At 69.9% G+C, this 345,489-nt stretch carries 309 protein-coding genes and 19 pseudogenes; 171 read left to right on the top strand and 157 right to left on the bottom strand.

Annotated elements, in window-relative coordinates; genetic code table 11:
* Positions 1–177: 177 nt before the first annotated feature.
* On the bottom strand, positions 178–921 hold the full coding sequence (locus tag ABFX55_RS10985; protein WP_346116555.1) for an alpha/beta fold hydrolase: 744 nt from the start codon (positions 919–921) through the stop codon (positions 178–180).
* 280 nt (positions 922–1,201) lie between these two features.
* On the opposite strand from ABFX55_RS10985, the gene ABFX55_RS10980 reads away from it, so the two are divergent.
* Together ABFX55_RS10980 and ABFX55_RS10975 are read left to right on the top strand one after the other, a co-directional pair.
* Complete coding sequence (locus tag ABFX55_RS10980; RefSeq protein WP_379479247.1) at positions 1,202–1,759, top strand: fasciclin domain-containing protein; 558 nt, start codon at positions 1,202–1,204, stop codon at positions 1,757–1,759.
* A 39-nt stretch (positions 1,760–1,798) separates the two neighbouring features.
* Positions 1,799–2,194 (top strand): ACT domain-containing protein, encoded by a 396-nt coding sequence (locus ABFX55_RS10975; RefSeq protein WP_346116546.1) that lies wholly within the window; start codon positions 1,799–1,801, stop codon positions 2,192–2,194.
* A gap of 51 nt (positions 2,195–2,245) precedes the next feature.
* Here ABFX55_RS10975 and ABFX55_RS10970 read toward each other — a convergent pair whose 3' ends face one another.
* Positions 2,246–3,883 (bottom strand): bifunctional metallophosphatase/5'-nucleotidase, encoded by a 1,638-nt coding sequence (locus tag ABFX55_RS10970; RefSeq protein WP_346120115.1) that lies wholly within the window; start codon positions 3,881–3,883, stop codon positions 2,246–2,248.
* Between the two features lie 176 nt (positions 3,884–4,059).
* On the opposite strand from ABFX55_RS10970, the gene ABFX55_RS10965 reads away from it, so the two are divergent.
* From ABFX55_RS10965 to ABFX55_RS10935, 7 genes are read left to right on the top strand one after another with little or no spacing between them, the layout of a single operon-like run.
* Entirely contained in the window at positions 4,060–4,944 is an 885-nt protein-coding gene (locus tag ABFX55_RS10965; protein WP_183642262.1) for a MurR/RpiR family transcriptional regulator, read from the top strand.
* Positions 4,945–4,959: 15 nt separating this feature from the next.
* Complete coding sequence (locus tag ABFX55_RS10960; RefSeq protein WP_346120113.1) at positions 4,960–6,204, top strand: ABC transporter substrate-binding protein; 1,245 nt, start codon at positions 4,960–4,962, stop codon at positions 6,202–6,204.
* Entirely contained in the window at positions 6,195–7,091 is an 897-nt protein-coding gene (locus ABFX55_RS10955; protein WP_346120111.1) for a carbohydrate ABC transporter permease, read from the top strand. The genes ABFX55_RS10960 and ABFX55_RS10955 overlap by 10 nt, the downstream gene beginning before the upstream one ends.
* Positions 7,088–7,897, top strand: coding sequence for a carbohydrate ABC transporter permease (locus ABFX55_RS10950; protein WP_346120109.1), 810 nt, complete (start codon positions 7,088–7,090; stop codon positions 7,895–7,897). The genes ABFX55_RS10955 and ABFX55_RS10950 overlap by 4 nt, the downstream gene beginning before the upstream one ends.
* Positions 7,898–7,907: 10 nt before the next feature.
* A complete protein-coding gene (locus tag ABFX55_RS10945) occupies positions 7,908–8,654 on the top strand; it encodes a sugar isomerase domain-containing protein (protein WP_346120107.1) in 747 nt (248 codons plus the stop codon).
* A complete protein-coding gene (locus tag ABFX55_RS10940) occupies positions 8,651–9,748 on the top strand; it encodes a hypothetical protein (RefSeq protein ID WP_346120106.1) in 1,098 nt (365 codons plus the stop codon). Before ABFX55_RS10945 ends, ABFX55_RS10940 begins: the two co-directional genes overlap by 4 nt.
* Entirely contained in the window at positions 9,745–10,698 is a 954-nt protein-coding gene (locus ABFX55_RS10935; RefSeq protein WP_346120104.1) for an N-acetylglucosamine kinase, read from the top strand. The genes ABFX55_RS10940 and ABFX55_RS10935 overlap by 4 nt, the downstream gene beginning before the upstream one ends.
* A gap of 428 nt (positions 10,699–11,126) precedes the next feature.
* Here ABFX55_RS10935 and ABFX55_RS10930 read toward each other — a convergent pair whose 3' ends face one another.
* A complete protein-coding gene (locus ABFX55_RS10930) occupies positions 11,127–12,194 on the bottom strand; it encodes a GlxA family transcriptional regulator (RefSeq protein ID WP_346120102.1) in 1,068 nt (355 codons plus the stop codon).
* Between the two features lie 337 nt (positions 12,195–12,531).
* Between ABFX55_RS10930 and ABFX55_RS10925 the strand changes: the two genes are divergently transcribed.
* Both ABFX55_RS10925 and ABFX55_RS10920 read left to right on the top strand, forming a co-directional pair.
* Positions 12,532–12,672: a hypothetical protein gene (locus ABFX55_RS10925; RefSeq protein WP_346120100.1), complete on the top strand. Its 141-nt coding sequence runs from the start codon at positions 12,532–12,534 to the stop codon at positions 12,670–12,672.
* 32 nt (positions 12,673–12,704) lie between these two features.
* Positions 12,705–13,046 carry a hypothetical protein gene (locus ABFX55_RS10920; protein ID WP_346120099.1) on the top strand — a complete coding sequence of 114 codons (342 nt, stop codon included), beginning with the start codon at positions 12,705–12,707 and terminating at the stop codon, positions 13,044–13,046.
* Between the two features lie 57 nt (positions 13,047–13,103).
* Here ABFX55_RS10920 and ABFX55_RS10915 read toward each other — a convergent pair whose 3' ends face one another.
* Together ABFX55_RS10915 and ABFX55_RS10910 are read right to left on the bottom strand one after the other, a co-directional pair.
* The gene (locus tag ABFX55_RS10915; protein WP_346120097.1) at positions 13,104–14,072 is read right to left on the bottom strand and encodes a LuxR C-terminal-related transcriptional regulator; all 969 of its coding nucleotides are present in this window, start codon (positions 14,070–14,072) and stop codon (positions 13,104–13,106) included.
* Positions 14,073–14,530: 458 nt separating this feature from the next.
* The gene (locus tag ABFX55_RS10910) at positions 14,531–15,463 is read right to left on the bottom strand and encodes a helix-turn-helix transcriptional regulator (protein ID WP_346120095.1); all 933 of its coding nucleotides are present in this window, start codon (positions 15,461–15,463) and stop codon (positions 14,531–14,533) included.
* 79 nt (positions 15,464–15,542) lie between these two features.
* On the opposite strand from ABFX55_RS10910, the gene ABFX55_RS10905 reads away from it, so the two are divergent.
* The 7 genes from ABFX55_RS10905 to ABFX55_RS10875 all read left to right on the top strand — a co-directional run bounded on the left by ABFX55_RS10905 (position 15,543) and on the right by ABFX55_RS10875 (position 21,606).
* Positions 15,543–15,950 carry a VOC family protein gene (locus ABFX55_RS10905; protein ID WP_346120093.1) on the top strand — a complete coding sequence of 136 codons (408 nt, stop codon included), beginning with the start codon at positions 15,543–15,545 and terminating at the stop codon, positions 15,948–15,950.
* Positions 15,947–16,489, top strand: coding sequence for a YdeI/OmpD-associated family protein (locus ABFX55_RS10900; RefSeq protein ID WP_346120092.1), 543 nt, complete (start codon positions 15,947–15,949; stop codon positions 16,487–16,489). The genes ABFX55_RS10905 and ABFX55_RS10900 overlap by 4 nt, the downstream gene beginning before the upstream one ends.
* 255 nt (positions 16,490–16,744) lie before the next feature.
* Positions 16,745–18,256, top strand: a complete 1,512-nt coding sequence (locus ABFX55_RS10895; protein ID WP_346120090.1) for an ABC transporter substrate-binding protein — start codon at positions 16,745–16,747, stop codon at positions 18,254–18,256.
* The gene (locus ABFX55_RS10890) at positions 18,256–19,221 is read left to right on the top strand and encodes an ABC transporter permease (protein WP_346120088.1); all 966 of its coding nucleotides are present in this window, start codon (positions 18,256–18,258) and stop codon (positions 19,219–19,221) included. The genes ABFX55_RS10895 and ABFX55_RS10890 overlap by 1 nt, the downstream gene beginning before the upstream one ends.
* A complete protein-coding gene (locus ABFX55_RS10885; RefSeq protein ID WP_346120086.1) occupies positions 19,218–20,036 on the top strand; it encodes an ABC transporter permease in 819 nt (272 codons plus the stop codon). Before ABFX55_RS10890 ends, ABFX55_RS10885 begins: the two co-directional genes overlap by 4 nt.
* Entirely contained in the window at positions 20,033–20,830 is a 798-nt protein-coding gene (locus ABFX55_RS10880) for an ATP-binding cassette domain-containing protein (RefSeq protein WP_346120084.1), read from the top strand. The genes ABFX55_RS10885 and ABFX55_RS10880 overlap by 4 nt, the downstream gene beginning before the upstream one ends.
* Positions 20,827–21,606, top strand: a complete 780-nt coding sequence (locus ABFX55_RS10875) for an ABC transporter ATP-binding protein (RefSeq protein ID WP_346120082.1) — start codon at positions 20,827–20,829, stop codon at positions 21,604–21,606. Before ABFX55_RS10880 ends, ABFX55_RS10875 begins: the two co-directional genes overlap by 4 nt.
* Here ABFX55_RS10875 and ABFX55_RS10870 read toward each other — a convergent pair.
* On the bottom strand, positions 21,587–22,753 hold the full coding sequence (locus ABFX55_RS10870; protein ID WP_346120080.1) for an ROK family transcriptional regulator: 1,167 nt from the start codon (positions 22,751–22,753) through the stop codon (positions 21,587–21,589). The two genes, ABFX55_RS10875 and ABFX55_RS10870, sit on opposite strands and share 20 nt — an antisense overlap.
* A gap of 76 nt (positions 22,754–22,829) precedes the next feature.
* Between ABFX55_RS10870 and ABFX55_RS10865 the strand changes: the two genes are divergently transcribed.
* From ABFX55_RS10865 to ABFX55_RS10825, 9 genes are all read left to right on the top strand, one after another.
* Positions 22,830–24,071, top strand: coding sequence for a Gfo/Idh/MocA family protein (locus ABFX55_RS10865; RefSeq protein ID WP_346120078.1), 1,242 nt, complete (start codon positions 22,830–22,832; stop codon positions 24,069–24,071).
* A gap of 20 nt (positions 24,072–24,091) precedes the next feature.
* Positions 24,092–25,366 (top strand): ABC transporter substrate-binding protein, encoded by a 1,275-nt coding sequence (locus ABFX55_RS10860; RefSeq protein WP_346120077.1) that lies wholly within the window; start codon positions 24,092–24,094, stop codon positions 25,364–25,366.
* A 4-nt stretch (positions 25,367–25,370) separates the two neighbouring features.
* Positions 25,371–26,312, top strand: a complete 942-nt coding sequence (locus ABFX55_RS10855) for a carbohydrate ABC transporter permease (RefSeq protein ID WP_346120075.1) — start codon at positions 25,371–25,373, stop codon at positions 26,310–26,312.
* Positions 26,309–27,175, top strand: coding sequence for a carbohydrate ABC transporter permease (locus tag ABFX55_RS10850; protein WP_346120073.1), 867 nt, complete (start codon positions 26,309–26,311; stop codon positions 27,173–27,175). The genes ABFX55_RS10855 and ABFX55_RS10850 overlap by 4 nt, the downstream gene beginning before the upstream one ends.
* Before the next feature lie 15 nt (positions 27,176–27,190).
* The gene (locus ABFX55_RS10845) at positions 27,191–29,599 is read left to right on the top strand and encodes a discoidin domain-containing protein (RefSeq protein WP_346120071.1); all 2,409 of its coding nucleotides are present in this window, start codon (positions 27,191–27,193) and stop codon (positions 29,597–29,599) included.
* A gap of 73 nt (positions 29,600–29,672) precedes the next feature.
* Positions 29,673–31,652 (top strand): discoidin domain-containing protein, encoded by a 1,980-nt coding sequence (locus ABFX55_RS10840; RefSeq protein ID WP_346120069.1) that lies wholly within the window; start codon positions 29,673–29,675, stop codon positions 31,650–31,652.
* A gap of 267 nt (positions 31,653–31,919) precedes the next feature.
* Positions 31,920–32,429, top strand: coding sequence for a hypothetical protein (locus tag ABFX55_RS10835; protein WP_346120067.1), 510 nt, complete (start codon positions 31,920–31,922; stop codon positions 32,427–32,429).
* A gap of 160 nt (positions 32,430–32,589) precedes the next feature.
* Positions 32,590–34,359: a bifunctional metallophosphatase/5'-nucleotidase gene (locus tag ABFX55_RS10830; RefSeq protein ID WP_346120065.1), complete on the top strand. Its 1,770-nt coding sequence runs from the start codon at positions 32,590–32,592 to the stop codon at positions 34,357–34,359.
* A gap of 247 nt (positions 34,360–34,606) precedes the next feature.
* Complete coding sequence (locus ABFX55_RS10825) at positions 34,607–36,172, top strand: hypothetical protein (protein ID WP_346120063.1); 1,566 nt, start codon at positions 34,607–34,609, stop codon at positions 36,170–36,172.
* On the opposite strand, the gene ABFX55_RS10820 is transcribed toward ABFX55_RS10825, so the two are convergent.
* Genes ABFX55_RS10820 through ABFX55_RS10795 form a run of 6 tightly spaced genes read right to left on the bottom strand, consistent with a single transcriptional unit; the run spans position 36,060 to position 42,791 of the window.
* On the bottom strand, positions 36,060–36,803 hold the full coding sequence (locus ABFX55_RS10820; protein WP_346120061.1) for an ABC transporter ATP-binding protein: 744 nt from the start codon (positions 36,801–36,803) through the stop codon (positions 36,060–36,062). The genes ABFX55_RS10825 and ABFX55_RS10820 overlap by 113 nt on opposite strands.
* Positions 36,800–37,726: an ABC transporter ATP-binding protein gene (locus ABFX55_RS10815; protein WP_346120059.1), complete on the bottom strand. Its 927-nt coding sequence runs from the start codon at positions 37,724–37,726 to the stop codon at positions 36,800–36,802. The genes ABFX55_RS10820 and ABFX55_RS10815 overlap by 4 nt, the downstream gene beginning before the upstream one ends.
* A gap of 2 nt (positions 37,727–37,728) precedes the next feature.
* The gene (locus ABFX55_RS10810) at positions 37,729–38,580 is read right to left on the bottom strand and encodes an ABC transporter permease (protein WP_346120057.1); all 852 of its coding nucleotides are present in this window, start codon (positions 38,578–38,580) and stop codon (positions 37,729–37,731) included.
* Positions 38,580–39,524: an ABC transporter permease gene (locus tag ABFX55_RS10805; RefSeq protein WP_346120055.1), complete on the bottom strand. Its 945-nt coding sequence runs from the start codon at positions 39,522–39,524 to the stop codon at positions 38,580–38,582. Before ABFX55_RS10805 ends, ABFX55_RS10810 begins: the two co-directional genes overlap by 1 nt.
* Positions 39,524–41,134, bottom strand: a complete 1,611-nt coding sequence (locus tag ABFX55_RS10800) for an ABC transporter substrate-binding protein (RefSeq protein WP_346120053.1) — start codon at positions 41,132–41,134, stop codon at positions 39,524–39,526. The genes ABFX55_RS10805 and ABFX55_RS10800 overlap by 1 nt, the downstream gene beginning before the upstream one ends.
* 22 nt (positions 41,135–41,156) lie before the next feature.
* A complete protein-coding gene (locus ABFX55_RS10795) occupies positions 41,157–42,791 on the bottom strand; it encodes an amidohydrolase (RefSeq protein WP_346120052.1) in 1,635 nt (544 codons plus the stop codon).
* A gap of 108 nt (positions 42,792–42,899) precedes the next feature.
* Between ABFX55_RS10795 and ABFX55_RS10790 the strand changes: the two genes are divergently transcribed.
* On the top strand, positions 42,900–43,598 hold the full coding sequence (locus ABFX55_RS10790) for a TetR/AcrR family transcriptional regulator (protein ID WP_346120050.1): 699 nt from the start codon (positions 42,900–42,902) through the stop codon (positions 43,596–43,598).
* 130 nt (positions 43,599–43,728) lie between these two features.
* Here the strand turns inward: ABFX55_RS10790 and ABFX55_RS10785 are convergent, their stop codons facing one another.
* Positions 43,729–44,943: a cytochrome P450 gene (locus ABFX55_RS10785; RefSeq protein ID WP_346120048.1), complete on the bottom strand. Its 1,215-nt coding sequence runs from the start codon at positions 44,941–44,943 to the stop codon at positions 43,729–43,731.
* Between the two features lie 190 nt (positions 44,944–45,133).
* Here ABFX55_RS10785 and ABFX55_RS10780 point away from each other — a divergent pair, with 190 nt between their 5' ends.
* The gene (locus ABFX55_RS10780) at positions 45,134–45,775 is read left to right on the top strand and encodes a TetR/AcrR family transcriptional regulator (protein WP_346120046.1); all 642 of its coding nucleotides are present in this window, start codon (positions 45,134–45,136) and stop codon (positions 45,773–45,775) included.
* Between the two features lie 19 nt (positions 45,776–45,794).
* On the opposite strand, the gene ABFX55_RS10775 is transcribed toward ABFX55_RS10780, so the two are convergent.
* From ABFX55_RS10775 to ABFX55_RS10765, 3 genes are all read right to left on the bottom strand, one after another.
* Entirely contained in the window at positions 45,795–46,829 is a 1,035-nt protein-coding gene (locus tag ABFX55_RS10775) for an ABC transporter permease (protein ID WP_346120045.1), read from the bottom strand.
* A complete protein-coding gene (locus tag ABFX55_RS10770; RefSeq protein ID WP_346120043.1) occupies positions 46,826–48,433 on the bottom strand; it encodes a sugar ABC transporter ATP-binding protein in 1,608 nt (535 codons plus the stop codon). Before ABFX55_RS10770 ends, ABFX55_RS10775 begins: the two co-directional genes overlap by 4 nt.
* 125 nt (positions 48,434–48,558) lie before the next feature.
* Complete coding sequence (locus tag ABFX55_RS10765) at positions 48,559–49,602, bottom strand: substrate-binding domain-containing protein (protein ID WP_346120042.1); 1,044 nt, start codon at positions 49,600–49,602, stop codon at positions 48,559–48,561.
* Between the two features lie 827 nt (positions 49,603–50,429).
* On the opposite strand from ABFX55_RS10765, the gene ABFX55_RS10760 reads away from it, so the two are divergent.
* Both ABFX55_RS10760 and ABFX55_RS10755 read left to right on the top strand, forming a co-directional pair.
* Positions 50,430–50,624: a DUF5999 family protein gene (locus ABFX55_RS10760; protein WP_346120040.1), complete on the top strand. Its 195-nt coding sequence runs from the start codon at positions 50,430–50,432 to the stop codon at positions 50,622–50,624.
* Positions 50,621–51,181, top strand: coding sequence for an ATP-binding protein (locus ABFX55_RS10755; protein WP_346120038.1), 561 nt, complete (start codon positions 50,621–50,623; stop codon positions 51,179–51,181). Before ABFX55_RS10760 ends, ABFX55_RS10755 begins: the two co-directional genes overlap by 4 nt.
* A gap of 85 nt (positions 51,182–51,266) precedes the next feature.
* Here ABFX55_RS10755 and ABFX55_RS10750 read toward each other — a convergent pair whose 3' ends face one another.
* Positions 51,267–52,358, bottom strand: a complete 1,092-nt coding sequence (locus ABFX55_RS10750) for a LacI family DNA-binding transcriptional regulator (RefSeq protein ID WP_346120037.1) — start codon at positions 52,356–52,358, stop codon at positions 51,267–51,269.
* Between the two features lie 228 nt (positions 52,359–52,586).
* Between ABFX55_RS10750 and ABFX55_RS10745 the strand changes: the two genes are divergently transcribed.
* The 4 genes and pseudogenes from ABFX55_RS10745 to ABFX55_RS49775 form a co-directional block, all read left to right on the top strand.
* Positions 52,587–53,504, top strand: coding sequence for a carbohydrate ABC transporter permease (locus tag ABFX55_RS10745; protein ID WP_346120035.1), 918 nt, complete (start codon positions 52,587–52,589; stop codon positions 53,502–53,504).
* A 140-nt stretch (positions 53,505–53,644) separates the two neighbouring features.
* Positions 53,645–54,457 (top strand): carbohydrate ABC transporter permease, encoded by an 813-nt coding sequence (locus ABFX55_RS10740; RefSeq protein WP_346120033.1) that lies wholly within the window; start codon positions 53,645–53,647, stop codon positions 54,455–54,457.
* A 56-nt stretch (positions 54,458–54,513) separates the two neighbouring features.
* A complete protein-coding gene (locus tag ABFX55_RS10735; protein ID WP_346120031.1) occupies positions 54,514–55,863 on the top strand; it encodes an ABC transporter substrate-binding protein in 1,350 nt (449 codons plus the stop codon).
* 277 nt (positions 55,864–56,140) lie between these two features.
* A pseudogene (locus tag ABFX55_RS49775) lies at positions 56,141–56,416 on the top strand (DUF1349 domain-containing protein); the annotation flags it as partial.
* 360 nt (positions 56,417–56,776) lie between these two features.
* Here the strand turns inward: ABFX55_RS49775 and ABFX55_RS10730 are convergent.
* Entirely contained in the window at positions 56,777–57,019 is a 243-nt protein-coding gene (locus tag ABFX55_RS10730; protein WP_346120029.1) for a hypothetical protein, read from the bottom strand.
* An 890-nt stretch (positions 57,020–57,909) separates the two neighbouring features.
* On the opposite strand from ABFX55_RS10730, the gene ABFX55_RS10725 reads away from it, so the two are divergent.
* The 4 genes from ABFX55_RS10725 to ABFX55_RS10710 all read left to right on the top strand — a co-directional run bounded on the left by ABFX55_RS10725 (position 57,910) and on the right by ABFX55_RS10710 (position 60,418).
* A complete protein-coding gene (locus ABFX55_RS10725) occupies positions 57,910–58,584 on the top strand; it encodes a TetR/AcrR family transcriptional regulator (protein ID WP_346120027.1) in 675 nt (224 codons plus the stop codon).
* 58 nt (positions 58,585–58,642) lie between these two features.
* On the top strand, positions 58,643–59,461 hold the full coding sequence (locus tag ABFX55_RS10720; RefSeq protein WP_346120025.1) for an oxidoreductase: 819 nt from the start codon (positions 58,643–58,645) through the stop codon (positions 59,459–59,461).
* A 79-nt stretch (positions 59,462–59,540) separates the two neighbouring features.
* Entirely contained in the window at positions 59,541–59,723 is a 183-nt protein-coding gene (locus ABFX55_RS10715; RefSeq protein WP_346120023.1) for a hypothetical protein, read from the top strand.
* Positions 59,724–59,989: 266 nt separating this feature from the next.
* Complete coding sequence (locus ABFX55_RS10710) at positions 59,990–60,418, top strand: YybH family protein (protein WP_346120021.1); 429 nt, start codon at positions 59,990–59,992, stop codon at positions 60,416–60,418.
* A 138-nt stretch (positions 60,419–60,556) separates the two neighbouring features.
* Here ABFX55_RS10710 and folE read toward each other — a convergent pair whose 3' ends face one another.
* From folE to ABFX55_RS49770, 3 genes and pseudogenes are all read right to left on the bottom strand, one after another.
* Positions 60,557–61,210: a GTP cyclohydrolase I gene (gene folE, locus ABFX55_RS10705; RefSeq protein ID WP_346120019.1), complete on the bottom strand. Its 654-nt coding sequence runs from the start codon at positions 61,208–61,210 to the stop codon at positions 60,557–60,559.
* A 45-nt stretch (positions 61,211–61,255) separates the two neighbouring features.
* Positions 61,256–61,597 (bottom strand): annotated as a pseudogene (locus ABFX55_RS10700) (DUF2231 domain-containing protein); the annotation flags it as partial.
* Positions 61,598–61,625: 28 nt separating this feature from the next.
* Positions 61,626–61,715: pseudogene (locus tag ABFX55_RS49770) on the bottom strand (hypothetical protein); the annotation flags it as partial.
* 169 nt (positions 61,716–61,884) lie between these two features.
* On the opposite strand from ABFX55_RS49770, the gene ABFX55_RS10695 reads away from it, so the two are divergent.
* The 6 genes from ABFX55_RS10695 to ABFX55_RS10670 all read left to right on the top strand — a co-directional run bounded on the left by ABFX55_RS10695 (position 61,885) and on the right by ABFX55_RS10670 (position 68,353).
* On the top strand, positions 61,885–62,724 hold the full coding sequence (locus ABFX55_RS10695) for a helix-turn-helix transcriptional regulator (RefSeq protein WP_346120017.1): 840 nt from the start codon (positions 61,885–61,887) through the stop codon (positions 62,722–62,724).
* A 770-nt stretch (positions 62,725–63,494) separates the two neighbouring features.
* Positions 63,495–64,226, top strand: a complete 732-nt coding sequence (locus ABFX55_RS10690) for an urease subunit gamma (protein ID WP_379479245.1) — start codon at positions 63,495–63,497, stop codon at positions 64,224–64,226.
* A complete protein-coding gene (locus ABFX55_RS10685; protein WP_346120013.1) occupies positions 64,219–66,075 on the top strand; it encodes an urease subunit alpha in 1,857 nt (618 codons plus the stop codon). Before ABFX55_RS10690 ends, ABFX55_RS10685 begins: the two co-directional genes overlap by 8 nt.
* A 46-nt stretch (positions 66,076–66,121) precedes the next feature.
* Positions 66,122–66,796 carry an urease accessory protein UreF gene (locus ABFX55_RS10680; RefSeq protein ID WP_346120012.1) on the top strand — a complete coding sequence of 225 codons (675 nt, stop codon included), beginning with the start codon at positions 66,122–66,124 and terminating at the stop codon, positions 66,794–66,796.
* A gap of 58 nt (positions 66,797–66,854) precedes the next feature.
* Complete coding sequence (ureG, locus tag ABFX55_RS10675) at positions 66,855–67,556, top strand: urease accessory protein UreG (RefSeq protein ID WP_346120010.1); 702 nt, start codon at positions 66,855–66,857, stop codon at positions 67,554–67,556.
* Entirely contained in the window at positions 67,553–68,353 is an 801-nt protein-coding gene (locus ABFX55_RS10670) for an urease accessory protein UreD (protein WP_346120008.1), read from the top strand. Before ureG ends, ABFX55_RS10670 begins: the two co-directional genes overlap by 4 nt.
* 127 nt (positions 68,354–68,480) lie before the next feature.
* Here ABFX55_RS10670 and ABFX55_RS10665 read toward each other — a convergent pair whose 3' ends face one another.
* The 12 genes and pseudogenes from ABFX55_RS10665 to ABFX55_RS10610 form a co-directional block, all read right to left on the bottom strand.
* Positions 68,481–69,215: a hypothetical protein gene (locus ABFX55_RS10665; protein ID WP_346120006.1), complete on the bottom strand. Its 735-nt coding sequence runs from the start codon at positions 69,213–69,215 to the stop codon at positions 68,481–68,483.
* A gap of 441 nt (positions 69,216–69,656) precedes the next feature.
* The gene (locus ABFX55_RS10660) at positions 69,657–71,033 is read right to left on the bottom strand and encodes an L-serine ammonia-lyase (RefSeq protein WP_346120004.1); all 1,377 of its coding nucleotides are present in this window, start codon (positions 71,031–71,033) and stop codon (positions 69,657–69,659) included.
* Positions 71,030–71,593 carry a sarcosine oxidase subunit gamma gene (locus ABFX55_RS10655; RefSeq protein WP_346120002.1) on the bottom strand — a complete coding sequence of 188 codons (564 nt, stop codon included), beginning with the start codon at positions 71,591–71,593 and terminating at the stop codon, positions 71,030–71,032. Before ABFX55_RS10655 ends, ABFX55_RS10660 begins: the two co-directional genes overlap by 4 nt.
* Complete coding sequence (locus ABFX55_RS10650; protein WP_346120000.1) at positions 71,586–74,462, bottom strand: 2Fe-2S iron-sulfur cluster-binding protein; 2,877 nt, start codon at positions 74,460–74,462, stop codon at positions 71,586–71,588. The genes ABFX55_RS10655 and ABFX55_RS10650 overlap by 8 nt, the downstream gene beginning before the upstream one ends.
* Positions 74,459–74,737, bottom strand: a complete 279-nt coding sequence (locus tag ABFX55_RS10645; RefSeq protein ID WP_183642107.1) for a sarcosine oxidase subunit delta — start codon at positions 74,735–74,737, stop codon at positions 74,459–74,461. Before ABFX55_RS10645 ends, ABFX55_RS10650 begins: the two co-directional genes overlap by 4 nt.
* 10 nt (positions 74,738–74,747) lie before the next feature.
* Positions 74,748–75,980 (bottom strand): sarcosine oxidase subunit beta family protein, encoded by a 1,233-nt coding sequence (locus ABFX55_RS10640; protein WP_346119998.1) that lies wholly within the window; start codon positions 75,978–75,980, stop codon positions 74,748–74,750.
* Positions 75,977–77,234 (bottom strand): annotated as a pseudogene (gene glyA, locus ABFX55_RS10635) (serine hydroxymethyltransferase). Before glyA ends, ABFX55_RS10640 begins: the two are co-directional and overlap by 4 nt.
* 12 nt (positions 77,235–77,246) lie before the next feature.
* A complete protein-coding gene (locus ABFX55_RS10630; RefSeq protein ID WP_346119996.1) occupies positions 77,247–79,655 on the bottom strand; it encodes a GcvT family protein in 2,409 nt (802 codons plus the stop codon).
* Between the two features lie 186 nt (positions 79,656–79,841).
* A complete protein-coding gene (locus tag ABFX55_RS10625; protein WP_346119995.1) occupies positions 79,842–80,825 on the bottom strand; it encodes an ABC transporter substrate-binding protein in 984 nt (327 codons plus the stop codon).
* A 75-nt stretch (positions 80,826–80,900) separates the two neighbouring features.
* Positions 80,901–82,889: an ABC transporter permease subunit gene (locus ABFX55_RS10620; protein WP_346119993.1), complete on the bottom strand. Its 1,989-nt coding sequence runs from the start codon at positions 82,887–82,889 to the stop codon at positions 80,901–80,903.
* Positions 82,886–83,947: a quaternary amine ABC transporter ATP-binding protein gene (locus ABFX55_RS10615; RefSeq protein ID WP_346119991.1), complete on the bottom strand. Its 1,062-nt coding sequence runs from the start codon at positions 83,945–83,947 to the stop codon at positions 82,886–82,888. Before ABFX55_RS10615 ends, ABFX55_RS10620 begins: the two co-directional genes overlap by 4 nt.
* Positions 83,948–83,971: 24 nt before the next feature.
* On the bottom strand, positions 83,972–85,432 hold the full coding sequence (locus tag ABFX55_RS10610) for an aldehyde dehydrogenase family protein (protein ID WP_346119989.1): 1,461 nt from the start codon (positions 85,430–85,432) through the stop codon (positions 83,972–83,974).
* 225 nt (positions 85,433–85,657) lie between these two features.
* Between ABFX55_RS10610 and purU the strand changes: the two are divergent.
* A pseudogene (gene purU, locus ABFX55_RS10605) lies at positions 85,658–86,522 on the top strand (formyltetrahydrofolate deformylase).
* Between the two features lie 49 nt (positions 86,523–86,571).
* Here the strand turns inward: purU and betA are convergent.
* Positions 86,572–88,209, bottom strand: coding sequence for a choline dehydrogenase (betA, locus tag ABFX55_RS10600; protein WP_346119988.1), 1,638 nt, complete (start codon positions 88,207–88,209; stop codon positions 86,572–86,574).
* A gap of 127 nt (positions 88,210–88,336) precedes the next feature.
* On the opposite strand from betA, the gene ABFX55_RS10595 reads away from it, so the two are divergent.
* Positions 88,337–89,110 carry an IclR family transcriptional regulator gene (locus ABFX55_RS10595; RefSeq protein WP_346119986.1) on the top strand — a complete coding sequence of 258 codons (774 nt, stop codon included), beginning with the start codon at positions 88,337–88,339 and terminating at the stop codon, positions 89,108–89,110.
* On the opposite strand, the gene ABFX55_RS10590 is transcribed toward ABFX55_RS10595, so the two are convergent.
* Genes ABFX55_RS10590 through ABFX55_RS10565 form a run of 6 tightly spaced genes read right to left on the bottom strand, consistent with a single transcriptional unit; the run spans position 89,107 to position 95,747 of the window.
* Positions 89,107–91,377: an FdhF/YdeP family oxidoreductase gene (locus ABFX55_RS10590; RefSeq protein WP_379479266.1), complete on the bottom strand. Its 2,271-nt coding sequence runs from the start codon at positions 91,375–91,377 to the stop codon at positions 89,107–89,109. The genes ABFX55_RS10595 and ABFX55_RS10590 overlap by 4 nt on opposite strands.
* Positions 91,353–92,477, bottom strand: a complete 1,125-nt coding sequence (locus tag ABFX55_RS10585; RefSeq protein WP_346119984.1) for an aromatic ring-hydroxylating oxygenase subunit alpha — start codon at positions 92,475–92,477, stop codon at positions 91,353–91,355. The genes ABFX55_RS10590 and ABFX55_RS10585 overlap by 25 nt, the downstream gene beginning before the upstream one ends.
* 27 nt (positions 92,478–92,504) lie before the next feature.
* Positions 92,505–93,128 carry an MBL fold metallo-hydrolase gene (locus ABFX55_RS10580; protein ID WP_346119982.1) on the bottom strand — a complete coding sequence of 208 codons (624 nt, stop codon included), beginning with the start codon at positions 93,126–93,128 and terminating at the stop codon, positions 92,505–92,507.
* Entirely contained in the window at positions 93,128–94,213 is a 1,086-nt protein-coding gene (locus tag ABFX55_RS10575; protein ID WP_346119980.1) for an S-(hydroxymethyl)mycothiol dehydrogenase, read from the bottom strand. The genes ABFX55_RS10580 and ABFX55_RS10575 overlap by 1 nt, the downstream gene beginning before the upstream one ends.
* A 14-nt stretch (positions 94,214–94,227) precedes the next feature.
* A complete protein-coding gene (locus ABFX55_RS10570) occupies positions 94,228–95,400 on the bottom strand; it encodes an NAD(P)/FAD-dependent oxidoreductase (RefSeq protein WP_346119978.1) in 1,173 nt (390 codons plus the stop codon).
* A complete protein-coding gene (locus tag ABFX55_RS10565) occupies positions 95,397–95,747 on the bottom strand; it encodes a bifunctional 3-phenylpropionate/cinnamic acid dioxygenase ferredoxin subunit (protein WP_346119977.1) in 351 nt (116 codons plus the stop codon). Before ABFX55_RS10565 ends, ABFX55_RS10570 begins: the two co-directional genes overlap by 4 nt.
* A gap of 404 nt (positions 95,748–96,151) precedes the next feature.
* Here ABFX55_RS10565 and ABFX55_RS10560 point away from each other — a divergent pair, with 404 nt between their 5' ends.
* Positions 96,152–97,141, top strand: a complete 990-nt coding sequence (locus ABFX55_RS10560; protein ID WP_346119976.1) for a serine hydrolase domain-containing protein — start codon at positions 96,152–96,154, stop codon at positions 97,139–97,141.
* Positions 97,142–97,244: 103 nt separating this feature from the next.
* Here ABFX55_RS10560 and ABFX55_RS10555 read toward each other — a convergent pair whose 3' ends face one another.
* On the bottom strand, positions 97,245–98,189 hold the full coding sequence (locus tag ABFX55_RS10555; protein WP_346119975.1) for a helix-turn-helix transcriptional regulator: 945 nt from the start codon (positions 98,187–98,189) through the stop codon (positions 97,245–97,247).
* A gap of 60 nt (positions 98,190–98,249) precedes the next feature.
* Between ABFX55_RS10555 and ABFX55_RS10550 the strand changes: the two genes are divergently transcribed.
* Positions 98,250–99,071, top strand: a complete 822-nt coding sequence (locus ABFX55_RS10550; RefSeq protein WP_346119974.1) for an SDR family oxidoreductase — start codon at positions 98,250–98,252, stop codon at positions 99,069–99,071.
* Between the two features lie 103 nt (positions 99,072–99,174).
* Here ABFX55_RS10550 and ABFX55_RS10545 read toward each other — a convergent pair whose 3' ends face one another.
* From ABFX55_RS10545 to ABFX55_RS10530, 4 genes are all read right to left on the bottom strand, one after another.
* Positions 99,175–100,392, bottom strand: coding sequence for a cytochrome P450 (locus ABFX55_RS10545; RefSeq protein WP_346119972.1), 1,218 nt, complete (start codon positions 100,390–100,392; stop codon positions 99,175–99,177).
* Between the two features lie 35 nt (positions 100,393–100,427).
* Positions 100,428–102,044: an FAD-dependent oxidoreductase gene (locus ABFX55_RS10540; protein ID WP_346119971.1), complete on the bottom strand. Its 1,617-nt coding sequence runs from the start codon at positions 102,042–102,044 to the stop codon at positions 100,428–100,430.
* Positions 102,045–102,160: 116 nt separating this feature from the next.
* The gene (locus tag ABFX55_RS10535; protein WP_346119969.1) at positions 102,161–102,826 is read right to left on the bottom strand and encodes a hypothetical protein; all 666 of its coding nucleotides are present in this window, start codon (positions 102,824–102,826) and stop codon (positions 102,161–102,163) included.
* Positions 102,827–102,964: 138 nt separating this feature from the next.
* The gene (locus tag ABFX55_RS10530) at positions 102,965–103,267 is read right to left on the bottom strand and encodes a hypothetical protein (RefSeq protein WP_346119967.1); all 303 of its coding nucleotides are present in this window, start codon (positions 103,265–103,267) and stop codon (positions 102,965–102,967) included.
* A 248-nt stretch (positions 103,268–103,515) separates the two neighbouring features.
* Between ABFX55_RS10530 and ABFX55_RS10525 the strand changes: the two genes are divergently transcribed.
* Positions 103,516–107,016: a S8 family peptidase gene (locus tag ABFX55_RS10525; protein WP_346119965.1), complete on the top strand. Its 3,501-nt coding sequence runs from the start codon at positions 103,516–103,518 to the stop codon at positions 107,014–107,016.
* A 3-nt stretch (positions 107,017–107,019) separates the two neighbouring features.
* On the opposite strand, the gene ABFX55_RS10520 is transcribed toward ABFX55_RS10525, so the two are convergent.
* The 3 genes from ABFX55_RS10520 to ABFX55_RS10510 are packed head-to-tail and all read right to left on the bottom strand — an operon-like array spanning position 107,020 to position 108,515.
* Positions 107,020–107,982, bottom strand: a complete 963-nt coding sequence (locus tag ABFX55_RS10520) for a helix-turn-helix domain-containing protein (protein ID WP_346119964.1) — start codon at positions 107,980–107,982, stop codon at positions 107,020–107,022.
* Positions 107,976–108,149: a hypothetical protein gene (locus ABFX55_RS10515; protein WP_346119962.1), complete on the bottom strand. Its 174-nt coding sequence runs from the start codon at positions 108,147–108,149 to the stop codon at positions 107,976–107,978. The genes ABFX55_RS10520 and ABFX55_RS10515 overlap by 7 nt, the downstream gene beginning before the upstream one ends.
* A 42-nt stretch (positions 108,150–108,191) precedes the next feature.
* A complete protein-coding gene (locus ABFX55_RS10510; protein WP_346119960.1) occupies positions 108,192–108,515 on the bottom strand; it encodes a hypothetical protein in 324 nt (107 codons plus the stop codon).
* 180 nt (positions 108,516–108,695) lie between these two features.
* On the opposite strand from ABFX55_RS10510, the gene ABFX55_RS10505 reads away from it, so the two are divergent.
* The 4 genes from ABFX55_RS10505 (at position 108,696) to ABFX55_RS10490 (ending at position 116,264) form a co-directional block, all read left to right on the top strand.
* A complete protein-coding gene (locus tag ABFX55_RS10505) occupies positions 108,696–114,188 on the top strand; it encodes an ATP-binding protein (RefSeq protein WP_346119959.1) in 5,493 nt (1,830 codons plus the stop codon).
* Positions 114,189–114,473: 285 nt separating this feature from the next.
* Positions 114,474–115,073 carry a TetR/AcrR family transcriptional regulator gene (locus ABFX55_RS10500; RefSeq protein WP_346119957.1) on the top strand — a complete coding sequence of 200 codons (600 nt, stop codon included), beginning with the start codon at positions 114,474–114,476 and terminating at the stop codon, positions 115,071–115,073.
* Positions 115,070–115,450, top strand: coding sequence for a hypothetical protein (locus ABFX55_RS10495; protein WP_346119955.1), 381 nt, complete (start codon positions 115,070–115,072; stop codon positions 115,448–115,450). The genes ABFX55_RS10500 and ABFX55_RS10495 overlap by 4 nt, the downstream gene beginning before the upstream one ends.
* A gap of 163 nt (positions 115,451–115,613) precedes the next feature.
* A complete protein-coding gene (locus tag ABFX55_RS10490; RefSeq protein ID WP_346119953.1) occupies positions 115,614–116,264 on the top strand; it encodes a transposase in 651 nt (216 codons plus the stop codon).
* On the opposite strand, the gene ABFX55_RS10485 is transcribed toward ABFX55_RS10490, so the two are convergent.
* Positions 116,261–117,004: a class I SAM-dependent methyltransferase gene (locus ABFX55_RS10485; RefSeq protein WP_346119951.1), complete on the bottom strand. Its 744-nt coding sequence runs from the start codon at positions 117,002–117,004 to the stop codon at positions 116,261–116,263. The two genes, ABFX55_RS10490 and ABFX55_RS10485, sit on opposite strands and share 4 nt — an antisense overlap.
* 280 nt (positions 117,005–117,284) lie before the next feature.
* On the opposite strand from ABFX55_RS10485, the gene ABFX55_RS10480 reads away from it, so the two are divergent.
* The 5 genes from ABFX55_RS10480 (at position 117,285) to ABFX55_RS10460 (ending at position 123,502) form a co-directional block, all read left to right on the top strand.
* Positions 117,285–117,587, top strand: coding sequence for a hypothetical protein (locus ABFX55_RS10480; RefSeq protein ID WP_346119949.1), 303 nt, complete (start codon positions 117,285–117,287; stop codon positions 117,585–117,587).
* A 210-nt stretch (positions 117,588–117,797) separates the two neighbouring features.
* Positions 117,798–119,549 carry a glycoside hydrolase family 35 protein gene (locus ABFX55_RS10475; protein WP_346119947.1) on the top strand — a complete coding sequence of 584 codons (1,752 nt, stop codon included), beginning with the start codon at positions 117,798–117,800 and terminating at the stop codon, positions 119,547–119,549.
* A 468-nt stretch (positions 119,550–120,017) separates the two neighbouring features.
* The gene (locus ABFX55_RS10470) at positions 120,018–121,442 is read left to right on the top strand and encodes a serine hydrolase domain-containing protein (RefSeq protein ID WP_346119945.1); all 1,425 of its coding nucleotides are present in this window, start codon (positions 120,018–120,020) and stop codon (positions 121,440–121,442) included.
* 28 nt (positions 121,443–121,470) lie between these two features.
* Positions 121,471–122,190 (top strand): MerR family transcriptional regulator, encoded by a 720-nt coding sequence (locus tag ABFX55_RS10465; protein ID WP_346119943.1) that lies wholly within the window; start codon positions 121,471–121,473, stop codon positions 122,188–122,190.
* 667 nt (positions 122,191–122,857) lie between these two features.
* Positions 122,858–123,502: a hypothetical protein gene (locus ABFX55_RS10460; protein ID WP_346119942.1), complete on the top strand. Its 645-nt coding sequence runs from the start codon at positions 122,858–122,860 to the stop codon at positions 123,500–123,502.
* 520 nt (positions 123,503–124,022) lie between these two features.
* On the opposite strand, the gene ABFX55_RS10455 is transcribed toward ABFX55_RS10460, so the two are convergent.
* Positions 124,023–124,769: a phosphotransferase family protein gene (locus tag ABFX55_RS10455; protein WP_346119941.1), complete on the bottom strand. Its 747-nt coding sequence runs from the start codon at positions 124,767–124,769 to the stop codon at positions 124,023–124,025.
* 254 nt (positions 124,770–125,023) lie between these two features.
* Between ABFX55_RS10455 and ABFX55_RS10450 the strand changes: the two are divergent.
* The 9 genes and pseudogenes from ABFX55_RS10450 to ABFX55_RS10415 form a co-directional block, all read left to right on the top strand.
* Positions 125,024–125,682, top strand: a pseudogene (locus tag ABFX55_RS10450) (transposase); the annotation flags it as partial.
* A gap of 21 nt (positions 125,683–125,703) precedes the next feature.
* A complete protein-coding gene (locus ABFX55_RS10445; protein WP_346120124.1) occupies positions 125,704–126,405 on the top strand; it encodes a cytidylate kinase family protein in 702 nt (233 codons plus the stop codon).
* 449 nt (positions 126,406–126,854) lie between these two features.
* Positions 126,855–128,546, top strand: a complete 1,692-nt coding sequence (locus tag ABFX55_RS10440; RefSeq protein WP_346119939.1) for a beta-N-acetylhexosaminidase — start codon at positions 126,855–126,857, stop codon at positions 128,544–128,546.
* A gap of 871 nt (positions 128,547–129,417) precedes the next feature.
* Positions 129,418–130,746, top strand: a complete 1,329-nt coding sequence (phnA, locus tag ABFX55_RS10435; protein WP_346119937.1) for a phosphonoacetate hydrolase — start codon at positions 129,418–129,420, stop codon at positions 130,744–130,746.
* Complete coding sequence (locus ABFX55_RS10430; protein ID WP_346119935.1) at positions 130,743–132,065, top strand: MFS transporter; 1,323 nt, start codon at positions 130,743–130,745, stop codon at positions 132,063–132,065. The genes phnA and ABFX55_RS10430 overlap by 4 nt, the downstream gene beginning before the upstream one ends.
* 42 nt (positions 132,066–132,107) lie before the next feature.
* The gene (locus ABFX55_RS10425; RefSeq protein ID WP_346119933.1) at positions 132,108–133,241 is read left to right on the top strand and encodes a TIGR03364 family FAD-dependent oxidoreductase; all 1,134 of its coding nucleotides are present in this window, start codon (positions 132,108–132,110) and stop codon (positions 133,239–133,241) included.
* Entirely contained in the window at positions 133,238–133,558 is a 321-nt protein-coding gene (locus tag ABFX55_RS10420; protein WP_346119932.1) for an aldehyde dehydrogenase family protein, read from the top strand. The genes ABFX55_RS10425 and ABFX55_RS10420 overlap by 4 nt, the downstream gene beginning before the upstream one ends.
* Before the next feature lie 36 nt (positions 133,559–133,594).
* A pseudogene (locus ABFX55_RS49765) lies at positions 133,595–133,939 on the top strand (hypothetical protein); the annotation flags it as partial.
* A complete protein-coding gene (locus ABFX55_RS10415; protein ID WP_346119930.1) occupies positions 133,929–134,825 on the top strand; it encodes a LysR substrate-binding domain-containing protein in 897 nt (298 codons plus the stop codon). The pseudogene ABFX55_RS49765 and the gene ABFX55_RS10415, both read left to right, overlap by 11 nt.
* 166 nt (positions 134,826–134,991) lie before the next feature.
* Here the strand turns inward: ABFX55_RS10415 and ABFX55_RS10410 are convergent, their stop codons facing one another.
* Positions 134,992–135,567 carry an NUDIX domain-containing protein gene (locus ABFX55_RS10410; protein ID WP_346120122.1) on the bottom strand — a complete coding sequence of 192 codons (576 nt, stop codon included), beginning with the start codon at positions 135,565–135,567 and terminating at the stop codon, positions 134,992–134,994.
* A 220-nt stretch (positions 135,568–135,787) separates the two neighbouring features.
* Entirely contained in the window at positions 135,788–137,014 is a 1,227-nt protein-coding gene (locus ABFX55_RS10405) for an MFS transporter (protein ID WP_346119929.1), read from the bottom strand.
* Between the two features lie 231 nt (positions 137,015–137,245).
* Here ABFX55_RS10405 and ABFX55_RS10400 point away from each other — a divergent pair, with 231 nt between their 5' ends.
* The 4 genes from ABFX55_RS10400 to ABFX55_RS10385 all read left to right on the top strand — a co-directional run bounded on the left by ABFX55_RS10400 (position 137,246) and on the right by ABFX55_RS10385 (position 140,022).
* Entirely contained in the window at positions 137,246–137,416 is a 171-nt protein-coding gene (locus ABFX55_RS10400) for a hypothetical protein (RefSeq protein WP_346119927.1), read from the top strand.
* 133 nt (positions 137,417–137,549) lie between these two features.
* Entirely contained in the window at positions 137,550–137,855 is a 306-nt protein-coding gene (locus tag ABFX55_RS10395; RefSeq protein WP_346119925.1) for a hypothetical protein, read from the top strand.
* A 107-nt stretch (positions 137,856–137,962) separates the two neighbouring features.
* Entirely contained in the window at positions 137,963–138,970 is a 1,008-nt protein-coding gene (locus tag ABFX55_RS10390) for a sigma-70 family RNA polymerase sigma factor (protein WP_346119923.1), read from the top strand.
* A 290-nt stretch (positions 138,971–139,260) separates the two neighbouring features.
* A complete protein-coding gene (locus ABFX55_RS10385) occupies positions 139,261–140,022 on the top strand; it encodes an MFS transporter (RefSeq protein ID WP_346119921.1) in 762 nt (253 codons plus the stop codon).
* Between the two features lie 177 nt (positions 140,023–140,199).
* On the opposite strand, the gene lnt is transcribed toward ABFX55_RS10385, so the two are convergent.
* Positions 140,200–141,723, bottom strand: coding sequence for an apolipoprotein N-acyltransferase (lnt, locus tag ABFX55_RS10380; protein WP_346119919.1), 1,524 nt, complete (start codon positions 141,721–141,723; stop codon positions 140,200–140,202).
* 199 nt (positions 141,724–141,922) lie between these two features.
* On the opposite strand from lnt, the gene ABFX55_RS10375 reads away from it, so the two are divergent.
* From ABFX55_RS10375 to ABFX55_RS10365, 3 genes are all read left to right on the top strand, one after another.
* Complete coding sequence (locus ABFX55_RS10375) at positions 141,923–142,159, top strand: hypothetical protein (protein WP_346119917.1); 237 nt, start codon at positions 141,923–141,925, stop codon at positions 142,157–142,159.
* Positions 142,156–142,638, top strand: coding sequence for a Clp protease N-terminal domain-containing protein (locus tag ABFX55_RS10370; protein ID WP_346119915.1), 483 nt, complete (start codon positions 142,156–142,158; stop codon positions 142,636–142,638). Before ABFX55_RS10375 ends, ABFX55_RS10370 begins: the two co-directional genes overlap by 4 nt.
* Positions 142,639–142,730: 92 nt before the next feature.
* Positions 142,731–143,822, top strand: a complete 1,092-nt coding sequence (locus ABFX55_RS10365) for a serine hydrolase domain-containing protein (protein ID WP_346119913.1) — start codon at positions 142,731–142,733, stop codon at positions 143,820–143,822.
* Positions 143,823–143,914: 92 nt separating this feature from the next.
* On the opposite strand, the gene ABFX55_RS10360 is transcribed toward ABFX55_RS10365, so the two are convergent.
* Together ABFX55_RS10360 and ABFX55_RS10355 are read right to left on the bottom strand one after the other, a co-directional pair.
* Positions 143,915–144,133 (bottom strand): hypothetical protein, encoded by a 219-nt coding sequence (locus ABFX55_RS10360; RefSeq protein WP_346119911.1) that lies wholly within the window; start codon positions 144,131–144,133, stop codon positions 143,915–143,917.
* Between the two features lie 65 nt (positions 144,134–144,198).
* On the bottom strand, positions 144,199–145,617 hold the full coding sequence (locus ABFX55_RS10355; protein ID WP_346119909.1) for an FAD-dependent monooxygenase: 1,419 nt from the start codon (positions 145,615–145,617) through the stop codon (positions 144,199–144,201).
* 51 nt (positions 145,618–145,668) lie between these two features.
* Between ABFX55_RS10355 and ABFX55_RS10350 the strand changes: the two genes are divergently transcribed.
* Both ABFX55_RS10350 and ABFX55_RS10345 read left to right on the top strand, forming a co-directional pair.
* Positions 145,669–145,872 (top strand): helix-turn-helix domain-containing protein, encoded by a 204-nt coding sequence (locus ABFX55_RS10350; RefSeq protein ID WP_346119908.1) that lies wholly within the window; start codon positions 145,669–145,671, stop codon positions 145,870–145,872.
* A gap of 6 nt (positions 145,873–145,878) precedes the next feature.
* Complete coding sequence (locus ABFX55_RS10345) at positions 145,879–146,346, top strand: Clp protease N-terminal domain-containing protein (RefSeq protein ID WP_346119906.1); 468 nt, start codon at positions 145,879–145,881, stop codon at positions 146,344–146,346.
* Positions 146,347–147,017: 671 nt separating this feature from the next.
* Here the strand turns inward: ABFX55_RS10345 and ABFX55_RS10340 are convergent.
* Both ABFX55_RS10340 and ABFX55_RS10335 read right to left on the bottom strand, forming a co-directional pair.
* On the bottom strand, positions 147,018–147,389 hold the full coding sequence (locus ABFX55_RS10340; protein WP_346119905.1) for a hypothetical protein: 372 nt from the start codon (positions 147,387–147,389) through the stop codon (positions 147,018–147,020).
* Positions 147,390–147,578: 189 nt separating this feature from the next.
* On the bottom strand, positions 147,579–148,082 hold the full coding sequence (locus ABFX55_RS10335; protein ID WP_346119903.1) for a hypothetical protein: 504 nt from the start codon (positions 148,080–148,082) through the stop codon (positions 147,579–147,581).
* A 156-nt stretch (positions 148,083–148,238) separates the two neighbouring features.
* On the opposite strand from ABFX55_RS10335, the gene ABFX55_RS10330 reads away from it, so the two are divergent.
* On the top strand, positions 148,239–148,724 hold the full coding sequence (locus ABFX55_RS10330; RefSeq protein ID WP_346119901.1) for an RICIN domain-containing protein: 486 nt from the start codon (positions 148,239–148,241) through the stop codon (positions 148,722–148,724).
* 246 nt (positions 148,725–148,970) lie between these two features.
* Here ABFX55_RS10330 and ABFX55_RS10325 read toward each other — a convergent pair whose 3' ends face one another.
* Positions 148,971–149,420, bottom strand: coding sequence for a MarR family winged helix-turn-helix transcriptional regulator (locus ABFX55_RS10325; RefSeq protein ID WP_346119900.1), 450 nt, complete (start codon positions 149,418–149,420; stop codon positions 148,971–148,973).
* A gap of 88 nt (positions 149,421–149,508) precedes the next feature.
* Between ABFX55_RS10325 and ABFX55_RS10320 the strand changes: the two genes are divergently transcribed.
* A complete protein-coding gene (locus tag ABFX55_RS10320) occupies positions 149,509–150,285 on the top strand; it encodes an alpha/beta fold hydrolase (protein WP_346119898.1) in 777 nt (258 codons plus the stop codon).
* A gap of 79 nt (positions 150,286–150,364) precedes the next feature.
* On the opposite strand, the gene ABFX55_RS10315 is transcribed toward ABFX55_RS10320, so the two are convergent.
* The 3 genes from ABFX55_RS10315 to ABFX55_RS10305 form a co-directional block, all read right to left on the bottom strand.
* On the bottom strand, positions 150,365–150,973 hold the full coding sequence (locus tag ABFX55_RS10315) for a cysteine hydrolase family protein (RefSeq protein ID WP_346119896.1): 609 nt from the start codon (positions 150,971–150,973) through the stop codon (positions 150,365–150,367).
* 71 nt (positions 150,974–151,044) lie between these two features.
* Positions 151,045–152,028 carry a GlxA family transcriptional regulator gene (locus tag ABFX55_RS10310; RefSeq protein WP_346119894.1) on the bottom strand — a complete coding sequence of 328 codons (984 nt, stop codon included), beginning with the start codon at positions 152,026–152,028 and terminating at the stop codon, positions 151,045–151,047.
* A gap of 430 nt (positions 152,029–152,458) precedes the next feature.
* The gene (locus tag ABFX55_RS10305) at positions 152,459–152,581 is read right to left on the bottom strand and encodes a hypothetical protein (RefSeq protein WP_346119893.1); all 123 of its coding nucleotides are present in this window, start codon (positions 152,579–152,581) and stop codon (positions 152,459–152,461) included.
* Positions 152,582–152,667: 86 nt separating this feature from the next.
* Here ABFX55_RS10305 and ABFX55_RS10300 point away from each other — a divergent pair, with 86 nt between their 5' ends.
* The 7 genes from ABFX55_RS10300 (at position 152,668) to ABFX55_RS10270 (ending at position 157,606) form a co-directional block, all read left to right on the top strand.
* Positions 152,668–152,826, top strand: coding sequence for a hypothetical protein (locus ABFX55_RS10300; RefSeq protein WP_346119891.1), 159 nt, complete (start codon positions 152,668–152,670; stop codon positions 152,824–152,826).
* Positions 152,823–153,521 carry an alpha/beta fold hydrolase gene (locus tag ABFX55_RS10295; RefSeq protein ID WP_346119889.1) on the top strand — a complete coding sequence of 233 codons (699 nt, stop codon included), beginning with the start codon at positions 152,823–152,825 and terminating at the stop codon, positions 153,519–153,521. The genes ABFX55_RS10300 and ABFX55_RS10295 overlap by 4 nt, the downstream gene beginning before the upstream one ends.
* A 9-nt stretch (positions 153,522–153,530) precedes the next feature.
* Entirely contained in the window at positions 153,531–154,202 is a 672-nt protein-coding gene (locus ABFX55_RS10290; protein WP_346119887.1) for a winged helix-turn-helix transcriptional regulator, read from the top strand.
* A 334-nt stretch (positions 154,203–154,536) separates the two neighbouring features.
* Positions 154,537–154,875: a YciI family protein gene (locus tag ABFX55_RS10285; protein ID WP_183641949.1), complete on the top strand. Its 339-nt coding sequence runs from the start codon at positions 154,537–154,539 to the stop codon at positions 154,873–154,875.
* A gap of 5 nt (positions 154,876–154,880) precedes the next feature.
* The gene (locus ABFX55_RS10280; protein WP_346119885.1) at positions 154,881–156,137 is read left to right on the top strand and encodes an RNA polymerase sigma factor; all 1,257 of its coding nucleotides are present in this window, start codon (positions 154,881–154,883) and stop codon (positions 156,135–156,137) included.
* A gap of 33 nt (positions 156,138–156,170) precedes the next feature.
* On the top strand, positions 156,171–156,812 hold the full coding sequence (locus ABFX55_RS10275; RefSeq protein ID WP_346119883.1) for a maleylpyruvate isomerase family mycothiol-dependent enzyme: 642 nt from the start codon (positions 156,171–156,173) through the stop codon (positions 156,810–156,812).
* Positions 156,809–157,606 (top strand): class I SAM-dependent methyltransferase, encoded by a 798-nt coding sequence (locus ABFX55_RS10270; protein ID WP_346119881.1) that lies wholly within the window; start codon positions 156,809–156,811, stop codon positions 157,604–157,606. Before ABFX55_RS10275 ends, ABFX55_RS10270 begins: the two co-directional genes overlap by 4 nt.
* 69 nt (positions 157,607–157,675) lie before the next feature.
* On the opposite strand, the gene ABFX55_RS10265 is transcribed toward ABFX55_RS10270, so the two are convergent.
* The 5 genes from ABFX55_RS10265 to ABFX55_RS10245 all read right to left on the bottom strand — a co-directional run bounded on the left by ABFX55_RS10265 (position 157,676) and on the right by ABFX55_RS10245 (position 161,988).
* Positions 157,676–158,365 carry a nucleoside/nucleotide kinase family protein gene (locus ABFX55_RS10265; protein WP_346119879.1) on the bottom strand — a complete coding sequence of 230 codons (690 nt, stop codon included), beginning with the start codon at positions 158,363–158,365 and terminating at the stop codon, positions 157,676–157,678.
* The gene (locus ABFX55_RS10260; protein ID WP_346119878.1) at positions 158,362–159,243 is read right to left on the bottom strand and encodes a sugar phosphate isomerase/epimerase family protein; all 882 of its coding nucleotides are present in this window, start codon (positions 159,241–159,243) and stop codon (positions 158,362–158,364) included. The genes ABFX55_RS10265 and ABFX55_RS10260 overlap by 4 nt, the downstream gene beginning before the upstream one ends.
* A gap of 35 nt (positions 159,244–159,278) precedes the next feature.
* A complete protein-coding gene (locus ABFX55_RS10255; protein ID WP_346119876.1) occupies positions 159,279–160,055 on the bottom strand; it encodes an ATP-binding cassette domain-containing protein in 777 nt (258 codons plus the stop codon).
* Positions 160,052–161,026, bottom strand: coding sequence for an ABC transporter permease (locus tag ABFX55_RS10250; RefSeq protein ID WP_346119874.1), 975 nt, complete (start codon positions 161,024–161,026; stop codon positions 160,052–160,054). The genes ABFX55_RS10255 and ABFX55_RS10250 overlap by 4 nt, the downstream gene beginning before the upstream one ends.
* Before the next feature lie 62 nt (positions 161,027–161,088).
* Entirely contained in the window at positions 161,089–161,988 is a 900-nt protein-coding gene (locus tag ABFX55_RS10245) for a sugar ABC transporter substrate-binding protein (protein WP_346119872.1), read from the bottom strand.
* Positions 161,989–162,447: 459 nt separating this feature from the next.
* Between ABFX55_RS10245 and ABFX55_RS10240 the strand changes: the two genes are divergently transcribed.
* The gene (locus ABFX55_RS10240) at positions 162,448–166,020 is read left to right on the top strand and encodes a discoidin domain-containing protein (protein WP_346119870.1); all 3,573 of its coding nucleotides are present in this window, start codon (positions 162,448–162,450) and stop codon (positions 166,018–166,020) included.
* Between the two features lie 6 nt (positions 166,021–166,026).
* On the opposite strand, the gene ABFX55_RS10235 is transcribed toward ABFX55_RS10240, so the two are convergent.
* Positions 166,027–166,473 carry a tautomerase family protein gene (locus ABFX55_RS10235; protein WP_346119868.1) on the bottom strand — a complete coding sequence of 149 codons (447 nt, stop codon included), beginning with the start codon at positions 166,471–166,473 and terminating at the stop codon, positions 166,027–166,029.
* Positions 166,474–166,637: 164 nt separating this feature from the next.
* Here ABFX55_RS10235 and ABFX55_RS49760 point away from each other — a divergent pair, with 164 nt between their 5' ends.
* The gene (locus ABFX55_RS49760) at positions 166,638–166,982 is read left to right on the top strand and encodes a hypothetical protein (RefSeq protein WP_487047396.1); all 345 of its coding nucleotides are present in this window, start codon (positions 166,638–166,640) and stop codon (positions 166,980–166,982) included.
* Here the strand turns inward: ABFX55_RS49760 and ABFX55_RS10230 are convergent.
* The 4 genes from ABFX55_RS10230 to ABFX55_RS10215 form a co-directional block, all read right to left on the bottom strand.
* Complete coding sequence (locus tag ABFX55_RS10230; protein WP_346119867.1) at positions 166,942–167,571, bottom strand: GNAT family N-acetyltransferase; 630 nt, start codon at positions 167,569–167,571, stop codon at positions 166,942–166,944. The genes ABFX55_RS49760 and ABFX55_RS10230 overlap by 41 nt on opposite strands.
* A 92-nt stretch (positions 167,572–167,663) precedes the next feature.
* Positions 167,664–168,020, bottom strand: a complete 357-nt coding sequence (locus ABFX55_RS10225) for a MerR family transcriptional regulator (RefSeq protein WP_346119865.1) — start codon at positions 168,018–168,020, stop codon at positions 167,664–167,666.
* 103 nt (positions 168,021–168,123) lie between these two features.
* Positions 168,124–169,251 carry a winged helix DNA-binding domain-containing protein gene (locus ABFX55_RS10220; protein ID WP_346119863.1) on the bottom strand — a complete coding sequence of 376 codons (1,128 nt, stop codon included), beginning with the start codon at positions 169,249–169,251 and terminating at the stop codon, positions 168,124–168,126.
* 1 nt (position 169,252) lies between these two features.
* Entirely contained in the window at positions 169,253–170,521 is a 1,269-nt protein-coding gene (locus tag ABFX55_RS10215) for an epoxide hydrolase family protein (RefSeq protein ID WP_346119861.1), read from the bottom strand.
* Between the two features lie 63 nt (positions 170,522–170,584).
* Between ABFX55_RS10215 and ABFX55_RS10210 the strand changes: the two genes are divergently transcribed.
* From ABFX55_RS10210 to ABFX55_RS10170, 9 genes are all read left to right on the top strand, one after another.
* Positions 170,585–171,544 (top strand): helix-turn-helix transcriptional regulator, encoded by a 960-nt coding sequence (locus ABFX55_RS10210; protein WP_346119860.1) that lies wholly within the window; start codon positions 170,585–170,587, stop codon positions 171,542–171,544.
* Between the two features lie 394 nt (positions 171,545–171,938).
* On the top strand, positions 171,939–173,120 hold the full coding sequence (locus ABFX55_RS10205; RefSeq protein ID WP_346119858.1) for a DUF8094 domain-containing protein: 1,182 nt from the start codon (positions 171,939–171,941) through the stop codon (positions 173,118–173,120).
* Between the two features lie 24 nt (positions 173,121–173,144).
* Positions 173,145–174,899, top strand: a complete 1,755-nt coding sequence (locus tag ABFX55_RS10200; protein ID WP_346119856.1) for a hypothetical protein — start codon at positions 173,145–173,147, stop codon at positions 174,897–174,899.
* Positions 174,896–176,329: a hypothetical protein gene (locus ABFX55_RS10195; protein WP_346119854.1), complete on the top strand. Its 1,434-nt coding sequence runs from the start codon at positions 174,896–174,898 to the stop codon at positions 176,327–176,329. Before ABFX55_RS10200 ends, ABFX55_RS10195 begins: the two co-directional genes overlap by 4 nt.
* Before the next feature lie 24 nt (positions 176,330–176,353).
* Positions 176,354–177,343 carry a MinD/ParA family ATP-binding protein gene (locus ABFX55_RS10190; protein WP_183641902.1) on the top strand — a complete coding sequence of 330 codons (990 nt, stop codon included), beginning with the start codon at positions 176,354–176,356 and terminating at the stop codon, positions 177,341–177,343.
* Positions 177,344–177,354: 11 nt separating this feature from the next.
* A complete protein-coding gene (locus ABFX55_RS10185) occupies positions 177,355–178,050 on the top strand; it encodes a hypothetical protein (protein ID WP_346119853.1) in 696 nt (231 codons plus the stop codon).
* 20 nt (positions 178,051–178,070) lie between these two features.
* Positions 178,071–179,507 carry a hypothetical protein gene (locus tag ABFX55_RS10180; RefSeq protein WP_346119851.1) on the top strand — a complete coding sequence of 479 codons (1,437 nt, stop codon included), beginning with the start codon at positions 178,071–178,073 and terminating at the stop codon, positions 179,505–179,507.
* Positions 179,504–180,244, top strand: a complete 741-nt coding sequence (locus ABFX55_RS10175) for a glycoside hydrolase family 16 protein (RefSeq protein WP_346119850.1) — start codon at positions 179,504–179,506, stop codon at positions 180,242–180,244. The genes ABFX55_RS10180 and ABFX55_RS10175 overlap by 4 nt, the downstream gene beginning before the upstream one ends.
* Positions 180,245–180,306: 62 nt before the next feature.
* On the top strand, positions 180,307–181,941 hold the full coding sequence (locus ABFX55_RS10170; protein ID WP_346119848.1) for a family 20 glycosylhydrolase: 1,635 nt from the start codon (positions 180,307–180,309) through the stop codon (positions 181,939–181,941).
* On the opposite strand, the gene ABFX55_RS10165 is transcribed toward ABFX55_RS10170, so the two are convergent.
* Genes ABFX55_RS10165 through ABFX55_RS10150 form a run of 4 tightly spaced genes read right to left on the bottom strand, consistent with a single transcriptional unit; the run spans position 181,890 to position 186,917 of the window.
* The gene (locus ABFX55_RS10165) at positions 181,890–182,735 is read right to left on the bottom strand and encodes an ATP-binding cassette domain-containing protein (protein ID WP_346119846.1); all 846 of its coding nucleotides are present in this window, start codon (positions 182,733–182,735) and stop codon (positions 181,890–181,892) included. The genes ABFX55_RS10170 and ABFX55_RS10165 overlap by 52 nt on opposite strands.
* A complete protein-coding gene (locus ABFX55_RS10160; protein WP_346119844.1) occupies positions 182,732–184,450 on the bottom strand; it encodes a dipeptide/oligopeptide/nickel ABC transporter permease/ATP-binding protein in 1,719 nt (572 codons plus the stop codon). The genes ABFX55_RS10165 and ABFX55_RS10160 overlap by 4 nt, the downstream gene beginning before the upstream one ends.
* Complete coding sequence (locus tag ABFX55_RS10155; RefSeq protein ID WP_346119842.1) at positions 184,447–185,388, bottom strand: ABC transporter permease; 942 nt, start codon at positions 185,386–185,388, stop codon at positions 184,447–184,449. The genes ABFX55_RS10160 and ABFX55_RS10155 overlap by 4 nt, the downstream gene beginning before the upstream one ends.
* Positions 185,389–185,390: 2 nt before the next feature.
* The gene (locus ABFX55_RS10150; protein ID WP_346119840.1) at positions 185,391–186,917 is read right to left on the bottom strand and encodes an ABC transporter substrate-binding protein; all 1,527 of its coding nucleotides are present in this window, start codon (positions 186,915–186,917) and stop codon (positions 185,391–185,393) included.
* Positions 186,918–187,039: 122 nt separating this feature from the next.
* On the opposite strand from ABFX55_RS10150, the gene ABFX55_RS10145 reads away from it, so the two are divergent.
* Both ABFX55_RS10145 and ABFX55_RS10140 read left to right on the top strand, forming a co-directional pair.
* Positions 187,040–187,666, top strand: a complete 627-nt coding sequence (locus ABFX55_RS10145) for a TetR/AcrR family transcriptional regulator (protein ID WP_312895291.1) — start codon at positions 187,040–187,042, stop codon at positions 187,664–187,666.
* A complete protein-coding gene (locus ABFX55_RS10140; RefSeq protein WP_346119838.1) occupies positions 187,647–189,827 on the top strand; it encodes a glycoside hydrolase family 3 C-terminal domain-containing protein in 2,181 nt (726 codons plus the stop codon). Before ABFX55_RS10145 ends, ABFX55_RS10140 begins: the two co-directional genes overlap by 20 nt.
* Here the strand turns inward: ABFX55_RS10140 and ABFX55_RS10135 are convergent.
* Complete coding sequence (locus ABFX55_RS10135) at positions 189,824–190,990, bottom strand: glycoside hydrolase family 1 protein (RefSeq protein WP_346119837.1); 1,167 nt, start codon at positions 190,988–190,990, stop codon at positions 189,824–189,826. The genes ABFX55_RS10140 and ABFX55_RS10135 overlap by 4 nt on opposite strands.
* 196 nt (positions 190,991–191,186) lie before the next feature.
* Here ABFX55_RS10135 and ABFX55_RS10130 point away from each other — a divergent pair, with 196 nt between their 5' ends.
* Positions 191,187–191,879 (top strand): VOC family protein, encoded by a 693-nt coding sequence (locus ABFX55_RS10130; RefSeq protein ID WP_346119835.1) that lies wholly within the window; start codon positions 191,187–191,189, stop codon positions 191,877–191,879.
* 177 nt (positions 191,880–192,056) lie between these two features.
* On the opposite strand, the gene ABFX55_RS10125 is transcribed toward ABFX55_RS10130, so the two are convergent.
* From ABFX55_RS10125 to ABFX55_RS10115, 3 genes are all read right to left on the bottom strand, one after another.
* Positions 192,057–192,650 carry an MBL fold metallo-hydrolase gene (locus ABFX55_RS10125; RefSeq protein WP_346119833.1) on the bottom strand — a complete coding sequence of 198 codons (594 nt, stop codon included), beginning with the start codon at positions 192,648–192,650 and terminating at the stop codon, positions 192,057–192,059.
* Positions 192,651–192,780: 130 nt separating this feature from the next.
* Complete coding sequence (locus ABFX55_RS10120) at positions 192,781–194,061, bottom strand: aspartyl protease family protein (protein ID WP_346119831.1); 1,281 nt, start codon at positions 194,059–194,061, stop codon at positions 192,781–192,783.
* A 107-nt stretch (positions 194,062–194,168) separates the two neighbouring features.
* Positions 194,169–194,615, bottom strand: coding sequence for a MarR family winged helix-turn-helix transcriptional regulator (locus tag ABFX55_RS10115; RefSeq protein WP_346119829.1), 447 nt, complete (start codon positions 194,613–194,615; stop codon positions 194,169–194,171).
* A gap of 74 nt (positions 194,616–194,689) precedes the next feature.
* On the opposite strand from ABFX55_RS10115, the gene ABFX55_RS10110 reads away from it, so the two are divergent.
* From ABFX55_RS10110 to ABFX55_RS10100, 3 genes and pseudogenes are all read left to right on the top strand, one after another.
* The gene (locus ABFX55_RS10110; protein ID WP_346119827.1) at positions 194,690–195,001 is read left to right on the top strand and encodes a DUF1330 domain-containing protein; all 312 of its coding nucleotides are present in this window, start codon (positions 194,690–194,692) and stop codon (positions 194,999–195,001) included.
* Positions 195,002–195,206: 205 nt separating this feature from the next.
* The gene (locus ABFX55_RS10105) at positions 195,207–198,284 is read left to right on the top strand and encodes a CARDB domain-containing protein (protein WP_346119825.1); all 3,078 of its coding nucleotides are present in this window, start codon (positions 195,207–195,209) and stop codon (positions 198,282–198,284) included.
* 107 nt (positions 198,285–198,391) lie between these two features.
* A pseudogene (locus ABFX55_RS10100) lies at positions 198,392–198,553 on the top strand (SDR family oxidoreductase); the annotation flags it as partial.
* 23 nt (positions 198,554–198,576) lie between these two features.
* On the opposite strand, the gene ABFX55_RS10095 reads toward ABFX55_RS10100, so the two are convergent.
* Positions 198,577–198,888 carry a hypothetical protein gene (locus ABFX55_RS10095; protein WP_346119823.1) on the bottom strand — a complete coding sequence of 104 codons (312 nt, stop codon included), beginning with the start codon at positions 198,886–198,888 and terminating at the stop codon, positions 198,577–198,579.
* A 100-nt stretch (positions 198,889–198,988) separates the two neighbouring features.
* Positions 198,989–199,723: a helix-turn-helix domain-containing protein gene (locus ABFX55_RS10090; RefSeq protein WP_346119822.1), complete on the bottom strand. Its 735-nt coding sequence runs from the start codon at positions 199,721–199,723 to the stop codon at positions 198,989–198,991.
* Positions 199,724–199,740: 17 nt separating this feature from the next.
* On the opposite strand from ABFX55_RS10090, the gene ABFX55_RS10085 reads away from it, so the two are divergent.
* Positions 199,741–200,151, top strand: coding sequence for a Rossmann-fold NAD(P)-binding domain-containing protein (locus ABFX55_RS10085; RefSeq protein ID WP_346119820.1), 411 nt, complete (start codon positions 199,741–199,743; stop codon positions 200,149–200,151).
* Between the two features lie 70 nt (positions 200,152–200,221).
* Here the strand turns inward: ABFX55_RS10085 and ABFX55_RS10080 are convergent, their stop codons facing one another.
* The gene (locus tag ABFX55_RS10080; RefSeq protein ID WP_346119818.1) at positions 200,222–200,659 is read right to left on the bottom strand and encodes a MarR family winged helix-turn-helix transcriptional regulator; all 438 of its coding nucleotides are present in this window, start codon (positions 200,657–200,659) and stop codon (positions 200,222–200,224) included.
* Between the two features lie 48 nt (positions 200,660–200,707).
* Here ABFX55_RS10080 and ABFX55_RS10075 point away from each other — a divergent pair, with 48 nt between their 5' ends.
* Entirely contained in the window at positions 200,708–201,340 is a 633-nt protein-coding gene (locus ABFX55_RS10075) for a maleylpyruvate isomerase family mycothiol-dependent enzyme (RefSeq protein ID WP_346119817.1), read from the top strand.
* 79 nt (positions 201,341–201,419) lie between these two features.
* Here ABFX55_RS10075 and ABFX55_RS10070 read toward each other — a convergent pair whose 3' ends face one another.
* A complete protein-coding gene (locus tag ABFX55_RS10070; RefSeq protein ID WP_346119815.1) occupies positions 201,420–201,740 on the bottom strand; it encodes a cupin domain-containing protein in 321 nt (106 codons plus the stop codon).
* A 70-nt stretch (positions 201,741–201,810) separates the two neighbouring features.
* Here ABFX55_RS10070 and ABFX55_RS10065 point away from each other — a divergent pair, with 70 nt between their 5' ends.
* Together ABFX55_RS10065 and pip are read left to right on the top strand one after the other, a co-directional pair.
* The gene (locus tag ABFX55_RS10065; protein ID WP_346119813.1) at positions 201,811–202,758 is read left to right on the top strand and encodes a helix-turn-helix domain-containing protein; all 948 of its coding nucleotides are present in this window, start codon (positions 201,811–201,813) and stop codon (positions 202,756–202,758) included.
* Positions 202,759–202,803: 45 nt separating this feature from the next.
* The gene (pip, locus tag ABFX55_RS10060; RefSeq protein ID WP_346119811.1) at positions 202,804–203,751 is read left to right on the top strand and encodes a prolyl aminopeptidase; all 948 of its coding nucleotides are present in this window, start codon (positions 202,804–202,806) and stop codon (positions 203,749–203,751) included.
* Here the strand turns inward: pip and ABFX55_RS10055 are convergent.
* Together ABFX55_RS10055 and ABFX55_RS10050 are read right to left on the bottom strand one after the other, a co-directional pair.
* Positions 203,748–204,983, bottom strand: a complete 1,236-nt coding sequence (locus ABFX55_RS10055) for an RNA polymerase sigma factor (RefSeq protein WP_346119809.1) — start codon at positions 204,981–204,983, stop codon at positions 203,748–203,750. The two genes, pip and ABFX55_RS10055, sit on opposite strands and share 4 nt — an antisense overlap.
* A gap of 5 nt (positions 204,984–204,988) precedes the next feature.
* Positions 204,989–205,411, bottom strand: coding sequence for a YciI family protein (locus tag ABFX55_RS10050; protein ID WP_346119807.1), 423 nt, complete (start codon positions 205,409–205,411; stop codon positions 204,989–204,991).
* A 148-nt stretch (positions 205,412–205,559) separates the two neighbouring features.
* On the opposite strand from ABFX55_RS10050, the gene ABFX55_RS10045 reads away from it, so the two are divergent.
* The gene (locus ABFX55_RS10045) at positions 205,560–206,480 is read left to right on the top strand and encodes a GNAT family N-acetyltransferase (protein WP_346119805.1); all 921 of its coding nucleotides are present in this window, start codon (positions 205,560–205,562) and stop codon (positions 206,478–206,480) included.
* Between the two features lie 12 nt (positions 206,481–206,492).
* Here the strand turns inward: ABFX55_RS10045 and ABFX55_RS10040 are convergent, their stop codons facing one another.
* The 5 genes from ABFX55_RS10040 to ABFX55_RS10020 form a co-directional block, all read right to left on the bottom strand.
* Complete coding sequence (locus ABFX55_RS10040) at positions 206,493–207,332, bottom strand: universal stress protein (protein WP_346119803.1); 840 nt, start codon at positions 207,330–207,332, stop codon at positions 206,493–206,495.
* A 44-nt stretch (positions 207,333–207,376) separates the two neighbouring features.
* Positions 207,377–208,720: a TrkH family potassium uptake protein gene (locus ABFX55_RS10035; protein WP_346119802.1), complete on the bottom strand. Its 1,344-nt coding sequence runs from the start codon at positions 208,718–208,720 to the stop codon at positions 207,377–207,379.
* A gap of 111 nt (positions 208,721–208,831) precedes the next feature.
* Entirely contained in the window at positions 208,832–209,197 is a 366-nt protein-coding gene (locus ABFX55_RS10030; RefSeq protein ID WP_346119800.1) for an STAS domain-containing protein, read from the bottom strand.
* 125 nt (positions 209,198–209,322) lie between these two features.
* The gene (locus ABFX55_RS10025) at positions 209,323–210,111 is read right to left on the bottom strand and encodes a putative protein N(5)-glutamine methyltransferase (RefSeq protein WP_346119798.1); all 789 of its coding nucleotides are present in this window, start codon (positions 210,109–210,111) and stop codon (positions 209,323–209,325) included.
* A 186-nt stretch (positions 210,112–210,297) separates the two neighbouring features.
* On the bottom strand, positions 210,298–211,104 hold the full coding sequence (locus ABFX55_RS10020; RefSeq protein ID WP_346119796.1) for an alpha/beta fold hydrolase: 807 nt from the start codon (positions 211,102–211,104) through the stop codon (positions 210,298–210,300).
* A gap of 104 nt (positions 211,105–211,208) precedes the next feature.
* Here ABFX55_RS10020 and ABFX55_RS10015 point away from each other — a divergent pair, with 104 nt between their 5' ends.
* The 5 genes from ABFX55_RS10015 to ABFX55_RS09995 all read left to right on the top strand — a co-directional run bounded on the left by ABFX55_RS10015 (position 211,209) and on the right by ABFX55_RS09995 (position 216,472).
* On the top strand, positions 211,209–212,957 hold the full coding sequence (locus tag ABFX55_RS10015; RefSeq protein ID WP_346119794.1) for a CocE/NonD family hydrolase: 1,749 nt from the start codon (positions 211,209–211,211) through the stop codon (positions 212,955–212,957).
* A gap of 130 nt (positions 212,958–213,087) precedes the next feature.
* Positions 213,088–214,815 carry a pyruvate dehydrogenase gene (locus ABFX55_RS10010; protein WP_346119792.1) on the top strand — a complete coding sequence of 576 codons (1,728 nt, stop codon included), beginning with the start codon at positions 213,088–213,090 and terminating at the stop codon, positions 214,813–214,815.
* A 314-nt stretch (positions 214,816–215,129) separates the two neighbouring features.
* A complete protein-coding gene (locus tag ABFX55_RS10005) occupies positions 215,130–215,588 on the top strand; it encodes a hypothetical protein (RefSeq protein WP_346119790.1) in 459 nt (152 codons plus the stop codon).
* 109 nt (positions 215,589–215,697) lie between these two features.
* On the top strand, positions 215,698–216,183 hold the full coding sequence (locus ABFX55_RS10000; RefSeq protein WP_346119789.1) for a hypothetical protein: 486 nt from the start codon (positions 215,698–215,700) through the stop codon (positions 216,181–216,183).
* Between the two features lie 73 nt (positions 216,184–216,256).
* Entirely contained in the window at positions 216,257–216,472 is a 216-nt protein-coding gene (locus tag ABFX55_RS09995) for a hypothetical protein (RefSeq protein ID WP_346119787.1), read from the top strand.
* A 492-nt stretch (positions 216,473–216,964) separates the two neighbouring features.
* Here ABFX55_RS09995 and ABFX55_RS09990 read toward each other — a convergent pair whose 3' ends face one another.
* The 3 genes from ABFX55_RS09990 to ABFX55_RS09980 form a co-directional block, all read right to left on the bottom strand.
* Entirely contained in the window at positions 216,965–217,387 is a 423-nt protein-coding gene (locus ABFX55_RS09990; protein ID WP_346119785.1) for a spore-associated protein A, read from the bottom strand.
* 629 nt (positions 217,388–218,016) lie between these two features.
* Positions 218,017–218,853, bottom strand: coding sequence for an NAD(P)H-binding protein (locus tag ABFX55_RS09985; RefSeq protein WP_346119783.1), 837 nt, complete (start codon positions 218,851–218,853; stop codon positions 218,017–218,019).
* Positions 218,850–219,419, bottom strand: a complete 570-nt coding sequence (locus ABFX55_RS09980; protein WP_346119781.1) for a TetR/AcrR family transcriptional regulator — start codon at positions 219,417–219,419, stop codon at positions 218,850–218,852. Before ABFX55_RS09980 ends, ABFX55_RS09985 begins: the two co-directional genes overlap by 4 nt.
* A 57-nt stretch (positions 219,420–219,476) precedes the next feature.
* On the opposite strand from ABFX55_RS09980, the gene ABFX55_RS09975 reads away from it, so the two are divergent.
* Both ABFX55_RS09975 and ABFX55_RS09970 read left to right on the top strand, forming a co-directional pair.
* On the top strand, positions 219,477–220,403 hold the full coding sequence (locus tag ABFX55_RS09975) for an ATP-binding cassette domain-containing protein (protein WP_346119779.1): 927 nt from the start codon (positions 219,477–219,479) through the stop codon (positions 220,401–220,403).
* A complete protein-coding gene (locus ABFX55_RS09970; protein ID WP_346119778.1) occupies positions 220,400–221,179 on the top strand; it encodes an ABC transporter permease in 780 nt (259 codons plus the stop codon). The genes ABFX55_RS09975 and ABFX55_RS09970 overlap by 4 nt, the downstream gene beginning before the upstream one ends.
* 72 nt (positions 221,180–221,251) lie before the next feature.
* Here ABFX55_RS09970 and ABFX55_RS09965 read toward each other — a convergent pair whose 3' ends face one another.
* The 3 genes and pseudogenes from ABFX55_RS09965 to ABFX55_RS09955 all read right to left on the bottom strand — a co-directional run.
* Positions 221,252–222,592, bottom strand: a complete 1,341-nt coding sequence (locus tag ABFX55_RS09965) for an APC family permease (protein ID WP_346119776.1) — start codon at positions 222,590–222,592, stop codon at positions 221,252–221,254.
* A gap of 42 nt (positions 222,593–222,634) precedes the next feature.
* Positions 222,635–223,573: an adenosine deaminase gene (gene add / locus ABFX55_RS09960; protein WP_346119774.1), complete on the bottom strand. Its 939-nt coding sequence runs from the start codon at positions 223,571–223,573 to the stop codon at positions 222,635–222,637.
* A gap of 23 nt (positions 223,574–223,596) precedes the next feature.
* Positions 223,597–224,505 (bottom strand): annotated as a pseudogene (locus tag ABFX55_RS09955) (RNA polymerase sigma factor); the annotation flags it as partial.
* A gap of 140 nt (positions 224,506–224,645) precedes the next feature.
* Here ABFX55_RS09955 and ABFX55_RS09950 point away from each other — a divergent pair.
* Positions 224,646–225,266, top strand: coding sequence for a TetR/AcrR family transcriptional regulator (locus ABFX55_RS09950; RefSeq protein WP_346119772.1), 621 nt, complete (start codon positions 224,646–224,648; stop codon positions 225,264–225,266).
* 13 nt (positions 225,267–225,279) lie between these two features.
* Here ABFX55_RS09950 and ABFX55_RS09945 read toward each other — a convergent pair whose 3' ends face one another.
* Positions 225,280–225,882, bottom strand: a complete 603-nt coding sequence (locus ABFX55_RS09945) for a TetR/AcrR family transcriptional regulator (RefSeq protein WP_346119770.1) — start codon at positions 225,880–225,882, stop codon at positions 225,280–225,282.
* Positions 225,883–225,938: 56 nt separating this feature from the next.
* On the opposite strand from ABFX55_RS09945, the gene ABFX55_RS09940 reads away from it, so the two are divergent.
* From ABFX55_RS09940 to ABFX55_RS09920, 5 genes are all read left to right on the top strand, one after another.
* Positions 225,939–227,864: a fumarylacetoacetate hydrolase family protein gene (locus tag ABFX55_RS09940; protein WP_346119768.1), complete on the top strand. Its 1,926-nt coding sequence runs from the start codon at positions 225,939–225,941 to the stop codon at positions 227,862–227,864.
* Positions 227,861–228,436, top strand: coding sequence for a DUF2867 domain-containing protein (locus ABFX55_RS09935; RefSeq protein ID WP_346119766.1), 576 nt, complete (start codon positions 227,861–227,863; stop codon positions 228,434–228,436). The genes ABFX55_RS09940 and ABFX55_RS09935 overlap by 4 nt, the downstream gene beginning before the upstream one ends.
* Positions 228,433–228,711, top strand: coding sequence for an antibiotic biosynthesis monooxygenase family protein (locus tag ABFX55_RS09930; protein WP_346119764.1), 279 nt, complete (start codon positions 228,433–228,435; stop codon positions 228,709–228,711). Before ABFX55_RS09935 ends, ABFX55_RS09930 begins: the two co-directional genes overlap by 4 nt.
* Positions 228,712–228,859: 148 nt before the next feature.
* Positions 228,860–230,689: a glycoside hydrolase family 15 protein gene (locus tag ABFX55_RS09925; RefSeq protein ID WP_346119763.1), complete on the top strand. Its 1,830-nt coding sequence runs from the start codon at positions 228,860–228,862 to the stop codon at positions 230,687–230,689.
* Between the two features lie 520 nt (positions 230,690–231,209).
* Positions 231,210–231,482, top strand: coding sequence for a hypothetical protein (locus ABFX55_RS09920; protein WP_346119761.1), 273 nt, complete (start codon positions 231,210–231,212; stop codon positions 231,480–231,482).
* Positions 231,483–232,074: 592 nt separating this feature from the next.
* On the opposite strand, the gene ABFX55_RS09915 is transcribed toward ABFX55_RS09920, so the two are convergent.
* The 7 genes from ABFX55_RS09915 to ABFX55_RS09885 all read right to left on the bottom strand — a co-directional run bounded on the left by ABFX55_RS09915 (position 232,075) and on the right by ABFX55_RS09885 (position 237,207).
* A complete protein-coding gene (locus ABFX55_RS09915; protein ID WP_346119759.1) occupies positions 232,075–232,482 on the bottom strand; it encodes a hypothetical protein in 408 nt (135 codons plus the stop codon).
* A 296-nt stretch (positions 232,483–232,778) separates the two neighbouring features.
* Entirely contained in the window at positions 232,779–232,889 is a 111-nt protein-coding gene (locus ABFX55_RS09910; protein ID WP_346120120.1) for an NUDIX domain-containing protein, read from the bottom strand.
* Positions 232,890–233,547: 658 nt separating this feature from the next.
* Entirely contained in the window at positions 233,548–233,793 is a 246-nt protein-coding gene (locus tag ABFX55_RS09905; RefSeq protein ID WP_346119758.1) for a hypothetical protein, read from the bottom strand.
* Between the two features lie 28 nt (positions 233,794–233,821).
* Entirely contained in the window at positions 233,822–234,253 is a 432-nt protein-coding gene (locus ABFX55_RS09900) for a PIN domain-containing protein (protein ID WP_346119756.1), read from the bottom strand.
* Positions 234,246–234,515 (bottom strand): hypothetical protein, encoded by a 270-nt coding sequence (locus ABFX55_RS09895; RefSeq protein WP_346119754.1) that lies wholly within the window; start codon positions 234,513–234,515, stop codon positions 234,246–234,248. Before ABFX55_RS09895 ends, ABFX55_RS09900 begins: the two co-directional genes overlap by 8 nt.
* A gap of 142 nt (positions 234,516–234,657) precedes the next feature.
* Complete coding sequence (locus tag ABFX55_RS09890) at positions 234,658–234,987, bottom strand: hypothetical protein (RefSeq protein WP_346119752.1); 330 nt, start codon at positions 234,985–234,987, stop codon at positions 234,658–234,660.
* A gap of 69 nt (positions 234,988–235,056) precedes the next feature.
* Positions 235,057–237,207, bottom strand: coding sequence for a hypothetical protein (locus ABFX55_RS09885; RefSeq protein WP_346119750.1), 2,151 nt, complete (start codon positions 237,205–237,207; stop codon positions 235,057–235,059).
* Between the two features lie 165 nt (positions 237,208–237,372).
* Between ABFX55_RS09885 and ABFX55_RS09880 the strand changes: the two genes are divergently transcribed.
* From ABFX55_RS09880 to ABFX55_RS09870, 3 genes are read left to right on the top strand one after another with little or no spacing between them, the layout of a single operon-like run.
* Entirely contained in the window at positions 237,373–238,710 is a 1,338-nt protein-coding gene (locus ABFX55_RS09880) for a purine-cytosine permease family protein (protein ID WP_346119749.1), read from the top strand.
* Between the two features lie 48 nt (positions 238,711–238,758).
* Positions 238,759–240,336 (top strand): hydantoinase/oxoprolinase N-terminal domain-containing protein, encoded by a 1,578-nt coding sequence (locus tag ABFX55_RS09875; RefSeq protein WP_346119748.1) that lies wholly within the window; start codon positions 238,759–238,761, stop codon positions 240,334–240,336.
* A 5-nt stretch (positions 240,337–240,341) separates the two neighbouring features.
* Positions 240,342–241,451, top strand: coding sequence for an S-methyl thiohydantoin desulfurase family protein (locus ABFX55_RS09870; protein ID WP_346120119.1), 1,110 nt, complete (start codon positions 240,342–240,344; stop codon positions 241,449–241,451).
* A gap of 140 nt (positions 241,452–241,591) precedes the next feature.
* Here ABFX55_RS09870 and ABFX55_RS09865 read toward each other — a convergent pair whose 3' ends face one another.
* Positions 241,592–241,738 carry a hypothetical protein gene (locus ABFX55_RS09865; RefSeq protein ID WP_346119746.1) on the bottom strand — a complete coding sequence of 49 codons (147 nt, stop codon included), beginning with the start codon at positions 241,736–241,738 and terminating at the stop codon, positions 241,592–241,594.
* A 244-nt stretch (positions 241,739–241,982) separates the two neighbouring features.
* Here ABFX55_RS09865 and ABFX55_RS09860 point away from each other — a divergent pair, with 244 nt between their 5' ends.
* Positions 241,983–243,317, top strand: a complete 1,335-nt coding sequence (locus ABFX55_RS09860) for a hypothetical protein (protein ID WP_346119744.1) — start codon at positions 241,983–241,985, stop codon at positions 243,315–243,317.
* 181 nt (positions 243,318–243,498) lie between these two features.
* Here ABFX55_RS09860 and ABFX55_RS09855 read toward each other — a convergent pair whose 3' ends face one another.
* The gene (locus ABFX55_RS09855) at positions 243,499–244,080 is read right to left on the bottom strand and encodes a hypothetical protein (RefSeq protein WP_346119742.1); all 582 of its coding nucleotides are present in this window, start codon (positions 244,078–244,080) and stop codon (positions 243,499–243,501) included.
* A 260-nt stretch (positions 244,081–244,340) separates the two neighbouring features.
* On the opposite strand from ABFX55_RS09855, the gene ABFX55_RS09850 reads away from it, so the two are divergent.
* The 5 genes from ABFX55_RS09850 to ABFX55_RS09830 all read left to right on the top strand — a co-directional run bounded on the left by ABFX55_RS09850 (position 244,341) and on the right by ABFX55_RS09830 (position 249,702).
* Positions 244,341–244,991, top strand: a complete 651-nt coding sequence (locus ABFX55_RS09850) for a TetR/AcrR family transcriptional regulator (protein WP_346119741.1) — start codon at positions 244,341–244,343, stop codon at positions 244,989–244,991.
* Between the two features lie 746 nt (positions 244,992–245,737).
* Positions 245,738–245,956: a ferredoxin gene (locus ABFX55_RS09845; RefSeq protein ID WP_346119739.1), complete on the top strand. Its 219-nt coding sequence runs from the start codon at positions 245,738–245,740 to the stop codon at positions 245,954–245,956.
* Complete coding sequence (locus ABFX55_RS09840; protein ID WP_346119737.1) at positions 245,953–247,356, top strand: NAD(P)/FAD-dependent oxidoreductase; 1,404 nt, start codon at positions 245,953–245,955, stop codon at positions 247,354–247,356. The genes ABFX55_RS09845 and ABFX55_RS09840 overlap by 4 nt, the downstream gene beginning before the upstream one ends.
* A gap of 55 nt (positions 247,357–247,411) precedes the next feature.
* Positions 247,412–248,635, top strand: coding sequence for a cytochrome P450 (locus tag ABFX55_RS09835; RefSeq protein WP_346119735.1), 1,224 nt, complete (start codon positions 247,412–247,414; stop codon positions 248,633–248,635).
* A 32-nt stretch (positions 248,636–248,667) separates the two neighbouring features.
* On the top strand, positions 248,668–249,702 hold the full coding sequence (locus tag ABFX55_RS09830; protein WP_346119733.1) for an NAD(P)-dependent alcohol dehydrogenase: 1,035 nt from the start codon (positions 248,668–248,670) through the stop codon (positions 249,700–249,702).
* 179 nt (positions 249,703–249,881) lie between these two features.
* Here ABFX55_RS09830 and ABFX55_RS09825 read toward each other — a convergent pair whose 3' ends face one another.
* Positions 249,882–250,532, bottom strand: a complete 651-nt coding sequence (locus tag ABFX55_RS09825; protein WP_346119731.1) for a TetR/AcrR family transcriptional regulator — start codon at positions 250,530–250,532, stop codon at positions 249,882–249,884.
* A 481-nt stretch (positions 250,533–251,013) separates the two neighbouring features.
* Here ABFX55_RS09825 and ABFX55_RS09820 point away from each other — a divergent pair, with 481 nt between their 5' ends.
* From ABFX55_RS09820 to ABFX55_RS09800, 5 genes are all read left to right on the top strand, one after another.
* A complete protein-coding gene (locus ABFX55_RS09820; protein WP_346119730.1) occupies positions 251,014–254,220 on the top strand; it encodes a bifunctional cytochrome P450/NADPH--P450 reductase in 3,207 nt (1,068 codons plus the stop codon).
* 96 nt (positions 254,221–254,316) lie between these two features.
* Complete coding sequence (locus tag ABFX55_RS09815; protein WP_346119728.1) at positions 254,317–255,363, top strand: zinc-binding dehydrogenase; 1,047 nt, start codon at positions 254,317–254,319, stop codon at positions 255,361–255,363.
* Between the two features lie 205 nt (positions 255,364–255,568).
* Positions 255,569–256,396, top strand: coding sequence for a sensor histidine kinase (locus ABFX55_RS09810; RefSeq protein ID WP_346119726.1), 828 nt, complete (start codon positions 255,569–255,571; stop codon positions 256,394–256,396).
* A 110-nt stretch (positions 256,397–256,506) separates the two neighbouring features.
* The gene (locus ABFX55_RS09805; protein WP_346119724.1) at positions 256,507–257,241 is read left to right on the top strand and encodes an alpha/beta fold hydrolase; all 735 of its coding nucleotides are present in this window, start codon (positions 256,507–256,509) and stop codon (positions 257,239–257,241) included.
* Positions 257,242–257,361: 120 nt separating this feature from the next.
* Positions 257,362–258,342 carry a serine hydrolase domain-containing protein gene (locus tag ABFX55_RS09800; RefSeq protein ID WP_346119722.1) on the top strand — a complete coding sequence of 327 codons (981 nt, stop codon included), beginning with the start codon at positions 257,362–257,364 and terminating at the stop codon, positions 258,340–258,342.
* 386 nt (positions 258,343–258,728) lie between these two features.
* Here ABFX55_RS09800 and mhpA read toward each other — a convergent pair whose 3' ends face one another.
* From mhpA to ABFX55_RS09775, 5 genes are read right to left on the bottom strand one after another with little or no spacing between them, the layout of a single operon-like run.
* Complete coding sequence (gene mhpA / locus ABFX55_RS09795; protein ID WP_346119720.1) at positions 258,729–260,258, bottom strand: bifunctional 3-(3-hydroxy-phenyl)propionate/3-hydroxycinnamic acid hydroxylase MhpA; 1,530 nt, start codon at positions 260,256–260,258, stop codon at positions 258,729–258,731.
* Complete coding sequence (locus tag ABFX55_RS09790; RefSeq protein ID WP_346119718.1) at positions 260,255–260,668, bottom strand: pyridoxamine 5'-phosphate oxidase family protein; 414 nt, start codon at positions 260,666–260,668, stop codon at positions 260,255–260,257. Before ABFX55_RS09790 ends, mhpA begins: the two co-directional genes overlap by 4 nt.
* The gene (locus tag ABFX55_RS09785) at positions 260,665–262,491 is read right to left on the bottom strand and encodes an acyl-CoA synthetase (RefSeq protein WP_346119717.1); all 1,827 of its coding nucleotides are present in this window, start codon (positions 262,489–262,491) and stop codon (positions 260,665–260,667) included. Before ABFX55_RS09785 ends, ABFX55_RS09790 begins: the two co-directional genes overlap by 4 nt.
* On the bottom strand, positions 262,488–263,426 hold the full coding sequence (locus ABFX55_RS09780) for a fumarylacetoacetate hydrolase family protein (protein WP_346119715.1): 939 nt from the start codon (positions 263,424–263,426) through the stop codon (positions 262,488–262,490). The genes ABFX55_RS09785 and ABFX55_RS09780 overlap by 4 nt, the downstream gene beginning before the upstream one ends.
* Entirely contained in the window at positions 263,423–264,556 is a 1,134-nt protein-coding gene (locus ABFX55_RS09775) for a VOC family protein (RefSeq protein WP_346119713.1), read from the bottom strand. The genes ABFX55_RS09780 and ABFX55_RS09775 overlap by 4 nt, the downstream gene beginning before the upstream one ends.
* Before the next feature lie 212 nt (positions 264,557–264,768).
* Between ABFX55_RS09775 and ABFX55_RS09770 the strand changes: the two genes are divergently transcribed.
* Positions 264,769–265,017: a hypothetical protein gene (locus ABFX55_RS09770; protein ID WP_346119711.1), complete on the top strand. Its 249-nt coding sequence runs from the start codon at positions 264,769–264,771 to the stop codon at positions 265,015–265,017.
* Between the two features lie 221 nt (positions 265,018–265,238).
* On the opposite strand, the gene ABFX55_RS09765 is transcribed toward ABFX55_RS09770, so the two are convergent.
* A complete protein-coding gene (locus tag ABFX55_RS09765; protein ID WP_346119710.1) occupies positions 265,239–265,454 on the bottom strand; it encodes a hypothetical protein in 216 nt (71 codons plus the stop codon).
* Between the two features lie 441 nt (positions 265,455–265,895).
* Between ABFX55_RS09765 and ABFX55_RS09760 the strand changes: the two are divergent.
* The 3 genes and pseudogenes from ABFX55_RS09760 to ABFX55_RS09750 form a co-directional block, all read left to right on the top strand.
* Positions 265,896–266,126, top strand: a pseudogene (locus tag ABFX55_RS09760) (ATP-binding cassette domain-containing protein); the annotation flags it as partial.
* Positions 266,127–266,839: 713 nt separating this feature from the next.
* A complete protein-coding gene (locus ABFX55_RS09755; RefSeq protein ID WP_346119708.1) occupies positions 266,840–267,193 on the top strand; it encodes a MerR family transcriptional regulator in 354 nt (117 codons plus the stop codon).
* 369 nt (positions 267,194–267,562) lie between these two features.
* Complete coding sequence (locus ABFX55_RS09750; protein ID WP_346119706.1) at positions 267,563–267,802, top strand: hypothetical protein; 240 nt, start codon at positions 267,563–267,565, stop codon at positions 267,800–267,802.
* 499 nt (positions 267,803–268,301) lie between these two features.
* On the opposite strand, the gene ABFX55_RS09745 is transcribed toward ABFX55_RS09750, so the two are convergent.
* The 5 genes from ABFX55_RS09745 to ABFX55_RS09725 form a co-directional block, all read right to left on the bottom strand.
* Positions 268,302–269,732, bottom strand: coding sequence for a DEAD/DEAH box helicase (locus tag ABFX55_RS09745; RefSeq protein WP_346119705.1), 1,431 nt, complete (start codon positions 269,730–269,732; stop codon positions 268,302–268,304).
* A gap of 359 nt (positions 269,733–270,091) precedes the next feature.
* Complete coding sequence (locus tag ABFX55_RS09740) at positions 270,092–270,295, bottom strand: cold-shock protein (protein WP_183660712.1); 204 nt, start codon at positions 270,293–270,295, stop codon at positions 270,092–270,094.
* 1,403 nt (positions 270,296–271,698) lie between these two features.
* The gene (locus tag ABFX55_RS09735; protein ID WP_346119703.1) at positions 271,699–272,934 is read right to left on the bottom strand and encodes an RNA polymerase sigma factor; all 1,236 of its coding nucleotides are present in this window, start codon (positions 272,932–272,934) and stop codon (positions 271,699–271,701) included.
* 68 nt (positions 272,935–273,002) lie between these two features.
* Positions 273,003–273,374, bottom strand: coding sequence for a YciI family protein (locus ABFX55_RS09730; protein ID WP_346119701.1), 372 nt, complete (start codon positions 273,372–273,374; stop codon positions 273,003–273,005).
* A gap of 42 nt (positions 273,375–273,416) precedes the next feature.
* Positions 273,417–274,085: a DUF998 domain-containing protein gene (locus ABFX55_RS09725; RefSeq protein ID WP_346119699.1), complete on the bottom strand. Its 669-nt coding sequence runs from the start codon at positions 274,083–274,085 to the stop codon at positions 273,417–273,419.
* A gap of 158 nt (positions 274,086–274,243) precedes the next feature.
* Between ABFX55_RS09725 and ABFX55_RS09720 the strand changes: the two genes are divergently transcribed.
* From ABFX55_RS09720 to ABFX55_RS09710, 3 genes are all read left to right on the top strand, one after another.
* Positions 274,244–274,678 carry a hypothetical protein gene (locus ABFX55_RS09720; RefSeq protein ID WP_346119698.1) on the top strand — a complete coding sequence of 145 codons (435 nt, stop codon included), beginning with the start codon at positions 274,244–274,246 and terminating at the stop codon, positions 274,676–274,678.
* Between the two features lie 331 nt (positions 274,679–275,009).
* Complete coding sequence (locus ABFX55_RS09715; RefSeq protein ID WP_346119696.1) at positions 275,010–276,398, top strand: cytochrome b; 1,389 nt, start codon at positions 275,010–275,012, stop codon at positions 276,396–276,398.
* A gap of 179 nt (positions 276,399–276,577) precedes the next feature.
* Positions 276,578–277,405, top strand: coding sequence for an alpha/beta hydrolase family protein (locus ABFX55_RS09710; RefSeq protein ID WP_346119694.1), 828 nt, complete (start codon positions 276,578–276,580; stop codon positions 277,403–277,405).
* Positions 277,406–277,669: 264 nt separating this feature from the next.
* Here ABFX55_RS09710 and ABFX55_RS09705 read toward each other — a convergent pair whose 3' ends face one another.
* Positions 277,670–278,776: a sensor histidine kinase gene (locus ABFX55_RS09705; RefSeq protein WP_346119693.1), complete on the bottom strand. Its 1,107-nt coding sequence runs from the start codon at positions 278,774–278,776 to the stop codon at positions 277,670–277,672.
* A 10-nt stretch (positions 278,777–278,786) separates the two neighbouring features.
* The gene (locus ABFX55_RS09700; protein WP_346119692.1) at positions 278,787–279,482 is read right to left on the bottom strand and encodes a response regulator transcription factor; all 696 of its coding nucleotides are present in this window, start codon (positions 279,480–279,482) and stop codon (positions 278,787–278,789) included.
* Positions 279,483–279,619: 137 nt separating this feature from the next.
* Here ABFX55_RS09700 and ABFX55_RS09695 point away from each other — a divergent pair, with 137 nt between their 5' ends.
* On the top strand, positions 279,620–280,165 hold the full coding sequence (locus ABFX55_RS09695) for a M15 family metallopeptidase (protein WP_346119691.1): 546 nt from the start codon (positions 279,620–279,622) through the stop codon (positions 280,163–280,165).
* A gap of 138 nt (positions 280,166–280,303) precedes the next feature.
* On the opposite strand, the gene ABFX55_RS09690 is transcribed toward ABFX55_RS09695, so the two are convergent.
* The 4 genes from ABFX55_RS09690 to ABFX55_RS09675 are packed head-to-tail and all read right to left on the bottom strand — an operon-like array spanning position 280,304 to position 284,599.
* On the bottom strand, positions 280,304–280,993 hold the full coding sequence (locus ABFX55_RS09690) for an SDR family NAD(P)-dependent oxidoreductase (RefSeq protein ID WP_346119689.1): 690 nt from the start codon (positions 280,991–280,993) through the stop codon (positions 280,304–280,306).
* The gene (locus tag ABFX55_RS09685) at positions 280,990–281,754 is read right to left on the bottom strand and encodes a sugar isomerase domain-containing protein (RefSeq protein WP_346119687.1); all 765 of its coding nucleotides are present in this window, start codon (positions 281,752–281,754) and stop codon (positions 280,990–280,992) included. The genes ABFX55_RS09690 and ABFX55_RS09685 overlap by 4 nt, the downstream gene beginning before the upstream one ends.
* Complete coding sequence (locus tag ABFX55_RS09680) at positions 281,751–283,820, bottom strand: GH36-type glycosyl hydrolase domain-containing protein (RefSeq protein ID WP_346119685.1); 2,070 nt, start codon at positions 283,818–283,820, stop codon at positions 281,751–281,753. The genes ABFX55_RS09685 and ABFX55_RS09680 overlap by 4 nt, the downstream gene beginning before the upstream one ends.
* Positions 283,817–284,599 (bottom strand): GntR family transcriptional regulator, encoded by a 783-nt coding sequence (locus ABFX55_RS09675; RefSeq protein ID WP_346119683.1) that lies wholly within the window; start codon positions 284,597–284,599, stop codon positions 283,817–283,819. The genes ABFX55_RS09680 and ABFX55_RS09675 overlap by 4 nt, the downstream gene beginning before the upstream one ends.
* Positions 284,600–284,675: 76 nt before the next feature.
* On the opposite strand from ABFX55_RS09675, the gene ABFX55_RS09670 reads away from it, so the two are divergent.
* Positions 284,676–286,022, top strand: a complete 1,347-nt coding sequence (locus ABFX55_RS09670) for an MFS transporter (RefSeq protein WP_346119681.1) — start codon at positions 284,676–284,678, stop codon at positions 286,020–286,022.
* Complete coding sequence (locus ABFX55_RS09665) at positions 286,019–287,341, top strand: M28 family peptidase (RefSeq protein ID WP_346119679.1); 1,323 nt, start codon at positions 286,019–286,021, stop codon at positions 287,339–287,341. The genes ABFX55_RS09670 and ABFX55_RS09665 overlap by 4 nt, the downstream gene beginning before the upstream one ends.
* A gap of 261 nt (positions 287,342–287,602) precedes the next feature.
* On the opposite strand, the gene ABFX55_RS09660 is transcribed toward ABFX55_RS09665, so the two are convergent.
* The 4 genes from ABFX55_RS09660 to ABFX55_RS09645 all read right to left on the bottom strand — a co-directional run bounded on the left by ABFX55_RS09660 (position 287,603) and on the right by ABFX55_RS09645 (position 292,717).
* On the bottom strand, positions 287,603–289,471 hold the full coding sequence (locus tag ABFX55_RS09660; protein WP_346119677.1) for an AfsR/SARP family transcriptional regulator: 1,869 nt from the start codon (positions 289,469–289,471) through the stop codon (positions 287,603–287,605).
* A 393-nt stretch (positions 289,472–289,864) separates the two neighbouring features.
* Positions 289,865–290,542: a response regulator gene (locus tag ABFX55_RS09655; RefSeq protein WP_346119675.1), complete on the bottom strand. Its 678-nt coding sequence runs from the start codon at positions 290,540–290,542 to the stop codon at positions 289,865–289,867.
* The gene (locus ABFX55_RS09650; protein ID WP_346119673.1) at positions 290,524–291,624 is read right to left on the bottom strand and encodes a hypothetical protein; all 1,101 of its coding nucleotides are present in this window, start codon (positions 291,622–291,624) and stop codon (positions 290,524–290,526) included. Before ABFX55_RS09650 ends, ABFX55_RS09655 begins: the two co-directional genes overlap by 19 nt.
* Complete coding sequence (locus tag ABFX55_RS09645; protein ID WP_346119671.1) at positions 291,614–292,717, bottom strand: sensor histidine kinase; 1,104 nt, start codon at positions 292,715–292,717, stop codon at positions 291,614–291,616. Before ABFX55_RS09645 ends, ABFX55_RS09650 begins: the two co-directional genes overlap by 11 nt.
* Positions 292,718–293,207: 490 nt before the next feature.
* On the opposite strand from ABFX55_RS09645, the gene ABFX55_RS09640 reads away from it, so the two are divergent.
* A complete protein-coding gene (locus tag ABFX55_RS09640) occupies positions 293,208–294,527 on the top strand; it encodes a hypothetical protein (protein ID WP_346119669.1) in 1,320 nt (439 codons plus the stop codon).
* A gap of 129 nt (positions 294,528–294,656) precedes the next feature.
* Here the strand turns inward: ABFX55_RS09640 and ABFX55_RS09635 are convergent, their stop codons facing one another.
* From ABFX55_RS09635 to ABFX55_RS09625, 3 genes are all read right to left on the bottom strand, one after another.
* Complete coding sequence (locus ABFX55_RS09635; protein WP_346119667.1) at positions 294,657–294,869, bottom strand: hypothetical protein; 213 nt, start codon at positions 294,867–294,869, stop codon at positions 294,657–294,659.
* 169 nt (positions 294,870–295,038) lie between these two features.
* A complete protein-coding gene (locus ABFX55_RS09630; protein WP_346119665.1) occupies positions 295,039–295,338 on the bottom strand; it encodes a hypothetical protein in 300 nt (99 codons plus the stop codon).
* Between the two features lie 222 nt (positions 295,339–295,560).
* Positions 295,561–296,289 carry a GbsR/MarR family transcriptional regulator gene (locus tag ABFX55_RS09625; protein ID WP_225303134.1) on the bottom strand — a complete coding sequence of 243 codons (729 nt, stop codon included), beginning with the start codon at positions 296,287–296,289 and terminating at the stop codon, positions 295,561–295,563.
* A gap of 310 nt (positions 296,290–296,599) precedes the next feature.
* On the opposite strand from ABFX55_RS09625, the gene ABFX55_RS09620 reads away from it, so the two are divergent.
* The 10 genes and pseudogenes from ABFX55_RS09620 (at position 296,600) to ABFX55_RS09570 (ending at position 309,767) form a co-directional block, all read left to right on the top strand.
* Entirely contained in the window at positions 296,600–296,959 is a 360-nt protein-coding gene (locus tag ABFX55_RS09620) for a DUF1048 domain-containing protein (RefSeq protein ID WP_225303135.1), read from the top strand.
* A 129-nt stretch (positions 296,960–297,088) separates the two neighbouring features.
* Positions 297,089–298,327 (top strand): serine hydrolase domain-containing protein, encoded by a 1,239-nt coding sequence (locus ABFX55_RS09615; protein ID WP_346119663.1) that lies wholly within the window; start codon positions 297,089–297,091, stop codon positions 298,325–298,327.
* Between the two features lie 338 nt (positions 298,328–298,665).
* A pseudogene (locus ABFX55_RS09605) lies at positions 298,666–299,927 on the top strand (transposase).
* A gap of 310 nt (positions 299,928–300,237) precedes the next feature.
* The gene (locus ABFX55_RS09600; protein ID WP_346119659.1) at positions 300,238–300,918 is read left to right on the top strand and encodes an alpha/beta fold hydrolase; all 681 of its coding nucleotides are present in this window, start codon (positions 300,238–300,240) and stop codon (positions 300,916–300,918) included.
* Positions 300,919–301,043: 125 nt separating this feature from the next.
* Positions 301,044–301,841, top strand: a complete 798-nt coding sequence (locus ABFX55_RS09595) for an alpha/beta fold hydrolase (protein ID WP_346119657.1) — start codon at positions 301,044–301,046, stop codon at positions 301,839–301,841.
* 129 nt (positions 301,842–301,970) lie between these two features.
* Positions 301,971–302,834, top strand: coding sequence for an alpha/beta fold hydrolase (locus ABFX55_RS09590; protein ID WP_346119655.1), 864 nt, complete (start codon positions 301,971–301,973; stop codon positions 302,832–302,834).
* Between the two features lie 169 nt (positions 302,835–303,003).
* Positions 303,004–305,766 (top strand): helix-turn-helix transcriptional regulator, encoded by a 2,763-nt coding sequence (locus ABFX55_RS09585; protein WP_346119653.1) that lies wholly within the window; start codon positions 303,004–303,006, stop codon positions 305,764–305,766.
* 16 nt (positions 305,767–305,782) lie between these two features.
* On the top strand, positions 305,783–306,469 hold the full coding sequence (locus ABFX55_RS09580; protein ID WP_346119616.1) for an alpha/beta fold hydrolase: 687 nt from the start codon (positions 305,783–305,785) through the stop codon (positions 306,467–306,469).
* Complete coding sequence (locus ABFX55_RS09575; protein WP_346119651.1) at positions 306,469–308,679, top strand: ATP-binding protein; 2,211 nt, start codon at positions 306,469–306,471, stop codon at positions 308,677–308,679. The genes ABFX55_RS09580 and ABFX55_RS09575 overlap by 1 nt, the downstream gene beginning before the upstream one ends.
* A gap of 146 nt (positions 308,680–308,825) precedes the next feature.
* Positions 308,826–309,767 carry a tyrosine-type recombinase/integrase gene (locus ABFX55_RS09570; protein WP_346119621.1) on the top strand — a complete coding sequence of 314 codons (942 nt, stop codon included), beginning with the start codon at positions 308,826–308,828 and terminating at the stop codon, positions 309,765–309,767.
* Between the two features lie 50 nt (positions 309,768–309,817).
* Here the strand turns inward: ABFX55_RS09570 and ABFX55_RS09565 are convergent, their stop codons facing one another.
* On the bottom strand, positions 309,818–310,003 hold the full coding sequence (locus ABFX55_RS09565) for a hypothetical protein (protein WP_346119622.1): 186 nt from the start codon (positions 310,001–310,003) through the stop codon (positions 309,818–309,820).
* A 483-nt stretch (positions 310,004–310,486) separates the two neighbouring features.
* On the opposite strand from ABFX55_RS09565, the gene ABFX55_RS09560 reads away from it, so the two are divergent.
* Complete coding sequence (locus tag ABFX55_RS09560; protein WP_346119649.1) at positions 310,487–311,005, top strand: hypothetical protein; 519 nt, start codon at positions 310,487–310,489, stop codon at positions 311,003–311,005.
* Positions 310,957–311,343, top strand: coding sequence for a fasciclin domain-containing protein (locus tag ABFX55_RS09555; RefSeq protein ID WP_346119624.1), 387 nt, complete (start codon positions 310,957–310,959; stop codon positions 311,341–311,343). The genes ABFX55_RS09560 and ABFX55_RS09555 overlap by 49 nt, the downstream gene beginning before the upstream one ends.
* Before the next feature lie 303 nt (positions 311,344–311,646).
* Here the strand turns inward: ABFX55_RS09555 and ABFX55_RS09550 are convergent.
* The 4 genes and pseudogenes from ABFX55_RS09550 to ABFX55_RS09535 form a co-directional block, all read right to left on the bottom strand.
* A pseudogene (locus tag ABFX55_RS09550) lies at positions 311,647–312,084 on the bottom strand (50S ribosomal protein L11 methyltransferase); the annotation flags it as partial.
* Positions 312,085–312,186: 102 nt separating this feature from the next.
* The gene (locus ABFX55_RS09545) at positions 312,187–313,077 is read right to left on the bottom strand and encodes a hypothetical protein (RefSeq protein WP_346119647.1); all 891 of its coding nucleotides are present in this window, start codon (positions 313,075–313,077) and stop codon (positions 312,187–312,189) included.
* Between the two features lies 1 nt (position 313,078).
* A complete protein-coding gene (locus ABFX55_RS09540; protein ID WP_346119645.1) occupies positions 313,079–313,555 on the bottom strand; it encodes a glycine-rich domain-containing protein in 477 nt (158 codons plus the stop codon).
* 513 nt (positions 313,556–314,068) lie between these two features.
* Entirely contained in the window at positions 314,069–314,482 is a 414-nt protein-coding gene (locus tag ABFX55_RS09535; RefSeq protein ID WP_346119630.1) for a hypothetical protein, read from the bottom strand.
* A gap of 162 nt (positions 314,483–314,644) precedes the next feature.
* On the opposite strand from ABFX55_RS09535, the gene ABFX55_RS09530 reads away from it, so the two are divergent.
* The 8 genes and pseudogenes from ABFX55_RS09530 to ABFX55_RS09500 all read left to right on the top strand — a co-directional run.
* Complete coding sequence (locus ABFX55_RS09530; RefSeq protein WP_346119643.1) at positions 314,645–315,763, top strand: helix-turn-helix domain-containing protein; 1,119 nt, start codon at positions 314,645–314,647, stop codon at positions 315,761–315,763.
* Positions 315,760–316,434: a YdcF family protein gene (locus ABFX55_RS09525; RefSeq protein ID WP_346119633.1), complete on the top strand. Its 675-nt coding sequence runs from the start codon at positions 315,760–315,762 to the stop codon at positions 316,432–316,434. Before ABFX55_RS09530 ends, ABFX55_RS09525 begins: the two co-directional genes overlap by 4 nt.
* Positions 316,370–317,032: pseudogene (locus ABFX55_RS49755) on the top strand (WbqC family protein); the annotation flags it as partial. The gene ABFX55_RS09525 and the pseudogene ABFX55_RS49755, both read left to right, overlap by 65 nt.
* 358 nt (positions 317,033–317,390) lie before the next feature.
* Entirely contained in the window at positions 317,391–318,074 is a 684-nt protein-coding gene (locus ABFX55_RS09520) for an SDR family oxidoreductase (protein ID WP_346119635.1), read from the top strand.
* Positions 318,075–318,169: 95 nt separating this feature from the next.
* A complete protein-coding gene (locus ABFX55_RS09515; RefSeq protein ID WP_346119637.1) occupies positions 318,170–319,174 on the top strand; it encodes an NADP-dependent oxidoreductase in 1,005 nt (334 codons plus the stop codon).
* 634 nt (positions 319,175–319,808) lie between these two features.
* A complete protein-coding gene (kdpF, locus tag ABFX55_RS09510) occupies positions 319,809–319,898 on the top strand; it encodes a K(+)-transporting ATPase subunit F (protein WP_346119639.1) in 90 nt (29 codons plus the stop codon).
* On the top strand, positions 319,898–321,547 hold the full coding sequence (gene kdpA / locus ABFX55_RS09505; protein WP_346119641.1) for a potassium-transporting ATPase subunit KdpA: 1,650 nt from the start codon (positions 319,898–319,900) through the stop codon (positions 321,545–321,547). Before kdpF (ABFX55_RS09510) ends, kdpA (ABFX55_RS09505) begins: the two co-directional genes overlap by 1 nt.
* Positions 321,544–322,227: pseudogene (locus tag ABFX55_RS09500) on the top strand (P-type ATPase actuator domain-containing protein); the annotation flags it as partial. The gene kdpA (ABFX55_RS09505) and the pseudogene ABFX55_RS09500, both read left to right, overlap by 4 nt.
* A 204-nt stretch (positions 322,228–322,431) precedes the next feature.
* On the opposite strand, the pseudogene ABFX55_RS09495 reads toward ABFX55_RS09500, so the two are convergent.
* From ABFX55_RS09495 to ABFX55_RS09465, 8 genes and pseudogenes are all read right to left on the bottom strand, one after another.
* Positions 322,432–323,241, bottom strand: a pseudogene (locus tag ABFX55_RS09495) (HAD-IC family P-type ATPase); the annotation flags it as partial.
* Between the two features lie 86 nt (positions 323,242–323,327).
* Positions 323,328–324,977 (bottom strand): potassium-transporting ATPase subunit KdpA, encoded by a 1,650-nt coding sequence (kdpA, locus tag ABFX55_RS09490; RefSeq protein WP_346119641.1) that lies wholly within the window; start codon positions 324,975–324,977, stop codon positions 323,328–323,330.
* Positions 324,977–325,066, bottom strand: a complete 90-nt coding sequence (kdpF, locus tag ABFX55_RS09485; protein WP_346119639.1) for a K(+)-transporting ATPase subunit F — start codon at positions 325,064–325,066, stop codon at positions 324,977–324,979. Before kdpF (ABFX55_RS09485) ends, kdpA (ABFX55_RS09490) begins: the two co-directional genes overlap by 1 nt.
* A gap of 634 nt (positions 325,067–325,700) precedes the next feature.
* Positions 325,701–326,705: an NADP-dependent oxidoreductase gene (locus ABFX55_RS09480; protein ID WP_346119637.1), complete on the bottom strand. Its 1,005-nt coding sequence runs from the start codon at positions 326,703–326,705 to the stop codon at positions 325,701–325,703.
* Positions 326,706–326,800: 95 nt separating this feature from the next.
* Positions 326,801–327,484 carry an SDR family oxidoreductase gene (locus tag ABFX55_RS09475; protein WP_346119635.1) on the bottom strand — a complete coding sequence of 228 codons (684 nt, stop codon included), beginning with the start codon at positions 327,482–327,484 and terminating at the stop codon, positions 326,801–326,803.
* A 358-nt stretch (positions 327,485–327,842) separates the two neighbouring features.
* Positions 327,843–328,499, bottom strand: a pseudogene (locus ABFX55_RS49750) (WbqC family protein); the annotation flags it as partial.
* Positions 328,441–329,115, bottom strand: a complete 675-nt coding sequence (locus ABFX55_RS09470) for a YdcF family protein (RefSeq protein ID WP_346119633.1) — start codon at positions 329,113–329,115, stop codon at positions 328,441–328,443. The pseudogene ABFX55_RS49750 and the gene ABFX55_RS09470, both read right to left, overlap by 59 nt.
* On the bottom strand, positions 329,112–329,699 hold the full coding sequence (locus ABFX55_RS09465; RefSeq protein ID WP_346119631.1) for a hypothetical protein: 588 nt from the start codon (positions 329,697–329,699) through the stop codon (positions 329,112–329,114). Before ABFX55_RS09465 ends, ABFX55_RS09470 begins: the two co-directional genes overlap by 4 nt.
* Positions 329,700–330,394: 695 nt before the next feature.
* Here ABFX55_RS09465 and ABFX55_RS09460 point away from each other — a divergent pair.
* The 4 genes and pseudogenes from ABFX55_RS09460 to ABFX55_RS09445 all read left to right on the top strand — a co-directional run.
* Positions 330,395–330,808: a hypothetical protein gene (locus ABFX55_RS09460; protein WP_346119630.1), complete on the top strand. Its 414-nt coding sequence runs from the start codon at positions 330,395–330,397 to the stop codon at positions 330,806–330,808.
* A gap of 514 nt (positions 330,809–331,322) precedes the next feature.
* Positions 331,323–332,081, top strand: a complete 759-nt coding sequence (locus tag ABFX55_RS09455) for a glycine-rich domain-containing protein (protein ID WP_346119628.1) — start codon at positions 331,323–331,325, stop codon at positions 332,079–332,081.
* A 474-nt stretch (positions 332,082–332,555) separates the two neighbouring features.
* The gene (locus ABFX55_RS09450) at positions 332,556–332,693 is read left to right on the top strand and encodes a hypothetical protein (RefSeq protein WP_346119626.1); all 138 of its coding nucleotides are present in this window, start codon (positions 332,556–332,558) and stop codon (positions 332,691–332,693) included.
* A 102-nt stretch (positions 332,694–332,795) separates the two neighbouring features.
* Positions 332,796–333,233: pseudogene (locus ABFX55_RS09445) on the top strand (50S ribosomal protein L11 methyltransferase); the annotation flags it as partial.
* Between the two features lie 303 nt (positions 333,234–333,536).
* Here ABFX55_RS09445 and ABFX55_RS09440 read toward each other — a convergent pair.
* Positions 333,537–333,923 (bottom strand): fasciclin domain-containing protein, encoded by a 387-nt coding sequence (locus ABFX55_RS09440; RefSeq protein WP_346119624.1) that lies wholly within the window; start codon positions 333,921–333,923, stop codon positions 333,537–333,539.
* Between the two features lie 952 nt (positions 333,924–334,875).
* Here ABFX55_RS09440 and ABFX55_RS09435 point away from each other — a divergent pair.
* Positions 334,876–335,061 (top strand): hypothetical protein, encoded by a 186-nt coding sequence (locus tag ABFX55_RS09435; protein ID WP_346119622.1) that lies wholly within the window; start codon positions 334,876–334,878, stop codon positions 335,059–335,061.
* A gap of 50 nt (positions 335,062–335,111) precedes the next feature.
* Here ABFX55_RS09435 and ABFX55_RS09430 read toward each other — a convergent pair whose 3' ends face one another.
* The 12 genes and pseudogenes from ABFX55_RS09430 to ABFX55_RS09375 form a co-directional block, all read right to left on the bottom strand.
* The gene (locus ABFX55_RS09430; RefSeq protein ID WP_346119621.1) at positions 335,112–336,053 is read right to left on the bottom strand and encodes a tyrosine-type recombinase/integrase; all 942 of its coding nucleotides are present in this window, start codon (positions 336,051–336,053) and stop codon (positions 335,112–335,114) included.
* Positions 336,054–336,199: 146 nt separating this feature from the next.
* Entirely contained in the window at positions 336,200–337,915 is a 1,716-nt protein-coding gene (locus ABFX55_RS09425) for a tetratricopeptide repeat protein (protein WP_346119620.1), read from the bottom strand.
* A gap of 355 nt (positions 337,916–338,270) precedes the next feature.
* Positions 338,271–338,411: pseudogene (locus ABFX55_RS49745) on the bottom strand (helix-turn-helix domain-containing protein); the annotation flags it as partial.
* A complete protein-coding gene (locus tag ABFX55_RS09415) occupies positions 338,411–339,097 on the bottom strand; it encodes an alpha/beta fold hydrolase (RefSeq protein ID WP_346119616.1) in 687 nt (228 codons plus the stop codon). The gene ABFX55_RS09415 and the pseudogene ABFX55_RS49745, both read right to left, overlap by 1 nt.
* Before the next feature lie 16 nt (positions 339,098–339,113).
* A complete protein-coding gene (locus tag ABFX55_RS09410) occupies positions 339,114–339,350 on the bottom strand; it encodes a response regulator transcription factor (protein WP_346120117.1) in 237 nt (78 codons plus the stop codon).
* A 98-nt stretch (positions 339,351–339,448) separates the two neighbouring features.
* Positions 339,449–342,244 carry an ATP-binding protein gene (locus ABFX55_RS09405; protein ID WP_346119615.1) on the bottom strand — a complete coding sequence of 932 codons (2,796 nt, stop codon included), beginning with the start codon at positions 342,242–342,244 and terminating at the stop codon, positions 339,449–339,451.
* 293 nt (positions 342,245–342,537) lie between these two features.
* The gene (locus ABFX55_RS09400) at positions 342,538–342,816 is read right to left on the bottom strand and encodes an alpha/beta fold hydrolase (protein WP_346119613.1); all 279 of its coding nucleotides are present in this window, start codon (positions 342,814–342,816) and stop codon (positions 342,538–342,540) included.
* Between the two features lie 222 nt (positions 342,817–343,038).
* A pseudogene (locus ABFX55_RS50135) lies at positions 343,039–343,371 on the bottom strand (alpha/beta fold hydrolase); the annotation flags it as partial.
* A 57-nt stretch (positions 343,372–343,428) separates the two neighbouring features.
* The gene (locus ABFX55_RS50130) at positions 343,429–343,554 is read right to left on the bottom strand and encodes a hypothetical protein (protein ID WP_346119611.1); all 126 of its coding nucleotides are present in this window, start codon (positions 343,552–343,554) and stop codon (positions 343,429–343,431) included.
* Positions 343,555–343,574: 20 nt separating this feature from the next.
* Positions 343,575–343,835, bottom strand: coding sequence for an alpha/beta fold hydrolase family protein (locus ABFX55_RS09385; RefSeq protein ID WP_346119609.1), 261 nt, complete (start codon positions 343,833–343,835; stop codon positions 343,575–343,577).
* A gap of 125 nt (positions 343,836–343,960) precedes the next feature.
* Positions 343,961–344,182 carry an alpha/beta fold hydrolase gene (locus tag ABFX55_RS09380; RefSeq protein WP_487047395.1) on the bottom strand — a complete coding sequence of 74 codons (222 nt, stop codon included), beginning with the start codon at positions 344,180–344,182 and terminating at the stop codon, positions 343,961–343,963.
* Between the two features lie 903 nt (positions 344,183–345,085).
* Positions 345,086–345,235: a hypothetical protein gene (locus ABFX55_RS09375; protein ID WP_346119605.1), complete on the bottom strand. Its 150-nt coding sequence runs from the start codon at positions 345,233–345,235 to the stop codon at positions 345,086–345,088.
* Positions 345,236–345,489 lie beyond the last annotated feature (254 nt).

Raw genomic sequence — 345,489 nt, 5'->3', positions numbered from 1 at the left:
GGCGACCAGCCAACCGGGCTGTCTGTGGGATCCATCCGGACATCCTCTCCTGATTTCCCCACATCCGCCCCTTTTTCGTCGCGCATCCGCCTCGAACTGGATAAACGTAGAGTTCTCTCCCTCAGCGGACGCCGTGGTGCATCGACCCCATCGTGAACTCCGGACGATCTCGGCGGTTCATGCGAGGTTGGCGCACATCCAGCCTTCGATGCGCGCATTGAACCACTCGGGGTATTGCAGCGGCAATCCGTGGCCCGCGTGCTCGTGAATGATCAGCTCGCTCGTCGAGTGGTCACGGTCGAGCTGCCGCATTCCCTCTCGAAGTGCTCGTGGTTCCTTCGCTCCGGCCAGGAGCAGGACGGCTCCGGGGAACCGGCGCCAGGCCGATGGCGTGCGGAACTCCGCATTGGCCCGGGTCAGCGCGATCAGGCTCTTTCTGGGCAGGGTCTTCGAGGTGCGGATGTAGTCGTCGAGGAGATCGTCCGGGATGTACAGCGACTTCGCTTGGAGCTTGGCGAACCAGGTCTGCCGGGCGAGCGGTGCGGTGAGCCTGACGAACCAGTGGCTCAGGCTCGGCAACGGTATGCCCTGAGTCAGCGCGCTGGTGATGACCACGCGTGTGACCACCTCGGGATGGGATGCGGCCAGTTCGAGCGCAAGCTGCGCGCCGAGCGAAAAACCTGCCACTGTGATGTCCGTGCCGGCAGGGAACTGCCCGAGGTGGGCGGCGAGCTCGGCGACAACCGCCGCGCTTGTCGTGAAGGCCACGTCATGGCTGCGGCCGTGACCGGGAAGATCAGGCACGAGAACGCGATAGCCCGGTCCGAAGTGGTCGATCTGCCTCTCCCACATCCACCCGGCCACGCCGCCGCCGTGGATGAGCAGCAGGACAGGACCAGCGGCATTACCGGTTTCCCGCATGTACAAGGCGGGTGCCCTCCTTGGGATCGAGGTTGTCGGAGACAACAACGTTTGCACGGTGGAGCGGCGCCCCTGCGATGCGATGCGCTCGACCGTACCGCCGGACCGGTTCCTACGGAAGATCGGCACGAGCCCGCCCGGAGCGACGAGAACGAGGCCCGCGACGCGATGAGGATGCGCGCTTTGCGAAAGCTTGGGGCAGATCAGGCGGCCTGCGGCCCGATATGGAGCGAATAGCCGGGTTGAGGAGACATTTCATCACGATCAATGGGAGAACACCATGAAGGGCATCCTCATCGCCGCAGCAATGACGCTCGCCACCTCGCTGGCCGGCGCCACCTCCGCGTCCGCGTCTCCGCACGCGGCCGCCGAGCCGTTCGGGCCGGCGTGCTCGTCGGTCCCCGCCTCGGGTGAGGGCAGCCTCACCGCGATCGCCGACCAGCCTGTGGCCACCGCGGCCTCCACCAACCCGGAGCTGTCGACCCTGGTCACCGCGGTGAAGAAGGCCGGGCTCGTCGACACACTCAACTCCGCCAAGGCCATCACGGTCTTCGCGCCGACCAACGACGCCTTCGCCGCGATCCCGAAGGAGGACCTGGCCGGGGTGCTGGCCGACAAGGCGGCGCTCACCAAGATCCTGACCTACCACGTGGTGGACGGCAAGAAGGCCCCCTCCGACCTGACCGACGCGCAGCTGACCACGCTGGAGGGCGGCAGGCTGACCGCCAAGGGCTCGGGCCAGGACTACACGGTCAACGAGGCCAAGGTCGTCTGCGGCGACGTGCCCACCGCCAACGCCACCGTCTACGTCATCGACAAGGTCCTCATGCCGGAGTGACGCCGCCGTCGCCTCCCGCGCATCTGGTACACACGTTCCATGAGTTCGCCTATCGCCCAGCGCCTGCAGGTCGTGCCGTCGGTGTTCGCCGTGGACCACCTGCCGCACGCGACCTTCCCCGAGGATGACGAGTGGATCGCGCTGGTGCGCGCCCCCGAGGGTCTCACCGTCGTGCGCGAGACCTGGCCGAACGGTTCGGGCGAGCGCTGGATCGGCCTGTACGGCGGCGCCACGGCGCACGACCTCGACGTCCCCGGCATGCTCGCCGCGATCGTGGGCCCGCTGGCCGAGGCGGCGATCCCGGTCTTCGTCGCCTCGACCTACCACGCCGACCTGGTTCTCGTGCCCGAGCAGAGGGCCAGGATGGCGGTCGCCGTCCTGGAAGAGGCGGGCCATCGGGTGGACACCAGGCATCTGCAGTCGGCCGACGGCTAGCCGGAGGCGGCCGCCCGCCTGGCACGCGCGTGGCAGACGGGCGGCGGCGCGCTAGTTCAGGCGGGTGATGCGGCCCAGCGCCGGGGGCTGGAGAGGGCTGGAGGAGCGGATGTGCGCCTCGAGGGCCTCGATGTCGCGGACCTTCTCCACCCGCTCGGTTCCCTCGGTCAGCACACTGAAGCCGTCACCGCCGTTCGCGATGAAGGAGTTGGCCGTGACGCGATACTTGCCCGCCGGGTCGACGACGGCGCCGTCGAGCTTGATGGTCGCCGGGTCGATCCTGTCGCAGGTCGGCCTGGCGTTGTCGTAGGTGAAGGTGAGGCCCTTCGAGACACCGAGGACCCGCGCGGTGCCCTGTCCGCACCACTGCTGCTCAAGGAACCGCTCCACCTGGGCTCCAGTCAGAGTCATCGTCACCAGCATGTTGCCGAACTGCTGGACACGCATCGCCTCGCCGTGGGTGACCAGGTTGGGCAGGTCGTTGCCGGTGGGCGAGACCCACAGATCGCCGCCGATGCCTCCGCCGTACGGGGGCTGGACGGCGATCTGGGCGCCGCCGTTCTCGGGGGAGGAGGTCGCACCGAGACGGGCGTCGGCGAGGGCGTGGCCGATCGTCGACTCCCCCGCGGCGTTCCTGGTCGCCGTGAGATCGCGGGCGATCATGCCGACGGGCCGGTTCATCAGCTGGTGGGCCTGCTCGTCGGTCTGGCGGCGCAGGGCGGCGATCCGCATGTCAGGCCTGATGTCATGGGTGACGGTGATGTTGTCCGCCTTCGCCGCGACCGGGTTGCCCGTGGCGCGGTCGACGGTGAGGTTGACGCGGGTGACCTCGCGGCTGTGTCCCGACGTCTGGGTGACGGGGATACCGTTGATCACGCAGTTGTAGGCGTTGTGGGTGTGGGCGGAGAACACGGCGTCGACCTCGGTGTCGAACCTCGCCACGATGTCCTTCACCGGTCCTGCCAGGTTGTTGCACTGGTTGGGCAGGCCCCCGCCGGTCTGCCCGCCGCCCTGATGGAGCAGGACGACGATGGTGTGCACGCCCTTGGCCTTGAGCTCGCCGACGTAGGCGTTGACCGTCTCGGCTTCGTCGCGGCCCTGCAGGGGCGCGGTGGGAGAGGGCGCCTCGAACAGAGAGTTCTTGTGGGTCACCCCGATGACGCCGACCTTGACGCCCTTCACCTCCTTGACGATGTAGGGGTCGAAGGCGGGCCGACCCGTTGTGGTGTCGATGATGTTGGCGCCCAGGTAGGGGAAGGAGGCGCCCTTGAACCCCTTCACGCCGCACCCGTCGATGGGGTGGCAGCCGCCGTTCTCCAGCCGGCGCAACTCGGCCAGGCCGCGGTCGAACTCGTGGTTGCCGACGCTGGAGGCGTCCAGACGCATCAGGGACAGCGCCGTGATCCCCGGCTCGTCGTGCATCACGGCCGACGCGGGGCTGTTGACGATGTTGTCGCCGGCCGCGAGCCTCAGCGTGCCCGTGGGGTTGTCGCGCTGAAGCCGGTCCATGTGCGCCGCGAGGTATTCGGCTCCGCCCGCCTCGACGGGGCCCTCGGGGGTCATGGCGACGCTCGAGGGCAGCGAGGAGTGGAAGTCGTTGATTCCGAGTAACTGGATGTCGACCGTGTCGGCCTTGACGGGCAGCAGGGCTGTTCCGCCCAGCAGCAGCGCGGCGAGCAGGTTGCGCATGTGCGTCCCTTCGGGGGGTTTCTGTCGGGGGCGAGCGTAGACACGCGCGCTCCTGGAAGTAAAGACTCTCGCGAGTGTGATCGTTCAGGGGAATTATTCACATCGCCAAGGAGTGAAGGCCAGGTCAGTCAGGTGAACTATTGACATGTTGGAGTGAAATGGAGGAAATTCCTCCCATGGCCGAGCCCGCAGAGAACTATTCACCCATCCTGACCCGCATCCGCGGGGTCGAGCCCACGCTGACCGCCGCGCACAGGCGCATCGCCGAGACGATCCTCGCCGAGCCCGCCGCCGTCGCCGCCTCCACCATCACGGAGCTGGCCGAACGCTGCTCCACCTCGCTGACCACGATCACCCGCTTCTGCCGCGAGCTGGGCCTGACCGGCTACCCCGAGCTCAGGCTGGCCCTCGCGGCGGAACAGGGCCGTACCACCGCCAACCCGCGCGACAGCGCGCTCATCGCCTTCTCCCCCGACGACCCGGCGAGCATGGTGCTGCGCAGCCTGCTTGCCAGCGACATGCGCGCAATGGAGGAGACCGCGGCGCAACTCGACGTCGCGGCGGTGGACCGGGCCGTCTCCGCCCTGGTGCGGGCCAGGTTCATCGACTTCTTCGCCGTCTCGGGCAGCGCGGGGGTGGCCATGGACCTGCACCTCAGACTGCACGCCGTCGGCCGGCCGTGCGCGCTGTGGCCCGACGTCCACAGCGCCGTCTGCAGCGCGAACGCCCGCGACCACCGTGATGTGGCGCTCGGCATCTCCCACTCGGGCACCACCGCCGAGGTCGTCGAGCCACTGGCCATCGCCAAGGAGCGCGGCGCCACCACCATCGCGGTGACGAACTTCCCCCGCAGCCCCCTTGCGGAGGTCGCCGACATCGTGCTGACCACCGCGGCGCAGGACACCCCCTTCCGCGCCGGCGGCGTGGCCGCCCGCCACACCCAGATGCTCGTCCTGGACTGCCTGTACATCGGCGTCGTCCAGCGCACCCACGAGACCAGTAACCAGTTGCTGACCACCGCCACGGAGGCGGTGGCCAAACACCGCCTGCCCCAACGCTGATCCAGGAGTCCCCCCATGCGTCTGGCCCCCGTAGCGGCCGCCATCGTGCTGTCGGTCGCCGCCTGCGCGCCCAGCTCGCCCTCGACCCCCGCCCAGTCCCAGGACAAGGTCACGCTGTCCGTCTGGGGATGGGGACCCGAGGAGAACTACGACAAGATGTTCGCCGCCTACGAGAAGCTCAACCCCGGTGTCGACGTCGACGCCCGCTCCTTCACCACCGCCACCGAGTACGACACGATCCTGTCCACCGGCCTGGCCGGCGACAGCGGCCCTGACCTGGCCTGGCTGCGCGCGGGCGCGAAGCTGCAACCGCTCGTCGAGGCGGGCAGGCTGCTGCCGCTGGAGACCTCCGACGTGCCCGGGCTCAAGGACTACGACGAGGGCGTGCTGCGCTCGGCCAAGGGCGACAAGGACGGCAAGGTCTACGGCGTCCCGTTCGCCGTGCAGACCCTTCAGGTGATCTACAACAAGAAGATCTTCGCCGACAACGGCATCGCTCCGCCCCAGACCTGGGACGACATGATCGCGGCGGCCGAGAAGCTGAAGGCCGGCAAGATCGTCCCGTTCGCCTTCGGCGGCAAGGACGACTGGATGCTGCCCATCGTGGCCAGCATCTTCGGCACCGCCAACTGGGGCGGCGACACCTTCCTCGACGACGTCAAGGCCAAGAGGAAGACGTTCACCGACCCGGCGTTCGTCGAGGGCATCGACCAGCTCAACAAGCTCAAGCCCTACTTCCCCGACGACGTGGCGGGCGTCTCCTACACCGACGCCCAGATCCTGTTCTCCTCGGGCAAGGCGGCCATGTTCCCCGGCGGCCTGTGGGAGCTGAACTTCTTCGCCGAGAACGCCAAGGGCGTCGAGCTGGGCGTCTTCACCCCGCCCGCGCCGAAGGGCGGGCAGGGCATGATGCCGGGCTTCACCGACGGCTCGTACGGCATCAGCGCCAAGACCAGGCACAAGGCCGAGGCGCTGAAGTTCGCCGCCTGGCTCGCCTCCAAGGACTACGGCCAGCTCTTCACCGACACGCTGAGCGTCTTCTCCGCCGTGCCGGGCGTGAAGCCGACCGACCCGCTGCTCGACGAGGTCTCCACCACCTTCGACAAGCAGGGCGCCACATACTTCATGAACGAGTTCGCGTACGGCAACCCGTCCTCGCAGACCGTCTTCTCCAAGTCGCTGCAGGAGATGCTGCTCGGCCGCATCACCGCCGAGCAGGCAGCCGAGCAGCTCGACAAGAGCGTGGCCTCATGGCTCTGAGCACCACCAGGCGGGGATCGTCGTACCTGTTCCTGATCCCCGCCTTCGTCCTCTACTCCCTCTTCGTCGTCTACCCGCTGTTCACCGGCCTGACCTACAGCGTGTTCTCGTGGAAGGGCACGCTGCGCGACACCTTCGTCGGTTTCGCCAACTACGCGGGCCTGCTCACCGAGTCCTTCCTCGACCAGCTCCTGCCCGCGCTCGGCCACAACTTCCTGCTGTTCGCGGGGACCATGCTGGTGCAGAACACGCTGGGGCTGGCCTTCGCGCTCGCGCTGTCGCGGGTACGGCGGGGCAAGCGCGCGCTGCAGACGATGTTCGCCCTGCCGTACCTGGTCAACCCGCTCGTCATCGGCTATCTCTGGACGCTGCTGCTGAGCCCGACGTTCGGGCCCGTCAACTCGCTGCTGCGCGGGGCGGGTCTGGACGGTCTGGCGATGCCGTGGCTGGGCGATCCGGCCACGGCGCTGCCGACCGTGATCTTGATCACCACCTGGCAGTGGGTCGGCTTCCCGATGCTGCTGTTCAGCGCCGCCCTCGGCGGCATCCCCCAGGAGTACGCCGAGGCGGCCAGGACCGACGGGGCGACCTCCTGGCAGGTGTTCCTGCGCATCACGCTGCCGCTGCTGCGCCCCGCGATGGCCACCATCACGATCCTGAGCTTCATCGGCAGCATGAACACCTTCGCGCTGGTCTACGCCCTCGGCGGCTCGAACGGCGCCCCCGCGGGCGCCACCGACGTGCTCGGCCTGCTGTTCTATCGAGCGGCGTTCGCCTCGGGCGACGTCAACGCCCTGGGCACCTCCTCGGCCCTGGCGGTCTTCATGTTCACCTTCATCTTCGGCTCGACCCTCCTGCTCGAGCGCGTGCTGAGGAGGAAGACGTGAGAACCCTCTGGATCAAGCTGCTGCTGTGGGGCTACGCCGTCTTCTCCATGGCGCCCCTGGTCGTGATGGTGCTGAGCTCCTTCCGGCCGACCAGCGAGATCTTCGACGATCCGATCGGACTGCCCACAGGGTCGGCGTTCGACAACTACGCCAAGGCGTGGACCGAGGCCTCCTTCTCCACCTACGTCGTCAACTCGGTGATCGTCGTGGTGTCGGCGGTGCTGCTCGGCGCCGTCGTGTCGCTGCTGGCCGCCTACCCGCTCGGGCGCAGGCGCTTCGGCGGGCGCAGCCTGTTCACCGCCTACTTCATCTCCGGCATGACGCTGCCGGCGCACCTCGGCGTGCTGCCGCTGTTCTACCTGCTGGAGAGCATGGGGCTGGTCGACTCGCTGCTGGGCCTGATCCTCGTCTACGCGGCGGGCTCGATCCCGTTCAACGTCTTCGTGCTCACCGCGTTCTTCCGGCAGCTGCCGTACGAGCTCGACGAGGCCGCCTCGCTGGACGGCGCGGGCCCGCTGGCGACGTTCTGGCACGTGATGCTGCCCCTGGTGCGGCCGGCGATCGCGACCGTGATCGTCTTCCAGTTCGTCCCCCTGTGGAATGACTTCTTCTACCCGCTGGTCCTGATGCGCGACGAGAGCAAGCTCACACTGCCCGTCGGGCTCACCCACTTCTTCGGCGAGTTCCAGAACGACTGGGGGACGCTCTTCGCCGGGCTGGTGATGACGACGATCCCCCTGGTCGTGCTCTTCGTCCTCGCCACTCGCCAGATCGTCGCCGGCCTCACCGCCGGCATGAACCGTTGAGGAGCACCCTGTGGACCTGGTGACAGCCTTCGCCGACGAGGCGCGCAGACGCACCGACGAGCTGGTGACGGGTCAGTTGCCCGCCATCAGGAGGGCGGGGGCGCTGATCGCCGAGGCGGTGCTGGCCGGAGGGGTGGTGCACGCCTACGGCACCGGCCACTCCGAGGCGGCGGCGCTGGAACTCGCGGGACGGGCTGGCGGGCTGATCCCCGCCAACCGGCTCGCCCTGCGCGACCCCGTGGTGCTCGGCTCGGCGAAACCCGGCGACTTCGACCCCTTGGCCGAGCGGGACCCGGGCACCGCCCACCGGGTGCTGGCCCTGCACACGATCGAGCCCGCCGACGTCTTCATGATCGCCTCCAACTCCGGTGGCAACGGCTCGACCGTGGAGATGGCGAAGCTGGTCAAGCAGCGCTCCCTGCCGCTCATCGCGATCACGTCCATGGCGCACACGAGCGCGATCACCTCGCGCCACCCCTCGGGCGAACGGCTGTTCGAGCTGGCCGACGTCGTGATCGACAACCTCGCCCCGTACGGCGACGCGGTGCTGGAGACCGAGCACGGTCCGGTGTGCGGCATCTCCTCGATCACCTCGGCGCTGGCCGTCCAGCTGATGGTGGCGGAGGCGATCGGCCTGCTGAGCGCGGCGGGAATGGTCCCGCCCACCTACCTGTCCGCCAACATCCCCGGCGCCGACGCGCACAACGAGGCGCTGCAGGCGCGGTACGCGGGGCGGATCAGGATCGGTGCGCTGTGACGCTGACGATCGCGGCCTTCTGGCCGCCGCCTCCGCACGAGACCACGGTGGCGCGCTACCGCGAGATCGCCGACGCGGGCATCGACCTGGTCATCACCGGCAACTACCTCAACGACACGGTCATCATCGGGCACGCGCTGTCCTGCGCCGACGAGGCGGGTCTGGAGGTGCTGGTCGCCTCCGACCCACGCGTCGAGGTGCTCATGCGCGACCTGGACCCCGGCGAGGAGCAGACCAGGGCGCTCATCGGCAGGGTGATCGACGACTACCGCGGCCACCGCTCCTTCCGCGGCATCAGCCTCATGGACGAGCCGCTGCCCGACCGCTTCGAGCGCCTGGCGGCGGGGGTGTCCGTGGTGCGCTCGCTGGGCCACCTCGCCTACGTCAACCTCTTCCCGAGCCACGCCACCGGCCCCTACGACGCCTACGTGGGCGACTTCGTCTCGACCGTCCGCCCTGCCCTGCTCTCCTTCGACCGCTACCCTTTCCTGTCCTCAGGCGAGGACGCCGGCTACTTCGCCGACCTGGCCACGATCCGCGACCACGCCGCCAGGGCGGGCGTGCCGGCCTGGATGTACGTCCAGACGCTCGCCTACGACGGGCACCGCGCACCCACCGCCGCCGAGATCGCCTGGCAGGTCAACACGGCGCTGGCCTACGGCTACACCGGCGTCCAGTACTTCACCTACTGGACCCCCGACCCGTCACGCGGAGAGGGCTTCCATCCCGCCCTGATGGACGGCGGGCTGCCCACCGAGCGCTACGGCGTCGTGCGCGACCTCAACACCCGCTGGCTGCGGCCGGTGGGCGACGAACTGTCGCGGCTGCCGTGGATGTCGACGGGACACACGGGCCCGCCGCCCGCCGGAGCGCGCCCCCTGGAGGACGGCGTCGTCGTCAGGGGCGAGGTCGTGGTGGGCAGATACGGCGCGCGGCACCTGTTCGTGTGCAACGCCCGCCACGACGCCGGCACCGAGGTCACGCTCGCCGCCAGGGCCGCCGCCTTCGACCCGGCCACCGGCTCCTACCAGCCGGGTCCCTCCGCCTTCCCGCTCGCTCCCGGCGCCGCACGCCTGGTGCGCCTGGACTCATGATGCTCTTCGCCGGCGTCGACGCGGGCGGCACCTCCACCCGGGTCGCGGTGCACACCGCCTCAGGCGCCAGGGCCGGGTACGGCACGGCGGGCGGCGGCAACCCCGCCGCGCACGGGCCCGCGGCGGCGGGCGAGGCGATCGCGGCGGCCCTGCGCCAGGCGATCCACGGCCTCCCTCCTGACTCGGTGACCGCGTCGGTGGCCGGGGTGGCCGGCTCGGACGACGGGTTCGCCGCCGTGCTGTGCCGCGTCTGGGCCGAGCAGGGCCTGACCCACTCCCCCAGGCTGGTCAGCGACGTGGACGTCGCCTACGCCGCGGGCACGCACGCGCCGTCGGGCACGCTGCTGCTGGCCGGGACGGGGGCGGCCGCCGCCAGGTTCACCGCCCGCGAGATCGACGGCGTCGCCGACGGGCTCGGGTGGCTGCTGGGCGACGAGGGAGGCGGCTTCTGGATCGGGCGGGCCGGGGTGCGGGCCGCCGTCCGCGACCTGGACAGAGGTTCGCCCGGCGGCCCGCTCGTGGAGCTGGTCACGCGACGCTTCGCCGTGACAGGGCCGCCCCGGCGGCGGGCCGACCAGATCGTCAGGATGGCGCAGGCCGACAGGATGGCGCTGGCCGCCAGCGCCCCTCTGGTCGGGCAGGCGGCCGAGTTGGGCGACCCGCTCGCCCGCGAGATCGTTCGCGAGGCCGCGGAACGCCTGGTGTCCTCGGCCGTCCGGGTGCATCGCGCGGGGCCGGTCGTGCTGGCGGGAAGCGTCCTGACCAGCGAGGGGCCGGTCCGCCGTGCCGTACTCGGCCTGCTGGGGGGACAGGACCCCGCGCGGGCGGTGCGAGGGGTGACCTGCGTCGTCACCGCGCGGGACGCGGCGGGCGCGGCGAGCTGGCTCGCCGCGCTCCAGCGGCTGGGCGAGGACGCGGCGGTGCGCGCGCACCCGCGGTTCACCTGCTGACCGTCCGCCGAAACGCTCCCCGAACCTCACCATCGCCTGGCCGGGGCCGACGCGCTCGTACGGAAGGAGGATGCGCCCGCCTGTTCGGCTACTCCTTCACCCTCCAGATCCGCTCGGCGGAGAGCGCGGGAGCCGGCGTCACGGCCCGCACCCTGCGCCGCTGCCTCGGGCTGCTGGTGCTCCGGGCTCCTTCACGGGCTGCCGTTGTGGCCCGGAGAGATCCTCACCCTGTACGCCGCGCTCGGCCTGGTGCTCCTGGCCCTTCGCCGCATCAGGCCGAGGACCGCCGTGATCACCGCGATCGTGCTCCTGGGTCGTCGTCTGCGCCTGCTACGCCCTGCCCGCCCTGCTGGTCACGTCGAGCCCCACACCCGTCACGGTGATGGCAGCGCCTTCGGCCGAGGAGGGAGCGCGGGTGCTCGCGGCCTTCACCGGTGGTGAGCGTGGCGGTAGGCGCGAGGAGAGACACCGTGCCGCTTCATGAACTGGTCGCGCAGGACGCCGTCCGAACGGAACCCCACCTTCTGCGCGACCGTCTGGATCGGCAGATCGGTGGTCTCCAGCAGCTCCTCGGCCCGGTCGAGCCGCTGGTCGCGCAGCCAGGCGTGCGGGGTCGTGCCCATCGCGGCCCGGAAGTGGCGGGCGAAGGTGCGGGGGCTCATCAACGCACGCCTGGCCAGATCGGTCACCGTCAGCCGCTGTTCGAGCCGGGCGGCGGTCCAGGCGAGCACATCGGCGAGGCGGGCGACGCCGCGGTCGTCGGTGTCGCACTGCGTGACCGGACTCGCCGGTGCGGGCACGTAATACACCTGGCCGCTCTCCCTGCGCGAGGTCACCATGGCCTCGCTCGCCACGGTGGTGGAGACGAAGGTGCCGTGCTCGCGGCGCAGCAGGTGGAGGAGCATGTCCATGCCCGCGGCAGCGCCCGCGCCCGTCACGAGCCGGCCCTCGTCGACGTACAGCGACTCAGACTGCACGTCGATCTCGGGATGACGCTCGGCCAGCTGCCCGGCCAGCGACCAGTCCGTGGTGGCCCTGCGGCCGGCGAGCAGACCGGTGTCGGCCAGGAGGAACGTGCCGGTGTCGTACGCGGCGACGATCGCGCCGCGGCGGTGGGCGGCCGTGATCGCCTCCCTGGTCGGCGGGCGCAGCCTGAGCGGCCTGCCGTCGCTGGGCAGCAGGATCACCAGGTCGGCGCCCTTCATCACCTCAGGGCGGTGCTCCACCTGCAGGACCAGGCCGATGTCGGTCTGCAGAGGGCCGAGGTCGTCGCCGCAGACGGTGAGGTCGAAGGCGGGCAGGCCCATGGCCGTACGGTCGACGAACATGTTGGCCACCACGCTGAGCCCGAACGAGCTCGCGCCTGGCATGACGTAGGCGACCACGCTGCGGAAGGGCGCCGGTGGTGCGGCGCTCGTCAGGTCCGGCCCGCGACGGTCGTCCGGTCGCACGCAGGTGCGGGAGTGGGATCGGGATGCGGAGACAGATCTGATCACGCCATCATCTCCTCGAGGTGTTCGCGCTGCAGGGTCGCGGGGAAGGGCCGATGTGGCCCATCTCATCAGGAGACGGCCTCCTGGGAAGGGCTCGCGGGCCTCAGGCGGCTGGCAACATGCGGCCACGGCGGGATCCGGCCAGCGAGAGGGCCGGACGAGCACGGCGGCGGAGCGCGGAGCCTCCGGCGAGAACGGCGGCGGACCGCGCGGGAGCCCCGGCTGCAGGGCTGGCCGCATGAGGACCAGGCCGCATGAGGACGCCGGTCCGGCTTCCGGCGCGCGGGCGGTTGTGGCGAGACTTGCTCCATCACATGGAGGAACGGACGAGGGAGTGCGCATGAAGCCGTTGGCTCACGCCGGAGTGGTCCTGGCAGCGGTGTTCGCGCTCGTCGCGGGAGGCGGGTCGGCCCTGGCCGACGCGGCCGACCCCGCCCCCGGCACCGGCGAGGTGATAACCGACGGCAACATCTGGGGCTGATCGGCGCGGGCGCCCGCGAAGGAGCCGGTGCGATGTATGTGATCACGACCCGCCTGCTGGCCACCGAGTGTGGCGTCTCCCCTGTGGCTCAGGACCTGCTGCGCGAGTCACTCCGCCAGGCGACCAGGACCGGGGGCTCCGGCCTCGAGCACGCGTGGCTCCGCAGCGACCAGGAGGGGGTCTCGCTCGTGCTCTTCCTGGTCTCGGGCTGCCTCGCGGACGCCGAGGACACGGCGTTCGTCACGATCAGCAGGATCCTGGACACCCAGGGCGAGTTCGCCGGCTGGACGCTCGCCCATCAGAGCGCGGACCTGATCGTCCTCGCGCTGGACGCGATGATGTTCAGGCCGCCACCCCACACAGACCTCCTCTGAGCGGGCGTGCGGCCGGCCGGATCGCCGATCACGCAGCTCCCGCGGCCGGGCGCGGGCTCAGACCCATTTCCTCTCCGCGGCGCGGGCACCGGCCTCGAAGCGGCTGCGTGCGTCGAGGCGCTTCATGATGTCGGCCATCATCCGCCTGATGGTCCTCGGCGAGAGACCGAGCTGACGGCCGGCGCCCTCGTCGGTGAGCCCGGCCATGAGTAACCTGAGCAACTCGTGCTCCTGGCGGCTGAGGCCGGGGTCGTCCCCCGCGGGCCCCGCGGGCTCGGCGTCCAGCGGGGCGGCGCTCCCCCAGAACTGCTCGAACAGCGCGAGCACTGCCGTCAGCGTCCCGCGATCGGTGACCTGCACCGCTCCTGCCGCGCTGTGGAGCGGGTCGATGGGCAGCAGGGCGACACGCCGGTCGTAGATGAGCATGCGCAACGGGAGCGCCGGCGCGGTGCGCACCTGCGCGCCCGCCTCGGTCAGCCACCGGAGGTAGGCCATGGTGCCGGGATGACGGTGCGCGCTGTCGAGCGCGATGGTCCTGATGGCCACGCCGCGCTCGAGCACCTGCTGGTCGACGACCATCGCGGCCTTGATCAGCTCCGCGTCCTGCGGGCCGCCCGGCATGAAGGTCGCGACCTCGGCCGTGGCACGTGACGCCAGCTGCTCGATCCTGGCCTGGATGGCGTCCATGCCCCGCAGCGGCTCGCAGCTCGGACCACTCATGCCAGGCCCCGAGTACTCGCTGACCAGCTGGCTGATCGCGGTCCTGCTCTCCGCCAGCTGGTGCTGCTGGCGCAGCAGCTCCGCCTGCTGACGCTCGAGGAGCAACTGCAGGCCGACGTCGGGCTTGACGGGACGCAGCGTGCCCGGCGACTCCCATGAGGGGCGCAGCAGGGCCAGCTCGGCCAGCCGGTCCAGAGCCAGGCGGATCTCGTCAGGAGAGACGGCGAGCTCTCGGGCGATCCCCTCGATGTCGAGATCGTTGTTCGTCAGGAGAAGTCTGTAGGTGTTCTCGGCCAGTGTGTCCAAGCCAAGAGCCTCGAGCATCCTCGGCCCCCGCAACGTAATGATCGAGTCGTGTGCCTCACGTGTCAGAGGCGTCACCCCGTCCGCGCCACCTGCGCAGGCTCCCCCTGGGCTCGTGCAGGTGCGTCGCGTGCGGCGTCGCCGCGGACCAGAGCGTCCTTCCTCCTCAACCCGTGTCAGTCCAGAAAATAAACCATGGCGGGGCCGATCCGACAGTGCCCGAACTGCCAGTAATCGCGGTTTTTCCGCCATCTGCCCGCCCTGGACTGCTGCCCGTCGGCGTGCGCCTCCGCCGCCACGCTCCCTTCGGCGCCCTTGACCTGCGCGAACCCTCCCCTCACCCGGGTCACCCTGCGAGCTCGGGGCAGACGAACCCTTTTCGCCAAGATCCCGGATCCCGGGCCCCATGGGGCGCGCTTGAGGATCTTGCCGAGTCCCGGCGACCGGCGAGCGGCCGGGCGTCAGGCGTTGGCGTAACGGGTGGCCAGGCTGTGCAGGAGGTCGCGCAGCTCCGGCGGGTCCAGGACGGTGAACGGCACACCGAGGGTGCCGAGGAAGGCGGCCAGGTTGTGCAGGGACTCGCCGCCCGTTTCCAGCACCCCGTCGTCGTGCAGGAGGCCGGCGGTGGGCGGCAGGAGCTCCGACAGCTGCGAGAGAGGGGCGTGCAGGCGGACGCGGGCCGGGTACCTCCACGCCGTCGAGGCGACGCCGCGCACGACATGGGTGGCGGCGTCGCTCGGTGGGCGGCGGGGCGTGAAGCGGGGCCCGTTGGGCGTGCGGGGGCGGATGCGGTCGGCGCGGAAGGTCCGCCAGTCGGCGCGGCCGGTGTCCCATGCCAGCAGGTACCAGCGGCGGCCGGTGTAGACGAGGCGGTGGGGCTCCGCCGTGCGCGCGCTCGCCGTACCGTCGTGCCCCTCGTAGTCGAAGCGCAGCTGCTCGTGATCGCGGATGGCGGCGGCGATGACGGTGAGGGTCTCGGCGTCGACGGTGGGACCGCGGCCCGCGACCGACACGGTGGCCGCCCCCAGGGCGTCGATGCGGCGCCGCAGCCGTGAGGGAAGCATCTGCTGGAGCTTGGTGAGGGCGCGCAGCGAGGTCTCCTCGATGCCGGTCACCGTGCCGCTGGCCGCCGCGTGCAGGCTGACGGCCACGGCCACCGCCTCCTCGTCGTCCAGGATCAGCGGGGGCAGGGCCGCGCCCGCGCCCAGCCGGTAGCCGCCCGCCGTACCGGTGGTGGACTCGACGGTGTAGCCGAGGATGCGCAGCCGCTCGATGTCGTTGCGCACGGTCCTGGTGGTCACGTCGAGTCGTTCGGCCAGTTCGCGGCCCGGCCAGTCGGGACGCGACTGCAGCAGGGAAAGCAGGCGCAGGAGCCGGACGGAGGTTTCCAACATTTCCTCAGTCTGCCAGGCATTGAGGAAACGCACGTTCCTCAACGCCCCCTATGGTTTGAACAGAGGAAAGGAGCAACACATGTTGCGAGGACCGGCGACCGTCAACATCTGGGCCGACGACATGGAGGCCGCCAGGAAGTGGTACGCGGAGCTGCTGGGCGTCGAGCCGTACTTCGAGCGCCCCGGCAACGGGCTGCCGGCCGCCTACTACGAGTTCAGGATCGGCGACTACCAGTCCGAACTCGGCATCATCGACAGGCGATACGCCCCGCCGACCGCCGCGGACTCCCCCGGAGGCGCGGTCATCCACTGGCACGTCGACGACGTGCAGGGCACGCTCGACCGGCTGCTGTCCCTGGGCGCCACGCCGTACATGCCGCTCACCGAGCAGGGCCCCGGCTTCGTCACCGCCTCCGTCGTCGACCCGTTCGGCAACGTGCTCGGCGTCATGTACAACCAGCACTACCTGGAGATCCTGGCCCGATGATGCACTTCGCGGACGCGGCCGACTGGGAGTCGTGGCTGACCGAGCACCACGGGGACGAGGGCGGCGCCTGGCTCAAGATCGCCAAGAAGGGGTCGGCCTTCACCTCGGTCACGATCGCCCAGGCGCTGGAGGTCGCGCTGTGCTACGGCTGGATCGACAGCCAGCGCAAGGCCCTGGACGAGCACTTCTACCTGCAGCGCTACTCCCGCCGCCGCAAGGGCAGCCCGTGGTCGCGGGTGAACGTGCAGACGGTGGAGGCGCTGACCGCCGCCGGGCGGATGCGGCCGCCCGGCCTGGCGGAGGTCGAGGCCGCCCAGACCGACGGCCGGTGGGCGGCGGCCTACACCGCCCAGCGCAACGCCACCGTGCCGCCCGACCTGTCCGAGGCGCTGGTGGCCCACCCTGGGGCCGCCGCCCGCTTCGAGGCGCTCGACAAGACCGGCCGATACCTGCTGATCCTGCCGGTGCTGAAGGCCAGGACCCCGGCCGGGCGCGCGGCCCGCGTGCGAAAGGCGATCTCGGAGCTGGCCGGCGGGTGAGAGCGACGAGGGGACGCCCGCGCGGGCAGGCGTCCCCGCGCGCCGCCACCGTGCCCGAGCACCATCCCGGCCGGCGGTTCGCGCAGGCCGGCTCCCTCTCCTGGACCGGCGGACCTACCAGGCGTGTGCTCCGAGGCGGCCCCTGCCACCCGACGTAGATTCGAATCGGGGGTGGGGGCGGAAGCCGCCTGGCCTGCGGAGCCTTGTATCCTGCTAAACCTACAGATTTAACATGAAACGTCTGGACCAGGAGAAATGTTGACCAGCAAGCTCGCCGGAGCCGCGCTCGCGCTCGCGCTCGTCTTGGCACTCACCGCGTGCGGCTCCGGTTCGAGAGGCCAGTCCCCGACGGCCGCGAAGCCCGACCCCGCCGCCATCATTGAGATCGGCTCGCTGTACGAGCCGCAGAACCTCGACAACACCGGCGGCGGCGGCCAGGGCGTGACCGAGGCGTTCAACGGCAACGTCTACGAGGGCCTGTTCAAGCTGACCGACGACGGCAAGGTAGAGCCCCTGCTCGCCCAGAGCCACGAAGTCAGCGACGACGGCCTCACCTATACCTTCAAGCTGCGCCAGGGCGTCACCTTCCACTCCGGCAAGGCGCTGACGTCCGCGGATGTGAAACACAGCCTGGAGAAGGTGACCGCGGAGGAATCCCAGTCGGCCAGGAAGAGCAGCTTCAAGCCGATCAAGAGCATCGAGACGCCCGACGCGGGCACGGTCGTGATCAAGCTGTCGAGCAAGTCGATCTCGCTGGTCTACAACCTGAGCTACGTGTGGATCGTCAACTCGGCGGCCAAGAACCTGGCGACCACCGAGGACGGCACGGGGCCGTACAAGCTGGGCGCGTGGAAGCGCGGCTCGACCCTGAGCCTGAACAGGTTCGCCGGCTACTGGGGCACGCCGCCCGCCAACAACGGCGTGGTGTTCCACTACTTCACCGACGCGACCGCGCTCAACAACGCGTTGCTCACCAACGCCGTCGACGTGATCACCAACCAGCAGAGCCCCGACGCCCTGACCCAGTTCGAGGGCAACAAGGACTACAAGGTCAACGAGGGGCACTCCACCACCAAGCTGCTGCTGGCCTTCAACGACAGGAAGGCGCCCTTCGACAAGCCGCTGGTCCGTAAGGCCGTCTCCGCCGCCATCGACGACGCCAAGCTGCTGGAGTCGATCTGGGCGGGGCGCGGCAGCCTGATCGGCTCCATGACGCCGCCGACCGACCCGTGGTACGAGGACCTCACCAAGGTCAACGCCTACGACGTGAACCTGGCCAAGAAGCAGCTCGCCGAGGCCGGCTACGCAGGCGGCTTCACCTTCACCCTGGACACCCCCAACTACGACCCGCACCCGACGGCCGCCACGTTCATCAAGAGCGAGCTGGCCAAGGTCGGCGTCACGGTCAACATCAACGTCATCACGGCCGACGAGTGGTACACCAAGGTGTACAAGAACCACGACTTCGCCGCGACACTGCAGGAGCACGTCAACGACCGCGACATCGTCTGGTACGGCGACCCCGGCTTCTACTGGGGCTACGACAACCCGCAGGTCACCCGGTGGGTGGCCGAGGCGGAGCAGTCGGACACCACCGAGCAGCAGACCGAGCTCCTGAAGAAGGTGAACCGCCAGATCGCCGAGGACGCGGCGAGCGACTGGCTCTACCTGTATCCGCAGATCGTCGTGGCCTCCTCGAAGCTGTCCGGCTACCCGATCAACGGCCTGAACTCGCAGTTCTACGCGTACGGGATCAAGAAGGGCTGATGGCGCTCTACCTGCTGCGCCGTACCGCGTTCCTGATCGGCTCGCTGTTCCTGGCGGCCACGCTGCTGTTCCTGCTCCTGCGCCTGCTGCCTGGCGACCCCGCCAACGCGTTGCTGTCGGTGGGCGCCACTCCCGAGCAGATCGCGGCGGCGCGGCGGCAGATCGGCTCCGACCGGCCGCTGCCCGAGCAGTACCTCTCGTGGCTCGGCGGGCTGGTCAGGTTCGACCTCGGCGCCTCGTTCGTCAGCAGCCTGCCCGTCGGCCAGGAGATCGCCTCCCGGCTGGTCGTCACCGTGCCGCTCACGCTGCTGTCGTTCCTGCTGGCGGTGGTGGTCGCGGTGCCGGTCGGGTTCCTGGCCGCCTACCGGGCCGACCGGTGGTACGGGCCGCTGCTGAACGGCATCGCGCAGCTCGGCATCGCGGTGCCGGTGTTCTGGATCGGCATGCTGCTGGTGACCGTGTTCGCCCTGCAGCTGCGGGTGCTGCCGGCCGGCGGATTCCCCCGTGACGACTGGGCCTACCCCGCCGACGCGCTGACCTCACTGGCCCTGCCGATCGTCACCATCGCGCTGGTGATGTCGGCCTCCCTCATCCGCTACGTGCGATCGGCCACGCTCGACGTGCTGGGCAGCGACTACCTGCGGACCGCTCGGGCGCTCGGCTCCTCGTTCGTCGGCGCGATGTGGCGGCACGGCCTGCGGAACGCGGCCGTGCCCGTCATCGCGATCCTCGGCATCGAGCTGGCCACGACCTTCCTCGGAGCGGTGGTGGTCGAGAGCGTGTTCGCGCTGCCGGGCCTCGGCGGGATGCTGGTCAAGGGCATCGCCGAGCACGACTACCCGGTCATCCAGGGCATTCTGGTGGTGAGCACGTTCGCGGTGCTGGTGATCGGGTTCGCGGCCGACATCGCCCAGCGGCTGGTCGATCCGCGGCTGCGCGCGCACGTGGCAGGGGGCAGGCCGTGAGGTCCAGGCTCTCACCGACCTTCCTCATCGGGTGCGCGCTGGTCGGCGCCGTCCTCGCGGTCGCGGTCGTGTCGCTGGTCTGGCTGCCGTTCGAGCCCTCCGACACCTCGGGAGGACGGCTGGCCCCACCGGGCGGCGACCACCTGCTCGGCACGGACAAGCTCGGGCGCGACCTGCTCACCCAGCTCATGGTCGGCGCACGGATCGCGCTGACGGTCGGTGTCGGTTCCGTGCTGGTCGGCGGGGTACTGGGCGTGACGGCCGGGCTGATCGCCGGATTCGCGACCAGGTGGCTGGACGACGCGATCTCGGCCTTCCTCGACATCCTCATCGCCTTCCCCACGCTGCTGCTGGCCATGCTGGTGGTGGCCGTGCGGGAGGCGTCCCTGGGTTCGGCGATCCTGGCTATCGGCCTGGCGATGTCGGCCGTGGTCGCCCGCCTGACCAGGGTGCTGGTCAAAAGAGTGCTCGCCCAGGACTACATCACGGCCGCGCGCACGTCGGGCACCTCGTGGCCGCGCGTCGTGACCGAGCACGTCATGCCCAACATCTGGCCGACGGTCCTGGTCAACCTCGCCCTTCAGCTCGGACTGGCCGTCCTGGCGGAGGCGTCGCTGTCCTACCTGGGCCTCGGCCCGCCGCCGCCGAACGCCTCATGGGGACGGCTGCTGCAGGAGGCCCAGGCCACCGTGCTCACCGCGCCCGTCGGCGCCATCGCGCCGGGCGTACTGCTCGTGGTGCTCGTCGTGGGCGTCAACCTGGTCGCCGACGGCTTCAGGGACCTGGCCGACCCGACCCGCAGGAGGACCCGATGAGCCTGCTGGACGTCAAAGACCTCTCCGTGCGGCAGGCGGACGGCCGCGAGCTGGTCAAAGGCATCTCCTTCACCATCGGCCCTGGCGAACGACTCGGCCTGATCGGCGAGTCCGGCTCGGGCAAGTCGCTGACCGCGCTGGCCGTCATGGGCCTGCTGCCCGCGGGAATGACCGCCTCGGGCAGCGCCGTACTGGACGGGACGGAGATCATCGGCACGCAGGACCGCAGGCTCGACGCGGTGCGCGGCAGGGCCGCGACCGTGGTCTTCCAGGAGCCGCTCACCGCGCTCGACCCGCTGACGCGGGTGGGCCGCCTGCTGGCCGAGCCGCTCAGGCGCAGGCGCGGCCTGCGCGGCGTCGCCCTGCGCGCCGCCGTTCTCCAGTCCCTTCGAGAGGTACGGCTCGGCGACCCCGAGCGCGTGGCCAGGGCCTACCCGCACGAGATCTCCGGCGGCCAGCGGCAGCGGGTGGCGATCGCGATGGCGCTGGCCTGCGACCCCAAGCTGCTGATCGCCGACGAGCCGACCACCGCGCTGGACGTCACCGTGCAGGCCGAGGTCCTGGCGCTGCTCGACGGTTTGGTCGCGGACAAGGGGATGACGCTGATGTTCATCAGTCACGACCTCGCCGTGGTGGCGGGCGTCACCGATCGGATCGTGGTGCTGAAGGACGGCGCCGCGGTCGAGTCGGGAAGGGTGCGCGACATCGTGCACGAGCCGCGGCACGCCTACACCCGCTCGCTGGTGGAGAGCGCGTGGGCGCTCGAGGCCGAGCTGGATCGGATGGCGCCATGAGCGTCCTGGAGGCCCGCGAGGTCGGATTCGCCTACCGGGGCGCCGCTCCCGTGCTCTGCGACGTCTCGGTCGCGGTGTCGGCCGGACGCAGCATGGCGCTGGTCGGCGAGTCGGGCGCGGGCAAGACGACGCTGCTGCGCCTGCTGCTCGGCCTGGCCAGACCCACCACGGGCCAGATCCTCTTCGACGGCCGCGCGCTGGCGTCGACGCGCGACAGGGAGTTCAGGCGCAACGTCCAGCCGGTCTTCCAGGATCCCTACTCCTCGCTGGACCCACGGCAGCGGGTGGGCAGGATCGTCTCGGAGCCGCTCCGGTCGCTGCGCGTCGGCTCGCGCGACGAGCTCGGCGACAGGGTGGCGGAGGCGCTGCGGGCGGTGGGGCTGCCCGCGGACTCCGCGCGCCGCTATCCGCACGAGTTCTCCGGCGGGCAGCGTCAGCGGATCGCGATCGCCAGGGCCATCGTGTGCGAGCCCCGGGTGCTGCTGGCCGACGAGCCGGTCAGCGCTCTCGACGTCTCCACCAGGGTGCGCGTGGTGGAGCTGCTGGCCGAGCTGGGGCGCAGCAGGCAGCTGACCGTGGTGATGGTCTCGCACGACCTCACCGTGGTCGCCGCCCTGTGCCAGGAGACCGCGGTGATCGAACGCGGCCGGATCGTGGAGCAGGGGGCGACCGCGGCGGTGCTCGGCTCGCCCACCCACCCGTACACCCGGCAACTCATCGACAGCGTCCCCCGCCTCAGCCGCACAGGAGGAGGGACTATCGGGGATCTCCCTTGACCGCCTGGGGCAGCGGCCTGTCGATGTCGTACAGGCCCGCGTCCACGTGATTGAGCGCGTGCCGTACCGCGCCCTGCACGACCGCCTGGTCGCCGAGTGAGGAGATGGCCAGGGCGGGGGGCTCCAGGCACAACGGATCGAGGTGACGGCGCAGGGGTTCGAGGAGCACGTCGCCCGAGCGCGAGACGCCGCCGCCGATCACGACCAGGTCGGGGTCCACGGTCAGGACGACGGCGGCGATGCCTTCGGCCAGGTCGTGGGCGTACTGGTCGACAGAGTGCTGGGCGGCGAGGTCGCCGGTACGGGCTCGGGCGAAGACGAACGCGGCAGCCTCCTCGGGCTGCGTGCCCGGTGGCAGGCCCTCGTAGGCGGTCAGGTGAGAGGGCGCTCGATGCCAGCCCACCAAGGGGAGCGCGCCTATCTCGCCTGCCGCCCCGCGTCCTCCTCGATGGAGCCGGCCGCCGATGAGCATGCCCGCTCCTGTCCGCACTCCCGACAGCACGAACACCACGTCATCGACGCCTTGCGCGTGGCCGGTCCATCCCTCCGCCAGCGCGGCCAGGTTGCAGTCGTTCTCCACCAGCACCGGGCAGTCGAACTCGCCGCGGATCGCGCCTGCCAGATCCACGCCCGTCCAGTCGGGCAGACCGACCGAGAGCTTCACCACGCCTTCGGCGGTCACCACCCCTGTGGTGCCCACGCAGACGGCGGCCACCTGGCGGGCGGAGACGTTCGCCGCCTTCAGCGCGCTGCGGGCGGCGGCGCGGATCGCGGCGAGCCGCTCCTCGCGGCCGCAGGCAGGATTGACCCGTTCGGCGTGCGCGCCTGCGAGGGCGCCTTCGAGGTCGGCCACCGTGGCTCGGATGATGTAGGAGCCGACGTCGACGGCCAGCACGTGGGCGGCTGTCGCGTGGAAGGCGACCAGCCGGGCCGGCCGGCCCATCTGCCCGCTCTCGGGCGGCAGCTCCGTCAGCCACCCGGCGGACAGCAACTCCTCGACCAGACTCTCCACCGTGGGGCGGGAGAGCTCGGCCCGTCTTGCCAGCTCAGTGAGGGCGACAGGACCTTGACCCCGCAGCGCGCGCAGGGTCGCGGCGAGGTTGATCCGGCGCAACCGTGAGGTGTCGCCGCCACGCATCTTCACCATGTGCCCCCTTGACACCATCCTGATGGGACTAATAAAAACAGTCTTCATTAGTAAGTCGCAAGTGGGAAGGACGCAGATGGTCACACTCGCCGTCATAGGGGCGGGACTGCGCGGGCTCGGCTACGCCCGGCGCGCCCTGGCGAGCGGACAGGCGCGCGTGGTGGCGGTGGCAGAGCCCGATCCGTACCGGCGGGAGAGCCTGGCGGTCGAGCACGGCGTCCCGGCGGAGAACGTCTTCGCCGACTGGCGTGAGCTGCTCGCAGGGGCTCGGCTGGCCGACGCGGTGATCGTGGCCACGCAGGACCGCATGCACCTGGAGCCCGCCGTGCGAGCTGCCGAGCTGGGCTATCACATCCTGCTCGAGAAACCGATGGCCCCCACCCAGGAGGAGGCGGCGGCGATCGCCGAGGCCGCGCAGCGGCACGGCGTGCTGCTGGCCGTCTGTCACGTGATGCGCTACACCCCCTACACGCGGACGCTGAAGGCGCTGATCGACAAGGGCCGCATCGGTCAGGTCATGAACATCCAGCATCTGGAGCAGGTGGGGTGGTGGCACCAGGCGCACTCCTTCGTCCGCGGGAACTGGCGCAGCGAGGCCACGTCGGCACCGATGCTACTCGCGAAGGCCTGCCATGATCTCGACTGGATCGTGCACCTCAAGGGCGCGCTGCCGGAGCGGGTCTCCTCCTTCGGCAACCTCGTGCACTTCCGCCCGGAGAGCCGTCCGGCCGGAGCGGCCGACCGGTGTCTCGACTGCCCGATCGAGCGCACCTGCCCCTACTCCGCCAGGCGCGTCTACCTGGACTGCCTCGGCGACCCCGCCAAGGAGTTCTGGCCGCTGTCGGCGGTCACGACCGACCATACCGAGGCCGGCGTGCTCGAGGCGCTGCGCGACGGCCCGTACGGCAGGTGCGTCTACGCGTGCGACAACGACGTGGTCGACACGCAGGTGGTGACCATGGAGTTCCCCGACGGCACCTCGGCCACCTGCACGGTCACCGCCTTCGCCGCCCTGGAGCACCGCAAGACACGCGTGTTCGGCACGCACGGCTCCATCGAGGGCGACGGGATCCTGCTGCGCGTGCACGACTTCCTCACTGACGAGATCTCGGTGATCGACACCCGGTCCGGGGCGGACGCCTCGGCCGCCACCGGGCACGGCGGCGGGGACGAGGCCCTGATGGACGCCTTCGTCGAGGCCGTCGCGCGCGATGACCCCACGCTCGTCCTGAGCAGCGGAGCAGAAAGTCTCGCAACGCACCGTGTGGTCTGGGCGGCCGAACGCGCCAGGCACTCCGGCACGGTCATCCCCCTCTGAAAGGCCCCATCATGCGAAAGTTGACGGCAGTCCTGGCGGTCGGCGCCCTGGCGCTCGGAGTGTCCGCCTGCGGCAAGAAGAACAGCGAGCTCCCCGCGGGGGCGAAGGCCCAGGAATCGCTGGTCTACCGCTCCTCCTGGGGCGCCGACGAGCCCCAGGGAAAGATCATCAAGTCTCTCTTCGACGACTTCGCCAAGGAGACCGGAGCCAAGGTCGACCTGAAGTTCGTCGGCCGCAAGGGCAACGAGAGCCTGTCCACCGAGATGGCCTCGGGCCGGGGCCCGGACCTGTTCGACACCTCCACCGACAACATCGCCACGTTCTCCGCGCAGAACCTGGTAGCCCCGCTCGACGACGTGCTGCGGGCCCAGGTGCCCGGCGAGGGCAAGCCGGTGCGCGACGTTCTTCCCGAGTCGGTACGGCAGGCCTCCTCCGACGACAAGGGCCTGGCGTTCATCCCGCACACGGTGATCTCCACCGCCGTCTGGTTCGACGCCGCCAAGCACTCCGACCTCGCCGGCGCCCCGCCGCAGAGCTGGGAGGACTTCATCGCCTACCTCGACCGGGCGAAGAAGGCGGGCCGCACCCCGATCGGTCAGGACGGCACCATCAATTTCTACAACGTCTACTGGTTCTACACCGCCCTGGTCAGGGCCAACGGCGCCGGCAGCCTTCGGGCACTGGCCACCGACGCCGCCGCCTGGGACCGGCCCGAGGTGCTGGAGGCGGCCGAGAAGGTCGAGCAGCTCGCCAAGGGCGGCTACTTCCAGAAGGACTTCATGGCCACCAAGTTCCCCGCCGCGCAGGACGCCTGGGCTCAGGGGAAGTACGACCTGAACATCAACGGCACGTGGCTGGCCAGCGAGACCAAGCCCAAACTGGCCACGGGAGCCAAGATCTCCGCCTTCCAGCTGCCGGTGGGAGGCAAGAACTCCGTCGAGGTCGGCACGCTCGGCTGGGGCGTCAACGCCAAGGGCGACAACATCGAGACGGCCAAGAAGTTCCTGGCCTTCGCCCTGCGCAAGAAGTACATCGAGCAGATCTCCTCCGCCGCGCTGAACATCCCCTCGCGTGCCGACGTGCCCGCGCCCGAGCACCTGATGGCGGTGCAGAAGGCGGTCGCCGAGGCCGCGGCCACGCACAGGACCTACGACGACGCGGCCGCCGACAAGGCGTGGTGGAACGACACGTTCCTGCCTCTGCACGACCGGCTCATCTCCGGCAAGGTCGACGCCGCCGCGTTCGTCAAGGACGGCAAAGCCGCGACCGCCGCCTACCTCGCGAACAAGAACTGAGCCGATGGGAGCGGGAACCCTCACCCAGGCACCGACCTTGACCGCGGCCGCCGGGAGCAGGGCGCTGCGACCGGCGCGCGAGCGGGCCTTCTGGCCCTTCCTGCTCCCGGCGCTCATCGCCTACACCGCGCTGTTCGTCGGGCCGTCGCTGTTCGGGTTCTGGGTCAGCCTCAACAAGTGGGCAGGGCCAGGATCGGAGATGACGTGGCGGGGCCTGGACAACTACCTGGCGCTGCTGCGTAACGACGCGTTCCACACGTCGTTCGTCAACACGTTCGTGCTGGCGTTCGTGGGCGGCATGCTGGTCTTCGGCTTCACGTTTCTGTCGATGGTGGTGCTCAGGCACATCAGGGGACGGGCGTTCATCCGGTCCGTGGTGTTCCTTCCGATGATCATCTCGATGATCGCCGTGGGCGCGGCCATCGGCTTCCTGCTGAACCCCGACGGCGCGGTCAACTCGATCCTCGGCTGGCTCGGCCTGGACCCGCAGCCCTGGCTCGGCCCCGACCTGGTCTTCAGGTGCGTCATCGGCGGGCTGGTCTGGTCCAGCACCGGCTTCTACGTGGCGTTGATGATGTCGGCGGCCGACTCCATCCCCGCGCACATCTACGAGGACGCCCAACTGGTCGGGGCGACCAGATGGGAGCAGTTCCGGCACATCACGCTGCCGCTGACCTGGGACGTCTTCGCCGTTTCCGCGGTGCTCTGGGTGGTGAACAGCCTGAAGATCTTCGAGATCGTCCTGGCGTTCACCACCGGGGGCACGCCCGGCAGTCCACCGGTCCAGGCGCGGACGGTTGCGGTGCAGCAGTACTACGCGGTCTCCTCGGGCGTTCCCGACCTGGGCCATGCCGCGGCGATGGGCGTCGTCGTGCTGATCGTCACGGCAGTCCTCATCGTGCTGACCCGCCGCATCACCCGCCGCGACCGAGTGGAGCTGTCATGAGGCGTCTGTTCGGCGACATCCTGCTGCCCCGGGTCACCGCGATCATGTTGTGGGCGTGGGTCGTCTTCAACCTCGCGCTGGTTGCCTGGGTGGGTCTCCAGTCGCTCAAGGAGTCGGGCGAGATCTGGCTGTCGCCGTTCTCGCTGCCCGCCGTCCCTCAGTGGGGCAACTACGCCTCGGCGTGGAGGGCGGCGGAGTTCTCCGCCGCCGCGCTGAACAGCGCGGTCCTCACCCTGGTCGGCTCGCTGCTCATCGTGGCGCTCGCGGCGCCGGCGGCTTATGTGCTCGCCCGCTCCAACCGGCGCGCGGCCGGGCCGCTGACCAGCTATTTCGCGATGGGCCTGAGCATCCCGATCCAGACGATCGTGATCCCCATCGTGGTGATCAAGCTCTCGGCCTACACCTTCATGGAGGACTGGGTCACCGGCTGGTGGGACAACCGCATCACGCTGCTGATATTCCAGGTGGCGCTGTCACTGCCGTTCGCGGTGTTCGTGCTGACCGGCTACATGCGCTCGCTGCCGCACGAGATCGAGGAGGCGGCCGAGATCGACGGCGCGGGCCCGCTGCGCGCCTTCATCAGGATCGTGCTGCCGGTGGCCAGGCCCGGCGTGGTGACCGTACTGGTGCTCAACGTCATCGGGCTCTGGAACGAGACGCTGCTGGTGCTGCTGATCACGCCGCTGCCCGAGGAGCGCACACTGCCCGCCGCCCTGCTCAACCTCTACAGCTCCATGCAGTACAGCTCCGACTGGGGCGGCCTGTTCGCCGGGATCGTGATCCTGGTCTACCCCATGATCGCCCTCTATCTGTGGCTGGGCCGCCGCATCGTCGAGGGCATGACCGCCGGAATCGGCAAATGAAGGAAAGGATCCACCTTGCGTAGGCGAATCGCCTGGACTCTGTTAGTCGCTCTAGCCCTTCCTCTGTCCGCCACACCCGCCAGGGCCGAAGCCGGCACCACCTACTACGTGAACGCCGAGTCCGGAGACGACAGCGCCTCCGGCACGGGTGAGGCGTCGGCCTGGAAGAGTCTGGCCAGGGCAGGCCGGCTCGCATTGGGACCCGGTGACCGGCTGCTGTTCAAGGCGGGGCAGCGATGGAGCGGTCAGCTGACCCTGCAGGGAGCCGGGCAGCCCGGCAGGCCGGCCCTGGTCGGTTCGTACGGCACCGGCGCCAGGCCCGTCATCGACGGCCAGGGCCGGTTCGACGCGGCGATGCGGGTCAGCAACGTGCACGACTTCGTGGTCGACGGGCTGGAGGTGACGAACCACAGCGCTGACACCTCGGTGTACCGCAGCGGCGTGAACCTGTTCGCGAAGGACGCGGGCAGGCTCGAGAACGTCACGCTGCGCGACCTGAACATCCATGGCGTCAACGGCCAGGGCGGGCACAGCGTGGCCGCGGCCGGGCTGCTGATCTCCATCAGGGGCAACCAGGTCCCGACCTACTTCCACAACCTGGTGGTGGAGAAGAACGAGATCTCCGACATCGGCTCCTACGGGATCATCATGTGGTCCACGTGGTCCCGCCGCAACGGCATGACCAGCCTGTATCCCGTGGAGACCGGCATCCAGGACAGCGAGGTCGTCACCTGGACACCCAGCACAGGGGTCCGCATCCGCGACAACCACATCCATGACGTGACCGGTGGCGGCATCACCCCGATGCACACCAAGGGCGCGGTCATCGAAGGCAACAAGGTCGAGCGGGCCGTACGCGGCCGCACCAAGACCACCGGCGGCAACGTCGGCATCTGGTGGCAGGGCAACGACGACATCGTCGTCCAGCACAACGAGGTGTCGCACACCGGTTTCAACGGTCCGGGCTCCGACGGCCACGGCTTCGACAACGACGCCGACAACAACCGCAGCCTCATCCAGTACAACTACAGCCACGACAACGACGGCGGCTTCTTCCTGGCGGTCTCCTTCGCGGCGGCGCCGACCAGGGACACGGTCGTCCGCTACAACATCAGCCGCAACGACGGCTACGAGTCGATGGCCGCCTCCACCGCGACGACCAACACGCACTTCCACAACAACACGATCTACGCCACCACCCGGGTGGTCGAGGTCGAGCCGCCGTTCAGCGGCGCGGGGAAGTACCCGCTGGAGCGCATCGTCCGGCTCTACAACAACGCCGCAGGGGTGACCGTACGCAACAACGTCTTCGTCAACCTGCAGGGCGCCGGCTTCGACAACAAGAACGGCATCATCTACGACCACAACCTCTACTGGGGCACCGCCCAGCCGCCGACCGGCAACGATCACGCGGCGATCACGGCGGACCCCCGGCTGGCCGCCCCCGGCCAGGAGGCTCCTGACAGCTACCGGCCGCTCGAGGGCTCACCCGTCTTCAACGGCGGAGTGTCCGTCGACGCCGATCGCGACTACGCCGGGGTCGCCGTTCCGGACGGAGCCCCCGACCTCGGCGCCTTCCAACGAGACCTCGCCCCTGCGCAGGTGAGCAGCTCGCTGGTGCCGAAGGGTCACCTGGAGCGGGTGGCTGACCGGGACCAGGCCGGTTACTGGGAGAGCGTGCCCAAGCCGCGCCTCCCCGGCGTCCTCGACCTGACCTACGACAGCGCCCGCGCCTTCGGCGCCGTCACGCTGTCGGCCTCCCGCGCGCTCTCCCACGGGCCCACCGACGTGGACGTGCAGACCTTCGACGGGACCGGCTGGGTGACCAGGGCGAGCCGGCGTCTCACCTGGAAGAGCGACGACGACAGCGTGGAGCGCCAGACGGTGCGCCTGCCCGGGTCCGTCACCACCGACCGCGTGCGGCTGGTCGTCAAGGCCGCGGGAGACGGCCGCCTGCGGATCAACGAGGTGGCGCTGGCCGTGCCCGCCGCGAGCGAGCCGTACCGGCCTGCCCCCGCGACGCTGGTCACCACCACGTTCACGACCTCGCCCTCGCACACCGTGGACTCCCTGACGGACGGCGACCCGTCCAGTCCCTGGTCGTCGGTGAGCACCGGGGTGAGCCTGCCCGGCGAGTTCGTCGTGGACTACGGCAGGGCGCGGCATATCGCCACGGTCACCCTGCACACCGCCTGGGGCAAGGGGCAGGGGATCACCGACGTGTCGCTGGAGACCTGGGACGGCTCGGCGTGGATGCCGCAGGTGGCCCACCATCTGATCGACTGGCAGGAGAGCAGCGCGAAGGTGGAGACCAGCACCATCACCCTGCCCAAGCCCGTCACCACGCACAAGCTCCGCCTGACCGTGCACAGGGCGAACCTCCAGTGGGGCAACCTCGCCCTCTACGAGATCGTCGCCGCCTGACTCCGATCCGCCGTACGGCTCGCGCCCCTTGGCAGGGCGCGGGTCGTACCATCCCCCATGAAAAGGATCAAAGGTGCGTAAGCCAATTCCGTGGATGATGGCACTGCTCGCCCTGCTCATGCCCGCCGTACCGGCTCAGGCACAGAGCGCGGTGGGCACGACGTATTACGTGGACGCCGCCTCGGGCAGCGACGCGAACTCCGGGCAGGGAGAGTCCGCCGCATGGAAGTCCCTGGCCAAGGCCGGTCAGCTGGTGCTCGGCCCGGGTGACAAGCTGCTGTTCAAGGCCGGGCAGCGGTGGCAGGGCCAGCTCGTGATCAAGGGTGCGGGCGCAGCGGGCAGCCCCGCGCTGGTCGGCTCCTACGGCAGCGGGGCCAGGCCGGTCATCGAGGGGCAGGGCCAGGTCGACGCCGCGGTCAAACTCACCAACGTGCACGACCTCACGCTCGACGGCCTCGAGGTGACGAACTGGAGCAACGGCACGACGCCGCGCAGCGGGGTGAGCCTGTTCGCCAAGGACGCGGGCAGGCTGGAGAACATCACGCTGCGCAACCTGAACATCCACGACGTGGACGGTCCGGGGACGAGCTGGGTGGGCTCGGCCGGCCTGCTGGTGTCCATCAGGGGCAACACGGTGCCGACGTACTTCCACAACCTGGTGATCGAGAAGAACGAGGTCGGCAACATCCGGTCCTACGGGATCATCACCTGGTCCACGTGGTCCCGCCGTAACGGCATGACCAGCCTGTATCCCGCGGAGACCGGCATCCAGGACAGCGAGGTCGTCACCTGGACGCCCAGCACGGGGGTGCGGATCCGCGACAACCACGTCCACGACGTGACCGCCGGTGGCATCACCCCGATGCACACCAAGGGCGCGGTCGTCGAGGGCAACCGGGTGCACAGGGCGGCCACCGGCCGCCTGGTCACCACCGGAGGCAACGTCGGCATCTGGTGGCAGGGCAACGACGACCTGCTGGTCCAGCACAACGAGGTGTCCCATACCGGATTCAACGGTCCTGGCACCGACGGCCACGGGTTCGACGCCGACGCGGACAACAACCGCAGTGTCGTGCAGTACAACCACAGCCACGACAACGACGGCGGCTTCTTCATCACCGTCTCCTTCAGAGGCGCACCGACCAGGGGCAACGTCGTTCGCTACAACCTCAGCAGGGACGACGGCTACGAGGTGTTCAGCCTGTCGACCGAGACCTCCGGCACCGAGATCCACAACAACACGATCTACGCGGGCGGCCGCGTCGTGGTCGTGAACCCGCCCTACAACGGCGCCGGCAGCTACCCGCTCGGCAAGATCGTGCACATCTACAACAACGCGAGCGGCATCAAGATCCGCAACAACGTCTTCTACAACACGACCACAGCGGGCTACGACACGCAGAACAGCACCCTGTACGACGCCAACCTCTACCTGGGCCCCGCCCCTTCAGGCGACCTCAACGCCATCAGGCAGGACCCGAGGCTGGCCGCGCCCGGCAGCGCCGCCGCGGACGGCTACCGCCTTCAGGCGGACTCGCCCGCACGGGCGCGCGGCGTGAGCCTGGCGCCCGGGATCGCCGACTACTTCGGCGGCCTCGTCAACGCCCCGGCGCCCGATCGCGGCTTCCACCAGTACACCGGGGCGCCCGCGCGGGCGATGGCCACCACCTCCTACGCCCAGCTCGGCAACCACCACCCGTTCCGCCTGGTCGACGGCGACGTCAACACCTCATGGAGCAGCGCGGCCGGCGGCATCAGCTTCCCCGGCACCATCGACGTGGACCACCAGCAGGTCAAGAACATCGGCGCGGTCACCCTGCACACCGCGTGGGCCACCGGCCAGGCGATCACGGAGCTTGACGTGCAGACCTGGAACGGCTCGGCCTGGGTGACACAGGTCTCCGGCGCGAAGCTGACCTGGTCGGGCAACACGGCCACGGTCGAGAGCCGCACGATCACGCTGCCCCAGCCGGTCACCACCCAGAAGGTGCGCCTGGTGGTACGCAAGGCCAACCTGCAGTGGGGCAACTTCGCCCTGTACGAGATCAGCTAGGAACAGCGGCGCTCAGCGGCCGGTTCTCGCCTGGGGCCTCGTCCGGCGAGCGGCCACCTTGGCGCACAGGAGCCGGCCCTCGTTCCACACCGCTGCGGGATCGTCCGCACTCGCCGGAGGGACGGCTCCATCGTCTGCGGCGAGGCGGAGTCGATCCCCCGTGCGGGGGATCGACTCCACCTCTGGTGGGATCGATCCCCCGTGCGGGGGATCGACTCCACCTCTGGTGGGAGTCGCGAGCCGAGGCCGGATGACAGCCTCGTGGACATGACGAAGACTTCGACCGCCGCCTGGGCCGGCGCCGCCGCTCTGGCTCCTTACGCCGTGATGAAGACCTACTGGGCGTTCGGCGGGACCACGGGCAAGCCCGCCGGTGACCTCGCCGCCCAGCTCGAGGCGAACGGCGCGCCCGACGTGCTGGTGTGGATGGAACGGCACGGTCTCGACTTCACCGCCGTCGGGGCGCTGGCCGCGATGCTGTTCCTGGCCGCGCTGGTGATGCCATGGGGAGCCCGGCTGCCGCGCTGGAGCCTGCTGGTGCCCGGCTGGGCGGGTGCGCTGGCGTTGACGCCGTACGGGCTCGTCACCATGATCGCCGCGCCGTTCGGTTTCACGGTGGGCGACGCCGAAGGCTGGTCGGCCTGGGTGGGGATCGTCGCAGGCCTGGCGTTCGCCGGGCTGGGAATCGCGCTCGGCATATGCAGCCGGTCCTACCAGCGACGGACCAGGCGCGGGGCCAGGGACACGCGAGGCGCGAAGCCTGCGCCGACGGTGTGAGGCAGGGGGCCTCGGCGCGCCGGCGGTGATCGTTCTATCGTTCTCTTCATGGTCATGCAATGGCAGCTCATCGCTGGCATTGCCTTCACCGGCCGTAGGGGCTGAGCCGTAAGGCTTTCCTCCGCCTTTATCCCCCTTACAAACTACATAAGGAGTTTGTGTGCGTTCCTTCCGTAGCAGGATCGCCACGGCAGCGGGCCTCGCGCTCGTGACGCTGGCCGCCTTCCCACCGGCGGCGGCCGTCGCGCGCCCGCGGCCCGTAGACGTGCAGTTGCTCTCCTACACCGACTTCCACGGCTACATCACCCCGCAGAGCAACGCCGCCGACGGCACCATCAAGGACGCCCAGGGCAACACCCTCGTCGTCGGCGGCGCGCCCTACCTGGCCACGCACCTGCAGAACCTGCGGGCCGGCAAGGCCCACTCCATCACCTTCTCCACCGGTGACAACTTCAGCGGCTGGCCCGTGGAGGTCGCCCACCACGCAGACGAGCCGACGATCGAGTTCATGAACAAGGTCGGCACCAGCTTCACCACGGTGGGCAACCACGAGCTCGACCGGTCGCTGGAGTTCCTGCGCGACCACATGGGCAAGGGCGAGTGCTTCGGCGTGGTCGGCGAGGACAGCTGCTTCACCGACTCCGACGGCCACCCCTTCCAGGGCGCGACCTTCACCATCTCCACGGCCAACATCACCCGCAAGGGCTCCACCGAGCCGCTGTTCAAGCCGTACGTCATCAGGAAGTTCGGCAACGTGCGCGTCGGGTTCATCAACCTGACCACGCCCACGACCGTGGACGGCTCGACCTCCTACCAGCCGACGCTCGACAACCTGCCGCTGGTGGAGTCGGCCAACAAGTACGCCGCCGAGCTCAGGCACAGGGGTGTCAGGGCCATCGTGGTCAACATCCACGAGGGCGCGGCCGCGGGCAACGACTTCAACGGGTGCGGCGATTCCAAGGCGGGGCCGATCTGGGACTTCGCCAGGGACGCCTCCCCCGACATCGACGCGATCGTCACCGGCCACTGGCACGCGGCCTTCAACTGCTCGGTCCCCGACCCGGCGGGCAACCCGCGCCCCGTGGTCGAGGCCTCCAACCACGGGCGTCTGATCAGCGAGATCAACCTGAGGATCGACCCGCGCACCAAGGACGTGATCAGAGCGGCGACCACCTCGGTCAACCACGCCGTGACCAGGGACGTCTCGCCCGACCCCGAGATGGTCGAGCTGGTCGACCACTGGAACGCCAAGGAGAAGGAGACCTACGCCAGGCAGGTCGGCACCATCACCGGCGACGTGACCCGCACCCGTGACGCCGACGGCGAGAGCGCGCTCGGCAACCTCGTCGCCGACGTCGCCTACGCCGACTCGCAGAAGACCCAGGGCGGCGCCGCCGACCTGGCGATGGTGGCGGTCGCCCCGGTGAAGGGCTCCAACTCCCTGCGCGGCGACCTGCTGTACGCCAAGGGCGCCAACCCGGCCGATGCCGACGGGAGGGTGCTCTTCGGCGAGGCGTGGGCCACCTGGGGCTACGCCAACCCCGTGCTGACCGTCTCGGTGAAGGGCGGCCAGATCGAGCAGGCCCTCGAACAGCAGTGGCAGACCCAGGCCAACGGGAGCGTCAGGTTCGCGCCGCTGGCGGTCTCGGGCAACGTCCGCTTCCGCTACGACACCACCAAGCCCGTGGGCGACCGGGTGCTGCCGGAGCACGTGCTGATCAACGGTCAGCCGCTCGACCCGGCCAGGACCTACCGGCTGGCCGCCCTCGCCTACACCCTGCTGGGCGCCGACGGCTACACCGCCTTCGCCGGCCACACCGACGCGGTCCGCGGCGAACGGGACTACGAGGCCTTCCGCGCATTCCTCAGGAACGGCCCCGTGACCCCGCCCGCCCTCGACCGCGCCGCCGCGGTCAACGCCGCAGGCTAGGCCACGTCCTTCCGGGGTCGGGCTGAGTCCACGGTGCTCAGCCCGGCCGGAGCTCGGAGTCCCGCTCGCGCGAGGCGACCACCGGCATCGCGAGGCCGGGCGGGAGGGCCAGGGACAACCGTCCCGATTGGGCAATGTCCTGGCCAAGGAGCATGCGGTCGCGGTGTCCGAGCCGGACGGGGCGGGTAGGAGCCGCGCCTCAGCTCGGACAGGGGGCGCGCCTCCTGGCAGCACCCGGGAGTCCACCGTGACGGTCACGCGGCCTCGCATTCTGTCCGGTCTCGGCAGACCACAACGGTTCGCGCCGCGTCCGATCGTCCTGCTCGCATTGGTCAGCTGCCTGTACGGCCTGGCGCAGTTGCTCCTCGTCTCCCCCCGGCTGGGGATCGGCTGGGACGAGGCGGTCTACGCCAGCCAGTTCTCCTCCCACGCGCCGCCCGCGGTGTTCAGCGCGCCACGGGCGCAAGGCGTGCCGCTGCTGGTCGCGCCGGTGGTGGCGCTGACCAACTCGGTGCTCGTGCTGCGCCTGTACCTGACGGTGATCTCCTCGCTGGCGCTGTTCGGCGCCTTCTCCGTCTGGCTGCGGATCCGGCCGGGCCGGCTGGTGCCTGTGGCGGCCCTGCTGTACGGCAGCAGTTGGCTGTCGCTCTTCTACGGCAACCAGGCCATGCCGAACGGGTACACCGCGCTGGCCGCCGTCGCGGCCGTCGGCTTCCTCCTCCTGAGCGAGCGGTCCCGTCTGGCGCCGGTGGGGCTGGCAGGCTCGCTGGCCGTCATGTCGCTGATGCGGCCCTCGGACGCGCTGGTCGCCGCGGTGCCGCTGGTCGTCACGGCGCTAGTCGGCCTGCGTCGGCGCCGGATCGTCACGTCGGCGGCGATCGCCGCGGGCCTTGCCGTGGGCTGGGGACAATGGGCGATCGAGGCGCACGCGCGGTTCGGCGGGTTCGTCACCCGGCTCAAGGAAGCGGGCGAGCACAACGGCACAGGCTGGAACGTGTCGATCGTCGAGCACGCCAGGGCCCTGGACGGCCCGACGCTGTGCCGGTTCGGCGCCGAGTGCGGCGCGGTGTCGCCGGTGGCTCTGACCTGGTGGCTCGCGATCCCCGTGATGACCGCGCTGGGCCTGTGGGCGGCCGGGCGCCGGCGCCACCTGTTCCCGATCGCGTTGGCCGCGGTCACCGGCCTGGCGATGGCGCTGCCTTACCTGTTCTACGTGGACTACGCCGCGCCCCGGTTCCTGATGCCCGCCTACGCGCTGCTGTCCTTGCCGATCGCGGAGGCCGTCGTGGCGGGGACGCGGCTGCGCCGTCCGGTCGCGGCGGTGGTGATCGCCGGGCTGGTGGCGCATGTGGCGCTCCAGGGCGCGTACGCCTACCGCATGGCAGCCGTCAACCATCGCGACCGGGAGGCGATCGACGCGGCCGTGCAGGAACTGCGCCGGATGGGGGTGCGCCCGCCCTGCATGATCTACGGCCAGTCGGGCGTCCAGATCGGCTACCACCTCCGCTGCCACTCCCAGGGCATCATCCAGCGCTTCGCCCAGCGCCCCCCCGCTCCGCATCCGGCAGGCGCTGGAGCGGGGAGAGCAGGTGGTGGTCGTGTACAGGAACCTCAGGCTGCCGCCGTACGTCATGACGTGGCGCGAGGCCGACCTGCCTGGCCCTTGGAAGGCCCGCTTCCCGGGCTGATCCGGTGGCCGCCTAGAAGGCGTGCCGTGGCACGGAGTCCAGCAGGAGCCGCGTGTACTCGTGCTCGGGCGCGGTCAGCACCTGAGCCGTCGGCCCTGATTCGACGATCCGGCCGCGCCGCATGACCGCCACGTGGTCGGTGACGCAGCCGACCACGGCCAGGTCGTGCGTGATGAACAGGTAGGAGACGCCGCCGGCCGCGCGGATCTCGGCCAGCAGGCCGAGGATCTGCGCCTGGACCGAGACGTCCAGCGCGGCCACCGCCTCGTCCAGAACCAGCACCCGGGGCCTGACCGCCAGCGCCCTGGCGATCGCGACGCGCTGCCGCTGCCCGCCGGACAGCTCCCTGGGCAGCGCCGCCGCCTCGCGCGGGCCGAGACCGACCCGGTCGAGCAGCTCGGCCACCCTCGGCGCGGGCGGCTCGCCGGGAAAGTGCAGGCGCAGGACCTCGGTCAGGGACTCTCGTACGGCAAGGCGCGGGTCGAGCGAGCCGAGGGGGTCCTGGAAGACGATCTGGATCAGCCTCGCCCTGTCTCTGCGGCCGAGCGACGCCAGCGGCCTGCCCGCCACGAGCACCGTGCCGGCGTCGGCCCGCTCCAGGCCGAGCAGCAGCCTGGCCGTGGTGGTCTTGCCCGAGCCCGACTCGCCGACCAGGCCGAGCGAGCCGCCCTCCGCCAGGTCGAAGGAGACGTCGTCCACCGCGGCGAAGGTGCCGTAGCGCTTGCGCAGGCCCCTGACTTCGAGGTCGATGTTCACAGTTCCGCCTTCACACAGGCGACCCCGTCCACCAGGGGCGGGGCGGCAGCCGTACAGGACTCCATGACGTGCGGGCAGCGAGGGGCGAAGCGGCAGCCCGGCGGCGCCGACAGCAGGTCCGGCGGGCGTCCGGGGATCGCGGGCGGCAGCGTGCCCAGCTCGGAGACGCGCGGGGTGGCGGCGAGCAGGCCAGAGGTGTAGGGATGGCGCGGCTCGGCGAACAGCCGCCGCGTCGGCCCTGTCTCCACGATCCGTCCCGCGTACATCACGTAGACCCGGTCGCAGATCGTCGAGGCCAGTTCCAGGTCGTGGGTGATGAACAGCATGCCGGTCCGCATCCTGGCGCGCAGGTCGCGCAGCAGGCGGATGATCTCGGCCTGGGTGGTCACGTCCAGCGCGGTGGTCGGCTCGTCGGCCAGCAGCAGCCGGGGCTCCCCCGCCAGGGCCGCCGCGATCACCACGCGCTGGAGCATGCCGCCGGACAGCTCGTGAGGGTACTGGCGCACGCGCCGCTCCGGCTCGGACAGGCCGACCAGTTCCAGCAGCTCGACGGCCCTGGCCCTGGCCGCCTTGGCGCCGATCTCCTCGCGGAGGATCTCGGCGAGGAAGTCGCCGATCCGCCGGAAGGGGCTGAGCGCCGCGCGCGGATCCTGGTAGATCATCGCGGCCGAGTGGGTCCGGTGGCGGCGCAGCCCCGCAGGGGACATGGACAGCACGTCGGCGCCGTCCATCCGGATCTCGCCCGAGATCCGCGCGTCCTTCGGCAACAGGCCGAGGACGGCCCGCGCGGTCAGGGACTTGCCGGAGCCCGACTCGCCGACCAGGCCGACGGTCTCGTTCGCGGCCACGGTCAGCGAGATGTGGTCGATCGCCGGGCGGGCGGTGCGCGGGAGCCGTACGGCGAGCTCGTCGATCTCCAGCACGGTCACCTCCTGGAGACGCGGTCGGCGAGGCTCTCGCCGACGATGTTGAAGGCGATCACGCTCAGCACGATGGCCAGGCCGGGTACGAGGATCGGGCCGAGCGCGCCCTGCAGCACGGCGGACTGGCCCTCGTTGATCATCGCTCCCCAGTCGGCGGCAGGCGGCTGCACGCCCAGGCCGAGGAAGGCGAGTCCGGCCAGGTCGAGCAGGGCGTAACCGAAGTTGATCGTGGACTGGGCCAGGATCACAGGGGCGATGTTCGGCAGCAGGTGACGCAGGCAGATGGCCAGGCCGCCGAAGCCCAGCGCCCGGTAGGCGGCGATGTAGGGACGGCCCATCTCGCCTCTGGCCACCCCGCGGACCAGGCGGCCCACGAACGGCGTGTAGGCGACGGCAAGCGTGATCATGGGGCCGATCTGGCCGGGGCCGTACATCGCGACCACCAGGATCGCCAGCAGCAGGCCGGGGAAGGCGAAGACCAGCTCCATCGAGCGCGACAGGGCGGTGTCGACCCAGCCGCCGTGCCAGGCGGCGGTCAGTCCGACCAGGACGCCGAGCACCGTGGAGATGGCCACCACGCCCAGCGGTCCGAGCAGGCCGGTCCTGGCTCCGTAGATCACCCGGGAGAGCAGGTCGCGGCCGGAGGCGTCGGCGCCGAGCAGGTGGTCGCCGCCAGGTCCGGCCAGCGCGGCCGACAGGTCGACCGCGTCGGGGTCGGCTGGGGCGATGAGCGGCGCCAGCACGGCGGCCAGAACCAGAAGTGCGATCACGGCGAGCGCGACCCTGAGCAGGCCGCCTCCCCTGCTCCAGCCACCGAGACGGCGCAGTCCCGGCCTGACGGCGAAGGTCTCCATCAGCTCACCGCTCCCAGTCGCACGCGAGGATCGGCCAGCGGCGCGAGCAGGTCCACCACGAGGTTGGCGAGCACGAACACCGCGACGGTCAGCAGGGTCAGCGCCTGCACGACGGCGAAGTCCTTGACCGTCACCGAGTACTGCAGCAGCTGGCCCAGGCCGTTGACCCCGAACGCGGTCTCCACCAGCACCGTGGAGACCAGCAGACCGGGCACGAGAAGGCCGCCGTAGGTGAGCGTCACGGTCATCGCCCCGCGCAGCACGTGCCTGCGGACGATGGCCCGCTCGGGCACGCCGCGTCCGCGGGCGACCGTGACGTACTCCTGGCCGAGCTGGTCGATCATCGCCGTGCGCGACACTCTGGCCAGCACCCCCGCGAAGGTGAGCGCGAGGGCCACTGCCGGCAGCGCCAGGTGGTGCAGCCGGTCGGCCAGGCCCTCGCCCGCGCCGATGGAGGGGAACCAGCCGAGGTTCACAGAGAACACCGCGATGAGGACGTACCCCAGCACGAAGGAGGGGGTGGCGACCGCGACCGAGCTGCCCACGAGCACCGCCTTGTCGACCGCGCCTGGCCTGGTCGCGCTCCACACGCCCAGCGCCAGGCCGAGGACCATGGTGAGCGCGAAGGCCATGCCGATCAGGGTGAGCGTGACGGGCACGCGGGAGGCGATCAGCCCGCCGACGTCGGTGCGGAACTGCACCGAGCGGCCGAAGTCACCGGTGAGCACGCCGCCGATCCAGTGCAGGTACTGCACGGGGAACGGGTCGTCGAGCCGGTACTGCGCGCGGATGGCGGCGACCGCCTCCGGGGTGGCCGAGCGCCCGCTGAGCAGGAAGCTGGCGGGGTCGCCGGGGGCGAGCTGGAGGGCGCCGAAGACCAGGATCGAGGACGCGCCCAGGATCGCGGCCATCCCGGCCAGACGTTTCAGCAGGAAGCGAGCCATCAACCCGCCGCCCCGACGTCGGCGGCCCACGGGTAGTACAGGTACGAGATGCTGGTGGGCGCCCCGGTGATGCGCTTGCCGAGGAACATCACGTTGTCGAGGTCGGCCAGCGGGATCCAGGGCAGCCGTGTGGCCACGGTCTCCTGGAGCTTCGCCGTCAGCTGCGCCCGCTTGACGCGGTCGAACTCGGCTCCGGCCGCATCGACGAGCTTGTCGTAGGCGGGGTCGGAGAAACCGCCGTAGTTCTCGAACTGGCCCGTCTCGAACAGTCCGTAGAGCTCCAGCGGGTCGGTGGCCGACAGGTACCAGAGCGTCGGGAACAGGTCGATGCCCTTGCGCGCCTCCGGGTCGGAGAACAGCGCGGTGAAGGCGTCGGGCGCGACCGTCCGCACCTCGGCGGCCAGGCCGATCTCCTTGGCCGCCGCCTGCACGGCGTTGGAGATCACCGGAAACTCCGGCGACACGTTGGAGCTGGCGATCACGACCTTCCTGCCCTGCGCGCCCGCCTCGGCGACGAGCTTCTTGGCCGCTTCCAGGTCGCGCTTGGCGGTGGGGGCGGAGGGCCTGGCCTCCGGCACGTTGCGCCAGGCCTGGACAGGGGCGGGCACGAGCGCGGGCGCGCTGAACTCGCCGAGCACGGATTTGACCAGGCCCTCCCTGTCGATGGCCAGGGACAGGGCCTGCCGGACCTTGACGTCGGTGAGAGGGCCGCCGTTAAGGTCGGAGACGATCAGGTTCGCGGTGGTCAGGTTGGGGCCGCCGTAGACGGTGCCCGCACCGGAGGCGCGCAGCGGGGCGATGGAGGCGGCGGGGATCAGGTAGCCGCCGTCGGCCTCGCCCGTCACCAGGGCGTTGGTCCTGGCGGCCGAGTCCGGCACGAAGCGGAAGGTGACCTTGCCCGACCTGGCCTTGTCGCCCCAGTAGCCGTCGAAGCGGTCGAGCTGGATCGACTGGCCCTTGGTCCAGGCGCCGAGCTTGAACGGCCCTGTGCAGTCCAGGCGGCCGTCGGCCGTGCCGAAGGACTTGCCCTGCGCCTTCAGCGAGGCGGCGCTGACCACCGTGCCCGGCGAGGCGCCCATCTCCAGGGCGAACAGCGCGTCAGGCCGCTTGAACCTGACGGTCACCTCCATCGGGCCGGTCTTGGCGATCGACTCGACGTTACGGAAGGAGGAGACCCAGTAGGAGCCGACCTTCTCGTCGAGGTGCCGGTTCAGGCTGGCCACCACGTCGTCGGCGGTCATCTCGGCGCCGCTGTGGAACCGTACGCCCTTGCGGATCGTGTAGACGAGGGTCTTGGGGTCGCGCTGGACGGCCTTCTCCGCCAGGCCCGGCTCCTCCTTGAGGTCCGGTGTCCAGCGCATGAGGCTCTCGCAGACGTTGGACAGCACCATGTTCTGCGGATAGTCGAAGGCGTGGACGTAGTCGAGAGTCGGGGGTTCGGCGTAGGAGACCCAGGTGAAGGCGTCGATGTCGCCCTTGGGCTCGGGGGTGCCGGAGCTCAGGCCCCCGCCGGGCGGGGGCGCCGCGGTCCCGCCGCCGCCCCCGCCGCATGCCGCCGCCGTCACGGCCAGAGTGAGTACGGCGAGCGCTGTTCGCAGTCGTAGGCTCATGAGTCACGCCTTTCAGGGGTTGTCAGGCTTGGTGGACGAGCCGGCCCTCGACATAGGTCCTGACGACCCGGGTCGAGCCGATCTCCTCGGGCGGCCCGGCGAAGGGGTCGCGGTCCAGCACCACCAGGTCGGCGTACTTGCCTGCCTCGACCGTGCCGGTGACGTCCTCGAGGTGGTTGATCCAGGCGCTGCCCGCCGTGTACGCGGTGAGCGCCTGCGCCAGGGTGAGCGCCTGCTCGGGCAGGAACGGCTCGCCTGGCTCGCCCTCGGGCACCGTCCTGTTCACCGCGACGTGCACACCCCACAGCGGGTTAGGACTGCTCACCGACCAGTCGCTGCCCGCGACCAGGCGGGCGCCCGCGCGCAGGAGGTCGCCGAAGGGGTACTGCTGGGCCGCGCGCTCGGCCCCGAGGAAGGGGATGGTCAGCTCGTCCATCTGGGGTTCGTGCGCCGCCCACAGCGGCTGCATGTTGGCGGCGGCGCCCACCTCGGCGAACCTGGCGATGTCGGCGGGGTCGACGACCTGCAGGTGCGCGAGGTGGTGCCGGTTGTCGTTGACGCCGTTGGCCGTCCGCGCACCGGCCAGGGCGTCGAGCGCCTCCCTGACCGCGCGGTCGCCCAGCGCGTGGAAGTGGATCTGGAAGCCGAGCGCGTCCAGCTGGCGGACCGCCTCCCGCAGCAGGCCGGGCTCCACGAAGCTGATGCCGCTGTTGGCGGTCGGGCAGCCGCAGCCGTCGAGGTACGGCTCCAGCATCGCCGCGGTGAAGTTCTCCGCGACGCCGTCCTGCATGATCTTGACGGTGGTGGCGTTGAACCGGCCGACCTGGCCGGTCCTGCGCCGCTCGACCAGGTCGGGGATCTGTTCCAGGCCGCGCTCGCGGTCCCACCAGAGGGCGCCGACGACGCGGGCCAGCAGCGTCGACTCGCCGGCGGCGCGAAGGTAGGCCTCGTAGTTGTCGGGGTGGCCGGGGAAGGCGCCGATCATGGCGTCCTGCCAGCCGGTGACCCCCATCGAGAACAGGTGGGCCTGACCCGCGAGCAGACCGGCGTAGGCCTCCTCGGCGTTGGCCACCGGCACGTGCCCGCTCACCAGGGTCATGGCCCCCTCGTGCAGGGTGCCCTGCGGGGTGCCGTCCGGCTCCCGCTCGATCCGGCCGTCCACGGGATCGGGCGTGTCACGGTCGAGACCGGCCAGCCGCAGGGCCAGGGTGTTGGCCCAGGCGCCGTGCCCGTCGCGGTTGGTCAGCAGCGCGGGCCTGTCTGGCACCACCTTGTCGAGCAGCTGCCTGGTCGGGGTGCCGCCGGGGAAGACGTCCATCGACCAGCCGCCGCCGTGGACCCACGTCTTGTCGGGGTGCGCCTCGGCGTAGGCGGCGATCACCGCGAGGTAGCCCTCGACGCTGTGCTCGGCCGACAGGTCGCAGCGGAGCATCTGACCGCCGCCGAAGGCCGGGTGGACGTGGGCGTCCTGGAAGCCGGCCATGAGCAGCCCACCGGCGAGGTCGACCACCTCGGTGTCGGGGCCGGCCGAGGCCCGCACCGTCTCCTGGTCGCCGACCAGCAGGACGCGCCCGCCGCCGACCGCGACCGCGGCCTCGACGGGGGCGTCGGCCGTGCCGGTGAAGACCCGCCCGCCGATGAAGATCGTGTCCACCATTACAGCACCTTCCGCTCACGCAGTGTTGGGGAGGAGTGAACGCGAGCGCAACATAGATGTCAACAGTGTTGCGCTACGTGGAGACCGAACCGATACACTGGTGCGATCATGGCGAAGACACCTGTGAGGACCAGGCGCTCGGGCAGCCAGCTCAGTCCCGAGGCCATCATCGAGGCCAGCCTGCGCATCGCCGCCAGGGGCAGCCAGGACGCGTTCACCGTGCGCCGCCTGGGCGAGGAGTTGGGGGCCGACCCCACGGCGATCTACCGCCACTTCCGCGACAAGGACGAGCTGCTGCTGTCGGTGGCCGACCGGGCCTACGGCGAGGTCCTGGAGGGCATCCCCGACGGGCTCGGCTGGAAGGACCGGCTGCGGGCCCTGGCCAACGGCTCGTTGCGGGTCGCGCTGAAGTATCCGGCGGTGGCCTCCATCACCGCCAGCCGTACGACCAGGCGGATCAACGAGTTCAGGATCGTCGAGCTCATCCTCGGGGCGGTCACCGAGGCGGGGCTCGACGGCGCCGACGCGGCGCTGTACTACCGGGCGGTGGCCGACGCCCTCCTGGCGTACGTGGGCCAGTCGGCCGCCTACGTGCTCTTCGCCCCCGAGATCAGGGCGGGCGACGAGTCGTCATGGGCGCGGGAGTACCGGATGGTCGACCCAGGGCGCTTCCCGGGGATCGCCCGCCTCGGCACGGAGCTGGCACAGGTGAGCGCCGAGGCGGTCTTCGACGTCCGGGTGGAGGCGCTGATCGCCGCCATCGAGGCCAGGGCCGCGTCGCTTCCCGAGGATGCGACGCGGACCTGACGGGCGCGCCCGGCGCATCCCCGGTTCACGGCTTCACGAGGTGGATGGCGGCGGGGCAGACCGTCCTCTCTGGTGGTCGGGGCCTGACGGTGTGACCCGCTCGGCCCTGTAGGGGCCGGTCACCGCCTGGTCACCACCGCACCGGGATCTCGCGCAGCCCGCCGATGGCGAGCCCCTCCACGCGCTGGAGCTCCTGTGCGGGTACGGCCAGCTCCAGCGACGGCAGCCTGCGCAGCAGCACCTCCAGGACGACCTGCAGCTCGGTGCGTGCCAGCGCCTGGCCCAGGCAGGAATGGGCGCCGGCGCCGAAGGCCAGGTGCGGGTTCGGGCTGCGGCCCAGGTCCATCTCGTCCGCGCCGTCGAAGACGCTCGCGTCGCGGTTGGCCGCGGCCATGCTGCACACCACGGTGGTGCCGCGCGGCAACACCGTCCCGCCGACCTCGCTCTCCTCGCGCAGGTAGCGCGGCATGCCGAAGCCTGCGTTGGCGTCGAAGCGCAGCGCCTCCTCCACCGCCGTGCGCACCAGCGACGGGTCGGCCAGCAGCCGCTCCCAGCGGGTACGGTCGGCCAGCAGCATGCCGACCATCTTGCCGATCATGTTCGCCGTGGTCTCGTGCCCTGCGACCAGCAGCCCCATGCCGGTGGCCAGCAGCTGGAGGTCGGACAGCCCGCCGTTGTCGGCGCCCCCTGCCGCGATCAGCTCGCTGAGCAGGTCCTCACCCGGCTCGGCTCGCTTGGCGGCGATGTGGCCGGACATGTACTGCACGAACTCGGCCTGCGCCGCGTCGATCTCCGCCTGGCCGTAGCGGGTCAGGTTGAGCAGCGTGTCGGACCAGTAGGCGAACCGGTCCCGGTCGCCTGCGGGCACGCCGAGCATGTCACAGATCACGTATACCGGCAGCGGGAAGCCCAGGCCGGCCCTGAGCTCCCCCGGCTGGCCGCGCTTGACCATGTCATCGATGAGCTGTTCGGCCATCTGCGTCATCGCCGGCCGCAGGGCGGTCATCCGCTTGGCCGTGAACCACTTGCCGACCAGGCGCCGCCACCGCTGGTGCTCCTCTCCGCTGTCGGGGATGATCTGCGCCATCTCGCTGCTGAACAGCCCGCCCGACTCGTCGGCCGACAGCCTGGCCGCGTCGTCGGCGTTCAGCAGCCGGGTGAATCGCGGATCGGCCAGCACCTGCCTGACGTCCTCGTACCGCGTGAGCAGTGAGGCCTGGTCGCCGCTGGGCAGGTTCACCCGGGCCACCGGGCACTGCCGTCGCAGCCGCGCCCATTCGGCCGGCGGCTCCAGCGCCGCCTCGCTCGGGATCGGGTAGTTCAGGACCTGCTCGTTGTGGCTCATTCGGTGTCTCCTCGGAACGGATCGTGTGTCGTCACCGGGATCTGCTTCGACGGCGGCGGCGGCCGGCCGTAGGGCGGGGCGGGTCGGGCTCGACATCCAGCAGCGTCGACCGGCCTGCCACCACGCCGCCCAAGTTACCCTACAGCTGTAGGAAATCCTACACATGTAGGGTGAAGGTAGGCTGAGAGACGTGGTCACGACCAGAGACAGCAACGCGCCGGCGGGCGACCGGCGCGTGCGCCGTACCCAGGCGGCCCTGCAGCGCACGCTGATCCAGCTCGTCGAGGACCGGGACCTGTCCCAGATCAGCGTCGCCGACGTCGCCGAGCGGGCCGGAGTGAGCCGCTCCACCTTCTACGACCACTATCGGGACGTGCACGAGCTGGCCGAGGCCGCCTGCACCACGATGATCGACAACCTGATCGAGTCCCTGCCCTCCCCCGGCCCCGACTCGGCCGACCCGACGCAGGACGCGACCCAGTCACTGCGGGCCTTCTTCGCCAACCTCGCCGAACACGCCGGCCTCTACCGCAGCCTGCTGGGGCCGCAGGGAAGCGCACGAGTCATCGACCACGTACGCCGGCGCACCACCGCGGCCATCCACGTCGCCGTGCGCAGGGCCGAGACCGGCGACGACCTGGCGGCACACTCCGCCGCGTCGATGGACATCCCCCACGACGTGCCCGCCGCGTTCACCGCCGGAGCGCTCATCGGCGTGGCCGCCGACTGGCTCCAGCGCGGATGCCTGCGGACACCTGCCGAGATGGCCGCCCTGACCTGGCCGCTCCTCACCGCCCTCTACCACGTCGACGCCGACATGAGGCCCGAGTAGAGACTCGCGCGGGCTGCGCCTATGCGGGCAGTCCGACGGCGCGTTCGCCGGTGCGGCGCTGCTGGATCACCACGGCGGCCACGAGCAGCGCGCCCTGCGCGACGTTCTGCCAGAACGTGTTGATGCCCTGGACGGTCAGCCCGTTCTCCAACGCGCCGAGCAGGGCGACGGCGAGCAGCGTGCCGCCGATGCCGCCCTTGCCGCCCTTGAGGGCGCAGCCGCCGAGCGCGGCCGCTGTGATGGCCTTGAGTTCCAGGCCTTCGCTGCCGGAGACGGGCTGGCCTGAGCCGGTGCGGGCGGTCAGCAGGATGCCGGCGACGGCGGCGACGACGCCGATGAGTGCGTAGACGGCGACCAGGTACTTGTTGATGGAGATGCCGGCCAGCCGGGCGGCGGTGTCGTTGCCGCCGATCGCGTAGAGGTTACGGCCGATGTCGGTGTACTTGAGCAGCACGTGCACGCCGAGCGCGACGACGATCAGGATCCAGATCATCACCGGGAGACCGGCGATCTTGCCGCGGCCGAGGAAGACGAAGAAGGGGTCGTTGAGGACATAGCCCTGTGCCCGGCCGTCGGACACCAGTTGTGCGATGCCCTTGTACGCGGCCAGGCCGGCGAGGGTGGCGATGGTCGGATTGACCCGTCCGTAGACGATGACCACGCCGTTGACGATCCCGACGGCGACACCGACGCCGATGGCCGCGCCCATGCCGAGGTAGGGGTTGGAGGCGGTGGAGGTGAACGCCATCGCGCTGACCACCGACGCCAGACCCGCCTGGGAGCCGACCGAGATGTCCAGGCCACCGCAGATGATCACGATGGTCTGCACGACGGCCAGCAAGCCGGTGATCGTCGCGGCCTCGCCGATGACCTGGATGTTGTTCCAGCTCAGGTAGTTGTCGTTGAGAACGCCGAACAGCGCGAGGACGGCGACGAGGGCGACGATGAGGCTGAGGTTCTGGCCGCCGACGACGGCGATCGGCGAGCGCTTGCGGCCGGCTGTCACGGTCACTTCGTCCGTCTTCGCGGGGGCGCCCGGTGTGGTGGTGGTCATCGAAGGCCTCCATCGGCGGGGTCGGTACGTGGCCGGTCGGGTACGGCGGTTGTGGCGGCGGTCAGGTCGTCTGTCATGGCGAGGTTGAGGATGGCTTCCTCGGTGGCTTCGGCGCGGTCGAGTTCTCCGGTGATGCGGCCGTTCTGCATGACGGCGATCCGGTCGGCGAGGCCGAGGACCTCGGGCAGTTCGGAGGAGATCACCAGCAGGGCCACGCCCTGGCGTGCGAGGTCGGCGATGATCCGGTAGATCTCCGCTTTGGCGCCGATGTCGATGCCGCGGGTCGGCTCGTCGAGGATCAGCACCTTGGGCCTGCGGATCAGCCAGCGGGCCAGGACCACCTTCTGCTGGTTGCCGCCGGAGAGCTTGCCGATCTCCTGCTCGATCGAGGGGGTGCGCACCCGCAGCCGGTCAGTGAACTCCTGGGCCACGGCCCGCTCATCACGGCGCTTGACGAAGCGCAGGCGGCGCAGCCGTTCCAGGCTCACCAGCGAGGTGTTGTCGCGGATGGATCGCTGGAGGAACAGGGCCTGCGCCTTGCGCTCCTCCGGAGCGAGGCCGATGCCCGCCCTGATGGCGTCCTTGGGGGTGCGCAGGTTCAGGGGCTTGCCGTTCAGGCGGATCTCCCCGGAACGGATCGGCAGGTCACCGGCGATGGCGCGAGCCAGTTCGGAGCGCCCGGCGCCGATCAGGCCGGCGAGGGCGACGACCTCTCCGGCGCGGATGGTGAGGTCGATGCCGGTGACGTCGTCGGTGGTGACACCGTCCAGTGCGAGGACGACCTCGTCGCCTGCCACATCCTGCCGGACGAAGAGGGTGGAGAGGTCACGTCCGACCATGAGGCGGACCACCTCGCCCTCGCTGATGTCGGCTGCCTCCAGAACGCCGGCGACCGTGCCGTCCCGTAGAACCGCGACGCGATCGGCGAGGCGGAAGATCTCCTTCATGCGGTGGGAGACGTAGATGATGGCGATGCCCTGCGCCCGCAGCCGTCCGATCAGCGTGAACAGCGCCTCGACCTCGTGCTCGGCGAGCGAGGAGGTGGGTTCGTCGAAGGCGATGACCTTCGCCTCGCCGATCAGGGCGCGCAGGATCTCCACCATCTGCCGCTGGGCGGCGGTCAGGCGCGAGCCGAGCTCGTCGGGGTCGATGACCTTGTCGAAGCCGAGCCTGGCGAGGTCGGTGGCGATGCGGCGGTGCAGTTCGGCCCGGTCCAGGCGGCGCCAGGCGTTGCGCGGGAGCGAACCGACGTAGACATTCTCGGCGACCGAGACGTGCGGGATGATCTCCGGTTCCTGCGGGATGATGCGGACGCCGGCCTTGCGGGCGTCGTGCGGGGAGCCGAACGCGACGGGTCGGCCGTCGAGCAGGATGCGGCCCTGCGTGGGCTGGTGGTCCCCGGTGAGGATCTTCAGCAGGGTGGACTTGCCCGCGCCGTTCTCGCCCATGAGGGCGGTGACGCGACCCGGGCGGAACTCGAGGGACACGCCGCCGAGGGCCTGGACAGCACCGAAGCGCTTGGCGACGTCCTGGACGGCGATGCCGGTGCCGGAGCGGGAAGCGAAGTGGTCGGGCACTGGCGGTTCGGTGTCGGATGTGGTCATGGTGGCCTCGCGTGCTGGAGAGCGGTGTGCGGGTCGGCACTGCCGGGCGCTGGCTGGTGAGGTGCCGATGTGGCGGCGGGCCAGGGCCGCCGCCGACGGCCGTCAGGCGAGTCGGCCCTGCGGAGTCAGCTGCAGGTGACCCCGGCGGCCTGCCAGTTGGAGTCGTCGACCATCTTGGTCGGGGCGAAGGCCTCCTTCGGCAGGGCCTTGCCGATCTTGAGGTTGTCATACATGGTCTGGACCGCCAGGGCGCCGACGTCGCGGCCGTTGATGAACAGCGCGGCTTTCATGCCGGACGGCTTGCCGGAGCCCCAGTTCTTGCAGGCCAGGTAGGCGCCGAGGCCGACGCCGATGACGTCGTCGGCGTCGAAGCCGGCGTTCTCCAGCGCGGTGACGCCACCCTGGACGTTCTCGTCGTTGCAGCCCCAGACCACCCAGTGCTTGACGCCCGGGTTGGCGGTGATCGTGGCGGAGATCTTGTCCTGGGCGCCGGTGGGGGTGTTGTCGGTCGGGACGTCGATGTTCTTCACACCGGTGCCGCCGCCCGCCGCGAAGGCGTCCTCGGCAGCCTTCACGCGGTCGGAGCAGACCGTGACGTCCTGCTTCCACGCGGAGATCGTGGCGGTCTCGGCGCTCTTCCAGCCGGCCTTCTTGAACTCCTCGGCGGCGCGCTTGCCGACCTCGCCACCCATCTGGGCGCCGCTGAAGCCGATGCGCGGCACAAGATTGGCGACGGGGCAGGCGGACGGGTCCGGGCCGGTGGTGCAGATCTGGTCGTCGGAGGTGATCAACGCCATTTTGGCGTCCTGGGCGGTCCTGGCGACCTGCGGCCCGACGGCCGGGTCCGGCACAACGACGATCAGGCCGTTGCTCTTCTGCGCGATGGCCGCCTGAACCTCGCTGACGGTCTTGTTGGCGTCGTTGCCGAGGTTGACGACCTTCAGGCCGATGCCGAGTTCGTCGGCCTTGGCCCTGGCTCCGGTGGCCTCGCTGATGAAGTACTCCTGGTCGCCCTGCTTCTGCAGGTACGTCAGGGTGAGCGGGCCGTCGATCTTGCCCGTGGCGCCGCCGGCGTTCGTGGTCTCCTGCCCGCTGGAACAGGCTGCGAGAGCGAGCATCGCGGCCAGGCCGAGAGCGACAGCAGGCCGAGGGCTTCCCTTTGTGGACATGTCATTTCCCCTTGCTAGGGCGGGCCACCACACGCCGGACGGGTGAGGTACCCGAGTTGTCACGAAGCGCTCCTCGCCGCGGACAGGCGAGGGAGGAGTGTGGTCGGCGATCCTCAAGACGAAATCACCAGACCAAGACATTTTCAGACGCAATACGACACATGAAACAACCGCTTCCGCCACGAGTCAACAAGGTGACGGGAAGATTTCTGATGAAAGAACTGCGGCGCCAACGAACCGACTGATCGCCCGAGACCGGCCGCGGAGCGCCTGTGCGTGTGCGCTGACGTTCGACACCCCCGGGACCCGCTGCCGATCCACCTCACGTACGAGCAGGACGCCCCCGTCGCGACCCTCCGCCCACGACGACCAGGTGCGACACCGCCATCCCTGCGGAACCTGACGACGGCGCCGGGCCGCGGCACGGTACGGACGGTTCCGGCGACGGGGAACCCGCGCCTGGCCTCCTGTGCCCGCGGACGAAGAGGGCCGCGCAACGGACCTGCGCGGCCGCGCAGAGGCCGCCTGCAGGACGCGACGTTCCCTGCGGCGCCCGGGGAGGCACACAAAAACCCAAATAAACGGACTTTAAACGCGAAGCCCCCTTGACATCCCCCCATAACCGCACTTTCATGTGGTTGAAGAGGTTTGATTTTGATGATTCTCGTGCAATTGATCAAAGCGATTCATCACGATCAAACAAGATCTCATCAAGCGGATACAGCTCGTACGGCTCACCGTCGAGCGATGCCTGGGGTGACGGTGTCGTCGCACCGGTCGCGCCGGGAGCCGCGAGGGGCCATCGCCTTCTGTAGGAGGGAGGAATCATGTGCCGGCACCAGCCTCAGTGCCCTCCGGCCGATGCACGCGATCGCGAGGCGGCACTGCTCGTCGCCTTCCACCCCGAGCAGGGGTGGTGGTTGCTCTGCAACGGTGTGGTGATCTTCGACGACACCGGAGAGCTTCTGCCCGATGGGCGCAGCGTCCCCGCCCGTCGCGCTCTCTGCGAGCGTGCGACATGAACCCGCTCCAGGGCGTGGCGGACGAGTGTCCGAGCTCACCGCTCTTCCCTGCAGATTCCGCGTACTGCCCGCCGGCCCTGGAGACAGACCGCCGCGCGCGCCCTTGGCACCGGTTCAGTCGCGCCCTCTGGCGCCTCGCGGGACCGGCCGCGCAATCCATCGGCCAGACAGCCTCATGGCGGCTGCCGCGCAGACCGACCTCTGTGCGCAGAGCCCGGCACCTGGCACGAGGCCGCATGGCCGCCTGGCGACTCGACTCCGACTGCGTGGTCATCGAGTTGCTGGTCAGCGAGCTGGTCACCAACGCGCTGCAACACACGGAGGGGACCATCCGGCTCGCTCTGTGCTTCGAGGACGGTCTGCTCCGCTGCGAGGTCGAGGACACAGAAGCCGACACGGCCTCCCTTCGACCGGGCCCCGCCCGCGAGTACGACGAGAGTGGGCGCGGGCTCCATCTGGTCGAAGAGCTGGCCTGCTGCTGGGGCAGCGCCCGCACCGCGCGTGGCAAGGCCGTCTGGTTCGAGCTGTCCGTGCGCCCCGTTCATGCGGCAGCCTAGCCGCACCCCTTCCAGCACCTCTGGCGCGTCGATTCCGGCCTCTCGACCGAATCCGCCGGTCCTCGAGACCGGATCAGTCGCCTCGTCACCGCGGTGCGGTGGCCGTGCTGCGTCGGACCACCAGCCGGGTCGGGACGAGATCGGTGCCGGGCTCAGAGCCGCAGCCTTCGCGGATCTGGCGCAGCACCCGTTGCACGCATCTCCTGCCCACCTCCGCGAAGTCCTGGTGGACGGTGGTCAGAGGCGGGACGAAGTAGGCGGCGTCGGGGATGTCGTCGAAGCCCACCACGCTGATCTCGTCGGGGACCGCCCGGCCGCGTTCGTGGAAGGCGCGCAGCAGGCCGAGGGCCGTCTGGTCGTTGGCGGCGAACACCGCGGTGCAACCTGGTTCGTCGGCGAGCCGGAGACCGGCGCTGTATCCGGATTCGGCCGACCAGTCCCCGTGCAGTGGCGGGGGGACCGGCCGGCCCGCCGCCTCGAGCGCGTCGCGCCAGGCCTGGGCGCGGCGCTGGCCCGCGTAGGAGGCCCGTGGCCCCGTCACGTGCCAGACGGTCCTGTGCCCCAGGTCGAGCAGGTGGTGGACGGCCCGGCGCGCCCCGTCGGCCTGGTCGGTGTCGACGACGGGGTAGCGCTCTCCCGCGTCGGAGTCCACGACGACGACGTGCACTCCGGGCGGCAGGGTGACGGTCCCCGCGTCGAGCAGGTGGATCTCCATGATGACGATGACCGCGTCGACGGCCAGCTCGCCCATGCGGGTGAATGCCCCCAGGACGTTGTCCTGGGTCGGCACGTCGATGGGGATCAGCGTGATGGCGTAACCCTCGGTCGCGGCGTGGGCGGCGATCGCCTCCACCGTGCGGCTGTTTCCGGTCGACGCCAGGCTGAAGAGGATGACCCCGATGGTGTTGAACTGGCCGTACCGCAGAGCGCGGGCGGCGCTGTTGGGCCGGTAGCCCAGCTCCCGCATCGCCGCGAGCACCTGCTCGCGGGTGGATCCGATCACGCCCGGGTGACCGTTCGAGACCCGGGAGACCGTCTGCGCCGAGACGCCCGCCAGCTTGGCGACGTCAGCCATGGAGACGCGCTGTTTACGGCGGCCGCCGGGGATGCCCGACCCTCCCCGTTGGACGCCGCCCGCAGGAGGCGTTCCCGGCTGCTCCCGATCGACCCGATCCATTGCTCTCCTCGCGTCCGCTTCGGCATCGTCACACCAGGCGCCGTGCGACGAGCTTGTTACCTGGGGGGAACTCTTGACGCACTGTGTGGCCGATGCCACGATACCGCAATAAGTTTACGTAAACATCACTCAATGGTGATGACCTGCAACTCTGTGCAATCGTCTTCTCGGGTTCACGACAAGATCGATGTTTACGTAAACACAGGTACTTCGAAGGGAGGAGGAAAGGTGGTCGCAACGCCGCAGGCGAGCACATCGGCTGCCTGGAAGGCGGCGCCCCGGGGGCCGCGCTCGTGGACGGGCTGGCGGTTCGTCGGACCCTTCATGGCGGTGTTCGCGCTCGTCTTCCTGGCCCCGATCGCGTACTCGATCTACCTGAGCCTGTTTCGCACCCAGCTGATCGGCGGAACCGTCTTCGTCGGCCTCGACAACTACCTCAAGGCGCTGGGCGATCCGCAGTTGTGGGCGGCCTTCGGCCGGGTGGCGCTCTTCCTGGTCGTGCAGGTGCCGATCATGTTGTTCCTGTCACTGCTGATGGCCCTGGCCATCGACAGCGGCCGGCTGTACGGGGCGAGCTTCTTCCGCATCTCGGTCTTTCTGCCCTATGCCGTGCCCGCGGTGGTCGCGACCCTGATGTGGGGCTTCATGTACGGAACCCAGTTCGGCCTCATCGCCGACGTCAACGAGATGCTGGCCCTGTCGCTGCCGGACCCGCTGTCGCCCGAACTGGTCCTCGCCTCCATCGGCAACATCGTGACCTGGGAGTTCGTCGGCTACAACATGCTGATCTTCTACTCGGCGCTGCGGGTGGTCAATCCGTCCCTCTACGAGGCCGCAGAGATGGACGGCGCCAGCCAGCTCCGCATCGTCTGGGCGATCAAACTGCCCGCCCTGCGCGGAGCACTGATGATCGCCACGATCTTCTCGATCATCGGCAGCTTCCAGCTCTTCAACGAGCCCAGCATCCTCAAGAGCCTGGCGCCGAACGCGATCACGACCTCCTTCACTCCGAACCTCTACGCCTACTCGCTGTCCTTCGCCGGCCAGCAGTTCAACTACTCGGCGACCGTCGCCATCGTCATGGGCCTGATCACGATGATCATCGCCTACGTCGTCCAGCTTCGCGGCGCGCGGAAGGGACTGTGAGCATGACCGCCACCACCCCGGCAACCGCCCGCGAGCCTCGCACTCCCGCTCGCGCGGGCGCCTCGGCAGGCCCGCTGGTGATCCGGCGCGGCCACCGGCGCCCGCCACGGCGAAGTCGCCGCAGCGTCACGCTGACCGTCATGAGCGCGATCATGCTGGTGTACACGCTGCTCCCGCTCGTCTGGCTGGCGATCAACGCCACCAAGACGCAACAGGGGCTGCTCCGCTCGTTCGGCCTGTGGTTCGACGCGGACTTCGCCCTGTTCCGCAATCTCGCCGACACCTTCACCTACGACGACGGCGTCTTCACCCGCTGGCTGCTCAACACCCTGCTCTATGTGGTCGTCGGCGCGGGCGGCGCGACACTGCTCGCGACGGTCGCCGGCTACGGCCTGGCCAAGTTCGACTTCCCCGGCAAGAAGGCGGTGTTCGCGATCGTCATCGGGGCGGTCGCGGTGCCCGGAACCGCGCTGGCCGTCCCGACGTTCCTGATGTTCTCCACCATGGGACTGACGAACACCCCGTGGGCGATCATCATCCCGTCGCTGGTCTCGCCGTTCGGCCTCTACCTCATGTGGACGTACGCCACCGACGCCGTGCCCGACGAGATCCTCGAGTCGGCGCGCGTGGACGGGGCTCGCGAGTTCCAGACGTTCTTCCGCATCAGCCTGCCGCTGCTGGCGCCAGGCGTCGTCACGGTGCTGCTGTTCACCGTCGTCGCGACCTGGAACAACTACTTCCTGCCGCTGATCATGCTGAGGGACCCGGACTGGTATCCGCTCACGCTGGGCCTCGACAGCTGGAACGACCAGGCGTCCACCGCCGGGGGCGAGGCGATCTTCAACCTCGTCATCACCGGCTCGCTGCTCACCATCCTTCCGCTGATCGCCGCGTTCCTGCTGCTCCAGCGGTACTGGCAGTCGGGCCTGACCGCCGGAAGCGTCAAGGAGTAGGGCGACGCCGGACCGTACTGCCGATCAGTTCCAGGAACACCCAGGAAAGAGACACCATGAACACAACCCGCCGCCACGCCCTCCTGCTGGGGGCCGCACTGTCGGTATCGCTGGTCGCCACCGCCTGCGGCTCCTCCGGCCAGGGTGGCACCGACGCCGCCGCTACCCAGAGCGCGGCCATGTCCGACACCGACCTGCAGGCCGCGCTGGACGCCGGTGGCACCATCACGGTCTCGGCCTGGGAGCCGACGCTGAAGCAGGTGGTCAGCGGCTTCCAGGCCAAGTACCCGAAGGTGAAGGTCAATCTGGTCAACGCCGGCACCAACAAGGACCAGTACACCGCGCTGCAGAACGCGATCAAGGCCGGATCGGGTGTCCCCGACGTCGCTCAGATCGAGTACTACGCCCTGCCGCAGTTCGCGCTCAGCAAGTCGGTGGCCGACCTGAGGGCCTTCGGCGCCGACAAGCTCGACGGCACCTTCACCCCCGGCCCGTGGAACTCCGTCCGATCGGGCGACGGCGTCTACGGCCTGCCGATGGACTCCGGCCCCATGGCCCTGTTCTACAACAAGGATGTCTTCGACAAGCACAAGATCGCCGTGCCGGCCACCTGGGAGGAGTACATCGCCGCGGCCAGGAAGCTGCACGCCGCCGACCCCAAGGCGTACATCACCAACGACACCGGCGACGCCGGCTTCACCACCAGCATGATCTGGCAGGCCGGCGGCAAGCCTTACCAGGTCGACGGAGCCAAGGTCGGCGTCGACTTCACCGACCCCGGCACGCGGAAGTTCGCCACCGCCTGGCAGCAGCTCGTCAGCGAGAAGCTCGTCGCGCCGATCACCCCCTGGAGCGACGCCTGGTACAAGGGACTCGGTGACGGCACCCTCGCCACCCTCGTGATCGGCGCCTGGATGCCGGCCAACCTCGAATCCGGAGTCAAGGCCGGATCCGGCAAGTGGCGGGTCGCGCCCATGCCGCAGTGGGAGGCCGGCGGCGCGGCCAGCGCGGAGAACGGCGGCAGCTCGCTCGCGATCCCCGAGCCCAGCACCAACAAGGCGCTCGCCTACGCCTTCCTGAAGTACGCCAACGTCGACGAGGGCGTGCAGACCCGTGTGGACGGCGGCGCGTTCCCCGCCACCTCCGCGCACCTCGACGCCCCCGCCTTCCAGGACAAGAAGTTCCCGTACTTCGGCGGGCAGCAGGTCAACCAGATCCTCGCCCAGTCAGCCGGCCAGGTCGTAGACGGCTGGTCGTACCTGCCGTTCCAGGTCTACGCCAACAGCGTCTTCAACGACACGGTCGGCAAGGCGTACGTAGGCGGCACCACTCTCCAGGACGGCCTGAAGGCATGGCAGGACGCCTCCCTCACCTACGCCAAGGACCAGGGCTTCAGCGTCCAGTGAACGGCCACGGCCGGGTCCTGCCACCTGTTCGCCGGTGGCAGGACCCGTGACCCGCGCCCGCACCCCGGCCGCACCGTCAGCCGGCCGCCCATGTCGCCCGAGGCCTGGCTCCTACGGCGCGCCCGCAAGCCACCACTGGCTGCGACCCACTGTGCCGAAACGAGGAAACACATGCCTGCGCACAGCGACCAGAGCCGTCTGGGCCTCTCCGGAACCACCTATGACTAGGATGTTCCGCCGCGGAGCTGGAATCACGACGCGGGCGTCCTGACCGTCGATGCCGCGCCGCGTACCGACATCTTTCGCAGCCCGTTCGGCTGGTCCACCGCCGTCAACGCCGCCAGGGCACTCACCCACTCCCCCGACCGGCGACTGGCAGCTACAGGCCCGTCTGCGGGTCGACTTCCGCGCCGACTGGGACGCCGCCGCCCTCCTGGTCTGGGCGGATGACAACACCTGGGCCAAGGTCAACTATGAGCTCGCGCCCGGCGGGGTGCCCACCATCTTCTCCGTCATCACCCGCAACGGCCGTTCTGACGACGCGATCGGGCCGGTCGCCGGCGACCGGCTTCGCTGGCCTTCGGAGAGCTCGCGCGGGCGACTGGCCTTCGGCGCCGATTACAACCCGAGCAGTGGTTCAGGAAGGTGTGGGAAGACCTGGCGGGTGAGGTGCTCCAGGCTCCCTGCCTTGCCGCGGACCTCACCCTGGCCCCCGCCAGGTGTGCGTCCTGCGCCGGCCGCACGAGCCGGCGCCCACCGCCTGACGAACAGGGCACGCCGAATCGTTGCCGGCGCCGGCACACGGATCAAGAAGGGCCGAAGCTGCGGCGGACCGTGCGGCGACGCACAGCGAGCACGGTCCGCTCCCGGCTCGGCTGGGCCGGCGGCGGCCGGCCGCCCGCAAGCATTTCGCCTAGCGCCCGGCTTCCTGTCCTTCGAGCGCGTCCATGACCTGGGCTCCTTCGCGTGCCGCCTCGCCCGGCGACAGTTCACTCAGGGCGTGCCGCAGAGTGACCTCGGCGGCGTCGATGGCCGCCCTGGCGGTGATCACGTGCGTGTGCGCGCGGTCAAGATGACCGAGCCCAATACAGTCGAAAGCGACCTGCGCGTCGTGCAGGGCGAGCTGCAGCTGCCGGGTGGATTCATCGAGACCCATCGCATGTCCTCCTGATTTATGGACGAAGTGTGACACGTAGCCCCACCGCCTGCTCAGTTATTATGAGGCGGCAGTCGGGTTTTCTGCGGGTGATTTGACGGGAGACAAAAGCGCCCTATCGGGCCGCTACTTTCGTGAATGTCATAGCTGCCTTTTCAGGCTGATACGGCTAAAGGGCCGCCAAAAACCTCGAGCCGCCTGTTGCTCGACCGCCAGCCGTACCCAAAATCGCCCGCATAAGCTGTTTCGTGCCTGCCCGTGTGCAGCTCGCTAGGACGCATGCCCCTGGCGCTACCCCTTCCCACGGCAGGTATGCCAGGCGAGGCCCGATCTTCGGGAAGTTCGCCCTCGTCACGGCGCGAAAACGCGGGGATGTCCGGTACGACGTCGCCTTCATAACGCTCCCCTTCGATGAGCCACCACCGCGCGCTGAAGATCAGGCCGCCAACTCGAGGGCGCCAAGAACTCGGCCGCGCCCGCGCCAGATCGGCTCCGACAGCGGAGGTGGGCGACGGTGTTCCCCCGCCGCACCGCCACCACACTCCTGTATGTCACCCAGAACCAGCCCCAGACGGACGGACATGAAGGACGTGAGGTAGCTCCGGGAGCGCCGTCACCACCGTCTCGGAGTAACGACGACGTGGTAAGCGCTTTCCCTCCCCTGCCTCCAGACGACCTCGGTTTCAGCGACTCCGGGCGGGCCTGGGACATCCCGGTGGCCTGCGGCCGTTTTCGTGACCCGGACGCCGCCGACGAGGGAAGTGACCGCACCCGTATCGGGACCGTCGCCCGGGCCCGAACGCGAAGCTCAGCGAACGCCGTAAACGGCGCTTCAGCCACCCACCCCAGCTCGTTTTGACAAATTGGCGAAATATGTCAAGCTGACAATCGTGAGTACCGCAGACCAAGTACGCGAACGGACGATCCTCGATGCGACGGCGAAGCTGCTGCTACGGATCGGCTACAACAAGCTGACGATGGGGGACGTGGCCGAGGCCGTAACCCTCCACCGCGGGCTGGTGTACCTGGTCTTCAAGAGCAAGGACGAGCTGGTCGAGGCGGTGGTGCACGACGAGCTGAGCCGCTACGCCGACGCCTGGCGCGAGCACCTGGAGGCCGACCCTCGGGCCGGCGATGTGGCGAGCGTCTACCGGGCCATGGTGGGGGCCCTGAAGACGCTGCCGCTGGCGGCCGCCATCGTCGCCCGAGCCGAGGACGTCTTCGGCAAGTACCTGCGCAAGCGAGGGAGCGTCTTCGAGCGGCTGCCGGAGATCAGCAGGAGCCGCGATTTCCTGCGCGCGATGCAGGAGGCGGGAGCCGTCCATCGCGACGTCGACGTGCGGGCGGTGGCCTACATCCTCGACGCCCTGACGCCGGCCATCCGGCGCGCGTTCCAGGAACTGGACAACGGTGACGGTCCGTCCTCGGCCGCGGTGCTGGCGGTGCTGGAGGAGATGATCGAATGCGCCGTGCCCCCTGCCGAAGGCGCCGATCTCGCCGCAGGCAAGGCGATCCTCCTCAACCTGCTCACGGGTGCCAGATCCGAGTTCAACGAAGCGGAATAGAGATCTTCCCGCACGTGGCGAGGATCCCCTCGCCGCGTACCGACATGGAGGTTCGATCATGAAGGTAGTCCTCGTCACCGGGGCGTCGTCAGGGATCGGCAAGGCCACCGCACTGGAACTGCTGCGCGCCGGGCACATCGTGTACGGCGCGGCCCGCCGTACCGGACACATGACGCCGATCCGCGCGGCCGGCGGGCGGGTCCTCCCACTCGACATGCGCAGACCAGAGGATCTGGAGCGCGTCATCGACACCATCGCGGCCGAGCAGGGCCGGATCGACGTCCTGATCAACAACGCGGGCACCGTGCTGCACGGTGCCGCCGAGGACGTCCCCCTGGACATGGCCCGCGACCAGTTCGAGGTCAACGTCTTCGCCCCGGCCAGGCTGGTCCAGCTGGCCCTGCCGTACATGCGCGAGAAGGGGTCGGGCACGATCGTCAACGTTTCGTCCATCGGCGGCGAGATCGCGCTGCCGCTCGGCTGCTGGTACTACGCGACCAAGCACGCGCTGGAGGCCTACTCCGACACGCTGCGCCTGGAAGTCCAGCCGTTCGGCATCGACGTGGTGATCATCCAGCCCGGCATCATCAAGACCGAGTTCGAAGACCACACCGCGCAGGACCTGCGGGAGATCTCCGGCGGCACCGCCTACGGCGCGATGGCCGAGGCGATGGCGCGCAAGAGCGAGACGCAACTCGGCGCGGACAGTCCGGCTTCGGATCCCGACGTCGTGGCCGCGGTCATCCGCGAGGCTGTCGAGGCAGGCAGGCCGGAGGCTCGGTACGCCGTCGGTTATATGGCCGACAAGCTGCTGGAGCTCAACCGGACCCTGCCTGACCGCGAGTGGGACAAGCTCGCCATGAATGCCACAAGCTGAAACGCGGGTGGTGGGCGGTCGCCGCACTGGTCGTCTTCGGCATCAGCTCGCTGGTCGCTGCCTCGCCACCTCCACCGGCGTGTTCATCGCCGTGCGCGCGGTACTCGGCGTGGGTCCGCACGCAGCCGATCACGTCAAGAGGATCCACTTCGGCGGTCTGGTGCTGTCGAGCACCGCGCTGGTCTCCCTGGCCTACGGCCTCATCGACCGGATCCTCCCTCGTCGACCAAAAGGGGCGGACGGGCATCCCGTCCGCCCCTGAGGTCATCCTTATGCGAGGGCTTCGAACAGCTTGTCCGCCTCCGATATCGCCTGGCCGAGGGCGTCAGGCTCCGGTCGCAGTCGAGCCAGGATCTCATCGATGCCACGGAGCCTTCGCCGAGATCGCCGCCGAGTTCGACGTCGGCGCCCAAGACCTAGCGCCGGCGAAGCTGTCGTGGCGCCTCACATTCCAGGAGGCTGCGTCGTCGGACTCTTGAACCACAGAGACCGTCGCCAGGCGGTCAGACTTCTTGAACGGAGAAAGCGATGACTTCGAACGATTCCGAGGTTAGGGCGCTCTTGGAGAGCCGAGTCGATGTCAGCCAGAGAAAGGACATCGATCGGCTCATGTCGCACTATTCTTCCGACATCGTTTATTACGATGCTGTGGCCCCTCTCCAGTTTGTAGGAGCCGAAGCAGTTCGCCGCAACTTTGTGCGGTGGTTCGATGGATACGACGGCCCCATCAGCCTGGAAACGCGCGACCTGACCATTGCGACGAGTGGAGACGTCGCGTTCGCGCACATGCTTCACCTGGACTCCGGAACACGCACGAACGGGCTCCAGAGCGCGATCTGGGTACGATCGACCGTTTGCTGCCAACGGTCAGGCGGCAAGTGGTTGATCACGCACGAACACATCTCACTGCCGATCGACCCGGAAAACTTTCAGGCCTGGTTGGCGCCGGACATGTGAGCTGAACCTGCTCCAGCTCGGCCAGCCGGCCGCCTGGTCGACCAGCCGGCTGACCAAGCTCCCGATCTCGGGGCGGCGTCTCCGGCTCCTTGCGCGCCACCGCAGCGTCCTGCCGGTCGATCTCCGACGATGCCTCAGTCAGCGGGGCGGGCCGGCCAGGGCGAGGAATTCGCTGCGTGATCGGGCGTCGGTGCGCAGGAGTCCCAGCAGGGTTGAGGTCATGGTGGTGGTGCCGATGGCTTGGACGCCGCGCAAGGTCATGCAGGTGTGTTCGGCTTGGATCACGACGCCGACGCCCTGGGGATCCAGCTCCGTATGGAGCCAGTCGGCCACCTGTTTGGTGAGGCGCTCTTGCACCTGCGGGCGGCTGGCGAAGTGCTCCAGGACGCGGGCGAGTTTCGACAGGCCCAGGATCCGGCGTCCGGGGAGGTAGCCGATATGGGCGGTGCCGACGAACGGCAGGAGATGGTGTTCGCAGACGGATCGCAGCGGGATGTTGCGGGCGAGGACCAGTTCGTCGTATCCCTCGTCGTTGGGGAAGGTGGTCAGCGCGAACGGCCGAGGGCTGAACAGTTCGGCGTAGGCGCGGGCCATCCGGCCGGGGGTGCCGCGCGTGCTCTCGGAATCGGTGCTGATGCCGAGAGCCCGTAGGAACTGTCCGGCGGCGAGCTCGGCGGCAACCAGGTCCGTCTCCGTGGCGTCATGGACTACGTGCAGTCCGGCGTGTGCCGATTTCGGCGCGTGGGAGGCCTCGGGGGCGATATGGGCAGCGGCGGGAGGGTGCTGAGTCATGTCAGCCACCGAGGCCGAGCGCGGTGAGCAGGACCAGCACCACGGTCACGACGGCGGCCAGGCCGTGCCCCGCGAGTTCAGCCGGTACGGCTGCTCGCCGCCCGTCGGCGCGAGAGCTGTGATCACCCAGGTGATCAGTGCGGCGATGTCCATAAGGGAACTCCCCTTGGTGTGGGCGAAAGGCCGGGTGCGGATGCGCCCGACGGCGGCGATGGTCGTGATCAGCCTGTGCGTCACCAGCACGTTCAGCGTCATGTGGACGAGGGCGACGCGGAAGGCGCGGGTGCCGGTGGGGATGGCCAGCAGGTCCAGCACGCCCACCAGCGCAGCGGCCAAGGCGCCGATCACCCCCACGGCGATCAACCACATGGCTTCCCTTGGCCAGGAAGTCCGGGTCGTCCACGAGGTGGGAGGCGACGTCGAAGACGAGGCCGGCTACCCATCCCCCGATCGGCACGGTGACCAGGATGGGATGGAACGGGTGCCCGTAAGGGCCGGCGAGCATGGCGCTGACCGGCCGCTTGGCCTGCTGCTGCAGATCGCTGGTCATGATGCGCCCTCCTGGGAGTTTCACCAATCAGTATTGGACTTATTCGGAGAGGGGTCAAGCCGAGCAGGTGAAACACGAGTCCGATTGAAGTTACGACGCTCTGGATTAGCGGTACCCTCAAGGTATGAGACCTGACCCGAGTCCGGCTTCGCCTCAGCCCCGACCCTCCGCCGCTGCGGGCGTCGACGCGATCCTGGTCCTCGGAGATGATCTGCGCCGGAGGTTGTACGGCTTCGTACGGCGTGCCCGCCGACCGGTGACCCGGGAGGAGGCGGCAGGCGACGCCGGAATCTCGGCCAAACTGGCCGCCTTCCACCTGGACAAGCTCGTCGCCGGCGGGCTGCTGCGCTCCCGCTATGACAGCCCGGGCGGTGTGCGCAAGGTCGGCCGCAAGCCCAAGGTCTACGAGCCGGCCGGCACCGACATCCGCGTCAGCATCCCCGAGCGCCACCACGACGTCCTCGCGGAGATCCTCATCGACGCGGTCCTCACCGAGCAACCAGGTGAGGACGCGCGCTCCGCCGCGCTGCGCACGGCCCGCCACCGGGGCGAGGAACTGGGAGCACAAACGCGCGCCCACGCCCGTCCCGGCCGCCTGGGACCCGAACGTTCTCTCACTCTCAGCGAGACCATGCTGGAGCAGCACGGCTTCGAGCCGCACCGCCACGCCCCGACCGAGCTGCGGCTGCTCAACTGCCCCTTCCACCCCCTCGCCGCCCGATCCCCCGAGCTGGTGTGCGGGATCAACCACGCCTTTGTCGCGGGCTTCCTCACCGGACTTCAAGCTGCCGGCATCGACGCGATCCTGACCCCCCGCCCGGGCCGATGCTGCGTCGAGCTGCGCGCCGCATCCGGCGGCAACAACGCCGCCGATCCCGCCACCGACAGGGCCGGCAGCTGCGCGAGGGAGCACGGCCATGTCGAACCCGGCCGCCAGGGCTCCGAGACCGGCAAAGATCGTTGATCGAGTGATCTGAGGTCGCGATCCGGCCTCTGCTTCTGTTCACCGAGTGTGATCGTTTGGGGCGTATCGGCTCCAGGTTCCGCCCTCCGCCCGCTTCGAATGCGAATCGGGTGGTCGTCTTGTCGTGGAAGCCGAGGACCTGGGCGATGACAGGAGCAGGGGCTTGACGCACGAGTTGCCGGAGCGCCGCGGTGCGGGCGGCTTGGCCTGAGATCCCGAGGTCGCGGACCAGATCGGCGAGGCTGCGGCGATGGAGGGGCTGACCGGCTCGGCGTCCGGGGAAGAGTCATCGGGCGTCGACGTTGGAGCCGTGTTCATGTTGGTGCGCTCGGCTGTGGTCGCGGAGAAGCAGTCCAGAGAAGCAGCCCGGAGAACGGGGCGGGGACGACTGCCGGCGGGAGGAAGGCGCGCAGGGAACGATGCTCGTGAGGTTGCTGAGTGGCGTGCCGGAGGTCGACGTCGTCTTGGTTCAACGGGTCGAGAGGTCGCCGGCGCTGGGTGAGCCAGAGGAGGGACAGCAGGCCCGGCAGCCGGGCGTGGCGAAGCTGAGCGAGTCGACAGGGGCCACCGTGACAGGTATGCAAACTCTCTGACGCCGGTGACGGACACCTCACTGACACGCCATGTCACACAAAGTGTTCAGCGCGTTACGTTCGGCTGACCGTGGAGTGTTGATCTGCCCTTGCGGGTTACCACGGTGAACAGCCGCTCCTGCGGGCGCAAGGGGCGAGGGCGCCGACTCGCGCCTGGAGTGAGCGGGCGGTCGCCGCATGGCTGAGGCCGCGTCGGCGTCGGCAACACTGTCGGCGCCATCGGTGGGCCCGGGAGAGCCCGGGGCGAAGCGAAGGCGAGGTGGCGGGGTGCATCTGACTCCGCATGAACAGGAACGTCTGATGCTTCATGTGGCTGCGGACGTGGCCCGGAAGCGGAAGGAGCGGGGGGTTCTGCTCAACTACCCGGAGGCGGTCGCGCTGCTGGCCGCCTACGTTCTCGAAGGGGCCAGGGAGGGCAGATCCGTCGCCGATCTCATGGGCACCCCCGACCCGACGGTGCTCAGCCGCGATGACGTCATGGACGGCGTCCCTGAGATGATCTCCGACATCCAGATCGAAGCCACCTTCCCCGACGGCACCAAGCTGGTCACCATCCGCAACCCCCTGGCGGAGACGGGCGACAAGCCGCTCGATCATCCCGGGAAGATCGACCATCCCCAGAACGCCGAGCCCGTGGCCTTCAACGTCGGCCGTGACATCACGACCGTGTGCGTCACCAACGATGACGACCGTCCCATCCAGGTCGGCTCGCACTACCACTTCTACGAGGCCAACTCCGGCCTGAAGTTCGAACGCGCCGACGCCTACGGCAAGCGGCTGAACATCCCCGCCGGCAGCTCGGTGCGGTTCGAACCCGGCTGCCCTCTGGAGGTGGAGCTGGTACCCATCGAGGGCAAGCGCATCGTGGCGGGCCTGCGCGGCGAGGTCGGGGGGCGCCTCGATGCCTGAGCCGTCGCCTCATCGAAGGCATGCCAGGCATCAGCCGCTGACCCGCGTCGAGTACGCCGACCGGTTCGGCCCGACGGTCGGGGACCGTATCCGCCTGGCCGACACCGACCTGCGGATCGAGGTCACCGAGGACTGGTCCGGCGGTCCGGGACGCAGCGGGAACGAGGTCGTCTTCGGCGGCGGCAAGGTGATCCGTGAGTCGATGGGCCAGTCCTGTGCGCCGCGCGACGCCAAGAGGTTCGGCGCCCCCAAGCCGCCTGACACCGTCATCACCGGCGCCGTCATCCTGGACCACTGGGGCGTGGTCAAGGCCGATGTTGCGATCCGCGACGGCCGAATCGTCGCGCTGGGCAAGGCCTACAACGACGAGACCATGGGCCGGCTGCACGACGGGCACGCCACGGCCACGGACATCCTGATCGGTCCGGAGACCGAGGTCATCGCGGGCAACGGCAAGATCCTCACGGCGGGCGGGGTCGACACCCACGTGCACTTCATCTGCCCCGAGCAGATCGGCGAGGCGCTCGCCGCCGGCGTCACCACCCTGATCGGCGGTGGCACGGGGCCGGCGGAGGGCAGCACCGCCACCACCGTCACGCCCGGCTCCTGGCACGTCGGCAGGATGTTCGAGGCGCTGGACGCCTTCCCCGTCAACATCGGACTGCTCGGCAAGGGCAGCACCATGTCCACCGAATCCCTGCGCAACCAGGTGAAGGCGGGCGTCCTCGGCTTCAAGATCCACGAGGACTGGGGCGCCACCCCCGCCGTCCTGCGCCGGTGCCTGGAGGTGTGCCAGGAGACCGGCGTCCAACTCGCCCTGCACGCCGACTCGCTGAACGAGGCCGGCGCCGTCGCCGACACCATCGAGGCCATCGGCGACCACCCGATCCACGTCTTCCACGTCGAGGGCGCCGGCGGCGGCCACGCCCCCGACATGATCACCATGGTGGGCCTGCCGAACGTGCTGCCCGCCTCCACCAACCCCACCCGCCCCTTCACCGTCAACACGGTCAAGGAGCACATCGACATGGTGATGGTCTGCCATCACCTCAACCCCGAGTTGCCGGAGGATCGGGCCTTCGCCGAGTCGCGGATCCGGCCATCCACGATGGCCGCCGAGGACATCCTGCACGACCTCGGCGCCATCTCGATCATGTCGTCGGATGCCCAGGCGATGGGCCGCATCGGCGAGATGATCATGCGAACGTGGCAGACCGCGCACGTGATGAAGGCCCGGCGCGGCCCCCTGCCCGGCGACAAGGAAGGCGACAAGGCCGGTGACAAGGGGTCCGACAACCATCGCGCCCGCCGCTACGTCGCCAAATACACCATCAACCCGGCCATCGCGCACGGCATCGACCACGAGGTCGGCTCGGTCGAGGTGGGCAAGCTCGCGGACCTGGTGCTGTGGGAGCCGAAGTTCTTCGGCGTCAAGACGCACCGGGTCATCAAGGGCGGCCAGATCGCCTATGCGCAGGTCGGCGACGCCAACGCCTCCATCACCACCCCCCAGCCGGTCCTTCCCCGCGCAGTGTGGGGCTCGACCGGCCAAGCTCCTGCGGCCAACTCCGTCAACTTCGTCACCGCAGACGCTCTCAAGGCGGGCCTGCTCACCGAGCTCAAGGTGACCAAGGAATTCAAGCCGATCCGCGACACCCGCAAGGTCTTCAAGGCTGACATGCGGGAGAACAACGCCCGCCCTGACGTCCGCGTCGATCCCGACACCTTCGAGGTGGAGATCGGCGGAGCGAAGGCCAAGGACGTGGCCACGGACATCGACGGCGTGGACGTCCAGTGGGACCACTTCGCCGAAGAGCTGCCCATGGCGCAGCGGTACTTCCTGTTCTGACCGATGCCCGGCGCCGGTACCGTCAACGACAAGTGAGCCACGCCCCATGAACCGTGCCGCACTGCTCCTGCTGGCCGACGGCCGTTTCCCCGCCGGCGGGCACGCCCATTCCGGCGGGGCCGAAGCGGCCGTCACAGCAGGACGCGTCAGCGACGCGGCGAGTTTGGAGGAGTTCTGCCGCGGCCGGCTGCACACCAGCGCTCTGGTCGCGGCGGGGCTGGCCGCCGCGGCCGCCACCGGGTACGACCCGCTCCTGCTGGATCAGGCCGCAGACGCCCGCGCGCCCGCCCCCGCCCTGCGGCGCACCGCGCGCAGGCTCGGCCGGCAACTGATGCGGGTCGCCCGCGCCACCTGGCCCTCCTCCGAACTCGACGCCCTCGCCGCGGCCCGGCCGCAGGGCGCCCACCAGCCCATCGTCCTCGGCCTCACCGCCCGCTCCGCCGGCCTTACCCCGCTGGAGGCCGCGTACGCGGCGGCCTATGAGAGTGTCAGCGGCCCGGCCACCGCCACCGTCCGCCTGCTCAGGCTGGACCCCTTCGACGCCGTCGCCGTCCTCGCCCGCCTCGCCGCCGACATCGACCACGTCGCCGCGCAGGCAGCCGACGCCGCGCAGCACGTCCCCGCCGACGGCCTCGACGCGCTGCCCGCCGCCTCGGCGCCGCTGCTCGACATCACCGCCGAACAGCACGCCACCACCCCGGCACGCCTGTTCGCCTCGTGAGCACGCAGGCCTGACCGGCACCACCCGTCGACCGCATCGTCAACCCCCGGAGCCAGCCATGCACCTGCACCACAGCGACGCCTTCCCCGAGGGCCACCCCCACGGCCCCGGCGGCTCCTCCTCCGAGCGCCCCGACGGCCGCCGCCGCGCCCTGCGCATCGGCCTTGGCGGGCCGGTCGGCACCGGCAAGACCGCCACTGTCGCCGCCCTGTGCCGTGCGTTGCGCGACGAGCTGTCCATCGCCGTCGTCACCAACGACATCTACACCCGAGAAGACGCCGAATTCCTGCTCCGCGAGGCCGTCCTGCCCGCCGAGCGGATCACGGCGGTCGAGACCGGCGCCTGCCCGCACACCGCCATCCGTGACGACATCTCCGCCAATCTCGAAGCCGTCGAGGACCTGGAAGATCACCTTGGTCCGCTCGACCTGATCCTCATCGAGTCAGGCGGCGACAACCTCACCGCGACCTTCTCCAAGGGCCTGGTCGACGCGCAGATCTTCGTCATCGACGTGGCCGGCGGCGACGACATCCCCCGCAAGGGCGGCCCCGGCGTGACCGCCTCCGACCTGCTCGTCATCAACAAGACCGACCTCGCCCCCTACGTCGGCGCCGACCTTGAGGGCATGGCTCGCGACGCCGAAGTCCAGCGCGGCGACCTGCCCGTCGCCTTCACCGCTCTGAAGACCGAAGGCGGCGTCACACCCGTGGCCGACTGGGTCCGCGAGCGCCTGGCCGACTGGGCCGCGGGCCCCGCATGACCATCGCGGCCTCACCCCGCGCCCAAGCCGGACACACCGCTCCGGGCGTGCACGCCACCGCCCGGATCCGGGCGACCAGCTCCGGCAACGCCACCATCCTGCCCGTCCTCGCCGGCGACGGGCCCTTCGACCTGCGCCGCAACCGCTCCTACGGGACCGAGGCGCGGGTGTGCATCACCGGCGCCATGAGCGCCCCCCTCGGCGGCGACCGGCTCCGCATCGAAGCCACCGCCGAACAAGGCGCCCACCTGCACATCACCACCGCCGCCGCCACCATCGCCCTGCGCGGCCCCACCCCCGAGCACGCCACCTACGACGTCCGGCTGACCGTGGCAGAACAGGCGAGCCTGCACTGGCTGCCCCAGCCGCTGATTTCCACCGCACGCAGCAATCTCCGCCAGAGCTGCACCATAGACCTGGCCCCCACCGCACGACTCGTCCTACGCGAGGAACAAGTCCTCGGACGCGCAGGCGAGCCACCGGGCCGGCTGAGCACCCGCCTCACCGTCCGGCACGACGGCCACCCCCTCCTGGACCAGCAGACCCGCTACGGCCCGGACGCACCCGGCTGGAACGGCCCCGCCATCCTGGCCGGCCACCGCGCCGTCGGCCAGATCCTCATCGTCGACCCGGCCTTCGGAAGCGAGCCACCCGCCGTCCGGCTGCTCGGGGACGACCCGGCAGACGGGCAGGCCGTGCTGACCCCGCTCGCAGGCCCCGCCCTCCTGGTCACCGCCCTCGCCCCGGACAGCCTGCGGCTGCGCCGCCTCCTTGAGGCGGCCTACCCCACCGCGTGAACGCATCGCGGTATCGCGCCTGATCGGCTTTGGCCCTGCCCAGGGCAGGCAAGCCTGAGGCGGGCGCCTTGGCCGAAGTTCCCCGGACGCGATCATCCGGGGAGTTCGGTCTGGGCGGGGTGCCGGGTCAGCCCAGCTGTTGGGCGTTCAGGCCGGTGAGGCGTTCGTAGGCGGGGCTTTGGTCGAGGTAGATGACCTGGATGTCGATGGGGAGGGCCGTCCCTGGGTCGACGCTGTGTCCGCCGCCCTCGGGAGAGCCGAGCAGGACGGCGCCGTCGGTGCCGTTGCGGAGGATCTCGCCCCAGAAGGTGTCGATGAAGGTCTTGGACAGTGAGCTGCCCTCCGGCAGGCCACCGAAGCCCACGGCCCATTTCATGACGCGGGTTTCCTCGGCGTGCATCGTGAGCCGGTAGGAGTAGAGGTGCCCCGAGCCTTCCGCCCAGCTGCCTCGCAGTTCCTGGTCGACGCGCAGGTTCCCCACGAAGCGGGACGCCAGCGCGGACTGGGCCTGGTCGTTCCAGGAGCCGTTCGGACTCCCGGCCATGGGGACCCTCTGAAGGTTCGCGATCGAGGTCCCCCGGTCCACCGGCAATGAGTGCCCCTGCTGGTCGGCGGCCGAGAAGAGCGCGTTGTCCTCGACCGTGTTGTTGACGACGGCGCTCACCCCGTCACCGCTGTGGTCGAACCCGTACTCGGAGAAGTCGTTGACGTACGCGCCCATCGGAATGGCCAGGATCTTGTCGCCACGGCCCGGGGTCTGACCCGCGTTGAAGTTCGAGGCCCGGTAGAGACAGAAGTTCCCTTCAGGGCACGCCTCGGCCCCCTGGCCGTAGATCAGCTTCGGTTCCTTGTTGTCGCTCATTGCGCTCCCCTACCGTTGACGGCTGACGCGGCTGTCCCCTGGAAGGGGTCGAACCGCGCCTGACAGGCGGCGCAAGCGGCCGCCAGCCGTGGTGTTCTGTAGAGATCGTCTACGTGGAGAGATACTCCTACCAGCGGAAACGCGGCTCGAACCACAACCCAGATCAGCTTTTTGGCTGCCATAGACCGTTCCGCGAGTGCGTGTCACAACCTGCCCGGTTGACGCCGCGGACCGGCTGTGGATCGTGGACGGCACCCTGCTCCCGGTGTCTGACCGCACCATCGGCGCTTCCAGCCGCGACTTCCGTTTCCCGCAGGGGGTCGTGGCGACCATCCGACCGGAGCCGGGCAACGAGGCCCTCCCTGGCCCTGCTTGTCTCTACTTTTCAACGCCGCCCGAGCAGGGAAAGCGCCCCAGCGCCGACGCCCGCGATGCCGGCTGTCAGCATTCGATGACGTTGACGGCCAGGCCGCCGCGTGAGGTCTCCTTGTACTTGTCGAGCATGTCGCGCCCGGTGTCGCGCATCGTCTTGATGGCCTTGTCCAGCGACACGAAATGCTGGCCGTCGCCGCGCATCGCGATACGGGCCGCCGCGATCGCCTTGATCGAGGCCACCGCGTTGCGCTCGATGCACGGGATCTGCACCAGCCCGCCGATCGGGTCGCAGGTCAGGCCGAGGTTGTGCTCGATGCCGATCTCCGCGGCGTTCTCCACCTGCGCGGGCGTGCCGCCCAGCACCTCCGTCAGCCCGGCCGCGGCCATCGAGCAGGCCGAGCCGACCTCGCCCTGACAGCCGACCTCGGCACCGGAGATGGAGGCGTTCTCCTTGAACAGCACGCCGATCGCCGCGGCGGTGAGCAGGAAACGCACCACGCCGTCGTCGTCGAAGCCGGGCACGAACTTGGCGCAGTAGGTCATGACGGCCGGGATGATGCCGGCCGCGCCGTTGGTGGGCGCGGTGACGATCCGGCCGCCCGCGGCGTTCTCCTCGTTGACGGCCAGGGCGTACAGGCCGACCCAGTCCATCGCGTGCAGCGGGTCACGCTCGGCCGACTCGGCCTGCAGCTTGCGGTGCAGCTGGTGGGCGCGGCGCTTGACGCGCAGCCCGCCGGGCAGCACGCCCTCCTTGCCGATGCCGCGCCGCACGCACTCCGACATCACCCGCCACAAGGTCAGGATCTGCTCGCGGATCTCCTGCTCGGTGCGGCCGAAGGCCTTCTCGTTCTCCAGCATCAGCCCCGAGATCGACAGGCCGGTGTTGGAGCAGTGCTTGAGCAGCTCCTCGGCGCTGGTGAACGGGTGCGGCAGCACGGTGTCGTCCGGCTTGATGCGGTCGGCCCCTGTGGCGTTCTCGTCGACGACGAAACCGCCGCCGACGGAGAAGTAGACCTTCTCGCGCAGCTTGTGCCCGGAGTCGGAGAAGGCGGTGAAGCGCATGCCGTTGGGGTGTTCGGGCAGCGAGATCTTCCGCTCGAAGATCAGGTCCTCGCCGACGACGAACGGGATCTCGTGCTCGCCGAACAGCTTGATGCGTCCGGCCTCGCGCATCTGGGCCAGGCGGGCGTCGACGGTGTCGACGTCGACGAGTTCGGGCTTCTCGCCCGACAGGCCGAGCAGCACGGCCTTGTCGCTGCCGTGGCCCTTGCCGGTCAGGCCGAGCGAGCCGTACAGGATGGCCTCGACGCGAGCGGTCGGCTCCAGCAGCCCGTCGGCCTGCAGGCCGCGGGCGAACTTGTGCGCGGCGGCCATCGGGCCGCCGGTGTGGGAGCTCGACGGGCCGATACCGATCTTGAACAGGTCGAAGACGCCGATGCTCATCGCAGGTGTTCCGTCGCCGCGTCGAGCAGCCATGCGGCGAGGTAGGCGGCGAAGGAGGAGCGGACGAGCACGAGAAACCCGTCCTGCTGGGGAAGCAGCACGACCTGGGTGCGCGCCAGCGTGGTCTGCGCGCACCGGCCGGGCCCGAAGACGCTCGGGTGCAGGTCGAGGGCGCACCCGTGGGCCAGCACGTCGCGCGCCCGCGGCCCGGCGACCAGCAGCGTGGTGCGCTGGGCGGACACCTCCACCACCGACCCGTGCCCGTCGGCCACGGCCTTGCGCAGGAGCTCGTACCTGAACCCCTCGGGACCGATCACCAGCCACTCGTCGGGGCCGAGCCAGGCCACGGTCAGCTCGCCCGAGCGCACGGCGGTGCCGGGCTCGGTGGGTAGCGGCGCGCCCAGGACGCCCGCGACCTCGTCCGCGGCCCGGCTCGCCGGGTCCACGCGCACGTTGACCTGGGTGAGGAAGGGAAGCTCCGCGAGGCGGAGCGCTCCGCTCGCCGAGGCGGCCTCGAACCGGCCGGCGAAGGCGGCGGCCGGGCTCCTGCGTTCAGCCATCGCGGCGTGCTCCTTCCGGGTCGTACAGGACATGGGAGGTGACGGTGACGGGGACGAGCACCCCGCCGACAGGCGCGTAGAGCCGCTCGCCCGCGCGGCCCTGCCCGCCGCTGACCAGGGCGAGCGCGAACGTGCGGCCGAGGGCGGCGCTGCGGTAGCTGGAGGTCACGTGGCCGAGCGTGGGCACCGGCGGCTCGGGCAGTTCGGCGCCGGCCACCAGGTGCGCGCCCTCGGGCAGCAGGAACGCCGGGTCCTCGGGCAGCAACCCCACGAGCTGCTTGCGGTCGGCCCTGGCGGTGTCGGCGCGCGCGAAGGAGCGCTTGCCGACGAAGTCGGGCTTCTTCTTCGACACCACCCAGGCCATGCCCAGGTCCTGTGGGGTGACCGTGCCGTCGGTGTCCTGCCCGACGATCGGGTACCCCTTCTCTGCGCGAAGGACGTGCATGGTCTCGGTCCCGTACGGTGTGACGAGCCCGGTGTCCATGATCGCGGTCCACAGACGGAGGCCGTCCCACGAGGTCACGTTGATCTCGTAGGCCAGCTCGCCGGAGAAGCTGATCCTGCACACCCGCGCGGGAAGGCCCGCGACCTCGGCCTCCCTCCAGGTCATGAAGGGGAAGTCGGCGGCGCTCACCGCCAGGTCGGGGGTGAGCCCGGCCAGCACCTCACGCGAGCCTGGCCCGACCAGCGCGACGGTGGCCCACTGCTCGGTGACCGACGTGCAGTGCACGCGCAGCGTGGGCCACTCGGTCTGCAGCCACTCCTCCATCCAGTCGAGGACGGCCGCCGCGTTGCCGGTCGTCGTGGTGACCAGGAAGTGGTCCTCGGACAGCCTGATGACGGTGCCGTCGTCGAAGACCATCCCGTCGGGCCTGCACATCACGCCGTAGCGGATCGCGCCGACGGCCAGCGAGCTCATCAGGTTGGTGTAGAGCCTGTCGAGGAGCTCGGCCGCGTCGGGGCCGATCACGTCGATCTTGCCGAGCGTGGAGGCGTCCATGGCCGCGACGCCCTCGCGGGCGGCCGCGCACTCACGCAGGACGGCCGCCTCCATGTCCTCGCCCTCGCGCGGGTAGTACCACGGGCGCTTCCACTGCCCGACGTTCTCGAACAGCGCGCCGTTGGCGACGTGCCACTCGTGCAGCGCGGTCACCCTGACCGGGTCGTGCAGGCCGCCGCGGTCCCTGCCCGCCAGGGCGGCGAAGCTCACCGGCGCGTACGGCGCGCGGAAGGTGGTGCTGCCGAGCTCGCCCACGGAGGCGCCGAGGGCGTGGGCCACGACGGCCGTGGTGAGCAGGCCCGAGGTCTTGCCCTGGTCGTGGGCGGTGCCGGCGGTCGTGTAGCGCTTGATGTGCTCGACGGAGCGCAGGCCCGCTCCCGTCGCCCTCAGGACGTCGGCCACCGTGACGTCTCGCTGCGGGTCGACGAAGTGGGCGCCGTAGTCTGTCGCGGGAACCAGCCAGAAGGCCGTGCCAGGTGCCGTCGGCGTCTCCGTGGTGGCACGTGGCGGGGCGTACCGCTCGTTCACGGCCGTGCCGAGCGCCGCCTCCAGCGCGCGGTGGCCCGCTTCGGCGCCGTCGGCCAGGCAGGCGGTCAGCGTGAACACGCCCTTCGCCGCACCCGCCGCCTCGACGGCCTGGCGGGAGGCGACGGGCACGATCGTGCCGAGCGCCTCGTCGTAGCGGAGCGTGCCGCCCGACTGGCTGAACAGGTGCACGACCGGGTTCCAGCCGCCCGACACGAGCAGGAGGTCGGCGGCGAGCTCGCGCTCCCCCACCGCGACCTCGGCCTCGGGCCGGAGCCGGCCGACCAGGACAGAGGAGACCTGCCCGTCACCCTGCGCGGCGGTCACCACGTGTCCGGTCAGCACCTCGATGCCGCGCTCGCGCGCGCCGGCCGCGCATGCCGCTCCGGGCGCGGGCCTGACGTCGACGATGGCGGCGATCTCGGCGCCCGCGTCGGCGAGGTCGAGCGCGGCGGCGTAGGCGCTGTCGTTGGCGGTGAAGACCACGGCGCGCTCGCCCGGCAGCACGCCGTACCTGTTGGCGTAGGCGCGGGCCGAGCCGGCCAGCATCACGCCGGGCAGGTCGTTGCCGGCGAAGGCGATCGACCGCTCGTGCGCGCCGGTGGCCAGTACGACGCGCTTGGCGCGGATCCGCCAGACACGTTCGCGAGCCACGTCGGCGGGCGCGGCGGCCCCCCGGTGGTTGGTTCGCCGCTCGACGGCGACGACGTAGTTGTCGTCGTAGTAGCCGATCACGGTGGTCCTGCGTAGCACCCTCACCTCGGGCAGGCCGTCCAGCAGGGCGGTGGTCGCCGCGGCCCACTCGGCGCCGGGGATCACCTCCTGCGGCCCCAGCACGTCGTCGGGCTCGGACTCCGTGATGGTCTCGCGGGTGCCGAGCAGACTGCCGCCCGGCTCTGAGCGCTCGTCGGCGAGGATCACCCGCGCGCCCGTGCCGGCCGCCGCCCGCGCGGCGGCCAGGCCCGCGGGACCCGCGCCGACGACCAGGACGTCGCAGTGCGCGTGGACGGCGTCGTAGCGGGCGGGGTCGGGCTCGGTGGCCAGCCTGCCCTGTCCTGGAAGGCCGGCGGCGACCAGTCCTTCGTACAGCTCGACGGTGGTGGCGGGCAGCATCGGCTCGGGGAAGGGCGCCTCGATCTGCACGACCGCGCTCGGCTCCTCCCCTCCTGCCGAGACGATCCCGCGGGGACGGCCGAGCTTGACGCTGGTCGCGACCTGGCGCACGCCGTTGGCCAGCAGCGCCGAGGCGAGGGTGTCGCCGGGGTGGCCGGTGTACTCGATGCCGTCGAAGGTGAACCGCAGCGTGGTGCCGCGGTCGATCCGCCCGCCGTTCTCGCGCCTCATGAGGTCACCGGCCTTGCTTCGCCCACCCGGTAGACCGCGTGGATCTCGTTGGTCGCGGTGTCGCGCACGGCGTTGAACCAGCGGCGGCAGCCCGCGGAGTGGCTCCAGCGCTCGGCGAAGCGACCCTTGGGGTTGTCCCTGAAGAAAAGGTAGCGGGCCCACTCCTCGTCGGACAGCGCCGACGGGTCGTCCGGATAGGCGACGTGCGCCTGCCCGCCGTAATGAAACTCGGCCTCTTCGCGTGGGCCGCACCATGGGCATGGGATCAGCAACATCGTGAGGTCCTCAGTGCGCGACCGCGGCGGCGCCGTGCTCGTCGACGAGCGCCCCGGTGGTGAATCGGTCAAGGGAGAAGGGGGCGTTGAGCGGATGCGGTTCGTCGTTGGCCACCGTGTGGGCGAAGCACCAGCCCACTCCGGGGGTCGCCTTGAAGCCGCCGGTGCCCCAGCCGCAGTTGAGATACAGGTTCTCCACCGGGGTCAGGCCGACGATCGGCGAGGCGTCCGGCGAGACGTCCACGACTCCGCCCCAGGTCCGCAGCACGTGGGCGCGGGCGAAGACGGGGAACAGCTCGAGCGCGGCGGCCATCTGCCGTTCGATGATGTGGAAGGCGCCGCGCTGGCGGTAGGAGTTGGCCGCGTCGATGCCCGCGCCCATGACCAGCTCGCCCTTGTGCGCCTGGCTGACGTAGACGTGCACGGCGTTGGACATGACGACCGTCGGATGCACCGGTTCCAGCAGCTCGGAGACCAGTGCCTGGAGCGGGTGGCTCTGGATCGGCAGGTCGATGCCCGCGGTGGCGGCCACGACCGAGGTGTGCCCCGCCGCGCACAGCGCGACCCTGCCCGCCGCGATCGTCCCGCGCGTGGTCTCCACGCCGGTCACCCTGCCGTCGCGCACCTGGAGACCGGTGACCTCGCAGTGCTCGATGAACTCGACGCCGAGCGCCGCGGCCGCCCTGGCCAGGCCCCATGCCACGTGGTCGTGCTTGGCGATGCCCGCCCTGGGCTGGAAGGTGGCGCCCAGCACCGGGTAGCGCACGTCTGGCGAGATGTTGACGATCGGGCAGACCTCCTTCACCTGCTCGGGGTCGAGCCACTCGGCGTCGACGCCGTTGAGGTTGTTGGCGTGCACCCGCCGTACGCTGTCGCGCACGTCCTGGAGGCTGTGGGCGAGGTTGAGCACGCCGCGCTGGCTGAACAGCAGCGGGTAGTCGAGCTCCTCCTCCAGCCCCTCCCACAGCTTGAGCGCGTGCTCGTAGATCCCCGCGCTCTCGTCCCACAGGTAGTTGGACCTGATGATCGTGGTGTTGCGGGCCATGTTGCCGCCGGCCAGCCACCCCCGCTCCAGGACCGCGACATTGGTGATGCCGTGGTTCTTGGCCAGGTAGTAGGCGGTGGCCAGGCCGTGTCCGCCGCCGCCGACGATCACGACGTCGTAGGAGGACTTCGGCTCGGCGGCGGTCCACAGCCGGTCAGGGTGCTCGGGCAGGTCGGCGCCGGGTGTGCGCGGGCTCATCGGGCCTCTCCGTAGAGCGGGTGCTTGCCGGCCAGGGCCTCGACCCTGCCGCGCAGGAACGAGAGGTCGGCTCGCGGCGACAGCGCGGTGGCGATGATGTCGGCCACCTCGGTGAAGTCGGCGGCGCCGAAGCCGCGGGTGGCGAGGGCGGGGGTGCCGATGCGCAGCCCGGAGGTGACCATGGGGGGGCCGTGGGTCGAACGGCACGGCGTTGCGGTTCACCGTGATGCCGGCCTCGTGCAGCCGGTCCTCGGCCTGCCTGCCGTCCAGCTCGGACTCGCGCAGGTCGACCAGGACGAGGTGCACGTCGGTGCCGCCGGTCAGCACCCGCACGCCCGAGGCGACCGCGTCGGGGGCCAGCAGGCGCTCGGCGAGGATGCGCGCCCCTTCCAGCGTGCGCCGCTGCCGGTCGCGGAACGCCTCCTCGGAGGCGATCTTGAAGGCGACGGCTTTGGCCGCGATGACGTGCTCCAGCGGGCCGCCCTGCTGCCCGGGGAAGACCGCCGAGTTGATCTTCTTGCTGAGCTCCTCGGTGGACAGGATGACCCCGCCCCTCGGGCCGCCGAGCGTCTTGTGCGTGGTGGTGGTGACGACGTGCGCGTGGGGCACGGGCGAGGGGTGCAGGCCCGCGGCCACCAGTCCGGCGAAGTGCGCCATGTCGACCATGAGGTAGGCACCCACCTCGTCGGCGATGCGCCGGAAGGCCGCGAAGTCCAGCTGACGGGGGTAGGCCGACCACCCGGCGATGATGAGCCTGGGCCGGTGCTCGCGGGCCAGGCGCCCGACCTCCTCCATGTCCACCAGACCATCGCTCTCGCGCACGTGGTAGGCGGCCACCTTGTACAGGCGTCCGGAGAAGTTGATGCGCATGCCGTGGGTGAGATGGCCGCCGTGGGCCAGGTCGAGCCCGAGGATGGTGTCGCCCGGCTCGATCAGCGCGGCCATCACGGCGGCGTTGGCCTGGGCGCCCGAGTGCGGCTGCACGTTGGCCGCCTCGGCGCCGAACAGCGCCTTCACCCTGTCGATGGCCAGCTGCTCGATCACGTCGACGTGCTCGCAGCCGCCGTAGTAGCGCCTGCCGGGGTAGCCCTCGGCGTACTTGTTGGTGAGGACGGAGCCCTGGGCCGCCATGACGGCGGCAGGGGCGAAGTTCTCCGAGGCGATCATCTCCAGCGTCGAGCGCTGCCGGGCGAGCTCGTCGCCGATGGCGGCGTGCACTTCCGGGTCCACCACGTCCAGCGGGGTGTCGATCATCTGGGGTCCTTTCTAACCGCGCAGGCGCTGCATCGCCGGGTCGAACAGGGGTTCCTCGGCGACCACGGCCCCGACCCTGCGGTCGAAGTAGCCGATGTCCACCGGTTGGCCGGGGGTCGCGAGCGCGGCCGGCAGCCACGCGTAGGCGATGCCCCTTCCGATCGTGTATCCGTAGGCGGCGCTGGTGACGTAGCCGACGGCGCGCTCGCCGTCGTAGACCGGCTCCCTGCCCATGACCACCTCGTCGGTGAGCAGGCAGGTGAGCCTGCGCTTCACCGACTCCTTGCGGGCGAGCAGGGCGTCGCGGCCGACGAAGTCGCCCTTGTCCAGCTTCACGGCGAAGCCGAGGCCCGCCTCGTAGGGGTCATGCTCGTAGGTCATGTCGGTGCCGAAGGAGCGGTAGCCCTTCTCCAGGCGCAGGCTGGTGAAGGCGCCCCTGCCGCCGGCGAGGACGCCGTGGTCCTGGCCCGCCTCCCACAGGGTGTCCCAGAGCTTGAGGCCCATGTCGGCGGTGGTGTAGATCTCCCAGCCCAGCTCGCCGACGTAGGACAGGCGCAGCATCGTGACGGGCACGTTGCCGATGTAGGCGCGGGTGCCGCGGAAGTAGCGCAGGGCGGTCAGGTCGGTGGTGGTGAGCGGCTGGACCAGGTCGCGGGCGCGCGGGCCCCAGACGCCGACGCAGCAGGTGCCGGCGGTGAGGTCGCGCACCTGCACCGAGCCGTCGCGGGGGCGGTGCCGGTCGAACCAGTCGAGGTCGAGGTTGCCGTTCGCGCCGACCTGGAACTCCTCGGGACCGAGGCGGGCGACGGTGACGTCGCTGCGGATGCCTCCGTCGGTGTCGAGCAGGAGGCAGTACGTCACGGAGCCGACCGACTTGTCCACGTCGCCTGTCGTGAGGGACTGCAGGAGGGCGACGGCGCCGGGGCCGCTGACCTCCAGGCGCTTGAGCGCGGTCATGTCGTACATCGCGACGGACTCGCGGGTGGCCTGGGCTTCGGCGCCGACGATCGGGGACCAGTACTGTGCGGCCCAGTCGCCCGGAGTGGGGATGTCCCTTCCCTTGAGCAGCCCCGCGTTGCCGCCGTACCACTGAGGCCGCTCCCATCCCGCGGCCTCGAGGAAGATCGCGCCGAGCTCCTGCTGGCGTGGGTGGAAGGGGGTGGTGCGCAACGGCCTGGGCTCCTCCATGGGCTGGAGGGGGTGGATGATGTCGTAGACCTCGACGTAGTTCTGGCAGCCCCTGGCACGCACGTAGTCGGGGGCGAGCTGGTGCGGCTCGAACCTGTTGACGTCGCACTCGTGCAGGTCGAAGGAGGAGCAGTGGCCGTCGACCAGCCACTCGGCCATCGCCAGGCCGACGCCCGCCGAGTGGGTGACCCAGACCGCCTCGGCCACCCAGAACCCCTTGACCTGGGGTGACTCCCCCATCAGGGGCAGGTGGTCGGTGGTGAAGGAGAACAGCCCGTTGATACCCTCCTCGACCTTGGCCGACCGGGTCGAGGGAAGCAGCTCCTGGGTCGCCGACCACGCGTCGGCGAAGTCGTCGGGGGTGAAGGTGAGCACCGAGGGCATCACCTCGGCGGCGTCGACCGACAGGATGTCGTCGGCGCTGATCGGCATCGGCCGGTGGCCGTAGTAGCCGATGCCCAGGGTGTCGAAGCGCTCGCGGTAGTAGAGATCGGCGTCCTGGTGGCGCAGGATGGGCCTGGTGGCCTCCTCGGTCTGTCCCGCCAGCTCCTGCACCTGCCCTGTCCAGGCGAGCTGGTGGGCCAGCGGCGTGAGGGGAAGGTTCATGCCCACCATGCGGGCGACCTTCGGCCCCCAGATGCCGGCGCAGCAGACGACGATGTCGGCGGCGATCTCGCCCTGGTCGGTCACCACCGAGGTGACCCTGCCGCCCTCGCTCCTGATGTCCAGGACCTCATGCCTGGGCAGCACCCGCACTCCGCGCTCCCGCGCCCTGGCGAGCTGCGCGTCGACCGCCCTGACCGCCTTGGCGAGGCCGTCCGTGGGGAGGAACAGGCCGCCGAGCACCTTGGATCCGTCGAGGAGGGAGTGCTTGGCCACGCACTCCTCGGGCGAGAGCAGGTGCGCCTCGATCCCCCACGCGGCCGCCCAGCCGTGCCTGCGGTGCAGTTCGGCCAGCCGTTCGGGGGTGGTGGCCACCTCGAGGCCGCCCACCTGGAGGAAGCTGTCAAGGGCGACGAACTTCTCGACCGTGTAGCGGGCCATCTCGGTCATGGTCTTCGAGCCGTTGGTCTGAAACACCAGACCGGGGGCGTGGGAGGAGGAGCCGCCGGTGGCGGGTACGTCTCCCTGGTCGACCACGGTGACCTCGGTCCAGCCGCGGGCGGACAACTCGTCGGCCAGGGCCGCGCCGACCACGCCCGCCCCGATGATGACGACGCTCGGGCCCGTCATTAGCCACCTCCGTTGTTGCGACATATGCAACCAAAAGCGTTTTCCGCAACAAGCGTCGCTCGCTGCCTTCCGGGTGTCAATAGGTGTTCTGTCTTATTCCGTACGGCTTTGCGGCGCTTTAGAACGTTCCAACCGCCATCAAGCGCCGGCCCGATCGCAGGCAGGTGCGATCGGGCCGGGGGTGCGTCAGCTCGCGGGCGGCAGCCAGGGCTTGATCTTGGCGGGGTTGTCGGCCACCCACTTGGCGGCGGCCTCCTCCGCCGTCATCTTGTCCTCGGCGATGTACTTCGCCACGAGGTTCTGGTCGTCGTTCGTCCAGGTGAAGTTCTTGACCAGCGTGTACGCGGGACTGCCGGAGTCGGCGAACTTCTTGCTCACGATCTTGTCGAGATCGTAGGGCGGGTAGTCGCACGCCACCTTGGCCGCGTCCGCGTCGCAGCCTTCGGTGTAGGCGGGCAGATCGACCTTGACCAGCTTGAGCTCCGACAGGAACCACTGCGGCTCGTAGAAGTAGCCGAGGACGGGCTTCTGCTGCTTCTCCGACTGGCGGAAGGCGGTGATGAGCGCGGCCTCGCTGCCTGCGTAGACCACCTTGTAGTCGAGCTTGAGGTTCTTCACCAGGGCCGCGTCGTTGGTGACGAACGAGGGATCGCCGTCGAGCAGCTGTCCCTTGCCCTCGGACTCTGAGGTCTTGAACAGTGAGGCGTACTTGTTGAGGTTGTTCCAGTCGGTGATGTCGGGATACTTCTTGGCCATCCACGGCGCCACGTACCAGCCGATGACGCCCTTGTTGCCGGTCAGGCCGGCCGACACCGCCACCTTCTGATCCTCGATGTACTTCTTCTTGAGGTCGTCGTGGGCCCAGTTCTCCACGATCGCGTCGACCTCGCCGGTGGCGAAGCCCTGCCACGCCACCTCCTCCTTGAGGTCCTTCTTCACCACCTTGCAGCCGAGGTTCTTCTCCGCCACGTGCGCGATGACGGCCGCGTTCGCCTCGTATCCCACCCACGGGTTGATGGCCAGGTTGAACGTCCCGCAGTTCTTCCCCTCGCCCCCTGCCGCAGGCTGCTGGGCCTCCCCGACCTTCGCTCCTCCGCACGCGGTGAGCAGGAGACCGGTGCCGGTCACGAGCACGATCGCCCTGACCCTTCCACTCCTTGACAACGCCACCTGGTCCTCCTGAGTTCTCACTGGCCGGCTTTTCCGTTACTTGTGGGTGACACCGGTACTTGTCGGGTCACACCACTACTTGTGGGTCACACCGCCGTGCGCGGCCACATCGGCCCGCTGCGTGGCGGCGCGCATGACGCGGTCGAGCACGATGCCGAGCACGACGATCGCGAGCCCGGCGGCCAGCCCCTTGCCGCGGAGCTGGTGCTGGGAGAAGCCGGCCACCACGTCGTAACCGAGGGCTCCTGCTCCTACCAGGCCGCCGACGACCACCATCGACAGCACGTAGATCAGTCCCTGGCTGGCCGCCAGCGTCACACCGCTGCGCGCCATCGGGAGCTGGACTTTGGAGATGAGCTGCCACGTCCCCGTGCCCGCCGAGATGGCGGCCTCCACGGTGGTGGGCGAGACCCGCCTGATGCCCTCGGCCACCAGCTTGATGGCGATGGGCGCGGCGAAGACCACGGCCGCGATGATCGCGGTGAACCGCGTCGGGCCGAACAGGCCGAGGATCGGCACCAGGTAGACGAAGGCGGGCATGGTCTGGCCCGCGTCGAGCACCGGTCTGAGCACCGTGTCGACCCGGTCGCTGCGGCCCATCCACACGCCCAGCACCACGCCGAGCACCATGACGAGGATCGTCGCGACGAGCGTCGAGGCCAGCGTCACCATGCTGTCCTGCCAGAGGCCGAGCAGCACCAGCACCAGCAGCCCCGCGGCGGTCACGAGGGCCGCACGGACGCTGCCCACCAGCAGTGCGACGGCGACGCCGACGGCGAGGACGAGCCACCACGGTGAGGCGGTCAGCAGTTTCTCGAAGGGGTTGAGCAGCGTGTTGGTGAGCACGTTCTTGAGCGCGTCGGTGTAGGCGGCGAGGTTGTCCTGCACCCACAGGCTTCCCGCGTCCGCGGCCTGGCGCACGTAGGAGCCGAGGTTGGCCTGGATCGGGAACTCCGCGGCCCACACGTAGGTGTAGGACAGGTAGCCGAGCACGGCCACGACGCCGAACGCGCCCGCCAGCTCCAGCCTGCGCCGCCTGGTGCCGCGCAGCCGGCCGGCGCGCCGGTCGGCCTCCACCCTCCTGCTGGCGGCGGAGGTCACCCTGTCCAGGACGACGGCCATGATGACGATGGCCAGGCCCGCGTTGAACGCGGTGCCCACGTCGAGGGTCTGCAACGCCTTCAGCACCGTCTTGCCCAGGCCGGGCGCGTCGATGAGCGCCGCGATGGTCGCCATGGACAGTGCCGCCATGATGGTCTGGTTGACGCCGACGATGATCGTCTGCTTGGCCATCGGCAGCCGCACGTGGCGCAGTGACTGCACCCCTGTGGCGCCCAGCGACGCCCCCGCCTCGAGCGTGTCGTGCGAGACCTGCCTGATCCCGTGGGAGGTGATGCGGATCGCCGGCGGGATCGCGTAGATCATCGTGGCGACCGTGGCACTGGCAGGGCCGATGAGGAAGAAGAGGGTCAGCGGCGCCAGGTAGACGAACGTCGGCATCGTCTGCATGAAGTCGAGCACCGGCGTCACCAGCCGGTTGAACCGGTCGTTCAGCCCCGCCCACACCCCGAGCGGGATGCCGACGGCCAGCGAGAGCACCACCGCGGTCAGCGTGAGAGCCAGGGTGTCCATGCTCTCCTGCCACAGCCCCAGCACGCCGAAGGAGAGCAGGCCCGCGGCGGTGAGCAGCGCCACCTTGCCGTTGCCCCACAGCCACGCGATGGCCGTGGCCAGCGCGACGACGCCGAGCCAGCCCAGGACGGGAAGCGGGCGGCCGAAGGAGGGCTGGCTGATCAGCGCCTGGACGAAGGTCACGGACTCGTCGAGGAAGAGCCTGACGTAGTTGATGAAGTACAGGAAGAACGGGTTGCTGTTGCGGCTGTCGTCGATGGCGTCCATGCCCTCGTTGAGCGAGGTGTGCAGGGGCGTCAGCTCGGCGCCGCCGAGGCCGAGCGTGTCGCGCCCGTCGAACACCGCCCAGCCGAGCACCCACAGGGCGAGCACCGCGAGGAGCAGGTATCTGCGGGCAGGCAGCCTGGCGGCCGCCACCGCCACGGTGGTCATCGTTCCTGCCCTCCCGCGATCACCTCGAGGATCTCGGCGCTGGTGACGACCCCGAGCAGGTCGTCGCCTTCGATCACGCGGACCGGCCTGTCGGCCGACAGCACGGTGTGCACCGCGTCGCGGATGACGACGTCGGGGCCGAGCACGGGACCGTCGAGCGACTCGTCCATCAGGGGTTGGCGCATGATCCAGCGCAGCGTCAGGACGTGCGAGCGGGGGACGTCGCTGACGAAGTCCCTGACGTAGTCGTCCGCGGGCGCGCCCACCACCTGGTCGGGCGTGCCGACCTGGACGAGCTCGCCGTCGCGCATGATGAGGATCCTGTCGCCGAGCTTCAGCGCCTCGCTGAGGTCGTGGGTGATGAAGACCATCGTCTTGCCGACCTCGTGGTGCAGGCGGATGACCTCGTTCTGCATCTCCCGCCTGATCAGCGGGTCGAGCGCGGAGAACGGCTCGTCGAACAGCAGCACCTCGGGGTCGGCGGCCAGCGCGCGGGCCAGTCCGACGCGCTGCTGCATGCCGCCGGACAGCTGGTCGGGGTAGGAGTTCTCGAAGCCGTTGAGTCCTACCAGGTCCACCACCTCACGGGCGCGGACGTAGCGCTCCTGCTTGGGCACTCCGCGGATCTCCAGACCGAAGGCCACGTTGTCCAGCACGCAGCGGTGCGGCAGCAACCCGAAGTGCTGGAAGACCATGGCCATGCGGTGCCTGCGCAGCTCGCGCAGCCTGCGGTCGTCGGCCTTGCGGATGTCCTCGCCGTCCAGCACGATCTCGCCAGCCGTCGGCTCGATCAGCCGGGTGAGGCAGCGGACGAGGGTGGACTTGCCCGAGCCCGACAGGCCCATGACGACGAACACCTCGCCTCGCCGGACGTCGAAGGAGACGTCGCGCACGGCGGCGACACAGCCGGTCTGCTCCTTGAGCTCCTTACGGCTGAGCGTGGTGCCGACGACTCCGTCGGCCTTGGAACCGAACACCTTCCACAGTCCCCTGACGGCGAGGACAGGTGGGGTGTCGGTGTCGAGCTGACTTGGTTCGGTCAGTGACGGCACGGTCATGGCCACCTCTTGGTCGTCGGAGCGTCAGTTCGCGGGGAACCACCGCTGGGGGCGCGGGCGGGTGTTCTGCCACACATGCTTGATCTCGCGGTACTCGTCCAGTCCGGTCGGCCCGAGCTCGCGGCCGATGCCCGACTGCTTGAAGCCACCCCATTCGGCCTGGGGCACGTAGGGGTGGTAGTCGTTGATCCACACCGTGCCGTGGCGGAGCCGTCCCGCGACGCGCTGGGCCCTGCCCGCGTCCTGGGTCCAGACGGCGCCGGCCAGGCCGTACTCGGTGTCGTTGGCCAGGCGGATCGCCTCCTCCTCGCCGGTGAAGCGTTCGACGGTCAGCACGGGGCCGAAGGACTCCTCCCGCACCACGCGCATGCCCTGCTTGCAGTCGTCGAGGACGGTCGGCGGGTAGAAGTGGCCCGCGCCGTCCAGGCGGCGGCCCCCGCAGCGGAGGGTCGCCCCCTCGGCGAGCCCCGCGGCCACGTACTCCTCGACCTTCGCCAGGTGCGCGGCGGAGATGAGCGGGCCCGCCTGGGCATCGGGGTCGAAGGGGCCGCCGAGGCGGATCCGCTCCGCCCTCCTGACCACCTCGTCGACGAAGGCGTCGTGCAGGGAGTCCTCCACCAGGAGGCGCGCACCCGCCGAGCAGACCTGTCCCGAGTGCAGGAACACGGCGGTGAGGGCGAAGTCGACCGCGCTCTCGAAGTCCGCGTCGGCGAAGACGATGTTGGGGTTCTTTCCCCCGAGTTCGAGCGCGACGCGCTTCACGGTGGCCGACGCCGCCGCCATGATGCGCCGTCCCGTCGCCAGCCCGCCGGTGAACGACACCATGTCGACGTCGGGGTGCTCGGCCAGCGGCGCGCCCACCTCGGGCCCCGCGCCGAGCACGAGGTTGGCCACCCCCGCGGGCAGCCCTGCCTCCTCCAGCGCCCGGACCAGCAGGATCGCCGTGCTCGGGGTGAGCTCGCTGGGCTTGAGGACGAAGGTGTTGCCCGCGGCGAGCGCCGGCGCCACCTTCCACGTGGTCTGCAGCAGCGGGTAGTTCCACGGCGTGATCAGTCCGCAGACGCCGACGGGCTCGTGGACGATCCGGCTGATCGCGTCGGGGCGGCCGGTGTCGACGACCCGTCCCGCGTCCGTGCCGGCCACCCCCGCGAAGTAGCGCAGGCAGGCGACGGAGTCGTCGACGTCGTACTCGCTCTCCACGAGCCGCTTGCCCGTGTCGCCCGACTCAGCTCGGGCGAAGGCGTCGCGGTCGCGCTCCACCAGGTCGGCGACCGTGGACAGCAGGGCGCCCCGTTCCCTGGCGGGGGTGCCAGGCCACGGACCGCGGTCGAAGGCGTGCCTCGCGGCCCTGATCGCGGCCGTGGTGTCGGCCGCTGATGCTTCGGCGACCGTGGTCACGAGGCTGCCGTCGGCGGGCGAGAGAATACTCCGCTGTCCGCCGGCGACCGGCTTGGTCCACGTGCCGCCGATGTAGAGATCGGTCATCGGCGCACCTCTGATCGTTGCGTATGACGCAAGGCCATGCTCAATGGGGAACACAATTGACCCGTCACCCTCCGTTCGTCAAGGGTTTGGGGGAATCACTGGGTGAATCCATACGTTGTGATTCCGTTTATCCCGAGTCACCCCTCTTGACGAGCGGACGCTCGCGCGTCCACGCTGTTGCGTATACATCACCATTTTGCGTAATACGCAACACAAGGAGGTGTGATGTCCCCTCGTCCAGGCCCAGGCCGCGAGTTCATCCTCACCGTCTCCTGCTCGGACAAGCCAGGCATCGTGTACGCGGTGAGCAGCTTCCTCGTCCAGCACCGCGGTGACATGTTGCAGAGCAAGCAGTTCAACGACCGGCGCGGCGGCGGCTTCTTCATGCGCGTGCACTTCGCCGCCCATGACGGCCTGGAGGAGCTGCGCGAGGGCTTCGCCTACGTCGCCGAGTCGTTCCAGATGACCTGGCAGCTCAACGACGCGGCGACGCCCACCAGGGCGCTCGTCATGGTGTCGAAGTTCGGCCACTGCGTGAACGACCTGCTGTTCCGCAGGCAGGTGGGGGGGCCTCAACATCGATGTCCCCGCGATCGTCTCCAACCATCCCGACCTGGAGCCGCTCGCGACCTCCTACGGCGTGCCCTTCCACCACGTCCCCGTCACCGCTGACGGCAAGGCGGAGGCCGAGGCCAAGGTGCTCGACCTGGTGGCGGAGTACGACGCGGACCTGGTGGTGCTGGCCCGCTACATGCAGATCCTCTCCGACGACATGTGCAAGCGCCTGGAAGGCCGGGCCATCAACATCCACCACTCGTTCCTGCCGGGCTTCAAGGGCGCCAAGCCGTACCACCAGGCCCACGAGCGGGGGGTGAAGCTCATCGGCGCCACCGCCCACTACGTCACGGCCGACCTCGACGAGGGGCCCATCATCGAGCAGGACGTGGCGAGGGTGGACCACGAGCTCGACCCCGAGGACCTGGTCGCGGCCGGCCGGGACGTCGAGGCCCAGGTGCTGGCCAGGGCCGTCAAGTGGCACAGCGAGCAACGCGTGCTGCTCAACGGGGACAGGACGGTCGTCTTCCGCTGAGCCCGCCGCGCGACGAGGCGGTGGGGGTGCCGGCCCCCACCGCCTTTCCTCATGCCCTGTGGCGGTAGAACTCCGTCGGCTCGGGCGGCAGCGGCGTGTTGCCGAGGATCAGGTCGGCCGCCTTCTCGGCCAGCATCATCACCGGCGCGTAGATGTTGCCGTTGGTGACGTACGGCATGACCGAGGCGTCCACCACCCTCAGCCCGTCGACGCCGTGCACCCGCATCGTCTCGGGGTCGGTCACCGACAGGTCGTCCACGCCCATCCTGGCCGTGCAGGACGGGTGCAGGGCCGTCTCGCCGTCCTTGGCGACCCAGTCGAGGATCTCCTCGTCGCTCTCCACCGAGGGGCCAGGCGAGATCTCGCCCGTGCTGTAGGCGCCGAGGGCGGGCCGGCGCAGGATGTCGCGGGCCACCCTGACGGCCTCCACCCACTCCCGCCTGTCCTGCTCGGTCGACAGGTAGTTGAAGCGCAGGGCGGGGTGCTGCCGGGGGTCGGTGCTCTTGATCTTGACTGAGCCGCGCGCGTCGGAGTACATGGGCCCCACGTGCACCTGGTAGCCGTGCCCTCCCGTGGGCGCCGAGCCGTCGTAGCGCACGGCGATGGGCAGGAAGTGGAACATCAGGTTGGGATAGTCGACGTCGTCGTTGCTCCTGACGAAGCCGCCAGCCTCGAAGTGGTTGGTCGCGCCGGGCCCGCTCCGCAGGAACAGCCACTGCGCGCCGATCCACGGATGGCGCCACTTCTGCAGGTTCGGCTGCATGGAGACCGGCCGGCCGCAGCCGTGCTGGATGTAGACCTCGAGATGGTCCTGGAGGTTCTCCCCCACGCCCGGCAGGTCGTGCACCACGTCGATGCCCAGGGCGCCCAGTTCCCGCGCGTTGCCGATGCCGGACAGCTGCAGGAGCTGCGGCGAGTTGATCGCGCCTCCGCACAGGATGACCTCGCCCGCCCTGACGGCTCCGCCGTCGTACTCCACGCCGACGGCGCGCCTGCCCTCGAAGATGACCCGCGTCACCAGCGCGCGCGTCTTGACGGTGAGGTTGGGGCGCTTCATGACGGGGTGCAGGTAGGCGCGGGCCGCGCTGAGCCTGCGGCCGCGCCTGATGTTGCGGTCGAAGCGGGCGAAGCCCTCCTGGCGGTAGCCGTTGACGTCGTCGGTGAGCGGGTAGCCCGCCTGCTGCACGGCCTCGAAGAAGGCGTCGTAGAGCGGCGTGCTCGCCGGCCCCCGCTCCAGCGCAAGCGGCCCGTCGTGGCCGCGGAAGGGCGTGCCGGGATCGGCCAGGCAGTTCTCCATCCGCTTGAAGTACGGCAGGCAGTGGGCGTAGTCCCACGTCTTCATCCCCGGGTCGGCGCCCCACCGCTCGTAGTCGAGGGGGTTGCCGCGCTGGAAGATCATCCCGTTGATGCTGCTGGAACCGCCGAGCACCTTACCGCGCGCATGGTAGATGCGCCTGCCGTGCATGTGCGGCTCGGGCTCCGACTCGTACTTCCAGTCGTAGAGGCGGTTGCCGATGGGGAAGGGCAGGGCCGCGGGCATGTGGATGAAGACGTCCCACGGATAGTCAGGACGGCCGGCCTCGAGGACCAGCACCCGCGTGGCGGGGTCCGCGGAGAGCCGGTTGGCCAGGGCGCTGCCCGCCGAGCCGCCTCCGACGATGACGAAGTCGTAGTGCTGTGACGTCATGTTGCCTCGTCTCGCTCGCGCGTTTCACCGAATCGTAGCGCCCTGCGCATTGTGTTGCACTAGTCGCAACAGGAGATCTTTTGGGGATGGGTTCGACTCGGTTGCCTTCAGCACTTACAGTTTCGCTATGAGCAACGACTCGAGCAGCGGGGGCGTGCAGTCGGTCGATCGGGCGATCAGCGTGCTGGAGATCCTCTCGCGCCGGGGCGAGGCCGGGGTCAGCGAGGTGGCCGCCGAGATCGACGTCCACAAGTCGACCGCCTTCAGGCTGCTCGGCGCGCTCGAGGCGCGCGGCCTCGTCGAGCAGGCCGAGGACCGGGGCAAGTACCGCCTCGGCTTCGGCATCATCAGGCTGGCCGGCGGGGTCAGCACGCAGATGGACATCACCCAGCGCGCGCGGGCCGTCTGCCAGCGGCTGGCGGAGGCGATCGGCGAGACGGTGAACATCGCCGTGCTCCGCTCCTCCTACGCGATCAACCTCGACCAGGTCAGGGGCCCGTCCGCGGTCACCGCCTACAACTGGGTGGGCCAGGTGACGCCGCTGCACGCCACCTCCAGCGGCAAGGTGCTGCTGGCCCACCAGGAGGACGGGCAGCGCGCCAAGCTGCTGTCCGACGGGCAGCTGCAGAGCTTCACGCCCAGGACGATCACGGCGGTCGACGCGCTGGAGCGGCAGCTGAACGAGGCGCTCTCCACCGGCTACGCCTTCTGCCTGGAGGAGCTGGAGGAGGGGCTCAACGCCATGGCCGCGCCCATCCGCTCCTACCACGGAGAGGTCGTCGCGGCCGTCAGCGCCTCGGGGCCCGCCTACCGCTTCAGCGCCGAGCGCATGCACGAGCTGGCCCCCGTCCTCATCGGCGGCGCCGACGAGATCAGCCGCCGCCTCGGCTACGCGGGCTAGCCGGCCCGCTCCAGCCGTACCACCACGCTCTTGGACGTCGGGGTGTTGGACGTCTCGGCCACCGAGTCCAGCGGCACCAGCACGTTGGTCTCGGGGAAGTAGGCCGCGCAGCAGCCGCGCGCCGTCGGATAGGCGATCACCCTGAACCCCTCTGCCTTGCGCTCGCCGTCCGGCCACTCGCTGATCAGGTCCACCAGGTCGCCGTCGGCCAGATCGCGCTCGGCCAGATCGTCCGGATGCACGAAGACGACCCTGCGTCCCGCCTTCACCCCTCGGTAGCGGTCGTCGAGCCCGTAGATCGTGGTGTTGTACTGGTCGTGGCTCCTGACCGTCTGCAGCAGCAGCCGGCCTGGCGGGACCCGCAGCACCTCGAGCGCGTTGACGGTGAAGTTGGCCTTCCCCGTGGCGGTGGGGAACCTGCGCTCGTCCCTCGGCGCGTTGGGCAGCGAGAAGCCACCGGGCGCGCGGGCGTTGAAGTCCTCGAAGCCGGGGATCACCCGCGACACCCTGTCTCTGATCGCGCCGTAGTCGTGCTCGAAGCCGGCCCACGGCACCTGCGGGTCGTCGCCGAACAGCGCGCCCGCCAGCCGGCAGACGATGGCCACCTCGGACAGCAGGTCGGCGGAGGCGGGTCTGAGCCGGCCCGTGGAGGCGTGCACCAGGCCCATCGAGTCCTCGACGGTCACGAAGCCGGCGGGGTCTCGCTCGGTACGGCCGAGCGTGGGAAGGATGAGCGCCTCCCTGCCGCACACCGCGTGCGAGCGGTTCAGCTTGGTCGAGATCTGCACGGTCAACCGGGTACGGCGCAGCGCCGCCTCGGTGACGTCGCTGTCGGGGGTGGCCCTGACGAAGTTGCCGCCCATCCCGACGAACACCTTGGCCGAACCGTCGCGCATGGCCCTGATCGCCTCCACGGTGTCGAGCCCGTGGTGGCCTGGCGGCGAGAACCCGAACTCCTTGCCCAGCGCGTCGAGGAACGCCTGTGACGGCTTCTCGTAGATGCCCATGGTCCTGTCGCCCTGGACGTTGGAGTGCCCTCGCACCGGGCAGACGCCCGCGCCGCTCCTGCCCACGTTGCCGCGCAGCAGCAGGAAGTTCACGACCTCCCTGATCGTGGCCACGGAGTTGCGGTGCTGGGTCAGCCCCATGGCCCAGCACACGACGACCGAACCAGCCGCCCGCACGTCCTCGGCCGTCGCCTCGAGCTCGGCCATGGACAGGCCGGTGGCCTCCAGCACCCGCTCCCAGTCGAGCGCGCGCAGGTGGCGCTCCCAGTCCTCGACACCGTGGGTGTGCCGGTCGATGAACTCCCGGTCGGCGGAGTCGAGCAGGAGCAGGGACAGCGCCTGGAACAGCGCCATGTCCCCGTTGAGCCGGATCTGCAGGAAGCGGTCGGCGAGCGCGGTGCCCCTGCCGAGGCCGGAGGGCTTCTGCGGGTTCTTGAAGCGCAGCAGGCCCGCCTCGGGCAGCGGGTTGACCGCGATGATGCGGGCCCCTCCCCGCTTGGCCCGCTCCAGCGCCGTGAGCATGCGGGGATGGTTGGTGCCGGGGTTCTGCCCCACGACGAAGATGAGCTCCGCCCTGTGCAGGTCCTCCAGCGACACCGTGCCCTTCCCGATGCCGAGCGTCTGGTTGAGCGCCGAGCCGCTCGACTCGTGGCACATGTTGGAGCAGTCGGGCAGGTTGTTGGTGCCGAAGCGGCGCACGAGCAGCTGGTAGACGAACGCGGCCTCGTTGGAGGTGCGGCCCGAGGTGTAGAAGACCGCCTCGTCGGGGCCGCCGAGCGCGCGCAACTCCCTGGCGATGATCTCGAAGGCGGCCTCCCACGCGATCGGCACGTAGTGGTCGGAGCCCGCAGGCTTGTGCATGGGCTCGGTGAGCCTGCCCTGCTGGCCGAGCCAGTGGTCGCTGCGGACGGCCAGCTCGCCCACGGGATGGGCGGCGAAGAACTCCCGCCCGACCCTTCGCGTGGTGGCCTCCTCCGCGACGGCCTTGGCGCCGTTCTCGCAGAACTCGGCGGGACTGCGGTGCTCACCCTCGGGCCAGGCGCAGCCGGGACAGTCGAAGCCGCGTTTCTGGTTGACCTGGAGCAGGGTCAGCGCGGTGCGGCCCACCCCCATCTGGCGATAGGCCGTCTCCATCGCGTGGGCCACGGCCGGCAGGCCGCCCGCCCAGTCCTTGGGCGGGACGACCCGCATGCCCTCGTCGCCCGCATCGTCGCGCGGCGCCTTTCGAACCACTGTCAGCCGATCCTGTCCTGTACCCATTCGTGGAACGCGCCGATGTGGTGCTCGCTCGGCACGAGCACGCCTCCCTTGGCGTACGTGCGCGAGCCCATCGCGGGCTGGCAGCGCTCGCACGCCTCGAAGTCCTGCTCGTTGACGCGGTGGAAGAGCTCGACGGACTTGTCGAGGTCCTTTCCGCTCGCCACCACGCCGGGAAGATAGAGCCAGTCACATTCGACGACGGTCCTGTCGACCGCCAAGGGAAACATACGATGCACGATGACATGATCGGGAACCAGGTTGATGAAAACCTGCGGCTTGATCGTGATCGCGTAGTAGCGCCGGTCCTGGTCCTCGCTCACGCCGGGGATGCGGTCGAGCCCCTCGGAGCCGTCCACGGTGAAGCCGCGGATCTCCTCGCCGAACTCCGCGCCGTGCCCGACGAAGTACTGCGCCGCGTAGCCGTCGGCGAACTCGGGCAGCACCTCGGTCAGCTCCGGGTGGATCGTGGCGCAGTGGTAGCACTCCATGAAGTTCTCGATGATGAGCTTCCAGTTGGCCTTCACGTCGTAGACGATCCTGCGGCCGACCTCGAGCCCCGCCACGTCGTAGTTGTCGATCAGCTCGAGGGCGCCGAGCCGCTCGGTCACGGCGCCGAGCACCTCCTCCTCGAAGGAGGGCGGCTCGTCGGCCAGGCAGACCCACACGTAGCCGAGCCATTCACGGACGTGCACCTTGACCAGCCCGTACTCGACACGGTCGAGATCGGCCATCTTGGTGAGGTTGGGCGCGGCGATCAGCTTGCCGTCGAGGTCGTAGGTCCATGCGTGGTACATGCACTGGAAGGCCCGCTTGACCTCGCCTGACTCCTCGGCGCACAGCTGCGCGCCACGGTGCCTGCAGACGTTGAAGAAGGCGCGTACCGTCCTGTCGCGCGCCCTGGTGACCAGGATGTTCTCGCCGCCGACCTGGACCGTCTTGAACGATCCCGGCTTCGGCAGGTCGGACGAGCGCACCACGCAGAACCACATCGCCTCGAAGATGTTCTTCTGCTCCCGCGCGAACAGCTCCTGATCGGTGTAGTAGTGGCCGGGCAGGGTGGGGATCACGCTGGAGGTGGTGGCGGGGCTTGAGGTCGTCACGGGAGTACTCCTCTGGTACGGGCCGGGTCAGTGCCCTCGGCGGATCCAGTCCTCGAGCTGCGGAGCCTCGGCTCCGATGCTGGTGTCGTCGCCGTGGCCGGTGTAAACCACGGTCTCGGCCGGCAGCGTGAGCAGCGTTCGGCTGATGGACGAGATGATCGTCGGGAAGTCGCTGTACGACCTGCCCGTCGCCCCGGGGCCGCCGCGGAAGAGCGTGTCGCCGGAGAACAGGACGCCCAGCTCGGGCACGTACAGGCAGACGGCGCCCGGAGCGTGCCCTGGGGTGTGAAGGACATGGACGGCGCTGTCGCCGACTCTGATGATCTGCCCGTTGGCCAGCGCCCTGTCGGGAGTGGCGACCGGGTGGGTGAGCTTCCACAGCACCTGGTCGTCGGGGTGCAGGTAGACCGGCGCGCCGGTGCGGGCGGCCAGCAGAGGGGCGGCGTTCACGTGGTCGTCGTGGGCGTGGGTGCACACGATGCCCAGGAGCCTGCGATCGCCGACGGCCGCCGCGATCGCGTCCGCGTCGTGAGCCGCGTCGATGACCAGCACCTGGTCGTCGTCACCGAGAAGCCACACGTTGTTGTCGACGTCCCACGTCTGGCCGTCCAGACTGAACGTCCCCGAGGTGACCAGCCGCTCGACGCCCATCACAGCACCACCACCGAGCGCAGGACGTCGCCGTGGTGCATCTTGGTGAAGGCGGCCTCGACGTCGTCGAGGGCGATGGTCTCGGTGACGAAGGCGTTGAGGTCGAAGCGGCCCTGCAGGTAGAGCGAGATCAGCAGGGGGAAGTCACGGCTCGGCAGGCAGTCGCCGTACCAGCTGGACTTCAGCGCGCCGCCGCGGCCGAAGACGTCGAGGAGCGGCAGCTCCAGCGTCATCTCCGGGGTGGGCACGCCCACGAGCACGGCGGTCCCTGCCAGGTCGCGGGCGTAGAAGGCCTGCTTGAAGGTCTCGGGACGGCCGACCGCGTCGATCACCACGTCGGCGCCGAACCCACCGGTGAGCTCCCTCACCGCCTCGACGGGATCGCTCTCCTTAGCGTTCACCGTGTGGGTCGCGCCGAACCCACGGGCCCAGTCGAGCTTACGGTCGTCGACGTCCACCGCGATGATCGTGGTGGCTCCGACCAGCCGCGATCCCGCGATGGCCGCGTTGCCCACGCCGCCGCAGCCGATCACCGCGACCGAGTCGCCGCGGCTGACCGCGCCGGTGTTCACGGCGGCGCCGAGGCCGGCCATCACGCCGCAGCCGAGCAGCCCCGCCGCGGCGGGCGCGGCCGCGGGATCGACCTTGGTGCACTGCCCCGCGGCCACCAGCGTCTTCTCTGCGAAGGCGCCGATCCCCAGCGCGGGGCTGAGCGGCGTGCCGTCCTTCAGCGTCATCTTCTGCGTGGCGTTGTGGGTGGCGAAGCAGTACTGCGGGCGGCCCCGCAGGCAGGCGCGGCAGGAGCCGCACACCGCGCGCCAGTTGAGGATGACGAAGTCGCCGACGGCGACGTCCTTGACGTCGGGGCCGACGGCCTCCACCACGCCCGCCGCCTCGTGTCCGAGCAGGAAGGGGAAGTCGTCGCTGATGCCGCCCTCGCGGTAGTGCAGGTCGGTGTGGCAGACGCCGCACGCCTGCACCTTCACCAGCGCCTCGCCCGGTCCTGGGTCGGGAACCAGGATCGTCTCCAGGCTTACCGGCCTGCCCTTGCCCGTCGCGACCACGCCGCGTACTTCATGAGCCATGATTCACTCCTGTGTCAGCCGGCCTGGACCGGCGCGGTCTCCAAGTGGCGGCGCCATCGGGTGAACAACCTGACCTGGTTGACTCCCAGCACCGCGACAGGTCGCTCACCCTGCCGGTAGACGGCGAGGAAGCTGTGGCCTGCGAGGTCGCCCTCCTCCACGGTCACCGAGTCGGCGTGCCCGGCGTGCCCGATGAACTGGATCTTGATGTCGAACTGGTCGGACCAGAAGTAGGCGGGGCGGGCGGGCTCGGGGCGAGCCGTGCCGCCCGACAGCAGCGTCGCCGCCGCGACGGCGGCCCGCTGCCTCGCGCCGGTCCAGTGCTCGATCCTGTGGTGACCGCCCTGCGTGGGATCGAACCAGGCCGCGCAGTCGCCGACCGCGACGACGCCGGGCACGCGGGTGCCGCCGCCCTCGTCGCAGAGCACGCCGTCGCCGAGCTCGAGGCCGCTTCCCTCCAGCCACGAGGTGTTGGGAATCGCGCCGATCCCCACGACTACGACGTCGGCGGGCAGGTGGGTGCCGTCGGCCAGCCGCACGCCGTCCACCCTGCCCGCTCCTGTCAGCTCCGTGACGTACGCGCCGCGCACCAGGCGCACGCCGCGCCTCTCGTGCAGGGTGGCGATCGCCTCCGCCATCGGGGCGCCGAGGACGCCGGCCAGCGGCGCGGGCCCCGACTCCACGAGCGTGACGTCCAGGCCGAGCTCACACGCCGTGGCGGCCACCTCGGCGCCGATGAAGCCGCCGCCGATCACGACCAGCCGCCTGCCGCTGCCCAGCTCGCGGCGGAGCGCGCGGGCGTCGTCGAGCGTGCGCAGCGTGTGGACACCCGCCAGCCCCCGTGAGCCCCGCAGCGTGCGGGCGGAGGCCCCGGTGGCGATCACGATGCCGTCGGCCCTGATCGAGGTGGCGTCGCTCAGCGTGACGCGGCGGGCGACGGCGTCGAGCGCGGTCGCGGCCACTCCGAGCCGCCACTCGGCGTCGAGCTCCTCTCCCTCGCCCTCCAGCGCGAGATCGGCCTCGCCGATGGCGCCCCTGAGGAAGTCCTTGGACAGAGGCGGCCGGTCGTAGGGGCGGTGCCTCTCCTCCCCTACGAGCACGAGGCGGCCCGTGTACCCCTGGCCGCGCAGGGCGCGGGCCGTCAGGAGTCCGGCCAGCGAGGCGCCCACGACGCAGACGGTGTTCACGCCTGCCCCTTCAGCGTGACGCCGGGCGGCAGGTTCGGCTCCTCGTCGGACGGCACGACGTAGATGACGTCGTCCTCGATCACCACCTGGTGGGTGCGGACCGGGCGCTTGGCAGGAGGGGCGTCCACCCGGCCCGTACGGAGGTCGAACCGCGAGGCGTGCAGCGGGCATTCGATCTCGCACCCCTCGAGCCAGCCGTCGGCCAACGAGGCATCCTGGTGCGTACAGGTGTCGTCGATGGCCAGGATCTCGCCTTCCTCGGTGTGGAAGACGGCGATCGGCGGATCGGCTTCGAGGCGGAGGGCCTCGCCTCTCGGCAGTGATGCAAGTGGGCACGCTGGGATCATCGTGTCACACCTCGGTTTCACAAAGAGAAACATCTCGCGCTATACGCAACAGGGTGCGGGTGTGGGGTTGCGGATGTCAAGACCGGTTTGCCCGAGAAGTGCGCCTTTTGCTGTCGAAGTCGCGACGGCGATCACCAACGGGGTGGCAGCTCGCTGATCAGGGCGTTGACGCAGACGCGCCGAGACACGCGGGAGCCGCGGGCCCATCGGCGCCACAGCCGATCGACGACGGCGCCGGGTCCGGCGCGGCGGGGCCGCCACGGTCGGCACCAGGGCGCTTGCGGTCACTCGTCGTTCGGACGAAGGGACAGACGAAGGGACAGGGGTGCCCCGATCAGGACTTCTCGTCGAGAAGCCGTACCCTTCCTGTGGTTCGGTCTGAGTGTCGTTCGGAAGGGGTGCCCGTGGGGCGCGATCTTGAGTCGATCGTCCAGGAGGCGGCAGGCGGTCTGGCGGCCGGACGGTCCTCGGCGGTGGTGGGGGTGCTCGCGGAAGGGCGCACCGAGATCCGCGGCGCAGGGCCCGGCGCGCCCGACGGCGACACCGTGTTCGAGATCGGCTCGGTGACCAAGGTGTTCACCGCGCTGGCGCTGGCCAGGCAGGTCGTCGCAGGTACGGCGGGGCTGGACGAGCCGGTGCGCGACCTGTTGCCCGCGGGCACCGCCATGCCCGCGCGCGAGGGCAGGGAGGTGTCGCTGCGGCATCTGGCGCAGCACACCTCCGGGCTGCCGCGCCTGCCCAAGGGGGCGACCTGGCAGATGATCAGGGAGTTTCCGAACGGCAACCGCGACCCCTACGCGCGCTACGGCGACGCCACGATCCTCGCCGGGCTGGCCGACACCCGTCTGCGTTCCCTGCCAGGCGCCCGGTTCCGGTACTCCAATCTCGGCGCCGGCCTGCTCGGTCTGGCACTGGCCACCCGGGCGGGAACCGACTACGCGACGCTCGTCACCGAGGACGTGTGCGAGCCGCTGGGCATGACCAGGACCAGCCTCGGCGAACCCGTCATCCAGGGACACACGCGGCGCGGTCGACCGACCCCGCCCTGGAACATGGCCGCTCTGGCAGGGGCGGGCGGGCTCCGCTCGACGGCGGCGGACCTGCTCACCTTTCTCCAGGCCCAGATCGAGTGCCGCGAGGAGGCCATCGGCCTCAGCCGCCGGACCGAGCACCGCGTCAACCCGTTGCAGGCCGTCCAGCTCGGCTGGATGGAGACCCTCCTGCATCCGAAGATCGGTGGCGGCCGCCGGGTCTGGCACAACGGGCGCACCGGCGGTTTCGCCTCCTACGTCGGCTTCGACCCGGAGCGGCGGATCGGTGTCGTCGTGCTGAGCAGCACCGCCCGATCCGTGGACGGCACAGCCGCCACCCTGTTCCGGACCTTGGCCTCATAAGCCGCGACCTGTCGTCCCAGCGCCTCGCGTCCGCGGCCGCGCCCCCTGGGCCGGGGTGAGCAGCCGCCGCGGATCGCCGTGGCGACAGGTCGAGGGCGTTCGGTCAGGTGTCGGCGAGACGCCGGGCGAGGGTGTGGCACCGCCGCCTCAGCTCGTCCGGCTCGAGGACCGTGAAGGCCTCGTCCACGAGAGTCGCGAGCATGGCCGCCCACTCCAGCGAGTCGACGCGAGCGGTCAGGATCACGTGCCGCGGACCGTCCTGGATGACGTCGGGCTCTTCGTTGCGGAAGCGGTCGATGACGGTGGCGGAGTCGGCCTCGAACCTGATGCGTACCCGGATCCGCCGGTCGGGCAGGAGGCGCTCGAGCTCCTCCGTTCCTCGGCCGGGGGTGAGCGGGTGAAGGGCGAAGGACGTCTGCGTCAGGGTGCAGGACCGGATCCCGTCCAACCGGTGGACTGCCCAGGTGCCGTGAGCCCGCGCGAGCAGGTACCACCGCCTGCGCCGAAGCAGCAGCCGGTGGGGCTGCACCTCTGGCGTGGTGCCGTCGCTCAGCTCCAGCACCGCGGTCCTGCCCTGCTCGGCCCCCTGTGCCAGGGTGACGAGGAGGCCCGCGTCGACGGAGACCGTGACCTCGGGCGAGGTGGTCAGGGTCTCGGTGACGCGCCGGCACGTCGCCGCCAGGGGGCGCGGCAGCACCCGCATCAGCTTGCCCAGCGCGCTCTGGGCTGGGTCTTCGACCCGCGCGCTCCTCGCCGTGCCGGTCAGGCCTGACCTGGCCGTGGCCAGGGCCATGCCCACAACGAGCGCCACGGCCTCTTCGTCCGAGAGCACCAGGGGCGGCATGGCCGCGCTGGCGCGCAGCTCGTACGCCCCGTGCGGGCCGGGTCCGGCGTCGACGCGGTAACCCATGCCTCTGAGCCTGGCGATGTCCCTGCGAACCGTCCGGACATCGACGTCCAGCCGAGCGGCGAGTTCGCGTCCGGACATCGGACGACCTGACTGCAGACAGGAGAGCAGCGAGAAGAGGCGTTCGGTCGGATGAGCCATGCTCCATCTCACCCTGAGATGAGGACAGGATCCGTCCGCGACCGTCTGTAGCGTGTCAGCATGACCATGAACACCCCCATCCTCGTCCTGGGCGGCACCGGCACGGTCGGGAGCCGGGTCGCCGACCGGCTACGCGGCGCCGGTCACAGCGTCAGGGTCGCCACCAGGCACGCTGAGTGCCGGTTCGACTGGTCGATCCCGGACACCTGGAGCGCCGCCCTCGACGGCGTCCACACCATGTACGTCCTCCTGCCGGACCAGACCGGCCTGCCTGAGTCGTTCATGCGGGAGGCCTGCCGAAGCGGGGTGCGGAGGGTGGTCCTTCACTCGGACCGCGGCGTCGATGTCATGAACGTCACCCACCTCCAGGAGGCGGAGCGACAGGTACGCGAGTCCGGATGCGAGTGGACGATCGTCCGCCCCGACTGGTTCAACCAGGACTTCGAGACCTTCTTCCGCCAAGCCGTCCTCGACGGGCGCCTGTGCGTGCCCGTGGGCTCGACCCGCCAGGGCTTCGTGGACGCCGACGACATCGCCGCCGTCGCGGCCCAGGTACTGATCCGGGAGGATCACATCGGGCAGATCCTGCCCCTGACCGGTCCGAGGGCGTTGTCATTTCGAGAGGCCCTCGACCACATCGAGCGCGCGACCGGGCTCACGGTTCACTTCGACGGCACCCCCGGCGCGTACCGCGAGTCCCTGCGCGCCGAGGGCACGCCGGACGAGGTGATCGACACCTTGATCGAGAACTTCTCCTCCGCCGCGGCGCAGGGTGACGCCGAGCCCACCGGGGTCGTGGAGAAGATCCTCGAACGTCCAGGAAAGGACTTCGGCGCCTACGCCAGGCAAGCCGCGGCCAGGGGTGTGTGGCAAGAGCGCTGAGCACACGCCCGCGATCTCCGGCAGAGGCGGGCGCGCGGCTCTCGGTCCGTCACGGTGTGCACGATCCGATCTCCCCAGGAGCACTGGAGACCACCGGGCGCGGTCACGGCTGGTACGGCAGGACCCGGTCGTACTCGACGAGAAGGTGGCGCGGCCCGCGCAGCGTCGAACTCGGGCGGTAGGGCGGCGGGTCGGTGACCAGGCGCGGGTTCACCAGCCGCTTCGCCAGCTCGCGCAGCGCGATCTGGGCCTCCAGGCGGGCCAGCGGCGCGCCGAAGCAGTGGTGGATCCCCCCGCCGAACCCGAGGTGCTGGATGTAGGGACGGTCGGGGTCGAACCTCTCGGGATCGTGCACGTGCGCGGGGTCGCGGCTGCCCGACGCGAGTGCCAGGACGATGCTCGACCCCTTGGGAATGGTGACGCCCGCGATCGTGATGTCGTCGAGGGCGACGCGCTGCGGCAGGAAGTGCACCGGAGGCTCGAAGCGCAGCAGCTCCTCGACGGTGTGGATGATCAGGTCGGGTTCGTCGCGGATCCGTTCGATCAGCCCGGGGTTGCGCAGGAGGGTCAGCATGCCGTTGGTGATGAGGTTGACCGTGGTCTCGTGCCCGGCGACCAGCAGCAGCGCGGCGGTCGTGATCAGCTCGGTATCCGACAGCGAGCCGTCGGGGCCTTCGTAGGTCGCCAGTCCGGACAGCAGGTCGTCGCCAGGGTTCCTGCGGTGGGCCTGGGCGAGCTCCCCCAGGTAGGTCGCCAGCGCGAGCACGGCTGCCGTGCGGCGCTTGGCTCGCTGGTCCTGGTCACCCTCGCCGGGGCCGAGGGTCTCGACGATCTCCTCGGCCCACGCGTGGAACCTGGGCTCGTCCTCGCGCGGCACCCCGAGCAGGCGGCAGATGACCGTGACGGGGAACGGGTAGGCGATGTCGTCGACGATGTCGGCCTGCGTCCTGCCTGCGACGCCGTCGATCAGGTCCTTGACGATCTCGTGCAGCTCTCCGCGCATGCTCTCCACCACGCGCGGCGAGTGGGGCGGTCCGAAGTGCCGCATCGCCAGTCGCCTGAGCCGGTCGTGCTCGGGCGGGTCGGTGCCGATGAAGGAGGGTGGCAGCGGCTCGCCGGGCGGCGGGTGGGCCAGCTTCCGCTTGTCCGAGCTGACGCGCGGGTCGTGCAGCAGTGCGACGATCTCCTCGTAGGTGCTGACGACGTAGCTGCCGTCCTCCAGCCGCACCACGGGGGTCTCGCGGAGCTCGGCGTACAGCCGGTACGGGTTCGCCCGGTTGGTGAACTGGTGGATCTGCGCGTAGATGCTTGCCGGCTCCACGAAGGTGCCTCCCCTGTCTGGTGGTTCGTGGGGTCCTACGGCTGCTGCCGTACGAGAGAGACGCGACGTTCGGCCGGGTCATGACCCGTCACCACCACGGTCGCGCCCGCCGCGGGCGCCATCCGCTGCGGCACCTCGGCCGGGACGGGCCGCATCTCGTCGGGCCTGCCGACCATGCGGTAGTCGGGCGGGAACGGTGCGGCCCGCTCGATGAGATCCCGGTAGAAGTCCAGCCACATCGCCTGGTCGAAGGTGACCGCGGCGGTGATCCTGCCCTTGTAGCCGTACACGGCGACGAACCGGCGCTCTTCCACCGAGCCCTGTGCGATCACGACCTCGTCGGCGATGCTCGTCACGCCGACCGACTTGATGTTGGTGTCGAACTGGTTGGACCAGAAGACCGGCAGCGACAGGTGCGGCCAGCGATGAGCCTGGTCGCTGAGCATGTTGTGGGCGGCGATCTCCGCCTGGGCGACGGCGTTGCCCCAGTGCTCCAGCGACATGAACTGGTAGTGGTAGACCGGGTGCGGGAACCGCGCCACGTCACCGGCGACGAAGATGTCATCGGTGACCAGGCCGTTGATGTCGACGGCGCGGCAGCCCGCGTCGGTGGCCACCCCCCAGGGGCCTGCCGCGAGGCCCGAGCCTTCCAGCCATTCGACGTTGCGGACCGCGCCGAGCGCGACCACCGCCATGTCGGCCTCGACCGTGCCTCCGTCGGACAGCCGCGCGCCGGTCAGCCGTCCTTGCTCGTCCCCCACCAGTTCGGTGACCGTGACCCCGCAGCGCAGATCCACGCCCGCGTCGCGTTGCATGCCGGCGGCGATGTCGCCGATCACCTTGCCGAGCGCGCCGACCAGCGGCGCGGGCCCCGCCTCGACGACGGTCACCTCGAGGCCCAGGCCGCGGCAGACCGACGCCACCTCCGAGCCGGTGAACCCCGCCCCGATGATCAGCACCCGGTTGACGCCTGCGGCCAGCCTCCTGCGCATCCGGTCCGCCTCGTCGAGCGTGCGCAGCACGTACACGCCGTCGAGCGCCGCCTCGGCCTCCTTGGGCCACGGCCTGGCGCGCGCGCCGGTGGCGATCAGCACCTTGTCGAAGCCGATCTGCCGGCCGTCGGCGAGGGTCACCTGCTTGGCGCCGATGTCGAGTGCTGTCGCGGGGGTTCCCGCCAGCCATTCGACCTCGATCTCCCGCAGGTGGGGAAGCATGGTGTGCTCGGCGTCCACCCAGCCGGTCAGCACCTGCTTGGACAGCGGCGGCCGATCGTAGGGCTGGTGCTTCTCGTCCCCGATGAGGGTCACCTTGCCCTTGAAGCCGTCCCTGCGCAGGACGCCCGCGGCCCGGCCCCCGGCGAGTGAGGCGCCGACGATGACGATGTGCCCGTTGCGCTTGAACTCCCCGTCGACGTCGCTGGTCGGGTGGCGCAGCTCGGGCTCCACGGTCCTGTGCTGGGTGGCCATCCTGTCGACGTGGAGCGCCTGGACAGGGCAGGCCGCGGCGGCCCTCAGGACGTGCTCGCGCTGGGCGTCGTCAGGGTCGGTGTCGTACATGAGCGCCTCCTGGCCGTGCATCGTGAACACGTCCGGCGCCAGGAAGACGCACTGTCCGTAGCCCTGACAGCGCGTGAGATCAACGACAACCCTCACAGCCACTCCCCCGTCGATCCGGGCCGGCATACGCCACCAGGCCGATCTGTCACCCCCTTACCCGACTCCTTCTCGGCGATAAGCGACGAAGTGCCATGGAGAGGGTATTTTCGCGGTCAAGCGGACGCAGTCCGCCGCCGGTGGAAGGCGAGCAGGAAGCAGCCGACGACCAGGACCCAGACAGGGAACAGCAGCTCCGCCCAGGTGACCGTGCTGACGACCAGCAGGAGCATCGCCCCGACGACGTAGCCGAGCGCGAGGAGCCAGCGGGGGAAGAGGCCCAGGCGGGCCGCGATGGTCGTGGTGATCAGCGTGAACACCGCGGCCATGCGCGGCGCGTACTCGGTGAGGAGGCTGATCGTGAGGTAGCGCCCGTAGTGGTGGAAGTCGCCCTGCCGGCCGGCGTCCTTCATCGCATCGATCGTGTCCATATAGGCGCGTCCCGTCGCGCCGAAGACGAGCAGCAGCGCCACGTACAGCAGGCTAGAGCCGAGGAAGACAGTCGCGAAGAACTGGTCTTCGCGTATGCCGATGAAGTCCCGCAGGGCGCCGGTGAACCACAGGAAGAAGATCCCGCCGTACGGCAGGAGCTCCAGCGCCACCCGGAGGGCTTGGCGGCTCGAGGTCCTGGCGAGATAGGCGGTCAGGTCGAGCGGGTGCTCGGGTATCGACAGCCGCACCAGGACCATGGCGCCGCCCAGCAGCAGGGCGGCGAGGATCCCCGCCACCCCTGCGGCGCGAGGCGTCCTGAGCCGCTTCGCCGGCGGCTCGGAACTGCTCATGTGATCCTTCTTTCGGCGGCGCACGTTCCGTCGGACGCTACGTATCCATTCGCTACGCTGTGTAATCGCGACGCTCGTCGCGGCCATGCTACGGCCGGGGGCCCTGCCGCTCCGATGAACGCCAGGGCCAGGGGATGATCAGAACTCCTGCACGGTCTCGCAGCCGACAGGCCGGGGGTCGACGGCCTTGTCGAGGACGATCTCGTCGACGCCGAGCCCGCAGTTCAGGTCGCCGTCGGCCGCCAGGTTGGCCTGGTTGTCCAGGCTGACCCGTACCGAAAGACTGCTGCTCTTGTAGGAGACGGTGTCGATGCCGGCGCCGCCGCTCCAGGTGATGGCTCTGCCGGTGGACGAGCCGGCGCCGGCGATGAGGCTGTCGTTGCCGTTCTGGCCGCTGACGGTGCCTCGGAAGGAGACGCCGACGCTGAAGGAGTCGTCCATGTCACCGAGGTTGGCGGTGAACTCTGTGGCGCTGGCGCCGCAGGTGACGGCGCGGGAGGGTGAGCTGACGGCACCCGCCCTTGGGGGTGCGCGGCCGCCTTGCCAACACCGCGCGCGAGGACAACCCCGACGGCCGCTGTCGCATTAGCGACATGGCAGACAAACGGCAGGTCCGAATGCTGGCGGGCAGAGCCCGCCATCGCCCACTCTCGTGATCACTAGTTGTTGATACGAGAGGTTCACCCCCCATGCACTGGTCCGCACATGTGGCGGCGGTGGGAGTATCCGCCGCCGCCCTGCTGAGCCCCCCGTCGCCCGCGGCGGCGCAGCCTGCCGCTTCCGGCGTCCACCGCGTCACCTTGATCACCGGCGATGTGGTGACCGTGAGGGAGTCGGAGCAGGGCAGGCGCGCGGTGGAGGTGAAGCCGGGGCCCGGCCGTGACCGGATGGGCTTCCACACCACCGAGGAGAACGGCGAGCTGCGGGTCCTTCCCGCCGACATGGTGCCCTACCTGGCGGCCAAGCGGCTGGATCCGAGCCTGTTCTCCGTCACCGGCCTGATCGAGCAGGGCTACGACGACGCGAAGACGGACAAGCTGCCGCTGCTGTTCGTCTACGACGGCATGGCCACCAGGACCGCGACTCCGCTGGAGAGCGTCAACGGGCGGGCCGTCTCGGCCGACAAGCGCACGATCGGCCGGCTGTGGAAGTCCCTGGACGAGGAGCGGGCGAGCCTGTCCCAGGGCGTGGCGAAGATCTGGCTCGACGCCAAGGTCAAGGTCTCGCTCGATCACAGCGTGCCGCAGGTGGGCGCGCCTGAGGCGTGGCAGGCCGGGTTCGACGGCAAGGGCGTCAAGGTCGCCGTCCTCGACACCGGGGTCGACGCCGCCCACCGGGACCTCGCGGGCCGGGTGAAGCAGACCAAGGTGTTCACCGGTGACGAGAACGTGAACGACGCCCACGGGCATGGCACCCACGTGGCCGCCACCATCGCGGGCGGGATCGGAAAGAAGGGCGTCGCCCCCGGCGCGGAGCTGATCATCGGCAAGGTGCTCGGCGACGACGGGTCAGGCACCCTGTCCGGCGTCATCGAGGGCATGGAGTGGGCCGCCGCCGAGGGAGCGTCGGTGATCAACATGAGCCTCGGCGGTGGCGTCACCGACGGCACCGACCCGCTCAGCGTCGCCGTCGACAATCTCACCGAGCGGACCGGTGCGCTCTTCGTGGTCGCGGCGGGCAACGACGGCGCGGCCTACTCCGTGGGCAGCCCGGGAGCGGCCACCTCCGCGCTGACTGTCGGCGCCGTGGACGGCAAGGACGCCATCGCCGACTTCTCCAGCAGGGGTCCGCGCCTGGACGACGCGCCCAAGCCGGACCTCACGGCGCCTGGCGTGGGCATCGTCGCGGCCAGGGCGGCAGGCACCGGCATGGGCCAGCCCGTCGACGAGCACTACACGGCCGCGTCGGGCACCTCCATGGCCACTCCGCACGTGGCGGGGGCCGCCGCGATCCTCAAGCAGCGCCATCCGGAGTGGAAGGCGGGGCAGATCAAGGACGCCCTGGTGGGCTCGGCCAGGACGGTGGCCGGCCAGCAGGTCGACGACGCGGGCGCGGGCAGGCTCGACGTGGCGCGCGCCCTGCGGCAGGGCGTGACGGCCACGGGCGTGGTCAACCTGGGCAAGCACCAGAAGGATGAGGGGACGGGCACGGCCGAGGGCACGATCACCTACACCAACGGCACGGCGGCGCCGGTCACGCTCGCGCTCTCCAGCAGCCTCGAGGGCGCCGTGCTCAGCGCGCAGAGCGTCACGGTCGCGGCCGGCGGCACCGCCGAGGTCCAGGTCCGCGTGGACCTGGCCAAGCTGTCCTTCGGCAGGTACGGCGGGCACGTCACGGCGACCGCGGGAGCCGAGACGGTGCACACCACGCTGGCACTGACCTGGAAGGGACCGCAGCACACGGTCCGCTTCACCGCCGTGGACGCGGCGGGCAAGCCCACCGGCACCGACACCCTGTCGATGTTCGGCGCGTCGCAGCAGGACGACGTCTTCACCTGGGTGCCCGAGCAGGGCCTGACCGTGGAGGTCTCCGAGGGCACCTACATGACGCAGGCGATCAACCTGGCGAGCGGCTGGGGCCGCATGCACCCGCGCGACGGGCTCGTCGTCATTCCGGAGCTCAAGGTCGACCGCGACCTGGAGGTGGTCCTCGACTACCGCAGGACCAGCCCCGTCACCGTCAAGGTTAGCGAGCCGGTGGAGCAGGTGGGCATCTTCACCTACTTCACCCACCGCGCCTTCGGCTCGCGCAAAATCTCCCAGGGCGTCATGAACTTCGACGTCGTCGAGGGCCTCAACGTCTCGCCGACCCAGCCGGTCAGCGAGGGCACGTTCGAGTTCGCCTCCCGCTGGCAGCTGATCGCTCCGAAGATCACCGCCCGGGTGGCGGGTTCCACGTACCCGATGGGCTTCCTGGGCGGCTCGCCCGGCCTGGAGGGCCGCCACCTGTGGCGGCTGGCCGAGGGAGCGGACGGCGCGCGGGGCAAGGTCGCCGTGATGGACTCTCTGGACTGGGAAGCCGGCGCCGAGGCTGCGGTGAAGGCGGGGGCGGTCGCCGCGATCATCGTGATGACCCCCGACGACGCGCTCTCACGTGGATGGAGCCCGGCCAACGTGAGGCTGCCCATCCCCGTCATGCTGATCGCCAACGACCACGGGCAGCGGCTGCTCGAACGCGTCAGGAAGGGGCACGCCCTGCTCGACATCAGCGGGACGATGGCCTCGCCGTACCTCTATGACGTCATGCAGGTCTCCGGCGGGCACGTGCCGGACACGATCGTGCACGAGGTGAGCAACCGCAACACCGCCCGCATCGACACGAAATATCAGGACGCTGGCGGGTTCGGGTGGGCCAAGGAGCAGCGGTTCGGCTGGCGGCCCTGGCAGGCCTACTCCCTGGGCAGCCAGATGGAGAAGCAGCGGATCGTGAAGACGCCGTCGCGGCGGGCCGAGTACGTCAGCGCGGACGGCTCCTTCTGGCAGCACCTCGTCAACCACCAGTACACCTGGGACGACATGAACCGGTTGCAGGACGGGCTGACCGAGCCGCCCCGCACCTACCAGCCCGGTCAGCGGATCAGCGAGAGCTGGCACGCGCCCGTCGTACGGCCCGCCATCCCCGACTGGCTGGCTCCCTCCACCCGCACGGGCGACACCCTGGAGATCCGCGTCCCCGAGTTCGTCGACGCCTCCGGTCATGTCTCCCGCGCGGGGGTCGACAACGACAGCGCCTCGGCCAGGTTCCTGAGGGACGGCAAGCTCGTGGAGGAACGCGACGCCGCCTGGGGCGCCTTCCCCGCCGTGCCGCAGGAGGCCGAGTACCGCCTGGAGCTGTCCACCAGGCGCACCTCCGAGGAGTGGACGACGGCGGTCGCGACCGAGACGGCCTGGACGTTCAGGTCGAAGCAGGGCCAGCAGGTGCTGCCGCTGCTGCAGGTCGACTACGACGTGCGGCCCGGACTGCTCGGCTTCGCCGTACGGCACCAGAAGGGAGTGAGCGGGCTGACCGCCAAGGACCTGCGGCTGGAGGTGTCCTATGACGACGGGGCGACCTGGCGCAGGCAGCCGGTCCTCCCGCTCGGCCACGGCCGCTACAGCGCGGTCGTCCTTCGCCCGCATCCGTCGCTGCGCGTCACCGCCACCGATTCCGGCGGCAACCAGGTCAGGCAGACGGTGATCAGGGCGTACTGACCGTCACAGCCAGTGCTCACGGGCGGCGTGCCAGGCCAGCTGCATCCTGGTCTGGGCGCCCGCCTGCTCCATCAGGTGGGTGATCCGGCGCTGGACGGTCCGCTGCGACACCTTCAGCTGCGTGGCGATCGACTTGTCGGGCACGCCCGCCACCAGCAGCGACAGCAGGTAGAGGTGGTCGGAGTCGAGCGGGCTGCCCGGGGTGGTGAGACTGACGGGGGTGGCCCGCTCCCAGAGGCTCTCGAACAGCGCCTTGAGCGCGTCGAGCAGGCTGCTCGGCCTGATCAGCGCCGCGGTGAGCTGGGTCAGCCCGCCGGTGTGCTGGATCAGCGGGAGGACGCCCAGCTCGCCGTCGGCGATCATCATCCGCACCGGCAGGGTGGGCAGGGCGCGCGCCTGCTCACCCAGCTTGATCCCGTCGGCGAGGTTGACCAGCATGCCAGGCTCCTCCAGCAGCGCCCCTTCGTAGATGACGCGGTAGCCCACCCCACGTCCCAGCGCGGCCAGCTCCTCGGTGTTCTCCTGTGAGGTCATCGCCACGTGCCCGGCCCGGCAGAAGCTGACGACCTCGTGCCGCGCGTTGTCCTGCAGCAGGCGCAACTGCTCGCGCAGCGCCGTCCTGCTGGTGATCACCTCGATCAGCTGGGCGGCCTCGCGGCGCCGCGAATGGGCCAGGTACTCCCCCGTGAGCTGCTCCACGGCCTGCCTTGCCCGGTCGACCTCCTCCTGCCGCCTGTGCAGCCGGGCCGCGAGCGCCACGTCGGGCGCGACGGCGGTGAACCTGTCGGGCTCTCCTGGTACGGCTCGCGCCAGGCCCTTGGCGAGCAGGGAGCCGAGCGCCCGCCGCGCCTCCTCGCTCTCGACGCCGAGCTCCGCCGCCAGCTCGGCGGGCTCCACCCCGGCGGTTCTGACCAGGAGCCGGTAGGCGGCCTCCTCCTCGGCGCCCAGCCCCGCGGCGCTCAGCACGTCATCCGGGAGATCCGGTCGAGGATCTCCGGCACGATCGGGGCCGAGGCGGCGACGTCGCGCCGCACGTGTCTCTCGCCGTCCTGGGTGGACGCCCTGGCGGCCGAGGGCACGCCCGCACCGTGACGTGGCGCTTCGAGGTCATCTACCCGGACGGTGTGGTTCACCCGGCCATTGTAGGGAGGCCGGCGCCGGTCCCAGAGGGGGGCTCAACCAGAGCCGCAGTTCACGACCGCTCGGGCTTTCGGGCGAGAAAGGTGGCGGCAGCCCTTCTGGCTCCTTCGCCGGGCTCCTGCACCAGTCGCGCGGTGGCGACGAGCCCGGCCTGGTCCAGCAGCCGTCACCCGGCCTGGCCCGCATCCCACGTCCGCGACAGCCCTGCGGCCGGCCGTCCGCACGGTCTCGGTGAACGCCGCCAGCATCGCGCGTGACAGCGGATCCAGCTCGGCCGGGGTCATGACCTGTTCGACGTAGGCGGCGGCCACCGTGTCGTACGACTCCCGGACGGCGGCGAGGTAGGAGAGATCGGTCACCCGGGCGACTCTAGAGGAGCGCCCGAGACCTCCATGACGTGACTCGTTTGTACGATCCCCACAACTCCGGCCGCGAAGCACGCTCAGTACCCCGCATGGCCGTATCCGGGGGCACCCGAGAGTATGGATACCGGTTGGGGCGGGACGGCCGCCGTGTTCATCGTCTTCGAAAGGCCCTCAGTGTTCAGTCGTGTCGCCATCGTCAACCGCGGTGAAGCCGCCATGCGGCTCATCCACGCCGTTCGGGACCTAGCCGCGGAGACGGGAACACGGATCGAGACCGTCGCCCTGTACACGGACTCCGACAGAACGGCCACGTTCGTCCGCGAGGCTGACATCGCCTACGACTTGGGTCTCGCCGCGAACCGGCCCTATCTCGACCACGCGGTCCTCAGGAAGGCCCTGGTCGAGACCGGCGCGGACGCGGCCTGGGTCGGTTGGGGCTTCGTGGCGGAGGACCCGGCGTTCGCCGACCTGTGCGCCGAGATCGGCGTGACGTTCGTCGGCCCGAGCGCCGAGGCGATGCGCAAGCTGGGCGACAAGATCGGCTCGAAGCTGATCGCCGAAGAGGTCGGCGTGCCTGTGGCGCCGTGGAGCCGCGGACCGGTGGAGACGCTGGAGGAGGCCAAGGCGGCGGCGGACCGCATCGGCTACCCGTTGATGCTGAAGGCGACCGCGGGCGGCGGTGGTCGTGGCATCCGGATGATCTCCAACGCCGACGAGCTGACCCAGGCCTACGAGCTGACGCGCCAGGAAGCCGCGCGCGCGTTCGGCAGCGGCGTCGTGTTCCTGGAGCGCCTGGTGACGGGCGCCAGGCACGTCGAGGTGCAGGTCATCGCCGACGGGCAGGGAACCGCGTGGGCGCTGGGGGTGCGCGACTGCTCCGTGCAGCGGCGCAACCAGAAGATCATCGAGGAGTCCGCCTCCCCTGTCCTCGACGCCGGGCAGGTCGCCGAGCTGAAGGCGTCGGCCGAGCGGCTCGTGCTCGCGGTGGGCTACCTGGGCGCGGGCACCATCGAGTTCCTCTACCACCCCGGCGAGCGGCTGTTCGCGTTCCTCGAGGTCAACACGCGGCTTCAGGTCGAGCACCCCATCACCGAGATCACCACCGGCGTCGACCTGGTGAAGGCCCAGTTGCACGTGGCGGCGGGCGGCAAGCTCGAGGGTGACGCGCCAGAGGAGTGGGGTCACGCCGTCGAGGCGCGCCTCAACGCCGAGGACCCCGACCGCGACTTCGCGCCCTCGCCCGGCCGGATCGCGCGGCTGGCGCTGCCCAGCGGCCCGGGCATCCGGGTCGACACCGGGTTCAGCGAGGGCGACGTGATCCCCGCCGACTTCGACTCGATGATCGCCAAGATCATCGCGCACGGCCGTGACCGCACGGAGGCGTTGGCCCGCCTGCGCCGCGCGATGGCGCAGACGACTGTCATCATCGAGGGCGGCGTGACGAACAAGAGCTTCGTCCGCCTGCTGCTCGACGAGCCCGCGGTGATCGACGGCTCCGCCGACACCGGCTGGATCGACCGTGTGCGCGCCCAGGGTGCTCTCGTGTCGCACCAGCACTCCGCGATAGCGCTGATCGCCGCCGCCATCGAGGCCTACGAGGACGAGGAGGCGGTGACGCGGCAGCGCTTCCTGTCCACCGCGCACGGCGGCCGTCCGCAGGCGCAGCACGAGAGCGGTCGTGCGCTGGAGCTCAAGCTCCGCGACGTCGGCTACCGCGTCCAGGTCGCCCGTACCGGCGGTCACCGGTTCCGCATCGGCATCTCGTCGGGCGGCCCCGAGCACGCTGCCGACGTCGACATCGAGCGCTTCGACGAGCACAGCGGCCAGCTCACCGTGAACGGCGTTCGTTTCAAGGTCGTCACGAGCACGCACGGCCCGATCCATCTGGTCGAGGTCGACGGCATCACGCACCGCATCAGCCGCGACGAGGGCGGCATCGTGCGCTCGCCCGTGCCCGCGCTCGTGGTGGCCACGCCGCTGCAGGCGGGCGACGAGGTCGAGGCCGGTGCGCCGCTGCTCGTGGTCGAGAGCATGAAGATGGAGACCGTGCTGCGCGCGCCGTTCCGCGGCCGCGTGCGGGAGGTCGCGGTGTCGGTGGGCAGCCAGGTCGAGGCGGGCGCCCGCCTGCTCCGCCTGGAGCCGCTGGGTGACGGCGACGAGGCGGCCGGTCCAGGGGCGGCGGCGGAGGAGGTCGAGCTGGACCTGCCGTCCGAGCCGGTGGACGTGCCCGCGGCCGCGCGGGCCGCACGTGGCCTGCAGGACCTGCGCAGCCTCCTGCTGGGCTACGACATCGACTCGCAGGACGAGGGGCGCCTGCTCGCCAACTACCTCGCCGCGCGCGCCGAGCTCGTCGCCGGGGGCGACCACGAGCTGGCCGGTGAGGTCGAGCTGCTGCGCCTGTTCGCCGACCTGAGCGAACTGAGCCGCAACAGGCCCGCAGGAGAGGAGTCCAAGTCCGACTCCTCGGTGCACAGCCCCCGCGAGTACTTCCACATCTACCTGCAGTACCTCGACCCTGACCGGTCCGGGCTGTCGGAGAGCTTCCAGCAGCGCCTCACGCACGTGCTGTCCCGCTACGGCGTCGAAGGCCTGGACCGCACGCCGGAGCTGGAGGACGCGGTCTTCCGGATCTTCCTGGCCCAGCAGCGCGCCTCCGCCGACGTCGCCGTGGTGACGAGCCTGCTGCGCCAGTGGGTGAAGGAGGCCCCGCCCGCCGAGGCGGACCGCGTCACCGTCGGCCTGGCGCTGGAGCACCTCGTCTCCGCCACCCAGGTTCGCTTCCCCGCCGTCGCGGACCTGGCGCGCGGCGTCGTGTTCGCCTGGTTCGCACAGCCGCTGCTGCGCCGTAGCCGCGCGAAGGTCTACACGGCCGTGCGCAAGCACCTGCGCCACCTCGACCAGCACCCTGACGCGCCCGACCGCGCCGAGCGGATCTCCGCGATGGTCGCCAGCGCCGAGCCGCTCGTCCGGCTGGTCGGCCAGCGGATCGGCCGCGAAGGCACCGATCCCGTGCCGCTGCTGGAGGTGCTGAGCCGCCGCTACTACGGCAACCGTGCGCTGAGCGACATCCGGGTCAGCAAGGTGGCGGGCTGCACGTTCGTCGTCGCCGATCACCGCTCCGCGACCGGCAACGGCCGCGTCGTCACCACCGCGGTCGATTTCCCCGCGCTGGCCGAGGCGCTCAAGGCGGTCGGTGAGCTCGCCGGTGACGGCCGGCTGGTGGCCGACGTCTACCTGGCCTGGTCGGACGCTCCGAGCGACCCCGACGAGATGGCCGAGCGCCTGCGCGAGGTCCTGGCCGGGCAGGAGCCGTCGAACCGGGTCGGCCGCATCACCACGACCGTGGCGGGCAACGGCGGCCCCGTGACGCACCACCACCACTTCACCTTCCGCCCGTCCGCGGACGGCTTCGTGGAGGAGCGGCTGCTGCGCGGCCTGCACCCGCGCATCGCCGAGCGCATGCAGCTGGAGCGGCTGCGCGACTTCGACCTCACCCGGCTGCCCTCGCCTGACGAGGAGGTCTACCTCTTCAGGGCCGCGGCGCGGCAGAACCCGTCCGACGAGCGCCTCGTCGCCCTGGGCCAGGTGCGCGACCTGACCCCGTTGCGCGACGACGAGGGCAGGATCGTGGCGCTGCCCGCGGCCGAGGACATCCTGGTCACGTGCCTCGACGCGATCCGCAGGGCCAGGAAGCCCGGCGCGAAGACCTCCGCCACGAACCGGATCGTCATCTACGTGTGGCCGCCGACCGACCTCTCGTCGGACGACCTGAACACCGTGGCGAAGCGCGTGTTGCCGACGACGGCGGGCGCGGGCCTGGAGGAGGTGCTGTTCCTCGGCAGACGCCGCGACAGCGCCACCGGCGAGATCGTCGACATCGCCGTCCAGATCGGCTACGACGTGGGCTCCGGCGTGCGGCTGTCCATCGTCCCGCCGCCGACCGAGCCCATCGAGCCGCTGGACGACTACCGCCAGGAAGTGCTGCGCGCGCACAGCCGGGGCACGCCCTACCCGTACGAGCTGACCGGCATGCTCGCCGGGCCGTTCGGCTCGTTCACCGAGTACGACCTGGACGAGCACGCGAAGCTGGTGCCGGTGAACCGGCCCAAGGGGCGCAACACCGCCGCGATCGTCGCGGGGGTCGTCAGCACTCCCACGCCGCGCCACCCGGAGGGCATGACCCGCGTCGTGCTGCTTGGCGACCCGACGAAGGCGCTCGGCGCGCTGTCCGAGCCCGAGTGCGCCCGGGTGATAGCCGCGCTCGACCTGGCCGAGCAGATGCGGGTGCCGCTGGAGTGGTTCGCGCTCTCGGCGGGCGCCCGGATCTCGATGTCGTCCGGCACCGAGAACATGGACTGGGTGGCGGCCGCGCTCAAGCGGATCGTGACCTTCACCCAGGACGGCGGCGAGATCAACGTCGTGGTCGCGGGCATCAACGTCGGTGCTCAGCCGTACTGGAACGCCGAGGCCACGATGCTCATGCACACCAAGGGCATCCTGGTGATGACGCCCGACTCCGCGATGGTGCTCACGGGCAAGCAGTCGCTCGACTTCTCCGGCGGAGTGTCGGCCGAGGACAACCACGGCATCGGCGGATACGACCGGATCATGGGCCCGAACGGCCAGGCGCAGTACTGGGCGCCGGACATCCGCGGAGCGCGGGAAGTCCTGATGTCGCACTACGACCACAGCTACGTCGCGCCGGGCGAGAGCCGGCCGCGCAAGACGGTCACCAGCGACCCGGTGGACCGCGACGTGTCGACCTTCCCGCACGCCGCGCCGGACAGCGACTTCACGACGGTGGGTCAGATCTTCTCCGCCGAGTCCAACCCGGACCGCAAGAAGCCGTTCGACATCCGCACGGTCATGCGCGCGCTGTCGGATCAGGACCATCCGGTGCTGGAGCGGTGGGCGGGCATGGCCGACGCGGACACCGCCGTCGTCCAGGACGTCCACCTCGGTGGCCGGCCGGTGTGCCTGCTGGGCATCGAGTCCCGCTCCGTGCCGCGTCGCGGATTCCCTCCCACCGACGGCCCCGACACCTACACCGCGGGCACCCTGTTCCCGCGGTCGTCCAAGAAGGCCGCCAGGGCCATCAACGCCGCCAGCGGGAACCGTCCGCTGGTCGTGCTGGCCAACCTGTCGGGCTTCGACGGGTCGCCCGAGTCGATGCGCAAGCTGCAGCTGGAGTACGGCGCGGAGATCGGCCGCGCGGTGGTGAACTTCAAGGGACCCATCGTGTTCTGCGTGATCTCGCGCTACCACGGCGGCGCGTTCGTGGTGTTCTCCAAGGCGCTCAACCCGAACATGACCGTGCTGGCGGTCGAGGGCTCGTTCGCCTCGGTACTCGGCGGCGCTCCGGCCGCCGCGGTGGTCTTCGCCCGCGACGTCGACAAGCGGACCGGCAACGACCCCCGCGTACTCGCGCTCGCCGCCCGTGTCGCGGAGGCGCCTGCGGCCAGGCGGGCCGCGTTGGCCGCCGAGCTGGCCGAGCTGCGGGCGTCGGTGCGGGCCGAGAAGCTCACCGAGGTGGCCACCGAGTTCGACCGCGTGCACAGCATCCAGCGGGCGGTCGAGGTCGGCTCGGTGGACGCGATCATCAGCTGCGCCGAGCTGCGGCCGCGGATCATCGAGACGGTCGAGAAGAGCCTCGCCCGACAGTCCTGACCTGGGCCTGAAGCCGGACTTCCGCGCCTTTGGAGGCGGGCGTCCGGCTTCTCGCGTCCTGGCGAAGCGTCCGGGTCGCCGCCGCGGGCACGGCGAATCACGGCGGCCCGCCTGGCCGGCGACAGGGCGCCGGTGCTCCGGCGCCGAACGACGCTAAGCGGTCTTGAGTAAGTGCGTTGTGGTTGGTGCCACTGCCGTGGCTCGTCTCATCGCGCGTGTGCATGCTCTGCAGCAGTGATGTCCTCGTGACGCGGACCGAGTCGCTTAGCAAACGGGTCGACCCGTATGGTAAGTCCTATGAGCTCCTTTCCGTCCTCCAGGGGACGTCCCAGGGATCCCCGCTCGCACGAGGCGATCGTCAGCGCGGCCACAGAGCTGGTGGTCGAGGTCGGCTACGCCGCGACATCGATCGGGGCTGTGGCTGCCCGTGCCGGTGTCGGTAAGGACACGGTGTACCGGAGGTGGCGGGGCAAGCCGGAGTTGGTCTTCGAGGCTGTGTTCACGACCACCGACGATGTTCCGGCGCCGGACACCGGAACGCTGGCCGGGGACCTGACCGCACTGCTGCGGGGCCTGGTCGAGGAGTTCCACGCACCTGCCGCTGCAGCGGCGCTCCCGGGGCTGCTCGCTGACTTCGCCGCCGATCCGGTGCTGAAGGCGCGCATCCGCAGCGACTTCCTGGCCCCCTCGAAGGAGCGGCTGCTGATCGTCTTCGAGCGTGCCGTGGCGCGCGGGGAGATCGCGGCCGACACACCCGTGGATCTAGTCCTGGACACGCTGGCAGGAGCCGTGTTCTTCCACGTCGGTCTGGTCGGGGAACACCCCGGCCGTCAGCTGGCCGGCCGGCTGGCTGCTGTCATAGCCAAAGGAATCGAGATCCGATGAACGGCTGGCTTCTCGCAGCGGGCATCACCGCGTTCGGTGTGGCCGCAGCGCACATCGTCGGCGGGCACCGGGATGTGGTGCTCCCGCTGCTGTCCTGCGGACTCGCAGACGGCCCCAAGCGCGTCCTTCATGCCGTGTGGCACATGGTGAGCGCCGACCTGGCGCTCTCCGCAGCCGCCTTGGTCTACCTCGCGCTGGCGGACGATACGTCAGCGACCGGCCTGATGGCGTGGTTCGTGGCTGTGCACTTCGTAGCGTACGCAGTCGCTTTCCTGGTGGTCACGTTGTCGGTCGGCTGGCCGAAGCCACTGCTCCGGCTGCCGCAGTGGATTCTTCTCCTGCCGGTCGCGGTCCTGACAGTGGTGGGTGCCGCATAGCGACAGTCCGGAGAGATACAGCCGCGGTGCCAGCGGGGCGGATCGGAGCCGCCAGCAGCCTCCCCGCGCACAAGCTGAGCGGTCTCGGTGATGCGGGCTGTGGTTCGGTTATGAGGCAGGGCAGGGAGGGTCTGTCCATGCCGAAGATCTTGTGTGGCGGGGCGTGACCGCGCCCGAGGTCGCTGACCTGCTCGAATGCAACGCCGTCACCGTGCGGGGTGCGGTCCACCGCTTCGCGACCGGCGGGTTCGACTGGAGGATGCCCGGCGCCCGGGCCGCCCGGCCTCAGTCACCCGCCAGGACCGCGAGGCGTTGGCCCGCCCTGCTGGACGAGTCCGCCCGGCAGGGCCGGACCTGGACAGCCGCCGCATTGTGCGACTGGCTGGCCGCCGAGCGGGGGGCTCGGGTCTCGGTGGCCTGGCTGACTGGGTTGCTCCACCGGGACAGGTTCCGGTGGAAACGGAGCCGGGACACATTGCGGCACAAGGCCGACTCCGTCCTCCAGCAGGCCGCACGGGCCAGGCTGGCGGATTTACGGCTGGACGCGTGCGAGAGCGTGAGGAACCTGTACTTCCGCGACGAGAGCGGGTGCCGCGACAAGCTCGCCGTCATCCGCGTCGAAGTCTTCTACCTCCCGCCCCGCAGTCCCGAACTGAACGACATCGAGCGGGTGTGGCGCTCGGCGAAGTACGAGGACTACCCAGAGCGCGTCCACACCACCAACGAAGCGATCGGCACCGCAGTCGACCAAGCCCTGAACCGTCAACGCGCACGCATCAATGGATCAGCAGCAAACTTCACCAAAGCCGCTTAGTGGTCCTGCGGGAGGCGATAGACCGACACGTGGGAACGCGATTCGGCGGTGAAGTCGGCTCCCGACCAGTCGGCATGCCTGGTCTCCAGCTCGAACCCGGCCAGCTGTCCCATGAGGTCGAGCTCCGCCGGCCAGATGTAGCGGTGCGGGCTACGGAACAGCCGGGCCTGCCGGCTGTCATCGAACCTGAAATGGTGCGACACGACGTGCTGGCGCAGAACGTCGTAGGTGTCCAGCCCGATGTAGCCGGGCTCGCAATGCCAGACCGTGGCCTGCTGACCCGGCGGTAGTTTGCGCAGCTCAGGAACCCAGAGCTCGATCACGAACCGGCCGCCGGGCGTGAGGTGGCGGGCAGCGTTGCGGAAGCAGGCGACCTGCTCGGCTTGGGTGAGCAGGTTGGAGATCGTGTTGTAGACGAGGTAGACGAGTGTGTACTCCCCCGGAGCGACGGCGGTCGCCATGTCGCCGACGATCACCGGGATCGTCGCCTCGTCCGCCTTCGTCCGCAGTTGGTCGATCATCGGAGATGACAGCTCGATGCCGGTGACGGACACCCCTCGCTCGGCGAGCGGCACGGCCACGCGGCCGGTTCCGATGGCGAACTCGAGTGCCTGCCCGTCGCCCGCGAGTTCGGCGAGGCGGTCCACGGTCGGCTCCAGTACCTCGGGCGCGAACATGCCGGTGCCCGGCGTGTCATAGCCCCGGGCGGCATCGATGCCCCAGATCTCCTCCTGCTGCATGCCGCCAACGATGGCCGTGGCGTGTGCGTGGTGTCCAACGAATTTCGTGCTCTCGTCGGTGCGGCCGCCACGCGCCGGAGCGATGGCTCTCGACCCCGAGTGGAACATCCGCGCCGCCCATGCCCAGTGGCGGCGCGCGGGAGACTTCCAGCACTGGTCGTGCCGGCCGGGAGCGGTGCCGGTCGTCCCGATCTGACGGCTTCGCGCGAGGCCCGGGTGGTTCCAGGGTGGGAGGCGCGGGTGGCATGCTGGGAGGCCGGCGATCACGAGGAGATCAGCGATGAGCCATGCTTTCGGAACGCAGCTCGCGCCCCGGCACACCCCTCTCAACGCGGAGGAGAAGGCCAGGGGCGTGGCGAACTTCTCCACTCTCGTCGCCCAGGAGCTCCTCGGCAGCGGACGGTTCAGGGTGAGCGCCGACACGCCGGAGATGGTGGAGCTGTTCCAGGCGGTCGCCCGCCGGGTGGGCGAGATGCTGCAGCGGCCTGTGATCAGCTACGCCAACGGCAGGTACATCGTGATCACCTTCGGCCGGGAGGGAGCCTCGCTCTCACTGGCCGAGGAGCCCCCACAGCACAGGTGACCATCCACCTGTAGTGCTCAGTTCAGGCATGTGTTGTCGGTCATCTGGAACGGCTGAGCAAGGGTCGGGCAGGGAGCGTTCATCGACGAGGGCTTGCTCCGCCGGTATGTTTACGTAAACATACAACTGGAGCACGGCGCTCTGCCGGCGAGCCCACCACCGCGTCCTCGCCCTTCAACTCACGGTCTTTCAGCACAGGAGCAGCAGCACATGCCCGTTCTTCAGATTGACGACGGCGGATTCCGACTCGACGGTGAACCCTTCCGGCTCATGTCCGGCGGACTTCACTACTTCCGTGTCCATCCGGCGCAGTGGGCTGACCGGCTCCGCAAGGCGCGCCTCATGGGCCTCAACACCATTGAGACGTACGTCCCCTGGAACCTCCACCAGCCACGGCCCGACCGGTTCCGTATGGACGACGAACTCGACCTGCCCGCCTATCTCGATCTCGCCGCCGCCGAGGGTCTCCACGTCCTGCTTCGCCCTGGCCCGTACATCTGCGCCGAATGGGAGGGTGGCGGGCTGCCCTCATGGCTCCTGGCCGAACCCGACCTCCGGCTGCGCACCCGTGACCCCCGTTACCTCTCAGCGGTCGACGACTACTTCGCCCGGCTCCTCACCCCGCTCCAGCCCTACCTCTCCACGCGGGGCGGCCCGATAATCGCCATCCAGGTGGAGAACGAGTACGGAGCCTACGGCGATGACACCGCCTACCTCGAGCATCTCGCCCACTCGCTCCGCCGGTGCGGCGTCGACGTCCCGCTCTTCACCTGCGACCAGCCCGCCGATCTGGCGCGCGGAGGCCTACCGGGCGTTCTCTCCACGGCGAATTTCGGCAGCCGCTCCGCCCAGAGTCTCGCCACGCTGCGCGCGCACCAGCCCACCGGCCCGCTGCTGTCGACGGAATTCTGGATCGGCTGGTTCGACCGCTGGGGCTCCCACCATGTGGTCCGCGACGCTGACCAGGCGGCGCAGGAGCTTGACGAACTGCTCGCCGCCGGAGCTTCGGTCAACTTCTACATGTTCCACGGTGGTACCAACTTCGGGTTCACCAACGGCGCCAACGACAAGCACACCTACCGGCCGACCGTCACCTCCTACGACTACGACGCCCCTCTCGACGAAGCCGGTGACCCTACCGAGAAGTTCACCGCCTTCCGCAAGGTCATCGCCAAGTACGCGACAGTCCCCGACGAGCCCGTCCCCGCGCCCGCGGCCAAGCTCGCCGTGGCCGCCGTACCGCTGACGCAGAGCGCGGGCCTGCTAAGGAACGCCGAGTCGCTCGGCGAGGCCGTCGAGTCCCGACATCCGCTGACGATGGAAGAGCTTCGGCAGGACTTCGGCTTCGTTCTTTACGAGACCACGCTGCCGGCTGCCGGGCCCGTCCTGCTCGAACTGGAGCACGTCCGTGACCGCGCCCAGGTTTTCCTGGACGGACAGCCCGTCGGCGTCCTGGAGCGGGAGAATCACGAGCATGCCATGGCGTTCACCGTGCCGCGCGAGGGCAGCGTCCTCAGTGTGCTCGTGGAGAACCAGGGTCGCGTCAACTACGGGGTGGGTATCCACGACCGCAAGGGACTGCTCGGAGAGATCCTCCTCAACGGCTCGGAGCTCGCCGGGTGGACCAACCGTCCGCTTCCCCTGACCTTCCTGGAAGGGCTGCCGTTCGCCGCCACCAGGACCGTGACGATCGGGCCTGCGTTCCACCGCGGCACGTTCGAGGTGGCCGAGGCGGCCGACACCTTCCTCCATCTCGAGGGCTGGACGAAGGGTAACGCGTGGATCAACGGCTTCGCGCTCGGCCGCTACTGGTCTCGAGGCCCCCAACGATCCCTCTACGTTCCCGCCCCGGTGCTGCACACGGGCACCAATGAGATCATCGTCCTCGAACTGCACGCCTCCCACCACGCCCGTACCGTCGACTTCAAGGAGACGCCAGATCTCGGCCCCACCGAGGAGTGAGACCGGCACGGACACGCTGTGGCCGGGCACCGACCCTGCGGTACGGTGCCCTGCGCCCCTCTGGAGCCGGTTCCCGAAACCGAAGGGTCTTCATGTGATTCGGACCGTTGGGTTCGCGGGTACCGGCGGGTCCTTCCTAGGTGGCGGTCGGCAGGAGCGCCCTCGCGTCTCGACGTAGCGGATGGCGTTCTCAGGCCGAGGCCGAACACCGACGTCAGGTGCAACGACTCCGGGCACGGGCAGAGGGCCCTGTCGAGCCGGCGGTGGACACGCAGCGGTTCCGGGACGGCCGTTGGGCCACGGGAGGCCACGGTGATCCAGACCTTGCTGACCCGGCCGGCCTCCATGACGGACTGTTCGTCGATCAGGAGGTGCCGTCTTCAGCGTTCGCGTTGACGGCCGAAGCTCACCGATTTTCGTCTTCCCGGCTTGACCTTGCCCCTGGGTCAAGGTTCGAGGATGCTCTGCATGAACGACAACGCACTGCACACCGTCGAAGCGCAGGTCCGCGAGCAGGCCGCCGCCTACTGCGAGTCCAACAACGTCCCCGGGTTCGTCGTCGGCGTCCACCACGCCGGCGAGCAGATCATCGTCGCCCACGGCACCGCGAACGTCGCCACCGGCGCCCCGATGCTGCGGGACACCGGATTCCTCTTCGGCTCCGTCACCAAGGTATTGACCACCACCCTGGTCCTCCAGCTGGTCGACCGCGGGTTGCTGGACCTCGACTCGCCGGTCGTGAAGTACCTTCCCGACTTCGCGCTGGCCGTGCCGGGCGCGGCGGACAAGATCCTGGTCCGGCACCTGATCGGGCACACCAACGGCATCGACGCGGACCTGTACTTCCCCGACGACAAGGGCCGCGACGCCCTGAAGGCCTACGTCAAGGGCCTGGCGAGCGGCTGCGGCACCCTGTTCGAGCCCGGCGAGCAGCTCAGCTACTCCAACGGCGGCATGATCGTCGCCGGCCGCCTGCTGGAAGTGGTGACCGGCATGCCCTTCCACGACCTGCTGGCGCGCGAGATCTACGCCCCGGTCGGCATGCCGGACTCCGGCACCTCCGCCGAGCAGGCCATCCTGCGCAGCACGGCGGTCGGCCACTTCCTGGACCTCGAGACCATGGCGCCCAAGCCCACGAACATGTTCACGCTCCCCGACACCTGGGGCCCGGCCGGCGGCACGCCGATCGGCACCATCGCCGACCTGCTCGCCTTCGGGCGCACCCACCTCGCGGGGGGCGTGGCCCCTTCCGGCACGCGCGTCCTGTCAGCCGAGTCGACCGCCCTGATGCAGCAGGTCTCCTACGACATGGACAGCCCCAACACCCCGCCGATCGGCCTGGGCTGGGTGCTGTACCCGTTCGGCGACACGACCGTGCTGGCCATGTCGGGCGCCTCGCCCGGCGGGGTCTCGCTCCTGTGCGTGCTCCCCGAGCACGACCTGGTCTTCGCCGCCTACGGCAACAATCCGGGGGCGATCATGCTGCAGGACCAGATCCTGCAGTGGCTCCTGAGCGAGCACCTCGGCGTCCAGATCCCCAAGCTGGTCACCGAAATGGAGCAGGACGTCGACCTCGCCCCCTACGTGGGCACCTACCGTTCCAACCAGCTCCGCATCGACGTCAGCATCGTCGACGGCCAGCTCGAGGAGCGGATGACCTACGAGCCGGCGGACGAGTCTCAGGAACGGATCTTCACCGAGTTCGCCGGCGGCATGACCTCCGCCCCGCCGCAGCGCTACGTGCCGATCCGGCCGGGCCTCTTCGCGCCCGCCGGCTACCCGCTGGAGGCGTTCGACGGATACCTGCGGCTGCTGCTCGTCTCCTTCCACGACGTCCGTGACGGCCAGGCGCGCTTCCGCAACGGCGGCGGCCGCCTGACCCGCCGAGCCTGACCCTGCCGCGGGTGGAAGGATGTCCAGCATGCTCACGATTGGCCAGCTCGCGGACTACGCCGGAGTGACCATCAAGGCCATCCGCCACTATCACGAGCGCGGTCTGCTCACCGAGCCCGACCGCGACTCCTCCGGCTACCGGCGCTACACCGCCGAGCACGCCATCAAGCTCGTCAAGATCAGGACCCTGGCGCACGCGGGGCTGCCGCTGGCCCGCGTCAGGGGCCTCCTCGACGCCGACGCGGAGACGCTCACGGCAGCCATCGCCGAGATCGACCACGCCCTCGAAGAACGCGTCGCGCAGCTGGGACGAACCCGCGACCAACTCGCCCAGCTGCGCGGCGGCGACCGGCTCTTCGTCTCCCCCGAAGTCGGGGACTATCTCGACGACTTGCGCGAACTCGGCGTCAGCGAGCGCCAGATCCACCTGGAACGCGACGGCTGGATCCTCATGCAGACAGCCTCACCCGAGGACGCCTCCGTGTGGATCGCCGAAAAACGTGAGCTCATGACCCATCCCGAGTTCCGCGCCCTCTACCTCGACCACGACGCCGCCTACGACTGGTCGCCTGACGATCCTCGCCTCCTCGGCCTCGCGGACCGTACCCGGAGCTGGTTCACCGATCACCACAGCCGATCCGAGACCCGCCCCGTCCAGAACCCGGCCATCGCCCGGTTGGCCGCGCAATCCCAGGCCGGAGCCTCATCCCCAGCTTGGGACCGCCTGGCACAACTCATGACCGGCTAGCCTCATTGTGTGTGCCGCTCGGTCGGAAGTGTCTGATCTCGGTCTGACCGGCCGAGCGTGATGGTTCTCCGATGTCGGCGGAGACACGCGAATCCGCGGATGCGGTAGAGATGCGTCCGCTGCTCGCGCCGGCACCAACCCGGCGGCAGGTCGGTCTCCAACGCCTCCAGGTCCTCCACGGCGGCCGGGGCACGTGCCACCCGAAAATCTCCGGCCACCTGCCTTCACCGGCACAGCAAGACGAACGGCCAGGACATGGACCCACAGAATCTCCGGAATCTCTGCATCACCTGGCGCGTTGCCGAACGCGCCCTCGGCGTCGTCACCCGTCCGCGCCGAGATCGCCTCCCTCGACTGGGCCCGGCACATCCCCATCTATCTCGGCAACCCCGACGTCGGAGTACGCGGCATTCGTCGAGTCCGTTCGCCACGGCTGCCGACGCTGCGCCGGAAGATCAAGCTCGGTGTCCCAGGCCCTGCTGGCCACCTTCGTCGCTGACGAGACCATCGTTCACGAGGCCGCCACCCGCACCGCCGTCAACGAGCCATCGCAACGGAGTGACAAGCCCTCCCCTGGTGGCGGCAGCGGCTTTCCCAATTCTTCTAGGCAGCCATCTTCATGAGCCGTAAATCACGCAATCCGCAGGCGTTTCCGTATGGTGGAAATATGTTCTTCGAACCCCCGCCAGCTCGAGAAGAACCGACTCGCCCACCCAAGCCTGGACTGCCGGCTTGGTCCGCTCCGCCGGCGGAAGAGATGGGCGCGGTGATGGTCAGCGGACTGGCGCTGGCCCGCACCCCGAATGTCGCCATAACGTTGCCGACGATCCAGGCTTTCAGCACCGGCTGCCTGATGAACGTGGACGTTGTCGCGAGGCGACAGACTCTGTCCCCCGACGACTTCCAGGCCCTCCAGCTATCCGTGTTCCCTCATTTGATCACCGGAGTGAGGGCCGATCGGCCGATACCGGACCAGCTGCTACGGTTCGGCGTGCGCTTCGCCGACGGCGCCAAGGCCACCACCGTCGGACAACGTTTGGACAGAACACAGCTCCCGCAGGATCCGCCACCAGGTCCACAGCTTTCCTTGCTGTTCCCCGGCATGTCCATGCGCAGCGGTGACGAGGATGCAGGTGTCATGACCATGGGGCTGTGGCTTTGGCCCTCGCCTCCCAGGGAGAGCTTCGAACTCGCTGTGGAGTGGCCCGTCGGCGGTGTCGAACTGAGCATCGTCGAACTCGATGGTGCGGCCATCGCAGCCGCCGCCCAGCAGACGGTCCCGTACTGGCCGGAATCCCCGCAGGACGGGTGAACCCCGACCAGTCGCGATTACGGAGAAGCCCCGTCAGAGTCCATGTATTTGAAGGAACCCCTCGAACAGGGAGCCCCAGCGACAAGACGCACATCAAACCGCCGACCCGCACACCAAGACCCCGCCAGCCTCACGCTGCCGGGGTTTTCTCGCATCGCCACATCCTCGCCCTGGAAGTCGCGTTCACCCTCATCTTGAGTTCCGGGAGATGGGGAGCCGTTGAGAAGCGTCTCACCCGCCGCGCACGAGCGCGTTCGGGCAGGTCAGTGGCGGGGTGCGTACATGATCACGGCGACGCTGCTTACTGAGGCCTTTCATCCTGGGTCGCGTCGAGGCAGTTGCTGGTCCTCAGCCGAAACGCATCTTCGACTCGAGTCGTACGTCGGCTTCCGATGTCGCCGACCGGCTGCCCGGGATCTTCGAGGACCATGACCTCGTCGGGCCGGAAGACGACGCGCTTCAGGAGATGGCCCGCTCGATGCGGCAGAACGGCGCTCGTGGCCGTCGGGCTCGCGCAGCCTCACATCCGGGATCTCAGCACGTCGACCTCGCAGCCTGGCGAGTACGGGTCGAAGCCGTGCTCGACCAGCCAGCGGACCGCCCGCAGGCTTCGCAACGACCACCACGCGCGGATCACGTCGAGGTCGACGTGGGAGCCGTAGCCGGCGACGACGTCGCCAAGGTGCTCCTCGTGTCCGAGCGTCAAGGTGGCGAGGTCGTACAGGGCATCGCCCTGGGCCGCCTCGGACCAGTCGATCACGCCGGTGATCTCGTCACCGTCGACGAACACGTGGGTGACCTGCAGGTCGCCGTGCGTGAACACCGGTGTCCACGGCCGGAGCGCAGCCTCGGCAACCCGGCGGTTGCGCATGACCAGGGCGGCGGGAAGGACACCGTTCGTGACGAGCCACTCGCATTCGCCGTCGAGGTGCGATGCGATCTGGTCGAGGCTCCGACCGGGCCATGGCGGCAGCGGCGCGTCGTGCAGCATCCGTGCGGCGGCACCCGCCGCGGCCCACGCCGCCGACGACGCGGTCGACGGCTCGCCGAGGCGGCCGAGTGCCGTCCCTGGGAGGGCGGTGAGCGCGAGCACGGGCGGCTTGCGCCACAGGACCTCCGGAGTCGGGATCGGCGCCATAGTCATCGCGTCGACCTCGACGTCGGTGCGCGTCTGATCAGCGTCGATCTTCAGGAACACGTCGCCGACGCGCAGGGTCGCGCGCTCGTGATGGGCGACGACGACCTTGACCTCTTCCACGTCGGCCATTGTCGCGGGATGGTCATCGACGTCGCCACGGGTTTGTCGCGTGCGACGGCGCGGCTGGCCGCGTCCCGCTGCCCGGCGACCTCGTGCACGACACCGGCCGCTGACAAATCGAGCTCGTAGTTGTGGAGCACTGCGATCGCTCGCGAGTAATGCTTGAGACCTGTGGATCGGCCGGGAGGGGTGTACCTTCCCGGTGATCGTCTGTAGGTCTCACGCATGGCCGACGCGCCAACGTCGGTCGGGAAGGTACACCCATGCTCACCGTAGTCCCCGACCCGTCCGATCGCGATGTGTCGCGTCGGCCGGGTCGCCTGTGGCGGCGTCGTTGATCGACGAGATCGTCCGGGAGGGCGCCCGCCGGATCTTGGCCGAGGCGTTGCGGGCCGAGCTCGATGCCTACATCGCTCAGTTCGCCGACCAGCGTGACGAGCGCGGTCGTCGTCTGGTGGTGCGTAACGGCTCGCACCAGCCTCGCGAGGTGCTGACCTCGGCGGGTGCTATCGAGGTGAAGGCGCCACGGGTCAACGACCGGCGCACCGACCCGGAGACCGGCGAGCGCCGCCGGTTTTCCTCTGCGATCCTGCCGCCGTGGGCGCGTAAGACCCCCAAGGTGACCGAGGTGCTGCCGCCGCTGTACCTGCACGGCCTGTCGTCCGGCGACTTCGTGCCTGCTCTCGGCCAGTTCCTCGGCAGCTCGGCCGGGCTGTCGAGCTCGGTCATCACCAAGCTGACCGAGCAGTGGAAGGACGAACAGCGCGCCTTCGCGGCCAGAGATCAGTCGGCGGTGGACCACGTCTACCTGTGGGCCGACGGGATCCATGTCAACATCCGGCTGGAGGAGCACAAGCTGTGCCTGCTGGTGACGATCGGGGGCCGCGCCGACGGCCGCAAGGAACTCATCGCGCTCGCCGACGACACCGTGAGAGAGGCAGCAATGGACCAAAGCACCCGCGGCGAGCTCATCAGTCGACTGGCCGAGGTGATCAGGTCCGTCACGACCGCGCACCCGCTGCGGGTCGCCATCGACGGGCCGCCCGCCGCCGGCAAGACCACGCTGGCCGACGAGCTCGCCGTCGTCCTGCGCGCGCAGGACCGCGACGTCATCCGCGCGACCATCGACGACTTCCTCTTCCCCCGTGCACAGCGCTACCGACGCGGCCAGTACTCGGCCGAAGGCTGCTACTTCGACGCCCACGACCACGCCGCGCTGTGCCGGGTCCTGCTCGATCCACTGGGCCCAGGCGGAGACCGAAGGTTCCAACACGCGGTCTACGACACAGACACCGACACCCCATCGTCCCCGCCGGCCACGACCGCCCCCGCAGACGCCGTACTGCTCTTCGACGGCGTCTTCCTCCTGCGCCCAGAACTCATCGACCGATGGGACCTGCGCATCTTCGTTTCCGTCCCATTCGAGCAGACGGTAGATCGCGCCCGGGACCGAGGCACAGCGCTGGCCGGATCCACCGCCGACACCGCCGAAATCGAACGGTCCTGGCGCAACCGCTATATCCCCTCCCAACGGCTCTACTTCGCCACAGCCCGCCCAACCGACCACGCCGACATCATCGTGTACAACGATCAGCTCCAACGGCCGACCTGGGAAGTCCGACCACACTCATCGATACACAGGTGACTGCCGGCGAAAATCCGGGTGCTGATGGTCGGTGGGGTGGTGCGTGGTCGGGGATGGAGATCGACGGGTGGATCGGGGATCTACGGGCTCGGCGGTGCTGTGGTGCGGTGGTGCGGCCGGCCACGGCGGGCCTTTCATGCATGACATTGCACATTGCTGAATAGTGCTCATCTGAATTGCGAGCAGCGACTCCGGCTACAGGGGGTATCGGGCTCCCACCAGGGGAAACGCGCCAAATGAAGCGCACCGGTCGCAGGCCATGGAACGCTCCGGCCGTGTCGAGGCTTGACCATTCCTGCTTGAAAGCGCCTGATTATTGACGTCTTCAATCATGCATTGCTACGTTCGCGTCATCACCCCCCTCGACGAGGAGTGCCGCAATGTCTCTTGCCTCACGACATCCTCGACCTCTCCGAACGGCCGTCGGGGCCGCGCTCTGCGCTGTCGTCGTGATCGGCGTGGCCCCGTTCAGAGCCGACGCCCACCCCGCCATTCCTGCCACCACCACCACGGTCGCGGTCATCCCGGCACCAGCCCACCTCGAAGTCCACGCCGACGAGGCTGCCGCGCTCGGCCCTCGCACCGTCATCAAGATCCACTCCCGCGACAACGGCGCCCGTAAGGTCGGATCACAGTTCGCCCAGTTCCTGCGCACCGCCACCGGTTACCGGATACCGGTGGGCACTGCGGACGGCGATGACCATCACTCTGACAGCCGCGCCAGAGGCGCCACCGTGGAGCTTTCCACCCGAGGCGGCGCAGCGCTCGGCCAGGAGGGCTACGCGCTGAACGTCAAGAAGAACCGCGTCTCCATCGAGGCGCACACCGCGGAGGGGCTGTTCAGGGGGGTGACCACCCTGCGCCAGCTCCTACCGCGGCAGATCGAGTCCGCGACGCAGGCCGAGGGACCGTGGACGGTCCCGGCGGTGCGGATCAGCGACACCCCCCGCTACGGCTATCGCGGTGCGATGCTCGATGTCGCCCGCCGCTTCTTCGACGTGGCCGACGTCAAACGGTTCATCGATCACATGGCGATGTACAAGCTCAACGCCCTGCACCTGCACCTCACCGACGACCAGGGCTGGCGGCTCACCGTGGACGAGCGGCCCGCGCTGACGCAAGTCGGCGCCTCCACACAGAGCGGCTGGAAGCCCGGCACCGGAGGCCCGTGGTACTACACCAAGGCGCAGTACCGTGAGATCGTCGAGTACGCCGCCAACAGATTCATCGACGTCATCCCCGAGATCGACGGCCCCGGGCACGCCACAGCCGCCAAGGCGTCGCTGCCCGAGGTGAACTGCGATGGCCAGGCCGTCCCGCCATACTCAGGGTTCGACGTCGGACTCCCGCCCGTCTGCCTCGCCCCCGAGGCGCGCCCGGCGGTCAAGGCCTACCTCACCGATGTCCTCCAGGAGGCGTCGCGGCAGAGCTCGGCCGACATCGTGCACATCGGCGGCGACGAAGTTCCGTCGATCACCACCGAGCAGATGGACTGGTACGTACGGAGCGCTGGAGAGGTCGTCACCGGCGAAGGCAAGCGCGTCATGGGATGGCACCAGATCGGCGCCGGCACCCTGCCGTCCGGCAGCCTGCTGCAGTGGTGGGGAGATCACGGTGACCAGGCCTCGATCGGCACCGACCGGGAGACCGGCGGAGTGCGTGACCTGCGCGCCGGCGTTGCCCAGGGAGCGCAGGTCATCGCGTCGCCCGCCGACCGCGCCTACCTCGACATGAAGTACGACTCGACCAACCCCTACGGCCTCAGCTGGGCCGGACTGGTCAACCTCCGCCGCGCCTACGAGTGGGACCCGATCAGCGTGACCTCCAGCCCCGATGGCGCCCACCGGATCGTCAGCGAGCAGCAGGTCGCGGGCGTCGAGGCAGCCCTGTGGTCCGACCGCGCCTACCGCGGATCCAGCTCGCTGCCCACGTCTCTGGACCAATTCGTGCCGCCGTCGGTCTACGCCGACTTCATGACCTACCCTCGCCTGCCCGCCATCGCGGAAGTCGGCTGGTCGCCGGGAGCGGTGCGCTCGTACGACGACTTCCAGCGCCGGGTGGTGGCACACGGTCAACGTTGGGACCTGCGGGGCATCGGCTACTACCGCGCACCGGATGTCCCCTGGGTGACCGCGTCCTGAGCTGTCGCCTCCCTGAGGGTTGAGTAACGAGGTCAGCGAGCCGGCCCGTCGCTTGACCATGGTCGCGGGCGTGATCGGCGGTCACGCCCGCGGCCACCGGGCCGCCGCCGAGTGACGGCACGCCGCACGCATCTCCGGGATCCGTCGCGCCAGCGACCACCACGGTGGATTCCGGGGTTCGATGCCACGATGGCCGCGTTCTCGAACTCTGTTGGGGTCAGCATGCCCAGGCTGCTGTGACGCCGCCGTCGGCTATGCCAGACCTCTCGATATTCAAAGATGGCGTTGCCGGTCGACCAGCTCGACCGGCATGCGGGACCCCTCGATCATGGCGTTGTCGCAACACCGACGCTGCCGGCGCATCCTATGGATGTCCGCATGCGCGCATGCGCTTGGTTGCTTCCATGAGCCGGCAACCCGCGACCGAATCCGCTGGCGTACGGCCGGGCGCCCGGTTTCGGTCTCCGGCAACCAGATCGCGACGGCCGGGCGCAGCAGCGTGAGCGGCACAACGAATCCCACCCCGTGGCGAAAGATCCTTCCAGTTCTCCTGCAGGACGAGGGTCGCAGTCGTGTGGACGACGGGGTGAGGGATGTGGTTTTCGGTCGCGCAGCGTCGTGGAGGAGCCCATGTCGAGTGGGCGGTCCTCCAGCAGGACACGTCCTTCGATGGGCCCGACGGTCACCGAAGGATCCTCAGCAGGATGGACTCCTGCCAGCGCGGTTACTCGCTCTGGAGGGAAGTCAAGAGGGACCCCCACCGAGGGTTTCAGGCCGCCAAATCGCTCCGGGTCATGACAGGCCTGGAACTCGATCTATAGATCTATCGTCGTACGGCTATGGCCGACATCGCGAGAAGACGCGTTCCCTGGTGGCCGATCCGCTGTTAGAAAAGAGAAAATCGAGCGATCAGGGGCAAACGATGCAAGACGATCAGAGAACCCTACAGATCAACGGGCGGGAGTACCGGGAACCGGCCGCTCCCATCGTTGTTGTCTGTATCGACGGCAGCGAGCCAGAATATCACGAGAAGGCTATCGCCGCAGGCCACATGCCATACCTGGCTTCGCTGGTCGAGCGCGGTGGCAGCGTTGAAGCCGAATGCGTGATGCCGTCATTCACCAATCCGAATAACTTGTCGATCGCCACTGGAGTGCCGCCTTCCGTACACGGAATTTGCGGAAACTACTTCTACGACAGCACCGTCGGCAGCGAAGTGTTGATGAATGACCCGCGGTTCCTACGCGCGCCGACCATCTTCTCCGAGTTCGAACGGGCCGGCCACTGGATCGCGGTCATCACCGCGAAGGACAAACTGCGCAGGCTGCTGGGAGCAGGTCTGAAGCAGAGCATCTGCTTCTCTGCCGAGCTGGCCGAGAGCGCCACCCTCGCCGAGAACGGGATCAGCGGCCTACTCGACCTCGTCGGTCAGCCTCAGCCCTCGGTCTACAGCGCCGAACTCAGCGAATTCGTGCTCGCGGCCGGGGTACGCATCCTCATACGCGACCGTCCCGACCTGATGTACCTGTCACTGACGGACTACATCCAGCACAAGCACGCTCCGGGTTCTCCGATCGCCAACGCGTTCTACGCGATGATGGACGGTTACTTTCGGCAGCTCGACGCGCTGGGCGCCATCCTGGTGATCACGGCCGACCACGGGATGAACGCGAAGTCCGACGAGCATGGCGCGCCGCGGGTGGTCTTCCTGCAGCCGCACCTGGACAGGTGGCTCGGCGTCGGCGCGGCCCGGGTGATCCTGCCGATCACCGATCCGTACACCGCCCACCACGGCGCGCTCGGCTCCTTCGCCACGCTGTACCTGCCCCCCGGTGCCGACCGGGACGCCGTCGCGGCGCGCCTTGCGCAGGTGCCGGGGATCGAGACGGTTCTCGATCGAGAGAGCGCCTGCGCGGCCTTCGAGCTGCCGGCCGACCGGGTCGGCGATCTGATCCTCATCGCGGAGCGGCACACGGCGCTGGGCACCGAGCCCGCGCACCACGATGTCTCACAGCTCGACAAGCCCCTGCGCTCGCACGGTGGCCTCACCGAGCAACGGGTACCCTTCCTGGTCAATCGCGAGCTCGGCCAGCTTCCCGAAGGGCATCGACTGCGGAACTTCGACGCCTACTGGGTGGCGCTGAACTACCTCACGGCGGCGCCGGTCACGGCCGTTCAAGCGAGGAGGGGGACGACATGACCGAGACGGGTGCCGCCACGTCCGCGCCTCTCGTGAACGACGCTGTCGCACCGCTGTACCGGCGGTGGCGTGTCCGGATCTTCGCGGTGACCTGGATCGCCTACGCAGGTTTCTACTTCACCCGCCAGGCGTTCTCGGTGGCCAAGGTCGGCATCCTCGACGACCCGGCGGTCAACCTGACACTGACCAAGGCCATGCTCGGCAACCTCGATGCGCTCTATCTCGCGGCGTACGCCGTCGGGCAGTTCATGTGGGGCACGCTCGCCGATCGCTTCGGGCCACGGGTGGTGCTGCTCGGCGGACTCCTCATGTCGGCCGTGGCCGCCGCGCTGCTCGGAGTGGTGTCCGCCCTGGTGCTCTTCGCTCCGCTGATGATCGTGCAGGGTCTCGCCCAGTCCACGGGATGGTCCTCGCTGTGCAAGAACGTGGCGCAGTTCTTCGCCGTGCGCGAGCGCGGCCGGGTGCTGGGGCTGTGGAGCACCAACTACGCCTTCGGCGGTCTCGTCGCTGGACCGTTCGTCGGCTGGGTGGCCTACGGGATCTTCGATAACTGGCGGGCCGCTTTCCTCGCCGGGGCCGCCGTGGTGGTCGTCGTGTTCGCACTGGTCGCGATGCTGCAGCGCAACCGGCCCGTCGACGTCGGGCTGCCGCCCGTCGAGGAGTTCATCGGCGAGCCCACTGCGGGCGCCGTCGACTCGCGGCCGCACCCTCCACGATCGGTCCGCGAGGCGTTCATGGCCGCCGTGCGTGACCGCATGGTACTCACGCTCGGCGTGGCCTACTTCCTGCTCAAGCCCGCCCGCTACGCGATCCTGCTGTGGGGGCCGGTGATCGTCGTCGAACGCATCCCCGAGGCAGGGCTGCTGGAGGCGGTCGTCATCCCTGTCGCGTTCGGGGCCGCGGGGCTGATCGCTCCCATCCTCGTCGGGCTGGTCTCGGACAAGCTCTTCTCTGCCCGCCGGGTACCGCCCGCGGTGCTGAGCCTGCTCGGCCTGGTCGCGGTGCTCGTGCTGTTCGAGCCGCTGACCGCATCCGGCAATGTCGTGCTCATGGTGGTACTGCTGGCCCTCATCGGGCTCACCGTGTACGCCGCGGACGCGATGATCTCCTGCGTCTGCGCCGTCGACTTCGGGACCTCCGAGCACGCCGGGGCCTCGGCCGGCTTCGTCAACGGCTGCGGCTCGGTCGGCGCGATCCTTGGCGGCCTGCTGCCGGGTTACCTCAGCACCGGATCCCTGTTCTACGGCTTCGCCGGCGCAGCGCTCGTGGCCGCCGTGCTCCTCGCACCGCGCTGGAACTCGCGCCCGGCAGCCGCCTGATCCGAACTGGTCCAACCCCGCACGCCCGGAAGGGAACCAAGCATGACGACACGACGGACGGACGTCGCGGTGGTCGGCGGTGGCATCGTCGGGATCGCCTCCGCCTACGCCGCGGCACGCCGCGGCCACCGGGTCACCCTCTTCGAGCGCGACGAGCGCGCCGTCGGTGCCTCGATCCGCAACTTCGGGCTGCTCTGGCCGATCGGCCAGGCCGCCGACGTGTATCCACGGGCTCTGCGCGGCCGCGAGATCTGGCTGGACCTGCTCAAGCGCACCGATGCCTGGTATGCGGAGAGCGGTTCACTCCATCTGGCCCAGCACGCCGACGAACAAGACGTGCTCGAGGAGTTCCTCGCCACCACACCGGCCGCGGTCGAGAACGGCGCCCGCATGATTTCCCCCGCCGAGGTCGCCAAGCGCAGCGACACCGCGCGGACCGACGGGCTGCGCGGCGCGTTGTGGAGCCCGACCGAGGTCAACGTGGACCCCCGGCAGGCTATCCCGGCCATCACAGACCTGCTGGCCAGAGAGTTCCGCGTCGAGGTGGTCCATGGGGCCGCGGTCCGCGGCATCACCCTGCCCACCGTGTCGACCACTGCCGGGGACTGGTCGGCCGAGCGTGTAGTGGTCTGCAGCGGCAACGAGTTCCAGACCCTCTACCCGGAGGTCTACGCCGCCAGCGGCATCCTGCACTGCAAGCTGCAGATGCTCCGCACAGTGCGGCAACCCGCCGGCTGGACGCTCGGTCCCCCGCTGTGCGCCGGGCTGACCCTGCTGCACTACAAGTCGTTCGCCCACTGCACCAGCCTGGCGCCGCTGCGCGAGCGGTTCGCCGCCCAACTACCCGAGCAGCTCGCCCACGGCGTCCACGTCCTCGTCTCGCAGACAGCCGACGGCCAGGTCACGATCGGCGACAGCCACGACTACCGCATGACCCACGACCCGTTCGACAACGAGAGCGTGAACCAGACGATCCTCGACTACTTCGCGACGTTCGCCGCACTGCCCCGCCCCGAGATCGCCGAGCGCTGGCACGGCGTCTACCCATCGCTGCCCGACGGCGGCGTCGACCTGGTGGCATACCCCGAGCCGGGCGTCACCGTCGTGAACGGGCTGGGGGGCGCCGGCATGACCTTGTCGTTCGGGTTGGCCGAGGACATCCTCGCCGACCGGTGAGCCCACACCTGAAAGGCATATCGATTCCGCCGTCGCCGCGGCACATCGGGCCGGGCCCATCGCCAGGGTCGCCTACCTGCGCCGGGCGTGGCGGCTGCTCGCCGAACATCGCGACGACTTCACCGCCGTCATCACCCAAGAGCAGAGCAAGCGCACGTGAGGCCCACGGCGAGGTGGAACGGGCACTGGCCGTCCTGGAGTTCACCGCCGGCGAGGCCCGCCGACTCAAGGGTGTCACGACACCCGCCGATGAACCGCGCACGTTCGCGTGCACGTTCCGGGTGCCGATCGGGGTCGTCGGCCTGATCACGCCGTGAAACTTTCCGCCTCGTACAGGGCGACCAGCCGCCGGCGAGGCGCTGGTCGCGCACCCAGACGTCGCCGGCGTCTCCTTCACCGGATCCCTGCCTGTCCGCGCGGCGATCCAGGAGGCCGGAGCACGCCGGCTCCTGCGCACCCAGCTCGCCCGGACCTTCGAGGCGCTCGACCGGTTCGAGGCCGGAATGCTGCACGTCAACCGGCCGGGCGTTGGGGCGCGCGCACCTACCGCACTCCGGATCGAAGGCAGGCGTCGCAGTTCGGGCCGCCGGAGTGCTCACCACAGGTCTGGGACTTCCACACCGAGTGGCGATCGGCCTGCATCACCTACTGATTGCCTGCGGCGTGCCGTGAGGGTTAGCGTTGGTCATGCAGCTTAACCTCCACCGCCTGTGGATATTTCTGCAGGTAGTCGAGCAGGGAGGGTTCTCCGCGGCGGCTCAGAAGCTCTACATGAGCCAGCCGTCGGTCTCGGGGCAAGTGCACCAACTCGAGAAGTCGTTGCATGCCACACTGCTCGACCGGTCCGGGGCGCGGGTGCGGGCCACTGCCGAGGGCGAGGTACTGGCCGACTACGCGCGACGGATCTTCCTACTCGCCGACGAGGCTGTCACCGCGATCGAGCAGGTGCAGGGACTGATAGCAGGACGGATCACCATCGCCGGTACGACCACAGCCGGCACCTACCTGCTGCCGCCGCTGCTCACCCGATTCGTGCGCGAGCACCCGGGCCTCGAACACAGCCTTCAGGTCGGCAACGGCGAGCAGGTGCAACGCTGGCTGCTCGCCGGCGAGGTCGGGCTCGCTGTGCTCGCCGGTGAACCGTCAGCACCGCAGCTAGAGGTCGTGGCGATGTTCGGTGACCAACTGGTGCTGATCGCAGCCTCGGACCACCCGCTCGTCGGCCGCCCGGTCGACGCTGCCGAGCTTGCCAGGGAGCGTTTCCTCCTGCGCGAGTCCGGCAGCGCCACCCGCCAGTTGCAGGAAGCGGAACTCGCCCGATGGGGCCTGATCGAAGTCCCGACGAGCGACATATGGGGGCCCGAGACGATCAAGCAGGCGGTCAGCGCCGGAATGGGTCTGTGCCTGATCTCCGAGCACGCCGTGACGCGCGACGTCGCCCTCGGAGAGGTCGCGATCATCGACGTGCGACCCGCACCGTCTGCCCGGCCGATCGTCGTGGCCCATCGTCGTGACCGGCTGCTCTCACCCGCCGAGTTCGCCTTTCTGAGGCTGCTCGAGGAACAGGCGGACTGGCCGCACTGAGCTCGGCAACCGCGCGGCGGGCCGCGCCGCGGCCCTCAACCTGCAACCCTGATCGACCTCGGGCTCACCAGGACCCGGCGACATCTGGCTGCTGGCTCCCGGACTCGCCCAGACGACCAGGCGGATCCAACCACGCGGCCACCGGAACAAGATCTTCAGCGATCCTCTACAGCCCGTGTTCGGCACGATGGCGCTGGAAGAGCGCCAAGGCGGCAACAGAGGGCGCGTCCTTGAACCGACCCTCGGCGATGAGTCGCCACACCTCATCCTCTGAAAACCAGCGGCTGATCAGGCCCGCCTCCTCTTCATCAAGATCGGTTTCGCCAGCTGTGAGTTCCGTCGCGAGAAGGATGTGAAAGCCCTGGTCGCAGTAGCCGTACGCCTCGAACAGATGACCCAGCGGTGTCATCGCCCCAGCGCTCAACCCTGTCTCCTCTGCGAGTTCACCTCGCGCGAGAGCAAGCGGATCCGCGTCGGGCTGGTCCTCCCATGAGCCTTGGGGAAACTCCCAGTACCGGCCCCTGACCGCATACCGATACTGCTCGACCAGATGGAAGCCGCCGTCGGCGTAGGGGACGACAAGTGCGAAGTCAGGCTTCTCCACCACGCCGAAGACGCCCGTGGTACCGTCGCGCCGCAGGGTCTCGTCCTCGCGAACGCTCATCCAGCGGTTCGAATAGACGACGGAAGAGCTGGTAGCCACGAGTTCGTGGTCGGTCAACGCCGGGCGAGATGTCTCCATATGCACACAGAGACGCTAGCCGATCCCTGTGCGGTGCCAGAGCCCGCGTCGCATGGCGCTGCGTGACCCCTGTGCGTGATCATGCAGCTGTTCGGCTGTGACTGAGCGTCCTGGTTGGCGGACATCGCCAACCATGTGCTCGAGGCTCCCCGCGAAGACCTGCAGCGGAACGAGGGACTACGACCGATGACGCCGATATATCGAACCGGAAAATGGCGGCTCAGTCGTCGTGGGCGATGTGCATCAGCTGCCGCCACAGCAGCACCACGAACACCGCGGAGCCGGCGAAGGCGAACCAGAACGGCGCCGCGACACCGAAGCGGGTGGCCAGAACACCGCCGATCAGCGCGCCGACCACCAGACCGGCGTAGACGCAGATGGCGTTGACGCTGCCCACCCGGCCCTGCAGCTCGCGCGGGACCGCGCGCTGGCGGACGGTGACCGAGGTCGTGCCCCAAATGAATGCGTGCGCGCCGAAGACCAGGAAGATGCCCCCGGCGACCCACGGCGAATGGGTCAGGGCCAGACCCAAGTGGGTCAACGTTTCGATGATGAGCCCGATCCGCATCAGGGCACCGAGGCTCACTTTGCGGGTGATGGCCCCGTACAGGCCGGTGCCGATCAGTCCGCCGATCCCGCCGATGGTGGTCATCAGGCCGAAGCCGATGCCGCCGAGGCCGAGCTGCTCCTGGGTGTAGAGGACGAGAACCGACCAGGCGGCGCCGAACGTGAAGTTGAAGATCAGGATCGTGAGCGCCAGCGTGCGGACCGCCGCGTGCCGGATGGTCCAGCTGAACCCGGCGATGAGTTCCCGAACGGTGTCAGGCCTGGGATCGTCGGCCTGGCGGCCGTGCGGCGGCAACGTGATCCTGGAGACCAGGACGATCCCCGCCACCACCAGGAGCAGTTGGCCCGCGAACGGCCAGGTGTAGCCCAGGCCGAACAGCGCCGCGCCGATCGGCGGCCCGGCAAGCTGATTGAGGGTGATGAACCCCGTGCCCAGGCGGGCGTTGGCGATGACGAGATCGTCCTTGCCGACCATCATGGGCGTCAGCGTGGCCGTCGCGTTGTCGGCGAACACCTCGGCGATGGACCGGAGTGTGAGCGCCACCAGCGCCGTCACCACGGTCACCGTGCCGGTCACCATGAGCACGACGAGCGCCGCCAGCACCAGAGCTCGCGCCGCGTTCGCGACGAGCACGATCCTGCGCCGGTCGTGCCGATCCGACAGCACGCCCGCATACAGGCTGAACAGCAGCGGCGGCGCCCAGCTCACCAGGGCCGACAGCGAGATCATCAATGGATCGCGGGTCAACGTCGCGATCAGCAGCGGGCCTGCGGCGGCCGCGACCCCGTCACCGAGATTCGTCAGCCAGCTCGACGCCAGCAACCATCGGAATCCTGTCCCCAGCCTGGCAGGCAGGACCCTCTCCACCACTGTGATCACGAGCGCAAGACCATACGTTTCGGAGGGATCCGCGGCAACACGTTTTCGCGTCTTCCGAGGGGGCGGCGTCGACACGCCAGGGTCATCCTGAGGACGGTGAGGAAGGGCGAGGTTGTTCGACCGCCTTGGTCTCGTACGCCCTGAGCACCAGCGACGTGGTGACAGGCCCGAACCTGGCGATGCCGTCGACCACGGCCTCGAGGCGTTCCGCCCTCCTGGGACGAACCGGACGTGGGCGACTGGTGCCGAGCGATCGACCAGGCCGTCGGCGAGAGCGTGTCGGCGGACGTGCTGCCCATCGAAGGCTCCGCCGGTCACCTCAACTCCACCAGCCGGCTCGGCGCCTGGGGCTTCGGGCGTTCGCTGCTGACAGCCTTCAGCGCCGGCACCGGCCGCCCCTGACCGGCGCCACCGCCAGGGCCTTCCCCGCCCGGGTCAGAGGCTGTACGGCGTTGGCGATGAGTTTTCGCCGCCTCCCGGATCCATACAGGTATGCGGCAGATGCCGTAGCAGGTGGACACGGGAGAAGAAGCCGATGGGCAGGATGTTCGTGGTCCGTTACGAGACGGCGGCCGAGGCGGCCGAGGAGAACCAGCGCCTGGTGCGGCAGGTGTTCGCCCAGCTGAACGAGGACCGCCCTGACGGCCTGCGTTACGCCACTTTCCGGCTGGCCGACGGCGTGAGCTTCGTCCACGTCGGGATCGTCGAGGGCGAGACCAACCCGCTGATGGAGTCGGCCGCGTTCGAGGAGTTCCAGAAAGGGATCGGCGAGCGGCTGGCCGCTCCCCCGGACCGGTCCGACGCCACCCTGGTCGGCTCGTACCGCATCCTCGCTGACTGAGGTCCGCGACTGGCTGCTCATGGGCGCGTGGCGCGCTCATGAGCGGCCGCCCATGGTGGGGACGACCGACAAGACTGGGCATCCGCAAGGTGATGAGAGGAGCAGCAGTGTCATCAGCCGGCCAGCCACGGGTGGCGGCAGCGAGCCCGGGCGAGGGGGATTTCGGCAGGCTCACCGAACCGTTCCGGCGGGAGCTGCTGGCGCACTGCTACCGGATGCTCGGCTCGGTCCACGAGGCGGAGGACCTGGTCCAGGAGACCTATCTGCTGGCCTGGCGCGGCTACGGGGACTTCGAGGGACGGTCGTCGCTGCGCACCTGGCTGTACAGGATCGCGACCAGGGCATGCCTCAAGGCGCTGGAGCGCGGAGCCCGGCGCCCGCTGCCGTCCGGACTGGGCGCCCCCAGTGACGACCCGGAAGGCCCGCTGGATCCGCGACAGCCCGAGACACCGTGGCTGCAGCCCATCCCCGACACGTTGTTCGGCTCCGCACCGGCCGATCCGGCCGCCACTGTGGAATCTCGGCACACCATGCGGCTGGCCTTCATCGCAGCGTTGCAGCATCTGCCACCGAGACAACGCGCCGTGCTGCTGCTGCGTGATGTCCTCGCATGGCGAGCGTCCGAGGTCGCCGAGCTGCTCGGCTCCACGACGGCCTCCGTCAACAGCTCGCTCCAGCGCGCCAGGGCTCAGCTCGCCCGGGCGAACCCCGCCGAGGAGGAGATCGTGGAGCTCACCGACCCTCAGCAGCGCGCGCTGGCCGACCAGTACGCCACCGCCTTCGAGGACGCCGACATCGCCGCGCTGGTGCGGTTGCTGACCGAGGACGCGATCTTCGAGATGCCGCCGATCCCGACCTGGTTCGCCGGCCGCGAGCACGTCGGACGGTTCCTCGCCACCCGGCTGCGCACCCCCGGCGCCATGCGCATGATCCCCACCTCGGCCAACGGGCAGCCCGCTTTCGGGGTCTACCTGCGAGAAGAGGACGGTCGGCACCACGCGCACGCCATCCTGGTGCTGACCCTCACCGCCGCAGGGATCACGCGGATCACCATGTTCCACGACCCCGGCCTGTTCGGCGTGTTCGGCCTGCCGGACCACCCGCCAGGCTCCTGATCGACCGCACGGTAGAGAGGCACCGCAGGGTCCAGCGTCGCCCTTGGGTCCGCCGGAACCCTGGGCCGCAGGACCCAGCCGCCCGTGGGTGGATGCTGCGCGGACCGACCGGGCCTTGAGGATGCCGGTCGCGACGCCCAGTCCGGGCCCGGGGTTTCCGCGTCGCTCGAGAAGGTCTCGGATGAGTTCGCGCGACCTGCCGTCTCAGTACAGGTAGACGGTCCTCGACAGCTCCGCCGTCCACCCGATGGTCGCGGACTTCGGTCACACACACGACAAGGAAGGTACACATGGGTCCCCGCCAAGCCGCGCTGAGCCAGAGTAGGACGAATCTCGCCCTGGCCACGCTGTTCTTCGGAACGTTCGTGCTGGGCACCGCCGAACTGCTCGTGGTCGGCGTGCTGAACCTCATCGCCGCCGACCTCGAGGTCTCCATACCCGCGGCCGGCGCGCTGGTGACCGCCTACGCGCTGGGCCTGGCCGTCGGCGGTCCGATCCTGACCGCGCTGACGATCAGGCTGAACAAGCGGACCATCCTGATCGGCACGGTCGTCCTGTGCATCCTGGGCAACCTGGTCCCGGTGCTCGCCGCCGACTACGGACTGTTCATCACGGCGCGTGCCCTCACAGGGGCGCTCCATGGCCTGTTCGTCGCCGTCGCGTTCGTGGTGGGAATGTCGATCGTCCCGCCGGAGCGCATGGGACGGGCGATCTCCGCGGTCTTCTCCGGTTTCGCGGTGTCGGCCGCGCTGGGCATGCCGCTGGGCACGCTGGTCGGCCAGGCGCTCGGCTGGCGCGGCTCGTTCACCGCGGTCGTCACGCTCAGCTTGATCGCGCTGATCGCCACAGTGGCGCTGATCCCTTCGGTGCCCAGCACCGGCGGCGCGGGCGACCAGGCCGCGCACGCGTTCGCCCCGCGGGTGCTCGCCGTACTGTTCCTGAACTTCCTTGTGTTCGCCTCGCTGTACTCGGCGCTGACCTACATCGTGCCGTTCCTGGAAAGCGTCACGGGCATCTCCGGCGCGCTGATCAGCGCGTTCCTCCTGGCCTGATCATCGCCGTGATCGCCATCCCGGTCGCCTGGGCCACCAGCTTCCTGAAGCCGCCGGTGAGCGACGAGGCGCCGGAGCCGGCACCAGCGCCAACCGCCGAACCCGCGTAACGCCGGCTCCTCCGCGCGCGGCAGCCGCGAGGTGAGACACCCCACCGCCGAACGCCTGAAGTGACGCCTACCGTCGAGCGCGTCGCCGGTGGATCCGCAGGGCGGCTGCCGCGGCCCCGGCGCCGAGCGCGATCCCGCCCGCCAGGGCGGGCACCCAGTCGCCCAGCCGCACGTACGGCGTCTCCTCTGCGGACAGCGGCACGGCCACCACGAACGCGCCACGGTAGTCGGGCGGGAACCAGGCCAGCCGCCGGCCGCGCGCGTCGAACGCAGCGGAGGTGCCGTCCAGCTCGACCAGCACCGCGGGCCGGCCCGACTCGACCGCCCGCAGCGCCTCGAAGCTCGCCTGTTGCGCGTGCGCCCAGCTCCCGTGGAACGTCGTGAGCGACCCCTGCGTGATCGTCACGTCCACACCCCTGCGGGCCAGGCCGCGCCGCAGGTCGGGAAAGGTCGACTCGTACGAGATCAGCGGCCCCACCCGGCGGCCTGCCACCTCGAACACGGTCAGCCCCGCACCGGTGATCCGGTCCTTCTCGGCCGCCTCGGTATGCCCCGCGATCCAGCCGAGCACCGGCCGCAGCGGGATGTACTCGCCGAACGGGGCCAGGCGCTGCTTGACGTAGGTGTCCACGACCCCGTTCGGCGTGTACTGGTAGGCCGACTTGGCGATCCGGCCGGAGGAGTCCGCGGCGTCCACGTTCACCAGCAGGTCGGCGCCCACCTCGGCGGCTGCCCTGCGCAGCAGGCGGTCCACGTCAGGACGGCGGGCGGGATCGAGGCCGACGCTGCTCTGGCCCCAGACCACCACGTCGGGATCACGGCCGGCGAGCTCGCCGGTCAGCCGCAGGTGCGCGGCCACGCGCCGGTCCGGGCCTGGCACCGGGCCAGGCTGCACGCCCGCCACGCGCATGACACCCGTCACGACGGGCTCGGGCCGTACCAGCCCGGAGCAGGCGGCGAGCGCGGCCAGCGCCACGGCGGCTCCCCCGCCGGCCATCCGGGCGCGCGGGCTCGCGTCCTTGAGCATGGCGATCGCGAGCCCGGCGTTGACAGCGACCAGGGTGAAGCTGAGCAGCCACACCCCGCCGAGCGCGGCCAGCCCCAGCACCGGCCGCACCTGCCACTGGCTCGATCCGAGCAGCCCCCACGCCCCGCCGAGGTGCTGCCACGAACGCAACGCCTCGACGGCCACCCACACCGAGGGCAGCACCAGGAGCGCCACCCCCGCTCTGGCCGGTGAGACGCGCCGCAGCAACCCGTACGCGGCCAGCCCGAACGGCACCCACACCAGCCCGATGACCAGCACCGCCAGCGGCCAGAAGACCCCAAGGAACGGCAGCACCCAGTGGTGCAGCGTCCCGAAGAAACCCGCCGACGCCCACCAGCTCCGCCACCCCGCCTCACGGAACGTCCCCGCGCCTGCCACGAGGAGCAGGAACGGCACGAGGCCGAACCACGCCCACCACCAGACATTCACCGTGGGAAAGGCCAGGGCCAGGCACGCGCCGGTCAGGGCGGCAAGCAGGCGCGGGCCCCAGCGGCGCGCCACGCCGACGCGCTCGGCCGTGACGGTGACGGACGCGGTCGACACACCGTCCCGCTACCCCACCCTGCGGACGTCACCGCGCCTGTCGCCGCGCAGACCAGAAGCCGCGCCCAGGACGTGACTCTCGCATCGGCCGCGTGCGCTCACGCCCTGGCCGGCCTCAGCAACGGCACGTTCGCCGGAGACGCCCCTCCCAAGCAACCTATGTTGACTAGGTCGCAGGTAGTCAACTAGTGTTGCTTATATGTCCGCGACTGACATCCCCGCCCCTCAGGACCCCGCCGACGCGCTGGCGGCCGTGGTGGCGCTGCGCCGACTGGCCGACCAGCTGGAGGACGCCGCCGTCGAGCAGGCGATGCGCGCGGAGTGGAGCTGGCCGCAGGTCGCCGAGGCGCTCGGCGTGACCCGCCAAGCGGTCCACAGGAAGCACGCCAAGCGGCTCATCGCCGCAGGCGTCAAGCTGAGGAGACGTTCACCATGAACATGTTCGACACATATCTCCATACGATCATCATGGAGGGAGCGGTCGAGGCGCGGAGGCACGGATCGCCCACGGTCGAGGCGCAGCACCTCCTGCTGGCCGTCGCGGCGCAGGAGGGCACCACGCCGCAGCGCCTCCTGGCCTCCGCCGGCCTCGACCACCAGGCTGTCCTCGCCGCCCTCGACCGGGAGTTCGACCACAGCCTGAGCGCGGTCGGGGTGTCGCGCGCCTCCTTCGCCCTCCCCCGGTCGAGCACTCCGGTCACCCGCCTGCCCACCATGGGCGCGTCGGCCAAGCTCGCCCTTGAGCGCGGCTTCGCCTCCGGCCCCCGCAAGAAGGACCTGCGACCGGCGCACGTACTGCTCGGAATCCTGCAGGCCGAGGTCGGCACGGTGCCACGGGCCCTGGCCCTGGCCGGCGTCGACCGTACCGACCTGCTGACCCGGGTCCAGAACGCCATCGCCGACGGCACCGAGTAAGCCGGCACTCGCCGCAGCCTTCAGCGCCTCTCACCCCCTTGTCGGCACAGCCATGCCCGACCCCGCCTTTCTTCCATCCCCATGGAGACACGATGTCCCTGTTCCGTGCGCATACGGGCCTGCTCGCCGCCGCCCTGGCCGTGGCGGGAACCGCCATGATGACCACTGCCGCCTCCGCCGCCGACCGCGACAGAGGCCACGCCAAGATCCAGCGCGCGCTCGAGCAGGCCGTGGCCGACGGCGGCGGCCCCGGCATAGTCGCCGAGGTCAGACACGCCCACGCCGCACCCTGGTTCGGTACGGCAGGCGTGGCCGACATGACCACCGGACGCAGGCGCCAACCGGATGAGCACTTCCGCATCGGAAGCTTCACCAAGGCGTTCGTCGGCACGGTGGTCCTGCAACTGGCGGCCGAAGGCGCGCTGACCCTGGACGACACCGTGGCCACGTGGCTGCCCGGCATGGTGGAGGAGCACCTGGGCGCGGACGGCACCAAGATCGACCTCAGACAGCTGCTCAACCACACCAGCGGCCTGCCCGACGCCATCCCCGGCCAGGAGAGCCCGCGCCCCGAAGAGCCAGGGAGACGCTTCATCTACTCCAAGGTCAACTACATCCTCGCGGGAATGATCGTCGAGCATGCGACAGGCTCGACCCTCGCGGACGAGATCGAGCGCCGCATCTCCCGCCCGTTGCACCTGACGGGGACCTCCCTGCCGGGCACCGAGACGGCACTCCGCAGCCCTCACGCCCGCCACTACTCCAAGCAGGACGAGACCGGCAACGACACGGACGTGCACGACGTGACCGAGATCGACACGAGCTGGGCCGGGGCCGCCGGCGGCATGATCTCGACGACCTCGGATCTGCACCGCTTCCTGAGCGCCCTGCTCCGTGGCCGCCTCCTCCCACCCGCCCAGCAGAAGGAGATGTTCACCACCGTCTCGACGGAAGGCGCGGACTGGGTCCCGAACACCAGGTACGGCCTCGGCGTCTACTCCCAGGAACTACCGTGCGGGGTCACGGTCTGGGGAGGCGGCGGCTTCATCCAGGGCTCGACGACGTACGCGATGGGCGACCGTCAGGGCACCCACGCGCTGGTGAGCAACCTGAACGGCGACTGGAACGACTTCGTGGAGACCTTCGGCAAGCTCTTCGAGACGCGCTTCTGCCCGGCCTCATGACCCGTCCGAGGGCGCTGTGGCCACCGACTCCAGCAGGCGAGCACGCAGGCGACGGCACGGGTGACCGCCTGGCCAAGGCATGTGGGCACCGGTCAGGAACCGGGCTGGAATCGCTTCGCCCTCTCCACGCAGTCCGGGCAGACGGGCAGGTCGGCCGACCGGCCCACGGCCTCCGGCGTGGCCGGACGGAAGGAGCCGAGAGCGGTGAAGCCCGGCGGCAGGCCGGTCTCCGGATCGACCAGGAACGTCACGACCTCTCCCGGATCGAAGCTGAACTCCCGCTTGCACGCGTAACAGCGACCTGTCTCCACAGGCTCCAGCGTACGTTCCAGCCGATCAGCCGTCGCAAGGAAGAAGTCGGTGCGCGGCCGTCCGCTCACGAAGTGAGCCAGACCTCGGGAAGATCGTCTGTGCCAGCCCAGGCGATGTAGCCGTCGGGGCGGATCAGCAGCGCGTCGGCGGGTGGGTCGTCCGTGTGGGCGCGGACCACATCGACCCAGCCGGCGCCCTTCGGTCCCCCGCCGCCCAGGTCCAGGAGGACCGGCCTGCCGCCGCGCATCAGCTCGGCCACCCTGGTGGGCCCTGCCGGGGTGGTCAGGGGCAGGTCGGGGGCGAAGCGGCCAACCAGGGGATGGCCGGCTGCGCCGTACCGGATGTCGGAGCCCTGGAGCAGCTGCGCGAGGTGCCGCGCGGGGCCCTCGTAGGCGAACAGCTCGGTGAGCAGCTCGCGCAGCGCGTCGCCGTTCTCCCCCGCCAGGCCTTCCAGCGCCGCCTGGGCGCGGGTGTGGGCGAGAGTGTGCGCGCCGGCGGGCCGGCGCTCGGCGTCGTAGGTGTCGAGCAGGTCGTACGGCATGCGCCCGGCGAGGACGGCTGCCAGCTTCCAGCCGAGGTTGGCGGCGTCGGTCAGGCCGACATTGAGCGCCGAGCCGCCCGCGGGGAACAGGTGCGCGGCGTCCCCTGCCAGGAACACCCCGCCTTCGCGGTAACGGGAGGCGAGGCGGGCCTGTGAGACGGTGCTGGACAGCCAGATCGGCTCGCCGAGCGGGAGGCCGGAGCCCAGTACACGGTGCACCGCCGCCTCGAAGTCGGCCAGGGTCACGGGCCCCTCCGGCTCCTGACCGCGTTCGCGCACGCCCACGATGTGCACGCCCGGCTGCAACGAGGTGACGAGCAGGCGCCCTCGCGGGGTGCGGTTCCAGCCCTGCCGCAGGCCCAGGTGCTCGTACTGCTCGAACGGTCCCTTGAGGTCGGGCGTCGTGAAGTGGCCGAGCCGCAGCACCTCGTCGTCGGTGGTGCCGGGGAAGGAGATCCCGGCCTGTTCGCGCACCAGGCTGCGGGCGCCGTCGCAGCCGACCACGTACCTCGCCCGCAGCCGCTCGCCGGGCAGGTCGAGCGTGACGCCCTCCTCGTCCTGCGACAGGCCCAGCAGCTCGCGTCCCCGCCTGATCTCGGCGCCCAGCTCGACGGCGCGTTCGGCCAGCAGCCGCTCCAGCCGCGGCTGCTGGATCAGCACGACGCGCAGCGGCGGGTCGTCCAGCCCCGCAAAGCTCAGCGGCACGGCACCGAAGGGGAACCCCGGCGGGCGACCGGCGAACGAGCTGCCCTCGCTCAGCCGCTCCAGCAGCCCGCGGTAGTCCATGAACTGGACGATCTGCCCGCCCAGCCCGTTGGCCTTCGGCAGGTCGCCCTGCTCAGGCCGCTTCTCCAGCACGATCGGGCGCACGCCGGCCAGACCCAGCTCGCACGCCAGCATCAGGCCCACCGGGCCCGCTCCTACGATCACAACATCGTCCATGCCTGTCAGGCTAGCTTGACAGAATGCACGCTGTCAAGCTAGCCTGACGATGTGGAGCTGGAAGACCTTTCGGAACGCATCAAGTCGAACGACCCTGCGGTAGGCCTTCGGGCGGTGGGCGCCCTGCATCGGCTGGCCGAGCAGGTCGAGGCCGTGTCGGTCGCGCTCGCCAGGGAGCAGGGCTGGACGTGGGAGCAGATCGGCGACGCCCTCGGCATGTCCCGCCAGTCGGTGCACGCCAAGTACGGGAAGTGAGGACGCATGTTCGGCAGTGAGAAGAGCCCGTTCGCGGTGGCGATCAAAGCGGCGATGGACGAGGCCAGGCAGCGCGGCGACCGACGTCTGGGCACCGAGCATCTCCTCCTGGGCCTGCTGCGGGACCCGGCAGGGCCGCCGGCGAGGGCGCTCGGCGTGGGCGTGGCGGACGCCAGGGCGGCGCTCGACGCGCTCGACGGCGCGGCGCTGCGGGCGATCGGCATCGACGTCGGGCAGGCGCCGCAGAGCAGGCCGCGCAAGCACCCTCCGGTGCCCGGCACCGCGCTGACGACGAGTGCGAGGGCGGCGATCAACCAGGCCGTCAAGTCCACCAGGAGGCGCGACCGCGACGCGGAGGGGCCCAGCCAGCTGCTACTGGCCCTGCTCGCGCAGTCCCGCCCCGATCCGGTCGCCGAGCTCATCGACGAGCTGGGCGTCGACCGGACGGCAGTCCGCACGCGACTGGCCGCCTGAACACGCACTCATGGCGCCCAGGGCAGCGGGTCGTGGGCCTCATGGAGGAGGCAGGCCGTCGATCCCATGCTGCCGCACACGCTCGTGGCCGGCGTGGACCCCTGGGTTGCCGAAGACGTCGGCTACTACCTCACGCAGGAAGAGGAGGAGCACCTCACGGTTCTCGACGTCTCCGGAGATGGTCGAGAAGATCCGGGACGAGTTCGGATCAAGGTCCGCGGGAAGGATCGCACGACCCGGTCACCCATGGCTTCACCAGGGGTTTCGTTACCTGCTGTGGTGGTGTTCCCGTGCTTCGATCTGAGCCTGAGGTGCGTCCGGATTCGCGAAGGCGGGGCCGCGAGTGATGACTGGAAGCATGCACACGCTCGCCAGCGTCAGCGTGGGTGTGGCCGCGGCGCAGTTCTGGCGCAGCACAGGAAAGGCAGCAGGTGGGACTCCTGAATGGTTCTCCCACTGGATCATCGGTTTCCTCGCAGGAGTGGGCGGTTTCCTGATGGCGTTCGCCCTCCTCTGGGAGCGGTGGCAGGACCAACAGCGAATCTTCGAGTCGCCGCGTCGGGACGAATGCCGCCCGGCTGGACAGCGACGTGATCCGGGACTCGTATCGTGCGCAGAACCAGCCCGCCTACAACTTGTCCTCTTCCAGGGCCTGTTCTGAGTTCGGATCTTCAGTGGAGTGAGGGGTAGGGATCCAGCGCTCGGAGAGTGATGGCGAAGAGAGGAACGACCAGGGCGAGGAGCTGGACCGCGGCCAAGACTCTGAAGCGGCGGCGCCACGCCCACACGGCGCTCGCCAGCATGATCACGGCCACGCCCCCGAACGACCAGAAGGTCACCACTGTTCGGAAGTCCATCTCGGCGACCCATTCGGCGAGGGTCGGATCCCCGCCTGCGCACCACACGTTTGCCCCGTCGCACAACTTGCCCCGCAGGTACGCGCCCGCCACGATCCGGCCCGCCAGCAGTATGAGCAGCATGTCGGCGACGAGGACGGCCAGGGGCGGTATCCCCCGCCGGACGAGCCTGAGCACGATGTCCACGCCGCGAGCATAGGGACACGCTGCACCCAAGATCCCGATGATCATAGAAAAGGCGGCGAACCTCCATCAGATCTCCACAACCGGGATACCCGTTCGCGCTTCCGACGACCACGGCTTCGTCCACAACGCGCTGCCGCAGGAACCCGACGGCCGTTTCTCCCGCCAGGTGCCTGACCGATCGCCGGGAGCTCAGTGGCCGGCGATCACCGTCTTGAGCGCGACGAGGGCCAGGCCGAGGACGAGGTTGGCGACGCCGGAGACGATGACGACCCGCGTGGAGGCGTGGATCCTGACCGCGGCGGTGACGGCCCAGGCCATCTGGCCGGCCACCGCGACACACAACGCCACCCAGGCCGAGACCACGTCGGACATGCCCAGTCCGGAGGCGAAGGCGGCCGCTATGGCCGGCGGGAACGACGCCTGGGCCAACGGCCACTCGTGCCGGGCGACCGTACGCACGTTACGCCAGCTCAGGGGTTTGGCGGGATATCCGTGGCTCACGACCTGGGCGTAGACGTGGGTGAGCCAGAACACCACCCCCGTGCAGATCAGCAGGACGATGAGCTCACCGGCCGAAGGCGGTCCGCCCTCCGCGGTGGAGCCGACGACCACGGAGGCCGCCAGCAGCGAGCCGTACACGGCGCCCGCGTACTCCACCCGCTCCGGCGCCGCAGCCATCTCATGCGCGTTCATGACAGCAGTGTCCTTCACGCCCACCGGTGACCCCGTCAGGCTTGCCGTCGAGGCGAACGAGAGACCAAACATGCGCCCAACGCCCGGTCCCTAGTGTCCATGAGGGCTGCCCATCCCAGTTCGGCGGCCACGAGCGAGACCGGAGAAGACATGAGAATGAGACCGGCCCTGGGACGCACCGCTCTGGCGACAGCCGCGGCAGCCGCGCTGACAGCAGCGATGGTGACACCTTCGCAGGCAGACGCCTCCGCGGTGACCTACTTCACCCTTAAGAACCAGGACTCTGGCCTCTGCCTGGACAGCAACCTCAACGGCTCGGTCTACACCATGAGCTGCAACGGCGGGCACTACCAGCAGTGGCGTTTCGTCGACGGTCAGACCACCAGGCAGAAGCTCTACAAGAATCGTGCGACAGGGCTCTGTCTCATCAACTACATACAAGATGGCGTCGAGACCGGCACCTGCGACGCCACCTGGTGGAAGCAGAACTGGGACAGCTACTCAGACGGCCGAATCGTGTGTGTCACGAGTTCAGGCGTCCACTGGACGTTGTACGACAAGAGAAACAGCACAGGCGTGTTCACGACCAGCGGTTCCGTCAACCCCCTGTCGGCGGCGAAATGGACCCGCAGGAACGTCTGAGTCCCGGCCTGGGTACGCCAGGACGGGGGCAACGACGGTCGCGGTGTTCGGGAAGCCGTGTCCAACGCCGCCGAATCCGTGTACCGCTCCCCGTGAAGGCCGCCGAAGCGGTCTTCTGCCCCAAGGACTGGCAGGTGGGCCTGACCCGCGAGCAGACCGGCGTAGGCCTCCTCGGCGTTCGACAGGGCCTGCGGCGATGCGCTGGACGGCCATCACTCGGCCGTCACCGGAGTGCGCGGCCTGTTCTCAATCCACGTCGACGTTGTCGAGGAATCGAAGGAGACGTGAGAGCACGCGGATGCAGACGGCGACCTCGGCGTCGTTCAGGTCGCCGCCTAGCTGACCCAGCACCGCGCGCTCGCGCTCGATGACGGCGGTGATGGCGGCTCGGCCCGGTTCGGTCAGCCGGATGAGCGAGGACCTCTTGTGCGCCGGATTGGGGACGAACTCCACCAGATGTCGCGCGGCCGCGTCGTTGATCATGCGCTGGACGAACTGGCGACTCAACGCCTGGGCCCTGCCCATCTGGGGGACGGTCATGGGCCCGTGCTCGCGGAGCATGTTGAGCACGGCCCGCACCCCGACCGACAGCCCCTCGATGGGCGCGTCCTGTTCCACCTTGCGCTGGGCGCGCCGGTACAGCGGCCCTACCAGGTCGAACACCTCGACTAGCCGGTCGGTCAGCTCGTCGGACACCGGGCCACGTTCTGTCTCGCTCTCGCCCACCCCACCATGATGACATCTGAGTTGTCATTTCCAGCCCGACAATGACACCTTAGTTGTCATGAATGATCTGTTCTGGCTCGACACCGGCACCGGCCGCCCCCTCGTCCTGCTGCACGGCGGCTTTCTCGACCACCACATGTGGGACGACCAGATCCCGCACTTCGCCTCCCGATACCGCGTCATCGCGCCCGACGCCCGCGGCCACGGCCGGTCCGCCAACGCCGCCGAGCCGTACCGGCTCACCGACGACCTCGCCGCGCTGCTGACCCACCTGGACACCGGCCCCGCCGTCCTCGTGGGTGTCTCCATGGGCGCGAGCACCGCGGTCGACACCGCGCTGGAGCACCCGGAACTGGTCAGCGCCGTGGTCGTCACCGGCGCAGGGACCAGCGCGCCGTACTTCGCCGACCCCTGGACCAACCAGGTCTGGACCACCTGGCACGCGGCGATGGCCGCCGGAGATCTGGACGCCTCGGTCGAGGCGTTCACCCTCTTCGCCGCGGGCCCACAGCGCGCCCTCGACGACCTCGACCCCGCATTCGTCGACCTCCAGCGGCGGATGGCCAGGGGCACCATGTCCAAGCACACCAAGGACGAACCCAACCTGCTCGTCCCGGTGAGTGAGACATGGGAACGCGTCGCCACGATCGACGTTCCCGTGCTGGCCGTCAACGGCGCCATCGATTCGCCCGACCACATCGGCATGGCCGAGCGCCTCACCCGCACGGTCGCCAACGGCCGCGCAGTCTCGATCGACGGGACCGCCCACTACCCCAACATGGAGCGCCCGGACGTCTACAACGAGATCCTCGAAGACTTCCTGCGCACCTTGTGACCCCCCGGCAGGTGCGGCCGCGTGAGGGCGGTGGCCTGGTGGTGGTCGCCTCGCTCCCTCGTGTCCGCCACAGAGACCGTCAGACGGGCAGGGCATCGGCGGTGGGCACCACCAGGCCGAACAGGTCACCGATCGTGGTCAGGGCGGCGTCGTGCAGGGTGTCGGCGGGCAGCAGCGCGCCGTCGGGGCCGGAGAGCGGGCGGGTGGCGCAGGCGTCGGCGACGACGGTGGGGTGGTAGCCCTGGTTGAACGCTCCCTGTGCGGTGAAGGTGACGCACATGTGAGTCATGAAACCCGCCAGGATCAGGTCGGGTCCGGCGTTCAGGTCCTTCAGGACCTGCTGCAGGTCGGTCTGGTGGAAGGCGTCGGGGAACGCCTTGACCACCACCGGTTCGCCGTCGCGCGGTGCGACCTGCGGGCTGACGGCCCCGATCTCGGCCCGGACGTCGTAGGGAGTGCCGGGACCGCCGTCGTTGACGACGTGGATGACGTGGGCTCCGGCGGCGCGGGCGCGTTCCAGCAGGCGGGCTCCGGCCGCAAGGGCCCGATCGGCGTCGGGCAGGGCCATGACGCCGGTGCGGTAGGTGTTCTGGTAGTCGATCAGGACGAGGGTGGAGTCGGCCAGGCGCGCGGGGCCGGTGGGCAGGCCGCTGACCTGGCGGAGGGTGGGCGAGGCGACGGTGCTCATGGTGGGTTTCCTTTCGGTCTTCCGGGCATGCTCGCGCCGCCGTCGGGCGGACGGCGAGCAAGTGAAGGGGGTCAGGCCACCGTGTGGAAACGGCGGCGGTAGGAGCCTGGGCCGGTGCCCAGGCGGCGGCGGAACGCGCGGTGCAGGGTCTCCACCGAGCCGAGCCCGCTGTCGGCCGCCACCTGCGGCAGCGGCAGGTCGGTGGCCTCCAGCAGTCGTCGCGCGATCTCCACGCGGGCGGACTCGATGTAGGCGGCAGGGGTGGTGCCGGTCTGCTGCCGGAACACCCGGGTGAACTGGCGTTGGCTCAGCCCCATCCGAGCCGCCAGCTCTGTGGTGGTGAGCTCCTCGGCGAGATGCTCGGCGATCCACAGGCGCAGGTCGTCGATGTCGCGGCGACCCAAGGCGGCATGGGCAAGGGGGACGCTGAACTGGCTCTGACCGCCTTGGCGTTTGAGGTACATGACCAGTTCGCGGGCCACCGCCAGAGCCGCCTCCTCCCCATGGTCCTCGGCCACCAGCGCCAGCGTCAGGTCCAGGCAGGCGCTGATGCCCGCGCCCGTCCAGACCCGGCCGCTGGACCGCACGAAGATCGGGTCGGGGTCGACCGTGACGTTCGGGTGGTCGGCGGCCAGTTGCGCGGCGGTGGACCAGTGCGTGGTGGCGGTCAGGCCGTCCAGCAGCCCGGCCTCGGCCAGGATGTGCGCGCCGACGCACACCGACGCCACGCGGCGCGTGGCGGGAGCGATCCGCCGCACCCACGCCACCACCTCGGGGTCCGTCAGCGCGCGCGGCCCGTCGGGGGTGACGTCCACGGCGCCGGGGACCAGCAGGGTGTCCACCTGGTCGCCCACCTCGTCGAACCTCAGGTCGGCGAGCAGCCGCACCCCGGCGGCCGTGGTGACGGGGCCGCCCTGGGGTCCGGCGAGCCGCACGTCGTACAGGGCGCGGCCACCGATCCGGTTGGCAAGGGCGAACACCTCGGCCGGACCGGTGACGTCGAGCAGGTCGACGTTCGGGAAGAGCGCGATGACGACGCGGTGCGCGGTGGACATGACCCCGATTGTCACCGACCCCTCAGGATGACCGCAACGACAGTTATCTGTCACATACGGACATCTCTGCAGCCCTTCCGCGGCCGGCGCACCCAACGCCCCTCAGCGGCGGTCCTGGCAGGCCGGCGCGGGAGTCGTCGGGCCGGAACGTGGGAGAGATCACGGTCGCGAGCCGCGATCGCAAAGAGCTGGTCGCGGCGTGGAACGTCGCTGGACGACGACTGGTCTACACCGCCTCGACCTTCTTGCGGGGGAATTCCGCCTCGCTCATTCGAAGCCGACGACTTCGGTGACGAGTTCACGCCGGAGCTGCGTGAGAGGGAGCGGCAGTTGCGCGCCCAGACCGAGGGGAGCGTGCAGCCGTGACCGCGGCGGGCACCGACGTCAAGCGGACCATCGAGGCCGTCTGGCGACGATCGCGAAGAGCTGCTCAGGGCTTGGGTTGCCGCAGGTCCAGATCGAGCCGTCCGTCGGACGTGCGTCCGCGGCCGTTCCTGCCTCCGGCGACGTGCGCCTGCGCCGTGCAGAGCGCTGTGGTCAGCCAGAACTCCATTGATCTCTACCTGAAACAGAATCTCGCACTTCAAAAATGAGAAGTAAATGGCTAGGATCGGGACCTCACGACGACCGGGAGGCACGATGGCAAGGCTGGAGGTCGGCTACCTGATGCCGACGCACGACCAGACCATCCTGGGCGAGCACGAGCCGGAGCGGCTCGTCGTCCAGGCGCGGCGGGCAGAGAAGCTCGAGCTGGGCTCGGTCGGGGCCCAGACCGCCGAGGGGGTCGTTCGCCGGTGACCACGTTCGTTCTCGTCCACGGTGCCTGGCACGGCCCATGGGCATGGGACCGGGTCGTCCCCCTGCTGCACGCCGCCGGGGCACGCACGCTCACCCCCGACCTCAGCACCGCGGGGGATCACGGGCTGCACGACCACGCCGAGGCGATCGTCGCCGCCGTCGACTCCGTTGGCGGCGAGGAAGAGCTGGTGCTGGTCGGGCACAGCTACGCGGGCCTGGTCGTACGGCAGGCCGCCGACGCGCGGCCCGAGGCCGTCGACCACGTCGTTCTGGTGGACGGGTGGGCAGGGGCCGACGGCGCCGGCATGTTCAGCCTGGCTCCCGACGCCTTCGTCGAGGCCGTCCGTGCGGCAGCCGAGACGCTCGGGGACGGATGGCGGATCCCGGCCCCGCCCCCTGCGGCGTTCGGCATCGTCGACGGCGACGACGCGGCCTGGCTGGCCGCGCGCCTGCTCCCGCAGCCGCTGCGCACGTTCACCGAGCGGACCCGCCTGAGCGGGGCCGTCGACCGGATCCCAGGAACGGCCGTCTACTGCAGGCCGCAGACCTACCCCTTCGACCGGTTCGGCGCAGCCGTCGGATACCGGACGCTCGCCCTGGACGGCCCGCACGACGTGATGCTCACCCGCCCCGAGCCACTCGCCCGGATACTCCTGGAAACTCGTTCATTCAACAACGGGAAGCTCGAAGTTTAAGATGTTGAAGTGGACCAGCGAACCTACAACCAGTACTGCGCGACCGCGCGCACCCTCGACCTCGTCGGCGAGCGCTGGACGCTGCTCCTGATCCGTGAGCTGCTGACCGGGCCGAAACGGTTCGGCGATCTGCAGGCCAGCCTGCGTGGCCTCGGGACCGGGCTGCTGGCCGCCCGGCTGAAACACCTGGAGCGCGAAGGACTGGCGCACAAGATCACGCTCCCGCCGCCCGCCAGGACCCCCGCCTACGCCCTCACCGAGTCCGGCGAGGAACTCGGCCCTGCGGTCCTGGCGCTGGCCCGGTGGGGCCTGAAGTGGGCGATGGGCGAACGACGCGAGAGCGAGACGTTCCATCCGGGCTGGGCGGTGCTCGGCCTGCGGGCCTGCTTCGACGCCGAGGCCGCCGCCGGGCTCCGCGTGGTGTACGAGTTCCGCGTCGACGACGAGGCCTTCCACGCCAGGATCGACGACGGCGCGATCGAGACGCTGCACGGTCCAGCCCAGCACCCTGACGCGATCATCACGATCGGCGAGGAGGCGTTCCTCGACCTGACCGGACACGGCCTCACCCTCGCCGAGGCGGTCGAGAGCGGTGCCGCGTCGGCCTCCGGCGACCGCGAGGCTCTGCGCAGGCTGCAAGGGCTGTTCCGCCTGCCACGCGCGCAGGCCAGGAAGGCCTGATCCCTGGAGGCCGGCCGATCAACTCCCGGGGCACCAGCTGACGTCGCCGGATTGCCCGTCCGGTAGCGCCCGAATCACCGCGGCCGGGTCGTGCACTCGTCGACGGATGACACGCCCCCACCTCGGTCGCTCTGTGGCCTGCCGGGCCGCGCCGCATCGCCCATCTCCCCTGGGATCCCGCGGTCTGGACGCCGCCTTCGCAGCCGCCGGCGTCACGGAAAACTCGTGCTGAGAAAATTCGGGGGCCTGTGTCGATGGGGGCGGGTCCCGTTCGTCGTCATTCCGTACGGCGCCTCGCCACGCGAGGACACGCAGAAGACAAAGGAGCCCTGCCATGAAGTACATGTTGCTGATCTACAGCGGCGCGACGACTGATCCCGCCTGCGGTGTCGAGGACTGGATGGCCTACGACAAGGCGGTGCGCGAGGCGGGGATCAGGGTCTCGTCGGAGTCGCTGGCGGACCTGACCACCGCCACGACGGTCACGGTCGGCCCCGCGGGAGAGCGGACCGTCACGGACGGGCCGTTCGCCGAGACCCGTGAGGTCCTGGGCGGCTACTACGTCATCGACGTGCCCGACCTCGATGTCGCGCTCGACTGGGCCGCCCGCTGCCCGGGGGCGCGCGGCGGCGGGTCGGTCGTGGTGCGGCCGGTCGCCGACTTCGGGCTCTGACGGCCATGAACGAGCGGCCTGTCGAGTCGTCCGTGGAGTGGGTGTTCCGTGAGGAGCGCGGCAGGTTGCTGGCCACTCTCGTCCGCCGCTTCGGCGACCTCGACCTGGCCGAGGACGTCACGTCCGAGGCCATCGAGGCGGCGCTGGAGCACTGGCCGGTCGAGGGCGTCCCCGACAGGCCGGGGGCCTGGCTGCTGACGACGGCGCGCCGCAAGGCCGTCGACCGGCTGCGGCGGGACCAGGCCTACGCCGCCAGGCTCGCCGTCCTGCAGGTGGAGGCGGATCGGGCCGCGCCCGCCCCGCCCGCGGACGCCGGAGGTGATCTCCCCGACGAGAGGTTGCAGCTGTTCTTCACCTGCGCCCACCCGGCTCTCGCGGCAGAGGACCGCGTTGCCCTGACCCTGCGCTGCCTGGCAGGGCTGACGACCACCGAGGTCGCGCGGGCCTTTCTCCTGCCGCCGGCGACGATGGCCCAGCGGATCGTGCGGGCGAAGAAGAAGATCCGCGAGGCCCGCATCCCGTTCCGCGTGCCCGGCGCGGACGAACTGCCCGAGCGCCTGCCGGGGGTGCTCCAGGTCATCTACTCGATCTTCACCGAGGGCTACGCGGCCAGCTCGGGGGCTCGGTTGCAGCGGCTCGACCTCGCCGAGGAGGCCATCAGGCTGGCCCGGATCCTGCGCAGGCTGCTTCCCTCCGAGCGGGAGGTCGCGGGCCTGCTCGCGCTGATGCTGCTGGTCCACGCCAGGCGCGAGGCCAGGACGGGGCCCGACGGCGAGATCGTGCTGCTCGACGACCAGGACCGCGGCCGCTGGGACCAGTCGATGATCGAGGAGGGCAGCGACCTGGTGCTCGTCGCGCTGACCGGCGGCCCGCCAGGCCCGTACGGCGTGCAGGCCGCGATCGCCGCTCTGCACGACGAGGCCGCGGACGTCGCCTCCACCGACTGGCCGCAGATCGTGGCGCTCTACGACGTGCTTCTCGCTCTCGCCCCCTCCCCCGTCGTCGCGCTGAACAGAGCCGCGGCGGTCGCCATGCGCGACGGCCCCGAGGCGGGCCTGGCGCTGCTCGACGAGCTGGCCGGCGAGCCGAGGCTGCGCGGCTACCACCCCTACCCGACGGCCAGGGCTGACCTGCTCCGCAGGCTCGGCCGCTTCCCCGAGGCCGCGGCCGCCTACAGGGAGGCGCTGGAGCTGGCCGGCACCGAACCCGAGCGGGCGCACCTGCGGCGCAGACTGCACGCCGTCGAGACGCCCGGCGCCTGACGGCGCCACCTCATCCGACGAGGAGAATAGAACGTGGACAGAGACAAGATCTTTTCCTGGCTGAAGGCCGAACGGCTCAGCCTCGCCGATTTCCTGGACGATCTCGGCGCGCACGAGTGGGAGACGGACTCCCTGTGTCCCGGCTCGACGGTGCACGACGTGGCCGCTCACCTGACGATGTCCACGCGCTCGACGCTCCTCGGCACGATCGGGGGCGTGATCAGGGCGCGCGGCGACTTCAACACGATGGTGGCCGACCAGGCGAGGGAGCGGGCGGCCAGGTTCACGCCGGCCGAGCTCGTCGCGCAGTTCAGGCAGACGGCGGGTTCACCGCGTCGCGCGCTCGGCGCGGGGCCGCTGGACCCGCTCGTCGACGCGCTCGTGCACGGGCAGGATGTGGCGCGGCCGCTCGGGCGTGTGCGCGAGATGCCGAAAGGGCCGGTCATGGCGGCGCTGGCCCACGTCCACGACAGCTCGTTCTACGGCGCCCGCAAGCGCTTCCACGGCACGAGGCTGGTCGCGACCGACCTGGACTGGTCGGCCGGTGAGGGTCCTGACGAGGTGCGGGGGCCGGCGGGTGACCTGCTCCTCCTGGCGACAGGACGGGTGACGGGGCTGGCTGCCCTGTCGGGGTCCGGGGCTCAGCGGATCGCGGCCAGGCTGGGCGGGCGATGAAGGATCATGCCGAACGGTTCGCCCGGGTGGCCAGAGGCTGGGACGAGGCGGCCGAGGGCTACGACGCCTATTTCGTCCCTCGCTTCGCGCCCTGGGTCGAGGCGGCGGTGGAGGCGGTCACGACCTCCGAGCCGCCCGAGGGGCCGGTCCTGGTGCCCTGCTGCGGAACCTTTCCCGAGCTCGACGCGCTGATCGAGCACTTTGCCCATCGTGAGATCGTCGGGATCGACCTGTCCGAGGGGATGGTGCGCAGGGCGCGTGAGCGGGCCGCCCCGTGGCCGAACGTGAGTGTCGTCGAGGGCGACGCCTCGACGCTCGACCCACGCTGGTCGGGCAGGTGCGGGGCCGTCGTGTCGGTGTTCGGGCTCCAGCAGCTTCCCGAGCCTGAGCTCGCCGTCCGGTCATGGGTGACGGCGCTGCGCCCCGCGGGACGGCTCTCTGTCGTCTTCTGGCCCGATGTCACCGAGCTCGACGGGCCTTTCGCGCTCATGAAAGACGTGCTCGGCCCGCACGTGCCGCCGGGCGACGGCTCGTGGGAGGAGCGGCTCACGGCGGCGCTCACGGCGGCCGGCGCGGCCGTCGAGAGGGACGAACGGGTGTCGTACCCGATGTCCCACGTGGACGCGCCTGCCGTCTTCGACGCCTACGTCCGCTCCGGGCCCCTGCGAGCGCTCGCCACCGCTCGAGGAGAGGCGTTCGTCGACCGGCTGCGCGAGGAGTTCCTGAGCCGCGCCCCCGCCGGTGAGTGGCATCACCGCCCGCACGCCCGCCTGATCGTCGCCCACCGCCGGTAGCCCCGATCCCGGCCGGCGGTCGGAAACGGGAGCCGTGCGGCACCCGCGTACCGGGAGCGAGTCCGGTCGTCAGTCGATCAGGGCCCGGTCCCGGTAGCCGATCGAGCGCAGGAGGGTGTCGGGGACGACGAGGTCGGCGCGGGCGCGGGTGGTGGCGACGAGGTCGGCGTTGCGCTGGTCGGTGCCCAGCACCCACGCCACGGCGGCGTCATGATCCTTGCCGAACCGCTCATGGCGGGCGACGAGGCGGCGCACGCGCTCGTCCGAGCCGAGATCGCAGTACCAGACCTCGTGCAGCCGGGGCCGCACGCGCGCCCAGTCGCCCTGCTCGAGCAGCAGGTAGTTGCCCTCGGTGACGACCAGCCTGGCCGGCCGCTCGACCGGGATGCTCCCGGCGATCGGCTGCTCCAGATCGCGTTCGAACGCGGGCGCGTAGACCACGTCGTCCTCGTCCTGCCGAAGGCGCCCGAGCAGCGCCGCGTAGCCGGCGGCGTCGAAGGTGTCCGGGGCTCCCTTGCGGTCGCGCCGCCCGAGCCTGTCGAGTTCGACGTCCGCCAGGTGGAAGCCGTCCATCGGCACGTACGCCACCCACTCCCCCTGCGGCAGGCCGACCGGCGGCGTGCGCCGCAGCAGCGCGACCAGGTTCTCGGCGAGCGTGGTCTTGCCAGAACCGGGTTCGCCCGCGATGCCCAGCAGGGCGCGGTGACCGCCACGGACCAGGGAGCGGGCCCGGTTCGCCAGTTCGTCGAGTGTCGTCATCGTGATCGGCTCGTGTGGAGGTGCTCGGTGATGAAGGCATGCGCGTGGCGTGCCAGGTCCTCGCCATCGGACCACAGGTTGCGCCAGATGGCCAGATCGTTGGACAGACCTCGCATGACGACCGCCGAGGAGAAGGACTCGAAGGTGATCGGCCCGCTGTAGCCGATGTCTGCCAGCGCGTGGAAGAAGGAGGTGAAGTCGAGGTGCCCGGAGCCGAGGTAGCCCCGGTGGTTCTCGCCGATGTGAACGTAGCCGAGCCGGTCTCCGACCTCGTGCACGGGCCGTACGAGGTCGTCCTCCTCGATGTTCATGTGGTAGGTGTCGAGGTGGATGAGGACGTTGTCCTCACCGATGTCGTCGGCGAGGACGAGCGCGTCGCGTGCGGTGTTGATGACGTTGGTCTCGTAGCGGTTGCAGATCTCCAGGCCGAGCGTCATGACCTTCCGATGGGCCTCCTGGGCCAGCCCGCGCAGGACCGACACCACGTTGCGGCGCCCTGCGGTGGTCAGTGGGTGGTCGTACTTGCCCAGTGCGCTGTAGAGGGCGCCGGTGAAGTGGGTGCCTCCGAGCGCGCCGGTCACGGCGAGAGAGTCGTGCAGCAGCTTCTCGCCGCGCTCCACCACGGACGGGTCGTCGCTGGAGACGTCGGCGTCGAAGGCGAGGCCTCGCGAGCACGCCACCCCCAGGTCGGCCTCGCGCAGGGCGTCGCGCGCGGCGACGACGTCGAGGTTCGCCGAGTCGTGCAGGGAGATCTCGAGCAGGTCGAACCCGGTGGCCTTGGTCTTCTCGATCGCGGAGGCCAGCGAGGACGGGCTCGTGTCGCCGGCCCAGACCAGGGCGTGCACGCCGATCGGGTTGGTCTTGGTGTCAGTGGTCATGAGATGGGTGCTTTCTCGTGGTGCTGGGGTCGTGTTCATTGGCCGGCGGCGCCGGTGACGAGGGCGACGATCTCCTCGCCTGACGTCTCGGACGTACGGCGCCCGCCGACGCAGCGGCCGGCGCGCATGACCCACACCTGGTCGCTGAGCCGCATGACCTGGACGAAGTTGTGGCTGATGAGCAGGACGGAGTGACCCTCCTCGCGCATCCTGGAGATGAGTTCCTCGACGCGGGCGGTCTCCTGGACGCCGAGGGCCGCGGTGGGCTCGTCCATGATGACGAGTTTGGAGCTGAAACCCGCGGCGCGGCAGATGGCGACGGCCTGACGCTGGCCGCCGGACAGCCGCCGGACGCGTGAGCGCACCGCGGGCACGTTGACCGCCAGCGTGGAGACCATCTCCTTCGAGCGGGACTGCATGGCCCGCCGGTCGAGGATGGCGACGGGGCCGAGCCGGCGGACGATCTCGCGGTTGAGGAAGAGGTTCTGCCACACCGTCAGGTCCTCGACGAGGGCCAGGTTCTGGTGGACGGTCTCGATGCCTGCCTCGCGGGCGTCCTCGGGAGAGTGGAAGTCGATCTCGTCGCCGTCGAAGACGATGCGTCCGCTCTGCGGCCGGTGGATCCCGGAGACGCAGCGCACCAGCGTGGACTTGCCCGCGCCGTTGTCGCCGACGAGGGCGGTGATCTCGCCCCGCCGCAGCGTCAGCGAGACCTCGACGAGGGCGCGGACGTTGCCGAAGGACAGGGAGACGTTCTCGCAGCGCAGCAGTGCGCCGTCGGTCGAGGTGCCGGGCTCGGGTCGGGTGGTCATCGCTGGAACCTCGTCAGGAGTGCGGCCAGCACCACGACGATGCCGACGGCCAAGGGTTGGTAGAACTGCGAGACGCCGAGCAGGGTCAGGCCGTTGACCAGCGCCACCAGCAGCATCGCGCCGATGAAGGGGCCGATGATGGTTCCCCGCCCGCCGAAGAGGCTGACGCCACCGAGCACGACCGCGGCCACGGAGTTGAGCAGGAAGGAGGTGTTGGCGGCGGGCTCGGCGGCGCCGATGCGTGCGACCAGGAGGATCGCCCCGAGTCCTGCGAGCGTGCCGCTGATCGTGTAGACGGCGATCTTGATGCGTTCGGTACTGATCCCCATGGCCGTCGCGGACTCCGGCGCCCCTCCGGTGGCCAGCAGGTGGGTGCCGAACCGGGTGTGGAAGAGCATCACGTGCGCCACCAGCGCGACCACGACCGCGATGACGAACGACCAGCCGAAGATCCCGAGGCCGCCTGTCGACAGGCCCAGCAGGACCGGGTCGATGATCGTCACGGGCTTGCCGTCGGCCAGGATGAGCGCGAGTCCCGAGGCCGCTGACAGCGTCCCCAGCGTCACGATGAAGTCGGTGATCTTGCCGCGGGCGATGATCACGCCGTTGGCCACACCGACCAGGGCCGAGGCGACGATCCCCAGCAGGCACGACAGCACCAGCCCCCACCCCGCCGCGTAGGCCTGGCCGAAGGCGACCGCGCCCAGCGTCATGGTGGAGGCGATCGACAGGTCGATGCCCGCCGTGGCGATGACGAAGGTCTGGCCCACCGCCAGGATGATCAGGATCGCCGCGGCGACCAGCATCGACGCGATGTTCCCCGCGCTCAGGAACGTCGGGTTAAGCGCCTGGAAGACGATCACGAGGACGACCAGCCCGACGAGGGCGGCCCACTCGGCCCAGAAGCCCAGATCCTTCAGCCGGGCTGACCAGGCTTCTCGATCGCCTGCGGCGAGCGTTGCGTTTGCCATGTCCGTCCTCTGTCCGCGGCGCCCCCGGCATGCGCCGGTGGCTCGCCGCGACGTGGTCGCTGCTACTGGATGAGAGCCTTGAACGGGTCGTCATAGGTCCCGAACGGCTTGGGCGTGGATGCCAGTGCCTGGTCGGCGTTGTCCTTGGTGATCATCTCGACCGGCGCCTTCACGTTGGGCGGGAGCGTCTTGCCTGCCGCGGCGGCCTGGCACGCCTCGACTCCCATGTGACCGATCGCGTACGGGTACTGGGAGACGGTGCCGTCGAGCGTGCCGGCCTTGACCGCTTCCAGCGCGTCCTTGTTGCCGTCGACGCTGATGACCTTCACCTTGCCCGTCTTGCCGCTGTTGGCGATGGCACGTGCCACCCCGAGTCCCATGTCGTCGTTGGCGACGAAGAACCCCACCAGGTTCGGGTTCGCTCGCATGACGTCGGTCGCGGCGGTGAGCGCCATCTGACGCTCCCAGTTGGCCGCGACGGTCTGGACGACCTTGAGGTTGGGGCCGATGCCCTGCTGGAATCCCTGCACCCTGGCGCCGCTGGTGACGTCGCCCGCGATGCCGCCGATGACTGCGACGTCGCCGCCCGAGGGCAGCAGTTCGGTCATCCGCCGGCCGGCCATCTTGCCCGCCTCGACGTTGTCGGTGCCGATGTAGGTGGCCAGCTTGACGTTGGCGCTCTTGGCCGCGGCCGGGTCGACAGGGCTGTCGATGTTGACGATCGTCTTGTTCAGCATGGAGAGCCTGGCCAGGCCCTGGATCAGGTTGGTACCGGAGATCGGATTGACCACGTAGCAGGAGAAGTCCTGCCCCGCGAGGCCGTTCAGCTTGTCGGCCTGGCCCGTGGTGTCGGTGATGGAGTTGGCCGCCTGGACCGTGACCGTCACGCCTCCCGCGCGGGCCTGGTCGTCGATGCCCTGCTTCATGGCCTGGAAGAACGGGTTGTCCAGACCCTTGATCACAGCAGCGATCCTTGGTTGACCGGCCGGACCGCCGGCCGCGGCCGCCTCGACCCGGGCGCCGGGACCGGCCGGCTGGCCGGAAGCGCATGCTCCCAGCACGAGCGCCTCCAGGGCCACGATCGCGCCCACTGCCGCGGCGCGCCCATTCTTGCTGTTCGCGTGCATCGGATGCCCCTTTCAGCGTCGATGGAATGACCGTAAGGTTCCCTTGTGAAATAACACAACCCATCTTTTGACGTTAAAAATCGAAACTTTCGTGAATTACGCCCATTATGTTGCCTGTTTATAGCGGTCCGCCGAGCATAAGTGCGGGCGTAGATCCTGGGGCTGTTCCGTGGCGCGCCGCGGCCTCCGCCGTACCCGGTTTGGGCCTTGCATCGGCGCCTCAGGATGTCTACTCTCCGCCATATTGTTAGGAAATTTTCCTAACTAATGAGCGCATCCCCCGAAGGACTGCCGATGTCGCACCTCCCCCGATGGCTGGCGATTGGGGCCGTCGTCCTGTCCACCGTGGTCGCCCAGCACCCCCCGGCATCCGCCGCCGCGATCCCCGACCTGAGCAGCGCCAACAGGCGGGCTCCCGTGGCGGGCCTGCCCGACTGGAGCAGGGCGGGCTACCGGGGCGGCGCCGCCCTACCCGGCCCTGCCGACACGCACCCCGACGCCGCCTGCCACGTCACGCCCGCCGAACTGGCCGGCCAGTACGGCGTGCGCGCCGACGGCGGCGACGCCACCACGGGCCTGCAGGCGGCCATCGACGCGATCAGGACGACCTGCACCCCGACCGCCGGCTACACCAGGCTCTCTTCCATCACGCTGCCCGCCGGCCGGATCCTGGTCACCCGGCAACTCGCCCTGGACGCCGACTATCTGGTGCTCAGAGGCGCGGGCATGGGTCAGACCGTCCTCGCCTTCCGTCCCGACGCGAACACCCGCTACGACACCCTGACCGAGGACGGCAGCGACTGGGACGAGGACGGCATGACCCACGGCGCGGGCAAGGGCGGCTGGACCTGGCCGGGCCGCGGCCTGCTGCGCGTCCAGACCCGCGACGTGCACACCAGGTACGCGAGCGATCACGCCTCGGCCCCCGCCAACCGCAAGGACCTCTTCGAGGGCAGTGTCAACCAGCACTGGGCGGGCGGCGTGCCGCTGCGGGAGTCGTCGGCCGTGGGCAGCACGCTCATCAAGCTCGCCACCAGCGCGGACATGTCGCGCTTCAGGGCCGGAGGCTTCCTCTGGGTCGGCGCCGCCAACAGCGTGAAGTTCTACCAGCAGCAGACGGTGACCGACACCGCTCGCCACACGAACCTGCACATGCGACAGCAGATCTTCCAGATCGCCTCGGTCGACCCCACGGGCAGGACTCTCGTCATCGACAAGCCCCTGGAGTACGACCTGCCGGTCAACTCCACCTCGGACGGCTCCGCGGCGATCGGCGGCACGGTCTACCCCAGCAGGGTCACCCCGCTCAAGGTCGTCCAGGGCGTGGGCATCGAGGACCTGACCCTCACCCAGGAGATGGCGGGCATGCCCAGGCTCGGCGGCGGTGTCCACGACCTCGACGAGGCCGACGCCGTGCACAACTACGGCAACATGGCGCCCGAGTACGCCCAGCACGGGATCGTGCTGAAGTGGGCGGCCAACGTCTGGATCAGGCGCGTGGGCACGCGGATGACCGGCTCCCACGCGGTCGTGACCGAGAACGCCAAGAACATCCAGGTCCAGGAGTCGCGATTCGACGGCTCGTGGAACAAGGGCAAGGGCGGCAACGGCTACTTCCGCGGCTCCCGCGTCTGGGACTCCCTCTACGCCTACAACACCAGCAGGAACCTGCGCCACTTCACCTTCCAGTGGTCGGCCTCGGGCAACGTGGCGATCGGCAACGACTTCGACTCCGACCTCAACCTGCACGGGGGCTGGGAGCGGCGCAACCTGTTCGAGAGCAACAGGGTGGCGGTGCCGTACGAGCACGCCTCGAAGAACTGCCAGGCCAACTGCGGTGAGGAGGGCGGCGGCGGGGTCGACGACTCGACGTGGTGGCCGATCTGGTGGGGCGCGGGGCCGAAGGCGGCCAAGTGGTCGGGCTCGAGCGGGCCGCAGAACGTCTTTTACGACAACCAGCTGACCAAGCAGACCACGCAGGGCGGGGCCTACCAGCCTTACTATCCCGACCGGCAGCGGGTGTACCAGTTCGGCAGCTCCGCCGCCGATCCCACGACATTCCAGCATCTGGCCACCGGCGGGAGCACGATCCTCGACTGGGCGGGCGGGGAGACGCTCGACTACACCGGCTCAGGGGTTCACGCCTCGATGACCGACCCGTCGGGCTCGCTCTTCCTCAAGGGCCCGGGCTCGGGCCAGGACGTCACGGCGCCGAGCGCCCCCTCCGGCCTGCGGGCGACCGGCGCCACCGCCACCGGCGTGTCGCTGGCCTGGAACGCCGCCACCGACGACGTCGGCGTGAGCGGCTACGACGTCTACCGCGGCACCACCCTGGCGGCCACCGTCACCGGCACCGCCCACACCGACACCGGGCTCACCCCCTCGACCGGCTACACCTACACCGTCAGAGCGCGCGACGCCGCGGGCAACGCCTCCCCCGCGAGCAACGCCGTCACCGCCACGACCCAGGCCGGTCCCGGTGGGGAGGAGAGGCTGCTGTCGCGGGGCAGACCCGCCACCTCCTCCTCCGTGGAGGCGGCCGAGTTCGCCGCGGGCAAGGCCGTGGACGGCGACGGCGCCACCCGCTGGGCCAGCGTGGAAGGCCACGACCCTGAGTGGATCACCATCGATCTCGGCTCCACGGCCACGATCACCAGGGTCAGACTCTCCTGGGAGGCCGCCTACGGCAAGGCCTACAAGATCCAGACCTCCGCCGACGGTTCCACGTGGACCGACGTCCACTCCACCAGCACGGGCGACGGGGCGCTCGACGACCTGGCCGTCACCGGCAGCGGACGCTACGTCCGGCTGTACGGCACGACCCGCGGCACGCCGTACGGCTACTCGCTGTGGGAGTTCGAGATCTACGGCACCACGGACGGCGGCGCGCCAGGCGACATCGTGGACGTCTCGACCTCCGCCGAGCTGTCCGCCGCCCTGGCCGCCGCCCGGCCGGGACAGACCATCAGGCTGGCGGCAGGCGAGTACCACGGGGCGTTCGTGACCCAGCGCGCGGGCAGCGCCGCCGCCCCGATCACCCTGGCAGGCCCGTCGAACGCCGTCCTGGTCAACGACGGCCCCTCGGGCACCGCGCCCTCGTGCCCCGCCCCTGGAGGCGGCTGGGACTCCGGCTACGGCCTGTGGCTGTACGACGCGCCCCACTGGAAGCTGACCGGCTTCACGGTGAAGGACTCCAAGAAGGGCATCGTGCTGGACAACTCCCACCACGTCACGATCGACGGGGTGTACGTGCACCATGTCGAGGACGAGGCCGTGCACTTCAGGAGGTCGTCGGCCGACGGGGTGATCCAGAACTCCCGCATCACGCACACCGGACTGGTCCAGCCCGGCTACGGCGAGGCCGTGTACATCGGCTCGGCCGGCTCCAACTGGGGCTGCCACGGCAACTCGGGCGGCGCCGACCGCTCCGACCGCGTCAAGGTGCTGAACAACCAGCTCGGCCCCCAGGTCACCGCCGAGCACGTCGACGTGAAGGAGGGCACCTTCGACGGCGTGATCAGGGGCAACACGTTCAACGGGACCGGACTCAGCGGCCAGAACTCGGCGGACTCCTGGATCGACGCCAAGGGCGTCGGCTACCTGATCGAAGGCAACGCCGGGACCTTCACCGCTCCCGGCACCCTGGCCAACGGGTACGAGACGCACAACCCCTCCACCACCCCCGCGTTCCGGAACGGGTGCGGGAACGTCTGGCGGGACAACCGCTCCGACCTCGGCGGCGTCGGCCAGTACGCCATCAAGATCACCTCGACGTCCAAGTGCCCGGGCGTCCTGAACGTCGTCCACGCCTCCAACACCGTCACCAACGCCACGACGGGGCTGACCAACATCCCGGTCACCCCTTAGGGCCCGTCAGCCCGGAACGGGCGCGCCGATCACGTATTCGATGATGTCGGGGAAGCGGAAGATCTTGCCCATGGCGCCCCAGTTGCCATCGGCGATCTCGATCAGGTGCACCCAGGCGACCGGCTTGTCGTGCAGCCGCCCCGGGTCTTCCTCCCCCTCGGAGAGGACCCGGGTGATGCGCTGGATCATGTCGGCTCGCTTGTCGTCGTCGAGCGAGCCGGCCGGGACGCTGACCCTGACGACGTAGCGGGGCTGCTCCTCGCCGGCGATCGGCCGCCCTCCGACGAACCACTCCTGGGGCTCGTTGACCACGAGCCAGGAGATCTCTCGCGCGGCCTCGTTGTCGGGTGCGCCCTCGGCCAGCATCACCTCGGCCACCAGCCGCTCCTTGACCCGCCGGCCGCGCTCGCCGTCGAGAGCGCCCTTGGGGGCGAACAGTTCCACGAAAGGCATGTCCCACTCCTCTGTCAGTACAGATTCTGAACTCGAGGCTAGGCGAGTGAGTTCAGAATTTCAACCCAAACGCTGCAGGGGCAGGCGGCCTGCAGGGACGACGCGATGGATGACGGCGGGCGGGCGCCGTCGGCCCCTGCTCGCAGCGGACGCTCAGCGAGGAGCTGCGCATCGACCGCAGCGTCATGGTCAGCGTCTGCGACGACCTCGAACAGGCCGGCCACGTGCGCCGCGAGCGCCCCGCGCGACCGGCGCTCCCACGCCGTCACCATCACCGACGAGGGCAGGCGGCGGCTGGCCGAGGCGCAGGAGTCGGTTACCGCGTTCCTCGACGACACCTTCAGGGCCCTCACCCCCGACGAGCGCGGTCAGCTCGCCACTCTGCTGGGCAAGCTCCTGGGCATCGGCGCCGTCCGGCCCCGACGAGCCGCACTCGCGCTCAGCAGGCCGACCCGGCCGATGGGATGGTCAGCGGACGGGCAGAGTCGGATGCGGATCCCATGAAGTGATGCCGATCATGCCGGCGGTGACAGCCCACCGTTCGTGGTCGCGCCAGCCGCCGTCGATGAACAGCAGCTCGGGCGAGAAGCCCTCCTTGCGGAAGCCGAGGCGCTCGACCAGCCTCAGGGAGGCGTGGTTGTCTGGCTGGATCTGTGCTTCCAACCGGTGCAGCCGCAGCTGCTCGAACGCGTAGCGCAGCACCAGGCGCAGGCCCTCGGACATGTAGCCCAGGCCCGCGGCGGGGGTGAAGGCCGCGTAGCCGAGCGAGGCGCTCTGGAGGCGTCCGCGGATGATGGAATTGATGTTGACGATGCCTGCGATGGCTCCGGTGCCGCGCACACAGATCAGCAGGCTCTGGGCGGTCGCGTGGTCGAATCGCCCGAGATAGCTCTGGAACGCCTCCGGTGTGGCGGGCAGGGACAACCACGGGTGGTGCAGGTCCGCGCTGGCGAGCACCAGCTCCACGAACTCGTCCTGGTCGTGGCGGGTGAGCGGGCGCAGGGCCACGCGGGAGGAGCCTCCTCGCCCGTCGGCCAGGAACGCCTCGATCGCCGCCGCCGTCTGCGCGGTCCCTTCGTCACCGTGCCCCTCGATCATGAGACGGGACGGTATCGCGGCTCGTCGAGGTGAGGAAATCGATCAAAGCCCCATCCGCCTCGGCGCCGCCGAGGTGGAGGCGATCAGGCCGGTCAGCGGAGGGCGGCCGCCAGCAGGGCGTCCAGCTCCCGCTGGGACGTCTCGAGCCGGCTGATCGTCTCGGTGATGCGGGCGCGCTCCTGCCGCAGGTGGGAGATCACGGTCGGGCAGGCCTGCGGCACCACCGGCTCGTCCTGGTCGTGGACGCAGTGCAGGAACCTGGCGATGACGGCGGTCGGCAGCCCGGCGGCCAGCAGGGTGCGGATGGCGCGCACGGCGACGACGTCCGACTCGGCGTACTCGCGGTAGCCGTTGGCCAGCCGTACCGGGTGGAGCAGGCCCTGCTCCTCGTAGTAGCGCAGCAGCCGCCGGTTCACCCCGGTCGCCTGCACGAGATCCCCGATGCGCACGTGTCCCTCCTTCACACCGATGTGACACCTTAGCGCGCGCCGGATTCTCGGCGCGGCCCGCCCGAGGACGCCGGCCTGCGCGCGGCCTCGGGCGGCTCGCAGGTCACGCGGATCGCAGGAGGTGGATGCGGTGCTCCTCGACGTCGGGGTGGATGAAGGCGAGCAGGCGGGCCGACTCCGTCTCGATCTCGTCGCGGGCCGCGGACGGCAGGTGGCGAAGCGGGTGCACGGTCAGCGTGGCGGCGTCGCCGGTGCGGGACACCGTCCACGTGGCGGCGACCGTACCGTCGACCAGGACGGTGGCCGCCACGCCCGCGCCCACGCAGACCTGGCGGCGGACCTCGTCGGTCATGACGCGGGTGCGGTCGGCGTAGGCCAGCAGAGGCGCGTCGAACTCCGGGAGGAGCCGCACGGGTGCGGGCAGGTCCTCCTGCGGCGCCGGGGCGTCGAGGAGGTCGAACAACTCCCTGCCCGACTCGTCGGCGTGGACCCTGAGCTCGGGGCGCAGCTGGTCGAACACCTCGCGCAGGCCGCCGACGCCGGACCAGGCCCGCGCGTCGGACACGGAGGCGGGCCCGAAGGCCGCCAGGTAGCGGCGGACCATCTGGCGCACGTCCTCGGCCGTCGCCTGCGGCCGGATGCCGGTCCAGCCGGCGCAGGCGAAGGGCGTGGCGCCGCGGACGTTCCAGGTGCCGCTGGGAGCCGGGTGCACCAGCGGCCGCAGGTACTGCACGCTCCAGCCGAGGGCGAGAGGGTCGGCGCCCTGCCGTCCTTCGGCGAGGAGCCTGCCCAACTCGGGCCTGGTGAGCACCCGCTCGCCCGCGAGCAGCTCTCCCGCCTCCGCCACCAGCGCGTCGAGGTCGATCCCCGTGGTGCGGCGCCCGAAGGCGTTGCGCTGCACCCTGCGCAGCAGCGGCGCGAGCACCGGCCGGACCAGGCGGAAGTCGCGCACCGACATCACGTGCTGGGTGGCCCTCATCATCGTCGAGCGCACGAGCGACCGATCCTCGATCGCCGCCGTCAGATGCTCGATCGCGAACCCTTCGAGCCTGCTCCACAGCGCGAGGTAGGGCAGATTCGGATCCTGGGCGTTCAGCCCGAGCACCCGCTCGACGGCCTCGCTCACGGGCAGGTCCGCGCGGCGCAGCAGCAGCTGCCGTTCCAGCGCCGCGCGGTTGAGCGCCCGCGGGCTCAGCACGGCGGCGCCTGAACGCGGCCCGCGGGCGCCCACCTCAGCCCACCTTCGCGAAGAACTCGCGGACGTCGGCGACCAGCAGGTCCGGCGCCTCCATCGACAGGAAGTGGCCGCCCGTGCCGAGCTCGGTCCAGCGCACGACGTTGTGGTCGCGCTCGGCCCAGGGGCGGACGGTCACGTCGTGGGCGGAGACGAGCACCGCGGTAGGCACCGTCCCCCGCTGCGCGGCCGCCCAGTCGCCCGCGCCCTCGCTCCAGGAGCCGGCATCCCCGGAGCCGTCATCCCAGGAGCCGTCATCCCCGGCGTCGCCCCCCGAGGTGGCGTCATTCCAGCTCGCGCCGTCAGCCGAGGCGCTCCAGGCGTTGGCGGAGATCTCCTCGTAGTAGATCTGCGCCGCCGACCCCGCCGTGCCGGTCAGCCAGTACAGCGAGACGTCGGTCAGGATGCGGTCGCGGTCGACGCTGTCCTCGGGCAGCCCCTCCTCGGGGTCGGTGAGCTCCTTGAACTTCTCCACGATCCAGGCGAGCTGACCGACGGGCGAGTCGTGCAGCCCGTAGGCCACCGTCTGGGGCCGCTTGGAGTTGCACTGCAGGTAGCCGTCGTTGAAGTTCTGCATCGACTCCCAGCGCCGCCGCTCGGCCTCGGTGAGAGCGTCCATCTCGCCCTCCGCGCCGACGGGGAAGGTGAGCATGGCGTTGAGGTGGACGCCGACGACGTGATCGGGGTCCTGCCTGCCGATCTCGGGGGCGACCCACGCGCCGGTGTCGTAGCCCTGGACGCCGTAGCGCTCGTATCCGAGCTCGGACATCAGCCGCACCAGCAGCCCTGCCATCCTGGCCGCGTTCATGCCGGGCCCGGCCAGCGGCTTGGAGAAGCCGAACCCTGGCAGCGAGGGGATCACCAGGTGGAAGGCCGTGGCGGGGTCGCCGCCGTGCGCGCGGGGGTCCGAGAGCGCTCCGATGACGTCGAGGAAGTCCACGACCCCGCCGGGCCAGCCGTGCAGCAGCACCAGGGGCATGGCGTCGGGCTCGGGCGAGCGCACGTGCAGGAAGTGGATGTTCTGCCCGTCGATGGTGGTGAGGTACTGCGGGTGCTCGTTGAGCGCCGCCTCGTGCGCGCGCCAGTCGTAGCCGGTGCGCCAGTACTCGGCGAGCTCCTTCAGGTAGCCCACCGGCACACCCCTGCTCCAGCCGACGCCCGGCAGCTCCTCCGGCCAGCGGGTGTTGCCCAGCCTGGCGCGCAGGTCGTCGAGCTGCGCCTGAGGGATGTCAATACGGAAGGGCCTGATGCCCTGCGGGTTCGTCATACCGACGACGCTAGGACGCGCTTAGGAAAGATTCGGTCCTAAGCGTCCGGCAGACTGGCGGACATGCTCGAGACCTCCGCACGACTGCTCAGGCTGCTGTCGCTGCTGCAGACCCACCGCGACTGGTCGGGCGGCGAGCTCGCGGAGCGGCTTGGAGTCACCTCGCGCACGATCCGCCGCGACGTGGAGCGGCTGCGCGAGCTCGGCTACCCGGTGCACGCCACCCAGGGGAGCGCCGGCTACCGGCTCGGGGCGGGCGCGGCGCTGCCGCCCCTGCTGCTGGACGACGAGGAGGCCGTCGCCGTGGCGGTCGGCCTGCGCTCGGCGGCGGGCGGCTCGGTGGCCGGGATCGAGGAGACCTCCCTGCGGGCGCTGACCAAGCTCGAGCAGGTGCTGCCCTCGCGGCTGCGGCACCGGGTCAACACGCTGCACACGGCGACCGTCAGGGTCGGCGCCACGGGGCCGGCGGTGAGCCCCGACACGCTGATGACGATCGCCGACGCCTGCCGCCGCCATGAAGGGCTGCGCTTCGACTACGCCAGCCCTCGCGGCGGCGTCACCACCCGTTCGGTGGAGCCGCACAGCCTCGTCAGCTTCGGCCGGCACTGGTACCTGGTCGCCTGGGACACCGACCGCGACGACTGGCGCACGTTCAGGGTGGACAGGCTGACCCCCCGCACGCCGTACGGCCCGCGGTTCGCGCCGAGGCAGCCGCCCGACGGCGACGTCGCGACGTACCTGTCGCACCAGCTGTCGTCGCGGACGTGGCCGTGCCAGGCGACCGTGACCCTGCACGAGTCCGCCGAGGCGGTCGCCGACAGGATCTGGCCCGGCATGGGCGTGGTCGAGGCGGTCGACGAGCACAACTGCCTGTTCCATGTCGGCGCCGACACCCCTTCGGCGCTGGTGTGGATGATCACCTCCGTGGACGCCGACTTCACTCTCGTCAGCGGACCGCCCGAGCTCGCCGAGGCCCTCCGCGTCCAGGCCGCGCGGTGCCTGCGTGCCGTGCGGGCGACATAGCGAGCCGACAATGCACCGATAACCCTTTCCACGGCGCGCCGACTTTCAGGCGAGGACCGATATGCGCCACTCCCCCTGCCGCCGAGCGGAGAGCGACCCGCCGGAATTCCGGTCAGCCGTTGCCCGGTCAATTGCACGTCCGAAGCTGAACCCACCGGGTCTGCAGGCCATAACCCGTAGTCAGGATCCAGTCAAGGCCGCAAATTATACTTTTTCGTACTTCTCTATAGAAATTGCGAAATATAGTTCTAATACGATCCGGAAAGTTCGATTACTACATTTATGACCCTTGAAAGGACGTGCAGTAAGTCTAATATCGGGGTTTGTGTCCCATGATCCATCGGACCTGCCCGATAGGCAGGTCTGGCCGCCCGGCCACTCCGATGACACAGCCATGACCGCGCCCGCACCCCCGATGGCCAGGCACAGATCGCAGCCTCAGCCACCGGAGTCCGAGTGGGAGCCCGAGTGGCTGTCGTCCGGCCCGTGGCGGCTGGTCATTGGTGCGGGGACCGTATTCGTCGTGCTGGCCGCGGTGGGGATCGGGCTCGGCGCGATTCGATCTTCGAGGGAGCCTTCGCAGGGGGTGGCCGTTCCCATGGCCACCGCGTCGGCGGCGGATCCCGATCGAGGATCGGCACGGGCCGGGTCGACCGGTCAGCCGGTCGACCCGGCCACGTCGGCCGCTCCGTCGCGAGGGGACGGGGCGAAGCCGGCGGTCACGGCCGCCGAGGCCAAGCGGGTGCACGACCGCTTCCAGCGCGAGCTGTCGGCGGCCCAGCTCAAGCTGGACCCTAAGGCCGTCGACGCGCTCGAACAGGGGCTCGCGCTGGAGATGACCAAGGCGAGCTTCGAGACCGCCAGGCTGCAGAAGAGCGAGGTCCCCGCGGGGATCTGGCCGGGCACCAAGGTGTGGGTGCCGCGCCGTACGGCGGAGGCGGGCGAATGGTTCGTGGCCGCCATGCACGAGCCGGGCGTCGCGCGCGTGACCGACCTGATGGTGAGGACCGGCAAGGGATGGCGGCTCGCGGTCTCGACCGCCGACACCCGCGACCCCGCGCCCGACCTGCCCGCCATCGCCGTCGACCCCGAGGGCTACGCCACGAGCCTGGACGAGTTCACCTCCGGCCTGCGCGGCACGCCCAAACAGATCGCGCTCGCCCACCTGAGGAGCCTGGAACGAGCCACCGAGGACGGGCGGTTCGCCGAAGGGCCGTGGACGTCGACCGCGGTGAAGCTCTGGCAGCGCGAGCGCGCCCAGCTGCGTGAGGCCGGCTGGAAGCTGGCGCTGTCCTACCGGCTGACCGGCGAGGTGAGGGCGCTGAGGACCACCGACGGTGGCGCGCTGGTCTGGTACTCCGCGCGCTCCACCGAGGTGCGCACGGCCGAGCGGCAGGGCACCACGGTGACGCTGAAGGGCCCGGCCGCCGTCCGCACCGGCAACCGCTCGTTCGCCCGTACGGCGAGCGCCACCTACGGGCGGATGTACCTGGCACACGTCCCGCCGATCGGCTCGGCCGAGCCCATCAGGGTCATGGGCGACTGGACAGACGTACTGGAGAGCCACGGCACCTGACGAACCGAAGACAAGAGGAGCACCATGGCGACATCCCCACGCAGACCTTCCAGGTCAACGGTCGTCACCACAGCACTCACGATCGGCGTGTTCGGCGCCGGGGCGGGGCTGGGCAGCGTACTCCACGACCGCGCCTCCGAGCCCAGGACCGAGGTCCTGCGCCTGGCCGCGGGGACCTACCAGCTGGACGGGCAGTCCGCCGAGTCGTCCTCAGGAGGGCTCACCGCCCGCTCCCTCACCGGCGCGGACGGCGGCAGCACCCTGTCGGGCGGCGCGGCGGGCCCTCCGGTGTGCCTGGCGGCCACGGTCGACTGGCTGGCGGTCCAGGCCACGGGTGAGGCGTGCGCGTCCATCCCCCTGCTGGGCAACGGGACGACGACCTCGCCGCCCCTGCTGAGACCCGGCAACCCCGCGGACCGGTCCACCCCGTCGGAGCGGCCGCAGGAACCGAAGAAGTCGGAGCGGCCCGACCCCGCGCCCAGGAGGAGCGAGGCGCCGCAGCCCACGCGGATGAACGAGCCGCGACAGCCCGCTCCTCGCCCTCCCGCGCAGGACCCCCCCGCGTCGACGAGGAAGAGCGAGCCCGACAGGGAACGCAAGCCCGAGACGGGCAGGGACGACGACACGATCGAGACCGGCACGCCGAAGCTGGCCGACGCTCCCGCCACCTCCTTCCCCAAGGGCACGCTGCGGGCCGTCGAGCCCGTCCCCAGCCGTCCTCCGCTGCAACCGGTGCGCCCCCGTCCCGCCGACGAGAGCCGGTCGGGCCAGAGCGGCCAGGACCGGGCCAGGCCGACGGGGAGCCCGCCCACCGCGAGCCGGCCGGTCCAGCGGCCTCCCAGCCAGAGCCCGCCACGCCGGCCCAGCCAGAGCCCTCCGGACCAGCCCCGCCAGAATCCGCCGGACCAGCCCCGCCAGAATCCGTCCGGCCAGCCGCGTCAGAGCCAGCCCGGCCAGCGGCCGACTGTCAGGCCGCCTGACCAGGCACCCACGGCTCGTCCTCCTGGCGGCACCCCCACCGTCCGGCCCCCCGACGACCGCCAGTGCCTGCTGACAGGGCCCGACGGCAGCGCGCTGCGGCCGGCCGTCCGCGAAGGGATCGCCCCTGGCTGCGAGGACCCGGCGCAGACCGCGCTGCCCACGGCCAGGCCCGCCCCACCGACCCTGAAGAGCCCGCCGCCCGCCAGGTCGGCGCAGCCCTCGGCGAGGGCGAGCACCAGGGTCAGCGTCAAGCCCAAGGCCACGCCCTCACAACCGTCCATGCCGACCTCGCTGCGGCCCGCCGCCACCGGCCGGCCCACCCAACTGCGGGGCACGGCCGCCGCCACCTCGGGACCGCGCGCCCCCGAAGGCACCACCCTGCGCCCGGCCACCGCCGAGGGCGAGAGCCTGCCGATCTTCCAGGACCCCGAGCTGATGCGGCGCGCCGAAGAGGCGCTCGGCCTCGACGGCACCAGGACCTACACCGACGCCAACGGCGAATGGGACCTCACCATCGCCCCACCGGGCACCCCCGAATGCCGCGACTACAGCAAGCAGCAACTCCAGGCGATGGGCGTCTCGGCCTCGCCCGCCAATCTGCCACGCGACTCCTGCATGTGGCCCGCGTTCATCCGGTGGCTGTACGCGGAACCGGCCGACGGCGAGGTGAGCAACTGGACCAAGTTCACCGGCCTGCCCGACCGCAACCTGCAGCTCGTGGTGGTCGATCCCACCAGGGGCAGCGCCCCTTCGACGGAGAGCTCGCCGGGCGTCGTCGAGCCGGACCCGGGGCCATGAGCTCCCTTCACGACACGGGAAGCGCCATCCTCGGACCTGACAGAGCGGCGGCATGGGTGCGCGAGCACGGCGGCCACCTCATGGACTACGCCGTCCACCGGCTGGGCGAGGCCGCCGCGCCCGCCGCGGTCGCCGCCGCGCTCGGCGCGTCGAACTGGCAGGCCGTGCCGGAGAGCGTCTCCGAGCGAGGCCTGCTGATCGCGGCGCTGCGCCGCGTCTGCCTGGCCGATCCCGCCTGCCGCGACGGCTACCACCCGGGGACGGGGCCGGGCCTGCCCGACGCCGAGCTGATGGAGCGGGCGTGGGCGGTGGTCGACCCGCTGGGCGTGGAGGCGCTGCTGCTGCTGTTCCGTCACGAGCTGACCCTGGCCGACCTGTCGTACGCGCTGGGCCTGCCGGCGGCGGAGGCGCACCGGCTGGTCACCAGGACGCAGGACCTCATCGAGACGCTGGTGAGCGGGCTCGACGCGCTCTCGCGCGGCAGACCCACCTGCGAGGTGCTGCCCCCTCTGGCCGCGGCGGCCTTCCCCGACGGGTCCGCCTCGGCGCGCTCCGACCTGCTCACCCACATGATCGAGTGTTCGGCCTGCAACCGGCCCTTCAACATCCACTACACCGTTCCCCAGATGATCGACCAGGTGCCGGTGGCCCCGCTGAGTCTCGCGCGCAGGGAGCAGGTGCTGAGTCTGCTGCCCTCCGTGCCCGACCCCGCTCCGCCCGTGGTCCCCCGCCAGGCCGCCCCCGCCGACTCGGAGGGACGGCCCGCCGGCGAGGACCTCGACGTGCGGCCCCCCGCCATCCCGACCCCCGGCCAGGACACCCCGCTGTTCAACGCGCTGGCCTCCAGGGTGTGGGCCCGTGAGGTCCTCTCCCCCACCGATCAGGCGACCAGCCCGCCGCCCGGCCGGCTCGCGCGGGAGGAGCCGGCCGAGGCCGTCTCGCCGGCGCCCGAGCCGAGGCCCAGATCCCGGCTGCCCGAGGCGCTGGCCGCGGCGGGCGCGCGCACCCGCCGTACGGCCGTCAAGGTCGCCATCATGCTCGTCGCCGGTACGGCAGGCATGATCACCGGCCTGCAGGTCCTCGGACCCTCGCCGGAGTCTCCCCCCGAGACCACGTTCACCCCCTCGGCGGGCGACGACGCCCTCGCGGGCCGGCTGACGCTTCCTCCCTCGATCGCGCTGGACGACTTCGGCAGGGGCACGATCACGCTGAACGTCCCCGGCGAGCCGGTGAGCTGGCGGATCACCGCACCGGGGCTGGCCGTCACCCCGTCCACGGGCACCTCGGGCGACGGCGACCCCGCCGTCATCCAGGTGCGGGCGCTGCGCTTTCGCCACTGGTGCGGAGACCCGTCACCGACGGAGGTCGTGCTGACCGTCCAGGGCCCCTCCGACTCGCTCACCACCCGCATCCGATGGAAGACCTGCTGACCCCTTGTGAAAGGACCCCTTGCCATGACGGAGACCCCTTCCAGGCTGCAGAAGCCGGCGACCTCGCCCGAGCAGTTCGACCAGTCCATCCCGCTCACCGCCGAGCGCCTGCTGACCAACAGGCGGCCCGAGCCCTCCTCCGGATGGCGGCGCCTGGTCTGGCAGCTGTCGGGCCACAGGTACCTGCCCCCCGAGTCGTCGGCCGAGGTGGAGCGGCGCAAGTTGATCGCCCAGGCGCAGACGCCCGTGGCCAGCGGCCATCACAGGATCGCGGTCATGAGCCTGAAGGGCGGCGTGGGCAAGACCACCACCACGGCGGCGCTCGGCAACACGCTCGCCTCGTTGAGGGGCGACAGGGTCATCGCCATCGACGCCAACCCCGACAGGGGGACGCTGGGCCTGAAGGTCAAGTCTGAGACCGCCGCGACGATCCGCACGCTGCTGGCCGAGGCCGAGCACATCGTCAGGTACGCCGACGCCCGCGCCTTCACCTCCCAGTCGCCCGCGCGTCTGGAGGTGCTCGCCTCCGACACCGACCCCGCCGTGAGCGAGGCGTTCGCCGCCGACGACTACCGCACCGTGGCAGGGCTGATCGAGCGCTACTACTCCATCTGCATCACCGACTGCGGCACCGGGCTGCTGCACGGCGCCATGGGCGCGACGCTGGACATGGCCGACCAGATCGTGCTGGTCAGCCTGGTCGCGGTGGACGGCGCCAACTCGGCCGCCGCCACGCTCGACTGGCTCACCGCGCACGGCCACGCCGACCTGGTGAAGAACGCCATCGTGGTGCTGAACGCCGTCGAGGAGCGCTGCGACGTCGACGTGGACCTGCTGGAGCAGCACTTCAGCGCCAGGTGCAGGACCGTGATCCGCGTGCCGTACGACCCGCATCTGAAGGAGGGCGCCGAGGTGGACCTGCTGCGGCTGCGGCCCACCACCGCGGGCGCGTACCTGCGCCTCGCCGCCGCGGCGGGGCAGGCTTTCAGCCTGCGCTCCGATCGGGGTCACTAGTGTCGCCTGTGATGGAGGACCCGGCCCTGCGCTGGGACCTCGGCCCGGTACGGCGCCGCCACCGCCTGCGCCGCGTGGCGATCGTGGTGGTCGCGGTGCTCGCGGTCGCCGTCGCCGCCTGGATCCTGCGACCAGGCTCGGACGCCGGGCCCGTCACGCTCGCCGAGCCCTCGGGGCATCACGGCGAGGCGGGCTTCCCCGTCGGCTTTCCGCACACCGAGCTGGGCGCCGCCTCGGCCGCCGCCGCGACCCTGGAGGCCGCGTGGACGCTCGACGACGTCCAGGCGATGGCCGCCGCCGAGCTGTACGCGGCGCCCGAGCAGCGGGCGGCGGCCCGTGAGGGCGCCGTCAGCGCGACCAAGGGCTGGCGGCGCACGCTCGGCCTGCCCGAGGAGGGCTCCCTGCCCGCCGGCGCGGCCATGAGGTCGAGCACGATAGGCATCCGCTGGCAGGAGCGGGCGAAGGACCAGATCCTCGTCTCCGTCCTCGTCCAGGTGTCGGCGACCAAGGGCGACGCCGGCCCGCTGTACTCCAGTCCCTACGCCATGAACCTGCTCATGACCTGGCACCCCACCCTGCGCGGCGGGGACTGGGTCAACACCCCCGACACCAGGCCCGTCGCCGCGCCACCCGCGGCCGCTCCGGGCACCCCCCAGTTCACCGCGGCCGGCTGGCGGCCCATCGCCCACACCGATCCCGCCGAGTGAAGTCCAGGAGACACCACCTCATGACCCCACGCCGTCCCTCCCGGCCCCTCTCCCTTGCCTCGGGCCTGCTGCTGGCATGCGTGTCCGTGGTGGGCGGAGGCGCGCTCGCCCAGCCGTGGATCTCCCATGCCGACGTCGAGCCCTCCTTACCCGAGGGGGGTCCTGTCGCAGAACACGAACCCGCCCCCGGGCCGGCTCCCGAGCCGACACAGGAACCGCAGCCCACGGAGGAGCCGACCGCCGAGCCCGCTCCCGAGCCGACGACGGAACCGACGACGGAACCCACCACGGCTCCGACGGACGAGGACCCTGCGCCGAAAGAGCCCGCCCCCAAGGAGCCCGCGCCCACCACCTCCGCCTCCAGCACCCCCGAGGCCACCGCCTCCCCGAAGAAGAGCCCTTCGCAGCCGCCCGCGAGCAAGAAGCCTCCGGCGAGCGCGAGGCCCGCGCCCAAGCCCGAGCCCGAGCCGAAGCCGGTGCCCTCGGAGGAGCCGAAGCCCAGCGAGAAGCCGACCGCCTCGCACGCCGCGAAGCTGGAGATCCCCAAACTCAAGCCCATCAAGATCGTCATCCCCAAGGGCAGGAGCACGCCCAAGAGCAGCCCGACGGCCGGCGCCCCCGCCAAACCCGCCCCCACCGCCAGCGCGGCGCCCAAGAGCACGCCCGCCAGCCCTCCCGCGCCCAGGAGCACCGCTCAGCCGAGCGCCAGGCCGACCGCCGCCGTCAAGCAGCCACCGGCCGTTCCCCAGCCCGCCAAGCCGTCCGCACCCGCCAGGGCTCCCGAGCCCGCCAAGGCGTCAACGCCCACCAGGGCATCGGTTCCCGCCACACCGCCCCCCGTCGTGCCTCCCACGGCGCCCGCCAGGCGGCCCGCCGACGTGCCCACCGAAGCGCCCGCCACTGTGCCCACCGCTGTGCCTACCGCGGCGCCCGCGCCCGCCCAGGCGACGGTTCCCGCGCGGGAACCGTCGCTGCCGCCGTCCGCACCCGTGAACGCCGATCCCGGCGTGACCGCGCTCGACAGCGGGCCCGCCTCCGGCTCGGGACAGGGCAAGGACACCTCCGACGCCCGTGTGCTCGCGCTCAACCCGCTCAACGCCCTCGGCACCAGGACCGTTCTGCCGCTGCCCGCGCTCGCCGCGCCCTACGCCTCCTCCACGGGGAACTCCTGCCTCACCATGAACAGCGCCACGTGCTGGGGAACCTCCTCCTCGGTGGCGCAGCCCAGGTGGGCCTTCGTCCCGCCCGCCCCCGCCCAGCCGTTCGCGGCCCCTCCGTCGGCGGCCCCCGCCGGCACCCCCGCAGACACCCCCGCAGCAGCCCCCGCCGCTCAGTCGCAGACCGGCACCGGCGCGTCGCAGGCGACCAGCCCCGTTCAGGCAGGGCTCATGCCTACGATGTGCTGGGTATTCGGGCCCGCGGCCGGTTGTGCCAGGGCAGAGGGGGGTGCCCCATGATGTCCAGAACGCGTTCGCGTATCGCCGTCGTCGGGCTGGTGGCGGTGCTGTGCTCCAGCACGCCCGGCTTCGTCGGCGTCGCGACGGCCGCGCCGTGCGCGCAACTCGACGACCAGCGCGGGTGGGGCCAGCCCGTGTGGTGCGCGGAGTTCGACGACTTCCTCGATCCGAACGAGTGGGCCGTCTACGACTCGCCCGGCCACGCCGGCAACGGCCGCCGCTCACCGGGCCAGCTCTTCCTCGGCGACGGCGCCCTGTTCCTGTACGGCACCCCCGACGGCACCACCGCCGGCCTGGCCGCCAGGTACACGCAGCAGTACGGGCGGTGGGAGACGCGCATCCGCCTGTATCCGGGCGCGGGTTCCTACCATCCCGTCGCGCTGCTGTGGCCGGCGGGCGGCGGCGGAGGGGTGAAGCCGAACGGCGGTGAGGAGATCGACTTCCTGGAAGTGATCGACGACCCAGAACGGCAGCGGCCGAACTTCTTCATGCACTCGCCGCAGGGCAGGCAGGAGGCGCACGCGAGCCTGGACATGACCACCTGGCACACCTACGCGGTGGAGACCTCTCCCGAGGGCGTGGTCGGCTACATCGACGGCCAGGAGTGGTTCAGGTCCGACATCGCCGTCACGACGCCGATGTCGGCCTGCCTGCAGCTCGACTGGTTCCCCGGCGAGGGCAGCGACGGCGAGGCGTGGATGGAGGTCGACTGGCTGCGCATCTACGCCCTGACGTGATGCCAAAACTTACCATGTGGTAGGAAATGGAGGTCAGCTCATTTCGTCACGCAGGGAGCGCCATGTCGCCGACCCCTCCGCTCGTCCCCTACCCGCAGCGGATCACCCCCGTAGCGGCCCCTCTCCGGATGGAAGGCCGGCCGCGCGTCGGAGTGTCCTCCGGCGACCTGCTCGAGCTCGGTGAGGTCGTGGCCGGGCTGCTCGCCCTGCTGCACGACGTGAAGCCGACGGTCCAGGTCGCCGGCGAGGCCGACCTGCTCCTCGTCCTCGACCGCGAGGACCGGGGCGTCGAGGGCCTGGTCATGCCCGGCGGCCTCGACCCGCTGGACCAGGAGGCCGAGACGCGCGAGTGCTACGAGCTGACGATCGGCGAGAGGTCGGCCACGGTGACGGCCTCCTCGGCCGAGGGGCTGTTCCGCGGCGCGACGACCTTCGCGCAGTTGCTGACGCGGAAGGAGCCGGGGCTCGTGGCCCCCGGCGTGCGCGTCCTCGACGGGCCTGCCCTGCGCTGGCGCGGGCTGTCCCTTGACGTGGTGCGCAGGTTCTTCCCCGTCGACCAGGTCAAGAAGGTCGTCGATCTGCTGGCGCTGTACAAGTTCAACGTGCTGCACCTCCACCTCACCGACAGCCAGGCTTGGCGGCTGGAGATCTCCGGCAGGCCCGAGCTGACGGACCCGCGCAACTGGCCGGGCGACGAGGGCTCGCGCAACGGCGAGGGCAGGCAGTTCTACACCCGCGACGACTTTCGCGAGATCGTCGCCTACGCCGCGGCGCGCTTCGTCACCGTGGTGCCCGAGATCGACATGCCCGGTCACACCCAGGCGGCCGTGCGCGCCTACCCCGAACTGGCGGGCGCCGACGAGCCCGCGCACCCGCTGCTGCGCCACCTCGACCCCAGGGCCGAGGCGACGTACGGCTTCGTGGCCGACGTGCTCGGCCAGGTGGCCGCGCTCACCCCTGGCCCGTTCCTGCACATCGGCGGCGACGAGGCGTTCGGGATGCCGCCCGAGCTGTACGCGCAGTTCGTCGCCAGGTCGCTCGAGCTGGCCAGGGCCACGGGCAAGCGGGTGGTCGCCTGGCAGGAGGCGGCCCGCTCCCTCGCCCTTCAGCCCGAGGACGTGGCGCAGTGCTGGGTCGGCGAAGGCGACGCGTTCGACCCCGAGGCCGCCAGGAAGAGCGCTCCCGCCGAGTACCACCCGCTCATCGACATCGTGGCCGGCTCCTTCGAGCACGCCACACGTGACACCCCTCAGGCCGTCGCCGCCGGCGCGTACGTGCTCGCCTCACCGAGCAGCGTGTTCTATCTCGACCGCCGCTACGCCGAGGAGTCCACGCGAGCCGGTCAGAACGAGCGCCGCACCAGGGTGGGCATGGCCTCCTACACGCCGCGCACCTGCGAGGAGCTGTTCGGCTGGCGGCCGTCCGAGCTGGCCGAGATCCCCGCGGGGGCGCGGCTGGCGGGGGTGGAGGCGGCGATCTGGTGCGAGAGCGTCACCTCCTTCGACGACCTGGCGTTCCTGCTGCTGCCGAGACTGCCGGGCATCGCGGAGAAGGCGTGGACGCCCCAGGCCACGGAGTGGGCGGACTACCGGGACAGGGTGAGCGCCCACGGTCCGTGGTGGGATCGGCTGGGCTGGGAGGGCTACTACCGCTCGGCGGGCCTGTTCGCCCCGCCGTACTCCAGCTCGAAGGCCTGACGGCGGGCGCGCTGTTCGGCGACGTCGGCCACCGGAGCCGCCAGCAGCAGCCCCCTGGTGTAGGGGTGTCGAGGCTGGGCGGTGACGGTGGCCGTCTGGCCGCTCTCCACGATCTCGCCGCGGTGGATGACCGCGACGCGGTGGCTCACGAAGCGCACCACGGCCAGGTCGTGGGAGACGAACAGGTAGGCGACCCCCGTCTGCTCCTGGATCTCCAGCAGGAGGTCCAGGACGGTCTTCTGGGTGGTGAGGTCGAGCGCCGAGACCGGTTCGTCGCACACGATCAGCTTGGGGTCGATCGCCAGCGCGCGGGCGATCGCCACCCGCTGGCGCTGCCCGCCGGAGAACTCCCTCGGCAGTCGAAGGGCGGCGTCGGCGGGCAGGTGCACCCTGTCGAGCAGCCTGCCGACCCTCAGCCGGGCCTCGCGCGAGCCGATCCCCTGTCCGAGGAGCGGCTCCGAGAGCGTGTCGCCGATCGTCCTCGACGGGTTCAGCGAGGTGTAGGGGTCCTGGAAGATGACCTGGAGATCGCGGCCGAGCTCGCGCCTGCGCCTGGCCTTGACCCGGTCGAGGCGCTCGCCGCCGAAGGTGATGGCGCCCGACTGGACGGGCACCAGCCCGAGGATCGCCCTGCCGATCGTGGTCTTGCCCGACCCGGACTCTCCGACCAGTCCGAGGGTCTCGCCGGGAGCGATGTCCAGGCTCACCCCTCGCAGCACCTCGACCCGAGGGGCGCCCCACCCCTTCCCTGGAAAGGAGACCCGCAGGTCCTCGACCGTGAGCAGGGCGTTCAATTGACCTCCAGTGGCAGGACCGCGCTGAGGAGTTCGCGCGTGTAGGGGTCCCTCGGCGTGCTCAGGACCTGCTCGGCCGTGCCGCGCTCGACGATGCGGCCCTCCCGCATCACCGCCACCCTGTCGCACAGGTCGGCGACCACGCCGAGGTTGTGGGTGACCAGCAGGACTCCGAGGTCGTTGTCGCGCTGCAGCCTGCGCAGCAGGCCGAGGACCTCCGCCTGGACCCTGACGTCGAGCGCGGTGGTGGGCTCGTCGGCGATGAGGAGCTTCGGCTCGCAGGACATGGCCCCCGCGATGAGGACGCGCTGCGCCATGCCGCCCGAGATCTCGTGCGGGTAGGAGTCGAAGGTCCGCCTGGGGTCGGTGATCTCGACCAGGCGCAGCAGGTCGAGGGCCCGCCTGGTCGCCTCCGCCCTGCGCAGGCCGAGCTTGTAGCGGATGGGCTCGACGAGCTGGCTGCCGATCGTGAAGGCGGGGTCGAGGTTGCTCATCGGTTCCTGCGGAACGTACGCGACGAGCGTGCCTCTCAGCGCGCGGTGCGCGCGTTCGGGCAGGCCGACGATCTCCTGGCCCTCGATGGTGATGCTGCCGCGGGAGACGCGACCCTTCTCGGGCAGGATGCCGAGGATGGAGAAGGCGGTCTGCGTCTTGCCCGAGCCGGACTCTCCGACCAGGCCGACGATCTCTCCCGCGCGCACGTCGAGGTCGACGCCGCGCACCACCTCGCCGGTCCCCGGATAGGCGACGGCCAGATCGCGTACGGACAGCAGGTGGGCGCGCTCCCCCGCCTCCGCCGCCGCCGTTTGCGCCGTCGCGCGGACGTCGGCGACTTCGGGGACGGCGGGGACGTCCCAGACGGCGGGGGCGGCGGTGGCGGCGGGGGCGGTGCGTGACGCCGCGGGCGCCGTGCCGCGGTCTTCGAGCACGTCGCGGAGGGCGGCGGCCAGCAGGACCAGCGCGCCGCTGGTCAGACCGAGCGCGAGACCGGGCCACAGCATCAGCAGCGGGGCGCGCTGGATGTTCTTGAACGCCTCGTTGAGCATGGCGCCCCAGGTCGGGGAGTCGCCGCTGCCGATGCCGAGGAACTCGAGACCCGCCTGCAGGCTGATGGCGATCCCCGCGACGAGCGCCACCTGGATGATGATCGGGGCGCGCACGACGATGAGGACGTGGCGGGAGACGATGCGCGTGTCGCTGAGGCCCGAGACCTTGGCGGCGTCGACGTAGAGCTCCCTGCGCACGTTGGCGACGATGCCGCGCACGAGCCTGAAGAAGCTGGGCGCCACGAGGAAGCCGAGGACGACCATGAGGACCCACACGGTGGAGCCCAGGATGGCGCGCGAGGCCAGCAGCACCACCATAGCGGGCAGCGCCATCACCAGGTTGACGACCCAGCTGGCCGCCGAGTCGAACCAGCCGCCGTAGTATCCCGCGAGCAGGCCGCTCGGCACACCCAGCACCAGGGCCACCGCGAGGGCGATCACCGCGCCGCCGAGCGTGTTGCGCCCGCCGTACAGGAGTCTGGCCAGGATGTCGCGGCCCGCGGAGTCGAAGCCGAGCGGATGTCCCGCGGCGGGGCCCTCGAAGGCGAGCCGCAGGCTCGACAGGCCAGGCGGCTGCGGGCTGAGCACGGGGGCCAGCAGCACGGCCAGCACCACCGCGGCCAGCAGGAGCGCCGAGATCAGCCCCAGCGGGTGCCTGAGCAGCCTCATGCGATCCTCGCCTTCGGATTGAGCCAGCCGATCAGGACGTCCACGACCAGGTTGATCAGGATCACGCCGATCACGGTGAACATGACCAGCGCCATGATGATCGGGACGTCGCCCCGGGTGGTGTAGGTGACGGTCATGCTGCCGACGCCGGGCAGCCCGAAGATCTGCTCCACGAGGACGGCGCCGCCCAGCAGGCCGACGAACTGCATGCCGAGCACGGCCAACGCGGGGGCCGAGGCGTTGCGGACGACGTGGACGAAGACGATCCGCCAAGGCGGCAGGCCCCTCGCGCGCAGGGTGCGCACGTAGTCCTGTCGCATGACGTCGATCACCGACCCTCTGACCTGCTGCGCGACTCCGGCGATGGAGCCGATCGACAGCGAGATGACGGGCAGCGTCACGGTGGAGAGCCAGCCGGTGAAGGACTGGCTCGGCCCCACGTAACCGATGGCGGGGAACCAGTTCAGCCGTACGGCGAAGACCAGGACGATGACCAGCGTGACGAGGAAGCCGGGCAGGGCGTAGCCGAGCACGGCGAAGACCTGCACGAACCTGTCGACCGCGCCGCGCCGCACGCCCGCCCACACGCCGAGCAGGAACGACAGCACGGCGGTGACGAGAGTGACGCCGATCATCAGGCTGAGGGTGACGGGCAGCCGGTTGGCGATCGCCCTCAGCACGTTCTCGCTGGTGAACCAGGACGTGCCGAAGTCGCCTCGCACGGCGGCGCCCAGCCAGTCCAGGTACTGCACCAGGGCGGGGCGGTCCAGGCCGAGCGCCGCGTTCTTGGCGTCGACGAGGTCCTGGGCCGCGCCCTGGCCGAGCAGCTGCCGGCCCACGTCGATGTGAGGGATCGACAGCAGGGTGTAGGAGAGCAGGGAGATCACGAACAGCAGGGCCACCCCCGCCGCGATCCTGCGAAGGATGAAGCTCAGCATGATCAGGCGGCGGGCGCGTAGTTGTAGATGGAGGGCACGGCCATGCCGTCCTGGGGGGTGATGCTCACGCTGCCGTCGGAGACGTGCAGGTAGGTCATCCGGTAGAAGGGCAGGAACCAGCCGTCCTTGACCAGGTGCTCGTTGAGCGCCTGGAGGTCCGCCTTCGCCTCGGCTGCCGGCTTGCTCTGGATCTTGGGCAGCAGGCCCTTCACGGTGGCGTCGGTGTAGCCGAACATGTTGAACGCGCCGGGCAGCACCAGTTCACCGACGACGACCCAGTCGGTCGAGGCCTGGCCCATGTTCATGACCATGCCGGAGAAGGCGCGGTCCCTGAAGATGCGCTGGACGGCCGAGCCCTGGTCGACGTCGTCCCAGACCAGTTTCACGCCGACGGCGGCGAGGTCGGTCTGCAGCGAGGCGGCCAGCGCCTCGGAGACGATCGCGGGGATGCGCGGCAGCTTGAGGGTGAAGCCGTCGGCGTGGCCCGCCTCCTTGAGCAGCTCGCGCGCCCTGTTCTGGTCGTAGGTGTAGTAGGTGTCGAGTTCGGGCCTGTAGGCGGCGGTGGTGGGCCCGAAGACCTGGCTGGTGACCGTTCCGCGGCCCTGGCGGATCTTGGCCAGCATCGTCTGGCGGTCGATGGCGTGGTTGAGCGCCTGTCGCACGCGGGGGTCGCGCAGTTCGGGGGTGACCGCGCCGGCCCTGTCGAAGAGCAGGATGCCCTGGAAGTCGAAGTCCTGCTTGGTCGTCTTGACGTTCGGGTGGCCCTCGACGCTGATCTGCTGGTCGGCCTCCTGGATGAGGGCGACGTTGACCTGCCCGGTCTTGACGCCGTTCACGATCGCGGTCTCGTTGTCGAAGTAGCTGATGGCGAGCGTGTCATAGGGCAGCTTGCCGCCCCAGTAGCCGGCCGCGCGGTTGAACACCCACTTGGTCCCGATGACGGTCTGGCTCGGGTCCAGCTCGTAGGGTCCTGTGCCGTTGGGCTTGGTCTTCAGCGCCTCGCCCTTGGTGAAGTCCGCGGGGTTGGCCATCAGGCCCGCCGCGTCGCTCAGGTAGTAGAGCATCGCGGAGTTGGGCTGGGAGAGCCGAAGCGTCACGTGCGTGTCGTCGACCACCTCGATGGTCTTGACGTCGTTGAGCGTCTTGGCCTGGGCGCCGCCGCCCTTGCGGAAGCGCTCCATGTTCGCCTTCACGGCCTGCGCGTTGAAGGGGGTGCCGTCGTCGAACTTGACGTCGGAGCGCAGGGTGAGGGCGAGTTCGGTCTGGTCGTCGCTGTACTTCCACTCCGAGGCGAGCATCGGGCTGTAGCGCCCGTCGGGCTCGCGCTTCACGAGAGTGTCGTAGACGGCCTGGAAGAACGGCATGGCGCTGCCGTTGGCGTCGTTGGGGTCGAGGCTCTGCGGCAGGGTCATCGTCGCGATGGTCAGGGTCCTCGAACCCTCGCCCGGCGCCTGGCCGTCGGCGCCCGAGCAGCCCGCGAGCACGGTGGCCGCGGTAAGGAGGGCGATTAGCGCGGGGGATCTCTTCATGACGCTCACTCCGTCTCGGATTTTCGGCGAGCATACATGCAAAACTAACCATGTGGTAGATTTAGTGTGAGCCGCGCTAGTCTCGCCCTCATCAGGCATTCGGATCGCAGAAAGGCTGGTCGGTGAACGCACCGATTCCCCGTCAAGGGACCAAGGGCGAGCGCACCCGCTCACGCATCCTCGACTCAGCCATGGAGCTGTTCTCGCGCTCGGGCTTCTACGCCGTCTCCCTGCGCGACATCGCCGCGCACGCGGGCATGACCCATGCGGGGCTGCTCCACCACTTCCCCGGCAAGGACGACCTGCTCATCCAGGTGCTCGCCCGCCGCGAGCAGGTCGCCGCGGAGCAGGCGCTGTCGTCGGACTCCGACCTCGCGCCCGAGGAGCTCCTCTCACGCCACCTCGACCAGATCACCCTGAACATGGGGACACCAGGTCTGGTCGGCCTGTTCGTGAAGGTCTCGGGCGAGGCGAGTGACCCCGCCCATCCCGCGCACGACTACTTCGTCCAGCGTTACCGGCGCCTGCGCAAGCGGACGGCATGGCTGATGTCCGTCCTGTTCGACCGCGCCACGCCGCCGATCAAGCACGACCCCGACGCCGTCGCCCAGCAGCTCCTCGCCCTGGTGGACGGCCTGCAGACCCAGTGGCTGCTGGATCCTGAGCAGGTCGACATGCGGGCCTCCGTCGTCGCCTTCCTCACCCAGCTCGGATTGGAATTGGAACCGGATGACCGACCTCACCCTTGAGGAGAAGGCCTCGCTCACCTCGGGGAGCGACACCTGGCACACCACGCCCATCGGCGAGGCGGTGCCCGCCCTCACCCTGTCCGACGGACCGCACGGGCTGCGCCGCCAGGCCGAGCAGGGCGACGCCCTCGGGCTCGGTGACAGCGTGCCCGCCACCTGTTTCCCTCCGGCCGTCGCGCTCGGCTCCTCGTGGGACGCCCACCTCGCCCACCGGGTGGGCGAGGCGCTGGCCCGCGAGGCGTGCGCGCTCGGGGTGGACGTCGTGCTCGGTCCCGGCGTGAACATCAAGCGCTCGCCGCTGTGCGGACGCAACTTCGAGTACTTCTCCGAGGACCCTCACCTCACCGGCGTGATGGGCGCGGCCGTCGTCACCGGCATCCAGAGCCTGGGCGTCGGGGCGTGCGTCAAGCACTTCGCGGTCAACAACCAGGAGACCGACCGCATGCGCGTCAGCGCGGACGTCGACGAGCAGACCTTGCGGGAGATCTACCTGCCCGCCTTCGAGCGGATCGTGCGCGAGGCCAAGCCGTACACGGTGATGTGCTCCTACAACCGCATCAACGGGGTGCACGCGAGCCAGAACCGGTGGCTGCTGACCGAGGTGCTGCGCGAGGAGTGGGGCTTCGACGGGCTGGTGATGTCGGACTGGGGCGCGGTCAACGACCGCGTCGCGGCGCTCGAGGCGGGCCTGGACCTGGAGATGCCCCCGACGGGGACCGACGAGGAGATCGTCGAGGCGGTGCGCTCGGGCCGCCTGCCCGAGGCGGTGCTCGACCTGGCCGCGAGCCGCCTGCTCGAGCTCGTACGGCGTGGCGAGGGCAGAGCCTCGTTCGAAGGATGGGACCTCGACGCCCACCACGAGCTCGCCCGCGAAGCGGCTCGGGCCTCGGCCGTCCTGCTGAAGAACGACGGCGACGTGCTGCCCCTGCGGCAGGGTCAGCGGGTCGCCGTCGTGGGAGAGCTCGCCCGCACCCCGCGCTACCAGGGCGGCGGCAGCTCGCACGTGGTGCCCACGCGCCTGGACAACGCGTGGGAGGCGCTGGGACGGCCGGCCTTCGCGGCGGGATACCGGCTGGACGGGCAGCCCGATGCCGGCCTCTCGCGCGAGGCGGTGGCAGCCGCGTCCGAGGCCGACGTGACGCTGGTCTTCCTCGGCCTGCCCGAGGCCGCCGAGTCGGAGGGCTTCGACCGCACCACCATCGAGCTGCCCGCCGTCCAGGTCGCTCTCCTGCGGGAGGTGGCCGAGGTCTGCCCGAAGATCGTGGTCGTGCTGGCCAACGGCGGCGTCGTCTCGGTGGCCGAGTGGCAGGAGCACGCCTCGGCGATCCTGGAGGGCTGGCTGCTCGGCCAGGCGGGCGGCTCGGCCCTCGCCGACCTGCTGACGGGGGCGCACAGCCCGTCAGGGCGTCTCACCGAGACGATTCCCAACCGCCTCACCGACGTCCCCTCGCACCTGCACTACCCCGGCGGCGACGGGCACGTCCGTTACGGCGAGGGCCGCTACGTCGGCTACCGGCACTACGACACGCTGGACGCCGACGTCGCCTACCCCTTCGGCCACGGGCTGACCTACTCGCGTTTCACCTACTCCGACCTCGACGCCCGAGAGACGGGCGGCGACGAGTGGAGCGTCGAGGTCACCGTCACCAACGCGGGCGAGCGCTTCGCGCACGAGGTCGTCCAGCTCTACGTGGCCTTCGACGAGGAGCGCCCCTCGCGCCCGCGTCACGAGCTGCGCGGCTTCGCCAAGGTGGGGCTTGAGCCCGGAGACAGCGAGCGGGTCCGCTTCGCCCTCGCCGGCAGGGACATCGCCCAGTGGTCGGTCAGCCGCAAGGGGTGGCGGATCGACGCGGGCGCCTTCACGGTGGAGGTCGGCGCCTCCTCGCGCGACATCCGCCTGCGCGCCGAGCTGACCAGCAGGGGCGACGGCTACGCGGCCCCGCTGGACCGCATGTCGACGCTGGGCGAATGGCTGGCCCACCCCGAGGGCAGCCGGGCGCTGAAGCAGCTGCTCCAGGGCGCGCCCGGCCTCGACCGCACCGATCCCGCCCTGCTCAGGCTGGCGATGGGCATCCCGCTGGCCAAGTTCGCCACCTTCGGGATCGGCCTCACCTCCGAGGTGGTGGACGGGCTCGTCGCCGCCGTCCGCGGGGACGGTTAGTCCAGCCGTCCCGAGCGGGCGATCTCGCCCAGCCAGCGCGCGCTCGGCTTGAGCGTGCGCTGGAAGGTCTCCCTGTCCACCGACACCAGCCCGAAGGTGGGCTCGTAGGAGCCCCACTCGTAGTTGTCCAGCAGCGACCAGTGCAGGTAGCCGCGCACGTCGGCGCCCCCGGCCATCGCCTCGTGCAGCCCGGCCAGGGCGCCGCGGGTGTACTCGACGCGTTCGGCGTCGCGCGCCGTGGCGATGCCGTTCTCCGTCACGAGGATCGGCACGCCTGGCAGCCTGGCCGCGGTGTAGCGCACGGCGTCGCCCAGCGCCGCGGGGTGGAACTCCCAGCCCGTGAGCGTACGGCGGGCCTCGTCCGGCACGGGCAGCGCGCCGTCCTTGCCGACGATGACCCTGGTGTAGGCCTGAACGCCGACGAAGTCGTCGTCCTTGGCCACCTCCAGGAACTGGTCCTCGCGAGGCCGGGCCCACGCGTCGCGTTCGGCGACGGCTCCGTCGGCCGCCTCGAAGTTCTGGCTGGCGATCGTCCAGCCCGACCTCAGCCCCGCTAGCTCCTCGCGGGCGGCCAGGTGGGCGGCGGCCAGAGCGTCGGCCGTCCGCTGGTCGGGCGGCGGCATGGCGCCGGCGACGCCCTCGGTGCGCTCCTTGTCCCTCATCAGGTTCGCCATCATCGCCAGCAGGTTCGGCTCGTTGATGGTGCACACCCACTCGACGCCGCCGAGGATCGGCAGCACCGCGCGCACGTAGCGGCGGAAGCGTCCCACCGCCTCGCCCGACAGCCAGCCGCCGTCCTGCTGGAACCACAGCGGGCTGGTGAAATGGTGCAGCGTGACCACCGGAGTGAGGCCGCGCTCCAGACAGCCCTCGATCACCCGGCGGTAGTGCGCCAGCGCCGCGTTCGAGAAACGCCCCTCCGCCGGCTCGATCCGCGCCCACTCGAGGCTGAACCTGTAGGAGTTGAGGCCCAGCTCCCGCACGATGTCGAGGTCCTCGGGCCAGCGGTGGTAGCTGTCACAGGCGTCCCCGCTGCGGTCGGCGAAGAACGTGCCGGGACGGTTCTCCAGAGCCCACAGGTCGCTGGCGACGTTGTTGCCCTCGGTCTGGTGAGCGCTTCCCGCCGCTCCCCACAGGAACCCCTTCGGGAATGAGCGTTCCATCCCGCCTGCCCTTCTGTCTCACAGTATGACGCGCAAAATCTACCACGTGGTTAGTTTTTGGAGATCGCCTGTCGAGGGCAGGTCAGGACGGGCAGCCTTCGCCTGTGCTCCTGAACCGGGCGCGGTAGGCCGCCATGGCCGTGGTTCTGGACGTGGGTCCCTCGGATCAGGAGATGGCTTCTGCGATCATGTCGGGGTGAACCAGAAGAGATTGAGCCGCAAGGAGATCTCCGACGCCGTCGACGGCCTGGGGTGGCGCTTCGTCCTCGGGGTCGTGCGCACCTCCGTGCCCGTCACCTCGCTCGCACAGGCGGCCGAGGTCGCCGCGCGCGCGGTGGCCGCGGCCGGCGAAGAGGGCGAGGCGAGCCTCTCGCTGGACGTCCGGAAGGACCAGGTGATCCTCACCCTGCAGTCGCTCGCCACCGGCTGGGTGACCGCGCTCGAGCTCGAGCTCGCCCATCGCGTCACCGCGGCCGTGAGCGAGCTCGGGCTGCGCACGGACCCCGGGACCGGCGGCCAGGGGCCTCGGTCGGTCCAGATGGTCGAGATCGCGATCGACGCGCTCGACATCGCCGCGATCCGTCCGTTCTGGAAGGCGGTGATGGGATACGGCGACGAGGCGGAGGCGCACGGCCCAGATGATCCGCTCGTCGATCCCGCCGCTCAGGGGCCGGCGATCTGGTTCCAGCAGATGGACGCGGCGCGACCGCAGCGCAACCGGATCCATTTCGACATCTCCGTCCCGCACGACGAGGCCGCCCGACGCATCGGGGCCGCGCTGGCCGCCGGCGGGGTGCTGCTGTCCGACACCGCGGCGCCTGCCTTCTGGGTGCTGGCGGACGCGGAGGGCAACGAGGCGTGCGTGACGACCTGGCAGGGCAGGGACTGAGCCGCCCTACCGCGCCACCGGCGACGGCTCCCCTGCCCGCGCCGAGCACGCCTTCCGCCTCACCCTGCGCCACCTCTTCGACTGGTAGCCGTGGTAGTCGTTCCCGCCGCAGGCCCGGCTCATCAGCTGCCCCGCCGCTCGAACGGCCCACAAGCGGCCCGGACCACGGTCGCGTCGTCAGCGGGGAGTGGTCGCCGTCGGGGTGAAGGGCGCGCCGTGGCCGGGGACGATGACGTCGGCGACGGCCAGCACGCGCTCCCTGCTGGCCCGCAGGAGGGCGCGGTCGATGGTGACCGGGTCGTCGGCGGGGCCGTCGGCCCGCCACCACAGGTCACCGGCGAAGGCCACGACGCCCTCGGCGGTGCCGGCCAGCAGGGTGATGTCCTCGGCGCTGTGGCCGGGGGTGGCGATCAGCCTGAGCGACGGGGAGAACTCGTACCCCTCGGCGTCCCTGCTCGTCCAGTCGTGGCCACGGTAGATCGCCTTGTGGTCGTGGATCCGTGCCTGGCCGAACAGGCCGACGTTGAGGATGTTGTCGGGGTGGTGGTGGCTGAGCACCACGTCGGTGATGTCGTCCGTCTTGAGGCCGAGGTCGGCGAGCGCGTCGACGATCACCGACTGGCTCGCGACCATGCCGGGGTCCACCACGATCCTGAGGTCGCCCTCGGTGACGTAGGACACGGTCGCGGCCACGCCGGGCCCCGTGGAGGTGGTGTAGCCGGTGGCGAGGATATGGAAGGCGGCCCTACGGCCGGTGGGTGCGTCGGTCATGGAAAGCAGTCTGGCGACGCCGCGCTCCATCCAACAGTGGCCGGAACACTTTTTATCGCGGGTTTCGTGCCAACCGCGTCCGGGCTGAGGCAGGCGCAGGTCAAGCCCTCTGACGTCGCGGTCACGGTGGCTACGACGAGCGGCTGATGGACATGCGCATGCGTTCGTAGTCGAAGGTGACGGCGTATGGCTTGAAGAACTCGTGGGTGAAGTTGGCGATCAGATCGAAGCCGAACTGCGCCGACTGGCCCGGGCCTGGCAGGCCGGGGAAGACCTTCTCGGCCGCCATGCCGTGGACGTCGCGCCTGACCGCTCTTCCGAGGCTGATCCGGTCGGCGGTGACGGGATAGGTCTTGAGCCCGAACCGCTCTCTCGGATGGTCGTAGTCCACCTTGAGGCCGTACTGCTCGGCGATCGCCACCGTGGTGTCCACGGCGCTGCCGATGCCGCCGGTGTCGACGGTCACCATCTTGGGGCCGTGCTCCCCGAGGCTGCCCAGCGAGCACGGGAAGTGGTCACCAGCAAGCCACAGCGGCAACCGGGCGAGCTCGCCGCGCGGGGAGCCGGGCGTGCGCCGTAGCAGCAGGGCCTTGCCCGCGTAGTCCATCGTGGTCAGGAAGTGGTAGAAGATCGTCGTGCCGAACGCGCCCGCCGCCTGCGAGCCGTCGGGGAGAGGTGGCCTTTGCGCGTCGTTCCACTGCACGGGGATGTTGCGGATCTCGATGTCCCCGATCCTGAACGAGTCCAGGACGCCGACGGAGATGACGACGGGATGAGCGTCCACGACCCCGCCCTCCACGGTGGCCAGCGCGCGTAGTCCTGCCCGTTCCGCCTCTTCCTGCGACAGGTCCAGCGTCGCGTAGGTGTCGAGGTAGAACTTCTGCGGCTTTCCGCCGTTGACGCTCGCTTCGACGGACGGGACCGGATCCAGGGTGTGGAAGGGCACGCGGGTGCTCCGCACGCCCGACACCCTCCAGGGCGTGCCGTCGATGTGGGAGTAGACCTTGGCGAACGCCGTGTCGCGCGAGCGGCCGGTGCGGCGCAGCAGCGGGACGGCGCGGGCGAGCCGGTCCTGCCGTACGAAGCACTCCGCGAGGCGCTGGGTGGAGGCGATGTCGCCGGGAGCAAGGGCGATGGCCTTGGACAGGTGCGCTTCGGCGGCGCCGAACCGGTTGGACAGCAGCGCGATGTAGCCGATCTGGGCGTGGGCGTGGGCGTTTCCCGCATCCTCGCGCAGCCTGTCGCGGTAGCCGCGCTCGGCGTCGGCGAACCGGCCCTGCTTGAACAGGTGATCAGGGTCCCCGGAGTCGGCCGCCGCTGCGAAAGGCAGCGCTGTACCCGCTCCGGCGGCGGCGACCAGGGCCGCCGCTCCTCGCAGGAACGTGCGCCGGTCGGCGTGGTGGAAGGTCATGTGTCCTACCTCGTGTCGTGGCCGGTTCGAACAAGGCCACACAACAGCGGTAAGGGTTAAACACGGATAAGTACCGCCCTGCTGCCGTCGGGGGCATAACAAGCCACCTACTGGTTGGCGTCCCGGAGTTTGCGCAGGAGCGCGATCATCGTGCTCGCCTCGTCCGCCGTGAGCGTGTCGTAGATGTGGCGCTGCGCTGAGGCCAGCGCGAGCTCTCCCCTTCTGTGCGCTTCCGCCAGGCCTTCCTCGGTCAGGGCGACCATGATCGCGCGCCGGTCCTTGGGGTGCGGTCCGCGTTCCACCAGCCCCCGTTCCTGCGTCGCGTCCAGCAACCGGGTCGTGCGTGTGGTGCTGGTCGCCAGCGCGCGGGTGATGTCCACCGTACGGAGGCAGTGGCCCGGGGTGCGGGCGAGCCGGAACAGGATGTCGGAGATCGCCGCGTCGAGGTCACCCTCCGGGCTGACGTCGGCATCGATACGCCTGGTCACGGCCAGGTAGGCCTCGCGCAGCATGCCGTACGACTCCCAGCGGGGGTCGGCGAACAGATTACTCATTGCGGGACTGTCCCGATCGGTAGTAAATTCGAGACTGTCCCGAACGGGATGATTGTATAGCTGGGGAGTGTGTCATGGCGGCATACGCGTTGTTCGACAACATCGAGGTCTCCGACCCGGACAAGCTGGCCGAGTACGCCTCGCGCGTGCGCGCTGTCGTGGAGAGTTTCGGCGGTGCCTACCGGGCGGTCGGAGGACAGGTGGACGTGCTCGAGGGGACGGCGATGCTGGGGTATCCGGTGCTGATCGAGTTCCCTGATCTGCAGGCCGCGCACCGGTGGTACGACTCGCCTGACTACCGTGAGCTCAAGGCATTGCGGCAGGCCGGGTCGCGGGCGAACGCGATCATTTTCGAGACCGCGCCCTCTGACCTGCTGGATGCTTAGCGGGAGCCGTAGTTGCGGACCACCGTACGCTGGTCAGTCGCTCGAACGACCACCGCCCCCGATGAGCTGAGTACGGGGTACTCAGGCGCCGGACCCCGCCCATGGCGGACGATTCCCTCTGGCAGCACTCCAGGGGGAGGACACCATGGGCTTCAGGCATTGCAGTCGCGTCAGGCGTGCATCGAGAACATCTCTGGCATTCGCCGTGATCCTGGCGCTGCTCCTGGTCTCCATCCCGACCCTTGCCACCCCCGCAGCCGCAGCCGCCCCCGGCGTCAAACTCACCTTCAAGATCGAGTATCTCCGCCAGATCGAGGACCCGGACAGCGGAGGCGTGGGCGACGGCGACTATTTCCCCAAGGTCAGAATCGCCGACGGCCCCCTGCAGACGGGCCCCCGCATCGAGGACGACGAGTTCGAACCCTTCGGCCTGCCGGAAGCGCCCAACGGCTGGACCTTCACCCACGAGAACCTCCCGGGTGACAAGCCCACCGTGGACATCACGGTCACGTTGTGGGACTGGGATGACGGCCTCAACACCAACGAGGACCGGATGGACATCAGCCCCAACGACCAGGACCTGGAACTGAACCTCGTCTACGACGTCCGCTCGGGCACGCTCTCAGGTGACAAGATCGTCTTCGGGACCCCCTGCATCAAGTCCAACGGCCAGACCGCCAAGGGTGAGACCTGCGTCGAGGGCGACGGCGACCACGGCTTTCCCAGGAACAACGACGGCCGGATCACCAGGATCGGCATCACCGCCACCGCCGAGATGCCCGACACCGACCTCGACGGCATCCCGGACCTCATCGAGTTGTCCGGCATCAGGAACCAGGCCGGCGGTGTCATCGCCGACCTGCCCGCGCTCGGCGCCGACCCGTGCCGCAAGACGATCATCCTGCAGCTCGACTTCATGGTCGACAACAACGCCACCACCAGGCACTCGCACCAGCCCAAGCCAGGCGCGATCACCCTCGCCAGAAACATGCTGGATGCCGCTCCGCTCCCAGCCGCGAACCCCTGTCCTTATCCGGGGACACACCGCGACGGCATCGACTTCATCTACCTGCAAGGCGCGCAACTCGCAGAACAGGCCCAAATGAGCCTGAACAGCAATGACTACCGGAACGCACGAAACACCAACTTCCCCGCGGAGCTGGCTCGCTACGCGCACTACGGGATCTTCGGCCACGACCTCCAGAACGCCCCCGGCACCTCTGGCCAGTGCTGCGAGCCCAACCGGGACAACAACAAGGACTTCATCGTCACCCTCGGCTCGTGGCGGACCATGTGCGTGGTCGACTTCACCCGCGACTACGGCGGCGACGACACCCTGCAGACAACCGCCGCCGGCGACGACGTCACCAGCGGAACGCAGATCCACGTCGGTGACAACCGCAGGTGCGACACGACCAGCGCCCATTCGACAGACGTGCAGGTGCTCAGCCCGGGAACGGGTGATGTCGACGCCAAGGTCGGCACCGACCAGGACCAGGCCGGGACCATCCTGCACGAGCTCTTCCACGCCCTGGCTCTGCGTCACGGCGGCGACAGCAACGACAACTACAAGCCCAACTACCTCAGCGTCATGAACTACTTCTTCCAGACCGGCATCCCCAACAGCGCGCCGCCGCTGTTGGTCAACCAGCTTCGCGACTGGAAGGTGGGCGCGGTTCGCCTGGGCCTGTCCAACGGAAAGCTGCCCCAGCTGAACGAAGGGGGGCTGAACGAGTCGGCAGGCATCAGCGACGGCTCGGACTGGACGTTCTGGTGGACCGACAACGTCGCCAACCCGGGCAGCGGATTCCGTCCGCTCCGGGCGGGTGTCGGCAACGGGTCGCTCAACTGGAACGACAACCGCACGATCGGCACCAATATCCCGATCATCGACACGAACAACGTGATGGTGGACATCAATGCCGAGAACGGCCTGACCACTCTCAGGGACCACGACGACTGGCCCGCGATCAGGTTCAGGGCGCAGTCCCCGGACCGCCTCGGCTGGGCGTGCAGCAGCTGGCCTGCGGCGGCGCCCACCTGTGCGGGCGCCGGCGGCGGCGTGGAGAAGGAACTGGCCTTCGACACCGCGATCCGGCAAGAGATGTCCTTCTTCGCCTTCTACGACCCCGACATCGCCACCAAGAAGACTGTCGACAAGGTCGACGCCGAGCCCGGCGACACCCTCACCTACCAGGTCAAACTGGACAACATCGGCACTGGCCAGGCAACCGCGATCGTGGTGAAGGACACCCCGCCGACCGGCGACGCCCAGACGCGTCAGGTCGGACAGTTGGGCGCGGGTGGTGCGACCACCGAGACATTCACCTACGTGATCCCCTGTGATACCGAGGACGCCGCCGTGCTGACCAACAAGGCCGAGGTGACCGCGAAGGACCTCGCCGGCGGAGCGGAGGCCAACACGGCCAACAACACCGCGACCGCCGAGACCAAGGTCCACGCGCCCAAGCTCACCCTCGAAAAGCGTGCGACCGCCACGGTCAACGCCGGTGAGGCGATCACGGTCGATCTGAAGATCGCCAACGTCGGCGGCGGCAAGGCCACGGGTGTCGTCCTGACCGACACGCTCCCGAAGGAGGTCTACTACAGCCAGGCCCTCGACCAGGGCACAGGCCCCCGTCCGACAGGGGTCGCCCGCAACGCCGACGGGACAACGACGCTGATGTGGTCGCTGGGCGAAATGGCCGCGAACGCCGACCGGTCCGTGCAGTTCACGGCCAGGCCCAGCCTGCTGTTCACCGCCGGGGCCAAGCTGACCGACCGAGCCGCTGTGACGTACGGCAACGCCAACGGCTGCACCTACGAGCCGGTGACCGCGACGGCCACCACGACGATCACCGAGGTCACGCCGACCCGCGACCCGCGCTCCCACGGCTATTGGAAAACCCACCCGGAGGCACGCACAGCCGAGTTGCTTGCCCGAGTTCAGGCCACCTACCAGCAGTTCGACAGCTCGGGAAACGGGGCACTGGACAACTCCGAGGCCGGGGCCGTGCTCTCGGCGAGCGGGCCGCAGCCGGGTCCCGCCAGGTTCCAGCTGCTGGCGACCTTGTTCGACCTTGCCGCGCGGCAGATCAACGCTTCCACGCAGATCGACAGCAAGCTCACCCGCAAGCTCGGGACGCGCACGATCGGAGAAGCCGTCCGGTACGGCTTCGCCACCCTGGCCCTGCCGGTCAACGGCTCGACGGCTCAGCGGTACTCCGACGCCACCACCCTGCTCGACGAGATCGTCAACAACAAGAGCGAGGTTTACCGTTGAGCGCCGAAGAGGTGGACCGTGGTCGGCGACGCTCCAAGAGCAAAGGCGCCTGCCATGTCACAGGGGTGAAGCCCGGATGTGCTCATGCTGGTGGGCGGCACTTCGGCGTCTTCGACGAGGCCGAACGGCTGCTCGGCCCCGTCACCGCCCTGGTGATGTGCCACTGCGAGTCGGTCGACTCAGGGCTGCTCGACATCACCGTCGAGAGCTTCGACCGGCACTTCGCCGTCAACGCGCGCGCCACCTGGCTGCTGATCAGGGAGTACGGCACGTCAGGCGGCTTCGCCTGAGGTCATGGGGCGGCTCCCGCGACCGTGTCGGCCTTCCTGCCCGCCTCGTACGCCCTCGAGATGAGGCCCAGCACCACCTGGACCGCGCTCGGGTCCCGCCCCGCCAGCCAGGCGAGCACGCGCACGTCGTAGACGCCCAGGTCGATGCCCGCCTGCTCGCAGAAGTCGAGCAGGTGCTGCTTCTGGACGGCGTCGACGAGCCTGTCGGGGTCGCCCGATCTCAGCTGCCCGGACTCGTGGAGCGCGCGGATCTCGGTCGCGAGCGGCTCTCGCCTGGTCTGCGCCTCGCTGTCGTACGGCCCGAACGAATCCATCCCGACGCTCCTCTGATCTCGACGCTCGCCGTCCCATCTTCTCTCCCCGCGCTCCTCCTGTCCCGTTTCCGCATCTCGCCGGGTGGAGGTGTCGCCTTTGTCAGCTCGCTCTCCGCCGGTCGGGTAGGCCGTGCCGCCTGCCGGCGGCGCGGTGCTCGCTCGGCCTGACGCCGAGGACGCGCTTGAAGGCGACGCTCAGCGCGTACGCGTCGGAGTAGCCGACCAGGTGGGCGATGGCCTCCACGGTGGAGTCGGTGGAGGTGAGCAGATCGCACGCCTGGCAGATGCGCCATTCGGTCAGGTACGCCGTGGGCGGCTGGCCCACCAGCTCGTTGAAGCGCTGGGCGAACGTCGCGCGCGACGCGCCCGCCTGGCGGGCCAGCTCCGCGACGGTCCACGGGTGGGCGGGGTGCTCATGGATGAGCCGCAGGGCGGGGCCGACCAGCGGATCGCCGTGCGCCCGGTACCAGGCGGGGCGATGGACTCGGGCCTGTCGAACCATTCCCTGAGGCTGGCGACCAGCAGCAGGTCGAGCAGCCGGTCGAGGACGGCCTGCTGGCCCGGCTTGTCCCTGCGGAGCTCCCCGGCGATCATCTCCATGGCCGGGCAGCCGTCGGGTCCCGCGGATCACCGCGACCCGGGGCAGCGCGTCGAGCACCCGCCGCGAGACGCTGCCGCGTACCTGGTAGGTGCCCTTGAGGAGCACCGTGGAGGCGTCGAGGTCGCCCTCGTACCCGCACATCGGCAGGCCCTGCGCGAGCCGTCCGTCCGGGGTGGTGCACCGCTCGGCGTCGTGGACGACGGCGAGCGGCTCGGCGCCGGGGGCGTCCGACACCGTGTACGGCGGAGCAGGTGGACGCGGGAGAGGTACGGCTGGCCTCCGCCGGGGGGCGCGAGCCGTTCGTGGACCTGGAGGACGTCGCCGAGGTCGCGGTCGCCGCGCTGACAGGTAAGGAGCACGAGGGTCAGATCTACGAGCTGTCCGGGCCCGACGCGCTCACCTGGGGCGAGGCGGTCGACGAGGTGGCGAGGGCGGCCGGCCGTACGATCAGGTACACGGCCGTCGACGGCGAGCGCAACCGCGAGGAGCTCGTGGCGCGCGGCTACCCGCCCGCGTACGCGGCAGGGGTCGTCGCGCTGTTGGAGCACATCGGACGGGGGGACAGCCCCGGCCCGACCGACGGGGTGCGAAGGGCGCTCGGCCGCGAGCCCGGCGGCTTCCGCGACTACGCCCTGAGGACGGCGCGGTCCTGGCGCGGCTAGAGGCTGCTTACGGCACACCGGCCGGTGGCGCCGTGTGCCCTCTCCATGGTGTTCCGTGATCGTCTGAGTCTCAGAAGTCGGTGATGACGCGGGTGAGGGCGGCGTGCAGTCCGCTGCGGCCGTCCTCGCCCAGCAAAACCGCGAGACGGCGTTCGAGATCGTCGATCGCGGCGTACCCCGCCCTCAGCGCGTCGTCGCCGCGGTCGGTGAAGACGATGAGCTTGGCCCTGCGGTCGGCGGGGTCGGGCACCCTGCGCAGGTAGCCCAGCTTCTCCAGGTCGTCGACCAGCTCGCCCATCGCCTGCGGTGTCATCTGTGCCTTCTCCGCGAGCCTGCTCAGCCGGATGCCGTCGTGCTCCATGTGGAAGAAGACCGCGGAGTGGGCGGGCCTGATGCGCGGGTCGATGGCCTTACCCGCCTGGAAGACGACGTCGGACAGGCGCAGGTAGGCCTCGTACAGCAGGGCCACGATGTGCGGCGGATGGGTCGCGGCCAAGTACTTCTCCAATTGCTAAGGCAGCATTATATTCAGGCTACCTTAACAAGGAGATTCACGATGAACAGGGAAGAGATCTGGGCGGCCGTCGAAGCCGAGCGCCGCGGCCTTGCCGACCTGCTCGGGGCACTGTCACCCGGCGACTGGGAGCGACCCTCCCTGTGCGCGGGCTGGCGGGTGCGCGACGTGGCCGCCCACCTCGCGCTCGCCACGAGCGTCTCGACCGGCCGGGCGCTCGTCGAGCTGGTCAGGGCGCGCGGCAGCTTCGACCGCATGATCCACGACACCGCCGTACGGCACGCCCGGCGGCCGACCGCCGAGATCGTCGAGCAGATCCGCGCGTCGGCCGTCTCGCGCCGGCTCGCGCCCTCCACCAAGCCGCTCGACCCGCTGTTCGACGCGCTCGTGCACGGCCAGGACATCGCCGTGCCGCTGGGCATCGAGCGCGTCATGCCGCTCGAACCGGCCCGCACCGCCGCCGACCACATCTGGAACCGCGGCTTCCCCTTCTTCCCTCAGCGGCGCTTTCGGGGGCTGCGCCTGGTCGCCACCGACGTGGACTGGTCGGTCGGCGAAGGAGAGGTGGTGCGCGGATCCATCCAGGCGCTGCTGCTGCTGGTGGGCGGGCGCCCTGCGGCTCTGCCCGATCTCAGCGGTGCGGGCACGGCGGGGCTGACCGCACGGCTGTCGTGACGCCCGCCTTCACGGGGGCAGGAAACGAATGCCTCACCTGACCAGAGGCGGATTCCTCACCTGACCAGGGAGAGATGCCTCACCTGGGCAGGATGCTGATGCCGAGCATGCGTGCGCCCGTCTCCGTCCGAGGGCGATGGGCGCTGCCTGGCGCGAAGACCACGTAGCTGCCGGGCCCCAGCCGCCGGCCGTTGTCGATGAACTCGCCCGACACGACGTAGTAGCGCTCCTCCCCCTCGTGCACGTCCACCTCGGGCCATTCGGCCCCTGGCGCGAAGTCGTACATCCACCCGCGAGCCCACTCGGTGGCGGGCAGCCCTCTCCGGACGATCCCGGTGGCCACCTCCACCGCTTCCACCTCGTCGACCTGCAGCATCTGGATGTCGCCGTGTTCCGTCATGGCTTCATCCTGGCCGGGCGGGCCTCCCGCTTCGAGTGTCTCGCATGACGTTGTCAGGTACTTTCCTGCCATGCCCGCTCATCGCGTCGTCGCCCTGGTCCTGCCGCCGCAGTCCTCCTTCGAGCTGGCGTGCGCCGCCGAGGTCTTCGGGGTGGGCCGTCCCGGCCTGCCGTCCCGCTACGCCTTCGGGGTGTGCGCCGAGCGGCCGGGCTCGGTGCCCACGCTCGCCGGTTACGACATGACCGTGGGCGAGGGGCTGGAGGCGCTGGAGGCGGCCGACACGGTCGTGATCCCCGGCTGGCAGCGGCCGGAGGAGCCCGCCTCACCCGAGGTGATCACCGCGCTGCGGCGGGTGCACGAGCGCGGCGCCCGCCTCGTCGCGATCTGCTCGGGCGCCTTCCTGCTGGCCCAGACCGGACTGCTCGACGGGCGCAGGGCGACCACGCACTGGCGCATGGCCGCCGACCTGGCGACGCGCTTTCCCGAGGTCGAGGTCGACCCCGACGTCCTGTACGTCGATCTGGGCGACCTGGCCACCAGCGCGGGCACCGCCGCCGGCATCGACCTGTGCCTGCACCTGGTCCGCGCCGATCACGGCGCCTCCTACGCGGCGCAGGTCGCCAGGCACATGGTCATGCCGCCGCACAGGGAGGGCGGGCAGTTGCAGTACGCGGTGCCGCCCGCCACGGAGCGACCTTCCGAGTCGCTGGCGCCCGTCCTCGACTGGGCGGCCGAACGGCTCCACGAGCCCCTCGACCTCGACGCTCTCGCCGTCCGGGCGGGAGTCTCGGCCCGCACGCTCGCCCGCAGGTTCGCCGAGCAGCTCGGCGTCAGCCCCGGCAGGTGGCTGCTCGCCCAGCGGGTGGCGGCGGCGCGCGCCCTGCTGGAGGAGACCGACCTGCCCGTCGAGACGATCGCCACCAGGGTGGGACTGTCGTCGGCGGCCAACCTGCGCCGGCGCTTCCACCGCGCGCTGCGCACCACACCCGCCGCCTACCGGCGCTCGTTCGGCAAATGACACCGCCACGTCGCGGATATGACAGCACTGTTGTATTTTGGAGCGATGTATCCAGCGATCGAACCTTACGACCACGGGCACCTCGACACCGGGGACGGCAATCTCGTCTACTGGGAGGTCTGCGGCAACCCCGAGGGCAAGCCGGCGCTCGTCGTCCACGGCGGCCCCGGATCGGGCTGCACCCCGGGCCAGCGCCGCAGTTTCGACCCCGAGCGCTACCGCATCGTCCTGTTCGACCAGCGCAACTGCGGCAGGAGCCTGCCGCACGCCAGTGACCCCGCCACGGACCTGTCGACCAACACCACCCAGCACCTCATCGCCGACATGGAACGGCTGCGCGAGCACCTCGGCATCGACAGGTGGCTGCTCTACGGCGGGTCGTGGGGCTCCACGCTGATGCTCGCCTACGCCGAGGCCCACCCCGAGCGCGTCTCGGAGATGGTCATCGTCAGCGTCACCATGACCCGCCGCTCCGAGATCGACTGGCTCTACCGGGGCGTCGGCCGCTTCTTCCCCGAGCAGTGGCAGCGCTTCCGTGAGGGCGTTCCCGAGGCCGAGCGCGACGGCGACCTGCTGGCCGCCTACTCGCGGCTGATGTCCGACCCCGAGCCCGCCGTCCGCGCGAAGGCCGCCCAGGACTGGACGACCTGGGAGGACGCGGTGATCTCCATGGAGGTCAACGGCAAACCGAACGCCTACAGCGACAGGCCGCCGGCCTCGCTGCTGGCCTTCTCCAGGATCTGCGCCCACTACTTCTCCAACGGCGCGTGGCTGGAGGAGGGGGTGCTGCTGCGCGAGGCGCACAGGCTGGCGGGCATCCCAGGCGTGCTCATCCACGGCCGCCTCGACCTGGGCGGGCCGCTGGAGACCGCCTGGCAGCTGGCCCAGGCCTGGCCCGACTCGCGGCTCGTCGTGGTGGACGACTCAGGGCACACCGGCAGCGACACGATGCGCGAGGAGATCCTCGCCGCCCTGGACGGCTTCGCGGCCTAACCCAGGCGGGCCGCCCTGGCGTGCAGGTAGCGCTGTTGCGGGAGGCTGGTGGTGCGGCGAGCCGCCTCGAGGTAGCCCGCGCGCGCCGCCACCGGGTCACCGGCCATCTCCAGCAGGTGCGCACGGACGGCGTGCAGGCGATGACCCGCGGCGACCCGCTCATCGGACTCCAGCTCGCCGAGCAGGTCGAGCCCGGCGCGCGGGCCCCGGACCATGGCCACGGCGACCGCGTGGTTCAGCGCCACCACGGGGTTGTCCGAGATCCGCGTCAGCACCTCGTACAGCGCCTCGATCTGCGGCCAGTCGGTCGCCTCGGCGCTCGGCGCCTCGTCGTGGACCGCGGCGATCGCCGCCTGGATCTGGTAGGGGCCGGTCGCGCCCCTGGGCAGCGCCTCGGAGATGAGCGCCACGCCCTCGGCGATGGAGGCGGCGTTCCAGAGGGCGCGGTCCTGCTCGGCCATCGGGATCAGCGCGCCGTCAGGGCCCGCGCGAGCGGGGCGGCGCGCGTCGGTGAGCAGCATGAGCGCGAGCAGCCCTGCGACCTCGCCGTCCTCGGGCAGCAGGCGACGGACCATGCGGGTCAGCCTGATCGCCTCCGACGACAGCTCGGCGCGGTGCAGGTGCGGGCCCGACGTGCTGGCGTAGCCCTCGTTGAAGATCAGGTAGAGCACGTGCAGGACCGCGCCGAGCCGTACGGCCCTTTCGGCGGCAGGCGGCAGGCCGAACGGGATGCCGCTGTCCTTCACCCGCTGCTTGGCCCTGCTGATGCGCCGGGTCATGGTCGCCTCGGGCACGAGGAACGCCCTGGCGATCTCGGCGGTCGTCAGGCCGCCGACCGCCCGCAGGGTGAGCGCGATCTGCGAGGCGGGCGACAGGGCGGGATGGCAGCACATGAACAGCAGGATGAGCGTGTCGTCGGACTGCTCGGCGGGGCGGTCGGCGGCGGGCGCCAGCCACTGGTCGGGCGGTGTCCACTGGAGGACGGTGTCCTCGCGGCGCCGGCGGGCCTGCTCCGCGCGCAGCAGGTCGGTCAGCCTGCGCGAGCCGACCGTGATCAGCCAGCCGCGCGGGTTGCCTGGCACACCCTCCTCCGGCCACTGGACGGCTGCCGCGAGAAGGGCCTCCTGCACGGCGTCCTCCGCGGTGGCGAAGTGCCCGAACCGCCGCACCAGCGCGCCGAGGACCTGCGGCGCGAGGTCGCGCAGCAGGTTCTCGACGTCGTCGTTCGGCACGATGACTACGCTTCCAGGTCGCCGAAGCCCTCCATGATCGGCCGCACGTCCACGTACCACTCGTGGGCGAGCTCCGTGTCCTTGGGATGAGGGGTGCCGGCCAGCCGTGCCGCGATCTCGGTGGCCCTGTCGAAGCTCTCGCACTCGACGATCGTGTAGCCGGCGAGGACCTCCTGCGTCTCGGGGTAGGGCCCGTCGGTCACCACGGGAACGCCGTCCCGCAGCTCGATCCGCCTGGCGTGGACGGGAGCGGACAGGCCCTGCGCGTCGACGAACTCCCCCGACTCGACCAGGTCGTTGTTCCACTTCTCCATGAACGCGTGCATCGCCGCGACGTCCTCGTCCTTCCAGGGCTGCTGGTCGCCCGGCTTGCCCGACAGGACGTCGTAGTCCTGCTGCGAGCCGTAGAGCATGATCATGTACTTCATTGTCGCTCCTTCTCCCTCGGCACCTCCACGGTGCCATTCACGAGAGACGTCGGAGCCGCCGACACGGACAGGACACCCGTCCGCGAGAAAGAGGGCAGCGAGAAAAACCTTGGTGCGCCGGCCATGGTGCGCTCGGCATGATGTCCAGGTGACGTTGACGATGCGCCCCTACTCCGACGCTGACCTACCCGCCCTGCAGGACACCTTCGCGCGCTGGATCGCCGAGGCGGGGCGGTGCGGCTACGACCACGTCGGCGAGCTTCCCCACCGCATCTACGAGAACCTGCGCGGCAGGCGCCCCGTCGGCTCGCTTGTCCACCTCTGGGAGGACGCCTCCCGCATCGTCGGGCTGGCCGTCAACCTGCGCTTCGGCTCGGCCTTCGACGTCTTCGCCGCGCCCTCCCTGCGCGGCTCCCCCGCCGAGCTGCGGATGCTGCGCGCCGCCTACGAGAGCACGGCAGCGGCGATGGACCCCGCCGAGCCGTACGTGCTGACCGACCTGTTCGACTGCGACACGACCAGGATCGGCCTGCTCGAGCAGCTCGGGTTCGAGCGCTTCCGCACCTGGGACCACGTCAACGACCGCGACCTCGGCCTGCCCCTCCCCTCCCCCGCCCTCCCCGAGGGCTTCCGCGTGCGCCCGGCCCGCCTGGAGGACGCCGACCGGCTCGCCGTGGCGCGCAACCACTCCTTCGAGGAGGACTGGACGGGCGAGCAGTACCGGTCGGAGGTGATGGACAAGCCCGGCTACGACCCTGCCAGGGAGATCGTCGCCGAGGCGCCCGACGGGCGGATCGCCGCCTTCGCCGTGTACTGGGTCGACGAGCTGAACGGCGTCGGGCACTTCGAGCCCGTCGGCACCCATCGCGACTTCCAGCGGCGAGGCCTGGGCAGGGCGGTCATGCTCGACGCCATGCGGCGGATGCGCGACCTCGGACTGAGCTCGGTGACCGTCAACCACAACGCCGAGAACACCGCCGCCCGCGCGCTGTACGCCTCGCTGGGGTTCGTCCGCAGCCACGAGACGTACGGCTTCCGCGCCCCGGTCGGACGGGCCGGACGAGGATGACCTAGCGCCGGCTCATCCACGGTGAGGCGTGCCGGGGGAGGTGCGGACGACGACCAGCGGGCACGGCGCCTGGTGGAGCATGGCCTGGCTGATCGAGCCGAGCACGAGGCCCGCGAACCCGCCCCTGCCGCGCGAGCCGACCACCAGCAGGTCGGCCCGCTCGCCCGCCTGCCTCAGCACCTCGGCCGGGTGGCCCTTCACCAGGTCCTCCGCGACCTCGACGTCCTGGTGTCGCTCCCGCCACCCGGTCAGCAGCTCCCTCAGGCGCTCGAGCTCGGGCCTGTCCTCGGCGAACTCGTGGGGACCCGTTCCGAAGGCGTGGACGACGCGCAGCCGCACCCCGCGCAGGCGCGCCTCGGTGAAGGCGAACCTGAGCACGTTCTCGCCGGTGCCCGCGCCGTCGACGCCGACGACCACCTCCCCCAGCGTCATGGGGGGCGCCTCGCGCACCACGACCACGTCGCACCTGGCGTGCCCCGCCACGCCGTAGGCCACGGAGCCGACGAGCATGCCGCGCAGCCTGCCCATCTCGTGGTTGCCGACGACGAGCAGGTCCGCCTGCTCGGCGGCGGCGATCAGGGCCGTGCGCGGGTCGCCCGGGAGCAGCGCCGAGTCGGCCACCACCTCCGGCTCCTCCCTGCGGGCCCTGTCGAGCCCCGCCGCCACCACCGTGGCCGCGCCCTCGCGCATCCACGTGGCGACGCTCGCGTATCTGCCGCCCTGGTCCTCGCACGCCCATCTGGGCATGGCGTAGGCCACGCGGAGCGGCACGTCGCGCAGGCGTGCCTCCTTGGCGGCCCAGGCGACCGCCTCCAGCCCCGCCCGCGAACCATCGACCCCGACCACGATCATGACGTCCCCCCTGGTCGCCCCCTTCCCATGAGAGCACACGGCGCTCAGCCCACGATCACGCGCTCCTCGGGCAGCTCGTAGCGGCGCGTCCGCTCCTTCAGCGCCAGCGCCGAGCCCAGGGTCAGCGGCCCGATCCTGCCGACGAACATCAGCAGGCTGAGCAGCACGTGCCCGGCAACGGAGGTGTCGGCGGTGATCCCCGTCGACAGGCCGTTGGTGGCGAAGGCCGAGATGACCTCGAACAGCACCCTGTCCAAGCTGTACGGCGTGAGCAGCATCAGCGCGTAGGTCGAGATCGCCACCAGGACCACGCCCATCAGCGTGATCGTCATGGCCTGACGCTGGGTGGACTCCGGCAGGCGGCGGTGGCCGACGTTGACGCGGGGCTCGCCGCGCAGCTCCGCCCAGATGATGAAGGCCAGCAGGCCGAACGTGGTCACCTTGATGCCGCCCGCGGTGCTCGCGCTGCCGCCGCCGATGAACATCAGCAGGTCGGTGAACAGCCAGCTGGAGGGGTTCATCTGGGAGATGTCCAGGCTGTTGAAGCCGCCCGAGCGCGGCATCACGGCGGCGAAGAAGGCGGCCAGCGGCTTGGCCGAGTCGTCGAGCGCGCCCATGGTGCGCGGGTTGTGCCACTCGGCGGCCAGGAAGAACAGCGTGCCGACGGCCAGCAGGATGACGCTGACGACGGTCGTGATCCTGGTGAGGATCGACCAGCGGCTCGGGTGCCGCCACGACCTGGCCAGCTCGAACACCACGGGGAAGCCCAGGCCTCCCACGATCACGGCCACCGCGATGGGCAGGCAGATCCACGGGTCGGCCACGAACCGCATGAGGTTGTCGGGCCAGAGGGCGAAGCCCGCGTTGTTGAACGCCGAGACCGCGTGGAAGCCGCCCAGGTAGAGCGCCTGGCCGAGCGGCTCGCCGTACCCGATCATGAAACGGGCGGTCAGCACCACCGCGGTGACCGCCTCGCAGGCGAGGCTGAAGAGCACCACGTTGCGCACCAGGCGGCGCACGTCGGTGACGCTCACCGCCTTCGTCTCCGTCGCCACCGCGATCCTGGCGCGCAGCCCGACCCTGCCCGCCAGCAGCGCGGTGAAGAGCGTGGCCATGGTCATGATGCCGAGGCCGCCGATCTGGAACAGGCAGGCGATGACCACCTCGCCGAACACCGACCAGTGCGAGGCGGTGTCGACCACCACCAGGCCGGTCACGCACACGGCGGAGGTCGCGGTGAACAGCGCGGTGAGCCAGCCCGCCGACTCGCCCGACGTGGTGGCGATCGGCATGGTCAGCAGGGCGGCGCCGATCAGGACCGCGGCCCCGAAGCCGGTGGCGACGATCTGCGCCGGATGGTGCAGCCCGCTCTGGAAGCGTCGCGTCATGGCCGGGCCGTCGCGACGCCGGTGGAGGAGTGGAGCGGGACTCGCTGTGAGGTGGCGATGGTTGAGCTTGGCACGGTCAGACCGTAGACCACGGGGGCGCAGCTCCGCGCGTCAGGGGTTGAGCTCGTCGATGGCCATCTCGGCCGTGGGCCTGACGTCCAGCAACTTGGTCATCCCGGTGATCGTGAACACGTCGAGGCATCTGCCCTGGAGCCCGGTGACCACCAGCCTGCCGCCCAGCACCTTGATCGACCGGTGGACGCTCACGAACAGCGAGAGCCCCGCGGAGTCGCACAGGGTGACGTCGGCCATGTCGATGATCAGCAGCGGCGGGTCCGCGGCCTCGATGGCACGCGCGATGCGATCTCTCACCATCGGCGTGCCGTTGAAGTCGAGCTCTCCCGACAGCCTCGCGATCAAGCATTTGCCCTGGAGACCCAGGCTCAGCGAGACCGTGTAGGGCTGGTCAAGCGGCACAATCGCTCCATCCGGTGCGGCAAGGCGGTCAGCAGCCATCATGACATGACGCAAAACCCCCATTATCCCCCACCTGACATCAGCAGGCCCCGCCACCCCTTGGGCACCACCGGCGCCACCCGAGGTCAGCCGCCGGAGCCGGCCTCCGGCCTGGTGCCGATGACGACGGTGGCGTACCACTCGTCGGACACGGCGACCCTCGGGACGAGCCCGCTGGAGACGAGCGCCTCGACGGCGCCTGCCGCCTGCCGTTCGCTGGTCTCGACCAGCAGGTGGCCGCCGGGCGCCAGCCAGCGGGGCGCCTGCCCGGCCACCCTGCGCAGGACGTCGAGCCCGTCGGCCCCGCCGTCGAGCGCCACCCGCGCCTCGTGGACGCGAGCCTCGGCGGGCAGCAGCTCCACCTCCCCTGTCGGGACGTAGGGCACGTTGGCGACCAGGATGTCGACGCGGCCTTTCAGCGTGGCGGGCAGCGGCTCGAACAGGTCGCCTTCGTACACCCGCGCGTCCGGCAGGTTGCGGCGGGCGCACGCGACGGCGGCGGGGTCGATGTCGGCGGCGTGGACCTCCAGCCCGTCGAGCGCGGCCGTCAGCGCCGCGCCCGCCGCGCCGGTGCCGCAGCACAGGTCGACCACGACGCCGCCGGGCCTGGCGAGGGCGACGGCCTCGCCGACGAGGAACTCGGTGCGGCGGCGCGGCACGAAGACACCTGGGTCGACGGCGACGCGCAGGCCACGGAACTGCGCCCAGCCGAGGACGTGCTCGAGGGGCAGACCTGCGACGCGCCGTTCCACCATGGCCTCGAGATCGGCCGGGGTGGGGGCGGTGGAGAGGAGCAGCCGGGCCTCGTCCTCGGCGAAAACGCAGCCTGCGGCCCTGAGCCTGGTGATGATGGACGAGCGAGGGGATGGTGACATGAGCGCCTTCCGGAAATGCCTGTGGGCGCTCCCGCGGTCACCCGCGCGGGGTGAGCCGTGTGGCTGTGAGGAGGGAGCACCCAGCCTGATCTGGCGAAATGGGTCTCACCTCCTCGATCGGTCCGCTACTGGACAGGGACACTACCGCACGCTCGAACGGTGGGCGCACCGGCCCCCCTGCGCGGGTCAGGACCCTCGCAGGACCTGGTGGAGGAGGTCGGCGAACTCCTCGGGCCGCTCTCCGAACCCGCCGTGGTCGCCGGGGAAGACGACGGGCGGCGCGCCGAGACGCGCCGCGAGGGCGAGCGCGGCGCGGTGGGCGAGCTGACCTTCGGAGCCCTCCCCCACGCCCACGACCACCCTGGCGCCGCCCGAGCGCAGCGCGTCGAAGTCGGGGGTGAAGCCGTCGAAGGCGCGCCAGGTGTGCGCGAGGAAGAAGTCGAGGTTGCGCGCCATCACCTCCTGCGCCTCAGGGGGAGGAGGCATGGCCTCGGCCGTGCCGCCGAGCCCTGAGACCTCCATGAAGCGCCGCATGGCGGGGTCGACGCCGTGCCGGACGTAGGTGTCGTAGACCTCCGCCGAGATCTCGCGCTGCCGCGCCGCCTCGGGAAGCAGCTCCACGACGGGCGGCTCGTGCGCCACGAGCGTGCGCACCCTCTTGGGATGCCTGGCGGCCAGCGTGAGCCCCATCAGGCCGCCCCCGCTGCTGCCCATCACGTCGGCGGGCTCGTCGCCGAACAGGGCGAGCAGGGCGGCGGCGTCGTCGGCGTGGAGGTCGAGCAGGTCGTCGCCCGGCAGCTCGGACAGCGTGCTGCGGGAGTTGCCCCTGGGATCGTAGGCGACCACGGTGTGGCGGTCGGCCAGGGCCGTGGCGAGACCGGCGAAGACGCCCGCGTCGGTCGGCCCCCCTGGGATGAGGAGCAGCACCGGCCCTGATCCCCTGGCCTCGTAGTAGAGGCGGGCGCCTGGCACTTCCAGCGTGTCGGTCTTCACGTGACCTCCTGGAGCAGTCGGGACGACGGGCCTCAGCGTACGACCGCGGTCCGACAGTTTCCTCGCCGCCGCGGCCCCGCACGGGCGGATGTGACACTGTCCCGGTGAGATCATTACTGGCGCTGCTCCTGATGGCCGTCCCACCGGTGGAAGCCCCCCTCTACTCCTACGAGAACGCCATCCGCGAGACCGCCTGGGTCGAACTCGACGTCGACCTCGACCGCGACGGCCACAGGGACCGGCTGGCCGCCGACATCATCCGCCCCTCGGAGCCGGCGGCGGTCGGCGTGAAGGTGCCCGTCCTCATGGACATCAGCCCCTACTACGCCTGCTGCGGCAGGGGCAACGAGGCGCAGAAGAAGACCTACGACGCCGACGGCAGGCCGGCCGGGTTCCCGCTCTACTACGACAACTACTTCGTGCCCAAGGGCTACGCGGTGGTGCTGGTCGACATGGCGGGCACCAACCGCTCGACCGGCTGCATGGACAGGGGCGGCCCGAAGGACGTGGCCGCCGGCGCCCAGATCGTGAACTGGCTGAACGGCAGGGCGCGGGCCTACACCAAGCCGTTCGGCGGTGAGCAGGTCAGCGCGGGCTGGTCGACGGGGGCGGTCGGCCTCTGGGGCAAGTCGCACGACGGCTGGCTGGCCAACGGCATCGCCACCACGGGGGTGCGCGGCCTGAGGACCGTCGTGTCGATCGCCGGCAACACCGACATCTACCGCACCTTCAACGCCAACGGCGCCTGGCGCGGATACGTGCAGGACAGTGGGCCGCCCCAGCTGTACAACGAGCGCGCCAAGCGACTGTGCCAGCCGTTGCAGGAGGAGCTGAACCGGCAGGCGGGCACCGACGGCAGCTGGAACCGCTACTGGCAGGAGCGCTACTACCCTGCCAAGGCCGACAGGGTGCGGGCGAGCGTCTTCCTCACCCAGGGCTTCGGCGACTACGCCGTGTCCGCCTCGAACTTCTCCCTGTGGTGGGAGGCGCTGCGCGTGCCGCGCAAGGCGTGGCTGTTCCAGGGCGGCCATGTCGACCCGTTCGACCTGCGCAGGGCCGACTACGTGAGCACCGTCGAGCGATGGTTCGACCGCTGGCTGCGCGGCGCCGACAACGGGGTGGACCGCGAGCCGGCCGTGAAGATCGAGCACGCCCCCGACCAGTGGAGCGAGGAGGCGGCCTGGCCCGCCCCCTCGGCCAGGCCCGTCACCTGGTGGCCGCGTCCCGGCGGCCTCGGCCCCGTCCCCGTCAGGGGACCGGCGCAGGCCACCTTCCAGGACGACCCCGACCTCAGCCGCTTCGACTGGGCGAAGGAGGGGCCGTCGGAGCACCGGCTGCTGTTCACCTCCGAGCCGCTGACCTCCGCCGCCCGGCTGTCGGGCACCAGCCAGGTCACCGTGCGGGTGAGGTCCTCCACCCCCGTCGCCAGGCTCGGCGTCGCCGTGGTCGACTACGGGCCAGCGACGATCAGGGACTACGTCGACATCACCAAGCCTGGCGGCATCCGCAACCTGACCACCCGCTCGTGCTGGGGTCAGAGCGGCCCTGCCGACAGCGCCTGCTACCTCGACACCGAGACCGCCACCACCTCGGTGGAGCACGAGATCGTGGCGACCGGCTGGGCCGACCTCGGCCACCATGCCACTCTCAGGCGCGGGGTGCCGCTCGAGCCTGACCGCTTCTACACCATGACCTTCGAGCTGTCGCCGATGGACCACATCGTCCCCGAGGGGCACAGGCTCGGCCTGGTGATCGGCGGGACCGACTGGTGGGAGTTCCTCGAGCCGGGACAGCGGCCGAGCCTCACGGTGGATCTGACCAGAACCTCGCTCACGCTGCCCACGGCCCGCTGAGTTCCGTCGCGCCCGGGCCCTCCTGCGGGAGGGCCCGGGTCATCCCTCGCGGTGGAACACGTGGCCGCCGCCACACCCACCCCACTGGGCTGGGTAGGTGAGGTGCAGAGCCGAGAGAAAGGCAAGGCCAATGAGCCGCACCGTAGCAGATGATCTTGTGGAAGTGCTGGTCCAAGCGGGTGTGACGCGTGTCTACGGGCTGGTGGGCGACAGCCTCAACGCCTTCAGCGACGCCGTACGGCGCAGCGACGCGCTGGAGTGGGTCCACGTGCACCACGAGGAGGGCGCCGCGTTCGCCGCCTCGGCAGACGCCCAGCTCACCGGCAGGCTGGCCGTGTGCGCGGGAAGCTGCGGCCCCGGCAACACGCATCTCCTCCAGGGCGTGATGGACGCGCACCGCTCGGGCGCGCCCGTCCTGGCGCTCGCCTCGCACATCACCTCCACCCAGATCGGCACGAGCTTCTTCCAGGAGACCAAGCCCGAGATCCTGTTCGCGCAGGCCAGCCACTACTGCGAGCTGGTCTCCCAGCCCGCCCAGCTGGCCCGAACGGCCAGAGCGGCCATCCAGAACGCCGTCGGCAAGGGCGGCGCCTCCGTCCTGGTGCTGCCCGGCGACGTCCTGGGCGCCGACTCCGCCGGCAGGCCGCCGGCCAGCGCGCTGGTCGCCTCCCGCCCCAAGCCGGTGCCCGACGAGGCGGCGGTGGCCGAGCTCGCCGAGCGGATCAACGCCGCGGGCAAGGTGACGATCTTCGGCGGCATCGGCTGCGCGGAGTCGAGGCAGGAGGTTCTGCAGCTGGCCGCGTGGCTGGAGGCCCCGGTCGGGCACACCCTGCGCGGCAAGGACGTCTTGCAGTACGACAACCCCTACGACGTGGGCATGACCGGACTGCTCGGCTACGGCGCCTGCTACAAGGCGCTGCACGAGGCCGACCTGGTGCTGCTGCTGGGCACCGACTTCCCCTACAACGACTTCCTGCCGACCCGCCACAACGTGCAGATCGACCTCGATCCCGCCAGGCTCGGGCGCAGGGCGCCCATCAGCCAGGGCATCGCCGCCGACGTCGGCCACACGATCAGGGCGCTGCTGCCGCTGCTGCGCGAGAAGAAGGACAGGTCCTTCCTCGACGAGATGCTGCGCGAGCACCAGCACGCGATCAGCAACGGCCTCGAGGCCTACACCCACGACGTGGACCATCTGGTGCCCATCCACCCCGAGTACGTCGCGGCCCTCGTCGACGAGCTGGCGGACGACGACGCGATCTTCACCGCCGACACGGGCATGTGCTGCACGTGGGCGGCCAGATACCTCACACCCAACGGACGGCGCAGGCTGCTCGGCTCGTTCGTGCACGGCTCGATGGCCAACGCGCTGCCGATGGCGATCGGCGCGCAGATCGCCCAGCCGGGCAGGCAGGTGATCTCCCTGTCGGGCGACGGCGGCCTGGCGATGCTGATGGGCGAGCTGCTGACCGTGAAGACCCACAGGCTGCCGGTCAAGGTCGTCGTCTTCAACAACTCCAGCCTCGCCATGGTGCGGCTGGAGATGATGGTGGCGGGCGATCCGCCCTTCGAGACCGACCACGACATGGTCGACTACGCGGCGATCGCGGCAGGCGCGGGCTTCCTCACCAGGAGGGTCACCGAGCCGGGCGACCTGCGCGAGGCGGTCGGGCAGGTGCTGGCCCACGACGGGCCCGCCCTGCTCGACGTCGTCACCACCGCCGACGCCCTCGAGGTGCCCTCACACCTCACGATGGAAGAGGCGCGAGGGTTCGCGCTGTCCATGGGCAAGATCGTCCTCAAGGGCGGTGTCGGCGAGGCGTGGAGGCTGGCCCGCACGAACCTGCGCAACCTCTAGCCACCTGGACAGGGTCATGATCAGAGCCTGAGAGCGCCCACGCGGGCCCGGGCACCTCGACCCGGCCTTCGTCGCGGGATACGACCGCGAGCAGGGCCATCCCGACCCCGACGAGGCGAGGACCTGGACATCCTCGCCGCACACGAGGTGGCAACTTTCTGGGTGGCAGCGCTGGAGTTCAGCGTGGATCTCCATGCCGCCGGGCCTGGTGGCAGCGTCACGATGGCGTCGGAGTCGTCGAGGGTGAAGGTGAACAGCGTCTCCAGCAGCTGCCCTCAGCTTGCCATGGCGCTTTGACAGGCTAGCCTGTCAAAGTGCCATGGCGTGACCTCGGCCCAGCCGACCAGGAACACCTCCACACCGAGCTGCGGGAGCTGGCCATCCAGCTCTCCGACCTGATCACCGACAGCGACCACACCGAGCAGCACACCGGATCACCCGATCAGCGCGCGGTGGGCCTGCTGGCGATGCTGCGCGCGACCCACCTCATCCACGCCGCCCTTGACACGCTCATGTCTCAGCTGGCCTGGGAGGCGGGACAGACAGGAAGGGTCGGCTACCCCCAGCTCGGAGATGCCGTTGGCATCAGCAGGCAGAGCGCCCGCACTCGCTGGCCTCACGCGCTGCCCGCCACCACGCGCCGTCGTGGCCGCCGTCGTTCGGCTACTCCCCCGGCATCGGACATCCCCAAGACGGCTGACCCGACCACACCGAGTCCAACCCGCGAGAGCCTGCGCGACTCGGCCGCGACACGGAGCGACACGCGTGGCTGAGCTCAGCAGAGGGCGACCCGGCTGGCTCCATGTCGGCCCTCTGGAACCGCGTCTCATCCGAGCTTGGGATCCAACCACCTTTCCGCCCGCCGAGTGCCTGCTGGCGATCATGACGCTGGCCACCGTTCCCCGAGCCCTGGCCACCCGCCTGGCCGCACACCTGACCGGCGGGATCACCGTGGGCCCAGGCGCGGTCCCCGACCTGCCCGGGTACGAGGAACTACGTAACATCTCCTTACCGGTCCAGGAGGGCACTTGGGAAAGGTCCGCCGGCGTGTACGATCCAGCGCGCCGCCGCGTCGGGGTGGGAAGCGTGCCTTCCGCTTCCGTCAGCGTCGCCGCCCACGAGTTGGCCCACGCCCTCGACGATCTCGAAGCGCGCCCGTCGCACGCGACGTTCTGGATCACGCTGCACGCCTTGCGCGCAGCTGACCTGGCGCCGCCCTTTCAGCAGGACGTCAGCGAGCTGTTCGCCGAAGCCTTCGCCTGCGTGCTCACCCGCCGCGCCCGCCAGCTGATCAGGCTCATGGGCGGCGAGGAACAGGCCGCCCGGCAGGCCTACCAATGGTTCGCCCACCGCTACGGCATCGGGTAAGCAGAAGGGGTGCGATGAGCTGCAGGCTATGCTGGAAACCACGCGCCATCTCGCGAGACGGAAGGGAGCGGGCATGAGCGCCGTCTTGTTGCCGAGCGGGGTCATCCGCGTTCCGACCATCAGCACGCTGGAGAACGGCGCCGTGGTGCACGGCACCCGCGACCTGACCCCTGAGGCGCCCGACTACGATGCCTGGCTTCCCCACGCGGTTCCCGAGGAGGAAAGCCGGCACGGTGATGCCGACGACGCCGAACTGCTGGCCCGTTGGCGCGGTGCCGCCAGCGCCTGAAGGCAAACCCTGCGATGGGCTGAGTGCCCTTGGAGTAGATCGGCAATCCGTCGCCGATGGCGTGGTACCGCGGCGGACAAGCCGCGGGCGCAGGCTGCTGGTGGCGTCGGTCATCGCTGGTCCTACTTGGGCGGCAGGAACGCGACCGCGAGCAGCGGCGTGCCGGGCTTGACGGCGGGACATGATCCGGGGAACAAAGCGGTCCCCGGGTGCGGTGGAGCGCCGGTCAGGACTTGAACCTGGACCTTCCCTCCGGAAGAGGGGTGTGCGACCAGCGACCTCCGGGCGCATGTGACCGGCTGCCCGCTGCACAGGCAGCCGTTCACATGCAAGGGAACAGCCGATGACTGTCCCCTTGCGGCCGGAGTGTCGAACAGGCGTGGAGCGGAGGCGGAGGGGCTTGGCAGTGCGTCTGCCCGAGTCGGAGATCTGGACCTCGAAGGTACGGCTGATCTTCGTGGGACGGCGAGACGGTCTACCAGCGTCAGGGCATCAGCCGCAGTTGCCCCAGGTCGACCGGCCGCCGGTCGCCGCAGTGCCGCTCGGGCTCTGAATCCAGGCGTTGAACTTCACGCACGCGCCACGGGCGGAGGCGTAGACGGGACCGCCGTAGTACTTCACGGTCTCCGGCATCCCGAAGGCGCCAACGCCCTGGACGTGGAGCTCGACGTCGGTGGCGGTCGCCGTCCCGACGTAGGCGGTCTTGACCACGGACACGCAGTTCTTGCCGGTGCCGCTGTTATAGGTCAGGTAGACGACGCCGTACTTGGAACCACTGGAGGTCTTGACGTCGGCCTGGGCGATGACGTTGTAACCGGTTCCGCAGTAGACGGCCGCGTGAGCGGCCGCGGGGACAGCCAGCACGGCCGCGGCCGAGACGGTGGCGGCAGCGATGGACAGCGTTCTCTTCAGCAAGGAGTTTCCTCGGGTAGATGACCGTTGATCGCGATCATCATGCCGCGCAATTACGGACATGCCAATATCTATTTATGACAACACCTCTTACTCACCGCAACTACCGCGAGAGCGTGCCCGAGCGCGGCATGTCGGGCACGGCATGGGCATGCCCCATCTTCCCGCCTGCCAGCCGATGATCGCGCAGGCGGGACCGGTGCCGGCGTGCTCGTGATGATCGATCGAGGGGCCGGAATCGATCCGTGAAACATGGCGGCCCCCGGGTGCGTGGTGCGGTGGAGCGCCGGCCATCAGCATCATCAGGTTCGCTCCGGCCTCGCCCAGATGGGTGGGCACCGAGTGCCGGAACTCGTGCAGATCCCATCCGGTGCCGTCCCCGGCGAGCGCGGTGTGCTCATCGAAGGAGGCGCGGCTCCGAGTTCGTCGGCGCAACAACGCCTCCCGCGCCGCCGTGCACGAGCTGAGCCACGACATGGAGAAAGTCGTCCTCGGCCTGGCCGCGCTCGAGCAGGCGTTCTCGTGGTCGCGCACCGCGACCGGCCCGGTCGGGGAGCGTCAGCGGACGCTGGCGGCGGGTGCCGAGGCCGAGGGGATCTTCGAGGGCTGGATGCGTGGCGGCTCTGCTGGGCCTACACCTGCCGCAGGAAGTCGTGAGCGTGGTCGCTCGCCCACTGCGCGAAGGTACGGGCAGGCCTGCCCGTGACGTCCTTCATGGTGGCCATCTCGATCGAGGGGTCGGGCGCCCACTCCTCGGTGCTCTCGCCGCCCGAGTAGTCCTCGTAGCCGAGCAGGAAGTCGGCGGAGGCCGCGGCGAACCCGCCCTGCGCCAGGTAGAGCTCGCGGGCCAGGGCGCGGGTGACCTGCTCGAAGCGGAGCTCGCGCCCGATCGCCGCGGAGATGGCCGCCACCTGGTCGCGATGGGAGATCAGTTCGGGCCCGTTGAGGGTGTGGGCGCGGCCCGCGTGCCCGTCCTCGGTCAGCGCGGCCACCGCGACGTCGGCGATGTCGGCCTCGTGGACGGGGTACCAGGCCTGGTCGGGGAAGGGGTCGCGCACGACGCCCTCGGCGCGGATCGACGGGCCCCACAGCTCCAGCTTGTTGAGCATGAACTCGCCCGGCCGCACATGCGTCCACTCCACGCCCGAGGCCTCGACCGCCCGCTCGACCGGCAGGTGGAAGGAGTCGTCCTCGCCGAAGGTGACCGCGCCCGACGACAGCGTGACGATCCGCCGCACCCCCGCCCTCACGGCCAGCCGTACCACCTCCTCGGCGCTCTCGGGCACGGGGAACAGGAACATCGCCTCCACGCCCGACAGCGGCAGAGTGCCGGGCTCGGCCAGGTCGCCCCGGACCTCACCGGGCGCGGACGGCGCCGAGCGGGTCAGCGCCATCACCTCGTGCCCGGCCAGCCCCTTCAGCACGAGCCTGCCGACGTTCCCCCTGGCGCCCGTGACCAGGATCTTCATGTCACCACTCCCTTCTCGAAGGTACGGATCACCACGGCGGTGACGCCGTGGCGCGGCAGCTCTCCCTTCTCCGCCGCCTCCCATCCGGTGTAGGTGAGCGCCCAGATCACGTGCTGGATCCACTCGGGCGACAGTGAGGGATCGAACACGCCCTCGCCCTGACCCCGCTCGATCAGGCTGATCGTGGTGGGGACCGTCATATCGGGTTCGAAGGCGGCGGTGTACTCCTCGAGCAGGCGCGGGTCGCCGAACAGGAACGCCAGCCGGTCGCCGACGTCGATCAGGGCCGAGATGAGGCGGCGCATGGCCTCCAGCGCGGGGCCCTGATCGATCACGGCCTCGCGGGTGGAGTCTTCGACCGCCTGGAAGGCGTCGACGATGGCGGCCTCCATGAGCTCCTTCCTGTCGGGGAAGTAGCGGTGCACCGTGCTGCGCCCCACCTGCGCGGCCTCGGCGATGTCGGCCAGCGTGGCCTTGCGGTCGCGGGCGAGCGTGGAGGCGGCGGCGGCCAGGATGGCGCGGCGCGTGCGGTTGCGGGTGCCGGACTCTGAAGTGGAACTACTCACTCCCAGAGTGTAACACCGGAATTTGCTTTTGAGACATTCATGTCCCATTCTGAAGCGATGAACTCCTATTCACTCGTCGCCGAGGGGCTGCGCAAGCGCTTCGGCGAGACCCACGCACTCGACGGCTTCGACCTGGCGGTGCGGGAGGGAACGGTCTGCGGCCTGCTCGGCCCCAACGGCGCCGGCAAGACCACCGCGGTGCGCATCTTCTCCACGCTGCTGCGCGCGGACGGAGGCAGGGCCACGGTCGCGGGCCTCGACGTGGCCACCCAGGCCGCCGAGGTCCGGCGGCGTATCGGGCTGGCGACGCAGGAGCCCGCGGTGGACGAGATCCTCACCGGCAGGGAGAACCTGGAGATGTGGGGCAGGCTCTACCACCTGAGCGCCAAGCAGGCCAGGTCGAGGGCGCAGGAACTGCTGGAGCAGTTCGGGCTCGCCGAGGCGGGGAACAAGCGGATCAAGCACTACTCCGGAGGGATGCGCCGCCGCCTCGATCTGGCCGCCACCTTCATCCAGGCCCCCAAGGTGCTCTTCCTCGACGAGCCGACCACCGGCCTCGACCCCCGCAACCGCAACGACGCGTGGCAGGCCATCCGCACCCTGGTGGCGGCCGGCAGCACGGTGCTGCTGACCACCCAGTACCTGGACGAGGCCGACCAGCTCGCCGACCAGATCGCGGTGCTGCGCGAAGGCAGGGTGATCGTCGAGGGCGCCCCTGACCGGCTCAAGTCCATGATCGGCGGCGACCGTCTCGACCTGGTGCTGCGTGACGCCCGCGACCTGCCCGAGGCGGGCGACATCCTGGCGGCCTTCGGACGGCCGGCGGCCGACCCCGACACGCGCAGGCTGACGGTCTCCGTGACCGACCGCATGAGCGCCCTCAGCCACGTGATGCGCGCGATGGAGGCCAAGGGGATCGAGGTCGAGGACATCTCGATGCGCCGCCCCACTCTCGACGAGGTGTTCCTGAAGGTGACCGCATGACCTACGTGCTCTATGACAGCTGGACGATCGCCAGGACCAACCTGGTGCACTGGCGGCGCAATCCCACCGCCATCGCCTCGGGCCTGCTGTACCCGGTGGTGATGGTGCTGCTGTTCGGCTACGTCTTCGGCAGCGCGATGGCCGTGGCCGGCGCCGACGACTACCGCGACTACCTGATGCCTGGCATGTTCGGTCAGACCATGGCCGTCGGCATCACCTCCACCCTCATCGTCGTCACCACCCAGGCCTCGTACGGGGTCACCGACCGCTACCGCTCGATGCCGGTCTCCCAGGCGGGCGTGGTGCTCGGCAGGGCGATCTCCGACATGATCAACTCGGTGCTCGAGCTGGCCATTCTCATCGCGGCCGGTCTGGCGGTCGGCTGGAGCTGGCACAACGGGCCGCTCGACGCGCTGGCCGCGATCGGCCTGCTGCTGCTCCTGCGCTTCTCGCTGATCTGGGTGGGCATCTTCGCCGGGCTCAAGCTCACCCCCGAGGCGGCGGGCGCCTCCTGGATGCTGCTGCTGCCGCTGACCATGGTCGCCAACACGTTCGTCTCGCCCTCCCAGATGCCCGGCTGGATGGCGGTGCTGGCCGAGTGGAACCCGCTGTCGGCCACCGTCGCCGCCTGCAGGCAGCTGTTCGGCAACAAGGGATGGGTGGGCGACTCATGGGCGTCGGAGCACGCGATGCTGCTCGCCGTCGCCTGGCCGGTGGCGATCACCCTGGTGTTCCTGCCGCTGTCGGCGCGGGCCTACCGGCGGCTGAGCCGCTGACCGGGGGCCGTGCCGTCCCTGGATGACCGGCCGTGCCGTCCCTGGCTGATGGGGGACGGCACGGCCCGCCCGTCAGACGGTCTCCTCCTCCTGGCGCTGGCGGCGAGTGAAGGCCCAGTTGACCAGCCACAGCAGCACGCCGATGCCGAGCAGCACGCCCGCGATGACGTAGACGTTGCCTGGCCGCCCGGTCAACGGGCTGGCCAGCACCAGCGCCATGACCGCGCCGATGGCGGGCAGCGCCGTGGGCGCCCGGTAGTGGGCGTGGTCGACCTCCTCCCTGCGCAGCACGAGCACCGCGATGTTGACCACGGCGAAGACGCACAGCAGCAGGAAGGCGGTGGTCTCACCGAGTCCGGCGATCTCGGTGCTGGAGATCAGCCCGATCGCCAGCGCGGTGGTGAACAGGATGCCGACCACCGGGGTACGGCGTCGCGGGTCGACCATGCCCAGCGCCTTCGGCACGACGCGCTCGTTGGCCAGGCCGTACACCAGGCGGGAGGCCATCATCATGTTGATCAGCGCCGAGTTGGCCACCGCGAACATCGCGATCGCCGCGAACAGCTGCGGAGGGAAGGCGAGCCCTCCGGCCTTGACCACCTCGAGCAGCGGCCCGTCGGAATCCTGCAGGACCCGGTAGTCGACCAGCAACGAGGAGGTGAGCGCCACCAGGATGTAGACGGTGCTGGTGATCGCCACGCCCATGAAGATCGCCCGGGGGAAGTTGCGCGAGGGGTCCTTGGTCTCCTCGGCCATGTTGACGGAGTCCTCGAAGCCGACGAAGGCGAAGAAGGCCAGCGCCGTGCTGCCCAGCAGCGCCAGCAGCAGCCCTCCCGACTCGTCGGCTCTGATCTCCAGCAGGCGCGACGGTTCTCCCGCACCCGTCGCGACCGCGTAGACGCCGATCAGGATGATCACCAGCAGGCCGGTCAGCTCGATCAGGGTGAAGACGATGTTCGTCTTGACCGACTCCGAGACGCCCCTGTAGTTCAGCGCGGCCACGGCGACGATGAAGACGATGCCGACCACGACCGTCGGGATCGTGACGAACTCCTGCAGGTACCTGCCGCCGATGGCGCGGGCGGCCGCGCTGGCCGAGGTCAGGCCCGAGCACATGACCGCGAAGGCGACCATGAAGGTGAGGAACGGCTTCCTGAAGGCGAGCTGGGTGTAGAGTGCGGCCCCCGCCGCCCTCGGGTACTTGGTGACCAGCTCCACGTAGGACATCGCGGTGAGGGCGGCGATGACGAAGCCGACGAGGAACGGGATCCAGAGGGCCCCGCCGATCCTGCCCGCGACCGACCCGGTGAGCGCGTAGACGCCCGTGCCGAGAATGTCGCCGACGATGAACAAGATGAGCAGCTTTGGTCCGATGGCGCGCTTCAGCGACACCTGGGTGGGGGGTGTTGTCATGATTCATCCCGTGCCCATCTCGGGCGTCTTTGACACCACCTGTCAGACGGGCGTGGCGAGCCATTCGTCGATGCCGCGCAGCAGCTCGGCCTTGAGCCGCTCGGGGGCGAACGAGGCCGTCACCGAGGCGGCGGCCAGCTCGGCCAGCATCTCGTCGCCGCGCCTCGCCTGGCCGTACTCGCTGAGCAGCGAGGTCTCCCCGTCGGTGTTGAGCGTGACGAGCAGACCCTCCTCCCGCAGGCGGGGCAGCGGGTGCTCGGCGTAGGAGGGCACGAGGCCGAGCAGCACGTTGGAGAAGGGACACACCTCCAGCGGCACGCGCCTCTCGCGCAGCTCGGCGACCAGGTCGGGGTCCTCCAGCACGCGGATGCCGTGGCCGATGCGCTCGGCGTGGCCGAGGTCGAGCGCCTCGCGGACGCTGGCGGGGCCCGCGCTCTCGCCTGCGTGGTGGACCATGCGCAGGCCCTCGTCCCTGGCGATCTTCAGCACGTCGGCGAAGGGCGCCAGCGGGTGGCTCTCGTCTCCCGCGAGGCCGACGGCGATCACCTGGTCGTGGGCGGCGGCGAGCTTCACCGTCCGCAGCAGGCGGTCGGCGGGTCTGCGGCGCGAGTGGTCGAGGATGAGCGCGCAGCGGATGCCGTGCTCGGCCTCTCCTTCGGCCAGCCCTTCGAGGACCGCGAGCAGCGGCATCTCCAGGTCGCCGAGACGCTCGCCGTGGGCGGCCGCGGTGAAGGTGACCTCGGCGTAACGGGTGCCCTGGGCGGCCTCGTCGGCGCAGAACTCGCGGGCGATCCTGCGGAAGTGCTCGGGGGTGCGCAACGCGGTGCGCACCTGCGCGTTGTGGTCGGCGAACTGCTTGAAGCCGGTGAAGACCTCAGGCCGCCGCGAATGAACCCCCAGCTCCCGCAAGGTGGCAGGGCGAACCGTGCTCTCCAGGTGAACGTGCAGGTGGGCCTTCGGCAGCAGCGCGATGTCTCTCACTGGGGCAATTGTAGGGAAAATTCCTAGTTCAGATAGTCGCGCAGCGCCTCGGCCCTGGAGGGGTGGCGCAGCTTGGACATCGTCTTGGCCTCGATCTGCCTGATGCGTTCCCTGGTCACGCCGTAGACCTTGCCGATCTCGTCGAGCGTCATCGGCTTGCCGTCGGTCAGGCCGTACCTCATGGAGATGACGCCCGCCTCCCTGTCGGACAGGCTGTCGAGGATCTGGAGCAGCTGGCGGCGCATGAGCGTGAAGGAGACCTGCTCGGTGGGCGAGGGCGCCTCGGAGTCCTCGATGAGGTCGCCGAGCTCGCTGTCGCCCTCCTGCCCCAGCGGCGTGTGCAGGGAGATGGGCTCGCGGGAGTAGCGCTGCACCTCCACCACCCTGGCGGGAGGGAGCTCCACCTCGACGGCGATCTCCTCGGGGGTGGGCTCGCGCCCGAGGTCGGAGACCAGCCGCCGCTGCGCCGAGGCCACCTTGTTGATGAGCTCGACCATGTGGACGGGGATGCGGATGGTCCTCGACTGGTCGGCCATCGCCCTGGAGATCGCCTGCTTGATCCACCAGGTGGCGTAGGTCGAGAACTTGAAGCCGAGGGTGTAGTCGAACTTCTCGATGGTGCGGATCAGCCCGAGGTTGCCCTCCTGGATGAGGTCGAGGAAGAGCATGCCGCGACCGGTGTAGCGCTTGGCGATGGAGACCACGAGACGCAGGTTGGCCTCCAGCATGCGCTGCTTGGCCAGCTCGCCGTCCTCCGCGATCCACTCCAGGTCGGCGCGGAGCTCGGCGGACAGGAGCGGCTCACTGTCGAGCCGCTCGCGGGCGAACAGCCCTGCCTCGATCCTCTTCGCCAGCTCGATCTCCTGCTCGGCGGTGAGCAGCGGGACCTTGCCGATCTGCTTGAGGTAGTCCTTGACCGTGTCGCGGGTGGCGACGCGGACGTCGTCGAGATCCAAGGTGGCCGTCATTCGATCCTTTCCAAACTTGGGACGGACATAACTTTAGGGTCGATCGCCACTGGCGTCAACCTAAAATGATGTCGAACCTAAAATTTTGTGAGAGGGTGAGGCCCATGAGCATCGAGACCGTGGGTTTGCGTGAACAGAAGAAGCGAGAGACCAGGCAGTCCATCTCTGACCACGCTACCCGCCTGTTCGTGGAGCGCGGCTTCGAGCGGACCACGATTTCCGACATCGCCACCGCGTCGAGGGTCGCCAAGATGACCGTCACCAACTACTTCCCCCGCAAGGAGGACATGGCGTTCGACCACCACGAGGCGTTCGTGGCCTCACTGGCGCGGACCGTGCGCGAGCGGCGGAGCGGCGAGTCCGCGCTGACGGCGCTGCGACGGGCCTTCGTGGACGCGGTACGGCGGCGCGATCCCGTGATCGGGTTCGCGCCGCCGCCGTTCGCCCGCATGATCGCCGACAGCCCCACGCTGGTGGCGCGGCTGCGCGACCTGCACGAGCAGCGGGAGGACGCGCTGGCCGCCGAACTGGGCGGCGACCTGACGGCCAAGGTGGCCGCCGCCCAGCTGGCGGGGGTGCACAGGGTGCTGTTCACCGACCTGATGCGGCGCACGCTGGCGGGCCAGGACGCCGACGCCATCGCCGCCGCGCTGGAGGAGTCGGCCGGGCGCGCCTTCGACCTGCTGGAGCCCGCGCTCGGCGGCTACGCCGTCGAGAAGCCGTAGCCCCGGGCGCCGCTCATTCCCCGTGCGGGGCGGCGCCCTCCCCCGCCGGCAGGATGCCGGCCACCAGCGCGCGGAGCGCGGCCAGCGCCTGCTCGGGGTCGACCCGCTCGGGCGCCAGCAGCCACTGCTGGTGGATGCCGATACCGGCGCCGATGATCGTGACGGCCAGCGCCTCGGCCGACAGCCCCTGCGGTAGCGGCAGCCGTTCCAGCCAGCGCCTGCAGTGCTCGCGCAGAGTGTTGTGGATCTCGACGTAGCGGCCGCGGATGGGTGAATCCGGCTCCAGCGCCTCGACCAGGAGCGTGACGAAGAGCTTGGTGGTCGGGAGCGCGAACATCGTGCCGGCGCCCCGGTTCAGCTGCTCGAGACCCGCCTCCTCCCCTGGCTCCTCGGCGAGACTGTCGCGGACCATCGCCACCGAACGCTCGAGCACGGCCAGCAGCAGGCCCTCCTTGCTGCCGAAGTGCCACGGGATGGAGCCTCTGCTGATCCCGGAGCGTTCGGCCACGTCGATGAAGGTCGTCTGCCGGTAGCCCTTCTCGGCGAACAGCTCCGCCGCCGCGGCGAGGATCAGCTCGCGGCTCTCATTACTGGTCTGCGCTCGTCGTGTTGTCACGCCACCTCCTCTGTGCTAACAATCATAATCTATGTTGACCAACACAGGAGAGCGCCATGCGATTCGTGACCTATGGCAGCGATGACGGTGACCGTGCCGGCGTCCTCAACGGTGAGCTCGTCCACGCCCTGCCGCCCGGCACCACGCTGCTCCGGCTGCTCGGCCCCGAACTCCGGCAGGCGGGCGAGCGGGCGCTCGCCGAGCCGGACGAGGTCGTGGCGCTGGCCGACGTCAGGCTGAAGGCCCCCATCCCCAGACCCCCGTCCATCCGGGACTGCCTGTGCTTCCTCGACCACATGCGCGGCTGCCTGAAGGCCACCGGGGCGTCAGGAGTCCTGGAGCCGACCTGGTACCAGATCCCGGCCTTCTACTTCGCCAACCCCGCCACCGTCGTCGGGCCCCACGACGACGTGCCCATCTCCCCCGGCAGCGCCTGGTTCGACTTCGAGCTGGAGATCGGCGCGGTGATCGGCGCCGCGGGGCGCGACCTGACCCCTGAGCAGGCGGTGGAGCACATCGCCGGCTACACCCTGATGTGCGACTGGAGCGCCCGCGACCTGCAGGGCCTGGAGAGCCAGCTCAAGATCGGCCAGGCCAAGGGCAAGGACGGGGCGACCACGCTCGGACCGTGGCTGGTCACCCCCGACGAACTGCCCTTCGGCCCGGACGGCAGGCTCGCCCTCCACGTACGTGCCGAGGTCAACGGCGCCCTCGTCGGGCAGGGCAACACCGACGCGATGGACTGGTCCTTCGGCGAGGTCGTCTCCTACGCCTCCAGGGGCGTCGAACTCCAGCCGGGAGACGTCTTCGGCTCCGGTACCGTGCCCGGCTGCTGCCTGATCGAGCATCTCGACTTCGGCGACCTGGCCGCTTTCCAGGGCTGGCTCAAGGACGGCGACGTGGTGCGACTGAGCGCCGAGGGGCTGGGCGAGGTGCGTCAGACCGTGCGGGCGAGCGCCGCTCCGCACCCGCTGGCCCCCAGAGCCGACCCCGCCGCCGTGGTCAGGCCGCCCCGCCGCAACCCGGCCCGCTCCGCCGCGCCGTACACCAGGGGCTTGCACCAGGTGGGAGCCGGCGTCTGGGCGTGGTTGCTGCCCGACGGCGGGTACGGCAGGAGCAACGCGGGGCTGGTCGCGGGCGACGGCGCGTCCCTGCTGGTCGACACGCTCTACGACCTGCCGCTCACCGCCGAGATGCTCTCCGGCATGCGGCCGATCACCGACCCGCACCCGCTGAGCCACGCCGTTCTCACCCACGCCAACGGCGACCACACCCATGGAGGCCAGCTGCTGCCCGGCTCGGTGCGCGTCGTCGCCGCCGAGGGGACCGCGCACGAGATGCGCACCGAGATGGCCCCGGAGCTGACGACGGCTCTGCAGGTGATGGACCTCGGGCCGGTGCTCACGCCGTACCTGCGCGACCGGTTCGGCGGCTTCGACTTCGGCGGCATCCGCCTGCGGGAGCCCGACCACACCTTCGACCGGCAGCTCACCCTCGACGTGGGCGGCCGCGAGGTGCGCCTGCTCAACCTCGGACCCGCCCACACCGAGGCCGACACGGTGGTGCACGTGCCTGACGCGGGCGTGCTCTTCGCCGGGGACCTGCTGTTCGTCGGATGCACGCCGATCGTGTGGAGCGGCCCCATCGCCAACTGGATCGCCGCCTGCGACACGATGATCGGTCTGGACGCCCCGACCGTCGTGCCAGGCCACGGGCCGGTGACCGATCCCGCCGGGATCCGCGCCGTGCGCGACTACCTCGCCCACGTCGTCGAGCAGGCGGACGCCGCCCTCGCCAAGGGCCTGGACCTGCGGGAGGCGATGTTCGCGGTCGACCTGGCCGAATACGCCGGCTGGCTGGACGCCGAGCGGGTCGTGGTCAACGTCTACCAGCGCTACAGGGAGATCCACCCCGGACAGCCCGAGATCGATAGGTTCGCCCTGTTCGCCCTGATGGCCGAATGGCAGGCCACCCGCTCATGAGACTCCCCGACACCGCCCACACCACACGCCCCTGGCGGATCCACACCCTGGCACCGGACTTCCGGCTCGAGGACGTATGGGAGCTGCCCACACCCGGCGGTCCCGGCGACCTGGCACGGCTCGTGCGTCAGATGTCCACCGGCGAGGGCCGCTTCTCCGGTGCCACCCGGGCCCTGTTCGCGTTGCGCTGGAAGCTCGGCGAGCTGTTCGGCTGGGACCGGCCCGAGACCCGCGTCGGCGCGCGGGTGGAGACACTGCGCAACCGGCTGCCCGCCGACCTGTGTGAAGGCCCTTCCGGGCCTGACCTCGCCGCCGTGCCGTTCACCTCGGTCTATCTGACCGACACCGAGTGGGCGGCGGAGATGGCCAACAAGACCGTGCACACCGTCATGCACATCGGCTGGGTGCCTGGCCCCTCCGGCGGCCACCACGGTCAGATGGCCGTGCTGGTCAAGCCGAACGGGCTGTTCGGCAGGGCCTACATGGCCGCGATCAGGCCCTTCCGCCACCTGGTCGTGGACCCGGCACTGGTTCGACTCATCGGACGCGGCTGGCAGAGGAGAGCATCATGAAGGTCGGAATGATCGCAAGCCACTATCCGCACGCCTCCCACAGGGAGGAGTTCATCGCACGGGTGCACCAGGTCGCCGAGGTCTTCCGGGGCGCACCGGGGTGCCTGTCGGCCGAATGCTGGCTGTCCGACGACGCGGTGATCTCGATCGTGCAGTGGGAGTCGGAGGAGGCGTGGGCCGCGTCGCTGGTCGCGGTGCAGGCGGCGGAGGTCGATCTGGCCTACGACGAGCGCGAGGTACGGCCCCGCGAGATCGTTCGCGTCGTGGCCGGCTGATCTTTGGTTGAGTGCGGGCCCGCGTCCTCCTTCTTCACGGCGGGCCCGCGAAACCCGGCCGAGTCTTGGCGAAGGCCAGACCCCGGCCAGCGGTTGGCTTACCTAGGCTTTTGGCCATCGGGCCATTCGTCACGGCGAGGAGGCCAAGGTGAGCACTGGAATGTCCGCGGATGTCTCGAACGCCCAGTACCTACCGATCGCCGACCACGGCTTGATCGGAGACCTGCGTACGACGGCGCTCGTGGGCGCGAACGGCACGATCGACTGGTACTGCTGTCCGAGATTCGACTCTCCCAGCGTCTTCGCCGCACTGCTGGACAGCGACAAGGGCGGCTCGTTCAAGCTGGCCGCCGAGGTGCGGGCGACGACGAAGCAGTTCTATTTTCCCGACACGAACGTCCTGATCACCCGGTTCTACGCCAACGACGGCGTAGGTGAGATCCAGGACTTCATGCCCATCGCCGATGAGTCGCCCGAGCCCGGCCGTCATCGGCTGATCCGGCGAGTGGCCTGCGTCCGCGGATCGCTCCCGTTCCGCGCGCGGGTGGCGCCGCGGTTCGACTACGGGACCCAGCCGCACACGCTCCGCCTGACACAGGGCCAGGCGGTCTTCGAGTCGCCCTCCCTCTCCCTCGCGCTGACCGCCACCGTGCCGATGGAAGCCGACGGCGTCGACATGTGGGCGGAGTTCAAACTCCATGAGGGCGAACATGCCGTTTTCGCTCTCGACCGGGTCGGCGACGGAGTAGCACCTCGTTCGTGCGCGATCGCCGAGGCCGAAGAGGAGTTCACCGCCACCGTGGCGTTCTGGCGCCGATGGCTGTCCGCGTCGCGCTACCGCGGCAGGTGGCGCGAGACGGTCCACCGCTCCGCGCTGGTCCTGAAGCTGCTCACCTACGCACCGACCGGCGGCATCGTGGCCGCGCCGACGACCAGCCTGCCGGAGGAGGTCGGCGGCGAGCGCAACTGGGACTACCGCTACGTGTGGGTCCGCGACGCCGCCTTCTGCGTGTACGCCCTGCTCAGGCTGGGCTTCACCCAGGAGGCCGAGGCGTTCATGCGCTTCCTGACGGCGAACGTGTGCACCTGCCCGCCCGGCGCCTCGGGCCCCCTGCAGATCATGTACGGCATCGACGGACGCAGCGACCTCCCCGAACGTCAGCTGGATCACCTCGAGGGCTACCAGGGCTCCTGGCCGGTCAGGGTCGGGAACGCCGCCGTCGGCCAACTGCAGCTCGACATCTACGGCGCGCTGATCGACGCCGTCTACCTCTACGACAAATGGGGCAAGCCGATCTCCAGCGGCGACTGGGACTACGTCAGCGGCCTCGTCGACTGGGTCTGCGACAACTGGGACCAGCCCGACGAAGGCATCTGGGAGACCCGCGGCGGACGCAAGGACTTCCTGTACTCCCGGCTCATGTGCTGGGTGGCAATCGAACGCGCCATCCGCATGGCCGGCCACCGCGGCCTGCCCGCCGACACGGCGAGGTGGCAGCGCACGCGCGACACGATCTACCGGCAGATCATGCAACGCGGCTGGTCGGCCGAGCACCAGGCGTTCGTGCAGTACCTCGGAGGCGACGTCCTCGACGCCTCGGTACTGATGATGCCGCTGGCGAAGTTCATCTCGCCCACCGACCCGAAGTGGCTGTCCACCCTCACGGCGCTCGGCGACCGCCTGGTGTCCGACTCGCTGGTCTACCGCTACGACCCCGCAGCGAGCCCGGACGGGCTCCGGGGCATGGAGGGCACGTTCTCGATCTGCTCGTTCTGGTACGTCGAAGCGCTCGCCCGCGCCGGACGGCTCGATGAGGCTCGCCTGGCCTTCGAGAAGATGCTCACCTACGCCAACCACGTCGGCCTCTTCGCCGAGGAGATCGGCCAGGCCGGTGAGCAGTGCGGCAACTTCCCGCAGGCATTCACCCACCTGGCCCTGATCAGCGCCGCCTTCAACCTGGACCGCGCCCTCGGCTAGACCGTTTCGTTCAGGACGAAGAGGCCGTGGGCCTGCCACCCCGACCCGGTAGTCGCAGGCGAGAAGGGGTTTCGGAGAGATCCGGGGCCTCCTTTCGTCCCCTGAAGGTCGATGGGGAGCCACCCCAGTCGGACTGTTCCTGGCCATCACCGGTCGCGACCCCGACGGCTATCTCGGAGAAGTCGCCCAGCCCCTCGTCATCCGCCGACGATGAAGATCCACCCCCACGAGAAGATCCAGCCCCCAAGCAGGGCCGTCTGAAGACAGCACCCCGTCAGCTGGGGTCGATCGAAAAGTTTGCAGATCACGGGAAGGGGTCAGGCGGCCGGCTCGACCACAGCGCCAGTCGATCTCTTTGAGCTCGGGGTTGACCGCCGAGGGTCCGGCGCGCCACCAGCTGGGGTCAGCCGCTGGTGGTGTCTGCTGGTTCGGCGGTGCAGGTGTCGGAGCGAGGCCGCCATTGGCGGTGTCGCCGCCGCCGTCTTGGACGACGATGGTGTCGTTGCCGAGGCTGCCACTCATGGCGTCGCCGCCGGAGGTGCCGGACAGGGTGTCGTTGCCGTTCTGCCCGGATGTGCGCGATCAGGAGCAGGTGGCCAGGACGATGGAGACGACGGTGCAGCTGGCTGAGGCGCTGTCGTTGGCCGGGTTGGGGTCGGCCGGGGCGCTGGTGGTGCGGGTTGCGGTGACGGTGACCTGGCCCAGCGACAGCAGCGACAGCGGCACCCTGAAGTCATTGCCCCCACGCTTACCGCTGATGGCTGTTCCGCTGTTCCGCAGCCGAACTACCTGACGTAACGCATATTGACACTAAGTAATCATGCCTGGTAGCGGCGTGGTTACTACCGGCTGGGTGACAGACCTCTAACTGATCTTCGGTGACCTCCACCCGCAAGGCCCCAGGCACGCGGTCTCTGACTGGGTGGCGGCCCACCCTTGCTACGGGAGTCCCGAGCCAACACGTCCGGCAAGCCGACTGACCAGGAGCGGCAGGGCTCAGCGCACGATCTCGCAGAGATTCTCCTCAATCCCCGAGCTCTGCCCATCCGTGAGCGGATCCAGGCCTCGAGCATCCCGACACCCTCTCTACCTGGCACGAACTCGCCCGGTGGACTGGGGGCGCGGGGGACGCGGCCACTGCCCGCGACCTGCTGCCCATCCATGAGCGAGTCCAGGGCCCCGAGCATCCCGCTACCTTGATTACCCGGCAGGAAGCCGAGGCGGGAGCGTCGCCGTGCCCTGACCCGAAATCGCCGCTTGAGCCATGGGCGGGCGCCACACGTACGCATACGGCGGCCGCGCAGCCGCCTGTGTCAACGTGCGGCAACCGGTGCAGAATATCGTCAACGCCGCCACGGGCGAGCCGAGCACGTCGGCCGCATCAATCAGCTCATTACCAGGTATGGCGGCTCCAGGTGGCCTTCCCACTCACGCATGAGGGCGTCCTCGACATCGTCTGGAGTGTCGCTGTACGGGCCGGGGTCGGCGTAGACGCGACGCAGACCGAGGTTATGCTCACCGTCGGCGGCGACCCTGGTCCACAGCGGACCACGCCAGTCGCACTCGCAGACCGCTCGCCAGCCGACCGCATCCCGGCCATCTAGTAGGCCTGCCGGTTCCTGATCCTCAAGGCCCCAGCGCACCACCACGGTGCCGCCGGCCTCCGAGCCCACCGAGATCCGTCCGTCAGGGAATTCAGTGGCCGCCCATCCCACGTGTGCATAGTCGAGGGTCTCCCAGCCCATGCCGCATCCTTCGATCGGAAGTCGGGCGATCCCGACAAGTGCCTTCATGATGTCAGAAGTGCCTGAGCGCGCCCGCTTCGTCGCGACACCGCCGCTGGTGTCGGTTTCACAGGCCGATGTTCGCCTTGGCTCCCATGTAGGAGCCGGCTCCGGGCCACCCGGGCCCGCGCCAGCTCGACGAAGTCGGGGGGCGAAGCCCAGTGAGGCCAGGTCGGCGAGCGGCACGAACCGTACGCCGCGGATCGGGCGGGTGTCGGCCCCCTCGGCGAACGCGCCCACGGTGCCGCCGACGCGGGGCCTCGAACGTCATATGAATCACGGGAGTGCCGTTGCCGGGCAGGTGGTCACACGTACAGCAGCCGGCCAACCTGCACGTCGACGCCCGTCTCTTCCCGAATCTCGCGGGCGAGCGCGTCCGCGAGACTCTCCTCCTCCTCGACCTTCCCACCTGGCAGCGTTCAGGAGCGGCCGGTGTCGGTGTCCTGGTCAAGCAGCAGGATGCGGTCATCCTCGACGAGGATGCCGGTGACTCTCACGTTCATCACGCGAGCACGGTGTCCCGCCGATTAGGTCCAGTTCGGTCGATCTTGGCGAACCAGCCCTCGGCGTCCGGTGCACCGCGTCGGACGCCACGAGCCTTCCTGGCAACCCTCTCCGGTCACGGCACCAGCTAGACCACGAGGGAGAAGCCCTCGGGCGGCGCGCCCTCGGCGACAGCATTCCCACCCGAACCTTGCCCTCTCGTATCTCGCGGGCCCGCCGGTACTCGGGGGAGTCGTACCACTTGCCCTGGACCTCGGTGTATCGCTTGCGTAGCCCGCCAAGCTTGCCGGCGTCGAACAGCGTGCCGCACGGTTGGCAAGCGTAGAAGCGGTCACCCGAGACCAAGCCGCGGTCTGCGCGTATCTGGGGATGGACGATCTCGAACTCGGCCACCTGGAAGTACATGACAGCGTCCACACCGGAGCAGAAATCACACGTGGGCCCTTGGCGGGCCAAGCCCACTTTGAGAATCTGGCCGTCTTCGGGGGACCTGCGAAGCGGCGTGTGTCGAACAGGTTGGGTTGATCGCTGGTCATGCTGGTCACCTGTCCTCTGACTGGATCGTTGGTCTCACTGAATGGCGGGGGGCTCATCACGAGGTTGGAGACTCTCCCGCGTCTGCTTCCTCGAGCGCCGCGGCGTGCCCTTCGGGCGGCTCACTCCTTCGCGTGAGGCGAGCTTGGCGAGCGCGTCCGCCGTGAGCCTGTACTCGGTGGCGATCTCGGCGACTGGCTGGTCGGAGGCGTAGGCCGCCATCACCTTCGCCAGCCACTCCTGGTAGACGGCTTCGGCGGAGGCCCGCTCCTCGGGCTTCATAGGCTGGGGTCCATCCTGGGTGCCCCTTCTACTCGTCCGGTTCGGCGATCTCGACGATGGTGAGCGGCTGAGCCAGGGCGCGTGAGGGGGCATCCCAGTGCGCGGCGTTCAGCGTCAAGATCGGGCAGATCGCGACATCCGCGATGGCCGCCACATGAGCGTCGTACGGGCCCAATCCAGTGACGGCCATCATGTCGGCGAGCTTCGCCGCCTGGTGAATGCCGTCGAGGGGGGCGACCGTAGTCCGCTCGAACGCCGCCAGGCCGGCCAGAAGCGGCTGAGCGTCCGGCAGGCCCTGGCTCTCCAGCAGCGCCCCGGCAGCGGCCAGGGAGGGGATGACAAGGGCTTGGCCCGCCCTGTCGAAGTCCTGCAAGAAGCCGATCAGGTCGGCGTCGCCGCGGGCGACGTCCACCAGGATCGTCGAGTCGAGAATGTGGGGGGTGGGGGAGAAATCACTCACCAGACGCCACCGGGAAGCCCTTGTCGGCGAGTTGCTGCTTGACGTGGGCCATAATGCGGGCCACGCGTTCGGTGTTGGCGTTTGCGGCTCGTTCGCGCAGCAGAGCCAGGGCTCGCTGATCGGCGATGCGCTTGGCTGCGATGGCGTCGTTGAACACGGCGGCGACGCTCGTCGCCTTGCCAGATTCCACGAGGTGCTCGGCATACTCGACCACATCGGGGTCGACGGTGATAGTGATCCGGGTCTTACGGTCTCCGCTCATACCCGGGATCATACCCATCTGAGTGGTGATCGTCCCGCACAACAGAAAGGGGTGTGACTTAGCGCTTTAGTTGGCGGATTAGCACTTCAGTTGGCATCGCTGCTGGGGGCTTTCGCAGGTAAATGACCAATTCTCCTGCCGGTCAATGTACGGCGTCGCCCTTGGCGGCGTCCACGATCTCCTGCACCTTGTGCTGGCCGAGTCCGGTGATCGCCATGACGCCCTTGCGGGTCACCAGAGACTTCTTCTCGGCGGCCTGTACCCCTTCGGGTGAGCCGCACGCGCGGACGATCGCGTCGTGCCAGCGCTGGGTGGGTGCGGCCATCGCCGCCTCGTAGTCGCGGCGCGCCTGCTCCTGCGCAGCGCGGAAGATTTCGGTCTCCTTGGCGAGCTCAGCTTCGGCGGCTGCCCGCTGCTCGGCGGGAGGCAGCCGTCCGGGATGCGGCCGGCGGGGCCGGGTCGGGCGTGTCATGAGCATCAAGCTAGCTCCTCGTATCGGCTTCATGTAGGACTATCTGGCGGTCGCGACGCCGTCCCCTGGTCAACGCGAGGTGGCCAGGGCTTCCTCCTCCGCCGCGTCGCCTTCGGCCGCGCGCAACGCCTCTCGAATGGTGTGGGCGTCGACCTGTACACAGGCGGCCAGCGTGGCGATGGTGGCGCCCGCACCACGGCACTTCAGCAGCACTCCATCACGTTCGCGGCGAACCGCGTCTTCGGCTTCGGCGTGGCGACGCCGGTCAGCCTCCAGCCGTTCGCACACCAGCCGCTGGCGATCCACCTCCCAGCGGGCCTCCCGCACCTGCTCGACCGCCGTACGCAACTCTTGGAGCGCCTGCCGTCCTTCTTCGAATGTCACCTGACGCCGTCGAGCCGACAGAGACCCGGCGGCTGTCGCGAGGTCCACGCCCGACCACGCTGCGATCTCCGCCATCGTGTAGCCCGAGGAGGCGCAGAGCTCGATGAGCCGGTTGCGCTGCGTGCGGCACGACGTCTCCGTCGCGATCGCCTGGCGGCGGAGCTCCTCCTGCTCGGCACGTCTTCGGCGGGCACTGGCCGTCTGCTCCCTGGCGGAGCGCCATCGCGCTGCCACCTCCCCCAGGCGGGCCAACAGCGGATCCGAGCCGTGGCGGCCGGGTGTGATCGGTCCGATCAGCGTATAGATCATGTTCTCGCTGACTCCGGCGTCCCTGGCAAGGTCGCGTACGGACATGCCGACCTGGTGGCAGGCCATGACGGCCTGATCGCGATCGGCCGCGATCTGCCGCTCGACGGCGGCGGCCTTGTCGAACACGTCGCTGACGAAGGCGACCAGCCGAAGGTCGGTCTCATGCTGGGCAGACAGCTCACGCCATTGCTCCGCCGTACGGGAAACCCGGTTGATGGCTTCCGGCGCGGACATGGGGGACTGCGGCGGCAGTTCGGTGGTGCGCCGGACCACGAGGTTGATCGCGTTACGGGTCATGCCTGTGGCCGCTGCGAGCTCCGTGATGCCGATCTTGCTGTCGCTGCGGCGGGAGGCGGCGATGAGCTGGTTGAGCTCGGCCCTGACCTGTTTGACCGTCTGCCTGCTCTGCGCCGTGACGGCCTCAGCCGCTTTGCGCAGCGCGCTACATCTCTCGCGGAGGGCCTGTGCCTGCCGGCGCCGCCGGACGGCGTCGAGGAGGGCCGAGCGCACCGGCCTGCCGAGAAGTGGCCTGTCCAGCGCGAGGGCCGAGCTCTCGTCGCAGACCATGTCGACGGCCGCTCTGAGTCGGGCGTGCACGGCCCTGTGCGCGGTCAGTGCCGACTGCCGCAGGGTCGTACGGACCCCGGCGTCTCGGGGTGCGGGCAGGTGCACCAGCGTCAGGCGGCTGCTGCGCCGACGGGCCGCAGCGGCCACCGCCCGCATCGAAGGCGCGATCAACGGGTCGGTGATCAGGAAGATCGGGCCCGTGCGGGTGGCGAGGACCCGGTCGAGGAATTCGCCGTGGACATCGTCCATGGCGTCGTCGGCAGGCAGCACGGCGAAAGAGCGCTGGGTTCCGTTGGTGCGGACGATCGACATCAGCTGGAGCTCGCCGGGCAACGGCATGATCTGCAGAAAGAACAGGGGCGCGGCCTGGGCCTCGGCGCGGGCACGGACACGACCGAATTCCTCCGCTAACCACTCCGGGACCTTCGCGCACTGTTCGGCGTAGGTGGGCAGGCCGCCGGCGGGCCACAGACCCAGCTGACGCAGCAGAGCCCGGAGGTGCTTGCCGGAGATGACGACCCTCGCCTGCTCGCGCAGGTAGCGGGCGACGAGTCTGCGGCTCCACAGGGGCCGGCCGAGCCCGAGCCTGCGGGGGTCGGCCAGGAGGGCCTCGCGCAGCACCCGCCGCGACTCGGGCAGCATCTTGTACGGCGTGCGGCCCCCGGGGCGAGCCTCAAGTTCGTGGTCGCCGGCCTTCCCACGCTCTCGCCACCGGTAGAGAGTGGCGCGTGCCAACCCGTACTCCGCGGCCAGATCGGCAGGGCGGCTGCCCTGGCGCATACGGGCCACGGCGTGGTGGCGGATCACCGCGAGGTGGTCGTGGCCGATGGCCCGGCCGTCGCCTCCGGCGGCGCGCAGGCGTTCGAGCGCATGCTGCAAGGCGTCGTGTGCCGTACTCACTTCGGCGTCCTTGTTCACCGTAGATCGTCTAGCACGGTTCGGATGTTCATGGCAACACAAGATCTCACCGAAGGTGGAGATCGCAGTCAGGTGCGCGGCCGCGACTGGACGAGGGACGCGTCGACCGACACTTCGTTGACACGCCTCTTCCCAATGATCGCCGGGGAATCTAGCGTCGCTGCCAACGCCTCAACGTTTCTGATCGACTCGTAGAAAGGGCATCGGATGTCTGATGCGGCGCTCACCACCGAGTTACCCGACGAGGGTCTCGCCCGCGACGACTACGCGCTCCAGCGGGTGCCGCAGTCGGCCCGCTACGGCTGGGTGACGGTCGCGATACAGCGCTTCGGCATGCTGAGCGCGCTCAGTCAGTTCCTGCTCGGCGCCACCCTCGGCATGGGAATGACGTTCTGGGACGCCGTGCTCGCCATCACGCTCGGCGCCGTCATCCTCGAGGTCGTCGCGATCGCCATCGGCATCGCGGGCATGCGCGAGGGCCTGTCGACGACCGTGCTGGCCAGGTGGGCAGGGTTCGGCAGGTACGGCGCGGGCATCGTCGGCATGGTCATCGCGATCTGCCTGCTCGGCTGGTTCGGCGTGCAGTCGGCCGTCCTGGCCCAGGGCCTCGCCTCGCTGCTGGGCGGTCCGCCCGTGTGGGTGTGGTCCATCATGGCCGGACTGGCCGTGACCGCGATCGTCGTGCACGGCTTCGCCGGCATGGCATGGACCGCGTGGATCACCGTCCCCGCCTTCCTCGCCCTGGCCGGATGGGCGATCACGGTCGAGCTGTCGAAGCAGTCGCTCGGCGCGCTGGTCGCCTCGGCGCCACCGGGTCCCGCCCTGAGCCTGGCCGAGGGCGCCACCATCGTCGCGGGCGGGTTCATCGTCGGCGCGGTCATCTCGCCCGACATGTGCCGGTGGAACCGCAGCGCCGCCGATGTGGTCAAGCAGACCGTGCTCGGCATCACGCTCGGCGAGTACGTCGTGGCCCTGGTCGGGGTTCTGCTCGCCCACGCGCTGCGCACCGGAGACGTGATCGCGATCGTCACCACGACCTCGGGCGTGGTGGGAACGATCGTCCTGATCACCGCCACCTTGAAGATCAACGACTGGAACCTCTACGCCGCCTCTCTCGGCATGACCAACACCCTGCACACCGCGTTCGGCAAGCGCACGAACAGGGCCGTCGTCACCGTCGCGCTCGGCGTGATCGGCACCGGCCTGGCCGCGGCGGGCATCCTCGACCACCTCATCGACTTCTTCGTCCTGCTCGGCGTCGCCATCCCGCCCGTCGCCGGCATCATGGTCGCCGAGTACTACGTCGTCCGCCGATGGCGACCGGCCCTCGACGCCTCACGAGCCTCCGGCGCACTCCCGGGCACGGCTCCCGGCTGGGCGCCCGCCGCACTCGTCATCTGGCTCGCCTCCGCGCTGATCGGCAGGTACGTCGCGTGGGGCATCCCCGCACTCAACGCCCTCGTGGTCGCCTTCGCCGCCTACGCGATCGCCGGCAGGCTGGGCCTGACCGGTGCGCCGCGTGACGAGAACGCTCGAGTGGCGTGACCCCGGGCCCATCTCTCTCCTCCTTCGACGCAGACAGGAGCACCACCCGTGCGTGTCGGGATTGACGTGGGCGGCACCCACACCGATGCCGTCCTGATGGCCGAGACCACAGTCGTGGCCGAGATCAAGACCGCTACCACCCTCGATGTGACCAGCGGCGTCGTCACCGCCCTGGAACGACTGCTGGCCACCTCCGGCGCCGAGCGGGGACACATCACCGCGGTGATGATCGGAACGACCCACTTCACCAACGCGCTGGTCACCGGCCGCCGCCTGGCCCGCACCGCGGTGGTACGGCTGGCGCTGCCCGCCACCGCCGCGCTACCGCCCCTTGTCGACTGGCCCGACCGGCTGATCAGGGCGATCGACCCCAGCATCCACATGTGCGACGGTGGCCACGAGTTCGACGGCCGGCCGATCTCCCCGCTGAAGCCGGACCAGCTCAAGCGCATCGCGGCCGAGCTGAGCGCGCACGAGATCGACACCGTGGCCATCAGCAGCGTCTTCTCCCCCGTCAACGCCGAGTTGGAGGAGCGGGCCGCCGACATCCTGCTCGCGGAGCTGCCACACCTGCACGTGAGCATGTCCCATCAGATCGGCAGGGTGGGGCTGCTGGAACGGGAGAACGCCACCGTCGTCAACGCGTGTCTGCGCGACCTGGCCGACGAGATCGTCGACGCCTTCGCCGAGGCCCTGCGGGCGGTCGGCATCCACGCACCGCTCTACCTGTCCCAGAACGACGGCACGCTCATGGACGCCGAGTACACCCGGCGCTACCCCGTCCGCACGTTCGCCTCGGGGCCGACCAACTCCATGCGCGGCGCGGCGTTCCTGGCCGACCTGGCCGACTGCGCCGTGGTCGACATCGGCGGCACCACCACCGACGTCGGCGTGCTGAGCGGCGGCTATCCTCGCCAGGCCACCGGCGAGGTCGACATCGGCGGTGTGCGCACCAACTTCCGCATGCCCGACGTGCTGTCGATCGGGCTCGGCGGCGGCAGCCGCGTCGCCACCACCCCGAGGTTGGACATCGGGCCCGACAGCGTCGGCTACGAGCTGACCGAACACGCCCTGGTCTTCGGCGGCCAGGTCCTCACCGCCACCGACCTCGCGGTCGCCGCCGGCATGGCCGACATCGGCGACCCCTCCCTCGTCCGCCACCTCAGCAAGGACCTGGTCAGGAACGGCGTGGCCTGGATGGCCGGCAGGGTGGGCGAGCTCGTCGACCAGATGCGCGTCTCCGCCCAGCCGCTGCCTGTCATCGTGGTCGGCGGCGGCAGCGTCCTGATGCCCGACCACCTGCCGGGCGTGCCTGCCGTCCACCGTCCGGCCCACCACGCGGTGGCCAACGCCATCGGCGCCGCGACCGGCCAGATCGGCGGCGACGTCGACCGGCTGTTCGCCATCACCGCCGCCCGCACCCGCGAGGACGTCCTCGACCAGGCCCGCGCCGAGGCCGTCGAGCGGGCGGTCTCCGCGGGGGCCGACCCTGACACGGTCGAAGTGGTCGACATCGACGAGGTGCACGTGGCCTACCTGCCGGGCAACGCCGTGCGCGTCCGCGTCAAAGCCGTCGGCGAGCTGCGCGTCGGCCACGCCGCGACCATCGAGGAGGTACAGGCGTGACAGGCATGAACCTGACCGTCGCCGCGCTGCGCGACCTGGCCGAGGGCGCCGCCGTCCTGGGCACGGGCGGCGGCGGCGACCCCTACATCGGCAGGCTGCTGGTCGAACGGCAGCTGCGCGAAGGCCGCAGGGTGACCATCATCCCGATCGACGAGCTGCCCGACGACGCGCTCGTGCTGCCGTCGGCGATGATGGGCGCGCCCACCGTCTTCGTCGAGCGGCCCCCCTCGGGCAGAGGCAACGTCGCGGCGCTGCGCGCCCTGGAAGAACACCTGGGCCGTACGGCGGCCGCCACCATGCCCATCGAGTGCGGCGGCCTCAACAGCATGATGCCGCTGCTGCTCGGCGCCCAGCTCGGACTGCCCGTCATCGACGCCGACGGCATGGGCAGGGCCTTCCCCGAGCTGCAGATGGAGACGTTCGCCGTGTACGGCGTGCCGGGCTCGCCCATGTCGATCGCCTCCGACCACGGCGACGTCGCCATCATCGACGCCCTCGACAACGTCCGCATGGAACGGCTGGCCCGCGTCATGACGGTCGAGATGGGCGGCGCCGCCTACATCTGCGACTACCCGATGGACGCGGCCACCGTCCGCCGCACCGCCGTACCCGGCACGCTGACACTGGGCATGCGGATCGGGGCGGCGCTGAGGACCGCCCGCGAGCGGCACGAGGACCCGTTCGACGCGCTCACCACGGCGCTGGCCGGCACCATCTACAGCCACGGCCTGGTCCTGTTCAGGGGGAAGGTCGTCGACATCGACCGCAGGACCGTCGACGGATTCGCCCGCGGCCACGTGACGCTGGCCGCCCTCGACGACCCCGGCGACCAGCTGCGGATCACCTTCCAGAACGAGCATCTCGTCGCCCGCCGCGACGGCGAGGTGGTCGCGATCGTCCCCGACCTGATCTGCACCCTCAACACCGACACCGGCGCGCCGGTGACCACGGAGGCGCTGGCCTTCGGTCAGCGGCTGACCGTCTACGCCATCTCCACCCCCGAGATCATGCGCACTCCCGGGGCGCTGGACTGCTTCGGCCCCGCCGCGTTCGGCCTCCCCGACCCCTACACCCCCGTCGAGCGGCTCGCCACCGGAACACAGGTCGGCGCCTGAATCCCTGGAAATCGTCCGTTACGGAGATCGTCTTCACCGCTGTCGACGACCCCGCCCCCGGAGCCACCCGCTGGGCTCCGGCGGCGGCGGTGAAACCGCCGCGGCCTGCCCCGGCCGTCCGCGTCGCGGCTCAGCTCAGCTCAGCAGCAGTGGTTTCCCGCTGGTCCCACGACTGTCGGAGCGGGGCCCTGGTCGGTGTCGGCGGCGGTCGTCGTGGAGGTCGCCAGTACCGCGGCGACGACGAGGGCGCTGAGGGCGAGGACGCGATGTCCCAGGCGGGAACGCACAGCGAACCTCCTACTTTCTTGACGCGTCGACACACGGTCGAGCAGCTTGCGAACCGGCCCCGATTGTGACAGCCCCTTGGCCGCTCCACAACATGATCCATTTCGCCTCGTGCGCCGCCGCGGAGGCCGGCTGGGGCCGGACATCTGGGCAATATGCCCCAGAGGTGGTGGTCTGCCCGGGTTGTGTCTACGATCAAGTCGCATTGATCGACAACCGAGACAGGTCACGGGCCAGGACGGTGGAATGCTGACCAACATGCAGCACGGGGGCGTGATCCTGCGAGGGCTTCGACACCAGCGCCGGTTGACGCTGGAGCAGCTCAGCGGTCCTCAGCTTTCGATCCGAAGGCTCATACTGATCGAGGACGGCGTCGATGCCACACCGGGGGAACTGCGGGAACTGGCCGTCAAACTCCAGTGCCCGCCCCTGGTCCTCAGGCACGGACTGGCTGCCGACCGCGGCGCGGAGATCAAGCAAGAGCTCGCCGGAGCAGACGAAGCTCTCGCCCAGGGCATGTCCGCCAAGGCCCGCGCCCAGTACGCCGCTCTCGTCACAGATCCTGAGCTGGGCAGCCGCCCTGACCTGTGGCGTCAGGCCGAACTGGGCCTGGCCCTGGCGGCGGAGGCGGACGGAGACCTGCCCGATGCCATCGAACGCCTGACACACCTGCTGAACGTCCTCGCCCCTCTGGCCGAGCAGCTCCCGCCGATGGCCTACGAAGATCCAGAAGAGACCGAGCAGCGGATCGCCATCGCCCTGGCGCTGTGCCGATGCCTTCGCGAAGTGGGCGACCTGACGGCGAGCGTGCGCATCGGCGACCTCACCTTCTCCAGGGAGCTGCCTGGAGGCTGGACCGACAGAGGCATCGAGCTCGGCGCCACTCTGCTGGCCGCCTACATCGAACGTGGCGAACAGACCACCTGCCGGGCCCTGGCCGCCCAGCTGCTGGAGGCCGCCGAACAGCTGGGGACACCGCGGGCGCTGCGTGCGGCCTGCTGGAACGGCGCGACCGTCGCGGCCATGGACGGCGACGCGCAGCGAGCCGCCGAGCTGGGCGATCGCGCGCTGGCCGCCCACGCTCAGCTCACCGACCCCCGCTCCACCGGCCGCCTGCGGGCGCGGCTCGCGGAGAACCTGCTCACCTACTGCCCCGCCGAACACGACAGAGCTCGCCGGATGCTGCTCGAAGCCGAAGGCGAGCTGGCCGGCAGCGCGGCCAGCGCGATCGACCTGGCCTACTGTCAGCTGTCCCTGGCCCGCGCAGACCTTCTGGCCGGCGACGCGACAGCGGCGGCGAGTCAGGCCGGGGAGCTCGCCACCCGTCATCCGGCAGCGCTCAACCTCGTCGCCGACGCCCACCTGCTGGTCGCGGACGCCCTGCGCGCGCTCAAGCGCACGCATGCGGCCGCGGAGGTACGGGCCGGCGCAGGCGAACAGCTCGAACAGATGAACGCGCCAGGTCGCGCCTCGAAGGCCTTCGCCGAGAGCGCCGCCGAGTTGGAGCAGCTCGGCGATCTGGAGGGCAGCACGCGCGCCTACCAGCGGGCGCTGAGCGTCGGCGACCTGGCCGGTTACTGACCGAGAGGCCGGTCAGGCTGCGTCCGGCCCAGGAGGAACCCGCCGCGATCACACCCCCACGGACGCCCTGCGCGTTCCCGCGATGTGAAACGGGTGGGGCTGAGGGGCGCACAGGCGGCGCGCACCACGTCGTTTCTCGGGCCGATACCGTCGGTGCCTCTGGCACGGAGACGCCGTGCGATCACGTCCGCTGCGCGGGACCGGCTACGTCCGCGTAGCGGATGATCTGGGCGGCCAGGACCACCACTGTGGCCAGCGCGACCGCCGAGCCGATCTGGACCATTGGAGTGTGCGAGCCCAGAAGCCAGAGCACGACGAGGGCGCTCAGCGGGGGCGCGCAGAACGCAGCTAGATCCACCGCCAGTTGTAGGCGCTTGCGAGAGGGGCGGAGTGGATCCTCGCGGTGGTATCTCTCCCACTTGAACACGTCGATGTCACTGGAGCCGTCGTCGACGAGGCCGACCAGGCGCGGCCCCAGCCTGCCGCGGACGTAGCGCCCGATGGCGGCGATCTTGTGATCGTTGGTGACGTAGGCCCAGCCCAGCACCGTGGTGGCCAGCGGCAGCAGCAACAGCAACTCCAGCCGGCCGATGGTTGCGGTGACAGTGGTGATGCCGCCGACCGCGGTGAGCATGGCGTACAGCAACTGGCTGCGCGCGCCGATCCGCTGCCGCTCCTCCGCCTTCAGTGCGTCGTACTCGCTCAGCAGCGCCTTGACCGTGTGTTCGGGAGCTACTGCGGTGGTGTCGGTGATTGCGGGCATGATGCTGCCTCCTGATCTGTCGGATTGGCGGGATGTGCGGGCGTGCCACCCGCGGGTTGTCTTGTCGGTTGATCGCGGTGATGCGCAAGGCGGCGCTGATCTGGAGCGTCTCGCCACCCATCGCATATCTGATGATTCGTTACGATTCTGACGATATCGTCACTCATGCAATGAATGGTCAAAGCGCTGGTGAGTATTCCGTCACTCCTGACGGACCGCACTACAGTGGACGGTGACAGCAGCGACAGAAGTGAGGACAGATGGCCGACGCCGCCCCGAGCCGCCTGGATCGGCGCAAGGCGCGCACCCGCGCCGCGCTCGTCCACGCGGCCCAGACCTTCATCGCCGACGGCAAGACCAACGTCGCGATCCTGGAACTCACCCAGGCCGCCGACGTGGGCATGGGCTCCTTCTACAACCACTTCTCCAGCAAGGACGAACTCTTCAAGGCCGCCGTGGAAGACGCCCTGGACCGGCACAGCGCGGCGCTGGATGAACTGACCCGCGGCATGGACGACCCGGCCGAAGTGTTCGCCTGCAGCTTCCGGCTGACCGGACGCCTGCACCGCCGCCATCCCCAGCTCAGCAAGGTCCTGCTCAACACCGGCCTGGCCATCGCCACCGCCGACTACGGCATTGCCCGGCGCGCCCGACGCGACATCCAAGCCGGCATCCAAGCCGGGCGCTTCACCGTGTCAGACCCGGAACTCGCACTGGTGATGGCCGCAGGCGCCACGCTGTGCCTCGGCCAACTGCTCCACACCCAGCCAGACCGCGACGACGGCCGTGCCAGCGACCAGATCGCCGAAGACCTGCTGCGCACGTTCGGCATCCCCGCCGACGAGGCCCACCACATCTGCCGACGTCCCCTGCCCGAACTCGACCGGCTCCTCCCCCACACCACCGCGTAGCAGTGCCCGTCGAGGGCACGTGGACCGGTCATGAACATGAGTGGGTTCGGCGACCACGCCTACAGCCTGAACGCGCCGCTGGACGACGGGGAGACCGAGGCGGGGTGAAGCTCGCGACTCGCCCCATCATGAGTCGCTGCGGACCCCGGCCAGGAGTTATGACAGTCCCACGGTGACGCCGGCGCCGCTGTAGAGGGTCTCGACCGCGTCGGTGGAGGTATGCCCCACCGGGGTCGCGCGCTCACACGCAGCGGGTCACGGTGGTACAGCCACCCGACGAGGGAGATGTCGATGACCTACTCTCGGTGTCTCCCTCCGGCCGAGATCGTAGGCCGGGCGTTCGCATGGGCTGCGCCGTGTGCCGGTGCTCGCCGACCCGCTGAGGCCGCTGTATCGGAGCGCCCGTCCAGGGCATGCGGGCCGCCGTTGCCCACGAGCCTCTGTCATGGCCCTGCTGTACCGTTACCGCGCACGCCGCCCGTATCGGCCGCAAAGTTCGGCACGGAGCATGTTTACCTGGCAGCGGTTGTGCTCACGGAAGCCGGGCGGAGAATTGCCTTGTGGGGATCGGCCGGGCACACCTTGCGCCGACGCCATCGGGTATGGACCGGGGTCCCCGCGCCGTGACGCTCACGGCAATGATGGGCCTGTCCAGCTGGGCCACCTGGCGGAAGGCCGGATAACCGCGTAGCCGAATGACCGATGGTCGTTGTGGCGCGGCAGGCGTGGACGGAAGGGGTCTGCCCATGCGTATCGTCGTGGACTTGAATCGGTGCCAGGGATACGCACAGTGCGTGTTTCTGGCCCCCGAAATCTTCCGTTTGAGTGGTGAGGAGGCGCTTGCCTACGAGCCGAACCCCGATGACGCGCGGCGCCTGCAGGTTCAGCGAGCCGCTGCGGCCTGCCCGGTGCAAGCGATCCTGATCGACCGCCTGGACGGCGCCGAGCGGAGGGTGACGTCATGACCATGCCGGCAACGGTCGCGGAGCTGAAGCGCACCTTCAAGGCCAACGGCCGGATCGTCATCGTCGGCGCCTCCCTGGCGGGACTGCGGGCCGCCGAAGCCCTGCGTGAGGAGGGCTTCCACGGGTCTTTGACCATCATCGGGGACGAGCCATACGAGCCCTATGACCGTCCGCCACTGTCCAAGCAGGTACTCAAAGGCTGGGTGGCGGCCGACCACACCCAACTGCCCCGCTTGCGGGAACTGGATGCGCAGTGGCGGCTCGGCGTGGCGGCCACCGGGTTGGACCGGACCACCAGGCAGGTGCGCCTGGCCGACGGCGAGCTGGTCCCCTACGACCGGTTGCTGATCGCCACGGGCACCCGCGCGCGGCAGTGGCCCAATCCGACTGAGGCCGCCCTGGAGGGGGTGTACTCGCTGCGCTCGCGTGATGACGCCGCGCGGTTGCAACAGGCGCTGGCCGCGCGACCGTCGCGGGTCCTGATCATCGGCGCCGGGTTCATCGGCTCGGAGATGGCCTCCGTCTGCCGGGAACTCGATATCCCTGTGACCGTCGCCGAGCGGGGCTCGGCACCGCTGGTCGGCGCGCTCGGCGGGGTGGTCGGCGCGATCGCCGCGGAGATGCAGCGCGACCATGGCGTGGACCTGCGCTGCGGGATGGGCGTGTCGTCGCTGGAGGGCGACGCGGGCGGACACGTGCGGCGTGCTCGGCTCTCGGACGGGAGCACCGTCGAGGCCGATGTGGTGGTGGCCTCGCTCGGGTCGATCCGCAACGTGGAATGGCTGGAGGGCTCCGGGCTGGCGGCCGGCTTCTGGGGCATCGGCTGCGACGCCGGCGGTCGCGCCTTCGACATCAACGGCGTGGCGACCGACACCGTCTACGTGGCGGGGGACGTGGCGCGCGCGCCCCACGTGCTGTACGAGTACCAGTTCCTCGCGATGGAGCACTGGGACAATGCCGTCTTCGGTGCCGAGGTCGCGGCCCACAACATGGTGAACCTCGAGCCCGACTACTATCCGCATCTGTTGCTGCCCAGCTTCTGGTCCGGCCAGTTCGGCGTCAACATCAAGTCCGTCGGCGTGCCGCCGTTCGGCGACGAGATCGTCTTCACCCAGGGGTCGGTCAAGGAGCGCCGCTTCGCCGCCGCCTACGGTCGTCGGGGCCGCATCGTCGCCGCCGTCACCTTCGATCACGGCAGATGGCTGGAGTACTACGCGCGGCTGATCGAGCAATCGGCTACGTTCCCGCCCCCGCCTCCGGGCTGGGATCGGCCCGACGGCATGAACCCGATGCCGGCCGAGTTCCCCGCGCCGGGCGTCCCGACGGCGATGCCCGACGTCGTCCTGACCGGCCACGACCCGAACGAGCGCAGGGCCGAGTTCCGGCCTCGACGCCGCTGACGCGCCCCTCGAGACCAGCGCGTAACCGGACAGCACCAACAGGAAGAGGTGCATCATGGCCGAGGAAACCCCCTGGCAGCAGGCCCTCCGCAAGGCCAACCGAGCCAATCCGTACCCGTTCTACGCCGAGCTCCGGAAGACGCCGGTGTCGCGGCAGCCGGACGGCAGCTATGTCGTCAGCACCTATCGAGAGCTCGTCCAGTTGCTCCACGACCCCCGGGTCAGCTCGGATCCGAGGAAGCGCCCCGGGGCGATCCCGGGCGCCGATCCACTCGAGGCGAACATCATCGAGGTGGACCCGCCCGAGCACGATGTTGATCGCCGCCGGATGATGCGGCACTTCGGGCCGCCCGAGCGTCCCCACATGATCGCCGACCTGGAGCCCGAGATCCGCCGCATCTTCGCCGGGCTCCTGGACGACATGAAGGGCAAGACCCGGATCGACGTCGTCGACGACTTCGCCTTCCCGGGGCCGGTGACCGTCATCTGCAAGGTCCTGGGCGTGCCGCTGGAGTCCATCCCGCGCTTCCACGGCTGGATCGAGACAGCCCTGGACGGGTTGGACTTCGGCCCGGAGGCGAGCGACCCGGAGCAGCAGCGCCGCCTCGCGGCGGTTCCCGCTGTGGTGGCCGAGATGAAGCAGTTCCTGGCCGACCTGTTCGACCAGTACCGCAAGCAGCCCGGCCTGGGCATGTTGTCGGGGATGGTCCACGACGACGGCCCGGAGGGGCGCCTGCCCCAGGAGTTGCTCGTCAACAATGCGATGCTCATGCTCTTCGCCGGGCATGAGACGACGGTCAACCTGATCGCCCACAGCGTGCTGTCCCTGCTGCGGCACCCCGACCAGCTCGAGAGACTGCGCCGCCGACCGGAGCTGATCGTGCCCGGGGTCGAGGAGCTGCTGCGCTTCGAGTCGTCGGTTCAGTTGTGGCACAGCCGCTCCGCCCTCGAGGACATCGAGATCGCCGGCACCACCATCCCGGCGGGCTCGACGATCTTCCTCTGCTACGGCTCGGCGAACCGCGACCCGGAGCGGTTCGAGAATCCCGACAAGCTCGACCTCGAGCGCCCGAACAACCAGCACGTCGGCTACAGCCAGGGCATCCACTACTGCTTCGGCGCCCCGCTCGCGCGGCTGGAGGTCCAGACCGCGGTCAGCGAGTTCTTCCGCCGCGTGGAGAACCCGCGGCTCGTCGAGGACCCGCCGCCGTACCGCCACAACCAGATCTTCCGCGGCCCACGCCACCTCTGGGTCGACATCGACGGGATCCGAGACTGAGCGTCCGATCAAGGGACCGGAGGAGATCGGCAGTGCGAGCATTCCAGCTCGTCGAACCGCAGAAGCCACCGGAGCTGCGCGAGGTGCCGGTGCCCGACCCCAGACCCGGGCACGTCCTGGTGAAGGTCGGGGGCGCGGGTGCCTGCCACTCCGACCTGCATCTCATGGAGGCGCCCGCGGAGCGGCTCCCAAAGCTGCCGTTCACGATCGGCCACGAGAACGCGGGGTGGGTCGAGAAGCTGGGGCCGGGCGCGACCGGCTTCGCGCCCGGAGACCCGGTGATGGTCTACGGCCCCTGGGGCTGCGGGCTGTGCGCCAACTGCCGCGAGGGCCGGGAGAACTACTGCCAGAAGACCGGCGGTCTGGGCGGGGGCCTGGGTGGTCACGACGGCGGAATGGCTGAGTACCTGCTGGTCCCGGCGTCGCGATTCCTGATCCCGCTAGGCACCCTCGATCCCCGCGAGGCCGCCCCGCTCAGCGACGCGGGGCTGACCAGCTATCACGCCGTCAAACGGTCGCTCCACCTGCTGGGGCCGGGCTCGACCGCGGTGGTGATCGGGGCGGGCGGTCTGGGCCAGATGGCCATCCAGATTCTGCGAGCGCTCAGCACGGCGACGACCGTCGTCGCCGTGGACACCGCCGCCGACAAGCTGGAGATCGCCAAGCGCATGGGCGCGGACGAGGCGCTGGTTTCGGGCGACCAGGCGGTCACGCGCATCAAGGACATGACGCGGGGGCAGGGCGCTCAGCTCGTGCTGGACATGGTCGGCGTAGACCCGACTCTGCGGATGGCCGCTCAGATGGCCCGGGTGCTCGGCCACCTGACCATCGTCGGTCTCGGCGGCGGAGCGCTTCCCGTCGACTTTCTGAGTCCGCCGCACGAGTGTTCGGTCGCCTCGCCCTATTGGGGCTTCATCCCCGAACTCATGGAAGTGGTCACCCTTGCCCAGCAGCGGAAGATCAAGATGCTGGTCGAGCATTTCCCCTTGGAACGCGCCGGCGAGGCCTACCAACTCCTGCACGAGGGCAAGATCCAAGGACGCGCGGTCATCACCCCTCACGCGTGAGCGCGACCGGGGCCGACCTCCTGTCGCACCGGGGGTCGCCAACCGCACGCGCATCAATTCACCAGTGAGCCCCTCCAGCAGACCTCAGCAGCCAGGCAACGTCACCACTGCCCGGCCGATCTGAAACGAAGACACCTTCACCTGGTGCCTTGATATTCACGTGTCCTCGACAGGCACTGCTACGCGGTGGCGCTGGGGAAAAGCCGGTCGAGTTCGGGCAGGGGACGTCGGCAGATGTGGCGGGCCTCGTCGGCGGGGATGCCAAACGTGCGCAGCAGGTCTTCGGCGATCTGGTCGCTGGCCCGGCCGTCGTCGCGGTCTGGCTCTGTGTGGAGCAGTCGACCGAGACATAGTGCGGCGCCTGCGGCCATCACCAGTGCGAGATCCGCGTCTGACACGGTGAAGCGCCCGGCTTGGATGCCGGCTTGGATGTCGCGTCGGGCGCGCCGGGCAATGCCGTAGTCGGCGGTGGCGATGGCCAGGCCGGTGTTGAGCTTGACCTTGCTGAGCTGGGGACGGCGGCGGTGCAGGCGTCCGATCAGCCGGAAGCTGCAGGCGAACACTTCGGCCGGGTCGTCCATGCCGCGGGTCAGTTCATCCAGCGCCGCGCCGTGCCGGTCCAGGGCGTCTTCCACGGCCGCCTTGAAGAGTTCGTCCTTGCCGGAGAAGTGGTTGTAGAAGGAGCCCATGCCCACGTCGGCGGCATGGGTGAGCTCCAGGATCGCCACGTTGGTCTTGCCGTCGGCGATGAAGGTCTGGGCCGCGTGGACGAGCGCGGCGCGGGTGCGCGCCTTGCGCCGATCCAGGCGGCTCGGGGCGGCGTCGGCCATCTGTCCTCACTCCTGTCGCGGCTTTGCCTGTCTCACTGTAGTGCGATCCGTCAAGAGTGACGAAAAGCTCACCACCTTTTTGACGATTCATTGCATGAGTGACGCTAATGTCCATAAGTGAGGAAATCGTCAGATATGAGGAGATGGTCATGAGTGAATATCATGACCCGCACCTGCCTTGCACAGCCAGCAAGGCGCGCCATGGGCGAGCAGCCCCGGCAGGGCGCGTAACCCGATCCTCGGGGTCCACGACGGACTTTCGGCCCGGCACCCGGCGACATCCCGCCGAGATCGTCACCGCGGCCGCCGCCGCGCGTGACGAATCCATCCGCGACGCGGGCGAAGACAAGCACGCCGAGCGTCGCGGCCAGGTCGGCAACGCCCTTGCCGCCGCCGAACGGAGGGCCTCGGCCGAGAGCACAAGTCCACACCGCGGCAAGCGCCCGCTGCCGCCGCTTCCCGTTCCACAAGGAGGAAACCCATGACCACCGGCCTTCGCCCCGTACGGTCCCCGCGCGAAATCCCGACCCTCGACCACACGCCGCAGATCCCCGACACCAACCCGGTCGAGTACTTCGCCGAGCTGTCCAAGCAGTTCCCCGAGGGGATCTTCAGCATGGACATCGCCGGCCAGGAGAACGTCTTCGTCTACGACCCGGACCTGGTGACCGAGGTCTGCGACGAGACCCGTTTCGGCAAGCCGATCTTCCCGCCGCTGAGCCATGTCCGGGACTACGCCGGCGCCGGCCTGTTCACGGCCCACGACGATGAGGAAGTCTGGGGTATGGCGCACCGGATCCTCATGCCGGCCTTCAGCCAGCGGGCCATGAAGGGCTACTTCGGGCAGATGCTGGAGATCGCCCAGAATCTGGTGGGCAAGTGGGAGCGCAAGCAGGGGCAGACGGTCAAGGTGACCGACGACTACACCCGGCTGACGCTGGACACCATCGCCCTGTCGGGGTTCGGTTACCGGTTCGACTCCTTCGGCAAGGAGGAGCTGCATCCCTTCCTTCAGGCGCTGCTGGAGGCGCTGGTGGAGTCGATGCGGCGCTCGCAGGAGCTGCCGATGATGACCAAGCTGCGCACGGCCGACGACAAGAAGTACCGCGAGAACATCCAGCTGATGCGCGAGCTGGTCGAGAGTGTGATCAAGGAGCGCCGTCGGGGGAAGAGCGGTGGTGAGGACGACCTGCTGGGCCTGATGATGGAGGCCGTCGACCCGGAGACCGGCAGGCGGCTGGACGACGACAACGTCCGCGACCAGGTGCTGACGTTCCTGATCGCCGGTCACGAGACCACCAGCGGTCTGCTGTCGTTCGCCACGTACTCGCTGATGCGCAACCCCCACGTGCTGGCCCAGGCCTATGCCGAGGTGGACCGGATGCTGCCCGGCGACACCGTCCCCAGCTACGACACGATCATGAAGCTGGACGTCATCCCGCGGGTGCTGGAGGAGACCCTGCGGCTGTGGGCTCCCATCCCGCAGATCATGAAGGCGCCGCTGGAGGACACCGTCATCGGTGGCCGCTACCACCTGGAGCAGGGCACGAAGACGAACCTGCTGATGTTCCCGACGCACACCCACCCCAAGGCGTGGGAGCGTCCGCTGGAGTTCGACATCGACCGGTGGCTGCCGGACAACCGGGCCCAGCACCACCCGCACGCCTACAAGCCGTTCGGCAACGGCCGGCGTGCCTGCATCGGCCGCCAGTTCGCGCTCACCGAGGCCCGCCTGGCTCTCGCGCTGGTGCTGCAGAAGTTCAAGTTCTCCGACACCACCGACTACCAGATGGACGTCCGGGAGGCGCTGACGCGCAAGCCCGGCGACTTCGAGCTGGTCGTGCGGACCCGTCAGGAGCACGAGCGGGTCGTGTTCGGTGTTTCAGCGGCGCAGACCGACGACAGGCAGCAGGAGGCCTCGGTCACCGGTGTCGGGGTGAACCTCACCGTCGCCTACGGCTCCAGCCTCGGCAGCTGCGAAGACCTGGCGCGCGCGATCGCCGACCGCGGCGAGCGGTCCGGGTTCGGCACCACGTTGCTGAGCCTGGACGAGCTGGGCGACAATCCGCCCGCCGAGGGCCTGCTCGTCGTCGTCGCCGCCAGCTACAACGGCAAGGCGCCCGACAACGCCCAGCGCTTCGACGACCTGATAGCGGCCGGGCTGCCCGAGGGCTCGCTGGCCAACGTGCGCTTCGCGCTGCTGGGCGCCGGCAACACCCAGTGGGTGGCGACCTACCAGGCGTTCCCGAAGCGGATCGAGGCCGGCCTGCTGGCCGCCGGGGCCACCCCGGTCATCGAGCGCGGTGTGGCGGATGCCGCCTCCGACTTCGACGGCATGGCCACCCGCTGGTTGAACACCCTGTGGACCACTCTGGCCGAGGAGTACGCCGCCGACACCTCCGACGTCGGCGCGCCGCGCTACCAGGTGCGGCTGCTCACCGAGGCGGACGTGCGCCAGGCGATCGTCTCCGAGCAGGCCTACCCGCTGACGGTGGTGGCCAACGAGGAGCTCGTGGCCGACCCGACCGGGTTGTGGAACTTCAGCATCGAGCCGCCGCGCCCGTCCGCGAAGTCCATCACCGTCGAGCTGCCCGAGGGCGTCACCTACGCCACCGGCAACCACCTGGCCGTCTTCGCCAAGAACGAGCCGCCGCTGGTCTCCCGCGCGCTGGCGCGGCTCGGCGTCGAGCACGACCAGGTACTCCAGCTCGACCAGCCGGCCGGCGGCAGGACCCACCTGCCGGTGGGCACTCCCATCACCGCCGGACTGCTGTTCACCGAGTTCCTGGAGCTGCAGGACGTGGCCACCCGCACCCAGGTGCGCATCCTGGCCGAGCACACCCCGTGCCCCTGGACCAAGCCGCAACTGGAGGCATACACGACCGACACCGAGGAGGCAGACGAGCGATACCACACGGAGATCCTCGGCAAGCGGGTCTCAGTGCTCAACCTGTTGGAGCGCTTCCCCGCGGTCGAACTGCCGCTGGCGCTCTTCCTGGAGATGATGGGGCCCATCCGTCCCCGCTTCTACTCAATCTCCTCCTCCCCGCTGGCCAGCCCGCGCCAGGCGCGGCTGACCGTCGGACTCCTCGAAGGCCCGGCCCTCTCCGGAGACGGCCAGTACCGCGGCACCTGCTCGTCCTACATCGCAGGCCTTGAGCCCGGAGATGTCTTCTACGGCTACGTACGCGTGCCCTCTCCTCCCTTCGCGCCGCCCGCCGACCCCGCCACACCGCTCATCCTCATCGGGCCCGGCACCGGCATCGCACCTTTGCGCGGCTTCATGGAGGAGCGCGCCTGGCAGCAGCAGAACGGCACGAAGGTGGGCCCGTCCCAGGTCTTCGTCGGCTGCCGCCACCCGGAGCACGACTGGTTCTACCGGGAAGAGATGGACGCCTGGGAGCAGGCCGGGATCGCGAAGGCGCACACCGCCTTCTCCGCAGTGGTCAACCACCCCGCCCGGTTCGTCCAGGACGCCCTCATCGCCGAGGCGGACACGGTGTGGCAGGCGCTCGAAGACGGCGCGTACGTCTACGTCTGCGGCGACGGACGCCGCATGGCGCCCGCCGTACGAGAAGCACTCGCCGCCATCCACCGCAGCCACACCGGCAGCGACGACCGAACCAGCCTGCAGTGGCTCGACCAGCTCGAGGCAGACGGCCGCTACCAGCAGGACGTCTTCGCCTGATCCCCGTGCACCGCGGACTGTCGGACGAGCCCGAAAGCTCCGCTCCCTGCTGCACGGCACCGACCGTCCCACCCCTGTCAAGAAAGTGAGATCACCATGGACACCATGCTCGCCGGACGCTTCCACCTGGACAGCAGGAAGTTCCTCGTGGAAGAGGTCCCCGTCCCCGTGCCGGGCCCGGGCGAGGTACTCGTCGAGGTGAAAGCCGCAGGCGTCTGCCTGTCGGACGTCCACCTGATCGACGGCACCCTGCCCCCTCTGTTCGCCACCTCCGAGGCTGTCACAGTCGGCCACGAGATCTCCGGGGTGATCCACACCCTCGGTCATGGCCTCAAGCGGGGCCTGACCGTGGGCGCCCGAGTCACCCTCGAGGCCGGACAGAGCTGCGAGCAGTGCGATGACTGCGCGCGCCGCCGCCCCTGCGCCCAGGTCCGTACCCGAGGCATCGACTACGACGGCGGCTGGGCCCAGTACACCATCGCCCGCGAGGACACCCTCATCCCGATCCCCGACAACCTCCCCTTCGACCAGGCCTCGATCATCCCGGACGCGGTCTCCACCTCCTACGCCGCCGTCGTGGCCACCGCCGGGGTGCGCCCTGCTCAGGCCGTGGGCGTGTGGGGTGTGGGCGGGGTCGGCGCACACAACGTCCGCATCGCCCGCCTGGTCGGCGCCGCGCCGATCATCGCCGTCGACCCGCTGCCCGGCGCCAGGGAACGCGCTCTGGCCTTCGGAGCGGACATCGCTCTCGACCCGTCCGCCGACGACTTCGCCGACCAGGTACGTACGGCTACCGCCGGACGCGGCCTGGACTTCGCCTTCGACTGCGCCGGCGTGCCCGCGGTCCGCGAGCAGGCCGCCGCAGTGCTCGGCCTCGACGGAGCCCTCATCCTGGTCGGCATCACCCCCAGGCCGCTCACCGTCAGCGAAGGCCTGACCTTCAACTACCTGCGCAAGCAGGTACGCGGGCACTACGGCGGCTCCCCCGAGTCGGTCTACGAGTTGGTGCGACTGGCCTCCAACGGCCGGCTCGACCTGGCCCCCTCCATCACCGACCACATCCCGCTCGCCGACGCCCCCGAGGCGATCCACCGGCTGGAACACAAGATCGGCGACCCGATCCGCCTGATCCTCGTTCCCTGACTGGCAACCGAATGGCATCGGATCCACCGACAAGATCGGTCACGAAGATCGTGATGGTCGGCGGACCGGCCCGATCGGGTCGAAACGGTTGACGAAGCTCGGCATGCCTGGCACCGAACACCCAGGTCAACGGAGTGCAGTATCTGCCCCGCAGCGTCTTGCAGGTCATGCACGGAATGTGAAGACAACGGAAGGAGTACGTGCTGTGACGGCACACCTGACGCCCCTGTATGCCTGTGACGCTCAGCGCCCATCTGGTGAAGACCGGACCGCGTCGGCGATTCAGAAACCCTGCGACAAGGTGCGCGAGTTGAAGCGCGAGCTACAGAAGAAGGGGCGATTCGCTTCCGACGCCTCACACGAGCTGCGCACGGCGGTCGCAGGGCTACGCGCCGGATTGGAGGTGGCCCGCATGTATCCCGATGAGACCGACCTCGGCGACGTGCTCGGCCGGGCGCTGCGAGATGTCGACCGGCTGAGCGCGATCATCACCGACCTGCGGGTCCTCGCGGAAATCGAGGCCGGCCCACCCACGAAGCCACAGCGGATCGACCTCGCCGAACTTGTCCGTGACGAGATCGCCCGCAGGATCGACCGCATAGCGGTCCAACTGCGCCTGGAGCCCGGGGTAACCGTCCAGGCTGTCCCGATCCAGATCAGCCGCGTGCTCACCAACCTGCTGGACAACGCCCAACGGCACGGTCGGCACCTGGTCGAGGTCCAGGTCAGCCACGACGACGACCACGCCGAGCTGACGGTCACCGACGACGGAGAAGGTGTCCCGGAATCCGAACGGGAACGGATCTTCCAGCGCTTCACCCGGCTGAAGGCCGCACGCCACCTCGACCACACCGGCAGCGGCCTGGGCCTGGCGATCGCCCGCGACATCGCCCAAGCCCACATCGGCAGCCTGCACATCGGGGAGTCCGAGACCGGTGGTGCCAGCTTCGTCCTGCGCCTTCCCCTCGCGGGTTCGGCTGCTCCGGCCGGTCGAAGCGCCGGCCGGAGCCTGCACAAAGCGATGATCCATTAGCCCGGCTGGGCGTGCCCAGCTCGACGCCTGCGGACCCACCCGTTCCGGGCACCGAGCGGCTTCTCCACACCGACATGCTCGAACCTCTCGTCACACACGAAAGGAAACCCATGCCCGCGATCCTCATCCACGGAGTCCCCGACACCCACCGCGTGTGGGCGGACGTCCGTCGGCACCTGACGCGCACCGACGTGCATGCCTGGGACCTGCCCGGGTTCGGGGCTCCACCACCGGACGGCTTCGGCAGCACCAAGGAGGAGTACGCCGACTGGCTGATCAGCCGTCTGGAGGAGGTCGGTGAGCCGGTCGACCTGGTCGGCCACGACTGGGGCTGCATCCTCACCGCCCGGGTCGCGTCTCTGCGTCCCGACCTGGTGCGCACCTGGGCCGGAGGCAGCGGTCCGATCAGCCCTCGCTACGTGTGGCATCCGCTGGCGGAGATCTGCCAGGACTCGGTGGAAGGTGACCGTTTCATGGCCGAGCTGAACAAGGACAGCTTCGCCGACGACCTGGCCGTCGGCTTCGAGGTCCCCACCGACCTGGCCATGCAGACGGTGCACCACATGGATGCGCTGATGAAGGAGAGCATCCTGAAGCTCTACCGCTCCGCGCTGCGGATGGGCAGTGAGTGGGAACCCGATCTGGCGAAGATGACCGCACCGGGCCTGGTGTTCTGGGGATCACGCGACGCCGCCTGCCAAGTCGAGTTCGCCGACGAGCTGGCCCGAGCCATCCGGGCGGAACGGGTGATCAAACTCGACTGCAACCACTGGACGGTGCTGCAGCGGCCCGCGCAGGTCGCCACCGCTCTCGAAGAGCACTGGCGGCGTCACGAAGGCAGCTGATCCCCAGCACGCCTCTCGACGGCCGTGCGCCCGGTGTCCCTGGCGCACATGCGTTGTGTGCGAAGCGCCCGCCTCATAAATGGCTTCGGCATTGGCGCGGGCCTGGGTTAGTCTGCGGCAATGCCGCAGGGGGACATTGACAAGATCGCTAAGGAAACCGGCTTCTCCGGTGTGGTCTCGATCGACCGGGGCGGCCAGATCGAGTTCGCGAAAGCGTACGGGCTGGCCAACCGCACCTACCGCGTTCCCAACACCCTGGACACCAGATTCGGCATCGCCAGCGGCAGCAAAGGGTTCACCGCCCTGGCCGTGCTCTCGCTGGTCCAGGACGGCGTGCTGGAGCTGAGCACCACCGCCCGATCCCTGCTCGGCAAGGACCTACCGCTGATCGCGGACGACGTGACCGTCGAACATCTGCTCACGCACACCTCTGGCATCGGTGACTACCTGGACGAAGAGATCGACACCGAGATCACCGACTACGTCATCGGCGCGGCGCACGAGCTGACCACTACCGAGGCTTTCCTGCCCCTGCTGGACGGGTATCCCACCAAGTTCCGGGCCGGTGAGCGGTTCGGCTACTGCAACGGTGGATTCGTGGTCCTCGCCCTGCTGGCGGAGCGGGCCAGCGGCGTCGGCTACCACGACCTGGTCAGGGAACGGGTGCTCCGCCCGGCCGGCATGACCAGAACCGACTTCCTCCGCTCCGACGAGCTACCCGCTGACGCGGCCGTGGGTTACCTGCCGTTGGACGGGGCGGACCGCTCCAACATCTTCCACCTGCCGGTGCTGGCCACCGGCGATGGCGGCATCCACACCACCGCCGCCGACATCTCCACCTTCTGGCGCGCGTTTTTCGCCGGCGACATCGTGGATTCCGTCGAAGAGGTGGTACGGCCACGCTGCGACGTACCCAAAGAATCCATGCGCTACGGTCTCGGCTTCTGGCTGCACGAGAGCACCGACACGGCGATCCTGGTCGGGTACGACGCCGGCGCGTCGTTCAAGTCCACCCACGACCCCCACACCGGCACCACCTGCACCGTGCTCTCCAACACCTCCCCCGGTGCCTGGCCCATCGCCCGCGCTCTCACCCCTTGAGGACCGACACGTCGTACTCGTGAATGGCACTGTCGCGGGTGAAGAGCGATCAGGATCCGGTCAAACGGATGCCGGTGCAGCATGGGCAATCGAGCGGCGTCGATCCCGCGGCTGGCACCGATGGGCACCCTCGGTGACCTTTTCGACGCGAGGCGTGCCGTCGGCGCGGACGGGCGCGATCCGCAGTTCGTCGGCCGGACTCAGGACACCAGGCGCTCTTTCGGGAATGGCTCGTAGCGTCACGGATGAGCCCTACCGGACGGGAGCGGCTGCGGTGCGGACCAAGGTGCTTCCGAGTCGTCAGTGCGGTCGGCGGAGAAGGATCCCGGCCGATGCGCACGAAGTGGAGTGCTGGACACCGGACGAGGCGGCCGGCCCAACTCCTGTCAGGCGGCCGCAGAGGCCCGGGGCAGGCTCGCGCCGAGTGCCAGCGGATCACGCCCGGTGCGCAGCACCGTGCCGTCGGGGCGGACAACGACTGCGGATGCGCGACCATTTCTCAGCCATCGGTGAAGTTCGCTGCCCGGCCGGGCAGCGATGAGAACTGCTCCGTGCCGCTCGATCTCGGCTTGTTGCATGGTGGACGGCTCGGTGGACGTGACGATCGAGAACCGGCCCGCGGCCACGTCGTCGAAACGCCGGCCGTTGTCGAGGATGGCGTTCGGGCACAGCCTGCCCGCGAGAGTACGGCGCAGGCGTGGCCGCACCACCAGGTCCGACTGGCGCAGCGCAGGGGTTCGGCTGTCCGTAGTCAGCTCATTGAGGCCGGGCACGAGGTGCAGACGCGGAGCCACGACGCGGCGGATGACGTTGCCCAACTCGCCGCCCGCCGTCATCGCGGTGCCGAGCAGCCTCGCCAGCCCGATCATGGTGCGGGCGTGTGGCTTTCGTTCGATCTGGTAGGTGTCGAGCACGGTCTCGGGCAGGCTGCCGCCGAGCACGCCGGCGAGTTTCCAGGCGAGGTTCATCGCATCGCGGAGCCCGGCTCCCATGCCTTGGCCGATGAACGGCGGGGTGAGGTGGGCGGCGTCGCCCAGCAGGAACACCCGGCCCTCGCGCCACCGGTCGGCGACCTGTGCGCGAGAGACGTACCCCGCCGCGCGGACGACTTCCAGCTTCTCGACAGGAATTTCCTTGGTCCAGGGCGAGATCAACGGATGCAGGCGAGTGATCTCGCAGTAGTCGTCAGCGGTTTCGCCGGGCGCCAGCCGGAACTCCCAGCGGTGCCGGGTCTTTCCGAGGCGCATGTAGGTCGTGGGGCGGACCGGGTCGCAGACCTGGTGCGCGCCGTTCCATTGGCCGAGGTCGGCCTCGCTGTCCACGTCGACGACGAGCCAGCGTTGCGTGAACTTCAGGTCGTGCATGACGGCGCCGGTCGACGCCCTGGTCACGCTGTTGGCGCCGTCGCAGCCCAGGACGTACGACGCGCGGACCGAATCCCGGCTGCCCGTCGCATGGTTGGTGAAGTCGACCAGGACCCCGCTGCCGTCCTGGCTCAGCGCGGTGACCTCGATGCCGCCGCGAAGGGTGACGTTCCCGTACTGCTTCAGATTCCGGCGGAGGATCGCCTCCAGCTCTGGCTGGTCGAACATCACCCCCATGGGGTAGCCGTGCCTGCCGAGGCCGTCGCGTTGAAACTCGGCCAGCACCCGCAGGGTCGGGTCGACGAGTCGCAGGCCGCGGTGCGGCCAGGCGATCGCGGCGAACTCGTCCCGGACGCCGAGGCGCGCCAGGATCCGGTAGACCTCGTCGTCGAGGGCCACTGCGCGGGGCCCCTGATAGACGGACTCCCATCGCTCGAGCACCAGGCACTCGACGCCGTACTGGCCGAGCAGGGTCGCGGCGGTCAGTCCGGTGGGCCCCGCGCCGACGATGACGACCGCCCGAGCGGTATGCGACTCATGGTGTTCGCTCACGACGTGCCCTGGAGGTAGCTGGCGCCGTAGACGCGCTCGACGATGATCTCGAGGATGACGCGGTTCATCGCGGCCAGCTCCGCGTCGCTCATCGGCTCGATGCTCTGGCCGCCGATGCGGGACACGACACGTGCGGTGTCCGACCCGATGCCGACGGTCCGGAGGGTGGCGGTGCCTTCCAGCGTCACTGACGGGTACGGCGCAGCCGCCCCGATCACGCACAAGGAGGCACGCCTGGTGCGCTGCGCGTCCCTGGCCTTGGCGCGTCCGGGTTCGGTGGAGATGAGCAGACGGTCGCCGTCCAGGGCGAAGTAGACGACCGACTGTCGCACCCCGCCGTCGGGTCGGGAGGTGGCCAGCACGCCCGCAGGATGCCGGGCGAGGAAGTCACGGACAACAGGATCGATCATGAGGTCACCAACCGGTAGTGGATGAGATAACGGTCGAGCGCGGCGGCCAGCTCCGTATCCGGGGCGATCAGGACGACCGGCCGCCCGTTTTCCAGCGCGACCTCGGCCGTGCCGTGAGGGTCGAGGTCGGCGATGATGCGGCGGACGGAGTCGGCGACCAGTTCGGGTTTGTAGAGCTTGCCGACGGTCGTGGTGGGCAAGGACGCGACGATGTGCACGGCCTTGGGGGCGGCGGCCGGCTCGGGGGCGTGTGCCAGGGCCCAGGCCAGCAGGTCGTCCTCGCTGACCAGTGCGGAGACGGTCACGTAGGCGACGGGGACCTCGCCGGAGTGCGGGTCGGGGCGCCCCACGACGGCGGCATCGCTCACGACGGGGTGCGCCAGTAGCGACTCCTCGATCGGGCGCGGGTCGATGTTGTGGCCGCCGCGGATGATGAGATCTTTGGCTCGCCCGCTCAGATAGACGTAGCCGTCGGCGTCCACGTGGCCGAGGTCGCCGGTGACCAACCAGCCGTCGAAGATCCTGCCGGTGGGATCAGGGCCGTCCTGGCCGAGGTAGCCGGGGAAGACCGCCGGCCCTTTGATGGCCAGCACCCCGGTATGGCCGGGTGGGCAGTCGCCGCTCGGCCGCCCGTCGGCCTCCACCGTGACGGCCTTGATCTGCTGGTACGGCAGGCGCAACCCCACCGAACCAGGACGCGGCGCGAGGGCGGGGGTGCTGGCGCTGGCGCAGGTGGCCTCGGTGAGGCCGTACCCCTCGAGCATCGGCACCTTGGCCGCATTCTCGAACGCGGTGCGCACCCGGCTGGGCAGGGGCGCGGCGCCGACGACCCCGGCCCGGAGGCTGGAGATGTCCACATCCTCAGGAATGGGTGGCAGGTTCGCGTACACGGTCGGCACAGCGGAGAAGGCGGTGACGCGGTAGCGCTCGATGAGGCGCCAGAAGTCGGCCATGAGTGTCTTGTCGCGGTAGCCGAGCGGGCCGAGGCTGGCCACGGTCGCGCCGTGCATGAACGGCGCCAGGCCGGTGACGTGCACGGCGTTGACGTGGAACAGCGGCAGCCCGGCCAGCGCCACCCCGCCCCCCACGTAGGCGCCCGAGCAGCCGAGCGCCCACGCCATGTAGACCTCCATCGCGTGCGTGTGCGGGGCGATCTTCGGCGTGCCGGTGGTACCGCCGGTGTGGAAGTAGGCGGCCAGATCCTGTGGCCCAGGCCGATGGTGGGCGACCAGCCGGTCTCCTGGCTGCTCGGCCGCGAGCCGTTCGAAGTCGCCGACGCCACGAGGGGCGTAGCCGGCGTCGATGGCGGCGTTGTCGCCCACCAGCAGCAGCGCGCGCAGGTGCGGCAGCCGTCCTGCCACACGTAGCGCCTTCTCCCACAGTTCCCTGTTCCTGCCTGGTCCCGCCACGACCAGGATCTCGGCCTGGGTGAGGGTGAAGATGTCGATGATGTGGTTGTCGGCCAGCATCGGGTTGACCGGGTTGGCGATGCCGACGGCCTGGGCGCCCAGCAGGGCGGCGTAGGTGTGGCCGGTGTTCGGTAGCAGCAGCCCTATAGTCCCGCCCGGTGCCAGCCCCAGGCTGGTGTAGAGGTTGGCGGCCTGGTGCACGCGGGTCAGCAGGTCGCCGTAGCTCCAGCTGACCTCCTCTCCCTCGCCCAGCAGGTGCAAGGCTGGCGTCTGCGGTGTGGCGGTGGCCGTACGGCGCAGCAGCTCGTAGGTGGAGGAGGGTAGGTCGCGCTCGGCCAGCGGCACCGCCTCCACCAGAGGGAGGTCTTGCGGCGCCAGGACCAGGGGGCGCTCGCCCTGAGTGTGGTGCGTCATGGCGCGTACCTCACCACCGTGCGCTGGGTGCCCAGGTCGATCCCGCGGTCGTCGGTGGCCACGGCGACCTCGATGACATCGCCGTCCTGGAGGTACTTGGGGTTGCCGGCCTGGCGGTCGAGGAAGAGTTTCCACTTGAGCGCGGGCGGCAGCAGCGAGGCGACGACCCCGATCGGCTTGGGCGGCGCGCTGAGCGCGGTGCCGGCGGGGGTGCCGGTCAACAGCAGGTCGCCGGCGTCCAGGCGCTGGAAGCGGGTCAGCGCCTGCAGCGCCTGGAGGGGCTGGTAGATCATGTCGGCGACCGTCATGTTCTGCCGGAGCTCGCCGTTGACCGACAGGCGCAGCCTCAGGTCGGTGAACCGCTTGAACTCGCCGGGTTCCAGAAGCACCAGGGCGGGGCCGACCGGGGTGAAGGTGGGGTAGGACTTGGATTCGTAGAACTGGGTCTTGAGCAGCTGCAGGTCGCGGGCGGAGATGTCGTTGGTGACGACCAGGCCCGCGACGTAGTCGGCGAGGTTGTCGGCGGTGACCGTGGTGCCGACGGGCATCTGCCTGCCGATGACGAGCCCGATCTCCACCTCGTAGTCCAGCAGCCGCACGTGGGCGGGCCGGATGACCTCGTCGTAGGGTCCGCTGATCGAGCCGGAGGACTTGCGGAAGAAGGTCAGCGGGACGGTGGCGGGGTTCATGCCCACGTCCTTGACATGCGAGGCGAAGTTCGTCATCTGCGCGACGACCCGGCAGGACGCCGTGACCGGTGACAGCAGGGTGAGGCTGTCGAGGGCCACCGTGTCGGAGCTGGTGGCGGCCGCGGCGATGGCCTGCCGGTCGGCCAGCAGCTGTCCGGTGGTGGTGGCCTGGGTGTCGACCTTGGCGGCGCCGGCAGGTGTGGCCACCCACCAGGAGTCGGCGGTGCGGAGGATGGAGGTGCTCATGAGCTGGCTACTTTCAGCAGGCCGCGCAGGCGGTGCAGGTCGAATTCGTTGTCCTCGCGCAGCGCGCGGACGATCCCGCGCAGCTCGCGCAGCGGCTCCCGGCCGGGTGCCAGGCCGAGGAAGTCCTTGGTCGCCGGAGGCCCCCATTGGGCCAGCCCTGAGGCGGTCATGGGCGCCCAGCCGGGCTCGAGCGTGCAGTCGAACAGGTCGCCGTCGCTGAAGTGCTCGACCAGGAAGCCGTCAGGGTCGCGCCAGTAGTCGAAGATCTGGCTGCCCTGGATGTGCCGGCCGATGCCCCAGGAACGCCGGTAGCCCTGGTCGAGCAGGTGCTGGCCGCCGGCGGCCAGCGCGTCGAGATCGGCGACTTGATAGGCGGAGTGCACGTAGCGGTTGACCGGGCCGAGGGTCATCGCGAGCGTGTGGTGGTCGGTGGGCGCCATGCCGCGGTCGCAGCGGATGAAGCTCATCGCCGGCCCGCGTGCGCGCTGCCCCGGGTAGTAGAGGAAGTCGCTGACGATCAGGCCCAGGTGCTGGAGATACCAGTTCAGCGTCTCGACATACCGCGTGGTCTGCAGGACCACGTGCCCGAGCCGTTGCACCGTGGCCGGCGCGCGCGGCGGCCGCTGGGTGACGTTCGTCCGCGCTGCGGCGTGCCCGAAGTTGAACGTGAGCGGCGTCTGGGCGGGCAGCGTGGCCAGATCGTGCGTGTCCGACACCACCCGCACCCGGTTGCCGCTCGGATCGGGCAGATCGACGGTGAGCCCGCCCAGGCTCTCGGGCAGCGGCGTGGCTTTCCTTCCGGTGGCGTGGGCGAGCTTGAGCAGGTCGCCGGGGTCGGCCGCCTTGAAAGCCGGACCGATGAACCTCGACCGGGTCCCCTTGCGGATGAGCACGCACGGGCAACCGGCGTCTGTGCCGCGCAGGTGGAGTTCGTCCGCGGTGTGCAGCGCCGTGGTGAATCCGAAGGCGTGCGCGAACGATTCCGCGCGCTGCAGATCCGGCTTGCTGAACTCCAGCCAGGCCAGATCGTGCACCTTGATGATCGGGTTGGCCGCCCTGCCCGGGTGCTCGCCCTTCATGGCGCCCTGCTCACTGTGCAGGCCGGTGTGCGGGTCATGGTGGTCCATCATGGGCAACCTCCTTCCACCTCTCTGACACTATCGTCATTTATGAGCGTATCGTCAACACTTTGCTGATGATTTCGTCACTCTTGACGTGCGACGTCAGGTGAAGGCGAGTCGGAATTCCCTAAACGCGGCTGTCACCAGCCGCCAAATCGGTGATCACGCAAGGATCTGTGGACCTGTGCCGTGGTGGTGGGCCTGCGGCACGATGCCCGCCCATGGACGGCCCGCCGGTTGATGTGGACGAGCTCGTCGAGCACTGGACTGCACTGGATGAGGAACGTGATGCGACCCAGCTCGGGTTCGCTGTGGTGCTGAAGTTCTACACCCAGCACGGCCGCTTTCCGCGGGGGCGTGGAGTGGCGCCGGACGACGCCGAGAAACTGACCGCATGGTTGCTGCCGAGGTCGCATGCCGAGCGTGATCCTGCCCAGGTGCGGGGTGGAGATGCTGCGCCGCATGCGTGATCAGCGCATCGCAGGTGTTCCCGAAGGCGCTGAACAAGCTCGTCAAGGACGTTTTCTTCGGCGGGAAGGCCGCGGGCTGACAGGGCCGAGCCGGCCACGCTCGTAATCTCGGAAGGGCTCCTGCGACGGCCCGCTTTGACTGATCCCGGAACTGCGACGTTGTCCGGCAGGCGCACGGGTGTGGCCGGAGGAATCACGGTCGCGACGTCCGTCCGGCTTCGTCATTTTCGAGTCCCTCGGGGCGAGCGTGGACCGACGATCAGCGCGTCGCGTTGTGCGGAGCTCAGGCGGTCCGGCCTCGGGGTGATGGCGAACGCGCCGCGCCCGACCTGCTCCACTGTGAGCGGATCGGAGAGGATCGGACGACGGCTGAGCGCGTCCAGGGCGTCGGCCGCCCGTTGGATGGGCCAGTCCAGTGCCCTGGCGAGTTCGTCCACGGGAATACTTCGAGGCCGACGCGTCCAACGCGATTGGCCTCCCGACGACATAGCCGCCCCTTTCACCGGCGTCCGCCCAAGCCGCGAAGGCGGCGCGCCATTCGGATCCATGCGACCGTTTGGGGGTACGTGCGGTCCTCGACCACAACGTTCATGCCACCCGCGACCCGGGCCGTCAGGGACTGACATCGGCGACCGGCTGGACAGCTCCAAGCGGGCCGATCTCGGCGTCGACGCCGCCGAGATATGAGGGGGCTCTCCGACTGCGTTCCGCCTCCACCACGCCCGCGCGCGGTACACCGGACGGCACTCCCCAGCCATTTCCTTCCTTTCCCACACCCCGATCGCCAGCCCGGGTGCGATCCCTCATGCCCTCGCGGTGAGGCTCCGCCGGCACGCGTCCTGGCGCGGGGGCGTCCGATCACGAAGAGAGTTCATCAGATGACCAAGAGCGAGCAGGTCGTGCTCGACGTCGGCGGGCTGCACGACGTCACGTTCCAGGGCCACGGCGAGGTGCTGGCCCTCTCGGGCCGGAACGGGGCCGGCAAGACCACCACGATCGAGATCCTGGGGGGCCTCCGCGCCCGCTCGGCGGGCCGGGTCGAGGTGCTCGGCGCCGACCCCGCGCACGGCGACGAGCGGTGGCGGGCCCGGCTCGGGGTCGTGCTGCAGCGGATCGGGTGACGCCATGACCGTGATGACTACGACCGGCCGGTCTCTGGCACCGGGCCTGGGCAGGGGCTTCATGACCTGCCCACGTCCACCGGGCCTGCACCGACACCTCCGTCACCACGTAAGAGAAAATCTATAGCGACTGGAGTAGACATTCGTTGTTACAGGGGCTAATGTTTCTGACATCGCAGGGAACGAAACGCCGGGCAGCGCAGAAAGATGCAGCAGGACGCCGAACTGCCCGGACATGGTGGATGAAGTCGAAGTTTGTGAGGGCAGAAGGTCGGACGTGAGGGGCCAGCGCAGTTACAAGGGGCCCCGACCGTGGACGCGCTGCCGAAGATGAAGTTGAAGTTGGTTGATGGCAGGGGCAGAAGGTCGGACGTGAGGGGCCAGCGCAGTTACAAGGGGCCCCGACCGTGGACGCGCTGCCGAAGATGAAGTTGGACAGTGGTCCGGAAGATAGAGATGAAGGGAGTGTTGAACACCATCAGGATCGCCCGTTGCCGGCTGAGTCTCGCCGCTCGGGTACCGCAGTTCCACAGATAGGAAGGTGGTCTACGGTCACGCATTCGCGATCCCCGCATCGCCGCGCTGTACGGCTGATGCGGAAACGGTAAGTCCGGCCGATGGCCGGTAGATGGTGTTGAAACTCTTCGGGGGCCCCGGCGCGAGACGCGCCGGGGCCTTCTGTCGCATCGCGAAAGGCTTGTATGGATCAAACGCACCCAACCGCCGGCACCGCCACACTCGAGCACCGCGGAGCCTGCGACAGGTTCGACGATGAGAACTATCCCGCCTACAGCATGGGCGCGGCCACCGAGATGCTCCAGGTCACCCCCGCGTTCCTGCGCGCCCTGGGCGCCGCCAAGCTGATCGAGCCGCAACGCTCCCGCGGCGGACACCGCCGCTACTCCCGCTACCAGCTGCGCCTGGCCGCCCGGGCCCGGGAACTGGTCGACCAGGGCACACCGCTGGAAGCCGCCTGCCGCATCATCCTCTTGGAAGACCAGCTCGCCGAGGCGCAGCGCATCAACAGTTCCCGCAATCATCTGGCCGACGCCTAGCGCCACCACCTTCGCCGATCACGCGCTCTGATCTCTCGCAAGAGCAGATCAGAGCGAACGGCGCAACGGCCTGGCCCCGCACAGCTACCACCGGCTCGATCGCACGAATGACCCATACTGGCGAGCTGGCTGTGCTGTGCTCTGTCATTCCCGCTGTCGACGACGGCTGGCCTATGTCGAGCCGCCGACCGGGTGGAAGCCGAACTCGGCGAGCTGGCCCACCGCCTGACCAGTCTCGCCACCTCCATCAGCACGGCCCGCCCATCGCACTGTGAGACCTCACCGTGAGTTTTCGGATTTTGCGGAGGCTCTGCGCGCGCGGACCTCGGCGACCAGACGTTCGGCCCAGTGTTCGCGGACTTTGCGGACATGCCCACGCGTGCGCACAACCTGAAGCGGCAAAGAGCGCTGGCGGCGGCGCACGGCGCCGAGGGTCTGTGCAGCGGCTCCTGGGTGTGGTGGCCGCAGGTGAGGTGCCCAGCGTGGAGCAGGTCAAGGCACGTCGCGGCGATCGAGGCCACTCGTGAGCGCTTCGTACGCGCGATCGGCAACATCGATATCCCGCTCGACATGCTCGGCGGTCTGCACACGGTCCTGGGCGAGGACTGAGGAGGCGTTGCTGTGGTCGGCGAGTCCCTCAGCGATCCGACGCCTTGTCTCGCGAACCCTCCATGTTCCCCCGCCCAGCCACGTACGGCTATCGGGCTGAGGGGCGGCGTCCAGGGCTGCGGCCCAGCAACCGCCTGGTCACATCACACCGAATCACGCTTCGCTTGACACCCTGAGGAGCTGGGATGTCTTTGCCCCCTGGTGACACTGACCAGGGTGGGGCCATCAGGGGAGGGCCGCCTCCCCGACCAGGGGCTGCAGGACTTACAACCCCACCTGGTCGTCAAGCACGCCACTGTCGGGGAGCGCGAAGGGCGGCGCTCCCCGAGCGGGGTTCGGGGGGCTTGCCTCGAGAAACACAGCCTGAGCCAATGGCGCGAAGCGCCCCTCGCCTCCAATTACTGCCCCCGCGACGAAGGTCCGCGCTGCCACCTGCGGCGGCCCAGCCCTGCCCGCCGGACGCCAGGAACTGGGCTTTCCACTTGATGATCGACCACTGTTACCAGGATCGTCGGCCGTTCCGTCCCGCCCGACGATTGACAACCGGCGTGGTGATGGTCACGGGGATCCCAGAGGGAGCCTGGGCACCCGTGATACGTCTGAGTTCGGCCTCGCCCGAGCGGACCTGACTGGTCTGCGGGACGATACCGGCGTCGGCCATCAGGCGGGTCATGTCACGGCGCTGGTTGGGCAGGACCAGGGTGACGACGCTGCCGGACTCGCCGGCGCGGGCGGTGCGGCCGCCGCGGTGCAGGTAGTCCTTGTGGTCGCTTGGCGGGTCGACGTTGACGACGAGGTCGAGGTTGTCGACGTGGATGCCGCGGGCCGCGACGTTGGTCGCCACCAGCACCGTGACGTGGCCGGTCTTGAACTGGGCGAGGGTGCGGGTGCGCTGGGGCTGGGACTTGCCCCCGTGTAGCGCGGCGGCGCGTACCCCGCTGTTCAGTAGGTGTTCGGTGAGCCGATCCACGGCGTGCTTGGTGTCCAGGAACATGATCACCCGGCCGTCGCGAGCAGCGATCTCCACAGTGGTGGCCTGCTTGTCGGCGCCTTGGATGTGCAGCACGTGGTGCTCCATCGTGGTGACCGCGCCCGCCGAGGGGTCGACCGAATGGACCACCGGGTCAGTCAGGTAGCGGCGGACCAGCAGGTCGACGTTGCGGTCCAGAGTGGCGGAGAACAGCATCCGCTGGCCCTCTGGCCGCACCTGGTCGAGCAGGTGGGTGATCTGGGGCATGAAGCCCATGTCGGCCATCTGGTCGGCCTCGTCCAGCACGGTGATGCCGACCTGGTCCAGGCGGCAGTCGCCGCGCTCGATGAGATCCCTGAGCCGTCCCGGGGTCGCAACGACGACCTCGGCACCGCTGCGCAGCGCATTGGCCTGCTGGCCGATCGACATGCCGCCGACGACGGTGGCCAGCCGCAGCTTCAGTGATCGGGCGTACGGGGTGAGAGCGTCGGTGACCTGTTGGGCCAGTTCCCGAGTGGGGACGAGGATCAGGGCAAGCGGCTGTCGCGATTCGGCACGCTGTCCGGAGGTGCGGACGAGCAGGGCCAGACCGAAGGCGAGTGTCTTGCCTGACCCGGTGCGCCCCCGCCCCAGGACGTCCCGGCCGGCCAGGGAGTTCGGCAGCGTGGCCGCCTGGATCGGGAACGGTTCATTCATGCCCAGGCTGGTGAGCACCTTCAGCAGCGCGGGCGGCATGTTCAGTTCAGCGAATGTCGCGGCTGCGGGCAGGGCCGGGGTGACGCTGACCGGCAGCGCGAACTCCCCCTGAAGCGCAGGACGCCGCCCGTAGCCCCCGGAACGGCTGGGGGCGCCTGAACGACCCGAAGCCGGCGAGCCGAATCGGCCGCCCCTGCTGGGATTGGCAGAGCCGCCCGTACGGGTGGGAGAGTAGCGGCCGTGCGTGCGAGTTGCATGGTTCATGCAGAATCTTCCTCGATGCGGCACGTGTCAGGAATTCTCGGCACGGTGAGCGGCACAAAGAATAGCGAGCACGAGCCGAAGAAAAGACGAGTCGAGCCGGGCGGAAACAGCCTGGGTCTCGTGCGTCGAAATGGTCGGCATTCGCCGAAAAGAACGGCGGCTGCGATGCCGGGCCAGAGGACTGGAGCGGACTTATGCCCGAACCGGAGCCATTAGTGGCGTAGCCGGTGTGCGGCGGAAGAACAGACATGTTGTTCTTCGCGGTTCGTGAGGCCGTCACAGCACATTGGGTACCACAAAAGCAACGCGCTGGGGCCCGCCCCCTACGGGGCGGGCCCCAGCTGCGTGGTGCGTCAGTGTCAGGCGGGAACGATGTTCTCCGCCTGCGGGCCCTTCTGGCCTTGCGTGACGTCGAAGGTCACCTTTTGGCCCTCCTGAAGCTCGCGGTAGCCCTGGGCGGCGATGTTCGAGTAGTGGGCGAAGACGTCAGCGCCGCCACCGTCCTGCTCGATGAAGCCGAAACCCTTTTCCGCGTTGAACCACTTCACTGTGCCAGTAGCCATCTTGCATCTCCTTCGGGGCAGTGCCCGTAAGGCTCGCACTGTGCGAGCCTCGCGTCGCCGCGATGATTACCCCGTCCGGAAAAGCGCCGGCAATACAAAAGTGCCACCACCGGGCACAGGACGCCGGCGAGGGCACTTGAAGTCTTTGGGAACCACAACTGCAACTGAGATAGACAGTATCACAGTGCGCGTTTCCGAGGAAAGCAAGGGTTCACATTTCGTCAGTTACGCCATAAAACCTAACCGTGCGTCGCACTAATTTCTGCATCTGCGGCAATAGATATTCACTTCTGTGAGCTTGTCATCTGAAGTGGCAGGTCTCAGGCGTGCTGCAAGCACCTGAACTTGACCTCCAAGCAGAGAATCCCCTGGTAGATGCGTTGTCCGACCAAGAGCAACAGCATCCCCAGGAGCTTCCCATCTGTCCGGCCTCATCCGCCGGCACCGCAAGAAGATCGGCCCGCACCACCTCCGCCGGCGAAACCGCAGAGCAGGCCTGCCTTGTGAAGCATCGTCCGGATGGTCACAGCGTGGCGGTCGCGCGCCGTCCACAGCGCGCGACCGCCCACGCCGTACGCCTACAGGTCGCCCGCCTCATCGGCATGTGGTCCTGCCGCTGACTGTGTGATTCTCACCTTCTGACGGGCTGCGCCGGCAGCGGGCAGCTCTCGCCTGGAGCAAGGCGGTGAACCCTTCCCGACAGACCCGCCCGTTCCGTGTGGCGGAGCCTGACGGCTCGTCCAGAAACGTGGCAGGCCGATGAGCATGGTGCACACGCATAAGGTCCGTCATCGTGGACAGGTGACCGCTTTACACGGCCGCCCCCCGACACCCCCTCCCACGACGCCCTGCGCCTGCTCGCGAGCTGGGCCGCCACCCTCGAAGCCGACACCCACGGCGACGCTCCCCGCCTCCTGCAGGATGATCGCCTCCACCACGGCCAGGACCGGTAGGCCAGGAGCTGCAGGAACGGCGTCGTTGACGGCGAGGATCACGCCGCCTGGCCGAAGGCTGACAGCCCCGTACGAACGGCGTAGGGACGGGCGACGATCTTTGCCGCTACGGTTGGCGCGCAGCGCGTCAGCCCCGACGTCGAACGAATCCCGGCCGACCGCCGCACACCCTCGCCCAGTGGACAGAGCGCAACATCGCGGCCTTCAAATACGCGTCGGGGTGACGACAAGTTCTCGCACCGCCGGCGAACTCCTGGGTACCGTCGCATCGCACCGGCACCGGTGGCCGCTCCGGCTGGCCCGCCATCGCAGCGGCAGCCTCGCCTGGCATCTCGGCACCGGCGTGAAAGGAGCTGGCAAGAGGTTCGCCACCGCGACGCGGCCTACGACCTGATCGAGATGATGACCGCCGACGGCGCCTGACCGGGTTGGGCGACGCCTTCGCCCTCCTCAGAGGCGGTCGGCCCGGTCGAGCAGGTATCGCTGCTCGACCTGGTTTCCGGTCAGGGCGGCCGCCTCACGGTACAGTCTCGCCGCGCCGGCCGCGTCGCCGGTCATCTGCAGCAGATGGGCGCGCACCGCGCGTTCGCGTTGCCGGATCAGAGGATCCTGGTCGAGCTGGAAGCGGCGGTTGAGGTCGTCGAGCAGGGTCAGCCCTCGGGCCGGCCCGTACGCCTTGGCCACCGCCACCACCCGGCTCAGCCGTACCGGCGTGGTGGGGTTGAGCCGTTCGAGCCACAGGTAGAGCGCCGCGATCTGCGGCCAGTCGGTCTCCTCCGGCGATGTGGCCGCGGCGTGCACGGCCGCGATCGCCGCCTGCAACTGGTATGGGCCCACCTCACGCCGCTTCCAGGCGCTGTCGATGAGCTCGGTGCCCTCGCGGATCAGGTCAGGGTGCCACTTTGTGCGGTCCTGTTCGTCCAGCGGCACCAGCTCGTCGCCGCTGGTGCGGGCGGGGCGCCGCGACTCGGTGAGCAGCATCAGCGCGAGCAGGCCGGTGACTTCGGCGTCGCCGGGCAGGGCGCGGTGGAGCATGCGGGTCAGCCGGATGGCCTCGCTGGTCAGGTCGACGCGGGCGAGCTGGGCGCCGGTGGAGGCCGTGTAACCCTCGTTGAAGATCAGGTAGAGCACCTGCGTCACGGCGGCCATCCGGCTGTCCCTGTCGGTGTCGGTCGGCGGGGTGAAGCGGGCGCCGGCGCGGGCCAGTTGCTGCTTGGCCCGGCTGATCCGCGTGCCCATGGTGTTTTCGGGGGTCCCGTAGGCGTGCGCGATCTCGGCGGTGGTCAGGCCGCCGACCGCGCGCAGCGTGAGCGCCACCTGGGAGGTGGCGCTCAGCGCGGGGTGGCAGCAGAGCAGCAGCAGGGCGAGGCTGTCGTCGGTCTCCTGCGCAGGGCCCGCCTGGCGGGCCGGTTCCAGCATGGCCAGTTCGGCGATTCCTGCCTCCTGCTCGCGCCGGCGCCGGGCCTGGTCGGAACGGAGCAGGTCGACCATTCGCCGGTAGCCGATCCGGATCAGCCAGCTGCGCGGGTTCTCCGGCACGCCGTCGGCCGGCCAGGCCCGGCTCGCGGCGAGCAGCGCCTCCTGCACCGCGTCCTCGGCGATGTCGAAGCGGCCGAAGCGCCGTACCAGCGCGCCGAGCACCTGTGGCGCCTCGATGCGCAGCAGGTGCTCGATGTCCGCGTTCATGCTGCGTGTGCCTTTCCCGCTGTCCTGCCGGCCATCCGCTCGCGCCGGGCGCCGCCCGGCGTGGTCGGTCACGCCGTGAAGTCCTCGCCCATGATCGGCCGGATCTCGATCGGCTCACCCAGCACCTCGACGATCCGCGAGACGATCTCCACGGCTCGCTCCTGGCTCGCCACGTCGATCACGGCGAAGCTGGCCAGGACCTCCTTCAGCTCGGCGAACGGCCCGTCGGTCGCCACCACGCCATCTCCGGACTTGCAGACCGTGGCGCTGACCGCCGGATGGCCGAGACCCTCGCTGCTGACGAATTCGCCGGTCTCGATCAATTCCTGCTCGAACCTCTGGTAGGCGGCGAACGCCGCCAGCGCCTCCTCGGAAGGGGTGTCAGCGGTCGCGGCGTCCCAGGCGGCGGCCGGGGTGTAGCTGAGCAGCAGGTACTTCATGGTGGATCCTCTTGTCGAAAGTTCGGGCAAGCGTACGCGAGGTCAGGCGGAGCGGCGCAGGGACAGGGCCAGGACGGTCGTCCAGGTGAAGGCGACCAGGCCGTTGACGGCGATCTGGATGCTCATGTGATCCGGCGACATGGGCAGCAGCAGGACGAGCGCGGCGGCGCCGTTGCCGATGGCCGCCGGCACGGCCCGGCGGCGGGCGCATCGGACGGCCAGCACGATGGCGGCGATGGCCAGCGCGGTGAAGGAGACGGCGGCCGCGGCCGAGTGCGTGATGCTGTGCCAGGACATCTGCGCCACCGGCCCGTCAGGAGTTCCGGCGGGGAAGCCGTTCTCCGGGTCCATGATGAACACCCCCGCTGCGATCATCCCGGCCCCGAAGATCCCGACCAGGATGGGCAGCGCCCGACGGCCGACGCCCTCGGCGACGGTGCGCCTGATACCGGCGGCCAGCGCCAGGCCACCCACGCCGGCAAGCACGAACGTGGTGATCTGGATCCAGCCGAGGCTGCCGGTGGAGAGCTGGCTGATCGGATGGCGGGTGATGTCGAAGCCCTCGCGGGCGAGCATCTGGACGATCGCCGAGGCGAAGAAGACCGGCCCGGCCAGGGCACCGGCGAGCAGCAGGTGGCCGGACGATCGGCGGACGGCGGGGACGCCGGGGGTGGTTGCGGTGGTGGTTGCGTTGGTGGTTGCGGTGGCCATGACTTCCTCCTTGATGGGGTCCTGCCGCTACCTCGTGGCGGGACCGGCCCTCTCGACACGGCCGCGATGTGATCCGAAACACATCCGAGGCGTGTCGAGACTCGTAGGCGGCCTCCGAGGTACCGGCGAGCACTCACCACACCCACAAGGAGGACGAGATGTCCGAGATGCCGGAGACCTACGAGCCGAGCGCCGACCTGAAGGCCCTGGACCGCCTGGTCGGCACCTGGGCGATCACCGGCGGCGCCGAGGGAACCGTGCGGTACGAGTGGATGCCCGGCGGCTTCTTCCTGCTCCAGCACGTCGAACTCACCCAGTTCGGCCAACCCGTCACCGGCCTGGAAGTGATCGGCAACCTGCGCCCGTTCGGCGAGCCGGTCGGCGCGGACGTGATGTCACGCTTCTACGACTCGGCCGGCAACACGCTTGACTACGTGTACGAGCTGACCGGCGACAAGCTGACCATCTGGGGCGGCGCGAAGGGCAGTCCCGCCTACTACGAAGGCACGTTCAGCGCCGACGGAACCACCGTCACCGGCGAATGGGTCTATCCCGGCGGAGGCGGATACGAATCCACCATGGTCCGGATCTGACATCGGCTCACATCGCCGACCTGACAGGCCGCCGCGCCTTGCCGGGAGGCGATCGCGGAGCGACCTGGCGTTGAGATGAGCGTGGCCCGGCGGGGACAGCCGGGCCACGCCCTCCCGCCGAGGGGACCGCTACGCCAACGGCTGCGCGTCGGGCGACCGAACGTGCCTCGCCTCGCCGGCCGTCAGCCGGGCGAGCGCGTAGGGCAGCGTGGATACGTCAGCTGTCGAAGGACCCGAGGCAGTGACGTTAATCACCGTCACCGACGCCTCATCCTTGTCACACTCTGCGGCCCCATTCCGTCCTATTAGTAGGCAAGGTAAGGGGGCCCACATGCGTTCGCTGGTCAAGCGCCGGTCGTTTCAGTTCTCCCACTGGTCGTTCATGTTCGCGGAAATCGCCGTCTGGTCGTTCGTCGTTCTGATGGTGACCGGGGCCGTGCTGATGGTGTTCTACGACCCCAGCATGTCCCAGGTGACCTATGACGGCTCATACGGCCCGCTGCGCGGACTCTTCGTCAGCAAGGCCTTCGACTCGACCATGCATCTGAGCCTGGAAGTGCGCGGCGGCCTGCTCATCCGCCAGGTCCATCACTGGGCGGCGCTCGTCTTCGTGGCGGCCGTCGCCTTGCAGCTGCTACGCATGTTCCTCACCGGCGCGTTCCGCCGCCCGCGCACCACTCAGTGGCTGATCTGGGTGACGCTGCTGGCGCTGGGCATGGCCGCGGGCGAGACCGGCAACGCCCTGCCTGACGACATGCTGTCGGGCGGGAGCCTGTGGCTGATCATGTCGGTCGTGCAGTCCATCCCCTTCGTAGGAACCTGGGCGCTGTCGCTGCTGTTCGGGCCGGACTTTCCCGGCGACAGGATCATTCCGGTGATGTACGGCGGGCACCTGCTGATCGCGGTCGTCATGGCCGCACTGCTGATCGCCCGTGAACTCCTGGTGCGGCGGCACGGTCACTCCCGATTCATCGCCTCGGTGTCGGCACGGCGGAGCGCACGCCCCTTGATGGCGGTCGCGACGATCGGCATGCTGATCATCCTCGGGTTCGGGTTCCAGATTGCCCCTATATGGCTGTACGGCCCTGCCAAGCCGACGCAGATCTCGGCGGGCTCGGTTCCCGACTGGTACATGGGGTTCCTCGACGGCGCCCTCCGGATCATGCCCGGGTGGGAACTCACTCTTGGGGACTACACGCTCAGCCTCGCGGTCCTCATCCCCACGCTGGTGATACCAGGGGTCTTTTTCACGGCCCTGGCCGCCTACCCGATCGCCGAGCGCTTCCTCCTCACGCGACGCAGCCGCCGCGACGCACTGGGCCGGCCCAAGACCACGAGCCGCATGCCCCGCGTACCGGGCGCGCATGACATGCTCGATCGGCCACGCGACACGCCGACGAAGACGGCCATCGCGGTCGCCGGCATCACGTTCTACGGCCTGCTGTGGGCAGCCGCGGCCAACGACCAGATGGCCCACCAGTTCCACCTCACCGTCGAGGCCGTGACGATCTTCTTCAGGTTCGCCGTGGTCATCGGCCCCGTCATCGCCTTCATCATCGCCCGGTGGATCTGCCTCGCACTTCAGCAGACGGATCGCCACGTGGTCGAGCACGGCGTGGAGACCGGGATCATCACGCGGTCCCTGGACGGCGGATTCCACGAACGGCTGGCGCCGGCGCAGCAAGAGCCCCGGGAGCCGGCGGTCACCTCCGGGAGATGACAGTACGCAAGCGGCACGTAGGTATCGGTGAGAGGTCGGCCGTGGACGCCGCCATCGTCGCGGCCGACGTCGTCGGCATCCTGGCCCCCCGCAGGCGGACCGCCGCCGGTTGATCGAGCATTGACAGCGGCCCCGCTTCCGCAAAAGATACGGTCATCCGTACAACATGTGGAGGCTGTATGAGGCTTCTGGCCACCGTGGTGCTGTTATTGGGCATCATGGTCTCCCCCGCGCGAGCCACCGCCACGATCGAGTCGCACTACAAGGTCGCGGGACCGTGGACGGTCGCCACCGCCGACGTCGGCACCGCGTACAAGCTCTACTACCCGGCCGATCTCGGCGTCGGAGGCTTCAGGCATCCGATCATCACCTGGGGCAACGGAACCAACGCGGTGCCCTCGCAGTACCCGGGTGTGCTCAACCAGCTCGCGTCCTGGGGTTTCGCGGTGGTCGCCTCGACGGACAAGACGACGGGCACCGGCTCGGAGATGATCGACGCCGCACGGTACCTGGTCGACAGGAACGCCGATCCGGCCAGCGTCTTCTACGGAAAGCTCGACGTCACCAAGGTCGGCGCCGTCGGCCACTCCCAGGGCGCGGGCGGATCGGTCAACACGGCCACCAAGTCGGGCGGCCTGATCACGTCGGTGGTGCCGATCTCCCTGCCCGCCCCCGGCTTGGTGGGGTCGGGCGAGAGGTTCTCGGTGGATCAGCTGACCTGTCCCGTGCTGTTCCTCAGCGGCAGCAACGACTGGCTGATCTCCCCGCACTCCGCCGTCCAGGGCTACTACAACGCCGTCCCCGGCGCCGCCGCCAAGGCCATGCTCAAGGGTGCGGGGCACAACACGATTCAGGGCTCGGGCGGCGGCTTCCTCGGATACCTGACCGCGTGGCTGATGTACACCCTCCAGGGCGACTCCACCGCGCGCGGCGCCTTCGTCGGCTCCCCTCCCGAGATCGGCACCAACACCTCATGGGAGAACGCGGCCCAGAAGAGCCTGCCCTAGCTGTGATGACCGCGGAGGTGGAGTACGCCAAGGACACGAGCCCGATAGGCCTGCACCCCTCACCGCACCGCGTCCTGTCCCGCTACCGGCCGGCCCGACTGACTCGCTGACCGGGCGGCGGCTGGCCCAGTCGCCGCCCGATACCCAACCGCTGCCGTCGGTGGCCGCTTTGCGTCTGCCGACCATCAAGGGGCAGTTCAACTGTCGCGCAGAAGGCAGCCGCGGGTTGACCATCGTTCTTCCGACCTTCCTCGACAGCCATTGTCATCGCGAGGGGAACGAACGGGGCCAGGAGTAACCCGCGAGATCAGTCAGTGGTGCGGCGGGTAGTTCGACGGTGATGCGGAGCCCCCCGGCAGGGCGGGGGGTGATGGTGAGTGTTCCGTCGTGTGCCTGGGTGATGCTTTTGACGATGGCCAGGCCGAGTCCTACGCCTGCATGGTCGTCGCGTACGCGTTGGGTGCCGCGCTGGAATGGTTCGGTGAGGGTGGGGACCAGCTGTGGTGAGAGCTTCTTGCCGGTGTTCTCGACAGTGAGCGTGACGGACTCGGGGTGAACGGCGGTGCTCACCCAGACCGCCCCCTGGGCGGGCAGGTTGTGAACGATCGCGTTGTGCACGAGGTTCGTGGTCATCTGCAGCAGGAGCGCCTGCGATCCGATGGTCGGGGTGATGTCGCCGGAGGCCTCGAGGGCGATTCCACGTTGCTCGGCGAGGGGGAGCAACGTTTCGGTGGCCTCTTCTACGACCAGGGAAAGGTCGACATGTCCGCGGGTGAAGGACCCCTGGTCAGCGCGGCTGAGCAGGAGCAGCGCCTCAGTGAGGTCGATCGCTCGGGCGTTGACGGCGTGGAGGCGTTCGACGAGTTCGCCGGTGTCCCGCTTCGGATCGTTGCGGGCCACGTCGAGAAGTGTCTGCGAGATCGCCAGCGGGGTGCGCAACTCGTGAGAGGCGTTGGCTGCGAATCTCTGCTGTTCGGCGATGTGCGCTTCGAGCCGTGTGAGCATCGTGTCGAAGGCGTCGGCGAGTTCGCGGAACTCGTCCTTGCGGCCTTCCAACTCGATCCGGTGGGAGAGCGATCCATCCGCGGCCCTGCGTGTGGCATTGGTGATGCGAGTCAGGGGCGCGAGCATGCTGCCGGCGAGGATCCATCCTCCCAGGAGGCCGAACATCAGCAGGAAGACCAGCACTGCGGTTGCCGCTGGGGCGAAGGCGCGCAGGAGGTCGGACTGGTTGGGTACGAACAACCCGGGCGTGTGGATCACTTCAGGTACGTAACGCAGCAGGAACACCCACACGGCCGCGAGCAGCAGGGCACCTGCAAGCATGAGGAACCCGGCGTAGCTGAGGGTGAGTTTGAGGCGAACGCTCAACCCGGGTGCCCTATCCAAGGTCATCGCCTTCACCCCCCGTGCCGGATGCCGTGTCGATGCGGTACCCGACACCGGGCACCGTGGCGACGACCCAGGGTTCGCCGAGCCGTTTGCGCAGCGCCGATACCGTGATGCGCACGGCGTTGGTGAACGGGTCCGCGTTCTCGTCCCATGCCCGTTCCAGCAGTTCTTCGGCGCTGACGACACCGCCTTCGGCGGCGACGAGAACCTCGAGCACGGCGAACTGCTTCCTGGTCAGCGCGACGTACCGGCCGTCACGGTAGACCTCTCGGCGGAACGGGTCCACCCGCAGGCCTGCGATCTCTCGCACGGGAGGCCTGTTGTAGGCGCGCCTGCGGTCGAGTGCTCTGAGCCTGAGCACGAGTTCCCGGAGTTCGAACGGCTTCGTGAGGTAGTCGTCGGCGCCGAGCTCGAACCCGGAGGCCTTGTCGTCGAGCCGGTCGGCAGCGGTGAGCATGAGGATCGGCATGCCGCTACCGGAAACGACGATGCGTTCTGCGACCTCGTCACCGGAGGGGCCGGGAATGTCGCGGTCGAGGACAGCGATGTCGTAGGCGTTGACGCTCAGCAGTTCCAGAGCGGTATCACCGTCACCGGCGATGTCGGCCGCGATCGCTTCCAGACGCAGCCCATCGCGGATGGCTTCTGCCAGATACGGCTCGTCCTCGACGATCAACACGCGCATGCTCCGACACTACGAGCCGGAGCATATCGTCGGCATATCAAAAATCTCATACGTGCTGGCAACACCGCGCTTCCTTGACTGGAGGCATGGCTAGCAGAGCACCAGCACGGGCGGCAACCCGCCGGACTCCCAGGCTCGTGATCGTCGCCCTGGCAGTCGTCATCACGGCGTTCATCGGAGCCGTTGGCTATCAGTCAGTGTCGCCCTCGGCCGCATCACCCCTCCATGTCGGCGAGGCTGACGGTGCCGTTCCCGACGGCGTGACGGTCTTCGATGACGAGATTCCGGCTGTGGCCAACCTCGATCCAGATCTGTTCAAGGCCCTCCGCCGAGCTGCGACGGATGCCGCAGACGACGGCGTCGAGTTTCGGGTCAACAGCGGATGGCGTTCACCGGAGTACCAGAATCAGCTTCGTCGTGAGGCGGTCTCCGAGCACGGCTCAGAAGACGAGGCTGCGCGATGGGTGGCCACCGCGGACACCTCCCTTCACGTCTCGGGAGATGCGATCGACATCGGACCCTTCGATGCCGCCGCGTGGCTGTCCAAGCACGGTGCCGATTACGGGCTGTGCCAGATCTACGGCAACGAACCATGGCACTACGAACTGCGCCCCGAGGCCGTCGATCGTGGCTGCCCGCCCATGTATGCCGATCCCACGCACGACCCGAGGATGCAGCAGTGACCAGGACGTTCGGCATGCCCGCCGACCTGGCTGAGCTCCTGGCCACCACCTGAGGCCGCACACGCACCTATCTGGCTGTGCCACGAGCTCTCCGGGGTGGTACCAGAACCCCGCCACCTCGCCGAGCCTCGTGCACCTTCACCGCAGGTGCCAGCCGCCGTCGACCGGGATGACCGCGCCCGTGGTGCGGTGCGCGGCAGGGGAGAGCAGCCATAAGACGGCGGCGGCGATGTCGGCGGGGGCGCAGAGCCTGGCTCCCAGTGGCATGAGCTCGGGGAGCCTGGCCTGGATGGCCTGGTCGGCCTGGGCTCGGCGGCTCATCGGGGTGGCGACAAGACCGGCGGAGATCAGGTTGATCCGCACCCCGCGCGGGGCCGCCTCGCGGGCGGCCGATCTGATCAGCGGGATGAGCGCGCCCTTCGCCGAGGCGTACGCCACGGTACGGAAGTCGTCGTCGATCGAGGTGCCCAGCGCCGAGCCGATCACCACGATCGACCCGCCCTCCTCCACGACGGGGACGGCGGCGCGCAGCAGCCGGAACACCGATTCGTGGTTGACCCTGTGCACCTCGCTCCAGGCCGCGTCGCCGCAGTCGGCGATGCCACCGTCACCCAGCGACCTGCCGGACATGCCGACCGCGTGCACGACTCCGGTGAGTTTCCCGTGGGCGGCCACCGCCGTGGCGACGGCCCGCTCGGCGCCGCCGGGCCTGGTGATGTCGATGCCGTCGGCGAGATCGACGCCGAACGCCGTGCCGCCGGTGGCCTCCACCGCCTCGACGCAGGCCCTGCCGATGCCGCCGTGCGATCCGGCCACCAGGACGGTCATGGCTTTCTCAGCACCTCGGCCGCCCTGCGGGCGTGCTCCAGATAGGCGGCCTCGAACAGCTCCTCGGCTCGCCGCGGCCCGACGAGCTTGGCGCTGGAGATGACCGGCGGAACCAGGCCGTCCTCGGCCAGCCGCTCGGCCGTACGGACCTTGATCTCGTTGACCACGGCGACGGCGGCCACCGTGCTGCCGGGCCCGACCGGCTCGGTCAGCCCGTCGATCCTGCACAAGGCGTCGCCCACGGGCGTGCAGAGGTCGATCACCACGTCGGCGTGGTCGGCCAGCCGGGTCCCGCTCGGGTGGCCGGGCTCGACGGCGTTCGTCTCCCGCATCGACGTCACCGCGATCACGGGCACGCCCGCCTTGCGCAGCCCCATGGCCATCTCGATCGGGACCGCGTTCAGCCCGCTGACGCTGAACACGATCGCCGCGTCGGTCGGCCGCAGCTCGTAGTTGGCCAGGATCTGCTCGGCCAGTCCCTCGACCCGCTCGATGAACATCGCCTGCCGCATCCCGTTCGCCCCGCCGACCTGCGTGTAGAACGTCATCGACAGCTCCACGAGGGGATGGAAGCCCGGATAAGAGCCGTACCGGGGGAACATCTCCTCCACGCCCATCCGGGAGTGCCCGGTGCCGAAGGTGTGCACCACTCCCCCGCCGCCGATCACCCGCGCGGCGATCGCGGCCGCGGCCTCGATCGCCTCCTCCTGGGTCCGTTCGATCTCGCCGAGCAGCTCGATCGCGTGCCTGATCCACCTCATGCCGGTGTCCCTCCACGGAGTGCGGCGCCGACGGTCAGCACCCTGCTCTCGAACGAGGCCCCGCCGCCGATGCGGAGGGCGCCTGAGATCTCGGGTTCGACGCCCAGGAGCCGCAGGTAGGCCAGCAACGGCTGGGCGTGCGCGTGCAGGTTGGCCACCGGGTAGGCCTGCATGGCGACGCCGACGCCGGCCAGGTCCCAGGTGCGGCCCGGGCGGACCGACTCTGGCGGCAGGTAGGCGTCGGGCCCGGACAGCGTGCCCTCCCAGACGTCGGGGTAGGCCGCCGCGTGCGCGGCCAGCGACATCCGCCGCCACCAGGCCCACCCGAGCTCGGGAGCGTGCGCGGCGGCGGCCCAGACGAGTGTCATGTTGATCGCGTACCAGATCGCGCCGTCGGCTCCCTGCGCGGCAGGCCACCTGACCCTGGCGCCCAGCGGTGATCCCGCGGCGGCCGTGTCCTCGATCCGCTCCAGCAGCCCGCGGGCCTGCACGGGCGAGGCGGCGCCGCAGAGGATCGCCCACGGCTGGACCTCCAGCCACAGGTCGTCCTCGCCGACCACGGCTCCGGGACCGTAGGCGCGGCGGAACCAGCGCCCGTTCCACTCGCCGGCGACCAGGTCCCGCAGTTCCTCGCCGAGCTTGCGCGCCTCGGCCCCCGTCGCGTGGTCGCCGAGCCGCTCGGCCAGCGCCGCGTAGCGAGGCAGCACCCAGGCGGCCATCGCCGAGTTCAGCACGGACTCGCCGTGCTCGATCATCTCCTCCCTCGGCACGCCGCTCATGGAGATCGCCAGGTCGTTCCAGTCGGCGTTGAGCATCCGCACGTGCCCGTGCTCGCCCCGGCCCACGACGTCGGCGAAGAAGCGGAACTGGCGGCGCAGGTTCTCTCCGAGAGGCACCGCCTCCGCGGCGTGCACAGGGTGGTACGGCACGGCCTCGCCGAACGCCTGCACGTCCCCCGTCGCGGCCAGGTACTCCACTCCGAGCCACAGCGTCCACAGGTTCTGGTCGGACGGCCGGAACAGGTCGGTCCACGGCGACTTGTCCGGCCGTAGCGCGTACGGCAGGTCCCCGTCAGGGCTCCCCCACGCGCACGTGTTGCGCAGCACGGACAGGGCCAGGTCGGGCTCGGTGTACACGAGTGGGAGCGCGTGCTGCAGCGGATCACGCGCGGCCCCGTTGAAGCCGTGCCTGAACGAGTAGCACGAGCCCTGGTCCAGCGTGTGGCCGCCGAGCACGCCGTCGGCGCACGCGCCCCCCGTCAGCAGCGCCGCGTGCCACGGGATCTCCCGCTCCGCCTCGGGAGCCTGTACGGCATGCGCCCGCGGCAGCCGCGCGACAAGCTTCGCCAGGCTTTCCTCGAAGCCGGCCCCCTCGAAGCCGGCGCCCTCCAAGCCGGCGCCCTCCAAGCCGGCGGTGCCCTCAATGCCGACGGCCCCCTCGAATCCGGCGGTGCCCTCGTTGAGGAGGCCGTAGCGGAACTCCGTGATCGTCTCGGTTTCGAGGTCGAGTGTGACGGTGAGCCGCCCCGACCTGGTCCTTTCTCCGCCCAGCAGCTCCAGTTCGAGCCCGGGATCCGCCGCAGGGACAGGACCGCTGATCAGCCTGACGTCGGCGGGGCGGGACTCCCACTCCTCGGTCAGCGCCAGCCGTACCGGCTCGCCGGTCAGGTTGCGTACCCGCAGCCGGATGAGGACCCATGGCTGCTCCCCCTCGGGGCAGAGCACCGTGCGCTCGAGCGACACGCGTTCGTCGGCCACCCGCACCACCGCGAACGTCGGCCCGAACAGGCGCTCGGCCGTGGATCCCGCGGTGGACAGCTCGCCGATCCTGCTCACGCCGGTGCCGCGGGTCAGCCAGCGCAGCCCGGTGTGCTCGTCGAACAGGTCGCAGCGGCCGAAGTTGTCGGCGACCAGGGTGATCCGCCGGTTCCCGAGGTGGACGACGTGCCGCCGCGTCGGCGGGTCGAGGATCGGGTCCCACAGCGCGCGCGGGTCGCGCTCCTGGTCCATGGTGTAGGAGAACGCGGGCAGGCCGTGGAGGAGCGTCCACTCGCCGAAGGAGCTCATGGCCTGGCCTGGCCGAGCAGGACGTTCTTCGCGTCGTTGAGCTCGACGGAGAAGACGGCCAGGTCGCCTCTGGCGTGGCGGATCGTGTACTCCAGGGGCAGTCCCGCCTCGGTGGCCGTGGTCCTGCTGGTCGCCAGGAGGGCCGCGGCGATGGGGACGTGAAGCAGCCCGGCCAGGCGGTAGTCGGCGTTGACCGCGCCGATCGTCTCCCTGCCCGAGGCGGGACTCAGCCCGTACCTGAGCCGCAGCAGCCCGTACAGCGAGCCGGTCAGATCCTCGTCCAGGATGCCCGGCACCAGCTCCGACGGAAGATGGGCGCTCTCGATCATGCACGGCTCGCCGTCGAGGAGCCTGATCCGCTCCAGGAACACGATCTCCGCTCCGGCCTCGAGGCCGAGCGCGGGCGCCACGGCGGCGGGGCACGGCCGAGGCCTCGCCTCCAGCACCCGCGTGGTGGGCTTGCGTCCCAGCCTGGCCATCGTCTCGGTGAAGCCGGCGGGCCTGGCGCCCAGCTCGGAGGCGACTCCGAGCGGCGCCGTGTAGGTGCCGCTGCCCTGCCTGGCCACCAGCAGGCCCTCCTGGACCAGGTCGCCGATCGCCCGCCGCGCGGTCGCCCTGCTGACCCCCGCGAAGCTCATCAGGTCCTTCTCGGCGGGGATGGGAGTGTTCGGGGCGCAGTCGGCGATCACCGCGCGCAGGCGCTCGCGCAGCTGGTAGTAGAGCGGTACGGCAGCGCCGGGTTCGAGTGCCAGCCGCCGCGCCCAGTCGATGTCGGTCATCCGTCCTCTTCCCAATTTGTACGGACGACCGTATCTTTTCCGCCAACAGTATCCGTGTCAACGGAGGTGCTCGGTCATGGCCGTCTTAACTGGGCAGACGACGAGGGGCGAACGGCTCGCCTATTTCGGCGGCGGTTTCGGGATCAACCTTCTGAGCGGGACCATCGGTTCCTACATCCTCATCTACCTCACCGACGTGGTCGGGCTGGCCGCGGCGGCCGTCGGCACGCTGCTCCTGGTGGCCAGGCTCCTGGACGCGGTCGGCGACCCGTTCATGGGGTACGTGATCGACCACCTCCCCGAAAGGCGCGGCGGCCGCTACCGCCCGTACCTGTTCACCGGCGCGCTCCTGGCCTCCGTCAGCTTCCTCTCGGTCTTCTTCGTTCCCCTCTGGACGCCGTGGCCGCTGCTGGCCGCCTGGGTCACCTACCTGGTTTGGGGCTTCGTCGCTGACCTGGTCGACCTGCCGTTCATCTCACTGCTGCCGACGATGGCCGCCGACACCGCCGAGCGATCGCGCCTGGCGGGGCTGTCGACGTTCGGGCGGATCCTCGGCGTGCTGGTGATCAACGTGGCGACCATCCCGGTGGTCTCCTCGTTCGCCGACGAGCGGACGGGCTGGCAGGTCTGGGCCCTCTGCCTGGTCCTCGCGTCGCTGGCCATCATGGCGATCGTGCCGGGCAGGGTGCGCGAGCGCGTCCGCCCGGTGAATCCGCAGCGGTACGGCCTGCGCCGGCTGGTCACGCTGATCCTGACGAACCGTGCGGCGATGGTCCTGGTCACCGCCAAGCTCAGCGCTTCGACCGCCATCGCGGCCGGCGGCGCCAGCGTCTACTACTTCACCTACAACGTGGGCGACAGGTCGCTGATCAGCATCGCGGCCCTGGCCATGGTGCCGCCGACGATGCTGGGCGCGCTGCTGGTGCCGGCGCTGATCCGGCGCATCGGGCTCAAGGCCGCCCTGCTGGGCGCGCTGCTGCTGTCGGCTGCGCCGTCCGTGGTGATCTGGCTGGTGCACTCTAACGTCACGTTGGTCCTCGTCCTGATGGGGCTGACGGCCGTGGGCGGCGGCGCGACGCTCACCGCGGCCAACGCCACCATCGCCGAGCTCGTGGACTACGCCGAATGGCGCTTCGGCGACCGCGCGGAGGGCGCGTTCACCTCGCTGGCCGCCTTCGCCGCGAAGGCGGGCGCTGGGTTGGGCGGCGCGATGGTGGCCTACACGCTCGCGTTCACCGGCTACGTGGGCGGCGCCCGGCAGAGCGAACAGGCGCTGGACGGGATCGTCTTCGCGATGACGCTGCTGCCTGCCGCGGTGCTGCTGGCCGGCGCTGCGATCTTCCTCGCCTACCCCGTGACCAGGGAACTGTCGGAGCGGGTCGCGGCCGAGCTCGCCGAACGACGTCAGGAGGCTCTTTCGTGATCGTGCCCAGTGCGGCCCAGATGATGGAGTGGATCGAGACGGTGGTCGCGGAAGGCGTCCGCCGCCCCGGGTATCCGGCCGACGACAGGGTGGCGGAGTGGGCCGCCGGGCTGTTCGCGGACTTCGGGCTGCGGGACGTACGGCTGCCGCCGGTCGAGCTGGAAGCCTGGCACCCGGTCGGCGCCACGCTGCGGGCCCACCTCGACGCCGACCCGGCCACGGTCGTCGAGGTGGCGGCGTTCGCGCTGCCGTACACGATGGAGAAGGCGCGGGTGACGGCGCCGCTGGCCCGCGCGCCCGAGCGCGGGGCGATCGTGGTGAAGGAGTGCGCGCTCGGCCGGCTCCCCCAGGCGTTGCTGCGTGAGGCCGCGACGTCGTTCTACGATCCCGAGGGCGTCTTCGACCACCTCGAACAGATCCTGCCCATGGACCTGGACGCGATGGCCGGCCTCGGGGCGGCGATCGAGGCCGGCGCCGCGGGATTCGTCGGCGCCTTCACCGGCATGCCGTGGGAGAGCCGCGACCACTACGTGCCCTACGACGCGGTCCGCCGGCCGATCCCCGCGGTCTGGTTGTCGCGCGACGACTCCCGCAGGCTGCTCGCCCTCATGTCCGAGGGCCCGTGCACCGCGACGCTCAGCGTCGAGGCGGAGGTACGGCCGGCCGTGTCGCACAACGTGACCGGCGTGCTGCCAGGCCGCTCCGACCAGTGGGTGATCATCGGGTCGCACCACGACGCGCCCTGGGCCTCGGCGGTGGAGGACGCCTCGGGCGTGGCGCTCGTGCTGGCCGCCGCCCTGTACTGGTCTCAGGTGCCGCGGGAGCGGCGGCCGCACAACCTGCTGTTCCTGCTCACGGCGGGGCACATGGCCCACGCGGCCGGCACCAGGGCCTTCATCGCCGCCAACAGGGACCTCCTCGGCGAGGTCGTGCTCCAGCTGCACCTGGAGCACGCCGCCCTGCGGTGCGAGATCGTCGACGGCGTCCTGGTGCCGACCGCCGATCCCGAGCCCCGCTGGTGGTTCACCACCCAGGATCCCCGGTTGGAGAGGCTGGTCCATGACACGCTCGTCGCCGAGGACCTGCGCCGGTCGTTCGTCGTACGGCCCGACATCTTCGACCCGATGCCGCTCACGGACGGCGCGTTCTTCTTTCCCGAGAAGGTGCCGCTGGTGCACTTCCTCGCGGCGCCGATGTACCTGTTCGACTCGGCCGACACCCTCGACAAGGTCGACCAGGCCGCTCTTGAGCCGCTTACCAGGGCGGCCATCCGCATCGTGCTCGGCACCGACGGCTGGACCCGATCACCGGACCCCTGACGACGTGTGAAGTGCTTGATCGGGCCTGGGGCGGGGGGCATCGTGGGCCACGACGAGGTCCAGCTTCTCCCCACCAGAGCTGAGCGGTTTCGGAGGGGGCGCGAGAGCTCACGCCGCACAGGACGATTCAGACGCTAGATGTACGGTGTCCAGCCGGGCCCGATGGGGGTGGCCGGGCCAAACGTGTTGCCCCCCTTGCCGTTCCAGATGTGCGGCCGGGGGGGCCGCCACCTGATTGGCGCCCATGCGCCGGCCCTCGCGTCAGGGAAGCGTTTCCGGCTTTCGCCAGGTAGTGGGGGAACCCGCGGCGGCGTGCACGGGTCCGGACAGGTGACGGGCGGCCTGCTCGCGGGCGAAGAGGCGGATCAGGTCGTGCATCCGGTAGCGGCCGGGCCCGGCGGATACGAGGAGGCGAGCATCTAGGAGGTGGTTGAGCGCGGCTTCCGCCCTGCGTTCCGGCCAGCCGGTGAGAGCGGAGGTGCCGGCCGCCGTGTGGATGGGGGTTTCCATCAACCCGAGCTTGAGGAACGCGTGGGAGGCGTCGTGACCCGCGGGTTCTCTCGGCAGGTGCTGGAGGCTGACCGCGATGCTGTGGCGGATGGCCAGATCGGCATGTTCGAGGGCGTCGAGGCGGCGGTCGGGGTCGGTGAGCTGATCGGCCAGGCAGGACAGTGCCCGATCGGGCCGGGCAGCCACGCGTGCCGCCGAGATGCGGAGCGCGAGGGGGAGGCCGCCGCACTGCCGGACGATCTGCTGCGCCGCTTCCTGCTCGCCGCGGACCCGGCCGGGATCCGCGATGCGGCGGAACAGTGCGGTGGCGTCGGCGTGGTCGAGCCCGGTGAGCTCGAGATGACTCGTGCTGTCGAGCGAGGCCATGATCCGGCGGCTGGTGGTGATCACCGCGCATGCGGGCCCTGCGGGGACGAGAGGCCGGACCTGCCCGGCGTCGAGCGCGTTATCGAGGACGACCAGCAGATGACGCGTCGAGGTCAGCGAGCGGTAGCGGGCAGCGGCCTCGTCCAGGGTGGACGGTATGGCGGCGCCGTCAAGCCCGAGTGAGCGCAGCAGCCGGCCGAGGGCCTCGTACGGCGGCAGTGGCTGGAGCCCAGCGGTGGCGGCGCCCAGGTCGACGTAGAGGACGCCGTCGGTGAAGCGATCGGCGACGGCGTGCGCGACGTGAACGGCAAGTGCGGATTTGCCGACCCCACCGGGACCGTGCACCGCGGCGACGGCAGGCAGCCCGGGCCGGGTATCGGTGAGCGTCCTGCGCAGCCATGCGATCTCCGTGGCGCGCGCGGTGAACGCCGGGATGTCGGCGGGGAGTTCGGTGGGGATGACAGGCTTGCTGAGCGTGGCTCGCTGTGCCGGGGCGTCGAGGTCGAGCGCGGGATCTCGCCGGAGCACCGCCTGCTGCAGCCGGCGCAGTGTCATTCCTGGTTCGATACCCAGCTCATCGGCCATGGCGCGGCGCGTCTCCCGGTACACGGAGAGCGCTTCCGAGGGGCGGGAGGCCCGGTACAGCGCGAGCATCAGCTGGGCGCGCGGACGTTCCCGCAGCGGGTTGGCCTCGACGTGGGCGGTGAGCACCGGTACGACCGCGTAGTGATCACCGGCTGCCAGGCGCAGGTCCACGTGGTCCTCCAGCGTGGTCAGGCGCTCCTCTTCCAGGCGAGCCGACTCGGCCTCGGCCCACGAGGCTGTCATGCCGGCCAGGGCATCCCCTCGCCACAGGGCCAGAGCGCGCTGGAACAGCCCGTCCGCCGTCGCGACCTCCCCCTGTGCCCTCGCGGCACGTGCCCGGCGGGCCAGGAGCGAGAACAGGTGGACGTCGATGCGCTCACGGGGGAGGTTCAACCGGTACCCGCCGGAGACGGTCGCGATGATGTCCTCGCCCTGGTGCGGTGAGAGCAAGCCGCGAAGTTTCGACACCACGATGTGCAGCTGCTTACCCGCCGTCGTTGCCGTGCTCTCGCCCCACACCTGGGCAAGCAGTTGTTCCGCGGAAACCGGCTGCCCAGCACTCAGTGCCAGCCTGGTCAGAACCCCGACCCGCCGCTCACCGGCCAGCACGGCCGGCTCGCCGTTCGCCGCGATCTCGCACGGCCCCAGGATTTTGATCTCCAGTCCCATCAGGGCTCCCTGTCATATCGATGGCCGATGCGAATCTCTGCGCCGGGAGCGGGAAAGGAGACGTCCGCTCATGGGGGCAGGCCGGAAGGGCGGCCGTTTCGACGGTGAGTCGGCGCGGAGCGCCTACGCCTCAAGCGCCGTTACCGCCCGGCGGCGCCCCCGCGACACCGGCCAGAACCAGTCGGGCACCTCACGAACGGGTCCTCACCGAACCCGCGGGCGATCGTGAACGCACCCATCGTGCAGACCGACGCCGAACAGCAAATCTCCCCCATCGCTCTTACGTTCGTCCCCGAGTAGAGGGGATACCCGTTGCCCCGTATCCGCGCGACATGGCCGCGGCAGACCACCACCCTACGGAGATCTCGGGCGTACCGATGTCCGGCGAACGCCCTACAACGAGGTCTCCGTCTGGTTGAGCTCGGCGAGCGTGATGAGCCCGTCGTCGAGGGCGCGGCTGACCAGTTCGCTCTTGGTGCGGGCGCTCCGTCCCACATTGGCGTACTTCACCCGCACCCGTGTGATGTAGGTGTCGACGGTCTTGGCGGCGATGTTGAGCTTGGCCGCGACGAGCTCCTTGGAGGAGGAGACGAACCACGCCCTCAGCACCTCGACCTCCCGCTGGGACAGCCGAGGCCGGTCGGCGGCGGTGTCCGCGATGAACGCCCCTGAAAGCGAGGGCGTGGTGTACGGCTCGCCCCGCGCGACCGCCCTGATGGCGGGGACCAGGTGCTCCGGCCCCTCCCGTTTGGTCAGGTAGGCGAGCGCGCCGAGATCGACGCACTTGATGGCGATGGCGTCTTCCGTGTGTTGTGAGTACACGATCACGCGCCTGCCGATGTCGACCAGCCTGCGAAGCTCCCCGAAGTTCGGCAGACCGGGCACCAGCTCCAGATCGAAGATCACAACATCGGCGGCGGCGCCCGGCCCGGTCCAGACGTCGGCGAGCCGGTCTCCGGCGTCGATGAGGCCGATGGGCGGTACGGCGTGGGCACACCAGCTGCCGACTCCGGCGGCGATGGCCGCGTGATCGTCCACGATCACGGCAGTGATCAGCTCGTCGGCTGCCATCGGGCCTCCATCCAGACCATGTCGTCGTGGCGCAACGCCTCGACTCGGACACCGGTCGAGACCGGGTTCGGCGCCGTCACCTCGTCGCAGTCGGCGACGACGCTGACCGACACCAGGTCCGCATCGCCCACGACGGTGACCCGTGCCCGTGAGGTGGCTGTGGCCAGCACAGTCAGCACCGCCTCGGTAAGATCGCGCCGTACGGCCACGGGCGGCACCGGCCACTGCCCGCGTGCGTCCAGTTCCACCGCGACACCCTTGCGGTCGGCCACGTCGGCGCAGTGACGCAACTCGTGCAGCAGAGGGTCGGCGACGGAGTCGGCCTCGGCGAACAGCCGCCGCAACCGGGCCGCCTCAATGGCGCAGCGCCGCTGAACCTGCGGATCCCCTGGGTCGAGCGATCCGTCGGCGAGCCCTTCCAGCAGCGGAATCGTGGCCACTGACAGCTCGCCGTACCGCCGCAGCCTGCGCCGGTGCGCCTTGGCCGTACCGGCCTCGGAGACCCGTACTCGCTCGATCTCCAGGTGCGCGGCCGCCGCCACCGCGCCGAGACGGTGCAGGATCGCCGCCATCACCGCCACGCACAGCGGGAAGCCCACCACGCTCACCGAACCGGTGGCGAACCGGGCCAGCGCCTGCTGGGTGGGGTGATCGAAGACGAGCAGGTGCAGCAGGGCAAGGAGCTCGTGGGCCAGCAGGAACGCCACGCAGGAGCGCAGCGGCCGATCGAGCAGGACGACGACGCCCACCCAGTTGGCGGCGCCGAACACCCAGTCGATCTCGGTCGAGGTGCGTCTGTCCGGCAGGGCCGCGTACGACAGGGCCGACGCGCCGAGCACGACGGTGATGGCGAGCCCGCGGAGCCGGTGCCACGATCTTCCCAGGACGAGCAGGGCCGCCTCGCCCGCGAGTAAGGCCCCGAGCGCCGCCATGGCGCCGAACTGCGCGAGCGCGGGCTCGTAGCGGTCCATGTGGCGCAGCAGGTTCGCCATCCCGAGCCCGAACACGATCGCCGAGGCGGCGAGAAGCGTCGCGATCCGCAGGCCGTGCCGTAACGCGGCCTCGAACAGGTCAGCCGTCACCGGCGCGCCACTCCAGCCGTACCAGGGTGCCCTCGCCGGAGGCGGAGGTGATCGTGGCCGTGCCGCCGATGCGGGTCATCCTGCCATGGACGGACTCGCGCAGGCCGTACCTGGTGGCCGGCACCTCCGCCGGGGAGAATCCCCTTCCTCTGTCGGCGATGTCGAGCCGCAGCGCTCGCGAGTCGCCACGCAGCCGTACGGTCGCCCGGGTCGTATCCGCGTGCCGGCGCACGTTGGTGAGCGCCTCTCCCGCCGCATCGGCGAGCGCGCGCGCGACGTCGTACGGCAGGCGCAACTCCTCGGGAGCGTCGAACTCCACGGTCAGCGGCACCGCGTCGAGACCGGCGCGCAGCAGTTCCACGACATCGGCGTGCACGTGGGCCGGGCTGTCGCCCGAGGCGAGCCTGTCGAGATCCCTGCGGGCCTGAGCGGGCAGCCAGCCGGCGTCGGAGCGCACCTGTCCGATGCCGACCATCAGCAGGGTCGTCGCCGCCGTGTCGTGCAGGGCGTTGGCGAACTCGCGTTCCTCGGCGCGGACGGCAGCGGCCAGGAGCGATTGGCCGCGCGCCCGCGCGGCCTCGTCGGCCGCCAGGTCGGCCCGGTGGGCGGCCCGCCGCAGGAGCGTCCAGGCCACCCGGGAAAGCGCGGCGGCCGCCGGCGCCCACAGCAGCCCTCGGATCACGCTGGCGTCCGCGCCCGCCGCGGCGACGACGAGCACCGTCCCGCCCCCGGCCGCCAGCGCCGCGGCGGCGCCCACCAGCACCGGCGTGTGCCACTGGCAGGTGACGCACATGAAGAGGACCAGCAGGCGCAGCCAGCCGGTGTTGGTGTCCTCGATCGCGTCCGTCCACCAGACGCACGCGGCCAGCCCCAGCAGGACGAGAACGTCGAGGACGACCGGGACGCTCCCCAGGCCCCTGCCGAGCCACCACGCGTAACCACAGGTCCAGGCCGCCGCGACGGCGACGACGAGGGCGGTGGGCGCGAGATTGCCGGGAGCGGAGCGGAACAGCGCGATCGCGCAGATCGGAACCAGCGTCACCAGACGCATGACGGCCGCGTACTGGCGGCCGAAGCGGACCAGTTGGCGCATCGCCTCCTGCGCCACCCCGTCACCTCGCTCCCGTCGATTTCGTTCGGACAAATCCTAACGATTGACCAAACCGTAATCGCGGTGAGAGGCGTTCGCCTGACACTCCCGCGTTCCCGTCGTCCGTAGGCTCGCGTCGGGGGCGCAAAGGGCGAAGCACGCCTTCCCGTCGTATGCCTGTCATCTCAGGGGCGGCAGGCCTGCCCGCTCTGGAGGTTCGCCGATGTCCACCCCTCACCCGCCGTCCCACGGGTCCGGCGCGCCCGGATATCAGGGCGGCCGGCACGCCGCGCCGTCCTGGCCTTCCGGCGGCTTCCCGCCCTCCGCCCAGGATGGACCGGCACCAGGCGGGACAGGACCGGGCGTACGGTGGCCTCCCGGTCCCGGCGGGCAGCCGCCCCACCCGCAGGGCGGGCCCGGAGGGCAGTGGTCTCCTCCTCAGCGAAACGGCGACGGAAGGGGAGGGAAGGGGCCGCTGATCGCCGTCCTCGTCGTGCTCGGCGTCGTCCTGGTCGGCGGACTGGCAGGGGCCTGGCTGCTCCTGAGCCGTGACGAAGCCGCCCCGCCCGCGAACCCGACCTCCGGCCGGGGCACTCCGGTCCGGTCGCCCACGGCCAAGGAGGCGAAGACCATCGAGGCGGTGAAACTCCGGGCGATCACTGGCGACCAGCTCTGCGCCGCCGTACCGGACGACCTCCGTAAGAGCCTGGTCGCCGACGCCAGATACGGCGGGAAGGACGCATCGACCGCGGCGGCCACCGACACCGAGAAGCGGGCGGCCTGCAGCTGGACGAACAGCAAGATGGACGTCGGCGACGGCGTCCTCGGGTATCGCGCGCTGAGCATCTCCGTGGAAGCCAAGAGCGCAGAGGCGGTCAGCGCCGTCGAATACACCACAGATCGCTTCGACCGGGACAAGAAAGCGCACGAGCGGCGAGTCAACGTCCGCAACGGCAAGCGGATCGACGGCAGGACCTCGGGCTCGGCGTTCGGCGAGCTCAAGGCGCTGGAGCATGGCGACGCCTCCTACAGCCAGACCTCCATCGGGATGAACGGCCTCAAGGCGGAGGTGTTCGTCCGGCAGGGCCCCTGGCTGATCAAGGTCACCTATGGCGGCGACAACCGAACCGGCGCCAAGTACCCCTCTGGCGACGAGACGCGGGCCGCGGCCGGGAAGGTCGCCGAGCTCATCACGGCCGAGATGGCCAAGAGTGCCGACAAGGTGAAGCTCACCGGGCCCTGCGGCATCGTCACCGCCGAACAGATCGAGTCGGCGTTCTTCCCCGCCGCCGGCGGACCGTCCGTCCGTACCAACGACGGCAGGATCAAGCAGACCACCTGCACCTGGGCGGTCAAGGAGGCCGTCAAGCACCGACCTGGGGATGAATTCACCGCTCGCGGAGGCCAACTGGACATCCGCGTGGTCCGCTGGGGTGGGGGCGACGCCGGGTCGAAGTTCCAGTTCGATCGCGACGCCAAGAAGTACGACCGCTACCGCGACAAGGGCGGCATCGCCGACGGTCGCCTCCACATCGTGTACGAGCCCCGCCAGGAGCTCTCCGGGCTCGGCGAGAAGGCGTTCGTCGTGCTCTCCAGCACCACCAAGCTCTACGACAAGAGCGCGCCCCCCATGATGGAGATCCTCGTCAAGGTCCTGGTCGGCGACCAAACGGTCGAGGTCGCGTTCCGGGGGACGACAACCGGAGGCGGCCTCGTCGACGCCGCCGGCTACCGGGCACCGTTCTTCGAGTCGGCAGTCGCGACACCGGCCCTGACGAAGGTGGCCAAGATCTTCCTCGACGGCCTGAAATGACCTGAGGGTCGCGCGGGAACGCCGAAGACAATCGAGCGCAGGGCAGCTCAAGATACCGGGCGTTCTCGGGACGGACCGTTGGGCGAACGAGGAGGCCGGCCATCGGCAGGCGGAACCTCACGTGACGGATCAGGCGGTCGCGGTCAGGGCCGCGCGGGCTGCGGTGAGGATCTCCTCCGACAGGGGGGAGTCTTTGGTGGCGCGGGCCAGGAGGAGTGCGCCGAGCATGCTGCACAGCCGGATGATGCCGTCCTGGTCTTCGGTGGCGAGCCAGTCGGCGAAGTCGCTGACGCCCTCGGTGTAGACGCGGTGGGCCTCGAGGTTGCCGGGTTCGCGCGCCATGTCGCTGACGAGCGCGGCGACGGGGCAGCCGTCTGCGGGATTGTCGCGGTGCTCGACGGACAGGTAAGCGTCGATCAGCGCCTGCTGGGCGGCGTCGAGTCGTCCGGTGTGCTGTTCGAGCGCGGCCGTATGGCGCTGGGTGAGTTCGTCGAAGGCATGGGTGGTGGCCTCATCGATGAGCGCCTCCTTGGAGGCGAACTGCTTGTAGAAGCCTCCGTGGGTCAGGCCGACCGCCTGCCGGCGCGCATCGGCCCCACAGCTCGGTGAGCGCGGCGCCGATCTCGGCCTCGGTGACGTCGGCGAGCGGCCGGTCGCGGCCGAGCAGGTCGATGGTGCGGTCGATGGCTGAGGCGTAGGCGCGGTGGGTGTTGGGGTTGGCGATGCGCGGGGTGGCGAGGAAGGCGTCGGCGGCCGCAGCGAGGCTGACCCCTCCACCGCGTAGGGCGGTGATCTTCGGCGCGGCGCTCATGCCGCCCGCCAGGCGACAGCTTCGGCGATGTACCGGATAACGTGCCGGAGTCGCGCACCGCTCCAGCGAGCGGTTCTCCTGGTCGCTGCGCTGCCATGATCGCTCATGTACGTGATAATAAGCTGTTATCGTGTACATGGCATGCCGCGCAGGAGCGAGCGATGGTGGGAGTGCGTCTTCATAGGGGATCCCTTCCTGTGCCCCGCCGAAAGCCGCGAGAGATCATGACCGGTGCCTGGCGTTCCGTTCGTCCTGGTTCTGCTGCCACTGCTCCATGACCTGTCCGAGGCTCGCGTTGACGAGGAGCAGGAACTCGGCAGAGGAGCAGAAGCGGGCGCCGGCCGGGGTCGCGGCCCCGAGGACCTCCGCCGCGCGCTGCGAGGTGGCGGCCAGGGTCTCGTTCATCTGCAGAGCCGCGAGGGTGGAGCGGACCCAGAGCTCGTCGTCGACGACGTAGCGTTCGCGGCGCCCGCCGGGAGTTCGTTCCCGCTTGAGGAGTCCCTGCTGTTCCAGGAGGGCGACGGTCTGCGAGATCGACGCGGGGCTGACGTGAAGCCGCTGGACCAGGTCGGCGGCGGTGAGGTTGCCGGAGTCGGTGACATGCAGGCAGGCCAGCACCCTGGCCGCCATCCGGGGCATCCCTTGCTGCTCAAGGAGCGTGGCGAAGGATTCGGTGACGTTCTGGACCGCCTGGGGGTCGCGCCCGTGGCTGCTGTCGCCGATCGGCGGCGCCGGAGGTTTGGCCTGCCGGTGCCGGCGCGCACGCTGCTGGGTGGCTTCCTGCGCCCGCTGCGCCCGGTAATCGTCGGGTCCGCCGTTGCGGGTGACCTCCCGCATGATGGTTGAGCCGGGCCGCCCGAGACGCCGGCCGATCTCGGTGTATCCGAGCCCCTCGGCCAGCCCTGTAGCGATGTGCCGACGGTCCTCGTCGGTGAGTCTGTCTCCGGGCATCGGTGCTCGTCTCCCATCTGCCGGCGTGCGCGCCTCGGCGCCCGCACTCCCGCCGCACAGTATGCAATCACTCGAAGTCCATTGCAACACAGATCTTGATCATCTATTGCAATCAGCGTCATACTCATTGCAGTATTCGTCCATAGACTGAGCTTGAACAGGCCTATCGGCTTTTCCAAGATGTTGACTCATCTATGAATGCAATGTACTGTCGCAGACGTTCAGCGATGCATGAACGACCGGTCTGGTGGAGGATCTGGAGCTTCCCCACACAACGGCTCGAACAGCTCCACAAAGGAGACAGATCACCATGTCCGACACCAAATTCGGCGGTTTCGTCGCGATGATGATCGGCCCCAAGCGGCGGTGGCGGCAGTACCAGGCGCGCGTACGACAGCTTCCGCCGAACTACCGCACGGCGGTCGAAGCTATTCAGCGGCACATGATGCACTTCGTGCCGACTGACGCCGACAGCGACGCGTCGAGGTTCGAAGACCTCGCCGCCCTGTTCGAACAGGCCGCGGCGGACGGAACACCGATCCGCGAGATCGTCGGGCAGGACCCGGTGAAATTCGCCGAGGCGTTCGCCCGGAACTACACCGACGGCGGCTACGTCCCCGCCCGTGCGCGCAAGCAACTGACCGACGCCATCGAGCGCGCCGCCGGTTAAGGAAACACGACAAGACCGTCTGACGACGACCCAGCACATCGCGCCCGAGGCCGAGCGCCACGCCGGGACGGGACGGGTCACGCAAGATCAACGTTGTGTATCGAACACTTGTATGTAAGGAAATTTGTGATGGGACACAGCAACAGCGGCTTCTCCAAGACCGGGCTGGACAGACTGCGCGAGGTGCTGGCCGGGCATGTCGAGTCCGGGAAGATTCCCGGACTCGTCGCCCTGGTCAGCCGAGGCGAGGAGACACACGTCGAAACGATCGGGACGATGCGCCATGACGGGGGCGCGCCGATGAGCCGGGACACCATCTTCCGGATGGCTTCCACGTCCAAGCCGGTCGCGGTGTCGGCGACGATGGTCCTGCTGGATGAGTGCCGGCTGCGGCTGGACGAGCCGGTGGATTCGTGGCTGCCCGAACTCGCCGACCGGCAGGTGCTGAAGCGGCCCGACGGCCCGCTGGACGAGACCGTGCCGGCGCGGCGGCCGATCACCGTACGGGACCTGCTCACCTCCACGTGCGGGCTCGGATTGGATCTGACGGCGAAGACCGCTCCGATCATGGGCGCGTTCTTCGAGCAGGGGGTTTACGGCCAGGAGGACGGATGGCTGCTGCCGGGCTCGGACCCGGATGAGTGGATGCGCCGCCTGGGCACGCTCCCGCTGATGCACCAGCCCGGCGAGCGGTGGCTGTACAACCTCAGCGACGACGTGCTCGGCGTACTGGTCGCCCGGGTCACCGGCCAGCCGTTCGAGACGTTCCTGCACGAGCGCATCTTCGAGCCGCTGGGCATGACCGACACCGGCTTCCACGTGCCCGCCGACAAGATCCACCGGCTGCCGCCCCTGTACGCCCCCGACTGGCAGACCGGAGAGTTCAACGTGGAAGATCCGGCCGAAGGCGGACACCACAGCCAGCCTCCGGCGTTCCCGTCCAGCGGCGGCGGACTCGACTCCACCGCCGACGACTACCACGCCTACTTCCGCATGCTGCTCAACGGCGGCATGCACGACGGCCGGCAGATCCTGTCCCGGCCCGCCGTCGAGCTGATGACCACCAACCGCCTCACGCCCGAGCAGCAAGCCGCCCGAGAGGTCTGGGCCCGCAACGGCGTCCATACGGGGTACGGTCTCGGGCAGCACGGCGGCTGGGGCTTCGGGATGGCGGTGCGCACCTACCGCGGCGACTACGCGCCCATCGGCCAGTTCGGCTGGGATGGCGGAGCCGGCACCACCACCTACGCCGACCCGCACAACCAGCTCGTCGGCATCCTGCTCACCCAGACCGGGATGTCCACCCCGGACTCGGCGCGGGCCATCCACGACTTCTGGACCACCCTCTACCAGGCAATCGACAACTGACCCACCCCAATCTGGTCGAGGTCGCTCCGGCAGAAAGACCGGCCTTCGACTCCACTACGTTCCGCGATCATCTTCGTCTCCTCCAGCGTGTCGGTCATCACCAAGGAGATCGTCGACGCCGCCCGCCAGAACCTCGTCATCGGCTCGATGTGAGATCACACCAACCACCAACAGAGATCCGCCACCAACGATCATGAACTGAGCCGCTGCCTGGCCCCCGCTTCCGGGCCAGGCAGCGGCCTGTTCAGAACACTCAGGACCAACCACCACCGCAGCCAATCCGACCACGACAAATACCGATCCAAGAATCACGACCTGAAGCGATCCAAGTCACAGGCATGCTGCCCCGGCTGGACTTCCCCGAGCTGCTACTGGAGGTCTTCGACCGCACTGGCCTGCCCGCGGACTTCACCCATGTCTCCGGCACCGATGCGGCGATAGACGACTTCCCGATGAGTTTGGCCGCCCTCATCGTGGCCGAGGCGTGCAACGTCGGACTGGTCCCGATCGAAAAGCCGAACGTACCCGCCCTGACGCGGGCACGGCTGCAGCAGGTCGACCAGGGCTACCTGCGCGGGAGACGATCGCGGCGGCCAACGCCCGGCTGATCGGTGCCCAGGCCGGCATTGGCATCGTCCGGCATTGGGGCAGTGGGCACATCGCCTCGGCCGACGGGCTGCGTTTCGTGGTGCCGGTGCAGAGTCTCCACGCCGGGCACAACCCCATCTATTTCGGTCGGCAGCGCGGCGCGACCTGGCTGAACGTGGTCAATGACCAGGTGATGGGGATCGGCGGGCTGGTGGTGCCAGGCACGTTGCGCGACTCGCTGTTCATCCTGGACGCCATCCACAATCTTGACGGCGGTCCTCGCCCCGAGACGATCATCACTGATACCGCCAGCTACTCCGACCTGGTGTTCGGCTTGTTCGCGATCTGCGGGTACCAGTTCTCCCCGCGGATCGCCGACCTGGCCGACATGCGGCTGTGGCGGACCAACACCCGCGCCACGTATGGGCCGCTGGAGCACATGTCCCGCCATGTGGTCCGCTTGGACCGGATCCGTGCCCATTGGGGTGACATGCTGCGCGTGGCCGGCTCGCTGACCATGGGCACCGTGCGCGCCTACGACCTGATCCGGATGCTGTCGGCCGACGGCCGCCCCACCGGCCTGGGTGAGGCGTTCGTACACTACGGCCGCATCTTCAAGACCCTGCACTTGCTGCAATTTCTGCACGATGAGGGCTACCGGCGGATGATCGGCACGCAGCTGAACGTGCAGGAGGCCCGGCACCGGCTCGCCCGCAAGATCGCCTTCGGCAACCGCGGGCAGTTGCGCCAGCGCTACCGCGAGGGCATGGAAGACCAGCTCGGCAGCCTTGGCCTGGCGCTGAACGCGGTCATCTGGTGGAACAGCCTCTATCTGGATGCCGCCGTCCAGCAATTACGCGAGCAGGGTTTCCCGGTCACCGACGAGATGTGCGCCCGGCTGTCGCCGATCCAGTACGAGCACATCAACTTCCTGGGCCGCTACGCCTTCACTCGCGCTGATGTCGGCCCCGGGTTGCGCCCCTTCCACGACCTGCCTGTGTCGGCCGGATGAGCTCGCCGCCGCCGACGGCTGGTCAGGATGTCGGGTAATACTGCGGGTTGCCGAGAATGCGGGCGACGCTGTCGCGGGGCGCCTCGATATTCGCCCGAGCCGGAGGGGAGCCGTAGGCGTCCCGCATCACCCGCGCACACCTGCAGCGCGCCTGCGGCCGGGATCCGCTCGACGGCACCTGCCTGCGCGGCCGAAAAGCCGGGGAGCCACCCCGCCGGCAGTTCTGCGTGCTGTTCTGCATGGTCCCGTCCGCGGGCCGCGGCTTGGATGGAGCACACAAGAGGGACATTCATCCAGGTCAGGAGCAACCATGGCCACCATCAGGAACGTCGTGCTGGTGCACGGCGGGTTCGTGGACGGATCCGGCTGGCAGGGCGTCTACGACGACCTCGCCCGCGACGGCTTCCGGGTCCACGTGGTGCAGAACCCCACACTGTCGCTGGAGGACGACGTCGCGGTGACACGGCGGGTCCTCGACCGGCTCGACGGCCCGGCCGTCCTGGCCGGCCACTCCTACGGGGGCGTCGTCGTCAGCCAGGCCGGCACGCACCCCAACGTGGCGGCGCTGGCTTACGTCGCCGCCTTCGCCCCCGACAAGGGCGAGTCGGTCAACACCCTCATCGCCGACCCGCCGCCCGGCGCCCCGGTGCCGCCGATCCTGCCGCCCGTGGACGGGTTCCTGTTCCTCGACCGGGACAAGTTCCACGCCTCCTTCGCCGCCGACCTGCCCGCCGCCGCGGCGGCGTTCATGGCCGACGCCCAGGTTCCCTGGGGAGTGGATGCCCTCGGCGGCGCCGTCACCGAGCCGGCCTGGCGCAGCAAGCCGAGCTGGTACCTGGTCGCCACCGAGGACCGCATGATCCCGCCGCCCGCCCAGCGCGCCATGGCCGAGCGCGCCGGCGCCACCGTGGTCGACGTGATCGGCAGCCACGCCGTCTACGTCTCCCAGCCCGCCGCCGTCGCCGCGCTCATCCGCCAGGCCGCCGCCTGACCGACTCCGAGGGCAACCGCCGCCCGGGCGACGCGCCATCATCGCCCGGGCCGTCACTCCGATGGCACCCGACCCCAGGCTTGCGGCCTGGCCCCCCGATCTCCCCTTCATCCATTGGAGCTGACATGAAACTCGCGCGCCGTACCATGCTCGCCGCCGCGGCGGGTGGCCTCACCGCCGCTCTGCTGTCGGTCCCGGCCGCCTCCGCCGGCACCGGCACCTCGACGGACAAACCGACGATCGTCCTGGTCCACGGCGGCTTCGCGGACGCCTCCAACTGGAACGATGTGATCGCCCGGCTCCAGGCGAAGGGCTATCCGGTCATCGCGCCGGCCAACCCGCTGCGTGGCCTGCCCGTCGACGCGCCCTACATCGCCAGCGTCCTGAAGTCGATCGACGGCCCGATCGTGCTGGTCGGCCACTCCTACGGCGGCGCCGTGATCACCAACGCCGCCGCCGGCGTCGGCAACGTCAAGGCTTTGGTGTACATCGCCGCGTTCGTCCCCGACAAGGGCGAGCAGCTCGGCGTCCTGATCAACAAATACCCCGGCACCGAGATCCCCGCCGCGGTCCGGGAGGTCCCCTATCCCGGAGGCGTCGACCTCTACCTCAAGCCGGACAAGTTCCGCGCCGCGTTCGCCGCCGACCTGCCGGTGTCCACCACCCGCCTTATGCAGGCCGGTCAGCGCCCGTTCGCCGCCTCCTCCTTCACCGACAAGACCACCGGCGCCGCTTGGCGCACCATCCCCTCCTGGGCCCTGGTCGCCACCGAGGACAAGGCCATCCCACCCCAGCTTGAGCGCTACATGTACAAGCGCGCCAAGTCCAAGGTCTACGAGACGGCCGCCTCCCACGTCCCGATGATCAGCCGGCCCGGCCTGGTGACCAGCATCATCCAGGACGCCGCCCGGACGGTCGACTGACCGGCAGGGCCCGGCGCCACACAGGCGTCCGGGCCCGTCTCCGGCGTGGCGCAGAGCGCCGGCGGCCCTGCGCCAGGCCGATGTCATCGACACCCCCGTCCCCCCGTCAGCTGAGTCGAAGGAGCCCTGGTGAGCATCACCACCGATCCGCTGCTGCCCGGTAGCCACACCGTCAGCATCGGAGGAGTCCTGCAGCGCTACCACGTGGCAGGCGCCGGTCCGGTGTGCCTCGTCCACCCGGGTGGCCCCGGCATCGGCTGGGAGTATCTGCGGATGCCGGAGCTGGAGCGGCACCTGACGGTGGTCTACCTCGAACCGGTCGGCACCGGTTCGTCCGGCCGGCTGCCCCGCCCGCACGACTACCGGATCGACGTCTATGCCGGGTTCCTGCACGGCGTCATCGAGCACCTGGCCGCGCCGAGCGTCTACCTGCTCGGCCACTCTCACGGCGGATTCGTCGCCCAGCGCTACGCGCTGAGCCACCCGTCCCGCCTGGCGGGTCTGATCCTTTTCGACACCTCGCCCGTCACCGGTGAGGAATTCTGGCAGCAGGCCCTGGCCAACCTCCAGCGGTTCTCACACAGCCGTCCCGAAGCGGCCGGCATCCCGCAGGCCTTCCAGCGGGCCCTGGCCGCCGCCGACGACGAGGCCTGTACCCAGGGCATCCGCGACATCCTGCCCGCCTACTACGCCGACTACTGGGCCCGTGAGAGCGAACTCGCCTCATTGCGCGGCTCCTTGCGTGCCTGGGCCGACCCCGTACGTGCGGGAGAGCCGCCCTTCGACGTCCGCGAGGAGTTGGGCGATATCACCACGGCAACCCTGATCATCAGCGGTGCCCACGACTTCATCTGCGGCCCCCGCTGGGGCCGGATGCTGCACGAGGGCATCCCCGATGCTCAATTCCTGCTGCTGGAAGACAGCGGACACATGGGACACTTCGAGCAGCCGGTCGCCTTCACCTCCGCCATCAGGAGGTTCACATGCACCTGACCCCTTCACTGCCGCAGACCGCCGGCCACGACGGCGCGGGCTCGTCGACGCCCGGCCCGTCCCCGGCGCAAACAGGTTCTTCAGCGGAGGGCGGCACTCGCCGCACCAGTCCGCCAGCCAGACGCTCGGTGAGCTCAAAAGGCTCCGCAACCAGGCATACAGTCAGTCCGTGACGCCCTTAGACGATGGCCGGCTGATCGGCCGGGACCGGGATCTGGCCCGGCTCGGCGCCTTCGCCGATCAGGCAGCGGCCCAGGGCGGTGCGTTCGTCCTGCTGGGTGAGGCCGGGGTCGGCAAGTCCGTCCTGCTGGCGGCCGCGGCGGCCCGGGCCACGGCGGCTGGTCACCGGGTGCTGAGCGCCTCCGGCTCGCAGTTCGAGGGCGAGGTGAGCTACGCCGGCCTCCACCAGGTGCTCCAGCCGCTCTTCGACGACCTGCCGACGCTGACCCCGGCGCACGAGCGGGCCTTGCGCGTCGCCTTGGGGCTGGGCGAGGGCGCGGCGCCGGGCCGGCTTCTCGTGGCCAACGCAGCCCTGATGCTCCTGCGCCAGGCCGCCGCTCCTCGGCCGCTGCTGGTGGTCGTCGATGACATCGCCTGGCTGGACCGCGCCAGCGCCGTCGTGCTGAGCTTCGTGGCGCGCCGCCTCACCGGCAGCCGCGCCGGGCTGCTCGCGGCCGCCCGTTCCGAAGAGGAGAGCTTCTTCGAGTACGGCGGGCTGCCCGGCCACGAACTGCAGCCGCTGGCCGAGCAGGACGCCGCGGCCCTGCTGAAAGCACGTTTCCCGGCGCTGTCCCCCCGGATTCACCAGCGGTTGCTGGCCGACGCCCAGGGCAACCCTCTGGCGCTGCTGGAGTTGCCGGTGGCGCTCGGCGACCTTCAGCGAGGCGGCACGCTGCCTCCGGTGCTGCCGCTCAGCGGACGCCTGCAGACCGTGTTCGCCGCGCGGATCCGGGGCCTTCCCCTGGCGACGTTCGGCATGCTGCTGCTCGCCGTCCTCGACGGGACCGGCGACCTGACCGTGCTGGATACCGGCGCGCTGGCACCCGCGGAACAGGCGCGCCTGGTCAGGGTCGATGCGAGCGCGGGGAAGCTGCTCTTCCGCCATCCGCTGATCGGCTCGGCCGTGATGGAGATGTCCACGAGCGAGCAGCGCCACCGCGCCCACCTGCTGCTGGCCGAACGGCTCGCCGACCAGCCGGAACGGCGAGCCTGGCACCTGGCCGAGGCTGCGGCGGGACCCGATGAAGGCGTGGCCGCTCTCCTGCAAGCCGTCGCCCATGCCAACCTGCGACGAGGCGACAGCGTCCACGCCATCACCCTGCTCCTGCGCGCGGCCGAACTGAGCCCGGCCGACATCGACCGTGCCGGACGGCTGGGCGAGGCCGCCTACCTCGGCGCGGTTGTCAACGGTGACCTGCGTGACGCGCCGCACCTGCTGGAGCAGGCCCGCCGCGCGGACCGGCGGGGCGAGTCGCTGGCGGCCGCGGTCGCCGGCGCCTACCACCTGCTCAACGGCGACGGCGACGTGGACAGCGCGCACCGCCTGATGGCTGGCGCGATCGAGGTGCTGGACGATCCCGGCGATGCCCACAACAAGCCCCTCATCGAAGGGCTGTACACCCTGCTCATGATCTGCTTCTTCAGCGGACGAGCCGAGCTGTGGCAAGCCTTCCACGCGGCAGTCGGCCGCCTCAGGCCGGGGCCTCCGGCGCTGCTGGACATCCTCGCCAAGACCTTCTCAAACCCTGCCCGCCTGGCGCTCCCGGCCCTCGATCGGCTGGATGCCGTCATCGCGAACCTGCACCAGGAGATCATCCCGGCACGCATCTCCCGCATCGGCATCGCCACCGCCTACGTCGACCGGCTGGGACGGTGCCGCGACGGGTTGTGGCGGGTCATCGACCACGGCCGCGACGGCGGAGCCGTCACCTCGCAGATCGAGGCGCTGTTCCTGCTGGGCAACGACTCCTTTCTCGTGGGCCAGTGGCAGGAACTGGAGCAGGTCGCCGAAGAGGGCCTGGCGCTGTGCGAGCAGCACGGCTACCAGCTGCTGGCCTGGCCGGGAATCTACCTGAAGGCGATGCTGGCCGCCGCGCGAGGCCAGGACGAGACCGCCACAGCCCTGGCCGACCGGATGACCCGCTGGGCGACACCGCGAAGGGCGCGGGCGATCCAGTGCTACGCCCGGCAGGTCAGAACGCTGGTGGCGCTCGGCGGAGGCGACTTCGAGGAGGCCTACCAGCAGGCCTGCGCCATCAGCCCCGCCGGTGTGCTGGCCTCGCACGTCCCGCATGCCCTGTGGACCATCACCGACCTGATCGAGGCGGCCGTGCGCGCTGGACGCCACGACGAGGCCGCCGCTCATGCCGCCGCGGTCGCGCAGGCCGGACTGGCCGCGATCTCGCCCCGGCTGGCGATGGTCACCGCCGCTTCGGCTGCCCTGACGACTCCGGACGAGTCGTACAGCGGGTTGTTCGAGACCGCGCTCGACACACCCAGCGCGGACCGCTGGCCGTTCGAACGGGCTCGCCTGCAGCTGCTGTACGGCGAGCGCCTGCGCCGCGACAAGGCCACCACCAAGGCCCGCACCCAGCTGACCGCCGCGCTGGACACCTTCCGCAGCCTCGACGCGCGGCCGTGGACGGCCAGAGCGCACACCGAACTGCGCGCAACAGGCCTGTCCCACGGGCAAGGGGTGGCCGCGGGGCTGGCCTCGCTCACCCCCCAGCAGCGGGAGATCGCGATGCTCGCCGCCCAAGGGCTGACCAACAAGCAGATCGGCCAGCGGCTGTTCCTGTCTCCGCGCACCGTGGCCAATCACCTCTACCAGCTGTTCCCCAAGCTCGGAGTCGCCTCCCGGGCCGCGCTGCGCGACGCGCTGTCGACCCCTGGCACATTGGAGTCAAATGACTCAATCCAGGCCCCGTCCTGAAACCTAACGTCGGCCCATGACCACCCCACGCATCGTTTTGGTCCACGGCGGCTTCGTGGACGGCTCCGGCTGGCAGGGCGTCCACACCCTGCTCAAGAACGACGGCTACGACGTCGCCGTCGTGCAGAACCCGACCCTGTCGCTCGCGGGCGACGTGGCCGCGACCCGCCAGGTCCTCGACGCCGCCGACGGCCCGGCCGTCCTGGTCGGCCACTCCTACGGCGGGGTGGTCATCTCCGAGGCCGGCACCCACCCGGCCGTGTCCGCCCTCGTCTACATCGCGGCCTTCGCCCCCGACAAGGGCGAATCGGTCAACACCCTCATCGCCGACCCGCCGCCCGGCGCACCGGTCCCCCCGATCCTGCCGCCCCGCGACGGCTTCCTGCTGCTGGACCGCGAGAAGTTCCACGCCTCCTTCGCCGGCGACCTGCCCGCCGAGCAGGCCGCCTTCATGGCCGACTCCCAGGTCCCCTGGGGCGTGGACGCCCTCAGCGGCGCGGTCGCCGAACCCGCCTGGCGGATCAAGCCCAGCTGGTACCTCGTGGCGACCGACGACCGCATGATCCCCCCGCCCGCGCAGCGCGCCATGGCCGAACGAGCAGGCTCCACCGTGACCGAGACCCCCGGCAGCCACGCCGTCTACGTGTCCGACCCGGCCGCGGTGGCCGCCGTCATCACCCAGGCCGCGACAGCCGTACGCTGATGTCCGCCGACTTCGCCGAACTGCTACGCGGCCACCGTCGCGCGGCACGGCTGACCCTCGAACAGCTCGCCGAGCTGTCGGGGGTCAGCGCCCGCACCCTGTCGGACATGGAACGCGGACGCAGCAAAGGACCCCAGCACCGGACCGTCACCGCCGTGGCCGACGCCCTCGCCCTGACCGAGGCCGACCGCAGGCAGCTCATCGAGCACGCCAGAGACGGCCGCCTGCGCGACCACTGGTCGCGCCCGAGCGGCCTGTGCGAACTGCCCCGACCGGTCAACGACTTCACCGGCCGCGCAGCCGAACTGGCCTGGACCAACGACTTCGTCCAGAGCGACGACACCAGCGTGGTCCTGATCACCGGCTCGGCGGGCCTGGGCAAGACCACCCTCGCCGTACGCGCCGCCCATGCCCTTCGCCCCAGCTTCCCCGACGGGGTGTTCTTCGTCGACCTGTTCGGCATGTCCCCCCAGCCGCTGACCGCCAACGACGCCTTGACGCAACTGCTGGCCGCGCTCGGCACCACCGACCGGCAACTGCCTCCCGACACCCCGGCACGCGCCTCGTTGTACCGCTCGCTGCTCCGGCAACGCCGCGTCCTGGTCGTCCTCGACAACGCCGCCTCCGAGGAGCAGATCCGTCCGCTCCTGCCCGGCGGTGGCCACAGCAGCGTGCTGGCCACGAGCCGGCGACTGCTGGCCGGCGTGGAGGACGTCCACCGGCTCAGCCTCGGACCCCTGCCCCTGGCCGAAGCAGCACGCCTGCTGACCGGAATCCTGGGACCGCGCGGCTCCCTCGAAGACGAAAGGGCGCTCACCGAGCTCGCCCAGCTGTGCGGCGGACTCCCACTGGCCCTGCGGATCGTCGGCAGCCGCCTGGTCAGCCGGCCCGGCTGGCAGGCCTCCCAGCTCGTCGCCCGGCTGACCGACGAGGAACGCCGCCTGGACCAGCTCAGGGCCGGCGACCTCAAGATCGCCAACGCCTTCGCGATGTCCTACGACCAGCTCACCGCGACCACCCAGCGGGTCTTCCGGCGGCTCGCGCTGGTGACCGGCCGGGACTTCGACGCCGCCCTGGCCGCAGTGGTCGGCGGAACCCCGATCGAGGACACCTGGGACGCCCTGGACGAGCTGGTCGACCTCGGCCTGCTGCAGGACAGCACCTCGGGCCGCTACCGCTTCCACGACCTGGTCCGGCTGTTCGCCCGCGAGCGGCTGCACACCCAGGACGATATGGCCGAGCGTGAAGCGATCACCGACAGGACGGCGTCGTGGCTGCTGCACAGAGCCACCGCCGCCGGACGCTGGTTCGATCCCGGCCGCGACTCTCCCGAGCCGTCCGAGCCTGGCCTCTCCTCCGCCGAGGAGGCCGACCGCTGGCTACGGGTGGACTCCGACAACTGGCTGGGCGCACTGCGCCACACGGCGGGCAAGGGCCGGCATGGCGTCGTCTTCGACTGCGCCGAAGCGATGCGCTGGTTCGCCAGCCGGTGGATGCACTGGCCGCACTGGCAGGAAGTCTTCACCCTCGGCGCCACAGCCGCCACCGCCCTGGGCGATCAGCTGGCCGCCCAGCTGACCTATCTGTCCTGGTTCCACCAGGTACCCCCGCCCACCCCGGAAGCCATGCTGGAACACGCGACCACCATGCTGGACGACAGCACCGGCCGCGGCGCCACGACGCAGATCTCCTGGGGACACCTGTTCGTCGGACGAGCACTGCTCCAGCTGGGACGGCTCGACGAAGCCGTGGTGTCGGTGTCCAGAGCTGCGGAGATGTTCAAGGCCGACAACGACATCGAGGCCTACTGCCAGAGCCTCGGCATGGCCGGCGAATGCCTGCGCCGCCTCGGACGCCATCCCGAGGCGCTCGATCACTACCTCCAGATGTGCGACCTGGCATGGTCGGAGATGAAACCCAGCATCGCGATGCTCACCCGGCCGAACGCACTGGCCGGCGCCGGGTTGTGCCTGGGACTGCTCGGCCGCGGGGACGACGCCGTCGCCAGGTTCACCGAGGCCCTCAGCCTCTTCGAGCAGCTCCCGCCATCCGCCTCCCACGGACGCTGCCTGGAGGCGCTCGCGACCGTGCTGGCCCAGGAAGGCCGGATCGAGGAGAGCCGCCAGTCCTACGCCCGCGCGGCCGAGCTGTTCGAGGAGATCGGCGAGGCTGAGGCGAGCAGCCGCTGCCGCGACCAGGCGTCTGACTGACAACGTTCATGTACGTGATAATGATCTATTATCACGTACATGAGCGATCATGGCAGCGCAGCGACCAGGAGAACCGCTCGCTGGAGCGGTGCGCGACTCCGGCACGTTATCCGGTACATCGCCGAAGCTGTCGCCTGGCGGGCGGCATGAGCGCCGCGCCGAAGATCACCGCCCTACGCGGTGGAGGGGTCAGCCTCGCTGCGGCCGCCGACGCCTTCCTCGCCACCCCGCGCACCGCCAACCCCAACACCCACCGCGCCTACGCCTCAGCCATCGACCGCACCATCGACCTGCTCGGCCGCGACCGGCCGCTCGCCGACGTCACCGAGGCCGAGATCGGCGCCGCGCTCACCGAGCTGTGGGGCCGATGCGCGCCGGCGACCTGGAACCGCAACCGCGCCGCCGTCACCTCCTGGCTGTCCTGGTGCCAGACCAAGAAGCACTGGGCCGCACCGGCGGTCCCGGCTGACGCCGAACGCCGCAAGGAAAGCGCTGACGAAACCCGCGCGGTCGCCAAGACCACCATCCACCGGCTGCTGTCACGCCGCGACATTCCACTCCGGGAGAAGACGCTGTGGCGGATGCTGTACGAGACCGCCGCCCGGGCCGCTGAGATCCTGGCGCTCAGTGTCGAGGACCTCGACCTGGAACACCGCCGCGCCCCCGTCCGCTCCAAGGGCGGCGCGATCGAGTGGGTGTACTGGGACAGCGGCACCGCCCACCTGCTGCCCCGCCTCCTCCGGCTCCCCGACGGCAGCACCCGTACCCACGGCCCGCTGTTCCTGGCCGAACTCCGCCCCGTCCCCGCCCGCCGCCCGGCCGCCGCCGACATCTGCCCGCACACCGGCCGCGCCCGCCTCGGCTACGACCGCGCCCGCGTCCTGCTGGACAAGTACGCCGGGCTCGACCTGCACCAGCTGCGCCACAGCGCCGCCACCCACCTCGGTGAGGCCGAAGTCCCGCTCCAGCTCATCATGGGCAAGACCCGGCACAAGAACCCCCGCACCGCCATGCGCTACGTCAAACCCGGTGCCGAAGCCATCGCCAAGGTCACCGAGGTCCTGGCGCCCCGCCGCCGTACCCACTGATCAATTGAGCGGGCGGCTGGCCGGAGCTGTAGGAGTTCCGGGCCATCACGTCACGGATCACTAACAGGCGAAGAAGCCCAGGTCGCTACCGCTAATTTCTGCACCCAGCCTCCTCGAAGGCCCACCGCGACGTTGGAAGGCAGCGCCTCGGAGAGCTTCTGGCATTGCTCATCGGCCGCGAACCACTCACGTTTGAGCTGCACCAGATCAGCAGGCAAGTCGAAGTCAGCCATCATTTCCCCAGTTCGGCACGGTTTGTGCCGATCCTACGACTGGCCTGAGCGCCACGAACCCTCCCCAGATGCCCCGAAGAAGGGGGTCACGCATGCATAACACGGACATCACGGCAGGGTGACGGAGGGATGGTCAGGATGAAACGTGAAGGCCAGGGCATCCGCTGCTGTCGCCGGCAGGCAACAGTTCAGGCGGTAGATCGCATCTGGTAAGGGCCATTCTCAGATAACCATCTGCTGTTTCAGAGGCAATCATGAGAAGTAAAACCGTACTCGCATGCGCGCTGACTGCAGTCGCATGCACCGCTCCTGTCGTGCAGTCAGCGGAGGCCGCCGCACTACGCGCAGGTATGCGAACCGACACGCGCCCGGCTTCACGGCTTCCACCGGCTCCATTGCCTCCCACGAAGACTGCAGCCCTGAGCCCGGCGAACGAGAGACAATCCAGCAGGCCGGGCAATGAACTGCCTGCTTCACCCGAACCGAATGGACAGACTGAACCGCCAACCCAGCCAGGACAGACTGAACCGCCAACCCAGCCAGGACAGACTGAACCGCCAGGCCAGCCAGGACCGACTGGCCAGCCAGGCCAGCCAGGCCCACCCGGAGGGTGCCACCTCTGCCCTGGTGGACCGCGTGGACCGTCTGGTCCGCCTGGTCGGGATGGACTGGATGGAAAGCCAGGAGGACCTGGGCCGTCTGGTCCGGCAGGACCGTCTGGACCGCCAGGACCGTCAGGACAACCTGGGCCGTCAGGACAACCTGGGCCGCCCGGACCGGCCGGACCGCCTGGACCACCCGGACCGGCCGGACCGCCTGGACCACCCGGACCGCCTGGGCCGGGAGGGCAGCCGGGACAGACAGGACAGCCAGGACAGTCTCAGCCGCGAGGTTCCGCACCGTTCGGCCCAGCGTGCTCTGCTCTGTCCAACACCGGCGATGGCAACTTCACCACCATGGCCAAAGAGCCTTTGGTTACCGCCATCTCCAGCAATCCCAACCTGACGAACGTGGTGGCGGCCATTTCGAGGGCCCAGATGACCGACAGACTGAACACGGTCAAAGACGTCACTCTGTTCGCGCCTGTGAACGACGCGTTCAATCAGCGAGGCCAGATCTCTGATGACAGATTGACAGAGATCATCTCCTACCACGTCGCGGAGGGACGCCATTCACCGTCCAGCCTCTCTGACGCCGCACTCCCTACGCTCCAGGGCGGCAAACTGACAGTGAAGCGCTCGGGTGACTCCTACACGGTGAACCAGGCCAAGGTGCTGTGCGGAAACATCCAGACCGCCAACGCCACGGTCTACTTCATCGACACCGTTCTGGAGCCGAGGTAGGAACACCGATATGTAAGCACCGACTTGTCGCGCCCGCCCTGGTCGGGTAGACCGTGGCGTGTGGCGGACGGCGACATGGTCGGGGCGGGCGTGAGAGTCCGGACCGTCATGCTCGACGCCGGCGAGTGGGTGATCGCCAGAGTCTTCGACCCATCCGCTCAGCGCGGAGAGGCGCGGCTGAGGGTGACAACTCTGCATGGGGCGGTGATCGCCTACGCGCGTACGCCGGAGGAGTTGGCGGCGATCGTGGATCTGGCCGAACTGCGGCGCGACCGGCCGCGCGAGCGCGCCTGCGGCTTTGACGAGGTAGGCGTCCACGTCCACGGAGATCACGCGGTGGGCGCCGAGCCGCTCGCACAGCAGCGCGGTGCCGTACCCCGAGCCGGTGCCCACATCCAGCACGGTGGAGGTGTCCTCGATGGCCGCGTGCTCGAGCATCTGCACGACCAGACTCGGCAGCGTGGAAGACGACGTCGGCTTGCCTGCGGGGCGGTCGCCGGGGGCGGCGTGGTCGGCGTGCAGCGGGCCGACTTGAGTGACGAGGCTGCGGTCGCTGTAGGCGGCGGACAGCCACGCCTCCACGTCGCCGGGCCCGCCCTGCAACGCCCACGCACCGCTGTCGGCCTTCCACCAGCGGGGCACGAAAGGGTGCCGGGGCGCGGCCGCGATGGGCGCCCGCCACGGCGATCCCGGGCGGGTGACGTGGGCGGCGAGCGCGGAGGCGCGAGGGGTCCAGGCCATGGCCAGCAGTCTGCTCCTTCGAGAGCCGGGGGCACCGAACCGAAGGCGGGAGACGGCCTCCCGGAGGCCGTCTCCCGCCCGGATCTGGAACCTTCGCGCGGGTCAGGCTGCACCGAGTCGGAAGGCGAGCCAGGAGCGGCCCGCTTCGGCGGCGCGGGCCCGGAAGGCGCGGCCGTCCTCGGGACCGAACTGGGCCTTGTAGAGCCGGAACATCGTCCACAATGCGACGAGCCCGGTCACCGCGGCGGGCGACGCCGTACGCCAGGCGGGCACCAGCTCCAGCAGGTCCTCGGTCTGGGCCGGAGTGTGGCCCGCCTCGATGAGGCGGGGAGCGAGCATGACGGGCTCCACCCATGCCGCGCCGCGTGCCGCGAACGACCAGTCGATCACGCGCATCCCTGCCGGGGTGACGAGCAGGTTGCTCGGGCTGAGGTCGTAGTGGAGGAACGTGTCCCCCTCCACCGCGGCCAGGTCCAGGCCGTCGAGCGCGGCCTGGTACAGGCCGTGGTCGTCGCCGAGGGCGTTCTTGTCCATCAGGTGTTTGCCCTTGGCCTGCAACGGCGCGATGTTCTCGGCGACGCCGCGAGCACCAGCGGGGCATGGCGTGAGGACGCGGCCAAGGCCGGCCACCGTGGCGAGCACCGGGTGTAGATCCGGGGAGCCTGGCGACAGGTCGGCCTCGCGGGCGCGCTCGAGGTATTCGAAGCCCATCACGTGCCAGCCGTCGACCAGGTCGCTCCACAGCAGGCGCGGGGCGGCCACAGCGGCAGGTAGGGCGCGGGAGGCCCACTGTTCGCGGATGTGCAGGAACGCGGCGGTGTTGTCGGCGTTGATGGCCTTCAGGAACACGCTGCCGTGTTCGGTGTGCAGGCGGGCGGCGACGCCCGGCATGATGCCGCTGGTCGCGGTCTCGGCCTTGACGACGGCGCCGCACCGGTCCTGGATCGCGGCGCGGACGGTCTCGGGCAGGTCTTCCCAGTCGAGTCGGGTCACGTCACGCCTCCGGGGCGGGGTCGTCGAAACAGCCGGAGTGGCACTGGCTGCACTTGGCCTCGTGCAGCCACAGTTCCAGATCGACGGGCAGGTTGGCGGCGCGCATCGCCTCGATGGTCGCGCCGATCCTGTCCACCGCGGCGGCGCCGGTGGCGGGCTCGTCGTCGGGCGCGTGGTGGATCATCCGCCCCGCGACCTGGTGGCAGAAGCGGGTGTAGTCGTGGGTGAAGAGGATGAAGGTGTGCCAGCCCACGTCCACCTGAGGGGACGGGGCGAGGCGGGCGCCGGGGTTGGCCCCGCACGCCATCAGGAACGCCAGCGCCTGCGTCATGACGCGGCGGGCGTAGGCGTCGTCGAAGGCGGGGTGGTCGGCGAGGATACGGGCCACGAGCCGCTCGAACAGCGGCGCGGAGATGGCGGCGGTCGGGTCGATGACGTCAGCCTGGGCGGGCTGCTCCGTCGTCGGGGTGGTTGGCATGTGCACTCCCATCATGGGTGACGGTCAGGTGCTGGATCGTGCGCGAGGGAAACGGCCGTCACCTCCTCTCGCGGTGGGCGGGTCGGGGTGTCGCTGGAAGCGGGGAGGGGCTCAGAGCGGGGCGGCCTGGGGCGCCCCAGAGCCCACAGCATGATCGAGTTCATGGCATCTGCCTTCGGTGGTGCCCCCGACCCCGGGAGGCGTGCCGGCCTGGCGTCCCCTCATGAGCGCGCAGCCGGGTGCAGCTCCCGGGGTCGGAGGTAGGGGACTGGCGAACCCCGCCGGCGGGCCGCTGAGCTGGGGTGGGCCGCGCCTGTGTGAGGATGAACGAGGTTCGCCAGAGCTCGAGTTCAGCGTCTGCCATGCGCAGGCGCAGCTGGTGTTCGGTGGGAGCCTCCACGGTCACGCAGCGTCTCGGGTCGGCCATGTGCCAGGCGGTGAAGACGCGCCCGTACGGCCGCCACATCACCAGCCACGCCCTATCCTGCACAGCCATGGCGCGCGCGATGCCGCTCATGCTCGCCTCGCGTCGAAAGCACTGACCGTGGCCAGCCTCGTCGCACGCTGAACCGGCAGGACCCGCCGCTCGGCCAGGCGCCCGCCCCTGACGAGCAGCAGGCGGGCCCCCACGCTGGTGATCCGCCGCGCACGCTCAGGAGCGACCTGGCTCGGCCCCAGATGCGCCAGCGCCGGCAGCACCACCCCATAGGTGCCCGCCGCGGACAGTACGTCCAGCAGCCCGGCGAACGCGGCCTCGCCGCCCCGGTCGGTGAAGACTCCCGCGAGCTGCAGCTCGTGCTGGCGGCAGTACTCGGCGAGTGCGTCACGCAGCGCGTGACGGCGGGCGGGTGCCGACCTCAGCAGCCGGAGGTAGCCGTACACGACCGGGCCGGGCATCGGCCGTTGCTCGGTGAGTGGCTCCGTCATGGTTCCGTCCCAACAGGTCCTGAGCTGTGCGTTTGCCTTACGTCTCCGAGCTTGGCCCCGGTCCTGTGGCGGCGAAATGATCGGCTGTTGTACTTGCGTTGCACTTCTGTCCCACCACGGCGTTCCACATGTTTCGATGAAGGCGCCGGAAGGGAGCGACGCGTGGCCACTGTGCACCTGTGGACGGGGTTGGAAGCCCACGCGCTGCGGCGTGCGCTGCGGATGAGCGTGCGCGCGTTCGCTGATCACCTCGGGGTCGCCGTCCGTACCGTCTCCAAGTGGGAGAAGCTCGGCACCGGGACAGAGCCTCGGCCGGACACCCAGGCGATCCTCGACGTCGCGCTCGGCCGCGCTGATGCCGCCGCTCACCTCCGGTTCGAGACGCTGCTTTCCGAGCTCAGCCGGTCAACCGAGATCGGCCTGCGCGTCACCACGGCCGGTCCGCGGCTGTGGGAGTACGAGACGTGGGCCGACGACCTCGACCGGGTCGTCGTCGCCCTGAGCCGCCAGAGCTTCTCCTTCGCCGAGGGCCTGCTGACCCGGTGGCTCGCCCGGTACTCGCCGCGCGACCTCGACGACCGGGGCCTGTATCTGTTCGCCCGCTCCACCACGCTGCTCGGCGACCTCCACCGCGACCAGGGCACTCTCCTCGGGCCGCTGTCGGCGCGGCACAATTACATCGACGCGCACTCGGTGTTCACCCAGCTCGACATTCCCCGCAGGGTGGCCCAGCTCGACCTCTCCCTGGCGGTGGTCACCGAGATGTCCGGCAAACTCGACGCGGCCGCCCACCAGTACGAGTCCCTCGCCGTCGATGACCGGCTCAGCCGCCGAGACCGAGCCCGCGCCCGCCTGTGGGTGGGGACCGCGCTGAGCAAGGGCGGCGAGCACGACTACGCCGCACGCGTCATGACCGTCGCCATCCGCGACTTCGAGGACCTGAACGAGCCCGACGACTGGTCCGCCGCCCACCAGAAGCTCGCCCTGGCCCGCCGCGGCGCCGGCGACCTGAACGGCGCCCTGTCGCTGATCGACGTCGCCCGCTCGACAGCAGTGAGCGATGCGCCGTTGCAGCGGGTACGGCTGGACACCGCATACGGGCACATCCTGATCTCCGACCCGGCCACCGTAGATGATGGGCTGAAGACCCTCGAGCGGGCGGCGCAGGTGGCCACGAAGGTTGGCCTGGTCCATCAGCTGCGCGCCATCGAGGACATTCGACGGCTCAGCCAAGGGGTGGACGCCCCGATGGCGACGGTGACCAGGGAGATACACGAGTGACCAGCGACGCAGCACAGCGGACCATCACTGATGAGCAGCGCAGGCAGGCTCTGCTGATCTGGGACTACCACCAGATGCACCACCAGCCGCGGCCGTGTGACGCGGCGATCGGGCTGGGCAGCCACGACCTGGGCGTGGCCGACGTCGCCTCCGACCTCTACCACGCCGGCATGTTCCCCACGCTGGTCTTCTCGGGCGCCACCAGCCGCACCACCGCGGCGCGGTTCCCGAGAGGGGAGGCCGTGCACTACCGCGAGCGCGCCCTGGAGCGCGGCGTGCCCGACGAAGCGATCCTGCTGGAGACCCGCGCCGGCAACACCGGCCAGAACGTGACGCTGTCGCGGCAGGTGCTGGCCGAGGCGGGGATTGAACCGCGGAGCGTGCTGCTGATCTCCAAGCCGTACATGGAGCGCCGGGCGTACGCCACGGCCCGCCAAGTGTGGCCGGAGGTGGAGGTGGTGTGCGCGTCTGAGCCGTTGGAGTTCGACGACTATCTCAAGGCGATCGGCGACGACAAGCTGGTCGTGGACATGCTCGTCGGCGACCTCCAGCGGGTGATCGAGTATCCGAAGCTCGGGTTCGCCATCGAGCAGGACGTCCCAGGAGATGTGTATGACGCCTACGAGTCTCTTCTCCGCGCCGGGTTCGACAGTCGCCTTCTCGACGCCTGACGCCTACCTGGCGGGCGCGCGGCGGGTCGCCATCCACCAGCCCAACCTGTTCCCGCGGCTGACCACCCTGGCCAAGCTGTGGGCCGCGGACTGCTGGGTCGTGCTGGACAACGTGCAGTTCGCCCGCCGGGACTACCAGCATCGCGCCCGCCTGGCCGCTCTCCCCGACCCAGGCATGCGGCAGTGGCTGTCGCTGGCCACGCACCTGCCCGAGGGCCGGCCGACGCTCATCCGGGACGCCCTGCTCGCCGACCCCGCTCGCTCCCAGCGTCGAGTGGGGCAGTTGCTCCAGCAGCTCTACGGCCGCAGCCGCCACTGGCCGGTCTTCCAGGAGCGCCTGGGCCCGCTGCTGTCGCTGTTCGACACCACGGACCGCCTGGCCGCCATCTCGGAGGCCTCCACACTGCTTCTGCTGAGGCTGCTGGGCTGGCGCGGACAGATCATGTCCAGCAGCGATCTTCCGGCGCGGTCCGGCCGGTCACGTCGGCTCGCAGACCTGGCTGAGGCGTGCGGGGCGCGCACGTACCTGTGCGGGACCGGCGGCATGCGGTACCTGACCGTCGACGCGTTCACTCGGCAGGGGATCCACGTGACCGCCTTCCATACCCCCAGCGACGGGGTGTGGGCATCAGCACGCGAAGTGAGCGCGGTGCGGGCCCTGATGGTTCTCGGGCCTGAGGTTCTCGCGCAGGAGCTGTCTGCGGTGGCGGCTGCTCATCGGCTCGGATCGGCCAGTTCACAAGCAGCTGGCCGACCTCGTCCGTGCCGACATCCACGCTGGCCGGTTGAAGCCCGGCTCCCCGATCCCCCTCCTGTGCTTGCGCCCGCGACACGCGGCCCATCAGCCACCCCCTCGTTTGGATGTCGGTTGACTTCTATCCTATGCTCCGATTTAGATTATGACTGTCATCTAACGAGGGTTCGGTGCACGGACCCCTGCGACCGAGGGAGCAGGCATGGAACTGAAGGACGCAGTCGCCGTGGTCACCGGCGCCAACCGGGGGCTGGGGCGCCATCTGGCCGCTCAGCTCGTGGAGCGCGGAGCGAAGGTGTACGCGGCGGCGCGCCGCCCGCAAAGCGTGGACGTGGCCGGCGTCATCCCGCTGCGCCTGGACGTGACCGACGAGGAGTCGATCCGGGCCGCCACCCGGATCGCATCGGACACGACACTGCTGGTGAACAACGCCGGGATCTCCACCGGCACCCCTCTGATCGTCAGTGATCTGGAGGCGGTGCGGCTGGAGATGGAGACGAACTTCTTCGGCCCGCTCGCCGTGACACGGGCCTTCGCCCCGGTCATCGAGGGCAACGGCGGCGGCGCCGTGTTCAACGTCCTGTCCGTGATGTCCTGGTGGCACCCGGCCGGTGTCGGGGCCTACGCGGCGGCCAAGGCCGCCGCGTGGGCGCAGACCAACGCGGTCCGCGAGGAACTGGCGCCCCGCGGCATCACCGTCTCGGCGCTCCACGTCGGGCTCATGGACACCGACATGGCCGCCGGCATTCCCGCCGAAAAGGCCGACCCCGCCGACGTCGCCACCCAGGTCCTGCACGGCATTGAGAACGGACTGCCCGAGATCCTCGCCGACGAGGCCACCCGGAACGTCAAGCAGAGCCTGGCCACCACGCTGAACCCGGCCTGAAACGGCCGTCAACGACAGCGGCCGGTCAGCTGGATCCGAACCGCCTGGAACGAACACGGAGCCCGCCCGCTCGCGGACGAGGAAGGAAGACGACGATGAGAGCCTTCATGGTCGAACGCTACGGTGACCAGGCCGGTGTGCGGGGCGGGGACGTGCCGGACCCAAAGGCCGGCGCGGACGACGTTCTGATCCGGATCCACGCGGCGAGCGTCAACCCGCTCGACCTCAAGACCCGGGACGGGGAGTTCAAGACGATCCTGCCCTACCGGGTCCCGTTCATCCTGGGCAACGACCTGGCCGGGGTGGTGGTCGACGTGGGTGTGGCCGTCAGCCGGTTCGCGGTGGGCGATGAGGTCTACGCGCGGCCCGGCAAGGAACGGATCGGCACGTTCGCCGAACTCATCGCCGTGCACCAGGACGACGTCGCGATCAAACCGGCCACGCTGACCATGGCCGAGGCCGCTTCCCTTCCCCTGGTCGCCCTGACCTCGTGGCAGGCGTTGGTCGATCGGGCACACCTGCGGCCAGGCCAGAAGGTCCTCATCCACGCGGGCTCCGGCGGCGTAGGCACCATCGCCATCCAGCTGGCCAAACACCTGGGCGCGACCGTGGCCACGACCACGAGCACCGCCAACGTCGAACTGGTGAAGAGCCTGGGCGCGGATGTCGTCGTCGACTACACCAAGCAGGCGTTCGAGACGGTCCTGCACGACTACGACGTCGTCCTGGACCCCCTCGGCGGCGAGAACCTCACCAAGTCCCTGCGGGTACTCAAACCGGGCGGGAAGCTCATCAGCATCGCGGGGCCGCCCGACGCCGCTTTCGCCCGGGAACTCGGAGCGAATCCGATCATCCGGCTGGCGATGACCACGCTGAGCTTCCAGATACGCCGCCGCGCCCGACGCCACCACGTCACCTACTCCTTCCTGTTCATGAAGGCCGGCGGCGACCAGCTCCGCGAGCTCGCCGCGCTGATCGACGCGGGCGAGATCCGGCCTGTCGTCGACCGCGTCTTCCCGTTCACCGAAACCCGCGACGCACTGGCCTACGTCGAGGCGGGACGCGCGAAGGCAGGCAAGGTCGTCGTCACGATGACCTGAGAAACAGCTCTTGCAGGGGGATCAGAAGGACCTGGACATGAGCGCACCGCAACATTCGAATCCCCGCCCGCGCCGACCACTCGGTGTCCGTTCACGGCGTGGTCTTCGTCTATCGGGAGGTCGGCTTTGAGCGCGGCGTGCCGCTGGCGCACCTCATCCGCAAGACCATTCTGCGGGCACGGGGCCCACTGGTGGCCCCGGTATCGACAAGGTCACCGCACTCACCCTCCGCGCCACCCTGAAGGGCGCCCTGACCCGCCAGGACCCCAAGCGGCGACACCAGTGAGATCAGGATGAAGACCGCGGAGATGGCGATCCCGGCGCGCTGCTCTGATGTTCTCCGCCACCGCGTACCGCGGTTCCAGCGTGAGCAGTCGCTGGATAGACGCGGCGACGAGCTGCGCACCTGCACACTCTGACCCGGACTGCAGCCCCCGTATGGGCGGTGTCAATTCTCGGACGCGGGCCGTATGGAACCCGTCAGGAACGACAGAACCGGACAGATCTGGGTTTTGGCTAGCCCCGTAGCAATCATCCGGATGTGAGGAGTGGGGATGGCCGACGTCATCTTCGTCGCCCTGACTATCACGTTGTTCGTGATCCTCGGGCTCGTCGTCAAGGCGGTGGAGCGCCTGTGAGCGCGATCAACGCCACTGGTCTGTTCGTGGCCGCCGGCCTCGTGATCTTCATGGTCGTGGCCCTGCTGTTCCCGGAGCGGTTCTGATGGGCTGGGTCTTCGTCGCCTCACTCGTCATCGCGCTGGCCCTGGTGCACAAGCCGCTCGGCGACCACATGCACAAGGTCTTCACGACCACCAACCACAACAGGGTCGAGCGCTTCCTCTACCGCCTGCTCGGCGTCCAGCCGGACGCCGAGCAGAAGTGGGGGGTCTACGCGCGCGGCGTGCTGGCGTTCTCGATCGTCTCCCTGCTCGCCCTGTACGGCCTGCAGCGCCTGCAGGACAAGCTCTTCCTCAGCCTGGGCTTCGCCCCGGTCCCCGACCACATCGCGTGGAACACCGCGGTCAGCTTCGTGACGAACACGAACTGGCAGGCGTACTCGGGTGAGTCCACGATGGGGCACCTGGTTCAGATGTCCGGCCTCGCCGTACAGAACTTCGTGTCGGCGGCGGTCGGCATGGCCGTGGCGATCGCGCTGGTGCGCGGCTTCGCCCGCAGGGGCTCCGACACCCTCGGCAACTTCTGGGTGGACCTGGTGCGCGGCACCATACGCGTCCTGCTGCCTCTCGCGTTCGCCGGCGCGCTGGTCCTGGTGGCCGGCGGCCTGGTGCAGAACTTCGCCGGCCCGCACGAGATCACCGCCCTCACCGGCGGCACGCAGAACCTGACCGGCGGCCCGGTGGCCAGCCAGGAGGTCATCAAGGAGCTGGGTACCAACGGCGGCGGCTTCTACAACACCAACTCCGCCCACCCCTTCGAGAACGCCACGTCGTGGACGAACTGGTTCGAGATCTTCCTGATTCTGCTGATCCCGTTCGCGCTGCCGCGCACCTTCGGCAAGATGGTCGGCCAGCCCCGCCAGGGGTACGCGATCCTCGCCGCCATGGGGATCATCGCGCTGGCCAGCGTCACGCTGACCAACGTCTTCGAGCTCGGCGGCGACGCGACCGTCCCGCAGGCGGTCGGCGCGGCCATGGAGGGCAAGGACGTCAGGTTCGGCGTCGCCAACTCCGCGACCTTCGCCGCGGCGACGACACTGACGAGCACGGGCGCCGTGAACTCCTTCCACGACTCCTACACCCCGTTCGGCGGCATGATGACGCTGTTCGACATGATGCTGGGAGAGGTCGCTCCCGGCGGCGTCGGCGCGGGCCTGTACGGCATGCTCGTGCTGGCCGTGATCACCGTGTTCGTGGCGGGCCTCATGGTCGGCCGCACGCCTGAGTACCTCGGCAAGAAGATCGGCTCCCGCGAGATCAAGCTGGCCTCGATGTACTTCCTGGTCACCCCGATCCTCGTGCTGGTCGGCACGGCCGTGGCGATGGGCAACGAGGCGGGTCTCGCGGCCATGCTCAACAGCGGGCCGCACGGCTTCTCGGAGATCCTCTACGCCTTCACCAGCGCCTCGAACAACAACGGCTCGGCTTTCGGCGGCGTCACCGTCAACACCCCGTGGTACGACGTCGCGCTCGGCCTGTGCATGCTCCTCGGCCGGTTCCTGCCGATCATCTTCGTGCTCGCGCTGGCCGGCTCGCTGGCTCGGCAGAAGCCCGCACCCGAAAGCGCCGGCACGCTGCCGACGCACCGGCCGCAGTTCGTCGGCATGGTCGTCGGCGTGACGATCATCCTCGTCGCCCTGACCTTCCTGCCGGCGCTCGCGCTGGGGCCGCTCGCAGAAGGACTCCTGTCATGACGACCCGACTGGTCGAGGCCCCGGCGCGGACACCGGGGCAGAAGAAGAACGGCAAGGTCGGAGGCGGTCTGCTCGACCCCAAGCAGATGCTCAGGTCGCTGCCCGACGCGCTCAGGAAGCTGAACCCCGCCACGCTCTGGCGTAACCCGGTCATGCTGATCGTGGAGATCGGCGCGGCCTTCACCACCGTCCTGGCGGTGCTGGACCCCTCGTTCTTCGCCTGGGCCATCGTCGTGTGGCTCTGGCTGACCGTGGTCTTCGCCAACCTGGCCGAGGCCGTCGCCGAGGGACGCGGCAAAGCTCAGGCGGCGACGCTGCGCAAGGCCAAGACCGACGCCATGGCGCGCAAGCAGTCAGGTGAGCTGATCCCCGCGCCCCAGCTGCGGCAGGGCGACATCGTCGTCGTCGAGGCCGGGGAGATCATCCCCGGTGACGGCGACGTGATCGAGGGCATCGCCAGCGTGGACGAGTCGGCCATCACCGGCGAGTCCGCTCCGGTGATCCGCGAGTCCGGCGGTGACCGTTCCGCGGTGACCGGCGGCACCAAGGTGCTCTCCGACAAGATCACCGTCCGGATCACCCAGAAGCCTGGCGAGAGCTTCATCGATCGGATGATCGCCCTCGTCGAGGGCGCCAACCGGCAGAAGACGCCGAACGAGATCGCGCTCAACATCCTGCTGGCCGCGCTCACGATCATCTTCCTGGTCGCCACCGTGACCATGCAGCCGCTGGCCATCTGGGCCAAGGGCCAGAACCCCGGCATTCCCGACTCCCTCGCCCTGACCGGAGACGGTGTCACCGGCATCGTGCTGATCTCGCTGCTGGTCTGTCTCATCCCGACGACCATCGGCGCCCTGCTGTCGGCCATCGGCATCGCGGGCATGGACCAGCCGGTCCATGCCCGCGATGCCGATGGCCGACAGCAGGGCGCCGATGGTCGTCGGGATGAGACAGACCAGCAGCGAGATCAGCACGATGCCGGTGACACCGTCTCCGGTCAGGGCGAGGGAGTCGGGAATGCCGGGGTTCTGGCCCTTGGCCCAGATGGCCAGCGGCTGCATGGTCACGGTGGCGACCAGGAAGATGATCGTGAGCGCGGCCAGCAGGATGTTGAGCGCGATCTCGTTCGGCGTCTTCTGCCGGTTGGCGCCCTCGACGAGGGCGATCATCCGATCGATGAAGCTCTCGCCAGGCTTCTGGGTGATCCGGACGGTGATCTTGTCGGAGAGCACCTTGGTGCCGCCGGTCACCGCGGAACGGTCACCGCCGGACTCGCGGATCACCGGAGCGGACTCGCCGGTGATGGCCGACTCGTCCACGCTGGCGATGCCCTCGATCACGTCGCCGTCACCGGGGATGATCTCCCCGGCCTCGACGACGACGATGTCGCCCTGCCGCAGCTGGGGCGCGGGGATCAGCTCACCTGACTGCTTGCGCGCCATGGCGTCGGTCTTGGCCTTGCGCAGCGTCGCCGCCTGAGCTTTGCCGCGTCCCTCGGCGACGGCCTCGGCCAGGTTGGCGAAGACCACGGTCAGCCAGAGCCACACGACGATGGCCCAGGCGAAGAACGAGGGGTCCAGCACCGCCAGGACGGTGGTGAAGGCCGCGCCGATCTCCACGATCAGCATGACCGGGTTACGCCAGAGCGTGGCGGGGTTCAGCTTCCTGAGCGCGTCGGGCAGCGACCTGAGCATCTGCTTGGGGTCGAGCAGACCGCCTCCGACCTTGCCGTTCTTCTTCTGCCCCGGTGTCCGCGCCGGGGCCTCGACCAGTCGGGTCGTCATGACAGGAGTCCTTCTGCGAGCGGCCCCAGCGCGAGCGCCGGCAGGAAGGTCAGGGCGACGAGGATGATCGTCACGCCGACGACCATGCCGACGAACTGCGGCCGGTGCGTCGGCAGCGTGCCGGCGCTTTCGGGTGCGGGCTTCTGCCGAGCCAGCGAGCCGGCCAGCGCGAGCACGAAGATGATCGGCAGGAACCGGCCGAGGAGCATGCACAGGCCGAGCGCGACGTCGTACCACGGGGTGTTGACGGTGACGCCGCCGAAAGCCGAGCCGTTGTTGTTCGAGGCGCTGGTGAAGGCGTAGAGGATCTCCGAGAAGCCGTGCGGCCCGCTGTTGAGCATGGCCGCGAGACCCGCCTCGTTGCCCATCGCCACGGCCGTGCCGACCAGCACGAGGATCGGGGTGACCAGGAAGTACATCGAGGCCAGCTTGATCTCGCGGGAGCCGATCTTCTTGCCGAGGTACTCAGGCGTGCGGCCGACCATGAGGCCCGCCACGAACACGGTGATCACGGCCAGCACGAGCATGCCGTACAGGCCCGCGCCGACGCCGCCGGGAGCGACCTCTCCCAGCATCATGTCGAACAGCGTCATCATGCCGCCGAACGGGGTGTAGGAGTCGTGGAAGGAGTTCACGGCGCCCGTGCTCGTCAGTGTCGTCGCCGCGGCGAAGGTCGCGGAGTTGGCGACGCCGAACCTGACGTCCTTGCCCTCCATGGCCGCGCCGACCGCCTGCGGGACGGTCGCGTCGCCGCCGAGCTCGAAGACGTTGGTCAGCGTGACGCTGGCCAGCGCGATGATCCCCATGGCGGCGAGGATCGCGTACCCCTGGCGGGGCTGGCCGACCATCTTGCCGAAGGTGCGCGGCAGCGCGAACGGGATCAGCAGAATCAGGAAGATCTCGAACCAGTTCGTCCACGACGTGGCGTTCTCGAAGGGGTGGGCGGAGTTGGTGTTGTAGAAGCCGCCGCCGTTGGTACCCAGCTCCTTGATGACCTCCTGGCTGGCCACCGGGCCGCCGGTCAGGTTCTGCGTGCCGCCGGTGAGGGCGGTGATCTCGTGCGGGCCGGCGAAGTTCTGCACCAGGCCGCCGGCCACCAGGACCAGCGCGCCGGCGAACGCGAGAGGCAGCAGGACGCGTATGGTGCCGCGCACCAGGTCCACCCAGAAGTTGCCGAGGGTGTCGGAGCCCCTGCGGGCGAAGCCGCGCACCAGCGCGATCGCCACGGCCATGCCGACCGCCGCCGACACGAAGTTCTGTACGGCGAGGCCGGACATCTGAACCAGGTGCCCCATCGTGGACTCACCCGAGTACGCCTGCCAGTTCGTGTTCGTCACGAAGCTGACCGCGGTGTTCCACGCGATGTGGTCGGGGACCGGGGCGAAGCCCAGGCTGAGGAAGAGCTTGTCCTGCAGGCGCTGCAGGCCGTACAGGGCGAGCAGGGAGACGATCGAGAACGCCAGCACGCCGCGCGCGTAGACCCCCCACTTCTGCTCGGCGTCCGGCTGGACGCCGAGCAGGCGGTAGAGGAAGCGCTCGACCCTGTTGTGGTTGGTGGTCGTGAAGACCTTGTGCATGTGGTCGCCGAGCGGCTTGTGCACCAGGGCCAGCGCGATGACGAGTGAGGCGACGAAGACCCAGCCCATCAGAACCGCTCCGGGAACAGCAGGGCCACGACCATGAAGATCACGAGGCCGGCGGCCACGAACAGACCAGTGGCGTTGATCGCGCTCACAGGCGCTCCACCGCCTTGACGACGAGCCCGAGGATCACGAACAACGTGATAGTCAGGGCGACGAAGATGACGTCGGCCATCCCCACTCCTCACATCCGGATGATTGCTACGGGGCTAGCCAAAACCCAGATCTGTCCGGTTCTGTCGTTCCTGACGGGTTCCATACGGCCCGCGTCCGAGAATTGACACCGCCCATACGGGGGCTGCAGTCCGGGTCAGAGTGTGCAGGTGCGCAGCTCGTCGCCGCGTCTATCCAGCGACTGCTCACGCTGGAACCGCGGTACGCGGTGGCGGAGAACATCAGAGCAGCGCGCCGGGATCGCCATCTCCGCGGTCTTCATCCTGATCTCACTGGTGTCGCCGCTTGGGGTCCTGGCGGGTCAGGGCGCCCTTCAGGGTGGCGCGGAGGGTGAGTGCGGTGACCTTGTCGATACCGGGGCCACCAGTGGGCCCCGTGCCCGCAGAATGGTCTTGCGGATGAGGTGCGCCAGCGGCACGCCGCGCTCAAAGCCGACCTCCCGATAGACGAAGACCACGCCGTGAACGGACACCGAGTGGTCGGCGCGGGCGGGGATTCGAATGTTGCGGTGCGCTCATGTCCAGGTCCTTCTGATCCCCCTGCAAGAGCTGTTTCTCAGGTCATCGTGACGACGACCTTGCCTGCCTTCGCGCGTCCCGCCTCGACGTAGGCCAGTGCGTCGCGGGTTTCGGTGAACGGGAAGACGCGGTCGACGACAGGCCGGATCTCGCCCGCGTCGATCAGCGCGGCGAGCTCGCGGAGCTGGTCGCCGCCGGCCTTCATGAACAGGAAGGAGTAGGTGACGTGGTGGCGTCGGGCGCGGCGGCGTATCTGGAAGCTCAGCGTGGTCATCGCCAGCCGGATGATCGGATTCGCTCCGAGTTCCCGGGCGAAAGCGGCGTCGGGCGGCCCCGCGATGCTGATGAGCTTCCCGCCCGGTTTGAGTACCCGCAGGGACTTGGTGAGGTTCTCGCCGCCGAGGGGGTCCAGGACGACGTCGTAGTCGTGCAGGACCGTCTCGAACGCCTGCTTGGTGTAGTCGACGACGACATCCGCGCCCAGGCTCTTCACCAGTTCGACGTTGGCGGTGCTCGTGGTCGTGGCCACGGTCGCGCCCAGGTGTTTGGCCAGCTGGATGGCGATGGTGCCTACGCCGCCGGAGCCCGCGTGGATGAGGACCTTCTGGCCTGGCCGCAGGTGTGCCCGATCGACCAACGCCTGCCACGAGGTCAGGGCGACCAGGGGAAGGGAAGCGGCCTCGGCCATGGTCAGCGTGGCCGGTTTGATCGCGACGTCGTCCTGGTGCACGGCGATGAGTTCGGCGAACGTGCCGATCCGTTCCTTGCCGGGCCGCGCGTAGACCTCATCGCCCACCGCGAACCGGCTGACGGCCACACCCACGTCGACCACCACCCCGGCCAGGTCGTTGCCCAGGATGAACGGGACCCGGTAGGGCAGGATCGTCTTGAACTCCCCGTCCCGGGTCTTGAGGTCGAGCGGGTTGACGCTCGCCGCGTGGATCCGGATCAGAACGTCGTCCGCGCCGGCCTTTGGGTCCGGCACGTCCCCGCCCCGCACACCGGCCTGGTCACCGTAGCGTTCGACCATGAAGGCTCTCATCGTCGTCTTCCTTCCTCGTCCGCGAGCGGGCGGGCTCCGTGTTCGTTCCAGGCGGTTCGGATCCAGCTGACCGGCCGCTGTCGTTGACGGCCGTTTCAGGCCGGGTTCAGCGTGGTGGCCAGGCTCTGCTTGACGTTCCGGGTGGCCTCGTCGGCGAGGATCTCGGGCAGTCCGTTCTCAATGCCGTGCAGGACCTGGGTGGCGACGTCGGCGGGGTCGGCCTTTTCGGCGGGAATGCCGGCGGCCATGTCGGTGTCCATGAGCCCGACGTGGAGCGCCGAGACGGTGATGCCGCGGGGCGCCAGTTCCTCGCGGACCGCGTTGGTCTGCGCCCACGCGGCGGCCTTGGCCGCCGCGTAGGCCCCGACACCGGCCGGGTGCCACCAGGACATCACGGACAGGACGTTGAACACGGCGCCGCCGCCGTTGCCCTCGATGACCGGGGCGAAGGCCCGTGTCACGGCGAGCGGGCCGAAGAAGTTCGTCTCCATCTCCAGCCGCACCGCCTCCAGATCACTGACGATCAGAGGGGTGCCGGTGGAGATCCCGGCGTTGTTCACCAGCAGTGTCGTGTCCGATGCGATCCGGGTGGCGGCCCGGATCGACTCCTCGTCGGTCACGTCCAGGCGCAGCGGGATGACGCCGGCCACGTCCACGCTTTGCGGGCGGCGCGCCGCCGCGTACACCTTCGCTCCGCGCTCCACGAGCTGAGCGGCCAGATGGCGCCCCAGCCCCCGGTTGGCGCCGGTGACCACGGCGACTGCGTCCTTCAGTTCCATGCCTGCTCCCTCGGTCGCAGGGGTCCGTGCACCGAACCCTCGTTAGATGACAGTCATAATCTAAATCGGAGCATAGGATAGAAGTCAACCGACATCCAAACGAGGGGGTGGCTGATGGGCCGCGTGTCGCGGGCGCAAGCACAGGAGGGGGATCGGGGAGCCGGGCTTCAACCGGCCAGCGTGGATGTCGGCACGGACGAGGTCGGCCAGCTGCTTGTGAACTGGCCGATCCGAGCCGATGAGCAGCCGCCACCGCAGACAGCTCCTGCGCGAGAACCTCAGGCCCGAGAACCATCAGGGCCCGCACCGCGCTCACTTCGCGTGCTGATGCCCACACCCCGTCGCTGGGGGTATGGAAGGCGGTCACGTGGATCCCCTGCCGAGTGAACGCGTCGACGGTCAGGTACCGCATGCCGCCGGTCCCGCACAGGTACGTGCGCGCCCCGCACGCCTCAGCCAGGTCTGCGAGCCGACGTGACCGGCCGGACCGCGCCGGAAGATCGCTGCTGGACATGATCTGTCCGCGCCAGCCCAGCAGCCTCAGCAGAAGCAGTGTGGAGGCCTCCGAGATGGCGGCCAGGCGGTCCGTGGTGTCGAACAGCGACAGCAGCGGGCCCAGGCGCTCCTGGAAGACCGGCCAGTGGCGGCTGCGGCCGTAGAGCTGCTGGAGCAACTGCCCCACTCGACGCTGGGAGCGAGCGGGGTCGGCGAGCAGGGCGTCCCGGATGAGCGTCGGCCGGCCCTCGGGCAGGTGCGTGGCCAGCGACAGCCACTGCCGCATGCCTGGGTCGGGGAGAGCGGCCAGGCGGGCGCGATGCTGGTAGTCCCGGCGGGCGAACTGCACGTTGTCCAGCACGACCCAGCAGTCCGCGGCCCACAGCTTGGCCAGGGTGGTCAGCCGCGGGAACAGGTTGGGCTGGTGGATGGCGACCCGCCGCGCGCCCGCCAGGTAGGCGTCAGGCGTCGAGAAGGCGACTGTCGAACCCGGCGCGGAGAAGAGACTCGTAGGCGTCATACACATCTCCTGGGACGTCCTGCTCGATGGCGAACCCGAGCTTCGGATACTCGATCACCCGCTGGAGGTCGCCGACGAGCATGTCCACGACCAGCTTGTCGTCGCCGATCGCCTTGAGATAGTCGTCGAACTCCAACGGCTCAGACGCGCACACCACCTCCACCTCCGGCCACACTTGGCGGGCCGTGGCGTACGCCCGGCGCTCCATGTACGGCTTGGAGATCAGCAGCACGCTCCGCGGTTCAATCCCCGCCTCGGCCAGCACCTGCCGCGACAGCGTCACGTTCTGGCCGGTGTTGCCGGCGCGGGTCTCCAGCAGGATCGCTTCGTCGGGCACGCCGCGCTCCAGGGCGCGCTCGCGGTAGTGCACGGCCTCCCCTCTCGGGAACCGCGCCGCGGTGGTGCGGCTGGTGGCGCCCGAGAAGACCAGCGTGGGGAACATGCCGGCGTGGTAGAGGTCGGAGGCGACGTCGGCCACGCCCAGGTCGTGGCTGCCCAGCCCGATCGCCGCGTCACACGGCCGCGGCTGGTGGTGCATCTGGTGGTAGTCCCAGATCAGCAGAGCCTGCCTGCGCTGCTCATCAGTGATGGTCCGCTGTGCTGCGTCGCTGGTCACTCGTGTATCTCCCTGGTCACCGTCGCCATCGGGGCGTCCACCCCTTGGCTGAGCCGTCGAATGTCCTCGATGGCGCGCAGCTGATGGACCAGGCCAACCTTCGTGGCCACCTGCGCCGCCCGCTCGAGGGTCTTCAGCCCATCATCTACGGTGGCCGGGTCGGAGATCAGGATGTGCCCGTATGCGGTGTCCAGCCGTACCCGCTGCAACGGCGCATCGCTCACTGCTGTCGAGCGGGCGACGTCGATCAGCGACAGGGCGCCGTTCAGGTCGCCGGCGCCGCGGCGGGCCAGGGCGAGCTTCTGGTGGGCGGCGGACCAGTCGTCGGGCTCGTTCAGGTCCTCGAAGTCGCGGATGGCGACGGTCATGACGCGTGCGGCGTAGTCGTGCTCGCCGCCCTTGCTCAGCGCGGTCCCCACCCACAGGCGGGCGCGGGCTCGGTCTCGGCGGCTGAGCCGGTCATCGACGGCGAGGGACTCGTACTGGTGGGCGGCCGCGTCGAGTTTGCCGGACATCTCGGTGACCACCGCCAGGGAGAGGTCGAGCTGGGCCACCCTGCGGGGAATGTCGAGCTGGGTGAACACCGAGTGCGCGTCGATGTAATTGTGCCGCGCCGACAGCGGCCCGAGGAGAGTGCCCTGGTCGCGGTGGAGGTCGCCGAGCAGCGTGGTGGAGCGGGGCGAACAGATACAGGCCCCGGTCGTCGAGGTCGCGCGGCGAGTACCGGGCGAGCCACCGGGTCAGCAGGCCCTCGGCGAAGGAGAAGCTCTGGCGGCTCAGGGCGACGACGACCCGGTCGAGGTCGTCGGCCCACGTCTCGTACTCCCACAGCCGCGGAACCGGCCGTGGTGACGCGCAGGCCGATCTCGGTTGACCGGCTGAGCTCGGAAAGCAGCGTCTCGAACCGGAGGTGAGCGGCGGCATCAGCGCGGCCGAGCGCGACGTCGAGGATCGCCTGGGTGTCCGGCCGAGGCTCTGTCCCGGTGCCGAGCTTCTCCCACTTGGAGACGGTACGGACGGCGACCCCGAGGTGATCAGCGAACGCGCGCACGCTCATCCGCAGCGCACGCCGCAGCGCGTGGGCTTCCAACCCCGTCCACAGGTGCACAGTGGCCACGCGTCGCTCCCTTCCGGCGCCTTCATCGAAACATGTGGAACGCCGTGGTGGGACAGAAGTGCAACGCAAGTACAACAGCCGATCATTTCGCCGCCACAGGACCGGGGCCAAGCTCGGAGACGTAAGGCAAACGCACAGCTCAGGACCTGTTGGGACGGAACCATGACGGAGCCACTCACCGAGCAACGGCCGATGCCCGGCCCGGTCGTGTACGGCTACCTCCGGCTGCTGAGGTCGGCACCCGCCCGCCGTCACGCGCTGCGTGACGCACTCGCCGAGTACTGCCGCCAGCACGAGCTGCAGCTCGCGGGAGTCTTCACCGACCGGGGCGGCGAGGCCGCGTTCGCCGGGCTGCTGGACGTACTGTCCGCGGCGGGCACCTATGGGGTGGTGCTGCCGGCGCTGGCGCATCTGGGGCCGAGCCAGGTCGCTCCTGAGCGTGCGCGGCGGATCACCAGCGTGGGGGCCCGCCTGCTGCTCGTCAGGGGCGGGCGCCTGGCCGAGCGGCGGGTCCTGCCGGTTCAGCGTGCGACGAGGCTGGCCACGGTCAGTGCTTTCGACGCGAGGCGAGCATGAGCGGCATCGCGCGCGCCATGGCTGTGCAGGATAGGGCGTGGCTGGTGATGTGGCGGCCGTACGGGCGCGTCTTCACCGCCTGGCACATGGCCGACCCGAGACGCTGCGTGACCGTGGAGGCTCCCACCGAACACCAGCTGCGCCTGCGCATGGCAGACGCTGAACTCGAGCTCTGGCGAACCTCGTTCATCCTCACACAGGCGCGGGCCCACCCCAGCTCAGCGGCCCGCCGGCGGGGTTCGCCAGTCCCCTACCTCCGACCCCGGGAGCTGCACCCGGCTGCGCGCTCATGAGGGGACGCCAGGCCGGCACGCCTCCCGGGGTCGGGGGCACCACCGAAGGCAGATGCCATGAACTCGATCATGCTGTGGGCTCTGGGGCGCCCCAGGCCGCCCCGCTCTGAGCCCCTCCCCGCTTCCAGCGACACCCCGACCCGCCCACCGCGAGAGGAGGTGACGGCCGTTTCCCTCGCGCACGATCCAGCACCTGACCGTCACCCATGATGGGAGTGCACATGCCAACCACCCCGACGACGGAGCAGCCCGCCCAGGCTGACGTCATCGACCCGACCGCCGCCATCTCCGCGCCGCTGTTCGAGCGGCTCGTGGCCCGTATCCTCGCCGACCACCCCGCCTTCGACGACGCCTACGCCCGCCGCGTCATGACGCAGGCGCTGGCGTTCCTGATGGCGTGCGGGGCCAACCCCGGCGCCCGCCTCGCCCCGTCCCCTCAGGTGGACGTGGGCTGGCACACCTTCATCCTCTTCACCCACGACTACACCCGCTTCTGCCACCAGGTCGCGGGGCGGATGATCCACCACGCGCGCCGACGACGAGCCCGCCACCGGCGCCGCCGCGGTGGACAGGATCGGCGCGACCATCGAGGCGATGCGCGCCGCCAACCTGCCCGTCGATCTGGAACTGTGGCTGCACGAGGCCAAGTGCAGCCAGTGCCACTGCCGGCTGTTTCGACGACCCCGCCCCGGAGGCGTGACGTGACCCGACTCGACTGGGAAGACCTGCCCGAGACCGTCCGCGCCGCGATCCAGGACCGGTGCGGCGCCGTCGTCAGCCGAGACCGCGACCAGCGGCATCATGCCGGCGTCGCCGCCCGCCTGCACACCGAACACGGCAGCGTGTTCCTGAAGGCCATCAACGCCGACAACACCGCCGCGTTCCTGCACATCCGCGAACAGTGGGCCTCCCGCGCCTACCTGCCGCTGTGGCCGCCCCGCGCCTGCTGTGGAGCGACCTGGTCGACGGCTGGCACGTGATGGGCTTCGAATACCTCGAGCGCGCCCGCGAGGCCGACCTGTCGCCAGGCTCCCCGGATCTACACCCCGGTGCTCGCCACGGTGGCCGGCCTTGGCCGCGTCCTCACGCCATGCCCCGCTGGTGCTCGCGGCGTCGCCGAGAACATCGCGCCGTTGCAGGCCAAGGGCAAACACCTGACTGGGACAAGAACGCCCTCGGCGACGACCACGGCCTGTACCAGGCCGCGCTCGACGGCCTGGACCTGGCCGCGGTGGAGGGGGACACGTTCCTCCACTACGACCTCAGCCCGAGCAACCTGCTCGTCACCCCGGCAGGGATGCGCGTGATCGACTGGTCGTTCGCGGCACGCGGCGCGGCATGGGTGGAGCCCGTCATGCTCGCTCCCCGCCTCATCGAGGCGGGCCACACTCCGGCCCAGACCGAGGACCTGCTGGAGCTGGTGCCCGCCTGGCGTACGGCGTCGCCCCGCCGCGGTGACCGGGCTCGTCGCATTGTGGACGATGTTCCGGCTCTACAAGGCCCAGTTCGGTCCCGAGGACGGCCGCGCCTTCCGGGCCCGCGCCGCCGAAGCGGGCCGCTCCTGGCTCGCCTTCCGACTCGGTGCAGCCTGACCCGCGCGAAGGTTCCAGATCCGGGCGGGAGACGGCCTCCGGGAGGCCGTCTCCCGCCTTCGGTTCGGTGCCCCCGGCTCTCGAAGGAGCAGACTGCTGGCCATGGCCTGGACCCCTCGCGCCTCCGCGCTCGCCGCCCACGTCACCCGCCCGGGATCGCCGTGGCGGGCGCCCATCGCGGCCGCGCCCCGGCACCCTTTCGTGCCCCGCTGGTGGAAGGCCGACAGCGGTGCGTGGGCGTTGCAGGGCGGGCCCGGCGACGTGGAGGCGTGGCTGTCCGCCGCCTACAGCGACCGCAGCCTCGTCACTCAAGTCGGCCCGCTGCACGCCGACCACGCCGCCCCCGGCGACCGCCCCGCAGGCAAGCCGACGTCGTCTTCCACGCTGCCGAGTCTGGTCGTGCAGATGCTCGAGCACGCGGCCATCGAGGACACCTCCACCGTGCTGGATGTGGGCACCGGCTCGGGGTACGGCACCGCGCTGCTGTGCGAGCGGCTCGGCGCCCACCGCGTGATCTCCGTGGACGTGGACGCCTACCTCGTCAAAGCCGCAGGCGCGCTCGCGCGGCCGGTCGCGCCGCAGTTCGGCCAGATCCACGATCGCCGCCAACTCCTCCGGCGTACGCGCGTAGGCGATCACCGCCCCATGCAGAGTTGTCACCCTCAGCCGCGCCTCTCCGCGCTGAGCGGATGGGTCGAAGACTCTGGCGATCACCCACTCGCCGGCGTCGAGCATGACGGTCCGGACTCTCACGCCCGCCCCGACCATGTCGCCGTCCGCCACACGCCACGGTCTACCCGACCAGGGCGGGCGCGACAAGTCGGTGCTTACATATCGGTGTTCCTACCTCGGCTCCAGAACGGTGTCGATGAAGTAGACCGTGGCGTTGGCGGTCTGGATGTTTCCGCACAGCACCTTGGCCTGGTTCACCGTGTAGGAGTCACCCGAGCGCTTCACTGTCAGTTTGCCGCCCTGGAGCGTAGGGAGTGCGGCGTCAGAGAGGCTGGACGGTGAATGGCGTCCCTCCGCGACGTGGTAGGAGATGATCTCTGTCAATCTGTCATCAGAGATCTGGCCTCGCTGATTGAACGCGTCGTTCACAGGCGCGAACAGAGTGACGTCTTTGACCGTGTTCAGTCTGTCGGTCATCTGGGCCCTCGAAATGGCCGCCACCACGTTCGTCAGGTTGGGATTGCTGGAGATGGCGGTAACCAAAGGCTCTTTGGCCATGGTGGTGAAGTTGCCATCGCCGGTGTTGGACAGAGCAGAGCACGCTGGGCCGAACGGTGCGGAACCTCGCGGCTGAGACTGTCCTGGCTGTCCTGTCTGTCCCGGCTGCCCTCCCGGCCCAGGCGGTCCGGGTGGTCCAGGCGGTCCGGCCGGTCCGGGTGGTCCAGGCGGTCCGGCCGGTCCGGGCGGCCCAGGTTGTCCTGACGGCCCAGGTTGTCCTGACGGTCCTGGCGGTCCAGACGGTCCTGCCGGACCAGACGGCCCAGGTCCTCCTGGCTTTCCATCCAGTCCATCCCGACCAGGCGGACCAGACGGTCCACGCGGTCCACCAGGGCAGAGGTGGCACCCTCCGGGTGGGCCTGGCTGGCCTGGCTGGCCAGTCGGTCCTGGCTGGCCTGGCGGTTCAGTCTGTCCTGGCTGGGTTGGCGGTTCAGTCTGTCCTGCTGGGTTGGCGGTTCAGTCTGTCCATTCGGTTCGGGTGAAGCAGGCAGTTCATTGCCCGGCCTGCTGGATTGTCTCTCGTTCGCCGGGCTCAGGGCTGCAGTCTTCGTGGGAGGCAATGGAGCCGGTGGAAGCCGTGAAGCCGGGCGCGTGTCGGTTCGCATACCTGCGCGTAGTGCGGCGGCCTCCGCTGACTGCACGACAGGAGCGGTGCATGCGACTGCAGTCAGCGCGCATGCGAGTACGGTTTTACTTCTCATGATTGCCTCTGAAACAGCAGATGGTTATCTGAGAATGGCCCTTACCAGATGCGATCTACCGCCTGAACTGTTGCCTGCCGGCGACAGCAGCGGATGCCCTGGCCTTCACGTTTCATCCTGACCATCCCTCCGTCACCCTGCCGTGATGTCCGTGTTATGCATGCGTGACCCCCTTCTTCGGGGCATCTGGGGAGGGTTCGTGGCGCTCAGGCCAGTCGTAGGATCGGCACAAACCGTGCCGAACTGGGGAAATGATGGCTGACTTCGACTTGCCTGCTGATCTGGTGCAGCTCAAACGTGAGTGGTTCGCGGCCGATGAGCAATGCCAGAAGCTCTCCGAGGCGCTGCCTTCCAACGTCGCGGTGGGCCTTCGAGGAGGCTGGGTGCAGAAATTAGCGGTAGCGACCTGGGCTTCTTCGCCTGTTAGTGATCCGTGACGTGATGGCCCGGAACTCCTACAGCTCCGGCCAGCCGCCCGCTCAATTGATCAGTGGGTACGGCGGCGGGGCGCCAGGACCTCGGTGACCTTGGCGATGGCTTCGGCACCGGGTTTGACGTAGCGCATGGCGGTGCGGGGGTTCTTGTGCCGGGTCTTGCCCATGATGAGCTGGAGCGGGACTTCGGCCTCACCGAGGTGGGTGGCGGCGCTGTGGCGCAGCTGGTGCAGGTCGAGCCCGGCGTACTTGTCCAGCAGGACGCGGGCGCGGTCGTAGCCGAGGCGGGCGCGGCCGGTGTGCGGGCAGATGTCGGCGGCGGCCGGGCGGCGGGCGGGGACGGGGCGGAGTTCGGCCAGGAACAGCGGGCCGTGGGTACGGGTGCTGCCGTCGGGGAGCCGGAGGAGGCGGGGCAGCAGGTGGGCGGTGCCGCTGTCCCAGTACACCCACTCGATCGCGCCGCCCTTGGAGCGGACGGGGGCGCGGCGGTGTTCCAGGTCGAGGTCCTCGACACTGAGCGCCAGGATCTCAGCGGCCCGGGCGGCGGTCTCGTACAGCATCCGCCACAGCGTCTTCTCCCGGAGTGGAATGTCGCGGCGTGACAGCAGCCGGTGGATGGTGGTCTTGGCGACCGCGCGGGTTTCGTCAGCGCTTTCCTTGCGGCGTTCGGCGTCAGCCGGGACCGCCGGTGCGGCCCAGTGCTTCTTGGTCTGGCACCAGGACAGCCAGGAGGTGACGGCGGCGCGGTTGCGGTTCCAGGTCGCCGGCGCGCATCGGCCCCACAGCTCGGTGAGCGCGGCGCCGATCTCGGCCTCGGTGACGTCGGCGAGCGGCCGGTCGCGGCCGAGCAGGTCGATGGTGCGGTCGATGGCTGAGGCGTAGGCGCGGTGGGTGTTGGGGTTGGCGGTGCGCGGGGTGGCGAGGAAGGCGTCGGCGGCCGCAGCGAGGCTGACCCCTCCACCGCGTAGGGCGGTGATCTTCGGCGCGGCGCTCATGCCGCCCGCCAGGCGACAGCTTCGGCGATGTACCGGATAACGTGCCGGAGTCGCGCACCGCTCCAGCGAGCGGTTCTCCTGGTCGCTGCGCTGCCATGATCGCTCATGTACGTGATAATAGATCATTATCACGTACATGAACGTTGTCAGTCAGACGCCTGGTCGCGGCAGCGGCTGCTCGCCTCAGCCTCGCCGATCTCCTCGAACAGCTCGGCCGCGCGGGCGTAGGACTGGCGGCTCTCCTCGATCCGGCCTTCCTGGGCCAGCACGGTCGCGAGCGCCTCCAGGCAGCGTCCGTGGGAGGCGGATGGCGGGAGCTGCTCGAAGAGGCTGAGGGCCTCGGTGAACCTGGCGACGGCGTCGTCCCCGCGGCCGAGCAGTCCCAGGCACAACCCGGCGCCGGCCAGTGCGTTCGGCCGGGTGAGCATCGCGATGCTGGGTTTCATCTCCGACCATGCCAGGTCGCACATCTGGAGGTAGTGATCGAGCGCCTCGGGATGGCGTCCGAGGCGGCGCAGGCATTCGCCGGCCATGCCGAGGCTCTGGCAGTAGGCCTCGATGTCGTTGTCGGCCTTGAACATCTCCGCAGCTCTGGACACCGACACCACGGCTTCGTCGAGCCGTCCCAGCTGGAGCAGTGCTCGTCCGACGAACAGGTGTCCCCAGGAGATCTGCGTCGTGGCGCCGCGGCCGGTGCTGTCGTCCAGCATGGTGGTCGCGTGTTCCAGCATGGCTTCCGGGGTGGGCGGGGGTACCTGGTGGAACCAGGACAGATAGGTCAGCTGGGCGGCCAGCTGATCGCCCAGGGCGGTGGCGGCTGTGGCGCCGAGGGTGAAGACTTCCTGCCAGTGCGGCCAGTGCATCCACCGGCTGGCGAACCAGCGCATCGCTTCGGCGCAGTCGAAGACGACGCCATGCCGGCCCTTGCCCGCCGTGTGGCGCAGTGCGCCCAGCCAGTTGTCGGAGTCCACCCGTAGCCAGCGGTCGGCCTCCTCGGCGGAGGAGAGGCCAGGCTCGGACGGCTCGGGAGAGTCGCGGCCGGGATCGAACCAGCGTCCGGCGGCGGTGGCTCTGTGCAGCAGCCACGACGCCGTCCTGTCGGTGATCGCTTCACGCTCGGCCATATCGTCCTGGGTGTGCAGCCGCTCGCGGGCGAACAGCCGGACCAGGTCGTGGAAGCGGTAGCGGCCCGAGGTGCTGTCCTGCAGCAGGCCGAGGTCGACCAGCTCGTCCAGGGCGTCCCAGGTGTCCTCGATCGGGGTTCCGCCGACCACTGCGGCCAGGGCGGCGTCGAAGTCCCGGCCGGTCACCAGCGCGAGCCGCCGGAAGACCCGCTGGGTGGTCGCGGTGAGCTGGTCGTAGGACATCGCGAAGGCGTTGGCGATCTTGAGGTCGCCGGCCCTGAGCTGGTCCAGGCGGCGTTCCTCGTCGGTCAGCCGGGCGACGAGCTGGGAGGCCTGCCAGCCGGGCCGGCTGACCAGGCGGCTGCCGACGATCCGCAGGGCCAGTGGGAGTCCGCCGCACAGCTGGGCGAGCTCGGTGAGCGCCCTTTCGTCTTCGAGGGAGCCGCGCGGTCCCAGGATTCCGGTCAGCAGGCGTGCTGCTTCGGCCAGGGGCAGGGGTCCGAGGCTGAGCCGGTGGACGTCCTCCACGCCGGCCAGCAGTCGCCGGCTCGTGGCCAGCACGCTGCTGTGGCCACCGCCGGGCAGGAGCGGACGGATCTGCTCCTCGGAGGCGGCGTTGTCGAGGACGACCAGGACGCGGCGTTGCCGGAGCAGCGAGCGGTACAACGAGGCGCGTGCCGGGGTGTCGGGAGGCAGTTGCCGGTCGGTGGTGCCGAGCGCGGCCAGCAGTTGCGTCAAGGCGTCGTTGGCGGTCAGCGGCTGGGGGGGACATGCCGAACAGGTCGACGAAGAACACCCCGTCGGGGAAGCTGGGGCGAAGGGCATGGGCGGCGCGTACGGCGAGGGTGGTCTTGCCCAGGCCCGCCGAGCCGGTGATCAGGACCACGCTGGTGTCGTCGCTCTGGACGAAGTCGTTGGTCCAGGCCAGTTCGGCTGCGCGGCCGGTGAAGTCGTTGACCGGTCGGGGCAGTTCGCACAGGCCGCTCGGGCGCGACCAGTGGTCGCGCAGGCGGCCGTCTCTGGCGTGCTCGATGAGCTGCCTGCGGTCGGCCTCGGTCAGGGCGAGGGCGTCGGCCACGGCGGTGACGGTCCGGTGCTGGGGTCCTTTGCTGCGTCCGCGTTCCATGTCCGACAGGGTGCGGGCGCTGACCCCCGACAGCTCGGCGAGCTGTTCGAGGGTCAGCCGTGCCGCGCGACGGTGGCCGCGTAGCAGTTCGGCGAAGTCGGCGGACATCAGCGTACGGCTGTCGCGGCCTGGGTGATGACGGCGGCCACCGCGGCCGGGTCGGACACGTAGACGGCGTGGCTGCCGGGGGTCTCGGTCACGGTGGAGCCTGCTCGTTCGGCCATGGCGCGCTGCGCGGGCGGGGGGATCATGCGGTCGTCGGTCGCCACGAGGTACCAGCTGGGCTTGATCCGCCAGGCGGGTTCGGCGACCGCGCCGCTGAGGGCGTCCACGCCCCAGGGGACCTGGGAGTCGGCCATGAAGGCGGCCTGCTCGGCGGGCAGGTCGCCGGCGAAGGAGGCGTGGAACTTCTCGCGGTCCAGCAGCAGGAAGCCGTCGCGGGGCGGCAGGATCGGGGGGACCGGTGCGCCGGGCGGCGGGTCGGCGATGAGGGTGTTGACCGATTCGCCCTTGTCGGGGGCGAAGGCCGCGATGTAGACGAGGGCGGACACGGCCGGGTGGGTGCCGGCCTCGGAGATGACCACCCCGCCGTAGGAGTGGCCGACCAGGACGGCCGGGCCGTCGGCGGCGTCGAGGACCTGGCGGGTCGCGGCCACGTCGCCCGCGAGCGACAGGGTCGGGTTCTGCACGACGGCGACGTCGTAGCCGTCGTTCTTGAGCAGGGTGTGGACGCCCTGCCAGCCGGAGCCGTCCACGAAGCCGCCGTGGACCAAAACGATGCGTGGGGTGGTCATGGGCCGACGTTAGGTTTCAGGACGGGGCCTGGATTGAGTCATTTGACTCCAATGTGCCAGGGGTCGACAGCGCGTCGCGCAGCGCGGCCCGGGAGGCGACTCCGAGCTTGGGGAACAGCTGGTAGAGGTGATTGGCCACGGTGCGCGGAGACAGGAACAGCCGCTGGCCGATCTGCTTGTTGGTCAGCCCTTGGGCGGCGAGCATCGCGATCTCCCGCTGCTGGGGGGTGAGCGAGGCCAGCCCCGCGGCCACCCCTTGCCCGTGGGACAGGCCTGTTGCGCGCAGTTCGGTGTGCGCTCTGGCCGTCCACGGCCGCGCGTCGAGGCTGCGGAAGGTGTCCAGCGCGGCGGTCAGCTGGGTGCGGGCCTTGGTGGTGGCCTTGTCGCGGCGCAGGCGCTCGCCGTACAGCAGCTGCAGGCGAGCCCGTTCGAACGGCCAGCGGTCCGCGCTGGGTGTGTCGAGCGCGGTCTCGAACAACCCCGCTGTACGACTCGTCCGGAGTCGTCAGGGCAGCCGAAGCGGCGGTGACCATCGCCAGCCGGGGCGAGATCGCGGCCAGTCCGGCCTGCGCGACCGCGGCGGCATGAGCGGCGGCCTCGTCGTGGCGTCCAGCGCGCACGGCCGCCTCGATCAGGTCGGTGATGGTCCACAGGGCATGCGGGACGTGCGAGGCCAGCACACCGGCGGGGCTGATGGCGCAGGCCTGCTGGTAGGCCTCCTCGAAGTCGCCTCCGCCGAGCGCCACCAGCGTTCTGACCTGCCGGGCGTAGCACTGGATCGCCCGCGCCCTTCGCGGTGTCGCCCAGCGGGTCATCCGGTCGGCCAGGGCTGTGGCGGTCTCGTCCTGGCCTCGCGCGGCGGCCAGCATCGCCTTCAGGTAGATTCCCGGCCAGGCCAGCAGCTGGTAGCCGTGCTGCTCGCACAGCGCCAGGCCCTCTTCGGCGACCTGCTCCAGTTCCTGCCACTGGCCCACGAGAAAGGAGTCGTTGCCCAGCAGGAACAGCGCCTCGATCTGCGAGGTGACGGCTCCGCCGTCGCGGCCGTGGTCGATGACCCGCCACAACCCGTCGCGGCACCGTCCCCAGCCGGTCGACGTAGGCGGTGGCGATGCCGATGCGGGAGATGCGTGCCGGGATGATCTCCTGGTGCAGGTTCGCGATGACGGCATCCAGCCGATCGAGGGCCGGGAGCGCCAGGCGGGCAGGGTTTGAGAAGGTCTTGGCGAGGATGTCCAGCAGCGCCGGAGGCCCCGGCCTGAGGCGGCCGACTGCCGCGTGGAAGGCTTGCCACAGCTCGGCTCGTCCGCTGAAGAAGCAGATCATGAGCAGGGTGTACAGCCCTTCGATGAGGGGCTTGTTGTGGGCATCGCCGGGATCGTCCAGCACCTCGATCGCGCCAGCCATCAGGCGGTGCGCGCTGTCCACGTCGCCGTCGCCGTTGAGCAGGTGGTAGGCGCCGGCGACCGCGGCCGCCAGCGACTCGCCCCGCCGGTCCGCGCGGCGGGCCTGCTCCAGCAGGTGCGGCGCGTCACGCAGGTCACCGTTGACAACCGCGCCGAGGTAGGCGGCCTCGCCCAGCCGTCCGGCACGGTCGATGTCGGCCGGGCTCAGTTCGGCCGCGCGCAGGAGCAGGGTGATGGCGTGGACGCTGTCGCCTCGTCGCAGGTTGGCATGGGCGACGGCTTGCAGGAGAGCGGCCACGCCTTCATCGGGTCCCGCCGCAGCCTCGGCCAGGTGCCAGGCTCGCCGTTCCGGCTGGTCGGCGAGCCGTTCGGCCAGCAGCAGGTGGGCGCGGTGGCGCTGCTCGCTCGTGGACATCTCCATCACGGCCGAGCCGATCAGCGGATGGCGGAAGAGCAGCTTCCCCGCGCTCGCATCGACCCTGACCAGGCGCGCCTGTTCCGCGGGTGCCAGCGCGCCGGTATCCAGCACGGTCAGGTCGCCGGTCCCGTCGAGGACGGCGAGCAGCAGCATGCCGAACGTCGCCAGGGGAAGGCCCCGGATCCGCGCGGCGAACACGGTCTGCAGGCGTCCGCTGAGCGGCAGCACCGGAGGCAGCGTGCCGCCTCGCTGAAGGTCGCCGAGCGCCACCGGCAACTCCAGCAGCGCCAGAGGGTTGCCCTGGGCGTCGGCCAGCAACCGCTGGTGAATCCGGGGGGACAGCGCCGGGAAACGTGCTTTCAGCAGGGCCGCGGCGTCCTGCTCGGCCAGCGGCTGCAGTTCGTGGCCGGGCAGCCCGCCGTACTCGAAGAAGCTCTCCTCTTCGGAACGGGCGGCCGCGAGCAGCCCGGCGCGGCTGCCGGTGAGGCGGCGCGCCACGAAGCTCAGCACGACGGCGCTGGCGCGGTCCAGCCAGGCGATGTCATCGACGACCACCAGCAGCGGCCGAGGAGCGGCGGCCTGGCGCAGGAGCATCAGGGCTGCGTTGGCCACGAGAAGCCGGCCCGGCGCCGCGCCCTCGCCCAGCCCCAAGGCGACGCGCAAGGCCCGCTCGTGCGCCGGGGTCAGCGTCGGCAGGTCGTCGAAGAGCGGCTGGAGCACCTGGTGGAGGCCGGCGTAGCTCACCTCGCCCTCGAACTGCGAGCCGGAGGCGCTCAGCACCCGGTGACCAGCCGCCGTGGCCCGGGCCGCCGCGGCCGCCAGCAGGACGGACTTGCCGACCCCGGCCTCACCCAGCAGGACGAACGCACCGCCCTGGGCCGCTGCCTGATCGGCGAAGGCGCCGAGCCGGGCCAGATCCCGGTCCCGGCCGATCAGCCGGCCATCGTCTAAGGGCGTCACGGACTGACTGTATGCCTGGTTGCGGAGCCTTTTGAGCTCACCGAGCGTCTGGCTGGCGGACTGGTGCGGGCGAGTGCCGCCCTCCGCTGAAGAACCTGTTTGCGCCGGGGACGGGCCGGGCGTCGACGAGCCCGCGCCGTCGTGGCCGGCGGTCTGCGGCAGTGAAGGGGTCAGGTGCATGTGAACCTCCTGATGGCGGAGGTGAAGGCGACCGGCTGCTCGAAGTGTCCCCATGTGTCCGCTGTCTTCCAGCAGCAGGAATTGAGCATCGGGGATGCCCTCGTGCAGCATCCGGCCCCAGCGGGGGCCGCAGATGAAGTCGTGGGCACCGCTGATGATCAGGGTTGCCGTGGTGATATCGCCCAACTCCTCGCGGACGTCGAAGGGCGGCTCTCCCGCACGTACGGGGTCGGCCCAGGCACGCAAGGAGCCGCGCAATGAGGCGAGTTCGCTCTCACGGGCCCAGTAGTCGGCGTAGTAGGCGGGCAGGATGTCGCGGATGCCCTGGGTACAGGCCTCGTCGTCGGCGGCGGCCAGGGCCCGCTGGAAGGCCTGCGGGATGCCGGCCGCTTCGGGACGGCTGTGTGAGAACCGCTGGAGGTTGGCCAGGGCCTGCTGCCAGAATTCCTCACCGGTGACGGGCGAGGTGTCGAAAAGGATCAGACCGCCAGGCGGGACGGGTGGCTCAGCGCGTAGCGCTGGGCGACGAATCCGCCGTGAGAGTGGCCGAGCAGGTAGACGCTCGGCGCGGCCAGGTGCTCGATGACGCCGTGCAGGAACCCGGCATAGACGTCGATCCGGTAGTCGTGCGGGCGGGGCAGCCGGCCGGACGAACCGGTGCCGACCGGTCGAGGTAGACCACCGTCAGGTGCCGCTCCAGCTCCGGCATCCGCAGATACTCCCAGCCGATGCCGGGGCCACCCGGGTGGACGAGGCACACCGGACCGGCGCCTGCCACGTGGTAGCGCTGCAGGACTCCTCCGATGCTGACGGTGTGGCTACCGGGCAGCAGCGGATCGGTGGTGATGCTCACCAGGGCTCCTTCGACTCAGCTGACGGGGGGACGGGGGTGTCGATGACATCGGCCTGGCGCAGGGCCGCCGCGCTCTGCGCCACGCCGGAGACGGGCCCGGACGCCTGTGTGGCGCCGGCCCTGCCGGTCAGTCGACCGTCCGGGCGGCGTCCTGGATGATGCTGGTCACCAGGCCGGGCCGGCTGATCATCGGGACGTGGGAGGCGGCCGTCTCGTAGACCTTGGACTTGGCGCGCTTGTACATGTAGCGCTCAAGCTGGGGTGGGATGGCCTTGTCCTCGGTGGCGACCAGGGCCCAGGAGGGGATGGTGCGCCAAGCGGCGCCGGTGGTCTTGTCGGTGAAGGAGGAGGCGGCGAACGGGCGCTGACCGGCCTGCATAAGGCGGGTGGTGGACACCGGCAGGTCGGCGGCGAACGCGGCGCGGAACTTGTCCGGCTTGAGGTAGAGGTCGACGCCTCCGGGATAGGGGGACCTCCCGGACCGCGGCGGGGATCTCGGTGCCGGGGTATTTGTTGATCAGGACGCCGAGCTGCTCGCCCTGTCGGGGACGAACGCGGCGATGTACACCAAAGCCTTGACGTTGCCGACGCCGGCGGCGGCGTTGGTGATCACGGCGCCGCCGTAGGAGTGGCCGACCAGCACGATCGGGCCGTCGATCGACTTCAGGACGCTGGCGATGTAGGGCGCGTCGACGGGCAGGCCACGCAGCGGGTTGGCCGGGCGCGATGACCGGATAGCCCTTCGCTGGAGCGGGCGATCACATCGTTCCAGTTGGAGGCGTCCGCGAAGCCGCCGTGGACCAGGACGATCGTCGGTTGGTCCGTCGAGGTGCCGGTGCCGGCGGAGGCGGCCGGGACCGACAGCAGAGCGGCGGTGAGGCCACCCGCCGCGGCGGCGAGCATGGTACGGCGCGCGAGTTTCATGTCAGCTCCAATGGATGAAGGGGAGATCGGGGGGCCAGGCCGCAAGCCTGGGGTCGGGTGCCATCGGAGTGACGGCCCGGGCGATGATGGCGCGTCGCCCGGGCGGCGGTGGCCCTCGGAGTCGGTCAGGCGGCGGCCTGGCGGATGAGCGCGGCGACGGCGGCGGGCTGGGAGACGTAGACGGCGTGGCTGCCGATCACGTCGACCACGGTGGCGCCGGCGCGCTCGGCCATGGCGCGCTGGGCGGGCGGCGGGATCATGCGGTCCTCGGTGGCGACCAGGTACCAGCTCGGCTTGCTGCGCCAGGCCGGCTCGGTGACGGCGCCGCCGAGGGCATCCATCCCCAGGGAACCTGGGCGTCGGCCATGAACGCCGCCGCGGCGGCGGGCAGGTCGGCGGCGAAGGAAGCGCGTGGAACTGTGTCGCCGGATCGAGGAACAGGACCCGTCTCATCACCGGGCGGCAGGATCGGCTGGGCACCGGGGCGCCGGGCGCGGGTCACGGCGATGAGGGTGTGTGACCGACGTCGCCCTTGTCGGGGGCGAAGGGCGCGACGACGTAACAGCCAGCGCGCCACGTTGGGGTGCGTCGCTCGGCCCAGGCTGACGACGACGCCCACGTAGAGTGGCACCGGCCAGGACGGCCGGCCGTCGAGCCAGGTCGAGGACCGCCGTGTCACGCGACGTAGCGTCCTCCAGCGACACGTGTGGTTCTGCATGACACACGTGGACCCGCGAGGAAGCACGTCGCGGGCGAGGTCGTCGTAGACGCCCTGCCAGCAAGGATCCGTCCGACGAACCCGCCGTGGCACCAGCACGACGTCCTGGTGGTGGCCATGGTTGCTCCTGACCTGGATGAATGGTCCTCTTGTGTGTCTCCATCCAAGCGCGCGCCCGCGGACGGGACCATGCAGAACAGCACGCAGAACTGCCGGCGGGGTGGCCTCCCCGGCGTCTTTCGCGAGCGCGCAGGCAGGTGACGTCGAGCGGTCCCGGTCCGCAGGCGCGCTGCAGGTGTGCGCGGTGTGATGCGGGACGCCTAGCGGCCTCCCTCCGGCTCAGGGCGAATATCGCAGCGCCCGCGACAGCGTCGCCGCATTCTCGCAACCCGCAGTATTACCGACATCTCCTGACCCAGCAGTCGGCGAGCGGCGAGCTCATCCGGCCGACACAGGCAGGTCGTGGAGGGGCGCACCGGGCCCGACATCAGCGCGAGTGAAGGCGTAGCGGCCCAGGAAGTTGATGTGCTCGTCACTGGATCGGCGACAGCCGGGCGCACATCTCGTCGGTGACCGGGAAACCTGCTCGCGTAATTGCTGACGGCAGGCATCCAGATAGAGGCCTGTCCACCAGATGCACGCGTTCAGCGCACAGGCTAAGCTTGCCGAGCTGGTCTTCCATGCCCTCGTCCTGGTTTTTTAGCGCTGGCGCTAAACTGCACCGCACGGTTGCCGAGGCGAATCCTGGCGGGCGAGCCGGCTGCCGGCCATCCTGCACGTTCAGCTGCGTGGCCGATCATCGCGGTAGCCCTACATCGTGCAGATAATTGCAGCAAGTGCACAGGGTCTGAAGATGCGCCGTATGTGTAGCGACGCTCACCCAGGCCGTGTGGGCGGCGGTCGGCCGACAGCATCCGATCAGGTAGTAGGCCGCGC

Source organism: Nonomuraea roseola, from assembly GCF_039535395.1.
GTDB lineage: Bacteria > Actinomycetota > Actinomycetes > Streptosporangiales > Streptosporangiaceae > Nonomuraea > Nonomuraea roseola.
The sequence above is the reverse complement of the archived record's forward strand: the minus strand, read 5'-3'. Positions and strand labels throughout refer to the sequence as shown.

Bases quoted from the DNA above. Each gene is read 5' to 3' on its own strand.
- ABFX55_RS09785 (WP_346119717.1), bottom strand. From the start codon at position 262,491: ATGACGCACCACACTCAGGGCGAGCGCCCCCTGGTCCTGGCGCCGCAA.
- kdpA (WP_346119641.1), bottom strand. From the start codon at position 324,977: ATGGGCTGGGTCTTCGTCGCCTCACTCGTCATCGCGCTGGCCCTGGTG.
- ABFX55_RS10495 (WP_346119955.1), top strand. From the start codon at position 115,070: ATGAACGGCTGGCTTCTCGCAGCGGGCATCACCGCGTTCGGTGTGGCC.
- ABFX55_RS10315 (WP_346119896.1), bottom strand. From the start codon at position 150,973: ATGAGCACCGTCGCCTCGCCCACCCTCCGCCAGGTCAGCGGCCTGCCC.
- ABFX55_RS10565 (WP_346119977.1), bottom strand. From the start codon at position 95,747: ATGATCCCAGCGTGCCCACTTGCATCACTGCCGAGAGGCGAGGCCCTC.
- ABFX55_RS09480 (WP_346119637.1), bottom strand. From the start codon at position 326,705: ATGAGAGCCTTCATGGTCGAACGCTACGGTGACCAGGCCGGTGTGCGG.
- ABFX55_RS10535 (WP_346119969.1), bottom strand. From the start codon at position 102,826: ATGAGCAGTTCCGAGCCGCCGGCGAAGCGGCTCAGGACGCCTCGCGCC.
- ABFX55_RS09675 (WP_346119683.1), bottom strand. From the start codon at position 284,599: ATGACCGACATCGACTGGGCGCGGCGGCTGGCACTCGAACCCGGCGCT.
- ABFX55_RS10755 (WP_346120038.1), top strand. From the start codon at position 50,621: ATGAACCCGCTCCAGGGCGTGGCGGACGAGTGTCCGAGCTCACCGCTC.
- ABFX55_RS09565 (WP_346119622.1), bottom strand. From the start codon at position 310,003: ATGATGGCTGACTTCGACTTGCCTGCTGATCTGGTGCAGCTCAAACGT.
- ABFX55_RS09680 (WP_346119685.1), bottom strand. From the start codon at position 283,820: ATGAGCTCCTTCGGCGAGTGGACGCTCCTCCACGGCCTGCCCGCGTTC.
- ABFX55_RS10255 (WP_346119876.1), bottom strand. From the start codon at position 160,055: ATGACCACCCGACCCGAGCCCGGCACCTCGACCGACGGCGCACTGCTG.
- ABFX55_RS10470 (WP_346119945.1), top strand. From the start codon at position 120,018: ATGAACGACAACGCACTGCACACCGTCGAAGCGCAGGTCCGCGAGCAG.
- ABFX55_RS09515 (WP_346119637.1), top strand. From the start codon at position 318,170: ATGAGAGCCTTCATGGTCGAACGCTACGGTGACCAGGCCGGTGTGCGG.
- ABFX55_RS10530 (WP_346119967.1), bottom strand. From the start codon at position 103,267: ATGGACGACTCCTTCAGCGTCGGCGTCTCCTTCCGAGGCACCGTCAGC.
- ABFX55_RS10710 (WP_346120021.1), top strand. From the start codon at position 59,990: ATGACTTCGAACGATTCCGAGGTTAGGGCGCTCTTGGAGAGCCGAGTC.
- ABFX55_RS10200 (WP_346119856.1), top strand. From the start codon at position 173,145: ATGGCGACATCCCCACGCAGACCTTCCAGGTCAACGGTCGTCACCACA.
- ABFX55_RS10175 (WP_346119850.1), top strand. From the start codon at position 179,504: ATGATGTCCAGAACGCGTTCGCGTATCGCCGTCGTCGGGCTGGTGGCG.
- ABFX55_RS09950 (WP_346119772.1), top strand. From the start codon at position 224,646: ATGAGCATCGAGACCGTGGGTTTGCGTGAACAGAAGAAGCGAGAGACC.
- ABFX55_RS10010 (WP_346119792.1), top strand. From the start codon at position 213,088: ATGAGCCGCACCGTAGCAGATGATCTTGTGGAAGTGCTGGTCCAAGCG.
- ABFX55_RS10170 (WP_346119848.1), top strand. From the start codon at position 180,307: ATGTCGCCGACCCCTCCGCTCGTCCCCTACCCGCAGCGGATCACCCCC.
- ABFX55_RS10595 (WP_346119986.1), top strand. From the start codon at position 88,337: ATGAGCAACGACTCGAGCAGCGGGGGCGTGCAGTCGGTCGATCGGGCG.
- ABFX55_RS09870 (WP_346120119.1), top strand. From the start codon at position 240,342: ATGAACCTGACCGTCGCCGCGCTGCGCGACCTGGCCGAGGGCGCCGCC.
- ABFX55_RS10960 (WP_346120113.1), top strand. From the start codon at position 4,960: ATGCGTCTGGCCCCCGTAGCGGCCGCCATCGTGCTGTCGGTCGCCGCC.
- ABFX55_RS10335 (WP_346119903.1), bottom strand. From the start codon at position 148,082: ATGAACGCGCATGAGATGGCTGCGGCGCCGGAGCGGGTGGAGTACGCG.
- ABFX55_RS09555 (WP_346119624.1), top strand. From the start codon at position 310,957: ATGGCCAAAGAGCCTTTGGTTACCGCCATCTCCAGCAATCCCAACCTG.
- ABFX55_RS09800 (WP_346119722.1), top strand. From the start codon at position 257,362: ATGCCGCAGGGGGACATTGACAAGATCGCTAAGGAAACCGGCTTCTCC.
- ABFX55_RS09895 (WP_346119754.1), bottom strand. From the start codon at position 234,515: ATGAGCGGAGACCGTAAGACCCGGATCACTATCACCGTCGACCCCGAT.
- ABFX55_RS10180 (WP_346119851.1), top strand. From the start codon at position 178,071: ATGACCCCACGCCGTCCCTCCCGGCCCCTCTCCCTTGCCTCGGGCCTG.
- ABFX55_RS09740 (WP_183660712.1), bottom strand. From the start codon at position 270,295: ATGGCTACTGGCACAGTGAAGTGGTTCAACGCGGAAAAGGGTTTCGGC.
- ABFX55_RS09855 (WP_346119742.1), bottom strand. From the start codon at position 244,080: ATGCCCGCAATCACCGACACCACCGCAGTAGCTCCCGAACACACGGTC.
- ABFX55_RS10115 (WP_346119829.1), bottom strand. From the start codon at position 194,615: ATGAGTAATCTGTTCGCCGACCCCCGCTGGGAGTCGTACGGCATGCTG.
- ABFX55_RS10905 (WP_346120093.1), top strand. From the start codon at position 15,543: ATGTTGCGAGGACCGGCGACCGTCAACATCTGGGCCGACGACATGGAG.
- ABFX55_RS09375 (WP_346119605.1), bottom strand. From the start codon at position 345,235: ATGGAAGACCAGCTCGGCAAGCTTAGCCTGTGCGCTGAACGCGTGCAT.
- ABFX55_RS10240 (WP_346119870.1), top strand. From the start codon at position 162,448: ATGTCGCACCTCCCCCGATGGCTGGCGATTGGGGCCGTCGTCCTGTCC.
- ABFX55_RS10480 (WP_346119949.1), top strand. From the start codon at position 117,285: ATGAGCCATGCTTTCGGAACGCAGCTCGCGCCCCGGCACACCCCTCTC.
- ABFX55_RS09560 (WP_346119649.1), top strand. From the start codon at position 310,487: ATGGACAGACTGAACCGCCAACCCAGCCAGGACAGACTGAACCGCCAA.
- ABFX55_RS09685 (WP_346119687.1), bottom strand. From the start codon at position 281,754: ATGAGGTGGATCAGGCACGCGATCGAGCTGCTCGGCGAGATCGAACGG.
- ABFX55_RS10095 (WP_346119823.1), bottom strand. From the start codon at position 198,888: ATGGATTCGTTCGGGCCGTACGACAGCGAGGCGCAGACCAGGCGAGAG.
- ABFX55_RS10160 (WP_346119844.1), bottom strand. From the start codon at position 184,450: ATGAGGCTGCTCAGGCACCCGCTGGGGCTGATCTCGGCGCTCCTGCTG.
- ABFX55_RS10655 (WP_346120002.1), bottom strand. From the start codon at position 71,593: ATGGCTGAACGCAGGAGCCCGGCCGCCGCCTTCGCCGGCCGGTTCGAG.
- ABFX55_RS10610 (WP_346119989.1), bottom strand. From the start codon at position 85,432: ATGACCGATCTCTACATCGGCGGCACGTGGACCAAGCCGGTCGCCGGC.
- ABFX55_RS10500 (WP_346119957.1), top strand. From the start codon at position 114,474: ATGGTAAGTCCTATGAGCTCCTTTCCGTCCTCCAGGGGACGTCCCAGG.
- ABFX55_RS10550 (WP_346119974.1), top strand. From the start codon at position 98,250: ATGACCATGAACACCCCCATCCTCGTCCTGGGCGGCACCGGCACGGTC.
- ABFX55_RS10810 (WP_346120057.1), bottom strand. From the start codon at position 38,580: ATGGAGACCTTCGCCGTCAGGCCGGGACTGCGCCGTCTCGGTGGCTGG.
- ABFX55_RS09935 (WP_346119766.1), top strand. From the start codon at position 227,861: ATGAGACTCCCCGACACCGCCCACACCACACGCCCCTGGCGGATCCAC.
- ABFX55_RS10365 (WP_346119913.1), top strand. From the start codon at position 142,731: ATGTCCCTGTTCCGTGCGCATACGGGCCTGCTCGCCGCCGCCCTGGCC.
- ABFX55_RS09745 (WP_346119705.1), bottom strand. From the start codon at position 269,732: ATGAACCATGCAACTCGCACGCACGGCCGCTACTCTCCCACCCGTACG.
- ABFX55_RS10330 (WP_346119901.1), top strand. From the start codon at position 148,239: ATGAGACCGGCCCTGGGACGCACCGCTCTGGCGACAGCCGCGGCAGCC.
- ABFX55_RS10740 (WP_346120033.1), top strand. From the start codon at position 53,645: ATGAGCGCGATCATGCTGGTGTACACGCTGCTCCCGCTCGTCTGGCTG.
- ABFX55_RS09985 (WP_346119783.1), bottom strand. From the start codon at position 218,853: ATGAAGATCCTGGTCACGGGCGCCAGGGGGAACGTCGGCAGGCTCGTG.
- ABFX55_RS09635 (WP_346119667.1), bottom strand. From the start codon at position 294,869: ATGGCGCGCGAACCCGGCAACCTCGAGGCCCACCGCGTCTACACCGAG.
- ABFX55_RS09880 (WP_346119749.1), top strand. From the start codon at position 237,373: ATGTCTGATGCGGCGCTCACCACCGAGTTACCCGACGAGGGTCTCGCC.
- ABFX55_RS09915 (WP_346119759.1), bottom strand. From the start codon at position 232,482: ATGAAGGCACTTGTCGGGATCGCCCGACTTCCGATCGAAGGATGCGGC.
- ureG (WP_346120010.1), top strand. From the start codon at position 66,855: ATGCACCTGCACCACAGCGACGCCTTCCCCGAGGGCCACCCCCACGGC.
- ABFX55_RS10345 (WP_346119906.1), top strand. From the start codon at position 145,879: ATGTTCGGCAGTGAGAAGAGCCCGTTCGCGGTGGCGATCAAAGCGGCG.
- ABFX55_RS09630 (WP_346119665.1), bottom strand. From the start codon at position 295,338: ATGAGCGCCGCGCCGAAGATCACCGCCCTACGCGGTGGAGGGGTCAGC.
- ABFX55_RS10580 (WP_346119982.1), bottom strand. From the start codon at position 93,128: ATGGGCGTCGAGCGGCTGGTCACCTCGGGGACGTTCAGTCTGGACGGC.
- ABFX55_RS10680 (WP_346120012.1), top strand. From the start codon at position 66,122: ATGAACCGTGCCGCACTGCTCCTGCTGGCCGACGGCCGTTTCCCCGCC.
- ABFX55_RS10980 (WP_379479247.1), top strand. From the start codon at position 1,202: ATGAAGGGCATCCTCATCGCCGCAGCAATGACGCTCGCCACCTCGCTG.
- ABFX55_RS10935 (WP_346120104.1), top strand. From the start codon at position 9,745: ATGATGCTCTTCGCCGGCGTCGACGCGGGCGGCACCTCCACCCGGGTC.
- ABFX55_RS10455 (WP_346119941.1), bottom strand. From the start codon at position 124,769: ATGGCCGACGTGGAAGAGGTCAAGGTCGTCGTCGCCCATCACGAGCGC.
- ABFX55_RS10615 (WP_346119991.1), bottom strand. From the start codon at position 83,947: ATGACCGTGCCGTCACTGACCGAACCAAGTCAGCTCGACACCGACACC.
- ABFX55_RS09860 (WP_346119744.1), top strand. From the start codon at position 241,983: ATGCTGACCAACATGCAGCACGGGGGCGTGATCCTGCGAGGGCTTCGA.
- ABFX55_RS10235 (WP_346119868.1), bottom strand. From the start codon at position 166,473: ATGCCTTTCGTGGAACTGTTCGCCCCCAAGGGCGCTCTCGACGGCGAG.
- ABFX55_RS09625 (WP_225303134.1), bottom strand. From the start codon at position 296,289: ATGCCCGGAGACAGACTCACCGACGAGGACCGTCGGCACATCGCTACA.
- ABFX55_RS10955 (WP_346120111.1), top strand. From the start codon at position 6,195: ATGGCTCTGAGCACCACCAGGCGGGGATCGTCGTACCTGTTCCTGATC.
- ABFX55_RS09820 (WP_346119730.1), top strand. From the start codon at position 251,014: ATGACCACCGGCCTTCGCCCCGTACGGTCCCCGCGCGAAATCCCGACC.
- ABFX55_RS09730 (WP_346119701.1), bottom strand. From the start codon at position 273,374: ATGAAGTACCTGCTGCTCAGCTACACCCCGGCCGCCGCCTGGGACGCC.
- ABFX55_RS10050 (WP_346119807.1), bottom strand. From the start codon at position 205,411: ATGAAGTACATGATCATGCTCTACGGCTCGCAGCAGGACTACGACGTC.
- ABFX55_RS10910 (WP_346120095.1), bottom strand. From the start codon at position 15,463: ATGTTGGAAACCTCCGTCCGGCTCCTGCGCCTGCTTTCCCTGCTGCAG.
- ABFX55_RS10075 (WP_346119817.1), top strand. From the start codon at position 200,708: ATGAACAGGGAAGAGATCTGGGCGGCCGTCGAAGCCGAGCGCCGCGGC.
- ABFX55_RS10965 (WP_183642262.1), top strand. From the start codon at position 4,060: ATGGCCGAGCCCGCAGAGAACTATTCACCCATCCTGACCCGCATCCGC.
- ABFX55_RS09965 (WP_346119776.1), bottom strand. From the start codon at position 222,592: ATGACAACACCCCCCACCCAGGTGTCGCTGAAGCGCGCCATCGGACCA.
- ABFX55_RS09670 (WP_346119681.1), top strand. From the start codon at position 284,676: ATGGCCGTCTTAACTGGGCAGACGACGAGGGGCGAACGGCTCGCCTAT.
- ABFX55_RS10645 (WP_183642107.1), bottom strand. From the start codon at position 74,737: ATGTTGCTGATCCCATGCCCATGGTGCGGCCCACGCGAAGAGGCCGAG.
- ABFX55_RS09520 (WP_346119635.1), top strand. From the start codon at position 317,391: ATGGAACTGAAGGACGCAGTCGCCGTGGTCACCGGCGCCAACCGGGGG.
- ABFX55_RS10690 (WP_379479245.1), top strand. From the start codon at position 63,495: ATGGCTGAGGCCGCGTCGGCGTCGGCAACACTGTCGGCGCCATCGGTG.
- ABFX55_RS09660 (WP_346119677.1), bottom strand. From the start codon at position 289,471: ATGGGACTGGAGATCAAAATCCTGGGGCCGTGCGAGATCGCGGCGAAC.
- ABFX55_RS10415 (WP_346119930.1), top strand. From the start codon at position 133,929: ATGCAGCTTAACCTCCACCGCCTGTGGATATTTCTGCAGGTAGTCGAG.
- ABFX55_RS10695 (WP_346120017.1), top strand. From the start codon at position 61,885: ATGAGACCTGACCCGAGTCCGGCTTCGCCTCAGCCCCGACCCTCCGCC.
- ABFX55_RS09840 (WP_346119737.1), top strand. From the start codon at position 245,953: ATGACCATGCCGGCAACGGTCGCGGAGCTGAAGCGCACCTTCAAGGCC.
- ABFX55_RS10765 (WP_346120042.1), bottom strand. From the start codon at position 49,602: ATGTCCACAAAGGGAAGCCCTCGGCCTGCTGTCGCTCTCGGCCTGGCC.
- ABFX55_RS10155 (WP_346119842.1), bottom strand. From the start codon at position 185,388: ATGCTGAGCTTCATCCTTCGCAGGATCGCGGCGGGGGTGGCCCTGCTG.
- ABFX55_RS10140 (WP_346119838.1), top strand. From the start codon at position 187,647: ATGACCGACCTCACCCTTGAGGAGAAGGCCTCGCTCACCTCGGGGAGC.
- ABFX55_RS10230 (WP_346119867.1), bottom strand. From the start codon at position 167,571: ATGATCGAGGGGCACGGTGACGAAGGGACCGCGCAGACGGCGGCGGCG.
- ABFX55_RS09690 (WP_346119689.1), bottom strand. From the start codon at position 280,993: ATGACCGTCCTGGTGGCCGGATCGCACGGCGGCATCGGCAGGGCCTGC.
- ABFX55_RS10410 (WP_346120122.1), bottom strand. From the start codon at position 135,567: ATGGAGACATCTCGCCCGGCGTTGACCGACCACGAACTCGTGGCTACC.
- ABFX55_RS09460 (WP_346119630.1), top strand. From the start codon at position 330,395: ATGACGGAGCCACTCACCGAGCAACGGCCGATGCCCGGCCCGGTCGTG.
- ABFX55_RS10855 (WP_346120075.1), top strand. From the start codon at position 25,371: ATGGGAGCGGGAACCCTCACCCAGGCACCGACCTTGACCGCGGCCGCC.
- ABFX55_RS10660 (WP_346120004.1), bottom strand. From the start codon at position 71,033: ATGAGCATCGGCGTCTTCGACCTGTTCAAGATCGGTATCGGCCCGTCG.
- ABFX55_RS10300 (WP_346119891.1), top strand. From the start codon at position 152,668: ATGGCAAGGCTGGAGGTCGGCTACCTGATGCCGACGCACGACCAGACC.
- ABFX55_RS09720 (WP_346119698.1), top strand. From the start codon at position 274,244: ATGTCCGAGATGCCGGAGACCTACGAGCCGAGCGCCGACCTGAAGGCC.
- ABFX55_RS09725 (WP_346119699.1), bottom strand. From the start codon at position 274,085: ATGGCCACCGCAACCACCAACGCAACCACCACCGCAACCACCCCCGGC.
- ABFX55_RS10025 (WP_346119798.1), bottom strand. From the start codon at position 210,111: ATGTCACCATCCCCTCGCTCGTCCATCATCACCAGGCTCAGGGCCGCA.
- ABFX55_RS10215 (WP_346119861.1), bottom strand. From the start codon at position 170,521: ATGACGAACCCGCAGGGCATCAGGCCCTTCCGTATTGACATCCCTCAG.
- ABFX55_RS09815 (WP_346119728.1), top strand. From the start codon at position 254,317: ATGGACACCATGCTCGCCGGACGCTTCCACCTGGACAGCAGGAAGTTC.
- ABFX55_RS09905 (WP_346119758.1), bottom strand. From the start codon at position 233,793: ATGAAGCCCGAGGAGCGGGCCTCCGCCGAAGCCGTCTACCAGGAGTGG.
- ABFX55_RS10575 (WP_346119980.1), bottom strand. From the start codon at position 94,213: ATGGCTCATGAAGTACGCGGCGTGGTCGCGACGGGCAAGGGCAGGCCG.
- ABFX55_RS10430 (WP_346119935.1), top strand. From the start codon at position 130,743: ATGACCGAGACGGGTGCCGCCACGTCCGCGCCTCTCGTGAACGACGCT.
- ABFX55_RS10785 (WP_346120048.1), bottom strand. From the start codon at position 44,943: ATGAGCCACAACGAGCAGGTCCTGAACTACCCGATCCCGAGCGAGGCG.
- ABFX55_RS10465 (WP_346119943.1), top strand. From the start codon at position 121,471: ATGCTCACGATTGGCCAGCTCGCGGACTACGCCGGAGTGACCATCAAG.
- ABFX55_RS09995 (WP_346119787.1), top strand. From the start codon at position 216,257: ATGAGCGCCGTCTTGTTGCCGAGCGGGGTCATCCGCGTTCCGACCATC.
- ABFX55_RS10775 (WP_346120045.1), bottom strand. From the start codon at position 46,829: ATGACCACCACCACACCGGGCGCCCCCGCGAAGACGGACGAAGTGACC.
- ABFX55_RS10150 (WP_346119840.1), bottom strand. From the start codon at position 186,917: ATGAAGAGATCCCCCGCGCTAATCGCCCTCCTTACCGCGGCCACCGTG.
- betA (WP_346119988.1), bottom strand. From the start codon at position 88,209: ATGACGTCACAGCACTACGACTTCGTCATCGTCGGAGGCGGCTCGGCG.
- ABFX55_RS09715 (WP_346119696.1), top strand. From the start codon at position 275,010: ATGCGTTCGCTGGTCAAGCGCCGGTCGTTTCAGTTCTCCCACTGGTCG.
- ABFX55_RS09850 (WP_346119741.1), top strand. From the start codon at position 244,341: ATGGCCGACGCCGCCCCGAGCCGCCTGGATCGGCGCAAGGCGCGCACC.
- ABFX55_RS10065 (WP_346119813.1), top strand. From the start codon at position 201,811: ATGCCCGCTCATCGCGTCGTCGCCCTGGTCCTGCCGCCGCAGTCCTCC.
- ABFX55_RS10250 (WP_346119874.1), bottom strand. From the start codon at position 161,026: ATGGCAAACGCAACGCTCGCCGCAGGCGATCGAGAAGCCTGGTCAGCC.
- ABFX55_RS10555 (WP_346119975.1), bottom strand. From the start codon at position 98,189: ATGGCTCATCCGACCGAACGCCTCTTCTCGCTGCTCTCCTGTCTGCAG.
- ABFX55_RS09580 (WP_346119616.1), top strand. From the start codon at position 305,783: ATGACCACCCCACGCATCGTTTTGGTCCACGGCGGCTTCGTGGACGGC.
- ABFX55_RS10205 (WP_346119858.1), top strand. From the start codon at position 171,939: ATGACCGCGCCCGCACCCCCGATGGCCAGGCACAGATCGCAGCCTCAG.
- ABFX55_RS10735 (WP_346120031.1), top strand. From the start codon at position 54,514: ATGAACACAACCCGCCGCCACGCCCTCCTGCTGGGGGCCGCACTGTCG.
- ABFX55_RS10870 (WP_346120080.1), bottom strand. From the start codon at position 22,753: ATGGTGAAGATGCGTGGCGGCGACACCTCACGGTTGCGCCGGATCAAC.
- ABFX55_RS10730 (WP_346120029.1), bottom strand. From the start codon at position 57,019: ATGGGTCTCGATGAATCCACCCGGCAGCTGCAGCTCGCCCTGCACGAC.
- ABFX55_RS10305 (WP_346119893.1), bottom strand. From the start codon at position 152,581: ATGGAGTTCTGGCTGACCACAGCGCTCTGCACGGCGCAGGCGCACGTC.
- ABFX55_RS10035 (WP_346119802.1), bottom strand. From the start codon at position 208,720: ATGACGCGACGCTTCCAGAGCGGGCTGCACCATCCGGCGCAGATCGTC.
- ABFX55_RS09780 (WP_346119715.1), bottom strand. From the start codon at position 263,426: ATGAGCACCTCCATCCTCCGCACCGCCGACTCCTGGTGGGTGGCCACA.
- ABFX55_RS10110 (WP_346119827.1), top strand. From the start codon at position 194,690: ATGGCGGCATACGCGTTGTTCGACAACATCGAGGTCTCCGACCCGGAC.
- ABFX55_RS10835 (WP_346120067.1), top strand. From the start codon at position 31,920: ATGACGAAGACTTCGACCGCCGCCTGGGCCGGCGCCGCCGCTCTGGCT.
- kdpA (WP_346119641.1), top strand. From the start codon at position 319,898: ATGGGCTGGGTCTTCGTCGCCTCACTCGTCATCGCGCTGGCCCTGGTG.
- ABFX55_RS10475 (WP_346119947.1), top strand. From the start codon at position 117,798: ATGCCCGTTCTTCAGATTGACGACGGCGGATTCCGACTCGACGGTGAA.
- ABFX55_RS09645 (WP_346119671.1), bottom strand. From the start codon at position 292,717: ATGCGCCAACTGGTCCGCTTCGGCCGCCAGTACGCGGCCGTCATGCGT.
- ABFX55_RS10525 (WP_346119965.1), top strand. From the start codon at position 103,516: ATGCACTGGTCCGCACATGTGGCGGCGGTGGGAGTATCCGCCGCCGCC.
- ABFX55_RS10375 (WP_346119917.1), top strand. From the start codon at position 141,923: ATGTCCGCGACTGACATCCCCGCCCCTCAGGACCCCGCCGACGCGCTG.
- ABFX55_RS10285 (WP_183641949.1), top strand. From the start codon at position 154,537: ATGAAGTACATGTTGCTGATCTACAGCGGCGCGACGACTGATCCCGCC.
- ABFX55_RS10125 (WP_346119833.1), bottom strand. From the start codon at position 192,650: ATGACCGACGCACCCACCGGCCGTAGGGCCGCCTTCCATATCCTCGCC.
- ABFX55_RS09790 (WP_346119718.1), bottom strand. From the start codon at position 260,668: ATGATCGATCCTGTTGTCCGTGACTTCCTCGCCCGGCATCCTGCGGGC.
- ABFX55_RS09845 (WP_346119739.1), top strand. From the start codon at position 245,738: ATGCGTATCGTCGTGGACTTGAATCGGTGCCAGGGATACGCACAGTGC.
- ABFX55_RS10865 (WP_346120078.1), top strand. From the start codon at position 22,830: ATGGTCACACTCGCCGTCATAGGGGCGGGACTGCGCGGGCTCGGCTAC.
- ABFX55_RS10485 (WP_346119951.1), bottom strand. From the start codon at position 117,004: ATGCAGCAGGAGGAGATCTGGGGCATCGATGCCGCCCGGGGCTATGAC.
- ABFX55_RS10970 (WP_346120115.1), bottom strand. From the start codon at position 3,883: ATGCGCAACCTGCTCGCCGCGCTGCTGCTGGGCGGAACAGCCCTGCTG.
- ABFX55_RS10890 (WP_346120088.1), top strand. From the start codon at position 18,256: ATGGCGCTCTACCTGCTGCGCCGTACCGCGTTCCTGATCGGCTCGCTG.
- ABFX55_RS10925 (WP_346120100.1), top strand. From the start codon at position 12,532: ATGAAGCCGTTGGCTCACGCCGGAGTGGTCCTGGCAGCGGTGTTCGCG.
- ABFX55_RS10190 (WP_183641902.1), top strand. From the start codon at position 176,354: ATGACGGAGACCCCTTCCAGGCTGCAGAAGCCGGCGACCTCGCCCGAG.
- ABFX55_RS10985 (WP_346116555.1), bottom strand. From the start codon at position 921: ATGCGGGAAACCGGTAATGCCGCTGGTCCTGTCCTGCTGCTCATCCAC.
- folE (WP_346120019.1), bottom strand. From the start codon at position 61,210: ATGACTCAGCACCCTCCCGCCGCTGCCCATATCGCCCCCGAGGCCTCC.
- ABFX55_RS10770 (WP_346120043.1), bottom strand. From the start codon at position 48,433: ATGACCACATCCGACACCGAACCGCCAGTGCCCGACCACTTCGCTTCC.
- ABFX55_RS10650 (WP_346120000.1), bottom strand. From the start codon at position 74,462: ATGAGGCGCGAGAACGGCGGGCGGATCGACCGCGGCACCACGCTGCGG.
- ABFX55_RS09710 (WP_346119694.1), top strand. From the start codon at position 276,578: ATGAGGCTTCTGGCCACCGTGGTGCTGTTATTGGGCATCATGGTCTCC.
- ABFX55_RS10620 (WP_346119993.1), bottom strand. From the start codon at position 82,889: ATGACCACCGTGGCGGTGGCGGCCGCCAGGCTGCCTGCCCGCAGATAC.
- ABFX55_RS10895 (WP_346120090.1), top strand. From the start codon at position 16,745: ATGTTGACCAGCAAGCTCGCCGGAGCCGCGCTCGCGCTCGCGCTCGTC.
- ABFX55_RS09430 (WP_346119621.1), bottom strand. From the start codon at position 336,053: ATGAGCGCCGCGCCGAAGATCACCGCCCTACGCGGTGGAGGGGTCAGC.
- ABFX55_RS10135 (WP_346119837.1), bottom strand. From the start codon at position 190,990: ATGGAACGCTCATTCCCGAAGGGGTTCCTGTGGGGAGCGGCGGGAAGC.
- ABFX55_RS10185 (WP_346119853.1), top strand. From the start codon at position 177,355: ATGGAGGACCCGGCCCTGCGCTGGGACCTCGGCCCGGTACGGCGCCGC.
- ABFX55_RS09475 (WP_346119635.1), bottom strand. From the start codon at position 327,484: ATGGAACTGAAGGACGCAGTCGCCGTGGTCACCGGCGCCAACCGGGGG.
- ABFX55_RS09570 (WP_346119621.1), top strand. From the start codon at position 308,826: ATGAGCGCCGCGCCGAAGATCACCGCCCTACGCGGTGGAGGGGTCAGC.
- ABFX55_RS09975 (WP_346119779.1), top strand. From the start codon at position 219,477: ATGAACTCCTATTCACTCGTCGCCGAGGGGCTGCGCAAGCGCTTCGGC.
- ABFX55_RS09535 (WP_346119630.1), bottom strand. From the start codon at position 314,482: ATGACGGAGCCACTCACCGAGCAACGGCCGATGCCCGGCCCGGTCGTG.
- ABFX55_RS10000 (WP_346119789.1), top strand. From the start codon at position 215,698: ATGACGCTGGCCACCGTTCCCCGAGCCCTGGCCACCCGCCTGGCCGCA.
- ABFX55_RS10720 (WP_346120025.1), top strand. From the start codon at position 58,643: ATGAAGGTAGTCCTCGTCACCGGGGCGTCGTCAGGGATCGGCAAGGCC.
- ABFX55_RS09775 (WP_346119713.1), bottom strand. From the start codon at position 264,556: ATGATGGACCACCATGACCCGCACACCGGCCTGCACAGTGAGCAGGGC.
- ABFX55_RS09385 (WP_346119609.1), bottom strand. From the start codon at position 343,835: ATGAAACTCGCGCGCCGTACCATGCTCGCCGCCGCGGCGGGTGGCCTC.
- ABFX55_RS10920 (WP_346120099.1), top strand. From the start codon at position 12,705: ATGTATGTGATCACGACCCGCCTGCTGGCCACCGAGTGTGGCGTCTCC.
- ABFX55_RS10270 (WP_346119881.1), top strand. From the start codon at position 156,809: ATGAAGGATCATGCCGAACGGTTCGCCCGGGTGGCCAGAGGCTGGGAC.
- ABFX55_RS09835 (WP_346119735.1), top strand. From the start codon at position 247,412: ATGGCCGAGGAAACCCCCTGGCAGCAGGCCCTCCGCAAGGCCAACCGA.
- ABFX55_RS10760 (WP_346120040.1), top strand. From the start codon at position 50,430: ATGTGCCGGCACCAGCCTCAGTGCCCTCCGGCCGATGCACGCGATCGC.
- ABFX55_RS10685 (WP_346120013.1), top strand. From the start codon at position 64,219: ATGCCTGAGCCGTCGCCTCATCGAAGGCATGCCAGGCATCAGCCGCTG.
- ABFX55_RS09440 (WP_346119624.1), bottom strand. From the start codon at position 333,923: ATGGCCAAAGAGCCTTTGGTTACCGCCATCTCCAGCAATCCCAACCTG.
- ABFX55_RS10790 (WP_346120050.1), top strand. From the start codon at position 42,900: ATGGCGAAGACACCTGTGAGGACCAGGCGCTCGGGCAGCCAGCTCAGT.
- ABFX55_RS09600 (WP_346119659.1), top strand. From the start codon at position 300,238: ATGGCCACCATCAGGAACGTCGTGCTGGTGCACGGCGGGTTCGTGGAC.
- ABFX55_RS09770 (WP_346119711.1), top strand. From the start codon at position 264,769: ATGGACGGCCCGCCGGTTGATGTGGACGAGCTCGTCGAGCACTGGACT.
- ABFX55_RS10805 (WP_346120055.1), bottom strand. From the start codon at position 39,524: ATGGCTCGCTTCCTGCTGAAACGTCTGGCCGGGATGGCCGCGATCCTG.
- ABFX55_RS09615 (WP_346119663.1), top strand. From the start codon at position 297,089: ATGGGACACAGCAACAGCGGCTTCTCCAAGACCGGGCTGGACAGACTG.
- ABFX55_RS10795 (WP_346120052.1), bottom strand. From the start codon at position 42,791: ATGGTGGACACGATCTTCATCGGCGGGCGGGTCTTCACCGGCACGGCC.
- ABFX55_RS10670 (WP_346120008.1), top strand. From the start codon at position 67,553: ATGACCATCGCGGCCTCACCCCGCGCCCAAGCCGGACACACCGCTCCG.
- ABFX55_RS09620 (WP_225303135.1), top strand. From the start codon at position 296,600: ATGTCCGACACCAAATTCGGCGGTTTCGTCGCGATGATGATCGGCCCC.
- ABFX55_RS09700 (WP_346119692.1), bottom strand. From the start codon at position 279,482: ATGCGCGTGTTGATCGTCGAGGACGAGCCGTATCTGGCAGAAGCCATC.
- ABFX55_RS10850 (WP_346120073.1), top strand. From the start codon at position 26,309: ATGAGGCGTCTGTTCGGCGACATCCTGCTGCCCCGGGTCACCGCGATC.
- ABFX55_RS10630 (WP_346119996.1), bottom strand. From the start codon at position 79,655: ATGACGGGCCCGAGCGTCGTCATCATCGGGGCGGGCGTGGTCGGCGCG.
- ABFX55_RS10260 (WP_346119878.1), bottom strand. From the start codon at position 159,243: ATGACCACTGACACCAAGACCAACCCGATCGGCGTGCACGCCCTGGTC.
- ABFX55_RS09415 (WP_346119616.1), bottom strand. From the start codon at position 339,097: ATGACCACCCCACGCATCGTTTTGGTCCACGGCGGCTTCGTGGACGGC.
- ABFX55_RS09750 (WP_346119706.1), top strand. From the start codon at position 267,563: ATGCCCACGCGTGCGCACAACCTGAAGCGGCAAAGAGCGCTGGCGGCG.
- ABFX55_RS10665 (WP_346120006.1), bottom strand. From the start codon at position 69,215: ATGAGCGACAACAAGGAACCGAAGCTGATCTACGGCCAGGGGGCCGAG.
- ABFX55_RS10210 (WP_346119860.1), top strand. From the start codon at position 170,585: ATGCTCGAGACCTCCGCACGACTGCTCAGGCTGCTGTCGCTGCTGCAG.
- ABFX55_RS10385 (WP_346119921.1), top strand. From the start codon at position 139,261: ATGGGTCCCCGCCAAGCCGCGCTGAGCCAGAGTAGGACGAATCTCGCC.
- ABFX55_RS10070 (WP_346119815.1), bottom strand. From the start codon at position 201,740: ATGACGGAACACGGCGACATCCAGATGCTGCAGGTCGACGAGGTGGAA.
- ABFX55_RS10875 (WP_346120082.1), top strand. From the start codon at position 20,827: ATGAGCGTCCTGGAGGCCCGCGAGGTCGGATTCGCCTACCGGGGCGCC.
- ABFX55_RS10750 (WP_346120037.1), bottom strand. From the start codon at position 52,358: ATGGATCGGGTCGATCGGGAGCAGCCGGGAACGCCTCCTGCGGGCGGC.
- ABFX55_RS09930 (WP_346119764.1), top strand. From the start codon at position 228,433: ATGAAGGTCGGAATGATCGCAAGCCACTATCCGCACGCCTCCCACAGG.
- ABFX55_RS10355 (WP_346119909.1), bottom strand. From the start codon at position 145,617: ATGGACGATGTTGTGATCGTAGGAGCGGGCCCGGTGGGCCTGATGCTG.
- ABFX55_RS10640 (WP_346119998.1), bottom strand. From the start codon at position 75,980: ATGAGCCCGCGCACACCCGGCGCCGACCTGCCCGAGCACCCTGACCGG.
- ABFX55_RS09735 (WP_346119703.1), bottom strand. From the start codon at position 272,934: ATGAACGCGGACATCGAGCACCTGCTGCGCATCGAGGCGCCACAGGTG.
- ABFX55_RS10040 (WP_346119803.1), bottom strand. From the start codon at position 207,332: ATGATCGTGGTCGGGGTCGATGGTTCGCGGGCGGGGCTGGAGGCGGTC.
- ABFX55_RS10120 (WP_346119831.1), bottom strand. From the start codon at position 194,061: ATGACCTTCCACCACGCCGACCGGCGCACGTTCCTGCGAGGAGCGGCG.
- ABFX55_RS10280 (WP_346119885.1), top strand. From the start codon at position 154,881: ATGAACGAGCGGCCTGTCGAGTCGTCCGTGGAGTGGGTGTTCCGTGAG.
- ABFX55_RS10800 (WP_346120053.1), bottom strand. From the start codon at position 41,134: ATGAGCCTACGACTGCGAACAGCGCTCGCCGTACTCACTCTGGCCGTG.
- ABFX55_RS10975 (WP_346116546.1), top strand. From the start codon at position 1,799: ATGAGTTCGCCTATCGCCCAGCGCCTGCAGGTCGTGCCGTCGGTGTTC.
- ABFX55_RS09920 (WP_346119761.1), top strand. From the start codon at position 231,210: ATGGCGTCGCCGCCGGAGGTGCCGGACAGGGTGTCGTTGCCGTTCTGC.
- ABFX55_RS09540 (WP_346119645.1), bottom strand. From the start codon at position 313,555: ATGCCAACCACCCCGACGACGGAGCAGCCCGCCCAGGCTGACGTCATC.
- ABFX55_RS09455 (WP_346119628.1), top strand. From the start codon at position 331,323: ATGCCAACCACCCCGACGACGGAGCAGCCCGCCCAGGCTGACGTCATC.
- ABFX55_RS09655 (WP_346119675.1), bottom strand. From the start codon at position 290,542: ATGGCAGCCGACGAGCTGATCACTGCCGTGATCGTGGACGATCACGCG.
- ABFX55_RS10195 (WP_346119854.1), top strand. From the start codon at position 174,896: ATGAGCTCCCTTCACGACACGGGAAGCGCCATCCTCGGACCTGACAGA.
- ABFX55_RS10370 (WP_346119915.1), top strand. From the start codon at position 142,156: ATGAACATGTTCGACACATATCTCCATACGATCATCATGGAGGGAGCG.
- ABFX55_RS10880 (WP_346120084.1), top strand. From the start codon at position 20,033: ATGAGCCTGCTGGACGTCAAAGACCTCTCCGTGCGGCAGGCGGACGGC.
- ABFX55_RS09595 (WP_346119657.1), top strand. From the start codon at position 301,044: ATGAAACTCGCGCGCCGTACCATGCTCGCCGCCGCGGCGGGTGGCCTC.
- ABFX55_RS10425 (WP_346119933.1), top strand. From the start codon at position 132,108: ATGACGACACGACGGACGGACGTCGCGGTGGTCGGCGGTGGCATCGTC.
- ABFX55_RS09435 (WP_346119622.1), top strand. From the start codon at position 334,876: ATGATGGCTGACTTCGACTTGCCTGCTGATCTGGTGCAGCTCAAACGT.
- ABFX55_RS10460 (WP_346119942.1), top strand. From the start codon at position 122,858: ATGTTCTTCGAACCCCCGCCAGCTCGAGAAGAACCGACTCGCCCACCC.
- ABFX55_RS09575 (WP_346119651.1), top strand. From the start codon at position 306,469: ATGTCCGCCGACTTCGCCGAACTGCTACGCGGCCACCGTCGCGCGGCA.
- ABFX55_RS10445 (WP_346120124.1), top strand. From the start codon at position 125,704: ATGGACCAAAGCACCCGCGGCGAGCTCATCAGTCGACTGGCCGAGGTG.
- ABFX55_RS10265 (WP_346119879.1), bottom strand. From the start codon at position 158,365: ATGACGACACTCGACGAACTGGCGAACCGGGCCCGCTCCCTGGTCCGT.
- ABFX55_RS09755 (WP_346119708.1), top strand. From the start codon at position 266,840: ATGGATCAAACGCACCCAACCGCCGGCACCGCCACACTCGAGCACCGC.
- ABFX55_RS09970 (WP_346119778.1), top strand. From the start codon at position 220,400: ATGACCTACGTGCTCTATGACAGCTGGACGATCGCCAGGACCAACCTG.
- ABFX55_RS10590 (WP_379479266.1), bottom strand. From the start codon at position 91,377: ATGGGTACAGGACAGGATCGGCTGACAGTGGTTCGAAAGGCGCCGCGC.
- ABFX55_RS09890 (WP_346119752.1), bottom strand. From the start codon at position 234,987: ATGACACGCCCGACCCGGCCCCGCCGGCCGCATCCCGGACGGCTGCCT.
- ABFX55_RS09940 (WP_346119768.1), top strand. From the start codon at position 225,939: ATGCGATTCGTGACCTATGGCAGCGATGACGGTGACCGTGCCGGCGTC.
- ABFX55_RS09805 (WP_346119724.1), top strand. From the start codon at position 256,507: ATGCCCGCGATCCTCATCCACGGAGTCCCCGACACCCACCGCGTGTGG.
- ABFX55_RS09825 (WP_346119731.1), bottom strand. From the start codon at position 250,532: ATGGCCGACGCCGCCCCGAGCCGCCTGGATCGGCGCAAGGCGCGCACC.
- ABFX55_RS10395 (WP_346119925.1), top strand. From the start codon at position 137,550: ATGGGCAGGATGTTCGTGGTCCGTTACGAGACGGCGGCCGAGGCGGCC.
- ABFX55_RS10310 (WP_346119894.1), bottom strand. From the start codon at position 152,028: ATGTCCACCGCGCACCGCGTCGTCATCGCGCTCTTCCCGAACGTCGAC.
- pip (WP_346119811.1), top strand. From the start codon at position 202,804: ATGTATCCAGCGATCGAACCTTACGACCACGGGCACCTCGACACCGGG.
- ABFX55_RS10900 (WP_346120092.1), top strand. From the start codon at position 15,947: ATGATGCACTTCGCGGACGCGGCCGACTGGGAGTCGTGGCTGACCGAG.
- ABFX55_RS10320 (WP_346119898.1), top strand. From the start codon at position 149,509: ATGAATGATCTGTTCTGGCTCGACACCGGCACCGGCCGCCCCCTCGTC.